Origin of the sequence: Pantoea anthophila, from assembly GCF_026104315.1 — a bacterium.
GTDB lineage: Bacteria > Pseudomonadota > Gammaproteobacteria > Enterobacterales > Enterobacteriaceae > Pantoea > Pantoea anthophila.
Map to the genome: position 1 here is coordinate 2,176,217 of NZ_CP110473.1, position 461,373 is coordinate 2,637,589.

General features: G+C 56.6%; 407 protein-coding genes, 5 tRNA genes, 1 other RNA gene, 6 pseudogenes and 1 other annotated feature (2 of these 420 only partly in view). Of the genes and pseudogenes, 147 read left to right on the top strand and 272 right to left on the bottom strand.

Annotated elements, in window-relative coordinates:
* The 4 genes in view from sufD to sufA are tightly spaced (at most 42 nt apart) and all read right to left on the bottom strand, a layout consistent with a single transcriptional unit that may run on beyond the window.
* Positions 1–957, bottom strand: the 5' portion of a protein-coding gene (sufD, locus tag OJ965_RS12680; protein WP_046101731.1) for a Fe-S cluster assembly protein SufD. The gene continues 324 nt to the left of window position 1, outside the view; the window shows 957 of its 1,281 coding nt (coding positions 1–957); it begins with the start codon at positions 955–957; its stop codon lies off the left edge, out of view.
* Positions 932–1,678, bottom strand: coding sequence for a Fe-S cluster assembly ATPase SufC (gene sufC, locus OJ965_RS12685; protein WP_009090499.1), 747 nt, complete (start codon positions 1,676–1,678; stop codon positions 932–934). The genes sufD and sufC overlap by 26 nt, the downstream gene beginning before the upstream one ends.
* Before the next feature lie 42 nt (positions 1,679–1,720).
* A complete protein-coding gene (sufB, locus tag OJ965_RS12690) occupies positions 1,721–3,214 on the bottom strand; it encodes a Fe-S cluster assembly protein SufB (RefSeq protein WP_046101730.1) in 1,494 nt (497 codons plus the stop codon).
* Positions 3,215–3,221: 7 nt separating this feature from the next.
* Positions 3,222–3,596 carry a Fe-S cluster assembly scaffold SufA gene (sufA, locus tag OJ965_RS12695; RefSeq protein WP_009090504.1) on the bottom strand — a complete coding sequence of 125 codons (375 nt, stop codon included), beginning with the start codon at positions 3,594–3,596 and terminating at the stop codon, positions 3,222–3,224.
* 388 nt (positions 3,597–3,984) lie between these two features.
* Between sufA and OJ965_RS12700 the strand changes: the two genes are divergently transcribed.
* On the top strand, positions 3,985–4,389 hold the full coding sequence (locus OJ965_RS12700) for a hypothetical protein (protein ID WP_009090506.1): 405 nt from the start codon (positions 3,985–3,987) through the stop codon (positions 4,387–4,389).
* 33 nt (positions 4,390–4,422) lie between these two features.
* Here OJ965_RS12700 and ydiJ read toward each other — a convergent pair whose 3' ends face one another.
* Positions 4,423–7,476: a D-2-hydroxyglutarate dehydrogenase YdiJ gene (gene ydiJ, locus OJ965_RS12705; RefSeq protein ID WP_265136108.1), complete on the bottom strand. Its 3,054-nt coding sequence runs from the start codon at positions 7,474–7,476 to the stop codon at positions 4,423–4,425.
* Positions 7,477–7,680: 204 nt separating this feature from the next.
* Here ydiJ and ydiK point away from each other — a divergent pair, with 204 nt between their 5' ends.
* Both ydiK and rprA read left to right on the top strand, forming a co-directional pair.
* Positions 7,681–8,799 carry an AI-2E family transporter YdiK gene (gene ydiK / locus OJ965_RS12710; RefSeq protein WP_374043591.1) on the top strand — a complete coding sequence of 373 codons (1,119 nt, stop codon included), beginning with the start codon at positions 7,681–7,683 and terminating at the stop codon, positions 8,797–8,799.
* Positions 8,800–9,091: 292 nt separating this feature from the next.
* Positions 9,092–9,199: antisense sRNA RprA (gene rprA, locus OJ965_RS12715), an RNA gene on the top strand.
* Between the two features lie 78 nt (positions 9,200–9,277).
* On the opposite strand, the gene ppsA is transcribed toward rprA, so the two are convergent.
* Complete coding sequence (gene ppsA, locus OJ965_RS12720) at positions 9,278–11,662, bottom strand: phosphoenolpyruvate synthase (protein ID WP_154928116.1); 2,385 nt, start codon at positions 11,660–11,662, stop codon at positions 9,278–9,280.
* A 430-nt stretch (positions 11,663–12,092) separates the two neighbouring features.
* Here ppsA and ppsR point away from each other — a divergent pair, with 430 nt between their 5' ends.
* Together ppsR and OJ965_RS12730 are read left to right on the top strand one after the other, a co-directional pair.
* Positions 12,093–12,920 (top strand): posphoenolpyruvate synthetase regulatory kinase/phosphorylase PpsR, encoded by an 828-nt coding sequence (gene ppsR / locus OJ965_RS12725; protein ID WP_009090518.1) that lies wholly within the window; start codon positions 12,093–12,095, stop codon positions 12,918–12,920.
* Positions 12,921–13,073: 153 nt separating this feature from the next.
* Complete coding sequence (locus OJ965_RS12730) at positions 13,074–14,120, top strand: 3-deoxy-7-phosphoheptulonate synthase (protein WP_046101726.1); 1,047 nt, start codon at positions 13,074–13,076, stop codon at positions 14,118–14,120.
* 7 nt (positions 14,121–14,127) lie between these two features.
* Here OJ965_RS12730 and OJ965_RS12735 read toward each other — a convergent pair whose 3' ends face one another.
* The 15 genes from OJ965_RS12735 to OJ965_RS12805 form a co-directional block, all read right to left on the bottom strand.
* The gene (locus OJ965_RS12735) at positions 14,128–15,579 is read right to left on the bottom strand and encodes a protein adenylyltransferase SelO (protein WP_265139276.1); all 1,452 of its coding nucleotides are present in this window, start codon (positions 15,577–15,579) and stop codon (positions 14,128–14,130) included.
* Positions 15,580–15,664: 85 nt separating this feature from the next.
* On the bottom strand, positions 15,665–16,411 hold the full coding sequence (locus OJ965_RS12740) for an EAL domain-containing protein (RefSeq protein WP_046101724.1): 747 nt from the start codon (positions 16,409–16,411) through the stop codon (positions 15,665–15,667).
* 294 nt (positions 16,412–16,705) lie between these two features.
* The gene (locus tag OJ965_RS12745) at positions 16,706–17,164 is read right to left on the bottom strand and encodes a C40 family peptidase (RefSeq protein WP_154928115.1); all 459 of its coding nucleotides are present in this window, start codon (positions 17,162–17,164) and stop codon (positions 16,706–16,708) included.
* Positions 17,165–17,232: 68 nt separating this feature from the next.
* Entirely contained in the window at positions 17,233–17,982 is a 750-nt protein-coding gene (gene btuD / locus OJ965_RS12750) for a vitamin B12 ABC transporter ATP-binding protein BtuD (protein ID WP_154928114.1), read from the bottom strand.
* Positions 17,983–18,528 (bottom strand): glutathione peroxidase, encoded by a 546-nt coding sequence (locus OJ965_RS12755; protein WP_265136115.1) that lies wholly within the window; start codon positions 18,526–18,528, stop codon positions 17,983–17,985.
* 40 nt (positions 18,529–18,568) lie between these two features.
* Positions 18,569–19,552, bottom strand: coding sequence for a vitamin B12 ABC transporter permease BtuC (gene btuC / locus OJ965_RS12760; RefSeq protein WP_265136117.1), 984 nt, complete (start codon positions 19,550–19,552; stop codon positions 18,569–18,571).
* Between the two features lie 170 nt (positions 19,553–19,722).
* A complete protein-coding gene (gene ihfA, locus OJ965_RS12765; protein ID WP_003853259.1) occupies positions 19,723–20,025 on the bottom strand; it encodes an integration host factor subunit alpha in 303 nt (100 codons plus the stop codon).
* Between the two features lie 4 nt (positions 20,026–20,029).
* Positions 20,030–22,417: a phenylalanine--tRNA ligase subunit beta gene (pheT, locus tag OJ965_RS12770; RefSeq protein WP_154928112.1), complete on the bottom strand. Its 2,388-nt coding sequence runs from the start codon at positions 22,415–22,417 to the stop codon at positions 20,030–20,032.
* A 14-nt stretch (positions 22,418–22,431) separates the two neighbouring features.
* The gene (pheS, locus tag OJ965_RS12775; RefSeq protein ID WP_009090534.1) at positions 22,432–23,415 is read right to left on the bottom strand and encodes a phenylalanine--tRNA ligase subunit alpha; all 984 of its coding nucleotides are present in this window, start codon (positions 23,413–23,415) and stop codon (positions 22,432–22,434) included.
* A gap of 71 nt (positions 23,416–23,486) precedes the next feature.
* Positions 23,487–23,612 (bottom strand) — a sequence feature (Phe leader region).
* The gene (pheM, locus tag OJ965_RS12780; RefSeq protein ID WP_106120997.1) at positions 23,563–23,607 is read right to left on the bottom strand and encodes a pheST operon leader peptide PheM; all 45 of its coding nucleotides are present in this window, start codon (positions 23,605–23,607) and stop codon (positions 23,563–23,565) included. It overlaps the preceding feature by 45 nt.
* 117 nt (positions 23,613–23,729) lie before the next feature.
* A complete protein-coding gene (gene rplT, locus OJ965_RS12785; RefSeq protein WP_006118956.1) occupies positions 23,730–24,086 on the bottom strand; it encodes a 50S ribosomal protein L20 in 357 nt (118 codons plus the stop codon).
* A 41-nt stretch (positions 24,087–24,127) separates the two neighbouring features.
* Entirely contained in the window at positions 24,128–24,325 is a 198-nt protein-coding gene (gene rpmI / locus OJ965_RS12790; protein WP_009090535.1) for a 50S ribosomal protein L35, read from the bottom strand.
* 100 nt (positions 24,326–24,425) lie between these two features.
* Positions 24,426–24,977: a translation initiation factor IF-3 gene (infC, locus tag OJ965_RS12795; protein WP_033736278.1), complete on the bottom strand. Its 552-nt coding sequence runs from the start codon at positions 24,975–24,977 to the stop codon at positions 24,426–24,428.
* Between the two features lie 3 nt (positions 24,978–24,980).
* Positions 24,981–26,909 carry a threonine--tRNA ligase gene (thrS, locus tag OJ965_RS12800; RefSeq protein WP_009090537.1) on the bottom strand — a complete coding sequence of 643 codons (1,929 nt, stop codon included), beginning with the start codon at positions 26,907–26,909 and terminating at the stop codon, positions 24,981–24,983.
* A 246-nt stretch (positions 26,910–27,155) separates the two neighbouring features.
* The gene (locus tag OJ965_RS12805) at positions 27,156–27,917 is read right to left on the bottom strand and encodes a DUF481 domain-containing protein (RefSeq protein ID WP_009090538.1); all 762 of its coding nucleotides are present in this window, start codon (positions 27,915–27,917) and stop codon (positions 27,156–27,158) included.
* A gap of 349 nt (positions 27,918–28,266) precedes the next feature.
* Here OJ965_RS12805 and ghoS point away from each other — a divergent pair, with 349 nt between their 5' ends.
* Both ghoS and OJ965_RS12815 read left to right on the top strand, forming a co-directional pair.
* Positions 28,267–28,587, top strand: a complete 321-nt coding sequence (gene ghoS, locus OJ965_RS12810; protein ID WP_009090539.1) for a type V toxin-antitoxin system endoribonuclease antitoxin GhoS — start codon at positions 28,267–28,269, stop codon at positions 28,585–28,587.
* Between the two features lie 78 nt (positions 28,588–28,665).
* Positions 28,666–29,559, top strand: a complete 894-nt coding sequence (locus OJ965_RS12815; protein WP_009090540.1) for a fructosamine kinase family protein — start codon at positions 28,666–28,668, stop codon at positions 29,557–29,559.
* An 8-nt stretch (positions 29,560–29,567) separates the two neighbouring features.
* Here the strand turns inward: OJ965_RS12815 and OJ965_RS12820 are convergent, their stop codons facing one another.
* Positions 29,568–30,104 carry a YniB family protein gene (locus OJ965_RS12820; RefSeq protein ID WP_265136145.1) on the bottom strand — a complete coding sequence of 179 codons (537 nt, stop codon included), beginning with the start codon at positions 30,102–30,104 and terminating at the stop codon, positions 29,568–29,570.
* 144 nt (positions 30,105–30,248) lie between these two features.
* On the opposite strand from OJ965_RS12820, the gene hxpB reads away from it, so the two are divergent.
* The 6 genes from hxpB (at position 30,249) to OJ965_RS12850 (ending at position 35,576) form a co-directional block, all read left to right on the top strand.
* Complete coding sequence (gene hxpB / locus OJ965_RS12825; RefSeq protein ID WP_009090544.1) at positions 30,249–30,917, top strand: hexitol phosphatase HxpB; 669 nt, start codon at positions 30,249–30,251, stop codon at positions 30,915–30,917.
* A gap of 174 nt (positions 30,918–31,091) precedes the next feature.
* The gene (gene kduI / locus OJ965_RS12830) at positions 31,092–31,928 is read left to right on the top strand and encodes a 5-dehydro-4-deoxy-D-glucuronate isomerase (protein WP_154928338.1); all 837 of its coding nucleotides are present in this window, start codon (positions 31,092–31,094) and stop codon (positions 31,926–31,928) included.
* A gap of 16 nt (positions 31,929–31,944) precedes the next feature.
* The gene (gene kduD, locus OJ965_RS12835; protein WP_046101719.1) at positions 31,945–32,706 is read left to right on the top strand and encodes a 2-dehydro-3-deoxy-D-gluconate 5-dehydrogenase KduD; all 762 of its coding nucleotides are present in this window, start codon (positions 31,945–31,947) and stop codon (positions 32,704–32,706) included.
* Between the two features lie 138 nt (positions 32,707–32,844).
* Positions 32,845–33,435, top strand: a complete 591-nt coding sequence (locus OJ965_RS12840) for a metal-dependent hydrolase (RefSeq protein WP_009090554.1) — start codon at positions 32,845–32,847, stop codon at positions 33,433–33,435.
* A gap of 151 nt (positions 33,436–33,586) precedes the next feature.
* Positions 33,587–34,978 carry an L-cystine transporter gene (locus tag OJ965_RS12845; RefSeq protein ID WP_009090555.1) on the top strand — a complete coding sequence of 464 codons (1,392 nt, stop codon included), beginning with the start codon at positions 33,587–33,589 and terminating at the stop codon, positions 34,976–34,978.
* 187 nt (positions 34,979–35,165) lie between these two features.
* Complete coding sequence (locus tag OJ965_RS12850; protein WP_111207445.1) at positions 35,166–35,576, top strand: DUF6515 family protein; 411 nt, start codon at positions 35,166–35,168, stop codon at positions 35,574–35,576.
* 104 nt (positions 35,577–35,680) lie between these two features.
* Here the strand turns inward: OJ965_RS12850 and osmE are convergent, their stop codons facing one another.
* The gene (osmE, locus tag OJ965_RS12855) at positions 35,681–36,016 is read right to left on the bottom strand and encodes an osmotically-inducible lipoprotein OsmE (RefSeq protein ID WP_009090559.1); all 336 of its coding nucleotides are present in this window, start codon (positions 36,014–36,016) and stop codon (positions 35,681–35,683) included.
* Positions 36,017–36,312: 296 nt separating this feature from the next.
* Between osmE and OJ965_RS12860 the strand changes: the two are divergent.
* From OJ965_RS12860 to cho, 4 genes and pseudogenes are all read left to right on the top strand, one after another.
* Positions 36,313–37,490 (top strand): annotated as a pseudogene (locus tag OJ965_RS12860) (multidrug effflux MFS transporter).
* A 118-nt stretch (positions 37,491–37,608) separates the two neighbouring features.
* A complete protein-coding gene (gene nadE, locus OJ965_RS12865) occupies positions 37,609–38,433 on the top strand; it encodes an ammonia-dependent NAD(+) synthetase (protein WP_009090562.1) in 825 nt (274 codons plus the stop codon).
* A 60-nt stretch (positions 38,434–38,493) separates the two neighbouring features.
* Positions 38,494–39,378, top strand: coding sequence for an aromatic amino acid DMT transporter YddG (yddG, locus tag OJ965_RS12870; protein ID WP_046101714.1), 885 nt, complete (start codon positions 38,494–38,496; stop codon positions 39,376–39,378).
* A gap of 67 nt (positions 39,379–39,445) precedes the next feature.
* On the top strand, positions 39,446–40,306 hold the full coding sequence (gene cho / locus OJ965_RS12875; RefSeq protein WP_009090566.1) for an excinuclease Cho: 861 nt from the start codon (positions 39,446–39,448) through the stop codon (positions 40,304–40,306).
* Positions 40,307–40,379: 73 nt separating this feature from the next.
* On the opposite strand, the gene spy is transcribed toward cho, so the two are convergent.
* From spy to OJ965_RS12905, 6 genes are all read right to left on the bottom strand, one after another.
* A complete protein-coding gene (gene spy / locus OJ965_RS12880) occupies positions 40,380–40,874 on the bottom strand; it encodes an ATP-independent periplasmic protein-refolding chaperone Spy (protein WP_009090567.1) in 495 nt (164 codons plus the stop codon).
* Positions 40,875–41,181: 307 nt separating this feature from the next.
* Positions 41,182–42,177 carry a succinylglutamate desuccinylase gene (gene astE, locus OJ965_RS12885; RefSeq protein ID WP_009090568.1) on the bottom strand — a complete coding sequence of 332 codons (996 nt, stop codon included), beginning with the start codon at positions 42,175–42,177 and terminating at the stop codon, positions 41,182–41,184.
* A gap of 50 nt (positions 42,178–42,227) precedes the next feature.
* Positions 42,228–43,556: an N-succinylarginine dihydrolase gene (astB, locus tag OJ965_RS12890; RefSeq protein WP_265136157.1), complete on the bottom strand. Its 1,329-nt coding sequence runs from the start codon at positions 43,554–43,556 to the stop codon at positions 42,228–42,230.
* Positions 43,553–45,022: a succinylglutamate-semialdehyde dehydrogenase gene (gene astD / locus OJ965_RS12895; protein WP_265136158.1), complete on the bottom strand. Its 1,470-nt coding sequence runs from the start codon at positions 45,020–45,022 to the stop codon at positions 43,553–43,555. The genes astB and astD overlap by 4 nt, the downstream gene beginning before the upstream one ends.
* Positions 45,019–46,050, bottom strand: coding sequence for an arginine N-succinyltransferase (gene astA / locus OJ965_RS12900; protein ID WP_154928105.1), 1,032 nt, complete (start codon positions 46,048–46,050; stop codon positions 45,019–45,021). The genes astD and astA overlap by 4 nt, the downstream gene beginning before the upstream one ends.
* Positions 46,047–47,267, bottom strand: a complete 1,221-nt coding sequence (locus OJ965_RS12905; RefSeq protein ID WP_009090572.1) for an aspartate aminotransferase family protein — start codon at positions 47,265–47,267, stop codon at positions 46,047–46,049. Before OJ965_RS12905 ends, astA begins: the two co-directional genes overlap by 4 nt.
* A 909-nt stretch (positions 47,268–48,176) precedes the next feature.
* Between OJ965_RS12905 and OJ965_RS12910 the strand changes: the two genes are divergently transcribed.
* Positions 48,177–49,250 (top strand): porin, encoded by a 1,074-nt coding sequence (locus tag OJ965_RS12910; protein ID WP_276558942.1) that lies wholly within the window; start codon positions 48,177–48,179, stop codon positions 49,248–49,250.
* 96 nt (positions 49,251–49,346) lie between these two features.
* On the opposite strand, the gene OJ965_RS12915 is transcribed toward OJ965_RS12910, so the two are convergent.
* Positions 49,347–50,861, bottom strand: a complete 1,515-nt coding sequence (locus OJ965_RS12915; protein WP_265136163.1) for a putative bifunctional diguanylate cyclase/phosphodiesterase — start codon at positions 50,859–50,861, stop codon at positions 49,347–49,349.
* Between the two features lie 407 nt (positions 50,862–51,268).
* Here OJ965_RS12915 and OJ965_RS12920 point away from each other — a divergent pair, with 407 nt between their 5' ends.
* From OJ965_RS12920 to OJ965_RS12930, 3 genes are all read left to right on the top strand, one after another.
* Positions 51,269–52,813 carry a methyl-accepting chemotaxis protein gene (locus tag OJ965_RS12920; RefSeq protein ID WP_265136165.1) on the top strand — a complete coding sequence of 515 codons (1,545 nt, stop codon included), beginning with the start codon at positions 51,269–51,271 and terminating at the stop codon, positions 52,811–52,813.
* A gap of 320 nt (positions 52,814–53,133) precedes the next feature.
* Positions 53,134–53,616 (top strand): MarR family winged helix-turn-helix transcriptional regulator, encoded by a 483-nt coding sequence (locus tag OJ965_RS12925; protein WP_009090576.1) that lies wholly within the window; start codon positions 53,134–53,136, stop codon positions 53,614–53,616.
* A gap of 102 nt (positions 53,617–53,718) precedes the next feature.
* Positions 53,719–53,919: a hypothetical protein gene (locus OJ965_RS12930; protein WP_111207460.1), complete on the top strand. Its 201-nt coding sequence runs from the start codon at positions 53,719–53,721 to the stop codon at positions 53,917–53,919.
* A 90-nt stretch (positions 53,920–54,009) separates the two neighbouring features.
* On the opposite strand, the gene OJ965_RS12935 is transcribed toward OJ965_RS12930, so the two are convergent.
* From OJ965_RS12935 to OJ965_RS12970, 8 genes are all read right to left on the bottom strand, one after another.
* Positions 54,010–55,332 (bottom strand): methyl-accepting chemotaxis protein, encoded by a 1,323-nt coding sequence (locus OJ965_RS12935; protein WP_111207461.1) that lies wholly within the window; start codon positions 55,330–55,332, stop codon positions 54,010–54,012.
* A 177-nt stretch (positions 55,333–55,509) separates the two neighbouring features.
* On the bottom strand, positions 55,510–56,937 hold the full coding sequence (locus tag OJ965_RS12940) for a YchO/YchP family invasin (protein ID WP_265136172.1): 1,428 nt from the start codon (positions 56,935–56,937) through the stop codon (positions 55,510–55,512).
* Positions 56,938–57,108: 171 nt separating this feature from the next.
* Positions 57,109–57,906, bottom strand: a complete 798-nt coding sequence (locus OJ965_RS12945; RefSeq protein ID WP_154928336.1) for an SDR family oxidoreductase — start codon at positions 57,904–57,906, stop codon at positions 57,109–57,111.
* Positions 57,907–57,917: 11 nt separating this feature from the next.
* Complete coding sequence (locus OJ965_RS12950) at positions 57,918–58,985, bottom strand: ABC transporter permease (protein ID WP_009090581.1); 1,068 nt, start codon at positions 58,983–58,985, stop codon at positions 57,918–57,920.
* A gap of 17 nt (positions 58,986–59,002) precedes the next feature.
* Complete coding sequence (locus tag OJ965_RS12955) at positions 59,003–60,529, bottom strand: sugar ABC transporter ATP-binding protein (protein ID WP_150030006.1); 1,527 nt, start codon at positions 60,527–60,529, stop codon at positions 59,003–59,005.
* A gap of 10 nt (positions 60,530–60,539) precedes the next feature.
* Positions 60,540–61,151, bottom strand: coding sequence for a DUF2291 family protein (locus tag OJ965_RS12960; RefSeq protein ID WP_265136179.1), 612 nt, complete (start codon positions 61,149–61,151; stop codon positions 60,540–60,542).
* Between the two features lie 45 nt (positions 61,152–61,196).
* Positions 61,197–62,132 carry a D-ribose ABC transporter substrate-binding protein gene (locus tag OJ965_RS12965; RefSeq protein ID WP_046101702.1) on the bottom strand — a complete coding sequence of 312 codons (936 nt, stop codon included), beginning with the start codon at positions 62,130–62,132 and terminating at the stop codon, positions 61,197–61,199.
* Positions 62,133–62,187: 55 nt separating this feature from the next.
* Positions 62,188–62,985 carry a GolD/DthD family dehydrogenase gene (locus OJ965_RS12970; RefSeq protein WP_009090586.1) on the bottom strand — a complete coding sequence of 266 codons (798 nt, stop codon included), beginning with the start codon at positions 62,983–62,985 and terminating at the stop codon, positions 62,188–62,190.
* A 352-nt stretch (positions 62,986–63,337) separates the two neighbouring features.
* On the opposite strand from OJ965_RS12970, the gene OJ965_RS12975 reads away from it, so the two are divergent.
* The gene (locus OJ965_RS12975) at positions 63,338–64,150 is read left to right on the top strand and encodes a DeoR/GlpR family DNA-binding transcription regulator (RefSeq protein ID WP_046101701.1); all 813 of its coding nucleotides are present in this window, start codon (positions 63,338–63,340) and stop codon (positions 64,148–64,150) included.
* Between the two features lie 166 nt (positions 64,151–64,316).
* On the opposite strand, the gene cobA is transcribed toward OJ965_RS12975, so the two are convergent.
* The 7 genes from cobA to OJ965_RS13010 all read right to left on the bottom strand — a co-directional run bounded on the left by cobA (position 64,317) and on the right by OJ965_RS13010 (position 76,250).
* Positions 64,317–65,150 (bottom strand): uroporphyrinogen-III C-methyltransferase, encoded by an 834-nt coding sequence (cobA, locus tag OJ965_RS12980; protein ID WP_154928334.1) that lies wholly within the window; start codon positions 65,148–65,150, stop codon positions 64,317–64,319.
* Positions 65,150–67,768 (bottom strand): nitrate reductase, encoded by a 2,619-nt coding sequence (locus tag OJ965_RS12985; RefSeq protein WP_265136184.1) that lies wholly within the window; start codon positions 67,766–67,768, stop codon positions 65,150–65,152. The genes cobA and OJ965_RS12985 overlap by 1 nt, the downstream gene beginning before the upstream one ends.
* Positions 67,765–71,829 (bottom strand): nitrite reductase large subunit NirB, encoded by a 4,065-nt coding sequence (nirB, locus tag OJ965_RS12990; RefSeq protein ID WP_265136186.1) that lies wholly within the window; start codon positions 71,827–71,829, stop codon positions 67,765–67,767. The genes OJ965_RS12985 and nirB overlap by 4 nt, the downstream gene beginning before the upstream one ends.
* Positions 71,830–71,839: 10 nt before the next feature.
* Complete coding sequence (locus OJ965_RS12995; RefSeq protein WP_111208531.1) at positions 71,840–72,628, bottom strand: ABC transporter ATP-binding protein; 789 nt, start codon at positions 72,626–72,628, stop codon at positions 71,840–71,842.
* Positions 72,629–72,638: 10 nt separating this feature from the next.
* A complete protein-coding gene (ntrB, locus tag OJ965_RS13000) occupies positions 72,639–73,511 on the bottom strand; it encodes a nitrate ABC transporter permease (RefSeq protein WP_009090596.1) in 873 nt (290 codons plus the stop codon).
* A gap of 11 nt (positions 73,512–73,522) precedes the next feature.
* Positions 73,523–74,773 carry a CmpA/NrtA family ABC transporter substrate-binding protein gene (locus tag OJ965_RS13005; RefSeq protein WP_140028682.1) on the bottom strand — a complete coding sequence of 417 codons (1,251 nt, stop codon included), beginning with the start codon at positions 74,771–74,773 and terminating at the stop codon, positions 73,523–73,525.
* A 262-nt stretch (positions 74,774–75,035) separates the two neighbouring features.
* On the bottom strand, positions 75,036–76,250 hold the full coding sequence (locus OJ965_RS13010; protein WP_265136194.1) for a nitrate regulatory protein: 1,215 nt from the start codon (positions 76,248–76,250) through the stop codon (positions 75,036–75,038).
* Positions 76,251–76,737: 487 nt separating this feature from the next.
* Here OJ965_RS13010 and OJ965_RS13015 point away from each other — a divergent pair, with 487 nt between their 5' ends.
* From OJ965_RS13015 to OJ965_RS13050, 8 genes are all read left to right on the top strand, one after another.
* The gene (locus OJ965_RS13015; RefSeq protein WP_009090601.1) at positions 76,738–77,229 is read left to right on the top strand and encodes a hypothetical protein; all 492 of its coding nucleotides are present in this window, start codon (positions 76,738–76,740) and stop codon (positions 77,227–77,229) included.
* Between the two features lie 85 nt (positions 77,230–77,314).
* Entirely contained in the window at positions 77,315–78,532 is a 1,218-nt protein-coding gene (gene icmH, locus OJ965_RS13020; protein WP_009090602.1) for a type IVB secretion system protein IcmH/DotU, read from the top strand.
* Entirely contained in the window at positions 78,532–80,646 is a 2,115-nt protein-coding gene (gene tssM / locus OJ965_RS13025) for a type VI secretion system membrane subunit TssM (protein ID WP_009090605.1), read from the top strand. The genes icmH and tssM (OJ965_RS13025) overlap by 1 nt, the downstream gene beginning before the upstream one ends.
* A 13-nt stretch (positions 80,647–80,659) precedes the next feature.
* Positions 80,660–81,358, top strand: coding sequence for a type VI secretion system-associated protein TagF (gene tagF / locus OJ965_RS13030; protein WP_009090607.1), 699 nt, complete (start codon positions 80,660–80,662; stop codon positions 81,356–81,358).
* A gap of 36 nt (positions 81,359–81,394) precedes the next feature.
* A complete protein-coding gene (gene tagH, locus OJ965_RS13035) occupies positions 81,395–82,531 on the top strand; it encodes a type VI secretion system-associated FHA domain protein TagH (RefSeq protein ID WP_154928098.1) in 1,137 nt (378 codons plus the stop codon).
* The gene (locus tag OJ965_RS13040) at positions 82,528–83,304 is read left to right on the top strand and encodes a PP2C family protein-serine/threonine phosphatase (protein ID WP_154928097.1); all 777 of its coding nucleotides are present in this window, start codon (positions 82,528–82,530) and stop codon (positions 83,302–83,304) included. The genes tagH (OJ965_RS13035) and OJ965_RS13040 overlap by 4 nt, the downstream gene beginning before the upstream one ends.
* Positions 83,305–83,318: 14 nt before the next feature.
* Positions 83,319–84,272: a hypothetical protein gene (locus OJ965_RS13045; protein WP_111208525.1), complete on the top strand. Its 954-nt coding sequence runs from the start codon at positions 83,319–83,321 to the stop codon at positions 84,270–84,272.
* 44 nt (positions 84,273–84,316) lie between these two features.
* Positions 84,317–85,744, top strand: a complete 1,428-nt coding sequence (locus OJ965_RS13050; RefSeq protein ID WP_265136204.1) for a serine/threonine protein kinase — start codon at positions 84,317–84,319, stop codon at positions 85,742–85,744.
* A gap of 78 nt (positions 85,745–85,822) precedes the next feature.
* On the opposite strand, the gene OJ965_RS13055 is transcribed toward OJ965_RS13050, so the two are convergent.
* On the bottom strand, positions 85,823–86,497 hold the full coding sequence (locus OJ965_RS13055) for a gamma-glutamylcyclotransferase (protein WP_167428348.1): 675 nt from the start codon (positions 86,495–86,497) through the stop codon (positions 85,823–85,825).
* A gap of 225 nt (positions 86,498–86,722) precedes the next feature.
* Positions 86,723–86,953, bottom strand: coding sequence for a putative cation transport regulator ChaB (gene chaB / locus OJ965_RS13060; RefSeq protein WP_009090618.1), 231 nt, complete (start codon positions 86,951–86,953; stop codon positions 86,723–86,725).
* A 372-nt stretch (positions 86,954–87,325) separates the two neighbouring features.
* Between chaB and chaA the strand changes: the two genes are divergently transcribed.
* Positions 87,326–88,417 (top strand): sodium-potassium/proton antiporter ChaA, encoded by a 1,092-nt coding sequence (gene chaA, locus OJ965_RS13065; RefSeq protein ID WP_046101690.1) that lies wholly within the window; start codon positions 87,326–87,328, stop codon positions 88,415–88,417.
* 61 nt (positions 88,418–88,478) lie between these two features.
* Here chaA and kdsA read toward each other — a convergent pair whose 3' ends face one another.
* From kdsA to hemA, 6 genes are read right to left on the bottom strand one after another with little or no spacing between them, the layout of a single operon-like run.
* A complete protein-coding gene (gene kdsA, locus OJ965_RS13070) occupies positions 88,479–89,333 on the bottom strand; it encodes a 3-deoxy-8-phosphooctulonate synthase (RefSeq protein WP_009090621.1) in 855 nt (284 codons plus the stop codon).
* A 25-nt stretch (positions 89,334–89,358) separates the two neighbouring features.
* The gene (sirB1, locus tag OJ965_RS13075; protein ID WP_009090623.1) at positions 89,359–90,168 is read right to left on the bottom strand and encodes an invasion regulator SirB1; all 810 of its coding nucleotides are present in this window, start codon (positions 90,166–90,168) and stop codon (positions 89,359–89,361) included.
* Position 90,169: 1 nt separating this feature from the next.
* Positions 90,170–90,562 (bottom strand): SirB2 family protein, encoded by a 393-nt coding sequence (locus tag OJ965_RS13080; RefSeq protein ID WP_009090625.1) that lies wholly within the window; start codon positions 90,560–90,562, stop codon positions 90,170–90,172.
* Positions 90,563–90,586: 24 nt separating this feature from the next.
* Positions 90,587–91,420 (bottom strand): peptide chain release factor N(5)-glutamine methyltransferase, encoded by an 834-nt coding sequence (gene prmC, locus OJ965_RS13085; protein ID WP_265136209.1) that lies wholly within the window; start codon positions 91,418–91,420, stop codon positions 90,587–90,589.
* Positions 91,420–92,502 (bottom strand): peptide chain release factor 1, encoded by a 1,083-nt coding sequence (prfA, locus tag OJ965_RS13090; RefSeq protein WP_265136211.1) that lies wholly within the window; start codon positions 92,500–92,502, stop codon positions 91,420–91,422. Before prfA ends, prmC begins: the two co-directional genes overlap by 1 nt.
* Positions 92,503–92,544: 42 nt before the next feature.
* A complete protein-coding gene (gene hemA, locus OJ965_RS13095; RefSeq protein ID WP_009090632.1) occupies positions 92,545–93,801 on the bottom strand; it encodes a glutamyl-tRNA reductase in 1,257 nt (418 codons plus the stop codon).
* Between the two features lie 216 nt (positions 93,802–94,017).
* On the opposite strand from hemA, the gene lolB reads away from it, so the two are divergent.
* From lolB to OJ965_RS13115, 4 genes are all read left to right on the top strand, one after another.
* Positions 94,018–94,641: a lipoprotein insertase outer membrane protein LolB gene (gene lolB / locus OJ965_RS13100; RefSeq protein ID WP_009090634.1), complete on the top strand. Its 624-nt coding sequence runs from the start codon at positions 94,018–94,020 to the stop codon at positions 94,639–94,641.
* A complete protein-coding gene (gene ispE / locus OJ965_RS13105; protein ID WP_009090636.1) occupies positions 94,638–95,495 on the top strand; it encodes a 4-(cytidine 5'-diphospho)-2-C-methyl-D-erythritol kinase in 858 nt (285 codons plus the stop codon). The genes lolB and ispE overlap by 4 nt, the downstream gene beginning before the upstream one ends.
* 136 nt (positions 95,496–95,631) lie before the next feature.
* Positions 95,632–96,579, top strand: a complete 948-nt coding sequence (prs, locus tag OJ965_RS13110; RefSeq protein WP_009090638.1) for a ribose-phosphate diphosphokinase — start codon at positions 95,632–95,634, stop codon at positions 96,577–96,579.
* A 213-nt stretch (positions 96,580–96,792) separates the two neighbouring features.
* On the top strand, positions 96,793–97,944 hold the full coding sequence (locus tag OJ965_RS13115) for a GGDEF domain-containing protein (RefSeq protein WP_265136215.1): 1,152 nt from the start codon (positions 96,793–96,795) through the stop codon (positions 97,942–97,944).
* Here the strand turns inward: OJ965_RS13115 and ychH are convergent.
* A complete protein-coding gene (gene ychH, locus OJ965_RS13120; RefSeq protein ID WP_009090642.1) occupies positions 97,941–98,216 on the bottom strand; it encodes a stress-induced protein YchH in 276 nt (91 codons plus the stop codon). The genes OJ965_RS13115 and ychH overlap by 4 nt on opposite strands.
* Positions 98,217–98,471: 255 nt before the next feature.
* Here ychH and pth point away from each other — a divergent pair, with 255 nt between their 5' ends.
* The 9 genes and pseudogenes from pth to OJ965_RS13165 all read left to right on the top strand — a co-directional run bounded on the left by pth (position 98,472) and on the right by OJ965_RS13165 (position 112,242).
* Positions 98,472–99,059 carry an aminoacyl-tRNA hydrolase gene (pth, locus tag OJ965_RS13125; protein ID WP_009090644.1) on the top strand — a complete coding sequence of 196 codons (588 nt, stop codon included), beginning with the start codon at positions 98,472–98,474 and terminating at the stop codon, positions 99,057–99,059.
* 108 nt (positions 99,060–99,167) lie between these two features.
* Positions 99,168–100,259 (top strand): redox-regulated ATPase YchF, encoded by a 1,092-nt coding sequence (gene ychF / locus OJ965_RS13130; RefSeq protein WP_046101684.1) that lies wholly within the window; start codon positions 99,168–99,170, stop codon positions 100,257–100,259.
* A gap of 214 nt (positions 100,260–100,473) precedes the next feature.
* On the top strand, positions 100,474–101,667 hold the full coding sequence (locus OJ965_RS13135; protein WP_265136221.1) for a tyrosine-type recombinase/integrase: 1,194 nt from the start codon (positions 100,474–100,476) through the stop codon (positions 101,665–101,667).
* Positions 101,668–101,853: 186 nt separating this feature from the next.
* Positions 101,854–102,450, top strand: a pseudogene (locus OJ965_RS13140) (IS5 family transposase); the annotation flags it as partial.
* A gap of 244 nt (positions 102,451–102,694) precedes the next feature.
* Complete coding sequence (locus OJ965_RS13145) at positions 102,695–105,565, top strand: ATP-dependent helicase (RefSeq protein WP_265136223.1); 2,871 nt, start codon at positions 102,695–102,697, stop codon at positions 105,563–105,565.
* 37 nt (positions 105,566–105,602) lie between these two features.
* Positions 105,603–107,375, top strand: coding sequence for a site-specific DNA-methyltransferase (locus tag OJ965_RS13150; RefSeq protein WP_265136225.1), 1,773 nt, complete (start codon positions 105,603–105,605; stop codon positions 107,373–107,375).
* Positions 107,368–110,091: a DEAD/DEAH box helicase family protein gene (locus OJ965_RS13155; protein ID WP_265136227.1), complete on the top strand. Its 2,724-nt coding sequence runs from the start codon at positions 107,368–107,370 to the stop codon at positions 110,089–110,091. Before OJ965_RS13150 ends, OJ965_RS13155 begins: the two co-directional genes overlap by 8 nt.
* 671 nt (positions 110,092–110,762) lie before the next feature.
* Positions 110,763–110,993 (top strand): annotated as a pseudogene (locus OJ965_RS13160) (DUF262 domain-containing protein); the annotation flags it as partial.
* Between the two features lie 74 nt (positions 110,994–111,067).
* Positions 111,068–112,242: pseudogene (locus OJ965_RS13165) on the top strand (IS3 family transposase).
* Between the two features lie 9 nt (positions 112,243–112,251).
* Here the strand turns inward: OJ965_RS13165 and OJ965_RS13170 are convergent.
* The 3 genes and pseudogenes from OJ965_RS13170 to OJ965_RS13180 all read right to left on the bottom strand — a co-directional run.
* Positions 112,252–112,431 (bottom strand): annotated as a pseudogene (locus tag OJ965_RS13170) (transposase); the annotation flags it as partial.
* Between the two features lie 219 nt (positions 112,432–112,650).
* On the bottom strand, positions 112,651–113,871 hold the full coding sequence (locus OJ965_RS13175) for a hypothetical protein (RefSeq protein ID WP_265136229.1): 1,221 nt from the start codon (positions 113,869–113,871) through the stop codon (positions 112,651–112,653).
* Positions 113,872–114,050: 179 nt separating this feature from the next.
* Positions 114,051–114,236, bottom strand: a complete 186-nt coding sequence (locus OJ965_RS13180) for a helix-turn-helix transcriptional regulator (RefSeq protein ID WP_265136231.1) — start codon at positions 114,234–114,236, stop codon at positions 114,051–114,053.
* A 216-nt stretch (positions 114,237–114,452) separates the two neighbouring features.
* Between OJ965_RS13180 and OJ965_RS13185 the strand changes: the two genes are divergently transcribed.
* The gene (locus tag OJ965_RS13185; RefSeq protein ID WP_265136233.1) at positions 114,453–114,953 is read left to right on the top strand and encodes a hypothetical protein; all 501 of its coding nucleotides are present in this window, start codon (positions 114,453–114,455) and stop codon (positions 114,951–114,953) included.
* A gap of 46 nt (positions 114,954–114,999) precedes the next feature.
* Here the strand turns inward: OJ965_RS13185 and OJ965_RS13190 are convergent, their stop codons facing one another.
* The 5 genes from OJ965_RS13190 to OJ965_RS13210 all read right to left on the bottom strand — a co-directional run bounded on the left by OJ965_RS13190 (position 115,000) and on the right by OJ965_RS13210 (position 118,048).
* Positions 115,000–115,929, bottom strand: a complete 930-nt coding sequence (locus tag OJ965_RS13190) for a tyrosine-type recombinase/integrase (protein ID WP_265136235.1) — start codon at positions 115,927–115,929, stop codon at positions 115,000–115,002.
* Between the two features lie 46 nt (positions 115,930–115,975).
* Positions 115,976–116,428: a JAB domain-containing protein gene (locus OJ965_RS13195; protein WP_265136237.1), complete on the bottom strand. Its 453-nt coding sequence runs from the start codon at positions 116,426–116,428 to the stop codon at positions 115,976–115,978.
* Between the two features lies 1 nt (position 116,429).
* Positions 116,430–116,891, bottom strand: a complete 462-nt coding sequence (locus OJ965_RS13200) for a hypothetical protein (RefSeq protein WP_338117909.1) — start codon at positions 116,889–116,891, stop codon at positions 116,430–116,432.
* Between the two features lie 120 nt (positions 116,892–117,011).
* Positions 117,012–117,431: a DUF2787 domain-containing protein gene (locus OJ965_RS13205; RefSeq protein WP_265136239.1), complete on the bottom strand. Its 420-nt coding sequence runs from the start codon at positions 117,429–117,431 to the stop codon at positions 117,012–117,014.
* A gap of 239 nt (positions 117,432–117,670) precedes the next feature.
* A complete protein-coding gene (locus OJ965_RS13210) occupies positions 117,671–118,048 on the bottom strand; it encodes a helix-turn-helix domain-containing protein (protein WP_420874788.1) in 378 nt (125 codons plus the stop codon).
* 176 nt (positions 118,049–118,224) lie between these two features.
* Between OJ965_RS13210 and OJ965_RS13215 the strand changes: the two genes are divergently transcribed.
* Genes OJ965_RS13215 through OJ965_RS13225 form a run of 3 tightly spaced genes read left to right on the top strand, consistent with a single transcriptional unit; the run spans position 118,225 to position 119,494 of the window.
* Positions 118,225–118,752, top strand: a complete 528-nt coding sequence (locus tag OJ965_RS13215; RefSeq protein WP_265136241.1) for a hypothetical protein — start codon at positions 118,225–118,227, stop codon at positions 118,750–118,752.
* A gap of 14 nt (positions 118,753–118,766) precedes the next feature.
* Entirely contained in the window at positions 118,767–119,132 is a 366-nt protein-coding gene (locus tag OJ965_RS13220) for an acyl-CoA dehydrogenase (RefSeq protein ID WP_265139278.1), read from the top strand.
* Between the two features lie 26 nt (positions 119,133–119,158).
* Positions 119,159–119,494, top strand: a complete 336-nt coding sequence (locus tag OJ965_RS13225) for a hypothetical protein (protein WP_265136243.1) — start codon at positions 119,159–119,161, stop codon at positions 119,492–119,494.
* 206 nt (positions 119,495–119,700) lie between these two features.
* Here OJ965_RS13225 and OJ965_RS13230 read toward each other — a convergent pair whose 3' ends face one another.
* The 16 genes from OJ965_RS13230 to OJ965_RS13305 form a co-directional block, all read right to left on the bottom strand.
* The gene (locus tag OJ965_RS13230; protein WP_265136245.1) at positions 119,701–123,663 is read right to left on the bottom strand and encodes a DUF2357 domain-containing protein; all 3,963 of its coding nucleotides are present in this window, start codon (positions 123,661–123,663) and stop codon (positions 119,701–119,703) included.
* The gene (locus OJ965_RS13235) at positions 123,664–125,952 is read right to left on the bottom strand and encodes a chromosome partitioning protein ParA (protein WP_126125827.1); all 2,289 of its coding nucleotides are present in this window, start codon (positions 125,950–125,952) and stop codon (positions 123,664–123,666) included.
* The gene (locus OJ965_RS13240; RefSeq protein ID WP_265136248.1) at positions 125,953–128,079 is read right to left on the bottom strand and encodes a hypothetical protein; all 2,127 of its coding nucleotides are present in this window, start codon (positions 128,077–128,079) and stop codon (positions 125,953–125,955) included.
* Positions 128,076–131,450 (bottom strand): DEAD/DEAH box helicase, encoded by a 3,375-nt coding sequence (locus tag OJ965_RS13245; RefSeq protein WP_265136250.1) that lies wholly within the window; start codon positions 131,448–131,450, stop codon positions 128,076–128,078. The genes OJ965_RS13240 and OJ965_RS13245 overlap by 4 nt, the downstream gene beginning before the upstream one ends.
* Complete coding sequence (locus OJ965_RS13250; RefSeq protein WP_265136252.1) at positions 131,447–132,913, bottom strand: serine/threonine protein kinase; 1,467 nt, start codon at positions 132,911–132,913, stop codon at positions 131,447–131,449. Before OJ965_RS13250 ends, OJ965_RS13245 begins: the two co-directional genes overlap by 4 nt.
* Positions 132,910–133,647, bottom strand: coding sequence for a PP2C family serine/threonine-protein phosphatase (locus tag OJ965_RS13255; RefSeq protein ID WP_338117907.1), 738 nt, complete (start codon positions 133,645–133,647; stop codon positions 132,910–132,912). Before OJ965_RS13255 ends, OJ965_RS13250 begins: the two co-directional genes overlap by 4 nt.
* The gene (locus OJ965_RS13260; protein WP_107223244.1) at positions 133,631–134,215 is read right to left on the bottom strand and encodes a vWA domain-containing protein; all 585 of its coding nucleotides are present in this window, start codon (positions 134,213–134,215) and stop codon (positions 133,631–133,633) included. The genes OJ965_RS13255 and OJ965_RS13260 overlap by 17 nt, the downstream gene beginning before the upstream one ends.
* Entirely contained in the window at positions 134,212–135,912 is a 1,701-nt protein-coding gene (locus OJ965_RS13265) for a Card1-like endonuclease domain-containing protein (RefSeq protein ID WP_265136258.1), read from the bottom strand. Before OJ965_RS13265 ends, OJ965_RS13260 begins: the two co-directional genes overlap by 4 nt.
* Entirely contained in the window at positions 135,909–138,593 is a 2,685-nt protein-coding gene (locus OJ965_RS13270) for an FtsK/SpoIIIE domain-containing protein (RefSeq protein ID WP_265136260.1), read from the bottom strand. Before OJ965_RS13270 ends, OJ965_RS13265 begins: the two co-directional genes overlap by 4 nt.
* Entirely contained in the window at positions 138,568–138,807 is a 240-nt protein-coding gene (locus OJ965_RS13275; RefSeq protein WP_085660737.1) for a hypothetical protein, read from the bottom strand. The genes OJ965_RS13270 and OJ965_RS13275 overlap by 26 nt, the downstream gene beginning before the upstream one ends.
* Positions 138,800–139,189 (bottom strand): hypothetical protein, encoded by a 390-nt coding sequence (locus OJ965_RS13280; protein WP_107223246.1) that lies wholly within the window; start codon positions 139,187–139,189, stop codon positions 138,800–138,802. Before OJ965_RS13280 ends, OJ965_RS13275 begins: the two co-directional genes overlap by 8 nt.
* Entirely contained in the window at positions 139,179–140,507 is a 1,329-nt protein-coding gene (locus OJ965_RS13285) for a hypothetical protein (RefSeq protein WP_175570048.1), read from the bottom strand. The genes OJ965_RS13280 and OJ965_RS13285 overlap by 11 nt, the downstream gene beginning before the upstream one ends.
* 9 nt (positions 140,508–140,516) lie before the next feature.
* Positions 140,517–140,786 (bottom strand): hypothetical protein, encoded by a 270-nt coding sequence (locus tag OJ965_RS13290; protein ID WP_175570049.1) that lies wholly within the window; start codon positions 140,784–140,786, stop codon positions 140,517–140,519.
* 20 nt (positions 140,787–140,806) lie between these two features.
* Entirely contained in the window at positions 140,807–141,520 is a 714-nt protein-coding gene (locus tag OJ965_RS13295) for a vWA domain-containing protein (RefSeq protein WP_265136264.1), read from the bottom strand.
* A gap of 235 nt (positions 141,521–141,755) precedes the next feature.
* On the bottom strand, positions 141,756–142,883 hold the full coding sequence (gene csm6, locus OJ965_RS13300) for a CRISPR-associated ring nuclease Csm6 (RefSeq protein ID WP_265136266.1): 1,128 nt from the start codon (positions 142,881–142,883) through the stop codon (positions 141,756–141,758).
* Between the two features lie 1,484 nt (positions 142,884–144,367).
* The gene (locus OJ965_RS13305; protein ID WP_265136268.1) at positions 144,368–145,048 is read right to left on the bottom strand and encodes a hypothetical protein; all 681 of its coding nucleotides are present in this window, start codon (positions 145,046–145,048) and stop codon (positions 144,368–144,370) included.
* Positions 145,049–145,478: 430 nt separating this feature from the next.
* On the opposite strand from OJ965_RS13305, the gene OJ965_RS13310 reads away from it, so the two are divergent.
* Positions 145,479–149,108, top strand: a complete 3,630-nt coding sequence (locus OJ965_RS13310) for a DEAD/DEAH box helicase (protein ID WP_338117910.1) — start codon at positions 145,479–145,481, stop codon at positions 149,106–149,108.
* 196 nt (positions 149,109–149,304) lie between these two features.
* On the opposite strand, the gene OJ965_RS13315 is transcribed toward OJ965_RS13310, so the two are convergent.
* The 36 genes from OJ965_RS13315 to OJ965_RS13490 all read right to left on the bottom strand — a co-directional run bounded on the left by OJ965_RS13315 (position 149,305) and on the right by OJ965_RS13490 (position 197,698).
* A complete protein-coding gene (locus OJ965_RS13315) occupies positions 149,305–151,500 on the bottom strand; it encodes a DEAD/DEAH box helicase (protein WP_150030022.1) in 2,196 nt (731 codons plus the stop codon).
* A complete protein-coding gene (locus OJ965_RS13320) occupies positions 151,497–152,813 on the bottom strand; it encodes an ATP-binding protein (RefSeq protein ID WP_058956603.1) in 1,317 nt (438 codons plus the stop codon). The genes OJ965_RS13315 and OJ965_RS13320 overlap by 4 nt, the downstream gene beginning before the upstream one ends.
* A gap of 3 nt (positions 152,814–152,816) precedes the next feature.
* Complete coding sequence (locus tag OJ965_RS13325) at positions 152,817–155,126, bottom strand: tellurite resistance TerB family protein (protein ID WP_265136274.1); 2,310 nt, start codon at positions 155,124–155,126, stop codon at positions 152,817–152,819.
* A gap of 953 nt (positions 155,127–156,079) precedes the next feature.
* Positions 156,080–156,688 (bottom strand): ANTAR domain-containing response regulator, encoded by a 609-nt coding sequence (locus OJ965_RS13330; protein WP_154928091.1) that lies wholly within the window; start codon positions 156,686–156,688, stop codon positions 156,080–156,082.
* The gene (locus OJ965_RS13335; RefSeq protein WP_058956606.1) at positions 156,685–157,842 is read right to left on the bottom strand and encodes a transporter substrate-binding domain-containing protein; all 1,158 of its coding nucleotides are present in this window, start codon (positions 157,840–157,842) and stop codon (positions 156,685–156,687) included. Before OJ965_RS13335 ends, OJ965_RS13330 begins: the two co-directional genes overlap by 4 nt.
* Positions 157,843–157,885: 43 nt before the next feature.
* A complete protein-coding gene (locus tag OJ965_RS13340) occupies positions 157,886–159,592 on the bottom strand; it encodes a nitrilase-related carbon-nitrogen hydrolase (protein ID WP_154928089.1) in 1,707 nt (568 codons plus the stop codon).
* On the bottom strand, positions 159,592–161,085 hold the full coding sequence (locus OJ965_RS13345) for a purine-cytosine permease family protein (protein WP_009090700.1): 1,494 nt from the start codon (positions 161,083–161,085) through the stop codon (positions 159,592–159,594). Before OJ965_RS13345 ends, OJ965_RS13340 begins: the two co-directional genes overlap by 1 nt.
* Before the next feature lie 310 nt (positions 161,086–161,395).
* Positions 161,396–162,304: a LysR family transcriptional regulator gene (locus OJ965_RS13350; RefSeq protein ID WP_009090702.1), complete on the bottom strand. Its 909-nt coding sequence runs from the start codon at positions 162,302–162,304 to the stop codon at positions 161,396–161,398.
* 170 nt (positions 162,305–162,474) lie between these two features.
* Entirely contained in the window at positions 162,475–163,296 is an 822-nt protein-coding gene (locus OJ965_RS13355; RefSeq protein ID WP_046101681.1) for a M55 family metallopeptidase, read from the bottom strand.
* On the bottom strand, positions 163,293–164,336 hold the full coding sequence (locus OJ965_RS13360; protein ID WP_265136281.1) for a DmpA family aminopeptidase: 1,044 nt from the start codon (positions 164,334–164,336) through the stop codon (positions 163,293–163,295). The genes OJ965_RS13355 and OJ965_RS13360 overlap by 4 nt, the downstream gene beginning before the upstream one ends.
* A gap of 2 nt (positions 164,337–164,338) precedes the next feature.
* Positions 164,339–165,223, bottom strand: a complete 885-nt coding sequence (locus OJ965_RS13365) for an ABC transporter permease subunit (RefSeq protein ID WP_154928086.1) — start codon at positions 165,221–165,223, stop codon at positions 164,339–164,341.
* On the bottom strand, positions 165,220–166,152 hold the full coding sequence (locus OJ965_RS13370; RefSeq protein ID WP_154928085.1) for an ABC transporter permease: 933 nt from the start codon (positions 166,150–166,152) through the stop codon (positions 165,220–165,222). Before OJ965_RS13370 ends, OJ965_RS13365 begins: the two co-directional genes overlap by 4 nt.
* Before the next feature lie 83 nt (positions 166,153–166,235).
* Positions 166,236–167,777, bottom strand: a complete 1,542-nt coding sequence (locus tag OJ965_RS13375; RefSeq protein ID WP_265136284.1) for a glutathione ABC transporter substrate-binding protein — start codon at positions 167,775–167,777, stop codon at positions 166,236–166,238.
* 22 nt (positions 167,778–167,799) lie between these two features.
* Complete coding sequence (locus OJ965_RS13380) at positions 167,800–169,665, bottom strand: ABC transporter ATP-binding protein (RefSeq protein WP_265136286.1); 1,866 nt, start codon at positions 169,663–169,665, stop codon at positions 167,800–167,802.
* A gap of 15 nt (positions 169,666–169,680) precedes the next feature.
* Positions 169,681–170,646 carry an N-acetyl-D-Glu racemase DgcA gene (dgcA, locus tag OJ965_RS13385; protein ID WP_265136288.1) on the bottom strand — a complete coding sequence of 322 codons (966 nt, stop codon included), beginning with the start codon at positions 170,644–170,646 and terminating at the stop codon, positions 169,681–169,683.
* 1 nt (position 170,647) lies between these two features.
* Positions 170,648–171,655, bottom strand: coding sequence for an N-acetyltransferase DgcN (gene dgcN / locus OJ965_RS13390; RefSeq protein WP_154928081.1), 1,008 nt, complete (start codon positions 171,653–171,655; stop codon positions 170,648–170,650).
* Between the two features lie 349 nt (positions 171,656–172,004).
* Positions 172,005–173,090, bottom strand: coding sequence for an ADP-ribosylarginine hydrolase Tri1 (tri1, locus tag OJ965_RS13395; RefSeq protein ID WP_265136292.1), 1,086 nt, complete (start codon positions 173,088–173,090; stop codon positions 172,005–172,007).
* A 218-nt stretch (positions 173,091–173,308) separates the two neighbouring features.
* Positions 173,309–174,082 (bottom strand): hypothetical protein, encoded by a 774-nt coding sequence (locus OJ965_RS13400; RefSeq protein WP_265136294.1) that lies wholly within the window; start codon positions 174,080–174,082, stop codon positions 173,309–173,311.
* Between the two features lie 343 nt (positions 174,083–174,425).
* Positions 174,426–174,827, bottom strand: a complete 402-nt coding sequence (locus OJ965_RS13405) for a hypothetical protein (protein ID WP_265136296.1) — start codon at positions 174,825–174,827, stop codon at positions 174,426–174,428.
* Position 174,828: 1 nt separating this feature from the next.
* Positions 174,829–179,211, bottom strand: coding sequence for an RHS repeat-associated core domain-containing protein (locus OJ965_RS13410; protein WP_265136298.1), 4,383 nt, complete (start codon positions 179,209–179,211; stop codon positions 174,829–174,831).
* 3 nt (positions 179,212–179,214) lie between these two features.
* A complete protein-coding gene (locus OJ965_RS13415; protein WP_265136299.1) occupies positions 179,215–179,655 on the bottom strand; it encodes a DUF1795 domain-containing protein in 441 nt (146 codons plus the stop codon).
* A gap of 58 nt (positions 179,656–179,713) precedes the next feature.
* Entirely contained in the window at positions 179,714–180,076 is a 363-nt protein-coding gene (locus tag OJ965_RS13420; protein WP_265136301.1) for a hypothetical protein, read from the bottom strand.
* 329 nt (positions 180,077–180,405) lie between these two features.
* Positions 180,406–180,966, bottom strand: a complete 561-nt coding sequence (locus OJ965_RS13425; protein WP_150030054.1) for a hypothetical protein — start codon at positions 180,964–180,966, stop codon at positions 180,406–180,408.
* 13 nt (positions 180,967–180,979) lie between these two features.
* Complete coding sequence (tssI, locus tag OJ965_RS13430) at positions 180,980–183,697, bottom strand: type VI secretion system tip protein TssI/VgrG (RefSeq protein WP_265136305.1); 2,718 nt, start codon at positions 183,695–183,697, stop codon at positions 180,980–180,982.
* Between the two features lie 16 nt (positions 183,698–183,713).
* Positions 183,714–185,216 (bottom strand): serine/threonine protein kinase, encoded by a 1,503-nt coding sequence (locus OJ965_RS13435; RefSeq protein WP_167428354.1) that lies wholly within the window; start codon positions 185,214–185,216, stop codon positions 183,714–183,716.
* 27 nt (positions 185,217–185,243) lie between these two features.
* Positions 185,244–187,853 (bottom strand): type VI secretion system ATPase TssH, encoded by a 2,610-nt coding sequence (gene tssH, locus OJ965_RS13440; protein ID WP_265136309.1) that lies wholly within the window; start codon positions 187,851–187,853, stop codon positions 185,244–185,246.
* Positions 187,854–187,907: 54 nt separating this feature from the next.
* Positions 187,908–188,954, bottom strand: a complete 1,047-nt coding sequence (tssG, locus tag OJ965_RS13445; RefSeq protein WP_009090735.1) for a type VI secretion system baseplate subunit TssG — start codon at positions 188,952–188,954, stop codon at positions 187,908–187,910.
* Positions 188,951–190,822: a type VI secretion system baseplate subunit TssF gene (gene tssF, locus OJ965_RS13450; protein ID WP_265136311.1), complete on the bottom strand. Its 1,872-nt coding sequence runs from the start codon at positions 190,820–190,822 to the stop codon at positions 188,951–188,953. Before tssF ends, tssG begins: the two co-directional genes overlap by 4 nt.
* Before the next feature lie 2 nt (positions 190,823–190,824).
* A complete protein-coding gene (tssE, locus tag OJ965_RS13455; protein ID WP_009090738.1) occupies positions 190,825–191,400 on the bottom strand; it encodes a type VI secretion system baseplate subunit TssE in 576 nt (191 codons plus the stop codon).
* The gene (locus OJ965_RS13460; protein ID WP_265136315.1) at positions 191,390–192,217 is read right to left on the bottom strand and encodes a type VI secretion system accessory protein TagJ; all 828 of its coding nucleotides are present in this window, start codon (positions 192,215–192,217) and stop codon (positions 191,390–191,392) included. The genes tssE and OJ965_RS13460 overlap by 11 nt, the downstream gene beginning before the upstream one ends.
* Positions 192,218–192,233: 16 nt before the next feature.
* Complete coding sequence (locus tag OJ965_RS13465; RefSeq protein WP_140028380.1) at positions 192,234–193,214, bottom strand: hypothetical protein; 981 nt, start codon at positions 193,212–193,214, stop codon at positions 192,234–192,236.
* Positions 193,215–193,224: 10 nt separating this feature from the next.
* A complete protein-coding gene (locus tag OJ965_RS13470; RefSeq protein ID WP_046101647.1) occupies positions 193,225–194,016 on the bottom strand; it encodes a PP2C family protein-serine/threonine phosphatase in 792 nt (263 codons plus the stop codon).
* On the bottom strand, positions 194,013–195,884 hold the full coding sequence (gene tagH, locus OJ965_RS13475; protein ID WP_265136319.1) for a type VI secretion system-associated FHA domain protein TagH: 1,872 nt from the start codon (positions 195,882–195,884) through the stop codon (positions 194,013–194,015). The genes OJ965_RS13470 and tagH (OJ965_RS13475) overlap by 4 nt, the downstream gene beginning before the upstream one ends.
* Positions 195,885–196,319: 435 nt before the next feature.
* Positions 196,320–196,679: a T6SS amidase immunity protein Tai4 family protein gene (locus tag OJ965_RS13480; RefSeq protein WP_265136321.1), complete on the bottom strand. Its 360-nt coding sequence runs from the start codon at positions 196,677–196,679 to the stop codon at positions 196,320–196,322.
* A complete protein-coding gene (locus tag OJ965_RS13485; RefSeq protein ID WP_009090749.1) occupies positions 196,676–197,167 on the bottom strand; it encodes a type VI secretion system amidase effector protein Tae4 in 492 nt (163 codons plus the stop codon). The genes OJ965_RS13480 and OJ965_RS13485 overlap by 4 nt, the downstream gene beginning before the upstream one ends.
* 48 nt (positions 197,168–197,215) lie before the next feature.
* Positions 197,216–197,698 carry an Hcp family type VI secretion system effector gene (locus OJ965_RS13490; protein ID WP_009090751.1) on the bottom strand — a complete coding sequence of 161 codons (483 nt, stop codon included), beginning with the start codon at positions 197,696–197,698 and terminating at the stop codon, positions 197,216–197,218.
* 320 nt (positions 197,699–198,018) lie between these two features.
* Between OJ965_RS13490 and OJ965_RS13495 the strand changes: the two genes are divergently transcribed.
* The gene (locus OJ965_RS13495) at positions 198,019–198,258 is read left to right on the top strand and encodes a hypothetical protein (protein ID WP_154927828.1); all 240 of its coding nucleotides are present in this window, start codon (positions 198,019–198,021) and stop codon (positions 198,256–198,258) included.
* Positions 198,259–198,359: 101 nt separating this feature from the next.
* On the opposite strand, the gene tssC is transcribed toward OJ965_RS13495, so the two are convergent.
* The 10 genes from tssC to exaC all read right to left on the bottom strand — a co-directional run bounded on the left by tssC (position 198,360) and on the right by exaC (position 212,167).
* Positions 198,360–199,859 (bottom strand): type VI secretion system contractile sheath large subunit, encoded by a 1,500-nt coding sequence (tssC, locus tag OJ965_RS13500; RefSeq protein WP_140924263.1) that lies wholly within the window; start codon positions 199,857–199,859, stop codon positions 198,360–198,362.
* A complete protein-coding gene (gene tssB / locus OJ965_RS13505) occupies positions 199,856–200,389 on the bottom strand; it encodes a type VI secretion system contractile sheath small subunit (protein WP_009090754.1) in 534 nt (177 codons plus the stop codon). Before tssB ends, tssC begins: the two co-directional genes overlap by 4 nt.
* 79 nt (positions 200,390–200,468) lie before the next feature.
* Positions 200,469–201,491 carry a type VI secretion system protein TssA gene (gene tssA, locus OJ965_RS13510; RefSeq protein ID WP_009090755.1) on the bottom strand — a complete coding sequence of 341 codons (1,023 nt, stop codon included), beginning with the start codon at positions 201,489–201,491 and terminating at the stop codon, positions 200,469–200,471.
* A 10-nt stretch (positions 201,492–201,501) separates the two neighbouring features.
* Positions 201,502–202,218 carry a type VI secretion system-associated protein TagF gene (gene tagF / locus OJ965_RS13515; protein WP_009090756.1) on the bottom strand — a complete coding sequence of 239 codons (717 nt, stop codon included), beginning with the start codon at positions 202,216–202,218 and terminating at the stop codon, positions 201,502–201,504.
* 14 nt (positions 202,219–202,232) lie between these two features.
* A complete protein-coding gene (tssM, locus tag OJ965_RS13520) occupies positions 202,233–205,862 on the bottom strand; it encodes a type VI secretion system membrane subunit TssM (protein WP_154927829.1) in 3,630 nt (1,209 codons plus the stop codon).
* Between the two features lie 3 nt (positions 205,863–205,865).
* A complete protein-coding gene (locus OJ965_RS13525; RefSeq protein ID WP_046101641.1) occupies positions 205,866–207,104 on the bottom strand; it encodes a DotU family type VI secretion system protein in 1,239 nt (412 codons plus the stop codon).
* 17 nt (positions 207,105–207,121) lie between these two features.
* A complete protein-coding gene (gene tssK / locus OJ965_RS13530; RefSeq protein WP_009090759.1) occupies positions 207,122–208,462 on the bottom strand; it encodes a type VI secretion system baseplate subunit TssK in 1,341 nt (446 codons plus the stop codon).
* 5 nt (positions 208,463–208,467) lie between these two features.
* Positions 208,468–208,962, bottom strand: coding sequence for a type VI secretion system lipoprotein TssJ (tssJ, locus tag OJ965_RS13535; RefSeq protein ID WP_009090760.1), 495 nt, complete (start codon positions 208,960–208,962; stop codon positions 208,468–208,470).
* 23 nt (positions 208,963–208,985) lie between these two features.
* Positions 208,986–209,579: an SH3 domain-containing protein gene (locus OJ965_RS13540; RefSeq protein ID WP_046101640.1), complete on the bottom strand. Its 594-nt coding sequence runs from the start codon at positions 209,577–209,579 to the stop codon at positions 208,986–208,988.
* 1,067 nt (positions 209,580–210,646) lie between these two features.
* Positions 210,647–212,167 (bottom strand): acetaldehyde dehydrogenase ExaC, encoded by a 1,521-nt coding sequence (gene exaC, locus OJ965_RS13545; RefSeq protein WP_009090762.1) that lies wholly within the window; start codon positions 212,165–212,167, stop codon positions 210,647–210,649.
* Between the two features lie 232 nt (positions 212,168–212,399).
* Between exaC and OJ965_RS13550 the strand changes: the two genes are divergently transcribed.
* A complete protein-coding gene (locus OJ965_RS13550) occupies positions 212,400–212,963 on the top strand; it encodes a class I SAM-dependent methyltransferase (RefSeq protein WP_009090764.1) in 564 nt (187 codons plus the stop codon).
* Here OJ965_RS13550 and OJ965_RS13555 read toward each other — a convergent pair.
* Positions 212,951–213,673, bottom strand: a complete 723-nt coding sequence (locus OJ965_RS13555) for a glutamine amidotransferase (RefSeq protein ID WP_265136338.1) — start codon at positions 213,671–213,673, stop codon at positions 212,951–212,953. The genes OJ965_RS13550 and OJ965_RS13555 overlap by 13 nt on opposite strands.
* A 163-nt stretch (positions 213,674–213,836) precedes the next feature.
* Between OJ965_RS13555 and OJ965_RS13560 the strand changes: the two genes are divergently transcribed.
* Both OJ965_RS13560 and OJ965_RS13565 read left to right on the top strand, forming a co-directional pair.
* Positions 213,837–214,721: a DMT family transporter gene (locus tag OJ965_RS13560; protein ID WP_265136340.1), complete on the top strand. Its 885-nt coding sequence runs from the start codon at positions 213,837–213,839 to the stop codon at positions 214,719–214,721.
* 43 nt (positions 214,722–214,764) lie between these two features.
* A complete protein-coding gene (locus OJ965_RS13565; protein ID WP_265136342.1) occupies positions 214,765–216,144 on the top strand; it encodes a CoA transferase in 1,380 nt (459 codons plus the stop codon).
* A gap of 1 nt (position 216,145) precedes the next feature.
* On the opposite strand, the gene OJ965_RS13570 is transcribed toward OJ965_RS13565, so the two are convergent.
* Together OJ965_RS13570 and OJ965_RS13575 are read right to left on the bottom strand one after the other, a co-directional pair.
* Positions 216,146–216,712 carry a TorD/DmsD family molecular chaperone gene (locus tag OJ965_RS13570; RefSeq protein ID WP_265136344.1) on the bottom strand — a complete coding sequence of 189 codons (567 nt, stop codon included), beginning with the start codon at positions 216,710–216,712 and terminating at the stop codon, positions 216,146–216,148.
* A gap of 28 nt (positions 216,713–216,740) precedes the next feature.
* Positions 216,741–217,073: pseudogene (locus OJ965_RS13575) on the bottom strand (phosphatase); the annotation flags it as partial.
* A 475-nt stretch (positions 217,074–217,548) separates the two neighbouring features.
* On the opposite strand from OJ965_RS13575, the gene OJ965_RS13580 reads away from it, so the two are divergent.
* Positions 217,549–219,345, top strand: coding sequence for an AIPR family protein (locus OJ965_RS13580; protein WP_265136346.1), 1,797 nt, complete (start codon positions 217,549–217,551; stop codon positions 219,343–219,345).
* A 562-nt stretch (positions 219,346–219,907) separates the two neighbouring features.
* Here OJ965_RS13580 and OJ965_RS13585 read toward each other — a convergent pair.
* Positions 219,908–220,645, bottom strand: coding sequence for a phosphatase (locus OJ965_RS13585; protein WP_009090774.1), 738 nt, complete (start codon positions 220,643–220,645; stop codon positions 219,908–219,910).
* A gap of 38 nt (positions 220,646–220,683) precedes the next feature.
* Positions 220,684–221,625, bottom strand: coding sequence for a glyoxylate/hydroxypyruvate reductase GhrA (gene ghrA / locus OJ965_RS13590; RefSeq protein ID WP_265136349.1), 942 nt, complete (start codon positions 221,623–221,625; stop codon positions 220,684–220,686).
* 210 nt (positions 221,626–221,835) lie between these two features.
* Between ghrA and treA the strand changes: the two genes are divergently transcribed.
* The 3 genes from treA (at position 221,836) to OJ965_RS13605 (ending at position 226,760) form a co-directional block, all read left to right on the top strand.
* A complete protein-coding gene (gene treA / locus OJ965_RS13595; protein ID WP_265136351.1) occupies positions 221,836–223,521 on the top strand; it encodes an alpha,alpha-trehalase TreA in 1,686 nt (561 codons plus the stop codon).
* A 193-nt stretch (positions 223,522–223,714) separates the two neighbouring features.
* Entirely contained in the window at positions 223,715–225,814 is a 2,100-nt protein-coding gene (locus OJ965_RS13600) for a TonB-dependent siderophore receptor (protein WP_265136353.1), read from the top strand.
* Between the two features lie 262 nt (positions 225,815–226,076).
* Positions 226,077–226,760 carry a class I SAM-dependent methyltransferase gene (locus OJ965_RS13605; protein ID WP_009090780.1) on the top strand — a complete coding sequence of 228 codons (684 nt, stop codon included), beginning with the start codon at positions 226,077–226,079 and terminating at the stop codon, positions 226,758–226,760.
* Positions 226,761–226,848: 88 nt separating this feature from the next.
* Here the strand turns inward: OJ965_RS13605 and OJ965_RS13610 are convergent, their stop codons facing one another.
* Positions 226,849–227,097 (bottom strand): GlsB/YeaQ/YmgE family stress response membrane protein, encoded by a 249-nt coding sequence (locus OJ965_RS13610; RefSeq protein WP_009090782.1) that lies wholly within the window; start codon positions 227,095–227,097, stop codon positions 226,849–226,851.
* Between the two features lie 208 nt (positions 227,098–227,305).
* Here OJ965_RS13610 and OJ965_RS13615 point away from each other — a divergent pair, with 208 nt between their 5' ends.
* Complete coding sequence (locus tag OJ965_RS13615; protein ID WP_033736567.1) at positions 227,306–228,040, top strand: flagellar brake protein; 735 nt, start codon at positions 227,306–227,308, stop codon at positions 228,038–228,040.
* Positions 228,041–228,136: 96 nt separating this feature from the next.
* A complete protein-coding gene (locus OJ965_RS13620; protein ID WP_046101629.1) occupies positions 228,137–229,267 on the top strand; it encodes a mechanosensitive ion channel family protein in 1,131 nt (376 codons plus the stop codon).
* A 65-nt stretch (positions 229,268–229,332) separates the two neighbouring features.
* Here OJ965_RS13620 and OJ965_RS13625 read toward each other — a convergent pair whose 3' ends face one another.
* Genes OJ965_RS13625 through OJ965_RS13635 form a run of 3 tightly spaced genes read right to left on the bottom strand, consistent with a single transcriptional unit; the run spans position 229,333 to position 232,590 of the window.
* Positions 229,333–230,820, bottom strand: a complete 1,488-nt coding sequence (locus OJ965_RS13625; protein ID WP_265136363.1) for an FGGY family carbohydrate kinase — start codon at positions 230,818–230,820, stop codon at positions 229,333–229,335.
* Positions 230,821–230,822: 2 nt separating this feature from the next.
* Positions 230,823–231,767, bottom strand: coding sequence for a transketolase family protein (locus OJ965_RS13630; RefSeq protein WP_009090787.1), 945 nt, complete (start codon positions 231,765–231,767; stop codon positions 230,823–230,825).
* A complete protein-coding gene (locus OJ965_RS13635) occupies positions 231,760–232,590 on the bottom strand; it encodes a transketolase (RefSeq protein WP_009090788.1) in 831 nt (276 codons plus the stop codon). Before OJ965_RS13635 ends, OJ965_RS13630 begins: the two co-directional genes overlap by 8 nt.
* A gap of 398 nt (positions 232,591–232,988) precedes the next feature.
* On the opposite strand from OJ965_RS13635, the gene OJ965_RS13640 reads away from it, so the two are divergent.
* Positions 232,989–233,939, top strand: coding sequence for a sugar-binding transcriptional regulator (locus tag OJ965_RS13640; RefSeq protein ID WP_009090789.1), 951 nt, complete (start codon positions 232,989–232,991; stop codon positions 233,937–233,939).
* 36 nt (positions 233,940–233,975) lie between these two features.
* Here OJ965_RS13640 and emtA read toward each other — a convergent pair whose 3' ends face one another.
* Entirely contained in the window at positions 233,976–234,605 is a 630-nt protein-coding gene (gene emtA, locus OJ965_RS13645; RefSeq protein ID WP_072215488.1) for a membrane-bound lytic murein transglycosylase EmtA, read from the bottom strand.
* A gap of 166 nt (positions 234,606–234,771) precedes the next feature.
* Here emtA and ldcA point away from each other — a divergent pair, with 166 nt between their 5' ends.
* Together ldcA and OJ965_RS13655 are read left to right on the top strand one after the other, a co-directional pair.
* The gene (gene ldcA / locus OJ965_RS13650; RefSeq protein WP_009090791.1) at positions 234,772–235,695 is read left to right on the top strand and encodes a muramoyltetrapeptide carboxypeptidase; all 924 of its coding nucleotides are present in this window, start codon (positions 234,772–234,774) and stop codon (positions 235,693–235,695) included.
* A 22-nt stretch (positions 235,696–235,717) separates the two neighbouring features.
* Positions 235,718–236,380 (top strand): MBL fold metallo-hydrolase, encoded by a 663-nt coding sequence (locus OJ965_RS13655; protein ID WP_033736326.1) that lies wholly within the window; start codon positions 235,718–235,720, stop codon positions 236,378–236,380.
* Here OJ965_RS13655 and OJ965_RS13660 read toward each other — a convergent pair whose 3' ends face one another.
* From OJ965_RS13660 to OJ965_RS13670, 3 genes are all read right to left on the bottom strand, one after another.
* Positions 236,381–236,794 (bottom strand): GNAT family N-acetyltransferase, encoded by a 414-nt coding sequence (locus OJ965_RS13660; RefSeq protein ID WP_058957481.1) that lies wholly within the window; start codon positions 236,792–236,794, stop codon positions 236,381–236,383.
* A gap of 21 nt (positions 236,795–236,815) precedes the next feature.
* Positions 236,816–237,199, bottom strand: a complete 384-nt coding sequence (locus tag OJ965_RS13665) for a hypothetical protein (protein ID WP_009090796.1) — start codon at positions 237,197–237,199, stop codon at positions 236,816–236,818.
* Positions 237,200–237,389: 190 nt separating this feature from the next.
* Positions 237,390–237,569, bottom strand: coding sequence for a hypothetical protein (locus OJ965_RS13670; protein WP_009090798.1), 180 nt, complete (start codon positions 237,567–237,569; stop codon positions 237,390–237,392).
* 214 nt (positions 237,570–237,783) lie between these two features.
* Here OJ965_RS13670 and OJ965_RS13675 point away from each other — a divergent pair, with 214 nt between their 5' ends.
* From OJ965_RS13675 to OJ965_RS13705, 7 genes are all read left to right on the top strand, one after another.
* Positions 237,784–238,113, top strand: coding sequence for a hypothetical protein (locus OJ965_RS13675; protein WP_009090800.1), 330 nt, complete (start codon positions 237,784–237,786; stop codon positions 238,111–238,113).
* A 61-nt stretch (positions 238,114–238,174) separates the two neighbouring features.
* Positions 238,175–238,732 carry a hypothetical protein gene (locus tag OJ965_RS13680; RefSeq protein ID WP_140028352.1) on the top strand — a complete coding sequence of 186 codons (558 nt, stop codon included), beginning with the start codon at positions 238,175–238,177 and terminating at the stop codon, positions 238,730–238,732.
* A 23-nt stretch (positions 238,733–238,755) separates the two neighbouring features.
* Positions 238,756–239,766 (top strand): Ppx/GppA phosphatase family protein, encoded by a 1,011-nt coding sequence (locus OJ965_RS13685; protein ID WP_265136373.1) that lies wholly within the window; start codon positions 238,756–238,758, stop codon positions 239,764–239,766.
* A 156-nt stretch (positions 239,767–239,922) separates the two neighbouring features.
* On the top strand, positions 239,923–240,171 hold the full coding sequence (locus OJ965_RS13690; RefSeq protein WP_046101619.1) for an ElaB/YgaM/YqjD family protein: 249 nt from the start codon (positions 239,923–239,925) through the stop codon (positions 240,169–240,171).
* Between the two features lie 166 nt (positions 240,172–240,337).
* Complete coding sequence (locus OJ965_RS13695) at positions 240,338–240,508, top strand: YgdI/YgdR family lipoprotein (RefSeq protein WP_009090806.1); 171 nt, start codon at positions 240,338–240,340, stop codon at positions 240,506–240,508.
* A gap of 365 nt (positions 240,509–240,873) precedes the next feature.
* Positions 240,874–241,935 (top strand): glycosyltransferase family 9 protein, encoded by a 1,062-nt coding sequence (locus tag OJ965_RS13700; RefSeq protein WP_009090808.1) that lies wholly within the window; start codon positions 240,874–240,876, stop codon positions 241,933–241,935.
* Positions 241,935–242,273 carry a DUF1493 family protein gene (locus OJ965_RS13705; protein ID WP_265136379.1) on the top strand — a complete coding sequence of 113 codons (339 nt, stop codon included), beginning with the start codon at positions 241,935–241,937 and terminating at the stop codon, positions 242,271–242,273. Before OJ965_RS13700 ends, OJ965_RS13705 begins: the two co-directional genes overlap by 1 nt.
* On the opposite strand, the gene OJ965_RS13710 is transcribed toward OJ965_RS13705, so the two are convergent.
* From OJ965_RS13710 to icd, 3 genes are all read right to left on the bottom strand, one after another.
* On the bottom strand, positions 242,201–243,277 hold the full coding sequence (locus OJ965_RS13710) for a glycosyltransferase family 9 protein (protein ID WP_265136381.1): 1,077 nt from the start codon (positions 243,275–243,277) through the stop codon (positions 242,201–242,203). The genes OJ965_RS13705 and OJ965_RS13710 overlap by 73 nt on opposite strands.
* A gap of 276 nt (positions 243,278–243,553) precedes the next feature.
* Entirely contained in the window at positions 243,554–243,751 is a 198-nt protein-coding gene (locus OJ965_RS13715) for a hypothetical protein (RefSeq protein ID WP_265136383.1), read from the bottom strand.
* Between the two features lie 231 nt (positions 243,752–243,982).
* Entirely contained in the window at positions 243,983–245,233 is a 1,251-nt protein-coding gene (gene icd / locus OJ965_RS13720; protein WP_009090813.1) for an NADP-dependent isocitrate dehydrogenase, read from the bottom strand.
* Between the two features lie 104 nt (positions 245,234–245,337).
* On the opposite strand from icd, the gene rluE reads away from it, so the two are divergent.
* From rluE to OJ965_RS13760, 8 genes are all read left to right on the top strand, one after another.
* A complete protein-coding gene (gene rluE / locus OJ965_RS13725; RefSeq protein WP_265136386.1) occupies positions 245,338–246,000 on the top strand; it encodes a 23S rRNA pseudouridine(2457) synthase RluE in 663 nt (220 codons plus the stop codon).
* A 44-nt stretch (positions 246,001–246,044) separates the two neighbouring features.
* Positions 246,045–246,518 carry an NUDIX domain-containing protein gene (locus OJ965_RS13730; RefSeq protein ID WP_140028347.1) on the top strand — a complete coding sequence of 158 codons (474 nt, stop codon included), beginning with the start codon at positions 246,045–246,047 and terminating at the stop codon, positions 246,516–246,518.
* 42 nt (positions 246,519–246,560) lie between these two features.
* Positions 246,561–247,673, top strand: coding sequence for a tRNA 2-thiouridine(34) synthase MnmA (gene mnmA / locus OJ965_RS13735; protein WP_111207917.1), 1,113 nt, complete (start codon positions 246,561–246,563; stop codon positions 247,671–247,673).
* Between the two features lie 42 nt (positions 247,674–247,715).
* Positions 247,716–248,357, top strand: coding sequence for a high frequency lysogenization protein HflD (hflD, locus tag OJ965_RS13740; protein ID WP_265136390.1), 642 nt, complete (start codon positions 247,716–247,718; stop codon positions 248,355–248,357).
* Between the two features lie 44 nt (positions 248,358–248,401).
* Positions 248,402–249,772 (top strand): adenylosuccinate lyase, encoded by a 1,371-nt coding sequence (gene purB, locus OJ965_RS13745; protein WP_265136392.1) that lies wholly within the window; start codon positions 248,402–248,404, stop codon positions 249,770–249,772.
* A 104-nt stretch (positions 249,773–249,876) separates the two neighbouring features.
* Positions 249,877–250,545: a two-component system response regulator PhoP gene (gene phoP, locus OJ965_RS13750; protein ID WP_009090826.1), complete on the top strand. Its 669-nt coding sequence runs from the start codon at positions 249,877–249,879 to the stop codon at positions 250,543–250,545.
* Positions 250,546–250,547: 2 nt separating this feature from the next.
* The gene (gene phoQ / locus OJ965_RS13755) at positions 250,548–252,008 is read left to right on the top strand and encodes a two-component system sensor histidine kinase PhoQ (protein ID WP_046101611.1); all 1,461 of its coding nucleotides are present in this window, start codon (positions 250,548–250,550) and stop codon (positions 252,006–252,008) included.
* A 57-nt stretch (positions 252,009–252,065) separates the two neighbouring features.
* Positions 252,066–253,190, top strand: a complete 1,125-nt coding sequence (locus OJ965_RS13760; RefSeq protein WP_046101610.1) for a ribosomal protein uL16 3-hydroxylase — start codon at positions 252,066–252,068, stop codon at positions 253,188–253,190.
* Positions 253,191–253,249: 59 nt separating this feature from the next.
* Here OJ965_RS13760 and pepT read toward each other — a convergent pair whose 3' ends face one another.
* The 6 genes from pepT to lolC all read right to left on the bottom strand — a co-directional run bounded on the left by pepT (position 253,250) and on the right by lolC (position 258,800).
* Positions 253,250–254,479 carry a peptidase T gene (gene pepT / locus OJ965_RS13765; protein ID WP_009090830.1) on the bottom strand — a complete coding sequence of 410 codons (1,230 nt, stop codon included), beginning with the start codon at positions 254,477–254,479 and terminating at the stop codon, positions 253,250–253,252.
* A 29-nt stretch (positions 254,480–254,508) separates the two neighbouring features.
* Positions 254,509–254,667: a hypothetical protein gene (locus tag OJ965_RS13770; RefSeq protein WP_265136397.1), complete on the bottom strand. Its 159-nt coding sequence runs from the start codon at positions 254,665–254,667 to the stop codon at positions 254,509–254,511.
* Between the two features lie 12 nt (positions 254,668–254,679).
* Entirely contained in the window at positions 254,680–255,513 is an 834-nt protein-coding gene (cobB, locus tag OJ965_RS13775) for a Sir2 family NAD+-dependent deacetylase (RefSeq protein WP_140924303.1), read from the bottom strand.
* Positions 255,514–255,659: 146 nt separating this feature from the next.
* Complete coding sequence (gene lolE, locus OJ965_RS13780; protein ID WP_009090832.1) at positions 255,660–256,904, bottom strand: lipoprotein-releasing ABC transporter permease subunit LolE; 1,245 nt, start codon at positions 256,902–256,904, stop codon at positions 255,660–255,662.
* Positions 256,904–257,608 (bottom strand): lipoprotein-releasing ABC transporter ATP-binding protein LolD, encoded by a 705-nt coding sequence (gene lolD, locus OJ965_RS13785; RefSeq protein WP_111207919.1) that lies wholly within the window; start codon positions 257,606–257,608, stop codon positions 256,904–256,906. The genes lolE and lolD overlap by 1 nt, the downstream gene beginning before the upstream one ends.
* Positions 257,601–258,800 (bottom strand): lipoprotein-releasing ABC transporter permease subunit LolC, encoded by a 1,200-nt coding sequence (gene lolC, locus OJ965_RS13790; RefSeq protein ID WP_009090834.1) that lies wholly within the window; start codon positions 258,798–258,800, stop codon positions 257,601–257,603. Before lolC ends, lolD begins: the two co-directional genes overlap by 8 nt.
* Before the next feature lie 248 nt (positions 258,801–259,048).
* On the opposite strand from lolC, the gene OJ965_RS13795 reads away from it, so the two are divergent.
* A complete protein-coding gene (locus OJ965_RS13795; RefSeq protein WP_009090835.1) occupies positions 259,049–259,258 on the top strand; it encodes a hypothetical protein in 210 nt (69 codons plus the stop codon).
* 226 nt (positions 259,259–259,484) lie between these two features.
* The gene (mfd, locus tag OJ965_RS13800) at positions 259,485–262,928 is read left to right on the top strand and encodes a transcription-repair coupling factor (protein ID WP_154927847.1); all 3,444 of its coding nucleotides are present in this window, start codon (positions 259,485–259,487) and stop codon (positions 262,926–262,928) included.
* A gap of 135 nt (positions 262,929–263,063) precedes the next feature.
* Here mfd and OJ965_RS13805 read toward each other — a convergent pair whose 3' ends face one another.
* From OJ965_RS13805 to hinT, 9 genes are all read right to left on the bottom strand, one after another.
* Positions 263,064–263,606, bottom strand: coding sequence for a glycine zipper 2TM domain-containing protein (locus OJ965_RS13805; RefSeq protein WP_009090837.1), 543 nt, complete (start codon positions 263,604–263,606; stop codon positions 263,064–263,066).
* A 398-nt stretch (positions 263,607–264,004) separates the two neighbouring features.
* Positions 264,005–264,568, bottom strand: a complete 564-nt coding sequence (locus tag OJ965_RS13810; protein WP_154927848.1) for an Ail/Lom family outer membrane beta-barrel protein — start codon at positions 264,566–264,568, stop codon at positions 264,005–264,007.
* A gap of 631 nt (positions 264,569–265,199) precedes the next feature.
* Entirely contained in the window at positions 265,200–266,504 is a 1,305-nt protein-coding gene (locus tag OJ965_RS13815) for an NAD(P)/FAD-dependent oxidoreductase (protein WP_009090841.1), read from the bottom strand.
* 213 nt (positions 266,505–266,717) lie between these two features.
* Positions 266,718–267,260: an alpha/beta hydrolase YcfP gene (gene ycfP, locus OJ965_RS13820; RefSeq protein WP_046101607.1), complete on the bottom strand. Its 543-nt coding sequence runs from the start codon at positions 267,258–267,260 to the stop codon at positions 266,718–266,720.
* Positions 267,261–267,300: 40 nt separating this feature from the next.
* The gene (gene nagZ / locus OJ965_RS13825; protein ID WP_033736334.1) at positions 267,301–268,341 is read right to left on the bottom strand and encodes a beta-N-acetylhexosaminidase; all 1,041 of its coding nucleotides are present in this window, start codon (positions 268,339–268,341) and stop codon (positions 267,301–267,303) included.
* 39 nt (positions 268,342–268,380) lie between these two features.
* Positions 268,381–269,163, bottom strand: coding sequence for a thiamine kinase (thiK, locus tag OJ965_RS13830; RefSeq protein WP_111207939.1), 783 nt, complete (start codon positions 269,161–269,163; stop codon positions 268,381–268,383).
* A 16-nt stretch (positions 269,164–269,179) separates the two neighbouring features.
* A complete protein-coding gene (gene lpoB / locus OJ965_RS13835; protein WP_009090848.1) occupies positions 269,180–269,779 on the bottom strand; it encodes a penicillin-binding protein activator LpoB in 600 nt (199 codons plus the stop codon).
* Between the two features lie 11 nt (positions 269,780–269,790).
* Positions 269,791–270,159 (bottom strand): YcfL family putative periplasmic lipoprotein, encoded by a 369-nt coding sequence (locus OJ965_RS13840; protein WP_009090849.1) that lies wholly within the window; start codon positions 270,157–270,159, stop codon positions 269,791–269,793.
* A 20-nt stretch (positions 270,160–270,179) separates the two neighbouring features.
* Entirely contained in the window at positions 270,180–270,530 is a 351-nt protein-coding gene (hinT, locus tag OJ965_RS13845; protein WP_009090851.1) for a purine nucleoside phosphoramidase, read from the bottom strand.
* Between the two features lie 359 nt (positions 270,531–270,889).
* Between hinT and OJ965_RS13850 the strand changes: the two genes are divergently transcribed.
* Positions 270,890–272,491: an MFS transporter gene (locus OJ965_RS13850; protein WP_154927849.1), complete on the top strand. Its 1,602-nt coding sequence runs from the start codon at positions 270,890–270,892 to the stop codon at positions 272,489–272,491.
* Entirely contained in the window at positions 272,488–273,627 is a 1,140-nt protein-coding gene (gene bglB, locus OJ965_RS13855; protein WP_154927850.1) for a beta-galactosidase BglB, read from the top strand. Before OJ965_RS13850 ends, bglB begins: the two co-directional genes overlap by 4 nt.
* Positions 273,628–273,681: 54 nt before the next feature.
* Here bglB and ptsG read toward each other — a convergent pair whose 3' ends face one another.
* From ptsG to yceD, 14 genes are all read right to left on the bottom strand, one after another.
* Positions 273,682–275,118: a PTS glucose transporter subunit IIBC gene (ptsG, locus tag OJ965_RS13860; protein WP_009090856.1), complete on the bottom strand. Its 1,437-nt coding sequence runs from the start codon at positions 275,116–275,118 to the stop codon at positions 273,682–273,684.
* Positions 275,119–275,410: 292 nt separating this feature from the next.
* Positions 275,411–276,202 (bottom strand): metal-dependent hydrolase, encoded by a 792-nt coding sequence (locus OJ965_RS13865; RefSeq protein WP_111207925.1) that lies wholly within the window; start codon positions 276,200–276,202, stop codon positions 275,411–275,413.
* Between the two features lie 18 nt (positions 276,203–276,220).
* Complete coding sequence (gene holB, locus OJ965_RS13870; protein ID WP_265139279.1) at positions 276,221–277,210, bottom strand: DNA polymerase III subunit delta'; 990 nt, start codon at positions 277,208–277,210, stop codon at positions 276,221–276,223.
* Complete coding sequence (gene tmk, locus OJ965_RS13875; protein ID WP_009090858.1) at positions 277,210–277,842, bottom strand: dTMP kinase; 633 nt, start codon at positions 277,840–277,842, stop codon at positions 277,210–277,212. Before tmk ends, holB begins: the two co-directional genes overlap by 1 nt.
* Positions 277,832–278,851 (bottom strand): endolytic transglycosylase MltG, encoded by a 1,020-nt coding sequence (gene mltG / locus OJ965_RS13880; RefSeq protein WP_046101601.1) that lies wholly within the window; start codon positions 278,849–278,851, stop codon positions 277,832–277,834. The genes tmk and mltG overlap by 11 nt, the downstream gene beginning before the upstream one ends.
* Positions 278,848–279,663, bottom strand: coding sequence for an aminodeoxychorismate lyase (pabC, locus tag OJ965_RS13885; protein WP_009090860.1), 816 nt, complete (start codon positions 279,661–279,663; stop codon positions 278,848–278,850). Before pabC ends, mltG begins: the two co-directional genes overlap by 4 nt.
* Before the next feature lie 91 nt (positions 279,664–279,754).
* Complete coding sequence (fabF, locus tag OJ965_RS13890; RefSeq protein WP_265136415.1) at positions 279,755–280,996, bottom strand: beta-ketoacyl-ACP synthase II; 1,242 nt, start codon at positions 280,994–280,996, stop codon at positions 279,755–279,757.
* 84 nt (positions 280,997–281,080) lie between these two features.
* Entirely contained in the window at positions 281,081–281,317 is a 237-nt protein-coding gene (gene acpP, locus OJ965_RS13895; protein WP_003849865.1) for an acyl carrier protein, read from the bottom strand.
* A gap of 154 nt (positions 281,318–281,471) precedes the next feature.
* A complete protein-coding gene (gene fabG / locus OJ965_RS13900) occupies positions 281,472–282,206 on the bottom strand; it encodes a 3-oxoacyl-ACP reductase FabG (RefSeq protein WP_009090862.1) in 735 nt (244 codons plus the stop codon).
* Between the two features lie 10 nt (positions 282,207–282,216).
* On the bottom strand, positions 282,217–283,149 hold the full coding sequence (fabD, locus tag OJ965_RS13905) for an ACP S-malonyltransferase (RefSeq protein ID WP_009090863.1): 933 nt from the start codon (positions 283,147–283,149) through the stop codon (positions 282,217–282,219).
* Positions 283,150–283,165: 16 nt separating this feature from the next.
* On the bottom strand, positions 283,166–284,119 hold the full coding sequence (locus OJ965_RS13910; RefSeq protein ID WP_009090864.1) for a beta-ketoacyl-ACP synthase III: 954 nt from the start codon (positions 284,117–284,119) through the stop codon (positions 283,166–283,168).
* Positions 284,120–285,160, bottom strand: a complete 1,041-nt coding sequence (plsX, locus tag OJ965_RS13915; protein ID WP_009090865.1) for a phosphate acyltransferase PlsX — start codon at positions 285,158–285,160, stop codon at positions 284,120–284,122. It lies immediately after the preceding gene.
* Positions 285,161–285,185: 25 nt separating this feature from the next.
* Positions 285,186–285,356, bottom strand: coding sequence for a 50S ribosomal protein L32 (rpmF, locus tag OJ965_RS13920; protein ID WP_003849870.1), 171 nt, complete (start codon positions 285,354–285,356; stop codon positions 285,186–285,188).
* Between the two features lie 14 nt (positions 285,357–285,370).
* Positions 285,371–285,892, bottom strand: a complete 522-nt coding sequence (gene yceD, locus OJ965_RS13925) for a 23S rRNA accumulation protein YceD (RefSeq protein WP_009090867.1) — start codon at positions 285,890–285,892, stop codon at positions 285,371–285,373.
* 140 nt (positions 285,893–286,032) lie between these two features.
* On the opposite strand from yceD, the gene OJ965_RS13930 reads away from it, so the two are divergent.
* The gene (locus tag OJ965_RS13930; protein WP_265136434.1) at positions 286,033–286,620 is read left to right on the top strand and encodes a Maf family protein; all 588 of its coding nucleotides are present in this window, start codon (positions 286,033–286,035) and stop codon (positions 286,618–286,620) included.
* A gap of 11 nt (positions 286,621–286,631) precedes the next feature.
* Here OJ965_RS13930 and rluC read toward each other — a convergent pair whose 3' ends face one another.
* Positions 286,632–287,588, bottom strand: coding sequence for a 23S rRNA pseudouridine(955/2504/2580) synthase RluC (rluC, locus tag OJ965_RS13935; protein ID WP_265136436.1), 957 nt, complete (start codon positions 287,586–287,588; stop codon positions 286,632–286,634).
* Between the two features lie 572 nt (positions 287,589–288,160).
* On the opposite strand from rluC, the gene rne reads away from it, so the two are divergent.
* Positions 288,161–291,601 (top strand): ribonuclease E, encoded by a 3,441-nt coding sequence (gene rne, locus OJ965_RS13940; RefSeq protein ID WP_265136438.1) that lies wholly within the window; start codon positions 288,161–288,163, stop codon positions 291,599–291,601.
* 178 nt (positions 291,602–291,779) lie between these two features.
* Here the strand turns inward: rne and flgL are convergent, their stop codons facing one another.
* The 11 genes from flgL to flgB form a co-directional block, all read right to left on the bottom strand.
* On the bottom strand, positions 291,780–292,745 hold the full coding sequence (flgL, locus tag OJ965_RS13945) for a flagellar hook-associated protein FlgL (RefSeq protein WP_154927856.1): 966 nt from the start codon (positions 292,743–292,745) through the stop codon (positions 291,780–291,782).
* Positions 292,746–292,759: 14 nt separating this feature from the next.
* Positions 292,760–294,409 (bottom strand): flagellar hook-associated protein FlgK, encoded by a 1,650-nt coding sequence (gene flgK, locus OJ965_RS13950; RefSeq protein ID WP_154927857.1) that lies wholly within the window; start codon positions 294,407–294,409, stop codon positions 292,760–292,762.
* Between the two features lie 125 nt (positions 294,410–294,534).
* The gene (gene flgJ, locus OJ965_RS13955) at positions 294,535–295,494 is read right to left on the bottom strand and encodes a flagellar assembly peptidoglycan hydrolase FlgJ (RefSeq protein ID WP_009090874.1); all 960 of its coding nucleotides are present in this window, start codon (positions 295,492–295,494) and stop codon (positions 294,535–294,537) included.
* Positions 295,494–296,603, bottom strand: a complete 1,110-nt coding sequence (locus OJ965_RS13960) for a flagellar basal body P-ring protein FlgI (RefSeq protein ID WP_009090875.1) — start codon at positions 296,601–296,603, stop codon at positions 295,494–295,496. Before OJ965_RS13960 ends, flgJ begins: the two co-directional genes overlap by 1 nt.
* A gap of 9 nt (positions 296,604–296,612) precedes the next feature.
* Complete coding sequence (locus OJ965_RS13965) at positions 296,613–297,323, bottom strand: flagellar basal body L-ring protein FlgH (RefSeq protein ID WP_033736336.1); 711 nt, start codon at positions 297,321–297,323, stop codon at positions 296,613–296,615.
* A gap of 60 nt (positions 297,324–297,383) precedes the next feature.
* Positions 297,384–298,166 carry a flagellar basal-body rod protein FlgG gene (gene flgG, locus OJ965_RS13970; protein ID WP_009090877.1) on the bottom strand — a complete coding sequence of 261 codons (783 nt, stop codon included), beginning with the start codon at positions 298,164–298,166 and terminating at the stop codon, positions 297,384–297,386.
* Between the two features lie 17 nt (positions 298,167–298,183).
* Positions 298,184–298,939 carry a flagellar basal body rod protein FlgF gene (locus OJ965_RS13975; protein ID WP_009090878.1) on the bottom strand — a complete coding sequence of 252 codons (756 nt, stop codon included), beginning with the start codon at positions 298,937–298,939 and terminating at the stop codon, positions 298,184–298,186.
* Between the two features lie 20 nt (positions 298,940–298,959).
* Complete coding sequence (gene flgE, locus OJ965_RS13980; protein ID WP_265136446.1) at positions 298,960–300,216, bottom strand: flagellar hook protein FlgE; 1,257 nt, start codon at positions 300,214–300,216, stop codon at positions 298,960–298,962.
* A 26-nt stretch (positions 300,217–300,242) separates the two neighbouring features.
* The gene (flgD, locus tag OJ965_RS13985; RefSeq protein ID WP_009090880.1) at positions 300,243–300,914 is read right to left on the bottom strand and encodes a flagellar hook assembly protein FlgD; all 672 of its coding nucleotides are present in this window, start codon (positions 300,912–300,914) and stop codon (positions 300,243–300,245) included.
* A 12-nt stretch (positions 300,915–300,926) separates the two neighbouring features.
* The gene (gene flgC / locus OJ965_RS13990) at positions 300,927–301,331 is read right to left on the bottom strand and encodes a flagellar basal body rod protein FlgC (protein WP_009090881.1); all 405 of its coding nucleotides are present in this window, start codon (positions 301,329–301,331) and stop codon (positions 300,927–300,929) included.
* Positions 301,332–301,333: 2 nt separating this feature from the next.
* Complete coding sequence (gene flgB, locus OJ965_RS13995; protein ID WP_009090882.1) at positions 301,334–301,747, bottom strand: flagellar basal body rod protein FlgB; 414 nt, start codon at positions 301,745–301,747, stop codon at positions 301,334–301,336.
* A gap of 154 nt (positions 301,748–301,901) precedes the next feature.
* On the opposite strand from flgB, the gene flgA reads away from it, so the two are divergent.
* The 3 genes from flgA to flgN all read left to right on the top strand — a co-directional run bounded on the left by flgA (position 301,902) and on the right by flgN (position 303,405).
* Positions 301,902–302,561, top strand: a complete 660-nt coding sequence (gene flgA, locus OJ965_RS14000) for a flagellar basal body P-ring formation chaperone FlgA (RefSeq protein ID WP_265136449.1) — start codon at positions 301,902–301,904, stop codon at positions 302,559–302,561.
* A gap of 104 nt (positions 302,562–302,665) precedes the next feature.
* Positions 302,666–302,968, top strand: coding sequence for a flagellar biosynthesis anti-sigma factor FlgM (gene flgM / locus OJ965_RS14005; RefSeq protein ID WP_009090886.1), 303 nt, complete (start codon positions 302,666–302,668; stop codon positions 302,966–302,968).
* Between the two features lie 5 nt (positions 302,969–302,973).
* Positions 302,974–303,405: a flagellar export chaperone FlgN gene (gene flgN / locus OJ965_RS14010; protein ID WP_265136452.1), complete on the top strand. Its 432-nt coding sequence runs from the start codon at positions 302,974–302,976 to the stop codon at positions 303,403–303,405.
* Positions 303,406–303,469: 64 nt separating this feature from the next.
* Here flgN and murJ read toward each other — a convergent pair whose 3' ends face one another.
* The 4 genes from murJ to rimJ form a co-directional block, all read right to left on the bottom strand.
* Positions 303,470–305,008, bottom strand: coding sequence for a murein biosynthesis integral membrane protein MurJ (murJ, locus tag OJ965_RS14015; protein WP_009090890.1), 1,539 nt, complete (start codon positions 305,006–305,008; stop codon positions 303,470–303,472).
* Between the two features lie 120 nt (positions 305,009–305,128).
* Positions 305,129–306,049 (bottom strand): Gfo/Idh/MocA family protein, encoded by a 921-nt coding sequence (locus OJ965_RS14020; RefSeq protein WP_265136455.1) that lies wholly within the window; start codon positions 306,047–306,049, stop codon positions 305,129–305,131.
* Position 306,050: 1 nt separating this feature from the next.
* A complete protein-coding gene (locus tag OJ965_RS14025) occupies positions 306,051–306,689 on the bottom strand; it encodes a YceH family protein (RefSeq protein ID WP_009090893.1) in 639 nt (212 codons plus the stop codon).
* 13 nt (positions 306,690–306,702) lie between these two features.
* Positions 306,703–307,296 (bottom strand): ribosomal protein S5-alanine N-acetyltransferase, encoded by a 594-nt coding sequence (rimJ, locus tag OJ965_RS14030; protein ID WP_009090895.1) that lies wholly within the window; start codon positions 307,294–307,296, stop codon positions 306,703–306,705.
* 295 nt (positions 307,297–307,591) lie between these two features.
* Here rimJ and grxB point away from each other — a divergent pair, with 295 nt between their 5' ends.
* The 9 genes from grxB to OJ965_RS14075 all read left to right on the top strand — a co-directional run bounded on the left by grxB (position 307,592) and on the right by OJ965_RS14075 (position 313,969).
* Positions 307,592–308,239, top strand: a complete 648-nt coding sequence (grxB, locus tag OJ965_RS14035) for a glutaredoxin 2 (RefSeq protein ID WP_009090897.1) — start codon at positions 307,592–307,594, stop codon at positions 308,237–308,239.
* A gap of 115 nt (positions 308,240–308,354) precedes the next feature.
* On the top strand, positions 308,355–308,918 hold the full coding sequence (locus tag OJ965_RS14040) for a lipoprotein (RefSeq protein WP_265136464.1): 564 nt from the start codon (positions 308,355–308,357) through the stop codon (positions 308,916–308,918).
* 134 nt (positions 308,919–309,052) lie between these two features.
* On the top strand, positions 309,053–310,096 hold the full coding sequence (pyrC, locus tag OJ965_RS14045; protein ID WP_265136466.1) for a dihydroorotase: 1,044 nt from the start codon (positions 309,053–309,055) through the stop codon (positions 310,094–310,096).
* Between the two features lie 62 nt (positions 310,097–310,158).
* Positions 310,159–310,404 carry a DNA damage-inducible protein I gene (dinI, locus tag OJ965_RS14050; protein WP_003849907.1) on the top strand — a complete coding sequence of 82 codons (246 nt, stop codon included), beginning with the start codon at positions 310,159–310,161 and terminating at the stop codon, positions 310,402–310,404.
* Between the two features lie 145 nt (positions 310,405–310,549).
* Complete coding sequence (locus OJ965_RS14055; protein ID WP_009090903.1) at positions 310,550–310,822, top strand: hypothetical protein; 273 nt, start codon at positions 310,550–310,552, stop codon at positions 310,820–310,822.
* A gap of 239 nt (positions 310,823–311,061) precedes the next feature.
* A complete protein-coding gene (gene bssS / locus OJ965_RS14060; RefSeq protein WP_009090905.1) occupies positions 311,062–311,316 on the top strand; it encodes a biofilm formation regulator BssS in 255 nt (84 codons plus the stop codon).
* Between the two features lie 93 nt (positions 311,317–311,409).
* The gene (solA, locus tag OJ965_RS14065) at positions 311,410–312,522 is read left to right on the top strand and encodes an N-methyl-L-tryptophan oxidase (RefSeq protein WP_265136473.1); all 1,113 of its coding nucleotides are present in this window, start codon (positions 311,410–311,412) and stop codon (positions 312,520–312,522) included.
* A 294-nt stretch (positions 312,523–312,816) separates the two neighbouring features.
* Positions 312,817–313,392 carry a cytochrome b gene (locus tag OJ965_RS14070; protein WP_033736338.1) on the top strand — a complete coding sequence of 192 codons (576 nt, stop codon included), beginning with the start codon at positions 312,817–312,819 and terminating at the stop codon, positions 313,390–313,392.
* 4 nt (positions 313,393–313,396) lie between these two features.
* Positions 313,397–313,969, top strand: a complete 573-nt coding sequence (locus tag OJ965_RS14075; RefSeq protein ID WP_009090908.1) for a YceI family protein — start codon at positions 313,397–313,399, stop codon at positions 313,967–313,969.
* A gap of 47 nt (positions 313,970–314,016) precedes the next feature.
* Here the strand turns inward: OJ965_RS14075 and trhO are convergent, their stop codons facing one another.
* Positions 314,017–315,066 (bottom strand): oxygen-dependent tRNA uridine(34) hydroxylase TrhO, encoded by a 1,050-nt coding sequence (gene trhO / locus OJ965_RS14080; protein WP_009090909.1) that lies wholly within the window; start codon positions 315,064–315,066, stop codon positions 314,017–314,019.
* Between the two features lie 253 nt (positions 315,067–315,319).
* On the opposite strand from trhO, the gene OJ965_RS14085 reads away from it, so the two are divergent.
* The 3 genes from OJ965_RS14085 to OJ965_RS14095 all read left to right on the top strand — a co-directional run bounded on the left by OJ965_RS14085 (position 315,320) and on the right by OJ965_RS14095 (position 317,572).
* Positions 315,320–316,243 (top strand): Kdo(2)-lipid IV(A) acyltransferase, encoded by a 924-nt coding sequence (locus OJ965_RS14085; RefSeq protein WP_009090910.1) that lies wholly within the window; start codon positions 315,320–315,322, stop codon positions 316,241–316,243.
* A gap of 542 nt (positions 316,244–316,785) precedes the next feature.
* Entirely contained in the window at positions 316,786–317,052 is a 267-nt protein-coding gene (locus OJ965_RS14090; RefSeq protein WP_009090911.1) for a hypothetical protein, read from the top strand.
* Positions 317,053–317,170: 118 nt separating this feature from the next.
* Positions 317,171–317,572 carry a MysB family protein gene (locus OJ965_RS14095; RefSeq protein WP_009090912.1) on the top strand — a complete coding sequence of 134 codons (402 nt, stop codon included), beginning with the start codon at positions 317,171–317,173 and terminating at the stop codon, positions 317,570–317,572.
* On the opposite strand, the gene OJ965_RS14100 is transcribed toward OJ965_RS14095, so the two are convergent.
* From OJ965_RS14100 to OJ965_RS14110, 3 genes are all read right to left on the bottom strand, one after another.
* Positions 317,563–317,802 (bottom strand): YceK/YidQ family lipoprotein, encoded by a 240-nt coding sequence (locus tag OJ965_RS14100; protein WP_033736571.1) that lies wholly within the window; start codon positions 317,800–317,802, stop codon positions 317,563–317,565. The two genes, OJ965_RS14095 and OJ965_RS14100, sit on opposite strands and share 10 nt — an antisense overlap.
* Positions 317,803–317,931: 129 nt before the next feature.
* Positions 317,932–320,484, bottom strand: a complete 2,553-nt coding sequence (gene mdoH / locus OJ965_RS14105; protein WP_009090914.1) for a glucans biosynthesis glucosyltransferase MdoH — start codon at positions 320,482–320,484, stop codon at positions 317,932–317,934.
* On the bottom strand, positions 320,477–322,012 hold the full coding sequence (locus OJ965_RS14110) for a glucan biosynthesis protein G (protein ID WP_181161904.1): 1,536 nt from the start codon (positions 322,010–322,012) through the stop codon (positions 320,477–320,479). Before OJ965_RS14110 ends, mdoH begins: the two co-directional genes overlap by 8 nt.
* 268 nt (positions 322,013–322,280) lie before the next feature.
* On the opposite strand from OJ965_RS14110, the gene mdoC reads away from it, so the two are divergent.
* Positions 322,281–323,411, top strand: a complete 1,131-nt coding sequence (mdoC, locus tag OJ965_RS14115; RefSeq protein ID WP_111208047.1) for a glucans biosynthesis protein MdoC — start codon at positions 322,281–322,283, stop codon at positions 323,409–323,411.
* A 282-nt stretch (positions 323,412–323,693) separates the two neighbouring features.
* On the opposite strand, the gene OJ965_RS14120 is transcribed toward mdoC, so the two are convergent.
* On the bottom strand, positions 323,694–325,154 hold the full coding sequence (locus OJ965_RS14120; RefSeq protein WP_265136484.1) for a phospholipase D family protein: 1,461 nt from the start codon (positions 325,152–325,154) through the stop codon (positions 323,694–323,696).
* A gap of 155 nt (positions 325,155–325,309) precedes the next feature.
* On the opposite strand from OJ965_RS14120, the gene OJ965_RS14125 reads away from it, so the two are divergent.
* On the top strand, positions 325,310–326,473 hold the full coding sequence (locus OJ965_RS14125) for a glycoside hydrolase family 1 protein (protein ID WP_046101584.1): 1,164 nt from the start codon (positions 325,310–325,312) through the stop codon (positions 326,471–326,473).
* Here the strand turns inward: OJ965_RS14125 and OJ965_RS14130 are convergent.
* The 23 genes from OJ965_RS14130 to OJ965_RS14240 form a co-directional block, all read right to left on the bottom strand.
* Positions 326,461–326,634 carry a hypothetical protein gene (locus OJ965_RS14130; protein WP_009090919.1) on the bottom strand — a complete coding sequence of 58 codons (174 nt, stop codon included), beginning with the start codon at positions 326,632–326,634 and terminating at the stop codon, positions 326,461–326,463. The genes OJ965_RS14125 and OJ965_RS14130 overlap by 13 nt on opposite strands.
* A gap of 40 nt (positions 326,635–326,674) precedes the next feature.
* On the bottom strand, positions 326,675–326,818 hold the full coding sequence (locus OJ965_RS14135) for a hypothetical protein (protein ID WP_009090920.1): 144 nt from the start codon (positions 326,816–326,818) through the stop codon (positions 326,675–326,677).
* Positions 326,819–326,949: 131 nt separating this feature from the next.
* Positions 326,950–328,185 carry a beta-ketoacyl-ACP synthase gene (locus OJ965_RS14140; RefSeq protein WP_009090922.1) on the bottom strand — a complete coding sequence of 412 codons (1,236 nt, stop codon included), beginning with the start codon at positions 328,183–328,185 and terminating at the stop codon, positions 326,950–326,952.
* The gene (locus tag OJ965_RS14145; RefSeq protein ID WP_009090924.1) at positions 328,182–328,913 is read right to left on the bottom strand and encodes a 3-ketoacyl-ACP reductase FabG2; all 732 of its coding nucleotides are present in this window, start codon (positions 328,911–328,913) and stop codon (positions 328,182–328,184) included. Before OJ965_RS14145 ends, OJ965_RS14140 begins: the two co-directional genes overlap by 4 nt.
* Positions 328,910–329,386: a hotdog family protein gene (locus OJ965_RS14150; RefSeq protein WP_265136488.1), complete on the bottom strand. Its 477-nt coding sequence runs from the start codon at positions 329,384–329,386 to the stop codon at positions 328,910–328,912. The genes OJ965_RS14145 and OJ965_RS14150 overlap by 4 nt, the downstream gene beginning before the upstream one ends.
* Complete coding sequence (locus tag OJ965_RS14155; protein ID WP_265136490.1) at positions 329,376–330,536, bottom strand: beta-ketoacyl-[acyl-carrier-protein] synthase family protein; 1,161 nt, start codon at positions 330,534–330,536, stop codon at positions 329,376–329,378. Before OJ965_RS14155 ends, OJ965_RS14150 begins: the two co-directional genes overlap by 11 nt.
* Entirely contained in the window at positions 330,533–331,105 is a 573-nt protein-coding gene (locus tag OJ965_RS14160) for a DUF3261 domain-containing protein (protein ID WP_111208051.1), read from the bottom strand. The genes OJ965_RS14155 and OJ965_RS14160 overlap by 4 nt, the downstream gene beginning before the upstream one ends.
* Positions 331,102–333,408, bottom strand: a complete 2,307-nt coding sequence (locus OJ965_RS14165; RefSeq protein WP_265136495.1) for an MMPL family transporter — start codon at positions 333,406–333,408, stop codon at positions 331,102–331,104. The genes OJ965_RS14160 and OJ965_RS14165 overlap by 4 nt, the downstream gene beginning before the upstream one ends.
* Positions 333,395–334,003, bottom strand: a complete 609-nt coding sequence (locus OJ965_RS14170; RefSeq protein WP_265136497.1) for a LolA family protein — start codon at positions 334,001–334,003, stop codon at positions 333,395–333,397. The genes OJ965_RS14165 and OJ965_RS14170 overlap by 14 nt, the downstream gene beginning before the upstream one ends.
* Entirely contained in the window at positions 333,997–334,410 is a 414-nt protein-coding gene (locus OJ965_RS14175; protein ID WP_009090934.1) for an acyl-CoA thioesterase, read from the bottom strand. Before OJ965_RS14175 ends, OJ965_RS14170 begins: the two co-directional genes overlap by 7 nt.
* Complete coding sequence (locus OJ965_RS14180) at positions 334,403–336,112, bottom strand: glycosyltransferase family 2 protein (RefSeq protein ID WP_154927871.1); 1,710 nt, start codon at positions 336,110–336,112, stop codon at positions 334,403–334,405. The genes OJ965_RS14175 and OJ965_RS14180 overlap by 8 nt, the downstream gene beginning before the upstream one ends.
* Positions 336,106–336,453: a 3-hydroxyacyl-ACP dehydratase FabZ family protein gene (locus OJ965_RS14185; RefSeq protein ID WP_111208054.1), complete on the bottom strand. Its 348-nt coding sequence runs from the start codon at positions 336,451–336,453 to the stop codon at positions 336,106–336,108. The genes OJ965_RS14180 and OJ965_RS14185 overlap by 7 nt, the downstream gene beginning before the upstream one ends.
* The gene (locus OJ965_RS14190; RefSeq protein ID WP_265136502.1) at positions 336,440–337,759 is read right to left on the bottom strand and encodes an AMP-binding protein; all 1,320 of its coding nucleotides are present in this window, start codon (positions 337,757–337,759) and stop codon (positions 336,440–336,442) included. Before OJ965_RS14190 ends, OJ965_RS14185 begins: the two co-directional genes overlap by 14 nt.
* The gene (locus OJ965_RS14195; protein ID WP_046101575.1) at positions 337,756–338,319 is read right to left on the bottom strand and encodes a COG4648 family protein; all 564 of its coding nucleotides are present in this window, start codon (positions 338,317–338,319) and stop codon (positions 337,756–337,758) included. The genes OJ965_RS14190 and OJ965_RS14195 overlap by 4 nt, the downstream gene beginning before the upstream one ends.
* A 7-nt stretch (positions 338,320–338,326) precedes the next feature.
* Positions 338,327–338,581 (bottom strand): acyl carrier protein, encoded by a 255-nt coding sequence (locus OJ965_RS14200; protein ID WP_265136504.1) that lies wholly within the window; start codon positions 338,579–338,581, stop codon positions 338,327–338,329.
* A 16-nt stretch (positions 338,582–338,597) separates the two neighbouring features.
* Entirely contained in the window at positions 338,598–338,855 is a 258-nt protein-coding gene (locus tag OJ965_RS14205) for a phosphopantetheine-binding protein (RefSeq protein ID WP_009090946.1), read from the bottom strand.
* Between the two features lie 13 nt (positions 338,856–338,868).
* Positions 338,869–339,669 carry a lysophospholipid acyltransferase family protein gene (locus tag OJ965_RS14210; protein ID WP_009090948.1) on the bottom strand — a complete coding sequence of 267 codons (801 nt, stop codon included), beginning with the start codon at positions 339,667–339,669 and terminating at the stop codon, positions 338,869–338,871.
* A complete protein-coding gene (locus OJ965_RS14215) occupies positions 339,662–340,393 on the bottom strand; it encodes a beta-ketoacyl synthase chain length factor (RefSeq protein WP_265136507.1) in 732 nt (243 codons plus the stop codon). Before OJ965_RS14215 ends, OJ965_RS14210 begins: the two co-directional genes overlap by 8 nt.
* A 228-nt stretch (positions 340,394–340,621) precedes the next feature.
* Entirely contained in the window at positions 340,622–341,008 is a 387-nt protein-coding gene (locus OJ965_RS14220) for a hypothetical protein (RefSeq protein WP_009090952.1), read from the bottom strand.
* Positions 341,009–341,274: 266 nt separating this feature from the next.
* On the bottom strand, positions 341,275–342,657 hold the full coding sequence (locus OJ965_RS14225; protein ID WP_265136511.1) for an efflux transporter outer membrane subunit: 1,383 nt from the start codon (positions 342,655–342,657) through the stop codon (positions 341,275–341,277).
* Positions 342,654–343,748, bottom strand: coding sequence for an HlyD family secretion protein (locus tag OJ965_RS14230; RefSeq protein ID WP_154927874.1), 1,095 nt, complete (start codon positions 343,746–343,748; stop codon positions 342,654–342,656). The genes OJ965_RS14225 and OJ965_RS14230 overlap by 4 nt, the downstream gene beginning before the upstream one ends.
* Complete coding sequence (locus OJ965_RS14235; protein ID WP_033736341.1) at positions 343,745–345,430, bottom strand: MFS transporter; 1,686 nt, start codon at positions 345,428–345,430, stop codon at positions 343,745–343,747. Before OJ965_RS14235 ends, OJ965_RS14230 begins: the two co-directional genes overlap by 4 nt.
* Positions 345,431–345,432: 2 nt before the next feature.
* Complete coding sequence (locus OJ965_RS14240; protein ID WP_009090959.1) at positions 345,433–345,864, bottom strand: MarR family winged helix-turn-helix transcriptional regulator; 432 nt, start codon at positions 345,862–345,864, stop codon at positions 345,433–345,435.
* Positions 345,865–346,009: 145 nt separating this feature from the next.
* On the opposite strand from OJ965_RS14240, the gene OJ965_RS14245 reads away from it, so the two are divergent.
* The 4 genes from OJ965_RS14245 (at position 346,010) to OJ965_RS14260 (ending at position 349,592) form a co-directional block, all read left to right on the top strand.
* Positions 346,010–346,858: a helix-turn-helix transcriptional regulator gene (locus OJ965_RS14245; RefSeq protein ID WP_265136515.1), complete on the top strand. Its 849-nt coding sequence runs from the start codon at positions 346,010–346,012 to the stop codon at positions 346,856–346,858.
* Positions 346,859–346,899: 41 nt separating this feature from the next.
* A complete protein-coding gene (locus tag OJ965_RS14250; protein WP_265136517.1) occupies positions 346,900–347,307 on the top strand; it encodes a DUF2000 domain-containing protein in 408 nt (135 codons plus the stop codon).
* Between the two features lie 379 nt (positions 347,308–347,686).
* Positions 347,687–347,941: a biofilm/acid-resistance regulator YmgB/AriR gene (locus OJ965_RS14255; protein ID WP_033736573.1), complete on the top strand. Its 255-nt coding sequence runs from the start codon at positions 347,687–347,689 to the stop codon at positions 347,939–347,941.
* 145 nt (positions 347,942–348,086) lie between these two features.
* Entirely contained in the window at positions 348,087–349,592 is a 1,506-nt protein-coding gene (locus OJ965_RS14260; RefSeq protein WP_140028320.1) for a SulP family inorganic anion transporter, read from the top strand.
* A gap of 38 nt (positions 349,593–349,630) precedes the next feature.
* On the opposite strand, the gene OJ965_RS14265 is transcribed toward OJ965_RS14260, so the two are convergent.
* Positions 349,631–349,828 (bottom strand): DUF6404 family protein, encoded by a 198-nt coding sequence (locus OJ965_RS14265; RefSeq protein ID WP_009090969.1) that lies wholly within the window; start codon positions 349,826–349,828, stop codon positions 349,631–349,633.
* A gap of 181 nt (positions 349,829–350,009) precedes the next feature.
* Between OJ965_RS14265 and OJ965_RS14270 the strand changes: the two genes are divergently transcribed.
* Positions 350,010–350,207, top strand: a complete 198-nt coding sequence (locus OJ965_RS14270; RefSeq protein WP_265136525.1) for a hypothetical protein — start codon at positions 350,010–350,012, stop codon at positions 350,205–350,207.
* Positions 350,208–350,512: 305 nt separating this feature from the next.
* Complete coding sequence (locus OJ965_RS14275; RefSeq protein WP_258195940.1) at positions 350,513–350,749, top strand: hypothetical protein; 237 nt, start codon at positions 350,513–350,515, stop codon at positions 350,747–350,749.
* Positions 350,750–350,867: 118 nt separating this feature from the next.
* Here the strand turns inward: OJ965_RS14275 and OJ965_RS14280 are convergent.
* From OJ965_RS14280 to uvrY, 6 genes are all read right to left on the bottom strand, one after another.
* Positions 350,868–350,954: transfer RNA gene (locus OJ965_RS14280), tRNA-Leu, on the bottom strand.
* 10 nt (positions 350,955–350,964) lie between these two features.
* Positions 350,965–351,038, bottom strand: a tRNA-Cys gene (locus OJ965_RS14285).
* 40 nt (positions 351,039–351,078) lie between these two features.
* Positions 351,079–351,154: transfer RNA gene (locus tag OJ965_RS14290), tRNA-Gly, on the bottom strand.
* Positions 351,155–351,306: 152 nt separating this feature from the next.
* Positions 351,307–351,855, bottom strand: coding sequence for a CDP-diacylglycerol--glycerol-3-phosphate 3-phosphatidyltransferase (gene pgsA, locus OJ965_RS14295; protein ID WP_009090977.1), 549 nt, complete (start codon positions 351,853–351,855; stop codon positions 351,307–351,309).
* 69 nt (positions 351,856–351,924) lie between these two features.
* Positions 351,925–353,757, bottom strand: a complete 1,833-nt coding sequence (gene uvrC, locus OJ965_RS14300; RefSeq protein ID WP_111208065.1) for an excinuclease ABC subunit UvrC — start codon at positions 353,755–353,757, stop codon at positions 351,925–351,927.
* The gene (gene uvrY, locus OJ965_RS14305; RefSeq protein WP_009090981.1) at positions 353,750–354,409 is read right to left on the bottom strand and encodes a UvrY/SirA/GacA family response regulator transcription factor; all 660 of its coding nucleotides are present in this window, start codon (positions 354,407–354,409) and stop codon (positions 353,750–353,752) included. Before uvrY ends, uvrC begins: the two co-directional genes overlap by 8 nt.
* Positions 354,410–354,839: 430 nt before the next feature.
* On the opposite strand from uvrY, the gene OJ965_RS14310 reads away from it, so the two are divergent.
* Positions 354,840–355,064: a DUF2594 family protein gene (locus tag OJ965_RS14310; RefSeq protein WP_003849983.1), complete on the top strand. Its 225-nt coding sequence runs from the start codon at positions 354,840–354,842 to the stop codon at positions 355,062–355,064.
* A 37-nt stretch (positions 355,065–355,101) separates the two neighbouring features.
* On the opposite strand, the gene OJ965_RS14315 is transcribed toward OJ965_RS14310, so the two are convergent.
* The 3 genes from OJ965_RS14315 to OJ965_RS14325 all read right to left on the bottom strand — a co-directional run bounded on the left by OJ965_RS14315 (position 355,102) and on the right by OJ965_RS14325 (position 358,414).
* Positions 355,102–355,713 carry an acyl-homoserine-lactone synthase gene (locus OJ965_RS14315; protein WP_033736343.1) on the bottom strand — a complete coding sequence of 204 codons (612 nt, stop codon included), beginning with the start codon at positions 355,711–355,713 and terminating at the stop codon, positions 355,102–355,104.
* A gap of 119 nt (positions 355,714–355,832) precedes the next feature.
* On the bottom strand, positions 355,833–356,555 hold the full coding sequence (gene sdiA, locus OJ965_RS14320; protein ID WP_265136534.1) for an autoinducer binding domain-containing protein: 723 nt from the start codon (positions 356,553–356,555) through the stop codon (positions 355,833–355,835).
* Positions 356,556–357,718: 1,163 nt separating this feature from the next.
* Positions 357,719–358,414, bottom strand: coding sequence for an extensin-like domain-containing protein (locus OJ965_RS14325; protein WP_154927877.1), 696 nt, complete (start codon positions 358,412–358,414; stop codon positions 357,719–357,721).
* A gap of 287 nt (positions 358,415–358,701) precedes the next feature.
* Here OJ965_RS14325 and cycA point away from each other — a divergent pair, with 287 nt between their 5' ends.
* Positions 358,702–360,102, top strand: coding sequence for a D-serine/D-alanine/glycine transporter (gene cycA / locus OJ965_RS14330; protein WP_046101562.1), 1,401 nt, complete (start codon positions 358,702–358,704; stop codon positions 360,100–360,102).
* A 44-nt stretch (positions 360,103–360,146) separates the two neighbouring features.
* Here cycA and OJ965_RS14335 read toward each other — a convergent pair whose 3' ends face one another.
* Positions 360,147–361,121, bottom strand: a complete 975-nt coding sequence (locus tag OJ965_RS14335) for a metal-dependent hydrolase (RefSeq protein WP_265136537.1) — start codon at positions 361,119–361,121, stop codon at positions 360,147–360,149.
* A 38-nt stretch (positions 361,122–361,159) separates the two neighbouring features.
* A complete protein-coding gene (gene rutR, locus OJ965_RS14340; protein WP_009090993.1) occupies positions 361,160–361,795 on the bottom strand; it encodes an HTH-type transcriptional regulator RutR in 636 nt (211 codons plus the stop codon).
* Between the two features lie 306 nt (positions 361,796–362,101).
* On the opposite strand from rutR, the gene rutA reads away from it, so the two are divergent.
* The 6 genes from rutA to rutG are packed head-to-tail and all read left to right on the top strand — an operon-like array spanning position 362,102 to position 367,031.
* Positions 362,102–363,193: a pyrimidine utilization protein A gene (rutA, locus tag OJ965_RS14345; RefSeq protein ID WP_154927879.1), complete on the top strand. Its 1,092-nt coding sequence runs from the start codon at positions 362,102–362,104 to the stop codon at positions 363,191–363,193.
* Positions 363,193–363,906: a pyrimidine utilization protein B gene (rutB, locus tag OJ965_RS14350; RefSeq protein WP_154928061.1), complete on the top strand. Its 714-nt coding sequence runs from the start codon at positions 363,193–363,195 to the stop codon at positions 363,904–363,906. Before rutA ends, rutB begins: the two co-directional genes overlap by 1 nt.
* Positions 363,907–363,923: 17 nt before the next feature.
* Positions 363,924–364,319: a pyrimidine utilization protein C gene (gene rutC / locus OJ965_RS14355; protein WP_265136540.1), complete on the top strand. Its 396-nt coding sequence runs from the start codon at positions 363,924–363,926 to the stop codon at positions 364,317–364,319.
* Complete coding sequence (gene rutD, locus OJ965_RS14360) at positions 364,319–365,125, top strand: pyrimidine utilization protein D (protein ID WP_265136542.1); 807 nt, start codon at positions 364,319–364,321, stop codon at positions 365,123–365,125. Before rutC ends, rutD begins: the two co-directional genes overlap by 1 nt.
* Before the next feature lie 18 nt (positions 365,126–365,143).
* Positions 365,144–365,656 (top strand): NADH-dependent FMN reductase RutF, encoded by a 513-nt coding sequence (rutF, locus tag OJ965_RS14365; RefSeq protein WP_033736345.1) that lies wholly within the window; start codon positions 365,144–365,146, stop codon positions 365,654–365,656.
* 49 nt (positions 365,657–365,705) lie between these two features.
* Positions 365,706–367,031 (top strand): pyrimidine utilization transport protein G, encoded by a 1,326-nt coding sequence (gene rutG / locus OJ965_RS14370; RefSeq protein WP_058958004.1) that lies wholly within the window; start codon positions 365,706–365,708, stop codon positions 367,029–367,031.
* Here rutG and OJ965_RS14375 read toward each other — a convergent pair whose 3' ends face one another.
* Complete coding sequence (locus OJ965_RS14375) at positions 367,032–367,907, bottom strand: DMT family transporter (protein ID WP_265136546.1); 876 nt, start codon at positions 367,905–367,907, stop codon at positions 367,032–367,034.
* 98 nt (positions 367,908–368,005) lie between these two features.
* A complete protein-coding gene (locus tag OJ965_RS14380) occupies positions 368,006–368,179 on the bottom strand; it encodes a con-10 family general stress protein (protein WP_009091008.1) in 174 nt (57 codons plus the stop codon).
* Positions 368,180–368,480: 301 nt separating this feature from the next.
* On the opposite strand from OJ965_RS14380, the gene wrbA reads away from it, so the two are divergent.
* From wrbA to OJ965_RS14395, 3 genes are read left to right on the top strand one after another with little or no spacing between them, the layout of a single operon-like run.
* Entirely contained in the window at positions 368,481–369,080 is a 600-nt protein-coding gene (gene wrbA / locus OJ965_RS14385) for an NAD(P)H:quinone oxidoreductase (protein ID WP_009091010.1), read from the top strand.
* 20 nt (positions 369,081–369,100) lie between these two features.
* Positions 369,101–369,331: a YccJ family protein gene (locus OJ965_RS14390; protein ID WP_009091011.1), complete on the top strand. Its 231-nt coding sequence runs from the start codon at positions 369,101–369,103 to the stop codon at positions 369,329–369,331.
* Between the two features lie 54 nt (positions 369,332–369,385).
* Entirely contained in the window at positions 369,386–370,759 is a 1,374-nt protein-coding gene (locus OJ965_RS14395; protein ID WP_154927883.1) for an NAD-dependent succinate-semialdehyde dehydrogenase, read from the top strand.
* 64 nt (positions 370,760–370,823) lie between these two features.
* Here OJ965_RS14395 and agp read toward each other — a convergent pair whose 3' ends face one another.
* From agp to OJ965_RS14410, 3 genes are all read right to left on the bottom strand, one after another.
* A complete protein-coding gene (agp, locus tag OJ965_RS14400; protein ID WP_265136555.1) occupies positions 370,824–372,554 on the bottom strand; it encodes a bifunctional glucose-1-phosphatase/inositol phosphatase in 1,731 nt (576 codons plus the stop codon).
* Between the two features lie 265 nt (positions 372,555–372,819).
* Positions 372,820–372,907: transfer RNA gene (locus tag OJ965_RS14405), tRNA-Ser, on the bottom strand.
* Between the two features lie 73 nt (positions 372,908–372,980).
* Positions 372,981–373,068, bottom strand: a tRNA-Ser gene (locus tag OJ965_RS14410).
* Positions 373,069–373,288: 220 nt separating this feature from the next.
* Between OJ965_RS14410 and yccA the strand changes: the two genes are divergently transcribed.
* Positions 373,289–373,942 carry an FtsH protease modulator YccA gene (gene yccA / locus OJ965_RS14415; RefSeq protein ID WP_009091017.1) on the top strand — a complete coding sequence of 218 codons (654 nt, stop codon included), beginning with the start codon at positions 373,289–373,291 and terminating at the stop codon, positions 373,940–373,942.
* Between the two features lie 104 nt (positions 373,943–374,046).
* Positions 374,047–374,373, top strand: a complete 327-nt coding sequence (locus tag OJ965_RS14420) for a TusE/DsrC/DsvC family sulfur relay protein (protein WP_009091019.1) — start codon at positions 374,047–374,049, stop codon at positions 374,371–374,373.
* Here OJ965_RS14420 and yccX read toward each other — a convergent pair whose 3' ends face one another.
* On the bottom strand, positions 374,374–374,652 hold the full coding sequence (gene yccX / locus OJ965_RS14425) for an acylphosphatase (protein ID WP_154927885.1): 279 nt from the start codon (positions 374,650–374,652) through the stop codon (positions 374,374–374,376).
* An 85-nt stretch (positions 374,653–374,737) separates the two neighbouring features.
* Between yccX and rlmI the strand changes: the two genes are divergently transcribed.
* Entirely contained in the window at positions 374,738–375,928 is a 1,191-nt protein-coding gene (rlmI, locus tag OJ965_RS14430) for a 23S rRNA (cytosine(1962)-C(5))-methyltransferase RlmI (protein WP_009091023.1), read from the top strand.
* A gap of 58 nt (positions 375,929–375,986) precedes the next feature.
* Positions 375,987–376,304, top strand: a complete 318-nt coding sequence (gene hspQ / locus OJ965_RS14435) for a heat shock protein HspQ (protein WP_009091024.1) — start codon at positions 375,987–375,989, stop codon at positions 376,302–376,304.
* 36 nt (positions 376,305–376,340) lie between these two features.
* Here the strand turns inward: hspQ and OJ965_RS14440 are convergent, their stop codons facing one another.
* On the bottom strand, positions 376,341–376,754 hold the full coding sequence (locus OJ965_RS14440) for a CoA-binding protein (protein WP_009091026.1): 414 nt from the start codon (positions 376,752–376,754) through the stop codon (positions 376,341–376,343).
* Between the two features lie 176 nt (positions 376,755–376,930).
* Here OJ965_RS14440 and OJ965_RS14445 point away from each other — a divergent pair, with 176 nt between their 5' ends.
* Together OJ965_RS14445 and mgsA are read left to right on the top strand one after the other, a co-directional pair.
* A complete protein-coding gene (locus OJ965_RS14445) occupies positions 376,931–377,572 on the top strand; it encodes a YccT family protein (RefSeq protein WP_009091028.1) in 642 nt (213 codons plus the stop codon).
* Between the two features lie 68 nt (positions 377,573–377,640).
* The gene (gene mgsA / locus OJ965_RS14450; RefSeq protein ID WP_009091029.1) at positions 377,641–378,099 is read left to right on the top strand and encodes a methylglyoxal synthase; all 459 of its coding nucleotides are present in this window, start codon (positions 377,641–377,643) and stop codon (positions 378,097–378,099) included.
* Position 378,100: 1 nt separating this feature from the next.
* Here mgsA and helD read toward each other — a convergent pair whose 3' ends face one another.
* The gene (helD, locus tag OJ965_RS14455) at positions 378,101–380,155 is read right to left on the bottom strand and encodes a DNA helicase IV (RefSeq protein ID WP_265136561.1); all 2,055 of its coding nucleotides are present in this window, start codon (positions 380,153–380,155) and stop codon (positions 378,101–378,103) included.
* Positions 380,156–380,278: 123 nt separating this feature from the next.
* Here helD and OJ965_RS14460 point away from each other — a divergent pair, with 123 nt between their 5' ends.
* On the top strand, positions 380,279–380,719 hold the full coding sequence (locus tag OJ965_RS14460; protein ID WP_009091033.1) for a YccF domain-containing protein: 441 nt from the start codon (positions 380,279–380,281) through the stop codon (positions 380,717–380,719).
* A gap of 1 nt (position 380,720) precedes the next feature.
* Positions 380,721–382,862 carry a YccS family putative transporter gene (yccS, locus tag OJ965_RS14465; protein WP_369750594.1) on the top strand — a complete coding sequence of 714 codons (2,142 nt, stop codon included), beginning with the start codon at positions 380,721–380,723 and terminating at the stop codon, positions 382,860–382,862.
* On the opposite strand, the gene OJ965_RS14470 is transcribed toward yccS, so the two are convergent.
* On the bottom strand, positions 382,859–383,488 hold the full coding sequence (locus tag OJ965_RS14470) for a TfoX/Sxy family DNA transformation protein (protein WP_058958010.1): 630 nt from the start codon (positions 383,486–383,488) through the stop codon (positions 382,859–382,861). The two genes, yccS and OJ965_RS14470, sit on opposite strands and share 4 nt — an antisense overlap.
* Positions 383,489–383,698: 210 nt before the next feature.
* Here OJ965_RS14470 and sulA point away from each other — a divergent pair, with 210 nt between their 5' ends.
* Together sulA and ompA are read left to right on the top strand one after the other, a co-directional pair.
* Entirely contained in the window at positions 383,699–384,190 is a 492-nt protein-coding gene (gene sulA / locus OJ965_RS14475) for an SOS-induced cell division inhibitor SulA (RefSeq protein WP_111208080.1), read from the top strand.
* A 350-nt stretch (positions 384,191–384,540) separates the two neighbouring features.
* Positions 384,541–385,611 (top strand): porin OmpA, encoded by a 1,071-nt coding sequence (gene ompA / locus OJ965_RS14480; protein WP_009091041.1) that lies wholly within the window; start codon positions 384,541–384,543, stop codon positions 385,609–385,611.
* 94 nt (positions 385,612–385,705) lie between these two features.
* Here ompA and matP read toward each other — a convergent pair whose 3' ends face one another.
* Complete coding sequence (matP, locus tag OJ965_RS14485; RefSeq protein WP_009091043.1) at positions 385,706–386,173, bottom strand: macrodomain Ter protein MatP; 468 nt, start codon at positions 386,171–386,173, stop codon at positions 385,706–385,708.
* A gap of 53 nt (positions 386,174–386,226) precedes the next feature.
* Between matP and OJ965_RS14490 the strand changes: the two genes are divergently transcribed.
* Together OJ965_RS14490 and fabA are read left to right on the top strand one after the other, a co-directional pair.
* Positions 386,227–388,095, top strand: a complete 1,869-nt coding sequence (locus OJ965_RS14490) for a Lon protease family protein (RefSeq protein ID WP_265136569.1) — start codon at positions 386,227–386,229, stop codon at positions 388,093–388,095.
* 68 nt (positions 388,096–388,163) lie between these two features.
* Complete coding sequence (fabA, locus tag OJ965_RS14495) at positions 388,164–388,682, top strand: bifunctional 3-hydroxydecanoyl-ACP dehydratase/trans-2-decenoyl-ACP isomerase (RefSeq protein ID WP_009091047.1); 519 nt, start codon at positions 388,164–388,166, stop codon at positions 388,680–388,682.
* A gap of 68 nt (positions 388,683–388,750) precedes the next feature.
* On the opposite strand, the gene rmf is transcribed toward fabA, so the two are convergent.
* The 6 genes from rmf to rlmKL form a co-directional block, all read right to left on the bottom strand.
* Positions 388,751–388,918 (bottom strand): ribosome modulation factor, encoded by a 168-nt coding sequence (gene rmf, locus OJ965_RS14500; protein ID WP_008925875.1) that lies wholly within the window; start codon positions 388,916–388,918, stop codon positions 388,751–388,753.
* 278 nt (positions 388,919–389,196) lie between these two features.
* Entirely contained in the window at positions 389,197–389,766 is a 570-nt protein-coding gene (gene pqiC, locus OJ965_RS14505; protein WP_009091049.1) for a membrane integrity-associated transporter subunit PqiC, read from the bottom strand.
* Entirely contained in the window at positions 389,763–391,406 is a 1,644-nt protein-coding gene (gene pqiB / locus OJ965_RS14510) for an intermembrane transport protein PqiB (RefSeq protein WP_009091050.1), read from the bottom strand. The genes pqiC and pqiB overlap by 4 nt, the downstream gene beginning before the upstream one ends.
* Positions 391,393–392,661, bottom strand: a complete 1,269-nt coding sequence (gene pqiA, locus OJ965_RS14515; protein ID WP_150029712.1) for a membrane integrity-associated transporter subunit PqiA — start codon at positions 392,659–392,661, stop codon at positions 391,393–391,395. Before pqiA ends, pqiB begins: the two co-directional genes overlap by 14 nt.
* Positions 392,662–392,675: 14 nt before the next feature.
* Positions 392,676–394,592: an ABC transporter ATP-binding protein gene (locus OJ965_RS14520; protein ID WP_058957434.1), complete on the bottom strand. Its 1,917-nt coding sequence runs from the start codon at positions 394,590–394,592 to the stop codon at positions 392,676–392,678.
* A gap of 6 nt (positions 394,593–394,598) precedes the next feature.
* Positions 394,599–396,713: a bifunctional 23S rRNA (guanine(2069)-N(7))-methyltransferase RlmK/23S rRNA (guanine(2445)-N(2))-methyltransferase RlmL gene (rlmKL, locus tag OJ965_RS14525; protein WP_265136580.1), complete on the bottom strand. Its 2,115-nt coding sequence runs from the start codon at positions 396,711–396,713 to the stop codon at positions 394,599–394,601.
* 111 nt (positions 396,714–396,824) lie between these two features.
* Here rlmKL and OJ965_RS14530 point away from each other — a divergent pair, with 111 nt between their 5' ends.
* Positions 396,825–397,934, top strand: coding sequence for a YcbX family protein (locus OJ965_RS14530; RefSeq protein WP_150029713.1), 1,110 nt, complete (start codon positions 396,825–396,827; stop codon positions 397,932–397,934).
* Here the strand turns inward: OJ965_RS14530 and OJ965_RS14535 are convergent, their stop codons facing one another.
* From OJ965_RS14535 to OJ965_RS14550, 4 genes are all read right to left on the bottom strand, one after another.
* Positions 397,935–398,477, bottom strand: a complete 543-nt coding sequence (locus OJ965_RS14535; RefSeq protein ID WP_150029714.1) for a cell division protein ZapC — start codon at positions 398,475–398,477, stop codon at positions 397,935–397,937. It abuts the gene before it with no gap.
* 153 nt (positions 398,478–398,630) lie between these two features.
* Positions 398,631–399,641 (bottom strand): quinone-dependent dihydroorotate dehydrogenase, encoded by a 1,011-nt coding sequence (gene pyrD, locus OJ965_RS14540; RefSeq protein WP_111208088.1) that lies wholly within the window; start codon positions 399,639–399,641, stop codon positions 398,631–398,633.
* A 134-nt stretch (positions 399,642–399,775) separates the two neighbouring features.
* Positions 399,776–401,077, bottom strand: coding sequence for a flippase (locus OJ965_RS14545; protein WP_009091062.1), 1,302 nt, complete (start codon positions 401,075–401,077; stop codon positions 399,776–399,778).
* Positions 401,078–401,179: 102 nt separating this feature from the next.
* Entirely contained in the window at positions 401,180–402,160 is a 981-nt protein-coding gene (locus OJ965_RS14550; protein WP_140028306.1) for a glycosyltransferase family 2 protein, read from the bottom strand.
* A 738-nt stretch (positions 402,161–402,898) separates the two neighbouring features.
* Here OJ965_RS14550 and ssuE point away from each other — a divergent pair.
* The 5 genes from ssuE to ssuB are packed head-to-tail and all read left to right on the top strand — an operon-like array spanning position 402,899 to position 407,159.
* Positions 402,899–403,450, top strand: a complete 552-nt coding sequence (gene ssuE, locus OJ965_RS14555; protein WP_009091065.1) for an NADPH-dependent FMN reductase — start codon at positions 402,899–402,901, stop codon at positions 403,448–403,450.
* Between the two features lie 10 nt (positions 403,451–403,460).
* Positions 403,461–404,414 (top strand): sulfonate ABC transporter substrate-binding protein, encoded by a 954-nt coding sequence (locus tag OJ965_RS14560; RefSeq protein ID WP_009091067.1) that lies wholly within the window; start codon positions 403,461–403,463, stop codon positions 404,412–404,414.
* 9 nt (positions 404,415–404,423) lie between these two features.
* Entirely contained in the window at positions 404,424–405,572 is a 1,149-nt protein-coding gene (gene ssuD / locus OJ965_RS14565) for an FMNH2-dependent alkanesulfonate monooxygenase (protein WP_111209024.1), read from the top strand.
* Between the two features lie 10 nt (positions 405,573–405,582).
* Positions 405,583–406,374, top strand: a complete 792-nt coding sequence (gene ssuC / locus OJ965_RS14570) for an aliphatic sulfonate ABC transporter permease SsuC (RefSeq protein ID WP_265136588.1) — start codon at positions 405,583–405,585, stop codon at positions 406,372–406,374.
* Entirely contained in the window at positions 406,371–407,159 is a 789-nt protein-coding gene (ssuB, locus tag OJ965_RS14575) for an aliphatic sulfonates ABC transporter ATP-binding protein (RefSeq protein WP_150029717.1), read from the top strand. The genes ssuC and ssuB overlap by 4 nt, the downstream gene beginning before the upstream one ends.
* A 41-nt stretch (positions 407,160–407,200) precedes the next feature.
* On the opposite strand, the gene pepN is transcribed toward ssuB, so the two are convergent.
* Entirely contained in the window at positions 407,201–409,816 is a 2,616-nt protein-coding gene (pepN, locus tag OJ965_RS14580) for an aminopeptidase N (protein WP_150029718.1), read from the bottom strand.
* A gap of 243 nt (positions 409,817–410,059) precedes the next feature.
* On the opposite strand from pepN, the gene pncB reads away from it, so the two are divergent.
* From pncB to OJ965_RS14600, 4 genes are all read left to right on the top strand, one after another.
* The gene (gene pncB / locus OJ965_RS14585; protein ID WP_009091077.1) at positions 410,060–411,265 is read left to right on the top strand and encodes a nicotinate phosphoribosyltransferase; all 1,206 of its coding nucleotides are present in this window, start codon (positions 410,060–410,062) and stop codon (positions 411,263–411,265) included.
* Between the two features lie 158 nt (positions 411,266–411,423).
* Positions 411,424–412,824: an asparagine--tRNA ligase gene (gene asnS / locus OJ965_RS14590; RefSeq protein ID WP_009091079.1), complete on the top strand. Its 1,401-nt coding sequence runs from the start codon at positions 411,424–411,426 to the stop codon at positions 412,822–412,824.
* Between the two features lie 300 nt (positions 412,825–413,124).
* A complete protein-coding gene (ompF, locus tag OJ965_RS14595) occupies positions 413,125–414,231 on the top strand; it encodes a porin OmpF (protein ID WP_276558943.1) in 1,107 nt (368 codons plus the stop codon).
* A 233-nt stretch (positions 414,232–414,464) separates the two neighbouring features.
* The gene (locus tag OJ965_RS14600; RefSeq protein ID WP_009091082.1) at positions 414,465–415,655 is read left to right on the top strand and encodes an amino acid aminotransferase; all 1,191 of its coding nucleotides are present in this window, start codon (positions 414,465–414,467) and stop codon (positions 415,653–415,655) included.
* Positions 415,656–415,718: 63 nt separating this feature from the next.
* Here the strand turns inward: OJ965_RS14600 and OJ965_RS14605 are convergent, their stop codons facing one another.
* From OJ965_RS14605 to cmoM, 7 genes are all read right to left on the bottom strand, one after another.
* Complete coding sequence (locus OJ965_RS14605) at positions 415,719–416,348, bottom strand: MBL fold metallo-hydrolase (protein WP_265136592.1); 630 nt, start codon at positions 416,346–416,348, stop codon at positions 415,719–415,721.
* Positions 416,349–416,387: 39 nt separating this feature from the next.
* Entirely contained in the window at positions 416,388–416,936 is a 549-nt protein-coding gene (mepK, locus tag OJ965_RS14610) for a peptidoglycan L,D-endopeptidase MepK (protein ID WP_265136594.1), read from the bottom strand.
* A 185-nt stretch (positions 416,937–417,121) separates the two neighbouring features.
* Positions 417,122–418,933, bottom strand: coding sequence for a L,D-transpeptidase (ldtD, locus tag OJ965_RS14615; RefSeq protein ID WP_265136596.1), 1,812 nt, complete (start codon positions 418,931–418,933; stop codon positions 417,122–417,124).
* Positions 418,934–419,082: 149 nt separating this feature from the next.
* A complete protein-coding gene (mukB, locus tag OJ965_RS14620) occupies positions 419,083–423,570 on the bottom strand; it encodes a chromosome partition protein MukB (protein WP_265136598.1) in 4,488 nt (1,495 codons plus the stop codon).
* Positions 423,567–424,292 carry a chromosome partition protein MukE gene (mukE, locus tag OJ965_RS14625; protein WP_009091092.1) on the bottom strand — a complete coding sequence of 242 codons (726 nt, stop codon included), beginning with the start codon at positions 424,290–424,292 and terminating at the stop codon, positions 423,567–423,569. Before mukE ends, mukB begins: the two co-directional genes overlap by 4 nt.
* Positions 424,273–425,595, bottom strand: coding sequence for a chromosome partition protein MukF (gene mukF, locus OJ965_RS14630; RefSeq protein WP_009091093.1), 1,323 nt, complete (start codon positions 425,593–425,595; stop codon positions 424,273–424,275). The genes mukE and mukF overlap by 20 nt, the downstream gene beginning before the upstream one ends.
* Positions 425,592–426,377 carry a tRNA uridine 5-oxyacetic acid(34) methyltransferase CmoM gene (cmoM, locus tag OJ965_RS14635; protein ID WP_058957450.1) on the bottom strand — a complete coding sequence of 262 codons (786 nt, stop codon included), beginning with the start codon at positions 426,375–426,377 and terminating at the stop codon, positions 425,592–425,594. Before cmoM ends, mukF begins: the two co-directional genes overlap by 4 nt.
* A 125-nt stretch (positions 426,378–426,502) precedes the next feature.
* On the opposite strand from cmoM, the gene elyC reads away from it, so the two are divergent.
* Entirely contained in the window at positions 426,503–427,288 is a 786-nt protein-coding gene (gene elyC, locus OJ965_RS14640; RefSeq protein ID WP_154928063.1) for an envelope biogenesis factor ElyC, read from the top strand.
* Here the strand turns inward: elyC and OJ965_RS14645 are convergent.
* From OJ965_RS14645 to serC, 12 genes are all read right to left on the bottom strand, one after another.
* On the bottom strand, positions 427,268–428,161 hold the full coding sequence (locus OJ965_RS14645; protein WP_140924423.1) for a protein kinase family protein: 894 nt from the start codon (positions 428,159–428,161) through the stop codon (positions 427,268–427,270). The genes elyC and OJ965_RS14645 overlap by 21 nt on opposite strands.
* A 111-nt stretch (positions 428,162–428,272) precedes the next feature.
* A complete protein-coding gene (gene kdsB / locus OJ965_RS14650) occupies positions 428,273–429,022 on the bottom strand; it encodes a 3-deoxy-manno-octulosonate cytidylyltransferase (RefSeq protein ID WP_265136605.1) in 750 nt (249 codons plus the stop codon).
* Entirely contained in the window at positions 429,019–429,201 is a 183-nt protein-coding gene (locus tag OJ965_RS14655) for a Trm112 family protein (RefSeq protein ID WP_009091101.1), read from the bottom strand. Before OJ965_RS14655 ends, kdsB begins: the two co-directional genes overlap by 4 nt.
* Before the next feature lie 104 nt (positions 429,202–429,305).
* Positions 429,306–430,520, bottom strand: coding sequence for a winged helix-turn-helix domain-containing protein (locus OJ965_RS14660; protein WP_265136608.1), 1,215 nt, complete (start codon positions 430,518–430,520; stop codon positions 429,306–429,308).
* Between the two features lie 41 nt (positions 430,521–430,561).
* Positions 430,562–431,548, bottom strand: coding sequence for a tetraacyldisaccharide 4'-kinase (gene lpxK, locus OJ965_RS14665; protein ID WP_265136610.1), 987 nt, complete (start codon positions 431,546–431,548; stop codon positions 430,562–430,564).
* Complete coding sequence (gene msbA, locus OJ965_RS14670; RefSeq protein WP_046101523.1) at positions 431,545–433,293, bottom strand: lipid A ABC transporter ATP-binding protein/permease MsbA; 1,749 nt, start codon at positions 433,291–433,293, stop codon at positions 431,545–431,547. The genes lpxK and msbA overlap by 4 nt, the downstream gene beginning before the upstream one ends.
* Before the next feature lie 34 nt (positions 433,294–433,327).
* Entirely contained in the window at positions 433,328–435,583 is a 2,256-nt protein-coding gene (locus tag OJ965_RS14675) for a DNA internalization-related competence protein ComEC/Rec2 (RefSeq protein ID WP_265136623.1), read from the bottom strand.
* A gap of 204 nt (positions 435,584–435,787) precedes the next feature.
* A complete protein-coding gene (ihfB, locus tag OJ965_RS14680) occupies positions 435,788–436,072 on the bottom strand; it encodes an integration host factor subunit beta (RefSeq protein WP_003849360.1) in 285 nt (94 codons plus the stop codon).
* A gap of 82 nt (positions 436,073–436,154) precedes the next feature.
* Positions 436,155–437,828 carry a 30S ribosomal protein S1 gene (gene rpsA, locus OJ965_RS14685; protein WP_009091109.1) on the bottom strand — a complete coding sequence of 558 codons (1,674 nt, stop codon included), beginning with the start codon at positions 437,826–437,828 and terminating at the stop codon, positions 436,155–436,157.
* Positions 437,829–437,936: 108 nt separating this feature from the next.
* A complete protein-coding gene (cmk, locus tag OJ965_RS14690; protein WP_009091111.1) occupies positions 437,937–438,623 on the bottom strand; it encodes a (d)CMP kinase in 687 nt (228 codons plus the stop codon).
* A gap of 198 nt (positions 438,624–438,821) precedes the next feature.
* On the bottom strand, positions 438,822–440,108 hold the full coding sequence (aroA, locus tag OJ965_RS14695; RefSeq protein ID WP_265136638.1) for a 3-phosphoshikimate 1-carboxyvinyltransferase: 1,287 nt from the start codon (positions 440,106–440,108) through the stop codon (positions 438,822–438,824).
* An 82-nt stretch (positions 440,109–440,190) separates the two neighbouring features.
* The gene (gene serC / locus OJ965_RS14700; protein ID WP_009091114.1) at positions 440,191–441,276 is read right to left on the bottom strand and encodes a 3-phosphoserine/phosphohydroxythreonine transaminase; all 1,086 of its coding nucleotides are present in this window, start codon (positions 441,274–441,276) and stop codon (positions 440,191–440,193) included.
* Positions 441,277–441,590: 314 nt separating this feature from the next.
* On the opposite strand from serC, the gene ycaO reads away from it, so the two are divergent.
* From ycaO to pflA, 4 genes are all read left to right on the top strand, one after another.
* Positions 441,591–443,354, top strand: coding sequence for a 30S ribosomal protein S12 methylthiotransferase accessory factor YcaO (ycaO, locus tag OJ965_RS14705; RefSeq protein WP_111207948.1), 1,764 nt, complete (start codon positions 441,591–441,593; stop codon positions 443,352–443,354).
* Between the two features lie 372 nt (positions 443,355–443,726).
* Entirely contained in the window at positions 443,727–444,587 is an 861-nt protein-coding gene (gene focA, locus OJ965_RS14710) for a formate transporter FocA (protein ID WP_009091118.1), read from the top strand.
* Positions 444,588–444,659: 72 nt separating this feature from the next.
* A complete protein-coding gene (gene pflB / locus OJ965_RS14715; protein WP_009091120.1) occupies positions 444,660–446,942 on the top strand; it encodes a formate C-acetyltransferase in 2,283 nt (760 codons plus the stop codon).
* A 164-nt stretch (positions 446,943–447,106) separates the two neighbouring features.
* Positions 447,107–447,847 (top strand): pyruvate formate lyase 1-activating protein, encoded by a 741-nt coding sequence (pflA, locus tag OJ965_RS14720; protein WP_009091122.1) that lies wholly within the window; start codon positions 447,107–447,109, stop codon positions 447,845–447,847.
* A gap of 53 nt (positions 447,848–447,900) precedes the next feature.
* Here pflA and OJ965_RS14725 read toward each other — a convergent pair whose 3' ends face one another.
* From OJ965_RS14725 to OJ965_RS14755, 7 genes are all read right to left on the bottom strand, one after another.
* On the bottom strand, positions 447,901–449,052 hold the full coding sequence (locus OJ965_RS14725; RefSeq protein WP_009091124.1) for an MFS transporter: 1,152 nt from the start codon (positions 449,050–449,052) through the stop codon (positions 447,901–447,903).
* A gap of 319 nt (positions 449,053–449,371) precedes the next feature.
* Positions 449,372–450,664: a serine--tRNA ligase gene (serS, locus tag OJ965_RS14730; RefSeq protein ID WP_058957459.1), complete on the bottom strand. Its 1,293-nt coding sequence runs from the start codon at positions 450,662–450,664 to the stop codon at positions 449,372–449,374.
* Between the two features lie 92 nt (positions 450,665–450,756).
* Positions 450,757–452,100, bottom strand: a complete 1,344-nt coding sequence (locus OJ965_RS14735; protein ID WP_265136648.1) for a replication-associated recombination protein A — start codon at positions 452,098–452,100, stop codon at positions 450,757–450,759.
* Between the two features lie 7 nt (positions 452,101–452,107).
* Positions 452,108–452,719: an outer membrane lipoprotein periplasmic chaperone LolA gene (gene lolA, locus OJ965_RS14740; RefSeq protein WP_009091130.1), complete on the bottom strand. Its 612-nt coding sequence runs from the start codon at positions 452,717–452,719 to the stop codon at positions 452,108–452,110.
* 177 nt (positions 452,720–452,896) lie between these two features.
* Entirely contained in the window at positions 452,897–456,502 is a 3,606-nt protein-coding gene (locus OJ965_RS14745; RefSeq protein ID WP_154927912.1) for a DNA translocase FtsK 4TM domain-containing protein, read from the bottom strand.
* 118 nt (positions 456,503–456,620) lie between these two features.
* A complete protein-coding gene (lrp, locus tag OJ965_RS14750; protein ID WP_006118610.1) occupies positions 456,621–457,115 on the bottom strand; it encodes a leucine-responsive transcriptional regulator Lrp in 495 nt (164 codons plus the stop codon).
* Positions 457,116–457,289: 174 nt separating this feature from the next.
* Positions 457,290–457,523: a hypothetical protein gene (locus tag OJ965_RS14755; protein WP_140028290.1), complete on the bottom strand. Its 234-nt coding sequence runs from the start codon at positions 457,521–457,523 to the stop codon at positions 457,290–457,292.
* A gap of 110 nt (positions 457,524–457,633) precedes the next feature.
* Here OJ965_RS14755 and trxB point away from each other — a divergent pair, with 110 nt between their 5' ends.
* The 3 genes from trxB to cydC all read left to right on the top strand — a co-directional run.
* On the top strand, positions 457,634–458,599 hold the full coding sequence (gene trxB, locus OJ965_RS14760; protein ID WP_265136658.1) for a thioredoxin-disulfide reductase: 966 nt from the start codon (positions 457,634–457,636) through the stop codon (positions 458,597–458,599).
* A gap of 144 nt (positions 458,600–458,743) precedes the next feature.
* Positions 458,744–460,513 carry a heme ABC transporter permease/ATP-binding protein CydD gene (gene cydD, locus OJ965_RS14765; protein WP_265136660.1) on the top strand — a complete coding sequence of 590 codons (1,770 nt, stop codon included), beginning with the start codon at positions 458,744–458,746 and terminating at the stop codon, positions 460,511–460,513.
* A protein-coding gene (gene cydC, locus OJ965_RS14770; RefSeq protein ID WP_265136662.1) for a heme ABC transporter ATP-binding protein/permease CydC crosses the window boundary here: on the top strand, positions 460,513–461,373 show its 5' portion. The gene runs 870 nt beyond the window's last position; only the first 861 of its 1,731 coding nucleotides appear in the window; the start codon lies at positions 460,513–460,515; its stop codon lies off the right edge, out of view. Before cydD ends, cydC begins: the two co-directional genes overlap by 1 nt.

Below are 461,373 nucleotides of genomic sequence, written 5' to 3' on the forward strand. Positions count from 1 at the left end.
GTGACCGTTAAACACCGCACGGCCTTTGTCACGCACGATGGTTTTATGCATCTGACGGCTGACGCAGTGGCCTTTATTGTGCTCCAGGTAAGTACGGGTATCCGCGACTTCCTGTTTCACCGGCAACACCAGGCTGTTAATCGCCAGCGTACTGTTCTCGCCGTTCAGCTGCGTGCTGGTATTGTGGCGCGACAGACCGGCACCCAGCAGGAAGCTGGTACTGCTGACCTGCGCATCGTTACCCACCACCAGATCGTTGTGCGCAAAGTGATAGCTGTTGCTGCTTTCAAACGCCAGTTTGGTGTGGGTCAGCTTTGCATTATCTCCGATCGCACAGGTAAAGCGCGAACCGGTGAAATGGGCCTGATCGTTGAGTGAAACGTAGTGCTCAATCACTTCCGCTTCGGCGCTCTCTTCCAGCTGCAGGTGATGACGATAATGAACAGTGTTCATGCCCGTCTGCTGACCGCTGGTGATATGCAGCAGGTAGACCGGGCGCGCTGCAGATTTACCGCGTGCCAGACGCAGGGTGGTCACCTCTTCTGCCAGGCTTTCGGTCAGATGCAGAAACACTTCCGGCTGAACGGCAGCGGGCAGCGGACGACGCTCGGCGGCCACGCTGTGCTGAATCTCAAACAGCTCGGTGTCGCGGCTGCTCAGCGCCGCCTGGAACTGACCGTCAACGAAGACCAGGCGGATGGCATCCAGCGGCAGCGCCAGCGCATCAACCTGTTCAGCGCTCAGAGTCTGAGGTGCGTCAGGCAACACAAACTGCTGTGACAGCAGCGTGTCCAGCGGGGTGTATTTCCAGTTTTCATGCTTGCGGGTTGGCAGGCCAACGCGCATCAGTTGCTGCCAGTGCTGCTGAGCCTGCAGAGAACGCACGTCGCCGCGCGACTCAAACAGGTGATGCCACTGTTGCAGCGCAGAATCACTCTTCGTCGGTAAGCCAGCCATAACCTTGCTCCTCCAGCTGTTTCACCAGCGAGAAGTCGCCAGATTTCACGATTTTGCCCTGATACAGAACATGAACGAAGTCTGGCTTGATGTAGTCCAGAATACGCTGGTAGTGGGTCACGATGATAAAGGCACGCTTTTCGTCACGCAGGCTGTTCACACCATTGGCAACGATTTTCAGCGCATCAATGTCCAGACCGGAGTCGGTTTCATCGAGGATGCAGAGCTCAGGCTCCAGCGCCGCCATCTGCAGGATGTCGTTACGCTTCTTCTCGCCGCCGGAGAAGCCGACGTTAACGGAACGGGTCAGCAGATCTTCCGGCATCTTCAGCAGCTGAATTTTCTCTTCGATGAAGTCCTGGAAATCAAAGCGATCCAGCTCTTCCTGCTGACGGTATTTGCGCACCGCGTTTACCGACGTCTGCAGGAAAAACTGATTGCTGACGCCGGGGATTTCGACCGGATACTGGAACGCCATAAAGATACCTTCACCAGCGCGCTCTTCCGGTGCCAGCTCCAGCAGATCTTTACCGTTGAAGCTCACCGAACCGCCGGTCACTTCATAATCTTCGCGGCCTGCCAGCGTGGCTGACAGCGTACTTTTACCTGAGCCGTTCGGGCCCATGATGGCATGCACTTCGCCTGGTTTAATTTCGAGATTCAGGCCACGCAGAATGGCTTTATCTTCAACACTGACCTGCAAATCTTTAATGCTTAACATACTTATTCCTTCACGTTGCTTCCGGCAAGGCGTGTGACGGCATCAGCCCACACTGTGCTCAAGGCTGATGGCTAACAATTTCTGGGCTTCCACGGCAAATTCTAGTGGCAGCTCGGAGAATACGTCTTTACAGAAGCCGTTCACGATCATCGAGATGGCATCTTCTTCACTGATACCGCGTTGCAGACAGTAGAACATCTGATCTTCGCCGATGCGTGATGTCGTGGCTTCGTGCTCCAGCTGAGCGGTGTTATTGCGGGTCTCCACATACGGGAAGGTATGGGCGCCGCAATCCGGGCCGATCAGCATCGAGTCACACTGCGTAAAGTTACGCGCGTTGGTGGCGGTTGGCATGATTTTCACCAGACCGCGATAGGTGTTCTGACTTTTACCGGCCGAAATCCCTTTAGAGATGATGGTCGATTTGGTGTTTTTACCAATGTGGATCATCTTGGTGCCGGTATCGGCCTGCTGACGACCGCTGGTCAGCGCCACGGAGTAGAACTCACCCACCGAGTAGTCCCCGCGCAGAATGCAGCTCGGGTATTTCCAGGTGATCGCAGAGCCGGTTTCTGACTGTGTCCAGGACATCTTGCTGTGGTCACCTTCACACAGCGCACGCTTGGTCACGAAGTTGAGGATACCGCCCTCGCCTTCACCGCCAGGGAACCAGTTCTGAACCGTGGAGTATTTCACTTCGGCGTTTTTGTGGATGATCACTTCCACCACGGCCGCATGCAGCTGATAGCTGTCACGCACCGGGGCTGAGCAGCCTTCGATGTAGCTGACATAGCTGTCTTCGTCGGCAATCAGGATGGTGCGCTCGAACTGACCGGTTTTCGCGGCGTTGATGCGGAAATAGGTCGACAGCTCCATCGGGCAGCGCACCCCTTTCGGGATATAGACAAAGGTGCCGTCTGAGGCGACCGCGGAGTTCAGCGCGGCAAAGAAGTTGTCATTCGCCGGCACGACGGTGCCCAGATACTGCTTCACCAGCTCAGGGTGTTCCTGAATCGCTTCGCCAAAAGAGCAGAAGATGATGCCCTGCTCCGCCAGCTTGCCGCGATAGGTGGTGGCGACTGAAACGGAGTCGAAAATCGCGTCAACCGCCACTTCGCGGCCTTCGCGGACCGGCACACCCAGCTGATTAAAGGCGTTTTCCACTTCCTGCGTCAGATATTCACTGGCGGGCGCGCTGCCTGAGGCCTGAGTGGCACCCGGCTCCGACGCGCAGCTATCGTCACAGCTGCCGCATGAGGGCGCGGAGTAGTAGCTGTAATCCTGATAGTCGAGCTTCTCGTAGTGCGCTTTCAGCCAGTGAGGCTCTTCCATTTCAAGCCAGGCATGAAACGCTTTAAGACGAAACTCCAGCATCCACTCTGGCTCGTTACGCTTGGCCGAAATCGCGCGCACGACATCTTCGTTGATGCCGTTGGCAAATTCTTCGGTTTGCAGTTGGGTAAAGAAGCCCTCTTTGTAGTTGAGCTTGCCTTCCCAGATTTGTACATCGTCAGATGTTTCGCTGTGTCGTGACATATTTCACTTACTCGACGCCAAAGCTCTCACCGCACCCGCAGGCGTGCTGAGCTTTAGGGTTATTGAATTTAAAAATCTGATTCAGGCCTTCGCGAACATAGTCCAGCTCGGTGCCATCAACGAATGGCATCGCCTGAAGCGGCACAAACAGCGTTGCGCCGTAGAATGAAAACTGCAGATCGTCTTCGACAGGCTCTTTCACCAAATCCATAACGTAGCCGAACCCGGCGCAGCCGGATTGTTTTACGCTGAGTCGCAGACCCTTGACATCAGGGTCCTGAGCCGCCAGATTGAGAATTTGTTGCGCTGCGGTTTCAGTCAGCGTCAGCCCTTTCCAGACGAAATCGTCAGGTGAGAAAGAGTCTGTATTAACGGATGCCATATTGATACCTCTTGAGTCCGGACCTTTTCAGGCTATCCCCCTATGGTAGTGATCTCACCGATCACTTCAACCTCTTGTTTTGCAGGGATAATCATCTTGTGCTGTTTTATTTGCTTAATAATTAAGCATAGCCTCTTCAGCTCACTGTGTGGTGAGAACGTCAGCCTTAATAAGCCAGTGATAACCTATTAATAAATCAATCATTTTAAAATAACCCTTTTTGATAAAAAGGCTTATTGATAGGTTACACCTTTCTGCGATGTAAACAGATTGTTATTTCCGATTATACCGACAGGCAGGATAAATCGTTAAATTTTTCTGCCTGCACATTGCAATCCCTGAATAGTTGAATATGATAATTATTATCATTCACATTCAGGATGGTTTCATGACGCTCTCTGTCTCAGCCTGGCTCCAGCACAAAATCGATGAATACCAGTTCAGCATCCGCGATATCACCGTCGACTTTTACATGGCGCAGGCAAAGCTTGATCGGGCCGACTGCACGATACATCAGCTGCGTCAGTTCAACGATGCCTGTCAGGATATGGCAGAGATCTGCCAGTTGAATGGTGACGACCAGAGTTACCTGCATGCGATGGGAAAACTGCATCATCGCCTGGTTCAGGAGATGGGAAACAGCGAACGCGACCGCCTGTTCCGTATTCAGGCTTACCAGCTGGCGCGCCTCTCCCTGACCCGCCTCTGCCATCAACTGGCTCTCGTCGGCGAGTGGAACAAAGCCTCCGCGCTGCAAAGCGACTTCGTACGTCACGCAGGCTGGATATTCTAATCCAGCCATGCCGTGACGTCGCGCACAATTTTTTTACATTAATGCTAACAAAGCCTGAAGCGGATGACGCATGCCGTTGCCTTCCACCCGTTTGACCTGACTGCGGCAGGAGTAGCCGGTCGCCAGACAGCGCTGACGCGGCAGCCGCTGAAGCTGCGGATGCCATGAGAGCGCATAGATCCCCAGCGAGTTCTCCAGATTTTTACTCTCATGGCCGTAAGTTCCGGCCATGCCGCAGCAGCCGACGTTGATATTCTCCAGTTTCGCACCAAACCGGGCGAAGATATCCTGCCACTGACCGGGGGCTGAGGGCAGCGCAGTCACCTCGGTACAGTGCGCAAACAGATACCATGACTCGCCGCCCGTGGCCTGTACGTCACGCTCTGCCAGCGCCCGCTGCAGCCATTCATGCACCAGCAACACAGCAAAGTCGCCGCGTGCGTCGCCCAGCGTCTGACGATACTCATCGCGATAGCAGAGCACGGTGGCCGGGTCGACCCCGACCATCGGCAGGCCCAGTTTTGCCACCCGGTTGAGGAAGTCGGCCGTCCGGGCTGCGGTTCGGGCAAAGCGCTGCAGGAAGCCTTTAACGTGCTGCGCTTTACCATTGGGTGAGAATGGCAGCAGAACCGGACGATAGCCCAGCTTCTCAATCAGCCGGACGAAGTCACTGACCAGCTGCGCCTCATAGAAGCTGGTAAAGGGGTCCTGAACCACCAGCACACAACGCTCACGCTCCGCGGCGGTCAGCGCTTCCAGCTGCTCCAGCGTCATGTTCATCGCCGGATGTCCGCTGAGCTGCTGCTTCAGATTGGGCGCAGAGAGCAGAGGCAGGTCGACCATGCCGATATGCGTTTTGCTCAGCTCTTTCAGCCACGGCTGGCGCAGGAAGAAGTTAAACACTTTGGGTGCCTTCGCCATCAGCGGCGCATAGCTCTCAACCGCTGCCACCAGATGGTCGCTCGCCGGACGCAGATAGCGGGTGTGGTAGAGCTGCAGGAAGCGTGAGCGGAACGCAGGCACGTCGATTTTGATCGGACACTGGGTGGAGCAGGCTTTGCAGGCCAGACAGCCTGACATCGCCTCTTTGACCTCATGCGAGAAGTCATACTCCCCTTTGCTGGCGTGCCAGCTGTTGCGGGTACGGGCGATCAGGGCGCGCAGCGACAGACGGCTTTCCGGCAGCTGCTTCTCCAGCATCAGCGGATCGACGCCCTGCCCGGCCAGCAGCCGCAGCCACTCCCGCGTCAGGCTCGCCCGTCCTTTGGGCGAATGAATACGGTTGCGGGTGATCTTCATGGACGGACACATCGGGCTGCGGGCATCGAAGTTAAAACATAACCCGTTGCCATTACACTCCATCGCGCCACGCCACTCATCCCGCACCGTTAACGGAATCTGCCGATCCCAGGTGCCACGCTTGACCGCATCAACCTGCATCATCTCGTCATGACGGTTGAAGGGGGTACAGATCTTGCCCGGATTAAGACGGTTAAGCGGATCGAAGGCCGCTTTGATGCGGCGCAGTTCGTTAAACAGCGTTTCGCCAAAGAAGGCCGGACTGTACTGCGCACGGAACCCTTTACCATGCTCTCCCCACAGCAGGCCACCGTAGCGCGCGGTCAGTGCCACCACTTCGTCGGAGATCTGTTTCATCATCATCTCCTGCTGCGGATCGCACATATCCAGCGCCGGACGGACGTGCAGCACGCCCGCATCAACGTGTCCGAACATGCCGTAACTCAGACCGTGGCTGTCGAGCAGCGCGCGAAACTCGACAATGTAATCCGCCAGCTTCTCGGGCGGCACGGCCGTGTCTTCCACAAAGGGGATCGGTTTTGCCCGCCCTTTGGCGTTGCCCAGCAGTCCGACGGCCTTTTTACGCATGTTATAGATGCGTTCGATGCCCTCCAGGTCGTTACAGAACTGATAGCCAATCACACCGCCCTGCTGCTGCGCCATCAGCGCATCGAGGCGGGCACTGAGCCGTTCAATCTGCTGGTCGATCAGTGCGGCGTTGTCACCGGCGAACTCAACGATGTTCAGCCCCTGCATCTCTTTATCGGGCACATCGGCGATCAGTTCACGCACCGAGTGCCAGACGATATCTTCACGGGCCAGATTGAGCACCTTAGAGTCCACGGTTTCAACCGACAGCGCCTGGGCTTCTACCATAAAGGGTGCATTGCGCAGCGCAGAGTCAAAGGAGTCATATTTGATGTTTACCAGCCGCCGCACTTTTGGCAGCGGTGTGATATCAAGCCGGGCTTCGGTGACAAACGCCAGCGTACCTTCCGCGCCACAGAGTAGCCGCGTCATGTTAAAGGTCTGCATGTCATCGCTGAAGACATGGCGCAGGTCATAACCGGTCAGGAACCGATTCAGCTTTGGAAACTTTTCCAGAATCAGCGCCCGGTGTTCACGGCAGCGGGTCAGAACCTGCTGATAGAGCCGCCCTTCGGGTGTTGCCGTCTGCGCCAGCGTTTCCGCCAGCGCGGTGGCCATCGGCCGCGTATCCAGGATATCGCCGCCCAGCAGCACGGCGCGCAGGCCCAGCACATGATCCGAGGTCTTGCCATACACCAGCGATCCCTGCCCCGAAGCATCGGTGTTGATCATACCGCCCAGCGTCGCCCGGTTACTGGTGGACAACTCCGGGGAGAAGAAAAAGCCGAAAGGCTTCAGCCAGGCATTGAGCTGATCTTTGATCACGCCCGCTTCCACCCGCACCCACCGCTCTTCCGTATTGATCTCCAGAATGCGGTTCATATAGCGCGACATGTCGACCACAATCCCCTGATTCAGCGACTGCCCGTTTGTACCGGTGCCGCCGCCGCGCGGTGTAAACACCAGGCTGGCGAAGCGGGCCTCTCCCGCCACGCGGGCGAGCAGCGCCACATCCGCGGTGGAGCGCGGAAACAGCGCCGCGTCAGGCAGCAACTGATAGATGCTGTTATCGGTGGAGAGTGAGAGACGATCGGCATAGCTGGTTGCCATGTCGCCGGTAAAACCCTGCTCTTTCAGCGACTCAAGGAACGTCAGCACCAGTTGAACGAGGCCCGGTGCCTGCGAAATCTGTGGGATCATGATTGTCTGACCGAAGGTGTTGTAAACGTTTGCGTTTATGCGTTAGCGATTTCCCGTTTTAACATATTTTTTCTGCGTCTGCCGTTTTTTCAGAAAAGCCAAAACCTTTCTCGGTAACGCTGTTTAATCCTCAGTAAATAGATCATGATGAAAACCGGCATCGCTATGCCGGAAAATGAAGGATTAAGACGAGGTTATGAGTCAATGATGAAAAGCCAGTACCGGGATATGGATTTACCGCAGATTCTCTTTACCCTGATGTTCATTCTGCTGCTGATTGTCGCCTGCCTGTGGGTGGTGCAGCCGTTTATTCTGGGCTTCGCCTGGGCCAGCATGGTGGTCATTGCTACCTGGCCGCTGATGCTGAAATTTCAGCGACTGCTGTGGGGACGCCGTTCGCTGGCTGTGATCGTGATGACCCTGCTGCTTTTGCTGCTGTTTATCATCCCTATCGCCCTGCTGGTCAGCAGCCTGATTGATAACAGCGCACCGGTCATTTCGTGGGTCACGCAGGGGCACACGATGCCGAAGCTGGTGTGGCTCAAAGATATCCCGATGGTCGGCAAAAAGCTTTATGTCAGTTATGACACCCTGGTGGCGAGCGGCGGGGCCGGGATCATGGCCAAGATACAGCCCTATATCGGGCGCACCACCGGCTTTTTTGTCGCTCAGGCCGGTCATTTCGGACGCTTTATGATCCATCTGGGCGTGATGTTACTTTTCAGCGTGCTGCTTTACTGGCGCGGTGAGCAGGCCGCTCAGGGCATTCGCCACTTTGCCTTTCGTATGGCCGGACGCCGTGGGGATGCCGCCGTGCTTCTGGCGGCGCAGTCCATTCGTGCCGTGGCGCTGGGCGTGGTAGTCACGGCGCTGGTACAGGGCGTACTCGGCGGTATCGGTCTGGCTATCTCCGGTATTCCCTACGCCACGCTCTTAACAGTGCTGATGATCCTCTGCTGTCTGGTCCAGCTCGGCCCGCTGCTGGTGCTGGTTCCGGCCATCATCTATCTCTACTGGAGCGGCGACACCACCTGGGGAACCGTGCTGCTGGTCTGGAGCTGTGTGGTGGGCACGATGGACAACGTCCTGCGTCCGATGTTAATTCGTATGGGTGCCGATCTGCCGATGATCCTGATCCTCTCTGGTGTTATTGGTGGTCTGTTTGCGTTTGGCATGATTGGTCTTTTTATCGGACCGGTGGTGCTGGCGGTCTCTTATCGTCTCGTTTCCGTCTGGGTGCATGAAGCGCCGGCCCCGGATAACGATCCGCAGGCGGTGGCGGAAGCCCTTGCCGATCACGATGGCACCCCGCCCGCTGTGTGATACGGAACGGTAACAGGTTCTCCCGACGGCCTGTTTAACGATTGATTAGTGCGGTTAATGATGATTAACCGCACACCCCCCTGCGGATCGGATAAATTTCCCTTTCCATTAGCGATTTTTAAGAAAAAAGCCATTTCCGGCCCAAAACAGACCTTTTTCGGCTAAAAAAGATTATTTTCTGCACTGTTTCTTAAGCCAAATGGGGGAGTTTAGGGGGCAAAAGATTATCGGCTTTAAACTAATAAGAGGATTCTTAAAGACGCCAGCCAGCCATATGAATAACATGTTTCCTATGTTCGAAATCAACTTACTGATTTCTAAACAACCTTATTCCCCTGAGTAGAGTAAAGAATTGCTGTGTGTAGTCTTTGCCCATCCCCTGTGATGGGCTTTTTTTTTGCCTGAATCTGACCAGCAATAAAAAGAAAAAGGCCCGCAATGCGGGCCTGAAGATTTGACAACAGCAGCGGTGAGACCGTCAGGCCGTTTTCTTTAACTGCGCCAGACTCACCCAGGTTTCCACGACGGTGTCCGGGTTGAGCGACAGACTGTCAATGCCCTCTTCCATCAGCCAGGCGGCGAAATCCTGGTGATCGGACGGTCCCTGACCGCAGATGCCCACATATTTCCCCTGCTTTTTCGCGGCCCTGATCGCCATCGACAGCAGTGCCTTCACCGCCTCGTTTCGCTCATCAAACAACGCAGAAACCACGCCTGAGTCGCGATCCAGTCCCAGCGTCAGCTGCGTCATGTCGTTAGAGCCGATAGAGAAGCCATCAAAGTGCGCCAGGAACTGCTCCGCCAGCAGGGCATTCGATGGGATCTCGCACATCATGATGATCTTCAGCCCGTTCTCACCGCGCTTCAGCCCCTGACGCGCCAGCTCCTCCACCACCGCCTGCGCCTGGTCCACCGTGCGCACGAACGGAACCATGATTTCGACGTTGGTCAGGCCCATCTCATTGCGGACACGTTTTACCGCTTCACACTCCAGCGCAAAGCAGTCCCGGAAGCTATCGGCCACATAGCGACCTGCGCCCCGGAAACCGAGCATCGGGTTTTCCTCTTCCGGCTCATAGCGTTCGCCGCCCACAAGGTTGGCATATTCGTTAGTTTTAAAGTCGGAAAGTCGGACAATTACGCGTTTCGGTGCGAATGCCGCGCCAAGGGTAGCAATTCCCTCGGTCAGGCGGGCGATGTAGAACTCCACCGGATTATCAAATCCTTTGGTCATTTTACGAATCTGCTGCTGCAGTTCCGGGGTCTGCTGGTCGAACTCCAGCAGCGCTTTCGGATGCACGCCAATCATGCGGTTGATGATGAACTCCAGCCGCGCCAGGCCGACACCTTCATTCGGCAGACAGGCAAAATCGAAGGCACGGTCGGGATTGCCCACGTTCATCATGATTTTCAGCGGCAGTTCAGGCAGTGAGTCAACCTGAGAGCTGGTGATATCGAAGTCCAGCAGGTCATCATAGACATAGCCGGTATCGCCTTCGGCGCAGGAGACGGTAACATTGTGCCCCTCTTTCAGCCGATCGGTGGCGTCACCACAGCCCACCACGGCCGGAATGCCCAGCTCACGCGCGATGATCGCCGCATGGCAGGTTCGTCCGCCCCGGTTAGTGACGATAGCGGATGCCTTCTTCATGATCGGTTCCCAGTCCGGGTCGGTCATGTCGGTCACCAGCACATCCCCTTTCTCAATCCGGTTCATTTCGCTGATATCGTGGATGACCTTCACCGTACCGGCGCCGATACGATGACCGATAGCACGGCCTTCCACTACCACGCTGCCCTGCGCCTGCAGGGTGTAGCGCTCCATCACCTGACCGTTTGAACGCACGGTTTCAGGACGAGCCTGAACGATAAACAGTTTGCCGGTGTGACCATCTTTGGCCCACTCAATATCCATCGGGCGCTGATAGTGCTGTTCGATCAGCACGGCCTGCTTCGCCAGCGCCTGCACCTCTTCATCGTTCAGGCAGAAACGATCGCGATCGGCCTCCGGCACATCTTCAATCCGCACCTGCTCACCGTGGGCCTGAGAGTCGGCGTAGACCATGCGAACCTTTTTCGACCCCATGTTGCGGCGCACGATAGCGGGACGATCGGCTGCCAGGGTCGGTTTGTGGACATAGAACTCATCCGGGTTAACCGCACCCTGCACCACCATTTCACCCAGCCCCAGTGCAGCCGTGATAAACACCACCTGATCAAAGCCGGATTCGGTATCAATGGTAAACATCACGCCAGACGCGGCCAGATCCGAGCGTACCATGCGCTGAATGCCGGCAGAGAGCGCCACACCGCGATGATCGTAGCCCTGGTGGACGCGGTAGGAGATGGCACGGTCATTAAACAGTGAGGCGAAGACGTGCTTCACCGCCACCATGACGGCGTCAATACCCTGCACATTCAGAAAGGTCTCTTGCTGACCGGCAAAGGAGGCATCGGGCATATCCTCTGCGGTTGCCGAGGAGCGGACGGCAAACGAGGCGTCATGATCATCGGCAGAAAGCTGCTCGTAGGCGTCCAGAATGGCGGATTCCAGTTCCGGCAGGAAGGGGGTCTCAACCACCCACTGACGAATCTGTTTACCCGCTTTGGCCAGCGCTTCGACATCATCAATGTCGGTTTCATCCAGCAGCGCATAGATACGCTGGTTCAGCCCGCTTTGATCCAGGAAGAGGTTAAAGGCGTATGAGGTCGTCGCAAATCCGTTGGGCACGGAGACACCCAGCGACGAGAGATTCGTGATCATTTCACCCAGAGAGGCATTTTTGCCGCCCACCCGATCAACATCATGCATGCCAAGCTGGTTATACCAGAGCACAAGTGGCTGTGCGTCATTACTGGCCATTAAGCGTATCCTTTTTAATGAATGGGGACAGGGAGTCATCTGTCCTCAGCCTGGCATATCACTTAAGCAATCACGATCTGTTGAATCGTTAAAGCAGAATTTCAGAAGCAGTTTCGGAATTGTGAGCGTTTTATTTTGCCGTTGCGCAAAATCGCCATTTTTACCTAACTCATTGATATTTTGATGTAAGTTAAATTTTCCCTTATCAGGGCGCTGGTTTTTGTTGCGCAACAAACCCGCCCAGACGCTGCCAGAAAACCGCCCCTCAGACGGTTAAAACAGCAAAATCCCCACGTTCGCTTTGTAGCCAGTGCCTTGAATCTCCGGATAAATAACCCGGATAGCGATTCCAGAAATGAACATCCGGCATGATTTTTTTCGCCGCATGACGCATGCTGATAACTCACTCTTGTTCAGGACAGAAGCGGTTATGACAACTGACAGAAGCGTTTTCTATATTTCCGATGGTACCGCCATCACGGCTGAAGTGCTGGGCCATGCGGTGTTGTCGCAGTTCCCGGTCAATATCACCAGCCTGACGCTGCCGTTTGTTGAAAACGTCCAGCGGGCGCTGGCGGTTAAAGCTCAGATCAACGCGCTGTATCAGCAGAGCGGCGTCCGGCCGCTGGTCTTTTTCTCGATAGTCACACCGGAAGTGCGCGACATCATCGTGCAGAGCGAGGGCTTCTGTCAGGACATCGTACAGGCGCTGGTCGCCCCGCTGCAGCAGGAGCTGGGATTAGCGCCTGCGCCAGTGGCTCACCGCACCCACGGTCTGGATGCCAGTAACCTGGGGAAATATGATGCCCGCATCGCGGCGATCGATTACGCCCTGGCCCATGATGACGGCATCTCGCTGCGCGGGCTGGAGGATGCGCAGGTGATCCTCGTCGGCGTCTCACGCTGCGGCAAGACGCCCACCAGCCTCTATCTGGCAATGCAGTTTGGTATCCGTGCTGCCAACTACCCGTTCATTGCTGACGACATGGACAACCTTAAGCTGCCGCCCGCCCTGCGCGCGCATCAGAACAAGCTGTTCGGGCTGACCATCGATCCGGAACGGCTGGCGGCCATCCGCCAGGAGCGGGCGGAAAATACCCGTTACGCCTCAATGCGCCAGTGCCGGCTGGAAGTGGGCGAAGTGGAGGCCCTGTTCCGCACCCACCAGATCCGTTACCTGAACAGCACCAACTACTCGGTGGAGGAGATAGCCACAAAAATTCTCGACATCATGGGTCTGACACGCCGCATGTACTAGGAAGCGGGAGCGGGCAGACGATGTAAAGCGTTGCTGCCGTCGGTTCTGATTTCATTATCAAATTCCGGGTTGAATTCGCACCCTGATGGTTTATTGTGACCACCATCACTTCCCGGTATTTCACCGCTGCGAAGAACCGTTTTCGAGAAACTCATGAATAAAACTGACGAACTGCGTACCGCGCGCATTGGTAATCTGATTACGCCTGCCAGCCTGGCGGCTGAGCACCCTGTCTCTGCGGCGATTGCCGATAATGTCACTGCAGCCCGCAAACGTATTGCCCGTATTCTGACCGGTGAAGATCCCCGCCTGCTGGTGGTGATCGGCCCCTGCTCGCTGCACGATCCCCGAGCGGCGCTGGAGTATGCTGAGCGCCTGAATGCGCTTCGCAGTCGCTATGCCGACCGACTGGAGATTGTTATGCGCGCTTACTTTGAAAAGCCGCGCACCGTAGTGGGCTGGAAAGGATTAATTTCCGATCCGGATCTGGATGGTCGTTATGATGTGAACCGTGGCATCTCTATTGCCCGCAAGCTGCTGATCGACATCAACGCCCTGGGCCTGCCTACCGCCACCGAATTTCTGGATATGGTGATAGGCCAGTTTATTGCCGACCTGATCAGCTGGGGCGCGATTGGCGCTCGCACCACTGAAAGCCAGATCCACCGCGAAATGGCCTCCGCCCTCTCCTGCCCGGTCGGCTTTAAAAACGGCACCGATGGCAACGTCCAGATTGCTGTGGATGCGATTCGTGCCGCACGCGCCAGCCATATGTTCCTCTCGCCGGATAAGCTGGGCCAGATGACCATTTATCAGACCAGCGGCAATCCGCATGGTCATGTGATTCTGCGTGGCGGTAAACAGCCCAACTATCATGCCAGTGACGTCGCGGCGGCGGCTGAGAGTCTGTCAGCCTTTAATCTGCCAGAGCAGCTGGTCATCGATTTCAGTCACGGCAACTGCCTGAAGCAGCACCGTCGTCAGAAGGATGTGGCCGCGGATGTCGCGGAGCAGATCAAAGCAGGATCGCGTGCCGTGGCGGGCGTTATGATTGAAAGTTTCCTGCAGGAGGGCAATCAGAAGGTGGTGAGTGGTGAGCCCCTGGTTTACGGCCAGTCGATTACCGATCCCTGCCTCGGCTGGGAGGATAGCGAAGCTGTTCTCGCCCTGCTGGCCGAGGCGGTTTCTCACCGCCTCTGAGTCTCTGTCAGCTGGAGCAGCTCACCTCAAGCGTTTTACCCCAGTCTGGTGGCCGCTGACGATAGTCGGCGGCTGTTTCATCACTGAAGGGTTGCTGCAGCGCCTGGTGCAGACGCGCCAGCGCGCCCTGCTCTCCCTGCTCAGCCTCTTCAATCGCCTGCTGTGCCAGGTAATTTCTGAGTATCACCGCCGGGTTTGCTGCCTTCATTACCGCCTGACGCTCCGCATCGCTGACCTGTTCATCCATCAGGCGGCTGCGGTAGCGCTGATACCAGCGGTCAAAGGTCTCACGATCAATGAACTCATCCCGCAGCGGTGAGCGGCTTTCCGCCTGTTGCGTCTCACTCAGTTGCCGGAACGTCAGGGTGTAATCGCTGTGCTCCTGCGTCATCAGCGCCAGCAGGTCGGTCAGGATCTGATTGTCGCTGCTCTGCTGAGTCAGTAAACCGAGTTTAGCCCGCATCCGCTCTCCCCACACCCGCATCAGTTCAGGTTCATAGGCGCTGAGTGCCGTGCGCAGTTGTTCAGTCGTCAGCAGCCCTGACAGCGCATGGGCCAGACGGTTAAGGTTCCACATGCCTATCATTGGCTGATTTTCAAAACTGTAGCGCCCCTGATAGTCGCTGTGGTTGCAGATAAAGTCAGGCTGATAATCATCCAGAAAACCATAGGGGCCATAGTCGATGGTCAGGCCCAGAATCGACATGTTGTCCGTATTCATCACGCCATGCGCGAAGCCCACGCTCTGCCACAGCGCAATCAGCCGGGCAGTGCGCACCACAACGTCGGTAAACCAGCGCTGATAGCGATTCGCCTCCTCCACCAGATGCGGCCAGTGATGGCGGATGGCGTAGTCGGCCAGCTGCTGCACTTTCTCCTGCTGCTGGCTGTAAAAGAAATGCTCGAAATGACCAAAGCGCAGATGGCTGGGTGAAATGCGCATCAGCATTGCACCGCGCTCCGCCGTTTCACGGTAAACCGGCTCATCGCCAATCGACAGGGTCAGGGCGCGCGTGGTGGGGATCCCCAGATGGTGCAATGCTTCAGAGGCCAGGAACTCGCGAACGCTGGAACGGATCACCGCCCGCCCATCCCCCATGCGGGAATAGGGGGTCAGGCCCGCGCCCTTGAGGTGCCAGTCAAGTTTCTCGCCATCCTCTGTGCGCTGTTCTCCCAGCAGGATGCCGCGCCCGTCGCCCAGCTGACCGGCCCAGACGCCAAACTGATGGCCACTGTACACCTGGGCCAGTGGCTGCATACCGGGCAGCAGTGCCGCGCCGTGCCAGACGTCATGCCCGTTACCGGCGAAGAGTGCGCTATCCAGCCCCATTGAGGCGGCCAGCGGGGCGTTATGATAGAGCAGGCGTCCGCCTGCCAGCGGCGTAGGGTTAAGCGCGGTATAGCATCCGGTAAGCTCCCGGAACCAGGTATTGTCAAAAGATAGCTTGCCTGAGGACATTGTTTCTCCCATGCGATGCTCAGCGAGACGTCGGTTTGCCAAAACCTTCAGTGTAACGCTGATACCGGGGATTAAACAGGTTCCATCAACCAGGATGCTGAGAAGAGGGTCGGCGACTGTCGGCGCGGATCAGGGAACGCAACGCGTCAGATTTGACCACCGGGAACAGTGCGCCCTGAAAATCGACCCCACTGAGCTGGCTCACTTTATCCAGCAGCCGATCATCGTCGATGCCGCAAATAATCAGCCGGTCACAATGGGTGCGGAAATTATCGATAATGCTCTGCATGAACGGCACAAACGACGCGCGCTTTGCCAGGGAGTGAATAAACTCTTTATCCAGACAGATCCAGCTGAATAAATTATCGTAGACCGCATTCGAGGGTGTTTTGCCAGCCCCAAAATGGGAAAGCGCTAAATTAAACTCATCATGCAGGCTCGCCAGCAGCGGATTATTTTTTCCGAGCTTCAGCTGCGGAAACGTTTCAGTGATATTCAGCAGAATGAAGGGCAGCTGCTTTATTTTGCGCATCACTAATTCGCTGGCCAGCAGCGTCCGGGCCATCCCTTCATCAATACGGATCAATGCGGAGACGTCGTGCGACTCAAATAACGCACGGTTCTGCTCCAGCAGGCTAATCTGACTTTGCAGCAGGCGTAACTGCTGCGACTCATCGAGCTGCGGCAGCAGCAGATCCTGAGGCAGTGTGATCGGCGCACTTTCATGCACAAACTGCGTAACCAGCTCAACAGCAGCCAGCCGTCCGTCAGCATCACAGACAGGATAAAACCAGATTTCCGACTGATAGTCGGCCGAAAGATGAATTTTCATTTTAATGCCAGAATATGCGGCGATGTTGATATCGTATAGTAATGGTCAGGCTCAGGCAATAGCGCCAAATCATTGAAGAGACGACCTTCTTTGCCCTTCCACCACCGTTTGCCAGCCTGCGATGACGCTTAAGCCAAATAGTGACGACAAAACTGCGCTTATTAGCGGAATTAAACCAGCATTTATTATGCCTAATAAAATCCCCGCTCAAAAACTGTCATTTAAAATAAAACTTTTAACGGCTGTTTTTTCTCTATTTTAAATTGGACTTAAGTCTTATTTCAGACTCTCCGGTTAAATACGGCGAGCCTGCCAGAAGACTTTGCGCCAGTAGACGTTGTCCAGCGAGGAGCGGATTACCCCCTGGCTGGTGGAAGCATGAATAAAGGCATTATCACTGTCGTAGATGCCGACATGCAGGCCATTCTCCCCGCGACCGGTTTTAAAGAAGACCAGGTCGCCGGGCAGCAGTTCATCTTTACTGATACGGGTGCCGATATCACTCTGTGCTGAGGTGGTGCGCGGCAGTTGCAGCGCAAAGCGGTCGCGGAAGGTCAGATAGACAAAGCCAGAGCAGTCGACACCGTTGCGGCTCATGCCGCCATAGCGATAGGGCGTGCCGTGCCAGTGACCGAGCTGGTCGTTCAGCTCTGCAATCACGGTAATTGAGTCGGAGAGACGACCATTAATCGGCGGGGCGTGATGACTGCATCCCGTCAGCAGCAGAATCAAAATCAGCAAACCCAGGCGCATCGCCAAATGTCCTTATCAGAAGTTGCAACCGGTTTAATGTAGCGGTAAAGCCCGCCGGGTAGCAAGTGTCAGGGCAGGACGGTCAGCAGCCTGCGTCCTTCAAGCTCAATCTGCCGGAAGGCGATGCCATAAAGCGGTGTCAGCCGCTGCGGGGTCAGAACCGCGGCCGGTTCGCCCTGCGCAATGACCTGTCCCCTCTCCATCAGCCAGACCTGATTCGCCTGATGCAGCGTGTGGTTGAGATCGTGACTGCTGGCGATCACGCTGATGCCCGCCGCACAGAGTCCGGCGATCAGATCGTCCACCGCTTTCTGCTGGGCGATATCCAGCGCGGTCATGGGCTCATCCAGAATCAGCAGCCGCCCGTCTGGATTGATGCGCGGATCAATTTGCAGGCAGACCGCCGCCAGTCGGACACGCTGCCACTCCCCGCCGGAGAGCCGGGTCAGTGAGTGGGCGAGTTTATCCTGCAGCTGAAGCTGCTGCAGCAGCGTGCTGAGCCGATCTTCATCCTGCGCCCCCCTCTGTTTCAGATGCAGCCGTAAATAGTGCCAGACCGGCATCTGACTCAGGGGGGCCTGCTGCTGGGGAAGCCAGCCGCGAGCCCGGGCCAGCGCCGGGCCGCTCCACCCGGACAGCGGACGGTTATCCAGCACGATCCTGCCGGACGCGCCCTCCAGTCCGGCAACAACGCTGAGCAACGTGCTTTTTCCCGCGCCGTTCGGACCGGCGACATGCAGCAACTGACCGGCGGCAAGCTCACCGTTCAGTGAGCACAGCCGCCCGGCGAGCGCCACCTGTTGCAGGCGCAGCAGCATCTATTTCGCCAGGGCCTGTTTAATGGTTTCCAGAATAATGGGATCTTCCGGCGTCATATCAGGCGCGAACCGCTGGACAATGCGACCATCCCGGCCAATAACGAATTTTTCAAAGTTCCACAGGATGTCGCCCGGCGCTTTCGGTCCGCGCCCTTTGCTCACCTGACGCTCGTAAAAACCGCTGCCTTCGGGACGAACGGCGTCAGGACAGGCTGCGATCATCTGAGCATAGAGCGGGTGACGCCCTTCCCCATTAACGTCGGTTTTGGCAAACATCGGGAATGTCACGCCATAGGTGGTGCTGCAGAAGGTTTTGATCTCTTCGCTGCTGCCAGGCTCCTGCTCCAGAAACTGATTGCAGGGAAAACCCAGTACGCTGAAGCCGTGATCCTGCCAGGCCTTCTGCAGATTCTCCAGCTCCTCATACTGCGGGGTGAGGCCACATTTCGAGGCGACGTTTACCACCAGCAGTACCTTGCCCTGCCACGCAGAGAGCGTGGTTTTTTCACCATCAAGCGTAACCAGTTCAGTGTCATAAATGTTCATGCTGAATTCCTGTTGTGGATGCAGAGTAGCCAGCCGAAAGCTAGCGCGAAGATTTTACCAGTAAAAGAATAAACAGCGGCGCGCCGAGTGTCGCCGTGACCACGCCTATCGGTAATTCGGCCGATGTCAGCGCCAGACGCGCGACGATATCGGCCGCTAACAGCACGCCTGCGCCAGCCAGCGCAGAGGCGGGCAGCAGATAACGGTGATCGCTGATGCCGCTCAGCCGCAGCAGGTGCGGGATCACCAGCCCGACAAAACCAATGGCACCGGCCATGGCAACGCTGATACCGACCAGCCAGCCCATCGCCAGCACCAGCAGATTGCGCCAGTAGAAAAGAGAGAGACCGAGCTGACGAGCGGAGATTTCCCCCAGCGCCAGCAGATTCAGTATGGGTCCCGTCGCATTCAGGGCCAGCATCACCGGCAGCAGCGCCAGCATCATTCCGCCATAGCGCCAGTCAATGCCGCTGAAGCCGCCCATCATCCAGTACATCAGCTGACGCAGGTCGAGGCTGGTGCTGAAGTAAACAGCCCAGGTCATGATGGCACTGCAGATAATCCCCAGCGCCACGCCCGTGAGTAACAGCCGGGTCACCGAGAGCTGACGGTGCGCGAAACAGAGCAGGATCAGCGTAATCATGAGTGCTCCGGCCATCGCGGCCAGGCCGAGGCTCCACAGCGAGCCGCTGCCCAGCAGCACGCCCAGCACCAGACCGATGCCCGCTCCGTTTGAGACGCCCAGCAGGCCAGGCTCGGCCAGCGGATTGGTAAACAGCGCCTGCATCACGACGCCGCACACTGCCAGGGATGCACCGACCAGCATCACCGCCAGACTACGCGGCAGCCGCAGCTGCCAGACAAAGAGCCGGCCGCTCTCCGTAAACCACTCTGAGGGCACGATCCAGCTGTCACCGGCACACAGGCTGCCACAGAGCAGCGCAAGCAGCATAAGAGCTAAAGTAATAAGCCATTTCTGGCCGCGCTGGTCGGCCTGAAGCGCGAGCGGGTCAAGCAGAGACATAGGCTGGATTTGCTGAGAAAACAGAGATTTGATTGTAGTGGGATTGCAGAAAAAAGAAAGGTGGTTGAGGCGGTGTGCGCCCTGCTGGCAGACGGGCGCGCCAGCGCAGTCACCGGCGGGTGAGACCATGAAAAAAGGCCGCTTGCGCGGCCTTTTTGAAACGCTGAAATTCAGTCAGTCTCTTTGGGTGTAGCGTTCTCTACGCGGCTTTTCAGCTTCTGTCCCGGGCGGAATGTCACTACGCGACGCGCGGTGATCGGAATATCTTCCCCCGTTTTCGGGTTTCTGCCAGGACGCTGGTTTTTGTCACGCAGGTCAAAATTGCCAAACCCAGACAGTTTTACCTGTTCTCCATTTTCCAAAGCGCGACGTACCTCTTCGAAAAACAGCTCTACTAACTCTTTGGCATCGCGTTTGCTCAGCCCGAGTTTCTCAAACAGGTACTCTGACATCTCAGCTTTTGTAAGCGCCATAGGTTCAATCCCTCAAGGTTGCCTGGAATCGCTCTTTTAATGCCGCAACACATTTGCCAACGGTCGCGGCAATCTCCTCTTCTTCGAGTGTCCGGCTGGTATCCTGCAAAATCAGGCTGATTGCGAGGCTCTTGAAGCCCTCAGAAACGCCCTTACCGCGGTACACGTCAAACAAGTTTACGCCAACTACCTGATTTACGCCAACTTTCTTACACTCCGCGATGATATCTGCTGCAGGGACGTTTTCAGCCACCACAACAGCAATATCACGACGGTTAGCCGGGAAGCGAGAAATCTCGCGCGCGTCAGGCAGGACGCGGTCTGCGACCTTATTCCAAAGCAGTTCAAAGACTAAGGTGCGGCCGTTGAGATCCAGCTTACGTTCCAGCTCAGGATGAACGACTCCGATAAATCCGATTCGTTCATCGTGCAAATAAATCGCCGCGCTCTGTCCCGGATGCAACGCCGGATTGGCTTCAGCCCGGAAGCTGATCGCATCCAGTTTGCCGGTTAAATCGAGCAGCGACTCTAAATCGCCTTTTAAATCATAGAAGTCAACTGCCTGGCGCGCCAGATCCCAGTGTTCTTCAACACGGTTTCCGCTGATAACACCGGCCAGCATAAGATCCTGACGGATGCCTAAATCTGCCTGCGTGTCGGGCACAAAGCGTAAGCCGCTCTCAAACAGACGTACGCGACTCTGCTGACGGTTCTGGTTGTAGACGACTGCGCTGAGCAGGCCGGTCCACAGGGAGAGACGCATGGTCGACATCTCGCTGGAGATCGGGCTTGGCAGCAGCAGCGCCTCTTCACCCGGATGCAGCAGCTGCTGAACCTTCGGATCAACGAAGCTGTAGGTAATCGCTTCCTGATACCCCTTATCCACCAGCAGGTTTTTCACGCGTTTCAGCGACAGGTTCGCTTCGCGATGCTGAGTCATGACCAGCCCCGCCTGCACCGGCACGTTCGGGATGTTGTTGTAGCCGTAAACGCGGGCCACCTCTTCAACCAGATCTTCCTCAATCGCCATGTCGAAGCGCCAGCTCGGGGCGATCGCCTGCCACTCACCTTCGCCTGTCGTGACGTCGCAGCCGAGACGGGTCAGAATATCGGTAACCTGCTCATCGGCGATGACATGACCAATCAGGCGATCCAGTTTTTCCCGGCGCAGGGTGATCGTCGCCGGAACCGGCAAGGCGGCCTGATGCGTCTGATCGATGATCGGGCCGGCTTCACCCCCGCAGATGGAGAGCAGCAGCGCGGTTGCACGCTCCAGCGCGATATGTTGCAGCGCCGGATCAACGCCTCGCTCATAGCGATGTGACGCGTCGGTGTGCAGACCGTGACGACGGGCGCGGCCGGTGATCGCCAGCGGGTCAAACCAGGCGCACTCAAACAGAATGTTCTGCGTTTCGCTGTTCACGCCCGAATGTTCGCCACCGAAGATACCCGCCATCGCCAGCGCCTGCTGGTGATCGGCGATGACCAGCGTGTCTGCCTGCAGGCTGGCTTCAGTGCCATCCAGCAGCGTCAGCTTTTCGCCCTCTTTCGCCATGCGCACCACGATGCCGCCGTTAAGACGATCGAGGTCGAAGGCGTGCATCGGCTGACCCAGTTCCAGCAGCACATAGTTGGTGATATCCACCACCGGATCGATTGAGCGGATACCACAGCGACGCAGCTTCTCTTTCATCCACAATGGCGTGGCCGCACCAACGTTAACGCCTTTCACTACGCGACCCAGGTAGCGCGGACAGGCCTCCACCGCATCAACCTGAATCGGGAAGGTGTCACTCAGCGTGGCAGCGACCGGCTGAATCTCTGGCTTGTTCAGCGGCAGACCGTTCAGCACCGCCACATCACGCGCGATACCGATCAGGCCCAGACAGTCCGCGCGGTTAGGCGTGACGCTGATTTCAATGGTGTTGTCATCCAGCTGAAGCCAGGCGCGGATGTCGGTGCCCACGGGCGCATCGGCAGGCAGTTCAATAATGCCGTTGTGGTCGTCGCTGATTCCCAGCTCGGAGAAAGAGCAGAGCATCCCTTCTGATGGCTCACCGCGCAGCTTGGCCGCTTTGATTTTGAAATCACCCGGCAGCACGGCACCTACGGTGGCGACAGCGACTTTCAGTCCCTGACGGCAGTTCGGCGCGCCGCAGACGATATCCAGCAGACGGTCACCGCCCACATTAATTTTGGTCACACGCAGTTTGTCAGCATTCGGATGCTGACCGCACTCCACCACTTCGCCAACCACGACACCGTGGAACGCACCGGCGACGGCCTCAACGCCATCCACTTCCAGACCGGCCATGGTGATTTGTTCAGACAGCGCGGCGCTGTCCAGGGCTGGATTTACCCATTCGCGTAACCAGAGTTCACTGAATTTCATTGGATAACCTGCCCTTACTTAAATTGTTTGAGGAAACGTAAATCGTTTTCGAAGAATGCGCGCAGATCGGTCACGCCATAGCGCAACATGGTCAGACGCTCCATGCCCATACCAAAGGCGAAACCGGAGTAAACTTCCGGGTCAATGCCGACATTGCGCAGCACATTAGGGTGCACCATGCCGCAGCCCAGCACTTCCAGCCACTTGCCGTTTTTACCCATGACGTCCACTTCTGCTGAAGGCTCAGTAAACGGGAAGTAGGACGGACGGAAACGAATCTGCAAATCTTCTTCGAAGAAGTTGTTCAGGAAATCGTGCAGCGTGCCTTTGAGATTGGTAAAGCTGATGTTTTTATCCACGATCAGTCCTTCCATCTGATGGAACATCGGCGTGTGGGTCTGATCGTAATCGTTACGGTAGACGCGGCCTGGCGCGATGATACGAATCGGCGGCTGCTGAGCCTGCATAGTACGGATCTGCACGCCGGAAGTCTGGGTACGCAGCAGACGGGTGGCGTCAAACCAGAAGGTATCGTGATCGGCACGAGCCGGGTGGTGAGCAGGAATATTGAGTGCATCAAAGTTATGATAATCATCTTCAATTTCCGGCCCGGTGACGACAGCAAAGCCTAACTCACCGAAGAAGGTCTCAATGCGATCCATCGTGCGGGTGACCGGATGCAGGCCGCCATTTTCAATGCGGCGACCCGGCAGTGACACATCGATGGTCTCTTCCGCCAGACGCGCATTCAGCGCCGCCGATTCCAGCGCCTCTTTACGCGCGTTCAGGCGGTCGGTGACCTGCTGTTTCGCTTCGTTGATTACCGCACCGGCTGCAGGGCGCTCTTCAGCAGGCAACTCGCGTAAGGTGGTCATCTGTAATGTCAGATGCCCTTTCTTACCGAGATATTCGACGCGCACCGCGTCAAGGGCGGCGATATCTGTCGCCCCGTCGATAGCCGCCGTGGCGCTGGCCACCAGTTCTGCAAGTTGGGACATAATTTCCTCTTTTTCCAGTCAGGCTGGTCAGTTCTTGTTGGGACCTGCCGGTCCAGTATGCTAACGCCAGAAACAAAAAAGCCTCCACGAGGGAGGCTTTTAGCGCGATTTTTCGTTTCTTTTCTTATGCGCAAAAGCCCCCGGATGTCAGGCGCTAAAGTAAAAAAAGAAACGGAAAATAGCAGCATTCATGCTTGCAGTTACCTTGTCATGCTTTACGAGGGCACTATTGAAATGCGCGGAGACGAAAATGTCAATCTTTTGCGCAGCTTACAGGCAATAAAAAAGGGAGCAAGCTCCCTTTTTTATCTGACTTACGCCAGAGCTGATTTCGCTTTTTCGACCAGTGCAGTGAAGGCCACTTTGTCGAATACGGCGATATCGGCCAGGATCTTACGGTCGATCTCAATGGCTGCTTTTTTCAGACCATTGATGAAACGGCTGTAAGACATGCCGTTCTGACGAGCCGCTGCGTTGATACGCGCGATCCACAGCTGACGGAACTGACGCTTACGCTGACGACGGTCACGGTAAGCATACTGACCAGCTTTGATAACAGCCTGGAAGGCAACGCGGTAAACACGTGAACGTGCACCGTAATAGCCTTTAGCTTGTTTTAAGATTTTTTTGTGACGTGCGCGAGCAACTACACCACGTTTAACGCGAGCCATGTGAGCTCTCCTGTTCTATATTCTGTTTAAAAAAAATGGACTTATGCGTACGGCAGGCAGGCAGAAACCAGACCCAGATCGCCTTTTGACACCATGCCTTTAGGGCGCAGGTGACGTTTACGCTTAGTAGATTTTTTGGTCAGAATATGACGCAGGTTTGCGTGTTTACGCTTGAAGCCGCCAGAAGCGGTCTTCTTGAAGCGCTTAGCCGCGCCACGTACAGTTTTAATCTTTGGCATTTTTAAAAATATCCACTTCGCATTGTTGATAACATGACCCAGACAGGCGAACAGAAAACCGCACAACGCGAACGCTGCGCGGTTAATGTTACTTGAAAGCCTACTGTTTCTTCTTAGGAGCGAGCACCATGATCATCTGGCGGCCTTCGATCTTCGAAGGGAAGGATTCGACAATGGCCAAATCCAGATCTTCACACAGGTCTTTACGGACGCGGTTAAGCACTTCCATACCGATCTGCTGGTGCGCCATCTCACGACCACGGAAACGCAGCGTGATTTTGGCTTTATCGCCATCTTCCAGAAAGCGAATCAGGTTGCGTAGTTTGACCTGATAGTCGCCATCATCGGTTCCAGGACGGAATTTAATTTCCTTAACCTGAATAACTTTTTGCTTCTTCTTCTGTTCCTTAGAAGATTTGCTTTTTTCGTAGAGGAACTTGCCGTAATCCATAATACGGCAAACCGGCGGTTCGGCGTTCGGGCTAATTTCGACTAAGTCAGCACCCGATTCCTCGGCTTTTTCCAGAGCTTCGCGTAATGAGACGATGCCAAGTGGCTCGCCATCCATGCCCGTTAAGCGCACTTCAGTTGCGCGGATTTCGCTGTTAATTTTGTTCGGACGCGTCGGTAGTACTCGTTTTCCGCCTTTAATACTTTATTCCTCCAGTTGATGAAGATTTCGGCTGCGAATCTCTTGTTGCAACTTCTCAACAAAGAGATCGACATCCATCGACCCCAGGTCTTTACCACGGCGGGTGCGAACGGCAACTTTGCCTGCTTCCACCTCTTTATCACCGCAGACCAGCATATAAGGGACGCGACGTAATGTGTGCTCGCGGATTTTAAAGCCTATCTTCTCATTTCTCAAGTCTGCCTTCACACGAATGCCAGCATTCTGCAGCTTACGCGTTAAAGACTCAACATATTCCGCTTGTCCATCGGTAATATTCATAACCACGACCTGCTGTGGTGCCAGCCAGGTTGGGAAGAAACCAGCAAACTCTTCGGTCAGAATACCGATGAAGCGTTCCATCGATCCCAAAATCGCACGGTGAATCATCACAGGCGTCTGACGATCGTTATTTTCACCCACATACGTCGCTTCAAGACGTTTTGGCAGGGAGAAGTCTAGCTGAACGGTTCCACACTGCCAGGCGCGATCAAGACAATCGTACAGGGTAAACTCAATTTTCGGGCCGTAGAAGGCACCTTCGCCTGGCTGGAACTCAAACTCAATGTTGTTTTCGTTCAGCGCGGCAGCCAGATCTTCCTCGGCGCGGTCCCACATCTCATCGGTGCCGATGCGCTTCTCAGGACGGGTAGAGAGTTTGACCACAATCTTTTCGAAGCCGAAGGTGCTGTACATGTCATAAACCATGCGGATACAGCTGTTCACTTCGTCACGCACCTGCTCTTCTGTGCAGAAGACGTGGGCATCATCCTGAGTAAAGCCGCGTACACGCATCAGGCCATGCAGCGCACCTGATGGCTCATTACGGTGACAGCTGCCGAACTCGGCCATACGCAGCGGCAGGTCACGGTACGATTTCAGACCCTGATTAAAGATCTGAACGTGTCCCGGACAGTTCATCGGTTTAATGCAATATTCACGGTTCTCAGACGAGGTGGTGAACATCGCTTCTTTATAGTTTTCCCAGTGCCCGGTTTTTTCCCACAGGACGCGGTCCATCATGAACGGACCCTTCACTTCCTGGTACTGGTACTCTTTCAGCTTGCTGCGGACAAACACTTCCAGCTCGCGGAAGATGGTCCAGCCGTCGTTATGCCAGAAGACCATACCAGGTGCTTCTTCCTGCATGTGGTAGAGATCCAGCTGCTTACCAATCTTGCGATGGTCACGCTTTGCCGCCTCTTCCAGACGCTGCAGATAGGCTGCCAGCTGCTTTTTGTCTGCCCATGCGGTGCCATAGATGCGTTGCAGCATCTTGTTGCTGCTGTCGCCGCGCCAGTAAGCACCGGAGATCTTCTGCAGTTTAAAGTGATGGCAAAACCGCATGTTCGGCACGTGCGGACCGCGGCACATGTCGACATATTCTTCATGATGATAGAGGCCAGGCTTATCGTCGTGGCTGATGTTTTCATCAAGAATGGTGGTTTTGTAGATTTCGCCGCGCGCCGCAAAGACGTCACGGGCTTCCTGCCAGCTGACCTTTTTCTTCACCACATCGTAGTTGGTCTCAGCCAGCTGATGCATGCGTTTTTCCAGCAGGTCGATATCTTCCTGGGTCAGCGTACGATCGATGTCGACATCATAATAGAAGCCGTTATCAATGACCGGGCCAATCGCCATTTTCGTATCCGGCCACAGCTGCTTGATGGCATGCCCTAACAGGTGCGCGCAGGAGTGACGGATGATTTCCAGACCGGCTTCATCTTTTGCAGTGATAATCGCTACGGCGGCGTCTTCGGTGATGGGATCGACCGCATCAACCAGTTCACCGTTCACGCGGCCAGCGATACAGGCTTTCGCCAGACCCGGCCCGATGTCCAGCGCGATATCCATCACACTGACAGGGCGGTCGAACACACGCTGGCTGCCATCAGGAAGCGTAATTACAGGCATTTCTAATCCTTATTTGCAGTGGTAGGCCACACGAAAGCCTACATGCAACGTCATGTAAAATGGGTGACCTGGCGTAACATCAGACCCACATTGTCGGAATGTCGCCAGGATTGCCGTGCGGGGCAGATGATAGCAGTTTTCCTGGTCGAGAAAAACCATCCCCTTTTTGCTAAGCCGTGGAGAGATCAAAAAAAAGCGGCCTGACAGAGTGTCAGGCCGCCGGGCAGACCACGGGTAAAATTGCGCTTACATCGCGTAGGAGAGCATAACCGAGGTTTTGGTGTCGGTGCGATCCGGCGCAGATTCCGGCGGATTGTTGTTCCAGGTCACGTTGTACGCCAGCTTCAGGGCGAAGTGGCTGTTAATTGCCACCTGCAGGCCGGTTTCAGAGTTCACGGTGGTATCTTCACCGAAGCTGCTCAGCACAGACACACCCTGGACAAATTTGGTGGTGTCAGTGAGCTGCCACTGATAGCTGACCGCGCCATAGCCCAGCGCTTTGGTTTCGTGGCCGCCATCGTGGAAATCGTCGTAGCGCACACCCGGACCAAATTCCGCACGCAGTGAATGCACCGGACCGTTCAGGATCTGACGACCGTAACCGGCTGTCAGAACGTCACGCGAATCGTAACCATTGAAACGATCGCTTAACCAGCTCGCCTGACCAAACAGGTAGTCATAGTTGCTGACGTTGTAACGTGAACGGCCGCCGATGCTATAGGTCTCGGAAGAGCGCTCATCGTTTGACGAGGTGTTGGCCGCGTTACCCCACAAGCTGTAAGCCATTGATGACTGATACCAGGTCATATTAGTCTGAGCGGTCATTGATGAACTGGTGGTGTTACCGGTTTGCGCCAGGTATCCCGCAGCAGCTGAGCCTTCAAACGGCTTTTTCGCCGTAGAGGGGTCATCCATTGAGGTGAATACGGCGTTATCGGCCAGTGCCTGGTGACAAAATGCTCCGGCGGAGAGCAGAAGAACAGCAGACAGCTTGTTATAGGCTTTCATTAAATGTGATCCGTGCGACAGTTTAAAAAACGAAGAGTCTGAAGCGTTTTGCCCGGCATTCAATGCAATTTACGGTAAGTTTTGTAAAAAAATATTAACTCACCCGAAATGCGTGGAATCAGCCCTGCAACACGTGTTAATTGGGACTCATCTGATTAACGTCGCGCATTATAGTGCTGCGAAAGGGAAAAGATAGCCGTAGCCGCAGAAGATTTTTCCCCCCCGCGCACCTGCCTGACAGGAATTTACGTCCGGCATCACGGCAGACACCGCGCATCCCCTTCATAATTCGCCTGATTTTTCACCATGGTCTACGCTCAGTTCAGTTTCCCTTCCCCGGAGGTGCCTCATGAGCAACAACGCCCTAACACGCTATATCGTGACCTTTCACTATCAGGAATCGGGATTAAGCGACATCCTGGAGCTGACCAGCGCCATGACGGCGGCCGGTTTCACCACCACCCTGGCTGACGATGAGGGCCACCCGCATGAACTCGGGACCAACAGCTTTGGTATTGTCAGCCCGCTGTCGCCTGAAGCGCTGCAGCAGCAGGCCACTGCGGCGGGTGAAAGCGTGCTGGGTCAGCGGCCGGACGTGACCGTGACGACCTTCGAAGCGTTTTTGCGCGACACCGCTGAACATCGCCCCACCCGCTCCGCACCAGAATAAGAGGTGCAATCGGGCTGGTTTTGGTGAATATTTACGCAGTACAATCTGTCTTACGCAGCGAATAACGAGGATAGCCCAATGTGGTCAGCCATTAGTCGTCTGTTAAGCGAGCAGTTAGGCAATGCCGAAATCACCGAACGTCACGCCCTGGCCGGCGGCGACATCCATCCCACCTGGCGTATCCGCTACGGTGATCACGACGTGTTCGTCAAAAGTAACAGCCGGGACAGGCTGTCACTCTTCACCTGGGAAGCTGACCAGCTGGCGCTGCTGGCGCGCACCGGCACGGTTCGCGTGCCGGAGGTCTATGGCGTAGGCCAGCACCGCGAGGAGAGTTTCCTGCTGCTGGAATATATTCCGCCTCAGCCACTTGATGAGCAGAGTGCCTGGCGGCTCGGGCAGCAGCTGGCGCACCTTCATCAGTGGAGCGAGCAGACACAGTTCGGTCTCGATTTCGACAACAACATCACCACGACTCCTCAGCCCAACAGCTGGCTGCGCCGCTGGTCGGTCTTTTTTGCCGAGCAGCGCATCGGCTGGCAGTTACAGCTGGCGGCAGAAAAAGGGGTGCTCTACGGGGATACCGAGCTGATCATTGCCGCCGTGCAGCGGGTGCTGGCCTCCCATCATCCGCAGCCGTCGCTGCTGCATGGCGACCTCTGGCCAGCCAACTGTGCCAGCAGCCACAGTGGCCCCTGGGTGTTCGATCCTGCCTGCTACTGGGGCGACCGGGAGTGCGATTTAGCCATGCTGAGCTGGTACCCCGACCTGCCGCGTCAGATTTATGACGGCTATCAGTCGGTCTGGCCGTTACCGGATGGGTTCTCGCAGCGTCTGCCGGTCTATCAGCTCTACTATTTGCTTAACCGGGCTAACGTCTTTGGCGGGCACTGGCCGGACGACGCACAGTTCGCCATCGGCCAGTTGCTGGAAGAGGATGCGCTGAGCGCCAGTCAGGCCAGACCGGCCTGACGACGCCCTCAGATAAAGCCGAGCAGCGACAGCACGAAATAACCGGCTACCGCAATGACCACGGGCAGGATGTAAAGCGGGAAGATCTGCAGGAAGATGGTGTGACGGGGTACGCGCACCTTCTCTTCCAGTTGCTGACGGCTTCGCCCTTCGCTGCCCTTTGCATGCTCCAGGATCATCTGATCTTCAATGCCCTCTCTGACATGACGGGCCTGACGCCCCATGCGCGCGCCGGATGACTCCAGGGCCAGTCCGACAAAAATCAGGATGTAGATCAGCCAGAATCCCAGGTTCATCTGACCATTAAATTCCGGCACCGGGGAGTTGTGCCAGAAGATGTTCAGGAAGGGGGTGTTAAAGCGAAGCATATCGACGATAACATGAACAAAATCGAGCATTACCGCGTCGATACCGGGCTGCTTCTCACTGTGCTTAAACATAAAGCTCAGCACCGAAATAATGGTCGACAGCAGCGCCACCAGAAAGAGCACCCAGCCTGCCACACGCTTAAGGATGGCGATGCGGCCAGCCTGTTGATAGGTCATAATATCTCCTGAACCCGAAATCCGATTTGCCGTAAGTCTACCTGCCAATGAAGAAATTTCCCAAATAAAGCGTGGCCGACGGGCGAAGCGTGCGCCAGCCGGGAATGATGCTATGGTAAAACCGACTTTAAAAGGAGACCTCTGATGCCCTATCACCGCCCTGTCCTCGCCGCCCTGTTTGATATGGATGGTTTACTGATCGATTCTGAGCCGCTGTGGGATCAGGCTGAACTGGATATCTTTTCAACGCTGGATGTTGACCTGTCACGTCGCAGTGAAATGCCCGACACGCTGGGTTTGCGCATCGACCAGACGGTGCGGATGTGGTACGAAACGCTGCCGTGGCAGGGTCCGTCGCAGCAGGAGGTCACGGAGCGGATTATCGTGCGCGCCATGACGCTGGTGGATCAGACCCGCCCCCTGTTGCCGGGCGTGGAAACCGCGCTGCAACTCTGTCAGGAGCAGGGACTGAAGATTGGCCTGGCGTCCGCCTCTCCGATGGCGATGCTGGAACAGGTGCTGGAGATCTTTAATCTGCGCCACTATTTTGATGTGCTCTCCTCCGCAGAAGCCCTGCCCTACAGCAAGCCCCATCCGCAGGTCTATCTCAATGCCGCCGCCAGTCTGGGAATCGATCCGCTGAACTGCGTCACGCTGGAGGATTCGTTTAACGGCATGATCGCCACTAAAGCGGCCCGCATGCGGTCGATTGTGGTACCTGCCGCTGAGCACCGCGACGATCCGCGCTGGGCGCTGGCGGATGTCCGGCTGGACACCCTGACGCAGCTTAGCCCGACCCATCTGAAAGGCTGACCCCCCGCCCGCTTTAAGCGGGCTTTTTTTTGCTCAGGCGTTCTGCGGTTGATCTGAATCTCAAAAAATTAAAACAGCGTTTCATTTTTATTGAATCACTGTCTCACCCTGCCTAAGATGCCCACATCGTCCCCTGATCGGGGGATGAATAACCTGACTCCAGAGGGGCACGAGATGGACATTCGCCAGAGCATTCACAGCGATCACGCTAAACAACTCGACACTGACGCACTGCGCCAGGCATTTCTGATTGAAAAGATATTTACCGCCGATCACTACACCCTGACCTACAGCCACATTGACCGCATCATTACGGGCGGCGTCATGCCGGTGAATCAGCCGGTCACGATGGGGGATGAGATGGGCAAACAGCTGGGCGTCGCCTGGTTTCTCGAACGCCGTGAACTGGGCATGATCAATATTGGCGGCCCGGGTCTGGTGGAGGTGGATGGCAAAACGTGGGAAATCGGTCACGAAGAGGCGCTCTATATCGGCAAAGGGGCGCGCGATCTGCTGTTTCGCAGCCTCGACGCATCGCAGCCCGCAAAATTTTATTTCAACAGTGCACCGGCGCACACCACCTTTCCGGACAGAAAGATCACGCTGCAGGAGGCGGTCAACGCCACGCTGGGCGATGCGGCAAGCGCTAATCGCCGCACCATACACAAATTTTTCGTGCCCGACGTGTTGCCTACCTGTCAGCTCACAATGGGCCTGACCAGGCTGCATGAGGGCAGTCTCTGGAACACCATGCCCTGTCACACCCACGAACGCCGCATGGAAGTCTATTTCTATTTCGACATGAGCGAAGATCACGCCGTCTTCCATATGATGGGAGAGCCGCAGCAAACCCGTCATCTGCTGGTTCATAACGAGCAGGCGGTGATCTCTCCCAGCTGGTCGATACACGCGGGTGTCGGTACCCAGCGTTACGCCTTTATCTGGGGAATGGTGGGTGAGAATCAGGTCTTTGATGATATGGACGCGGTCAGAATTAGCGAACTGCGTTAAGCGGAGGACAAGCCGAATGGTACTGAACAGATTTGATTTAACAGGCAAAGTCGCCATCGTGACCGGCTGTAATACCGGGCTTGGCCAGGGGATGGCACTGGGGCTGGCGCAGGCTGGCTGCGACATAGTGGGCATCAACCGCATCGAACCGGCTGACACGCAGCATAAAGTGGAAGCACTTGGCCGCCGCTTCTGGTCCGTTTCAGCCGATCTGATGTCTCCTGAGGTCATCCCGCAGGTCGCGGAAGAGGCGGTCGCCGCGGCAGGCAGAGTGGATATCCTGGTCAACAATGCCGGGATTATCCGTCGTGAGGATGCCCTGAAATTCAGCGTGCAGGACTGGGATGATGTGATGAACATCAACTGCAAGACGGTGTTTTTCCTATCACAGCAAATCGCGCAGCGGTTTATCGCGCAGGGAAGCGGCGGCAAAATCATTAATATTGCGTCCATGCTCTCGTTTCAGGGAGGCATTCGCGTTCCCTCTTACACCGCCTCAAAAAGCGCTGTCATGGGCTTAACCCGTCTGATGGCTAACGAGTGGGGACGGCATGGCATCAATGTTAATGCTATCGCGCCGGGCTACATGGCGACCGATAATACCGAACCCCTGCGCAAAGATGCGGCGCGCAGCGCTGAGATCCTTGACCGTATTCCGGCAGGCCGCTGGGGCGTGCCGGATGACATGATGGGGCCGGTGGTCTTTCTGGCCTCGTCTGCAGCAGACTATATTAATGGTTACACGCTGGCGGTTGATGGCGGCTGGCTGGCCCGCTAGAAGACGGGGTGAGCCGTGACATGCCGCGGCTCGCCCTGTAAAAAAATTCACTGTTAGTTACAGCGTCACATGTTCTCATTTACTGGATAAATCCCTATACTGGATGCATCGACAGTTTCTTAGCATCCAGGTTCTATCATGACGGGCGAAGGCCACATCATTTTTGCCATTGCCAGCGCTATTTTTGCCAAACGTGCGGAGCTGACCCCGGTTCTGGCGCAGGCCGACTGGTGGCATCTCGTTCCCTCAGCCCTGCTGACATGTCTGTTGCCCGACATCGATCACCCTAAATCTCTGCTGGGACAGCGGCTGCGCTGGCTCTCACAGCCGATTGCGCGCGCTTTTGGTCACCGGGGCTTTACCCATAGCCTGCTGGCGGTGGCCGCCGGTTTATGGCTTTTTCAGATTAACCTGCCCAAGTCGTCCCCCATACCGCCTGATGTCTTACAGGGCCTGACCCTGGGCTACCTCAGCCATATTGTGGCCGATATGCTGACGCCTGCGGGGGTGCCACTGCTGTGGCCCTGCCGCTGGCGCTTCCGCCTGCCGATTCTGCGCAGCCAGAAAGGCAATCAGCTTGAGCGGGTATTGTGTCTGGGTCTGGTGGGCTATGCGCTCTGGTTTCCGGTGGGAATGCCTTCCTTTGGTGCAAACGGCTGGCCGACCCAGCTGTTCGATACGCTGCAGAATGGGGTCGGACGGTTAATTTCCAGTCATACCGCGCAATAAACCCGCAAAAATCAACAGTTAGTTATAAACCATGCCATTTGGATATAAGGCAGCCTCTCCGGCTGCTGTTACCATTCCTGCTGTCTTAATTCGTGATTAACATTATGCGGCCTCTCCAGGACGACAGGCCGCATTACTCTGGAGTTTCGGTATGGACCTTCCTCTTACGCTTAATATCGCGGCCTTCGTGGTGCTGCTGGTATTACTCTCCCGCTTCAGCCGCCATAGCTGGAGCCTGTCGAAGAAAGTGTTGATCGGTCTGGTGATCGGTGTGCTGTTCGGCCTGGTGCTGCAGCTGATCTACGGTGAAAACAGCGCCGTGGTCAAAGCGTCGATCAGCTGGTTTAACATCGTTGGCAATGGCTATGTCCAGCTGCTGCAGATGGTCGTCATGCCGCTGGTGTTCGTCTCGATTCTGAGTGCGGTCGCCCGTCTGCATAACGCCTCGTCGCTGGGAAAAATCAGCGTACTGACCATTGGCGTACTGCTCTTTACCACCGCGATTTCTGCGCTGGTCGGCGTCTTCGTGACCGGTCTGTTTGGCCTCAGCGCGGAAGGTCTGGTGCAGGGTGTCCAGGAAACCGCACGCCTGAGTGCGATCCAGAGCAACTATGTCGGCAAGGTCTCCGACCTGAGCGTGCCTCAGCTGGTGCTCTCCTTTATCCCGAAAAATCCGTTTGCCGATCTGACCGGTGCTAATCCGACCTCCATCATCAGCGTGGTCATTTTTGCCGCCTTCCTGGGGATGGCCGCTCTGCAACTGCTGAAAGATGACCAGGAGAAAGGTCAGCGGGTGCTGGTGGCGATTGACACCCTGCAGTCGTGGGTCATGAAGCTGGTGCGTTTAGTGATGAAGCTGACGCCGTATGGCGTGCTGGCGCTGATGACTAAAGTCGTGGCCGGTTCTAACCTGCAGGACATCATCAAGCTGGGCAGCTTTGTGGTCGCCTCTTACCTCGGCCTGGCGATAATGTTTGCGGTTCATGCCCTGCTGCTGTCGGTAAACGGCATCAACCCGCTGCGCTTCTTCCGTAAAGTGTGGCCGGTGATTACCTTCGCCTTTACCAGCCGCTCCAGCGCCGCCAGCATTCCGCTGAGCGTAGAGACTCAGACCCGTCGCCTGGGCGTGCCAGAGTCTGTGGCGAGCTTTGCAGCCTCCTTTGGTGCCACGATCGGCCAGAACGGCTGTGCCGGTCTCTATCCGACCATGCTGGCGGTGATGGTGGCGCCTACGGTTGGCATTAACCCGTTTGATCCGCTGTGGATTGCGACGCTGGTCGGGATCGTCACCCTGAGTTCAGCCGGTGTGGCCGGTGTCGGCGGCGGTGCGACGTTTGCCGCCCTGATTGTGCTGCCTGCGATGGGCCTGCCGGTGACCCTGGTTGCGCTGCTGATCTCTATCGAGCCGCTGATCGATATGGGCCGTACCGCCCTGAACGTCAATGGATCCATGACCGCCGGTTCACTCACCAGCCGCTGGTTAGGCCTGACCGACAGGCGCGTGCTGGAAAGTGACGACCACGCCGAACTGGCGCACCGCTAATCTCTGCTCAACCTGGCGCATCCGCGCCAGGTTAATCCCTTCCCGCTCTCCATAATCTTCCCTGTTCATGGCGACGCCGTTAAGAAAGCGTTAAGCGTGGTAAACAGGCGAAAATCCGCCGCTTTAGCGCTTGTCTTTCTTCTGTAAAAAGCGAATTCTGCCTCCACTCGTCTGTGGAGAATGCCCGATGAAAAAAATGATCGCCTCACTTCTGACGCTGACACTCTTAGCGCCCGCCCTGGCTTCTGCGCATCCCGGCGGCTGGGGCCCGCCAGGAGGATGGGGACCGCATGAGGGATGGGGCCGGCACGGTGGCCCCGGTCCGCGCTGGGGAGGGCCAGGTCCGTTGCGCTTTCTGCCCGAGGCCGCCACCGCCGTATTGATTGGCGGGCTGACCTACTACCTGCTCAACGGCAACTATTATCAGCGTCACGGTGAGGAGTATGTGGTGGTGGCGCCACCGCCAGAGACACGGATCAGCGGTGAGATGCGGGTGCTGGATTTTAACGGCAGGCGTTTTTATGTGCAGGATGGCCACTACTACCAGCGGCAGATTGACGGCGATTATGTCGAGGTGCCGCGCCCGGCAGGTCTGTAACGGCAGGCTTGCCATCCACTCTTCGCGCCGGAGGGCATGAAACAGTGCCCCAACGAAAAACGGCCCGTCATGAAGACGGGCCGTTTACCATTCAGAAGCAGCGATTACTGCTGAACCTGCGGATCGGTGTCATATTCCGCGCAGCTCTGGAAGCCGTAGTTCATAACACGGCCGGTGTCGTTATAGCTCACGAAGTAAGTCTGTGCTTTACCGTCGCGCTGACCCAGAACATACGTCTGGCAGGTGCCGCGCGCGTGAACCATGGTAATTTCAGTTGAAGGCGAACCGGCGATCTGACGAACCTGATCGCGGGTCATCCCCTTTTTAACATCCTTAACGACTGGCTTAGTCACGTAGCTTTCCGCACGATCGTAAGTCGTACAACCAGACAGTGCCGCCAGTGTCAGCGCCGCAGCGATACATCCCATCACCTTCTTCATCTTGTTGTTCCTCATTTATTGTCCATGTGGCATCAAGCCTGGAACATAAATGCAGGTTTATCAAGTTTATGGCGGCCTTTTTGTGGCAGACGGAATGTCAGGATTCCGTAAAGAAGGCTGTTTTGCTGTCAGCAGAGACGTATACTCCCCGGCATCCGAACCCTCTGATTTTGCGCCGTTTCCGTGACGCTGTCCTGCGCGGATGCCGATCAGGGTGCCCGCCGCACTGCCGGACGCTCTCTGGCGCAGGCTGGCCCGCTTTCTCTTCACCCCATCGCTGACGACCCCGAGGAATAATGACTCCTGCTCACTCTAACCGCCTGGTTTATGCCATCACGCTGGGCCTGCTGGCCGCACTGGGCCCGCTCTGCCTCAGATGGCGCGGGACCTCAACACCGAAACCGCCACGGCTCAGCTGAGTCTGACCGCCGGCCTGCTGGGGCTGGGAGTTGGCCAGCTGCTGTTTGGCCCGATGAGTGACAAGTTCGGCCGTCTGCGTCCGCTGACCCTGTCACTGGTGCTGCTGTTTATCGCCTCGCTGGGCTGCGCACTGGCGCAGGATATCCACCAGTTGCTGGTGGCGCGCCTGTTCGAAGGCTTAGCCGGGGCCGGTGGCGCGGTGCTGTCACGGGCGATAGCGCGCGATATGTACAGTGGTCATGAACTGACGCGATTCTTTGCCCTGCTGATGCTGGTCAATGGCCTGGCCCCTATCGGCGCGCCGGTGCTGGGCGGCGTGCTGATGACGATCGTCGACTGGCGCGGCATTTTTATGGTGCTGGGCGGGATTGCCATTCTGCTGATCCTGCTGGCGCGCTGGAAGCTGCATGAGACGCTGCCGGAAGCCCGCCGCAGCAAAGGATCGATCTTCTCCGCTTACGCCGCGCTCGGCCAGGTGGTGACCCATCGTCCTTTCATGGGCTTCTGTCTGACCCAGGGCTTTATGATGTCGGGCATGTTCGCCTACATCGGCGCCTCTCCGTTCGTGCTGCAGCAGCTCTACGGTCTGTCGCCACAGGCGTTCAGCTTCTGCTTTGCGGCCAACGGCATCGGTCTGGTGATCGCCTCCCAGACCAGCGCCCGCCTCTGCCCGTTGTGGGGCGAATATCGGGTGCTGAAAGGCGGCCTGACGCTGGCCTTTGTCGCCTCCAGCCTGCTGCTGCTCTGCGCCCTGTTTCAGGCCCCGCTGGCGCTGCTGCTGGTCGCGCTGTTCTTTACCATCGCCAGCAATGGGGTGATTGCCACGACCGCCTCCTCACTGGCGATGCAGAGTCAGGGCCATCGCGCTGGCAGCGCCTCTGCGGTGATTGGTGTCACCATGTTCACGCTGGGGGCGATTACCGTGCCCATCACCGGCATCGGCGGTACCTCGGTGCTGAGCATGTGCGGCACGATCTTCGGCTGCTTTATGCTGGCCATTTTAATGTTTACCGTGCTGGCGAAAAAACCCGAGCCTCAGCTAAAAACTCACTGATTTCGCAATGGTTAGCGCGAATCAGTTAGCGCTTTGGCTTGTTGTTTTCGTGAAGGCACGTTAGCTTTAATAACACGTTCGCATCGAGCCGACAGGCCACTGACCTGAGGAGAAGTTCATGTCACTGCAGCAGGAAATTATTGAAGCCCTGGGTGTGAAGCCCACTATCGACGCCGACCAGGAAGTGCGGGTCAGCATCGATTTTCTCAAAGCCTACCTGAAACGCCACAGCGGACTGAAAACGCTGGTGCTGGGGATCAGCGGCGGCCAGGACTCTACCCTGGCGGGCGCGCTGTCGCAGCGGGCCATTACGGAGCTGCGTGAAGAGACCGGCGATAACGACTACACCTTTATTGCCGTGCGTCTTCCCTATGGGGTGCAGGCGGATGAGCAGGATTGCCAGGACGCGCTGGCCTTTATTCAGCCTGACCGCTCACTGGTGGTTAACATCAAAGAGTCGGTCCTGGCCAGCGAGCGCGCGCTGAAAGAGGCCGGGATTACCCTGTCCGATTTCATCCGCGGCAATGAAAAAGCGCGTGAGCGCATGAAGGCGCAGTACAGCATCGCCGGCATGACCAAAGGCGTGGTAGTCGGTACCGATCATGCCGCGGAAGCGGTGACCGGCTTCTTCACCAAATATGGCGACGGCGGCACCGACATTAACCCGCTGTTCCGCCTTAACAAGCGTCAGGGCAAGCAGCTGCTGAAACATCTCGGCTGTCCGGAGCACCTCTATCTGAAGAAGCCGACCGCCGACCTGGAAGATGACCGTCCGGGCCTGCAGGATGAAGTGGCGCTGGGTGTCACCTACGAGATGATTGATGACTATCTGGAAGGAAAAAGTATCCATCCTGACAGCGCGAAAATCATTGAAGGCTGGTATCTCAAAACCGAGCACAAACGTCGTCCGCCGATCACGGTTTTCGACGATTTCTGGAAGTAATCCTGCGCCTCCTTTGCACGGGCAAGGGAGGCTCCTTTCACTCACGCTGTTGATCGCTGCATGCCTGCCACCGTTTCACGCGCCACCCTGATCGGGCTTATCGCCATTCTGCTCTGGAGCACCACTGTTGGCCTGCTGCGCAGTGTCAGCGAGGCCTTTGGTGCCACCGGCGGCGCGGCGCTGATCTACACCACCACCGCCTGTCTGCTCTGCCTGACCCGGGGTCTGCCCAGGCCAGGGGCGATGCCTGCGATCTATCTCTGGATCGGCGGCGCGCTCTTTGTCGGCTATGAGATGGCGCTGGCGCTGGCTATCGGACTGGCGAGCGATCGCCGTCAGTCGCTGGAGCTGGGGATGATCAACTATCTCTGGCCCTGCCTGACGATCGTGCTGGCGATCCCGTTTAATCAGCAGCGTTTCCGCGTCTGGCTGTGGCCCGGTCTGCTGCTGTCGCTGCTGGGTATCGTCTGGGTGATGAAAGGCAGCGGCAGTGGCGCGCCGGCGCTGCTGTGGCAGAACATGCTGCGCAATCCCGTCGCCTATGCTCTTGCCTTTCTGGCCGCCCTGACCTGGGCGCTCTATAACAATTTCACCCGCCGCTATGCGCGCGGTGCCAACGGCGTCACGCTCTTTTTTATCCTGACCGCGCTGGCGCTGTGGCTGAAATTTGCCGTCAGCCCGACGCCGCTGACCTTCGCGCCGCTGCCGCTGCTGGAAGTCCTGTTTGTCGGCCTCTCCACCGCCATCGCCTACTCCGCCTGGAATCACGGCATTCAGCAGGGAAACCTGACGCTGCTGGCGACGGCCTCCTACTTTACGCCAGTGCTGTCGGCCCTGCTGGGATCGCTGTGGCTCGGCCTGACGCCACCGCTCGCCTTCTGGCAGGGCGTGGCGATGATCACCCTGGGCTCCCTCATCTGCTGGCTGGCGACACGGCCGCGCTGATCAGACGGCTGGCGATCATTTCACCGGTTTGTTATGCTGTATGGACAACCAGTAAATGGAGTCCACTTTGGTCAGACGTGCTGCCTCGCATCGCCTCGAACCCGACGCGAATGCGCTATATCAATATCCCGAACACCTGCGTGAGTGGCTGGAAGGTTTGCCGAATCACCCTGGCGTCTACACCTTCCACGGCGAGAGTGAGTCGCTGCCGCTCTATATCGGCAAAAGCGTGAATCTGCGCTCGCGGGTGATGTCCCATTTTCGCACCCCTGACGAGGCGAAGATGCTGCGTCAGTCGCGACGCGTCAGCTGGATCCCCACCGCGGGCGATCTCGGCGCGCTGCTGCTGGAAGCACAGATGATCAAAACCCAGCAGCCGCTGTTTAATAAACGCCTGCGCAAAAACCGGCAGCTCTGTTCATTGCAGATCACCCACGGCAAACCCGAAGTGGTCTACGCAAAGGATCTCGATTTCAGCCAGTCACCTAATCTCTTCGGGCTTTATCGCAGCCGGTTTGCTGCGCTGGAACGGCTCAAGCAACTCGCCGATGAGTATCAGCTCTGTCACGGTTTGCTGGGTCTGGAAGCCCTGAGTCCGCAGCGGGGCTGCTTCCGTTCGGCACTGCGCCGCTGCGCCGGGGCCTGCTGCGGTAAAGAGCCGGTCAGCGATCACCAGGATCGGCTGCTGGAAGCGCTGGAGAACGTGCGGGTCTTCTGCTGGCCGTGGCAGGGTGCCGTGGGGCTGGTGGAAGAAGGCAAACAGATGACGCAGATCCACGTCATCGACCACTGGTTCTATCTGGGGTCGGTCAGCAGCATGGAAGAGGCAAAAAAACTGCAGCGGCCCAAAGGGGGATTCGATCACGACGGCTACAAAATCCTCTGCCGTCCTATCCTCTCGGGTGACTACCCTATCCTGCCACTATAAAAAAACCGCCGGTGCTGTCCACTTACCTGCAGTGGACAGCACCGGCGGTCTCAGAAGTACCGCTTAGCTCAGATTATTCAGCCGGTGGTGCCGGTGGCGCCATGTTGCCTTCGCGCGGGCCTTTTTCGGTCAGGCGCTGCTCAAAGTTGGCGTTGTACTGTTTCTTCTGCGCCGGCGTCAGCACGTTATAGAGCTTGTTCTGGGTTTCCAGCATCTTCAGCGCATGCTCTTTACCGTTAGCAGACATCTTCTCTGCCTGCGCTTCGGCTTTGCTCTTATCGAAGCTGTCAGCCGCGATGATGTCGTGCATCGCACGGCGATCATCCTGTGACGGACGCTGCATATCTTTGTGGCTCTCTTTCATGATGTCGCGCATCTGGGTTTTCTGCGCGTCGGTCAGATTCAGACCATGGAACATCATCTCCATGCCGTGGCGCATTGGCGGCTTATGCATCGCTTTTTCGCTGCCGGCTGGCGGAGGCGTCAGGGAATCCGCGGCGGCATGGACGGCGCTGGCTGCACCAAACGCCAGCGAAGAAGCCAGTAACAGGGAAGTCAGTTTGCGCATAATAGTGTCCTTATGATTCATGATAATGACGACAGCACTCTGTCGCGTCTTCGGAAACAAGAATACGACGCTGAACGTCAACTACTCAGAGCCTGAGTAAAGCCGTGAAAGCATAAAAGACAAAAATCCGGCAATCATGAAGAGAATGAGAAGAAAGGCGTGAGGAATTGAAAAACTTCATGAATTTACAGCGAATTTCGCAGAAATCGTGGAGGAGTGTAAGGGTTTCGGCAGGAAAGCGGAAGAGGATCTCCCGCTTTCCTGCCGATTTTTAGCGCGGATTGCTGTAACCCGTCAGCTGCCCCCGTCAGAGAGGCAGCGCCTGGGTCTGTTCGCCCTCTTCAATCAGCATCAGGCCGGCACGCAGTCCGGCAGCAACGCCGGGATTCGGGAAAAGCACATATTCCCGTGCCTGCTGCACGTAGTAGCGGGTATCCCCATCCTCGGCCAGCAGCGTGCCCTGAGGAAAGGCGGTAAAGTTTAGCGTCTCCGGCGTCATATGCAGCCTGAAGTGCTCACTCAGCCGGGTGATCTGCTGCGCAACCCGATAGTGGCGCGGCTTCACGCGGGTGGCGGGCATGGGGTCACCAAAGAGCAGCGCCGCCAGCGCCTGCTGTGCCGCACTGAACTGGCTCAGGTCGTTTTCGCCAAACGGCAGCGCCTTCCCCAGCTCCAGGGTGCAGCTGGCCGCACCGAAATGTTCACAGCTGAAATGGGTAAAGGTTCCGCCCGGCGCGCGATGAAAGACCAGCGCCTCCAGACCGGCAGCCGCCAGCCAGTCGAGAAACGCGGGAGGCCAGGGACGATCGTTTTGCGGCATGACGCCGAACTGCGGATGGTATGAGCCGCGAATCGCCGTGTGCATATCGAGATGCCAGCGCGTCTCATCGCATTCGCCCAGCAGCCAGAAGTTCTCCAGCGCCTGCTCCAGCCGCAGCACGCGGCGCGCCTCATCGCCATCGTCCACCTGCTGCCAGCGTCCGCCAAACAGCCGGTTAATATCATAACGGACATAGCGTTTGCCGGTGCGCAGCGCAGAGGGATTGCCCAGAATCACCAGCATCCGCTGCTGTAGCGGCTTTTCGCCGCGAAGCAGCGCATTGACCAGCTGATTCATGATTTCCACCGGGGCCGTTTCATTGCCGTGGATCCCGGCGGAGAGCACCAGCGCCTGCTTAACGGGCACTACCGGCTCCATCAGCAGGATGCCGTGATACAACCACTGCCAGCGAAGATGCGCCGTTTCCCCCCTGCGCTTTCGCGGCGCCTCACCGGACAGCGTCTGCTGCAAAAAGTCCTGCATCGTTCCTCCTTTACGCCTCAGGCAGGTGGCAGCCCGTGCTGCCATCGCCTTCACTGCTGAAATGCATACACATTTCCTAAGTCTAGCAGCTTCGTCAGTTCATCCAGCGCGTCTCGACCCTCCCGCAGCAGCTGCGGATCCACCAGGTCGGCCTGGGTCAGCCGATCGCGGTAGTGCCGGTCGACCCAGCTGTTCAGGGCGGCGAACAGCCGATCGTTCATCAGCACGGCGGGATTGACGGCCTGCTGCTCCTGAGGCGTCAGTACCACCCGCAAACGCAGGCAGGCAGGCCCACCGCCGTTGTACATGCTTTCACGCAGATCAAACACCTTCAGATCCTTCAGCGGCCCATCCCCTTCCACCTGCTCGCACAGGTAACGCCAGACGTCCGGATGCTGACGCGACTCTTCCGGCAGCACCAGCATCATGGTGCCGTCGGGACGGCTCAGCAGCTGGCTGTTAAACAGATAGGTATCGACCGCATCTTTTACCGACACCCGATTCTCCGGCACTTCCAGCGCCACAAATCCGGGCACGCGTGCCCGAAGCTGCGCCAGCAGTGCAGGCTGATCGACAAACGCCTGCTGATGGCAGAAGAGCATCTGCTGGTTACTCACCGCGATCACATCGTTATGAAAAACCCCCTGGTCGATAACCGCCGGATTCTGCTGCGCAAACAGCAGGTGTTCAGGTGAGAGCTGATGCAGACGGGCGACCGCTTCACTGGCCTCGCGCGTCTGGCGCGCCGGATAGCGCTGCGGGGCTTTCCCCTCATGGCTGCTGTCGCGGCCATAGACAAACAGCTGTACGCCCCGCTCGCCATAGTCGCCCCCCAGGCGGTTGTGATTTGCGGCCCCTTCATCGCCGAACATCGCCACCTGAGGCAGCGCATCGTGCACCGCAAAATGGTCTTTGTCGCGGAAGATGGCGCGCAGCAGTCCGGCGGTTTCCGGGGCTTCCATCGCGCGGTGAAATTTATTGTTCAGGTTGGCCACCGTCAGGTGAACCCGGCCATCACCGCTGTCGGCTGACGGCGACACGGTGGCCGCATTGGCGACCCACATCGCCGAGGCGGAACTGGCCGCAGAGAGTAAGCCCGGCGCGGTTTTCCCGGCCGACGCCACGACCTGCTCGTCACTGCCACGAAAGCCAAGCTGACGCAGCGCCGCGATATTAGGACGCTCATGCGGAGGGATCACCCCCTGCACAAACCCCATATCGGCCAGCGCCTTCATCTTCAGCAGCCCCTGCTTTGCCGCCAGACGGGGGTTCGAGGGCTGCAGCTGATTGCGGGTTGAGGCTTCATTACCAAATGAGAGCCCGGCATAGTGGTGGGTCAACCCCACCAGGCCGTCAAAGTTCGCTTCGGTGGCCTTCATAGCAACGTCTCCGGGGGTGAGAAATCCAGGCCAGGTGAGAGCGTGGCGGGCAGCGTCAGATCCGGCGACTCCAGCGAGGCCATCGGCCAGGCGCAGTAGTCTGCCGCGTACCAGGCGCTGGCCCGATGGTTACCCGAGGCTCCAATGCCGCCAAACGGCGCGGTACTGGCGGCACCGGTGAGCGGTTTGTTCCAGTTGACGATGCCGGCTCGCGCCTCCAGCAGCAGCTGATCAAACTGCGCGCGCAGGGGGGAGATCAGGCCACACGACAGGCCGTAGCGCGTCTGGTTCGCCAGTGCTATCGCCTCGTCAAAGGTGTCGTACCGGATCACATTAAGCAGCGGGCCAAAAACCTCCTCATCCGGAATGCCCTGCACGCCGGTGATATCAATGATGCCGGGCGTCAGGATCGCGCTGTGGCGATCCGGCCAGCGCATCGCCAGCAGCACCTCGCCGCCCGCCTCCACCCGCCGCTGCCACTCCGTCATGATCTTCTCTGCCGCGCCGGTTGAAATCACGCTGCCCATAAAAGGGGGCGGTTCGGCATCCCAGGCTGCCGGCTGCAGCCGGCCTGCAACCTCCACCAGCCGCTGCAGAAACGCCTCTCCCGCCGCTCCGCGCTTCACCAGCAGGCGACGGGCGCATGTGCAGCGCTGTCCCGCCGTAATAAAGGCGGATTGCAGCGTGATGTTGACCGCCGCATCCAGGTCCGCCGGATCCTCGACAATCAGGGCATTGTTGCCGCCCATCTCCAGCGCCAGCATCTTTTCAGGCTGACCGGCAAACTGGCGATGCAGCTGATAGCCGGTATGGGCGCTGCCGGTAAACAGCAGGCCGTCGATCTGGCTGCAGCTGGCCAGCGCCTGGCCCGTTTCACGTCCGCCCTGCAACAGCCCCAGCACACCGGCAGGCAGGCCTGCCGCCAGCCAGATCTGCACGGTTTTTTCGGCGGTCAGCGGCGTCAGCTCACTGGGTTTGAAGACCACGCAGTTTCCCGCCAGTAGCGCCGGCACGATGTGGCCGTTTGGCAGATGACCGGGGAAGTTATAGGGGCCGAACACCGCCAGCACGCCGTGGGGACGATGGCGCAGGGAACTTTCGCCCTGCTGCTGTTCACCGGTGCGGCTATGGTAAGCCTTCACTGAAAAGCCGATTTTATTGATCATCGCCGCCACTTCGGTCAGTGCTTCCCAGCGCGGTTTCCCGGTTTCACGCGCAATGGTGTCGGCCAGCTCCGCTTTTTGCGCGTCCAGACCGGCCGCAAATTTTTCGATGATCGCCTGGCGCTCCGCCAGCGGGCGGGTTGCCCAGCCCGGAAACGCGGCGCGCGCCGCCTCGCAGGCGGCGGCGACCTGCTCTGCTGAAGCCGCCTGCCCCTGCCAGAGCGGTTCCCCTCTCACCGGGTCCGCTTTCGTCAGGTGCTCTGCCTCGCCGCTCTGCCACTCTCCCTTAATCAGGTGCGTCATGCTGTTTTCTCCTCTTTGCAGAGCGTCACTACGCGCAGGCTGTCGCCCGGCTGGCAGTGGAGCGCCCGCATCTGTTCGTCCGTCAGTTTTATGCTGTCACCGTCGGCATCTGCCGGGATCAGCGCCACACGGAACTGGCGATAATGGTTATTGGCGACCAGGCAGAGCGGTGCATCCGCCGGATTTTCACCCCGCTCTGCGCCGCGCAGCCAGCTTTTGCGAATGGCGCGGATGCGGTCGATGTCGCACTCCAGTGTCGGGCCGCCATCAAAGATGTCGATATAGTTGAGGTAGCGGAAGCCCTCCGCTTCCAGTACGGCCCGGGCAGGTGCCGTCTGCGGGTGAACCTGGCCGATGACCGCCTGCGCCTCCGGGGTCAGATAGTCGATGTAGAGCGGATGTTTCGGCATCAGTTCGGCGATAAAGGCTTTCTGGCCGGTGCCGCTGAGGAAGTCCGCTTTGCTGAAGTCCATTGAGAAGAAGCGGCTGCCGACGCTCTCCCAGAAGGGTGAGTGGCCCTGCTCATCGCTGACGCCCCGCATCTCCGCGACTACCCGCTCCATGAAACGGTCACGGAAGTTAGCCATAAACAGGAAGCGTGATTTGGACAGCAGATAGCCATTTTTGCCGTCACGATACTCAGGGTCGAGAAACAGGGTGCAGAGCTCGCTGCTGCCGGTGTGGTCGTTACTCAGCGACAGGGTCGGCAGCGCGGCGTAGACGTTCAGCTCTTTCGACGCGTGCACCTGGGTGCCGACGCGGAAGTTATACCAGGGGTCCTGCAGGCCCACCGCCACCTCAATGGCGCAGATGCCCACCGCGCGATTATCTTCACTGTCGGCCAGCACAAAGACGTAGCCCTGCTCAGCGCGCGGCAGCGTATCCTGCCAGGTTTGCAGCGATCGATCGATTCGCGCCTGAAGCGTGGCGCTATCGACCGGCAGCGAGGTCAGCCCGCCGCCGGTTTTGCCTGCCAGCGTCATCAGCTGGCTTAAATCATCGCGTTCAACCGGACGGATTACCATCATGATGCGGACCCTCGTACCAGACTTTCACAGGCCTCGGCAAAGCGTGCCATACCCAGCTTCACCTCCTGCTCGCTGATGTTCAGGGCCGGGGCAAAACGCACCACGTTCGCGCCCGCAATCAGCACCATGACGCCCATCTCAGCGGCAGCCAGGTTAATCGCTTTGGCTTTGCCGGCATACGCATCGCTCAGCACCGCACCTATCAGCAGGCCCAGGCCGCGCACCTCTTTAAACAGCTGCAGACGCTGGTTGATCTCCGCCAGAGCCGAGACGATCCACTGGTGACGCTCTGTCACTCCCGTCATAAAGTCCGGCTGATTGACCAGTTCCATCACTTTACCGGCCACCGCGCCCGCCAGCGGATTACCGCCATAGGTGGTGCCGTGTGTGCCGACACCCATCACGCTCGCCAGATCGTCGCGCGTCAGCATCGCCCCAATGGGGAAGCCACCGCCGAGCGCTTTGGCGCTGGTCAGGACATCGGGTGTGACGCCGTAGTGCATATAGGCATAAAGCGAACCGGTGCGGCCCACGCCGCTCTGCACTTCATCAAAAATCAGCACGGCCTGATGCCTGTCGCAAAGTTCACGCAGTCCGCGCAGGAACGCCGGATCGGCAGGCAGCACGCCGCCCTCCCCCTGGATGGGTTCCACAATCACTGCGCAGGTCTGGTCATTGATGAGTTCCGCCGCGGCCGCCAGGTCATTAAACGGGGCGTGCTGGATGGCAGGTGGCAGCGGCGCAAAATCCTGAGAGTAAGCGGGCTGACCCCCGGCGGTAACGGTAAAGAGCGTGCGGCCATGAAACGCATTCTTAAATGCCACAATGCCACTTTTCTGCGGGCCGACCCGATCGTGGGCCACTTTGCGCGCCAGCTTCAGCGCCGCTTCGTTGGCCTCCGCACCGGAGTTACAGAAAAAGACCCGGTCAGCAAAGGTGGCATCAATTAACTGCTTCGCCAGTCGCAGAATCGGCTCATTGGTGTAGCCATTGCCGGTGTGCCATAAACGGGCGGCCTGCTCCTGCAACGCCTGTTGTAATGCCGGATGCGCATGCCCTAACGCATTCACGGCGATGCCACCGGCGAAGTCGACGTAGTCTTTGCCATTCTGATCCCAGACGGTTGAGCCCTCCGCGCGAACCGGGACAAATGTCGCGGGTGCATAAACCGGCATCATCCATTGATCGAAATCGTGACGTGAAACGTGCAGTGCCATAACCCATTCTCCTGCTTTCCCGGTCGGGTAAAGCTATTGTTTTAAAATTGTTAAGGGATGTTGTAATGCAGCCCTACTGTAGAGTGCAGTTAACGTGCCAGCCAGAGAATTAACTGCATAAAATCGTCACCCTGACGTAATATCAATAAGTTACACGCCTCTGCTATTCACTTTTTTTGCATATATAGTGAATAATTGTCTGATTGCAGCGGCAGAGCCGGGTTTTAAATAGCGGAATTATGCAATCGCGGGATGAAATATCGCTTTTGTGATCGCTGATAAACAATCACTCCGCAAAAGGCCCGAAGAGTGCCCTGTTTTAGCGCAGCCTGCCTCGCGACGGTGCAGGATGAGGCGCAGAATATTCAGCGAGAGAGGATGACGACATGCCAGGATTTAACAGAATCTTTTCATTTAAGCGGGCAGATCGACGTCTGGCCTGATTATTTTTTATGCGGAAAAATAAAATGAAAACGATTTCTTCTGTATTATTCCCGATGTGATTATTGGCAGCGAAATAACCTTTGAAATAAAGATGAACAGATATTACTACGCAGACTAATGGTTAGAATAAAACCCTTATCGCTTATTTGCGTTAATGCCTTATCCATAATTTAATCAGCGGGAATGATGATTTAAAAACATACAAAATGCCGGGAATAGAAAAGCAACAACCACCAATTAAACACTGATAATCATCACTTTTTTATTAAACACAATAAAACCCATCAGAAGAAATTCTTATTGCATCCGAATTTAATCGTCTTTCAGACACGCATTTTCCTTTACTGAATATGCATATCACATTTTGTTACTTTTATTGCGCTTTGTAATTTTAACTTTTTGTGTCATTTTCTTTTCACCCCGCAGCCGGGGCATAATAATTAATGAATACAGGGTAATGAATAAATGATGAAGCGCACTTTACTGGCGGCTGTCATGCCGTTACTGCTCGGTCTCTCTTCAGTGCAGGCCGCAGAAATTTATAACAAGGATGGAAATAAGCTGGATCTGGTCGGCAAGATTAACGTGTCGCACCTCTTTTCTGACGACGATAAGAACAACGGTGATACCTCCTCTTATTCCCGCCTGGGTTTTAAAGGCGAAACAAAGATTACCGATCAGCTGACCGGCTACGGTTTCTGGCAGTATCAGTACAGCCTGCACAACTCAGAAGGCAGCGATGCGCAGAGCGGCAACCGTACCCGCCTGGGTTACGCTGGCCTGAAGTTTGGCGAAGCCGGTGCGCTGGATTATGGACGTAACTACGGCCTGGTGTATGACGCGCTGAGTTACACCGATATGCTGCCCTTCTTTGGCGGCGATTCCGGCTACACCGACGCCTTCCTCTCTGGCCGCTCAACCGGCGTGCTGACCTGGCGTAACAGCGATTTCTTTGGCCTGGTTCAGGGGTTAAACGTTGCCGCGCAGTATCAGGGTAAAAACGATCGCAGCGCTAACACCGACGGCGTACGTCGTTCTAACGGCGATGGCTTTGCCCTCTCTGCCTCTTATGACTTCGATTTTGGCCTGAGCTTCGCCGGCGCCTTTGCCAGCCTGGATCGCACAACGGCGCAGAACGCCGCCCCACGCGGTGAAGGTGAAAAAGCGCAGCACTGGGCGACCTCAGTGAAATATGATGCGAACCAGGTTTATCTGGCCGCGATGTATGGTGAAACCCTGAACGCCACGCCGATCACCAACGGTTTCGCGAACAAGGCGCAGAACTTTGAAGCCGTTGCTCAGTATCAGTTCCTGAATGGTTTCCGTCCGTCTGTGGGTTACGTCTCATCGAAAGGTAAAGAGATTGAGAATATCGGCGACGCCGACATTGTCAAATACACCGCGGTGGGTGCGACCTACTACTTCAACAAGAATATGTCGGTCTATGGCGAATACCGCATCAACCTGTTGAAAGACAACAACCCGCTTAAACTGGCCACGGATGATATTACGGCCGTGGGTCTGATCTATCAGTTCTGATGCCCGTGCGGCCCGGCACACGCTGCCGGGCCCGTTATATTATCGCTGTGCCAGCTGAGTTTCCGGGTCTGGCTCAATAACGGAGACGGCGGCTTCCTAGATGAATCCCTCTGCATCCGCCGACGCCAGCAGCAGTGTAGCCTGCTCAGCCGGTATCGGACGACTGAAGAGATAGCCCTGACCGTAGTCACAACCGCGCTTTCTCAGCCATCTCAGCGTTGAGACATCCTCAATACCTTCTGCGGTAATAATGACGTTCAGCTCCTGACAGAGCGTCAGCAGGGTTTCCACCACCTTGCGCTGCTCCGACCCGGTGACGATCCCGGCAATAAACGACTGATCGATTTTAATTTTGGTAATCCCCAGCCCCAGCAGCACCGACAGGTTGGAGTAGCCGGTGCCGAAATCATCCAGCACGACCCCAATTCCCTCCTCCCTGAGGCGTCTGATCGCCTGACGGGCATCGTCGGAGATCGCCATCACGTTCTGTTCAGTGATTTCGAGCTCCAGCATCACCGGCCCGGCCTGCTGCATAATGGCGGAGAGGCAGTTGGTCAGCGCAGGTCTCAGCAGCTGCTCCGGGGTGATATTCAGCGACAGACCGAGCCCGGCAGGCCATGCCCGCGTGGCGCTGACGGCATCCTGCAGCAGCGCCACGGTCAGGCTGTCCATCAGCCCGAGCCGCTCCACCACGGGCAAAAACTGCGCGGGTGCCACCGTCTGACCGGAGGCGGTGATCCAGCGCGCCAGGATCTCAAACCCGGTGATGTTGCCGGTGCGCAGCGAAACCAGCGGCTGCAGGAAAGGCACGATGGCATGCCCGCTGACGGCGGCGGCGACTTCATGCTCCAGCTTCTCCCGCTGCAGGAAGCGCAGCGCCATATCCGGCGTGAAACGGGCCAGAGAGGCCTCTTTATTGCGCTTCGCCTCACAGAGCGCCAGATCGGCGGCCCGCACCACATCCTCCTGTCCCGGACAGTCAGAACTGGCAATACCGGCAGAGAGGTGCATAACGGTATGCGGCCCGGTGCGGATGGCTGAGGCATGCTCACAGATCCTGCCGGCCTCCACCAGCGCCTGCTCGGCCTGAGACGCCGCCATGACCAGGGCAAACTCATCGCCACCGATGCGAAACACCTGACTTTCCGTGCCAGCCGACGCGGTCAGCATCGACGCGAGCGCCACCAGGATAGTGTCCCCCTGACGATGGCCGTTGAGATCGTTGATAGTTTTGAAATCATCGATATTAAGCAGCGTCAGGGTATAGGGCATTCCGCAGGCATCCAGCGCGGCGATATGCGCATTGAACGATCGGCGATTGAGTACGCCGGTCAGCGCATCGGTTCCGGCCAGCCTGAGCGCATTTTTTTCGGCCAGCAGCGTTTTGCGGATCAGACCCGCAATCAGCAGCGCCGGAATCACCATCGCCAGCCCGGCGAAAGCGGTCGATGTCAGGATGAACCGTAAGCGTTCGCTGGTTTCAAAATCCAGGTTATAGCTCAGGCCGAGCAGATGAGCGAGGTGCGCCTCCAGCCCATATTCCCACAACGTGGAAAGTAAAAAGATGGTCGCAATATTCAGCATTGCGAGCCAGAAAAGTTTCAGGCGCATGCGTTAATTCCTGGTGATGAAAGGTGTCAGAGTGTTGTTTTAATTTTTCTGTAAAAAACCGGGGCGTGATGGTTAAACACGGTCTGCGCGTGGCTGACAATAATGACCCCTTTTTTTCTGCCTGGTACTAATCAGGCGTTCTCACTGGCTGTGTGACAGTGAGGCAGAGGATCGCTCCTGACCGGCAGGGGCGGAACTGATCACTCATACCAGTCAGGGATCTATCGGCAGCGGCGGGCGTTTTAACAGGTCCGACCGGATAAATTAATCCCCCTGCGGGGTTTCTTCCCGGCAAGTCACTGAATAGCACGGTAATAAATAGTGCTCAATTTAGTTAATAGCAACCCTCCAGAATTGCCGCTGACGGCCGATACCGTTTTAACTAATGACCCCTTCCGGAAAAACACATGAAAATCTCAACGCGTCTGAGTGCAGGTTTTGGTTTACTGATTTTGCTGTTAGTTATCTGTGCTGGCACAGCGATTCACGCCCTGGACAGTGCCCGCGATGGCATGAACGAGGTGGTGAATGTGCGGCTGAAAAAATATCAGACGGTGCTCGATATGCGGGGCGGCGTCCGTGATATGGCGATTGCCGTGCGCAACCTTGCCCTGCTGACCGATCCGAAGGCGATGCAGCCTGAGTGGGAACGCCTGCAGAAACAGCGGGCGCTTTACATCAGCAACCGCGAAGCGCTGGCACGCATGATGCAGACGGACGCCGGGCAGGCCGGGCGGGAAGCGATGGAGCGGATTGAGTCCAGCGAGGGTGCGGCCCTCTCCACGCTGATGACGGCGGGGAAACTGGGGCTGGAAAACCGTCAGCAGGAGGTCACAGATTATCTGTTAAACGTCGCGCGACCGGCACAGCAAAGCCTGCTGAAGGCGATAAACGATCTGACCGAGCTTGAGATGCGCAGCAGCCAGGAGACCGTCATGGAGAATGGCAACAGCATTGGTCGCACCACCCGCATACTGATGATCCTGACGGTCATCTCTCTGCTGGCGGCGGTCGCCACCTGCACATTCATTGTGCGGATGCTGATGCGCCAGCTGGGCGGTGAACCGATCCAGGCGCAGACGCTGGCGGCAGCGATCGCGGCCGGTGATCTCACCTCGCCGGTCACGCTGCGGACGGGTGACACGACAAGCCTGCTCGCCTCACTGAACAGCATGCAGACACACCTGCGCGGCATGGTCACGCAGATTAAAGACGCCTCGGCGTCGGTTGCGCTGGCGGCCGATGAGATTTCCCAGGGTAACACGGAGCTCTCTTCACGCACCGAAGAGCAGGCCGCGGCCCTGCAGGAAACCGCAGCCAGTATGGAGCAGCTGACCGCCACGGTGAAAAGTAATGCCGCAGGCGCACAGCAGACAGCGGGTTCTGCGCGTGAGGCGGCCATGCTGGCCCATGACGGCGAAGCGGATGTGCATCGTCTGGCGCAGACCATGCAGGAGATTTCGCTGAGTGCGGTCCGGGTCCGGGATATCACCGCGGTGATTGAAGGGATCGCCTTCCAGACCAATATTCTGGCGCTCAACGCCGCCGTGGAAGCGGCGCGCGCCGGTGAAGAGGGTCGCGGATTTGCGGTCGTTGCCGGTGAGGTCCGTTCACTGGCCCAGCGCAGCGCCACAGCAGCCCGTGACATCAAACAGCTGATTGAGCAGGCCGTGACGCAGGTCGAAGGCGGTGTGAGCGTCGCGGCGGGAACGGGTGAACGTATTCTGAAGATTGTCAGCCGCGTCGGTGAACTGGCCGATGCGATGGACAACCTCTCACTCTCCTCCAGCGAGCAGATGCAGGGTATCTCTCAGGTCAGCGTTGCGGTAAGTCAGATGGATGGGGTTACCCAGAACAACGCCGCGCTGGTGGAGGAGTCCTCGTCAGCCTCGCAGTCACTGCTGGCCCAGGCGCGCGATCTGCGCGGCATGGTCGAGACCTTTACGGTTTAACGCTCTCCGGCAGACCACGCCGCACCGAACGTGGCGGGTGGAGACGTGCTGAACGCGCAGCCGCTTCAGCACGTTGTGCACCCGGCGTGGCTGCCGGTTGGGTTGACTTCAATTTAATTTGACTCAATACTGGTTTGCCTTTCCATCCGGGGGCAACGGAACCGGTTTCTTCCCGCCGCAACGGCCCCCGACAGAGCGGGTGCCTGACAGCGTAAAGCGAGGTGGCCGCCAGGGTTGCCAACCCGGAGCAACTGCGGTGCCCTTACAGCGGAGACGCATCAGGATGCCGCCCCCGTCCCCGACTCAGAATGAGTAAACATATGAACGATGAAACCACGGGGATCTGTGAAACGCCGCCGCCTGGCGCAGCACCGGAAACGATCGATCAGTTTCTCTGCTTTGCGCTCTACTCCGCCTCCCTCGCGATGACAAAACTGTATCAGTCACGGCTGAAGCCGCTGGGGCTGACCTATCCGCAGTATCTGGTGCTGCTGGTGCTGTGGGAAAAAGATCGCCTGACCGTTTCCGAAATCGGGGCGCGCGTCCGGCTCGACTCCGGCACGCTCAGTCAGCTTCTTAAGCGGCTGGAGAGTGCGGGCGTGATCTGCCGCCAGCGTGATACCGGCCAGGATGAGCGCCGGGTATGGGTCTCCCTGACCGAGCAGGGCCACCAGCTTAAAGTGACGGCGGCGGGCGTGCCGGCAGATATGATTTCGGTGATGGACACGGCCTGCCATGAACTCGTCGATCTGACAGCCCAGGTCGCTACATTGCGGGACAAATTAGTGAAGGCGTTGCCATGATGGCCGCACACATCAGGGCGGCGGCCAGCCCGGGCTCGCGGCATCGCTTCGGCAGACCGCTTTCAGAAAACATTCAGCAACACTGTTGCGCGGGGGTCGCCTTTGAGCACGAATAAACCGGTCGACATGGATGAGGTGCATGCCGTGGTCGGCCATGCGGTCGCCAGCCTGCTGAGGTCTGGCCAGCCTGCGGGCGCAGAGGAGATCCTGGCGTTTCTCCGGCAGCAGGAGGCGCGCTCCGTCAACGGCCAGAGAGATATCTATACCCATGCATTACGGGTGGTGATGGCCATCGTGCGCTGACAGACGCGCTGCCGGACGACAGGCTAACGGGATGCAGGCTATGCTAGGCCGCTGTTGCGGCGGACTGTTCAGCCCGCCTTTTATGGGCGACTATTCGCCGTGTGCCGCCCGGGCAACCTCACGCACAGCGCTCTCGACCCGCTCCGAATCTTTCTGAATGCTGGCGATAACCTCGCCCGCCTCACGCATCAGGCTCACTCCCTGACCGGTACTTGCCAGCGACGTTTCAATGCCACGCAGCACCTCTCGCGCCAGTTCGTTATTGCCCGCCACAACCCGTTCGATCTCCTCGGTCGCGCTGCTGACGCTGGCGGCCAGGGTGCGCACCTCGGCCGCGACGACGGCAAAACTGCGGCCCGACGCGCCTGCCCGCGCCGCCTCTATGGCGGCATTGAGGGCGATCAGTCGGGTCTGCATAGCAAAACGCCGGATAGTTTCTACCATGCCATCGATGCTGGCAGACTGACTGTTGAGGCGCGAGACATCGGCCGACACATCGCCCATCTCCTGAGCGATCTGGCTGATCTTCTGAATGCTGTTTTCAATCACATTGGCCCCGGCCTGCGCACTGCCCCGCGTCTGAACCGCCATATTCCAGGCGTTCAGCGCCGCGTCATATTCCTGCTGATTACGCAGCACCTGCTCAGTCACATCGGTGGCGAACTTCACAATTTTGTCGAGCTGCCCGTCGCTGTTGAAGACCGGATTGTAGGTCGCCCTGAGCCAGAGCGGTTCGCCCCGCCGGTTGAGCCGGGGAAACTGCCCCGAAAAGAATTCACCCTGATTCAGCCGCGCCCAGAACTGACGGTACTCCTCGCTCCCTGAAAGTTCCGCTGAACAGAAAAGCCGGTGATGCTGTCCCACCACCTCCGCAGCCTGATAGCCAGTGGCCTGGAGAAAGTTGTCGTTTGCCTCCAGCACAATCCCGTCAGGGCTGAAAGCGATCATCGCCATCGAGCGGCTGATCGCGTTTATGATGGATTCTTTCTCCAGCGACGACTGCATCCTCTCTGAGATATCGGCGGCGATCTTGATGATTTTGAACACCCGGCCGCGTCGATCGGTCACCGGAATATAGCTGGCCTCCAGCCAGACCGGGCGCATGCCGTTAGCCAGCCGCAGATATTTGTCGCTGAAGCTCTCCCCTGCCGCGAGGCGCTGCCAGAAACGCTGATATTCAGCCGAGTTCACCAGCGCAGGCGGACAGAACATGCGGTGATGCTGACCCACGATCTCCTCCGCCCGGTATCCCATCGTCGCCAGAAACAGCGGACTGGCCCGGCGGATAATGCCAGCCGGGGTGAACTCAATCACGGCCATGGCACCGCCCAGCGAGGTGAACGACGCGGCAGCGTGCAGGCCACGCTGACGGATAAAAGAGGGAAGCAGAGTTTTCAGTACATTCAGGCGCATCAGCAAATCCGAAAAGGAGTGGGAACTGCTGTAGTTATCGGCATTTTCCCGTCACGCCTTATCCATTGCTGCGATAGTTGCGGCTGATGATTGCAACATGATGTTACTGCTTTTCAGCCCCCGCCCGGCTCAGGCAGCGCGGGCGGGACAACGCCGCCGCAGAGGCCGCGGAGGTGATTACAGCGCCGCGCCGGGAGCCATCAGATCGAAGCGATCGTTCTGCGACACGTCATCCATCGGCATCGGTGGCGCAATCTTCAGGGTGATCCAGTTCGAGGTCACGCGCTGCTGTTTGCTGTCCTCCAGCGTTACCGACAGGCGATATTCGTTGCTGGCATCGGGTGACGGGTCCCACTGCGGCAGGATCACACTCCAGCCCTGCGGATCGGCATTGTTGGCAGGCGGTGTCAGGCTCAGTGCCTGCGTATCGCCCTGCCAGCTCACCGCCCGGATAGCATAACTGGCGCGCACCTGCAGCTTCAGCGGCAGACTCTCGCCACTGCTGAGCTGCCAGGGCGGGGTCGCCAGAAAGACCGACAGGGTTTTACGCTGACGGAAGGCGAGCACCGGCGTCTCACTGCGGGTCACCGTATCGTAGCGGCTGCCGCGCAGCGAGTGCGCTTCAGCGACGTTATCGGCATCGAGCTGGCGGCGCAGCGCCACGCCGAAACGGTAGTTGAGCTTCAGACCCAGCTGATCCTGGCTCTCGCCGGCGCTGCTGGTTTTGTGGGTGGCGGAGAGCGTCACCAGAGGCACCGGCGTGTAGGAGAGACCAAACGACATGGCGGAAGGGTTGTGATAGCGGTTGCCGCTGTTAAACAGATCGACATTCTCCCCCAGATAGCGCTGATAGCTCACGGAGACGCCGAGCTGCCGGTAGAACGGCAGATAGCTCTGGCTGGTGATGTCATAGCCGCGCGCCATCCGCTGCTGCCGGGAATCGCTCAGGTTTTTCCAGCCGGAGAGAGGCTGATAGTAGTTGGCGGAGAGGCGCAGCGAATCGCTCCACGCCTCTGTGCCGACCGAGGCGCGCTGCAGGCCGCTGCTGAAGGTGCGGTCGACAAAGCCGTTGTAACCCAGCAGCCAGTTACCCGCCTCCCAGCGCTGGCCCAGTCCGGCGTTGCCGACCAGCCCATCGTCAGTTTCGTGCAGGCCAAGCTGGCTGAAGGTGAGCAGGCTGTTTTCATCGGCCAGGGCGCTGAAGAGATCGCCGCCGGTGCCGGTGAAGTTTCCGTCCATGTCCACTTTCAGATCGAGCTGTGCAGTGCCGTAAGGCGACAGCAGCGACTGCCCTTCGCTCTCTACCCGTTCGGCCACCTCATCCCGCAGATGATTGAACGCCCAGATGCCCGCCTGCTGGCCAAACGTGACGTTGCTGTCGTTTTTGCTCGCCTCGCCGATACTTTTGGCAACGGTCGCCAGCTTTTTGCTCCACGCCTCATCCTGATCGCTGACACTGCCGAGGGTCGGCAGGGCGTCGCTGTAGCGCGCAGGATCGTCGAATGGCGTCTCTGACACGGCGGTGTCGGTCTGAAACGCGTGCGCGGCGGGTATCGCGGAGAGCGACAGCGTGATTAAGGCGAGAAAACCCGTTTTCCGTATCATGTCACCTGGTAAATTGATTGATTCGTTGCTGCAACAAAAGCCAAATTATCAATCATTACCTTAACATATTGTGACGGCGATGCAGGACAGCAGCGGCAAAATGTGCATATAACAGAAAAGTCTGGCTGAAAAAAGCCCGCCTGTGCGGCAGGCCAGCCGCATCCGACACCGTCAGGAGAAGATCAGACCCCCATCCACATTAATGGTCTGACCGGTGATGTAGCGCGCATCCTCGGAGGCCAGAAAGGCCACCAGTCCGGCCACATCCTCCGGCTGTCCGGCGCGCTTCAGCGGAATGTTGTTGACCCACTCCGCCATCAGCTCACCTTTGCCGTAGGTTTTCTTTTCGCTGCTGAGGATCGCTCCCCAGACCCGATCATTATAATCCCACATCTCACTCTCAATGATACCGGGGCAAAAGGCGTTGACCGTGATGTTCCACGGGGCCAGCTCCAGCGCCAGGCTCTGCGTGATGCCAATCACCCCCATTTTGCTGGCGGCATAGTGCGGCGTGTAGATAAAGCCCTGCCGTCCCTGCCCCGACGAGGTGTTGATCAGGCTGCCGCTGCGCTGCGTCACCATATATTTTGCCGCTTCACGACAGCAGAGCCAGACGCCGGTCGTATTGACCGCCAGAATCCGCTCAAAGTCGCTTTTTGGCAGCGTATCGAACCGGTCAATGGTGATGACCCCCGCATTCTGGATCGACACATCAATCTGACCAAAGCGTTCGGCGGCCTGCTGATAGAGCTGCTGCACCGCGGCTTCATCGGTCACGTCAGCCTGCAGCGCCAGAATCTCACTGCCATACTGCTGCCGCAGCTGGTCGGCGGTGGCAAACACCCGGTCCGCATTGGACACCATCACCAACCGCGCCCCGTCGCGGGCGAACCGCGCGGCGATACCGGCTCCAATCCCCCGGCAGGCACCGGTGATCACGACAGTTTTTCCCTGCTGTTTTCCGCTCATCATTACTCCTGTTACGTATGACGCACATCAGTGAGGGGTGCCGGCTGCGGCTTTTTTTCATGGCGACGCAGCAGCACCACTTTGCTTTGCAGACGCTGCTGGAACTGATCAATCACCACGGCCGTGACAATCACCAGCCCTTTAATCACCATCTGCCAGAAATCGCTGACGCCCATCATCACCATGCCATCCGCCAGGAAGACGATAACGAAAGCGCCAATAATCGAGCCGGAGACGCGCCCGCGTCCCCCCGCCAGCGCGGTGCCGCCCAGTACGGTGGCCCCGATGGCGTCCATTTCAAACATGTTGCCGGTCATCGGGTGCGCGGTCTGCAGCTGAGACGCCACCACCAGCCCCACCAGCCCGGCGCAGAGGCCGGAAAAGGCGTAGACAAAGATTTTAACTTTGATGATCGGCACCCCTGCCAGCCGTGCGGCGGACTCGTTGCCGCCCGTGGCATAGATATAGCGCCCCAGCGGCGTTTTGCGCGTCAGGTAGAGTCCCAGCAGTAAAAAGCCGAGCATCAGCCAGATAGGCAGATAGACGCCCAGCAGGGTGCCGGACCCCAGCACGGCAAAGCCGGTGTTGCCCAGGGCGGGCAGCCCGACCAGATTGGCGTAGGTGCCGCCATCGTTAAACAGCAGCGCCGCGCCCCGCGCCACATACATCATGCCCAGGGTGCAGATAAAGGGCGCCACGCCCAGCCGGGTGATCACCGTGCCGTTAATCAGTCCGGCCAGGATGCCAAAGAGGGCCACCACCAGAATCACTTCGGGCACGTTCAGGAACAGCGTATTGCCGCCCCATAGCGGAATGCCATTGGTCAGCAGTGCGCCCGCCACCATCCCGCAGATCCCGGCCACCGCGCCCACCGAGAGGTCTATGCCGCCGGTCAGGATCACCAGCGTCATCCCTATCGCCAGCAGCCCGGTGATCGCCACGTGCTGCGTCATGATCAGCAGGTTAGAGGGGGTAAGAAAGTTCGGTACCATCACGCTGAAAAAGCAGACCACGATCAGCAGCGCAATGAAGGTGCGCGCTTTGAGCAGGTACATGTAGAGCAGATATTTTTGGTTCATCAGATTCTCCGGCCCGCTTAATCCTGCGGGGTTGATGCCGCGATGAGGTGTTCGCGCGTGGCCGCTGCGCGGGGCAGATCGGCCGTTATCCGGCCATCGGCCATCACTAAAATCCGGTCCGCCAGTGCCATCACCTCATCCAGTTCGGAGGAGGAAAACATCACCGCCAGCCCCTGCTGCGCCAGATTGCCAATCAGGTGATAGACATCGGTCTTCGCGCCCACGTCGATGCCGCGTGTCGGCTCATCCAGCAGGACCACCTGCGGCCCGGTCATCAGCGCCTTACCCAGCACCACCTTCTGCTGATTACCGCCGCTCAGCGACGTGACCGGCAGGTCGGGATCGCTGACTTTGATCGCCAGATGGCCGATCATCTCACTGACCCGCTGCTGCTCGCGACGCGGGTTGAGCCGCCCCAGCGCCCGACGAAAGCCGCGCAGGCTGAAGTCCGAGAGCGTCATGTTGGCGGTGATCGACATCAGTTCAATCACCCCTTCGCCTTTGCGATCCTCCGGCACCAGCGCAATACCGCTTTTCAGCCGCTGCTGGAAGCTGCGTCTGGCCAGATCGCGGCCCGCCAGCCGCACCCGTCCCGACTGGCAGGGCATCAGGCCAATCAGCCCTTTAAACAGTTCTGTCCGACCGGCGCCGAGCAGACCATAGATGCCGATCACCTCCCCCTTGCGCAGCGTAAAACTCACCGCATTCAGCCTGTAGCCACCGTTCTGATGCAGGGCAGTCAGCTCCTCCACCTCCAGCACGGTTTCCCCCTGCGGGGCAGGCTGAAAGTCGAACTGTTTTTTCCGGTCGCCCACCATCTGCGCGATAATCCACGGCACGCTGGCGTCGCGCACCTCGCGCTCACTGATAAAGCGGCCATCGCGGAAAATCGTGATGTGATCGCCGATCTCCATCAGCTCCTCCAGCCGGTGGGAGATGTAGATAATGGTGACGCCGCGCCGCTTGAGTTGCTCAATGACGCTGAACAGCACTTTCACCTCCGACTGGCTGAGCGCGCTGGTCGGCTCGTCCATGATCAGCACCCGGGTATCCTTGGAGAGCGCCCGGGCGATCTCCACCAGCTGCTGATGACCGATACCCAGCTCGCCCAGCGGCGCAAAGGGATCGACATCCAGCTGCAGCCGCTCCAGCAGCGACTTCGCCAGCGCATACTGATACTTCTCGTTGATCACCCCGCGCTGGAAAAACTCGTTGGCGATAAAGATGTTGTCCATGACGTTCATGTTGGGAAACAGGTTCAGCTCCTGAAAAATGATGCTGATCCCCTGTTTCTCCGCCTGCTGGGTGGAGTGAAGCGACACCGGCCGGCCATCCAGCAGAATCTCGCCCGATGAAGGCGTCTCCACGCCGGCCAGCATCTTCATCATGGTGGACTTCCCGGCGCCGTTCTCGCCGATCAGGACATTGACTTTGTTGCGGTAAACCCGGTAGTTGACCTGATCGAGTGCGGTTACGCCGGGGTAAAGACGCGACAGGTTGCGCGTTTCAATAATCACATCGCCGGGCTGTTGAGGTTGCTGCATCTGCCGCTCCTTATTGCCGGGAAATGGCGGCCGGGGTGATATCCGGCAGCTGTTGCGGAATGTCCCAGCTGCTGAACACGCCGGTCACCTTCACCTTATCGCCCACCTTCGGCGCGAACTGCTGCATCATCTGCGAGGCGTGCTGATTAATCGCCTTGCCGAAGTCACCGAACAGCACCTGGTCGTTAAAATCCTGATAACCTGCGCCCCGGTAGCCATCACGCAGCGCGGTGCCACGGATGATCGGCCCGATCTGAATAGTGACACTGTCACCTGATTCATCCTTTACGGTCATCTTTCCGCTGCGTGAGGTGGTGTTGACTGCCGTGACATCGCCCTGTACCGAGACGCTGAAGATGCAGGGATTCTCCGCCTGAGTGCGATAGCCGTCGGTCTGACAGGCAGTGTCAAAATCTTTGGCTGACCGCATTGCGGTGAGCAGCGCTGACACGGGCCGCGCCTCCGCCTGGAGCTGCGGCACCAGCTTCTGCTGCCAGAGCTGGTCAATATCAGCCATCTTCGGGTTAGGGGGATTTTTCAGGTCAGCCAGCTCCTGCTGCGACATAATTCGGCAGCCACTCAGCAGCGTGACCACCAGTGTCAGCCAGACTCTTCGGGACATCTTCTTCTCCCTGGCGCCCGCCAGCGCAGGCGCGACAGTGGTTAATTACGACTTGTAATTGAAGTCCTGAACGCCTTTGGCATTCTCCGGGGTGATCAGAATGCCGCGGAACATCACCCGCTGTTTTTCCGGCTTCACGCCCTTCTGAATGAAGTTGTCGAGATCGGTCACCCCTTCGGCGGCAATCGCCTGCGCCTGCAGCATGACGGTGGCTTTCAGCGTGCCGGCTTTCACCGCGTCGCGTTCGTCGTTGCTGCCGTCAATTCCCACCACAATCACGTCGTCACGCCCCGCCGCTTTCAGTGCCGCAATCGCCCCCAGCGCCACCGGACCGTTGCCACAGATGACCCCTTTTACATCCGGGTGCGCCTGCAGGATGCTGTCCATGATGCGCTTGCCGTCGATCAGCGTGCCTTTGGCATCCTGACGCGCCACGCTCTGCATGTCGGGATATTGATCCAGCACCTGATGGAACGATTTCGAGCGTGTCACGCAGTTGTTATCCGCCAGGTTGCAGGCGAGTTCGGCGTACTTACCCTTTTCACCCATCTTTTCCACGAAGACGTTGGCCACGTCTGAGCCAGCCTGAAAGTTGTTGTGGGTGATCTGGGCCAGCGCCACGTCATCCACCGGAATTTCACGGTTGATCAGCACCACCGGGATCCCGGCATCTTTGGCTTTTTTAATGGCCGCTACGCTGGCAGTGGAGTCAGCGTTATCGAGCACGATACCCTGCACTTTTTTACCAATCGCGGCGTCGATCAGTTCGCTCTGCTTCTTCACATCTTCACCATGCGAGAGCACGGTGGTTTTGTAGCCCAGCTCCTGCGCTTTGAGATTGGCCCCTTTGGCCTCTGACGCGTAATAGGGGTTATCGAGTGAGTTAACCAGGATCATAATGGTGCCTTTTTCGGCGGCAAACGCCGCCTGCGAAACCAGACAGGCAGCCACGGCACTACACAGCAGGGTACGGTTTTTCATGATGTTCTCGCTTATCGTTATGTCAGGGTGTTCATTCCCGGGTGTCAGCGTGGCGTTACCAGATGGTGAAGCCCCCATCGATCATCAGGTCCGCGCCGGTAATCATGTCGCTGCCGTTGCTGGCGAAAAAGAGCACGGCGGCGGCGATCTCGTCGGTGTAGGCAAAGCGTCCCAGCGGGATCAGCTTTTTCATCTGCTCGCCCTTCTCGCCGCGCCACGCTTTTTCGCCCATCGGCGTCAGCACCACGGTGGGCGACAGGGTGTTTACGTTGATACGATGCGGGGCAAACTCTTTCGCCATGACTTTGGTCATGCCGAGCAGGCCCGCTTTGGCTGAGGTGTAGGCGACATGGTTGTCGATAGCGATCGAGGCAGCCTGCGAGGCGATATTGATAATTTTGCCGCCCGCACCCGCCCGGATCATCTGTCGTGCAGCCGCCTGTGAGCAGAGAAAAGGCCCGGTGAGATTGACGGCGATCTGCTTCTGCCACTCGGCAAAGTCGGTCTCCACCACCGGCTGCAGCATCACGTAGCCTGCGCAGTTCACCAGAATGTCGATGCGGCCATAGTGGGCAACCACCGTCTCAAAGGCGGCGTCGACAGAGGCGGGGTCGGTGACGTCACAGCAGACAAACCGGACCCGGTCGGCGGCAAAGTCCTTCTGCAGACTGGCAACCTTCTCTGCTTCAAACGGCGGATAGAGCAGTGCCAGACGTGCCCCCTTCTCCAGCAGCATGCCGTTGGTGGCCATCGCAATCCCGCCCAGCCCGCCGGTCACGACGGCCACTTTGTCACCCAGATTCAGGGCGGTATCCACGCCGTAGCGCAGGTTTACGTCATATTCACCACTCATCCCACTCTTCCCCTCAGATTTTTGCTGATGCCGTTTGCGTAATCATTTTCGAACAAAAATATATGCTATCGAAAAGAAATGATATGTGGAGCAGATCAAATTTCGACCATCTCACAGCCCGCGCCGCTTATCTGATTGAAAAGGCGTGATCTGGCTTGCAGTAGTGAAATAAAGCCTGACAGGCGCGATCCGGAAAGCGTGAGAGATTCAACAACCTGTCTGCTTTTTATTTTCGTTCGAAAATCAATGGTGCGCCGGGCTATCTCGCATTCAGAAAAAGGGCGCGTTAAACTCAGCCACAAAGAGCCTGTTTGCCCGACCCGTCAGGTCACTGGAAAAGGGAGCATTTCGATTGAAAAGCAAAAGTGAGCAGTTCGCTGACATGCAGCAACGCCGCGAGAAAATTCTGGAGATGATCCGTGAGGATGGCACCGTCACGGTTAAAGCCCTGACGGAGACCTTTGGGCTGACGGAGGCCACCCTGCGCAGCGACCTGCGTATGCTGCAAAAACAGGGGTTTGTACAGCGCTATCACGGCGGCGCGACCCTGATGACCGGTAAACAGAACAGCGGTGCAATGCTGCTGGAGCGGCAGACACACCTGGAAGAGAAAGAGGCAATTGGCCGACTGGCGGCGCAGCACATCGAAAATGGCGATACGGTGATTTTCGATTCCGGCACCACCACCACGGCCATCACTGATGCCCTCAGCCATATCCGGCGTCTCTCCGTGGTAACGACCGCGGTGAATATCGCCCTGAAGCTGGGTGGCGAGCCGGGGATCAACATCCTGCTCACCGGGGGCACCTTTAAATTTCCGACACTCTCCACCTCTGGCGAAAAAGCGGCCAGTTTCTTTGAGAACGTGCTGGCGGAGAAACTCTTTCTGGCCACCGCCTGCATCTCGCCGCGTCTTGGCCTGAGCTTTCCGAGTGAAACCGACATCAAGGTAAAACTGGCGATGATCAAATCGGCCAGCACGGTTTACGTGGTCGCCGATTCGAGCAAAATCGACAAAGTATCGATGTTTGCGCTGCCCTGCGACTGGAGCCACATTCACTATCTGATTACCGACAGCGGCATCAGCCCCGCTCAGGTCAGCGCGTTCGAAGCGCTGGGCGTGAAAGTGCTGGTGGCCCCTCTGCCCATGAAGCGGGCGATGTAACGGATTAGCACGCAGCGTTTTGAACGAATGAAAGCACCGTCGTCAGCCGGGCAGGTAAGGCCTGCCTGAAGAGCAAAGTGTGCGAGCCAGGGAGGGCGAGCCCAATCCGCAGGGAGGCGGGAATCCTTTGCGATCAGGCATGCCTTTCCTGCACGACGCACCGCCCTCACAGCCCGCTACAGCCTGCGCCTGCTGCACGCACAACGCCCTGCTCCTGCAAATCTGCCCGGTAAAACCGCACGACTTCCCCCACCATCAGCAGCGACGGCGACACCGGCTGCGCCTGCGCCACCGTCTCCGCCAGCCCGCCCAGAGTAGTGATCAGCACCCGCTGATCCGGCCGGGTCCCCTTCTCGATAATCGCCACCGGCGTCTCCCTGTCGCGCCCGTGCGCCTGGAGCTGCGCACTGATCGAAGCACTCCAGCTCAGCCCCATATAGAACACCAGCGTCTCATTCACCGCCGCCAGCGCAGCCGCATCCAGCTGCGGCTCCCCCAGCCGCCCATGCCCGGTAATCAACCGCAACGACTGTGCGCATTCCCGGTGCGTTAACGGGATGCCGCTGGCCGCCGCACAGCCCACCGCCGCCGTAATCCCCGGCACCACCTCACAACGGATCCCGGCCTGCTGCAGGCTCACCATCTCCTCGCCACCGCGACCAAAAATAAACGGATCGCCGCCTTTCAGCCGGATCACGTTGCGCCCGCTGCGCGCCAGATCCACCAGCAGCTGGTTGATCTGCGCCTGCTTCAGACCATGCGCGCCCGGCTGCTTGCCCACGTCAATTGACAATGCGCTCTCCGGCACCTCCGCCATCACCGCGTCGCTCACCAGCCGGTCATACACCACCACCTCCGCACGCTGCAGCAACCGCAATGCCTTCACCGTCAGCAGATCCACATCACCCGGCCCGGCACCGACCAGCCAGACCCTGCCCGCCTGCCCGCCCGCACCGGCCGGAGCCAGTAACTTATCCAGAGAATCAATTGCCCGCGTCATCATTCCTCCACCACCACGTCAGACAACAACAGCTGCTTCAGCTCCGGAATACAGGAGCCGCACTGTGTGCCGCACTTCAGCCTCTCGCCCAGCGCCTGAGTCGACCGGCACCCCTGCGCCATCGCCTGCAAAATCGCCTGCTCACCCACCGCCATACAGCTGCAGATTATCCGGCCCGTCGCCCTGCCCTCTGCGGCCCGACCGGCCAGCACGCTGTGCCGCCCGGCCGCATCCTGCGGGGCAGTCCGGAAGGCCGCCGCGACAAACGCACTCTCCAGCGCCGGCTGCGCTGTGCCGGCGTAAAACGCCAGCTGCAACGCGCCGTCGCGCCAGGCCAGCAGCCGGTAGTCACTGCCGCTGCCGGTGGCGACCTGCACCTCACAACCGGTCAGATCCGCATGATCGGCCAGCCACGCCTGCGGCGAACCCTCGCCCGCCACCGCAAACCGCTGCACCGCCGGATAGGGCACGCGCGCCCAGTAACGCAATCCGGCGGGCGGCGTCATCCCGCGCTGCCACAGCCAGCCCTGCCACTGCACCGCCAGCGGCAGGATGCGCACGGGCGTCTGCTTCAGCGCAGGCTGCCCGGAAAAAGGACAGGCCCGGGCGGCAACCAGCATGTCGACGTGCCCCTGCTGACTGAACTGCCGGTTCCAGTGCATCGGCACAAACAGCTCGCCGCGCCGCATCCCGGCATCCGCACGCACCCGCACGCTGATCCAGCCCTGCTGCGACTGCACCCGCGCCAGCCCGCCCGGCGTCACACCATACTGCACGGCATCCGCCGGATGCAGTGCCGCAAACGGCTCATCACAATGCTGCATCAGGCGCGGCACCAGCCCGGTCCGGGTCATGGTATGCCACTGGTCGCGCACCCGACCGCTGTTCATCAGCAGCGGATAAGCCGCATCACGCGGCACAGCGTGCGGCGTTGCCGGCACCCGTAACTGCGCTTTACCGTCCGGATGAAAAAAGCGCCGATCGCTGAACAGCCGGGCGCAGCCCTGGGGGTGGTCAGCGTTTACCGGCCACTGCACCGGACGCAGCGCGTCGTACTCCGCCTGACTCAGCTGCGCCAGCCCGCTGATATCGAATGCCCGCTGCCCCCCGTTCTCAAAACCGGACAGCGCAGCATGTTCGCGGAAGATCTCCGACGGATGCTGCCAGTTAAACCCCTCACTGAACCCTAACCGCTGCGCCACCTGAGCCAGCAGCCACCAGTCTGGCCGGGTATCACCCGGTGCGCTGACGAAAGCGCGCTGACGTGAAATCCGCCGCTCTGAGTTGGTCACGGTGCCACTCTTCTCGCCCCAGCCCTGGGCAGGCAGCAGGATATCGGCAAAGGCGCTGGTGTCGGTCTGCGCCATCACATCGGACACAATCACCAGCGGACAGGCCGCCAGCGCCTGCGCCACCCGATTGCCCTCAGGCATCGACACCGCCGGGTTGGTCCCCATTATCCACACCGCTTTCACGCTGCCCTCCCCGATCGCCCTGAACAGATCCAGCGCGGTCAGCCCAGGCTGACGGGCTATCACCGGACTGCGCCAGAAACGCTGCACCCGGTCGCAATCTTCTGCGGTAAACGTCATGTGCGCCGCCAGCTGGTTCGCCAGCCCGCCCACCTCGCGGCCACCCATGGCATTTGGCTGTCCGGTCAGCGAAAAGGGGCCGCAGCCCGGGCGGCCTATTTTGCCGCTCAGCAGATGCAGATTGAGGATGGCCTGATTGTTGTCGCTGCCGGTGACGGACTGATTAATCCCCATACACCAGAGCGTCAGCACCCGATCGTGCTCACTGAACAGCCGGAAAAAGTGCGTCACCTGCTGCACGGTTAAATCGCACGCCACCGCCACCCGAACCACATCCCACGCCGCCGCCGCGCCCAGCGTCTCTGAGACGCCGTTGAGGTGCGGCAACATGCTGGCATCCAGGCCCTTCGTCTGTGCCAGCCAGTGCAGCAGGCCGGAAAACAGCACCGCATCGCTGCCGGGACGCAGCGGCAGGTGCAGATCAGCCTGATCGCCGCTCGCGGTCCGGCGCGGGTCCAGCACCACGATGCGCATCGCCGGACGCTGCTGCTTCGCCTGCATCAGCCGCTGCCAGACGACCGGGTGCGCCCAGGCGGCGTTAGAGCCGACCAGCAGCACCAGATCGGCCTGCTCCAGATCCTCATAACAGCAGGGCACAGCGTCCGCGCCCAGCGCCCGTTTATATCCCACCACGGCGGACGCCATACAGAGCCGCGAATTGGTGTCGATGTTGGCGGCGCCGATGTAACCCTTCATCAGTTTATTGGCGACGTAGTAATCCTCGGTCAGCAGCTGACCGGAGCCGTAAAACGCTACCGCCTCCGGCCCATAGCGATCGATCACCGCGCGCAGCCCCGCCGCCGCCGCATCCAGCGCGGATGCCAGGCTGACCGGCTGACCGTCGACCCTGGCCGTCAGCAACCGGCCTTCCGGGGTCAGCGTCTCGCCCAGCGCCGCGCCCTTGACGCATAACCGGCCCAGACTGGCAGGATGGTGCGGATCGCCGGTGACAACGGCCTGCTGCGAACCCTGCGGCGTGACGCAGACGCCACAGCCCACGCCACAATAGGGACAGGTGCTGTTCATGATGCCTGCGCCAGCGGGTTGAGCGGACGGTTTGCCAGCCAGATCTGCCCCGCTTCCAGCTTCACCGGCCAGCAGCGCAGCTGATGCTGCGGGTTATCCAGGCTCTGTCCGTCACGCAGCCGCACCCGCTGTTTATAGAGCGGGGAGATCACCACCGGTTCGCCGCCCACATCGCCCAGAATCCCGCGCGACAGCACGCTGGCATCGCTGCCGGGCTCGCGGTCCTCCAGCGCATAGAGCGTCTCGCCAAAGCGGAACAGGGCCACCCGTTCGCTGCCGAGGCGCGCACCGATCCCCGCCTGAGGCGGAATCGCCTCCAGCGTACAGATGGCACTCCACGGCTCGGCGGGCAGCTGTAACAGTGGCCGCGCGGCCACCGCTTCAGGCTGACGCTGACCGCGCACCCGGCTGTAGTGCAGTGTCTCATCCGGCTGCGCGCTGTTGAGGGTTGGGGTGAACAGCGCCAGGCGCGACGGGTCCGCCAGCGTGGTCTGCCACTCGCACTGGTAAGCGTCGACCACCTGCTGCATCTCCGCCTCCAGCGTCGCGCCCAGCCCGAGGCTATCCTCGATGATCACCTGCCGCAGATAGTCCAGACCGCCCTCCAGATTGTCCATCCAGACGCTGGTACGCTGCAGACGATCGGCGGTGCGGATGTAGAACATCAGCAGGCGATCCACATAGCGCAGCAGCGTGGCATCATCGAGATCGCTGGCGAAGAGGTCGGCGTGACGCGGCTTCATGCCGCCATTGCCGCAGACGTAGAGGTTCCAGCCCTTGTCGGTGGCGATCACCCCGATATCCTTGCTCTGCGCCTCGGCGCATTCGCGGGTGCAGCCGGAGACCGCCATCTTGATCTTGTGCGGCGCGCGCAGTCCCTTGTAGCGGTTCTCCAGGGCGATAGCGAAGGCGGTCGAGTCCTGCACGCCATAGCGGCACCAGGTCGATCCGACGCAGGACTTCACGGTGCGCAGCGACTTGCCATAGGCGTGACCGGTTTCAAACCCGGCGTCGAGCAGCGTCTGCCAGATGTCGGGCAGCTGGTCGAGCCGCGCGCCAAACAGGTCGATACGCTGGCCGCCGGTGATTTTGGTGTAGAGATCGTAGCGCGCCGCCACCTCACCAATGGCAATCAGCCCCTGCGGCGTGATTTCGCCCCCCGGCACGCGCGGCACGACGGAGTAGGTGCCATCTTTCTGGATGTTGGCGAAGTAGCGATCGTTGGTGTCCTGCAACGGCAGATGCGCCGGTCTGAGCAGGTAGTCGTTCCAGCAGGAAGCGAGCAGCGACGCCACCAGCGGTTTGCACACTTCGCAGCCCTGGCCTTTGCCGTGAGACGCCAGCAGCGCCTCGAAGGTTCTGAACTCCCCCGCCCGCACCAGGTGATACAGCTCCTGACGCGAATAGCTGAAATGGTCGCAGACATCCTTCTTCACCTCGACGCCGAGGTTTTCCAGTTCATACTCCATGACCTGCTTCACCAGCGCCGCGCAGCCGCCGCAGCCGGTGGCGGCTCGGGTGCAGCTTTTGATACTGCTCATCTCCCCGCATCCGGCCTGAACCGCCGCACAGATGTCGCCCTTGCTGACGTTGTGGCAGGAGCAGACCTGCGCACTGTCGGGCAGCGCCGCGACGCCGGGCGCTTTCGGCGCACCGGCCAGCGCAGGCAGGATCAGGCTTTCCGGGGTTGCGGGCAGCGGCATTGCATTGAGCATCATCTGCAGCAGCGTGGTGTACTCACTGCTGTCGCCCACCAGCACGCCCCCCAGCAGCCGGGTGTTATCCGCGGAGACCACGATCTTTTTGTAGATGCCTTTAGGGCCATCACTCCAGTAATAGTGCTGGCTGCCCGGCGTGCGCCCGTGCGCGTCGCCGAACGACGCCACCTCCACTCCCAGCAGTTTCAGTTTTGTGCTCATGTCGGCACCGCTGAAGGCCGCAGGCTCTCCAGCCAGATGTCCGGCAAGCACCCGTGCCATCTGGTAACCGGGGGCGACCAGCCCGAAAATCTGCCCGTTCCACAAGGCGCATTCGCCAATGGCAAAGATCGCCGCATCGCTGGTCTGGCAGCAGTCGTTAATTTCAATGCCGCCGCGGGGGCCGAGCGTCAGGCCCGCCTCCCGCGCCAGCTCATCCCGCGGCCGGATACCGGCGGAGAAGAGCACCAGATCGGTGGGCAGCGCGCTGCCGTCGGCAAACCGCAGCACCACGCTGCCGTCCGGCTGCGGCTCAATAATGTCGGTCTGCTTCGAGGTGTGAACCGTGACGCCCAGCGCATCAATCTTCTGGCGCAGCATCAGCGCCCCGCCCTCATCCAGCTGCACCGCCATCAGTCGCGGCGCAAACTCCACTACGTGGGTTTCCAGCCCGAGCTGCTTCAGGGCGTTCGCTGCCTCCAGACCGAGCAGGCCGCCGCCGATCACCACACCGCGCTGACTGTGGCGGGCGCAGGCTGCGATCGCATCCAGATCGTCCAGGGTGCGGTAGACAAAGCAGCGGTCGCCATCGTGGCCCGGCACCGGCGGCACAAACGCGCGTGAACCGGTTGCCAGCACCAGCCTGTCCCACGCCAGCTCATTGCCCGCGCTGTCGCGCAGGCTGCGCTGCGCCCGATCGATTGCCACCACCTGACAGCCGCTGCGCAGTTCAATCCCCTGCAGGGCAAAAAAGTCTGCGCTGACCAGTGACAGCACATCCGCCGCTTTGCCGCTGAAGTAGTCGGAGAGATGAACCCGATCGTAGGCTGGCTGCAACTCCTCGCCGTACACCACGATGTGGTAATGCTGATGCAGCTGGCGGGCAACGAGTTGCTCAAGAAAGTAGTGACTGACCATACCGTGACCGACCACGGCTAATACGGGTTTACTCATCTCAGGACTCTCTGCAGCCTGCGGCTGCGGTTCAGGTTGATCGGGGTCGAACAGGGCGTTAAGCGTGACCGCCTCGCCCCGCTGCAGACGCGCCAGCAGTGCCGGGCCCTGCCGGGTGTCGCCAGAGAGCAGCACCCCGCGCAGGCGGCCCTGGCGAAGAAACAGACGGCGATAGTCGCCGGAAAGCGGATCGAAACTGTGGAGGGATTCCCCCTCACTGATATCCCCGGCGCTGAACAGCGAAATGCCGCTGACTTTGAGCCGGGTCGCCAGCGGCTGACTGACGAAATCGGGCTGCGGCGATCCCGCCAGCTGCGCAGCCAGAATCTCAGCCTGCGCCAGGCAGGGGGCCACCAGCCCCGGGGTTTCACCCTGGTGTTCACAACACTCGCCCACGGCATACACCCCGCTGACCGAGCTGCGCAGCTGGCCATCCACCAGAATGCCGCGCTGACAGGGCAGCCCCGCCGCCCTGGCCAGCGTCACCTCCGGCTCAACGCCGATGGCGATCACCACCTGATGGGCGGCGCAGCGCTGGCCATCCGTCAGCGTCACATCTGCTTTGCCGATGGCCGCAATGCCGCTGTTCAGCAGACAGCGGATACCGCGCTGCTCCAGAGCCGCCTGTAGCTGCCCGCCCGCCTGAGCATCCAGCTGACGATCCAGCAGCCAGGGCTTGTGATGAACCAGCGTCACCGCCCGTCCCCGGGCGCGCAGCGCCGCCGCGGCTTCAATCCCGAGATAGCCGCCACCCAGCACCACGATTGGCCCCTCACCCGCCAGCAGCTGCCGGACATCTGCAATGCTGCGAAACGTCACGACGTTATCGCCCTCAATGCCGGGGATCGCAGGCCAGCGCGGCCGTGATCCGGTGGCAAACACCAGCCGATCCCAGCCAAGCTGGCGCTGACAGGTCTGCAGCGTGCGGGCCGCCAGGTCGATCTGCAGCACGGTTTCACCGCTCAGCAGCGTGACGCCGTGCCGCTGATACCAGTCAGGGTCATGGATCAGGGTTTCATCGAATACCATTTCCCCGGCCAGCACCGGCGAGAGCAGCACGCGGTTGTAGTTGCCGTGCGGCTCGCGGCCAATGACCGTGATAGCAAAGCGCTGCGGCGCACGCTGCACCAGCCGCTCCACCATCTGCATCCCCGCCATGCCATTGCCTATCACCAGCAACCGTTGCCTCATGGTCTGCTCCCTATGCCGCCGTGGTCTGTTTTTCATAGAGGAAATGCAGCACCTTCTGGCGCAGCTGGTGATAGCGCGGCTCATCGGCCAGCGCCACCCTGGCGCGGGGACGCGGCAGATCGACGGTGAGGATCTCGCCAATCTGCGCGGCAGGGCCATTGGTCATCATCAGCACCCGATCGGAGAGCAGCACCGCCTCATCGACGTCATGGGTAATCAGCACGATGCTGGTGTTCAGCTCCTGCTGAATGCGCATCACGCTGTCCTGCAGATGTGCGCGGGTTAAGGCATCCAGCGCGCCAAACGGCTCATCCAGCAGCAGCACGCGTGGCTTCATCGCCAGCGCCCGTGCAATGCCGACGCGCTGCTTCATGCCGCCGGAGATTTCGCCTGGCCGCTTGTGCATGGCGTGACTCATCTGCACCCGATTCAGGTTGTGCTCGATCCAGTCGTGCATCTCCGCGCGGGTGAGACGTCCTTTAAACACCTGCTGCACCGCCAGCTCGACGTTCTGAAAGGCCGTCAGCCACGGCAGCAGCGAATGGTTCTGAAACACCACGGCGCGCTCCGGGCCGGGACCGGTGATCTCACGGTTGTCACAGAGCAGTACGCCGCTGCTGGGGCGGGTCAACCCGGCGATCAGGTTGAGCAGCGTCGATTTGCCGCAGCCGGAGTGACCGATCAGGCTCAGGGTTTCGCCTTCGTGGAGATCAAAACTGACGTTGTCGAGGGCCAGGAACTCGCCGCTGGCGGTGTTAAAACGCTGGCTCACCTGCTGAACGCGAATAATGTGTTTCATGCTCTTCCCCTTATTTTTCCCAGCTGAAGCGACGCACCAGCAGCATCAGCCCCTGCTCCAGCAGCAGGCCGACCACGCCGATAATCAGAATGGCGATCAGGATGTTGGCCACGTTGAGGTTGTTCCACTCATTCCAGATCCAGAAGCCGATGCCCAGTCCGCCGGTCAGCATTTCAGCGGCGACGATCACCAGCCAGGCGATGCCGATAGAGAGGCGCACCCCGGTAAGGACAGCGGGCAGCACGGCGGGCAGCAGAATACGGCGCATCACCGTCCATTCAGAGAGCTGTAACACCCGCGCCACGTTGAGATAATCCTGCGGAATGCGCTGCACACCTTCGGCGGTGTTGATGATCATCGGCCAGATGGAACAGATGAAAATGGTCCAGCTGGCCGCCGGCTCGGCGCGCTGAAACAGCAGCAGGCCAATCGGCAGCCAGGCCAGCGGACTCACCGGGCGCAGCAGGGCGATAACCGGATTGCCCATCCGGGCGAGAAAGGTGAACCGTCCCAGCAGAAAGCCTGCCGGAATGCCCACCAGCGCGGCGAGGCCAAAGCCGATGGCGACGCGCTGCAGCGAAGCCAGCACGTTCCAGCCGATGCCCTGGTCGTTGGGGCCGTTGCTGTAGAACGGATCGGCGAACAGGGTCTGCGCGGCCTGCCAGGTCACGTAAGGCGACGGAAACGCCGGTTCCGCCAGCGCGGCGAGCTGCCACACCAGCAGGAGCAGCAGCAGGCCGCCCGCGGCCGGAATGGTGCGCTGCAGCAGAGGCCGCAGACGCGCCGGACGGGGCGCGATTTTTGGGGTGACCTGTAACGGGATCACGGTGGCACGGCTCGGGGGGTTCACCGGCTGCGCCACGGCGCGCGCGTCAGTTTTCATAACGACCTCTCTTAACGTTTGATAGCGAAACTGGCGGCGTAGGCGGCAGGGTCACTGCCATCCCAGACTTTGCCGTCGATCAGGGTGCTGCTGCGCATCTCACTGGCGGGCACGGCAACCTGCCCCACCGCGCTGGCCGCCTCTTTATAGATATCGAGGCGGTTGATCTGGCGGGCCACCGCGAGGTAATCGGGATCGTGGGTGAGCAGGCCCCAGCGTTTCATCTGGGTCAGGAACCACATGCCGTCCGAAAGCCACGGAAAACTGACGTTGCCGTTGTCGAAAAAGCGCATCGGATGGGCGTCCTGCCACGTCTGGCCCAGACCGTTCTCATACTGGCCCAGCATCCGCCCCTGCAGCGTGTCGACGCGGGTGTTGATCCAGGCGCGTCCGGCCAGCACCTGTGCGGTTTCGCGGCGGTTATCGTCTGAGGCGTCGATCCAGCGCGCGGCGTCCAGCACGGCGGCGGTCAGCGCACGGGCGGTGTTGGGGTTCTCTTTCACCCACTGCGCGCGGGTGCCGAGCACTTTCTCCGGATGTTCCGGCCAGATCTGCTGGCTGGTGGCGGCGGTAAAGCCGATGCTGTCGCTGATGGCACGCTGGTTCCACGGCTCACCGACGCAGAAGCCGCTCATGTTGCCGATCTTCATGTTCATCACCATCTGCGGCGGCGGCACAACCACGGTGCGGATATCCTCAAACGGATTAATTCCGGCACTGGCCAGCCAGTAGTAGAGCCACATCGCATGGGTGCTGGTGGGAAAGGTGTGGGCGAAGGTCAGACTGCCTTTAGGGCGGCTGTCGACCGCCTTTTTCAGGCTCGCCAGATCGGTCACGCCCTGGCCCTTCAGCTGGTTCGACAGGGTAATGGCCTGACCGTTATGGTTGAGCGTCATCAGGTTGGCCATGTCGTGCTGTGGCCCCGCCACGCCGAGCTGCAGCGCGTAGATCATGCCGTAGAGCACGTGCGCCGCATCCAGTTCACCGGAGGTCAGCTTGTCGCGCACCGCCGCCCAGCTCGCCTCTTTGCTGACCTGCAGCGTCAGGCCATATTTTTTGTCGAAGCCTTTCACCGACGCCATAACCACCGGTGCACAGTCGGTCAGCGGAATAAACCCGACCCGCACCTGCGCTTTTTCCGGCGCGTCCGACCCGGCCGCCCAGACCGCATTGCGTAATCCCGGAATGATCCAGGCTGCGCCCAGCGCCGCGCCGGAAAGCAGTGCCTGACGTCGTGTCAGTGAAAATGACGGTTTGCTCATCATGTTGCCCCTGAACAGAAATAAAAAAAGGCGTCCTCCGACAGACCGAAGCCTGCGGATGGACGCCTTTATCCAAAGCACTGATCCCACCGCCATTGGCGGGCGCAATGCATACTCTCTGTAAGGTTAAAGCAAAGGGTGTGCCAGTTTTCTCAACGCTGTCAATGGCGGTTCACCGGCCTCCCTCTGCTGAAAATCTGACCGTTTTTGCACGTTTGTGACGCAGGTTGCGCACGGCGGTTGTGCAGCTACCTCTTCCGGGTTAGCTGCGCAGCGTCGCGGCGACCGCCAGCACCGCCTGCGCGATCTCCACGATCCGCTTGTTCTGATTCATGGCACTTTTGCGCAGCGCCTGCCACGCGGCCTCTTCGCTGAAACCCTGCTGCTGCATCAGCCAGTGTTTGGCCTGATCGACCACCCGCCGCTCGTCGAGGGAGGCGCGCATCGATGCCAGCTCATCCGCCTGCTGCTGCAGACGCTGCGACTGCTCGCTAATCAGCGACAGCACCGAGCGCCCGAGCTGGGGTGCCAGTCCGTCACTTTCGAGCGCCGCCGCGCCGGGCAGCCAGTCAGCGCCGGAAACATAGAGCGCAAAGGTGCTCTCCCCCTGGACAACCTGCCCTGTCGCCTGCTGCTGCGCCTGGTCGATGGCCGCGCGACAGCGCTGCATCAGCGTGGCCGTCAGGGCATCCTCCAGCGTTTTCATCTGATCCAGCCGCTCTGAGAGCAGAGAAAACCAGTGCAGTGCACCGTTCTCCTCACAGGCGCCACCGGTGCAGGCGATACGCCGCAGACGTTCGATGTCCCGGCTGGCCTGAGCCAGCGGCTGCCAGCGTTCACAGGCGGTGCTGTCGGCAAACTGCCGGAAGGTGGTAAAACTCTGCTCCTGCGCCGCAATCAGCGCCACCATCTGGCTGCGCTGTCCATCGGTGAACTGTCGCGCCGCAAAACCGGCGGAACCGATAGCCCGCTCCTGCCCGGCCAGCTCTTTGCCCTGCATAAAACTGAACAGGGCGATCAGCGCGCGGGAGATGTCGGGATGGCTGGCGGTGTCGGCCGCTTCAAACACCAGATTCAGTAAGGTGCGGATCACCTGATTAAAGGCGGCCATCGCGGCGGCCTGCTCACGTTCACGCAGGCTGATCTGCTGACGCAGCGCGGGTAACCCCTCCAGCGCCTGCAGGGCAGTGGCAATCAGGTTGCAGAAGCGGCTGAAGCCAGGCTGGGCAACGGCGGGCGGAAGGGCCTGATAGAAGTGCTGCAGCGCCTCACTCACCGCCTGCTGACGGGCGCCACGCTCTGCGCTGAACAGCGCACCGTCCGAGCAGAGCCAGAGGTTAGTGGCGCCGCGTTCCCGCTGCAGCCGATGAACCAGTTCGCTGACGGCAGCCATCAGCTCGCCGGTCTGAAGCAGCCGCTGCAGGCTGGCGATATCGCTCTCACGTGAAGCCTGCAGCCAGGTCAGGGCGTCAGCCATTTTTCATCTCTCCGCGCCGTAAAATCCTTCTGAAGCAAAAGGCGTGCCGCTTTCCGAAAAAAAGCGGCATAAACCGCCCCGGAAATTCTGATTTTGAAAAGATTCTTTTCCTGCGCCGGGAAAATTTTCCGGCAACAAAAGGTTAATGATACTTAATAGTTTCCCATCGAACCCATTGCGTGTCAGAATGGGAAGCCACGTTATCAATCAGTTTGTCTGTGCGATCATTCAGTTCGCTTTAACTATCACTTTATTCGCGGCTTTTTTCAGGGCGTATCACGCCCCGGAACCGCCCGCTATCACGCATCGGCAGCAGGCGCAATGGTTTGAAATCTCAAAAGTCTTAGGTAGACTAAACGCGTTACTATCCCGATGTAATCTGACCGTTTTTTAACAAACAGACTTTCAGCACGATGCGGCGCCTGAATCAGCGTTTTCTGCATCGGGCCTGGCAATATGCAGATACTTTGATGAGATCACGAGGAACATGGTGAAAAAGAGTCTTGCGTTAACGCTGCTGGCGGTACTTACCCTGGCAGGCTGTAAGGCCCCGCCGCCGCCCGTCACTGACGATACGCTGGTCACCAGCGAAATTAACGGCGTCAAACTGGTCCATCGACACGCTGTCGCGGCACCCACTGCCTTTGAGCCGGTCAATCAGACCTGGCGTGCGCTTTATGGCGCCTCCGTGATGACCTCCCCCGACTACGGCGGCAAGGTGGTTCGCTATCTCGAAACGGGTAAACCGTTTGAAGTATTAGGCAATGTAGAACACAGCTGGCTGGCGATTGCTGACCAGGCTGATGGCCCGTTAATCGGTTACGTCCCACTGAAAGCGGGCGTGGAGAGCAGTCGTTACGACGCCACCGTGCAGAGCGATCGCCCCCGTCCCCGCAAAGCGAAACAGGTCTGTGTGGCCGTCGGCGGCGCCAGCAAAGCCTGCCGCACTAACGATACCGCGACCTGGATCTTAGACTGACTATGAAATCCGGCGCATATTGCCCGCAGCACCGTCCCGTGCTGCGGGCACAGGCATTTGCCATTAGCTGGAAGATCACACTGTAATGACTGTGGAATCCCCTGCGCGTGAGGCGTCCCCCTCAGGCAATGAGAATCTGTTACTTCAGGCTGCAGCCCCCCTGCTGAACGCGGTGGTGCAGATTCGTCAGGCAGCCACCCATGACGACCCTGCCGGGCTGCGTCAGTCTCTGATCGATGAAATCCGTCAGTTCGAACAGCGCTGCAAACAGGCCGGACTGCCGTTTGAGATGATTATCGGCGCGCGTTACTGCATCTGCAGCGCGCTGGATGAAGCGGCAGCCCAGACCCCCTGGGGCACCCGCGGCGTCTGGTCGGGCAACGGCATGCTGGTCACCTTTCATAATGAAAGCTGGGGCGGCGAGAAATTTTTTCAGCTGCTGTCACGCATTTCGCAGAGCCCGCAACAGCACCTCTGGCTGCTGGAGGTGGTTCACTACTGCCTGCTGCTGGGCTATGAGGGGCGCTATCGCGGCAGCGAAAATGGCCGAACCCAGTGCGACGGCATCCGTAAACGCTTGAAAACCCTGATAGATGAAACCCGCGCGCAGCGCGAATCCCCGCAACCGCCGCTGGTGGAGGTGCATCCGCTGGTGAGCACCCTCGCCCGCCCGATGGTGCCGCTCTGGGCGTGCGCCATGCTGGTCGCGCTGGTCGGCTGTCTGATCTACAGTGGCCTGAACTGGCGACTCGGCAATGCGGCGGAGCCGCTGCTGCGCACCATTTATCAGACGCCGCTGCCGCAGATCACCGCCGGACGCCGCCCCTCTTCGCCGCAGGCGCTGCTCGATCTGCGTCAGCGCCTGAACGATGTCATCGCGGCCGGTCAGCTCGAAGTCAGCGACGGCGCCTTTGGCAGTAAAGTGATCATTCCGGCGGATAAACTGTTTGCCCAGCAGGGCACGGTCATCAATCCGGTAGGCCGGGCGCTGCTGGCCCGCGTCTCAACCGCGATGAATGATGTGAAAGGCACCATTCTGGTATCGGTGTTCACCGACGATCATCCGGTGGATAACAGCCGCTTTGCCTCCAGCTACGAGTTCTCCTTTGCCCGCGCCCGCGCCATCACCCAGCTTCTGCAGGTGCAGCTGGCTGACGGCCATACGGTTCGTTCTGAAGGCCGCGGCGACAGCGATCCGCTGCTGCCCAACGACAGCAGCGAAAACCGGACCCGCAACCGCCGCGTAGAGATCACCCTTTTTGCCGCGCCTGAAACGCTCAGTAATCACCAGGGAGCCCGATAATGCGCGCCTCACTTCGTCTGTTGTTAACCCACCGCCTGCTGTGGAGTTTTATCGGCGTCACGGCGCTGAGCTGCCTGGTCTGGATGCTGGGGCCGTTCTGGACATGGGATGAGTCACGTCCTCTGGAACCGGCGCTGCCCCGCCAGCTCACCGTCGGCGCACTCTTTTTTCTCTGGATCCTGTTCCAGCTGATCCCGTCACTCTATCGCGCCTGGTTTAACAGCCGCCTGCTGACGCAGCTCCAGCTGGCCGACAATGAAGATCCGGCCGAGCGTCAGATGACCGAAGAGCGGCTCAATCAGCGCTTCAGTGAAGCCGTGATGCAGCTGAAACGCACGCAGTTTGGCCGCCGCCACAGTGGCGGCTGGCTGGCGCGCGTCAACGCCAGCTACCTCTATCAGCTTCCCTGGTATCTGGTGATGGGGGCCCCCGGTGCCGGTAAGACCACCGCGCTGCTGAATGCGGGGCTGGACTTTCCGCTGACCGACACGCTGGGGAAAAATGCCATTCGCGGCGTCGGCGGCACCCGCAACTGTGACTGGTGGTTTACCGACAGCGCCGTGCTGATTGATACCGCCGGTCGCTATGCGCTGCAGGAGAGCCAGCGCGTGCGCGACGCCGCGGAGTGGCACAGTTTTATCAATCTGCTCAAACGCTACCGCACCCGCCAGCCCATTAACGGCGTCATCATGACCATCAGCGTCGCCGACCTGCTGAGTGACTCAGCCGAGGCGCGTTTCGCTCAGGCAAGTGCCCTGCGTGAGCGCATGGCGGAACTGCATCAGCAGACCGGCATTCATTTCCCGGTCTATGTGATGGTGACCAAAACCGACCTGCTGAAAGGCTTTATGAGCTATTTTGGCTCGATGGATAAGGCGCGGCGTGACGCCATCTGGGGCTTCACGTTTAACCGTGAACCGGGCAAATCGCCAAAGAGTGACTGGCATCACCACTTTGGTCAGCAGTTTCAGCGGCTGGAGCAGCAGCTTCAGCAGCAGCTGGCGGATCAGATGACCCAGGAGCGCGACCTGAACCAGCGCGCGGAGTGTTTCCTCTTCCCGCAGGAGTTCGCTTCACTGCGTCCGCTGCTGAACGAATATCTGGATATCGTCTTTTCTGACCATCAGGATGCGGTGGCCTGGAGTCCGCGTGGCCTCTTCTTCACCAGCGGCACCCAGGAGGGGCTGCCCTTTGATCGGGTGATGGGTGAACTGAGCCGTAAGCTGCAGTTGCGCCAGGCGGGCGATCACTCCATCGCGGCGTGGGACAGCGTTAACCGCAGCCGCCCCATCCCCGGCAACAAAGGCCAGAGCTTCTTTATCCGCGATCTGCTGAGCGATCTGATTTTTAAAGAGAGCGGCCTGGCGGGCAGCAATCGCCGCTGGGAGTACCGCAATCAGCTGTTCCACTGGATTGGCTACGGTGTGCTGGCGGGCGCGCTGTTGATCGCCTCCAGCCTGTGGTGCCTCAGCTACTATCAGAATCAGCACTATCTGCAGGAGGTGGCGGCACGGGTGCCGGCTATCCGGTCGCAGAGTCAGCAGGTCATTCATCAGCCTGCAGATAATATTTTTGATCTGCTACCCTTTCTGAATAACCTGGTGAAGCTGCCGCTCTCGCCGCGTTTTTCTCTCGATAATCCACCGCTTACTATGCGGGCGGGCTTATATCGCGGGAGTCAGGTGAGCGATGCGGCCTGGGTGCTGTATCAGAATGCGCTCAAGTCGCTGCTGCTGCCGCGCGTGGCCCAGCAGATCACCAATATCCTGCGCAACGATCCGGGTGACGATAACGCCTACAGCCGCAATGCGCTGCGCGCTTATCAGATGCTCTATCAGCCGCGTAATTATGATGGCGAATTTTTACGGGCCTGGCTGCTGCAGAACTTACAGCGCTCGCTGCCCGATTCGGTCAGCGCCCGCGACCTTCAGCAGCTCGACTGGCACCTGAGCCAGCTGCTGGATCAGCAGATTCAGTCGTCGCCCTATGCCCGCGACAACGCCCTGATGATGCGTAAACTGGCGGAAAATCTGAACATTGCGGGCCAGTCGGGCCCGGTGCTGGCGGCGACGCCCCGGCACGCTGCCCCGCAATTTTCCTCGCATAGCGAGTAATGGTGAGGTAAACATGGCTGCTTACACGGCCCCCGGCTGGTATGGCAAGCTGCCGTCGACCGGTGACTTTCTGCACCATCGACTGAGCGAACAGCAGATTAGTCCCTGGAATCACTGGTTTCAGCAGGGACTGATGCACTGGCATCAGCAGGCGTATGCGATCAGCGCGAATTTTCTCCACGCGCCGGTGTGGAACTTTGTTCTGCCGGTGACGGCCACCCGGCCACAGATACAGATGGGCTGCCTGCTGCCCTCCTGTGACCGCGTCGGACGCGCCTGGCCGCTGCTGGCCCTGCACAGTTTTCCGCTGGCGCAGTGGCATCCGGCGCAGCTGCGGATCTCCGGTGACTGGTTTCAGGATCTGGGCGCCACGCTGTTACGGGCGGTGCAGACGCCGCTGAACGGCGAGCAGCTGGAGCAGGCGATTCAGGCGCTGCCCCCGCTGCTGGTGCCGGCCCGCAAGCCGTCTGAAATCATGGATGTGATCGGTTTTCAGGACCTGCCCTGCACGCTGAGCTGGCGTGAAGTGGCGGAGCGCTTCGACCCGCAGCAGCATATGAGCTACTGGTGGAGTAATCGCAGTGACGGGTTTGTGCATGCGACCCACAAGCATAGCGGCAACCTCACCGCGCAACTGTTTTCGTTACTGTTCAACCCGGCGGCAGGTTCACAGCCGGGACGTAATGGCCTCTATCCGCCGATGTTCGAATGAGGCCGGATGCGTTTGCCGTTTAATCTGGGATAACTCATGCAATTTACCATTGTGCAGTGCACTACGGATGTTCCGGTCAAAAGCGTCGCGTTTCAGCCGCCTGGCGGCACCATTGGCCGCAGTCAGGATAATGATCTGGTGCTGCCCGATGAGACGCGCGCCATTTCGCGTCTGCAGGCGCTGGTTCATCTGTCGCAGGAGGGCGAGTGTCGCCTGACCAATCAGGGCAGCGTGACGCCAGTGGAGCACAACGGCATTACCCTGGGACGCGGCATGCAGGTGCTGCTGAAACATGGCGATGCGCTGCGGATCGGCGATTATGCGCTGGAAGTGCGCGACCCTGCCTGCCATGCCGCCCAGAGCGATCCGCTGGCGCTGTTTGCCGGTGACAGTGCACAGCCCGCCAATCCGCTCGGCATTCACGAACATCACGACATTGAGGCGCGGCTGCTGGTCAGCGAGGCGGCGCCCGCCCGCCACGAACGTCACAGCGATGCGCGGCTGGCCATCGACCCGCAGGCGAATGAGCCACGCCGCACGCTGACAGCCCAGCCGGTGGATCAGGATCGGCTCATCGCCGCGCTGCTGGACGGTATGGGGCTGAGCAACGGGCACGCCACGCCGATTGATGAAGAGCAGATGCGGATTACGGGCCGGATGCTGAGCCTCTTCTCGCAGGGCACGGTCGCGCTGCTCTCCTCACGCTCCATTCTCAAGCGCGGCGTGAAGGCAGACATGACGATGATCCTCAACGAGGCCAACAACCCGTTTAAGATCCTGCCCTCCGGGAAGACCGTGCTGATGCAGATGTATCAGAGCCAGATGCCGGGCTTTATGCCGCCGGAACAGGCGGTGCGCGATGCGCTGGTCGATCTGCAGGCCCACCAGCTGGGCATGATTGCCGGCATCCGCGCCATCATCGCCGCGATGCTGCAATCCTTTAATCCGCAGCGGCTGGAGGAGCAGGCGCGCGCCGACGGCGTGGTCTCTAAACTGCCCTTCTCCACCGTGAAGAAAGCGGCGCTGTGGGACTACTTTACTCGTAACTATCAGCGCACCGCCGGGGAGATCGAGGATGATTTCCATACGCTGTTTGGCGAAGCGTTTCTTCATGCTTATGACATGGAAGTTAACCAGTATAAGGATTCTCAGACGCGGGTAGATGAAGCATGAAGATTGTGTTTGCCAGTCGCTGCCAGCAGGGACTCCGCGATGAGAATCAGGATCGCACCGGTGCTGAACTGGATGACCATAAAGCCTGTTTTGTGGTCTGCGATGGCGTCGCCGGTCTGCCGGGCGGCGAGATGGCGGCTCAGCTGGTGCGCGACACCCTGCTGAGTCAGTTGCAGGCGTGCGACGCCTTTACCCCGGAAATCACCCATCAGGCAATTGAGCAGTGCCGTCTGGCGCTGCATGAGGCACAGGGTAAAAATCCGAAATTTTCACGCATGAGCACCACGCTGGCGGCCCTGTTTATAGACCGCAAAAAGCAGCGTGCATGGTGGGCCCATGCGGGTGACAGCCGGGTTTACCACTTCCGCCGGGGGGTGCTCAACGAGGTGACCCGTGACCACAGTCTGGCGCAGCAGCTGAAAGAAGCAGGCTATGAAAATACCGGCATTAACAGTAATTTACTTTATAATGCGCTCGGTGCTGAGCCGCCTCGCTTAGTGAGCTTTTCACAGGAGATGGCGCTGGAGGATGGTGACGCGTTTCTGGTCTGTACCGACGGCTTCTGGCTGAATCTGACCACCGGCGAAATGGAACAGGCGCTGCGCATGGTGAATGCCTGCGAAGAGTGGCTGGCGCTGATGGAGCAGGCGGTCAGCCGCAACGTTAAAAAAGATAATCTCAGCGCACTGGCGGTCTGGATTGGTGAGCCGGAAGAGGCCACGCTGCTCTATTCACTGGCTGATTCGGCGCGCTTTCTGCCGCCTCGTTTTTGATTCCAAGGATCCTTATGAAACTGTGGTTGCCCGGCATCATCACTCTGCTGATGGCCTTTCACGCCCAGGCTGAAAATTATCGTGTGGTCTACTCCCCCAGCCTGGAGCTGGAGGTTTATATCGATGATGTGGTCAGCAAAGCGCCTGACGACTGGTGTAAAGAGACGCTGCCGCTGCGCATCGTCTCTGGCAAGAGTAAGGATTCGGCGGTGCTGACCACCTTTTTGCCGCGCGTCGGCACCCTGCTCGCCAACCAGTGCGGCCTGCTGGATGTGCTGCCCTGGCAGATGACCAGTAAAGAGGGAAGCGTGCTGGCCAGCGGCAGCGCCAGCAAGCTGCAGAACTGGCGGCCTATCGTGATGGCTGATGCCACCGCCAGCGCCAGTGAGAGCAACGCCGCGCCGCTGGACCTGTCGCGGCCGGCTGACAGCACGCCGCTGCAACACTTTGATCTGCCCAGCGGCTGTCATTTTCGTACCGCCTGGGATGAACATGCTCACACCCTGTTCATCCCGGACGTCAGCAAGCAGCAGTGCTCGCCGGATGGCTGGGCAGAAGGCAAAAGTGAGATGACGCTGGTTACACCGGATCAGAAGACGCCGGTCGCCGTCACCTTCTATCAGGGCTATCCCATCGCCAACCTGACGATCCCGGACAGCCGGCTGGAAGTGATTGCCGCCAATAATCAGCGCATGATCGTGACCCGGGCGGATGCCGCAGAGAGCTGGCTGGTGCTGCCCTTTGATGACCAGCATCACGTCTGGCGCTTCAACGGGGCCCTGTTAATCAAAATGGATAAAAATGCTGCGCAGCAGAGTGCTGACGCTGTGAAATCGCGGGTCGATACCTTGCGCAGCCAGTGGGCGCCCTATTTCATGCCACAGCAAAAAGTGAATGTGTTACTCATCGACACCCTGCACGCGGATCTGGTTGATCCTGCCATTGGTGCCTGGCGTAACATCAATTAATTACCGCGCAGCCTGGCGAGCAGGCCGTGTACAGAGAGTTCACTATGTCGGCAAATGAAAATCCGAAAACCGTTCCGAATGCCCTGCCTGACGGATACCGTTTTAACGAGTTTGAGATCAAGGAAGTGATTGGCGGCGGCGGCTTCGGCATCGTCTATCGCGCCTGGGATCATCAGCTTGAACGCACCATCGCCATTAAAGAGTATATGCCGGTGTCGCTGGCCGTCCGTGCTGCGGATCTCACCCTGGAATTGCGCGGTGAGCGTTTTCAGAAGCTCTTTAATGCCGGTCTGAACAGCTTTATTCAGGAAGCGCGCCTGCTGGCCCGCTTTAACCATCCGGGCCTGCTGCACGTGCTGCGCTTCTGGGAGCAGAACGGCACGGCCTATATGGGCACGCTCTATTACAGCGGCATGACCCTGAAGGAGTGGCAGCTCACCAGCCCGGAGTCGATCTCTGAAGCCTGGATACGCCGCCTGCTGCCTCCGCTGCTGGGGGCGATCAGCACCATCCATCAGGCGGGCTATCTGCATCGCGATATCTCGCTCGACAATATCCAGATTCAGGAGAATCAGCTGCCGGTGCTGCTCGATTTCGGCTCGGCGCGCAAAGAGATTGGCAACCTCTCTGATGAAACGGAAATCATGCTCAAACCCGGTTTTGCGCCGATTGAGCAGTACAGCGAAGAGGGAGAAGTTGAACAGGGCCCGTGGACCGACATCTACGCGCTGGGCGCGGTGCTGCACAGCCTGATTACCCATAATCCGCCGCCGGTCAGCGTGGTGCGCTGTATTGAAGATAACTATCAGCCGCTGGTGGAACGTCAGCCGGAGGGCTACTCGCTGCCGCTGCTCCATGCGATTGACTGCGCGCTGGCGATGAAGCCGGGCGATCGCCCGCAGACGATTGATGCCTTTGCGGCGCTGATTGATCTGCCGGTCAGCGATGTGGAAGCCGTGGTCAACAGCTTCCCGGTTCCCGGTGAACCGCCTGCTGCGCGGGTGGAGGAGCCGGTCGAGGCCGCGCCGCCGGTGGTGATGGCCATGAATCACGCCGCAGCGTCGGCTGAACCGGTGACACCGCGCACGGCGCGCCGGCTGTCGCCCGCCCTGCTGGCACTGGCTGCGGTGGCGGTGCTGGCGACCGGGGCCGCCGTCTGGCTGGCGAACCGTCACAGCGCCGCGCCGGAAGCGGCAGACTCCTCAGCGCTCGTCACGCAGGCGCCCGCCTCTGCGCCGTCAGCGGCCGCCGTTCCCGCCGCGCTGGCAACCGTCTACCTTAAGCTGGAGAGCGGCGAAAGCGTGGTGCTTAACGGCCAGCCGGTGGAGGTCAAACCCGGCAGCAGTGGCTTTGCCGCGCTGAACCTGGCGGCGGGTCAGTATAAAATCGATATTGACAATGGCAGCGTGACCCACTCTCAGTCCCTGACCATTGATAAGCCTGGCACCTGGCTGATCAATCCGGGTAACTGAGTTTCGCGGGCTTGCAGCAGAAAAGAGAAAGGGCGCACGAGGATGCGCCCTTTCTCTGTTAAGAAGGAAAGCGGCGTGTCAGGCCTGTTTCAGGCAGGTTTGCTGTAATGTCCGCACCTGATGCGCCAGTCGGCTCAGCCCCTCCTCCTCCATGCCGCGGCGGGTCAGCTCCTCCTCCAGGGCAAACAGATACTGCGCATTCGAGCCGAGCGGGCCGCTGGCCACGGCAATTAACGGCGCAACCGCATCCGGACAGGAGTCCGACTCATACAAAGGATGACGCGGGTCCATAATAAAGGTCAGCGCCGTGACGCTGCGGCCATCATCCAGCTGGAGCTCACACCAGGTAGGCAGGTAGCAGCCGGTGACCATCTCACGCTTCCACAGCAGCGTCAGCTCTTCATGCAGGCGCGCTTCCGGCAGGCGAAAGGCCAGGCCGCTGGTTCTGCCGCCCTGCTTCAGCGCCAGCATGCGGCCGGGATGGGAAGCGGTGCCGCGACCGGCAATCAGTCGCAGACAGAACGCGCGATGCCAGCCTTCCAGCGAACCGGACGCGACCTCATCCGCCTCAAAGATCGGGTTCCACATCAGCGAGCCATAGCCAAAAATCCAGACCGGGCTGTGATCGGGACGACAGGCCAGCGTGGCGGCCAGCGACGCCGCACGCTGCTCGCAACTCCAGAGCAGCGTCTCTTCGATATCCCCGAACGACGTTTTACAATCCGCTTTTAACAGAAATTCCCGGGTAAGCAATGCGACCTCCTCAACATCAACGGCGTCCTGCGCACCAGCTCCTGTCACCTGATCGCCAGAGGCTTCTGGCGTTTCGGTCATGAAATTGACATTAATCTATTTTCGCGCGGGGTTTCAAGCGTGAGGCGGGTCGCAGCTTAAAAAAAACCAGATAAACCTGATAGCGCAGACGAAAAAAAGGGCCAGCTGATGCCGGCCCTCAGGCGGTGCGGAGAAGCAGCGGCGTTAATGCTTCGGATGCCACTTGTCGTCATCGCCCTTTTCATACTCTTTTTTGACGGCGGACCAGGCCACTTTATGTGCCACCTCTTCCCGCGAATCATCGCCGCGTCGATCTTCCGCCTCTTTATACTGATCCCAGGCGCTGTTGAACGCCTGCTGATAGATATCCTGGGCGTGGGCGGGCAGAACGTGTTTAACGTTGTCAGGTAAATCGCTTCGGCTGGCGTAAGGCATAACGGCTCCTCTGTTGACGGATTCCTGTTAAGCCTGGCGCAACTGCGCAAAATTTCAAATCGTCACTTATCCCTGTTTCAGTCTTAAAACCGCCTACAGGCGCAACAAAGGCAAATTAATTGCGGATTTTCAGGCACAGAATGCCAGGATGGTCTGGCTGATCGGATATGTTGCAGACTGATTATTATTACATTATTCGGGATAACTTCAGGTTAATGCAGCTTCAATCGTTTATTGCATTTTAGTAAAAAGCAGTAAATTTTTCCCTGCCGGGCCGGTGAAAAGATAAACTGCGCCCTGCTCCAAAACTGATTATATTTCTAACAGCAGTTCGCGCTGCGTCGGACAATCATTAACCAGAGAGGATGGTGAATGCCTTCACATGAAAAAACACGTCACAAGGAATTCTCGCTGATATTTCCGATTATCACGCTGGGTATCCTCTATTTTTTTGGTGCGCAGACCTCTTTTCCGGTGGTCGTCGGGATTAACCTGCTGGCGCTGATCGCCATCCTTAGCAGCGCGTTCAGCGTGGTGCGTCACGCCGACGTGCTGGCTCACCGGCTTGGCGAACCCTATGGTTCCCTGATCCTGAGCCTCTCGGTGGTAATTCTTGAAGTGAGCCTGATCTCGGCGCTGATGGCCACGGGCGATGCGGCGCCGGGACTGATGCGCGATACGCTCTATTCGATTGTCATGATTGTGACCGGTGGGCTGGTGGGCTTTGCGCTGCTGCTGGGGGGCAATAAGTTTGCGACCCAGTACGTCAATCTGGCCGGCGTAAAACAGTATCTGATCGCGATATTCCCGCTGGCGATTCTGGTGCTGGTCTTCCCCAACGCGCTGCCCGGCGGGAATTTCTCTGTCACTCAGGCACTGCTGATTGCGGCTATCTCGGCGGCGATGTATGGCGTTTTCCTGCTGATTCAGACGAAAACCCACCAGAGCCTGTTCGTCTATGAGCATGAGGATGAGAGTGACGACGGTGACCCGCATCACGGTAAACCCTCGGCGCACAGCAGCATCTGGCACACCGTCTGGCTGATCGTGCATCTGATTGCGGTGATTGCCGTGACCAAGATGAACGCGAATACGCTGGAAAGCCTGCTGACAGAGATGAACGCTCCGGCACAGTTCACCGGTTTCCTGGTGGCCCTGCTGATCCTCTCGCCGGAAGGCCTGGGCGCGATTAAGGCGGTGCTGATGAATCAGGTGCAGCGCGCCATGAACCTCTTCTTCGGCTCCGTGCTGGCGACCATCTCCCTGACGGTGCCGGCGGTGACCATCATCGCCACCCTGACCGGACAGGAGCTGATTTTTGGTCTGGAGCCGCCGCAGATGGTGATTATGATGGCGTCCCTGATCCTGTGTCAGATCTCCTTCTCCACCGGCCGCACCAATGTCCTGAACGGCGCGGCGCATCTGGCCCTGTTTATCGGCTATCTGATGACCATCATGCTGTAACGGCACCGGACGTCAGGCGAAAAAAAAGAGCGATTTCTCGCTCTTTTTTTATACCGCAGACTTATTTGCTGGTATCGAGTTCCGGGAAGCTTTTCACCAGATCGTCAATCGCTTTCATCTGCACCAGGAATGGCTCCAGCTTATCCAGCGGCAGTGCGGAAGGACCGTCACACAGGGCGTGGTCCGGGTCCGGATGCGCTTCGATAAACAGACCGGCAATGCCGACCGCCATACCCGCACGCGCCAGCTCACCCACCTGGGCACGACGACCGCCTGATGCCGCACCAAACGGATCGCGGGTCTGCAGCGCATGGGTCACGTCGAAAATGACCGGGCTGTTTCGGGTCACTTTCTTCATCACGTTGAAGCCGAGCATGTCCACAACCAGGTTGTCGTAGCCGAAGTTGCTGCCGCGATCGCACAGGATAACCTGCTCGTTGCCGCCTTCTGCAAACTTATCCACGATGTTACCCATCTGGCCAGGGCTGACGAACTGCGGCTTCTTGACGTTGATCACGGCGCCGGTTTTCGCCATCGCTTCCACCAGGTCAGTCTGACGCGCCAGGAAGGCGGGCAGCTGGATCACATCGACCACTTCAGAAACCGGCTGCGCCTGAGCGGCTTCATGCACATCGGTGATGATCTTCACACCGAACGTCTGCTTCAGCTCCTGGAAAATCTTCATTCCCTCTTCCAGGCCCGGGCCACGGTAAGAGTGGATCGAGGAACGGTTCGCTTTATCAAAGGACGCTTTGAATACGTAAGGAATACCCAGCTTACCGGTGACGTTCACGTAGTGTTCGCAGATACGCATCGCCAGGTCACGCGACTCCAGCACGTTCATCCCGCCAAACAGCACAAACGGCAGATCGTTTGCTACTTTGATATCACCAATACTCACGACTTTCTGTGTCATGCCCTTTCCTTTTCAGTGGGTCCGCTTAGTGCAGCGTGACCTGTTTTTGTTCGATTGCATGAATCTGAACTTTGATCATTTCGCTGACCGGGTCTTCAGGACACTGCTCAACGAAGTACGTTAAATCATTCAGCGCGATATGTTCGCACTCCAGCTGCGCGTAAATCAGACCGCGATCGCGGATCTCATAGGGATCGTCAGGGTCGATACGCAGCAACACCTGACTGACGTTCAGCGCCAGCTCCATCTTCTTCTCTTCCATCAGCGCCGCTTTCAGGGTATCGAGCATCTTGCGCATCACGGTGACGGTTTTGGCTTCGTCGAGATCGTCATCATACAGGCGTGCGGTCGGGCTGATATTGCCCTTTAGCCACACTTCCAGCGTGTGCCGATCGAGGGTTTCCCCGTTAAACGGATTGATCATCCACTTATCGCCATCAATCCAGTCCGCACGCAGAATCAGCTGTGTCGGGAAGATCACCGGCATCAGCGGCAGGTCCAGCTCGGCGGCGATGTGCAGCAGAATGATGCCCAGTGAGACCGCGGTGCCCTGACGGGTCCGCAGAACGTTGTCGATCCACAGCGCATCAGAGAGATTGTAGACACCGCTGGCACCGCCAAATCCCCACTGGCGATAGAAGAGCTCCAGCAGCTTTTCGAGCTGCAGATCGGCATCTTCCGTGTGGCTGACATAATCACGGGCTTCGGCGACTAACGCCGCCAGCTGCGCTTCCACCGAGATCGCCGGAAAATCGGCGCGGATGGCTTGCGTTGCGCCAATCACCGCTTCACACAGCGGTGTCTGGCTGAAATCTAATTGTTCGGTCGAGGTCATGCTATCCCCATAACGGCATTTTGGTCAGCGCCAGCGTAATGATGGTCACCAGGGCGATTAACGCCACCAGAAAAGCGATCCAGCGGGTGCGATCAGTGCGTGGACGGCGACTCAATGCCACAAATCCTAAGGCGATGTAGATGATAACCGCTAAAAGCTTCTCCGTCAGCCAGCTTCCTTGCGGTGTGAAGGGATAGAAGTGAGTAATCATCACCAGTGCGACGCCGCTCAGCAGTAACAGGGTGTCATTGACGTGCGGCAGAATGCGGACCCAGCGCCGCGTCAGCAGGGGTGAGCCGCGCCGCAGCCAGTAAAAACGCAGCAGAAACAGCGTTACGGTGATCCAGACCGTCACCAGGTGAAGATTTTTAATCAGGGGATAAAAAGCGATCATGCTGCGTCCTTTTCTCAAGCGCTTTCAGGTAAGAAGTTGTCCCAGGGTCACGCGCGGGTTGCCGCCGTAATCTTCAAGGGTTTCGACGGCCTGATAGCCGTTTTGCTGCATCAGCGCTGCCACCGCCTCGCCCTGCTGCCAGCCATGTTCCAGCAGCAGCCAGCCTCCCGGCAGCAGCCACGCGGGGGCCTGCTCGATCAGCGTGCGCAGATCGGCCAGCCCCGCTTCGTCGGCGACCAGCGCACTGCGCGGCTCAAAGCGCACGTCGCCCTGCGCAAGATGACTGTCGCTGGCATCGATATAGGGCGGGTTACTGACGATGAGCGCAAACCGCTGCGGCGGCAGGGAGCAAAACCAGTGACTGAGCAGAAAGGTGGTATTGGTGAGGTTAAGCGCCTGCGCATTCGTGCGGGCCAGCGCGACGGCGGCGTCAATCCGGTCCACGCCCGTCACCTGACAGTCGGGACGCTCGCTGGCCAGCGCCAGTGCAATCGCCCCGGTGCCGGTGCCCATATCCAGAATCGCCGCCGGGGTGGCAGGCAGACGCGTCAGCGCCTGCTCCACCAGCAGTTCGGTATCAGGACGCGGGATCAGCGTGGCGTCATTGACGCGCAGAGGCAGCGACCAGAACTCCCGTTCGCCCACCAGATGCGCCACCGGTTCGCCCCGGGCACGACGTGCCAGCAGGCTATCCAGCTGCGCGCGCTGTGCTTCCGTGAGCACGGTCTCATCGAAGGCGATCAGCCAGCTGCGCGATTTACCGGTCACGAAACCTAACAGGATCTCCGCGTCACGCTTCGGGCTGTCGCCACCACACAGCGTGGCGGTCGCCTGTTTCAGCCAGTGACGAATATCCATTAATCCTGACCAGCCAGCGCCGCCAGCTGATCCGCCTGGTACTCCTGCACAATCGGTTCGATGAGGCTGTCGATTTTACCTTCCATCACTTCATCCAGACGGTAGATGGTCAGGTTGATGCGGTGGTCGGTTACGCGCCCCTGCGGGAAGTTATAGGTACGGATGCGGTCGGAACGATCGCCACTGCCCAGCAGGTTGCGGCGGGTGCTGGCTTCCGCCGCGTGACGGCGGGCCATCTCGGCGGCGTGAATGCGCGCGCCCAGCACGGCCAGCGCTTTGGCTTTGTTTTTATGCTGTGAACGTTCGTCCTGACACTCCACCACGATGCCGGTTGGCAGGTGGGTAATACGAATTGCGGAGTCGGTGGTGTTGACGTGCTGACCGCCTGCGCCCGATGAGCGGAAGGTGTCAATCTTCAGATCGCCGGCATTGATCTCCGGCAGTTCCGCTTCCGGGATCTCCGGCATTACGGCGACCGTACAGGCCGAGGTGTGGATACGACCCTGCGATTCCGTTTCCGGCACGCGCTGCACGCGGTGTCCGCCAGATTCAAACTTCATGCGGCCATAGGCACCGTCTCCGGTCACCCGGGCAATCACCTCTTTGTATCCGCCGTGCTCACCGTCGTTGGCACTGACGATCTCCACACGCCAGCGGCGGGCTTCAGCATAGCGGCTGTACATGCGGAACAGATCGCCCGCGAAGATCGCCGCTTCATCACCGCCGGTGCCGGCGCGCACTTCAACGAAACAGGCGCGTTCATCATCGGGATCTTTTGGCAGCAACAGCACCTGCAGCTGCTGCTCCAGGGCTTCGCCCTTCTCGCGCGCTGCCTGTAACTCCTCCTGCGCCATGTCGCGCATTTCGGGGTCATCGAGCATCTGCTGCGCGGTTTCGATATCTTCCTGCACCTGCTGCCAGTCGCGGAAACAACGGGTTACATCAGTCAGCTGAGCATATTCGCGTGACAGCGCACGGAAACGCTCCTGATCGGCAATCACGCCAGCATCCCCCAGCATCGCTTCCACTTCTTCGTGGCGCTCCTGCAGGGCTTCCAGCTTGGCAACTATAGAGGTCTTCATTAAATGTGGGATTCCCGTAAACAGGTGGCGACAGCAGTGTGCCTAATCGAGACCCAGGCTGTCGCGTAAAATCTGCAGGCGTTCATTATCGCCGTCGCGGGCGGCCTGCTGAAGTGATTTGGTTGGGGCATGTATTAAACGGTTGGTCAGCTTGTGCGCCAGTTCCTGCAGAACTTTCTGCGGATCGGTGCCCTGCTGCAGCGCCTGCAGCGCACGGCCTTCCAGCTCAGCGCGGATCTCATCCGCCTGAGAGCGATATTCCCGGATGGTGTTCACCGCGCCCTGCGAGCGCAGCCACGCCATAAATTCGCTGCTTTCCTGCACCACGATGCTTTCGGCCTGCACTGCCGCCGCTTTGCGCTGCGCCAGGTTCTGCTCGATAATCGCCTGCAGATCGTCCACGCTGTAGAGATAGGCGTTAGGCAGATCGCCCACTTCCGGCTCGACGTCGCGCGGGACAGCAATATCCACCAGCAGCATCGGCTTATTACGACGCGCTTTCAGGGCGCGCTCCATCATCCCCTTACCGATAATCGGTAACGGACTGGCGGTGGAGGAGATGATAATGTCCGCCTCGGCCAGACGGGCGTCGATCTCCGCCAGGGTAATCACCTCGGCACCCACTTCCGACGCCAGCGTTTCGGCGCGCTCACGGGTGCGGTTGGCGATGATCAGATTTTTGACCTGGTGTTCGCGCAGGTGGCGGGCCACCAGCTCGATGGTCTCACCGGCGCCGACCAGCATGACATTGACGGTGGAGAGTGATTCAAAGATCTGACGGGCCAGCGTACAGGCCGCGAACGCCACCGAGACGGCATTGGCACCGATGTCGGTTTCCGTGCGCACGCGTTTGGCCACCGAGAAGGTTTTCTGGAACATGCGCTCCAGTTCACTGCTCAGCGCCTGACCGCGAGAGGAGTCGGCAAACGCTTTTTTCACCTGACCGAGGATCTGGGGTTCGCCCAGCACCAGGGAATCGAGTCCGCTGGCGACCCGCATCAGGTGGCTGACCGCCTCATTATCCTGATGCCAGTAGAGGCTGTTACGCACATCCTCTTCATTCAGCTGATGATAATTGCACAGCCAGCTCACCAGACGCGCCTGTAAATCCGCCTGCTGCTCTACACTCAGGTAGAGCTCAGTCCGGTTACAGGTGGACAGCACCACACCGCTCTGCACCATTGGCTGTGATAACAGGCTGTTTAAGGCCTGCTCAAGCGTCTCCGGCCCGAACGTAACACGTTCGCGCAGAGCAATGGGGGCGGTCTTGTGGTTGATTCCGAGAGCGAGCAGCGTCATGGTGATTTTGGTTGGGATGTCCCAATAATGTCAGGGTTTTGTGAGGCGCATTCTACAAGATGCGACAGATCAAGAAAAGCCATACAAAGGCTATGACTGTAATAAGATTAACCCGATCATACGCAATTTGCTGCATAACAGCATTGACGGTTAAAACCGTGACGGTTAGCGTTATCCGTTGCCAATAATAAATGTGTCCGAGGAGATGACCACTTGATGCTTACTTCACCACGCAATCTGTTGCGCCTTTTGCCCCTTGCCAGCGTGCTGCTGGCGGCCTGTAGCGTCAACAAACCGCAGGGTCCGGGCCCCAGCGTCACCGCGCCGCAGTGGCAACAGCATCAGCAGGCGGTCTCAAAGGTTACGCACTATCAGACCCGCGGCGCCTTTGCCTACCTCTCCGACAAACAGAAAGTGTATGCCCGCTTCAACTGGCAGCAGACCGCGCCTGACCGCTATCGCCTGCTGCTGACCAATCCGCTGGGCAGCACCGAGCTGCAGCTGGATGCGCAGGGCTCGGTCGTGCAGATTGTCGATAACAAGGGCAAGCGTTACGTCAGCAACGATGCACAGAAGATGATTTCCCAGTTAACCGGCATGGACATCCCGCTGGCTAATCTGCGTCAGTGGATGATGGGTCTGCCAGGCGATGCCAGCGACTATCAGCTCAACGAGAGTTATCAGCTGCGCAGCCTGAACTACAGCCGCGACGGTCAGACCTGGCAGGTCTCCATCGCCGGTTACGACAGCAAAGTGACTCCGCCACTCCCTTCCAGCCTGGAGCTGAAAGAGGGTGACCAGCGGATTAAACTGCGCATGGACAGCTGGACCGTTCAATGATCACCCACTGGCCCGCCCCGGCAAAACTGAATCTTTTTCTCTACATTACCGGCCGTCGTCCCGACGGCTACCACAACCTGCAGACGCTGTTTCAGTTTCTCGATTACGGTGACGAGCTGCAGATTCACGCTGACCAGAGCGGTCGCATTCAGCTGCTGACGCCGCTGGCGGGTGTGGCAGATGAGGACAACCTGATTGTGCGCGCCGCGAACCTGCTGAAACAGGCGGCGCTGCAGAGCAATCGCCTCTCTGCCAGCGCGGGTGCGCAGATTGCTATCGAGAAGAGATTGCCCATGGGGGGCGGCATCGGCGGCGGCTCGTCTGATGCCGCTACCGTGCTGGTGGCGCTGAATCATCTGTGGCAGACCGGCTTTTCGACCGAAGAACTGGCGGCGATGGGTGTGACGCTCGGGGCCGATGTCCCGGTGTTTGTCCACGGCTTCGCGGCGTTTGCGCAGGGCGTGGGCGAAGAGCTTCAGCCTGCCGACCCGGCTGAAAAATGGTACCTGGTTGCGCACCCTGGCGTGCATATCAGCACGCCGGTGGTGTTCGGCGATCCCGACCTGACGCGTGACACCCCAGCGCGCAGTTTATCGACACTTTTAGCCTCCCCCTTCGCCAACGATTGTGAAGCAGTGGTAAGAAAACGTTTTCGCGAGGTTGATGAGCTGGTTTCCTGGCTGCTAGAATACGCGCCGTCACGCCTGACTGGCACGGGCGCTTGTGTGTTTGCTGAATTTGACACCGAGTCTGCTGCCCGCCAGGTGCTGGAGCTTGCCCCGAATGGGGTGCGCGGATTTGTAGCCCGGGGCGTTAACGTGTCGCCGCTACAGCGTACCCTGCGAGGCGATTAGCAAAAGCGTGACAGTGTCACCACGTTCCGGACACTGCACCTTTTGCATCAACACACCCGTGTGAACGCCCATGACCGTGCACGCCGGTTACGGTCATGTCGTTCATTCTCTGGACGCAAAGCCTGAGGTTCTTCTCGTGCCTGATATGAAGCTATTTGCTGGTAACGCCACCCCGGAACTAGCACAACGTATTGCCAACCGCCTTTACACCAGTCTGGGAGACGCCGCTGTCGGACGTTTCAGCGATGGTGAAGTGAGCGTACAGATCAACGAAAATGTACGCGGTGGTGATATTTTCATCATCCAGTCCACCTGTGCCCCCACTAACGATAATCTGATGGAACTGGTTGTGATGGTCGACGCGCTGCGTCGTGCTTCTGCTGGTCGTATTACCGCAGTCATCCCCTACTTTGGCTATGCCCGTCAGGATCGCCGCGTGCGCTCTGCGCGTGTGCCGATCACCGCTAAAGTTGTGGCTGACTTCCTTTCCAGCGTCGGTGTTGACCGTGTTCTGACGGTTGACCTGCACGCCGAGCAGATCCAGGGCTTCTTCGACGTCCCGGTTGATAACGTATTTGGCAGCCCGATCCTGCTGGAAGATATGATGCAGATCGGACTGGAAAACCCGATTGTTGTTTCTCCCGATATTGGTGGCGTAGTACGTGCCCGTGCTATCGCTAAACTGCTGAACGACACCGATATGGCTATCATCGATAAACGTCGCCCGCGCGCGAACGTCTCTCAGGTGATGCACATTATTGGTGACGTTGCTGGCCGCGACTGCGTGCTGGTCGACGACATGATCGACACCGGCGGCACGCTGTGCAAAGCGGCTGAAGCGCTGAAAGAGCGTGGTGCCAAACGCGTGTTTGCTTATGCAACCCACCCAATCTTCTCCGGCAACGCGGTTGAAAACCTGCGTAAATCGGTGCTCGATCAGGTGATTGTCTGTGACACCATCCCTCTCTCTGAAGAGATCAGGGCGCTGCCGAACGTGCGCACACTGACCCTCTCAGGCATGCTGGCTGAAGCCATTCGCCGCATCAGTAACGAAGAGTCCATCTCGGCGATGTTCGAGCATTAATCTTCGCGGAAACCGGGCCCTGTGCCCGGTTTTTTTATGCCTGTTCCTGCCCGCTTAACTCTCTTCTTTTTCTGAGATTGGCGCGATAAATTTTCCCGTTCGCCCCGGTTTGCAACGCCACGCACTCTTTTCATCAATGGCCTCGTTTCCCGCTTCTGCCCGCTGCCGTTAAATGGTAATTTGCTGCCCATTTCTCATCAGAACCCGGCCATCATGACTCTCGATATCTATACCCTGTTTATTTGCGAGCTCTATGTGCTGGGCTTTTTAAGCCTGATCATGATTTTTGCCTGGGTCGGATCGCAGTACGATCGCGTGCTGGGCTTTACCCTGCTGTCGCTGGTCCTGACGCTGGTGGCGGTCTTTTTAAGCAGCCTGCGCAGCAGCGGCTTCCATTTTCTGCCGGTGGCCGTCGGGAACGTGCTGGTGATGCTGGCCTATGGCGGGTTGCTGAATGCCTTTCGCCGCTTCTGTGGCAAACCCATCGGCAGCCACTGGCTGCTGGGTGCCCTGCTCTGGGCGCTGCTCTGCTGTTTCCCTGCATTTTACGACAGCCTGCCGAAACGGGTGGTGGTGCTCTGTCTTGCCTGCGTCGCCTATACCGCCGCCCTGATCCAGCTGGTCTGGCTGGCTCGTGACACGCTGAAAGCCACCTTCTGGCCGGCCCAGCTGCTGCTCTGGATCCATCTGCTGTTTCATCTGGCCCGGCTGTTTCTGGACAATGCCGTTGCCAGTGGTCTGCCTGGCGCGATTGGCGGGTCGGCTTTCTCGGTTTACGTTATCCTGGAGTCGATTCTGTTTGTTATTGGCCTCACCTTCACCATTCTGGCGATGGTGAATGAACGGATGCAGCAGACCCTGAAACATGCTTCCCTGCACGACCCGCTGACCCGCGTCTGGAACCGCCGCGCCCTGTTCAGCGAAGCAGAGAACATTGCGGCACGATGCCATCGCCAGAACCGGCCCTTCAGCGCCATCCTGTTTGACCTGGACCATTTCAAAAGCATCAACGATCGCTACGGGCATCAGCAGGGCGACCAGATTCTGATCCACTTTTGCGAGGTGGTGAGCGCACTGATTCCTGCGGGGGGACGTTTTGCGCGACTGGGCGGAGAGGAGTTTGCGGCCATCATTCCGGCGACGGCACAGGAGACAGAAGCGTGGTGTGAGACAATCCGGCTGGCGGTCTGTGCATCACAACATAATGCGATTGCCTATTCGGTCAGCATTGGCTTTGCTACGGCCACACATCATCAGCAGGGTTTTGAAGCGTTACTGGTGCAGGCGGATGCGGCGCTCTACCACGCCAAGGCCAGCGGCCGAAACCGCACCGCGCAGCATCCGCTGCCTGCTGCCATTCTTTAGTGGTGTGAGTTGTGTGACCGGCGGCAGCGCTGGTCATAGTGACGCACCCAGTAATAACGATCTTCTATCTTTTCCCGGCCACTGACCCGGGCGCCCACCAGCCAGAGCAGCGCACCAATAAAGATACTGAAGATAGCGCCCTGCGCCAGAGACTGAGGCAGATCGAGCGCGGGCAGCTGGTTCATAATAGAGAAACCGACACCCAGAACCATGGTAACTAACCCCAGTACCATTAGCGTGTTACCCGCTACACGGCAGTGATGATGTTTCATAATGCACCTCCATCCATAAGAGCCAATAACCGCACACAATGTTAAGTGTCATAAGTTTAGGTAATGGCTCAGCCCCGCGATGCGGGCTGGATCACACATCAACCATAAAGCTTCGCCTGGTCTTGATTGCAGACTGTTGATTCCGATAGAAAATGATTAATCACGCTGATGAACCATTTGACTGCTTCTGCTTTGTCATCTCGCCTGTCGCGAAGTAAACTAACGCCCTTTCGCGATAACAGCAGGATAATCATTGTGAGCAGCATTAAACTGATTGTGGGACTGGCCAACCCTGGCGCTGAATATGCCGCCACGCGCCATAATGCAGGTGCCTGGTATCTGGATTTACTGGCGGAACGCCACAATCAGTCTCTGAAAGAGGAAGGCAAATTTTATGGCTACACCGCCCGTCTGGCGATAGCCGGAGAGGATGTCCGCCTGCTGGTGCCGACCACCTTTATGAACCTTAGCGGTAAAGCGGTGGCGGCGATGGCGACCTTTTATCGCATCGCGCCTGAAGAGATTCTGGTGGCGCATGATGAACTCGATTTACCGCCCGGCGTCGCGAAATTTAAGCAGGGTGGCGGCCACGGCGGCCATAACGGTCTGAAAGACATCATCAGCAAACTGGGCAACAACAACAATTTCCACCGCCTGCGCATCGGTATCGGCCATCCCGGCGATCGCAATAAGGTGACCGGATTTGTGCTGGGTAAACCGCCCGTCAGCGAGCAGAAGCTGATTGATGAAGCCATAGATGAGGCGGCGCGCTGCACTGAGCTGTGGCTGAAAGAGGATCGCATTAAAGCCATGAACCGGCTGCACGCCTTCAAACCTGCTTAAACGCCCGAATCGTCGCGATTCCGTGTATAATGCGCGGAATTTTTCAATTCTTCTCCGACAGCTCGCCATCGGGCGCACTGTCCATCCAGTTATAAAGGGTATCAAACCATGGGATTCAAATGCGGTATCGTGGGCCTGCCGAACGTCGGTAAATCCACTCTGTTTAACGCGCTGACCAAAGCGGGTATCGAAGCGGCTAACTTCCCCTTCTGCACCATTGAGCCTAACACGGGCGTGGTGCCCATGCCTGACCTGCGTCTCGACCAGCTCTCGGAGATTGTTAAGCCGCAGCGCGTGGTGCCGACTACCATGGAATTCGTCGATATCGCGGGTCTGGTGAAAGGCGCGTCTAAGGGTGAAGGCCTGGGTAACCAGTTCCTGACCAACATCCGTGAAACCGAGGCGATCGGTCACGTGGTGCGCTGCTTTGAAAATGACAACATCATCCACGTCGCGGGTAAAGTTAACCCGGCGGAAGATATCGACGTGATTAACACCGAGCTGGCACTTTCTGACCTTGATACCTGTGAGCGTGCGATTCAGCGCGTGCAGAAGAAAGCCAAAGGCGGCGACAAAGATGCGAAAGCCGAGCTGGCTGCGCTGGAAAAATGCCTGCCGCACCTTTCTGAAGCGGGCATGCTGCGCTCTCTGAATCTGGATGCCGATGAGAAAGCGGCGATTCGCTATCTGAGCTTCCTGACCCTGAAACCGACCATGTACATTGCTAACGTTAATGAAGACGGTTTTGAGAACAACCCTTATCTGGATCAGGTTCGCGCTATCGCAGCAGCGGAAGGTTCAGTGGTGGTACCGGTGTGTGCCGCAGTGGAATCTGATATCGCCGAGCTGGAAGATGAAGAGCGTGACGAGTTCATGGCGGAGCTGGGACTGGAAGAGCCGGGCCTGAACCGCGTGATCCGCGCCGGTTACGCCCTGCTGAACCTGCAGACCTATTTCACCGCAGGCGTGAAAGAAGTGCGTGCCTGGACTATCCCGGTGGGCGCAACTGCCCCTCAGGCTGCCGGTAAAATTCACACCGACTTCGAAAAAGGCTTTATCCGCGCGCAGACCATCGCATTTGATGACTTTATCGCCTGCAAGGGTGAACAGGGTGCGAAAGAAGCTGGCAAGATGCGTTCAGAAGGTAAAGAGTACATCGTGAAAGATGGCGATGTGATGAACTTCCTGTTTAACGTCTAAATAAGCTTTGTTGTCTCATGAGGTTTCAGAACATCTCATGAAGCTCAAAAAACCCCTAAAATCCACGCACTTGCGTGGATTTATTTATTCCACATTGTCTCATGTGATCTCATGGAAGCGCAGTCTAAAATGAGTACATAGATGAGTATAATCCGTTTCCATTATCATTTTAGGTGAGTACAATAACGGTATAAGAAATAGTCAAGGACCCGCTATGCTCACTGATACGCAATGCCATACTGCCAGGCCGAAAGAAAAACTCTATCGACTCAATGACTTTAATGGTCTCTACCTCGAAGTGAAACCCAATGGCAAAAAGGCATGGCGCTATCGATTTAAACTCAACGGAAAATCAAGCATGTTTGCGTTGGGTGAGTATCCAGCGATAAAGCTCGCCGAAGCTCGCGAGAAATGCGAACAAGCGCGTAAGCAAGTCGCAGATGGAGTTAGCCCGACACAGGCTCGTCAGTTAGATAAGATCCGCAAGGTCAATGACGCTTCTAACACCTTTGAGCTGATCGCCAAAGAGTGGTTGCAGATGAAAGACTGGGCCGAAATTACCATAACACGCCGACTGGATATGCTTGAACGTGTGGTTTTCCCCGCAATTGGTAAACTCCCTATCAGAGAGATCACCCCACACCACATTCTTAAAATTCTTCAGGAAACCGCTAAACGCGGCGCTCCGACTGTTGCCGCTGAAGCCCGACGTACCATTTCATCGGTTTTCGAGTTGGCAGTGGCAACGCTCAGAGCTGACAGCGATCCTGTCTGGCCTGTTCGCAAGGCGCTTCCGGCGAATAAGACACAGCACAAACAGGCATTAAATCCACAGCAAATCGGAAAGCTACTCAGCTGTTTTGATAACAGTCGCGGCTCATATCAGGTTAACTATTGCATGTGGCTAATGTGGTGGACACTGGCGCGGCCAGCCGAAGTCACAGAAGCTGAATGGGCAGAATTCGATCTCGAAAATGCATTATGGACCATTCCGGCGACGCGCATGAAAGCTCGTAGGGAACATGTTATTCCCCTCCCCTCCCAAGCCGTCAACATGCTCAGAACGCTACAGGGATTAACCGGGCATCGATACCATCTCTTTCCGGGCCGTGATAACCCACATGGCCCGATGACATCACACTCGCTGCGTCAGCTACTTAAAAGCCTCGGCTGGAGTGGAACTTACAGTCCACATGCAACCCGAACCACAGGCAGCACACGGTTAAACGAGATGGGCTATCGACCTGATGCTATCGAAGCTCAGCTTGCGCACGCTGATACCAACAACGTTCGCCGCACGTACAACCATGCGACGTATCTTGATGAGCGTAAAGTGATGATGCAGGAATGGGCTGATAAGCTTGATGGATGGGTAAGCAGCACTGACAGCAGTGCTGATGTTTTGTAAACGATGATGCATTGGTGTGTTAATACTGATTAATAGAGATTATTCACCACCACAATTTAAAAACTACACTTTGGCCTATATTTCAGTACTAATTCAACTTTTTAATCAATCTGTTTTTCCATCTCTAATAGCACAGGGCATCTCCATGAGCAGATACTTCTGCTGCGACCTTAACGTCAGTTTCCCCCCACCCTGGATGAAATCGCGCATCTGGTAATTGATTACGCCGGGCCGAAAGTTTTCGGTGAAGGTGAGTGGAAAGTCAAAAAACACGGCAAAGAACGCCGTCGTATCTGACGGAAGCTACATCTGGCCGTTTACAGCAAAACACATGAAATCATCTGCGCAGACCTGTAGCTAAACAAGGTTACGGACTCAGAGATTTTACCGGATCTTATCAGGTAAACCCACCGAAAAATCAAGTCAGCGGCAGCGGACGTAGCTTATGACACCCAGCTATGCCACGATGAACTGCGACGTAAGAAAATCAGCGCGCTCATCACGCCCCGAAAAGGATCGGGATAATGGTCAGATGAATATGCAGATTGTAACCGTGCTGTTGCGAATCAGCGGCTCACAGGGAGTAATGCGCGGTGAAAATTGACAACAGATCAAAATCGACGGTCGATAGAGGAAACGGCAATGTACTGGGTAAAACAGTTGTTTGGAGGTTCACTGACGCTGCGTGATTGCGATGGTCAGGTTGAGGAGGTTTTGGTCATGGTGCGTGCACTGAACAAAATGACGAAGTTAGGTATGTCTGCAAGTGTGCATATTGCCTGAAAATCCCGCTAGCTACAGGGATGCTCGCCCTGAGTCTTATTTGATAAAAACCGAATAAAATCAGTAAGTTAGAATGATTTTACGTGTGAAATATAATTTAAACTAACCTTATCGTCATTGGTATCAATCAACACTAATTTTGAAGATCATTTTCGTAAATATTATAAGGTTTATCTGGTAGTATTGTATCGGCTAAATATTACACGAAACTGGTTTCTTTTTGTTACCCATTTTTAGGTCACCTATGTCATCTTCTAATAAAAATCAACAGATTGCGATAAATCATCATAGCGGCCCATTACTGATCATTGCCGGTCCGGGTTCAGGAAAAACTTATACACTCGTTGAGCGGATTATCAATCTCATTACTTTTCACGCGGCATCACCTGATCAACTACTTGTTGTGACCTTTACGGAAAAGGCCGCACAAGAGCTTAAGACACGGTTATCAAATAGAATTATCGAGTTAGGTATAGACTTTAATATCAATGAGATGTACTTGGGAACGTTTCACTCAATCTGCCTGAGGATATTGGAAGAATACCGTGAATATACTCGCTTGAAGCGCTCATTTGTATTAATGGATCAGTTTGATCAACAGTATTTTATTTATCAAAAGCTGCGAGAATTCAAAGGTATTGATGGTATAGAACATATTCAAGGGGAACATAAACTCCCAGCATGGATTAAATCAGAAAATTTAATCGGATGGTTAAATAAAGTTTCTGAAGAGGTATTGGATGTTGAAGAATTGTGTCGTTCTTCAGATGTGGCAATCAATGCCTTGGGCTATAGCTATGATTTATATCAAACACAGCTAGCTAAACATAATGCTTTAGATTTCTCCTCTATCCAGCTCGAAACCTACTATCTTCTTCGTGATAATCCACTTCTTCTTAAGGAGCTTCAAAACAAGCTTGAATATCTTATGGTGGATGAATATCAAGATACCAATACTATTCAAGAAAAATTACTTCAAATCTTAATGGGAGAAAAACAAAACCTCTGTGTCGTAGGCGACGATGATCAAGCTTTATATCGTTTCCGTGGTGCAAGTGTACGTAACATACTTGAATTCCCGAAAAAATTTCCACTTGGACGGTGTCAGCAGATTAAATTATCTATCAATTATCGTTCGCATCCTGAAATCGTTGGGTTTTACGATACGTTTATGCAAGAGAAGCCTTGGCTGAGAAATGGGATCAATTATCGTTACCCTAAGAATATTGTTGCTAGAGATGGTATTTTTCCGAATGGTCCAACGGTAGTTAGTGCTATTACTCCTGAAGGAGATAATTGGCATGAAGATGTTTATCAGCTATTAATTCATCTGAGGGACAATGGTAATTTGAAAGACTGGAATCAGGTGGCTTTCTTATTTCGGTCTGTAAAAAACGACAAAGTGAGGCTACTGGCACAATATCTTGAATATAAAGGGATTCCAGTTTATTCGCCGCGCGCAAATCTGTTCTTTGAGCGAGAAGAGGTTCGTTTAATGCTTGGTGTCCTACATCTCGTTTTTCCAATGGTTCTTCCTGATCGCAAAAAGCGTAGTCAGGAAGGCAACATCCTAGCTATTTGGACCTATTATGAGCAACAATGTCTGTCACCGCTTATCTCTGAACTCAGTAAAACAGAACACTCAGATTTAGTCTCTTGGTGTAAGAAAAAAGCACATGAACACATTAATTTAACTAAAAGTGCTGATAATTCCTTCTTGGGGATATTTTACGAGATATTACAATTTCCGCTGTTCTCTAAATATTTGGATCAGAAGAACAGTAATGCGCGTGCGCAAAGAAATTTAGCACAGTTTAGCCGCATGCTTGGCAAGTTTGAGTATTTACATCACATCAATGTTTTAAACCCAAAGTATATGGAACGGAATCTTCGAGATCTATTTGATAACTTCCTGAGATTTTTACATGATGGAGGAATTGATGAATATGAAGATATGTCTGAATATGCTCCTTCAGGGTTTATCTCTTTTTTAACCATACACCAGTCAAAAGGATTAGAATTTCCTATTGTTTTTGTAGGTTCACTTGAAGCAACTCCTCGTAAGCAATATACGGGTCTTGATGAGATTATCGAAACCCAATATATGGGGAAAAAACCATTTGAACCATTAGACGACACGAAATATTTTGACTTCTGGCGACTCTATTACACTGCATTTTCGCGGCCGAAAAATTTACTCATACTCACCGGTCAGGAAAAAATGGGACATGGAAGAACACCATCTCGGCACTTTGCGGATTGCACTGCAAGATTAAAGTATTGGCGGGAGGTTAAATTTCAACTCGCTGCGTTAGATATTGAGTTAGTAAAAGATGTTAATATAAAAAATGAGTATGCCTTTACATCTCATATTACGTTATTTGAAACCTGCGCAGAGCAATATCGTTTGTTTAAAGAGTTGGAATTCCAACCAGTAAAAGCAAGCCCTATGCTATTTGGTACTTTGATTCATCAAACCCTTGAAGATATACACAAGATGGCTATTCGAGGAAAAGCGTTTAACATTAACGAAGATAATATAAAAATATGGTTGATGGATAATTATCAAAATTTGGCAAATCGTGAACGTATGTATTTAGGGGAATCTACATTAGGTGCGGCTTTAAAACATGTCATGCGTTATGTCGAGCGTAAAAATGGTGATTGGTCTAATATTAAAGAAACGGAAGTCGATATTTCTTTGGTTAAAAGCCATTACGTACTAACAGGTAGTGTCGATTTAATTAAAGGTGCTGATGGAACAGTCGAACTGGTGGATTTTAAGTCAGAACGTAAACCTGATATGGAGCGTGATAAAGAACGGATCCAGCATCATAAAAGGCAACTTGAGATCTATGCTCATTTGGTAGAAGAGCATTACGGTTATAAAGTAAGCAAAATGCATCTGTATTTTACCGGTGAAACCAATGGATTACCCAACATATCTTTTAACAAAACGAATGGTACAATCGACAAAACGGTAGCGGAATTTGATAGAATTGTTAGCAGGATTGAGATCAAGGATTTTTCGCTCAAGTCACGACCAGATAAGGCCTGTGTTGACTGTAGTGCAAGGGCCTACTGTGACAGAAAAAATTGGAATTTCCGTGCTTGAGTGAAATATGTCAAAAGTGAAGAGGTAAGATATAAACATGGCCAACGACGAACAAATCAACACGGAAAAGTATGAATTTGAGCCAATTAAAGGCTATCCAATGCTTAACTGGAAAGGAAAGCGCCCATTTCGTTCTACACAGTATTTTCCAGCACAATTAAAAGAAGTGTATGGTCATGAAGATGAGAATGGTTGGATAAATAAAATTTTCTGGGGGGATAACCTTCAGGTAATGAGTCATTTGCTCAATGAATTTAGAGGAAAAATAAAACTTGTATATATAGATCCACCGTTTGATTCCAAAGCGAATTATCAAAGGACAATCGAATTAAAAGGTAAAATAGCTAATAGTGACAATACAAGTTTTGAAGAAAAACAATACTCTGACATGTGGGCTAATGATGAGTATCTCCAATTCATGTATGAGAGACTAATTATTATCCGTGAATTACTTGCTGATGATGGGGCCATTTATCTCCATTGTGATTACCGAAAGGCTCATCATTTGAGGTGTATCATGGATGAGGTTTTTGGATCCGAGAATTTTCTAAACTCTATTGTGTGGCAATTTACAACAAGAAGTTCAATTAAAACATCTTGGAAGAGAACACATCACGATATTTTATTCTATAAAAAGAGCAGCAATCCTATTTATAACTGGGACGATGAAAACGTTATTGAACCCTTATCTGATAATACAATTAAAAAGTACCGTTTGGAAGATGAGAATGGAAAGTATAGACTAAATGGACGGTTTATTACAGGAAGTCCAATAAAAGGTGCTAAAGATGTTGACCAAAAATGGGAAATTAGCAACCCTGATTTAGTTGTCAGAGATTATTTACGAAATGGAAAAGTGGCGGGAGATTGTTTTTTTATAGATATTGAAAACCAAATGTCTCTAAACCGTACTGATTACCCAACTCAAAAACCTGAAGCTCTTTTGAAGAAACTTTTATCAGCGTCCACAAAACCTGGTGATATCGTTTTAGATTGTTTCATGGGCTCTGCATCAACTCAAGCTGTAGCTCATAAACTAGGGCGAAAATTTATTGGTGCTGATATTAACATGGGGTCCATTCAAATAGCTACTAAGCGATTAAACAGTATAAAAGCGAACTTTGAGGTTTACACTGTTAATAATTATGATGTTTTTCGTAATCCTATTGAAGCCAAAGAGCTCCTTATCGAGGTTTTAGAAATTCAAAAGTTGGATTCAAGTTCAGTTTATGATGGTGAAAAAGACGGCTATAAAGTAAAAATCATGCCTGTTAATCGCATTGCAACCAAAGAAGATCTTAATGAACTAGTAGCAAACTTCCCATATAAAAAATTTGAAGAACGCAAAGCTGCTAATCCAAATAAAGCGGTTGAAAAAATCATGCTGGTATGTATGGGACATGAGCCTAGTTTGGGTGCGATACTTGAAAATGAATGCGGTTATAAACTAAAAGTCGAAGTGGTCGATATTTTACGTGATAAATCAGAATTAACCTTTAAATATGATTCAGAAGCAATAATTAAAATTAAAGATGGTAGATTGATTGTAGAGGAATTTTATCCCCGTAACTTGCTGCAAAAGCTTAGCCAGCAAAAAGAAGATATTCACGAGTGGCGAGAGATGGTGGAGTCTATCATGATCGACTGGAATTATGATGGTGCCGTTATGGAACCCGTCGTTATCGACATCCCGGATAAAAACGAGTTTGTTGCAGGCGAATATGAGATTCCTCAGGGTGCAAGCAACATTAAAATTAAGATTACGGATTTGCTCTCTGAGTCCTACGAAGAGGTGATCGCACATGGCTAAAGGTGCTCAAGACAACTTCGAGCTCAATAACTCGTTTTATATCCATCTGTATGAGTTTTATAAGCAGAAACGCGGTCTCGTGCGTAAGAATTATACTCGACTGAGTAAGGCGTTCCTCGATTATAATGAGCCTTCACGGCCAGGGAGTTTTCTTCGAACGCCTCAGTTTGAAGCTCTTGAAGTCTATGTATTTATTAAAGAATTTTTAGATAACAAGCCTGTTTATCAGTTGTTTGAAGATTGGTATACCAGCCAAGGTAAGTTTGAAGGACGTGTAACAGGTATTGAGGCAATTGAAGGTGAAATAGTACAAGGCGATATGTTTTGGGAGATGTCCCAACAAGATTACAAAGGTATCTTTAAAAATATGAAGGCTAGCAATGCTGGCCGTTTGTATCCAAACTATATTTTTGCCCTGACCATGGGAACGGGTAAAACCATCCTGATGGCAACTTGTATCTTTTATGATTTCCTCGCAGGTAACAAAAAAGGTAACGATGAACGTTTTATCCAAAATGCGCTTATCTTTGCCCCAGATAAAACCGTGTTACAGTCGCTAAGAGAGATCGAATCGTTCGGTCACGCCAAGGTTGTACCACCAGAATATATGCCAATCGTGTCGGAGTTTAAGTTTCACTACCTCGAAGATGCAGGTGTATCACTCAATACGCTTGATGGCTCAAAGTTTAATATTATTGTATCTAATAGCCAGAAAATAATCCTAAAACGCGATAGTAAAGGTAAATCAAGCGTCGGTAAATTGTATAGCTCAGGCAAGAATATTTACCAAGGTTTGGGTGATATTGGTGATGCCGTTGCTGATATATTGAATATTGATCCAGATTCACTTGCGGTAGCACCTGAAACAAAAGATGATTTGGTTACTAATCAGCGTTTTGAAAAGTTAAAAAGACTGCCTCAGTTAGGGATCTTTGTTGACGAAGCACACCATGCTTTTGGGGATCAATTAGCGAAAGATATGGGTGTGAAAAAAGCCGCTAATTCCCTGCGTAAAACTATTGATGAGCTGGCCGTTAACTTAAAGCATGCTGGTACGAGAGTCGTAGGTTGTTATAATTACACGGGTACACCTTATGTCGGTAAAAGTGTTCTGCCTGAAGTGGTATACGCTTATAGTTTGCGCAAAGCTATCGACAAAAATTATTTGAAACAAGTTCGTCTAAATGGCTACAGTAATACAAGGCACGAAGATTTCCTCGAGATTACAATTAATAACTTTCTCGACGAAATGCACCATTTAAGTGAAATATCATTAGATATTAATGGCCAGGAGATTACTAAGCCTTTTAGACCGGAAAACATGCTTCCGAAAATGGCTATCTTTGGTACTACGATCGAAGAGGTTACGACAGAAATTCGCCCAGCTGTAGAGAATGTGCTTGCCAAACGTGGAATCTCATCAGATAGAATTCTGGTAAACGTAGGTGACGCTAAAATCACAAGCGATGACGATATTCGTGAGTTTAACCGTCTTGATACACCTCAATCAGATAAACAGTTTATCTTACTGGTTAATAAAGGGCGCGAAGGCTGGAACTGCCGCTCTCTATTTTCTGTAGCTTTGTACCGTGAGCCAAAATCGAAAATATTTGTACTTCAGGCAACCATGCGCTGCTTACGTGCTATTGGAAAAACACAATATACAGGTCATGTTTATCTTACCCAAGATAATCTTAAACTTCTCGATAAGGAACTAGAAGCTAACTTCCGAGTATCAGTTGATGATATTAAAGAGCCTGATCCGAACAAAGAAACTGTTCATATTCGTGTTCTACAACCGCCAATTAAGATTCTAATTAAGCGTGTCAGACGTAGTTACAAATTGGTGGAAAAGGATGAAATTGTACAGGGCTATAAGCTAGGCTTAGACACAATAGAACTCAACGATTATCGTTTAATCCATGAAGTTCGTGAAGGTATGAGAATGCCTGATGACCTTGGTAATACGAAAAAAGCTATAAGAGATGATCTTTCTTATCTGAAAGTTCAGAGAAAATTCTCACGTATTTCTTTGGTCGCTGATATTGCACGTTACCTCAATAAACCGTGTATTGAGATCGATAAAATTATCTCTTTAACAAAAGAGGGCTTTGATGGGATTTTAGCTTCAGTCAATCAGTTCAACGAAGTACTTTATGACCAAGTGATTCCTCGTCTGTTTAAGGCGATGTATGACATCAATTCAGAGAGTATCGAAGAAGAGTTCGAAGTTGAATTGGTTAAAGAACCGCCGATAGACCCTGGTTATTACACTGTGACAGCAGCGAAAGATAAGATTATTCGCAAATTGGATTCTGAGGTATCTAAGATAGCGGAACGCAGTTTTCACTTAGATAATTACTGCTTTGATTCTAATCCTGAAAGACAGTTCTTTTGGGATATGCTGCATAATGATAAGGTACAAAAAATCTGGTTTACTGGCATGCTGACGCATGGACAGAGTGATTTCGTTATCCATTATGTTGATTCCGATACTCAGCGTGTCCGTAGTTACTATCCTGATTTCCTGATCAAGAAACAGGACGGTTCTTACGTGATGATTGAAGTTAAGGGAGAACATATGATTGACTCTCAGAATGTAAAGGACAAACAGGAAGCAGCTGAACTTATGGGGGTTTCAGCTGGAATAGGTTATGAAATTATTAAGGGGAAAGATGCCGCAGCTGGTTCATACGCAAGAGATTTTTTAAATTAATTAAAACAATCCAACAAAGCCTCTTTCTTTAGGGGCTTTATGGGATAACCAACAACTGCTACATGTTGGTCCCATATGCATAGCTGATATACCTTATGAATACTGTATTAATTTGAAAAGAGTAAAAACCATGAAATCAAAATTTCTAAATTGAAATCATATAAATAAATACTTTCATAAAAAAACTTGTAATAATAATCGTGAAGGCCAACTCTTGAAATTTTTCCTGATAACTTTAATGCAAAACGTACCTCTTATGCCCAGTAGCAGTATGAGGCCGGCCGACGAGGGATTCTTGTCCTTAAGAAGATGAAAATGTATTCAGTTGTCTCATCTGGAATGTTATAGTCGCGGTCAACAGCCAATTTAACCGATTCTATTTTGAACTATTCAAGAAAATGCTTAATGCTCATGAGTAAGTCATCTTAAACGAGTCTGAGGAGTCTGTTAAACTGCGGCGATTCATATGCTTATAACTACCTCCTTTGCAATATCTTAATTAAATTAATAATATTGACCTATTATAGTAAACTCACAAATCGAATTTTCTAATTTAAGCAACTGACCCAATAAGTTCCTAAAAATCAATTGAAGCCATGAAGGCTGGCTTAAGCCGCTTCTGAGGCTGAAAATTTTTCACTGGTAGGTCATACTGCATATATAGGTAAGCCATGAAATCCGAGACGCTAAATGTCCAGCAAATTTTTCAGGATCGTCGCCAATACTGCGTTCCTTTCTACCAACGTGCATACGTATGGACACAATGAAATCAGTGGTCCGCCTTGCTGGAGGATATAACCGAAAAAGTACAGACCCGTTTCTCCGGTATAAAACCAACCCCCCATTTTCTTGGTGCAGTGGTGCTTGAACCACAATCAAAGAGCGGCTTGCTGGGTGTTGATATGTAGTGGCATAGTAAATTTGGCCACCTGAATAGAGGTGATATCATCACCTCATAGTCAAAACAGGTGACATTATGACCGGACGTAACAGACGCAATTTTAGCCCCGAGTTTCGCCTCAAAGCTGCCCAGCTTCTACTCGACCAGCACTACACCGTTGCCGCCGCTGCCACTGCGATGAATGTCGGCAAATCCACGATGGACAAATGGGTTCGACAACTGAAAGATGAGCGAGCGGGAAAATCACCCACAGCTTCACCCATGACACCTGAGCAGATTGAGATACGTGAGTTAAAGAAAAGACTTCAACGCGTTGAAATGGAAAGAGATATATTAAAAAAGGCTACCGCGTTCTTGATGTCAGACTCCCTGAACAGTTCTCATTAGTTGAGAAACTCAGGGCGCGGTTTCCCGTTGCCGTTTTGTGCAATGTGTTTGGGGTTCATCGCAGCAGCTATAAATACTGGCGGTAACCAAAAAAGCCTGCTGCCACGCGAGTGACATTACCCAGTCTTGTTCGTAAAAGTTATCGCGAAAGTAACGGCTCCGCAGGCGCACGTAATATTGCCTCGATAGTCACGAACAAAGGTGTAAAACTTAGCCGCTGGCGGGCAACAAAGCTGATGAAAGAGCTTCGTCTCATCAGCTGTCAGCAGCCTGGTCATAGGTATAAGAAGGCGTCTAAGGAACACGTTGAGATCCCCAATTCTCTGGAACGCCAGTTTGCTGTAACCGAGCCTAATCAGGTCTGGTGCGGTGATGTGACTTATATCTGGACGGGTAAACGCTGGGCTTATCTGGCCGTAGTGCTTGATCTGTTTTCCCGTAGACCGGTTGGCTGGGCTATGTCATTTTTCCCGGATTCTGCACTGACAGCTAAAGCGCTGTCCATGGCGTGGGAAGCGCGAGGAAAGCCGGCTAATTTACTGTATCACTCGGATCAAGGCAGCCACTATACCAGCAGGAATTTCAGACAGTTACTGTGGAGATATCAGATAAAGCAAAGCCTGAGTCGCCGGGGAATTTGCTGGGATAACAGCCCAATGGAACGGTTCTTCAGAAGCCTGAAAACAGAGTGGGTACCGGATAATGGCTACGCGAATTTTAGCCAAGCCAGCACGGCAATAACGAATTACATCACAGGATATTACAGCCAGCTCAGACCCCATCAATATAATGGGGGTTTGACGCCGAATGAATCAGAAAGATTGTTCTGGAAAAACTCTAAAGCCGTGGCCAGTTTTTGTTGACCACTACATTTCCTCAAGCGACTTCAGGCGCTTAACCTCGGGCACCTCCAAACCACCATACTTCTTACGCCAGGTGTAAAAGATGGCGTCGGAAATGGCGTGCTTACGGCAGAGCTCACGGGCAGAAACCCCGGCTTCAGCCTCGCGGAGGATACTGATGATCTGTTCGTCGGAAAAACGCTTCTTCATGGGGATGTCCTCATGTGGCTTATGAAGACATTAGTAACATCGCGGTGTGTTAATCAACGGGGAGCAGGTCAGTCTACCTCGTCAAAACTCAGCAACGTTGGGCAGTATTGAGGAAGGAATTCGAGATACAGGTAGCATGAAAAATCACATTACCTGGCGTAAAGACAACGATATGGCGGCCAAAAGACCGCCATATTAATAGGAAGAATTAAATCGAAACTAGCGTTTTAACCGCTTGTGTCCCTCACGTTTTTGACCTCGTGTTTTGCGCTTTCGCTTACGAATATTCTCCACAAACTGGCTGACGCCCATTTCTTCCTTGGTCGCAAATTCTGGCTTTAATGCACCAATAACCTGCCCCAACTGAGCCATACAAACAGGCCAAAAAGACCAGACCTCATGTTTGTTGAACAACTCTACCTCATTAAGCTTCAGAAGGCTGCTGAACTTACGAGCCAGACGTCCTTTTGAATCACCACGCCTTAACACATCTATCCATGCTTTGATGCCATTAGTTTTGGGCCGGTCATTGGTAAAAACAGCATTCATAAGTTCTCCCTCCAGTTTACGCTTATAAACCAGCAAGCGCTCAAAAGGGTTATCGAGCTTTCCAAGATCAGACAACATCAGTGCTTTTTGCCTGAATCCACGTTCACCGGGACCAATAGACTCAGGTTGAATACGTATTTCTATACGCAGAAACTGGGGGTACTCTCCCTTGTCAATTTCAAGGAAAAACTCCCGCTTACGCTTCCCTTTTTCATAAACATACCTTGCATGCTCAGAGAATGTGAGCCGCTTAAATAAAGTAGCATCTATTTTTCCATAAATTAACCCTGACAATTGGGAATCTGCTGCGCCAAGAGATAATCCCGGCAGCCCTTGGGGCTTATCGTGGTCTTTATAAACTGATGATTGTTTCAATCCCCAAAGATAATCATTCAACTTGCACCCATAGATATCCAGAGCAATATCCAGCCGGGTGACCCATGCTCGCTTCAGCAGTTGATTAAAAGTCTCACCGAGACGGCCAATCAACCACTTAAGCAACAAATCCATCTGTTTTCCTGTCATGTGCTGGGGATGAAACTGAATACTGAATCCACCAGTTCCTGCTGCTTTTGGCCCCCACAATAGATATGCCAACATTGGTGCATCAGGTTTATTACGTGAAATACACAAACCAAATTTGTAAGGGTGATGTGTTCCAGTTGAGTTCCGTGGTGATTTCTCCTGCACAAGAAAGTTTTTCCACTCCTGTCCCAGTAAGGACTGTAAATTCTGCATAAAATCAGCTTTCTCCTCATCACTATGGAAACGGGATACCATTGAAAGCCAGTCGATGCGAAGCTTCATCGTATGCCAGTAATAACTATCGCAGATCTCATTTGATGTATTAAATTCAACATTCTTCTTATTAAGTAACTTGTTCTTTTTCATTGGTGTTCCTTATCAGGCATTAATCCGATTGAGGAACAGAGAGCATCAGCAACCTATCAGCTATAAGTAGTAATCTTGGTGAAGACATTGTTTAGTTTAACCAGCGTCAGCGTTGGCTGATACGTTCTCTGTTCATGGTTATACGTGCGTGAATAACGTGCTGTTAGACGTTCATGCACTTACTGAACACGCTGGCGGTCAGCCAGCCACTGGTTAACTTCATGCTCGTAGAAACCTACCGAACGAGTACCTATACGGACCTGCCGCGGAAATTCATTACGCTGGAGCATTCTGTAGAGTGAAGCCCTGCTCATGGCGCAACGTTCAAGAACTTCCGGGACCTTGATGATACGAATTGTGGTCATAACGCACCTGTTTAAGTTACGCATCGGCTGATGCGAACAGGCTTTTACAACCATCATTTTCAGACCTAATTTGGTCGAAAATGCCAAAAGCAACAGTTGCATAATCGAAAAATGAAACTTGCAACAGTTGCTTTGATGAATTAGTTCAGGCTTAATCCCCTAATGAAGCAACTGTTGCTTTATGCATGAGTGGTTGATTACAACAAAGGGGATCTAATGAGAAATCAGAAAAAAAACGATGCCGTGAGCCGGGTTTTAGCCAGCCGGGAAAACCTTGAAGAGGAGATTGGAAGTGCTTTCACAATCAATATGAATGAGCAGGTTAAGATGAGGTTGCGGGAGTTATGTGTGTTCTATGGTGATGAGGATATGCTCACAAGGAAATCAGGGACAGGCCGACGCTTTAGCAAAGTATTGGCCAGAATAATTGATGCTCATTACATTACTTATGTATTCAAACCTCGAACGGATCAAGCTAAAGAACTAATTCGAGTTTTCAAACTTGTTCATCGTTTGAAAATGAGAGGCAAGGATAACTCAACTATCAAGGAGTCCATGATAGAAAAAGGATTTGACAGGCCTTTCGCTATAGCAGATCTTCCGACAGACAAAAACCTAGATCCCAAATTATGGATAGATGCAGATATAGAAAGGATGTTATATCCGGCGAAAGTGCTTAAGCTTTTGATGAAAATAGAAGATGAGCATGATAAATGAAATTGTCGTACCGAACATTCTCTCACCACATATGTAAATGATACCGTCACCAGCACCTAATCCGCTTGCTGGCGCTGATTTTCATCCCCTCACCACGACAGTCATAGCGCGTTGTCGTGGATATGTCGCTGTGACCTGCCAACTGGCGAACGGTGTTGATATCCACGCCCTGCTCCAGCAAACGGGTGATGAAGGTGCGCCGCATATCATGAGGGGTAAACCGCGCAATGATAGATGTTTGCTGTAACTCAGCGAGGATACCCGTTAATCCGGTTGTTGTCAGCGGCTGACTGACTACTTTGCCGTTACGCTGAATTCGGCTGAACAGTGCGCTTTCAGCCTCCTCTGCGCCAACTTTCAGCCACGCGCGGATAGCCTTATCCACTGCATCCGCCACGTGAATTTCGCGGTATTTACGCCCCTTCCCTTGCCTCACTGTCAGGATGCCGTTGTCATAGTCCCGGCGCTCAAGTTTAACCAGTTCCCCGGCCCGCAGGCCCGTTCCACAAAGCGTCAGCACAATAGCGGCATCACGGTAGCGCCTTACCGGTTGCGGATGCTGTTTTGCAGCCTGAATCAGTGCCCGGATTTCCGACTTTTCTAACGCCCTTCCCTTACGCTGGATATCGCCACTTACGCGCTTAACTGATCGGATACGTGCCAGCGTTTCGGCATCCATGCAATTGAGGTTAAAGGCCGTCTGCGCTACGCCCCGGAGTGCTGACAGCGCCATGTTGACCGATGACACGGCGTAACCGTCATCCAGCAATGCCGCGCGCACTTTGGCTACGGCGGCGTAGTTAAGTTGTTCCCACGGATAGTCTGCTGCATCCGCACCGCGTTTAAGTATGCTGGCGCTGCGGTTTAACAAGCTGGTGATGCCCCGCCGTCCCGATGGTGCCAGACCGCTAATATACGCATCGAACACGGTTGTTTGTACCATAGGCACGACCTGACGTAACGCTGTCCTGTTCATGCGCCTAACCCGCAATAACGTACATTAAACCAGGTAACTTTCAGCATCACACTAGCCCCCGTTCAGCCATTGATACCGTTTCAGTTCCTGCCACGATAAAGTGATCAAGTAACCGCACATCCAGCATTTCCAGCAGCTCCTGAAGCTTTTTGGTCAACTGGATGTCACAACGGCTGGGTTCAGGCTCGCCGCTGGGGTGGTTGTGGACAAGGATGACTGCGGCGGCGTTATGCTTCAGTACATGCTTAATAACTTCACGGGGGTGAACGCTGACCGAGTTTAGCGTACCCCTGAACAGGATTTCGCGGTGCAGCAGCTGATTCTGATTATCGAGCAGGATGATGCCAAACTCTTCATGTTCAAGCGGTGCCAGCTCAACCATCACGCACCGTCGAACATCATCAGGGGAACAGAGTTGAACCCCACGCTGATAGTACCGGCTAATAATTTCACGCGCATGATCGAGGATACGCGTTTCACGTTGGGTAAACATGGTCATGTCAGAACTCCCGTTCAATGAAGTAAATGGCGTCGGGAAACAGCTGGCGGCGGGTTACGCCAGTACGCAGGGAGAAAGCTTTACGGGGCATGGTGGTTCGCCCGTTGCTGTCGAAGAAACAGAGCGTTTCCTCATCCATTTTGACCAGAAGAGACCAGTGAAACTGGTCGCTGAGCATAATCAGGCGGGAGTAGTCAGTGACGTCCATAAAACGCTGCATTTCCCTGAAAAGCCGCCCGTCTGATAACCCTCGCTTCCCTGAAAAGGGTCTGGTAATTTGAACCGGAAACTGGCGGTTGTAATGTCCTTTCTGTAACACCTGCGCCATCAGCCAGTCTAAACGGTCTTCTTCAATCCCTTCGGTCAGCCACTCATGCAAAGGCCAGCGCTGCTGGTAAGCCTGAATAAGCCGGTTCATGAGTGGTTTTCGCTTCACCCGACCGTCATACAGCCAGCTCAGCATATTCACCACACAGTACGCGCCGCAAAGACAGTCAAGCTCTCCCTGTACAGACGCGTGTATCCCTCTGCTTACAGTCACAGATAATGTCTCCATCAATAATTAGCTGTCAGTGTGGCGGGATTAGCTTTCCCACATAACGGTGAGGGTGTAGATATTCAGGAAGTGGTAATGAACGAAATTTCTCTGCCAGAGCGCAAAAATGTCTCGCCCTTCCCCTGGGGGTAAATCACCGGCATAGGACAGGAAGACATAGCGCTGGCTCCAGCTGATATCGATTTCCTTTTCGAGCTCCGGGTCTGTCCCCATATATTTGAAGTCAGTGATGTAATCGAAATACCATTCATCGTTGCGGGAAATAATCCTTATTTCGACCGGATGAAACCCACCATTTTCAGCGCTGTAATTGATATCTTTGAACAGCAATGTAACAGCGCGAATATTCGGTTTAACTGGCGGCTTTTTACTGAGCTCAGCCAGTATAATATTAATGAGTTCCTGACTTACGGGCATGGACAGCCCTTCCTGACGGATAATATTCATTGTATTTCTTCCGGTAAATATACGTTTGGGTTGATGACACAAACCACTAATTAACCCTAACCCGTACTGACTTTTCAGACGATAGACGTCCTCCCGCCAGAAGGGATATAAAATGAAAGATTAAGTTGGCTATTAGTTTATGTATCAGCTACTGAATAATATGGCACTATCCAGTAATGACATTTTACCAGGAATATACTTATAAAGCAAATAATTTCACATAGAAACTAATTCCAAATTTAATTTATGAATTCATCTAAAAACAGGAGAAGGCTTTTCCTTTTGCCGTAATCCAATTTGTTCCAGACTTGATCGAGGCGTTGTTTTAATTCTTTATCAAGCCCAGATAGATAGTCAGACGGGATATTAGAAACATTCAGATCATCCATGCAATCAATAAAGAACCAACTTATTGGTGTCTTTAGAGACACTGCAATTTTAACTAAATGCGCAACATTGATCTTATTCGTTCCTCGTTCATAGCGGGAAAGTTGTTGCTGAGATATATCGATAATTTCTGCAAGTTCAGCTGCGGTTAACCCGGCTTCTTTACGTCTGCTCTGAATACGCTGTCCTACCAGCTTATCAGCTGAATCTGCCACCAGTTTAACCATCATTTATTCTCCCGTCCGTCCATAAGCGGAAGTTTGGGTCTTTTTTACTCTTGCATGAACATCAATAATGACATTAAAATCCAGTAAATACTCACTTATAGACCAAAAAAGACTAAGACTGACGAGCTGAATGACCAGCAGATGAGCCTTAGAACAAAGGTGGACAAAAGGGGAACATTGTGGCAACCACCATTACTGAGATAACGGATTGCTTTGAGTACTTTTTCAGCTCCCTTTATCGGCGTGAATTTGTCAAAACACTGCGTCTGAATGAATGTAGCGAGCGGGAATTACTGCCATTAGTACGTAGCTATTTACTGGGTTGGTTTGCGGATAACGTTTCGCCAGAAGTTAAAAGCAGGCTACCTAGAACGGTATCCGGGCATGGTTTCATTGACTTTGTGATTGACGATGTGGCCGTTGAGTTTGCAGTCCGTAAGCCAACAGCAGCTCGTTCCAATGTCTCCGCAACCGTAAACAGCACGGAAGTGAAGAAGTTGATGAAGCACGACGGCAAAGCACTGCTTGTACTGTTTGACTTCTCTGACACGCCCTATTCAGAAGAACAGATCGAATCATTCCGTAACTGGCCCTCCCTGGGTCGGGGGAATCACCGTAAATCAGCTTTCAACGTTGTGTATTTCTTTGTGGAAAAACGCAGGCCACTGGCACTGGGGAAAATCACCAAAAACATTCGTATTAGCTAACAGGATATTTAATGATGAAGAGAATTGTTACTGCATTAGTACTGACAGCCTTAGCCTTCCCGACAATCGCAGCTCAATACGCTAAGCCCGGCGCAGTTTTAACGCTAAAGCCAATGAACGGTAATGCAGAGTTCAGCATCAACGCATCAACCAAAGATGGCTCAGGGATCTGTAACATGGAAGGTACAGCGCAACAAATAGCTGCTGGTGAGAATCAGAAACGCCGTTGGGTCTGGAATGATAGTTCCAGCCAGTGTGTTGCCGTGCTCAGCGAGATAAATAATGGAAAAACCAGCGTGATGACTCGTGGTTGCGAAGGATACTGCGGGGCTTCGGTAGCAGGCGCAATGGATGGTCAATACAAAAAAATAACAAGATAACCACTCTGAATTGAAGGGAACAATTAATGAAAATAAACATATCTCTGGTGCTGATTGCAGCGGGTTTAATAGCGGGCTGCGGCGATAAGACACCAAAATGCAATAGTGATGACGCTAAGAATCTGGTCATTGATATAGCACGGAAAACGATAGAGAAAAGAATGACGCTGGATAAGGATGTGCGGATTTCAGTCGAAAACGTCAGGACGGTCAGTCATGAGTCAGGTCTCGATGTTTATCAGTGCGCTGCTGACCTTTCATTCACAAAGCCAGGTGCGCAGCAGTCATTGCCGATAACTTATCGAATACAGAAAACTGAGGATAGAAAAGGCCAGTTTTATATAAATGTATCCGGTTTATAGTTATCTTTGCTACCCGCTTCTGATTAACGTGAAACCTTCACATTGCAGAAACTGTCATATGCATCGGTAACCAAAATGCCTGCGTTCAAGTCCAAGTTTAGTGATGCATGCAGATAAACATGAATCGGCTGCCAGGCTCTACGGCTTATAGCAGCATGGTGATAGTCCGGCAGCCCTTAGCTGCCGGACCTCTATCTACACCGACTTCATTTACCCTCATCAATCGCGCTTATCACGATTGAACTACCGCCAGAATCGCCGGAAAGATAGCAGCGCAATGCGTAAACCAGCGCCACATCTTCGCTGGAAATGACCGATTCGATAATCTCCAGGTGAATACGTGACTTTAAGGCAATATTTTTCTCCAGAGCTTTACAGGCAATTGCATCTGTCAGCGCCAGTAACCGCCGCGCCATCGCTGAACCCGGCACCAGCAGTTGTCGGATTTCCTCATCCTGCGATTCGCGGCTGCGTAACAGCGCCAGCAGCAATTCCAGATGCCGGGTAAGGATACCTAGATCCTGCGCACGCCCAGGCTGGCCTAACCGTTGTAAGTCAAACTTCAGGCAGTTTTCCGTACGCAGCAGCAGAGTCGCTATCTCTGCTTTATTAAAGCGAAAAATAAGCTGGCGCGATCGCCAGAGCGCGACGGCCAGGATCTCCAGCGTAACGGAACTCACCCATCGCTCTTGCCGTTGCGGGGCGATCAGCGCCGCCAACAGGTGCTGCTGCCACTCCCGCTCTGCACTACCGATGGCGTAAGCGATATTGTTTTTCTTAGCGGATAAATCGCCCTGCGCCGTTACTGCCATCATCAATGCCCTCACAACGCTTTCCGGCGCGTCAACGTGGAGATAGCAGAGAAAGTTAAACAGCTCTTCTTTCAGGCTTTCAGGCACATTATCCGCGTCCATTAGCGCTTGCGCGCTGGCGATGCCGCTCATCACGATGCGGCAAAAATCAGGCGGCATCTCCCCGGAATTTAACGAAAAGGCGTTATTCCAGATGGTCAGCGTTGGGAAGCGCAGGCTGCTCCTCAGGTGGGTAATAGTGTCTTTAGTTATTGCGCGCCCAGACACAATCTCTTTGGCTACAAATTCATTGGGTTCTTGCTGCGTTAACAGATCGAACGACAGCGAGGTAGCCTGCGCATCAAAGGACTTAAAATGTCGTTGATGAAAGAACACCTTGCCGTAGTCGTAACGACGCGTGAAGAAGCAATGGCCATTTTTATCCTGCCGCCAGGGGAAGGGTGATGGCCCATTGTCAGCAAATTTCCTTATGCTATCGGCACTGGCGCTGAAAAAACGCTCCAATTCGTCAATTATCGCCATATTACGCTGTGTCCAGTCCGCAAGGTCGGTAACGGTGCCTTTGTTCTGGTCAGGGAACTGTAAAAAATCCGCCCAGCGTTTCGCCACCGGATACACGGGCGCGGTAGCCAGCGCTCTTTTCCCCTGCTGATGATCCGCATCGTTTAGCCATTTGACCTGCGCTGGCCTGAAGCGACCGGTGGCATTTCCCGTCGGCACGAAGACCAACTCGTAGGGTATCTCCTCACCGTAGTGATATGTCATTTCTAAGGTGCATGAGGTGTCCTCGGGCAACGGAAAGGCCGGTGAACGCAACTCCGCAACATATTGCTGCAACTGCTGCCCCTGTCCCTGGCGTAGCGGAAAACGGTAATATGGCCGCCCGGCTGGCAGCGTGAAAGTCTCCGCCACCTGAATGCGCATGCTGCGTCCGCGCATTGGGGTTACCGTCTGATTATCGACCAGCGCGAAATCCGCCCACCAGTATTTGCCGTTGGCAACGGGCTGCGGAATATCCATCAGCGACAACACCGGCAGATGGTCGCGCCATAATGGCGTCTCTCCCGCCTGTTTTTGCCACTGTGCCAGGGTACGCGCGCCCGCGGTTAGCGACCATCCGCCGCCAATCCAGTTAACGTTTGGCGGCAATGTCTCGCTTTTAATATTGCGGTTCAGCGCCAGGATGTGCACCCTACCGCCTTTGAGCCGCAGCGCCAGTTGGCTAAGACACTCATTAATCAGGGACGGCGTAATACTGACTTTTGCGGCCTCGGGACAGACAGTATCCGTCATGGAAACCGGCAAGTGGAACCACTGCCGGTTCACAAGCGACAGTTGGCCGGCTTCCTGCATCAGCCCTTCCGCGCCAAACAGCGAGAAAAGCGCCCCGGCATGGGGGCAACCTTGCGCCGACAAATGCTGAACAATGGCCGTACAATCATATCTTTCCAGAATAAAAGCAGGATGGCGTTCCCAGCCGATGCCGCAGGCTGATGGGATCTGCCGGACCACCTCCGGCAGCGCAATCGCCTGAACCGGCGTAACCGACAGGCCGCCTTCGAACACATCAAAAATCAGCACCTTGTCCCCCGCCGCGACCACATCGCGCGCAAAGCGAGGAGAAGATTGCCATGCCAGTAGCGCCGCGATGCTTTCCGGCAAGGGTACGGAGTCAGGGAAGGTGGCATTAATATTGCGCGCCAAATGCTGCAACTGAAATTCGTTACTCCAGTCCGGTGCCAGCCAACACAACCGCTCAGCCGGGAGCCATTGCTCCAGTTGCTGGATAAAGGCACGAGCCGCTTCGCTCTTTTGCGTTTCCGTGAGCGGCGAGTCCGGGAGGAAAAGGCTTCGCATACTGACCGTCTGTTGCTCGCCGCCCAGTCGTAGCGCGCTGGCCCGGTCGCAGTTAACCGTCTGACCAGGCCAAAGCTGTTGCATCAGGCGAACAGGCAAGGGCCGCAGGTACCCGGTTTCGCCTCCGATGACAGGGCGGGCAGCGCACAGTTGCACAAACATCAGCTCCTGCGGCTCCACATCCCATTCCGGTTCCGCAGGCGCTGCGATCTCTCCGGCTATTAACCGCGCCAGTGCAGGCGCGACCTCAGTTAGCGCCTGGTCTGCCAGCGGAAAGCGCAGCGTTTTCCCCGAAGGCGACTGTGTCACCACAATCTCGCTATCGCCGTAGCTTACGGTAATCTGCTGATGTTTGCCTTCTAGGGTAAAACTCTGCTTCCCCTGGCGAATATCAAACACGTCAATCGCAGCGGCTTCGTTGATATTGTCCGCGCACGGGCCCTGCTTGTTTTGCCCCACGACAAACTGGACCTGCTGGCCCGGTTGCAGTGCGGAAAAATTCAGTACGCGGTCAAGGTTACTTTGATGGAAAAAGTAATCCTCCCCCTGCCGATCGGTAATAAATCCAAATTTTTTAACCTGATTAACGGTTTTAATTTTTCCCCGCTTGCGGCCATCGCGCAGGGGAAACAGGCAGCCCTGTATGGGCAGCACGGGTTTAACCGCAAAAGTGTGGTAATCGAAAGCCAGGGGTTGTTGAAGCAGACGGAATCGCCCGGTGCGATGCAGCGCCGCCAGGGTTTGCCATTGCAGCGCCAGCATCAAATCCTGCCGCATTCGCGCAGCATCTGCGGCGATATACTCATCCAGGCTCAGAAGCGTCTGCCAGGCATCCCATACCTTGCGATAACGCCGGTCCTGCAACAAGGTGTTGTTTGGCGGCACGTTCTGCCACAGCCCGATCTCTGCCGCCTCATCGCCGCGCAGCCAGCGCTGAAGATGAACCAGCAGAGTTTCGCACGTCTCTTCTTCTGCGCCCTGGAACACCGTTCCCCGCGCCTGTAGCAGCTCATCCAGGCGTAGTAATACGCTTTTCAACAGCCGGTTTTCTGCCGTATCCACGCTACTGCGCCGCTGTACCGCCATCACCCGGCGCTGATTGCCCAGCTTTTGGCGTAGCGTGGTTCCCTGCTGGCGGCTAAGCCACTGCACGCTGACGCTATCCATCTCTTTGGCGGCATACAGCGGCATGACGGCGTGGTCGCGAACGATCTTCTCACGCATCTGCCCCAGAATACCCTGCAAGGGTGCCAGCAGATCTTCTGCCAGGCGTTGCAGGCGATCGCGCCGCCCCTGGTCTGGCGGCAGACCCTGCGTGCCGACCCTGTTAAGAAACTCTACCGCGTCGGTCGCCAACAGCTCTCCGCTTGCCGGATCGGCATGCGTAACCCGCGATAGCCAGTTACGCAGCGCGACCAAACGTTCCGCCTGCGTTCGCTGTGGCGCATCTGACGCAAGCGCCTTAATAAGCGCCGCTTGCGAATCAATTCCCTGCGCCATTTATTCCTGCTCCGCTGGCGTACTTTCAAACGGCAACGCATCATCCAGTAAGTAATTCGCCGAGCTCCAGATAAACTGGCCATAGCCAAACCGGCAAGCGTGCTCAAAGTCATCAATGATGTTGTAACCATCCCGGATCAGCAGGTCACGGATCTTATCCAGGCACTCGGTTTTAGCGGTTCCCCGGGTTTCAATACCGCGCAGCTTGGGCATTACTTTCTGCACCAGTTGATCTTCAAAAGCGATCTTCATTGCCGCCTGAAGCGCCTGCGTGTTTTCCTGCTGTCTCGCCGCCAGCACGTCAGGGTAGTTCGCCATGTAGTATTCAATCGACTGCCAGACGCGATGGCCCAGCGCCCGCCCGACGGCAGCCAGCGCCTGGTTAATCTCCTGAATCAGCGCCTTAAACTGGTCGATTTGTTCATCAGTAAAATCACTCTGTTTGCACCACCAGTTTTCCCATGTTCTGCGCGGTAACAGCGGGCTGGCTGGCTCCAGAGGTTTCAGCACATTACGTCGTTGCAGAATAGAGGGGCGCGGGAAGTTAATGACGATACCGCGATCCAGCACCTTGTCCGAAAGTGATTTGGTGGTTTCATCCTGGTTCATGGTGCCGGCCCACAGCACATTGCGCCCCAGCTGCAATGGATACTCCATTACGCCCCCCAGCGAAATGCTCAGCGTTGGCGCATCGCTGCCTTTCATGCCGCGGCGCTGCTCCAGTTTGCTAAGGAACTCTGCGAAATAGAGTTCTACGTGCGCCAGGTTCATCTCATCCATCAGCACCAGGCTAACGGTATCCGCCAGGCCAAGCGGATAGTCATCACTGCATGGTTTCTGCGATTGCGCCAGCAAATGCAGTAGCGGCTTACCTTCGAATCGCTCTTCCATGACGTTAAACCAGCCGAGCATCGCTTCCTGGCTGTCCCAGTTCGGCTGCACCGCCAGGTTCATAAAGTTGATGCCGCCAAAATGCGCATAAAGACGCGGCAGCTCAGATTTACCGGTGCCACTGACCCCTGCCAGTACCGTCAACGGGGACCATTCGGCAGTTTTCAGCGCGGTATGGAAGGCATAAAGAATACGGCGCGGGAACACCAGCCCATAATCGGCGCAGCGTTTGCCTATCCCATTTAACCAGTCGATTTCCGTGATAACGCTGGCCTTATCAGCACGCGGCAACGGCAGTTTAAAGTAAGGCGTTTCAATTTCTTCTCGCCATTTCACCAGTTCATCACCGCGCTCCCGGGCGTGTTTATACCGATCGAGCCTGTCGATAAGGTGCTGGTTATGCGCCTCTAGGTACGTATTGGTTTGCTCCAACGTTTTGTTGCGGGTCGTAGCGCTCTCCAACTCAATTAACACCCGGTCGTAATCCCGGCTGCGTTTGCGCAGATTTTCATAATCGTCAGCCAGATTTTGCTGCTGAAGATCAAGCGCCTCTTTCTCGCTTTTCAGCCGCTCGAACTCTTCGCGCATCGCCAGCGACGGGCGCGCCAGGAGCTCTTCACGCAAGTTGCTGACTTTCAGTTCGTACTCTGTCAGCTGCTGAAGTACCCGCTCCGGCTCATCCCCGCCCAGTCGCCGCGCAAGCTCGTCATAACACTGTTTTAGCGCGTTGCTACGGCCGATCTCCTGGCGCAGGCGTTCATTTTCATCTGCGAAATCAGCGATCTGGCGGTCAAACGATAGCTTGCGCTGCGCCACACGCGATTTCACTTCTTCTTCAAGCAGATGCTCACGCTGGTCGAGATGCGCTTCACGCGCATCCAGGCGACGCGCCAGCAGGTCATGTTGATTCGCCTCTTCTGCAAGCCGCTGCTGAGACTGGTTAACGGCGGCAATCTGCGTGTCCAGCGCAGCGCGCATCTGTTGCAGGCTGGTATCCAGCGCCTGGCGGCGTTGCGCCCGTTCCTGTTCCCACTGTTTATCGTAGGCTTCCCGCGCCTTCGCCAGTTGGTGATCGTATTGCGCGCGCCGCTGCGCCAGCTCATCTTCAAGCTGCGCCGTACGCGCCGTCCTCTCGGTATCAAGCTGCTGCTCGCTGTTCTGGCGCGCCTGCGCCAGTTGCGCATGCAGCTCAGTTAATTTCTGCGTGTGCATTTCATAGATCTTGCTCTCAAAGTCGTCGCGTCTGGCGCTCAACTCCCGCTCGGCGGCAGACAGCGCGTTTTCCCGACGCGCTAATGCTTCCCTTTCCTGTTCAATCATCCGCCATTGATGCTGTGTGTCCGGCGAAGGTTGCTCCATGTTTGCCGGTTCGGCGCGAAGTAACGCATTTTCTTCCACTTAAAATATCTCCATCATCAGGTTCAGCGTTGTCAACACGCGTTGTTGTAATTGGTCTATTTCGGCAGCGCTGAGCAGACTGGCTGGCGCTTCGTTGCCATGCCCGCGTAACGACACCAGACTGGCGACGAAATGAATAAAGTCGCCATCCCGATGGCAAAGCGCTTTCAGTTCTTTTTCCGGCACCAGAATAAACATCCCCAATAAATTTGCGCCCAGCGTCGGGCCACTACCCAATACGGCCTGTTGCACTTTTTCATTGGCCACCGTGACGACGGACGTGGGTAATTCACTGACCGATGACGCAAAACCGGCATCCACCATTCGTTGCAGCGCCACGCTCTTCAGTTCTCCCTGGACGAGCGCCGTTTGGCGGTAGCCTTTGCCGACGTGGGCTAACGCCAACTCCATTACCGTGGCGATGCAGGTACGAAACGCCGCTTCCGTCTGCAACGGGTCTACCGGAGGCGTGGTCAGTTGAATCAGCCGGATCAGCGCGTCGCGCAGCATCTTATCCAGGGTATGGGCGACGCTTATCCCCAGCGCGTCATCCAACACCAGACTGGCGGCGAGAGACTGCTGATTGAAGTCTTCGGATGTCGCGGTGTCAGTAGCGGATTCCTCGGGGGAAAAATCCGGGAAAAGCGTCAGGATCGCGGTCTCAGTGCGTTTCAACCACGCTTGCAGGTTTTCAATGTCCAGACGCAACATTTGCGACTTACCGTGCATTGCCTGATCCCGTCGCATTTTTGATTGCAGTAGAAACTCAATCCAATCCGGCTCCTGGCGCGCAAGTGCGCGCAGAGGATGGCGGGGGCGTTCGTGCGCGGCGGCAATGACCAACGCCAGTAAGGGCTGCAATTCAACGTTATTATCATGAAGGGTAAGGAATTTTCCGCTTTTAACCCTTAACATTCCCGCCGCGCTGCCCGGTAAATTCAGGCCGAGATCCTCGGCAAACCCGACCAGTATCGACTGATTTTGTTCAGGGCGTTGCATACTGAACAACTTCTGCCAGCGATCGGCGGGATACTGGGTAAGCAAAATACGCAGCGACCATTCAAACGCTTCATAAAGCCCGATTGCCGTATCGCCGATGTTTTGCATCAGCCTTTCTTCATTGCCGTCAGGATCCGCATGAAGACGTTCGCTTCGCTTGATAAAGCTCTTAGCCGCCGCCAGCCTGCGCGCGACCTGGTGATACTTACCGATGCTCTGGGCACGGGTATACGCGGTCCGGATGTGGTCCGCGCGCTGCTCCGGCATACGCTCGACCCGCGCGCGTTTTTTCAGCCCGGTTATCCACGGCATACTTTGCGAGACGATGTATCGCGCCAGGGCGTCGTTGAAGCCGAAACCAAAGCCATCGGTGACGATCAAATTGCCGCTCCCCTTACGGATTAGCGCGCTACAGTGTAAGAAAACCAGCTCGGCGCTATCACTTATCTGAATGGCTTCCGCCTCCGGAAGCGAGGAAAATGGCAGTTCAACCTGAGGATTTAGATAACGGAGATCTTTATGCCTTCTTGCGAATCCGCGCATCGCCCGCAGCACCTGATTGACGCTCGGTTTTTCCGCATGCGCCGCCGCGCCGCCTGGCGAAATCCGTATGGCGTGAATGGCATTTTTATCGGTCTGGCGTTGCAGAAATCGCAGGTTTTCTCCGCCATCCCAGTGCTCCACTTTTCTGAAAACCGGCTGTTCGGTGGTGATCCACTCCATTAGCTCGCCATTCAGCGCATCGACCAGCACCCACGCCACGCGGTATTCCACATCGCCGCCGTGCGGATCGTGCTGTTCCGCCAGCAATTTATGCGCGCGCGGGGTTAACTGGCGGCATGTATCCAGCAGGTTGAGTTGGTGTAGCCGCTGTTGAATAAACGTCACCAGTTCGACTTCAAGGCACGTCAGATCCGCCAGATGCGCCGCTTCCGTTGACGACACAGCCATCAGATTCAAAATCAGCTCTTCAAACACATTCAGCACGCGGTTTTTTTTGTGCGGGATAGATAACGTCCAGGCGTGGCAGGGCCACAAAATATCCTGCCGGGCAGCGAAACTCACCGTCGTAGTGGTATCAGAGAAACTGATGATTTTCGGTCTGTAGTCTGTTGGTTGGCGGCTCATAGCACGACTCCTTCCGTCTGGCAGAACTGGTAATAATTTCTCAGCGCGGGTACCGCCGCTTCGCCGTGCGCGCTACATACCGTGTCGCTATCGCCCACAATCGCCAGCACCCGTTTCTGGCGGCTCATGCTGACGCACAGCCGGTTTTCAGACATCAGGTGGCCAAATATCTTTTGCTGCTGTTTGCGCGGATTCGCTTCCTTACGGATAAAGTCAGGTAAATGATGCATATCTTCGCTACGCACCATGGAAAGCAATACGACGTCAAACTCCATCCCCTGGAAGCTATCTACGGTACCGATGCGTACCCGTTCTTCATCATTGGAAAAAAACCTCCATTCGTCGTTAATTTGCCATTCGCCATTGACAAAACTGCTGATCCCTAAGGATTGCAGCGCCTCATGCAGCGCGTTGACCTGGGCCCGGTAAAAGGTAATCACGCCGAAACTCAGGCCTGGATGAGGCGCGCCGGTCAGCGCGCTCATGTATTCCGCGCTGGCTTCCTCACAACGCAGCCAGTCCGCCAGTTGTTGAGCAATTTTTAACGCTTCGCAGTTGCGAGTGTAACTGCCGGTAGGCAGTCGAGTCGCCTTGCCCTGTCGGTGCGGAACGTCAATCCACGCCATGGCCCTGCCCTGCAAACCCGGCAGTTGCTGCTGGAAATAACGCGCAGAAAGCGGCGAGCTATAGCCCTCTTTATGCTGCTCATAGAAATGCTCGCTGACGAATTTGCCCAGCAGAGGGTGGGTACGGTATTGCGCGTCGAGGGTCACCACACGTCCGCGCTTATACCCCTGTTCAGCATCCAACCGCGTCAAACGCCTTTTTAAGTAGGAGAACATACTTTCGCGCACATAATCATTCTCGCTGGTTTGCGTTTCGCCCAGCATATTTACGATATCCTCATTCACAATATGGGGAAGTTGCCGGTGATCGCCCACCAGAATGATGCGTTTTTCCGCCTGCGACATCGGGATCAGCAAGTCGCGCGGGCTGGTACGCGCCGCTTCATCAATAATAACGGTGTCGTAAGTCAGCCGCTCGTCGTCAGAGCGTTTTTTCGCTTTGCGGATATCTCGCCCGTCCGCTTGCTGGGTAGTGGCGGCAAAAACAAAGTTGTAGTCTTCAATGGCGGTTAATACGCCGTCGGGGTTGTCTTCAAGCTGGTGCAAAAACTCAGCTAAAATCGCATCGCGTTTGCTGCCGCCGCTTAATTCCGACTTCAGACAGAGTTGCACCTCTGCGACGAGTTCCGTTACGCTCTCCAGCGTTTTATCCCGCCGATAGTCCGGCATGCCTCTGGCGCTCAGCAGTAACCGCTCTTTTAACGCTTTTAGCGCGGCTAAAAAGTCCAGCGGTTCTCCCGCCCGCCAGAACGCCGCCCGCTCAAGCAGCGCCCGATCCTCTGTCGTCAGTTGCTCGCCCAGTGTTTCCAGCAACACCAGCGCGCCGGTTGGGCCATCATCGGCAAATCCCTCAGGGCTGACGCGCAACGCGCGAACAGAACGCTGCGAGTGGAAGCTGAGCGAAGCTGATTCAGCCTGTAATGAGCCGAGAATAGCCCGCGCGGCATCGACGATCTGCGGCGTAATCAGGCGGCGCGGCAGTTGCAGAATATTATTGAGCAGCGCCAGCGTGTTGCTGCGTGAAGGCGTTCGGGCATAAATTGCCGTCAGCTCGCACAGTTTCCGCTGATGCTCAGTCTGGACAATCTGCGGATTTTTCTCGCGAATGCGTTTGGCGATGTTGGCGCACCAGGCTTCCGTGCGGACGGTTACCGCATCCGCGCCATAGCCGTGATCGCCTGAGCGCTTGCCAAACTTCACCGCCGGAAGGGCATTGATGCTCAAGCGGGCGATAATATTTTCCACGGCATCGTGCTGGAAACCGGAGACCAGAATCTGCCCGCGCATGGAACGCGTCTTATCGAACTCCTCATTCAGGCGTTCGATAATCGCCGTAACAACCGTGGTTTTCCCGGTGCCCGGCGGCCCCTGAATTAATGCGATATCCGGGGTATTGAGCGCCACGTCGATGGCCTCGATCTGTTTCTCCGTCGGTTTATGGCGGAAGATTTTGTCTTCAACGAAAGGCGTTAACGGCTTCAGGCTGGGGCTATAGCGCAGCGGCGGTAGGGTACCGTTCTCCTCAATCAATAACCCCAGCAGCGGATTGGCGCTACGGCCTTCGATGATCGCTTTGCGGCTCTGCATACGGCGCTCAATCTGGGTTTTATCGCCACCTATGGACAGGGTTAAAAATTTCCCTTCGGCAGGCTCTACCTGCAATTCCAGACTGATACTGAACGTAGAAAGGTTAATAATTTTCAGCGGTTGGCTACCTGAAAAAGACTGATGTTCCGCCAGTTGCTCTTCCAGATGCCGGGCATAATCCTGCCAACTGGCCTCGGGGTAGCGCAGATAAAACGGCTCTTCATCGGTAAGCTCAAGCCGATCGTTTTCGGTTAACGCCTCCGGCAGTGACGAAACAGAAAAATTCATTCCTCCCGACACTGGCACCGGCGGCCAGCGAAAATCAATGCGTCCCACCGCTCTGGCGCGCGTCAACAGCATCTCGCCTTCAATGTCACCATACTGATCCCAGCGTTTTAAATAACTCTCTTCCTGCTGGCTGAGCTTTTGCATCGCGCCCGCTGCCTGAGCGCGCAGACGGCCAGTTTGAGTATGATCCGTGAACATCAATCGGCCTTTGGCCAGCCGCAGCGCGCCGTTCGGCCTCGGATTATCGCTGGCGATGACCTTGCTGGCGAGCAGGATATCCGTTGTAAAATCCTGCTGACGCCGTTCAACCGCCAAACGGTGTCGTTCGCCATGCAGCATAAATGCCTGCTGCGGCGGGGCGTCTTTCGCCACGGATTCTGATGCCAGCTCAGTGCGCGCCGCCGGGCCGCTGGTGAAAACAAACCAACCCTCGCCGTTAATCTGCAGTTGGTATTTTTGTACCATCAGTCTGGCCAGTTCGTCGATATTTTTACAGCGCATTCCGCTTTTCCTGGCGCTGTTGAAAATATGCTCGTCAAGGCCAATCTCAATATCGCCCCAGTCCACGGTTTCCCCATTGAAGAAACGCACGGTCAGCCTGGCGGCGCGGCCCCCGGGGAAGATCTGCGCCGGGTCAATGTGCGCCAGGCTGGCGCATCCGCGCCGTAAATGGGTATTCAGCTCGCTGGCTGCGCCACGGGTCTCGACCACGACTTGCTGCATCACGCCACCAAAATAGAGCTGATAACATTCGGCGCGGCTGGGATCCGCATGAAGCGTGCCGGTGCCGGGCAGGATGACTTCATCCGAATACTCAGGCTTGATCACCAGCTCAAAGACAAGCTCATTTTTGATATCGCTTAATTTCATTGGTCTGCCTCTTGCACCACACACCTGATCAGGCGGGGAGTCGTCATTTCAGTAAATAGCCAGAAACCTGACGCGGCATCAGCATATTCAATGCCAAGCTGCGCGCTAACCGGGTGAAATGCCCCGTCCGTTGCCGCTGCCAGCGTCATTGTTGCCCCGACGGCTTTTTTGACCGTCAGTCGCGGGCCGTCGAAGCAAAGCACCAGCGCGTCGTCATCGGCAGTGCGGACAGCAAAATCATCCACCACGCGGCGCGGCAGGGTGATTTCAGCGCCTGGCATAATCTCACGGCAGAAGCGCCAGTCTGGTTCGCCGAGGGGCGCATCAGGCCCCTCCCAGCGCCACGATTCCAGCACCAGCCGCGCCGGAAGCGGCGTCTGGCAGTACGGACAGGTTTTGGTGAAAGGCGTATCGGGGTAGTAGTTCATGCCGCAGCCCGCGCATTCCAGCGTGATGTCAGCCGCGGCGGCCAGCGCCTGCGGCCAGTGCCAGATTGCCGGACGGCGCCAAGGAGCCAGGCGGCCTGCGCTGAAGGTGTCGTTAAACAGCGTTTGCAACGCGGGGCTCAGCACCAGTACGCGCGGCAGCCCTGAGTCGGTTGCGTTACTGTCATCTTCTTCATCACCCACCCACGGCAACTCTCCGGCGAGTGCCCGATCTTCTGGCGTGCGCATATCATCATCGGTATCGGACCAGTCCAGATCCTCGCCGAGCGCCTGACGGCCCATAAACGGGTGCACCGTGCTCAGCAGATAGAAGGCGACGACGGCGAAGGCGTGACAGTCGCTGGCCGGGCGGCCGCCATCGCGCTGGTTAACCAACTCCGGCGCGCCGTAACGCGGGGTATAAATCGCGCTACCGCACGAGGGGCGATCAAAGCGCAAGTTATCGGCGTCAATCAGCCAGACGGCATCGCCCGCCGCCGCACTGCGGGAGATAAACATATTGCCGGGCGAGATATCGCCGTACACCAGACCGTAACCATGCAGTCGCGCCAGCAGCGAAGCGCTTTGCAGCAGAGCATTCAGCCGACGGCGCAGGCCGCCGGTACGCTGATAATGCACCAGTTTTTTTGCGTCTGCGGGTTGCATAGCTGTCATCCAGTGGGGGGTGGCGTCATCGGAGATATCCTGCAACGCGGCGGTATACGGCCAGAAATGCTCGAAGGGTTCCATCTCGCCCAGTAGCGGCATTACGTACCCTGCCTTATTTTTCAGCAATGCGATGGGCATGGAGATATTTACGCCATCGGGCAGCGGTAGCAGGCGCACCCACTGAAAACGCTGCTGATACCGTTGGATCTGAACTGGGTCGGTCAGCGGTTCGCCATTGGCATCGGTAACCAGTTTAATCGCCAGATCGGGATCGTCAGTGCGGAAAACCACGCCCTGGCCGCCCTGTCCCAGCACTTCGCTCCGGGCATGATCGAAGCCGTACTCATCAATAAAAATGTCGTTGCTCATTGCGCGGCTCCTTCAGGTTTCAGGCACAACCCGGCCAACGTTTTATCATCCGTATGCCCCGGCACCGGCCAGGCCGTCATCCAGCGCCGCAGGTCGCTTACCACGTTGCGCGGCGTCCGGGCCGCATACTGCCAATACAGTTCGTGAATAAAGGCGGTGAACGCTGACGGTAAAATGTCATCGGCAATGCCGTCGGAGCAGAGAAATACGGCACTAACCTCCTGTGGATTAAACACGGTGACCTGCCACAGCTCCGGTTTAAATGCCAGATGCAAACTCGCGGTCAGGTTAGAGAACGCAGCCTGTTTATCCTCGCAAAGCAGCGTGCATCCCTCGTCGGCGGCGCGATAAACGGCAATCGCGCCATCGCCCAGACGCCCGACAATCACCTTTTCCGCCGTGTGGATCGCAAACAGGCAGGTTGTGGAGCATTGTGATGCCGACAACGGTGCGATGTTGAGTAGCCAGTGGGCATGGATCAGCCGCAGCAATGCGTCAGTCCCGGCCTGCGGATGGCGCTGAAAACACCGGGCCGCCGTGATGACCGCCGCGCAAGCGGCGCGCGACCCCAGATGCGAATAAGGTTTGCTGCCCAGACCATCACATACCGCCAGCACATGGCCCCAACGGTAGCGACGCGCCATCCAGGCATCCTGGTTAGGGATACCCTGTTGCTGATGCAGTGGGCCAGCGACGCTCGCTCCCCAGATTTGCCAGTCAGTCATTCCAGTCATCCTCCGCGTCCTCTGCGGATTGCTTACTCACGGTTCCGATGCGTATCTCGTTAAGGGAAGCGGGCATCAGGAAACGTTCGCGTTTATTCCTCAATACATGAGCTATCGCCGCCGCAATATCTTCTGCGACAAACACTCTGGCGTTATCGGCAATCTCTTCCAACCGTTGCGAATCGGCGTCAGGGCCTGTCGCCACCGGGCAGAGATACAGGGCGGTTTGAGGCGGGAGCGCCGCCTTAAAGGCGCGTAGCGTTTTGCCGCTCGCACTGCCGTCGGTCAACAGCAGAACCCGCTGCAAAACGTCGTCCTGTTGAAGCGTGGTGCAAAATGTTGCCAGCGCCTGCCAGTCGGCCTGGCCTGCGGCGGTAAACGGTGGAATGTCCTGAGGCGGGTCGAGGGGTAATGGCGTGACCTGCTGTTCCCACAGATAAAATTTGAGCATAACGGCGGGGGCGTTTGCCGCCGTCCATTGCCGGATAAAACGGCACAACGTCTGTTGAAGCATTATTTTACCCATCTCCGACATGCTGCCAGAGACGTCAACCACCACATTCAGGTGTTGATTCATGCGCTTTCGCTCCCAAAGCGCTGCAACAGCGCCTCTTCCATGCCATTGCTGTAATACCAGTCGATAGTGAGATCCTGCGCTTTCTGGCGAGTGACCGGATGGGGGGCTTTGAACGAGGAGACCAGAATGGCTTTGCCATCTCCACCGCCAAATTTCTTGCTGATTTGATGCAGCTTGACCACCTGTTCCGACGTGACGCTGCCGGATTTACACTCGACAATGGTCAGCGTGTAGCCGTCGGTAAAGATAACGTCGAACTCCTGATAGAGTGCGTGGTCGCTGTAGTTCTGGGCATACTCGCTGAAATGCGGGTTAACCTCAGTTTGCGCAACGGATACCTCCAGCCCGAGGCGTAAATCTTTAATCACGCCCTGGTCGAGCAGCGGTTTCAGCAGAGAGTAGACGTACAGTTCCAGCCATTCTCCCATTAAGAACCGAGCCAGTCCGGGAAAATAGTCGAACTCAACGCGTTCGCTGCCAATCGTCAGGCGCGCCTGATAATCGTCGGTCAGTTCGGCATAGATCTGCTCGGTGCGCAGGATAAATGCAGAGGGCGTTTGCTGGTCTGCATGTGGTTTCAGCTCGCGATACTTACTGACGATTTTATGACGCTGTTTCCACAGCGCCCGCGCCAGCGTCAGCTTCTCCGCCAGGTGCTCTTCCCCGACGCGGCCCGGTTTTGATATCTTCAGGCCGTCGCCATTCAGCAGTAAAAAGTCATCCACGCTATTGAGCGTCGCCAGCGGCTGCTTGCGGTAATCATTCAAAAACACCACCTGCTTACTTTTACCTTCAAAGTAAAACGGTGTGGCGTTGACTTTACGGCAGGCGGCCAGCGCGCCGGCGAACATCAGTTTGGTGCCGCCCGTCAGGTTAAAACCAATGCGTAATCCGGCGGGCAGTTGCGCGATACGCTCCAGCAGCGTGCTGCGTACCTGCTCTGTATCCCACGGATCGATAGCAAGCTCCTCAAAAACGGCGCTCCCTGTAAATTGCCGCAGCGCTGCGGCGGGGAAACGAGATGTATTGACGAAAATATGGTGAAGGCAGGGAAATTGCCGGATAGCCAGCAGACCGGGGATACGCTGCTCGCCGAACAAATGGAAAATGACATCGAAGCCACGGGTATTTTCATCTGGCAGGTTACGCTGGCGGCCATGCCACTCCAGCCATTCATCAGGCAGCGCAATGGTTTCCGGCGCTTTCCCCGGCTGCGAGGCGGTAATTAACCGTTTTTTCAGGTTGGGATATTTTAGGGCGGCGAAGGCCCAGGCAAAAGCCATCACCGGCGTGCCGGGGCTAAGATACAGCGTCACGCGTTTATCGTTGGGCATCTGCGCCAGTTGAGTAAGCGCGTCGGTCGCGGCCTCATAAATGCCCTGGGTGTCATTGAGATGGGTGAGCGGCACGGGGCGAAAATCGATCGCTGTGCTGCGCCCAGCCTGCGCCAGACGCTGCGTTAACCAGTCAATAAACAGGCGGTGCGCCTGGGGCGTATTCGCCAGCGCGCCGATGTCGCCGGGCTGCGTCAGCGCCGCGTTATTATCCGGCGACGCAGCCCGCGAATAGCCCAGGATCAAAACGTGGGAATATGCCTCCGCCAGCAGCGCAGACAGCACTGGGCCCTCTCCCCCCTCAAGGCTCTGCGCGGCGCGCAGATCGGTGATACCGTACCAGGTGATTAACCAGCTTTTCATTTGTCATCCTCACTGATAAAGGGGCGGAAAGTGGTGACCTCCGAGGTCGTCCGATCAGCCCATGCCGCGCGGTTATCCGCCGTCAATCCTTTGAATTTGACAAGCGAGCCGCCCGAGAGGAACGCGCCAGCATCGTCTTCATTCATGGCAAATCCGATACGTTGCTCAAACAACGGCGTCAGTTCTTTACAGAGCGTGTTGCAACGTCGCCAGTTATCGGTGAAGGCAAAGGTAAAGCTGCCGTGACGCGGGCCGTTTTCCAGCCATGCGCGCAGCAAATCTTTTGGCGAAGGCGGTTCATCTTTCTTTGGCGCGCCGCGAAACGACATATCGCTGTGGAAAGCTTTTACTTCATCCAGCCCTTCAATTAACAGCACCCTTCTGGCGCTGACGGGATCGCTGAGCAGACCGGCCAGTTCGCCGCTGTGCTGGCAGTGGCGCACCGGCACATCGCCTGCGGAAAAAAGCGCGTCCGTCGCCACGCCGTTGGGGTTAAACCAGACGATTTCATCAATCTGGCCCGACGTCGCTACGCTGCGGAGCAGCGATAACAACAGCCCTTTTTGGATCCGCCGATCGTACCCGGCTATTAACAGGTTGGCCGCGCGGGGGCCGCAAGGGATCGCCAACGGCGCTTCGCTAAAGTCCAGGCACAGGCCTGGCAGCAGGCGTAACTGTTTATCGCTACGTTCAGCAAACCACGCCGGATTCGGCATAGCGGGCAGATGGCTGCCGTTAAAGACGCGCGTGCGGGTACAGTAGCCTTCTGCTTGCGCTCGCGCCGCCATTGACGCCAGGTGATGTTGCAGTAACTGGCGCTGCGCCTGCGGGATGGTCAGCCGCTTATTGGCGGTAACCGCCCCGTTGGCATTATTAATAATGCCCTGCGGCGGGCTGTTTAATTCTGCCGCCGCCCAGTTGCCGTTGCCGAGGATCATCGCGGAATCCTCCTGGCTACAGGCCAGCGCCAGCCGACACCCCATTTGACTAATAAGCTGCCCGGTCGACCCCGACTGCAAACCTCGCAGCGTCTGGGTTGCCAGCAGAAGATGAATGCCGTAGGCCCTGCCCTGACGCAATAATTGATTCAGCAGCCTGTCCGCTTTATCCGCCACATCGCGCCCGGAGGAGAACAGGATCTGGAATTCATCCACAATCAATAACAGACGGGGCAGAGGTTCGGAACAGATCGCACGGTATTCGCCGATGTCGCGCACGTCGTGCTGTTTAAACTGGCGCGCGCGGTTATCCAGTTCCTCACAGAGATGCGTGAGTACGGTGACGCCATATTCCGGACAGCCTTCGGTCGCGACCAGGCTGGCATGCGGTAACGGCGGCGAAGCATATGCGCTGAATTCCGTGCCTTGCTTGTAGTCCAGCAGCCAGACGCGCAGTTCATCAGGCCCGTAGGCGTGGCATAAACCATGGATCAGCACATGCAGCAGATTCGATTTCCCGGAACCAGAGCGACCAGCCAGCAGGACGTGATGCTCCGTATGGGTTCCACCCAGCGCCAGACACACCGGTTCGCCCTCGTCAGACCAGCCGATGGGCGCGCTAATGCCCTGCGCGCTACTGCTGCGCCAGTAGTCCTCCTCGGCCCATAATTCGCCGAGTGGACGTTGTGTTCCGGCATGCTGCTGATAGCACTGCGCCAGCTGGCGCAGGAAATTGTCCAGTGCCTGCGGCTGAGGCCAGAACTCGCCCTCTTCGCTGACGGTAATAATCGCATCGGTTTGCGGGACGATATCGCCCTTCACCAGCGCGTCAATCGGCCTGGCACAGGTACGCAGCGCGTCTCTGAGCACAGTGAATTTACGATCTTCAAGGCGCGCGACATCCGCGACCATCACTGGCAACACGCCACAACGCGGACCATGCTCAATCAGGCGCGTCAGAGACCACAGGCTGCGATCGGATAATTGTTCCGGCAGGTCAAAAATCAACAGCAGTCGATACGGCAACAGACGATCGCGCCGGGTGGAACGATACGCGGCCCAGTCAGCGGCTTGTGCGGTGAACTGGTTTTGGATCAGGTTTTCGACTTCGTCGGTCAGTGCCGCCAGCGCGTGCTCAATCTCATCGGAACGCGTCAGAATACGCTGCGCCGGCACCAGTTTTTTGATGGCCAACAGAGGACGGAACGGCTCAAGCGCGCGTCCCAACCCGGAGGGATCAAACGCGGTAATTTCCAGTTGGCCTACCGGCACAACATGCAGCAAACGCAGCAGCAGTTGATGGATCTGGCGCATCGTTTCATCGCCTGGGGCGCGCCATAGCGTATTCGGCAATGGGAAAGGCACCAGACGCGGCACGTAGCCGCGCCAGTTTTCATAACGGCAGTGCAGGCGTCCAAACGCCAGCGCATCGGGGCAACTCTCCCCCTGATTAATATGTTGCTCATCGAGCACATTGAGATGCGGTTGGCGATGGCGCACCCGCTGGCAGAGTTGATCAAGCGTATCCAGCGCCGCCAGCCAGCTCTGTTCGAAGTGCTGGTTCACCGCCGCCAGGCGTTCAGTACGTTTTTGGTAATTGGCGAGCGCCAGCTTTTGCCCGGGAAAATCGCTCTCCACGGTGCGTACATGGGCATCGCGTCGGGCGAGCGTTTTTTGCAACTGACATAACGCGTCAGCGATTCGCTGGCGCAGAGAGTTATTGCCCGGCGTTGAGTATTTCATTTCCCTTGCTCCCGATGGTCCTTACTTCAGCGCTGATGCGGTCTATCGCAGCGCCCTGTTCGCAGCTGCTTGCCGACATGTGCTGCAACGCCGTTAAATTCGCCAGCATAGGCGTGAACACATCGTCAATAATCGACTGTCCAAAACTGTCGTTAATCGTTCCGGCGAATGATGTCATGCGCACAGAAGCCAGCGAAACCAGCTCCTCAAACATCTTCTTCTTCCTCAGCTTGAGGAAGTTGTAGCAGCAGCGAACCCGTGGACCGCGCCAGCGCCATAAGCGCCGCTACCGCAGCCAGCGCTTCGTCGTTTTCCGGGCTGGATAAAGCCTGCGCCAGCTGCGCAATTTGCGGCTCTTCAAGCACGAAACCGGCGATAAAATCGCTCTGTGTTTCACGCACCCGCGCCAGCATTCGCCGCCATGTCGTTTCCGGCACCCAAAGCAGCGGCTCTGGCTGCGCCAGCCTCAATAGCTGTTGGGTAAGTTTGTCAGCATCGCTAACGTCGCCCGCCATCATCGCGCATTCCAGTTGGATGCTGAGCGCTTCTGCTTCGGTGCGCCGCTGCGCGGACAGGAGCGCGAGATTAATTTTCATCAGCGCCTCCGCTGTTCTGTTGTTCTTCTGTGACCATCAGCCAGCAGGCCTTATCAATTTCCGCTTTTTCAGGCAGCATGCCGATAAGCGGCGAGCCGGACTGCCTCAGCGCTTCGCGCAATTGGTCCTGCTTCTCTTGCGGCAGCTTTTTAATATCGCGCGAACAGATCGTCACCGAGGCATTAGCCTGCTGATGGCCGCCTGACTGGAATACCATGTGATCCTGTTGCCCGAGTAGGTACGCCGTACCACCGCATTTCACTTCAATCGCGATGGAGCCGCCCTTTGGCGCGCTCATCCCCGCACCGCGCCCCAGGATGACCGGCACATTGAGATCCTGAAGCACAAGGTCAGTTTTGGTGTAGCGGCCATCGGCAAACCGGGTTTTGCTCTGGGTACTCACGCTGCCTGCCAGCGGGCCAAGCGCTTTCTCAACGATTTTTTCACCGCAATACCCGCTCAGGTGGCGACGAACTTTCAGTTGCACCGCCATGACTTCCGCCGTGCCCGCCGCGTTGGCGAGCTGACGGCGGTAGTCGGCGATTTTGGCGCGAAATTGCGGGTCGCGTTCAGCCAGATATTGATAGAAATAGCGCTGCTGCTCCGGAGTCAGGTTGAGCCGGGCATGCAGATCCTGTGGGGTCACCACCTTTTTCCCATCAGGTTTCCAGTTCATCCAGGCGTGAAACTCGGCGGCGGCAGGATGCGTATTCAGGTACGCGCTGAGCGCTGCGCGGGCATTTCCCAACCGGCAACGGCCCGTTTCCAGCAGTTGCGCGGCCTGACTCAGGCGGGCGGCACATTCGCTGTGTACGCTTTGCGCCAGTTGACTGGCCATATCCAGACACTGATGTGCGAGCTCCCGGCGTTGCTCCAGCGCCATACGCTGCTGTTTGGCCGCCGCGACGCCTTGCTCAGCGCTAAATAGTGCCGTTTCAGCGCCTTTTACATCGGCTTCGGCTATGGCGATCCCTTGCTCTTCCTGGCTGCATATCGGCGGGTAATAATGGCCTTCGGCATCGTAGCGGCCGCCAGCTTCACAGAAGGCGAGCGCTGCATGGGCATTGCTCAATTCTCCCTGTGCCGCCATCAATGCCTGCTGGCACTGAACAAACGCATTTTCCGCCTGCATCTCCTGTTCGATGCCCGCGTCCAGCAACGCAGTGCTATTTTCCAGCTCCGCCTGCGCCACCTCACACCGGGCATCAACACAGGCAATCTGGGCCTGACAGGCGGATTCCATCCCCTGATAAAGCATGTCCAGATTACCGATTGCCTCTTCCAGGTTTTCGACCTGCCCCACCGATACGTAGCTCATTCCCTTACCTTAACTTTGTAAGTATTCTCTTAAGCGAGACGCCAGCGCATGGATCCAGGGGATTTGCTCTGCCGCACAGGATTCAAAGCGCGATAGCTGTTGCATTAACAAATTGAAGTCTTCTTCAAAGCGGGCGCGCTTTTCATCCTGCCAACTCTCCCCCACCGTCGAGAAACTGTGGTTCAGGCTTCCCAGCGCCTCGTTCAGCGTCTCAACAAATTCGCTCAGGGCATAACCGAAGCGATCCAGCTCATCGGGATCGCCAATGGCTTTAGACATAGCTACCTCCGTAGGGCGGCTTACCAGTAATTGTTGTCATCGGCATCCGTCACGCTGACGCCCACCGTAGCGGATTGCACGCTGCCGCCATCCAGCGCGATTTGCTCAGGGGTCGGCACCGCGTTGGGGTTGGCAGAGACGCTGCGCAGCGTGACGGACATAGTGACCAGCCGGAAAAACTCGCGCAGCCGGGAGGCGCTTTCTGCGTAGAACAGCGGGTGAGTCGTGTTTTCCACAAAACGGCCTAATACCGCATCATCCGCATCGCTGCCAATCGACATCGCCATGCGGTCGCATTTTGCGGAGCGCCCCTGGCCGATAAACGCCGCCAGCGGTTGCTCCCATCGGTCTGTGGGGTGACCATCAGAGACCAGTACCACCACCGGACGATTAGCGCGCGATGGAGTGATGCTTTTATCTTCAATCATCGCCTTCGCCATCTCCAGCGCCGTACCCATCGGGGTTGAACCACTGGCGGTCAGCGGCCGCCACTGCACTTGCGAAGCTGGAGTGTAAGGTGTATGCAGTTCAACGCCGTCGCCGAAGGTAATGGCGGAAAACAGGATCTGCGTCTCCATTTTTTCCTGGCTGGCAAACGACGCAATCATCTCTTCAACGGCCAGATTGAGGCTGCGGATTTTGTCGCCGCTCATGCTGCCGCTGATATCAAGCAGCAGTACTACAGGAAGGGGTTTCGCGGCGGGCGCGGTGAATTTGCTGGGATCGAAGACCATTTCTGTTACTCTCCTCACGATAAAGTTGTCGAATGCGTTATCGGCTCACCGGGAAAAATATTTAGCCTCACCAGACAGTTACGCTAACTTTTTTTGCCAGGTATCACGTTTTTAGTCACGCTATCGGTTGAACACCACTTTACGGATCGGTGGGAGAGAAGAAAGGTTAATAAGCTTATGAAGTTCACCCGGCGGAACGCGAAAGGTGTGCCGGGCGCAGGGCACAAGGCATGGGTTAAGGTAACAGCGTCACTGCGACCGGATGGTTGAATAACGCCAGCGCATAACGATGCTGAGTTCTCTCGCTGTAAGCGCTGATTTCGATATTTCTTGCCGTTTGCGCGGGAAGTTGACTCGTAAGCTTCTGATTGATTGTCGACCGGACTGTCTGAATAAACTCTTTCTCCATACCGCGCAGCCTGACATTCCCCCCTGCGGAGAACGCTTCGTAGCTGGTATCAAAAGTATTGAAAACCCGAGGATCTTTCGCCAGTACGGCATAAATCCGCAAAAAATCCCGGCTGTGCTGTTCCTGTTCGCTGAAGTCGCGATCGACAATAATCCCCTGTTTACCCTTGCTGTGCAGCCAAAGGTAGAAGGCGAACTCCTTCGGCGTCAAAGCGATGTTATTTTCCTTAACGCCAATCGTTCGGCGGCTTTTATCCAGCCTGACAGAAAGCTCGCCGCGGTGGGTTTCGTTAATCAGCGCCACAATCTGGCTGAAAGAGTGACTGCTCATGGAGTCAATCAGCGTCGGGGAGACGGATTCGCGCATCCGCACAAAAGGAATTTCCACTAATCTGACCTGCGCATTCTTTGTATCCACCTCGCACTGCCCAAATTGACCTGCGACCCAGCGGGTGTCTATGGTCGGGTACCAGAAATCGCGCACAAATTCGTAAGGCTCATCGACAAAAACATGGCTGAGCGTATCCTGCGCGCGGCCAAGCAGAGACATCGCATAGCCAAAATAGAACGTCATGGTTTTGCGTCCCCCGGCGAGAGAAGCGTGAATGGCGCAGTTGGCGTCCTGGGTCAGTCTGAAGACCTGACGGATGATAAAATCCGCGGCGGCTTCCTGCTCTTCCGGGGATTGGGTGTCCTCTAATTGCTGGCCGTATTTATCCTCAATGAGCCAGATATGCTGCTCATCGAAACAAAACTCCGGCAACTGATACTCGTCTTTTAGCGCCTGAAGATGGCCATCGCGAAATAAGCCGTTGACCAGCTTTTGCCGGGCACCGCCGGTGGTGATGACAAACACTTCATCGGGGAAAGGCTTACCGCTTTGATGGAGGGCATACAGCGTTTCGGTCAACACTTGCGGGCTGGCGCCAATCGTGGCGAGGAGAATATGCTTCATAACATGCCGTTGTCTGTTATCGTTCAGGAGTCTGGGCTGACGTTACTGGCAATCAGGACATCTTCACTCGGTTTATCATCGCCTTATGATAATGATCAACGAAGTGAAATAACAACTCATCTCACTTCTTTTTCTCAGAACATGACTCAGACACGGTTAACTTTCCTCATTTAGCACTCTCAGAATTACCGCGATAAATCGCAGGTAAAGGTTTTTTCTGGAAGATTTTGCACAGTTGCTCACTGAATATATCTAACGACTGGTCCGGTTAACGGACTATCCGTTCCCCGGAAAGCTCACGTACGGTCATAAATTCCAAGTTTGCTGTTGTTATCTAATTCTCTCTTTACTGCTTAATGACGTCATCAAAATTCATACTACTTGCACCAACCAAATCATTGTACAAGACGTCCTACCATGCATTGCAGAGTATCGGGGGACAGGAGGCAACTGACAAAATCGCAAAGAGTTTAGCTGCTGACTGCTCACCAAACGTTCAATACACAGCCACCAGCTATATCTTTTAAACAAGTACCCCCATAAGTACGAAAGAGAGAAATTGGGGATTTTAACAAAGACAGAAGCTGTATAAGTAATTGATTTAAAAGGTACGATAATAGAAGTATAACCTTCAACCTTCGCAATACGAATGCGTGCTAAGTTTAAAATGAGTACAAAAATGAGTATTTATAAAAAAACAAATTAAATAAATTTTAAAAATCAATGACATAAACAAACAATCGCCGTTCAACGTCTGATAAAAATCTGTTGTTTCATGGGGTTTTATGGAATCTCATGAGCAATGGAAAAACTTTAAATCCACGCAATTGCGTGGATTTTTCATTTAACAATGTCTCGAATCATCTCGTCACAACGCATTTAAAGATGAGTATGGGGATGAGTACGATTTTCTTCCATTGACTCGCATAGCGGTTCAATAAGTGTGTTGTATCAGTCAATCGAACTCCCGGCTTAAAGCAGACCTTCAGCCCAGTTAAATTGTCCGTTCTGTGCCATAAGTGGTTACTGAACCGATAAATAAACTGTCTGATTTTCCGCCTTTGACAGGATTAATGTTTACTCATTGATCAACGAGCTTTTGTTGCACCATTTTGCATCGCGTGAGAGATATTAAATGACACGAAATCTGCGAGATCAGCATCGATTTCATTGCTGCTTATCACTGGCTGCACGCATACCAAGATGAACACAAGTTGAGTCGCACGAATGGTGTCAAATTCTTCCTGGAGTGACCGCGGATCGCCAATATAAGTCTGGACGTCGACTTAAAACCTTTCCCATTCGATCCGCCATATCTGCAAGGAGTAAGATAAATTGCAATAAAAAAGGACTTAAGTAGCGTTTAAAAGTATCAGGTATCAGCCTTGATATCTGAACTCATTCCTGTGAGATCCGAGCCTACTACTGGGACGAATTCATGTTCACACGTTCATTCGCCCGCCATAGATTTTATCGGGTGCATTTCAGCTTTTATTGCCAGGTTGCTTAAAAAGAGTTTGCTTCATAATTTTGTCAACCTTGGGGACCAAGGGCATTTCCCCAGCCACAAATGAGTGGATCGCACTGTCGATAATCTCGCGAGTGAGCACAGGCTCTTCCACGATGATTTGCAAACCAATGCCGCTACGATAGCCATATTGAATGCGGTAGCCATGAGTAACTATAGGCGGATTGTCGCGCATGACTTCGGCCAAGCGTTTATCAATGTACTCGAAATAGGTTAATCCATCGAACTGAGGGTAAGAAACGCGCGTACGTTCCATCACCGTATGGCTAATCACCTTCCCATTAGTATTGAAGTTTGACGTTGTATCCATGCGGGCTTCATCTTCCTGCTGGCTTTGGTTCAACATTGCATGAGCTTCTTCAAATACCAGATTTTCCGCAATATCCGCACGCGCTACGTCAATGGTAATGATCTCCGCATTCCAGTACAGATCTGGAGAATTACCCAGGAATAAAACATCGCTCCAGGTCCACACCCAACCTGCAGCAATGGCCTCGGCATTTTCAGAATCGCAATCATCATAATGCAGTCCTCCGCAGCGCTGACGCTCGCGGTAGATCAGATTCTTAACGTGTTGTGTACGGGCGCGACGCTGACGGCGGGAAAGTGTATTAAATGGTTTTTTTCTGCGGATCATGGTTCGCTCTGCGCGTAGTCGCTGGGAGGAATCCAGCTGCACAGTTTAGCTAATGGGAATAAGGAAATCCACTTGCTAACAAGAGATCAAAAAGTATGGGGGCCTGGGCAATACGTCGCATATCATTAATGCGTAGAGACGAAGTCAATGTGCTCATAGACACGCGAATAAAAATCTATCTAGATGCCAAAAACTTATTACTGTACCTCACGTTCACAGGTAATAGCCTTTGGCTATCCCTCAACCATCAAGTCATACCAACAAGCTGCATTATATTGATTTGCACAGAGTGCGTCTTCTCACGTAAGCAGCCAGTTGAGCATGCCACCGAAATCTGGATCTACGTCATGAGCGAAAGTTAATAGTTTTAGAAATCAAGCTAATTAGCATAATATCTCTTAACTGAAGGGATATGGAGCCGCAGAAAGAAATGAATACACGGCAGTATGCGCAAAAATCTATCTTCGATCTGGAAGCAATCTTCGAACAGTCCCGCAACAATGTTCGTGAACTTGAACAGCTGTTGAGCGAACTGACCTTTCGCAACACTGCCAGGGCGCGGACGCTGACGTCTAAAATCGAGCAAGCTCTAATTGTAATTAACGACCGCAGTGTGGTCGCCACGTCGGCTTCCAGCCCATCAACACGTCATCCCGATTCGACGCCCACACAATCTTTTCAAGCTATGCCCCACAATGCGACTGCAGATGTAGAGCAACTGCAACCAAAGACTATCCCAGACGCTGCCATGCGACAGCAATACGACAAAGACCAAATCGATCCAGGTCCACTCCCCTCATTCTCTCCGTCAGATAAGGCGAATGATGCGCGAGCAATACTGGCAGCATGGACAGCCCTCGAAGCACTGTCGCCTCAAAGTTATAAACGCCCAGAGGATATGGCAACCGGCGACCGCTCCAAGGTTGCTCTATTGGAGCGAGGTGTTCCATGGGGACCAAACGCCCGCAGCAAGCCCAGTTATAAGCTTTATTTCGAGGTCGTCCTCGGCTCCATCGCTCTCGATAAGGCGACGGACGAGCTGGTCAAGGTTTTTGGCGAGGATGAGGAGCGTTCACGCCCGGACGGTAAGAAAGCGGCCATCGGTTCGATCCTGATCGACAAAGAAGGCTATGTGCTTGAGGACAAGGGCGTTGCTGTTTCCAGTTTTGCCTGGGCACTCAAGCCGGCTCTCGATCTGAAGCTTGGGAGCTTAGGGAATTGGCCGAATGTTGAGCCACGCATTATTGAGCATCTGGATCGAAGAGTTCGCCGCCACAACGAAGATGGAGAACCCATACCGCTCGATTTGGATGTCGTTCTTAACGCTTATAGATGGCTTGTGTCTCAGTTCGGTGTACCCGAGCATTTGGTTGAGCCACCCACATTCGCGATTAAGGTGTTTCATCATTTCAAGGCCAAAGCGCCGCCTGAACCTTCGTTACTCAATTCCTTCTATCTTGAAGATCTCGGTGAAGCAACCAAATTGCTCGAGACGGGCAAAGCCGGAACCGGTTTGCACCGCTACATGGGAATTGGCAGGCCTGACCAGAAAATCGACGTGCTATCGCCCATTTCCGCAGTTGAGCCTTTCGTCGCACCGTCGCTCATGCCGCAGGCTCGTTGGCCTTCGAAAGGCGGCCATCCATTGGTATTGCTTCAGCAGGCTGCCGTGAATGCGGCGCGTGCTGAGCTGAATAATGCTTCAGGCATCATCGGTGTCAACGGACCACCGGGTACCGGAAAGACCACTCTTCTGCGGGATATTGTCGTTGGGTGCATTCTCGATCGGGCCACGGCGATGTGCGGCTTCAACAAACCGCAGGATGCATTTTCCACCTCAGGCGAGAAGCTGGCATTCGGCTCCAATGCCTTCCTGCACTTCTACAAGCTACATGCATCCTTGAGGGGCCATGAGATTGTTGTAGCGTCCTCCAATAACAAAGCGGTCGAGAACGTCAGTAAAGAGCTTCCTCTCAAGGAGGCCAATGGTCGCCATGAACAGATCGCCTATTTTCGGTCCATCAGCGACCTGATTGCGAACCCCAAACGCGTAGGCTATTTCGAAGCCGAGGCCGAGGGGGACATCCCCTCCGACCCTGTCGAAACCTGGGGGCTGATCGCCGCTGCTCTCGGCAAAAGCAGCAACCGAGGCGCGTTCCAGCAAGGTTTCTGGTGGAATGAAGACGGTGGTTTCCTTACCTACCTGAAAGCAGCTCGCGGCATAAATGTCATGCGTGAGATCAAGGACGAACGAACTGGCGAAATCATTGATCGTGTGATGCCCAGCGTGGTTGTCAATGAGCGGCCCAGCACCAACGAAGCGGACGCTTTAGCGGCCTGGCGGAAAGCGCGAACCGTTTTCCTTAAACTTAAGGAGACGGTAGAGGCCGAAATCGCCAGTATCGAAGAGATGCGACGGGATATCCTGGCGCTCAAGGAAGCGACCACCGAACTTCAAAGGGTTGAACAGCGTCGGCCGAGTCTGAATGAAGCCGTTGAAGAGGCACACCAGATTGCTGAATCCTGCCAACGAGAGCATGAGAAGACAAAATCGCAGATCGAGCAGGACAAGATCATGCTCGACAGTCATCTTGCTTGCCGTCCAGGTTTCTTCTCCCGCTTGTTCGCGACTGCGGCTTGGAAGTCGTGGAGATCAACTCTTCAGAAGCTCTCGGCGACCTTGCAGCAATCAGTCTTACGGGCGCAGGAGACAGACGGAGCCCTGGAGCTTGCAAGGACTAAATGGAGCAATACTGAGGCCCAGTTACAGCAACTCGACCAGGAAATTTCCAGAAAATATCAGGCTGTTTCGAAATTGAAGGCGACCGAGGAACAGGCACGAAACCGCATGGGAGACAGGGTCGTTGATGAGAGATTCTTCGAGCGTGATCACGAGGCGATCCACCTGACTGCGCCATGGCTTCCCGATGAGGTTCATCGCCTACGGGAGGATCTTTTCGCCGCTGCCCTGACTGTGCATAAAACGTTCATCGATGCTTCGGCCAGCCGCTTGCAACACAATCTTGGGCTATTGATGTCGGGCATGGTAGCTGGTGCCTTTCAGTCTTCTGCTCACCGTGAACTTCTCCCCGACCTTTGGTCGAGCCTTTTCATGGTCGTGCCGACCGTGTCCACGACATTCGCCTCTGTTCGTACGATGTTCGGGGATCTGCCACCAGAGAGCATAGGCTGGCTTCTGATAGATGAAGCGGGCCAGGCCGTTCCTCAGGCAGCAGTGGGAGCTATCATGCGGGCAAAGCGCTCCATCGTGGTAGGTGACCCGTTGCAAATCCCACCTGTAGTTTCACTTCCTGAAAAGCTGAACGCCGAAATCTGCAAGTTCTTTGACATTGACCAGAACGAATGGTCTGCCCCCGCAGCATCTACACAGACACTTGCTGATCAGGCATCGCGCTTCAAATCCACCTTTGTCATGGATGTAGGTGATCGAGAAGTCGGCCTGCCACTGCTCGTTCACAGGCGTTGCCAGAACCCCATGTTCGATGTTTCTAACTCCATCGCCTATGCCGGGCAGATGGTCCATGCTGTCGGGCCTAAAAGACCAGGATCTATTGGCTCGGCATTAGGAAGATCTCGCTGGGTGGATATCAATGGCAATGCTGAGACAAAGTGGTGCCCCGACGAGGGCGAAGCGGTTGTACGAATGCTCAAAGAACTGGCAGCATCGGGCATTACAAATCCGGACGTATTTATCATTACACCATTCAAGATCGTAGAGCAGAACATGCGTCGGCGTCTCGAAAGTGAAACTAATCTGCTGCGGGCGTTCGGCGTGAAGTTGGATGAGTGGTGCCCTGATCGTATAGGCACGATCCACACGTTCCAGGGTCGAGAAGCGGACACGGTCATCCTGTTGCTGGGTGCGCCGAAAGCGAGTCAGCAAAGGGCGCGTCAGTGGGCGGCAAGCCCGCCAAATATAATCAATGTAGCCGTCTCACGCGCCAAGCAAAACTTGTATGTGGTCGGCTCGGCTACTGCATGGGCTGGAGCGGGAACTAGTCTGCAGGTCCTGCATCGGCAATTGGCGCAATCATCCTGACAATCTCCGAGGAGGCCCTCATTGTTGAGGGCCTCCTCGCTAATAGTCTTCAATTTACCTCAGTAAGAGACCGGCCGTCATGTGGCAGAAGCTGGAGTTTTTAGAGTAGATTATTTTAGCCAAAGGCGATTAATCAACGGGGAGCATGTCACCTCAATCTACCAGGAACTGCACCCCCTATTACATAGCCAGTTTACTAAAGGTGCAGACTCAACCAAATACGAGTGCCTTCAATATCATACGCTTTTTCCCCAAATCCTTTCGCAAGCAGAGACTCTGGTAAATATTCGTCATATTTATCTAAGTACTTTTCTGGAACATTTACAGCAAGATCAAACGCTGAAGGCAAGCCTGACAGCAGCATACCTTTAAGTGCCTGTTGAACATAAGCGACACTTGAGCCATCAATTTCTATAACTCCAGCAAATGAATTAGCTTTAAAACCACAACGTACGAGCAAGGCTGTGACCGTATTGACAACTTTATCCCCCATCCAGGGAATTACGTAACAGTGTTGCCCACTCGTAATAAAATACTCATTTTTTAGGTTATAGCGCTGAAAGTTACTACAGCCTTCCGCAAATAGGTTTCTGGCGGCCGTATCGGCATAATCTACTTTCTTGCTACCTATTGCTATGCGGTAATCACCCTCCCTATAGATAGCAAGCATTTCCTGACGAACGGTGTCATGAACAGACATTCCTCCCCCACTAAATTGTGGTGGCTGGCCGCCTTTGGTCGCCTCTACATAGATAACTTTTTTCTCTGTCTCGATCTCTGTCACTTTCCAGCGCCGCCCACCGAAGATGATGTGTTGGTCTGGTAGCAGTGGGGAGTCCACAGGCACTGTTCCAAGGGTTCTGTTTCCGGTGACAATGCGGAACTCTTCTGGTGTATTGAACACGGCATAAAAAGTGTAATGGTTAGTCAGTATCTCCCCCTCTGCCCCAACAACCATTTCGCCGCTAGCAAGTTGAGTGAGTAGGCCACATGCTCCCATATGTTTAAGCAGGCTTTTGAAATCGTTTAAATCTACATTTCTGAACGGCCCTGTCTGGCATAGTTGTGACCAGAGCTGGTCGGCACGAACTCCACCCCATTGTGCGGTAATTGCAAGAATCTGGTGTAGCAGCGTAGAGTAATGCATCTGCCGGGAATCGGCAGGTTCAAACCATTGTTCAGAGATCATCAATCTGATCATTGCCATCGACTGGACCAACTGCAGCCGTAGGTGGTCAACGATACTGCTAGTCACAGTGAGCTCATTTTCTGTAATTAGCATTCTTAGCACTGATGGGGAATCGCGTCGCCCAGAACGTCCCATACGCTGACGCAGACTGGAAACAGAATGCGGAGGCGTAACTTGGATAACTGACTTAACCTTACCGATATCAATGCCCAACTCGAGCGTCATTGTACAAACAGCTGTTGTGGGCAAATTTCCTTTCTGAAGACGAGATTCAAGCGCCTCACGTAATTCCCTGGCAAGGGAACCATGGTGCGGGAAAAATTCATTCGGAACAATTTGTTCCTCACACATGTCGCTCAGCGTTGCCGCAATGCTTTCAGTGCGCTTTCGGCTGTTTGCAAAGACCAAATGAGAATCGCCACGGCAAAGTCTAAAAATGTCAGCGCAAACCTCATGTTCAGCTGAACTCTGAAGTTCTTCCTCTTTTTGGAGCACTCGTTCCAGGTACCCTTTGACCTGTACCTGAAGAGTGGCCGTGCTATTACTATCTGTAACAGTTACGCAGGGGAGTCGTTTGTCAGGGCGCAACATTTCGGGCACTTTCTCCAGTTCTCCCAGCGTGGCACTCAACGCAACGCGGGGAATTGGATTTACCTGGCGATCTAGCACATGGTCAATTCTATTGAGCAGAGAAAGCAGCTGTACACCACGCTCTGAGCCAATAAAAGCATGAAACTCATCAATAACGATGTATGCGACTGAAGAAAAAGCCTGTTTGAGCCAGCCCATTGAATTTATGAGCAAAGACTCAAGTGACTCAGGTGTAATCAGTAAAATGCCAGCAGGGTTTGTCCGAGCCTTCTTCTTTTTGCTTTGTGGTACGTCCCCGTGCCAGGGAGTCACTGGCATTTCCAATGCATCTCCAAGGCTCTCAAGACGACGGTATTGATCGTTAATCAATGCCTTCAACGGACTGATATAGACGATGCCAAATCCATTCGTGAGATCTGCAACTGCCGAACAGGCAGGAAGAAAGAAAGCCTCTGTTTTACCCGCTGCTGTACCTGCACTGATTAGCACGTCTCGATCACGGGCTAAAATTGCCGGGATAGAACTCTCCTGCAAGGGCCTTAATGTAGACCACCCCTGCTTGTAAACCCACTTACGGACGCGGGGATCGAGGCTATCGTAGGCACTGCTCATAGTTTGAAGTTCGCCAGTCCGTCGTCGTCATCGCTTTCCTCCGTAGTGGCGTCATCCATATCGCTGGGCCGGTCCTCTTCAATCGCTACACCCTCGATTAGTGTTTGCCAGTTCATCGTTCTGTTTTGTTCCAGCACGGCAAGCATGTCCAGGAAACCTTTTATGGTATTACGGGGGGTACGGAAGTAAGCGTCTCCAATGGTTTTACTACAGTGACGCAGGAATCCAGTCAGTGCCTCATCTGGTACCAGATAATTCTCTGGATCTCCACCTGCATAAACATGACGGAGATTTCTCAGCAAAATATACAGTTCCTCAGGGGTGAGGCTGGCAAGATGCAAAGTGGGGGATGAGTAGTCGATCACTCCTGCTTTTTGCGCGAACCGGTTTTCCGCCAGACGCGACTGGAGCGCCTCATAGCTGTAAAGACCTTTACGCGGATCGAAAAGAAACTCTGGCGTACCCCCGAGGATAAAACCAATGTTCTCGGCTGAGCCTTGCAGGCAGTCATTCAGGATCCGCAAAATCTGTTCGTAGTTCGCTGTTCTTGCTTGCGTATTATTCAGCTTAAAGAGGTTCACCATTTCGTCGAGGCTGACCAAAAGACCGGCATAGCCTGCCTGGCGGACAAAAAGGCTCATCAGCTTCAAAGAATCATAGAATGATGCGTCTGAGATAATAGTCCGAACGTCGAGATCGTTACGGGCATCAGTTTTGGTGGTGTACTCTCCCCGCAACCAGCGAATAGCATTGGATTTTAGCGTTTCGTTATCCTGTTCATGCCCGCGCCAGAATGCATCAATGACCTTCGCAAAGTCATATCCACCCACCATATCTGACAGAGCTGCCAGGCGTTTATGAATAACTGATGAAACCTCGGAGCCGTCCGTGTCAGCTTCCTTCCTTGCCTCCGTAACGAACCTTTCAACAACGCTAAGTAACGCATTACCATCCGGCTTGTTTCTGGTGGACATGTTTTTCATAAGCTCTGAATAGAGGTTACGAGCCTGACCTCCCGATGAGTGAATACGTCTGTCAGGAGAAAGGTCAGCACTGACTGACACCAGCTTCTTCTCTAACGCAATAGAGCGCACAACACTCAGAAAGAATGTTTTACCGGAACCATATTCACCGATGATAAGTCTGAAGCTTGCACCACCGTCAGCAATCCTCTCAATATCCTGATGGAGAGCGGTGATCTCATTCACACGGCCAACCTGGATATGCTGAATACCTATCCTTGGCGTTACACCTGACTTAAGTGACTGAATAATAGCGTCGCGTTCTTTCACTCTTATACGTGTTACAGACATTCACTATCCCTCTAATTCTTTGGCAATTTCCAGGTCAACCCAGATATCATCATCGGCATCGTCCAGCACCGGAGCATCAACCACCGCATAGGACCAGTCATTGATCACCTCAAGTGCACCGCCGAGCATCAGATTCAAATTTCCGCACAATTCTGTCGCCTCTTTTCGGGACCACTGTTCTTTCTCCAGCAAACTGCGATAAAGCTGACTATGTGCGGAATCAAGGCCCACCGCCTCCGCTAATGAAACTGGAGCGCTTTCTGGCTCTTCCGGTTCTTCGTCGGTGAAAATTGTCTTCAGCAATTTACGAACATCATCCGTGGCAGATTCGTGGCGGGCAAGTACATTAGCATCCAGTGTGAACCCTGCTGCTGGCTGATCAGTTGGTACAGACGAGACAAGGTCATGTTCAGTTGCTGAATGCTGATGGATATTGCTCGAGACAGATGAGGGATCCAGCCCCAAACTTGAATAAATTTTCTCAAGCTGTTTGATTTCGGAAGGCGCTATTGTCCCATCCGAACAGGCAACACTAACGATAACTTTACCCACAGCAGTTTTTTCCGCGGCCCCCATCAACTCAATCCTGCTTTTCATTCCTGTCATATTGGCTGGGGTATGAAGTTGCCACGTTAAATACGCATGTAGAGAGCGTTTTTCATCATCGGTGAAGCCAGTATTGTTGTTGATAGCATTCTCAAGCACTTTCTGCTCGGCTTGATCAAGAGAATCGTCAATCAAGGCGACCATCGCCCCTAATCTGAGCGTCATTACTGCTGAGATAAATTCAGGAGAAGGTGAGAAGCGTCCAGCTTCGGCGGCAGGGAATAGAACAAGTGTCCCATCAACATCGGCCTTCACATGGTGATAATACGGGTCAGGTGCCAGACCGTAACCCATCTTCAGAGCAAAGGCCTGCATCAAATCGGCCTCTTTTTTATTGATCTTATTGGGGCAAGTGGCATTCATATGTGCCCAAAAGTCAGCAACTGAGACTAACCCCTCCTTGACGAGGATCGCCTCATCAGCCCAGCGTTTGAATGAGCTTAATATTTTTTCTGCGCTTTCATTAACGATCTCTGAAGGGAGCAACATAATTGCAGCCGTATCATTGACTGACGTACCTTTCCTGCCAAGATAGCGACTATATGCATCGAGCTCATCTGTACATATGTCGGCAAGGGCAATAATTTTCTGAACCGGGCCCTTCAATGCACTTGGGTCAGGTAAGTCGGGAACAGGAAGACGAACGCCTCGCAAACTGGGGCTTGCAGGTGTGTAATCTAACCGCAGGCGTGTTTTATTCGCCTTAACGACCATCCCTTCACCATATTTGAGGGTGTAACGCCGTTTGAAAAGCGCAGCAAACTCTTTGGCACACCGGCGAGCAGGGGTACGCAGCGCATATTCGGTATGGTTTATCACCCAAGCCAACGCCAGTTCAGCTGATACAGGAACGCCTTCATGTACAGTTTTAGCCAGAGCTAGCTTAAATTGCATGCCATTACTGAAACCTGATTCAATATCGAGATCTGTGGCTAAGCCCATGTTCGGGCGCAGAATAGACATGGCTTCGAGTAATTGGGCCGAATATCCACGGAATGAGCGATTCTCAATGAATACCGATCTTAACCGAGCGACTTCATTGAACAGATTACGGAACTCAGCATCAGGGAATTTTGAGTTAGTGGAATCTACGAACGCTTTTCTTTCCAGACCGTAGAGGTAGATAAAAACATAGCCGATAGGACACGATGGATCAGACCTATCGCTGGCGAGCCAACTGATATACGCACCGCGTGCTTCTGGGGAAAGAGAGGAAAAACTGGGCCAGTATCCTAATGAACTGTCCTCGTAAAGATAAGAAGTAGGTTTTATCTTACATGTGTCATCAATTAAGGATGCCTCACTTCCATCGTCATAATAGCCGCCTGAATCCTGACCGGAGGGCTTCATACGTTGTCCCACGTAAATGTGACCACCAGTGATTGTTACACCAGCTACAGTTATCATTTCACCAGGAAGGACCCATCGAGCTGGTGCACCTGCTGACTTTGAGGTGTTCCGGTAATGATTGGTTGTCACCCGAACTTCAACACCCCGGCCACCGCTCAATGTAAAAGTTGCAAGGTTATCGTCTTCACTACTATCGTTTCGCACAACCGCCTCTTTTTTCTTGATGTCAGTAAGCCATTCTTTTGGTGGTGCTTTCATGAAGCTTAAAGCATAAGGCTTTGGAGACTTTCTTTTTTTCTTCCTAAAATACAACAAGTAAATGACAAAAATCGCCGCCAAAAATATCAATAACTCCATGAGATATAACCTTAAAATCATTCCTCACGCACACTAACAAGCGGCAATGAAGATTGGGCAAGTGGATTAATCTCAAAATAATACGTCTAAATCGCAAGGCTTCAAGCCATAATGCAGTCAAAATTAATTTATTGTTCTAGATGAAAATAATTAATGCGTAAGCATGATTTTCAAACAGAATTTTTGAAGGCATGTGAATGCTTGTGGGTCATTCTCATCAGAATGAAGTTGAATTAGTTCTGCTTAAACATACGACTAGCTGTTACATGAATGCAGAACTGGCGGCAATTATCCTTATCTATTTGCTGTCAGAACTGACTCTGCTAACGGGAAATGATCTCACCTACCGCGAACCGTGCAAAAGGCATTTCATGCTCCGGTGACCTGAACAAACCACCCAGCAAGTTTGTGTATCAAATTCATACGCTGGTGATGTTAACTTTTTGAGCACGCTTTTCCTCCTGTTCCTTATGTCTCTGATTGGTTATCTCCATAAGACCGAACAGCATATATCTTCCACTGTAACCCTGTATGCATGTAATTTTGAGGCGTATTAGTAGACGTCAGAATACAGTCGAGAGCTGGAAGATGCAGTCTACAAGAGGGTTTGAGTGAACCTGAGCAGATTATGAGAGGGGCTTGAATGGTGCCGATAATTGGAGTCATACCTATGAAATTCTCTTCCGGAATTAAGCCAACTCCATAATGAGCACACATAAAATACAATATTAAAAAATTATAAAAATCAATAGAATGAAGTGAGAGTCACCGTTCAGCGTTTGATTAAAAGCTGTTTTTTTCATGGAGCTTTATCAAGCCCATGAAATCTGACAGACTCCTTAAATCCACGCAACCGCGTGGATTTTTCATTGCACACCCTCCTGCTCTCTCCCGTAACAACGCAGCCCGAAATACCTCCATACCCCTGTCCTCCACCCTCGCAAAAAAAACCCCTATTCTACCAGCAGTGATTTCAGCCGGCTGAGCCAGGCCTCCGTGTCGTTCAGCAGCGCACAGCTGAGATTTTCAATGGTCATGTGTTGCGCCATTGAGGCGCGGCGCAGCAGGCTGTAGGCATCATCCTCATCCAGCCCCAGCGCGTTCATCACCCGCAGCTGTGCGGAGAAGAGAAACTTACGCGCCCGAAGTCGCTCCTCCTGCCGCCGAAGCTGCGCGTCGAGCTGGCTGATGTGGGCGGCATGATTGAGCGCCAGGGTAAAAGCAGTCATCACACCATCAAAGCGCACCGGTTTACGCATATAGCTGTCGATTTTCTGTTCAGCGATCCATTGCAAGCGCGAGGGCGTTTCAATGGCGGTAAGCGCTACCTTTGGCAGCGCAGGCCAGGGGAGCGGGTTCGTGGGGTGAAACAGGCTGGAGTTATCCCCGTCGAACACCAGTAACTGCTGGTCAGCCAGCTGGCTCTCGTCCGGAAACACCGTACAGAACAGCCCCTCAATGCCTATGCGGCTGAACTGCTGCGTCAGATGGTGGTTATCACGGTCGGAACAGCCGATCACACACACTTTTAATCCGCGCATCTGTACGTTTTTTCGGCTCATTCGTCACCTCTGCGCGGCATGAGGCTCGCGAGATCCACCCTGGCCAGCCAGGGATCGGGTTTCACCGCAGCTTCCGCCTGCCAGAAACTCTCCAGCCTGCCGTTGTGGCATCGCGCCAGATGCGGCGTCAGCCAGCAGTGATTATTGTCGGCGTCGAGGCGGATCCGTCCGGCGGGCGAATCCATCTCATCCTGCAATACCGCATTACGCACACCGTCCACATCTGCATTGCCGTGGCGCGCAATGGCTCTCGCCAGCAAATGTCCGGCGAGCCAGGCACTCTCGCTGTCCACTGACGGGGAAACCTGCTCACCAAAGCGCTGATGATAGCTGCTCAGAAAACGGTGGTTGGCGGCGCTGTCAATCGACTGAAACCAGCTGGCAGAAACCAGATATCCCTCTAACGCCTCTGCACCAATTAACTGCACTTCCGGTTCACACAGCGTCAGGCTGAGCTTCAGCACCTCGTTTAGCCACGGCTGCTGCTGGCAGGCCTGGTGCCAGGCGCGATAGAAACTGTAGGCGCTTTTGCCGACCATGGTATTCAGGAGGACTTTCGGGCGGCAGGCGATAATATCCGCGATTAACGCCTCCACGTTTTCGTCCCCCATCGGCAGTAATTTACTCTGCAATACGCTGCCGCCCGCGGGGATGACGGCTTCACGGGTCAGGCGATCCATCTCCCATGACCAGACATAGTTAGAACCAATGTGATAGATCTCTGCTGCCTGCTGCTGTAACAGCCAGCTGAGCATCGGCAGGATATGCTGGTTGGGACTGGCCCCCAGGTAAATCACGCTATTGCTGCTCTCAAACCCCTCATAGCGCGCGGAATGCCACAGCAGCGCGTTGGCACCTTCGATTAGTGGCAGAATGGTCTTCCGCGCCGCAGACGTGTAGCAGCCAATCACATGACGTACCCCGTGGCGATAGAGTAAGTCGTGACAATAGTCGTAATAGAGATCCAGCGACCCCTGCGGATCGCGGATGACGGGCGCCAGGGTAAACGGATGGGCGGGATTGGCGTTGATCTCCTCAATCGCCAGCAGGATGCCGTTGAGCATCTCGCGCCCGATCACCGCATAATCGCCTGAGACTGAATAGAGAATACCGACCGGAATAACGGGTTTAGGCAGCGGCTGTGTGGCAGTCATAATAGCTCCTGAATCAGCGCGGCCCGCAGGCCGCGTCTGTGGCTCATTTCGGTGATTGAGCAATCAGCGCAGTGTAGAAATGCGGCTGACGCATCAGCACCAGGTCTTTACGCCTTACCACATGATCGGGGTAAGGATCGCCGGCTGACCCCGTGGAGATATCCAGCAGCGCCAGCCCCTTCGCACCGGTCGCTTTCGCTTCCCTGCGTGGAAAGGCAAAGGTATCCGGCCCGTATATCCCGCTCAGGCCAAAGCTTTCGCCTGCCGCGGCGGGCCAGTTGGCAAAAGCCAGCCAGACGTTATTCTCTCCCGCCCGAACGCGTGGCAGCAGCCAGTGGTAGGGATCGGCGCCGCGCGGGATCGGCCAGACATGCGGTATCGCCGTGCCCGCGTGCGCCATGGGCAGAGGTGAATGAAGCTGCGCCGGGCAGGCGATGATGTCGCAGCCTTCCAGCGCCAGAATGCGGGCCGCTTCCGGCACCAGCAGATCTTCACCCAGCAGAATACCAACGCGCCCGCAGGGCAGATCGCACGTCACCCACTGATCCCCTGCGCAGGCCCAGTGCCGATCCTGGTCGCTGAGGTGAATCTGGCGATAGTGTCCGTTGACTCCCTCACTGCTCACCAGCAGCGCGCTGTTGTAACACTGCTCCCCTTCCCGCTCGGCGAACCCTGCAAGCAGCGCGATATCCAGCTCCATCGCCAGCGCGATCAGCGCCTGTACAGGCGCATCCTCCCGTGACAGCGCGCAATGGCTGCCGTCGCCCCCGGTCAGCGCGCGCTCCGGCAGGATCAGCAGTTCCGCGCCCTCTGATTTTGCCTGTCCGGCCCAGTGCCGAATCTGTGCCAGATTGGCATTCACCTCGTCTTGCGGGCGAAACTGCGCCACCGCAATACGGGACGCTTTGCCGTCAGGCAGGGGATCACGCCCATATAAGCCAAAAAAGTCCGCCGGATTCCAGAGGAAAGTATTGGTCATCAGCCGCTGATAGAGCTCAGGCCGGCGCTTGTTCAGCAGTAGATTCTCCGCCGGAAGAGGTAACTCAGCGCTGAGTACCTGATCGCCGCTGTCGCAGCTGGCCAGCACATTTCCCTGGCTATCCACAATGCAGCTGCCGCCGCTGAACTGCACGCCCCGCTCCCATCCCCAGCGGTTACTTTCAATCAGCGCACAGCCATTCTCCCAGGCGCGCGTGAGCCAGTAAGGCGCAGGAGTGCGTTCAGCCAGCCAGTTACTGATGTGGCAGATAATCTGTGCGCCCCCCAGCGCAGCCAGCCGGGCAGTTTCAATAAAGTGAATATCCATACAGACCAGCAGCGCAATATTGCCGATCTCAGTCTGAAAGACCTGATGCCCGCCATCACCGTTAGCCGCCCATTTCGGTTCCGAAATATAGGGATGCGTTTTACGGTGGACGCCTATCACGCCCTGCGGGCCGACCAGAATGGCGCTGTTATAGTAGAGGTCGGTTACCCTGTCCCGCTCCGGCATGCCAAAGACCAGAAAGCAGTTAAACTCACACGCAATCGCAGCGAATGCCTGGCTGGTGGGACCGTCCGCCGTTTCTGTGTAGGGGGCGACCTCCGCACGATCCTGCCAGCAGTAGCCGGTAGTGGCCATTTCCGGCATTACGATTAAGCGTGCGCCGTCACGTGCCGCCTGAGTGGCTGATGCCAGCAGCCGGGCGACGTTTTCCTCTTTTCTGAACTGCGTGGGTTCAAACTGAATGGTTGCAACGTTGATGCGCATTATTCGGCCTCCTTGCTCAGTAAGGGTTTAAACACCGGTTTCGGCCCCTGGTAAGCATCAGAGGGTTTCCAGCTGGTTTGCATATCTTCCGGGAAGGTTTTGAAGTAGTAGCTGCCGCGGGTCGCCACGCTGATAGCGACATGCAGCACAGGGCCAACCAGCATGGCAATAAATGAGGCGTACACCATCGGATAGAGGCCCAGCACGCCTGCCGCGCCTGTTGCCACCGCGACGCACAACGCAATGACGCCGGACGGATTCCACATCCGCAGATACGCTTTGCGATACTCCACGAAATCGGAAGGCGCAAGGTGCAGCACTTTGCGGCAGATAAAGTAATCCGCAAGGATAATAAAGACCCAGGTGTTGGTGAGAATGCCGGTAATGGAGAGGAAGGTGCCGGTATACTGCAGAATATTGCAGATATAGAACAGCACGCCGAGCAACCAGACCAGCAGCATCCACCACTGACGTCCCGGGCGATAGTTAAACGCCATATCCATGGTGTTCGACAGGGCAATCGAACCTGAGTAGAGATTCAGGACGTTGATGCGGATCTGGGTAATTACCGCAAATAACACGCCGGTCAGCCCCATAATCAGCGGGAAGACGAAGCCCGGATCGAGCGCCAGCGACCAGACATCCTCGCCCTGAATATGCGGCATCAGGGTGTAGGCCATAAAGGCACCAAACAGCATGACGACAACAATCGGGATCAGCATTCCCAGCATGATCGTTGCGGTGCCTTTATGCGTGATCCCCGGACGGGCAAAACGACCGTAGTCAGTGGCCATCAGTCCCTGAAAAACGATCTGCCCGTTGGCCATATTCATCACCAGCCACAGGGCGTTACTGTCCGCCTCTCCTTTCGGCTGCCAGCCGCTGAAACTGACCGCCGGATAGTGGTGCGTTAACTGCCAGATACAGAAGCCAAACAGCACAATGAAAATGGGAACGCCCCAGGTTTGCAGGAACTGCATGGATGACATGCCCTTCCAGACAAACCAGATGGCGGCCAGCCCCATCAGCGCAAAGATAGCGATACCGGTCAGGGAGTTGACCGGCACGCCCGCATAGTTGGCGATGGCGTGAGACACAATGGTGCCTTCAAACAGGAAATAGAAGATGAAGTTGACGGCGTAAATCAGCGAGGTGAAGGCGGAGCCCATATAGCCAAACCCCAGGCCGCGCGTCATCAGATTGAGTGAGAGCCCCTCTTTACTCGCCATCTTCATAATGCATGAGCCAATCAGGGTGGCGAACACCACCATATAACCGATCGGCAACAGCAGCATTGGCCAGCCGACCTGGTAGCTCATGTCTGCCCCGAGGCTGAACCAGAACATCGCGGTAGAGTTGCCCAGCAGCACCAGAATAATGGCCGGAATCGGCCAGCGATAGTGCGCCGGCACACGGCCCACCGCGTAATCCTCAACGGCCTCTGCTTCGGTAATATCCTGCGGCCCCTGAAACCATGCTTTTAACTTACTCATAGATTTGCTCCAAAAAAAAGCCCTGCCGGCAGCATTGCCGGCAGGGCTTCTTCGCCTGAAATCGATGTTGTGGAGTGGCGGCTCGCCACAGGCCGCTTACCAGGCTACGGTGCCTGTTCCTGCCCGGCAGGATGCGGTAACGATAAGGAAGCAATTAATGCGCCAACTGTTAAAAGTGGCGCATACAGGCGGTAGAGAGGCGGATGGCAGGCGAGAGACGCCTAATGCCGGTGCAGCGCGCACCATGATGATTCAGATTTCGTGAGCCATCCGGGTTAATGATGGCGGAGAACTGAACTGCGACGCGGGTTCAGGCAACGATAAACTGCGTTTCACACTGCCGGGCAATCTCCCACAGTCGGTTGCGGATCACCTGCTTAAGCTGCAGCGTGGACTGCGACTGAGGCAGGTCGCGACGGCTGATCAGCATCACTTCAAACGGCAGGGGCTGGGCCACGGGCAGCAATTTCAGCTGGTCGGCATAGCGGCAGGCGGTGAAGAGATCCACGACGCCCACGCCGCCGCCCGCCAGCACCATATCCGCGATGACCGAGTAGGTTTTGATCGATAACGACACGGCGGGATTCAGTTTTTTATCGCGCAGCGCACGATGGAGCACGCGCCCTAAAGGGTCCTGGGCCTGCATCATCAGCAGATTGTTGTCGCATAACCACGCCAGCGTAACGGGGTCAGCCTGGGGATGATGACGTGGCAGCAGCGCCACCATGGAGGAGTGAAACAGGGGTTCAGCCAGCAGAGCCGCGTCGACCTGCTGACCGAAAACCAGGGCAAAATCGAGCTGATTCTCCAGAATCATCTGGCATAAGGTACTGAAGTGCTCGGTCACCAGTTCAACGCTGACAGAGGCCATCTGCTGCCGCCAGGTCACCAGGGCAGGAGCCATCACCATCTGACCAAATGCGTGAGCCGCCCCGACGCGCACTAACTGCCCTTCGCCGCGCCGCAGCTGTTCGGCGAGCTGGGTAATGGATTGCAGGCGCTGACAGAGTTCGTCGATTTCCGGCAGCAGGCGCCGCCCCTCTGCTGTCACGCTCATCCCCTGAATACGGCGTTCAAACAGCGCAAACCCCAGCTGCTGCTCAGCGTGATTCAGCACCCGGCTGATGTTCGGCTGCGACACATTCAGCAGGCGCGCCGCTGCGCTGATGCTGCCGGTCTGCACGATGGCCTGAAAGACCTCTATATGGCGTAGCCGCATAATTTTTACCTTGGATGGAATAGCGAATAAAGGCGCCTCCGCCAGGTGGCCTGATCAGGTCCGGGCGGAGGAGAGGAGAATCGTCTCCTCATGCAAAAACTGTACCGCAAAGCCAGAGAGGAGGCAGTTACCCGCCTCACAGACAGGGTTACATCTACGGGGTAATGTCGCTACGACTGGGTCGTCGCCAGATAAGAGAAGGCACTGAGCAGGCTGATTAACGTCGCCATTTTCTCCGCCCGATAGCCGACGGTGACACCGTCAAGACGCGTGACGCCGGGGATCAGGCAGAACAGATCGGCCAGCACCGGTCTGCTGGCCTGCAGCCGCATCGCGTAGGGTGCCGTCAGGCGGGTCGTGCTCACCTGAGGCTGATGCTGCAATGCGGTGCGTGCCGCGGCAGCAATCGCACGCTGCGCGGCGTGAGGGCTGATCGATTCCGCGCAGGTGTGAGAAATGGCGCGTTTGACACAGACGTAATCGACCGTCGGGTAGTGTTCCGCTATCCAGCCCTGCAGCTGATCGTCGCCCGTCACCAGCAGCAGTGGCGTGCCCTGCTCAGCCGCGGCGGCGGCGTAGATATCGGTTTCGCCCATCACCAGACCATTGATATGGATACGCCAGAATGCCCGGCCGTTGATGGTATGCGCCAGCACGCCGGGTTCACCCGCGGCGCTGTGATAGCCCACCAGAAATAAGCCGTCGAACTGCTGCTGTTCAATGCCTTCCACCATCGACAGCCCGCGAGGTTTGCCCTGCACCAGCCGGGCACGGGAATCGATATTTTCCGCCCGCAGGTTGGTCATCCGGGCATGGCTGTCTGCAACCACCACGTCCGTGGCGCCGCCCGCGAAAGCGCCCTCAATCGCAGCATTGACTTCCTGCTCCATCAGCCCCCGGGCCAGTTGGTACTCCGGGTTGCCTGGGGTGCACTGCTCCGGGCACATAACGCCCGCGATGCCTTCGATATCGGCAGAGATAAAAATTTTCATGAGGTTAACCTGTCCAGTATCTGAGTCAGTGAGGGCCGATGATGACCCCGAAAGCCGGTCACGGCCTCCGCGCTCAACAGGGCGTCCAGTACAGCCTGTTCGGTGGCATCGGCCGCGGCGGCAAGCAGCGGCTCCAGCTGCTCCTCCTGTGGCGGTTGCGGCAGCGGTTGCGTTGAAAACGCCACCGCAATGTCGCCCGAGCCGTGGCCCCAGTGGCTGCCCAGCCGTCCCAGGCCGGCACCGGCGCGCTTCGCGAGGCGCTTTAACTGTCGCGCCTCCAGCGGCGCATCCGTTGCCATGATGATGATGACAGAACCGGCATCGCGCTGCGGCGTGTGGCCTGGCAGCAGCGGCGCAATCATCTCACCGGCCCGCACGCCATCGAGCGTCAGGGCCTCCAGGGCACCAAAATTGGCCAGCACCAGCACGCCAAGCGTGGCGCTGAGCGAGGGGATCAGCCGCGAAGCGGTGCCGATCCCCCCTTTCAGGCTGAAACAGCTCATGCCGCGTCCGGCCCCGACGCTGCCGCGCGCGAAGTCGGCTGAGGCGGTCTGCAGGGCCGTCTGCGCCATCGCCTCGCTGACAGCCAGTGCCTGAATATCGTTGAGCCAGCCATCGTTACACTCCAGCGCCAGGGGATTGACCGTTGGCAGCGTTCGCCCCAGCTCCGGGTTGCGACGGATGGCATCCCGTACCAGCGTGGTAAACAGCGTGCCGACCGCCAGCGTGTTGCTGAGCAGAATTGGCGTCTGCAGCACGCCAAGCTCCTCGATCTGAACCAGCCCGACCGGTTTGGCAAACCCGTTCAGGACCTCTGCCCCGCACGGCAGCGGCGTCAGAAACAGATTGTCCCCCGGCGGCACGATAGCGGTGACGCCTGTCTGCGTCTCTCCTGCACTCAGCGTAGAGTGGCCCACCCGCACGCCCGTCACATCGCTGATGCGATTAGTGGCTCCGCAGGCGCTGCGCGGCTGACCCAGCTGACGCGTCTCACGCCAGCGCTCCAGCAGCAGCGTGCGCTGCACATGTTGAAAATCCATCGTCAGCCCTTGAGTTTGGGATCGAGGGTGTCGCGCAGCGCATCCCCAAGCAGATTAAAGGCTAGCACGGTCAGAAAGATCGCCAGCCCCGGAAAGACGCTCATGTGCCAGGCCCCGGCCATCATCATGCTGCGGCTCATCGCCAGAATATTGCCCCATTCAGGCACGTCAGGTTCCGGGCCTAGTCCGATAAAGCTCAGGCCCGCCGCCGTGAGAATACTGGTGCCAATGCGCATGGTGAAATAGACAATCACGCTGGAAAGCGTGCCGGGCAGAATATGCCGCAGAATAATCACCCGGTCTGGCGCACCGGCGCAGCGCACCGCCTCAACATACGCCGCCTGTCGCAGTGAAAGCGTCGAAGCACGCACGATGCGGGCAAAGACCGGTACGCTGAACACCGCGACCGCGATGATGACATTGTTCAGGCCCGTTCCCAGCAGCGCCACCACTGCGATGGCCAGCAGCATACCGGGAAAGGCGAACAGCACGTCGGCGCCGCGCATAATCAGCATATCGATCCAGCGGCCATAGTAGCCGGCCAGTAAACCCAGAATCACCCCGGCAATCATGCCCAGCGTGACCGACAGCACCCCAACATAGAGCGAGATGCGGGCGCCGTAAATAATCCGGCTCAGCAGGTCACGCCCCAGCTCGTCGGTCCCCATCCAGTGGGCGGCCGTAGGCGGCGACGATAATGCCATCCAGTCCGGTGCCATCGGGTCCCAGGGGGCCAGCCAGGGCGCAAAGAGGGCGACCACAATCAGCAGCAGCACAAATCCGCCCGACACCAGCGCCAGGGGATTACGCACAAAGGCGTGCAGGAAGTCGCGCCAGGGTGAACGAATGATCTGTGGCGGATTTTCAGTCAGTGTTGACGAACTCATCTCGGCTCCTGTCGCAGACGAATGGCCGGATTGACGACTGCATAGAGCAGATCGACCAGCAGGTTAATCACGATAAATTCAAACACGAACAGCATCACCAGCGCCTGAATGACCGGCTGGTCCTGCGCCTTGATTGACTCAATCAGTAACCAGCCCAGACCAGGCCAGTTGAAGACGCTCTCCACGACGATAGAGCCCCCCAGCAGAAAACCGAACTGCAGGCCCAGCATGGTGATCACCGGGATGAGTGCGTTGCGCATCACATGTTTCCACGTCACCAGCCGTTTTCGCAGCCCTTTCGCTTTTGCGGTGCGCACGTAATCTTCCTGCGCCACTTCAAGAAAGGCCGAACGGGTAAAGCGCGCCATCACGGCCGCCACCGACGATCCCAGGGTGATGGCAGGCAGGACAATATCGCTGGCCCTGTTAAAGCCGCTGACCGAAAAGAGTCCAGAGGGCATCGCGACGAACTGGATCAGCAGCAACCCCAGCCAGAAGGCGGGCATGGAGATGCCGCCGACGGCCACGCTCATCAATGTCCAGTCCTGCCATTTCCCCCGTTTCAGCGCCGCCAGAACGCCGAAGAGCAGGCCGAGGATCACGGACCAGGTAAACCCTGCGAGGGCGAGCCACAGTGTCGGCATGAATCCCTGCGCGATCACCTGCCGCACCGGTTGCTGCGTGCGGTAGGTGATGCCGAGATCGCCCTGCAGCAGGCTGCCGACCCAGTGGAGATACTGCTGCGGCAGCGGATCGTTCAGCCCGAGATGCTGACGTGCCGCCTCTACCGCCTCGATGGGCGCATCCGGTCCGGCATAGATGCGCGCCGGATCGCCCGGCAGCAGCTTGATAAAACCGAAAACCAGCAGCGAGACCACCAGCAAAACCGGGATCATCTCGAGCAATCGGCGAAGGATGTATGCAAACATGCGATTCCCTGAAACAGAGGTGCGAAGGGCCTTTCCACGCCCCTCTCCCGCATGGGGTCAGGGACGTGGAGGAAGAAATCGTCTTATTTAAAGGACGCCTGAGTGAATATGAGATTGCCATCAGGCAGCATAGAAACGCCGCTCAGGTTGCTGCGCTTGCCCACCAGGCTGTCTGGCGTGCCAAGAAAGGCCACCGGTGCCGCTTTCCATAACGCCGTCTGGGCCTGCGCATAGGCGATGCCACGCTTCGCCGCATCGGCCGTCACCAGCCCGGCGGCGATCGCTTTGTCCACTTCCGGGTTGCTGAAGTAGGAGACATTATAGGAGGTCGGCACCCAGGACTCGGTGGCAAACAGCGGGCGCAGCGCCCAGTCCGCATCGCCGGTAGAGGTCGACCAGCCGCCATAATAGAGGTCAAACTCCGCCATTTTTGGATCCTTTACGCCCCACAATTTTGCATTGCGCGTTCCCGAATCCATCGGTGTAACCGTGGCACGAATACCCACCGCAGCCAGCTGTGCCTTCAGCACCTGACCGGCTCGCACGGCGGCCGTGGCATTGGTGACCCAGAGCTTGAGATCAAGCCCCTGCGGATAGCCTGCCGCTTTCAGCAGGGCTTTGGCCTTATCGGGTGCATAGTGGTAATCGGGGTCGGTTTGTTTCTGATAGAACTGTACCCCTTCCGGCATAGCCGAGGTAGCCGGTTTGCCCAGACCGGCAAAGGCCACTTTCAGCCACAGATTACGGTCAATCGCATAGTTGATGGCCTGACGCACGCGAACATCCGCCAGCGGCTTATGCTGCGTGTTCATCGCCATGTAATAGAGATAGATGCTCGGATCGCGCTGCACCGACAGATGGCTGTCCTGCTGCACCGCCGCAATGAGGTCGGACGGCAGTGGCCAGATGGCATCCACCTGCCCCGATTTTAAAGCCGCAACGCGTGTCGCATCTTCCGGACTTGGCGAGAAGATCACCTGGTCGACTTTCGGCCACCCCGCCTGCCAGTAACCCGCATACTTCGCCATCGTCACGGCTTTGCCCGGTTTCCAGTCGACAAATTTAAACGGACCGGTTCCCACCGGATGCAGCCGGAGCTGGGCTTCGTCCGGGTATTGCTTCAGGATCGCCGGGCTCCACATCACCGCTGAGGGGTGCGCCAGCGTGTTAATAAAAGCCCCGAACGACTGATTCAGGTCGATTCTGACCTGGTCAGGTGCCAGTACCGTAACCCTGTCGATCATTTTGTAGAGGCTGTTGCGCTTCAGCCCTTTTTTCTGGTCAGCCAGACGATCGAGGTTGGCTTTGACGGCTTCCGCGTCAAAAGGGGTGCCATCCTGGAAGGTGACGCCCTTGCGCAGCGTCAGGGTAAATTCGGTCGCGCTCTCATTGGCGGTATAACCGGTCGCCAGCCAGGGTTGCAGCTTCATCTGCGGATCAAACTGGAACAGGCGTTCAAAGATACCGCTCTGTACGGAGTAGCTGATGTTATCCGAAGTGTCGTGCGGGTCCAGCCCCGTGATATCGGCATACATGGAGATACGCAGATCCTGCGCCTGCGCAGCAGAGACCAGCATCGTCGTCAGGGCGAAGGCGAGTGAGGTACGGCGAAAAATGGGTTTCATGAAATCTCCTGGTCGTTGAGGATTATCGCAATGCAATGCCGTCAGCGACCCAGTGCTGAGGCGCAACCTGTCGATAACGGGGCTTAGTGACCGTTTCGCCCACCTTACGTAACGGCGAAGGGATCTCGCTGTCATCGACAAGGCGGGGCTGACGGTTCTCAGGATCGGCTACCGGCACGGAGGCCAGCAGACGCTGGGTATAGGGGTGCTGCGGATGATTAAATACCGACTGGCGCGGTCCCAGTTCCACAATCTGGCCGAGGTACATCACCACCACGCGATTCGCAATGCGCTCTACCACTGCCATATCGTGAGAGATAAAGATCCACGCCACGCCGGTCTGCTGCTGGAGGTCCATCATCAGATTGACCACCTGCGCCTGAATTGAGACGTCGAGGGCTGAGACCGCCTCGTCGGCGATAATGACTTTCGGCTTCAGTGCCATGGCGCGGGCGATGGCAATCCGCTGACGCTGCCCGCCCGAAAATTCGTGCGGATAGCGACGCGCATGCTCCGGCAGCAGGCCGACGCTCTTCAGTAACGCATCGATCTGCGGCGAAGCCTCCTCCAGCGATTTCACGATGCCGTGCAGGAGCAACGGCTCGGCGATGGTAAAGCCCACGGTCAGGCGGGGATTCAGTGAGGCGTAGGGATCCTGAAAGACCATCTGAATTTCACGGCGGAGCGGCTGGAATGCCGCCTCTTTCAGGTCGGAGATCTCTCTTCCCTCAAAGTGAATGCTTTCGGCCTCACTGCTGATGAGCCGCATCAGTGCGCGTCCGGTGGTCGATTTGCCGCAGCCGCTTTCACCTACGATGGCCAGGGTTTCACCGGGCCACAGCGTGAAATCAATCTGCTCGACCGCATGCACATGGTGCGTCAGGCTCGATAAGATGCCGCTGCGGATCGGGTAATAGACTTTCAACCCGCGCACATCGAGCAGCGGCGCCACGTCATAGCGCGCGGTCTGCTGTTCGCGTTGCAGCGCGTCGCGGGCACCCGGCAGAGGAAAACGTTGCGGCCAGTTGTGCTCCCGCATATCACCGAGTCTGGGCACGGCCGCCAGTAATGCTTTGGTATAAGCGTGCTGCGGAGCGGCAAAAATCTCAGAGACGGTGCCCTGCTCGATGACTTCGCCGCGCAGCATCACCACTACCCGATCGGCGATTTCTGCCACCACGCCCATATCATGAGTGATAAACAGCACCGCCATCTGTTTCTCGCGTTGCAGTTCCCGCAGGATATGCAGAATACGCGCCTGCACGGTGACATCCAGCGCGGTGGTCGGCTCGTCGGCGATCAGGAGCTGCGGGTCACAGGCCAGCGCCTGCGCAATCATGACACGCTGCCGCATCCCACCGGACAGCGAGTGCGGATAGCTTTTCATGACGCGATCCACATCGGCGATACGCACCTGTCGCAACAGTTCATGCACGCGCGCCTGAGCCTCTTTTCTGCTGCACTGCTGGTGATCGCGTAACGCTTCGGTCAGCTGATCGTCAATGCGCAGCACCGGATTCAGCGAGGTCATGGGCTCCTGAAAGATCATTGCCATTTCACGGCCCCGTAACGCGCGACGCTGATTCTCATCCAGCGTTTCCAGCGCATGCACGTTTCCACTGCGATCGCGAAACTGCATGCTGCCGCGATCGACACGGCCGCCGTTTGCCAGTAAGCCCATCACCGCCAGCGACGTGACAGATTTACCGGAGCCGCTTTCGCCTACCACGGCGACAATCTCACCCGGGTTGATGGCAAAACTGATCCCCCTGAGAGCCTGATTCTCACCGCTGCGTCCCCGAAACGAGACGCTGAGATCCTGAATCGCCAGCACGGGAGAGGCAGAGGCTGTGCGCGCTGCAGAAGAGGTAAGTCGTGTGTCCGTCATCGTCGCCTCGCAAAGTTATAGCCAGATGCGGCCCTGGGAGTAGCTCAAAAAAGGAGAACTGTCGGCGGCCAGCCAGATGGGGCCATCCAGGTCGATGAACTCCGCATTAACCGCGACGGGCAAGGCGGCCTCCATCGCCAGTGACGAACCCAGCATGCAGCCAACCATAATGCGCATATTCTGCGCCCGGGCCGCCTCCACCATCGCCAGCGCTTCGGTCAGGCCCCCGCACTTATCGAGTTTGATGTTGACCATCTCGTAACGATCGCGCAGTTCCGCAATATCCGCCCGCGTATGACAACTCTCATCGGCACAGACCGGGATGGGATGCTTAAAGCGTTGCAGGTCATGATCCTGTCCGGCGGGCAGCGGTTGCTCCACCATCGCGATGCTGAAGGCCTTCAGTGCCACCAGCAGGCTCTCCAGGTCCAGCCCCGACCAGGCTTCATTGGCATCGATAATGAGCGTGGCGCGCGGTGCCACCGCACGGATCGCGGCGACCTTTTCCAGAACCGCATCGCGGTCGAGCTTAATCTTGAGCAGGATGGCCCCGCGTGAGACGGCCTCTGCCGCCGCGAGCGCCATATTTTCCTGCGTGTCGAGGCTGAGGGTTTCGGCCGTCACCACCGACGGTGGCTGATGGCACTGGCTCTTCTGCCACAGCGTCTGATGCGTCCGTGCGGCGTCGAGTCGCCATAGCGCACAGTCCAGCACGTTGCGCGCGGCGCCGGCGGGTAAGCGCTGTTGCAGATCGTCATGGCTCAGGCCCGCCTCCACGTCAGCACGCACGGCTTCAAGCATCGCCTGCACGCTTTCCGGCGTCTCACCGTAGCGGGCCGTCGGAGTGCATTCTCCCTGCCCGATGAACCCGTTTTGCTCCAGGGTGACCCGGATGACCGTCACGGCGGTTCGGGTTCCACGAGAGATGGCAAAGGGGCGCGCCAGCGGCAAAGCCACCACATCGATCTGCATCGTTCTCATTTCAGCCACGCTCCTGAAGCAGCGCGGCAATCCCGTCGATACCAAAACGCACAGGATCGGTTGCCGGCAGGCCAAACTCAGCGGTGATTTCAGCGCAATACGCGAGCGCCTCTTCTTCGCTGTAATTTGAGGTGTTAATCGCAAAGCCTGCGAGCTGTACCGACTCACTGGTCACCTGCGCGGCGCGCAGATTGGCTTCAACGCACTCCTTCAGGCTGACCATCGGCTGGTGGGGCAAATGACGCATATGCGGGCGTCCCATTTCATGACACATGACCAGCCAGTGCGGTTGCGCGCCGTGCATCAGCCCCATACTCACGCCTGCATAAGAGGGATGGAACAGTGAGCCCTGCCCTTCGACGATGTCCCAGTGGTCCGCGTCATTCGCGGGTGACAGCGCTTCTGCCGCGCCGGCAATAAAATCCGCGATGACCGCATCCACAGCAATGCCCTCACCCGCGACCAGAATGCCGGTCTGGCCCGTAGCGCGAAAATCAGCTTTCATGCCGCGTGCACGCATCGCTGCTTCCAGCGCCAGGGAGGTGTACATCTTGCCCACTGAGCAGTCCGTGCCCACTGTCAGGATGCGCTTACCTGAACGCTTCTTGCCGCTGCCAACATTAAGCGCCGGACGCATATGGCGCAGGTCAAACAGCGCAACACCCGAAGCCTGCGCAAGCGCGACCAGCTCCGGTTCGTCCACCAGACGGTGGTGCAGACCACTGGCCACATTCATGCCTGCTTTAATGGCACTTTTAATGGTTTCCAGCCAGTGCGCAGGCAGATAGCCCCCTGCGTTGGCGGTGCCCAGCACCAGCGTTTTTGCGCCACGCGCTTTGGCGCCGGGAACATCCAGTTCATCCAGACCCAGACTGACTGTGCAGCCCGGCAGTTTGATTTCGCCAACGCACTGCTCCGGCCGCCAGATATGAATACCGCGCGCCGTTTTTGCCGCAAGGGGATCGGTCACATCGCCAAGAAAGAGTAAATAGGGTTGTGGAATTAGCATGTTGTCTCTCGTTTCAGCCAAAAGATCAGGTTCTGAAACCACTATTTCATGCGGTGTGAAAGGTGACGAATGCTTGTTTAGCAGGAGGGTATAACGGCAGGTTATAGTCAGAGGTAAGAGTGATGATACGTGGATAAATCCGGCGGAAGTGAGCGTCAGAGGGACTTAAACCGGGAGCGGGTCATAGGAAAAGGAGATGTTTGGGGCAGGCGTTTTGGATGGCGATTGGAAGGAGAAAGAACTTTCTCACCCGGGGCACTGGCGAGTGCATGAATGGCGGATGCCAGCGCCCCTGTCAGGCTGAGTCAGTGCTACAAAAAATCACTTACCTGACACAGAGGGAGCGGAATCACTCTGTTTCTTCCGGCGCGAGATTAAATAGCGTTTCTGCCATTGAGAGGATTCTGTCTTTTTGTACTATCTTCTCAACCCATTCCTGAGGTATACCTGACAGTCCATACAATGCGCCCGCTAACTGGCCTGCCGTCGCCGCTACGCTATCTGCATCATCAGCAAGATTTGCCGCCAGTAAAATGGCATCTTTGAAATTGTCTGTATGCCAGACGGCCCATAATGCTGCTTCCAGGGTGTCGATAACGTAACCGGAGGAGCGAATTTGGCCACGATGCTTTTCTTTATATTCACCGGCATTGATGATCAGAACTCTTACCATTAAAGACATTTTATGAGGCGCGAAGGCTTCATTTTTACCATAACCCATTAAAAGATAATGCAGGATGGCATTCAGATACTGGCAGCTATTGATTGATTCCGGAGCAGAGTGTGTAGCCCTGCTCTGAATAGCGGCATCTCTCCAGCCATCAATGAAAGATTTCCGTCTGAAAATAGCGACAGGGGCATGACGAATCAGGGCAGCATTCCCTGCGCTTTCAGGAGAGGCGTTGCCTGTCCAGTCTGACCCATGCCTGATAACCTGTTCAAGCGCATAACGGGTTGCATTACCAATATCGAAACAAACGCCATTCGAACTATTGTGGCCAGATTGATACCACTGGATTAATTTATCCCTGAAAAAAGCAGTGTCGCAGCTTTTCTGTTCAATGTACGTTTCTGCCAGACAGAGCGCCATTGACGTATCATCGGTCCATTCACCCGCCTTCAGCCTGAATGGGCCACCGCCAACCATATCGTTGATGTGAGAATTGTCGCGAGTCTGGAATTCCAGCGTGGTTCCCACTGCATCACCAACAGCGAGTCCCATGAGTAAACCTTTGGCTTTATCTAAAGCCTCAGCGTCCGTTAATCTTTGGTTAACTGTCTGCATCCACTCAGGTTTCGCTGGCTTTTCATCGGGCATCGGCTGATGTTCGTAAGCCATCCTGTTTCTGAGTTGAGGCGAAATTTCAGGAAGTAAATGGGCATATTTACGGGCGTAAATATTAAGGTCAAAATCCGGCAATCTGAGGTCGATCATATAAAGTCCTTAATCATACCTTAAAGAGAAATGCGCTCTATTTCAAAGCGATTTCCTTTTTTTTCAACTGGTTGAGTTGTTTATGATGTATTTCATTGTGGATTGCTACAATTCTCATCCGGCAGCGGACCTAAATCAACAGTAGTCTTTTGGCTTTATTTATCCTTTCCATCCATGATGTTTAGTGCCGCAAGGCATTACAATGCCAGCCTGTTAATTTATCCGGACACATCGTTCCACTGCCCCGTTTCTGAAACTAAAATCTTTCCATGAACGATAACGGAAAGAGTATTGATGACGTTATTGATAAGATAACTTGCATCATGATTCCGAAACATATAAGTAAGCACGGGGCAAGAAAGTTTACCGCAGTCACTTTCTATTGATTCACCTCTTAACCGGACTATCGCTCCGTCTGACTTCCTGACACCTTCGTAACTTACATCATTGCAATCAGAATCGGACATAATGAGTGGGGTTATTTTAATCCTGAAGTGCGTTGTTTCGAAATAGCGTGATTTCATGCTGTGCTTTTTCTGCGGATTCTTACAGGCTGATGACATCTTTTTATCAAAACGCTGTGCCCAGCGAGCAATATCCTCCTGCATACTGCTCTTTTCTGGTGCGTTAGTGGCATAACGCACTTCATTGTTTTCAGGCGATAACCACGCAGCATAAATTTCACCATCAGGCTGTATAACAAACGCTGAAGCCTGTACAAGGTAAAGGTCCTTCAACCACCCCTCAGCGAATAACCCGCCCTTTTTAGTTTTATGAGGTTCACCAAATACATCAAAACTCTGACTAAATTCGCTATAGTCTTTGCCCAGCACGGATTTCAGGCTGGAAATAACCGCTTGGTTATCTAAGATAGTGGGAATTTTGGCCAAACTGTTGTACTGAGATAGTGCCCAGGAGTTATCAGAAGCTATAGCACCGGTTGTGATACATGAAAAAATAATCAAAAATATTTCTTTTCTAAAGGAACTCACCGTTACCTGCCTGAATAAATATATTGGCCGACATTATCTTTGTAACCCTCTAAATTGTAAAACTATAGTTATGATATCAGAGTGCGTACCTTTTAAAGCCATCACCAAATCCCATTCTTATTTCAACAAATCTCAGCAATGCTCCGAATAAAATATTTACTAAGTCAAGATAAAATTCCATTGCAATAATTTCAGCCAACGACTGAATGAAAAAAACAAACAACAAAAATGCTTAATGCTGCATTGCCACTTAAAACCAGGCACATAGGAATGTCCAATGTGGCAATCACAGATTTGCATTCAAATTAGTTAATATTGAATCGAGCGGCGAAGCACAATAAAATCAAGCAGTTAATGACGCAAACCACTTCGCTTCATATTGATCTTGCTCAGATGGATCGGATGCTAACCCCTCATTTTCATAGTCGAATATATTAACTAAGTTTTCTCTACGCGCTGGAACGCCTAAAGTCGTTTCATAAGCACTCAACCCTTTGGTCATTTGCCTTGTCATTCTCGAAGGGATGACATTAACTTTAGCACCTTTGCAATAATAAACTATTTGCTTATCTAACTCTCTTATTTTTTTAAAGCACTCAAAAAAATCCTCACCGTCAGCATTTAACTGGCATTTATTTCCAATATAAACACTCATAGCGCATTTGTTATCAGATATCAGGTGAACCTCAACATCATGCACTATACCATCAGACATACAGGTTAAATTTATTTTTTTTAAACTCAAGTTACCCCCCCAAAAAATTTATAAAACTGAATCCTACAAAACTACCATCCCCGTTCACCGGAGTAACCCCTAAAATATCTTTACTTGAGATCCCACCGGGAACAGCCATTTCAACCTCATCAGGGAACGGAGTATCTTTACCCAACGCTTTGTTAACATCAATGGCGTTTTGTTGTGCTCGAATAGCATAAACAAAGCCTTTTTGTTCATCTCGTGCAGCAAAATTTTGCGCTACCTCTATATCGGATGATGTGCTGACGAAATGACTCGGTGGTGATCTGTTATCTCTGGCATGTAAAAGAAGATCTAAACTATCGCCAAGGGGTTTAAATCCTTCGCGAAAAATAACATTTGGTGCCCTTTTATCACCCCGATATAAAAAACCCGTTTCACACTTACTCAACCCCCACGGATCCACCCAACCCAGCGCATTCGGCGCATACTGGTAAAGGTTGATCCCGCCCGCCAGCCCTATCGGGTCCTGCTGGGTAAACCGTCCACTGTCCGGGTCATAGTAACGAAACAGATTGTAGTGCAGTCCGGTTTCACGATCCAGGTACTGGCCCTGCATACGCAGGTTCTGCTGCACGGCAGGCAGCCGCTGGCTGGACTCACGCAGCAGTTTGCCCCACGGGCTGTTGATCCCTTCCCAGGCTTTTTGCCCTTCCGCGTCAGTCAGCAGTTCCGGCATCCCGTTGGCTGCATTATGGAACCAGTAAATTTCCGGGCTTTCCACACCATCAATACGGGCCAGCGGTTCATAGCTCTGGCTGTCGCTGTAAACGTAGGTCAGGGGAGTGCCGTCGTGGATCTCCTGCAGCAGACGATAACCTTCCCACACGAAGCGCGTCGTTGCGGCGTTACCAGATGGTCTTCCCTGTAACAGCTGCTGGCTGGTTTTACTGATGCGACGTCCCAGCGGATCATAACGGAAACTCACCTTCGTGCGTGGCTTGTTACGGTCCCGCGGCTCGCTGATCACCTCTGTCAGGCGATGCTCACCATCGTAGCGATAGCGCCAGCGGGTCTGGCCGTCATCTTTCTCAGTGGTGCGGCCATGAATGTCATACTGCCAGCGGATACCGTTCAGTTCAGTGACGCGGTTATGCATGACGTGGGCAGCACTATGGCGATCCAGCGGATTGCCTGCGCCATCCCAGCGCCACTGCTCATTACCCGGCTGCGCACCATCCTGGGACAACAGCCGGCCGGCGTTATCGTAGTGCCATAACGTCTGGCTGAACGGATTATCGTCACGCTCTTCGCGGATCAGGTTGTTACCGTAATCGAAGTCGCGCCGGCGGGACAAGACGCGCGGCGCAGGTCGCTGTGCTTCACCCCTGAACACGTCACGGCGGCGCAGTCTGCCTGAGCGGTCATATTCACTGCGCATGGTCAGGCCGCCCTGCGTGCGGCTCAGTTCCCGGTGCAGGGTGTCACGGGTAAACTCGGTGACCGGCAGATTGTCCAGTGCGATGCTCAGCAAATGGCCGCTACCGTAATAAAGCTGCTTCAGGTTGCGACCATCCGGCAGGGTTAAGGCCTTGCAGTTACCCAGCGCGTCATACGCCCACGCCAGTTCGCCCTGCTCCCCCTGTTCAGCAACGATGCGGCCCAGCGCATCATATTTAAAGGTAATCTCCTGCTCAGCCTGCTGGCTCCACTCGGTGTCAGACAGCGGCAGATGCTGCGACACTTTATCGAGCTGGCCGACACCGCTGTAGTGGTAGCGCGTCTGACCCTCCGGCGTGGTTCGCGCCAGCAGTTGCCCCGCGCGGCTCCAGTGGTAATGATGGGTGATGGCCTGAGGATGGCCGGCGGCAAAGGTACGCGATAGCGTGCGGCCCGCCGCGTCATAGTCGTATCGCGTGGCAACACCATCCAGTCCCACCTGAGCCAGCAACAGAGAGTCTGCGCCCCATTCGAACTGGTACTGCTCACCGTTCTCGTTTTTCAGCGCCGTTAGGCGGCCACGGCTGTCCCAGCTTCGCTGAACCGTCTCACCCTGTGCGTTGCGGTTGGCGATCAGTCGTCCGACATTGTCGTAACGGAATTCACTGCGGTTGCCATCCGCCGACTCATGGGCCAGCGGCAGGCCGTTTTCACTCCAGTGCAGTCGCTCTTCCCAGCCCTCTGCGCGCTCCAGCTGAAGAGGACGGCCTGCGGCGTCATAGTGATAACGGGTTTCTTCACCATCCGGCGCAATGACACAGCTGAGCCAGCCCAGAGGATGATAACGGTAGCGCGTGGTCAGCCCTGAACAGTCGGTTTCACGGATAACCTGTCCGGCATCGTTAAACTCCCGGCGAAAGCTGTTACCTGCTGCGTCGATCTCCTCGACAACCAGCCCGGATTCATCCCGCTTATAGAGCGTGCTTTGCCCGAGCGCATCAACGACGCGCTCAAGACCGTGATGGGGGTCGTAATAGTATTTCGTCGTGGAACCATCCGCTCCGGCAACCACGGTGGGCAGCGCACGATGTGACAGCCATTGCACCGCCTGCACACCGCCGTCAGCATCTTTCTCTTCAACGCGGTTGCCCAGATCGTCATAGGTGAAACTCACCGCGTTGCCCAGCGGATCGATGCGGCGCGTCAGGAGTTCGTTTTCATCCCACTCATAGCGCCACTTCTCGCCCCGCTCATCGATGAAACAGGTGATGAGACCCGCGGCGTTCCAGTGGTGTTCGCGCTGCTGACCGTCATAGGTCGACACGCGCGTGATACCCGCCTCGAGATCGTAATGCATGCGGCAGCCGTCACCGCTATTGGTGCGGTTCTCAACCACGCGCCAGTGATCCAGCTTCTGCCAGCGGTATTCACTTTCCAGCCCGCCGGGCAGCTGATGCCAGACCATCAGTCCGTCGACGTTGTAACGGAACCGGCGGGTAACAACGCCTGCCGCATCGGTCACGCTGGCAAGCTGGCCCTGTTGGCTGTAGGTCCAGCGCGTCAGAGGCCAGTGCTGCTCGCCATCAAAATGGCTGGCTGACGTCGGTCGCCGCGGATGCTGTCTGTCGTCGTAGTGCAGCGTGACGTCAATCGCCAGCGGCGCGTCATGGATACGCACCAGACGGGCCTGTTCATCCCAGCCCGTCTCCAGCGCGTTGCCGTACTCGTCGCTGAGTGACGCCAGCCGCAGCACCTGCGGATTGGCGGCCGTGCGCCGGTAAAGTCGCCATACCGCACCGTCGTCATCGGCAATAGCGATATCGCCAGTCTCGCTGCGCCGCACCATCAGCCCTTCGCTGATGCTGTAGAGCACCTCTTTTTCACCGGGAACGTCAAAGCTCAGCTCGCGCCCGTTGTCGTCAAACCAGGTTGCCCGGTTGCCTTCCAGCGTCAGATAGCTGTCAAACACCGTGGCCCAGCCCTGACCGAACAGACCTGCGCGCTGAGTCAGGCTGTTATAGCTGCGCTGAAAACTGAGCGGGAAACGGCCGGGAAGAGAGAAATCGCGTTCGGCATCATCATTAAGGACCTTGACGCCGGTTGCGGCATGAACCGGGAATAGCGATGAGAAGGCGGCGTTGATGGACATATCCGCCATCATGCCTCCCGCCGCACCGGCCAGCGCACAGGGCATATTTTTCAGGATCTGGCTGGGGCGACCGCGTATGAGCGAAAGGCCGATCATCATGACCGCGAGACCCGGCACCTTGCCACTTTTGATCTCTCTGACCGTAACGGTTTCACCCCCGATGATGACATTGGGAGAAACAGCATCACTTACCGTGGCATCACAGGTCGTTTTGTCCTTTGCCCGCACCGCAGGCTGGCCATTGATAAAAACGCTTTTCGAACCCTGAGCCAGATACTGCGGCGCACTGTGTTTTTCACAGGCCACTTTATCCTGCTCAAGCGGAGAGCTCCCCGCATCGGCGGAGGCGACCGTGGGCTGCCACATAGCACTGCCGAACTGGCCCACCGCAGAGAGCAGCATGCCGCCGTAGTCCGCGAAGCTCTGCGGTGATTGCGGTTCCGGTGGCGGTGTCTCATCCGGCGTCATCATCCCGGCCGCGCGTGCGGCCATAAGACCATTCACGCGTACGTTGTCTGAACCGCTGGCGATCACTCCGGCGGGTGAAGGCGGGAATATCATGTCGCCCAGCCCCTCTGCCGCTTCAGAGATGTCGTCCGACAGGCCCGCAGCATTGGCTAACACACCGCCAATGATGCCGCTGAGCAGACAGCTGGAACCGATAGCGGCAACCCCGGCCGCCGCCATGCCGGCGCCCAGTAAAGGCGCAGCCAGTGTTGCCGCCGCTCCTACCGCAGCCCCGATGACGGCATAAGCCGCCCCTTCAGCCACAACACTGGTGATATCAGCGAAAATGCTGGAATGAATGATCTCGTCGCCCACGCGGGCCGCATGGTTATCCATAAGTTAATCTTTCCGTGGCGTATTCAGACTCAGGCTTTGTTTGAAAGCCTGCCAGCGCTGACCGTCTTCCTCATTGAATGGGCGCATCGCGGAGAGCGTAAAAATCATAAAGATGTTCGACTCAGGAACCTGTGCAGCCAGCTGTTTCTGCCACACCTGTTGTCCGTTACGATCAAACAGGGTTTCAACTTCTGTCGCAGGTAAGGTGTTATTCACACCGGCCATCACAGGAATAAATTCACTCTGCTGAATGTGCCCCATCTGGCTCCGCAATGTGTCCCACTGACGCTGAAATTCTTTTTCTGCATCACTGCCTTCTGCAATAACACCACGACTCACCACCCACGCCAGTCCACTGGCCTCATCGCGCAGAATGTTCATGGTGTTGTCCTGCCAGGCAGCAGGAAAAAGCGCAAAAGCGCCCTCATTGAATTGGTAATGCATAATAGATATCCATATGGGGGAAGTGAAAATGGGTTGATACTTAGAGCAGAGGGACTAACTATTTATTTGCATTATAATCGGGTGCGATACCCGCGTGTGTTTCAACTAATCGGAATTTTTCGACCCAGCCATTGGCCTGATTTCCGTCATTAGCCACATACATTACGCTGTAATATTTTCCATATTCAACGTAAGCATATAACTTATCACCAGGCACCACAAAAACGTCTTTCTCTGCACAACGCCCATCAGGTGCAGAATAAAATTGTAGCCGTCCTGACCCATCCACTTTGTAGACATTATCTGTATTATCGAGACGCACGCCTTTTGCATTGGCGTTGCTAGCCTTCTGTTGACAAAAATTATTTGCAGAGGATATCAGTGGAAATAAAATCACTGAAATGCATAAGACTTTAATCATTTTAACCCGTCATGAATTCTATTGGGAAAACTATAAACATCACCAAACTTATCACGCTAATAAATAGCTTCACAACTCCACTTGATTAATTAGTTATCACCGTTTCACCATGCTAACCAAACTGTTATTTTATAGAATTATTCAACTCGCCAGATGGCATGCTGTTATATATCTACAATATGGCATTGAGTGAACATGGCATTTATTTCATTGACTTATATTTCGCAAGAGTAAGCAATTAAAACTGATGTTGAGCATGGTATCTCTCAACCGAGAATTAATATTTAAAATCCAGTCAAATCCTGCGTGACGCATCACGCAGCATTCTATTATTCATCCGTATTAATCGTCATCATAATGTGACCGATTTTATTATGCTCTAGCTGAAATGACATGCGTTTGTTATCAGCGTCATAATATAACCAGTGCTGATTATCACTGTCATCGACTGTACCCTGACCATATTTACTGATCAGCACATCCTGACTATCACCGGGTCCAACCCCTCTGGCGGTTTTAATCGCAGGAGTGTCGATGGTTATCTGTGCAATAAGATAGCTGTCGAAATCACGCTGCTCTTTTTGCCAGAACAGGTTCGCGGTGTAGATTTCAAAGCCATCATATTTGTGCTGGTAGTACTTATAGCTGATGTCACCGGCAGGCACATCGCCAACAAAGTTTTCACTTAACTGCTTGCCCGCCTGCTTCTGAGTTTCATCGCTCCATTTATCACCTAATGTAAAAGGATGATTATTGATTATCACGCTAAAGTCAGCGGCTGTTAAGGCAGCAGGGGCCGTAAGGCTTGCCGCTGCAGTAGCCAGATTTACCTGAACGGCAGGGAACAGCAGCGCAAACAACAATACAGCCTTTCTCATAGAAAAAATCATATTTATCAGTCCCTTACTTAAACTCAGGTATGTCAAAAGAAAGATTCGCATTCGGAAAACTGTCGAAAATTTTCTTCATGCTGGTTGTCTGAGCCGTAGCCCAGTTAACATCTGTCGCATATTGATGTGTTCCCGGTGCGGCCGGATTCCAGCGCATTTTATACAAAGTATTCTGACCAGAGCCAACAAACTTATCAGATATCCACTTAGCACCACCATCAATGGCCTTAGCGGGTGTTGTCCAGCCCTGTTTATAAGCGTAGTTAGCGCCAGTTTGCACCGCATTGTGATCCAGCGCACCTATGCCGTACATATTATAAACTTTGGTTCCATTGACCATGACACCTTTAGCTAACTCACTGGTGCCATTTCCCGTCTCCAGCGCTGAATGGGCGGCCAGATACGCTTCATTGACGTTATATTTTTTAGCCGCATCCAGATACGTCTGTTCCTGACCGGACAGTGTGCCTTTATCCTTAAGGAAAGTGCTCATATCCTCTTTGCTGATCCCGGATGAGGAGGAAAGATCTACAAACTGATATTTGTCTTTGCCTTCCATGTGGTTGGCAGGATCGACATATTTTTTGATATCGCCCTCGGTAGCATCTACGAAGCCTTTACTGGTTTTATCCCATTTCAATGGCCTGTCTTTTAGGCCTTTTTGTTTTTTGACCATCTCATCTACCGAGTAGTCATATTTGCTTTTCTTATCGCCAGAAGCAGCATTGGCTAGCGGCGCTGCCGCCCCTTTCGCCGGTGCCGCCGCAGTCTTTGGCGCAGCGGGTGCCGCCTGCCCTTTCTGCTTCGGCGGGAAAAGGTTCTCTACGGCCTGGCTGATGTTCTGTTTATGACCTGAACCCGGGGCGCTTGTGCCCGGTTTAGCGCCATCTGTGTTCAGATTCAGTTTGCCGCCGGATGTGGTGATATGCCCATCGCCCTGCACGAAAATATTGAATCCCTTGCCGACGATATTTATCTGGCCATTCGCGTTAAGTTCGATAGCGCTCTCTCCGCATTCCAGGCGAAGTTGAGTGCCTGAACCCACTACATAGGTATCGACTACCGCATCAAGTTTACCCTTACCGGTCAGTTGCTCTTCGCCACCTTTTACACCGTGGACACGGTTCGTTTCGACACGGTAAAGCTCATTGCCACCTGCGTAATGGCTGTGATTATTAGCGACTGAATGGCTGGCGTCATTTTTAACATGTGTATCCATGTTCTTCTGCGCCTGGATCCAGAGGTGCTCTTCACCCGCCTTATCCTCAAACCTCAGCGCGTTCGCGGTGTCCGCCGTGCCGTCCTTCGACCGGCTCAGGAACCCCATCTGCGTCGCCGCCGCCGGCAGCGCCCACGGCGGCATGCTCGCCTCGTTATACACCCGACCAATGATCAGCGGACGGTCCGGATCGCCGTTGATGAAGTCCACCACCACCTCGTCGTTAACGCGCGGGATCTGCACACCGCCGAACCCCTGGCCCGCCCAGGCGCTGGAGACGCGCACCCAGCAGGAGCTGGTGTCATCACCCTTCGCCAGGCGGTCCCAGTGGAACTTCACCTTCACCCGCCCGTAGCGGTCCGTCCAGATGGACTCCCCCTTCGGCCCCACCACCTTCGCCGTCTGCGGGCCGTGCGTCTTCGGCCACGGCGTCTCCGGCGGCGTGCGCCACGTCACCGACGACGGCAGCACCGTGAAGTCAATGTTGTGGCGGCTCTCCCCGCCGCCGCCGCTGGCGTAGGGGTTCTCGGCGAAGTCATAGGTCGCCGAGGTCACCAGGTATTCGCCGTTGTCGCTGAAGTGCGGCGCGTTGAGGACCGAGAAGGTGTACCCCGGCGCGATGCCGGTGGCCGTGCCCGACCCGCTGACGCGGTGGTGCTCCGCCTGCCACACCTCCTGACGGATGCGCGCGTAGGACTCGCCGTGGCTGTGGTCCACAAAGTGTCCCGGCCAGTCGTAGACGTCCACCGCGCCCGGCACCGGCGACGCCGGGTTCTGCCGCGCCTGCAGCATCCACGCGTTCGGCTTGCGGAAGTCGTAGTCGTCGGTGCTGTACATCCCCGGCGTCACGCTCTCCGACAGCGACCACTGGCTGATGCCCTCCTCCGTCACCACGCCCCCCGACGGCGTGACGTGATAGGCGATGGTCCCGTAGCCCGGAAACGCCTGGTGCTGGTCCGGCGCGTCGCACAGCACCAGCGTGTGTTTGTCCGCCTCGTGGCGGAAGAAGTAGTACATCCCCTCCAGCTCCATCAGGCGGCTGATGAAGTCCAGGCTGCTCTCCTGATACTGCACGCAGTACTCCCACACCCGGTAGCTGCCCGCCAGCCGCGTCTCGACGCTCACCCCGTACTCCTTCAGCAGCGTCTGCACTATCTGCGGCACCGTCTGGCTCTGGAAGATGCGCAGGTTGCGGTCCCGCTTCATCGGCCACAGGTCCGGCTCCACCGTCAGCTCATAGCACGCGTAGCGCGTGCCGTTCAGCTCCTGGCTGCGCACCGCCACCCGGGTGATTTTACCGTTGAGGTAGCGCGGGCTCAGCGCGCTCATCAGGCCGTCGGTCGGCAGCGTGAACGTCACCGGCTGGCCCAGCAGGGCGTGACGGTCGATGCGCGCGTCGGTGGAGAGCAGCTCGGCGGTGAGCACAAACGGGTGCGACAGCGCCTCGGTGCCCTTGAGCGTGTGGAACAGCAGGCCGTCCGCCGGCAGCTGTGCGGTAATGCGTGAGAACATAAGTAATCCCTGACTATTAACTGTGTGGATCAAGCAACCAGACGCCTTCTTCGCTGACGTTCAGCGTCTGCTGACGGGTGCCGCTCTGGCCACTGATGGCAAAGGTGTAGTTGCCCGGCGCCAGCTGCAGTGTGGCAAAGCCATTGACCGCAGGCACCAGCGCCTGCGGCTGACCGTTCACCTGAACCCGTTCACCCTGCTGCAGGCGAATGTAGACCTGCGCCACCGGGGCGGCTGGCGGGGCTGGTTGAGGATCGGGTTCACGTGCGGCGGTCTGCGCTGGCGCGGTTGTCTGAGCCGGGGTGCTGGCAACGCTATCCGGCGGGGTCTCAGCCTGCGTCGGTGGCGCAGCCACCGGCTGATTAACCGGCGCGACGGTGACAGCAGGTGCGCTGTTTTGCGCGGTCTCCGCCGGGGCCGTCTGTTCATCACCACGCGACATCAGCAGACCGGCGCACAGCCCGACCAGCACGCCCGCGGCCACCAGGCCCGGCAGGGCAAAGCGGTGGCCCAGCAGCGTTTTCAGTCGCGAGTCGGGGCTGACCGCCTCCTCTTCTTCGATCGGCACCAGCATGGTGCCCGGCCCGCTCATTTTTGCGCTGAGCAGCGGCTCCGGTTCACGTTCCGGCAGCGCCATCAGCGCCGCAAAGTCATCAATGCTCTGCGGACGATCTTCCGGTTTCAGCGCCAGCGCACGATCGACAGCGCTGAGCAGCGCAGAGGAGTACCCCGCCAGACGACGCTGCACCAGCGGCTGGTAGTTATCTTCGATGCTGCGCACCACGCTCACCGGCGGCGGCGCGCCCGTGATCAGCGTGTGCAACACCGCGCCCAGCGCGTAGATATCGGTCCATGCGCCCTGCTCGCTCTCATCGTTGTCGCTGTACTGCTCAATCGGCGCATAGCCGGGACGCAGCATGGTCTCGCTCTCATCGGAGAGGTTGCCGATGGTTTTACGCGCTGACCCGAAGTCCAGCAGGATCGGCTCACCGCTGCTCTGGATCTGGATGTTATCCAGCGAGATGTCACGGTGCAGATAGCCCGCTTCATGGATGGTTTTAATCGCCCCCAGCAGCGGTGGCAGCAGGCGGCGGATCCAGGATTCATTCACCGACTGCGGCTGACGTTCACGGAAGGTCGAGAGCGTGGTGCCGCTGTAGAACACCGTGCCCATATAGGCGGTGTCGTTCTGCACCCAGAACCGCAGCACGTGCAGCAGGTTGGGATGATTGAAGCGGGCCAGCAGCCGCGCCTCCTGGATAAAGCTGTTCAGCCCGGCGTGAAAGGTTTTGCTGAAACGCTCACTGCGCAGCACCAGGTTGAGATCATCGCTGCGCACCGCCAGCGAGGCGGGCATGAACTCTTTGATGGCGATATCGCGTTCCAGCTGGTGGTCCCAGGCGCGATAGACGATGCCAAAGCCGCCACCGCCGATGACCTCTTTAATCTCAAATTCATTGAAGCGGTAACCCAGCGGCAGGGCGTTGGGGACATTCAGGGGTTGATCATGTTCCGACATATTCGAAAACTCTCTGATGACTAGGCTTTAAACAGCGAACTGGCAGACAAATTCGCCCTGCTCACAGCGCACGGCAACGCGGCGATAGCGTTCATCGCGGGCGTGGGCGCTGAGCAGTATCTGGCTCATCTGCGGTAACAGCGTGTTGGTGAGGATGGCATCGACCATGCGTCCGCCCGACTCCACTTCGGTGCAGCGCTGCACGATCTGATTCACCACCGACTCGTCGATCTCCGCCTCAATGCCGTGATTGTCGGCGAGACGACGCACAATGCGCGCCAGCTGCAGCCGCACAATCTCCGCCAGCATGTCATCGCTGAGCGGGTAGTACGGCACCACCAGCAGACGACCCAGCAGCGCAGGCGGGAACACCTCCAGCAGCGGCTTACGCAGGGCGGCGCTGAGGGCGTCAGGATCGGGCATCAGTTCCGGATCGGCGCACATCGCGCTGATAAGCTGCGTGCCGACATTCGAGGTCAGAATGATGATGGTATTGCGGAAGTCGATGTGACGCCCTTCGCCATCTTCCATCCAGCCCTTGTCGAACACCTGGAAGAAGAGCTCATGCACATCGGGATGAGCTTTCTCAATTTCATCCAGCAGCACCACGCTGTAAGGGCGACGGCGCACCGCTTCGGTCAGCACGCCACCTTCGCCGTAACCCACATAGCCCGGCGGGGCCCCTTTCAGCGTCGAAACGGTGTGCGCCTCCTGAAACTCGCTCATATTGATGGTGATGATGTTCTGCTCGCCACCATACAGCGACTCGGCCAGCGCCAGCGCGGTCTCGGTTTTACCCACGCCCGACGGCCCGCACAGCATAAAGACGCCCGCCGGTTTGTTGGGGTTGTCGAGGCGGGCGCGCGTGGTGCGAACCCGCTTCGCGATCAGATCCAGACCGTGACGCTGGCCGATAACGCGCTGGTTCAGGGTGTCCGCCAGATTGAGTACGGCGTCGATCTCATTCTTCACCATCCGGCCCAGCGGAATGCCGGTCCAGTCAGAGACCACAGCGGCGACCACGCCCGAATCGACGGCAGCGAAGAGCAGCGGCGTGTCACCCTGCAGCGCAGTCAGCTGCTGCTGTGTGGCATCGCGCTGTTCACGCAGCGCCGCATCCTCTTCGGTGGCACAGCGGGCGCGCAGCGCAATCAGCGTCTCGACCAGTTCGCGCTCCTGCAGCCAGCGCTGTTGCAGCGCATCATGTTCCGCTTCCAGCGCCGCACGCTCTCCGGCAATCGCCTGCTGGCGGGTCACGTCACCGAGGCCGACGCGGATTTCACGTTCCACAATCTCCGCTTCAATCTCCAGCGCGGCCAGACGGTGCAGACAATCCTCCAGTGCCGCGGGCTGCGCGCCCTGACTGACCGCCACGCGGGCACAGGCCGTATCCAGCAGCGCCACGGCTTTATCAGGTAACTGACGCGCCGGGATGTAGCGATGCGAGAGTTTCACCGCTGCGCTGACCGCATCATCCAGCAGCAGCACCCGGTGATGCTTCTCCAGTGCGCTGACGGTGCTGCGCAGCATCAGAATCGCTCTGGCCTCATCTGGCTCCTGCACCTGCACGGTCTGGAAGCGTCGGGTCAGCGCCGGATCTTTCTCGATATACTTTTTATATTCCGCCCAGGTGGTCGCGCCGATGGTGCGCAGCTGGCCACGCGCCAGCGCCGGTTTCAGCAGGTTGGCGGCGTCGCCGGTGCCCTGCTGCCCCCCCGCGCCGACCAGGGTGTGGATCTCATCCACAAACAGCACAATCGGCGTCGGGCTGGACTGCACCTCATTGATCAGCGCCTGCAGTCGCGCCTCAAACTCCCCTTTCATCCCGGCACCGGCCTGCAGCAGACCGATATCCAGCAGCCAGAGCTGCACGTCGCGCAGCGGCGCAGGCACATCGCCCGCTGCGATACGCAGGGCAAGGCCCTCGACCACCGCCGTTTTGCCGACGCCCGCTTCGCCGGTCAGCAGCGGGTTGTTCTGGCGGCGACGCATCAGGATATCGACCATCTGGCGGATCTCCTCATCACGCCCGGTCACCGGATCGATACTTCCCGCACGGGCGCGTGCCGTCAGGTCCTGGCCATACTGCGCCAGCGTGCTGCCGCTGGCGGCTGGCGGTGCGCCTGCGGCATCCTGCGGTGCGCTCAGCGCCTGCTGCGCTTCTTTGCTGTTGCCGAGCAGCGTGTCGAACTCCGCCAGCAGGGCATCGGCGTTAATCCGGGCAAACTGACCGGAAATGCCTTTCAGCACGCTGGCGAGGTTAAAGGTTTTTAGGATGCCGATGAGCAGATGACCGCCGCGAATGCGGGTTGCGCCATATTTCAGTGAGGCGTAAACCCACGCCCGCTCAACGGCGCTGTCGATATGCTCAGAGAGGTCGGAGACCGCACTGGCGCCGCGCGGCAGGCGATCCAGCGCAGCGACAATGTCCTGAGTCAGGGCCTTTTCATCCAGTGAAAAATGTGTGATGACCTGCTGTAAGTCGCCATCCTGCTGCTGCATCAGCTGATGCAGCCAGTGCACCAGTTCAACATAGGGATTGCCGCGCAGTTTGCAAAAGGCGGTGGCGCTTTCCAGCGAGGTAAATAACAGCGTATCCAGTTTGCCGAACAGGACGGCACGGCTGATTTCTGACATAAGGGACTCTCTTCAATGAAAGACGCAGGCTGTGTAACAGGGAAAGCGGCTGGGCTAGCGCGAGGCAGCCTCAACCTCAAATATAAAATCTTCGCGATCCTGCGGCTGCGGCATCTGCCCCAGCCAGCTGGTATAACCAAGCCGGGCACCGCCACCCAGTGCCACGCCCCCGACCTCATCTGCGGCGAGGATCAGACTGAGATCCCACTGCATTTCGATGCCGAGGTAGTGACGTACCCAGTCGCGCACTTCGCGCGCGCCGGGGGCATCAGGCAGGAAATGGGCATACTGCGCGGCGCTGAGCGGCCCCAGATGGAGGCGGAAACGATGCTGTACGTCGCGTACCGCCACGCCGAGAAAAGCGGAGGCACCCAGCCGGGGCATATGGCGTCCCGCACCCAGGCGGGCCTGATCGCGGCTGTCCAGCGTAAGCCAGTGCGGCAGGTTCTGCGTCAGCCTGACCGGCACGCCGAAATAGTGCTGCAGAATGCGCACCAGCCCTTCTGCGTCGTGACCGTGACGGCTGAGATGCCCCACCAGCATCAGCCGCGCATGCAGGCTGAGTGAGCTGGCCTGCTGCTGGGCCGGCAACCCGATGCCGGCAAGGCAGGCAAGATAGTTCAGAAAGCGACTGTCGTCGGGCCGATCCAGGGAGACCGTCGGCTGCGCATCCGCCCAGGCGCGATAGAACAGCAGCGTGGCGCGATGATGAAACAGGTCAGCAAATGCCGACAGGCTGTGATCCTGATGATGCACAATCCGTTCGTGCACATATTCGGTCAGATGGGTCGGCAGCGGACCATTGGGGCCAAACAGACCAAAGCTGTAAATCGAAAGATCGTGGCGTCCCGTCTCCTCCCGCGGCGCGGCGCTGGCGACGGTAGAGGGAGCAAACGCCAGTGACGGCGTCTGCCCGATGCGCACCGCTTCAAACTTCGGCAGCGGCGCACGGCCCAGCGGATAACGCTGCCCGCCCTGCGCATCCAGCCGCCGCAGCAGCTGGAACAGATCGTAGCGCCACGGCGCGGCCATCACCTTCTGCCAGAAATCGTCCGGCAGGCGGGTCAGTCGTGGCAGCGTAATGACTTTTTCGCCACTCATATCAGCGCCTTCCGGCCCATGCGCGGCGGCCAGTAGCCGACTTCGCCGCGCTGCTGGCTGTTGAGGGTGAACTCGGTGAAGCTGTTCAGCGCCACAAGGCGGCTGCAGACCCGCTCCAGTACGCTGCCGAGCAGCCACGGGCTGGCACCCGAAAACGCCTGCTCATCCACCTCCAGCGTGATACTGACACCACGCGCAAACACCACCGGGCCTGGCTCCGGCACGCGGCGGTTAACGGCGCTGAGCGTGCAGTGGCGGATGCCGTCAATCTGGCGGGCAACCGGTGCTTCCGCCAGGTTGGCGTAGAGACTTAACAGCTGACGCAGCGCCGCCGCGCCCTCTCCGTCGCTGCTGTCCATCAGGCTGAGGTAGTTCATCTGCAGATGGCTGATCAGCCGCCATGCGGAAAGCCCCTCGGCCAGGGCCGGACGCGGCGGCGTCGGGCCTTTGCACAGCTTCAGCTCCGCCACCGGAATGGAGTCCGGCATGACGAAGTTGCCCTGGTCCTGCTGCAGCATCAGCGGCAGATCGCGGCTGGTACACATCACTTCGGCGGAGAGATAGCGCATCTCATCGCGCCACGGCGCGTGATGCTCATCCACCAGCGAGAGAAAGAGTTCTGAACCGATGTAGCCGGTGCGGGTGCCATAGCGCTGCGCCTGTTCAGACAGGGTGCGCTGCTCGCGGCGCAGCGAGAAGTAGGCGCCATAGTCGCCCTGATCGCCACTGAAGGTGCTCCAGAAGGGGCGGAAAACCTGCTCTTCACGCTTACCCTCAATAGTGGCGAACAGGCGCTGCACCGAATGCACTTCATAATCCAGCGGCCGGATGTTATCCACCACCAGGTGATATTCGTGCTGACTGTCGCTGACCTTCAGGCGCTCTGCCGTTTTCGGGAACAGGTTGATGACCGGGGTGCAGTGCAGCGCCAGGTGGCTGTGATCGACCACGCTCTCCAGCCCACTGTCTGCCTTGTCGAGCAGAATGATGATTTCGAATGCCTGGGCGCTGTCGCAGCGGCGCAGAAACGGCGCAAGCTGGTTCAGGCTGATAAACTGGAAGCGCGCCGGGAACGCGAAATATTCCTGCAACAGACGATAGCCGTCGAAGTTGCGCAGATCGTCCGGCAGCAGCGCCTGCTCCGGCGCAAACCCTTCCTGCTGCAGGGCATCATCTGAAAGCACCTGACGCTGAGGGTGTTTCTCAACGGACTGCAGCACGATGCCCAACCGGTGCGCCATCAGCAGCTCAAGCAGTTTCAGGGCCTGAATATCCGGGCCGCTGAGAAACAGCATAAGGTCATCCACGTTCAGCTGACTCAGCGAGGAGATCCCCTCACAGCTGATGCGGATGCGCAGTGCACTGGCTGCCCCCAGGCCGCTGAGTTTCAGCTCCCCCGTGGGCAGATCGCCGGGCACCCCGCCAAGCGTGACTTCGCTGATGCGCAGCGGATGCAGCATCACATCCTGGGCGGTGGTATAGCTGCAGGTGACGCCGGTTTTTTTCAGGTTCTGGCTTTCCATCATGGTGCCACGCGGCACATGGAATCCCTGGGTGATGTCCCCTTTCCGGCTGTCCGGGGTCAGCTGGGCGATCGCCATCGACGGCGTCGGCGACAGATAGGAAGGCGCAATCATCTCCAGCAGACGCTGCGAGAAGCGCGGAAACTCCGCATCCATCTTCAGCTGCACGCGGGAGGTCAGAAAGGCGAATCCCTCCATCAGCCGTTCGACGTAGGGGTCCGCCACGTCGATGCCGCGCATGCCCAGACGTCCCGCCACTTTGGGATAGCGCGCCGCAAACTCCGCCCCCATCTCACGCAGATAGGCCAGTTCGCGGTTGTAGTAGTCGAGCAGATTGCTGTCCATGATTACCCTGCATCCTGAAGTTCGAAATGGCCGCTCTCCAGATCAACCTGGGTGCGGAACAGAAACGCCAGCGGATAAGGCACACACCAGAGCCGCCCTTTGATTTCAATCGACAGCACGTTGTGCAGGCTGAGCGAACTGAGATCGCTCACGCACCGCACCTGCAGGCCCTGCGGCAGAATGCGCGGTTCGAAGTGGAGAATGGCGTTGGTCATTTTACGCTGGATATCCTGCCACTCGATATCGGAGACATTCTGTCCGGCCAGGGGTGCCACGCCGAAATTCCAGACCGAGCGCTGCACCTGATCAAAGCCGCTGAGATCCTGCTGCGCTTCGTTATTGATGGTATTAAACAGCCACTGCAGATCGCGCAGAACGTGGCGGCGCAGCGTGCTGTGCGTAATCAGCATGCTGTTCTCCGCCTCCTGCTGCTTCTCCGGCGCGTTGTCGGTAAGACGATCCAGCAGCGAGGATTGCAGTTTGTCGCGGGACGTTAACGCATCGCGCTTTTTGCGCGCACGAAAGCCGCCATGCAGCTGGGCATAGCCGTCATTCTGCCCGCCTGAATCATGACTCATCAGCACTCTCAACGTTATCAAACAGGACCTGCTGCAGACTCAGCAGCGAAAACTCTGCGCTGTCGGTGAGCCACATTTTTTGTCCCTGACCGATGAACTGATCCGGATCGTCGCCCAGCGGCTGCCATTCGGTGGCACCGGCACGCAGAAAACGTTCATCCGCCCCCGCCAGCAGCGGATAGCGCGCCGGGATCTGGCACACCTGCTCACTGCCATCAATCAGCTGCACGCGCGTATGACGCCACACCAGATCGGTGACGCTGGCGGGCGCCTGAAACTGCATTTCACGGATCGCCGCGAACGGGATCCAGTAGTAACGGCCCTGATTGATGACTTCACACACCGGCCCGAAGCGGCTGTCGCCATCCATCAGCCAGCTGAAGGCCGAAGGCTGATCCTGCTGAGTGGCGCTGCCGGGATTCGCGGCAGCGAGTTCGAGTGCTTCGGCACGCAGTGCAGAGCCACGTGCGGCATCGCCCTCTGCCTCCGCCTGCAGTGCGGCCAGCAGCGTGTCGCACCAGTGCCAGGCACTGCCGGGCAGCACCGGCTGCGCCTCGCCACGCAGCACGGCGTCGCGCTGCAGCTCACCGGCAATCGCCTGCTGCAAAAGATTCACCGTCGGCTGCGCCTGCGGGCTTAACGCCAGCCAGGATTGCAGCTGGGTCTGCGCCCGCGACCAGTTGCCTGCCAGGCAGAGCAGCTGCACAAACGCGGCCCGCAGGTCAGCGCTGGCCGGAGAGGCCTGGATCTGGCGGGTAACATCAGCCAGCGCTTCGCTCAGCGAGGCATTGGCCAGACGATGCTGTAAGGTTTCCATGCAAACTCCTTTTGCGTCAGTTGAGGGTGCGATAGACCGCAGCGGCCGGATCTTTCAGTTCAGGATGCAGCTTTTCCACCAGCTTCACGCTCAGCGCCGCATTGCCGCTGATCCACGGCGACCAGACTTTGCGCACCTCCTGCAGACGTGCCGCGACCGCGCTCTCATCCGCAGCTTCGCTGACCGGCATCTGTACGACGACCTGCGGGCTGGCCTGCCAGCCGTTAAACCGGTTGCTGAACGGCAGTATCAGCCAGCTGTCCGGTGATTTTTCGTTGCTCAGCACCATCCGCTCGCTGTTGACCGTAGTGATGTGCAGTTCGGTGGTCGCCGACTGATTGCTCAGCCCCATGACCGGGAAGCCCTGCAGGAAGGTCACACCCACCTGCGCCGTCGCGCCGTTACCCTGCTGCGTCAGGCTGCTGTGTCCGCTGAGCCAGCCATCCGACCCGCAGACCAGCCCCTGCTTTGCCGGAACAAACAGCGCGCTACCCTGAGCCGGGTGCTGCCACCAGGTGCGGAAATGGCAGCCATCCAGCAGACTGAACTGCAGCCACGGCGAGGTGTCTGCCTGCGCGGCGTTGACCAGCGGATCGGCAGGCACGGCGGCGGCCGTGGCGGCCGGTGTCGCAGGCGGTGTTGCAGGCGGCGTAACCACGGTTTTCCACTGCTGCGCTCTGGCAGCGCTGCCGGTCGCGATTTCACTGCCCTGCGCGTCGGTGAGCTGCCAGTGCAACTGTTGCAGCGGTTTACACTGGGACGCCATCAATCCGGCAACGCGCGGCAGGAAGGTTTTCAGCACCGCCGGGTCTTTTTCACCCAGCGTGACGATCCGCAGAGAGATCGTGCTGTTACACCAGCTCGACAGCTGATTGTTTTTTACGTTATCGATCCAGACATCCAGTTTCTGTGCCGGGGACTGGACGATGCGATAGTTTTCAGCATAAGCGTGCGTGCTGAGCAGCAGCGCTGCCAGACCCAGTAATCCATATTTCATGTTGGCGTTCTCAATCTCGCAGAGGGAAGAACTGCGCCGCTTCAGAGAGCGAGTGCAGTAAAGTGGTGTCCTGAGGTGACCCAATCCAGACGGCCAGCGCACTGAAGTTATCCTGCTGTCCGGCATCCGGCTGGTCGTTTTTAATGATCTGCTGCATCAGCGTCAGCCACTCTTCCGGCGTATTCACCATGTGCAGCGACTGCTGCATCTGCTCCAGCGACACGCCGTGCCAGAAACCGTCGGTGCAGAGCAGAAAGGCATCGCCATCTTCAATCTCCACCACGTCGCTGTAGCTGGCGTCGCGCTGCTCATCACCCATTCCCAGCGCAAAATAGAGCAGATTGCTGTTGATCCCTTCGGTACGGTGTCCGGCATCCTTCATCTGCTGCACCAGACTGTGATCGGTGGTGACCAGATAGAGATAACCGCGCCGGAACAGATAGAGGCGGCTGTCCCCGGCGTGGGCCCAGCAGGCCAGATGGTAGTCCCGGTCGATAAACAGGCTGACCATCGTGGTACCCATCCGGCTGTGTTCACTGCTGACTTTCTGCTGCTGACGAATGGCGTGGTTGGCGTGATTGACATAGCGGCGAATCGACTGCGCATCAAGATGCGCATTGCCATCAAAGGCCTCCAGCAGGCTGCTGCGGGCGATCGACGCGGCAATCTCGCCGCCGGGAAATCCCGCCACGCCATCACACACGACAAAGCAGGCGGAGCGCTTGCCGATCACATCACCGATCTGGTCCTGGTTACTGGCGCGATCGCCCTGATTCGACGTCGAGGCAATAGTGATATTCATGCGTCATCCGTGTGGGTTTGTGAGTCTTTGTACTGATTGACTTCCAGGTCATAGGCGTGCAGGAACGCTTCGCCAAACAGGGTGTGAAAATCGTCCTCGATTTCGCCCGCCGTCTCACCGTAACGCTCAACAAAATGTTCCCACAGGGCGGCTTTGCGGCTGCCCGGCAGGCCGATACGTGACACCGATCCCGCCTGGCGCGCCTCCTCCTCCAGCTGTTCCGGATTAAAGGATTGCAGCATGGAGGCGATGATGGCGCGGATCCCGGCGATCATCCCCAGTTGGTGGGCCTGCAGGTCGATCAGCGCATCGCGCACGGCCTGACGCGGCGGCATAAAGCCCGGCATCCGGCTGCCGAACATCTGCATCAGGACGGTCTTGCCTGACGGCAGCAGCTTGAACGGGTTGTTAGCGTCGTCGAGGATCACCGTCATGTCAGCTTTGACGCCGCGCTTGAGAATCGAACGCGATGAGAGCAGCGCGACCGTCCCCTGCGAGAACATGCTGAGCATCTGACCAAACTGCAGCATCTGTTCCCGGTCAAACTGAGGCGTCGGCTGCAGGTCACGCAGACCCATCCCTTCCAGCAGCGCATCCAGCAGTTCCCCCTTCAGGGCGTCGCCGCTGTTCTGGCCGGCGGTCGACGGCTGTTCCGTGGCGGCAGGCTGATATCCCGAGGCGACCGGATCGATACGCAGCCGCCCTTTTGGCGTCGGTGAAGGTGCGCGCTGTACGGCCTGCGGCGTAGGCAGCGTAATCCCGCCATACTCATTTTGCGGCGTGACCGCGTCGGGCTGAGCGGCGTCTTCATCTTCGATCAGGGGCGTCTGGCCCGGCGCTTCAGGGTGAGGCTGGCTCTCTGCTGCCTGCTGAAGTGGTGGTGCGTCACTGAACAGCATCGAAAAGTCCTGCGCATCCGGCGTGGCAGGCACCGCTTCCGGCGGACGTCCGGTCGCCGGTTTCACGCTGGCCGGGGCTTCCGGGGGCACATGCAGGGTGGCCGGTTTCGCGGTCTGCGGCTCCGGCTGTGCCAGGGGCACCGCGTTGCCCATCATCAGTCCCAGCGGGTCGTCATGGTTGCGCGCATCCATGCTGCTTTCACCCTCAAACAGGCTCAGCGGGTCCAGTTCAGCGGCGGGCTTTTCAGCCTGAGGTGCCGCCGTCTTCGGCTGAGCAGAGAGCGTGCTTGGCGTTCTGTCGTCAAAAATGCTTTCCCGGGCGAACAGCGCATCGCCTTCATCAAACAGGCTGCTGTTTTTAGGCTGCTGACCAAAATCGAGCGGCGCGTCATTAGCCAGCTGGGAGAGCGGATCTTCCGGGTTACGCTCCGGCGCGGCAGGCGCGGTCAGCGGATGTGCCTCCGGCAGTTCCGGCGCGGCTTTGCGCTTAGAGAGATCATCCGAGATGGAAAACTCTTTCGCCAGGCTGTCCCAGATTTCGCTGGGAATGGCCGCCGTCGCGGTTTTCTCCACCGGCGGCTCAGGCACTACCGACGCAGGGCGCACCGGCTCAGGGCGCGGAGCCGTCCTCTCCGTCTGCGGCGGCTGCGCACTGTTGAGGTCACTGACCCGCAGCTGATAATCATCAATGCCCAGAATGTCCCCATCCTGCAGCTCGACCTGACGGCCACGCTCAAGCGGAATATCGTTGAGCAGCACCCGCGTCACATTGCCACGGTTGGTCAGGCGGCACTCACCGCTGGCGGTGATATGCACAATCGCCTGCAGTCGGGAGAGTGTACGGTCGTCATCTGGCAGGACCAGATTGTTGTCCACGCCGCGACCAATGGTGCCGCCGGGCGGAAAGAAGTCACAATGGGTCTGCGGCGGCTGTTGGCCCGGTTTAGTCGTTATTATCGTAAAGCGCATAACGGATTCCTGCGGTTAGCGGTTCGGCATCTATAGTGCGCACCTCTCAGGGAAAGGTGCGGGGTATAGGGAGCGGGAAGGTTTTTATTGGCAGACAGTATTAATCGGGAACGTATTGATGGCAGCACGGCTTACTGGGCAGAAAAATATATCGTCGTTAATTCATTACATAAATAAACAGAGACGATAGCGCCATCCATAATAAGCTGATTGTGAAAACGATCTGGGAAAGCACCCAACTCTCAGACATCCACGATATATCAGCAGCAGGAGATTGCTGGACAACAGCATACGCCTCTCGCCTGACATTTTCAGTGCGAACGAAACGCATCATCTTTATTTTATATTCTGTTAGCAGCCTTATTAACAGGGAATAACATCCACTCTATTCTTTAAAATGAGCACGGCGACATCTGTAATTTTTTGAGGAAATTCTTACTTTTTATATTTATTGTAGAGAGCGTTCGCATCCTTACTTTGATACAGCAAAGTGCATTTCATCATATTAAAATTTCCTGCCACTGAGCCGGTCAGGTTCATCTTCAGATAAGCGCTAATCAATTTATCCCCGTCGGTGAATGCGTCCACGGGAAGATGACTTGCCTCCAGCCAGGCTGATGCGCTTTTAAAGGCATCATCAGTGAATGCTTTTTCAGCAGAAACCTTCCCTGCACAACGACTCAGCAGCCAGTTACTGAAAATTTGAGATTGCGTAAAGGAGTTGACAGCAGGTGGCGTGATTGCCAGCGCTGCAGGGGATGAGATCAAAGCCAGTAGTATCAGAACCTTTTTCATTTCAGTATCCACAGAGAGGCAACATCAGGAACAAAAGTACCATTTTCCGCACCCCCCAGGAAGTGACAGCTATCAGAGCAGATATTTCCGTTCCAGAGTGTTACGTGTCCCCGGGCATTGCTCCAGCCATTCCCCTGAAAGACAATCAGCCCCTGCTTACCATTAAATGAAGCGGGTTTCGGCGATCTTACAGTCAGGTCGGGTTTGCCAAAAACAGATACCAGAAAGTCCATCATATCGTTAACGCGAAACATGTATCGCTTTTTATCTTTTCCCGTCACGGTAGCGTAACGACTGTTAGCCGGAACAGGAACGCCCGTGTAATTAAGAACATAGCTCATTCTGATTGGGCATGCATTCTGGAAAATCCCGGAGGCAATGTTAGCTTCCACATTGCCACCCAACTTTTCCCCTACCTTTTCTACCGAAACATTGACTTCAGAGAAGCGGTTCCAGGCGGCAGAAAATTGAGGTCTTAAATGTGCCATAGCAAAACTCCTGATAAAGCCTCCCCGAAGGGAGGCGGCATAAAGCGATTACGCTTCTTTGTTGCCTTTGATGTCCCAGCCGGCGCTGCTTTCTGCGCCCTTGCCGCCGGAAGCACTCTGCTCCCAGTACTGCTGCTTCACTTTAGAAGCCTGGAAGGAGTAGGTCATGCCCAGCGTATCGCCGTTGTCAGAACCGTTGTAATTAACGGTGGTCACCAGCACATCTTCCAGAGTAATGCGTGCATACTCAACCTGAGTCCCACCCGCTTTACAGATAGAGAGTTCAACTTTAGCGAGATGCTTACCGCTGGCACAGTTCTTCAGCAGTGCCGTGGTCGATTTGTCGATCAGGGCGTTAACGTGCAGGTCGTTAAAGTTAACTTTACCGGCACCGCCGCCGCCGCCAACAGACATGTTGCCTGGCTGAGAGGCACCCCATGAGAAAGAGGTAATATCGGTCCAGCCAGTGTGGTTAGAGTCTTTAGACTCGCCGGTGACACCGTCAACCTTCATAAACATATCAATAGCCATTATCTTTCACTCTTTATTGGTTGAGATTATTGCTTTCAAAAAAGCAAGGATATGGCAAAAAGAAAAGCATGGGGCTGAATAAAACAGTCCATATTTTACCTTTGCCTTGCTTCTGAAATAGCGTCATTAACGCTATTTCAGACTTCTTGCTGCCCGTTTTTTAAATCGGACAAATACTTTTATTTCTCGCTTATTCATAGCGAAATCTGACATGCGAATTAATGTTCTTCCATTCGCCTGAGATTGCAGCCGGCCATTCTGTAGACAGTAATATCATGCAAAGTTTATAGTAGCGGGCCTGTCAATTGCTCAAAAAAGGAATGAGCGTGAAGAAAATCATCTTACTTTTCCTCGCCATATTAATGTCACTACTTTCACTTTATTCGATCACTGATCTTGTCGGGTCGCTATATCTCATTTCTCGCTATGAGCATTTCAATGCCTGTTCACTCGGATTGATTGCCGGTAAAGCCGTTTTCATCGCAGTTTGCGTCGCGGTGACTTTTATACTGGTAAAAATCGTACGCAAACGCACTCAGTCTGAAAAAGACCGGGCATAGCATTGCACACCAGGCTCAAGCAAACATCCGGTTAATAGCCTCATCAGCAGGGAAGCGCGCGATGCAGATTCAGACTCCAGCATCGCGCCCCTTCTCACCCTTTAGGCGTTGTCATTTTTCAGTGACGGCAGCTTAGAAACCAGACGCAGTGACACCGTCAGTCCTTCCAGCTGGTAGTGCGGACGCAGGAAGAACTTCGCAGCGTAGTAGCCCGGATTATCCTCCTGCTCTTCCACATTGACCTCAGCCGCCGCCAGCGGCTTACGTGATTTGGTCTCCTGGGAGGAGTTAGCCGGATCGCCATCGACATAGTTCATCACCCAGTCGTTCAGCCAGCGCTCCATCTCATCGCGCTCGCGGAAGGAGCCGATCTTGTCACGCACGATGCACTTCAGGTAGTGCGCGAAGCGGCAGCAGGCAAACAGGTAAGGCAGGCGCGCCGCCAGACGGGCATTGGCCGTGGCATCCGCATCGTGATACTCCGTCGGCTTCTGCAGTGACTGCGCACCGATAAAGGCGGCGAAGTCAGAGTTTTTGCGATGCACCAGCGGCATAAAGCCGTTTTTCGCCAGCTCCGCTTCGCGGCGATCGCTGATGGCGATTTCGGTCGGACACTTCATGTCCACGCCGCCGTCGTCGCTTGGGAAGGTGTGGCACGGCAGGTTTTCAACCGCCCCGCCTGACTCCACGCCGCGAATCGCGGTGCACCAGCCATACTCTTTGAACGAACGGTTGATGTTGGCTGCCATCGCGTAGGCGGCGTTGCTCCACGCGTAGTTGCTGTGATCGGAACCGTCGGTCTGCTCTTCAAAATCGAAGCTGTCGACCGGGTTGGTGCGGATGCCATAGGGCAGACGCGACAGGAAGCGCGGCATGACCAGCCCCAGATAACGGGCATCTTCCGATTCACGCAGACTGCGCCAGGCGGCATATTCGGTGTTCTGGAAAATCTTGGAGAGGTCACGCGGATTCGCCAGCTCCTGCCAGGACTCCATCTGCATCACTTCCGGCGCGGTACCGGTAATAAACGGACAGTGCGCTGCCGCCCCGATACGTGCCATCTCACCCAGCAGCTCAACATCCTGCGGACTGTGATCGAAATAGTAGTCACCTACCAGACAGCCAAACGGCTCGCCGCCGAACTGACCATACTCCTGCTCATAAATCTTCTTGAACAGCGGGCTCTGGTCCCAGCCAGCGCCTTTGTAGCGCTTCAGGGAGCGACCCAGCTCCTGTTTGGAGATGCTCATGAAGCGGATTTTCAGCATCTCGTCGGTTTCGGTGTTATTCACCAGGTAGCTCAGGCCACGCCAGGCACTCTCCAGCGACTGAAATTCCGGATGGTGAATAATCTGGTTTACCTGCTGTGACAGCTTTTCATCAATCTCCGCGATCAGTGCCTGGATGGTGCGATAGGCATCGCTGGAGACGGTCACGGTATTTTCCAGCGCCTGCTGCGCCAGGGTTTTTACCGCGCTTTCCACGGCAGCACGTGCCTGATCGCTTTTTGGCCGGAACTCTTTGTTCAGCAGCGCGCTGAACTCATCCTGACTGAAGCTGGCCGCGCCCTGGGACTGCGGCTGTTGTGAAGTCTGGGTCATGCTTTAGGCTCCTCTGCGTCAGTGGTGTCACCCTGCTTTGGCAGATGGGTCAAGGCCTGTAACAGCGTCGGGTCCTGCAGCACTTTACCAATCAGCTCTTCCGCGCCGTTTTTGCCATCCATGTAGGTCAGCAGGTTGGCCAGCTGGGTACGCGCTTCCAGCAATTTGCTCAGCGGCTCAACGTTGCGGGCTACGGCATCCGGCGAGAAGTCATCCATGCTGTCAAAGGTCAGATCAATGTTCAGTTTGCCTTCGCCGTTCAGGGTGTTATCCACCTGGAAAGCGGCGCGCGGCTTCAGGGCTTTCATGCGCTCATCGAAGTTATCGATGTCGATCTCAAGGAATTTACGCTCGTCGATGCCCGGTTGCGGCTCCAGCGGTTTACCCACCAGATCCGCCAGCACGCCCATCACAAACGGCAGCTGAATTTTGCGTTCCGCGCCATAAATTTCCACGTCATATTCAATCTGAACGCGAGGCGCGCGATTGCGGGCAATGAACTTCTGCCCACTGGATTTGCTTGTTGCCATGGTTTTCTCCATTAATGATGCGCGGATAAAGTGTCACAGCAGGCGCGCAGGTCCCGCTGTGTGAGTGCGTTATGTCTGCTTAATCGCGACGGCCGAAAATGGTTTCCAGCTGATGCACCCCATCAGGGGCCAGTTCACGGATGATCTCCAGAAAGTCGCGTTCGATTAAACGCTGAACCCGGTCGATCATCAGTGGTGCCGGATGGCTCGGCTCGTGCTGGGTAAAATAGAGCTTTACCTTTTCCAGCATCAGCTGAGCGTCGGCGCGGGAGCCAATCTGCACACTGCGCCAGTCAGTGGCTGCACGGAGTGCCGCCGGTGCAGGCGCTGCTGCGGTTTCAGCCGGCTGTTCCGTCGCCGCTGCCGTGGGGACCAGGGCGCTGAGGTCGGTGGCCTCGCCGCGCTCGGCGATCAGTGCAATCTGCCTGCGCAGCTGCGTCAGTTCCGGCACGGCGGCGTCGCCCAGCCGTTCGGCCACGGTTTCGCAGATGGTCTGCAGCCGCTCATGAATCTGCAGCACCGCCTCAATGCCGGGCTGATCGCCCCGCGCCAGTTCGTCGATCAGACGCGGCAGGCCACCCGGATAGTCAGCCACCTCTGTCTTGCTGCCGTCGCACAGCGCAGCGGCATCGCGCAGCGTGATCCCATCGGAGGGGTAGCGCAGCAGCCAGCTCTGGCGCACCGCGCTGCTCAGGGGCGACTTGTCACCCAGCAGCGCCAGCGCGTTGATGCGGTAGAAAGGATCCTGTTCGCCATACTCTTCCAGCCGCGGCCACAGCGGCTCCCAGTAAAGCAGTAAGGCCTGCTCAATCAGTTTCAGGCCCTGTGCGTAGCCCGGCAGCCCTTTCAGCTCGGTCCAGGCGTGAGTCAGCGCCAGCATCACCCGCAGATCTTTGCTGCGTTCCAGCAGCGCGATCGCCAGTTTCTCCACTTTGTTCCAGTCCGCCGGTTCCGCCGGAATGATTGTGCTGCCGAACTGCTGCTCCGCTTTACCGGCGCTGGCCTGCTCCATCGCCTGAAAATCGGCGTGATACTCCAGGTTATCCCCACCGGGATTGTCGTCGCTGACCGGAGCCAGCAAAGCCTCAATATTGGTCGTCATGCGTATCGCCTCAGGATTCAAACATCGGGGGATAAAGTCCGTTTCGTCCCGGCTTTGCCCCACCGGCCGGATCAAACAGCAGGGAAAAAAGCTGGGCGGTGAAGTTACCGCTGTGCACCTGGGTATAAAGCGGAAACCCGTCGCTCTGGTTCGTCCACCAGAAGCTGGTGTAGAACTGCGGGTCAAAGTTCTCGCCCGGCAGCGTCCAGTTCAGCGTCGAAGGGGTGTCGCCATGCCCGATCACGTTGAGAATGTCTGACGATTCGTCTGACGCCTGAGGAGGCTGCGGCTGCGGGATACTGAGCAGCGCCTGGTCCAGCTGCTCCGGTGAGCCGCCGCCCTGCACCACCCGCAGCAGTGTATTGCCCACCTGCTGATACCACTCACCGGAACGCGCCAGCAGCGCGGGTGACCACTCGGCCGGGGTGAAATGACGCAGCGCACAGAGCGGGTAGTTACGCCCCACGCTGTCACGCGCGGCAATCAGGCAGCCCATCTGGATGAGCTGGCTGCCGAGCATCGGGGGCACCACAAAGTTCCATACCGGCGCGTTGAGAAACGGCCGTGAAGGCGCGTTATCGCCTTCCTGATTGCTCTGCCAGTGGTGGAGCCCCACCTGAAACCAGCTGGACCACTGGCGATAGAGCACGTCCGGAAAGCGGCGCTTTACAAAGTCACCCGCGCTGGGCAGTTTGCCGTACCAGCAGGGTGCAGCGTATTGAGTCATTGTCGGATCCTGTTTCAGGGGCAGCTAAAGCCGGGAAGCTGGAACGGGTTACGAATGCTGCCAGGGGTAAACGACAGCGTCACCTGATGGCCTTCCACGCTGAACGTTGCTTCGCGGGTCAGTCCGCCAGCCGCCGTCACCCGGGCGCGGTCGAAGAATCGATTGAGCGCCCACGGGCCGCTGGTGACCAGGGTGGACGTGGTGCCGTTGGTCAGACCGAGCTGCATCCGCACCTGGCTGGTGCCGCCGGGACCGGGCCAGCTGACCAGCTGAACCGCCTGCGGGCCGTGGCTGTAACGCAGAATCTGTCCATCCACATCCAGCGTCAGGTTAAGAATATCGTTGTCCATCCTGACGGTGCGCAGCGTCACGCGAAAGCCTGGGGTGGTTGCGCCGTTGGCAAAGAAGGCATCGCGAATCGACTGCGCCTGCTGGAAAGGACGCAGCAGGGCTTCGCCGCCTGGCAGGGTTTTACCGTCGATGCCCGGCGTAAAGCGCCAGGCCGCGCGGGTGGTGTCCACCTTGCTCGCCAGGTTGTCACGGAAGAAGCTGTCCATCATGCCGCTGCCTGGCGCAAACATCCGGGCCAGGTCGTCAGGGGTTACCTCGCTGCGCGCAGAGCGCACCAGCGGATAGCGACCGGCAATCGCCTGACGGCAGAAGCTGCCGACCTCCATGGTGATGCGTTTGCGGACGTTATCCATGTCGCGACGCTGAGCATCGCTGCTGGCCCCCACGGCCATGCTGGAAACCATGTTCTGCAGCGACCCAGGCAGGCGACCGGCGCTGGCCTGCAGACGGCTGATCGCATCGCTGGCCGGTGGCGGCATCCCGCTGTTGGCGGCATCCTGCACCGCCGTGAGGTAACGATAAAGGTCGTCAATCTGATGCAGGAAATCATCGACTGCCAGCACCTTGCTGCCCTGCTGTAACGGCTGCGCCAGCTCCAGAATCGGCGCAAAGTGCAACGCCACAGCCTGTTCCGGTGCGGCCTGCGCGGCAGCCTGGCCACGCGCGGCGCTGGCGTCGGGCGAGGTAAACAGCGCTTCCAGCGTGCGGGTGGCGCTGTTATCTGACGGCTGCTGCGCCTGCGCGGTTTTCTCATCAGGCTGTGCCCGGTTCAGCGTCAGCAGTTTACTGAGGTTGATGACCATCTGGCGCAGCGGTGAGTGATTGCCTGAGAGCAGGCGCGCCGTGTTGATACGCTGTGAAAGATCGGCGCTGCTATTGAGCTGGATATCGCTGAGGAACTGCTCCCACTGGCGGATATAGTCCTGCACATAGAGCTGGCGCACCGCGAGGTCGATCTCCTCACTTTTCTGCTGGGGCGCGGCCCCATCCAGCACCCAGAGATCGTCCTTATAGAGCGCCTGCGTGACCGGCGCGATCTGCTTATCTACCTGCTGCCAGTAGCCGTCCGGCGTGTAGAGCCCCTCTACCCCGTCGTTGACCGACTTGCCGCTTTTGCGTGAAAACACCAGCTCGCTCTGCGGCCCACCCAGCGCCGACAGCGTGACCGGCTGTAGCGTGCCGTTGCGCTGCAGCAGCCGCTTCAGTCGGCCATAAACCCGCTGTGAGAGCGGCATCTGGTTAATCAGCGTCTGTTCGCGCCTGACCAGCGCCTCATCCTTCGCGTAAGGCGACGACTGGATCTGCGTCTCCAGCAGCTGTTGCAGGTGCCATGCCAGCTGTTTTACCTGCTGCTGCGTGACGTTCTGCGGCAGTTCGCGGGAGAGGTTAAGCATCAGCCACGCCTGCAGGAACTTGCCATCGTAATGCTTTGGCTGGTAGAGCATCTGATACGCCTTCAGCGCCTCATAGCTGTAATCAGCGTCGCTGCCATTGTCATTGCGCAGCCAGCGGGTGATATTCTGTGCCACCTGCGGCAACAGCAGCTGCTTCAGCGCTTTGTCATAGAGCGCCCGGGTTGCATCGCTGACCTCGGTGCCGCGATAGAGCCCCATCCGGCGCGTCAGCGGTGGCGAATCGAGCGAGAAGTCGGCGCTCTCCGGCAGGTGCAACAGGGTGTTGAGATAGGGCACCAGCGCAAACAGATCGCCATTGACCTGCTGCTGTAACCGATCGCCCAGCTGCTCCACCTGCGGCGTTTTGGCAGCCATCTCCTGCAGATAGGCTTTGTTTTTGCTGTAGCTGGTGAGCCACAGCGCGCCAGCCACCAGTAACAGCACCAGCAGGGCCAGATAGCCCGACCACAGACCGGCGCGGTTGCGCAGCTCCCACCAGCGGTTGCTGCCCGCCAGGCCAGACTCCTGGAAAATCACATTTTCCAGCACCCCTTTCAGGAAGAAGCTCTGCCCTTTGTTCTGCGGGATCGGCGCCTCTTTATCGACATGGTCCCAGCTTCCCGACTCACCCGCCTGCTGGTTCGGCAGATTGAGTGCACGGTTCAGCTCCCCCATCACCCGGTCAAACGGCAGACCTTCCTGGGTGCCGCTGGCAAAATAGATGCCGCGCGGGGCGAACTGGGTTTCAAAATCAGAGCGGGCAAACAGCGTGTCAAGCGCCTCTGCCAGCACCGGACGCAGTGCCGCAAACTCCTGCGGGAACAGATAGCTCTCGGCCCGCGCCTGCGCGTCGCTCTCTGTCAGCAGCCGATCCGCCAGCCCCGCTTCCAGCCGCTGCTGCAGCAGGGAGTACTCCTGCTGAAACTGGTTATTCAGCTCAAAATCGGCGGCGGAGGCCTGCGCCCACGGGAAGGTGAACCCCCACACCTGTTCACGCTGCGCTTTATCCAGCGCGGCAAAGTAGCTGCGGAACCCTTTGAGCAGGTCAGCCTTGGTCACCAGCACATAGACCGGGAAGCGGATGCCGAGTCGGTCATGCAGCTCCATCAGGCGCTGACGCAAAGCCAGCGCCTGGTTGCGCAGCGCTTCAGGCGACTGGGTCAGCAGATCGGAGACGCTGAGGGTGACGACCACGCCGTTGATCGGCTGACGTCCGCGATATTTGCGCAGGAGTCCGAGAAAGTGGTGCCATTCGCTGGCGTCGCGCTCCTGCTGACTCTCCTGGGTGCTGTAACGCCCCGCCGTGTCGAGCAGAACAGCTTCATTGGTAAACCACCAGTCGCAGTTGCGTGTACCGCCAATCCCGCGCAGCGCCGACTTCCCGAACTTATCCGCCAGCGGAAACTGCAGGCCGGAGTTGACCAGCGCGGTGGTTTTACCGGCACCGGGTGCGCCGATAATCATGTACCACGGCAGCTGGTAGAGATACTGGCGGCCAAAGCGCTGCGCCCAGAACGGTGTCCCCTTGCTGCTGTGACGCTGGAAGTGCGCCTTTTTCAGCATCTCTGTGGCTTCTGAGAAGCGCCCTGCCAGCACCTGCTCTTCGCTGGTCAGCCGCTGCCGGTCCGCTTCCGGGGCGTCACTCTTACCGGTTTCCAGGCTCGACATCAGTTTGCGGTTAAGCCAGAAGTTATAAAACCGCGGGATCGCCTGCCCCAGGCCCCACACCAGATAGAGCAGCGCAATACTGATGATGCGATTCTGCTCCGGCTCAAGCGGACGCGAGTCTACGATAGAGAAAACCGGGCCGATGACCCAGATGATAAAAGAGAGCGCGGTGATGCCGACAAAGCCCCACGCAAGGCGGCTGGTCAGTACCGCAAACAGGATATTCAGCATGGATCAGTTCCCTCTCGCCAGGCCGTTAAGTTCGGCGTGGGTCGCATCCGGTGCTACCAGCAGCGTAATTTCAACCCGACGGTTACGTGCACGATTTTCTGCGCTGGTGTTTGGCACCAGCGGATTGCTTTCACCGCGCCCTTCCGCTTTCACCCTTGAAGGCTGCGCCAGCTGCTGTTGCAGCAGGCTCTGCACCGACTCGGCACGCGCCAGAGAGAGTTCAAAGTTGGAAGCGAAGCGCGCACTGCGAATCGGCACGTTGTCGCTGTAGCCAATCACCTGAATCTGGCCGCTGACGTTGTTCATGGCGGCGGCGATACGCCGGATGACGTCGGTATAACGTCCACGCACCTCGGTGGCCGCCGATGCAAACAGCCCATCCCCTTTCAGCGTCACGACGCTGCGGTCCGCCTCGTCGCGCACCGCCACCAGCCCGGCATCAATTTCCGGTTTCAGGAAGGCGCGCAGGTTCAGCGTGGCAGGCGGAGGCGGCGCCGGATTACCGATCTTCACTTCCGGCAGGGCCGTCTGGTAGATACGCGCCAGCACCGGCGAGGTGTAATCGCCCAGACGCCAGTTGAGCACGATATAAAACAGGCAGGCAGCCAGTCCCGCCACGGCCGCGCAGGCCCACAGCGGAATCATCGGCCGCCAGAGTTTGCGCAGTACCGGCTGATCGGTCGGGTGCGGTGACAGCGCCGCCGCATAACTGCCGCGCACGCTTTTAATCATCTGCAGCAGCCGCTGTTTGATGGTCTCCAGCTGCGAGCGCCCGTTGTCCAGCACCCGATAGCGCCCTTCGAATCCCAGCACCAGACAGAAGTAGATCAGTTCCAGCATCAGGATGTGACGACGCGGGTTCTGTGACAGCTTCGCCAGCAGCTGGAAAAACTTTTCGCCGCCCCAGGTTTCGTTGTGAAAGGTGACCAGCAGACCGTTGCTGGTCCAGACGCCGCGACTGCCCCAGGGGGTCAGCGCCGCCGCCTCATCCAGCGCCGTGCAGAGGCAGTAACGCGCGCCGATAATCACTTCATAGCCGAGCCCCGACTGCTGGCAGCTCAGTTCAAAGCGCCGGATCTGGTCGATCAGCTGCTGGCGCAGTTGGGCCGGGTCGTCATGGGTGACGGAATGTCGGATCTGGGGAATGGCATTAATCAGGGGATTCGCCGCCGCGACCAGCACATTCTGATGGCTGGCATCCGGCGCAATGTCGCTGTGTGATTTTTCGTGTTCCTGCATCATGCTGCGTGCTCAGTTTATTATTCTGACTGACTGCGGATGGCCCAGAACTCCATGTTCAGGCCTGGAAACTCACCGGCAAGGTGCAGCGCAAAAGCGCCTGAGCGCTCCATCTCTTTCCATAGCTCGCTGTTCTTATCCAGTTCGAAATAGTTGTAACCGGCATGCCACGGGATCTGCGGCGGCGCGCCGGGCATTGCCCTCAGGGCCAGACCCGGCAGCTGCAGCTGCACCAGATCGCGGATTTTGCTGACCGGCGCGACTTTCATCTGCGCCGGGAAGTGGGTCTGCAGGGTGTCGGCGGGGACGCTGGCTTTAACCGCCAGCACAAAGCCAAACTCATGCACCATGCTGCTTTCCGGCACGGTCGCGACATTGAGGCCGTGTGAGCGCTGGATCAGCGGCAGCTGAATGGCGCTCTCCTCCATCACCTGTGACAGTCCCTGACGCAGCAGCAGTGACAGGCGGCTGAAGCAGCCCTGCAGATCGTCATGATCGTAAAGCGGCAGCCCGTCCGGGGCGCGGGCGGGCGTCCAGGTGCTGAGTTCTGCCGCCAGTTGCACCCAGTGGCTGTAGAGCGTCTCCGGATGAAGCAGCGGCAGATGCTGCAGATGGCTGTGCAGGCCAAGCTGACGATTGAGCAGCGCCAGCAGCATAAAATCGACCATATCGGCGCTGTTGAAGCGGCCTGTGCCGGGCGCCCGCTGGCTCAGCTGCTGGCTGCGTTGCTGGATCAGCCCGTGCAGATCGTTGAACATGTTCTGCAGCGGACGGCTGCTGTTGAGGGTCAGCATCGGTGGAATGTAGTCGCTGTCGAGCCGGATATGGTTGTCGCTGCGTTTTTCAATCACCTGCGCCACGCCCATTGCGGTCCACTCAGCGGTCAGGTCCTGCTCCAGCATCAGACGCAGCCGCAGTTTGCCAAACTGCACGGTCGCGCTGCCCACCGCCTGAGCGTTGTCATCTTCCACTTCCGCTTCCCAGGCCAGATAGCGCGCCAGAGAATCCTGAGACTCCTGGAAGGCAACCGCCTCACGTCCGTTGCGGCGGGCCGGTATCGCCAGCACGACCTTGCTGCGGTCAATCGTGGCAGGCAGATCGAGCGGTGCCGGGCCATGCCGGGGCTGACTGAACGCAAAGAAGGTGCCGTCCGGCAGGCAGCCGCTGGCGGCACTCAGAGCCAGTTTGCCCTGACGCATCAGCGCCTCATCAAACTCCAGATCGTAAAAACCCCAGGTGAAGGGGCGCTGGGACTGACCCCATTCCCGCAGGGTACTGAGAAGATAATTTTCTGACTGCTGGAAATGGTGAGGACGCAGAAACATCCCCTCGGTCCAGACCACCTTTTCGGCTCTGTTCATAGGCATCACTGTTTTTCCACTCGTAGGCCATTAACGCCCGCGACGATGCGGGCATTCAGCTCGCCATCGTTACGTTTCCAGAACGCCCAGAATGCCGGGGCATCGCCTTCCGGGACCGGCAGCGACAGCCGCCAGACTTTGCCATCCAGCGCCTGGTATTCCGCCATGATGCCGATGAAGCGCGCCTCGGGCAGACTCCGGATGCGCAGCGTTTTGCTGCGCTGGTCCGGCGTCAGGAAGAACTGTTGCGTATTCAGTTGCGCACTACCCAGCGCGGTCGCCGGCTGGTTTTGCAGGGAGTAGAAATCGGCCGACATGAAATCCGCGTCGGAGGTCAGTAACATGACCCGCACTTTCAGCGGCGCACCGCCGTTAACCTGGTTCTGCGCCTGCACATCCAGGTTGTAGTAGGCCACCGGCGGCGTACTGCTGCTGCAGCCTGCCAGCAGCCAGGCCATCACGCCGATCAGCGCCGCGCGCAGTTGTCGTGTCATCATCATCCTGCCCTCCCTGCTCAGTGCGATTAGTTAATGATCCAGGTTCCGCTGCTGCTGTTCTGGCAGGCAGTGCTGTCACCGTTGACCGCGACGCAGGTCTTCTTCTTGCTGCTGCTGCGTGCACGGCGTTTTGGCTGATCGGCTTTCACGGTCTGATCGTAAAGCTCGCTTTTCACGACGGCGCGGAACGGCACATAGCCTGCCAGCTTAACGGAGGCCTGTGGCGCAGCCGGTGGCGTCGCCTCTTTCGCGCTGGCGGCGTCCTTTTCCGGTTCCGCAGCGGCCTGAGCCGGTTCACCCAGCGCCAGCCAGTTGTTCTCTACCTGACCAATGACGGTGTAGCTGTCACCGCTTTTCAGGGTCTCAACCACTTTGCCGCCGAAGCTAGGCTGACTCATTACCGAGGCAGGATAGAGCGCACGGTAGGGCTGATTCACCGGCGTGAACTGGGCTGGCGGTTTAATCGCATAGCGGTGGCTGATCGCCACGCCATCGACTGTGCTGGTCACCAGCGTGTCATCCGTCATTTTTGGGGGCGTTTTACAGCCCGCAAGAGAGAAAACAACCATCAGGCCTAATGCAATGCGGAGCTTCACCATATTTTTCATGTTGTGTTCCATTCGTACCTAGAAGAGTGGCCAGGGGCCGGGTGTCAGTAATGAAAATCGGAGGGTGTTAAATGTCTGGCCGCTGATTAGTACCAGACCAAAAAGCAATCATTAAGCAGATTGCGCTGAATTAGCGTCTGCACTGCTGAAAAACGATCAACAAAGATTAAGTATGAAAAGCGACTTCGGCAGGCTAAGGCAGAGACGGGAAGAAATTACGCCTGAATGTAAATGATCAAATTGTTGATCTATTTCTTTCCGACAAAATTCCTGAGGCAGGGTAAATCCAGAGATTACTTAAGCCATCCATGACAGAAAAACTTTCGAGCTGACAATTCAGATGTCGCTGAAAGTTTAAGCAGACCGCACCAGCCACCCTTCCCTGACCGCTGTTAGTTGTTCATTTTAAACACTTTATCAATCCATGATCTCTCATAGCTACCGCACGAGTCAGGAAAATCCTGCCCGTGAGCCTGAAACCAAAATCCATTTGTAAATATTAGCTGCAAGTTTACATAAGACTGACGAAAATTCAACGGCACGGTTTTGGTGCAAAAAACATCAGATTTCATTAACTAATTTTGTTAATACAAATCTGCCTCACTTTTAACCATCTACATAGGAGTAATCTTAACAAGTTGCGTTAATATGAAGTATTTTTACTCAAAAATATGACAGGGCTGAAATCAGTATTAATACCTCTCATGTAATGAGTGGCGCTATTAAGGAAAAATCAGAATGATTCGTGCCCCGAAAGCAGAGAGGCATCTGGCGACGGTTCGCAAAGGAGGATTCGTATAAATGCCAGTTTATCAATACGTTAATATATTGATGTAGTGCCTGGTTGCAGCCAGGCACCCGGCGTGGGGAGGGAAAAGTAAGCGAAACGTTAAATAAACATGTTAAATTTTTTAACAGACTGATTAATTGTTCTTTACCGGGCCGTCTGACGGTTCCTGAAGGCAAAAATCACCCGGTACATTACATCCTCTAATCGTACAAAAACCACGCCGTAGCGTGGTTCAGCGGTGATAGCGGAGAAGTCGGAGAGCCGCAGGCAGCGGCTCCCCGCGTCAGGTTCAGAAAAAACCGAGCGGTTCGATACTGTAGCTGACCAGCAGGTTTTTGGTCTGCTGATAGTGATCCAGCATCATTTTGTGGGTCTCGCGCCCAATCCCCGATTTCTTATAGCCACCAAAGGCCGCGTGCGCCGGATAGAGGTGATAGCAGTTTGTCCAGACGCGTCCGGCTTTGATTGCCCGGCCGACCCGATAAGCGCGGTTGATATCGCGGGTCCAGACGCCTGCCCCCAGCCCATAGATGGAGTCGTTGGCGATGCGGACGGCTTCGGCTTCATCCTTAAAGGTGGTGATGCCGATAACCGGGCCAAAGATCTCCTCCTGGAATACCCGCATGCTGTTGTTGCCTTTCAGCAGGGTCGGCTGAATGTAGTAGCCACTGTTGAGGGAATCATCCAGTTTCTCAACGCCTCCGCCCACCAGCACCTCCGCGCCCTCCTGCCGGGCCACGTCCAGATAGGAGAGGATTTTATCAAACTGCTGCTGTGACGCCTGGGCACCCACCATCGTCTCTGTATCCAGCGGATCGCCCCGTTTGATAGTTTTCACCCGCTTCATGACGGCCGCCATGAACGGCTCATATATCGACTCCTGTACCAGCGCCCGTGACGGGCAGGTACAGACTTCGCCCTGGTTCAGGAAGCCCAGCACCACGCCTTCGGCTGCTTTCTCAATAAAGCTCTCTTCCGCCTGCATGATATCTTCAAAGAAGATATTGGGTGATTTACCGCCCAGCTCGACCGTAGAGGGGATCAGGCTCTTCGCCGCCAGCTCCAGAATGTGGCCGCCGGTGGCGGTTGAACCGGTAAAGGCAACTTTGGCAATGCCGGCGTGGGACGCCAGCGCCTCACCCGCCTCTTTACCGTACCCGTGCACCACGTTCAGCACCCCCGGCGGCAGCAGGTCTTTGATCAGATCGACAAACACGGTGATCGACAGCGGCGTCTGTTCCGCCGGTTTCAGCACCACACAGTTCCCGGCACCCAGCGCCGGGGCCAGTTTCCAGGCCGCCATTAATAGCGGGAAGTTCCACGGGATAATCTGCGCCACCACGCCCAGCGGCTCATGGAAATGGTAGGCGGCGGTGAACTCATCGATCTCAGCCGCACTCCCCTCCTGCGCCCGGACGCAGCCGGCAAAATAACGGAAGTGGTCAACAGCCAGAGGCAGATCCGCCGCCAGCGTTTCGCGCACGGGCTTACCGTTATCCCAGGTTTCATAAACCGCCATCGTCTCCAGATTCGCTTCAAGCCGATCGGCAATTTTCAGCAGCAGCAGCGCGCGTTGCTGCGGAGAGGTTTTGCCCCAGGCTTCTGCGGCCGCCGCGGCCGCTGCCACCGCGTTATCCACATCAGCCACGTCTGAGCGCGGGAACTCACCGGCCTCAGACCCGTTTACCGGCGAGGTATTGGTGAAGTAGTTGCCGTTCACCGGCGCGACGAATTCACCATTAATAAAGTTGCCATAATTCTTTTGTAACGTGATCAGAGAACCCTGTTCTCCCGGGGCGGCATAACGCATGGTCATTCTCCTGACAGGTGACTGATGTAACAATGACGAAACTTATTATTAACATGAATGATCATCGCCAGCCTGTCAGTTCCGATGACCGGAAACTGTGACCGCGCCGAAGGAATCGTCGCTTCCGCTTCGTTTATAGAAAATTCCGACTTTTTTCGGAAAGGCTGGCAAATAAGAAACTAGTGCGTCACAAAGGGGTCAACGAGAGGATGAATTCATTCGGGAGATAAGCATGCTGGCTTCGGCTTTTACCCAGATGCGCGCTAAAGCCAATTTCGTGCATCAGTTTATCCGCAATCCGCGCATGATGGGCAGCATAACGCCGTCCTCAGAGGCGTTATGCCGCACCATGATTGCCTCGGTGGCGTGGCCTGAAACGTTACGGATTGCCGAGCTGGGCGCGGGCGATGGCGTCCTGACACGGCGGATACTGGCAGAGATGTCCCCTGACGCCACGCTGGATGCCTTTGAGATCAGCGCTGCGCTGGCCGACCAGCTCAGCGCGCTGGACGACACGCGCATGACCGTGCGCACCTGCTCCGCGGAGTACCTGAACGGGGAATATGATGCGATCTTCTCCGGCCTGCCACTGCTGTCCTTACCGCCCGCGCTGCGCGAAGCGATCCTGCGGGCGGTGTTTAATGCCCTGGGGCCGGATGGGATCTTCGTGCAGTTTCAGTACACCTCACTGACCCAGCCCGACCTGTCGCGTTACTTCACCTGGGAACGCGAGCGGGTGCTGAAAAATGTGCCACCCGCCTGGGTCTATCGCTGCCGGCGTCACTACGCGCCCTGAGCCTGCGCTGCGGCCGGGCGCGTCTGTTGCCAGAACTCCACCAGCAAGGCACGCGCCCAGTCTTTCCCTTCTATAACATCCCCGCCATCAGACAGCCCTTCCGGCAGACAGACGTTCATAATCTGCCGTGAAAATTCGGGATGAAACTGCACCGACAGCGCCTGCGGAGCGTAACGCACAATCTGGCAGCCATCCTGCGCCGACGCCGCCAGCACCTGCGCCTGAGGCGGCGGAGTGATGACCGACTGCCGGTGTGACAGCCAGACGCTGAACTCGGCTGGCAGACTTTGCAGCAGCGGATCGCGCTGCGCCTGAGCGCTGCAGCGGATTGGGAGCAGGCCGCGCTCCCAGCCATGCGGATTATCCGCCACCTCGCCACCCAGCGCATAGGCCATCAGCTGGTGACCATAGCAGACACCCAGCAGCGGCAGCTCCTGCTCAATGGCTGCCCGGACCCAGGCCGCGCTGCGCTCACTCCACTCCTCATGATCGGTGACCATCGCCCAGGAGCCGCTGAGGATCGCCCCGGAGATCTCATCAAAAGCCGGTAACGCTTCACCGAGATGGGGCCGCACAATCAGGTACTCATGGGGTTGCAGATCGAGGGCGTCGATAAACCAGCGTGGCTGTTCACCAATCTGCGAAACAACGTTAGCGGGCGGGACTTCAAGCTGAATCAGGGCAAGGGGTAAAGCGCGCGTCTGGGTCATACCGAATCGGGTCCTTTTCAGAAGTCGTGTCAAATCAGTCTGCCAGCATCACGTCCAAAAGTCTCACCGCTGCGCGCAGAAAATTTTTTCCGGCATTGGCTGGAATGCCGCAGTTCGTGCCATCATTAGCGGGCTAAGCAAAAAACATCGAAAGGATATTATCGTGGCTGTGCGGCATTTTTTTCTGATTCTGATGGTGGTCTCTGTCTGGGCCTTCAACAACGTGGCGGTGAAATGGGGCCTGCTGGAGCTGCCGCCCCTGTTTCTGACCTTTATGCGTTTTCTGGTCGTCGCCGTGGTGCTGGTACCGTTTTGCCGTATTGAACGTAAGCAACTGCCCTGGCTGCTGCTGCTGGCTTTCACCTTCGGGTTTATGCACTTCTCGCTGCTGTTCGTCGGCCTGCGCTATACCGATGCCGGCACCGGGGCAATTGTGGTGCAGCTGGGCACGCCGATTGCCATGCTGCTGGCGATGCTGGTGCTGAAAGAGAAGCTGAAGCTGGTGCAGATCATGGGCATTATGATCTCGCTGAGCGGTGTGGTGGTGCTGTCAGGCAGCCCGACGATTCCGTCGTGGTGGGTGCTCTGCCTGCTGTTGTGCAGCGCCACCGGCTGGGCTGTCAGTAACCTGATTGTGAAGAAGTCGCCGCCGATTAAGCCACTGACCATGACCGGCTGGATTGCCTTTCTGGCGATGCCGATTGTCGGTGCCTCCAGCCTGGTGATGGAGTCGAATCAGCTTTACGCCCTCGAACATGCAGGCTGGCACGGCTGGTTCGCCATTCTTTACAGCGCCATCGCCTCGTCAATTATTGCCTACACGCTCTGGTATGTGCTGCTGAAGAAATATAACGTCAACCTGATCATGCCCTACTCCCTGCTGACGCCGGTCTTGTCGGTGCTGATGGGCATCGTCGTACTGGGAGACAGTCTCAACCGCTTTAAGATTATCGGTGCCTCGCTGGTGATCCTTGGCACCGCCATCGCCGTGCTTAACCTGCGTAACCTGCGCATGCACGCCCGCTTCCCGCGCCTGCGGCGGCGTTAATCCGGCGTGCTATGCTTGAGAAAACGTACTCAGGGAGCACAACATGGATTCAGCGCGCACCGCCTCACTCTGGCAACAGATGGTGCAGGGATTGCAAGGCAGCGATAACGTCTGGCCTCTCCCCGCTTTTATTGATCGTTCCACATTCTCTTCCGCGTTTGCCGTCAGTGAACTGGCGGCCACCAGCCTGGGTCTGGCAACCCAGGCGGTGGCGGCGCTTCTCGCCACCGCCCGCGCGACTTATCCCTCCCCACCTGTTACCGTCAACGTCAGGCAGGCGTCACGCTGGTTCCAGCAGAGCTTTCATCCGTTAAACCGCCCGGCCCCGGCAATGTGGGATGCTTTTGCCGGTGACTACCGCAGTCGCGACGGCTGGATCCGCCTGCATACCAACGCGGCTCATCACCGGCTGGCGATGGAACAGGTGCTGGGCACCCACGCCGATCGCCCGGCGCTGGCGCAGCAGGTTCAGCAGTGGCAGGCCAGCGAACTGGAACAGGCAATTATTGATGCGGGAGGCTGTGCCGCCAAAATGCGCAGCGCTGAAGCCTGGCAGCAGCATCCCCAGGGTCAGGCGGTGCAGCGCGAGCCGCTGTTTGACTGGCACACGACGGCTGCAGCACCTGCGCCCGCGTGGCCGCTGGCTGAAGCGCGTCCGTTACAGGGGATCAGGGTGCTGGATCTGACGCGGATTATTGCCGGCCCCGTCGCCACCCGCTTTCTTGCCAGCCTGGGTGCCACGGTACTGCGTATCGATCCCCCCGGCTGGGCGGAGCCGACGCTGGATGAGGAGATGAGCTGCGGCAAGCGACGTGCGGTGCTCGACCTGACACAGCCGGTCGATCGCGACCGGTTTATCCGCCTGCTGCGGGACGCCGATGTTCTGGTACACGGCTATCGGGCCGATGCGCTGGAACGGCTCGGTTTTGACGCCGAAACCCGCCAGTCACTCTCACCGGGGCTGGTCGATGCCAGCCTGAATGCCTGGGGCTGGCAGGGGCCGTGGCGCAACCGGCGCGGTTTCGACAGTCTGGTGCAGATGGGCTGCGGTATTGCCGAACGGGGCATGCAGTGGCAGCAGAGCGATAAACCGTTCCCGCTGCCGGTCCAGGCGCTGGATCATGCCACCGGCTATCTGCTGGCGGCCGCGGTGCTGGAGGGATTACGGCGGCGTCTTACAGGAGGGCACGGCAGCCAGGTCCGGCTGTCACTGGCGCGCACCGCATGGCTGTTGCAGCAGCATGCCGCAGGCCAGCACACCGGCTCGGGCATTGTGCCTCAGGTGAAGGACAACCTGCCCTTCCTGGAGCTGACGCCATGGGGTATTGGCGTCCGGCTGCGCGCCGCCGCCTGGCTGCCCGGCACGCCACAGTTCTGCGCAACGCCGGGGTGTGTGCCGGGTACGCACCCGGCGGCGTGGTGACTCAGGCGTCGGGCTGCTGTTCGTTACTCTCAAGCAGCTCGTTGTACATCACCTGAATGGCTTCGCGGCTCAGCATCGCCAGCGTGCGGTAAAACGCGGTGGTGGCATGCGCTTCCACTTTGCCCAGGAAAGCCCCGCACCACGGCAGCAGATACTCTTCGAACAGCGCCAGCTGTGCCGCGCTCTCATCTTCCGCCGACTGATCTTCCAGCCATGACGCAGAGAGCAGCAGAACACCAAAGTGATCCGCGGGCGCATCGCTCAGTGGCATACCGCGCGAGGAGAGAAACGCCCGCACTTCCGGCTCGGTTTTTCCTTCATGCCACTGTGAAGCGTAAGGCGGCACGTTACAGTCGCTGCCAACAAACAGCGCGTTGTAATCAGCGGCCAGCGCCTGAGGATCGCTGTTCTGTTGCAGACGGGTCAGCAGCTCATCCTGCTCCAGCGGCCACTGTGACTGCAGCTTACCCTCGCGTAGCAGGGTAAACAGCGGGACCAGCAGCGGGTCCTGCGGCTGACGATTAAACAGAGAGCCGATCACGCGGCACAGAATGGAAAACTCATTCATGAGTCAGATTTCCTTGAGGCAAAGTAAGTTAAAAGTCAGCCAGTTCAGCAAAATGTTTGCCGCTGCGCTGCTCCAGAAAGTCGAGCAGGCGGCGCGGCGTGACATTTAACACCCGATCCTCCGGAAAATCCACTTTACGGGCGATGCGCAGGCAGTGTTCGAAATGGCCCAGCGTAAATGCAGTGTGGGAATCGGAGCCAAACACCAGCCGTCCACCGGCGTCGCGCACCGCGGCGGCAATCGCGCGACAGTTAGGTTCACTACCGGGACGCGAGTGGGTAAAGGAGGAGTTGTTCAGTTCCAGCGCCACGTCATAATGTGCGGCAGCTTCAGCGATAGCCGGGATATCGACCGGAAATTTCGTGACGAAAACGATTTTCTGCTACAGCCTGAGGCGAAGATAAAAATGAAATTACCTAGCTTATAAGGGATACCATAGTTTAGTCCCATCTAAGCTAAGGACAATACTCAACCTTTACTATCTCACACACTACATTGGTTCCGTGCCATTGATACCAAAGCGATGAAGTATCTACCCCACAACCACTTCAAAGTGAAAACCTGTCTGCTCTGCAAATTTGCTGTACTTCGCTTGTTCGCGACGTTCATCGTAACGAGCACAGCTATAAGGAATCCCGCTGAACCTTACGGTACTAACTGGGTATCATTGAGTAACTCTTTAAAAAAACATCAGAAAGATATAATAAACAAATGAAATTATAAAAAATTCAATCAATAAAATTTTTTAAGATTAATCTCAATAAAACAGTTGTTTCTTAAACATTAATTGTTTTAAATAAAGGGAGTAAGCTCGTTAAAAAAAAGGGGAAATTTTAATGGAATATCGTAAATTTGATGACAGTTCATTCATTAGTGCATTAACTCAAAGAAATGACCTTGAGCGATTTAAAGAGAACAGGTGTTCAATTTTTGCTTTAGAGCTTTTTTATGGAATTGATGATCCCTTAAATGAGATAGGTCCAGCAATAACCGCTGGCGGTGATGATTGCAAAATAGACCTTTTGTATGTGAATAAAGAACAAAGATCAATCGTTGTTATTCAAGCCTATGAAGCACAAACATTTAAACCTTCTGCAAAAGGAAACAAGGGTGCCGATCTTGCTTATGCAATAGGAGTGTTATTTTCCACTCCTATAAAGGACATTCCAGAAGGAATGAGACCTCATATCACTGAAGCACGCGAATCTATCAGAAAAAATGAAATAAGCATGATTCACTTCTGGTATCTTCATAACTGTCCTGAAAGCGCCCAAATTCAACAGCAAATGGCTCCACTTTTGGAGGCCGGCAGAAGTCAACTTAGGGAGCAATTTAAGACTAATAAAGGTATTGATGTCAGTATAAAAGAAGTTGGATTAGAATCTTTAGATGAGTTTTATAGATCTTCTAAAAACGCCATTCTTATTGAAGATGAAATAGATTTACCAGAAGATTGTTTCGGATTTTTAAGAAGCGGTGACGGTTGGCAAGCTTTTATGACAAATATCACTGGATCTTGGTTAGCCGAACTTTACCAAAAACATAAAGACCTTCTTTTCAGTGCAAACGTAAGAGGCTTTATGGGGGCAAATAAAAAAGATAAAGATAAAGTAATTAATGCAGGAATACAAAATTCAGCAAGGAAACAAAAAAATGACTTTTTTGTTTTCAATAACGGAATCACTGCGTTAGTACATGACTATGAAGTAGATGTTGATCAAAATAAAACAACTGGAAAACTTACAAAAGTTAGAGGGCTTTCTATTGTTAACGGTGCTCAAACTACCGGTTCACTAGGCTCACTAGATGAAAAAGGTATTGATAAAATATATATAGGAATACGGTTCATCAAGTGTTCTAACTTACAAAAAATCCAAGATATAACAAGATTCAATAATAGCCAAAATATTGTTATACCATCTGACTTTAAGGCTAACGATCCTATTCAGAAAAGATTAAGAGAATCTTTTAAAAAAATAACAATTGCTTCCTACGATGGCGGCTTGAGAGGGCACAAGCTTGATGGCGATAAATCTTTACGGATTGATGCCCATACTGCCGCCCAAGCACTGATTTCATGGCATGGTAATCCAAAAGATAGTTACCACCGCAAAAGTAAAATTTGGGAAGATACAGATCTCTATAATACGGCATTTCAAGATAGCATTACAGCCGAACACCTTATCTATGTCTTTACATTATTAGAAGCATGTAATTTATACAAAGAAAAGCTGTTGGAAAAACTAAAGCAAAAAGACATAACTGAGCATGAACAAAATGTTTTAACTCTTTTAAATGAAAGAGGTAGTTCTTTCATGATTATACATGCAATTTCGCATGCATTGGAAACCATCTTGGAACAAAAAATTAAACAAAAATATGGTGTTAGTTTTCATAGCAATTTGAGTAGAGAGCAATGTATCTCGACTTGGATAGATTTACTCGAAAAGCTATCCCACCAGTTGATAACTTTAAAGGCTGGGCTTAAAAAGAGGCTTTCTGTTGAGTCTGACATTAATAATTCCACCGAGAGCTTTGTCAGGAACTTTGGAACCTCTTTTGTTGCCATTAAAGGAATGATGGGCGGTAAAAACCCTTATAGCAATTTTGTTAATAAGGTAAACAACCCCTAAAGTAAATTGTGTTTTCATTTTAGCTCACTCTACCAATCCATATAATTAAAAACCGCCAAACATCCTGTAATGGAGTTGGCGGTAATTGCCATAGCTACTGTTTGTGACACAAAAATCTGACCACCCAAACGGCCACTAAAACGGCCACTAAAACGGCCAGCACCATATGCCAACTGATTATGTATGGTTTGTTTACCCTCATCGTCAAGTTTCCGGTAAAACTCGGTAATGACTGTAGTAACCAACCTTCGTAAGGGTTCCTCATTTCTAACCAAGGATTTCACTACTTGGTAGAATCGCTCGGTCTCGCGTTCGTTGCGTAATTTCCGATCATATCCAACAGCACCGGTACTTATATAGGTACGTTTAGCACCATAGTACACACTCTGCGGAAGCCCTTTAATGCTATCCCATATACCTTTAGCAATGTTTGATGCGTCCCTTCCCTGGCCTTATTTTGTTCAGATATGCTGGATAATATCTGAACATAGGCGTGCTTTTCAAACCAGAGAAAGGTGGCCCTGAAAAGCCCCTATGCGGGGCTGAGTTCCCGACGAAGCAGTTAAAAGTCAGCCAGTTCAGCAATATGTTTGCCGCTGCGCTGCTCCAGAAAGTCGAGCAGGCGGCGCGGCGTGACATTTAACACCCGATCCTCCGGAAAATCCACTTCACGGGCGATGCGCAGGCAGTGTTCGAAATGGCCCAGCGTAAATGCGGTATGGGAATCGGAGCCAAACGCCAGCCGTCCACCGGCGTCGCGCACCGCGGCGGCAATCGCGCGACAGTTAGGTTCGCTGCCGGGACGCGAGTGGGTAAAGGAGGAGTTGTTCAGTTCCAGCGCCACGTCATAATGCGCGGCAGCTTCAGCGATAGCCGGGATATCGACCGGAAATTTCGGGTTACCCGGATGGCTGATGATGTGAACCTGTCCGCTGGCCATTGCGGCGATCATCGCGTCAGTGTGCTGTTTTTTGTCGCGCGGCGCATAAACCGGCTCGTGAAAGCCGGCAACGATCAGATCCAGCGCATCAAGCATCGGGCCGGAGCAGTCGATCTCCCCCTGCTGATTTTTAATGTTGGCCTCAATACCGCGCAGAATCGCCACACCCTCGATCACCCGCGGCCAGATGCGCATATTCACAAAGTGCCAGTAGTGCGGCGCGTCAGCCATATCAGGGCCATGATCGGTAATGGCAAACAGTTTCAGGCCCGTTTGCTTCGCCTGAGCCACATAGTCGTGCAGCGTGCTGTAAGCATGTGTGCTGGCAACAGTGTGCATATGCAAATCTACCGGATACATTCTTCTCTCCTCCTGAGCGGCCTTGCAGGGCCGGTTAGTTAATAGCCGCGCTGCCGATCCACCCTGCCCTGCGGCGTTTCGCCTGCCTGGTCCTGAGTAATGGCGCGGGCAATATAGTCGATCGCTTCGTCGATCAGCGTGACCGCCGCATTATGGGGGGTAATTGTGACGCGCGGATGGGACCAGAGCGGATGCGCTTCAGGCAGCGGCTCCACCTGAAACACATCCAGTGCCGCCGCTTTCAGCTGACCACTCTCCAGTGCCGTCAGCAGATCCGCTTCCACCACCTGTGCACCGCGTGCAATGTTGAGGAGGAACGCGCCGTGCGGCAGCTGCGCTAAAAAGTGCTGGTCGATCAGGTTAATCGTCTCCGGCGTGCTCGGCAGCAGGTTGATTAACACCTGCGTCCCCTGCAGGAACGGCTGCAGAGCATCGCGACCGGCGAAGCTGGTGACGCCGTCAATAATTTTCGGCGAACGGCTCCAGACGCGCAGCGGGAATCCCCAGGGCTTCAGGCCCTCGGCGACGCTCTGCCCCAGCACGCCCGCCCCCAGAATACCGACGGTAAAGGTTTCACGCGTATAGGGAGGCAGCGGCTGCCAGCACGCCTGCTGCTGCTGAAGCCGGTAGTCGTCAAAGCGGCGGAACCAGGTCAGGACGCTATGGACAGCATACTCCTGCATCTGGCGCGCCATGCCGGTATCTTCCAGCCGATAGAGCGGCACGCTGTCGGGCAGCATCTCCGGGTGCTGCTCCAGTTGTTTCAGAATCTCATCGACGCCCGCGCCCAGGGCAAAGACGCCGCGCAGGGTAGACCGTCCCCGCAGCATCTCTGCGGGAGGGGAACGGACCAGCGCATAATCGGCCGGCCCCTCATCGCCTGGCTGCCAGGCACGCACCCGCGCCTGTGGCAGACGCTGTTGTAAACCCCGAATCCAGGCCGTTGCAGACTGCGACGGGTGATACCAGATGATCTCCATCCTGCTCTCCTTTTTTTCTTTCAGCGTCAGGGAAAATCCCGGTCAGCGCAAGAAAAAACCCGCGTCGCGCAGGGCTTTTTACCCTAAAAATAATTCCCGTGGCTTCACATTTCCGGCTCGCTTCAGGGTGAAGTGTCAGGATACGGTCTAAAGTTGGTCCTGTGGTCAATGCGTTACGCGCGGCCGCATTTCGGACAAGGAGAAAAACCGATGACAAAAATTGAGGTAAACGCCGCCCCACGGCGTCAGCGTTATGCGCCCTTTCTGCTCACTCTGCTGCTGAGCGTACCCGCCTTCACTGCTCATGCCGACGACCACAGCCGCATGCTGGATAATCAGCCGCAGCCGCCAGACGTTCGTCTGGGGCCGCTGTTTAATGCCGTGCAACAGGCGAAGTTCTACCCGGACCAGAAAACCTTTGCCGATGCGGTGCCGAAATTTGATCCCGCGTCGATACTTGCCGACTGGCAGATGCAGAAGAAACAGCGCAATTTCGATCTGAAGCGTTTTGTTGATGCCAACTTTACCCTGCCCGCCGCAGGCGACAAATATGTGCCGCCAGCCGGACAAAACCTGCGTGACCACATTGATGGCCTGTGGCCGGTGCTGACGCGCACCACCAGCAGCGCCGGACAATATGACTCGCTGCTGCAGCTTCCCAAACCCTATGTGGTGCCGGGTGGTCGCTTCCGCGAGATCTATTACTGGGACAGCTACTTCACCATGCTGGGACTGGCCGAGAGCGGACACTGGGATAAAGTGCAGGATATGGTGGATAACTTCGCCTCGCTGCTTGATCGCTACGGGCACATTCCCAACGGCAACCGCAGCTACTATCTGAGCCGCTCGCAGCCGCCATTCTTCAGCCTGATGGTCGATCTGCTGGCAACGCATGACCAGGGCAAAGCGTACAGTCACTACCTGCCTGAACTGCAGAAAGAGTATGACTACTGGATGGCGGATAGCGACAAAGTGGCGGCGGGCGCGGCCAGCAAGCGGGTGATTAAGCTGGCGGATGGCACGCTGCTTAACCGCTACTGGGATGCCCGTGACGTGCCGCGCACCGAGTCCTGGATGGATGATATCGCCACCGCGCAGAAAGCGCCGCAGCGCAATAAAGCGGAACTCTATCGCGAGCTGCGCTCCGGGGCAGCGTCGGGCTGGGATTTCAGTTCACGCTGGTTTACCGATGCGCATAACCTCTCCACCATCCGCACGACGCAGCTGGCCCCGGTTGACCTGAACAGCCTGCTGTTCCATCTGGAGCAGACGCTCTCTAAAGGGTACCAGATGAACAAACAGAGCGATCTGGCGAAGCAGTATGCCGATCGCGCAGAGAAGCGCCAGGCGGCGATTAACCGCTATCTGTGGGACAGCAAACAGAACTGGTATGCCGACTATGACTGGCAGAAAAAGCAGGTTCATCCGCAGCTGACCGCGGCCACATTGTTCCCGCTCTATCTGCAGGTCGCCAGCGATAAGCAGGCGGAAAGTACCGCCAGCGCGGTTGAGAAACAGCTGCTGAAGCCAGGCGGGCTGGTCACGACCACCGTGAACAACGGTCAGCAGTGGGACGCCCCTAACGGCTGGGCACCGCTGCAGTGGGTTGCAGTCGAAGGACTGGAGCATTACAACCAGCCAGAACTGGCTAAAAAGGTGGGATTACGCTTCCTGCAAAATGTCCAGAGCACCTATGACCGTGAGCATAAGCTGGTCGAGAAATATGTCGTTGAAGGCAAAAATCTCGGTGGCGGCGGCGGCGGTGAGTACCCGCTGCAGGATGGCTTCGGCTGGACAAACGGCGTGACGCTGAAACTGCTGGATAAGTACTGCCCGAAAGATAAAACCTGTAACAGCGCCCACGATATTCCTCAGGCGTCAGCCTCTCAGCCCTGATTAGTCTCTGAATACCTCTGGCCTGGCCGGAGGTATTCTTTCCTCACTTCAGCGAATTTTACTTGACGTTCTCTCATCCACAGGCAAAATTGCAGCGTTTTTACAAAAGGTAATAATTCTCATTATGATAATGAGATTACCTATCAATAAATTGATAACACCTGGCTGAACCTTTGTTAAGAAAGGAATTTCGATGAAACTGTCATTGCCGCTGAAAGGTTATGTTCCCCTCTGCACTCTGGTGCTGGCCGCGCCTGCCCTGAGTTACGCTGCCGATATGGTCGTGACTGCCCAGCCGCAGGAAGATGCGACCTCTCCCACCCAGGGCTATCTGGCGACCACCAGCCAGGGCGCAACTAAGAGCGATCGGCCGCTGGTGACCACGCCGCAGTCAATTTCGGTTGTGACCCGTCAGCAGATCCAGGATCAGGGCGCACTGAACCTGAATCAGGCACTGGGCTACAGCTCCGGCGTCTTTACTAACTTTGGCGGTGCCGCCACACGTTACGACACAATTTCGCTGCGCGGCTTCCACGGCGGCGATACCGATAATACCTTCCTCGACGGCATGCGGCTGATGAGCGACGGCGGCAGTTACAATATTCTGCAGGTGGATAACGCCTTCCTTGAGCGCATCGACGTGATCAAAGGCCCCTCTTCGGCCCTTTACGGCCAGACGGTGCCCGGCGGGCTGGTGAACATGGTCACCAAACGTCCTCAGTTTGCGGAAGAGGGTCACATTCAGCTGCAGGCGGGAAGCAATGCCACCACCAGCACGATGTTCGACTACACCAACGCCATCAACGACCAGTGGGCGTACCGTCTGACCGGCGTGACCCGCAACAGCGATACCCAGTACGATCATACCCGCGAAGAGAAATATGCGCTGATGCCGCAGCTGATGTGGCAGCCGGATGAAGATACCCATCTGATCCTGAAAGCCTATCTGCAGAAAGATCCCTCTGGCGGCTATCACGGCTCTGTCCCGGGTGATGGCAGCATCACCGAACACAACGGCTATAAGCTGAGCAAAGGATTCTATGAGGGCAACAGCGACCTCGATCAGTACAAACGCCGCGAGCAGATCTACAGCTTCGACTTCGCCCATCGCTTTAATGACGTCTGGTCCTTCTCCTCAACCGGCAGCTACAGCCACTCAAATGCCGATCTCGATCAGGTCTATCAGTCTGGCTGGGATGAAAATAATCCCGATCTGCTGAACCGTTATTATGCTGGTGAGCGCTCGTCGCTCTCCGGATGGTCGACCGATAACCGTTTGCAGGCGGAGTTTGCCACCGGTGAACTGGAGCATCGCGTGACGCTGGGTGCTGAATATCACCGCTACAAAAATGAGATCTCCGCAGCAGGCGGCGTGGCTTCACAGCTGAATGCCCTGACCGGCGAGCAGGTCGGTGATATGCCAGCTTATGCCTGGGCGGATAAAACCCGTCGCTACTACCAGACCGGCCTCTATCTGCAGGATGAGATGAAGCTGGACCGCTGGCATCTGGATCTCTCTGGCCGGTACGATCGCATTGTCGCGAATAACAGCGGCAGCGAGCGTCGTCAGGATGATCACATCAGCGGACGTGCCGCCCTGCTCTATGCCTTCGACAACGGCGTCTCGCCTTATGTCAGCTGGAGCCAGGCGATTACGCCTAACGCGCTTACCGACCGCAACAATAACCTGCTGAAACCGACCACGTCAGAACAGTATGAGGCCGGAGTGAAATATCAGCCGGTTGGTACACGCGATCTCTATACCGCTGCGATTTATGATCTGACGCAGAAAGATGTGGCGAACCGCGACGTGCCTACGCCCTTCTTTACGCCATCGGGCAAAATTCATTCACAGGGTATCGAGCTGGAAGCGCATAATCAGTTAACTTCGCGGCTGAGCACGGTGGCGAGCTATACCCTGAATCATCTGCGTTTCAAAGAGTCAATAGATGGCAATGATGGGCACACGCCTTACTTAACGCCAAACAACATGGCGTCTTTCTGGGGCCACTATCAGTTTGATTACGGTCTGAGTGCCGGCGCGGGCGTGCGCTACATCGGCAAGCAGTGGGCGGACAACGAGAACACTACCCGTCTGCCGTCGGTCACGCTGTTTGATGCCTCCGTTCGCGCCGATCTCGGTGTCTGGAATAACAGCCTGAAAGGAGCCTGGGTGCAGGTTAATGCGAATAACCTGACCGATCGCACCTATGTGGCCGCCTGCTACGGCACCGGCTACTGCTACCGTGGCGCTGAACGCAGCGTGATGGCGACCGTCGGTTACGACTTCTGATAAAAGCCTCCGTGATGAAACCCTCCGGCCAGTCCGGAGGGTTTTCTCCTCTGATAACCCGCCTTTTTCAGCCTCTTCCAATCCGCTCAGAATTATCTTTCTCTGCCTGCAGACCTTTTCCTCCCGAACGTTCCTGAAATCCGCCCGGCCTTTTTTCTGCCGCTTCGCTCACAGATAGAACTATGGCCGAAATGGTGCGATGACACGCAGGCGGCCCTGACGTATAAAACAGAGGGTCCGGCGTTGAAAAGGAGTCTCTGACATGAACCCCTATGAACAACATTACAGGCAGCTTCTGGCAAACGGCGCGGTAGCCTGGGCAGGAGAAGGTTATCTCAGAGCCAAAAAACAGCAGGAAGAAATCTTTCAGTGGCTCCGTACTCACCACTATTTACCGGAGCCTGGCGCACCGGTACTGGAGATGGGATGTGGTAATGGCGCCATGGCCGCGCAGTCTCTCGCTGAGCAGGGATATTCAGTCTGGGGGGTAGACTGGTCAGAGACCGCGATAGAGTGGGCCGAAAAGCGTTTTCAGCAAGCCGGACTCACCGCGACATTTCTTGTCGGCAATGTCTGTCATATCGATCGCTGCCAGGCGGCAACATTTGAGCTCATTATTGACGGCAGCTGCTTACACTGCCTGATCGACGACGATCGGCAGCGCTTCTTTGCCGAGGTAAGAAGGCTGCTCAGCCCGGAGGGACGCTTTGTGATCGGTTCAATGTGCGGCACACCTCGTCATTCAGCAGACATTGCGGCCTATGATCCCTGCAGCCACCATTTATGGAAAGCCGGCAAGCCCTGGCGGACCCTGAAGCCGCTCCCTGATTTACGGCGTGAAGTCGAGAGTGCGCATTTCACTGTGGAGGCAGTCAGCGTTAATGAAAATGCATGGTGGGATCACGCTACAATAGTCTGTTCGCAGCAAAAGAGGCTCACAGCATGACGGACAAGGGCGCTAAAAAGCGATCCGGTCTGAGTCATAAAAAAGGGGACGAATCACTTCGTCCCCTTTTTTGTTTAAACCGTTACGGTCAACTGCGTACCTTGCGGTAGATAAACAGCACCACGATGGCACCGATCACTGCGACCACAAAGCTTCCGAAGTTAAACCCATCGACGCGGCCGAAGCCAAACAGCGTACTGATCCAGCCCCCGACCACAGCACCGATAATACCCAGCACCACCGTCAGAATGAAACCGCCACCGTCTTTACCCGGCATAATCCACTTCGCCAGAATACCCGCGATCAAGCCAAAGACGATCCAGGAAATAATACCCATCTGTTGCTCCTTCCTTTTTTGATTACATCGTGAACGCCTGATTAATCAAGCGGTTTACTGCGCTAAGTATAGCGAGCTTTTCGGAAAGTGCCTGCCTGCCCTCACGATTTTTTCGGCGTACCCTGGCTAAAGCTTTTTTCCGCTGCGCCGATAACCGTAATGAGGTAGTCAGAACGTAAAAATAATAAAACCCCTTGTGGAGCAGGATGTGAAAGAAGCCGACCAGGAACAATATTTAAAACGTGGCACGCTGGCGGTTCTGGGCGTAATGAAAGATCTGCTGCGACTGCAGACACCATTACTGGTGCGTTTCCCGCGCGGGCAGTTTATCAGCCGGATGCTGGCTGCCGACGCAGACCGCCTGCTGTTTGACCTCGGCAGTAATAATCTGGATAACGACTACGCCCTGACCAGCGACGATCTCAGCATCACGGCGGAAACCTACGGCGCAAAGGTTGAGTTCAGTCTCGCCTCGCTGGAGAAGGTCGATTTTGACGGCCTGCCCGCCTTCAGCGCGCCGCTGCCCGAGCTGGTGTGGCAGATTCAGCGACGGGAATTTTTCCGGGTCACTGCCCCGCTGGCGCCGGAGTTCTGGTGCCATACCGTGTGGCCGGATGGCCGGAAAACGCGTCTGCGCCTGCAGGATCTGTCGCTGGGCGGGATCGGTGTGCTGGTGGACGAGGCACTGCCGGAAGGATTGCAGAATGGCGACAGTTTCAATCAGTTTCGCGTGGAGCTGGGTGAGTATGGTCATTTTGAGGTGCCGGTTAAGCTGCTGCACATCGGCGAACGAACTGTCGTGACGCATAAAAATGAAACCCGCGTGACGCCCCGTCTCAGCTTCCGGTTTGCCACGCTGAACCCAACGCAGGAGCGACAGCTTCAGCAGATTATCTTCTCCCTTGAGCGACTGGCCCGCGATAAATCGACCCGATTCCAGTAACCGCTTTCCGGATGCGCGCCCCCAGGGGGCCGCATCCAGGCTATGCTTCCTGCTTGATTTCTTTTAAACCGGAACCCAGCAAGGAGACCTTCCCCAATGGAAAACTGGCTCTCATCACGTCATTTTCACTCCCTCTTTTTTAACCAGACGTTCTGGCTCAACAGCGCCATCGTGGTGGTCGCCACCCTGGTGATCTACTGGGTGTTGCGCACCCTGATTCGCTTTATCTCCAACCGGATTGCCCTTTACAGCGAACACCGCCACGTTCGTGTCACGGCGATCCTGGTGGAGATCCTGCGAAGCACCAGCCAGACCCTGCTGCTGATCTTTTCGCTGCTGATCGCCCTGAAATTTGTCGATCTGCCCGCCTCATGGAGCGCCACCATTGCCCACGGCTGGTTCCTGGCGCTGATTGTGCAACTTGCCCTGTGGATCGACAGCGGCATCCGGCTGTGGCTGAAGAGCCTGATGCGCGATCCGCTGCACGTGCGTAATCCGGTGACCACGGTGATCCTCGGGATTCTGCTGCGGGTCGTGGTCTGGATCATGATGTTCCTCGCCATTCTGTCGAACATGGGTATCAATATTACCGCACTGGTCGCCAGCCTCGGGGTCGGCGGTATCGCCATTGCACTGGCCATTCAGACCGTGCTGAGCGATGTGTTTGCGTCACTGGCGATTGGTTTTGATAAGCCTTTTGAGCATGGCGATTTTATTGTCTTTGGCGACATTGCCGGTTCCATCGAGCATATCGGCCTGAAAACGACCCGGCTGCGCAGCCTGAGCGGAGAGCAAATCGTCTGCTCAAACACCATTCTGTTGCAGCAGACCATTCACAACTACAAGCGTATGCAGCAGCGCCGCATCGTCTTTAAGTTTGGCATCAGCTACGCCACCCCGTCGGAGCAGGTTCGGGAGATTAGCCCGCTGGTGAAAGCGATCATCGAGGGTGTGGAGACCACGCGTTTTGACCGCGCCCACTTCCTGGCGTTTGAGGATTCGAAGCTGACGTTTGAAGTGGTCTATTACGTGCTGGATGCGGATTACAACAAATATATGGATATTCAGCAGGAGATTAACCTGCAGCTGATGGCGGCCTTGGAAGCGCGCAATATTCGCTTCGCCTTCCCGATCCGTCAGGTCGAGTTCAGCGGCGGCAATCTGCCGCCGGTGGATCTGGTTGCCGTGGAGAATGATAAGGGCGAGGTACGTCAAATGGCGCGCTGAGGCATTGCCTGGCCTCAGGGGGTTTCAGGCCAGGCAAACCGTCACGCCGCTGCGCCGGATCGCGCTTAACGCGGCTGAAAACGGCAGCGGGCAACAGCATCGAGCCAGCCTTTGTAGTTTTCCTGCATAGCGTGCGCGCGCGCGTCACGGGGCAGGATAACGCTGCCCCCCTGCAGCGCCTGCATATCACTGCCCTGCTGCCACCATCCCAGTACTTTGCCGGCCAGCAACGCTGCGCCCAGGGCGGAGACTTCGGCGGTGGGCACCCGGTAGAGCGGACGCTGTAACACATCGGCCTGTAGCTGCATCAGCCAGCTGTTTTCCGTGGCGCTGCCATCCACACACAGCGCCGGAAGCTGCTGACCGCTCGCCTGCTCCATCGCAAAAAAGACATCGGCGATTTGCCAGACGATCGACTCCAGCGCCACCCGCGCCAGCACCGCGGGGGTGGCGGCATCCGTCAGTCCGCACACCATGCCGCGCGCCTGTAAATCCCACCAGGGCGCGCCCAGTCCTGAGAGCGCCGGGACGAAGTAGATGCCCTGATTGTCATCGCAGCCCTGCGCCAGTGCGGTCAGTTCACGTGGGTCCTGCACGCCGAGCAGCTTACCCAGCCAGGCCGCGCCTGAGCCGGTGTGGGTAATATTGCCTTCAAAGGCATAACGCAGCGTACCGTCGTGCCAGGCCACGGTAGTGCTGAGGCCATTTTCGGTCAGTAACGGCGTCGCCATGGACATCATCAGGGACGAGCCGGTGCCGTAGGTGGCTTTTACGACTTCAGCGTCTCCGCGTCGCTGCGCCTGCAGGGCAGCATGCGAATCGCCGATGCGCGCCAGAATGGGGGTGCCCGGCGCTAAGCCGGGAATGGTGTTCACCGCCACCACACCCTGCTCACTGGCGGAGGCGATGATGCGTGGCAGCGCGGCTCGCGGCAACTGAAACAGCGTCAGCAGCTCGTCGTCCCAGTCGTTCAGGTGCAGGCTGTAGAGCTGCGTACGGGCGGCATTAGCATGATCGGTCACAAAGCATTCGCCCGCGCTGAGCTGCCAGCTGAGCCAGCAATCGACCGTGCCGATGCAGAGCTCGCCGGCTGCGGCCCGTGCCGCGCCATCGGGAATGGCAGCCAGCATCCCGGTCAGCTTCGCCGCCGGAAACATCGGATCGACGGCCAGCCCGGTCAGGCCGCTGATCCGGGGGGCTTTGCCTGCCTGGTGCAGATCGCGACAGAACGACTCAGAACGGCGATCCTGCCAGCTTACCAGCGGCGTCAGTGGCTGCCCGTCGCGCCGCTGCCAGATCAGCACCGACTCCCGCTGATTACTGATCGCGACGGCGGCGACAGACGCGCCCCCGCATGCCGCCAGACACCGGGTGCTCGCCTCTCTCACCGCCTGCCAGATTGCCATCGGGTCCTGCTCAGCCAGCCCCGGCTGGGGATGGTGCAGGGTTAAACTCTGGCTGCCACGCGCCACCACCCGCCCGGCACGATCAACCGCTATCGCCTTGGCATTGGTCGTGCCTTCATCGATTGCCAGAATCAGAGGTCCCGCCATGTTCACACTCCTGCGCAGATGCGCGCTGCACTCTTCACCACGCTGCTGGCGTCAATGCCATGACGGGCACGCGTGGCGGCCCGATCGCCGGCAATCGCATACTCCCCATCAGCAATACCGAGCCGGACCAGCGGAATACTGCAGCCGCCTTCTGCCAGCACTTCCGCGACCAGGCTGCCGACACCGCCATTGACGTTATGCTCCTCCACGGTCACGACCGCCGGATAGTGATTTAACAGGTTGCGCAGCTGTTGGGTATCACAGGGTCGAATCGATGGAACCGCGATCACGCCCGCTGAAATACCCTGCTCAGCCAGTTGCGCAGCGGCGTGAACCACCTCATGAACTGTGGATCCCATCGCCACCAGGGCGATGTCGCGGCCTTCACGTAACAGGTCGATCGCGCCGGGTCTGAAGCGGTAGGTGTCATCATGCAGCTGCGGCAGATCTTTTCCATCAAGGCGGATATAGACCGGGCCGACGTGCTCCAGGGCGTAATCAATAATCTGACGACACTCCAGCGGACAGGACGGTGCGTAGATCTCGATGTTGCCAAAGCCGCGCATTACGGCGATATCGTCAATGCTGTGATGGGTGCTGGCTAACGGGCCATAACTGGCACCGGCATTCAGCCCGAACAGTTTGACGTTGGTGTTGTTGTAGCAGACGTCGACTTTTACCTGCTCATTGGCGCGTGAAACCAGAAACGGCGCGGCGTTGCAGGTCACGGCGATTTTGCCGCCCAGCGCCAGGCCTGCTGCCGTTCCCACCAGCGTCTGCTCCGCGATGCCGACGTTAATCAGCCGGTCGGGAAACGCCTTGATAAAAGGCGCGATTTTGGCGGTGGAGGTGGAGTCCGCGACCACCGGTACCAGATCGACGCCGCGATTCACCGCGTCGATAAAGGCCGTAACCATGACGTTTGCCAGGTGTTGTGCATTACTCATCTTTCAGTTCCTCCAGTGCCAGCGCGATCTCTTCGCCTTTCGGCACCCGGTGATGCCACTCCGCCTTGCTCTGAATAAAGGAGACGCCAAAACCTTTCTCGGTATGCGCCACAACCACCTGCGGCTTGCCGTTCTGCGGCAGGTTTTCAAGGGTGCTGACGACCGCCGCCATCGCATTGCCGTTACATTCACTGACCTCCAGCCCGAAAGCGCGCCATTTTTCCGGCAGCGGGTCCGTGTTCATGATGTCCCGGGTGGCGCCCGCCAGTTGCAGTTTGTTCTTGTCATTGATGATGATCAGATTGTCGAGCCCATAGTGCGCCGCCACCAGAGCGGCCTCCCAGTTGCTCCCTTCCGCCAGTTCGCCGTCACCGGTCACGACAAAGATGCGGCGGGAGCTGCGATCTTTTTTCGCCGCGAGGGCGATGCCTACCGCCACCGGCAGGCCGTGCCCCAGCGCACCGGTGTTCAGCTCCACGCCCGGTGTCTTCTGGCGCACCGGGTGGCCCGGCAGAGGAGAGTCAGCGTGCTGATAGGTGGTAAGCCACTCGGTCGGGAAATAGCCCGCTTCCGCCAGTACGCAGTAGTAGCCCCCTACCGCATGCCCTTTGGACTGAATGTAGATGTCGCGATCGTTATCCTCTGTGCGATCCGGTGCGCAGTTCAGAATACGGAAGTAGAGCGCGGTCAGGATCTCGACCTGCGACAGGTCAGCACCGGTGTGCCCGCCTGCCGGACTGCCCGCGTTAAGCTGGATAATGCGGCGGCGTATCGCCCGCGCCCGGCGTTCAAGCTCATCGACTGAAAGATTGAAAGGGTTCATGTTCTGCCTCTGAATTTTAAATCGACCGTGAATATATATTCACGATGGGTAAAAAAATTAACCGTTAACGTATCGGGTCCGGAATCGGCCGCCTGTCATCCTGTATAAATGCGTCGTTAAACAGCGTGTCAGATCGGTTCATCACCTGACGGGTACCGCCATCCCCCCATGATCCCTATAGCCTGACAACCGGCACGATAGGGACAGAAGGGCCTGCTCACGAATTTCAATGAATATATATTCAATGACGATTTTATATGCATAATGACTATGCGCCTCTGCTGAGGCATCGTCCAACAGGCGATCGTCAAAAAGCGAAAACGATCACAAATTCGCCTGCGTTGTGATTTTGATGATCCTGGTTAACAATACCGGGCAGACTCTGAGAGGGAAAACTGATGGCCAAACAGGATGAACAGCGACTGATGGTGAAGATCGCCACCCTGTACTATATCGAGGGGCTGAAGCAGTCGGAGATCGCGCAGTCGCTGTCCCTGTCGCAGTCCTTTGTCTCACGCATCCTTAATCGCAGCGTAAAAGAGGGTGTGGTCAAAATCAGCGTTGTGCCACCGGCCAATGTCTATCCTGAGCTGGAAAAAGCGATTGAGCAGACCTACCACCTGCCCCAGGCGATTGTGGTTGATGTGCCGGACCAGGCTTCTCCGCTGCAGATCAAACAGGCGATTGGATCGGCGGCAGCGCACTATCTCGAAACCCGCCTGCGCAACGATGAACTGATTGGCATCTCCTCCTGGAGCGGCACCATCCGGGCGATGGTCGATGCGCTGCATCCGCTCAACATCGCCTGCAAAGGGGTTATTCAGCTGCTGGGTGGGGTTGGCGCTAACGGCAATGTGCAGGCCACCATTCTGACGCAGAATCTGGCGGCGCTGCTGAACTGCCCCGCCTGGCTGCTGCCGTCACAGTCAATCGAACATTCGGTCAGCGATCGCCAGCGGCTGTCAGCCAACGCGGAAGTGGCGGAGGTACTGGAGCAGTTTGAGCAGGTCGATCTGGCGATTGTCGGTATTGGCGACCTTGAGCCGTCAGCCCTGTTGCGCAATTCAGGCAACTACTACGATGGTGAAATGCTGCAGACCCTGGCGGCACGCGGTGCCGTGGGGGATATCTGCCTGCACTACTTCGATGCCTGCGGACAGCCGGTGCTGCAGCCGGAAGAAGATCCGGTGATCGGCATGGAGCTGGCGCAGGTTAAGCAGTGCCCGCAGGTAGTGGGACTGGCTGGCGGACGTGAGAAAGCGCCGGCGATTCGTGCGGCGCTGCTGGGCGGCTACATCAAGGTGCTGATCGTCGATTATCCGACGGCGCGGCTGCTGCTCGCGCCGTAGGGAGTGCGCCCGCTATCATGCCGGGGCGCTTTCCGGTCAGATCGTGCGATAGGCGGTGGTAACCTTCCACAGATAGCGTGGAGCCTGCGCCGCCGGATGTTTGTTCTGGACATGCTGGTAAAACTCATCCGGCGACATCGCATTGATCATCGCAATGGCACGATCGCGGTCGCGGGAGAAGGTTCGCAGCAGCGCACCGGCACCGTTGGCATAGGAGACGATAGTGGCATAACGCAGCGTCAGCGGATCGCGAATCCCTGACAGAGCGGAATCCTGCAGGATGCGGATATAGGCGGTGCCGATATCAATATTTTTAGCCGGATCGCGCAGTTCGGCATTCGATGGCTGACCGCGGCGACCCTGCGTCCGGTAAACTTCACGCCCGGCGGTCGAGGCTTTGATCTGCATCAGGCCCACCGCATTCGAACGGCTCACCACGCCAGGATTTCCCCCCGACTCGACACTGATAATGGCGCTGATAAGCTTCTCATCAACGCCATAATGACTGGCGGCATCTTCGGTAAACATTGACCATGCGCTGTTAACGCTGGAAGGCGGTGCCTGAGTGAGTGGCGTATTACGCTGTTTCACTGCGTGGTGCGGTGGCTCGCTGGCACAGCCGGTCAGGAGTAACGCTGAGAGTATAAGGTGTCGGATTTTCAGCAATTTTTCGTCTCATAGCGGTAGTGGCGAATGCTATCATACCCAGACCGCCTGAGAGCAAAATTACCGTTTATCCTAAATGCACGAAAAAGCGGCCCGTGTCGTGACTTCAGGGGTGTATTTCGTCATCATCGCCTCAGGTCAAGGGCGCTAACAGCAGGAAAGTATGATGATTTCACGTTCAGTTCGTCTTATCTCCCCCTCCGGTTACTGTCACAATCAGCCTGCGGCGCTGTGCGGCATTGCGCGACTGCGCGAGGCGGGCCATCGGGTAGAGAATGAGCAGATCATTACCCGGCGTTTTCAGCGCTTCGCCGGGACAGACGCCGAACGGCTGGCGGATATTAACCAGCTTGCCACACTCAGCACGCTGCCCGATGTGGTGCTGGCGGTGCGTGGCGGTTATGGTGCCAGCCGGTTACTGGAATCGATCGACTATGTCGGCCTGCAGCGTCGCCTGCTGAATCAGCCGCTGGCGCTGTGCGGGCACAGTGATTTCACCGCCATTCAGCTGGCGCTGCTGGCGCAGGTCGGCTTAATCACCTTCAGCGGTCCGATGCTGGCCGGCAACTTCGGTGCCGCGACCTTATCTGAATTTACCCTGCATCACTTCTGGCAGGCTCTGACATCACCTACAGTAGACGTGGCATGGCAGAGCGAAACGCCTGATGAGGGTGAGTGGCAGGGGACGCTGTGGGGCGGTAATCTGGCGATGCTCTGTTCGCTGACTGGCACGCCGTGGATGCCACAGATTGAAAACGGCATTCTGGTTATTGAGGATGTGAATGAACATCCGTTTCGCATAGAACGTATGCTGATTCAGCTGCAGCAGAGCGGCATTCTGGCGCGTCAGCGGGCGCTGGTCACCGGCAGCTTTACCAGTACCGCACTGACAGAGTATGACAACGGGTTTGACTTCAGCACCGTCTGGCAGCGGGTGCGTGAAACCACCGGCCTGCCGGTGATCAGCGGTCTGGATTTTGGTCACGCGGCTGACACCGTGACCCTGCCCCTGGGGGCCAGCGCACGATTAGCGGTCCGTCAGGGCCAGGCCAGTTTACAGGCAAGCGGGCATCCCGTTCTGCGGGAATAAAGAACGTTTCAGGAGATCGACATTGAAGCCGTTGTATGACGATTTGTGGATCTCAACCCCGGAATTTCCGGTGGAAGATGCCGTTAATGACCTGATGATGCATGGCTTTATGCTGCGTCACCCTCGCGGTAATCTGCTGATTGGCCGCGTAGAAAATCCGCTCGATCATGAAGTGCTGGCCGATAGCGGTGGCGTGATCCGCCACTATCTGACCCACTGGCACGAGTCTGCGCCGGGGGCGGCGGTGATCCAGCAGCGCTTCAGCAGCGCACTTTACTGCCATAGCCGGTCACTGGGCCCCATCAGCCGCTTCGCGGAGCCTGATGACACCTTTTCGCAGCAGGAAAAGCACTTCGGGGATTTTCATCTGCTGCCGACGCCGGGGCACACGCCGGGCAGCAGCAGTTACCTCTATACGTCGCCGCTGGGGCTGACCTATCTGTTTGTCGGGGATACGGTGACGCGGTCGCACGATAACTGGATTACCGTGCTGGTGCCGGACAGTAATCCCGCAGAGCTGAGTCAGACGCTGGAATTGTACCGTTCGCTGCGTCCCGACGTGGTGCTGATGAGCACCACGCGCGGACATCTCTCGTGGAAAAAGGTCACCCTGCAGAGCTGGCTGGCAGCGATCGATGAAGCTGAGCAGCACCCGCTCGATCTGCGTCAGCAGCCGCTGTTCTGATTACAGCGTTTTCGTCAGATAGTGGCGCTGGTGGTGGCGTGGATAGTTATCCAGGCTGAAACGCAGCGTATAGCCAAGCTTTTCATAAAACGGTCGCGCCTGAAAACTGGCGGTATCCACCTGGGCAAAGCGGCAGCCGCGATCCCGCGCCTCCTGCTCGGCGGCCTGAATCAGTGCGCTGCCCGCCCCCTGCCCGCGCAGCGCCTCACTGACCCACAGCATATCAATCCGCAGCCAGTTTCCGGCCGTTGACCCGGTCAGACCCGCCAGCTTTTTGCCCTGCTCATCACGGATGAAGACGCCAATTGAGCGGATCTCATCCACATTAATAAACTTACGGTTGAAGGCGGTCAGACCCAGTCTGACCTCATCCAGATCCTGTGCGGTAACCGTGTCAGTAATTTCAGGTTTCATCGTGGCTTCCGGTGTCAGGTATCAGGTGTCAGAGCGCGCTCTGTCGTCGTAGCGCTCCAGCGTCAGTGCATCCACATCGCGTTTTTCACTGCGGCTGCAGGGCAGCAGTTTATCGCTACCGCGATAAACAAAGAAGGTCGCCTGGGTGCGCTGATTCACAATCAGCTGATCGCCATTGCGAAAGCGGGTAATCGCCACTTTGTCGCCCGCCTCCAGACGGGTACGCTGCTGGCCTGCGGCAATCTGGAAGTGTCCGGGAGGCCACATCAGGGTGGATAATCCATATTCGGCGCGTGAAATGGTCATGGTCGCCCGACCGGGACAGGTGAGCTGAAATTCAGTTTCGCTCCATGCGGGCGCGACGTGGCAGGCCATCAGGCCCAGAGCAATCAATGCTGCCTTCATGCTGTGTCTCCACTGAAGAGGATTTCTACAGGAATGAATAGCTTAACATATCCCTGCCCCCTGATGAGGCACGGGCGCGTCGGGAACAAGACCACGAAAAGATAGAATCGGGGTGAGAAAAAGCGGAAAGTTGAGAAAAGATAAAGTAATCCGGTCAGCATATCAGCGCCGCATGCTGACCGGATAACGGTTATTCGGCGGCAACCTCTGCGGCCACCAGCATCAGCGCCAGCCCGGCATTCTCGCTGTCATACGCCTGCATCGCTGCGCGAATACGCTCGGAGCAGGCAACGACCTGTTGCTTCTTATCGGCATCTAACTGGTCAATCGCGTGGCGAATAATCATTAGACTGGCTTCTTCTTCTTTCATCATTTATCCCTGGATTTGCCTAAGTGGTGCGCAAAGGAGCCAAGAATACCGTTTATTGATAAGCAAAGTCACCCTTTTACATTCCTGTTGCTTAACGATTAAACAAATCGCAAACAGGAAGCGCAGCGGAAACTGCTATGATTAACAGAATGATGGCCTGGCAGAAGAGACGCCACGCCACGACACGCCCAGGGATTGAAGCAGGTAGAAAATCATGATGCGACTCAGCATTTTTATCCTCATCACCATACTGACTGGATGTTCATCTGGCCCGAAAGGGGTCGACTGTCCGGGTGAGGTTTCGACAATTTATGGTCAGCCGATGGGGCAAACGCAGGGACGGATTTTTGATCTGGTCAGCGCCTTCACCGTGACCCGGGATGACGTCAGCGTGGAGAGTGGGCCGCTGCAGTCGCTGGATCGCTTTAAATATGTCCCCTCCGCCGTGACGCGGGAAGGCTACTATGCGCAGCGCCTCTCTGATAAGCAGTTCCGGCTGATCAATCCCTACCAGGATACCCAGATCACCTGGACCTGTCCGTAAGGGGTGAATCCTGCTGCCAGATGGTTTATTGTCAGGAAACGTCAAGCAGCAGGTTTCCCCGATGGAAAAGCGTCTGGATAACAATGGTTATATCGACTTCCCCTTTCCGGCCACCCGCAATGCGGATGGCTCTGTCAATCCGTGCGGCATTGATTTAACGCTGGAAACCAGCCGGCTGGAGGAGATTGCGGTCCTGAACCGCTCAGAAAACCTGCGCCGTCTGGTCGAAGAGGTCAATCTGCAGGAGGGGCTGTTTATGACGCTCGCCTGCGACTGGCAGCAGCAGGCCGATGCGGTCTGTGGCTTTATCGATGTGGCCTTTCGTCCCGATCTGCCGCAGCACGGCCACGACGAGGCACTGACGCTGGAAGCGCATTTCATCCGCTACCTGGCCGGGCAGGAGAAGCAGCATAACCTGCCTGCGGAAACGCTGGTAAATTATGCCCGCTCGGTGCTCGACTGGAGCTGGTCGCCTCTGCGCCAGCGTCAGCGCGACTATGAAAAGATCACCGTTCAGTTCTATTGTCCGCAGGCTGACGACGCCGAATGGTGTTTCGATCACCTGCGTCATTTTCTGGTAAGCGTTTATCCGGCCTGCGTCACGGCCCGCTCACGCTGATCCCCCTGGCATCCGGAGTCGCTATGCGTTCTGCTGCACTGTCTGCTGTTACCCTCTTCTGTTCGCTCTTTTTCGCCACGTCTGCCCTGGCCGATCGCTGCCAGCAAATTCGCGCCGGTCTTGATATCGGTTCCGGCACCACCAAAATCGCGGTGGCCCGCGTCAATGTCTGCCAGTCGCGCATTGAAAAAGTGCTCTATCAGGATCAGCGCGCCGTCGCCTGGAACGATGCGCTGGCACATGCTCCCGACAATCAGCTCACGCCGGCGATCGCCCGCCAGGGCGCCGCGGCGCTGCAGCAGCTTCTGGCCCATGCTCAGCGCTTTCATCCTCAGCGGATCAGCGGCGTGGCGACCGCCGTGTTTCGCAACGCCCGCAATGGCCAGGCGGTCATTGACGATCTGCAGCGGCAGACCGGGGCGCAAATCAGCCTGATCTCACAGCAGCAGGAGGCGAAGCTCGGCTTCCTCTCCGCCAGAGCCGCGCTGAACGATCCCGCGATCCGTGATGAGCAGTTGCTGGTCTGGGATATTGGCGGCGGATCGATGCAGATGACCGCCTGGCGACAGCAGGCCGGTCAGCCGGTGGCCGATATCTATCAGGGGAAGCTGGCTTCCGTGACGCTGAAAAACTTTATCCTGCGCGTGCTGAAGAACAGCCCGGATGCCCCGTCACCCAACCCGATTGGCTCCTGGCGGCAATCTGTGCTGCGTTTCGTGCAGTTTTATGCTACTAACGAGGTCAGCCCGCAGATCAAACAGGATGTGGCGGGTCGCCGGGTCATCGGTATTGGTGGTGTGCACGGGTTCTCCATCCGCAATCAGTTACCGGGCAGACCCCATCACTACACCCTGGCAGCATTGCGTCAGCTCTCTCAGCAGCAGGTCTGGAAGGGTGATAGTGAACTGTCAGGCGACTATCGCGCCATGGACGTCAGCAATCTGTTGCTGGTTGAAGGCTACATGGAGGCGCTGAAAATCAACGAGGTGACCATCGTGGAGGCCAGTCTGCTCCAGGGCGTGCTGCTGCAATAGCCCTGTCTCTGCCCTGCTTCGCCTCCGGCTGAGCCGCTGACACCGCGCCATTAACAGCCGGACATAATTTTTTTGCCTCTGATTTGCCTCTGACGGAGCAGGATTCACTATCTTTGCTACGCTTTGAGTGTCTCACTTAAAACCAAGGAGCAACAGATGTCAGGAAAAATCGAAGATAAAGTAAAAGAAGCCGCTGGCGCAGTTCAGGAACAATGGGGCGCAGCAACCGGCTCTTCTGAGCATCAGGCTAAAGGCGCCGCGCGCCGTTATGCCAACCAGGCAAGCTACGCGGCACGCGATGCTGCCGACTGCATCAAGGATCAGGTTCAGTCTAATCCTGTTGCCGGTCTGGCTGTTGCGGCAGGCGTTGGTGTTATCCTCGGCTTTCTGCTAGGCCGCAAGTAATCCTGCAGAACGTCAGCAGAACGGAAGCCGGTGGCTTCCGTTTTTTTTCGCTCACAGCGACGTGCCGCTGAGAAACATCTGAAAAATAACCCTTTTCAGGCCAGATCGCGGTCAGTCACTATGATTAAGTGAGCTTCCCTTTTTCTGACAACATCAAGGTGACCTTATGAAAACAATTCCTGCCCTGCTGCTCGTTGCAGCGACGCTGACCTCTCTGGCGGGCTGCTCACACCAGAGCAGCGCGATTAAAGAAGATGGACGTCCTCATGCGCCAAGCGGTCAGTCATCACCAGGCGGCACGCTCGGCTCCGGCCCGGTGGGTCAGCCTCAGTCCTGATTCCCGGCCCCGGCTCTGACGCCGGGGTCTGTTTTTAGTGCGCGGCATTAACCGATAGCGCGCATAAAATAATGTCACTCATTGTTATCCTGCTATTAGTTATTACTGCAATTAACATCACATGCAAAATAAAATAATTTTTTAAGATTCATCCCAGTCCTTTTCAATAAACCCCTACTCTCTTTACGCAATCCTGTAAATATACCCTGAATAAACAACACAGAAATTGTGGAAACAATTTAAACAGATCCTCTACAGCGTTTAAAAAAACATTTCCGTAATGAACTTTCTCGCTGAAACTATTCTCTAATCACGCATAATGATTTTTTGTTTAATATAATTGCTACGTGAAAGAGAATTGAGACGTGAAGAAAAAAAAGATTTATCTGATAGACCGCCTTTTAACGCTTTATTCTCGATTTTCCGGCAGAAGACAACCGCAGGCCCTGCAGCAGCTGAACCCGGAGACCGTGGTCATCTATTCCACCACCGCGCTGGGCGATTTCTTGATGAATACGCCCGCTATCTGGAGCCTGAAAAAACGCTTTCCTGCCAGTAAATTTATTCTGGTCTCCAGCCTGAAAAATAAGGATCTCGTCAGCCGCTATCCCTGGTTCGATAAGATTTATATCTGGGATAACAAACTGGCAAATTTTCTGCCGTTATTTTTCAAACTGCGTCGCCATAAACCAGAACTGTCCGTCATATTACACGCGCATTTCCCCTACGATATTATGAGCTCGGTACTGACCGGCAGTCAGGCTATTTTACGCGACCATTACGGCAGCGAATCGCCGGTACTGAATAAATATCTCGACCACTATTCGGGTTATTTCGACGACCACACCATCAAGCGTAAGCTGAAATTAATTGAAGCACTGGGCGCAGAGACGCAGCAGACCCGGATGCATCTGCCAGAGCTCAATAGCAGTGCCACGGCAAACGCGTCGCATCGCCGCATCGGGTTTCAGCTGGGGGCATCGAAAGATATCCGCCGCTGGCCGCTGGAGTCGTTCAGTCAGCTGGCCACCGCCCTGCTTGCGCGCTGGCCTGACAGTGAAATCGTTGTGACCGGTACAGCGGCTGAGCAACCGCTTGAGCAGGCATTTATCGCCAGCCTGCCGCCGCACTGCCGGAAAAATGTGACGCCAATGGCGGGCAAAACAAACCTCAGTGGCCTGATTACCCTGATCCGCTCGCTGGATCTGCTGGTCACCGGCGACACCGGCCCGCTGCACATCGCCGTGGCGGCGCAGACCCCGACCGTCAGCCTCTTCTCCACCGCTAACCCGCGCTATACCGGCCCCTGTCAGGACAGCGATCGCCACATTATCATTCACCGTCCGGACAAGACGGCGACGCAGCATCCCATGGCGTCGATTAAGGCGGAAGAGGTTGAGCAGGCCGTGGCGCAACTGGTGGGATAATGAACCGCTTATCTGCCGCCATTATTACGCTGATTGAATATCATAATCAGCCGACCCCGCTGGGCTGGTTCCGCAGAGTGGACCGGCCGGGTTTTCACCTGCAACAGCTTCCGCTGAATGAGGTGGAATTTGCGCTGCTGATGAGCGACTTTTTTCTCACGTTCAACGTCAGCGCCGACCATTATGATGAGTCCCGCTATTTTCCGGCAGCGCAACGGCGACGCTTTGCTTTCACTCCCGGATTCAGAGCCGGCGCTGAACCGGCTTACCGCCCTGTCACCATCGCGATGCTGTCTGAGGCGGCCAGCCGGGGATGCTGGCCTGAAGAGGATGACTGAATCAGGGTGTGGACAACGGCGTCATAGACTTCACAGCTGTTCAGCGCGTTAACATTCCGTGACGCGGGCTGCAGCACCTGATAATTCACCTGCCAGGGATGCCAGCACGCCGGGTCGCTGTCGCCGAACAGCGCCACCACCGGCAATCCCAGCGCCGCACCGATGTGCATCGCCCCGCCATCACTGCTCACGAGCCCCTGACATAACGACATCGCCGCGATCAGTTGCGGCAGGCTGGTAGTTGAGACCGCTCTGATCGGCAGGTGCGGACAGAGCGCCATAATTTCTGCGGCTTTTTCATCATCACCCGGATGACGCGGATTATCGCGACTGCCGGGTGACCACAGCAGCATGATCTGGCAGGGGTGGTGAGCGGCAATTTTCTCAGCCAGTCCGGCAAAACGTGTCGCTTCCCACTGCTGGCTCGGCTTACGGGCGCTGATTTGCAGCGCATAGACCGGGAGGTCGCTATCAATTGCGTAAGTGTCGCGCAGGCTGGCGGCAAGGGTGGCGTCAGGCCGCAGCGTCAGTCTGCCCGGTCTGTTTTCACGGAGATTGAAGGGGCGTCCCAGGCTGAACAGAGTTTCGCTGATATGGCACGGCGACGGGTCGGGCGGTGGCAGCAGGTCGGTAATCAGAGGATGTGACTGCTCTCCCAGGGCGATGACTCTTGCCGGACGGAGGCTCTTTACCCATTTCAGGCCATGCTGATCCCAGCGGCTTTTCGCCAGTATCACCACCTCATAGCGTTGCTTTTTCAGGGTCAGCATCAGCTTCAGCCGCTGCAACAGGCAGGTCACCCTTCCCTGCCCTGACTCCCGGTGATGCAGTTTGGTGTAAAAGAAGAGCTGCCGGATATCGGGGTTGTGCGCCAGCACAGGGGCGGCGTAATTGTTCGTCAGTACATCGACCTGATACTGTCCCGACTGCGCCAGCGCACTGATGAGCGGCGTGGTCAGTAACGTGTCGCCAATATTATCCCTGCAAATAATTAAAACCCGCATGTCTGACATCCTCTGCGCACAGTCTGTGCTGGCTGGCTAAAAATAAGACGTCCCCGTTAACGCTCGTGGAATGCTAACGTAACGGTACAGTCAGCTGATTAGTCAGCGAAGTGTCAGATTGGTTCAACAGTTGCCATATTGTTGAAACATGAGGCCGGGCAGAGCGGATGAATACGCTTAACAGGTTTGGGCAGTTAGCCGGTTTCCGACAGGGAGAGCGTCAGGATCATTCGGCCCGGCACAGAGTATGCCGGGCACGCAGTTTTCAGGACGGGATTAATGGAGCCTGTCGTCTAACAACTCAAGGGCGACCCGATAAATCAGCCCAGGCTGGGCATCGGGTAACATCCGCTTGATTTTCTCCTCCAGGGCGCGGTTCGTGACGGCCTGATTATCCGCCAGTAATTCCAGCACAACCTGACCGAACATCAGGCGACAGATATAAATCGCGTCTTTGGTATATTTTGCGTCCATAAATCCTCCTTATGAATGAGTGTTTACAGTAACGGGATTCAGACGCTGAAGAATGGCCGATGCAGGGGCGCTGCCTTTTTTTGCAGTGGCATCAGACAATCCGATTTACAGAAATATTAAAACGCGATGATGTCACTGAAGGATCACGTGAGGCGGAGAAAGAGAAAAGCGTGGAACGCGGGCACAAAAAAGCCGGCACAGAGCATGACCCTGTGCCGGCCGCATCAGACATTACATATTTTCGATGATCGCGTCACCAAACTCTGAACATTTCAGCAGTTTAGCGCCATCCATCAGGCGTTCGAAATCGTAAGTCACGGTCTTGTTGGCGATAGCGCCTTCAACACCTTTAACGATCAGGTCAGCCGCTTCGAACCACTCCAGGTGGCGCAGCATCATCTCTGCCGACAGGATCACGGAACCTGGGTTCACTTTATCCTGGCCTGCATACTTCGGCGCAGTGCCGTGCGTGGCTTCAAACAGCGCGCACTCGTCACCGATGTTGGCGCCAGGTGCGATACCGATACCACCGACCTGAGCCGCCAGGGCGTCAGAGATGTAGTCACCGTTCAGGTTCATACAGGCGATAACGTCATATTCAGCCGGACGCAGCAGGATCTGCTGCAGGAACGCATCCGCGATCACATCTTTAACGATGATCTCTTTGCCGGTGTTCGGGTTTTTGAACTTCATCCACGGGCCGCCGTCGATCAGCTCGCCGCCGAACTCTTCTTTCACTAACTGGTATCCCCAGTCTTTGAAAGAGCCTTCGGTGAACTTCATGATGTTGCCTTTGTGAACCAGGGTCAGTGAATCACGATCGTTGGTGATGGTGTATTCCACTGCCGCACGCACCAGACGCTTGGTTCCCTCTTCGGAGCATGGCTTAACGCCGATACCGCACTGCTCAGGGAAGCGGATTTTCTTCACGCCCATCTCTTCGCGCAGGAACTTGATCACTTTGTCCGCTTCGGCAGAGCCCGCTTTCCACTCGATACCCGCATAGATATCTTCGGAGTTTTCACGGAAGATCACCATGTCGGTCTCTTCAGGACGTTTAACCGGGCTTGGCGTGCCTTTGTAGTAACGAACCGGACGCAGGCAGACGTAGAGGTCAAGCTCCTGACGCAGGGCCACGTTCAGTGAACGAATACCGCCGCCGACCGGAGTGGTCAGTGGACCTTTGATCGCAACGCGATATTCTTTGATTAAATCGAGGGTTTCCTGAGGCAGCCAGACGTCCTGGCCGTAGAGTTCGACTGATTTCTCACCGGTGTAAATCTCCATCCAGGAGATTTTACGCTCGCCGTTGTAGGCTTTCTTCACCGCCGCGTCGACCACTTTCAGCATGACCGGGGAAACATCAACACCGATACCGTCACCCTCGATGTAAGGAATGATCGGATTGTTTGGCACTGTCAGCTTGCCCTGATTCAGGGTGATTTTTTGACCTTCCGCCGGAACAACTACTTTGCTTTCCATTAACCTCTCCTGGGCGTTTGTTAATGATTTGTAAGATGCGCGTCAATACTACTTGAATATTTCCGCCACGCCAATCACCGCAATTTCACGTTATAATGCGCCGAATGTTTCTGACTGCAAAGCCCATGCGAAAAACTTCTCAACGAATTCACCAGGATAAACGATTCAGCCGTCCGGCGCGTGATGCGCGACGTACGCCTGCCCGCCCTGCGGCCCCGCGCCGCGTGATTCTCTTTAACAAACCCTTCGACGTTCTGCCGCAGTTTACGGATGAAGCGGGCCGCCGCACCCTGAAGGATTTTGTTACTGTTGCCGGGGTCTATGCCGCAGGCCGCCTCGATCGCGACAGTGAAGGCCTGATGGTGCTGACCAACGACGGCGCCCTGCAGGCCGCGCTGACTCAGCCCGGCAAACGCACCGGCAAAATCTACTACGTGCAGGTCGAAGGCGCGCCACAGGAGGCGGATCTGCAGCCGCTGCGGGATGGGGTTAATCTGAAAGATGGCCCGACCCTGCCCGCTGGCGTGGAAAAAGTCGATGAACCCGAATGGCTCTGGCCACGCCAGCCGCCGATCCGCGAGCGTAAAAACATTCCGACGCAGTGGCTGAAGGTCACGCTGTATGAGGGGCGTAATCGTCAGGTTCGCCGCATGACCGCCCACATCGGCTTTCCTACCCTGCGCCTGATTCGCTATGCCATGGGTCACTACAGCCTCGACGATCTGGCCCCCGGAGCGTGGCGGGAGATCAGCACAGAGCCTGTCTGACAACCGAACTTTCATAACCTCAGGTTAACAATTGCGGAGAAGGGATGTTTAAACCTCATGTTACGGTCGCCTGTCTGGTTCAGGCAGAAGGTGAGCTGCTGGTGGTGGAAGAGACCATCAACGGACGCGCCACCTGGAATCAGCCAGCCGGCCATCTGGAAGCGGATGAAACGCTGCATGAAGCCGCGGCGCGTGAACTCTATGAAGAGACCGGCATCGTGGCGCAGATGGACTATTTCATTGCGATTAACCAGTGGATAGCCCCCGACACCACGCCTTTTGTGCGTTTTCTGTTTGGGGTCGATCTGCCGGAAAAAGTGGTGCCGGAGCCGCAGGACAGCGACATCGACTGCTGCTGGTGGCTGCCGCCAGCGCAGATTCTCACGGCTTCTAACCTGCGTTCGCCGCTGGTGGCGGAGAGCGTCCGCCTGTGGCAACAGGGCTCGCGCTACCCGCTTCATCTGGTCAGCCCGTTCCGGTGGCCGTTTCACGAGGGTGCGCGTCTGCCTTCTGCATGATAGAATGCGCCGCCTGTTTTTTTATCGTAATGCGAGCGTGTCATGTCTGACAACAGCCAGAAAAAAGTGATCGTCGGTATGTCCGGCGGCGTCGATTCTTCCGTTTCCGCCTGGTTACTGCAGCAGCAGGGTTACCAGGTTGAAGGCCTGTTCATGAAGAACTGGGAGGAGGACGATGGCGAGGAGTATTGTACCGCCGCGGACGATCTGGCGGATGCGCAAGCGGTGTGCGACAAGCTGGGTATGAAGCTACACAAGGTTAACTTTGCCGCGGAATACTGGGATAACGTCTTCGAGCATTTCCTCGAAGAGTATAAAGCGGGCCGCACCCCTAACCCCGATATTCTCTGTAACAAAGAGATCAAATTCAAAGCGTTCCTGGAGTTCGCGGCTGAGGATCTCGGCGCTGACTTCATCGCTACCGGTCACTATGTGCGCCGTCAGGATGTCGCTGGCCAGAGCCAGCTGCTGCGCGGCCTGGATGGCAACAAAGATCAGAGCTACTTCCTCTACACCCTGAGCCACCAGCAGATTGCGCAGAGCCTGTTCCCGGTCGGCGAGCTGGAAAAGCCGGAAGTGCGCCGCATCGCTGAAGAGCTGGACCTGATTACCGCGAAGAAGAAAGATTCGACCGGCATCTGCTTTATCGGCGAGCGTAAATTCCGCGACTTCCTGGCACGCTATCTGCCGGCCCAGCCAGGCGAGATTGAAACCACTGACGGCCAGATCGTCGGTGAGCACCAGGGGCTGATGTACCACACCCTGGGACAGCGTAAAGGCCTGGGTATCGGTGGCCTGAAAGAGAGCAAAGATGATCCCTGGTATGTGGTCGACAAAGATGTGGCGCGGAACCGCCTGATTGTCGCTCAGGGCGGCGATCATCCGCGTCTGATGTCGGTGGGACTGATTGCGCAGCAGCTGCACTGGGTCGATCGTCAGCCGATCACCGCCCCGCTTCGCTGCACCGTGAAAACCCGTTATCGTCAGACCGATATTCCCTGTGAGATTATTCCTCACGGTGACGATCGGATTGAAGTGCGCTTTGATGAGCCGGTTGCGGCGGTGACGCCCGGCCAGTCTGCGGTCTTTTATCTTGGCGATGTCTGCCTCGGTGGCGGTATTATCGAACAGCGTCTGCCTTTCGTGACAGAGTAAGCGGGCGCAGCCCCTATTGATGACGCGTAAACAGGAGTAACCGTGGCGAAAAATTATCAGGAAATTACGCTGGCGCTGGCGGGCATCTGTCAGTCCGCGCATCTGGTGCAGCAGCTGGCTCAGCAGGGTCACTGCCAGCCAGAGGCGCTGACCGTTTCGCTGCGCAGCGTGCTGGATCTCAATCCTGACTCCACGCTGGCCGTGTTTGGCAACAATGAAGCCAACCTGCGTCTCGGGCTGGAAACCCTGATAGCGGTGCTGAACAGCAGCAGTCGCCAGGGCGCCGGTGCCGAACTGACCCGTTACACCCTGAGCATGATGGTGCTGGAACGTAAACTCAGCGCCAGCAAGTCTGCCATGGCGACCCTGGCGCAGCGCATCAGTCAGCTGGATCGCCAGCTGGCGCATTATGAGCTGGAATCCGATACCATTCTCAGCGCCATGGCGGGCATCTATGTCGATGTCATCAGCCCGCTTGGCCCGCGGATTCAGGTGACCGGTTCACCTGCCGTGCTGCAGAACAGCCAGGTTCAGAGTAAAGTGCGCGCCACCCTGCTGGCCGGTATCCGCGCGGCGGTGCTCTGGCAGCAGGTCGGTGGTGGCCGACTGCAACTGATGTTCTCGCGTCAGCGTTTGCTGCGTGAAGCGAAAACCCTCTTATCCCGGCTGCCACTGACCTACTAAGTCGGTGTGGCCAAACACTGCTAAATGATTCAGGAGTTGCACTGATGGAATTATCCTCTCTGACCGCCGTCTCACCTGTCGATGGTCGTTACGGCGACAAAGTCAGCCCGCTGCGTGCGATTTTCAGCGAATTTGGTCTGCTGAAATTCCGCGTTGAGGTTGAAGTTCGCTGGTTACAAAAACTGGCCGCGACCGCAGAGATCAAGGAAGTTCCTGCATTTGACGCTGACGCAAACGCTTTCCTTGATGCGATTGTCGCCGGTTTTTCCGAAGAAGATGCCGCGCGCATCAAAACCATCGAACGCACCACCAACCACGATGTGAAAGCGGTCGAATACTTCCTGAAAGAAAAAGTTGCCGACACGCCTGCGCTGCACGCCGTCTCTGAATTTATCCACTTCGCCTGCACCTCGGAAGATATCAACAACCTGTCGCACGCGCTGATGCTGGAAACAGCCCGCCGTGACGTGCTGCTGCCTTACTGGGAACAGCTGATCGGTGCGGTGAAGGGTCTGGCCAGCGAATACCGTGATATTCCGCTGCTCTCCCGCACCCACGGACAGCCGGCAACGCCGTCAACCATGGGTAAAGAGATGGCAAACGTGGCGTACCGCCTTGAGCGTCAGTTACGTCAGCTGAAGCAGATCGAAGTGCTGGGCAAAATCAACGGCGCAGTGGGCAACTACAACGCCCACATTGCTGCCTACCCGGAAGTGGACTGGCACGCGCTGAGCGAGGATTTTGTCACCTCGCTGGGGATCACCTGGAACCCCTACACCACGCAGATCGAGCCGCACGACTATATCGCCGAGATGTTCGACTGCATCGCCCGCTTTAACACCATCCTGATCGACTTTGATCGCGATATCTGGGGCTACGTGGCGCTGAACCATTTTAAACAGAAAACCATTGCGGGCGAGATTGGCTCGTCAACGATGCCGCATAAGGTCAACCCGATCGACTTCGAAAACTCCGAAGGCAACCTGGGTCTGGCGAATGCAGTCATGCAGCATCTGGCCAGCAAACTGCCGGTGTCGCGCTGGCAGCGTGACCTGACCGACTCTACCGTGCTGCGTAACCTTGGCGTCGGCGTCGGTTATGCGCTGATCGCCTATCAGGCGACGCTGAAAGGCATCTCAAAACTGGAAGTGAACCGCGAACGTCTGCTGGACGAACTGGATCACAACTGGGAAGTGCTGGCGGAGCCGATCCAGACGGTGATGCGCCGTTACGGTATCGAGAAGCCTTATGAGAAGCTGAAAGAGCTGACGCGCGGCAAACGCGTGGATGCCGCCGGTATGCAGACCTTTATCGACAGCCTGGCGCTGCCGGAAGAGGAAAAAGTGCGTCTGAAGCAGATGACGCCAGCAAACTATATCGGTCGCGCTGTCCGGATGGTGGACGATCTGAAATAATGCCCGCCGCAGACCGGCTCACTCCGGTCTGCGTTAACATCCTGTTTAATACATTTCGCGTATACTTTCTGCAGGTTGACTCAAACAGAGTGTAAGGAATTTCTATGCGTGTTCTGGTTGTTGAAGACAATGCCCTGCTGCGCCATCATCTCGCCGTCCAGTTACGTGACATGGGCCATCAGGTCGATGCCGCCGAAGACGCCAAAGAAGCCGACTATTTTCTTCGGGAACATCTGCCCGATATCGCGCTGGTGGACCTCGGTCTGCCGGATGAAGATGGCATGTCGCTGATCCGTCGCTGGCGCGGCGACGCCGTGCGCCAGCCCATTCTGGTGCTGACAGCCCGCGAAGGGTGGCAGGCCAAAGTCGAAGCGCTGGAAGCCGGTGCCGACGACTACGTGACCAAACCGTTTCATATTGAAGAGGTGGCCGCCCGGCTGCAGGCGCTGATGCGTCGCAACAGCGGTCACGCCTCGCAGATTATCGATATGGCCCCCTTTCAGGTCGATCTCTCCCGCCGGGAACTCACCGTCAATGAACAGCCGGTGAAGCTCACCGCCTTTGAGTACACCATCGTCGAGACGCTGATTCGTAACGCGGGCAAAGTGGTCAGCAAAGATTCGCTGATGCTCCAGCTCTACCCGGATGCGGAACTGCGTGAAAGCCACACCATCGACGTACTGATGGGCCGCCTGCGCAAAAAGATTCTAGCGCTGCACCCCACTGACGTGATCGCCACCGTGCGTGGCCAGGGTTACCGCTTTGATCTCTGACCATGTCCTGGTTTAATCGTTATCGCCCGATTTCGCTGCGCGCCCGCTTTCTGCTGGCCTCCGCAGCGATTGTTCTGTTTCTCTCCCTCTCTTACGGCATGGTCGCGGTGATTGGCTATGTGGTGAGCTTTGATAAAAACACCTATCGCGTCATGCGTGGTGAGAGCAACCTCTTCTTTACGCTGGCGCAATGGCATGACAACAAGCTCACCATCGCCCAGCCGGAGCGGATGACGCTCAACTTCCCGACGCTGGTGTTTATCTACGACGAGCGCGGCAAGCTGCTGTGGCAGCAGCGCGACGTTCCGGATATCCGCAAAAAGATCCGCCATGAATGGCTGCTGAAGCCCGATTTTTACGAGATTGACACCAGCAACCGCACCAGCATGCTGGCGATGGGGAACAACCTGAATGCGCAGCGACGCCTCAACGACTGGGATAACGACAGCAACGATACCTTTACCCACTCGGTGGCTGTCAACCGTTACGATGCCACCACCAATCTGCCTGCGCTCACCATCGTGGTGGTCGACTCGATCCCGCAGGAGCTTCAGCACTCGGACGTGGTCTGGTCGTGGTTCAGCTACGTGCTGGCCGCCAACCTGATCCTGATTGTTCCGTTGCTGTGGCTGGCCGCGCACTGGAGTCTGCGGCCAATCGGTGCGCTGACTCAGCAGGTGCGTGAACTGGAGACCAGTCAGCGCGAAAACCTGGACGACAATCCCCCACAGGAGCTGCGCAGCCTGGTGCGCAATCTCAATCTGCTGCTGACCAATGAGCGGCAGCGTTATACCCGCTATCGCACCACCCTCTCTGACCTGACCCACAGCCTGAAAACGCCGCTGGCCGTATTGCAGAGTACGCTGCGCTCGCTGCGCAACGGCAAAGAGCTGACGGTGGAAGAGGCAGAACCGGTGATGCTGGAGCAGATCAGTCGTATCTCGCAGCAGGTCGGATATTACCTGCACCGCGCCAGTATGCAGGCCGATCACAATCCGCTGCAGCGCGATCTGCATTCGGTCTCTGGCCTGCTCGACAGCCTCTGTTCGGCCCTGAATAAAGTCTATCAGCGTAAGGGCGTGGCGATTACCCTGGATATCTCCCCGGAGCTGACCTTTGTGGGTGACCAGAATGACTTTATGGAAGTGCTGGGTAACGTGCTCGATAACGCCTGCAAATATTGCCTGGAATTTATCGAAGTAAGCGCGTTTCAGAGCGACAAGGCGCTGCATCTCTATATCGATGACGATGGCCCGGGCATCCCTGAAAGCAAGCGCGACCTGGTGTTTGTTCGCGGACAGCGGGCCGATACGCTGCGTCCCGGCCAGGGGTTAGGTCTGGCCGTGGTGCGCGACATTCTTGAGCAGTATGAAGGTAACGTCATCGCCTCCGGCAGTGCACTCGGCGGAACCCGCATGGAAGTGATCTTTCAGCGGCAGGAAGTCGAACATCGCCGCGAGTAGAAAAGCCGCCGGGCTGTTATACTTGCTGGCATTTACAGCCCTAAGCGGAACTCTTTTATGGACTATCAGCTCGATCTTAACTGGCCCGATTTTATTCAGCGCTACTGGCAGAAACGCCCGGTGGTGCTGAAGCGTGGCTTTAAAGACTTTGTCGATCCGATTTCACCGGATGAACTGGCCGGACTGGCGATGGAAAACGAGGTGGATAGCCGCCTTGTCAGCCATCAGGATGGCAAATGGCAGGTCAGCCACGGCCCGTTTGAGAGCTACGATCACCTGGGCGAGAACAACTGGTCGCTGCTGGTACAGGCGGTCAATCACTGGCACGAACCCTCTGCTGCGCTGATGCGCCCTTTCCGTTTCCTGCCTGACTGGCGCATTGATGACCTGATGGTGTCGTTTGCTGTACCTGGCGGCGGCGTCGGCCCCCATTTTGATCAGTACGATGTCTTTATTATTCAGGGAACCGGTCGCCGTCGCTGGCGCGTCGGTGAAAAAGTGCCGATGAAGCAGCACTGCCCGCATCCCGATCTGCTGCAGGTTGAGCCGTTCGACGCCATCATTGACGAAGAGCTGGAGCCGGGCGATATCCTCTACATTCCACCAGGATTCCCGCACGAAGGCTATTCGCTGGAGAACGCCCTGAACTACTCTGTCGGTTTCCGTGCCCCCAGTGGCCGCGAGCTCATCAGCGGCTTTGCGGATTATGCTCTGGCAAATGAGCTGGGCAGCCTGCGCTTCAGCGACCCGGATGTCCCGGCGCGCGAATGCCCGTCGCAGATCCTGCCGCAGGAGATTGAAGGTGTGCGTCAGCTGATGCTGGATGTCGTTAACCAGCCGGAGCATTTCGCGCACTGGTTTGGCGAATTTATTTCGCAGTCGCGCCATGAGCTTGATGTGGCCCCGCCGGAGCCGCCTTATCAGCCTGATGAAATTTATGATGCGCTGCAGCAGGGCGATGCCCTGAGCCGCCTGGGCGGCCTGCGTGTATTAACGGTTGGCGATGCGGTGTATGTCAACGGTGAGCGGGTCGAGTGTTCACGCCCTGAGGTGATGGCGGTGCTGGCGCATCACTCCCGCATCACGCTGGATGATCTGGGCGATGCGCTGGATGATCCGGCAGTGCTGGCGCAGATCGCCGGTCTGGTGAATGCCGGGTACTGGTATTTTGGTGACGAATAACCGGTAGGCCGCTTCCGGAATCAGGCTCTCTGCCCCTCAGGTCAGAGAGCCTTCTCTCATTATCCCTTCTTCTGCGCCGCCAGTTCTGACAGACGCACAATCACTTCCACCGTTTTCGCCATGATGTTCAGCGAGGCGAACTCGTGCTTGCCGTGATAGTTGTACCCCCCGGTAAAGATGTTCGGACAGGGCAGCCCTTTCCACGACAGCGACGACCCATCGGTGCCGCCACGAATCGGTTTCACCACCGGTTCAATGCCGCAGTCACGCATCGCCTGCAGGGCCAGGTCAATGATATGCGGGAACGGCTCGACTTTTTCACGCATGTTGCGATAGCTGTTGGTGATCTCAACGGTGACGGAACAGTCAGGATGCAGGGTTTTGTTAATCTCCGCAGCGATCTGCAGTAGCGTCTGTTTCCGCTGTTCAAAACTTTCCGTTTCAAAGTCACGGATGATGTAGAGCATCTCGGCGTGCTCGACACTGCCCTTGATCTGATGCAGATGATAGAAGCCCTCGTAGCCGTCGGTAAACTGCGGTTTCTCACGGGCCGGTACCGCCGCGTGGAACTGATTTGCCAGCTCCAGCGCATTCACCATCACCCCTTTGGCGGAGCCAGGGTGGACGTTGTTGCCGACGATGCGGACCGTGGCCGAGGCGGCATTGAAGTTCTCATATTCGAACTCACCCAGATCGCTGCCATCAATGGTATAGGCCCAGTCGGCGGCGAAGCCTTCCACATCAAAGTGAGAAGTGCCGCGTCCGATCTCTTCGTCAGGCGTAAAGGCCACGCGGATCGCCCCGTGCGGCGTATCACTCGCCGCCAGCTGCGCCATCGCCGTCATGATCTCTGCAATGCCCGCTTTGTCATCCGCACCGAGCAGGGTTTTGCCGTCGGTGGTAATCAGCGTATGACCGATTAATTTGTGCAGCACCGGGAACATGACCGGCGACAGGATCTCATTGCCACTTCCCAGCGCGATGTCGCCGCCGCGATAGTTTTCAATGATCTGGGGATTCACATGCTTCGCCGTGAAATCGGGCGACGTATCCATGTGGGAGATGAAACCGATGACCGGGGTGGGCCAGTCGACATTGGCGGGCAGCGTGCCCATAACACAGCAGTGATCGCTTAAGGTGACATCGACAAATCCCAGCGCCAGCAGCTCTTCCTGCAGCTGCCGTGCCAGCGTCCACTGCCCTTCGCTGCTGGGCACCTGGCGCGCCTGCGGCTTAGCCTGAGTTTCAACGGCCACATAACTTAAAAAGCGCTCAAGTAACTGTTCCATATCCCATCCTTTAAAAGTGCTGTGCGGTATTATTCACCGATCGGCCTGTCACAACGTTGCGTAAAATCATCAGCAGACAGGTTAGCGCTGTCGCTGACCTTCAGCAAAGTAATAAGCCCGAAAAAAACGCCGGATGACGAGATTGTTGCATCGGGGCAGACGTCGTCGATAACAACAGGGGCGGCCATCGCCGCCCCTGTTTATTTATAAAGACCGCGCAGTAGCTTATGCACGAACTCCGGCACCACTTCACTCGCCAGGCCGTAATGCCGCTCGGCAAACTCGTTGCCCACCTGGCTCGGCTCCAGGTTCAGCTCAACGGTATGCGCGCCCTGCAGTCTGGCTTCGTGAACAAAGCCCGCCGCCGGATAGACGTGGCCCGAGGTGCCGATGGCGATAAAATAGTCGGCCTGTTCCAGCGCCTGATAAATCTGCTCCATGCCCAGCGGCATCTCACCAAACCAGACCACATGCGGTCGAAGTGCGGAGGGAAACTGGCAGCAGGTGCAACGATCGTCAGGAGTGATATCGCCGCTCCACTCAATCACCTGGCCGCTGGTCACACAGCGCACTTTTAACAGCTCGCCGTGCATATGCAGCACCCGGCTGTTTCCGGCGCGCTCATGCAGGTTGTCGATGTTCTGCGTAACCAGCAGAAAATTATCGCCTAACACCTGCTCCAGCTCCGCCAGCGCCAGATGGGCCGCATTGGGCTGAATCTCTGGCTGCTGCAGCTGCTGACGGCGCGCATTGTAGAAGCGCTGCACCAGCGCGGGATCGCGCTGAAAGCCTTCCGGTGTCGCCACATCTTCTACGTGATGCTCTTCCCAAAGACCGTCAGCCGCGCGAAATGTACGAATGCCGGACTCGGCGGAAATACCTGCGCCGGTCAGGATCACCACATGCGGCAGAGGGTGGGCGGCCAGTTCGGCCTGACGATCGCGCTCAAATATGCGCTGACGAAAGCGCTGATGCACTTTTCGCCGGGTTTTCTTCAGGCGGGCAAGTCGTATGCGGCGACGTGGTGTTCGCATAAAATCTCCTGGCGTAGCAGCTGCGGCGAGCTGCTCTGAACAGATTCCGGGTAAACATCACCCGATAGTAACGGTTGCCGGGGGCAGAACCCCATAGCAAAGGTCTTAAACAAAAGCGGCGCGATAATCACTCGCGCCGCATTGTCCTACTGACCGCTTAAAACCCGAGCCGGGTCAATGCGGCTGGCGCGTCTGGCGGGATACCAGCTCGCCAGCAGACTCAACAGAATCGCAGTAATCAGTACTGAGAACACATCAATCCAGTGCAGTTCCGACGGCAGAAAGTCGATAAAGTAAATATCGCCCGCCAGCAGATGATGACCGGTGATCGACTCCAGTCCGCGCACCAGTTTCGTCAGGTTCAGCGCCACCAGCACGCCCGCGACCACGCCGCTGACGCTGCCCAGCAGACCTGCCAGCAGCCCGTACCAGATAAAGATGGCACGGATCAGGCGGTCTTTGGCCCCCAGGGTACGCAGGACCGCAATGTCGCTGCTCTTATCTTTCACCGCCATCACCAGTGTGGAGACGATGTTGAAGCAGGCGACGCCAATCACCAGTACCATTGCCAGATACATAATGGCGCGGATCATCTGAATGTCGCGGTACATGTAGCCGTAAGTGCCGATCCAGCTCTTAATGTAGACGTAAGAGCGGGTCGCCTCACCGGCCTCGCGCACCAGCTTAACCGCCTGGAACGGGTCGGTCATCTTCAGGGCGATGCCGGAGACGCTCTCCCCCATCTCCAGATAGTGCTGGGCATCAGCCAGCGGCACCAGCGCCAGGCTGTGATCGAGCATACCGCTGAGTTGCAGGATGCCACTCACCTGCAGCCGGATGCGTTTTGGCTGCAGCAGTTTATTATCACCATCGTTATTCGGGATCATGATGGTGATCCAGTCGCCCTGCTTCACATTCAGCGATTTGGCAATGCCGCCGCCGAGGATGATCTGCTGTTTACCGGCGGCAAAGGAGGACCAGGCGTTGTCTGCCACAAACTGCGGCAGCGCGCTCAGGCGCGGCTCCTGTGCCGGATCGACGCCCTTGACCTGCAGCGCTTCCAGCCGGGCTCCGCTCTCAATCAGGCCGGTAAAGTTAACGTAGGGGGCGGCGGCCGCAATGCCGGGCACCTTTTCAATCGGGGCGATCATCGATTGCCAGTGCTGAAACGGCTGATTCACCGCCTCGATCTCACCGTGCGGCACCACCGCCAGAATGCGGTTATTCAGTTCACGCTCAAAGCCGTTCATGGCGCTCAGACCGATAATCAGCACCGCCACGCCCAGGGCGATACCGATGGTGGAGATCACCGAAATCAGCGACACCATGCCGCCCCGGCGGCGTCCGCGGCTGAAGCGCAGGCCCAGCAACAGGGATAACGACGAACCCATTACACCGCTCCTGCCAGGGTGAGCCGATCGCTTAACTGCCCGTCACGCATCTCCATCTGACGCGTCATGCGTTTTGCCAGCATCAGATCGTGGGTCACCACCAGAAAGGCGGTGCCCTGACGGACGTTCAGTTCGCCCAGCAGTTCAAAAATGGCGTCGGCGTTGCGCGCATCGAGGTTGCCGGTTGGCTCATCCGCCATCACCAGCCGGGGACGGTTGACCAGCGCACGGGCAATCGCCACACGCTGACGCTCGCCGCCGGAAAGCTCAGACGGCCGGTGCGCGGCGCGATGGTCCAGCCCGACCGCGGCCAGCATTTCACGGGCGCGATCCTGCGCTTCCGCTTTGGCGGTTTTGCCAATCAGCAGCGGCATCGCCACATTCTCCAGCGCGCTGAAGTCCGGCAGCAGATGATGGAACTGATAGATAAAGCCCAGCTCGCGGTTGCGCAGTTCGGCTTTGGCGGAGGAGGACATCGCATTGAGTGACTGGCCGTCGAAGACCACATCGCCAGAGGTTGGCGCATCCAGGCCGCCGAGCAGATGCAGCAGCGTACTCTTACCGGAACCGGAGCTGCCGACAATCGCCATCAGTTCACCCGGCTGGAGGCTGAAAGCCACGTTGCGCAGCACATCGGTCTGCACGCTGCCTTCCTGATAGCGTTTGCACAGGTCGCGACACTGCAACAAAGGAGAGTTACTCATAACGTAAAGCCTCAGCGGGTTGAACGGCGGCAGCGCGCCATGAAGGATAAAGCGTAGACAGCAGCGCCACGATCATCGCGCTGAGGGCGATGGTCACCACCTGCCACGGATTAATATCGACCGGCAATGCTGCGCCATCCAGGAACAGGCCAATGACCGGCATTAAGGTGTTGAGCTGGCTGGCGAGCAGCACGCCCAGCAGGGTGCCGAGCAGCGTGCCGATAATACCGGCGCTGGCTCCCTGAACCATAAACACCGCCACAATCTGCCGGCGCGTCAGGCCCTGGGTTTGCAGGATCGCCACTTCGCCCTGCTTCTCCATGATCAGCAGGCCCAGCGATGTAATGATGTTAAAGGCGGCGACGGCGATGATCAGGCTCAGCAGCAGGCCCATCATGTTCTTCTCCATACGCACCGCCTGGAAGAGATCGCCTTTGCGCTCGCGCCAGTCTTTCCAGACCAGGCCCGCCGGCAGCGTCTGCTGGCTCAGGCTGTCAACCTCAAGCGGTTTGTCGAGCCAGAGTCGCCAGCCGGTGATATTCCCGGCCGGATAGCGCATGACACGCGACGCATCCTGAAGATTGACCAGGATCTGATAACCATCGACTTCGCTGTTGGCAGCATAGGTGCCCGCCACCGTAAACAGGCGCTGGCTCGGCACGCGGCCCATCGGCGTAAACTGGCTGACCGACGGCACCATCAGACGCAGCTGGTCGCCGCGTTTAACGCCCAGCTGAGAAGCCAGCTGTTCCCCGAGGATGACATTGTACTGCCCGGCCTGCAGGACGCGCTGATCGGTGTTGACCAGAAACGGCGTCAGCGGATCTTTCTCATCCGGCGCGATACCGAGCATCACCCCAACCGAGACGCTGTGCGGGCTTTGCAACACCACATTCGCCGTGGTCAGCGGTGCAATGCGGCTGACCCCGTTGAGGTTGAGGGAACGGGCGGGTTGCTGTTGCGGATTAATGCTGCCTTTGTCGCTGGTGATCAGCGCCTGAGGCATCAGGCCAAGAATATTGCCTTCGAGTTCACGCTCAAATCCGTTCATGACCGATAACACGGTCACCATCGCCAGCACGCCGAGCGTAATGCCAATCGTTGAGAGCCAGGAGACAAAGCGACCGAAGCGATCCGATGCTCGTCCGCGCATGTAACGCAGACCGATAAATAGCGCGACAGGTTGATACATGGAATCCAGTAAGCCGTTGCCTGAAAATAGGTAGTGGGATGATAAAGGAGAGGCTGGCTTTATGAAACCTCTAACCCTCTGAGTCGGCAGCAAAGTTGCATCAGAATGCGTCACATTCCCTGCCAAAGCCGGGGAATAGAGCATAAAGCCGCCGCTTATTGGCTGATTATCCGCCACCGCAGGGGGTAGACTACAATCAGTAACAGGATAAGAAGCGAGGTTATCGCCCGGCCACAGAGGTAGCGACCATGTTCAGATTTCCCAAAGGCAGCATCGTGAAACATCAATCCGGGGAGATCCGGGGCGAGATTATCAACGTCTTTGAGCAGGGAGCGGCATCGGCTGGCTACTACGTAAAGTGGGATGACGGCAACCTCAGTTTTCATCCTGAGCAGGAGTTATCCTGGGCGAATATCGACCGCCCACGCATGCATTACACACAGCAATCCATAAAATAAATGCCCGTTTAACCCCGTCGCTGCATGGCGACGGTGGTTTTTTCCGATCCCCCCGCCCGACTCCGTCTATTCTCTTTTTAGCCGCTGCGTTACCGCTGACACCCGGTAAGCACTGCCCGATTCGGGTTGAGCACGGTGCGGCAGGAAAATTGTGCCGCAAAGGTGATCCCCCTGACATAATATGGAATGATTACGTCCTGGAAAAATGGAGCAACCCCGAGATCCCATGCCCGAACAGACTCGTTATACCCTGCCCGTTAAATCCGGCGATCACCGGCAGCTTGGTCAGCTTATCGGCGCTGCGCACGCGGTAGAGTGTGCCAGCATTACCGAGCGACATGCCGGTCCGGTGTTGATGATTACGCCCGATACCCAAACCGCCCTGCGTCTGCTGGATGAAATCCGCCAGTTTACCGATCTGCCAGTGGCCCATCTCGCTGACTGGGAAACGCTGCCCTACGACAGCTTTTCACCGCATCAGGATATTATCTCCTCCCGCCTGTCGACCCTTTACCAGCTGCCGGTGATGCAGCGCGGGTTGCTGATTATGCCGGTCAACACGCTGATGCAGCGCGTCTGCCCGCACAGCTTCCTGCACGGTCACGCGCTGGTGATGAAACAGGGACAAAAACTGTCGCGCGACAGGCTGCGCGACCAGCTTGAGCAGGCGGGTTATCGCCATGTCGACCAGGTGATGGAGCACGGTGAATACGCGACGCGCGGCGCCCTGCTCGACCTGTTTCCGATGGGCAGCGATCAGCCCTACCGCATCGACTTCTTCGATGATGAGATTGACAGCCTGCGTCTGTTCGACGTTGACAGTCAGCGTACGCTGGAAGCGGTGCCGGAAATCAATCTGCTGCCCGCGCATGAATTTCCCAGCGACAAGGCAGCCATTGAGCTGTTCCGCAGCCGCTGGCGCGAGATCTTCGACGTGCGCCGCGAGTCGGAGCATATCTATCAGCAGGTCAGCAAAGGCACGCTCCCGGCGGGCATCGAATACTGGCAGCCGCTGTTTTTTGAGCAGCCCCTGCCCAGCCTGTTCAGCTATCTGCCTGACAACACCCTGATTGTGAACTGCGGCGATCTGGAAGGCAGTGCCACCCGCTTCTGGCAGGATGCGGAGGCGCGTTACGAGAATCGTCGCGTCGATCCGATGCGTCCGCTGCTGGAGCCAGCCACCCTGTGGCTGCGTCCGGACGGTCTGATGGGCGAGCTGAAAGCCTGGCCGCGCATCTCCATGACCAATGAGGTGCTGCCGGCAAAAGCCGCCAACACCAATCTCGGTTATACCCCGCTGCCGGATGTGGCGGTTCAGGCCCAGGCAAAAGCGCCCCTTGACCCGCTGCGTCAGTTTATCGACACCTTCAGTGGTGCCGTGGTGTTCTCGGTTGAAAGTGAGGGCCGCCGGGAAAGCCTGCAGGAGCTGCTGGCACGCATCAAACTGCGTCCTCAGCCGGTGCATCGCTTCGATGTGACCGGTGAGGATCGTTTCAGCCTGATGATCGGGGCCAGCGAACGGGGTTTTATCGACACCGTGGGGAACCGGGCGCTGATTTGCGAAAGCGATCTGCTGGGCGAACGCGTCAGCCGCCGCCGTCAGGATACCCGCCGCACCATTAACCCGGACATTCTTATCCGTAACCTGGCGGAGCTGCATCCCGGTCAGCCGGTGGTGCATCTGGAGCACGGCGTGGGCCGCTATATCGGCCTGACCACGCTGGAAGCGGGTGGCATCCAGGCGGAATACCTGATGCTCTCCTACGCGAACGACGCCAAACTTTACGTGCCGGTCTCCTCGCTGCATCTGATTAGCCGCTATGCCGGTGGGGCTGACGAAAACGCGCCGCTGCACAAACTGGGCAGCGATGCCTGGTCTCGCGCACGGCAGAAAGCCGCCGAAAAAGTGCGCGACGTGGCGGCGGAGCTGCTGGACATTTATGCGCAGCGCGCTGCCAAAACCGGTTTTGCCTTTAAGCATGACCGCGAACAGTATCAGCTGTTCTGCGAGAGCTTCCCGTTTGAGACCACCCCCGATCAGGCTCAGGCCATCAATGCGGTGCTGAGCGATATGTGTCAGCCGCTGGCGATGGACCGCCTCGTGTGTGGTGATGTGGGCTTCGGTAAAACGGAAGTGGCCATGCGCGCCGCGTTTCTGGCTATTGAGAACCACAAGCAGGTTGCCGTGCTGGTGCCGACTACCCTGCTGGCGCAGCAGCACTACGATAACTTCCGCGATCGCTTCGCCAACTGGCCGGTACGCATTGAGATGCTGTCCCGTTTCCGCACCGCGAAAGAGCAGGCGCAGGTGCTGGAACAGGCCAGCGAAGGCAAGATCGACATCCTGATCGGCACGCATAAGCTGCTGATGAGCGATCTGAAATGGCACGATCTGGGTCTGCTGATTGTCGATGAGGAGCACCGTTTCGGGGTGCGTCATAAAGAGCGCATCAAGGCGATGCGGGCCGACGTGGATATCCTGACCCTGACCGCCACGCCTATTCCGCGTACCCTGAATATGGCGATGAGCGGCATGCGCGATCTCTCCATTATCGCCACGCCGCCTGCCCGCCGCTTAGCGGTGAAAACCTTTGTGCGCGAATATGATGATCTGGTGATCCGCGAAGCGATTCTGCGTGAGATTCTGCGTGGCGGCCAGGTCTACTACCTCTACAACGATGTCGAAAATATTGAGAAAGCGGCACAGCGTCTCAGCGAACTGGTGCCGGAGGCGCGGGTAGCGATCGGCCACGGGCAGATGCGTGAGCGTGAGCTGGAACGGGTGATGAACGATTTCCATCATCAGCGTTTCAACGTGCTGGTCTGCACCACTATCATCGAAACCGGGATCGATATTCCGACCGCTAACACCATCATCATCGAGCGGGCCGACCACTTTGGCCTGGCGCAGCTGCATCAGTTGCGCGGTCGCGTCGGGCGTTCGCACCATCAGGCTTATGCCTGGCTGTTAACGCCACATCCGAAGGCGATGACCACCGACGCGCATAAGCGACTGGAGGCGATCGCCTCGCTCGAAGATCTGGGGGCCGGTTTTGCGCTGGCAACGCACGATCTGGAGATTCGCGGCGCCGGTGAACTGCTGGGTGATGAGCAGAGCGGTCAGATGGAGACGCTGGGCTTCACGCTCTATATGGAGCTGCTGGAGAACGCCGTCGATGCGCTGAAAGCGGGGCGTGAACCTTCACTGGAGGATCTCACCAGCAATCAGACCGAGGTAGAACTGCGGATGCCCGCGCTGCTGCCGGAGACCTTTATACCGGATGTCAGCACCCGTCTGTCGCTCTATAAGCGCATCGCCAGCGCGGAAGCGGAAGAGGAGCTGCAGGAGCTGAAAGTGGAGATGATCGACCGCTTTGGCCTGCTGCCCGATCCGGCGCGCAATCTGCTGGATGTCGCCATCATCCGGCTGAAGGCCCGCGCGGTGGGGCTGCGCAAGATTGAAGCCAGCGATAAAGGCGGCTATTTCGATTTTGCGCCGCAGAACAAGGTGGATCCGGCCTGGCTGATCAGCCTGCTGCAGAAAGAGCCTCAGCAGTGGAAGCTGGATGGCCCGACACGGCTCCGGTTTACGCGTGAGCTGACGGAAAGAAAGATTCGTATGGATTGGGTGCAGAGCTTCGTTTCACAACTGGCTGAGCATCAAGCGTAACCGGTTCTTCCGCGCCTCGCCCGTTTTCCGGCGAAGCGCGGCGCGCAGAACGCCATGAAAAAAGGCGCATCCTGAGATGCGCCTTTTTTATTACGTCGTGCTGTGTGGCCGCGAGTGCGGCAAAGCTTTGCCCAATTACGCCTGGTCGCCGTTAAGGATCAGCTGACCATTGCGGTCCAGTGGAATACGGGTGCCGGGATCATTTTCCATACGGATTTTGCCCTGCTGGTCGCCTATTTTATAGGTCACGTCATATCCCAGTTGTTTCTCTTGTTTGTCGTATACTGTTTTGCAGCGCTGCTCGGTTGTGGTGTAGGTATCCCGATCCTGCAGTCCGCCCTGGACCTGATTACCGGCATAACCGCCCGCTAACGCACCTGCGACGGTTGCCACGTCCCTGCCGCGTCCGCCACCAAACTGGTGACCTAACACGCCCCCGGCTACTGCACCTAACACCGAGCCAGCAATACGGTTCTCATCCTGAACCGCCCGGCGATGCGTCAGCGTGACGTTACGGCACTCCTGACGTGGCTGTCTGATGCTCTCTTTGATTGGCGTTGCAGCCAGTACCTGAGCGTATTGAGGACCGCGATCAAACACGTTCATGCCTGCTACGGCGGCAACACCCAGTGCTGCTGCCACACCAATACCGATACCCGCTAACATTGATTTATTCACAGGAAGTCCTCCTGAAAAGTGTTACCGCGCATTCCTGCCGTAAAGCATCCTCGTAAACTGAGGCATAACCGACGTGCGCGACTCGCCGTGTTTGTTGGGATGAAGTTTTACAGATGGACCGAAATTGCAACATCAGATAAATGGAGGAAATCGGTCACTTTGCTTTCAGGACCAGTTTTTAGGAGAGTTCTGAGGGGAGAAAAGCAGCAGTATCCGCTTTTACAGGCTATGGATAAATTTATTTAAATCAATGGGATAATAGAAACCACCCTGCACGCTGTCAGGCACTGGCGTTATCCGGTAATACAGGGCGCGCGTCTGGCGTCTGAACGTTGTTTATCGGGGTGAATGTGGAATAACCCCGGCCAGAGGACCGGGGTCAGAGAACCGAAGGTGGCTCAGAAACGGTAACCGATACCGATGTTGAAACCATTGATGGCAACATCTTCACTATATTTCACGCGAGTGCCTTCATAGCCAACACTTACCGAGAAGTTGCTGACTGGATTCACGACAATACCTGCGCCCCAGGCCAGAGAAGTTTTATTTTCGCTGTATTTCTCGGACCAGCCATCGAGGTAGGTCACGTTCTCATCCACTTTGGTATGGGCAGCACCAATCAATGCATACAGACTGACATAGTCATTGAGGCGATAGGCCGGACCTGCCATCAGTGAATAATATTTCACGTTGGTTTTGCCGTCATATCCGCTGATATCGCCATAAAAATCTTCGCGCTCAGAAAAACTTTCATCGCCTTTCAGGTAGCTGAATGAGCCAATCACGCTGAGAGGCGAGTCCCACTCATAGCGATACTGAACGTTAACGCCGCGTAGATTTTTAAAGTCTTCAACTTTGCTTTGAGCATAGCCGATGGAGACGGTGTGGTTATTTGCCAGCGCAGTATTGCCGGCTAACAGCCCTGCGCAGAGCACTGCCATGAGGGTAATTTTGCTTTTCATCTGAATCATCCTTTTAATAATTTCATACCTTATTTCCCTGCGCCAGGCGCAGGACTTCATTCCCTGAATTACCCACATCGGACAGAAAGACAATGCTGCCTGCCTCACCGCCTGTGTCGGACAGGAATTTATTCACATGATCCGTGCAGGACGCTTGCATGGCCGGTTGCCTGTCAGAAAAACAGGCAGGCCATTATTTAACGCGCGTCAGATTTGATCCGAGAAATTCTGGCCATGACGGCATAAAGCGTCAGGCTGTAATTTACGTTAACCGGCGAATTTATTCAGACCATTCCGTTGATTAATGACGTTAACGAAGAGAGAAGTCTGCAACAGCACAGCCGTTATTTAATGATTTAATGTCAGAAAAAACAACCTGCCGCGTGCGCTGGAAATGCCTGAAATAACCCTCAAACAACAACGCAGGTAATGAAAATATTAATTATTATGCAACCTGATAACCTTTTATTCGACTATGCCGGAACCAGGATGCGTGTCAGGCCATTATTCACCTGTACACTTCCCTCTCTTTTCATCATCGCAGGTCGGTTTAATCAGGTCATGTAAAAAGCAAAAAAAAGCCCCCTGCCATGAGGGGGCTGATAGCAAAACGATACTCGCCTGTGGCGAATCAGTGCAGCTTAAGCCGCGGGCGGATCACCCGGTTGATGCTGCCGACCAGCATCATCAGGCCGGTTTTAAAGTAGCCGTGCAGCGCGATCTGGTGCATACGATAGAGAGAGATGTAGACAAAGCGCGCAATACGCCCTTCCACCATCATGGAACCGCGCATCAGGTTCCCCATCAGGCTGCCGACGGTACTGAAGCGGGAAAGCGACACCAGCGAGCCATGATCTTTATAGACATAGGCTTTCAGCGGTTTACCGTGACGCTGCGCCAGGATATTTTCCATCGCGCGTGAAGCCATCTGGTGCGCCGACTGAGCACGCGGCGGGACAAATCCACCACCCGGCAGGGCGCAGGAGGCGCAGTCGCCAATCGCATAGATGTCATCATCCAGCGTGGTCTGCAGCGTCTCTTTCACCACCAGCTGATTGATACGGTTCGTTTCCAGTCCGCCAATCTCTTTCAGGAAGTCTGGTGCTTTGATGCCCGCCGCCCAGACCATCAGATCGGCTTCGATAAACTCACCGCCTTTGGTGTTAAGACCGTTGCGCTCGGCACTGGTCACCATAGTCTGTGTCAGTACCCGCACGCCCAGCTTGGTGAGCTCCTGATGGGCGGCGGCAGAGATGCGCGGTGGCAGTGCAGGCAGAATGCGCTCGCCCGCTTCAACCAGCGTCACGTTCAGCGCTTCGCGTCCCAGACCTTTAAATCCGTAGCTGTGCAGCTGTTTCACCGCGTTGTGTAGTTCGGCTGAGAGCTCAACGCCCGTTGCGCCGCCGCCCACAATGGCGATATTCACTTTCTCGACCTTACCTTCGCTGGCAGAGAACTTCAGAAACAGGTTGAGCATCTCATTGTGGAAACGACGCGCCTGATGCGGGTTATCCAGGAAGATACAGTGATCTTTCACGCCAGGCGTGCCGAAGTCATTGGAGGTGCTGCCCAGTGCCATAACCAGCTGGTCATAGGCCACTTCGCGCTGTGGCACCAGCACTTCACCGTGCGCATCAAGCACTTCGGCCAGGCGGATCACTTTACGGCTGCGATCGATATCGGTGAGCGATCCCAGCTGGAACTCGAAACCGTGATTGCGGGCATGGGCCAGATAGCTCAGTGCATCAATGCCTTCGTCCATCGAGCCGGTCGCCACTTCATGCAGCAGCGGCTTCCACAAATGACTGTGGTTGCGATCGACCAGAATAATCTCGGCCTTCTTTTTACGGCCCAGTTTATGGCCCAGCTGCGTCGCCATTTCCAGGCCGCCTGCTCCCCCGCCGACGATAACAATTTTCTTAACAGATGTAGTCAACAAAGACCCCCTCAAATTGTGAACCAAAAGTTAACTGAAGGTTAAATTAAACCTTAATAAACATAGGGTTGGCGAAGTTAAAAATCGCAATCTGCTGGCAGAATAGCATGGCAGGAAGAGGAGGACATAAGAATATTGATATACATCAAAGAAGACGAATAAAACTCAGAGAATTACGCAATGAAAACAGGCACCCTGCGGTGCCTGCTCTGCTTAACCTGCTGTTTTAAAGGCTTTTATCCGCTGAAGGTGTGGGGATATATTTTTGAATTTGTGCCCTTCCGTCTCGTCCCAGACAATCTGATAAAAGGGATGCAGCTCACTGGCGATGCGCTGCGTATCCAGCGCCTCATCCTGACGGGAAAGAAAAGTCAGGCAGCGATCGCGGTTACGCTCGCGAAAGTCACTGACGCATTTCGTGGCGATATCCTGATACTCCTCTGGCCGGTCGATCTTCCCCTCCATGTTCTCCTGCGGGAAAAGGTTAGGGTTGAAGATCGCCTGCCGGATGCCACATAAAAATCCGATGCGTTCTGACCAGTAGCCGCCCAGCCCGACACCGCAAATCAGCGGACGGTCATCGTCGGACAGGGTCAGCATTTTGTCCGTCTCTTTCAGCAGAAACTGCATGTCATGTTTAGGATGGCGGGTGCTGTAACTGATCAACCTGACGTCAGGGTCGATAAACTGCAGTTGCAGCACTTTTTCGTGATTGCCTGGACTGTTTGAATCAAAACCGTGCAGATAGATGATCATGTTAATCCTCAAGGTATCGATAGCGCCGGGCAATCCCTCCTTACCACGACGCTTTATGAGCCAGCCAGCGTTCCTGAAGTGCACTCAGTTGCCGGGCATTCTCTTTCCAGCGAGACGTTGCCTGCAGCGCATCGCGGGTCAATCTGCCCTGATGATACAGCTGCGTTACCCGCTCTGACCCGACCGGGATCAGGTTATCGAGCACACTGATAGCCCCCTGACGCTGATTACAGACCAGAATCATGTCGCAACCGGCAGAGAGAGACTGCTGTGCCCGCTCAGGATAGCTGCCCATGACCGCGGCGCCCTCCATCGAGAGATCGTCGGAGAAAATCACCCCGTTGAAGCCCAGCTGCCCGCGCAGGACGGTTTTCAGCCAGTAAGGCGAACCACTGGCAGGCAGCGGGTCCACGTCGGTGTAGATGACATGCGCGGGCATAATGGCATCCAGCGCCTGCTCGGTTATCAGCTGGCTGAAGATCGCCATGTCATGTTCACGCAGCGTTTTTTCATCGCGCGGATCGCGCGGGGTCTCTTTGTGCGAATCGGCACTGACCGCACCATGCCCCGGAAAATGTTTCCCGGTGGTTTTCATGCCCGCCTCATGCATCCCGGCGATAAAACGACGGGCGACGGCAAGCGCGATAGCCGGATCGTCATGGAAAGCACGGTCGCCAATCGCGGCGCTGATATGACCCACATCAAGCACCGGCGCGAAGCTGATGTCGATGTCCATCGCGATCATCTCTGCCGCCATCTGCCATCCTGCCTGCTGTGCCATCTCACCGGCGCGCTCTGCGTCGTGAAGGGCGGCAAAAGATTGCATGGCGGGCAGTTGGGTGAAGCCGTCGCGGAATCGCTGCACGCGCCCCCCCTCCTGATCCACCGCAACCACCAGCCGGGTGTGCGAGGCGGCGCGAATCTGGCGCACCAGCTCGGCCAACTGAGCGGGATCGTGATAATTGCGGGCAAATAATATCAAACCGCCGACCAACGGATGCTGCAGGATGTCGCGCTCTTCGCCATCCAGTTCATAACCCTCAACGTCGAGCATCAGTGGGCCGGGTAAATGTGATTTCATAACCTGAATCCTGTAGCGTTACGCCTCTGCGTGACGCGATTAAATCTGTTGCCAGCTCTGTCGAGCCATCTGTTGTAGTGCTTCATCGTCACACTGAGCGGCACGGAGCTGATACCAGCTGGCTATCAGTAACCGCAGCCAGGGCTGCCAGCGTCTGACCTGCTTTACCAGGGCATCAGGCGGCAGCCGCATTGCCGCAGCATAGTCGGCCAGCCAGTCGGCCTGGTTTTGCGGATCGCTGGCGCAGAGTGCGGCCAGCTCCAGCGCCACATCACCATCCGCGGCATATTCCCAGTCAATCAGATGCAGCCCTGTCTCACCCTGGATAATATTCCCGGCATGCACGTCCATGTGCAGCGGTGCCAGCCTCAGCGGCTGAGGTTCGCCCTGCTGCGTCAGCCGCCGGAGCGCCCGCAGCCAGCGATGATTGCGCTGAGGAACCTGTTGCCAGTACCGCCAGAGCAGCGGCAGCAGCGACAGGCGGTAGCCGGTCAGCGGCTGCTGGTGCAGCTGTTGCAGCAGAGTGACAATCTGCGGACGCTGCTGGCTGAAGCGCTGTTCATCCAGCGCCTCGCCAGGACACCAGCTCAGCACATTCCCCTGCCGGTGGCCTGCAACGGGCTGAGGGGCCACTCCGCTGGCGCGCAGTTTTCGTAACAGACGAAACTCACGCTGCCGGTCAACAAAGGGAATCGGCGGCTGAGGTGCCGCCCGCGCGATAAAGAGACCACGCGGGCTGACGATTTTCTGACTGTGCCCGGTCAGCCCGGCGAGCGGAAGCGATGTCGTCCTCTCTGGCTCGCCGGTGACCTGATGAATCATCCGCGAAAATGCGGAATCAATGCTGTGCAATGCCGTTGCCAGACCAGATGATTTCGCCGGTCTGCACCAGCATCAGCTGCATCTGCAGGGTCGGCGCTTTCACATCGCCGCGTGCATTGCTGTAAAGCACATACTGCGCGTTAACATTGCGTGCCAGGCCAATCGCTTTACTGCGCGAGTTCAGGCTGTCATCCGGTGACAAACCCAGCGCCTGCTTGGCCTGTGCCAGTTGATCGGCTGAAACCAGAGTGAATTTGCCGTTGTTGTTCAGCGCATTCTGGATCGCCGCTGTGGCTTTCTCGCTTTGCAGCGATCCGTTGGTGCTGTTTTTAATCCGATCCACCAGCAGCACGCTGCCTGGCTCGGCGCTGGTCGCCTGCAGCATCTGCGCCACCAGCGGCTGAACGCTGGCGTCCCAGTTGATCGTCACCAGCTTCGGTGGCTGCGGCACCGGCTGTGGCTGCGGTTGCGGCACCGGTTCAGGTTGCGGAACGGGCTGCACCGGCTCAGAAGGCTGGGTCGGTTCAACCGTGGCGGGCTGCTGCTGCTTCACGACACAGCCGGTGAGAATGAGCGCCATCAGGAGCGCTCCGGTACGATTAATACTGCGTATCACGTCGAAAATCCTTAAAGATAGAGATAGAGACGAACCTTGCTGGCAGTCAGGTTACCCAGTTGCGATGTGGCGACAATGCTCCCCTGTGCCGGAACGGTGACGGTCTGCGCCGGTTCCTGCGGGGTGATTTCCAGCCCCTTGTCGTCATACCAGTAGTAACGATAGTGCACAATGACCGGGGTTTCGCGCTGATTATAGAGCACGCTGGTGGCGCGTTTCAGTCCATCGTTCTCATCCAGCGTCGGCTCATCGGTGATGATCCCTGCCGACAGCACAGAGGACTCCATCACCAGCGACTGCGAGGTATTGATCATCGGTTTATCACTGCTACAGGCCGTCAGGCAGAGCAGGATCGGCAGGCCAGTCAGCCAGGATCGCATAGCACGTTTCCGTTGTCAGTTCAGTTTGAAAGCATCGGGCCCAGCGGTTCGCCACCCAGCAGATGCATGTGAATATGATAAACCTCCTGACCCCCATGTTGATTGCAGTTCACAATCAGCCGATAACCATTCTGATCGATGCCTTCCTGACGGGCGATTTTCGCCGCGGTGGTGAACATGCGGCCCAGCGCATGCTCATGCGCCGCTTCCGCCTCGTTAACCGTCGGGATAAGTACATTCGGCACGATCAGGATATGGGTCGGGGCTTTGGGCGAAATGTCGCGGAAGGCAGTGACCAGCTCATCCTGATAAACCACATCAGCGGGGATTTCGCGGCGGATAATTTTACTAAAAATGGTTTCTTCAGCCATGGTGCAATTCCTTTAGCATGAGTCGTAATCAAGCAGTATGAGGGAGAAATTTGTTTTCTTTCAACCTCGGTGCCACTTTTCTTGTTTTGTTAGCCTGCCTTTGTAGCAGCGCGCTATCTTCCTGGCCAGTATGCCGTTTTGCTGGTCCTACTGACCACCGCCTCATTATAAAAATGAAACGCTGTTTCATAAATAAGAGTTTCGCCCCCCTTTTCTTCATCTGGTTGCCATTCTGGCGCCATCCCTTGCCAAATCGCGAAGGTTTACCCCTCCGGTCAGTTCTACTTTGCTAACCAGTCCGGTTGAGATGTCCGGCGTCACCAGAGTTAACCGCCATACAACCTCAAGGAGCCTCTGCTATGCGCTCACGTAAAATTGGTCCGGGCCACTATCTGGCCTATGGTTCTGGAGATTTTCTTGGAGCCGGCACGACGGCACTGACTGCCGCCTGGTTGCTCTATTTTTACACCACCTTTTGTGGATTGACCCCGATTCAGGCCACCCTGATTTTCGCCGCCGCCCGCGTTCTGGATGCGATAGTCAGTCCGCTGATGGGGTTTATCACCGATAACTTCGGCTCTACCCGACTGGGTAAACGCTTTGGCCGCCGCAAATTCTTTATCCTGCTCGGCATTCCCGCGGTGTTCAGTTACAGCCTGATGTGGGTCAGCGACATGAGTTTCTGGTGGTATCTCTCCACTTATCTGCTGTTTGACATCGTCTACACCATGATCCTGGTGCCCTATGAAACGCTGGTCCCGGAAATGACGGACGATTTCAGAGAAAAAACGCACTTCTCCGGTGCACGCATCGGGCTGGCACAGCTGTCGGCCATACTGGCAGCGTTTTTGCCTGGCCTTTTGCTGGGCTGGCTGGGGAAAGATAACCCTCTCTCCTTTTTCTACGCCAGTCTGGTCTTCTCCGTCATCTGTGCGCTGGTGCTGACACTGGTGTGGTGTTTTACCTGGGAGCGTCATCCTGATGATTTTTCCGCGGAGTCGCGCCGGGCCGGGCTGGAAAAACAGCAACTGACGCTCCGGCAGAGCCTGAAACGGCTCTACGTTGAGCTGGCCTCTACCCTGCGCATCCGCATCTTCCGCCAGCACCTGGGCATGTATCTCGGTGGCTATATCGCTCAGGATATCTTTAACGCCGTCTTCACCTGGTATGTGGTATTTGTGCTGATGCAGAGCGCCCAGGTCGCCTCAAGCCTGATGGGCACGATGGCGGTGCTGCAGTTCATCGCGGTGATGGTGATGATCCCGCTTTGCATCCGTCTTGGTCCTGCGCCCGCCTACCGTATGGTGGCTCTCCTGTTCGCCCTGGCAGCGCTCTCCTATGCCGGATTGTGGTATGCCGGCCTGAACGACAACATGTCACTGCTGCTCGCCGTCTCTGCCCTGGCTGGGCTGGGACGTGGCGGCATCAATTATGTGCCGTGGAACACCTACACCTATATCGCCGACGTGGATGAGGTGATCACCGGTCAGCGACGAGAAGGGATTTTTGCCGGCATCATGACGCTGACGCGGAAAGCGTCGCAGGCGGGTGCGGTAATGCTGGTTGGCATCATTCTGCAACTCTCGGGCTTTGTCTCTGGTCAGTCGACACAGTTACCCGGGGTCAGCCACACCATCCTGGCGATTCTGAGCATCGGCACCGTCGCCGTTCTGGCCTGCGGCTTTATGGTGTCACTGCGCTTCAGGCTGAATCTGCAGACCCATACTGTGCTGCGTCAGGAGACGCAGAAAATGCGTGAAGCGGGCCGTATCGTGCCGGAAAGTATCACCCCGGACGCGCGCAGGATCGTTGAAACGCTGGCGGGCCTGCCCTATGAGAATCTGTGGGGTAACAATAATATTGGCTTCCTCAATCGTAACAAGCCCGCTCCCGGCAAACTCCCGGCCCCCTCTCTGATCTCCCCTTCTTTAAACCCGACCTTAAACAGGAATAAATCATGATGCTCTTTCCCGTTAAACAGAGTCCGCTGCTGCGCCAGCCTGAGTATCTGCTGCCACGCCGTGAACTGGTACAGCTGATTGAGAAGCTGACACAAAATCTGATTAACATCACCGATGAAACCGGCGAATTTTTGCTGCGGCTGGATGATGGCCGGGTGATTGATACCAAAGGCTGGGCAGGCTGGGAGTGGACTCACGGCATTGGTCTCTATGGGATGCTGCACTACTACCAGCAGACCGGTGATGAGCAGACGCTGTCGATTATCGATACGTGGTTTTCGCAGCGGCTGGCGGAAGGCACGCCGACCAAAAATGTCAATACGGTCTGTCCTTTTCTGACTCTGGCCTATCGCTATGAGGAGACCGGTAATCCGGTCTGGAAGCCGGTACTTGAGCGCTGGGCGGAATGGGTCATGTATGAGATGCCGCGCACCGAACAGGGTGGCCTGCAGCACATTGTCTATAACAGCGAAAACAGGCAGCAACTCTGGGACGATACGCTCATGATGAGCGTGATGGCGCTGGCCAAAATCGGGCAGCTGCTGAAGCGCGACGCGTGGATTGAGGAAGCGGTTTATCAGTTCCTGCTTCATACCCAGTATCTGATGGATCGCGGGACCGGTTTGTGGTTTCACGGCTGGAACTTTGACGGCCGCCATCACTTCGCGAATGCGCGCTGGGCCCGTGGCAACAGCTGGGTGACGATAGTGATCCCCGACTTTCTGGAGATGATGGACTGGCCTGAGCATCACGCCACCCGCCGTTTTCTGCAGCAGGTGCTGGAAAGCCAGGTCAGGGCACTCAGCGCCTGTCAGCACAGCAGTGGATTATGGCACACCCTGCTCGATGACCCGCACAGTTATCCGGAAGCCTCTGCCACGGCTGGCTTTGCCTATGGGATTCTGAAAGGCGTCCGTAAACGTTATCTGCCCGCTGAATATCGTGAGGTTGCTGAAAAAGCACTGCGTGGTGTGATTGCCAACATTGATGATGATGGCGAGCTGAAACAGGTTTCGTTTGGCACCGCGATGAGCAGCGATCTCGATGACTACCGCAACATTCCCCTGACCTCAATGCCGTACGGCCAGGCAATGGCGCTGCTCTGTCTGACCGAGTATCTGCGGGTTTTCCTCTGAGTGGTAATAAAAAAAAAGCCCCGCAGTGCGGGGCTTTCTCATCAGCGTGTCTCGTTACATGCTGCGGATGTAATCATCCATATCGGTTTTCAGGTTATCGGACTTGGTGCCGAAAATGGCCTGCACACCTGAACCGGCCACCACCACGCCGCGGGCACCGAGGTTTTTCAGTTCTGACTGATCCACTTTCGCCACATCGGCCACGCTGACGCGCAGACGAGTGATACAGGCATCCAGGTTAGTGATGTTCTCTTTACCGCCAAACGCGGCAACCAGTTTGCCAGCCATCTCTGTACCGGTCGCAGAAGATTGCTCGCTGCTGCTGCTCTCTTCACGGCCAGGCGTTTTCAGGTTCAGCTTAACAATCAGTACGCGGAACAGGGTGTAGTACACCAGACCGTAGATGATACCGATAATCGGGAACAGCCAGATTTTGCTGCTGTTGCCGCTCAGCACGATAAAGTCGATCAGACCGTGCGAGAAGCTGGTGCCATCACGCATCCCCAGCAGGATACAGATTGGGAACGCCAGACCCGCCAGAATGGCATGGATCACATACAGGATGGGTGCCACGAACATGAATGAGAATTCAATCGGTTCGGTGATACCGGTCAGGAACGAGGTCAGCGCAGCAGAGATCATGATGCCGCCGACTTTGGCACGGTTTTCAGGTTTCGCGGAGTGCCAGATAGCAATCGCAGCAGCCGGCAGGCCGTACATTTTGAACAGGAAGCCGCCTGAGAGTTTACCGGCAGTCGGGTCACCCGCCATGTAGCGTGGGATATCGCCGTGGAACACCTGGCCTGCGGCGTTGGTGTACTCGCCAATCTGCATCTGGAAAGGCACGTTCCAGATGTGATGCAGACCAAACGGCACCAGAGCGCGTTCTACGACACCATAGATACCAAAGGCCACAACCGGGTTCTGATAGGCCGCCCACTGCGAGAACTCCTGAATCGCGGCACCCACCGGTGGCCAGATGAAGGAGAGCAGTACGCCCAGCACAATCGCCGCCAGGCCGGAGATAATCGGCACAAAACGCTTACCGGCAAAGAAGCCCAGATACTCAGGCAGCTTGATGCGGTAAAAACGGTTAAACATATAGGCGGCGATGGAGCCGGCGATAATTCCGCCCAGCACCCCGGTGTCGGCGAGGTGTTTAGCCTCGATCTCTGCCGCCGGCAGATGCAGAACCAGCGGCGCCACGACCGCCATGGTTTTCACCATGATGCCATACGCGACCACAGCGGCCAGTGCGGAAACGCCGTCATTGTTGGTAAAGCCCAGCGCCACACCAATCGCAAAAATCAGCGGCATATTGGCGAACACCGAGCCGCCCGCTTCTGCCATCACATGCGAAACTACTGCAGGTAACCAGCTGAAATTAGCTGAACCGACCCCTAATAAAATCCCGGCAATCGGCAGAACCGATACCGGCAGCATCAGCGATTTACCGACCTTTTGAAGGTTGGCAAAAGCATTTTTGAACATAGCGTGAAGCTCCTGAGTATGAGTGCATATTTGCGCAGTGCGCATGGTAAAGAGGGAGGATTCTTTACCGGGGTGGCGGTAACCGCCTTTTGATTTATTACGAAGGGTAAAATAATTACCGATTTTTTACTTTGACGGCTATCACGTTTCAACAATTACAGCGGCATGATTTGCGAAATTTCTGATTAATTCAGCGCTGCAACACGCAATAAAAAACTGACCCTGTTCAGAAAAACAGGGTCATTCGGGAAGATTGCAGATTAATTACAGAGACTGAAATAAACCGGCCGACTCAGGCACCCAGCTGGCTCATCGGGATATGAAACAGCGTGGAGAAGTTGCGGGTGGTCGCCTCCGCCAGCGTTTCGATATCGACACCTTTCAGCACGGCCAGATAGTCGGCAACGTCGCGCGTATAGGCGGGCTGGTTCTCTTTGCCGCGATAAGGCACCGGGGCCAGATACGGGGAGTCGGTTTCGACCAGCATCCGGTCCAGCGGTACATAGCGTGCCGCCTCACGTAACTGTTCGGCATTACGGAAGGTAACGATACCGGAGAAGGAGATGTAGAAGCCCATATCCAGCAGTTTAGCCGCGGTAGGCTGATCCTCTGTGAAGCAGTGCAGTACGCCACCACAGCGCTCAACCTGCTCTTCCCGCAGGATCGCCAGCGTATCGTCACGCGCATCGCGGGTGTGAACAATAATCGGTTTGTTCAGCGCAATACCGGTTCGGATATGTTCCCGGAACGAGCGCTGCTGCTGCTCCCGCGTCTCAGGCTGGTAGTGATAATCCAGCCCGGTTTCACCCAGCGCGACCACGCGGGGATCGGCAGCGAGCCGGCGAAACTCCTCAACATCGTACGCCTCTTCCTGATTCAGCGGATGAACGCCGCAGGAGAGCGCAATGTTTTTTCGTTCCCCCACCAGCTGCTTCAGGGTATGAAAACCCGGCAGCGTGGTGGCGATAGCCAGCATAAATTTCACATCACGCGCCGCCGCTTTGGCGAGCACATCATCCAGGTCACGGTGGTTCTTTTCATAATCCAGGCCATCAAGATGGCAATGGGAATCGACAATAAACATAAAGACTCTCAGAGTGATTTAGCCGATCAGGGCGGGCTTCTGGTTATCTGCCCAGCTCAGGAGCTGATCGGTCAGCAATAATTCACGGTTGACTGACGCCACATGCAGTAGCTGTTCACGGCAGCGCATCCAGGTCCGGGCCGTGTTGTTGAGCGCGCTGGCTGAAAAGTGGCTGGCCAGTAAGGCCACCACATCCTGACGATCGATGTTGCTCAGCCACTGCTCCGCATTCTGCTGCCATTTCATGGCGTCCAGCAGTAATGAAATCAGCCAGCCAATGCGTGCTGCCGCATCGTCTGCATTCAGCACAGGCAGCAGTTGCAGGATGTCATGCTGCAACGCCGCAGGCAGCGCGTCGCAGAGCTTCTGTCTGGCCTGCCATGGCCCGGTGTCCAGCAGGCTCAGCGCCGCACCAGGCGCGCCCGCGCTCAGGCGTAACGCCGCCAGCAGCATCGCTTCATCCTGTGAGGCATGCTTCTTCAGCCAGATCAGGCTCTGCCCTTCATCCGGTGGCGTCAGGTGCAGCGTCGTGCAGCGACTGCGCAGCGTTGCCAGCAGCCGTGACGGATCGCGGCTGCTGAGGAAGAACCAGCTGTTAGCGGGGGGCTCTTCCAGCGTTTTCAGCAGGGCGTTGGCCGCCGCTTCCGAAAGCTGTGCCGCATCCGGCAGCCAGACGACTTTTGCACCCCCCTGCTGACCAAAGTGGTACATTTTTTCAGTCACCTGCCGCACTGCATCAATGCCCAGCGTGGATTTACCTTTCTCCGCCTCAAGCCGGTACCAGTCCGGGTGCGTATTGGCCTGCATCAGCTGGCAACCGTGGCACTGGCCGCAACTTTTCAGGCCATCCGGCTGCTGACACATCAGCCAGCGGCTCATTCCCCAGACCAGCGCCTCATCGCCCATGCCCGTCATCGCATGGATCATCAGCGCATGGTGAGCGCGATTCTCCTGATGCTGGCTGATGATCTGGCGATAAGGCTGGTTCAGCCACGGATACCAGTTCATCACGCCTGCTCCGCCAGCCACGTATCCAGCGCTGCCTGAAGTGACGCTGTCACATCAGGCAGCGCCTGTGTGGCATCAATCGTGAGGATGGCCGGATCCGCGGCTGCCAGCGCCAGGTAGCGCGCCCGGGTGCGTTCGAAGAAGCGCAGCGACTCCTGCTCAATGCGGTCCAGTTCACCGCGTGCCCGGGCGCGCTGCAGACCGATCTCAGGTGTCACATCCAGATAGAGCGTCAGATCGGGACGGAAGTCGCCGAGTACCGCACTGCGCAGCGTCTGCATCAGATCGCTGTCGAGTCCCCGTCCGCCCCCCTGATAAGCCTGAGAGGAGAGATCGTGACGATCGCCGATCACCCAGGCCCCGCGCGCCAGCGCCGGTTTGATCACGGTTTCCACCAGCTGAACCCGAGCAGCGTAGAGCATCAGCAGTTCCGCTTTATCGGTAACCTGTTCACCCTCAATCCCCTGCTTGACCAGCACCCGCAGCTGTTCCGCCAGCGGCGTTCCGCCCGGCTCCCGGGTAAAGACCAGATCGGTGATGCCCCGGGCGCGCAGCGTGGCGACGATAGCGTCGCGCGCGGTGGTTTTTCCGGCGCCTTCCAGGCCTTCAATGACGATAAACTTACTGTCCATTTTTTTCCTTAAGCGTCTGCCGGTAGACCTGCACCGCCTTATTATGGCTGGCAAGATTCGTGGTAAAGGTATGCCCGCCCTTGCCATCCGCCACAAAGTAGAGATAGTTGGTTTTTTCCGGATGGGCCGCTGCCTGCAGCGAGGCTTTACCCGGTATGGCGATCGGGCCAGGCGGCAGGCCATTAATCATATAGGTATTGTAACTGCTGGCCGTCTCCAGATCTTTGCGGGTCAGCGTACCGGTGTAGCTGTCGCCCATGCCATAGATCACGGTGGGATCGGTCTGGAGGCGCATCCCGGTGCGCAGACGATTGATAAAGACCGACGCAACCCGCGCACGCTCGGCGCTGACGGCGGTCTCTTTTTCAATAATAGAGGCCATCGTGACCAGATCCTGCGGCGTTTTATAGGGCAGATTGTCTGCCCGGCCCTGCCACACTTCCTCAATGGTTTTTTTCATGCGTTCATGTGCACGCTGCAGCAGCGAAACATCGGTGGTGTTCGCCGTGTAGAGCCAGGTATCGGGGAAAAAGTTGCCCTCCAGCTGATCCGCTGGCACGTTAAGCGCGCTGGCAACGGTAGCGAACTGATCGTCTTTCAGGGTATGCCGGATATAGGGAGCCTTGCGCAGTTCACTCAGCCACTCTTTCAGTCGCTGACCTTCCACGAACCGCAACGGGAACTGTGCTTCTTTACCGCTGGCCAGCAGCTGTAACAGCGAACGCACCGTCATGGTCGGCTCAAGGCGATAGGTTCCCGCCTTAAACGTCGCCAGTTCCGGCTCCAGCTTCAGCAGCGCACCGAACCAGATGCTTTCAGGTATGATCTTCTGCTCTTCCAGCTGCGCTTCGAGCGCCACCCGCCCCGTACCGGCAGGCAGAGTGTAGATCGTTTCCTGATGCAGTGTTAAAGGGGTGGCCGCAAACTGCTTAACCTGCCAGTAACTGACAACCGCGGCGAGACCCACTATCGCCAGCAGAGCGGCGAGAATTTTTTTGCTTCGACTCATGATGCATCCATTATCTTTTCACAGCTTGCGAGCAACTGATTAAACAGCGAGCGTTCAGTAAAGTGCGACGCTTCTATCTGTCGGACCGGCAGAACCGGCATCAGCGCATTACATATCACCACTTCATCGGCGTCCAGCAGCTGCGCCGGTTCGCTTTTTATGACCTGGCAAGCCTGACCTGCCGCCGCGAGTTGTGCCATCAGACTCCGCCGCATAATGCCATCCACACCCGATTCTGACAGATCGGGGGTGTAAATCTGCGTGCCGTGACGCCAGAATAAATTGGCCGCACAGCATTCCACCACCCAACCTTCAGTGTCAAGCACCAGCGCCTCGTCGGCGTCTGTCTGGTCAAGATGAGCCCTGATCAGCACCTGCTCCAGGCGATTAAGATGTTTGATACCGGCAAACAGAGGATTACGCGCCAGACGAACCGGACTGAGGCTGAGAGACACACCGCGCTGCTGCAACGTAGCGTAATGGTGCGGCCAGGGCGCGAGCGAAACAATCCGTGTGGGTTCGGCGCAGCCCTGCCGGCTGTATCCGCGTCCGCCGCTACCGGCGCTGATAATCACTTTCAGAACGGCCTGCTCCTGCCCCTGCGCGGCCTGTTTCATCTCAGCCTCAAGCTGAAGCCAGTCAGTGCCGCCGATCCATAACCGTTCGCAGCCCTGCCTGAGCCGCTGAAGGTGGTTCTCCAGCAGCAGAATGTTACCCTGTCGCACAGCCGCGGTGGTAAAGCAGCCATCGCCAAACTGCAGGCCACGGTCGCTGGCTGCCAGCGTTGATTGTTTGATACCGTTAATCCACATCGTTCTCTCCCGGGGATGACGTGTGATTTCAGCGCATTCTGCAGGATAAAAAAAGGCCCGCATCGCGGGCCTTTTTACGCATCAACACCGATTACACTTTACGGAAAATCAACGAACCGTTGGTTCCGCCAAAGCCAAAGGAGTTACACAGCGTGTATTCCAGGCCGGTAACCTGACGTGCGGTATGAGGCACGAAGTCGAGATCGCAGCCTTCATCCGGATTGTCGAGGTTGATGGTCGGTGGAATCGCCTGATCGCGCAGCGCCAGAATCGAGTAGATCGCCTCCACCGCGCCTGCCGCACCCAGCAGGTGACCGGTCATCGACTTAGTCGAGCTGACCATCACGCTCTGTGCCGCCGCACCAAACACGGATTTCACTGCCTGCGCTTCCGCTTTGTCACCGGCCGGCGTTGACGTGCCGTGCGCGTTGACGTAGCCGATCTGCGCCGGATCCAGCTGAGCGTCACGCAGCGCGTTGACCATCGCTGCCGCCGCACCTGAACCGTTTTCCGGTGGTGATGTCATGTGATAAGCGTCGCTGCTCATGCCGAAACCGACGATTTCTGCATAGATTTTCGCGCCGCGTTTTTTCGCGTGTTCGTACTCTTCCAGCACCACGATACCGGCACCGTCGCCCAGCACAAAACCATCCCGATCTTTATCCCACGGACGGCTTGCCGCCTGCGGGTTGTCGTTACGGGTTGAGAGCGCACGTGCAGCACCAAAACCGCCCACGCCCAATGGCGTACTGGCTTTCTCTGTGCCACCTGCCAGCATCACGTCAGCATCGTTATAGGCGATGATACGTGCAGCATGACCGATGTTATGGACGCCAGAAGTACAGGCTGTCGCAATAGAGATGCTCGGACCTTTCAGGCCATACATGATGGTGAGATGACCCGCCACCATGTTAACGATGGTTGAAGGCACAAAGAATGGACTGATTTTGCGCGGGCCGCCGTTGATTAGGGAAGTATGATTCTCTTCAATCAGACCCAGGCCACCGATGCCGGAGCCAATCGCTGCGCCCATACGGCCTGCATTTTCCTCGGTCACAACCAGACCGCTGTCCTGCATGGCCTGAATACCAGCCACGATGCCGTATTGGATGAATTCGTCCATCTTGCGCTGATCTTTGCGCGAGATGAAATCATCACAATTAAAATCTCTTACCAGACCTGCAAAACGCGTTGCATAAGCACTGGTATCAAAATGGTCGATCAGGGTAATGCCGCTCTGACCGGCAAGGAGAGCACTCCAGGTAGACTCTACGGTATTGCCGACAGGAGACAACATGCCAAGACCAGTCACAACTACACGACGCTTAGACACGTTCGTCCTCCAGGGAGGGGAAATAGGAACTATGTGGGACAAACAAAAAAATCAGGCGGTCGAGCGACCGCCTGAAGATATTCATTAGCCTTTATGGCTATTGATGTAGTCGATCGCTGCCTGAACGGTAGTGATTTTCTCAGCTTCTTCGTCTGGAATCTCAGTATCAAACTCTTCTTCCAGAGCCATCACCAGCTCAACGGTATCAAGAGAATCGGCACCCAGGTCTTCTACGAAAGATGCAGAGTTGGTGACTTCTTCCTCTTTCACACCCAGCTGCTCACTGATGATTTTCTTAACGCGTTGTTCGATATCGCTCATACTATTTAATTTCCTATCAAAACTCGCTTTCGCGATGGTTTTCGTAGTGTATAAAATGGTGAAAAAGATGCAACAAAATCCCGGCTGGTCTAACCACGATTTTGCGTTATTTTGCGGTTTTAACCGCAAATAATGCAAATGATTTCGTGATTTATCAGACCATGTACATTCCGCCATTGACGTGCAGCGTTTCACCTGTGATGTAGGCTGCTTCGTCAGAGGCTAAAAATGCCACAGCATTGGCGATTTCCTGCGCTTCGCCTAAGCGACCCGCTGGCACTTCCGCCAAAATACCGGAACGTTGATCTTCGTTCAGTGCCCGCGTCATGTCAGTCTCAATAAAGCCTGGAGCCACGACGTTGACGGTAATGCCACGTGACGCGATTTCGCGCGCCAGTGATTTGCTAAAGCCAATCAAACCCGCTTTTGCTGCTGCGTAGTTTGCCTGGCCCGCGTTACCCATGGTGCCGACAACGGAACCAATGGTGATGATACGGCCCACGCGCTTTTTCATCATGGCACGCAGAACCGCCTTAGAAAGGCGGAATACCGATGTGAGGTTAGTATCCAGGATATCCTGCCACTCATCGTCCTTCATGCGCATGAGAAGATTGTCACGCGTAATGCCTGCATTATTGACTAAAATATCCACTTCGCCAAATTCAGCGCGAATATTCTCTAAAACGCTGTTAATGGAGTCAGCGTCAGTCACATTCAGTAACAGGCCTTTACCCTTGTCGCCAAGGTAAGCACTGATGGCGTCGGCGCCACTCTGGCTGGTTGCAGTTCCGACGACTCTGGCACCGCGTGCCACCAGGGTTTCTGCAATCGCACGACCAATGCCGCGACTCGCGCCGGTAACCAGCGCAACTTTACCTTCAAAGCTCATGATTTTCCTCTTATTCCTTTCCGAGTGCAGCGTTCAGTGAAGCCGTATCGTTCACGGCAGCAGCGGTCAGGGTATCGACAATGCGTTTGGTCAGACCGGTCAGGACTTTGCCCGGACCCATCTCCAGCAGGTGTGTCACGCCCTGTGCTGCCATCGCTTCCACGCTCTCGGTCCAGCGAACCGGGCTGTAAAGCTGACGAACCAGCGCATGGCGGATAGCCGACGCATCGGATTCTGCTTTGACATCGACATTATTAATGACCGGCACCGCTGGCGTATTAAACGTTATGCCTTCAAGCGCCACCGCCAGTTTGTCGGCAGCAGGCTTCATCAGTGCGCAGTGGGAAGGCACGCTGACCGGCAGCGGTAAGGCACGCTTGGCACCCGCTGCTTTACAGGCAGCGCCTGCACGTTCAACGGCTTCTTTGTTACCCGCAATGACCACCTGGCCTGGCGAGTTGAAGTTTACCGGCGAAACAACCTGGCCCTGAGCACTCTCTTCACAGGCCTGACGGATAGCGGCGTCATCCAGGCCAATAATCGCCTGCATTGCGCCCGTGCCTTCCGGCACCGCTTCCTGCATCAGTTTGCCGCGCAGCTCAACCAGTTTCACCGCGTCAGCGAAGTTGAGCACGCCTGCACACACCAGTGCCGAGTACTCGCCCAGGCTGTGACCAGCCATCAGAACGGGCTGTTCGCCGCCCTGCGCCTGCCAGACACGATAGATAGCCACGGAGGCGGCCAGCAGGGCTGGCTGAGTCTGCCAGGTTTTATTCAGCTCTTCAGCCGGACCCTGACTGACTAACTGCCACAGATCGTATCCCAGCGCGTCAGAAGCCTCACGGAAGGTCTCTTCAACCTGCGGATAAGTGGCTGCTAATTCAGCCAGCATGCCCACGGTCTGTGAACCCTGACCGGGAAAAACAAATGCAATTTGCGTCATCTTTCGTTCCTGTCAATCAAAAGCGAACCAGCGCAGAACCCCAGGTGAATCCACCACCAAAGGCTTCCAGCAGAATAAGGTGTCCGGGTTTGATGCGGCCATCACGAACCGCTTCGTCCAGTGCGCTTGGCACCGAGGCGGCAGAGGTGTTGCCGTGGCGATCCAGTGTGACGACCACTTTATCCATAGTCATGCCGAGTTTTTTCGCGGTGGCGCTGATGATGCGCAGGTTAGCCTGATGCGGCACCAGCCAATCCAGCATTTCACGATCGAGATTATTGGCCTGCAGCGTTTCGTCAACGATGTGGGCCAGCTCGGTTACGGCGACTTTAAAGACTTCGTTGCCCGCCATGGTGACATAGGCAGGCTGATCCTGATGCGCGCGATCCTGATAAGGCAGGGTCAGCAGCTGCGAATAGCGACCGTCGGCGTGCAGATGGGTAGAGATGATCCCCTGCTCTTCGCTCTGGCCCAGCACAACCGCACCCGCGCCATCACCGAACAGGATGATGGTGCCGCGATCTTCCGGATCCAGCGCACGCGCCAGCACATCAGCACCAATCACCAGCGCATGTTTTACGGCGCCATTTTTGATGTATTGATCGGCCACGCTCAGTGCATAGGTGAAACCGGCGCAGGCGGCCGCAAGGTCAAACGCCGCGCAGTCTTTAATCTCCAGCATTTGCTGGATCATGCAGGCGGAGCTCGGGAAGGCATGGCTGGAAGAGGTTGTGGCGACAATGATCAGCCCAACGTCGTTCGCCTCAATGCCGGCCATTTCCAGCGCGCGCTGAGCGGCGCTGAATCCCATGGTGGCGACGGTTTCGTCAGGTGCAGCAATGCGACGCTCACGGATGCCGGTACGGGTAACAATCCACTCGTCCGACGTCTCCACCATTTTTTCCAGATCGGCATTGGTGCGAACCTGGCTGGGCAGATAACTGCCCGTACCGATAATTTTGGTATACATCTAGGCTTTGTCACTCCTGGCTAATACAGCATCAAGGCGCGCAGCAATTCGTTCGGGAATTTGCTGCCTCACCGCCTGCTCTGCCTGTTCTATCGCCACGGCGAAGGCGTGTTGATTTGCTGCGCCGTGACTCTTGATCACTGTTCCGCGCAATCCTAACAGACAAGCGCCATTGTACTGGTCGGGGTTGAGATGCCCGAAGCGCTTTGCCAGACGTTTCTGAACCCAGCGCCCCAGCAACTGAAGCCACCATGACCGTTTTTTGCCTTCCCCTGAGGACTTCAGCAGAGAAAGAAACATTCTTACCACGCCTTCCATCGTCTTCAGCGTGACGTTCCCGACAAAACCGTCACAGACCATGACATCGGTTTTACCGGTCAGCAGCTCATTACCTTCGAGGTAACCAATATAGTTGATGTGCGGTGATTCTCGCAGCATAACCGCGGCGTCACGGATCGTTTCCAGCCCTTTGGTCTCTTCATGACCGATGTTGAGCAGTGCAACACGGGGCTGAGAAATCCCCAGTACATACTCGGCCATCACGGAACCCATCACGGCAAACTGCACCAGCATCGCACTGTCTGAGTCCACATTCGCGCCCAGATCGAGTACCACCGTTTTACCCTGCTGCTGATGCGGCAAAACGGACATCAGCGCCGGACGCTTAATGCCGTCCAGCGGTTTTAATAAGAGTGTCGACAGCCCCATCAAAGCCCCGGTATTACCGGCGCTGATACAGGCCTGGGCACGTCCCTCTTTCACCATCTCCAGCGCCACACGCATTGAGCTGCCGCGACTGTTCCGGATGGCCTGAGCGGGCCGCGCATCACTTGCAATAACCGATTCGGCAGGGATAACCTGCAAACGCCCCATCAGGGAGGAATCCGCTTTGGCAAGCAATGGCATGAGAGTGTCGGGATGTCCGACAAGAAGAAGGAATAGTTCCGAATGAGAGGCCAGTGCCTGCAATGCTGCAGGCACTGTCACGCAGGGACCGAAGTCCCCGCCCATGGCATCAATCGCCAGGGTCAAACGTGTCAAGGTATCGCCTTGCTAAGCAAGAAACTTACTTAACGATAACCTTGCGACCGCGGTAGTAACCGTCCGCAGTGATGTGGTGACGCAGATGAGTTTCGCCAGAAACTTTATCTACTGACAGAGCAGCAGTGGTCAGCGCATCGTGCGAACGACGCATACCACGCTTAGAACGGGTGGGTTTATTCTGTTGTACGGCCATGGACCTTACTCCTATTACTTACGCTTTAAACTGGCTAATACGGCAAATGGATTTGGTTTCTCCGCCTCTGCAGGCAGTTTGCCAAAGACCATGTCCGCCTCGGACACTTCACAGTGTTCAGAATCGTGCACCGGAACGACCGGCAGCGCGAGGATCAGTTCATCCTCAACAACCGCCAGCAGATCGATCTCACCAAATTCGTTGACATCGACCGGCTCGTACGCTTCCGGCAATGCTTCGGCCTGCTCTTCAGAAGAGACGGGACTGAAACAAAAACTGACTTTTACGTGATGGGGAAAGGTCTGGTTGCAGCGCTGACAACGCAACGTCACCTGAACTTCAGCAGTACCCGTCAGTACCGCCAGACGTTGGCTATCAACCGCGAACGACATGGCACAATCCACATCACTGTCCACACTAACGACCGACTCGGCCACACGCTCCACCTGTGCAGATGTGTAGACACCCTGATAATCAAGGCGCTTCTGAGCGGTGCGGACAGGGTCCAGCGTTAGGGGTAATTTTACCTTTTGCATAGGGCGCGCATATTAACTTTGTAATGTCATAGAGTCAAAGAAAAAGGCCGTTAAACAGCATCTTTCAACCACTATTCGCATCCAGTGCGGCGCACAGTTTAAAATGACTGTCACCAATTCGCTATTACTATTGAAAAAAAATGACGCCATCGATTCTTTTAGCTTCGACCTCCCCCTTCCGACAGGCGCTGCTGCGCAAGCTGGGGCTGCCTTTTATTACGGCTGCGCCAGAAGTAGATGAGTCGCCGCTGCCGGGTGAATCGGCGCAGGCGCTGGTGACGCGACTTGCCAAAGCCAAAGCGCAGGCACTGGCAGAAACCTACCCCAGTCACTGGATTATCGGCTCTGACCAGGTCTGTTTACTGGATGGCGTGATTACCGGAAAGCCTCACACCGCAGAGAAGGCGCGGGCGCAACTGCGTGCCGCCAGCGGCAAAGCGATAACGTTTTATACCGGCCTGGCACTCTGTCATCCCGCCAGTGGCACACTGCTGCAGGCGTGTGAACCTTTTGTGGTGCATTTCCGCACCTTAACCGAGGCAGAGATTACCGGCTATGTTGAGAAAGAGCAGCCGCTTCAGTGTGCGGGCAGCTTTAAAAGTGAGGGGCTGGGAATTTGTCTGTTTGATCGACTGGAGGGGCGCGACCCCAACACGCTGGTCGGCCTGCCGCTGATTGCGCTCAATGCAATGCTGCAGCAGGCCGGCATCAATCCTTTAACCGCGTGATGTCGGAGCACTCACCCTTTACGCTGACGTAACCTGAGCAGACACTGCTTCAGGCCTTCGTCCAGCGGCGCTTCCACCCGCATCACGTCGCCCGTGCCCGGATGGGTAAAGGTCAGGGCCGCCGCGTGCAGGAAGAGGCGATTTAAGCCGGTTGCCGCCAGCTGACTGTCAAAGTCACGTTCGCCATAGCGATCGTCAAACGCGATAGGATGACCGGCGTGCAGCGTATGCACACGAATCTGGTGCGTGCGACCGGTTACCGGGCTGGCCTTCACCAGCGTGGCAAACTCAAACCGCTCTTCCACTTTAAAGCGGGTTTCAGAGGGTTTGCCTTCGCTGCTGACGCGCACCACGCGTTCGCCGCTCTGCAGGATGTTTTTCAGCAGCGGAGCCTGTACCACTTTCAGATGTGACGGCCAGTTGCCGCGCACCAGCGCCAGATAATCCTTCTGCATCCCCTTTTCGCGCAGTTGCTCATGCAGGGAGCGCAGCGCCGATCGCTTTTTCGCCACCAGCAGAATACCGGAGGTGTCACGGTCCAGGCGATGCACCAGTTCCAGGAAGCGTGCTTCGGGACGCAGTGCGCGCAGGCCTTCGATGACGCCGAAGGTCAACCCGCTGCCTCCGTGAACGGCGGTGCCGGAAGGCTTGTTCATCACCAGCAGCGCCTCATCTTCATACAGAATGGCGTCAGCCAGCGAGGCCACTTTTGCCAGCTTCGGTGACACGGCCTCGTCATTGCGTTCGGCGACCCGCACCGGTGGAATGCGAACCTCATCGCCCTCCTCCAGCTTATATTCAGGCTTGACGCGCTTTTTATTCACCCGCACCTCGCCTTTGCGAACGATGCGATAAACCATGCTTTTTGGCACACCCTTGAGCTGGGTGCGCAAAAAGTTATCAATGCGTTGTCCGGCATTTTCAGCCGTGATGGCGACAAATTGTACGCCCGGATTCTCTGTTTTCATGGCGGCGATTCTAAATAGTGTCCCCTGATAGCGCCACCCCTTTTTCTGTGCTTAACTCTGGGGTTGATGTGGCGGCAGGTCGCCTCCCTGCTGACTTTTTCAGCAAACCGCTGCTTTGTCCGACACATTAATAAGTTAAATGTAAAGAAACTTCACAAGCTGGCTAAAGTCGCCTTGCTATATGAAGGTTAGCAGTGGAATAATGCTTGAGTTTCTTACCTGAAGCATTTCAGGGCAGAAAAAGAGCGAAATTGTCATTTTGCCGGATTGAGCAGACACGCAGCAATGGCGTAAGACGTAATGCGAAATCAGGCACTTAGCGGGCTGCGGGTTGCGGCCTGGACAACAGTATGGGATGCACGGGTTTTTTAATTGTCTCAGGCATTTCCACTATCTGGTGCTGTTTTCCCTTATGAAAAACAGGCCACCGACGTTATTTGCGCCCCTCGCGCGGTCGACAGCCGTGAGGTTGACGACATTGCACTAAGTCACGGGGCCATCGGTTGATACTCGTCCAGGGTAACTATGCCCGCAGCTGTAATCACTCATGAAAGAATAACGAGTAAGTCACGATGAAAAGAATGTTAATAAACGCAACTCAGCAGGAAGAGTTGCGCGTTGCCCTGGTTGACGGTCAGCGTCTGTACGACCTGGATATCGAAAGCCCCGGACACGAACAGAAAAAAGCCAACATCTACAAAGGTAAAATCACTCGCATTGAACCCAGCCTTGAAGCTGCGTTTGTCGACTACGGCGCAGAGCGTCACGGTTTCCTCCCGTTAAAAGAAATTTCCCGCGAATACTTCCCCTCCAGCTACAACGCGCATGGCCGTCCCAACATTAAAGATGTGCTGCGTGAAGGTCAGGAAGTTATTGTTCAGATCGATAAAGAAGAGCGCGGCAACAAAGGCGCGGCGCTGACCACCTTTATCTCGCTGGCGGGCAGTTATCTGGTGCTGATGCCGAACAACCCGCGTGCAGGCGGTATCTCCCGCCGCATTGAAGGTGACGACCGTACCGAGCTGAAAGAAGCCCTGTCTGCGCTGGAACTGCCGGAAGGTATGGGCCTGATCGTCCGTACCGCAGGCGTCGGCAAATCTGCCGAATCGCTGCAGTGGGATTTAAGTTTCCGTCTTAAGCACTGGGATGCGATCAAAAAAGCCGCAGAGAGCCGTCCGGCGCCCTTCCTGATCCATCAGGAAAGTAACGTGATTGTGCGTGCCTTCCGCGACTATCTGCGTCAGGACATCGGTGAAATTCTTATCGATAACCCGAAAGTTCTGGAGCTGGCGCGTCAGCACATCGCTGCGCTGGGTCGTCCGGACTTCAGCAGCAAAATCAAGCTCTACACCGGTGAAATTCCGCTGTTCAGCCACTATCAGATCGAATCGCAAATCGAATCCGCGTTCCAGCGCGAGGTTCGCCTGCCGTCCGGTGGCTCCATCGTCATCGACAGCACGGAAGCACTGACCGCTATCGATATCAACTCAGCCCGTGCGACACGCGGCGGTGACATCGAAGAGACGGCGTTTAACACCAACCTGGAAGCGGCCGATGAGATTGCCCGTCAGCTGCGTCTGCGCGACCTGGGCGGGCTGATCGTTATCGATTACATCGATATGACTCCGGTTCGCCATCAGCGCGCCGTCGAGAATCGGCTGCGTGAAGCGGTCCGTCAGGATCGTGCCCGTATTCAGATCAGCCACATTTCACGTTTCGGCCTGCTGGAGATGTCACGTCAGCGTCTGAGCCCGTCACTGGGTGAGTCCAGCCACCACGTCTGCCCGCGCTGTAGCGGCACCGGCACCATTCGTGATAACGAGTCGCTGGCCCTGTCGATTCTGCGTCTGATTGAAGAAGAAGCGCTGAAAGACAACACCAAAGAAGTGCACGCGATTGTTCCGGTTCAGGTGGCCTCTTACCTGCTGAACGAAAAACGTGAAGCGGTCAACGCGATTGAAAAACGCCAGGGTGGTGTGCGGGCGATCATCGTTCCTGATGACAAGATGCAGACCCCACACTACTCCGTGCTGCGCGTGCGTAAAGGTGAAGAGACGCAGACCCTGAGTTATCACCTGCCGAAGCTGCATGAAGCTGAGATGGCAATGCCGTCGGATGAGGAGCACTCTGAGCGTCGTCGTCCTGAGCAGCCAGCTCTGGCCGCCTTTGTGATGCCTGATGCGCCGCCGGCCCCGGTTGAAGTCGCCCCTGAAGCGAAGCGCACCGAAAGCAAACCCGCAGCAAAAGGCGCGCCGGCGGTGGCACCGTCAGCGACCGTCAGCACCGGTTTCTTCGGACGCCTGCTGGGTGGCCTGAAAAAAATGTTCGCGGGCGAAGAAGCCCCTGCTGCTAAGCCTGAGGCCGCTGCCGTTGCTGAACCGCAGAAAGCCGCAGAAAGTGAGCAGGAGCAGAGTTCCTCCCGTGGCGGCGAGCGTCGCAACAATAACAACCGTCGCAACAACAATCGTCGTGAACGCACGCCGCGTAACGGTGACAATGCACAGTCACGCGAAGGCCGTGAACCGCGTGAAAGTCGCGAGCCACGTGAACCGCGTGAGAGCCGTGAGCCACGCGAAAGCCGCGAGCCGCGTGATGGCAACGATAATCGCCGCAACAAGCGTCAGTCTCAGTCTGGCGAGGCTCGCGAAGAGCGTCCGGCACTGAGCGAAGAAGCGCGTCAGCAGCGTGAAGAGCAGCAGCAGCAGCGCCGTGAACAGCGTGCTGAACGTCAGCGTCGTCGTCAGGAAGAGAAGCGCGCGGGTGAAGAAGCCGCCAAAGCCGCTGAGCAGTCAGCCGTGGCAGATGCGTCGGAAGCGACTGACGCACAGGAAGAGGAACGCGTTCAGGTTATGCCGCGTCGTAAGCCGCGCCAGCTGAACCAGAAGGTCCGCGTTGACGACAACCGTCAGCCTGTGGCAGCGGATGCCAGCGACAATGCGCAGCCTGCCGAAGTGCGTCAGCCTCAGCCGGCCGACGTTGCTCAGCCGCAGCCCGAACTGCAGAGCCCTCAGACTGACGATCAGGATGACAACGAGAACCGCGACGGTGCGAATATGCCGCGTCGCTCACGTCGTTCACCGCGTCATCTGCGCGTCAGCGGACAACGTCGTCGTCGTTACCGTGATGAGCGTTATCCGACGCAGTCAGCAATGCCTCTGGCTGCGGCAGCAGCCTCGCCTGAGATGGCGTCCGGTAAAGTCTGGGTTCGCTACCCGGTAAGCCAGGCCAGCGAAGAGCAGGTTCAGAATGTGACGCATGAGACACCGGCGTACAGCCCTGAAGAGAGCGCAGAAGCCACTGCGCTGCCGGTCGCGGCTGCGGCTGCGGCTGAATCCGCAGTACAGGCAGACGTCTCTGCAGAGCAGGCTGCGCCGCAAGCTGATGCGCCAGTTCAGCAGGCTGACGCCGCAGTACAGCAGGCCGAGCCACTGGCAGAAACACCCGTGCCGGTGGTGAACACTGACGACACCCGTGCTATTGAAGCACCGGTTGATCAGCAGCCTTCTGTGGTTCCTGCTGCAGACGAAGCAAAAGCAGAAGTGGTCGCGGCTGAAGCCGTTCCTGCTGAACCGGTCACCGAAACCCCGGTTGCAAACTCTGCGGATGCCGCACAGCCAGCTGACGTTGCTGAGCACGCTGCCGTTGATGTCAGCGAAGCGATTGCCGCCGAGGTTGAAGAGGTTCTGAAGGCTCCGGTCGCAGCCGATGCTGACACCGCGCCGGTTCAGGAACCTCACGCACCGGTTGCCGCGCGCGATGTTGCGCCTGCAGCTCCCGTGACCGCAGCCGAGCCGGCAGCAGCCGCGCCTGCTGCTGATGCGGTAGCCAATGACGGAACGCGCTGGAAGCACTTCGCCTCTGCGCCAATGACTAAAGCCCCGGCGCCAGCCTGGCAGTCAGAACCGGCTCCGCACAGTGACTGGGTACGCTCACCGTATCAGTTCGACGGTCGCGGTTCAGCAGGCGGTCACAGCGCCACGCATCAGGCAACAGCCCCGGCAACCAAGCCGTAATCTCTCAGCAGTTGTCATCTGAACCCCGGCCTTAGCCGGGGTTTTTTTATGGCTGCCATTCTGTCCCCCTGCTCTGCCAGTCGCTGAATCACAGGCAAAAAAAATCCCACCTTCCTGAGGGGAGAGTGGGAAAAACTAAGCGTATCCGGTTAAAGTACGCTCAAATTTTCAGGTCAGATTACGAGTTCAGCTTGAACAGTGACATCTTCGACATGTCGGTAAAGGTCTTATAGGAAGCCTGTAGTGCCGTCTGCTGCATGGTGTAGCTGGAAACGGCCTCGGTGTAGTCCACGTTCACCAGGTCACTCATCTGGGAGTTATAGATAACGTCGCGGTCATCACCCTGCGCATTCAGCGTATCGATTTCAGACAGCTGGGTACCAATCTCAGAACGCACGGTTAAAACATTATTCAGCGCGTTGCCCAGGCCGCGGTTGGTTTTATCCATGGCGTCCTGGAAGGTCTTTTTGGTTGCGGCGTCAGCATCATCCTGCGGCACTTTCAGGGCGGCAATCGCGCTATCCAGCATTTTAAACAGGTTGGTTTCGCTGGCGCTGCCATCCGGCTCTTTGGTTGCGTTGCTGGTGATAGACATAAAGACATCATCACCGGTGTGCGCCACGGTCATGGTACGGCTGGAGTCCACCTTCTGAGTGATGGCTTCTGTGCCGCCCGCATAGCTGACGCCGGTTCCGGCACCATCAACAAAAGGCGCGCTGTCGGTTTTATAACCGGCAAAGATGTAACGTCCGTTGGCATCCTGGCTGTTTGCCTGGTTCAATAACTGAGCACGGATCCCTTCCAGCTGGGTGGCGATCGAGCCACGGTCATCGTCGCTCAGCGTACCGGTTGAACCGTTGACGATCAGCGTCTGTGCGCTCTGGATGCTGCTGGTCACGCCTTTCAGCGCATTCTCTTCCAGGGAGAGCCCCTGCTCAGCAAAGGTACGCGCCAGCGCATACTGACTCCCCTGCTGCTGGGTCTGTGACAGCACCACCGCGCGTGACGCGGCAATCGGATCGTCCGACGGATTAGTCACACGACGGCCGCTGGAGAGCTGTTCACCCACTTTCAGCCAGGAGGCCTGCGAGTCGGTAATGCCGCGCACCTGCTGGTCAAAAATCATATTTGTACTGATTCGCATGTTATCTCCTGCCCTTAGCGAATATTGATCAATGCGTTAAACACGGTGCTGGCCGTCTGCAGCACCTGCGCATTGGCCATGTAATATTGCTGGTATCTGGTCAGATTGGCGTACTCCTCATCGAGGTTGACACCCGAGACCGACTGCTGGCGATCGGTCAGCTGACTGACCACGCTTTTCTGGGTAGTGCTGGTGGTTTCCAGCGAGCTGGTTTTGTTACCCACGGTGCTGACGATGCTCGCATAAGCCTGCGACAGCGTGGCATTTCCGCCCACCAGCTTCACATCCTGCAGGTTCAGCAGCTTCTGCGCATTACGGTTATCACTTTCGCCGCCCACGGCGCTCGCCGCAGCTACCTGGGATTCACTGGTAATCGCTACGGACATGTCGTTAATCACGTTCTGAACCGGCTTCACCAGGAAACTGTCTTTTGCGGCAGGTGCCGGGGTGGCCGCGACGGTCAGTTTCAGACCATCAAAGCTCAGCGTCGTGTTGCCACTGGCGTCGGTTCCCTGCGCAATGGTGACCGCCGTGCTGTCTGAAGCACGGGTGGCAGTCCATTTGCTGCCGTCATAGCTTACGGTGTAGTTAGAGGCTTTCAGCGCGCTGGTGTCGGTCCATTCAGCGGTGACGGACGCAGCGGTGCTGTTTTTGCTGTTGCTGACTACCAGCGGAGTGCCGATGTTAAAGAAATCGACACCCTGGTCGCCGTTGCTGTCAAAGCCCTGCTTGTGTACGTCGTTAAAGCTGGTGGTAAAGGCCGCCGCCAGCTGTCCGAGCTGATTCTGTGCCAGATCGAGATCCTGAGAGCGGAACGCCAGCAAACCGCCCAGCGATCCGGTGGTGATCAGCTTTTCCGGGATCTCGACGTTGCCCGCCTGTTTGTCGACATAGCCGATGGTGGTGCGTGTCGGATCGCTGCTGGAGTTCATCGCCACCAGATCGCTGGATTTGTAGCCGTTGACCAGCGTCAGGCCGTTGGCCATGGATACGGTGTAATTGCCATCCTGCTGCGAAACCGTGACGCCAACCACGTTATTCAGCTCGTTAACCAGCTGATCGCGTTTATCCAGCAGATCGTTAGGTTCGGCACCGTTGCCGTTTGTCAGTTTGGCAATCTGCTGGTTGAGGTCGGCAATCTGCGAGCTGTAGGTGTTGATCTGTTTCACGCTGGAGGCGACATCGGCATTGACGCTGTTCTGCATGTTGTTCAGATACTGCGCCGTGGTCTGAAACTGGCTGACCAGCCCCTGAGCGTTACTGAGCATCGACTGACGCGCCGAGGGATCGTTGGCGTTGCTGACCACGTTCTGCAGGTTAGTAAAGAAGCCCTGCAGGGAGGTGGAGAGACTGGTGGTCGAGGTCGACAGCAGATCGTCAATGTTAGAGATCTGGCTATGCTGGAGATCGACAGCACTGTAGCTGGCACTGGCACCGCGCAACTGCGTTGCGATGAAAGCATCATACTCGCGCTGTACACCGGAGATTTTTACGCCGTTGCCGTAATAGCTGTTGCCCTGCAGGGTACTGTTTGCCTGCGCCAGCACCGTTGTCTGACGGGAGTAGCCCGCCACGGTGTAGTTCGTGATGTTATTACTGGTGGTGCTCAGGGCGGCCTGTGCGGCACTCAATCCGCTCATCGCGGAGTTAATTATGCTGGACATCTCGGTTCCTTACGTTCCCCCGTCAACCGGGCTGGCAGAGATCTGAATGAACGCCAGCGGGCGAAAACGCATCTGGCTTATGGTGATGTTATCGGCTTGCTTAAGTGAAACTTGAGGCGCAATGATCAGAACAGGTCGCCAATATCCTGGCTGTACGCTTTAACGACTTTGTCGCCCATGCTTTTGAATTGCTGAATCATTCCCACCAGCTTCTGCGCATATTTAGGATCGGTGGCATAGCCCGCCGCCTGCAGCGCCTGCGCGCCCTGCTCTGCACTGGATGCGGTAGTAACCGCCGCATAGCGTGGGTTTTTCGTCAGGAGCCGGACGTAGTCGGTCAGCGCCTCGAAATAGGAGTTATAGACCCGGAAGCTGGCCCGGACTTTTTTCGCTTCGCCCTGCTCATATTCGGTGGTCATGATGTCGGTGGTGTCACCCTTCCAGTCGCCACTCGCTTTGATGCCGAAGACGTTGTAACTCGGCTTACCGTCGCGGGTCAGGATCTGACGCTGGCCCCAGCCCGACTCCAGCGCCGCCTGCGCCAGAATCAGGTGATGAGGGATACCACTCTGCTGACTGGCCGCCTGCGCGGGCTGCGTCAGCTGCGCGATAAACTCGCGGCTGTCGCTGGGCAGGCCGGTTGGCGAAGCGGCAGGCAGACGCGGCATAGCTTTACGCACCATCTGCTCCAGCTGCTGCGCCGGCATCGGCGTCGCCCCGCTGGTGCTGAGGATGAAGCTGTTATCCAGCTTCATCGGCACCGTTCCGGCTTTCTCATCCGGCGCGACAGCGGGCTGCATCTGTTTGACGATGGTTTCCGCCAGGCCAAGCCCGCGTTTCCCCATCTCCTGCGCAATCTGCTGGTCATACATAGAGGTGAAGAGTTTGGTCTGTTCGTTGCTCATAATGCCGTCCTGCGGCAACGCCTCGCGCATACTCTTCAGCATCATCTGTACAAACATCCCTTCGACCTGACGCGCCACCTGCAACGCATGCCCTTTCGGGTCGTTGCTGGCCTGGTGTTTCAGTTCATTCAGGGAGCGGCTGTCGTAAGCCGCACTCATCACAGATTGCATATCAGCCATCAGATAATTTCCAGTTTGGCACGCAGACAGCCGGCACTCTGCATTGACTGCAGAATCGACATCAGCTCGATAGGTGACGCGCCCAGCGCATTCAGCGCACGCACCACGTTGTTCAGGTTGGCACTGGCGTTGACGCGTTGCAGCGCACCGCCGCTCTGACGCAGATCGATCTGGGTCTGCGTTGTCGCCACCGTCTGACCACCGGCCAGCGGGGTATCAGGCTGGCTGACGTTCTGCTGCTGGTTGACCGTCACAGAGAGGTTGCCCTGCGCCACCGCACACTGATTCAGCGTCACTTCGCGGTTCATCACCACCGAGCCGGTACGGGAGTTGATGATCACTTTGGCATCTTCGACCGGAATCGAGACGTTAATGTTCTGGATATCGGCCAGCAGACGCACCTGCGCGCCATTGTTTGGCGAGACGCGGATCTGCACGGTACGCGCATCCAGCGGCTGAGCCGAGCCATATCCCCCACGCGCGTTAATGGCATCAGCAATCCGCTGCGCCATGGAGAAGTCTTCGTTGTTCAGCTGCAGGTTAATGGTGTTCTGCGAACCAAAGTTGCTCTGCAGTTCACGCTCTACCGTGGCCCCGCCGGTAATCCGGCCGCCGTTAAGCTGGTTAACCTGAACACTGCTGCCGCCTGCCGATGCGCCTGCACCGCCGACGAGGATATTTCCCTGCGCCAGGGCATAGACCTGGTTATCGACCCCTTTCAGCGGCGTCATTAACAGCGTGCCGCCGCGCAGGCTTTTGGCGTTACCCAGCGAAGAGACCACCACATCCAGGTTCTGTCCCTGACGGGCAAACGCGGGCAGTTTTGCGGTAACCATAACCGCCGCCACGTTTTTCAGCTGCATGTTGGTGCCTGCGGGCACGGTAATCCCCAGCTGTGACAGCATGTTGCTGACGGTCTGAGTGGTAAACGGCGTCTGGGTCGTCTGGTCACCGGTACCATCGAGACCCACAACCAGGCCATAGCCCAGTAACTGGTTCTCGCGAACCCCCTGGATGGTGGTTAAGTCACGAATCAAATCGGCTTTTGCCAGCAGGCTGACGCCCAGCAGCAGCGCCAGCCCGGCGCGCAACAGCGTTAACTTTTTCATTGAAACCTCTTACATCGGCGAGATGTTCAGGAAGAAGCGCTGTAACCAACCCATGGTCTGCGCCTCATTGATATAGCCATTTCCGACGTACTCAATACGTGCATCGGCGACAGCGGTAGATAACACGGCGTTGCTGGCGCTGATGGTGCGTGGGTTGACTACACCTGAGAAGCGAATGAACTCCGTGCCCTGATTAATGGCGATCTGTTTTTCACCGACCACGTGCAGGTTGCCGTTCGACAACACCTGATCCACCGTGACGGTAATGGTGCCGGTAAAGGTGTTGTTGGCAGATGCGCCCCCTTTCCCGGCGAAATCATTTTTGCCTTCCGCGCTGATATTGGCTTTTTCGCCACCGGCACCCACCAGGCCCGCCAGACCGGTCGGCACGGCGTTCAGGCCAAAGCTGTTGCTGCCATCGCGGCTGGCATTGGCGGAAGAGCTTTTGCTGGCACTGACGTTTTCCTGCAGCGTGATGGTCAGGGTATCGCCAATGTTGCGTGGACGGCGGTCTTCAAACAGCGGCTGATAGCCGTAGTTAAGCGGCGCGACGCCCTGGAAAATGGAGCCGTTTACCACCGGTGGCGCGGACGGCATCGGCTGTGCTGTGGTTGCGCCTTCGACCAGCGGGGTCCGGGGGACCAGGGCACAACCGTTAAGAGTTAGCAGCAGCGAGGCGACTAACCAATGTCCAGGCTTGAGAATCTGTTGCTTCGCCACGGCGTCACGACCTTATTAATGTCTGTCATTCAGGCCAGCACGGGCTGGCCCTGTTCGGGATTAAATCTGCGTTAATTTCGCCAGCATCTGATCAGAGGTACTGATCGCCTTGCTGTTGATTTCGTAAGCGCGCTGCGTCTGAATCATGGTGACCAGCTCTTCCGCCACGTTAACGTTTGAGGTTTCGGTATAGCCCTGATAGAGCAGACCCGCGCCGTTCTGGCCTGGGGTGCTGTCAGTTGGTGCGCCCGATGCCTGAGTTTCCTTGTAGAGGTTTTCACCCACGCTATCGAGACCGGCATCGTTCATGAAGGTGCTCAGGGTTAACTGACCCACCTGCGCAGCCTGGGCCTGGCCCTGCTGCGTCACGCTCACCACACCGTCACGCGAAACCGTGATGCTGGTGGCGTTAGCCGGAATGGTAATGCCTGGCTGCACCGGGAAACCGGAGTTGGTCACCAGCTGGCCGTTCTGATCCACCTGAAACGCGCCGTCACGGGTATAAGCAGAGGTGCCATCCGGCATCTGAATCTGAAAATAGCCCTGGCCGTTAATGGCGATATCTTTTGAATTGCTGGTCTGTGACAGGTTGCCCTGGGTGTGCAGACGCTCGGTGGTGACCGGACGGACACCGGTGCCGATCTGCAGACCGGAGGGCAGCGTCGTCTGTTCGGACGACTGCGTGCCCGGCTGACGCATGGTCTGGTACATCAGATCTTCGAACACGGCACGCGAACGCTTAAAGCCATTGGTGCTGACGTTAGCCAGGTTGTTGGCAATGACGTCCATGTTCATCTGCTGCGCATCAAGACCGGTCTTAGCGATCCATAAAGAACGAATCATGTTGTTATCCTCGCGCCTTAGCTCATGTTCAGGAGCTGATTGGCTTTTTGTTCATTTTCGTCGACGTTAGTGATGACTTTCATCTGCATCTCAAAACGTCGGGCGTTGGCGATCATATCGACCATGGTTTCCACCGGTTTGACGTTGCTGCCTTCCAGCACGCCAGGCATCACCTGCATGGTGGCGTCAGCCTGCAGCGCCGCACCGCGGGTTGCCTGTGTCGCAGCCGTGGGACGGAACATCCCGTCATCACTGCGCTGCAGCTCCTGGCCGGTGGCCCTGACCAGCTTCAGCTTACCCAACTGAACCGTGGCGTTAGGCGAGTCACCGGCATTCAGGCCGGTAATGGAGCCGTCAGCCGCAATGGTGATTTCGGTGCCCTGCGGGATCACAATCGGACCGCCGTCGCCCATCACAGGATTGCCCTGAACCGTCAGCGTGCCGTTCGGGCTGATCTGCATATTGCCGTTGCGGGTATAAGCTTCGCTGCCGTCAGCGGTACGCACCGCCAGCCAGCCATCCTGCTGCACCGCCACATCGAGTGGACGCTCGGTGTAATCCATCGCGCCCTGGCTCATGTCGGCGCCGGGTGTGGAGGCGGCGACCAGCGTACGGGTTGGCAGTGACCAGCCATTCACCGGCACCGCGCGCAGCGCATTGAGCTGCGCACGAAAGCCTGGTGTTGAGGCGTTGGCGAGGTTGCTGGCGGTGACCGCCTGCTGATCCAGCGTCTGGCTGGCCGCGCCCATCGCGGTATATATCGCGTGATCCATATGGCAATCCTGTTAGCGAATTAACGTAAGTTAACCAGCGTGTTGAGAATCTGGTCCTGAGTTTTGATGGTCTGCGCGTTCGCCTGATAGTTACGCTGCGCCACGATCATGTTCACCAGCTCTTTACTCATATCGACGTTTGAGGACTCCAGGGCACCCGCCGTCAGAGAACCAAAGGTTCCGGTGTTGGCCAGACCGATTGCTGCCTGACCGGATGCGCCTGACGCAGACCAGACGTTGTCGCCCTGTGACTGCAGACCTTCCGGGTTAGAGAAGCTCGCCAGCACAATCTGACCCAGCAGCTGGGTTTTCTTGTTGGAGTAGGTGCCGGTGATGGTGCCGTCATCATTGATGGCGTAGCTGGTCAGATCGCCAGGTGCATAACCATCCTGTGTCGGGCTGCCAAAAGTGGTGGCGCCGGTGTTCTGCTGCAGACTGCCCAGCATGCTCAGGGTGATCGGCTGGTTCGCGACCGCGCCGTTGGCGCCGCCCACGTTCAGCGTCAGGCCAACGGTACCGTCGTTGGTGGTGCTCACTACCGCACCGTTTGCATCCAGCTTAGAGACGCCTGTCAGCTTACCGCTGGTATCAAACGTCATGCGGAAGTCGCCCGCCGAGCTGCCGGTGTTACCGTCGATGGTATGAACGGTCCAGCTGTTGCTGGTGGTGTCTTTCACGAAGTACATGTCGAGCGCATGGTCATTACCCTGCGAGTCGAACACGGTTGCCGTGGTTTTCTTGTTGTAGCTGTCTGCGTTCGCCGTCGAGAAGGTGGTCACAGGTGGCGTGGTGTCCGTTGAGTTCAGGTTGGCAATCAGTCCGGCCGTGGTGGTGGCGCGGGCTGGCATCTGCTCGGTCGGAATACGGATCGCCACCGGGTTTGCACCCGACTGGATGGTGGCCGGTGAACCGCTGGCCGGATAGCCGGTCACGTTCAGGCCCTGGGTGTTAACAAGGTTACGGTTGGCATCAAGGGTGAACTGACCATTACGTGAGTAGAACACGCCGCCGCTGTTGTCGGTCATGCGGAAGAAACCGTTACCGCTCAGCGCCACATCCAGGCCACGGCTGGTGGTGGTAGTCGCACCGTCGTTGAAGTTCTGGATCACGGCCGCCACTTTCGTGCCGAGGCCGACGTTAGAACCGGCAAACATATCGGCAAACGCGATGGTGCTGGATTTAAAGCCCGCGGTGGCGGAGTTGGCGATGTTGTTACCGATGACATCAAGGTTACTAGAGGCAGCGCCAAGGCCGCTGACCGCTTGGGAAAATGACATGTGTGTGTCTCCTGTCTACAGGTTAATCAGAGAATCTGACGTACGTCGTCAAGGGTGGCGGAGCCCATGGTGCCGAGATCCAGTTTGGTGGTGTCGTTCGCGGTACTCACCCCATTGACGTAGGCGTAGTTCAGCGGTTGTGCCACCAGTTGTGTGTTGCCATTGCTTGCAGCAATCGCAACGCTGTATTTACCATCCGGGGCTACTGAACCATCCGTCAGCTTGCCGTCCCACGAGAAGGTGTGCACGCCAGCGCTCAGCGCGCCCAGATCGACGGTGTCGATCACCGCGCCACTGGCATCCTTAATGGTGGCAGTGGCGCCGGTCGAGGCGGAGCCGAGCTCAACACCAAAAGGCGTTGTGGTGCCGTTGCCGACCAGAATCTGGCTGCCGTTGACCATCACGCCATGCCCAATCAGCGTGGAGCTCTGCAGCGACTGGCTGGTGCTGATCTGGCCGGAGATCGATCCCAGCGTGGTGTTCAGTTTTTCAATCCCGCTCAGGGTATTGATCTGTGCCAGCTGCGTGGTGAGCTGGCTGTTATCCATCGGATTGGTGGGATCCTGGTTCTGTAACTGGGTAACCAGCATGGTCAGGAACTGATTCTGCAGATCCTGCGCATTGTTGCCGGTGCCGGTGCTGGAGGAGCTGAGAACCGACGGATCCAGTTTTTCATTAACGCCTACCGCGATAGCCATGGTTTTTCTCCGTTATTGCCCAATCGTCAGGGTTTTCATCATCATCGACTTCACGGTGTTCAGCACTTCCACGTTGGCCTGGTAGCTGCGTGACGCCGACATGGTGTTGACGCTTTCGGAGACCACATCCACGTTCGGCATCTTCACGTAGCCTTTGGCATCGGCCATCGGGTTGCCCGGGTCGTAAACCAGTTTCGCTGGCGTCGGATCCTCGACAACCCGGGCGACTTTCACCCCGCCGGTTGCTGAGCCCGGCGCCGCATCGGTCTGGAAGACCACCTGCTTTGCCACGTAAGGCTTACCATCGGGACCGGTGACGCTGTCGGCGTTCGCCAGGTTACTGGCACTGACGTTTAATCGCTGTGATTGCGCGGTCATCGCTGAACCGGCAATGTCAAAAATATTCAGCAAGGCCATAATTATTGCCCTTGTAACACGCTCATCATGCCTTTGATCTGGCTGCTGATGAGGGTGAGGTCGGTTTGATATTTCAGGCTGTTATCCGCGAACTGCGTACGCTCACGGTCCATATCTACGGTGTTGCCGTCGGCAGAAGGCTGATCGGGAATGCGATAAAGCATGTCCATCGAGGGTACGCCGTTTGTCTGTGCTTCAATGTGGCGAGCTGAAGTGACCTTCAACGCCATGCTGCTGCCTTCCGCACGGCCATTGGACATCACCCGACTCAGCTCGCTGGCAAAGTCGATATCCCGGGCCTGATAACCAGGGGTATCGGCGTTGGCAATATTTGACGCCAGGATCTCCTGACGTTGAGCACGCAGGTTGAGGGCCTCCGTACCAAATTTCAGCGCCGCATCCAGTTTGTCGAGCATGTTTCCTCCGCGAATGAGAATTTCGAGCTGGCAGCTTAATTTGAAAAAGCAAGGGGTCATCGTCTGAATAAGGCCTCAAATGACCGCTATTTTGACAATTGAGGATTTTTCTTAACGGTTACACTCGTTGCCATCATCAGTGAGGAATTGCACCATGCGTCGATATCTGACCCTGCTGACCAGCCTGCTGGTCGCGATCGCCCTGCCGGCTTCTGCGGGAGATCTCAATGCACAACTGAACCAGTTTTTTAAAGCTCGTGACGCCCAGCAAGCTCAGGGCATGACGGTGGTGATTCGCACGCCGCAGGCGCAGTGGCCCACCTGTGAGGCGCCTCAGTTCACCCTGCCCGGCAACAGCCGGTTATGGGGCAACATGAGCGTGGCGGCTAACTGCGGTGAAAACCGCCGTTATCTTCAGGTCCAGGTCCAGGTGACCGGGACCTATCTGGTGGCGAACCGGCTGCTGAGCCGGGGCAGCAGCGTCAGCGAAAGCGACTTCACGCTGCAGACGGGGCGTCTGGATACCCTGCCCGCACGCGCCCTGCTGAACAGCGACTCGGTGGCCGATGCGGTCGTCCTGCGTGACATCCCACCGGGACAGCCGATCAACCCCGCCATGCTGCGTCAGCCGTGGCGCGTTAAGGCAGGTCAGAGTGTGATGGTGATAGCCAGCGGCGACGGCTTTGACGCCAGTGGTGAGGGCAAGGCGCTGAACAACGCCACCCGTTCACAGTGGGTTCGCGTCAGGATGGGGAATGGTCAGATTGTCAGCGGTAAGGTGCGCGAGGATGGGAATATTCTTATAACGCTGTAAAGTGTTAAAGAAGCCCATCGTGCTGCCGATAGAAGAATCAACAAAGCGATAACGCTATTATGATTCAGGTGGCAGACTTCCCCTGACCGTACAGGAGCCCGAATATGAGCATTGACAGAACGCAACCTCTGAAACCCGCCAGCACCGTACAGAGCCGCGACACCAGCGAGCCAGGCAGCAGCAAAGTGCGTCAGAGTGCCAGCCCGGCGGCAGCGCCGGCGGCGGCCGCTCAGGTCAATCTGAGCAGCGCGCAGTCTCAGCTGATGCAGCCGAGCAGCAAAGACATCAACGTCGAGCGCGTTGAACAACTGAAAACCGCCATTCGTAATGGCGAACTGAAGATGGATACCGGCAAAATCGCCGATGCGCTGATTGCCGATACTAAGGCGTATTTAGAGGGTAATTAGTTACCATGAGTAATTTGCAGACCACATTAGATAAGATGCAGGACGTGCTGGCATCGCTTTCTGCGGTGCTGGAAGAAGAGCAGCAGCAGCTGGCAAGCGGCAACATTAACAGCAACCTGCTGCAGCGCATCACTGAAGATAAAAGCGCGCTGCTCAGCACGCTGAACTATCTGGATGAGATGCGACGCACCGCTGAAAAGAGTCAGTCCGTGTCGGCACCTTATCGTGGTCAGAACGACATGGCACGCCGCTGGGACGCCATCCAGCAGCATAGCCGTCGTCTGCAGGATGCCAATGTGCATAACGGCATGCTGCTGCAGCATCAGATTCGCTACACCCAGGATGCCCTGGAGGTGCTGAAGCCGCATCAGACCCAGGCGTTTTATGGACCGGATGGGATGGGTAAAGGCCAGGCCACGTTAAGCCGTAAAGCCTGAGCAGAAAAGTAGCAAAAAAAATCCCGCTGATGCGGGATTTTTTTATGGCAGAAGAGGAACCGCGTCAGGCAGCGGTACGGCGCGCATAGTCGCGCAGCCGGAATCCCAGCAGCGCCAGCGCCAGAAAGTAACTTCCCCCGCCCACTGCACAGACCAGCGCCAGACGCAGCAGTCGCCACAGCATCGAGCCCTGCTCCCAGGCGGGCATCCATTGCAGCATGGCAAACAGCGCCCCGGCCATCACCGCCACGGCGATCAGCAGACGCACCAGAAAGCTGCTCCAGCCCGGCTGAGGCATAAAGATCTGCTTCTTGCGCAGCTGCCAGTAGAGCAGCGAGGCATTCAGACAGGCCGCCAGCCCAATCGACAGAGAGAGACCGGCATGTTTCAGCGGGCCGATGAAGGCCAGGTTCATCACCTGCGTCATGATCAGCGTGATAATCGCGATTTTAACCGGGGTTTTGATGTCCTGCCGTGAATAGAAGCCGGGTGCCAGCACCTTGACCACAATCAGGCCCATCAGGCCTACAGAGTAGGCGATCAGCGCACGCTGCGTCATCAGCGCATCGAAGGCCGTGAATTTGCCGTACTGGAACAGCGCCACGGTGAGCGGGCCGGAGAGCATCCCCAGCGCCACAGCGCAGGGCAGCGCCAGCAGGAAGCAGAGGCGCAGTCCCCAGTCCATCAGCCGGGAATACTCATCGTGATTGCCGCTGGAAAAACTTTTGGCCAGCGACGGCAGCAGAATGGTACCCAGCGCCACGCCCAGTACGCCGGAGGGGAACTCCATCAGGCGATCGGCGTAGTACATCCAGGAGACGGAACCCGACACCAGGAACGAGGCGAAGATGGTATTGATGATCAGCGAGATCTGACTGACCGAAACGCCCAGGATCGCCGGCCCCATCTGACGCATTACGCGCCAGACGCCTGCGTCACGCAGATTGATGCGTGGCAGCACCAGCATTCCCAGCTTCTTCAGGTGTGGCAGCTGATAGCCGAGCTGCAGCACCCCGCCCACAACGACCGCCCAGGCGAGCGCCATCACCGGCGGATGGAAATGCGGCGCGGCGAACAGGGCGAAGCTGATCATGCTGACGTTCAGCAGGGTCGGCGCAAAAGCTGGCACCGAGAAGCGGTTCCAGGTGTTCAGCACCGCACCCGCCAGCGACGCCAGCGAGATCAGCATAATGTAGGGAAAGGTCACCCGCAGCAGGGAACTGGTCAGGGCAAATTTATCCGCATGGTCGCTGAAGCCCGGTGCGGTAATCATGATCACCCAGGGCGCAGCGAGCATCCCCGCGAAGGTCACCAGCGCCAGCGCCAGTGTCAGCAGGCCTGAGACATAGGAGAGGAACAGACGTGTCGCCTCCTCACCCTGCTTGCTTTTATATTCTGCGAGAATGGGCACAAACGCCTGGGAAAACGCGCCCTCGGCAAAAATACGCCTCAGCAGATTCGGCAGTTTAAACGCAACAAAAAACGCATCGGTCGCCATTCCGGCGCCAAACACCCGCGCCACGATGGCATCACGGGCAAAGCCCAGAACGCGGGAAAACAGGGTCATGGAACTGACCGCTGCCAGCGATTTCAAAAGATTCATAATTGACGGCGCATCCTGAAAAAATCAGTAAAAAGGAGAAGTCGCGCGGGCACCTGAAAGATGCCCGGCGACAGTCTACTGCCACGGAGGGAAATGACCAGCACGGAGTGTTACAAGGCGTTATTCCAGAATGGCACTACGCCAGAGGTTTTCCACCACACGCTGCGCCATCAGCGCCTGTTCACCGCTGGTTTCAGGCGTCGTCTGATTCTGCACGCAGTCGATAAAATGGCGTGCGGCCCCGCTGAACCCGCGCTGGGTCAGGTGGCTCTGCCAGGCGGCAGGCGGAGCGATCAGCACGCCGTCGTGCCGCTCTTCCTGCCAGTCGCGCATCTCACTGATGTCGATACATTTACCGTCGCCTGTCGCACTGACCCGCTCACGCTGACTGCCTGCGCGCCGGTGCATGCTGGTGGTGATCGACAGGCCCTCCAGGGAGAAGTGGTGCTCAGCGTAGAGCATCTGTCCCTGTTCGTTGGTATCGATGCGCCCCTGAACATGCTGAACAGGCTTGCCGCCGAGCCAGAGTGCGGTGTCGACGACGTGCAGGTAGTCATCAAGCAGGGTAAAGCGAAGATCCTGAGGCCCGACGCTGTCGCTGCGGTGCTTTTCAATCCGCAGGGAAGCGACGTGTCCCATCTCCGCCCGCAGCTGCTGATAGCGCGGGGCGAAGCGGCGATTAAAGGCGACCATCAGCTTACGCTGCTGTTTCTCCGCCAGCGCCACCAGCGCCTCAGCCTGATCCAGGGTTTCCGCCAGCGGCTTATCGACGCAGACATCTTTTCCGGCCAGCAGCAGCGCCTTCACCACCTCATAGTGCGTGGCGGTGCTGCTGTGGACAAAAACGGCGTCGCAGGCCGCGGCCAGCCTATTCAGGGAACTGAAACAGTCCATACGGTAACTGTCGCAGAGTGGCCGGGCTTTGGCCTGATTCGGCGAAAATGCCCCCACCAGCGTCCAGTCTGTCGCCGCCGACAACACCGGCAGCCAGGCTTTCTGTGCGATACCGCCGAGTCCCACCACACCAATACGTAAAGTCATCTTAATGCTCCGGCTGCAGCAGTTGAGTGAGCTGAGCCTGAAGCCGGGCGACCTGCTGTTCCAGGGTGGCCACACGCCTTGCCAGATCGCCCTGCTCTTCCGGCTCATCGGCGGCCAGTGGCGTGTCGCTCTCCCCGGCCAGCAGATGCATAAAGCGGCTTTCGCGCTTGCCCGGCTCGCGCGCCAGGCGGATCACCCGGGCGCTGTCGTCACGCTGCATCAGGCCTTCCAGCGTCTGTTCTGTTTCGCTGACGTCACTGAACTCATGAAGACGACCGCTGCGGGTGCGTAGTTCGCCTGGCGTCTGCGGACCGCGCAGCATCAGTAACGTCAGCACGGCAACTTCGGCGCTGTTCAGCTTCAGCGTACCAAAGGCGGAGTTACAGAAACGCTGCTCATATTTCACGACCCGCTGACCGGACGCGCTGCTGGCGGTAACCAGATGCCGCTTCACCAGCTGATCGAGTTCATCCTGCACCGCGCTTTCACTCAGCTCCATCACCGGCTCACGGTTTGATTTCTGGTTACAGGCCACCACGACTCCATTCAGTGACAGCGGATACTGTTCCGGCGTGGTGACCTGCTTCTCCAGCAGGCAGCCCAGCACGCGCAGCGCCTGCGCCGATAAAGCCATCTTCATGCTTGCGTCCTCATTATTGTCCACGCCGGTCAGGCGTCCATTCCCGCTGGGTTAGCGCTGTCAGCACGTGATCCTGCCAGCGTCCGTCAATCAGCAGATAGTCTTTCGCATATCCCTCTTTCTCAAAACCGAGGCGCGCCAGCAGGTCGCCGCTGCGCTGGTTGTGCGGCATGTAGTTCGCCATGATGCGGTGAATATGCTGCTGACGCTGCATGTAGCGGATAGCAGACTGTAACGCTTCAAACATCAGCCCCTGTCCCTGCCACTTTTCGCCCAGCGAATAGCCAAGATAACAGGCGTGAAAGGAACCGCGCAGTACGTTGCTGAAGTTGGCTACGCCGCGCACTTCGGTTTCTTCGCTGTCCATCAGAATAAAATAGAAGGCCGAGCCCTGCTTATGCATGTCGGCGATCAGCCCCAGCCGCGCCTGCCAGCCGGAGGGATAGCAGTGACTGTCATCGCGCACCGGCTCCCACGGTTTTAAAAACAGGCGGTTTTCCGCGTAGTAATCTGCCATTCGCCAGGCATCACGTTCGTGAACCAGACGGACCACCAGCCGATCGGTGGTTAAGCGCACCCTGGGCGCGGCAGAACGATAGCCAAACATCCTGACTCCTGAAATCAATGGCTGAGAGTGAAAGCCGTCATTATCTGGCTTTCACTATAACCGCCGCCTGGGCTGCGGTAAAACATTACGGATTTTTTGCCGTAAAGAGGTTGATTTTGTTCCATTATCACCGCGCAGACGCCCCTGCTCAGGCGTCATCAACGCCCGTTCAGCCCGGCCATCTGTCGGGCTGGTTTGCCGGGAGGGGGAATCTCTTCCATACTTTTCAGGCGCCCGAAACAGGATGAAATGATTCACTCTGTTAAACATTAACCTGTAAACGAGGGAGATCAGGATGAAGCTCTATATCTACGACCACTGCCCCTTCTGTGTGAAAGCGCGCATGATTTTTGGTCTGAAGAATTTGCCGGTTGAGCTGGTGGTCATGCTCAATGACGATGAAGAGACGCCTCAGCGACTGATTGGCCAGAAAATGGCGCCTGTCCTGCAGAAAAAGGATGGCAGCGCGATGCCCGAAAGCATGGAGATTGTGCACTATGTCGACCAGCAGGATGGCAAACCGCTGATTACCGGTGCGCTCAATCCGGCCATTGGCGACTGGCTGCGTCACATGAACAGCTACGTGAATAAGCTGCTGCTGCCGCGCATTGCCGAGGCCCCTTTTGCTGAGTTTGCCACCCCGGCGGCACGTGACTATTTCCGCGCGAAAAAGCAGGCCAGCATTGGTGATTTCGAGGAGCTGAAAACGCATTCGGCCGGACTGATTAAAAAAGTCAGCGGCGATCTGCGCAAACTGGACGGCCTGATCGTCCAGCCTAATGCGGTTAACGGCGAGCTGTCGGAAGATGATTTCAGCCTCTTCCCGCTGCTGCGCTCCCTGACGCTGGTTCCGGGCATCGACTGGCCAGCACGGGTCGCTGACTACCGTGACAATATGGCCAAACAGACCCAGGTCAATCTGCTTTCTTCTATTGCGCAGTAATCCCGCCCGGATGAGAGACGCCGCGGTGTTTCTCATCCCTTTTCTGATGACACCTCTCACGCATTCAGGCACGCTATATCCTGTTAACTGACTTTGTTATCCAGGATATAGAACGATGAAAAAGGTATTTTTCGGGCTGACTGCCCTGATGTTTGTGCTGCTGGTGAGCGGCTGCAATAAACTGACGCAGTACACTATCAGCGAACAGGAAGTGAACCAGGCGCTGCAAAAGCATAACAACTACGAGAAAGACATTAGCGTGTCCGGTCTGGTCAATGCGCATATTGTCCTGAATAATCTCACCAGCCAGATCGGCCGCACAGAACCTGGCAAAGTGTCGCTCTCCGGCAATGCAAAGATTAACGTCACCTCTCTGTTCGGCCCGCAGCAGGCTGACATGCAGCTGACGATGCGCGCACAGCCCGTCTATGACCCACAGCAGGGGGCGATCTTTCTGCGCGATCTGGAGATAACCGACGCACAGGTGGCGCCGGAGAAAATGGCCGCCATCATGAAAACCCTGACGCCTTATCTGAATCAGTCGCTGAAGAGCTATTTCGATCAAAACCCGGCGTACCGTCTCAGCGCTGACCGCAGTAAGGGTGAGTCACTGGCGAAAAAATTTGCCAAAGGACTGGAAGTCAGACCGGGCGAACTGGTCATCCCCTTCACGCAGTAATCCCGATTGCCGCGCCATCCGGCGCGGATTTTTGCTGTCAGCAGAAAAAGCAGGTGCAAACGGTTGCCTGAATCCTTATGCTTAGACCCCGGCCAAAACATGCCTTCTGTTTCCTTTCTGCCGGAGCTTCACTGATGACAGCACAACCTCAGCAACTTACCCTGCGTCGCCCTGACGACTGGCACATTCATCTGCGTGACGATGAGATGCTTAAAACGGTCCTGCCCTATACCAGCGCGGTTAATGGTCGTGCCATCGTGATGCCTAACCTGGTGCCGCCGGTGACCAGCGTGGCGGCAGGAGAAGCGTACCGCGACCGCATCCTGGCCGCGTTGCCCGCCGATCACGCCTTTACGCCGCTGATGACCTGTTATCTCACTGACTCACTGGATCCGGATGAGCTTGAGCGTGGCTTCACATCCGGTCTGTTTACCGCCGCCAAGCTCTATCCGGCTCATGCCACCACTAACTCCAGCCACGGCGTCACCAATATCGCCTCCATCGCCCGCGTACTGGAGCGGATGCAGCAGCTGGGTATGCCGCTGCTGGTTCATGGCGAAGTCACCGATGCCCATATCGACATTTTTGATCGTGAAGCCCGCTTCATTGACACCGTGATGGTGCCGCTGCGCAGTCAGTTTCCGGGGCTGAAAGTGGTGATGGAGCATATCACCACCCAGGATGCCGCGGATTATGTCGCTGCTGCCGATGAGACGCTGGGCGCGACCATTACGCCGCAGCACCTGATGTTTAACCGCAACCACATGCTGGTGGGCGGAATTCGCCCGCATCTTTACTGCCTGCCGATTCTCAAGCGCAATGTGCATCAGGACGCGCTGCGCAGGGTCGTGGCCAGCGGTCATCCGCGTTTCTTCCTCGGCACCGACACCGCTCCGCATCTGCAGCATCTTAAAGAGTCTGCCTGTGGCTGCGCGGGCGTATTTAATGCGCCGACCTCGCTGGCGGCCTACGTGACCGTGTTTGAAGAGCTGAATGCGCTGGAGCATTTCGAAGCGTTCTGTTCTGAAAACGGCCCGCGTTTCTATGGCCTGCCGCTGAATGAAGGCACAATTACCCTGGTGCGTGAGCCCTGGCAGGTGCCGGCGTCCATTGCGCTGGGCAGTGACGCTCTGATTCCTTTCCTCGCGGGTGAAACGCTCAACTGGCGCGTTGCATAATTTTGCTTGCCTCCGGCGGATGGATACTGTAAATATATACAGTATCTTATCCGGAGGCTGCTATGCGTGTTGAAATTACCGTATCAAATACCCGACCTCTTCCTGCTGGCGCGATAGAGGCGTTAAGCGATGAACTGTCGCGCCGCATTGACGAACAGTTCCCTGACTCGACCAATCACGTCAAGGTACGTTATGCCAGTGCCAACAATCTCAGCGTGCTGGGCGGTGGAAAAGAGACGCGCGACCAGATCAGCGAAATCCTGCAACAGACGTGGGAGAGTGCTGACGACTGGTTCATTACTGATTAACCGCCACTGTGCTTTTTTTCCGGGTGTCGCCACCCGGTTTTTTTATCTTTTCTCCCCTCTCGCACTTCCCTCTTCCTGCATCTAGACTCTTACTGATCAATGCCCTATCCTTGCGCTCGTCACGCATAACAGGAGGTGCGACACCATGACTACTGATAAACCGGAAGAGGCGATGACCTTTGGTGAGTTGTTAGCACTGATTGGTGATCAGCAGCGTCGTTTAACGGTGCTGGAAAATGCCTTTTCCAGTCTGATTTTCTGTCTTGACGATCGTGCCAGCCAGCTGCTGGTGCACAATCTGTCGCTGGAAGCCCAGAATCAAAACCATGATGAACAGCTTCAGCAACATTTTGCCCGTCTGGCAGAATCCCTGCAGAAACGCGTCGGCGGCATCGTACCAGACAGCCCGGCGCTCTGAACCGGCGGCCTGTCCCGCTTTTCGCCTGCCCACTGAATCGTAAAAAAATGCCTGCCTGCCAGGCATTTTATTTTTTGACTCCTGCCTGTTAAAAGCGAATATTCTGTGAGAAGCTGACTCACGGCATTTTTTAAACAGTGACACCCGGGTTTACTGTTATAATTGTTTCGCTATCGGAATAAAAAAGCCGCATTGAACCTCATCATGCACTTCGTTTAACGAGTAATAAGGAGGTTATAATGGACAGAAGAAAAGACGTTATTCAGACTCACCCGCTGGTGGGCTGGGATATCAGTACCGTTGATAGCTATGACGCCATGATGATCCGCCTGCACTCGCTGTCGTCGCAGGATCAAAAAGAAGAAGAAGCGGATGTTGGCCCCACCTACTGGCTGACAACGGATGTGGCAAGGCAGTTCATCTCGATCCTCGAAGCAGGCATCGCCAAGATTGAATCCGCCGAGCAGATGGAACGACTCCTCAGTAAGCATTAGTTTCTGCCACATCAAAGGGGCACCCTCAGGGGTGCCTTTTTCGTTTCTGTTTCGGTATGCTGTTGATTATCTGACTCTTAGAGCGTAGTTACCATGATTTATGATCTTATCGTCGTTGGCAGTGGCTCAGTAGGTGCGGCGGCTGGCTACTATGCCACCCAGGCAGGCCTCTCGGTATTAATGATCGACAGCGCCCACCCTCCTCACAATCAGGGCACGCATCATGGCGAAAGCCGTCTGATTCGTCACGCCTACGGCGAAGGTGAACGTTATGTGCCGCTGGTACTGCGGGCGCAGACGCTGTGGGATGAACTGGAACAGCGAGCCGGTGAGCGTATTATGCATCGCAGCGGCGTGCTTAACCTCGCCCTTCACGACTCCCCTTTTATCCGCAACGTTATCGACAGCGCAAGCCGCTGGGGGCTTAACATTGAGGTGATGCAGCCCGGGGAAGTGCGTCAGCGCTGGCCACAGATTAACGTACCAGAGGGCTATCTGGGCGTATTTGAGCCGCAGTCGGGCTTCCTGAAATGTGAACAGGCGGTGCGCAGCTGGGTTCAGCTGGCGGAACAGGCAGGCTGTGCCCAGCTGTTCAACTGCCCGGTCTCAGAACTGGGACGGGATGGCGATCTTCAGCAGGTTACGACGCTGGATGGTGTCTATCGCGGCCGTAAAATGGTGGTCAGCGCCGGTACCTGGGTCGGAAAACTCATCCCTAATCTGCCGGTTGCCCCTACCCGTAAGGTGTTTGCCTGGTATCAGGCTGATGGTCGCTACAGCGAGAACAACAGGTTCCCGGGTTTTACCGTCGAGATGCGTGACGGCAGCCAGTTCTATGGCTTCCCGGCCGACAATAACGCCCTGAAAGTGGGTCGTCACGATGGCGGACAGCCGATGCAGCAGCCTGAAGATCGTAAACCCTTCGGTGCCGTGGCGGCAGATGGCAGTGAAGCTTTTGGCTTCCTGCGCCAGTTCTTACCGGGCGTCGGTGTCTGTCTGCATGGTGAAGCGTGCAGCTACGACTTCAGCCCGGATGAAGATTTTATTATTGATACGCTGCCGGGCGAACCCAATCGCCTGCTGATAACCGGACTCAGCGGACACGGCTTTAAATTTGCCAGCGTGCTGGGCGAACTGGCCGCGGAATTTGCGCAGCAGAAACCTTTTTCCTTTGATCTCTCTCCGTTCCGCCTTTCGCGTTTCTGACTCTGCAAACGGATGGCATCACAGGGTGCCATCCTGCTGACAAAAATTGACGCAAGTTGAATTTCCCTGACAAAAATTCGCCCTTATTTCGCCCCGATTGTTCATTTGCACGGAATGAGGTTGACCGTTTTCCCCTCATCAAAATTATTATTCAGTAATATTGCCCATTTCCCTGCCTTTTTATTCAACCTTTTCCGATGATTTTTTTAAGTTTATAGAAGCGTAAGGGCGATTGCTTTTGTATTTCATAATGTGGATGCTTATTTCATATTATTTCTATGTGACGCTCAGATTATGTTATTACGTAATACACCGCATCAGTTTGGCCGGGTTGCTGTGCTGCTGCACTGGTCGATGGCGCTGGCCATTTATGGCATGTTTGCGCTGGGATTATGGATGGTCGGTCTGGGCTATTACGACAGCTGGTATCACGACGCCCCGGAAATTCATAAAAGTATTGGCGTGCTCCTGTTACTGACGCTGATTATCCGCCTTGTGTGGCGCGTTATTTCGCCGCCGCCCAGGCCCCTGAGCAGCCATTCCCCTCTGGTGCGCATCAGTTCTGTCGTGGCACACCTGTTACTTTATACCCTGCTGCTGGCCATTCTGATCAGCGGCTATCTCATCTCCACCGCCGACGGTAAACCCATCGCCGTGTTCAGCTGGTTTACGCTGCCTGCCCTGTTCAGCGGTGCAGGCGAGCAGGCCGACCTCGCAGGCGATATTCACCTCTGGCTGGCCTGGAGTGTGGTGATCCTGTCGATCCTGCACGGTCTGGCTGCAATAAAACACCATGTTATCGATCGCGATAACACCTTAAAACGGATGTCAGGTTTACGCCTCCCCTTACCCTCTGAAAAGGACAGATAATATGTTGAAGAAAAGTCTGCTGACGATGACCGCGGCCAGCCTGCTGCTCGGTTCCCTGAGTGCCAGTGCCGCTGACTACAAAATTGATAAAGAGGGGCAGCACGCCTTTATTCAGTTTCGCATCCAGCATCTGGGTTACAGCTGGCTCTACGGTACCTTTAAAGATTTCGATGGCCGCTTCACCTTTGATGAGAAGAACCCTGCCGCCGATAAAGTCGAGGTGACGATTAATACCAGCAGCGTGGATACCAACCATGCTGAACGTGACAAACATCTGCGCAGCGCGGATTTCCTGAACAGCAGTAAAAATCCGCAGGCGACTTTTAAATCCACGTCAGTGAAGAAAGAGGGCGATGAATTAGAGATTACCGGCGATCTGACGCTGAACGGCGTCACGAAGCCGGTGACGCTGGAGGCGAAGAAGCTGGGTGAAGGCAAAGATCCGTGGGGCGGTTATCGTGCTGGCTTTGAAGCGGAAGGTGAAATTGCGCTGAAAGATTTCAATATAACGAAAGATCTGGGACCAGCCTCGCAGAAGGTTCAGCTGATGATCTCGGTGGAAGGTGTGCGTCAGTAAAGCCGCAGGCCGCCTGAATCAGCGTTCAGGCGGCCACGTTTACCGCTTTATGACTTCTTCGGCGCGGGAATGGTCATGTTTAACAGGCCACGCGACTTGTTAAAGATTTTATTGCCATTCTCTCGTCCGGCACGACGGGCGCGCTGCTCTTCCGGAGAGAGCTTCGCCTCTTCCTGACAGATCGGACTGCAGCAGTTCTCAAACTTCTCTGCGCAGCTCTTGCACTGAATAAACAGCAGATGACAGCCGTCATTCACGCAGTTGACGTGGGTATCGCAGGGCTCACCGCACTGATGGCAGTTAGCCAGCACATCGTCAGAAATCCGCTCACCCATCCGCTCATCAAAGACAAAGTTTTTGCCTTTGAATCTGACCGGCAAGCCCTGTTCACGGGCGCGGCGGGCGTACTCGATGATGCCACCTTCGATATGATAGACATCTTCAAAACCGTTATGCCGCATCCAGGCACTGGCCTTTTCGCAGCGGATGCCGCCGGTGCAGTACATGACGATCTTTTTATCTTTCTGCTCCCTGAGCATATCCACGGCCATTGGCAGCTGGTCACGGAAGGTGTCTGCCGGCACTTCCAGCGCGTTGTCAAAACGGCCCACTTCATATTCGTAGTGGTTTCGCATATCGACAAACAGCGCGTCCGGATCGTCCAGCATGGCGTTCACTTCCGCCGCTTTCAGGTAGTGACCGACATTGCTGGCGTCGAAGCTGCTGTCCTCAATACCGTCCGCCACGATGCGATCGCGCACTTTCAGGCGCAGCACCCAGAACGACTTTCCATCATCATCCAGTGCGACGTTCATACGCAGGTTGTTCAGCGCGGGATCGAACGCATACAGCCAGGCCTTCATCTTTTCATACTGGCTGGCAGGCACGCTGATCTGCGCGTTGATGCCTTCATGGGCAACATAGACGCGACCAAACACCTTGAGGGCGGTCAGGCCAACATAGAGCGCATCACGGAAGGCTTTAGGATCGGCAATCTGAAAATACTTATAAAAAGAGACAGTGGTGCGCGGCTCAGTTTCAGCCAGCATGCGCGCCTTCAGCTCTTTATTGGAAACGAGGTTATGTAACACTGGCATGGTGTTCTTTCCTGTTATCAATAGGAGAAAATTAGCGGGCACATGATACCTGATTTCAGGTGTATGCAAAGCGTTGCGTCAGGACCCATCATCAGTTGCTGTTTTTTCCGGCACTTGCGGCGGCTTTCTCCCCGCTCATTGAGGCGCGGTTCCATCAGCGATATTTAAGCGAACGTTAAAAACTGGCACAATAGTGTAAATCAATGAGATATCAGCACCGCAGGGTGCATGACGCAGGAAAATTAACCTTCACATGACTCAGTTGCCTCAGTTTTCACGAGAACTGCTTCACCCGCGCTATTGGCTGACCTGGCTGGGTATCGCTTTTCTTTATCTTTTGGTGCTCCTTCCTTATCCCCTGCTCTATGTGCTCGGCTGCAATATTGGCCGTATCGCCATGCGCTTTATGAATCGTCGCGTCAGCATCGCCCGGCGTAATCTGGAATTAAGTTTTCCGGAGATGCCGGTCAATGAGCGTGAGGCGATGGTGAAACACAATTTCGAATCCGTCGGCATGGGCCTGATTGAAACCGGCATGGCGTGGTTCTGGCCCGACTGGCGTATTAACAAGTGGCACAAGCCCTCCGGGCTGGAGCATATTCAGGCCGCGCGCGACAACCAGCGCGGTGTGCTGCTCATCGGCATGCACTTTCTGACGCTGGAGATCGGCGCGCGCATGTTTGGCATCCACAATCCTGGCATTGGCGTCTATCGCCCCAATGACAACAAGCTGATTGACTGGCTGCAGGTCAAAGGTCGCATGCGGTCAAACAAAAGCATGCTCGACCGTAAGGATCTCAAAGGAATGATCCGCGCCCTGAAGCAGGGGGACATTATCTGGTATGCCCCCGATCACGACTATGGCCCGCGCAGCAGCGTCTTTGTGCCCTTCTTTGGCGTGGAAAAGGCGGCAACGACGGTGGGGACCCATCTGCTGATCCGCGCCGGTAACCCCGCTGTCATTCCGTTTGTGCCGCGTCGTCTGCCTGGTGGCCGGGGCTATGAACTGATGATTCTGCCCGACATCCGCAGCGAATTTACGCTGGAAAACGATGAAGTCACCGCGGCCAGGATGAACAAAGTGGTTGAAGAGGGTGTGCTGCTGGCACCTGAGCAATATATGTGGCTGCATCGCCGCTTTAAAACCCGTCCGCAAGGCGAACCCTCCCGCTATTAATCTGCCACGCTAAACGGTCTCACGGCCGTTTAGCACCTCTTCTGCTGCAATGCTCTGTCCCGATAAATCAATCGCGCGGCTGACCGATATTGCGGCTTCCCGGTTTAACGATCCAGTTATTATCAGATACGCTCGCAGGAGACGCTGATTTCCACCGCATTCAATCAGCCCGGCTTATTTATTACAACTACAGTAAGCCGCCTCCTGCATATTCTGACAGACATTCATCAGATTTTAATTTTTCTGCTTTAATTTGCGCTGGCGCTAATTATTTTTATCACCAGGCCTATTCCTATTTAGCCAGGCTTAATGATTTCTGGTCGCTTATCAATCCACTAAAATTAACTTAATTAACAAGGGATTGTCATTCAAGCCGCCGACATATTCATTTTTACAAAAATTTAACAGCCCGATATGCCGTTATTGCATTTGAACCTGTTCCGACTTAACGGTAATTTCAGCAGTGACATTCAGGCTTTTAACGACTTCAGCTCAATTATAAAAAAACGATCACACACAGCGAACCTCAGGGGATCCCTAATATGAGTAAAGGTCTCTACTATTACGTCACCATTACGACCGATCAGGAGAACTACCATTTTCTTCATCGTCAGGGATGCAGGCGGATGCCCGGCAAGGAGCAGATGATTTTTATCGGCACCCTGTATAATCTCAGCCAGGCCTTATCCATCGCCAGAATCAATTTTAAGAAAGTTAAACCCTGCATCAAATGCTGTATTCGCTACGCGGCACCGGTTATTCATGAGTCGGTACAGCCGGTTCTGCACTTCCCGCAAAAAATGCGTTAATCCCGCTGCTGGCGGGAAATGGTTTATTTCCCGCCAGTTACACGCCCCCGCCCTTTCCCTCCGGCAAATTTCGTCTATTCTTCACTGAAATCAAGTGAACCCGGTAAGGAGAAGATCGATGAGCATGTACAGTACCTTAGAGGAAGCGATTGATGCTGCACGTGAGGAGTTTCTCGCAAATAACCCTGAAGTGGATGAAGAAGAGGCGTCGGTCAGCCAGTTCGGCCTGCAAAAGTATGTGATGCAGGATGGCGATATCATGTGGCAGGCTGAGTTCCTGGTCGACGAAGGTGACGCAGGCGAATGCCTTCCTTACCGCACCGGTGAAGCTGCTCAGGCTATTTTTGACGCTGATTTTGACGAAGTGGAACTGCGTCAGGAGTGGTTAGCGGAAAACACCCTGCACGAGTGGGACGACGGCGAGTTCCAGCTGGAGCCGCCGCTCGACACCGAAGAGGGTGAAGCCGCGGCTCAGGAGTGGGAAGATGATAACAGCGACTCCGATCGCGGTTATTCGTAAGGACCATGGCTGGCATCCACTGGCAACAGCAGGGTGTCCAGCACCAGCGACAGGGGCAGATCAAGGATGGTCAGCACCCGCCATCCGCTGTCGCGTACATCCCACTGTACGCCCGGATAGTACTGATTACCGTGTCCCTGTCCGGGCACGGTTCGGCTGATAATACTGCCGCATCCGCTTAAGCAGAGCACCGCGAGAGCGATAACACCTGCCTTTAAAACTCGTTTCACCACAAAACCCGCCTTTACCTGCCCCAGAGAGTGCCACGCGCGGCATGCGGTGACGGCCTGCGAGTAAATTATCATCCCCGCCCTGTTTTAATCCCATAAAAAAAGCGGCATCGCTGCCGCTTTTTCAGATTACGCGTTTTTTGCCAGCGCGTTAGGGTTGAGCGTCAGTTTCTGATAACTCTCTACCCACTGGTGATACTTCTCCGCATTTTCCCACAGTCGGGTATGGACGCGGGCCAGCACCACCGGATCGCTGATCAGCTGCAGACGCTGGTCGCGGCTGAGTTTTTCCGGTGCATCGCTCAGCGCCTGATCGACACGACGGTCGCGGGCGTAGTCGAGTAGCTGACTCTGCCGGTGACGTGAAGTCGCCAGCGCTGTCGCCAGCGCGTTAAACGCAGGATGGAACAGCGCGTGCATAAAGCCGTTCTCCAGTACACGCTCGCGGTTGAGCTGCAGATAGCGGTCGGTGTCCACCAGCTCCTGCGGCGGTGAAGACTCTTCCGGGATCAGGAACAGCTTCGCGCGCTTGCTCTTCAGGCCCAGCGTTGCACGGCTCGACATCACCGACACAAACGGTGACAGGATCAGGGAGAAGACGATCGGTGCCAGCCACCACAGGAAGTTGAGATCCAGCAGTCCCATACCAATAGCCCACACCAGACCCAGTGCCATCTGTGAACCGTGACGTTTGAATGCCTCGCCCCATGGCGTCGCATCGTCATCACGCTGCGGGGAGTTCCAGACGACTTCCCAGCCAAGGAAGGCGCTGACCACAAACACGGTGTGGAACAGCATGCGCACCGGGGCCAGCAGCACCGAGAACAGCGTTTCCAGCACCAGTGACAACAGCACGCGCAGTGCGCCACCGTAAGGCTTCGCCCCTTTAAACCAGATCAGCACCACGCTCAGCAGCTTCGGCAGGAACAGAAGCACCATCGTGGTCGAGAACAGCGCTATCGCCAGCTCCGGACGCCACTGCGGCCAGACCGGGAAGAGCTGTCGCGGCTGCAGGAAGTAGGTCGGCTCCATAAGCGTATGCACGACCTGCAGGGCCGTGGAAAGCGCCAGGAACAGAAACCACAGCGGAGCTGACAGGTAGGACATCACGCCGGTCAGGAACACCGCGCGGTGAACCGGGTGCATCCCTTTTACCAGGAACAGACGGAAGTTCATCAGGTTACCGTGGCACCAGCGGCGGTCACGCTTCAGCTCATCCAGCAGGTTCGGCGGCAGTTCTTCATAAGAGCCCGGCAGGTCATAGGCGATCCAGACGCCCCAGCCGGCACGACGCATCAGTGCCGCCTCGACGAAGTCATGCGACATGATCGAGCCCGCAAATGACCCCTCGCCCGGTAGTGGCGCCAGCGCACAGTGCTCGATAAAGGGTTTCACGCGGATAATGGCGTTATGACCCCAGTAGTGCGACTCACCCAACTGCCAGAAGTGCAGACCGGCGGTAAACAGCGGACCATAGACGCGGGTCGCAAACTGCTGACAGCGCGCATAGAGCGTATCCATCCCTGAGGCTTTCGGCGACGACTGGATGATCCCGGCGTTCGGGTTAGCCTCCATCATACGCACCAGGCCGGTCAGGCACTCGCCACTCATGACGCTATCGGCATCCAGCACCACCATGTAGCTGTAGTTGCTGCCCCAGCGACGACAGAAGTCATCGATGTTGCCGCTTTTACGCTTCACACGACGACGGCGACGGCGATAGAAGATCTTGCCTGCCCCGCCGACGTCACGGACCAGTTCCATCCAGGCTTTCTGTTCGGCAACGGCGATATCCGCATCGTAGCTGTCACTGAGGATGTAGACGTCAAAGTGCTCTGCGTTACCGGTGCGAACCACAGACTCCCAAGTCGCACGCAGACCGGCGTAAACACGCTCTACGTCTTCATTACAGATCGGCATAATCAGCGCGGTGCGATGCGCCGGATTCAGCGGCTCATCCCCGACTGTGGAGTAGGAGATGCTGTATTTATCGCGCCCGATCAGCAGCTGCAGGAAGCCCATCAGTGCGGTCCAGAAACCGGCTGACACCCAGCAGAACAGAATGGCAAACAGGAAGAGGATGCCGGTCTGCAGCACATACGGCAGGATCTGCATCACTGACTGCTGCCAGTTCTGGTTGATCATCTCCATCGGGTCCAGCAGCGTCCAGCCCTGATAGGGCAGAATGCTCTTCATGTACCAGGTGGCGACCACGGTCTGGAAAATCGTCAGGATCAGCAGAATGTAGCGACGAATCGAACCGACATGACGCCACTTCTCTTCGGCTCGCTGCTCTTCCGCACTGGCGTAGCGCGGCACAGATTTACGTCCACGCAGAGAGTCCCAGGCGCGGGCAACCGGGTTGGTGCGCCACGCTTCCGGGAACATCAGTGAACGTTTGACTTTGGGCATCGCCTTCAGCGTGGTGCGGTCGAGGTAATCTTTACCTAACTGCTGACCGCCCGCCAGTGCATCGGGCCAGGCCATTTCCACCCGCGATGAGACCGATTTTAACGGCGCATCGTCGGGACGGTCACTGGCTGCGACATCCCTGCCCAGCACATCATGAATGAAGTGGAACGCACTGGCATTCTGCAATGAGACGCTCAGGCGAGACTTCCCTGCCGCATCCAGCGGCAGAGATTCCACATAACGTTGAGGTGTAAAAGTCGATTTATTCATTGGCAGGTAACTGATAGCTCCAGGTTTCCGTCAATGTCTTGTCGCCGCTAACCAGCGCCGCACGCATTTCGGTGGACTGCTTGGCATCTTTCACACGCAGACGCAACACCAGACGCCAGCCTTTAGTGACCGGGTTATAACGTACGCTCTGCTCAACCACTTCAGCGTTTTTACCGACGCTGACCTGCGGAGTCACCTGACTGTTTTCCGCCATCTTGCTCATGTCTTTACCCACGAAGTCGATGGTGAAAGCCACGGTGCCATCCGGCTGACGCACCAGGTTCGACTGCTTCACGTCACCCGCTGAGCGCAGGGTGTTTTTGACCCAGGCAATGTCATCCGAGTGCAGCTGCTTCTCGTCGCGCGAGAAGTGCAGGCGATATTTGAAGTTCATCTCTTTGCCGGGCTCTGGCAGCGTCTCCGGCGTCCAGAACGCAACGATGTTATCGTTGGTTTCATCGGCAGTCGGGATCTCAACCAGTTCAACCCGGCCTTTACCCCAGTCGCCTAATGGCTCCACCCAGCCGCTTGGGCGCAGGTCATAGCGGTCATCCAGATCCTGATAGTTGCTGAAGTCACGCCCGCGCTGCAGCAGACCAAAGCCTTTCGGATTCTCGATGGTGTAGGTGCTCACCGCCAGATGACGCGGGTTGTTCAGCGGACGCCAGATCCACTCTCCGTTGCCATTGTGGATAGAGAGGCCGTCAGAGTCATGCAGCGCCGGACGGAAGTTATTCACTGTCGATGGCTGGTTCTGGCCAAACAGGAACATACTGGTCAGCGGAGCGATACCCAGTTTGCCGACGTTGTCACGCAGGTAAACTTTGGACTGCACATCCACGGTAGAGGCTTCACCCGGACGCAGCACGAAGCGATACGCACCCGTCGCACGAGGCGAATCGAGCAGCGCATAGATCACCAGCTGTTTGTCCTGAGGTTTCGGACGCTCAATCCAGAACTCTTTGAAACGCGGGAACTCTTCACCGGACGGCAATGCCGTATCGATGGCGAGTCCACGCGCCGACAGGCCATAGACCTGACCGGCACCGATTACACGGAAATAGCTGGCGCCCAGGAAGCTGGCGATCTCATCGTTTTTACCCTTGTTATTAAGCGGGTAAAGCACTTTGAAACCGGCAAAACCGAGGTTTTTAACGGCGTCAGCGTCATGTTTTACGTTACCGAAATTGAAATAATCGGGGCTGTATTTGATCTCACGCACCGCGCTGGCGGTCACTTCGTTGATCTGCACCGGGGTATCGAAATACATCCCCTGGTGATAGAACTCCAGCTTGAACGGCGTGCGCAGTTTGCCCCAGTACGCTTTATCGTGGTTAAACTGGATCTGCTGATAGTCAGCAAATTTCATTTCACGAAATTGAGAGGGTAAATTGCTTTTAGGCGCTTCGAAGCTTTTCCCTGCCAACGCTTTGGCTTGTGTGGCAACATCATCAATGTTAAACGCCCAACTGTTATTGGCATATAACGCCAGCAGAACCGCAGTACCAATCCAGCGTACCTTCATCAGTCCGGCTTTATTTTTTTCTTTAGTCAGCACATCCCCCCCTTTCGTGTGCTTAAATCAAACCCGTTTATCTTAAAGGATTATTCGGTTTTCCGACAGCTTATGCGCAACATTGTTCCCGCATTTCGTCAGGCTTAACGCTACTTTTAGGACAATTAGACACTACGGATTCCACTGATAGTATACCCGGTTTATGGCAGGTAGAATTTTACCCGGACATAATCCGGTTTCAGGGTGAAACTGGCTAACCGTACTAACGAACTGGAACTTTATGAGTACTGTAAAACCTGAACGTGAATATTTCCTCGACTCTATCCGCGCTTACCTGATGTTGCTGGGGGTACCGTTTCACGTTTCCCTCATCTACTCCGCGCAGAAATGGGCAGTGAACAGCCAGGAAGCCTCATTATGGCTGACGCTGCTGAATGATTTTATTCATGCATTTCGCATGCAGGTGTTCTTTGTTATCTCGGGTTATTTCTCCTACATGCTCTATCTGCGCTATCAGCCGCGGCGTTTCCTGAAGGTGCGTCTGGAGCGCGTCGGGATCCCCATGCTCACTGCGGTGCCGCTGATTACGCTGCCACAATTTTTCATGCTGAAAGCCTGGACAGATAAGCTGGCCGACTGGCCCCGCTTCACCCCCTATCAGAAGTTCAATAACCTGATGTGGGAGCTGATTTCACACCTTTGGTTTCTGGTGGTGCTGGTGATGCTGACTACGCTGGGTATGGTGACGTTTCGCTGGCTGCGCGACCAGCACCGCGCCATCGACTACACGCGGGTCGGCTGGGGTACGCTGACGGTGGGTGTACTGGCCTGGGCACTGCTCTGGTGTGTGTTCCGCCGTCTGGTGTTTATCTTCCAGCCCGCCTGGCTGATGGATGGTCTGTTCAATATCATCGTGATGCAGACGCTCTTCTACCTGCCCTTCTTTATGCTGGGCGCACTGGCGTGGAAACACCCGCCGCTGAAAGCGCTGTTTGTGCGGTTTAATCCGGTAATGTGGATTGGCGCGCTGCTGCTGTTTATCGCCTACTGCACCAATCAGCGTCTGAGCAGTGGCGATGGCTGGCTGTATGAGCTTGATGCGCTGATTACCACGCTGATGGGTCTCTGTATGCTGAATGTCTGCTTCTGCTTTGGTCATAAGCTGCTGAATGCGCATTCGCCGCGCATTATGTATCTGGTTAATGCGTCGCTGTTTATCTATCTGGTGCACCATCCGCTGACGCTGCTGTATGGCATTTATGTCACGCCACGGATTGAAAACAACACGCTGGGGTTCTTTGTCGGCTTACTGATGGTGTTTGGCATCGCGTTTCTGCTGTATGAGATCCACCTGCGCATTCCACTGCTGCGGTTCCTGTTTTCGGGGAAGTTTGAGCGTAAAGAGGTCTGACGAAGCATGTGAGACAGGGCGCACCGGCTTTCATCGTCGGGCGCCTGGTGAGCAGGCTCAGGGAGGCTGTACCTTACGCAAAGACGCAAGACCGCCATCCCTGGCAGGCTCAGCGCGGGCCATCCCTGGCCCGCTATGCTTTGCTACAGGTACAGCCTCCCATCGCTTTACGTCGGACAGTCGCCTGTAAGAGTCCCGCCCTGAAGTAATGGTCGCCATGAAGCAACGCCTCCGGGATGAGCCTGCGCATGTGCCTGTGCAGGTGCGCACGCAGGCGCAGGCTTACAGCAGCCACTCAATCGGCAGTCGCCACACCAGCCGCACCTGCAGTCGTTGCCACCAGGAGCAGTCCGGTTCGTGCTTATGCACAATCTGCTGCGGCTCATCCGGATACTCCAGCCAGTTCACCCGCCCCCACTTATCCAGCCGCAGTGTCCAGGCCCGATCACGCATCGACTGACTGAAGCGCTGGTGCGTTTCTCCGGCCAGTGCCGCACTCTCAATCACCAGCCCCATTTCAGTATTCAGCACCGCTGAGCGCGGATCGAAGTTAAAGGAGCCGATAAACAACGTCTTTTGATCCACCGAGAACGTTTTTGCGTGCAGGCTGGAGCCCGAGTTACCGGTTAACCCCCGATCGTGCGGCGCATCCTGCATGGCCGCCTGCGGTTTCAGCTCATAAAGCGCAATGCCGTGACGCAGCAGCTTTTTGCGCCACCGGGCGTAACCGGCATGAACAATCGACACGTCATTGGCCGCCAGCGAATTGGTCAGAATGGCGATCTTCACTCCTTTGCGTTTCAGCGCCAGCAACTGAGCGACGCCCGCGCGGGTCGGCACAAAGTAAGCTGAGATAATATCGAACTGCTCTTGTGGCGTGCCAATCACCTCCAGCATACGCTGCGGCAGCAGGCTTTTCGCGCGCGCCTTACCCAGCCCCTTGCGCGGGTCATCACTCAGCAGACGCGCTTTTGCCCAGGTCAGTTCCAGCGTGCCCTGCGCCATCTCCTGCAGCAGCGACGCATTTTCCAGCCGCTGAAGATAGCGCTGCACCGGCTCACTGTGACGCCATTCGGCGGGCAGGCTCACGCTATCCTCGTCCGGTTCATCATCATCCAGCACCTGCTGCAGCGGCGCGACCGGCTTACTGTGCCAGTAGCGTTCAAAATCCCCGGCCACCTCGCTGACCACCGGCCCAATCGCCATGACGTCGAGATCGGCAAACAGCGGCTCATTACCGGTGCCGAAATATTCATCGCCAATGTTGCGCCCGCCCACAATGGTGGTAACACCATCCACGGTGAAGCTTTTGTTGTGCATCCGCCGGTTCAGACGGGCGAAGTCAGTGAGATAGCCCAGTGCGCGCAGGGTGCGAAAAGAGAAAGGATTGAAGAGCCGCACCTCAATATTGGGGTGGCGGTTGAGCTGAGCAAGGGTGTCATCCAGGCCAGGCGTATTGTTATCATCCAGCAGCAGTCGTACCTTCACGCCGCGGCGCGCCGCCTCCAGCATGGCGCTGAACAGCAGGCGGCCAGAGAGATCGTTTTGCCAGATGTAGTACTGAATATCGAGTGACCGCGCCGCCTTTTGCATCAGCAGATAGCGTGCAGCGAACGCATCCAGCCCGTCGCTGAGGGGATGGATGCCGCTCAGCCCCGGATGGCGCTGACACTGAGGGGCCAGCTTTGTTTCCAGCCAGCTGGCAGGCTCCGGTGAGTGGGCGAGTTCAAACGCTTCGGTCATGACAATTCCCTGTATATGGCAGTTATTTTTATTATTCCCCGGACCCACCGCTGAGGCTATACCTCTGTTCCGACTTAGCAAAAAGTCGCGGGCGTTTTTTAGTCTAGACTTAACCGGACGATCTGTGACCGGCAATGCTCCGGCAGGAGAGGAATATGTCTCATCACCCCCTTTTTGATGCCAGCCAGCGCCACCATCCCCGTCTGTTTCGCAGTTTTTTCCAGGGCAGCTTCCCCTGCTCCACGGCCTGCCGCACGCCCGGAAAACGGCTCGATATGGTCATCAGCAGCGGGCATGACATGCTACTGGAAAAGGATTATGCGGCCCTGGCTGAGCAGCATCTGCTGACCGCCCGCGACGGCGCACGCTGGCACCTGATTGAGAAGGTGCCGGGTCACTATGACTGGCAGAGCTTTCTGCCGATGGTTGAGGCGGCACGGCGTCAGCAGGTAGAGATCATCTGGGAGCTGGCTCACTTTGGCTATCCGGATCATCTTAATATCTGGAAAGCGGAATTTGTTGACCATTTTAGCCGTTTCGCCCGCGCAATGGCGCAGCTGATGCGCGATGAAGGCATTGAAAATCCCTTCTTTACACCGGTTAATCAAATCTCATTCTGGTCATGGGCCGGAGCGGAGGTGGCCTGGTTCAATCCGCATGCCGCAGGACGCGGCAAAGAGCTGAAGCGCCAGCTGGTGCGTGCATCTCTGGCGGCGATCCATGCCATCCGGGAGGTCTATCCGGGGGCGCGGTTTGTGCTGACCGACCCGCTGGTGCAGATCGCCCATCATCCCACTAATCCGGACAGCAAACCCTACGCCGATGCCCAGCATCAGGCGCAGTTCGAAGCCTGGGATATGCTGGCCGGTCGCGTGGATAAAGAGCTGGGCGGCAGCGAAGATTGCCTGGATATTCTCGGCCTCAACTACTATCCCGATAACCACTGGTTTTTCCCCGATCAGCCGATGTCGCTGGAGGAGCCGGAGCGGGTGCCGCTGCACATTCTGCTGGCGCAGTGCTGGCAGCGCTTCCAGCGCCCGATGCTGATTGCCGAAACCGGCGCGGAGGGCGAGGCCCGTGCCCCCTGGCTGCAGGAGGTCAGTGAGAACGTGGCGGTGGCGCTGGATCAGGGGATTGCCGTAGAGGGCATTTCGCTCTATCCCGTGGTGGAGTATCCCGCGTGGGCGGATGACCGCCGTTCGCCTGGCCCGTTGCTGGGATTAGCGGACCCCAATGGCAACCGTAATCTGCATGAAGCCCTGGCGCTGATACTGCGCAGCCAGCAGATCAGGTTCACGGCACGCGATCAGACGTGCTGAGCGGGTGGCTTTTTGGGGTGGCAGGACTGAACGTCGAGTGAAGGATCGGCAGGATGCCGGACATCGGTCAGCCAGACCATGGTAAACAGGAAGGTAACGCCGATCAGGCAGGCCGCCAGCAGACCGATAATGGCGATCAATTTGTCATCTCTGGATTCCATTGCCCTCTCCTTATTCCCTGCGCTGACGCAGCGGTCTCTGTCAGCTCATCCAGAGCGTAATCATCAGGACGAAGATTATAAGCGTTACCGAGGTCACCGCAAGCACCACTATCGCAAAGTGCGCATCGTCCATGGAGTGGCGAATCGGCTCATCGTGATCATCGGGCGGCAAAGGTAACGACATAACTATCCTGTGAAAAAGCATGGGCCGCCGGGAGTGATGCGGTGCGTGACAGTGTAGATGAAAGGCGGAGTGACGTCTGTTTCTTTCGTCCGGGAAATAAACCCGCCCGTGCCGACGGCACGGGCCGGTGATCAGGCGCCGCGCCAGCGTCTGAAGATCAGTGAGGTGTTGATGCCCCCAAAGGCAAAGTTGTTGCTCTGAATGTAGTCGGTCTCAATCTCACGGGGCGCGCCCATGATGTAATCGAGCTGCCCGGCATCAGCGGCAGGCTGCGTCAGGTTCAGCGTCGGCGCAAACCACCCTTCCCGCATCATCTCAATGCTCATCCAGGCTTCCAGCGCGCCACAGGCCCCCAGCGTATGGCCGAAATAGGATTTCAGCGATGAGACGGGTGTCGTGTCGCCATAGACCGCCGCCGTGGCGAGACTTTCAGCCATGTCGCCCCGCTCAGTGGCGGTACCGTGCGCATTCACATATCCGATTTCAGCGGCGGTAATTCCGGCGCTTTGCAACGCCCGCTCGATACAGATCTGCATGGTTTCCCGCTGCGGCTGGGTGATGTGCGCCGCGTCGCAGTTGGTATGAAAGCCGGTAAGTTCCGCGTAAATCGTTGCGCCACGCGCCTGCGCATGTTCCAGCGACTCCAGAATGAGCGTTCCGGCGCCTTCACCAATCACCAGGCCATCACGCTGCTGGTCAAAAGGTGCCGGCGTGGTGTGGGGCGCATCGTTGCGCTGACTGGTGGCAAACAGGGTGTCGAACACCGCTGCTTCTGACGGACAGAGCTCCTCTGCCCCGCCAGCGACCATCACCGTCTGATAGCCGTGACGAATCGCCTCCCAGGCGTAACCAATCGCCTGGCTGCCGGAGGTGCAGGCGCTGGACGTCGGGATCACCCGGCCGCGCAGGCCGAAAAAGAGTCCGGCATTGACGGCGGTGGTGTGTGGCATCATCTGGACGTAGGTGGTGCCGGTAATATTGTTGGTGTGCTTTTCCGTCAGCATGGTGGCGAACTCGCTGACCGGCCCGGTGCTGCCGGTCGACGAGCCGTAGGCGATACCGGTTTCACCGCTGGTCAGCACCGGATGGTCAATCAGGCCCGCCTGGGTCAGCGCCAGCTCGGTAGCGCGCGTGGCCAGCAGCGACACGCGACCCATCGCGCGGATGCGCTTGCGGGTGTAGTGCGCCGGCAGCGCAAAGTCATCAATCGGTGCACCCAGCAGCGTATGCAGCCCGTCATAGACCTGCCACTCCGGCATAAAGCGCACGGCATTACGGCCGGCCCGGATCCGCGCCGAGACTTCAGCCCAGGACTCCCCGAAGGCGGTGACGCCGCCCATGCCCGTCACGACGACACGATGGATCACAGCATGCCTCCATTGATCGAAATGACCTGACGCGTCACGTAGCCCGCGATATCGGACATCAGATAGCTCGCCAGCCCGGCGACCTCTTCTGCCGCCCCCATGCGCTTCATCGGCACGATCTTCATCGCCTCATCGATGACCTGCGGGGCCAGCCCCTCCATCCCGGTGTCGATCAGACCCGGTGCAATGCAGTTAACGGTGATTTTGCGCTTAGCCAGTTCAATCGCCAGCGCTTTGGTGGCACCGATAATGCCCGCTTTTGCCGCGCTGTAGTTGACCTGACCGCGGTTGCCCATCATCCCCGACACCGAGGAGAGCGTGATGATACGCCCCCCGCGTCGCAGCGCGATCATCGGCATCACGCAGGGCTGGATCACGTTGTAAAAACTGTCGAGGTTAGTGTGGATCACGCTGTCCCACTCCTCATCCGTCAGCGCCGGGAAAGCGGCATCTCGGGTGATGCCCGCGTTGCTGACCACACCGTAGTAGGCACCATGCTGCTCAATGTCAGCCTCCAGCGCGGCGCGGGTGGCGGCGCGATCGGCCACATCAAATCCCAGAACGCGACCGCTGCCGCCTGCGGCGACGATCGCCTCAAGGCACTGCTCAGCGCCAGCCCGATCGCGGTTGAAATGGACGATAACCTGAAAGCCATCCCGGGCGAGACGCAGCGCAATTGCGCGGCCGATGCCTTTACTGGCACCCGTCACCAATACCGAATCTGTCATGGTTGATTTCCTTGTGACATTAATTGCTGTAACTCTGCTTCATTGGGTTGATACGTATTCAGACGACCGCTGGCCAGCAGCTGCGAGCCGTGGCGAATGTCGCCCTCAAAACTGCCCATGCGGTCGTCGCGCATCAGCAGCGTCATTCTGATATCCAGCGTGGCGCGGGCGAGAAAATGGGGCTGATGCGCCCGCCAGCCGCGTCCGCCGAGCAGCATACCGGGGGGGATCAGGGTGGCACCGCCCTGCTTTGCATGCCAGCCTGACCAGACGCCCACGGTCTGCGCCATCATCTCAACGCCAAACCAGGCGGGCAGTTCGCCCTGCGGCGTCAGAAAGGGCGTCAGGACGCCACCGGTGCAGGTCGAGACCTGACAGTGAACCTGATCATCGTCAACGCTAATCAGCTGATCGAGCAGCAGCATGGGTGCGGCGTGGGGCAGCCAGTACGCGGCGGGAGAATTAAAAGTCATCGGGGCGTCCCAGTATCAGACAGGTGTTATTGCCGCCAAAGGCGAATGAATTTGAGGCGATGATCGGCCGCTCCAGCGCCTGCGGCTGTAACAGCAGGCCACAATCCGGCAGCGTCTCATCCTGTGCCGCCGCCCGGAAATCCTGGGCAGGCAGGGGCAGATTCTCCTGCAGGATCAGGGCGCTGAGCGCCGCTTCGCAGATACCTGCCGCGCCGAGCGTATGGCCGGTCAGGTGCTTGGTCGAGCTGCACGGCACACGGTTACCAAACAGACGCGCGATAACACCGGCTTCCATCTGGTCGTTGAGCGGCGTCGCCGTGCCATGCAGATTGATATAGCCGACCTGCTGCGGCGACAGCGCCGCCTGCTGCAGCGCCATACACATCGCCCGTTCAGCGCCTTCGCCCTGCGGATGCGGCGCGGACATGTGCCAGGCGTCAGACGATTCGCCTGCGCCCAGCAGCGCCAGCGGCTGCGGTTCACGCGTCAGCAGCATCAGCGCCGCCCCTTCACCGATAGAGATGCCGTCACGATCGCGGCTGAAAGGCGCGCAGCGACGTTCAGAGAGCGAGGCAAGGCTGTCGAATCCGTTAATCGGCATCCGGCTCAGCGAGTCCGCCCCGCCCACCAGCGCCACATCCACCAGACCGGCTGCGATGAGTCGCTCACCGCTGATCACGGCGCGGGCGCTGGAGGAGCAGGCGGTCGAAATGGTATAGGCCGGGCCATTCAGTTGCAGGTAGTGCGCCAGAAATCGGGAAGGATCGCCCAGCTCCTGCATCTGATAGTGATAGTCAGGCTGAGGCGCACCAATCTGGCGATCGCCCTCATCCACACCCGAGGTACTGGTGCCCAGCACGATCGCGACCCGGTCAGCCCCATAGCGCGCCACGGCCGCGTCGAGTGCCGGGCGGATCTGCGCCAGCGCCGCCAGCAGCAGCTGATTATTGCGGGTGTTGTGCGCGCGTAGGGCAGCCGGAACCGGCGGCAGCTCGCCCACAACGCGGCCAAGCCAGCAGCTGCGCTCGCCGCTCAGCCAGCCGTCACAGCGCTGCATGCCGGGCGCGATGCCCTGTTGCAGATGGGTGGCAATTTCCCGGTTGTTATTGCCCAGCGCATTCAGCATGCCGAAGGCGGAGAGGTAAATCATGAGGCGTCCAGATGTTGAATGCGGATCTGATAGCCAAACGCATGCTGGCGGATGCTGATCGGCTGGCGCAGAGAGCCGCGTTGCAGGTAATCAATTTCGGTCACCAGCTGGTTATCGGCATCGAACAGCCGGCGCTTTAACCCCTGATCCTCCAGCCGCCAGCCGGACGGCAGCTGTTTCAGCCACACGTCCCGCGGCCAGTAGCTGAGCATGATGTCAGCCAGCACCTGGCTGGCTGGCGGCATCTGCGGCAGCGGCATCAGCTGCTGGGTGTGAATGCCACGGGCATCGTAGCGCAGGCTGAACAGGCGAATGCCGACCGAGGAGAGTCCGGCCAGATCGATCTGCTGCTCATCGGCGCTGAGCAGCACCAGCAGCGACTGACTCTGACCTTTGACCTGTCCGGTCAGTAATTGCTGCTGCTGAAAAGCGGGATGGATACCCGGCGGCGGCAGCGTAACCTTTACGCCCGGTTTCAGCCAGGCGGTGGGACGGCTGCTGTCAGGTGCCGGTCCGGCGCAGGCGCTGAGCAGCAGCGCCGTCAGCAGAAGAGAGGCGGCGCGGATCATCGTTTACTCCTTGATCGGGTGGGTCGCATCGCCAGCGGCGACAGCAGGAAAGCGCTGAAAATGCCGCTGCATAAAACAGTGCCAAAACTGGCAATCGCGCTGGTGCTGCTGAAGACCAGCATGCCCAGCGTCAGTAACGTCGTGATCATCGCCAGCGACACCGCCAGCAACGACGTCAGGGGCGTCCCCTGCGGATTGCTGAAAAAGAGCGTGTAGTTAATGCCGATGCCCAGCACCAGAATCAGCGCCAGCAGCGCAAAGAGATTCAGTGACGCGCCGATCCAGCCCAGCGTGGCCAGCGCCACCGCCAGCGACAGCGCCGACGGCAGCGCGCTGCGTAAGCCCGCGCGCAGGCCCAGACGCAGCACAAACGTCAGCGTGATGAACAGCAGCGCCAGCGCCAGCAGGCCGGTCAGCAGGGTGCGCCAGAAACTGAACAGCCTGTCGTAACCCGCCTTGCGGTCAATCCAGCTGACGCCGCTATGCTGCGCCGCGAGCGCTGCGAGGGCGGCGCTGTTTCTGACGCCGCTGGTGGGGATCAGCACGCCGCTGCGGCCATCCGGCAGCGTCAGCCACAGCAGTCGCCACCCCTCACTCAGCGGACTGGCCAGCCACGCCGCGGGCGTCACCGGCATCGGGGAGAGATCCGGCGCAGCCAGGGCAATCCCCGCCTGCTGCAGGCGGCTCGTCACGGTGGGCACGGCCTGTTGCAACAGCTGGCGATCCTGCTGCTGCTGCGCCAGCGATCGCAGCGGCAGCAGACGATAGCCCTGCAGCCAGCCCTGCTGCTCTGCCCTGCGAAGATCCGGTGCCAGTTTTTCCAGCCGCAGCAGGGTCTGCTGCGCGTCATCGCCCCAGACCACAAACCAGGTCTGATCGGCTCGCTGCCCCGTCAGGGCAGCCAGCTGGCGATCCTGTGCCAGCAGCGAGGCCGGCGCACTCTGCAGATGGGCGATATCATCATCCACATTCAGCCGGGCGATACCGGTGGCGGCGAACATCGCCAGCGCCAGCGGTAAGCCGACGCGCAGCCCGCGCTGCCGTCGCCAGGCGGCGAGCCAGCGAGCCAGCGGCACCATCAGCGGCACCGGACGCACCGGCAGACCGCGCACCAGCCATGGATAGATCAGAATCACCGTCAGGCAGGAGGCCGTTAAGCCGCTGGCGGCAAACACCGCCAGCTGACGCAGTCCGGGGAACGGAGCCAGCAGCATCAGCAGCCAGGCGATCGCCGTGGTGCCCAGCGCCAGCAGCAGCGTGCCGCGCACTTTACGCAGACTCTCCCACGGCGTCTGCTGATCGCTGTGAACCATCCGCTCGGTGAGATAATAGAGGGTGTAGTCGGCGGAGATGCCGACAATGCTCAGGCTCATCACCAGCGTCATCAGATGCAGTTCCCCGAAGCAGAGCAGCGTCACCACCGTGCCGGTCATGGCTCCCACCGCTACGGAGGTCACCGCGAGCAGCAGTGGTCGCAGTGAGCGGAAGACCAGCAGCACCAGCAGGATAACGCCCCCCAGCGTCATGCTGCCCAGCGTTCTGACATCATGCTGCGCCCGCTGGCTGGCGTTGTCGCTGAACAGCACCGTGCCGCGCGTCAGCAGTTTCGCCTGCGGCCAGCGGGCTTTCAGCTGCTGCTCCAGCGCGCTGAGCCGTGTCACCAGCGCATGACTTTGCTGCATACTGAAAGCGTTATTCGCCAGTTCAGCGTGCAGGAAATACCACTGCCGTCCCTGCGCATCGCGCACCGTCAGCCAGCCGTTGTGCAGCGTCAGACGTCCGGCATTCTGCGCCAGCGCCAGCTGCGCCCCCCGCACCAGCATCAGCGGATCGCCCTGCAGCTCTTTGCTGCTGACACCCGAAAATGCCGAGAAGAGCTGCGCCAGCAGCCACTCCGCCTGCGCCCCGCCGCCGTTCTGCAAGCGGCTGCGCGTCGCCTCGTCGATCAGGCCATTACGGTGTTGCCAGGCAAACCGGCCCCACGCCTCCTGCTGCCCGGCATCGAGATCGCCCTGCACCTGCCTGAGGTCAGGCAGCGCGCGCAGCTGCGCCTGCCACCAGGCCGCGATGCCGGGATCGTCCTCTTCACCGGGTGAAATCAGCCACACCAGCTGGCGATCCAGCCGCTGCATAAAGGCCTGCTGCAGCGCGGGCGGCGCAGCCCCCAGATTCTGCTGCGGCAGCAGTGCCAGCACGCTGCTGTTGAGCTGGCTGCGCGGCAGCAGAAAAGAGAGCGCCGCCGCCAGCAGCAGGCAAATGGCAAGCCAGAAGATGGCAAGCCGTCGATCGTTACGGCCCGGCAAAACGCGCCTGCTCCTCGTCGCTCAGCTGCGGCGGTTCAGTACGGGTATTGCTGAGCTGAATCAGCGTTTTATCACCCTGCTTATCGTCCAGCCGGATGCTGTCCAGAAACGCATTGCCCGCCAGCGAGATACGGTTAAAGATTCTGTTAAGCGGCGCCGCTTTCGGGGTCAGCTCCAGCGCCCAGGCACCGTTGCCGCGATCGCTGAAGGCCACCGTGAAGTTCTGATTCAGCACCTGCTGATCGGCCTGGAACAGCGCCCGCAGCAAACGGTTGAACTGGAACATCTGCGGGTTACTGTCGGCAGTGATCACCTGCGGCTTCTGCCCGCTCAGGCTCTGCACCATGCGCTTATCATCCAGCAGCAGCGTCATCACAAAGGGGGTCTGCTGATGCCACCACAGTCCCTGCTGACGCGCGATCAGCATCTGCCCGTGCGACACCAGCGGCTGACGCATCCCGGCAATGGTGCGCGTCTGGGTAAAGTCTGCCCGGATCACCGGCTGGCTGGCAAAACGCTGCTGCAGCTGATCCAGCGTGACCGCGCTGGCGGCACTGGCCCACAGCAGCAGGCCGGTTAGCATGATTTTCAGCATCCTTTCACTCCTAAACGTTCCAGTAAGATATCGGGTGAAACAAAGCACATGGCCTGACTCTCCTGCTCCACCGCCACCTGCAGGGTGTGTGCCTTAGTGGTGATCTGACCGGCGGCGTTTCGCACCTCATAGTCGATGCGCAGGCGATTCTCAAACTCCGTAATCCGGGCGCTGACGCGAATCGTCTCTTCACAGCGCAGCGGATGACGGTATTTGACCCGGGTGTCGACCACCGGCCAGACGTAGCCGCTGGCCGCCATTTCGGCATAGCTGTAGTTGATGCTGCGCAGCAGGGCTTCGCGCGCGACTTCAAAGAAGCGGAAGTAGTTGCCGTGCCAGACCACCCCCATGGGATCGCAGTCGTGAAACGAGACGGTCAGGACGACGTCAGCCTGATGTTCAGTCATGGTCAGACTCCTTGTGGTGCGCCTGCGGATCAGGCAGCGTCCAGAAATCAAAAAAGTTAAACCAGTCGAGTGGTGCCAGCAGCGCGTAATGGGCCAGCCGCGCCGCATAGCGATCCACCGCCTCCTGCAGCGCCTGCTGGCGTTGCGCACGCGGCAACAGCAGCGGATCGGCGAAGCGCTCACAGTGAATGCGCAGTTTACCCTGTTGCTGCAGGGCAAACATCAGCAGCACCGGACAGCGCAGCGCGGCCGCCAGCACAAAGGGCCCCTGCGGAAAGGGGGCGGGACGGCCGAGAAAGTCGCTCCAGATCACCCGTCGCTCGCCGCCACGCTGCGGATTGACCGCTGTGCGATCCCCGACGATCGCGACCCATTCGCCCGCATCCAGTTTCTGTTGCAGCAGGATCGCCGTCTCCGGCCCGATGTCGCTGACCGGCATCAGATTCACTCCGGCCTGCGGGGCAATGGTCTCCAGCACCGCGCGGAAACGACGGGCGTTGTCGGTAAAGACCAGCGCGTTAATCACCAGACCGCTGACCTGCTGCGCCATGGCGCGGCAGGCTTCGATATCCCCCAGGTGGGAGGCCAGAATCAGCTTCCCCTGCGGTGCGGGCGTGCGGATCATCGCTTCCGCACCCGGTGCAAAATCGATATCACGCCCCCAGCGCAGATCGCCACGCCAGCTGGCCACTTTATCCAGCATCGCGCCGCCAAACCGCAGGAAATGGCGATAGCTGTTAAGCCGGGCCGGCAGCGCAATCTGCCGCTGCTGCGCGGCGTGGCTGACCTGCGCCAGCCACTGCCGGGAGGCGCTGCGCGCACGCTGGCCACTCAGCCAGTAAACCGCCACCACCGGCCAGAGCAGCAGGGTAAAAGGCAGGCGTCCACCGTAGCGATAGACGGCCAGCATAAAGCGCAATCCCCACTGCCCGCGCCGTTCCGTTTCCACAGACCAGTGCGTCTGCGGTCTGCGCATCGCCAGCAGGCGGGGGATCCGCGGTAGCATGCCGAAAAAGAGCCGGGTGTGCATCCAGGAGATGCGCAGGTTGTCATAGAGGGCATCGAAGTGCGACAGCCCGCTGACCGGATAGGTGACGCGGGTCGGGATAAAGCGACTGCGGGTGCCCTGCCAGTAGAGCCGCACCATGATTTCAGTGTCGAAATCCATGCGCTGTCCGACAGGCCGGCGGTCGCACAGTGCCAGCGTGGCGGCCAGCGGATAGACGCGGAAGCCGCACATGCTGTCGCGGATCGACAGCGACAGCGTCTCAATCCAGACCCAGAAATGGGTAATGTAGCGGCCATACAGGCGTGATTTGGGGATGGAGTCATCGTAGAGCGGCTGACCGGAGATCAGCGCATCGGGATAACGCGCCGCTTCCGCAAGCATTAACGGCAGATCTTCCGCCTGATGCTGACCGTCCGCGTCGAGCTGAACCGCGTGGGTGAAACCGCGCGCCGCCGCGGCCCGCAGGCCGTGGATCACCGCCGCCCCTTTGCCCTGATTGGTGTCGAGCCGCAGCAGGCTGAGATGCGGGGCGTGCAGCGTCGCCAGCTGCAGCTGGGTCGCCGCATCGCTGCCATCATCCACCACAATGATCGGCAGGTTAAAGGGAGCCAGCCGCGCCAGCACCGACGCCATCATCGCGCCGTGGTTGTAGCAGGGGATCACGACGCAGGGTGAGAACGCAGTCGTTAACACAGCGCGATCTTCCCGCTGCTGGCACTCTGCTCGCCCGCTTCACTCAGCAGGCTGTAGCGAAAACTCAGGCGCGATTTTTCGGCGTGCCACTCAAGGTGCAGCTGCAGCAGCGCGCCGGGGGGTACCGGCTGCTGGAATTTGATGTTATCGATGGCCGCAAACTGCCTGCCGGGAGCAAGCAGCAGCAGACCATAGTGCATCACCCAATCCAGCTGTGCCACGCCGGGCAGAATGGGCAGGGTCGGGAAGTGACCCTGAAACCAGAACAGTCCCGGCTCAACCTCTAACGTCAGCGTGACGCTGTTCGCCTGTAACGTTCGGCTGCGTTCAATCGGCAACATGAAAAAGTTCCTCTATTTGCGGCCAGGCGCGTTTGCTCTGTGCGGTGACCGGAATGGTGGCCACAACCCGCCAGTAGCGTGGCATGGCCAGTGGCTCCAGCCAGCGTTGCAGCTGCTGTTTCCACTGCTGACGGCGCTGATGCAGCGCCGCCTCATCCAGCGGTCGGGTGGGCGAAAGCACGACGCCTATCGCCTGCCGTTCATGGCGGGTCACCACCAGCGCCACGGCATCCTCTATCTCCGGCAAATCCCGCAGACGGCGCTCAATCTCACTGAGAGAGATGCGCTTGTCCGCGATTTTGACAATGCGGTCATGGCGGCCTGCCAGCTGAAAACCGCCGTCCGGCTGTTTGTGCAGGCGATCGTCCAGCGGGATGCCGTCCGCTGCGGCAATCAGCGGCGACCAGACCTGCCAGCGATCGGGACTCACCTCCTCCAGCCGGACGCCGGGGAAACAGCGCCACGCCTCCCCGGGCCGCGCCCACTGACGCCAGGCCAGGGTGCCGGTTTCGGTGCTGCCATAGATCTCACTGACCCGACAGCCAAAGCGCTGCCAGACCTGCTCAGCATCCGATGCGCGCAGCGCGCCACCGGCGGAGACAATCAGTTCACAGGCGGGCGTCTGCAGCGACCTGTCCAGCCGCGATAAAAAAGCGGGACTGCTGATAAAGGCATAGCGCCAGTGACGCGGAAGCTGAGCCAGCTGTTCGCCATAAAACAGCGGCTGGGCGGCGAACGGGCGCGCCAGCGTCATCGGCAGAAAGATCCGGAACGATAAACCATACAGGTGCTGATGGCTGACCGAAGCAATCACCCGGCACGCCCGGAGCTGTTCACCCCACAGGGCGCAGAGCCAGCGGCTCTCCTGCTCCATCACCGCCAGGGACTTTACCACCTGACGTGGCGTGCCGGTTGAACCCGATGTGAACAGCACCAGCTCAGCCCTCTCCGGCAGCGGCGGCAGCGCGCCCTGCGCTTCGGCCTCATCCCACGCCAGCCGTGGCAGGCTGACCGCCAGCGGCATGTCGCACAGCACGCCATCCAGCCGATCCTGCATCTCATCGAGCAGCGCGGCGCGGGCATGACCCGGCATCACCGGCGTTTTACCGGCATACCAGCTCGCCAGCAGCGCCACGCAGAAGCGGTAGCTGTCGTCAAAACAGAGCGCCCAGTGTGTGCCCGCCTCTGCCGCTAAGCGCTGGCTGAGCGCCAGCACCTGACGGCGCATGGTGCTGAGCATCAGCGTCTGATCGCCCCGCCAGGCGACTTCCCGGTCGGCGCCCGTCAGCCAGTCGGCCACTCTCATGCTTTGCGCCTCACGCGCTGACGGACGCACCACTCCGCGCCCATCAGCGCGGCGATAAGCAGATAGCTGATCGCGCCGTTCCACAATGTCCAGAGTCGCAGATTCCCCAGCAGGCAGGTGAAGAGCGCCATGCTGCCATTGCCGATAAAGAACAGGCACCAGATTTGGGTGACGCGGCGGGTGTAGCGCACCGCAGCAGGCGGAAGCACGGGCTCACGCAGTCGGGCGATACGTTCCACCAGCGGCATCGCGCTCCAGAGCGAGGCGCCAAACAGCAGCAGCATCGCCAGATTGACCGCCACCGGATACCACAGCAGCAGATGCTGCGAGCGCAGCAGCTGACTGCTGATACAGAGCAGCGCGCCGAGCAGGGCCAGCCAGCCCATCACCGCCCCCATGGCCGTATGCTGACGACGCAGCTGCAGCCAGCGCAGCCCAAACAGCAGCGCCAGCAGCCAGAAAAGTCCCTGCCAGCGCGGCTGGGTGAGCGCCAGCCAGACCAGCAACGGCCAGGCCAGCAGCGTCAGCAGATTGAGCAGGCGAAGAGTGGCAGCAGGCACGGCGGGATCAGGCGTCTTCGCGCATCAGTTGTTCGACCGCATCGACCACGTCCTGCACGGTTCGCACCGCGCGGAAGGTTTCCGGTTTGATTTTACGACCGGTGCGTTTCTGCAGGTGAACCACCATATCGACGGCATCGATGCTGTCGAGTTCGAGATCCTCATACAGGCGGGCCTCAGGATGGATATCCTCCGGCGCAATTTCAAACAGGCTGGTCAGCAGGGCCGAAACTTCCTGATAAATCTCTTCTTTTTTCATCATAAAATGGTCTCCGCGTTCAGCTGCGCTGTTGGTTGACGAACGCTGCCAGCGTCGCAACAGAGAAGAAGTGGGCACGCAGGGTTTCACTCTCCGCAGAGAGCGTCACGCCGTAGCGATTTTTCACCGCCAGGCCAAGCTCCAGCGCGTCAATTGAGTCCAGGCCGAGGCCGTCGCCAAACAGCGCATCTTCGGTCTCAATATCCTCGGGGCTGAGATCTTCAAGGTTCAGCGTGTCGATAATCATCTGTTTGATATCGTTGATTAATACATCCATACCGGTTTTCGTCTTACCTGTTCTGGGGGACCAGCGCCTGTTGTAAATGGCGGGTCAGGCGACGCGCGGCCAGCGGCTGCGCATCGGGATTGCTTTCACAAAACGACTGACTGTCGATTCGCGGTTGTACACGCACAGTAAACAGCGGTTTAACTGGCGGAATCTGATACCAGCGGCTCTGCTTATCGAGCATGCGCTGGCTGCAGGTGATGTGGACGACGCGCAGATCGCAGCCGGCGCGCACGGCGATATTGGCGGCGCCCCGCTGCAGGGAGAGCGGCTGACCGTAGCGGGTGCGGGTGCCTTCCGGAAAGATCAGGATATTGTCGCCGCGCGCCAGGCGCTGCTGACTGTCGGGCAGCAGCGTCTCCGCTTCACTGTTGATCAGGTAGTCGGCCGCGCGGATCACCCCACGCATAAAAGGATTCTTTTGCAGATCGGCCTTCACCAGACAATCCATCTCCGGCAGCACCGAGGCGATCATCACGTAATCGATCAGCGAGGGATGGTTGGCCACGATCAGGCAGCCGCGATCCTGCTGCAGCAGCTCAGCGCCTTCGATGCGGTAGTCGTAGACCCCGGTCAGGCGGCAGAACCGAAGAAAGCAGCGGAAGCTGAACGCGATAGCGCGTCGGGCCAGCAGACGGCGGCGCAGGGAATCACGCTGAACCAGCAGCAGCAGATTGAAGCCCACCAGCGACAGCAGCAGTCCACCCAGGCCAAACAGCGTGAAACTCAGCGCGGTCATCACCAGACGCCAGCAGTAGTTCAGGCGGCTGCCCGCGCAGAGTGCCGGTTGTGAACAGTCAGCCATCTTCTCTCTCCCAGTGCCATGTCAGGCGTTCACCCGGCAGGCTGAACGCGGGCGACGCCGCCAGCCACTGCTGCAGAAAACGCAGGCTCTGCGGCCACAGCGGCGCGTGGGTCTGCGCCGGTTCAGGGCGACCGCTGCAGCACAATGCCTCGCCTTTACCCAGCAGCAGCGCCACCGCATAAGGCACATTCATGCCCTGCTCCGGCAGCCAGTGTTGATAATAATCGGGCACGCAGCCGTCGAAATCGACCAGCAGCACCTGCTGATAACCCGCCTGATGCAGGGCGCTGACTTCAATCAATCCCTGCTGGAAAGAGTCGATGCCGGCGGCGATGGAGGTGGAGACCAGTGGCGCTTTGGCCGCAATAGTCAGGCTGCCCACCGCCGAGTTGTGAACCGACATGGCAAAATCAGTGGGTGACATCATCTGCTGATCGGCCAGCGTGGTGAGGATGCGCAGGTTACGCTCCAGTTCGCCGTGACGGCTGGTGAAGACGATCGCGTCCACCCGCTGCCGGGCCAGCAGTGCCAGCCCGCACTCAACCGCCGCACGACTGCCGCCGCTCAGACGACGCGCGGTCATCATCGGTAAAAACTGCGGTTTCGCCATCTCTCCTGCGGGATCGATAGCGGTGCCCTGTCGCGCCCAGTTCTGCCACGCCTCGTGCCCCTGTAATCCTGGAGCCATGGCCTGCCAGTCGAGCAGTGAGTAAGCGAGTCTCATCTCAACATTCTTTCGTCAAACGTGTGGTGTCAGCAATTATCAGGACGTTACGCCTGCCCGGTGCAGAAAAGTGCATTGCTGAACGCCTCTGCCGATCGCGCCACGGGCGTTCACGGTAGAGGTTTATGCTGAGGTTCAGCAATAGCAGCTCATCTGATTTGTCGGCCGGGTGGAGCCAATCTTTATACTCAGGTCCTCTGACGGGACGTTATTACGACGGGAGACGCCTTATTGCGCCGCCAGCGCCGACAGGCGTAACTGAATGTCCTGATCCAGATTGGCGATCCAGCGGTTGTAGTTACTGTGGATCTGCCCCTGCCCTGCTTTCAGGTTTTCACTGCTGACATAATCGATGCGGTAGTTCTGGCTGGTGTAGGTGATGCGAATGGTCGCCGCGAAACCACGCTGGGCCAGGCGGCCAGTGATCACGCCTGGCGATACGGGGGTCATCACCCATTTACGGCCAATGCCGGCTTCAATGATCGCCGTTTTCATCTGGTTATCGCTGTAGCGTTGCGTCAGGCTCTGATTCACATTGTGAATCGGTGCGGTGCGGGCACAACCGGTCAATAACGCAGCAACCACGGCCAGCGTGAAAATCGTCTTCTTATTCATCAGGAATCCCTTCTTTTATGATATTTATCAGTAATATAAACGGATAATTCGCCGTGCGCAGCCTGCGCTTTTCGTGCGCTTTTCCGTCTGGCTGGTGTAAAACCCGCGCATGATACCATCGAATGTAAAGACAGGTAAGCAGAAGTATGCATCGCTTTATAGCGGATATTCGGGGGATTGCGGCGGAGGAAACAGGCTCTCCTGCTGTCGTCAGGGGGCCGATCCGCGCCGTCAAACTCTGGCGACGGCTGGATCGGCCTGGACGACTAGGGCGTTGCGGCGGGCGTCCAGCCTCCCCCCAGCGCACGATAGAGATCGATCTGCGCCAGCAGGAGGTTATTTTTGACGGTGACCCGATTAAGCTGGGTGGAAAACAGGGTGCGCTGCGCATCCAGCTCATCCAGATAAGAGGCATAACCGTTCTGATAGCGGTTGCGGGCAATGCGCAGCGCCTCGGTCACGTAGGCCTCCTGCTTTTGCAGCTCCTGAAGCTGGGCCTCTCTCTGCCTGATGGCGTCAACCGCATCGTTGACTTCCGCGAAGGCGTTGCGCACCACTTTTTCATAGCTGTAAAGCGCCTGGTTCCGCGTGGCCATTGAGACATCGACCTGCGCCGTCAGCGCTTCACGGTTCAGCAGAGGCGCCAGAATGCTGCCGCCCACGCTCCAGAGCCGGAACGGATTATCCGCTAACTGATGCAGCACCGAACTCTGCAGGGTGCCGCTGGCGGTGAGGTTAAGCGACGGCAGCAGCCTCGCCTGTGACGACGCCAGGCTGGCATCGGCCGCCAGCAGCTGACGCTGCGCCTGCACGATGTCGGGACGGCGGTTGAGTAGCGCAGAAGGCAGCAGCGACGGCATCTGCTGCGGCAGAATCTGGTCAAACTGCTGACGCCGGGCAAGGGTACGCGGGTTCATTCCCACCAGAATGCTCAGCGCATTCTGCTGCTGGGCGATCTGATGCTGCAGCTGCGGTATCTGCGCTTTGGCCGACTGATATTCTGAGGCCGCCTGCATCCACTCCAGCCGGGAGGTGTAGCCGGTTTCAAACTGACGCCGGGCCAGCTTCAGCGAATTATTGCGGGTGGCGAGCGTCGCCTCGGTGACCCGCAGCTGCTCATCCAGCGCACACAGGTTGAGGTAACCCGACGCAACCGAGCTGGCGATGGTCAGCTCAGCGGCAGACGCCGCCGCCTGCTGCGCCGCTAAGGTCGCCTGCGCCGCCGTGATGCTGCTGCTGCGCGCGCCCCACAGATCAACCTCGTAGCTGCCCTGTAAGACGCCCTGAAACACATCGGTCTCATAAGGCTGCCCCGTCACTGACGAGAGCGTGCGTTCACGGGTCGCGGCCACACCGGCGCTGACGGTGGGAAAGTTATCACCCTGCGTGGCGCGCAGCTGGGCGCGATACTGATCGACCCGGGATCGCGCCGTAAGAATATCGGGATTGTTGCGCAGCGCCTGGCTGACCAGCCGGTTGAGATACTCATCATGAAAAGCACGCCACCACTCGGCCTCCGGCGCGGCGCCGGGGCCGACACTCTCCCGCCAGGCCGCCGGGATCGGCAGCGAGGCCGGTGCCTTTTCAACCTGTGTGGCGCAGCCTGACAGCAGCAGTGACAGGACAGCGATCGCTAGGCGGCCCCTCATGGCGCAGCCTCACCGGCGGGCCGGGCGGCCGTATCGATGCTGACCTCCACGGACATGCCGGGACGCAGCTGTGCCATATCCTGCTCCTTCAGGCGGATGCGAACCGGAATGCGCTGTGCGATTTTGACAAAGTTGCCGGTGGCGTTGTCGGGTGAAATGGCACTGAACTCTGAGCCTGCAGCCGGGGAGATAAACTCCACCTCGCCGTTAAAGCGCTTGCCATCCAGCGCATCGACCCGAATCGTCACCGGCAGACCGGGACGAATATGGGCCAGCTGGGTCTCTTTCAGATTGGCGATAATCCATTTGTGATTGGGCACCACCGACGTCAGGCGGGTTCCGGCAGTGACATAGGCGCCGGTGCGGACCGACAGCTGACCGAGCTGGCCGTCATCCGGTGCGGTAATCCGGGTATTCGCCAGGTCGATCTCCGCCAGTTCCAGAGCGGCACGCGCGCTGGCGACATCCCCCTCCAGCGCATCACGGTTTACAATGACCGTTTGCAGATTCTGCTGTGCCACAGCGATCTGCGCCGCCGCCTGACGCACCTGCGCCTGCGCCTGGGCGCTGGCGGCACGGGCGGCATCACGCTCACGCACTGAGAGCGATCCGTCCGCCGCAAGGTTCTCAACCCGCTTCAGATCGAAGCCGCTTTTTAACGCCTGGGCTTTGGCATTCTCCAGTGCCGCTTTGTTGCTCTGAATCGTCGCTTCTGCGCTGCGACGCTGCTGCAGGTTATTGTTCAGCGCCGCCTGCTTCATCGCCAGCTGCGCCTGCGCCTGATGCACCCGCTGACGATAGATCCGATCGTCAATCGTCATTAGTAACTGCCCTTTTTTCACCGGCTGCAGATCGATCACCTCCACCGAGGTGAGATAGCCACTGACCTGCGGGCTGATAAAGGTCACCTGACCGCGCACATAGGCATTTTCGGTGCTCTGCACCGCGCTGGTAAAGGGCCAGAGTTGCCAGGCGTAGAGAATAACCAGCACGCCCAGCACCACAATGCCGCTACCCACGGCGACAGAAAGAATACGGCGGCGATTAACACGTTCGCGTTCTGCAGCCTGAAGCTCATCCTGCTGACTCATTGTTTCTCCCTTAAATCCTGTAATGCGGCCAGCTGTTGCTGCTCACGCAGGTTAAATCGCGCCTGACGCCACTCCAGATAACGGCGACGGGTTAAACGCCAGATTACCCACATCAGCGTCGCCAGCGCCAGCGCGGCGGTGAGCAGATAGGTGTCGTTATAGGCGAGCACGTTCGCCTGCAGTGTGGCGACCGTCTGAAGCTGGCTGGTGCTCTGCGCACCGCGCAGCACGCTGTCACCCACCAGCGGGTTAAACAGCGCATTGTATTGGCTGAGCCGCTCGGTAACATTAGGATCGAGCAGGGAAAGCTGATCGCCCAGCAGGCTGGAGTGATATTTTTCGCGCCAGACCTGAAAGGTGCCCAGAATGGCGGAACCGATCAGACCGCCGAGGTTCTGGCTCATGCCAAACAGCACCACAAAACTGACCAGATTCTTCGGCTGGGTCACGACGCTGCCAATCCCCATCAGCATGGCGGGCGCCATAAAAAAAGCGCTGCTGAAACCCAGCAGGAACTGGCTGAAATACATTTCGGGACCCCGGGTCAGCGGGCTGGATTGCGAATCCATCAGTGAAGCGATAATCATCACCACCAGCGAGGCGACAATCGGCCAGTTCAGATGAGTGGGTTTAATGGTCAGCGCGCTGGCAGCAATGCCAACAATGACCCCGGCGATAATGGCCAGCGCCAGACCGCGCATCTGATCGTTCTGCAGGCCAAGCTGCTGTAAGAAGCCGACCGCGCCGGTGTTCTGTTCGGCCAGGACGATACGGATCATGATCATCACGATGCCCAGCCGCACCATGTTGCCGCTGCTGAGCCAGCGGGTATTGATCAGCGGATTGCGCCGGTTATGTTCGATCACCATCGCCGCGACAATCAGCGTCAGCGCTATCGCGGTACAGATACCGAGCCAGGGCGTGGTGAACCACCACTCAATCCGCCCCAGCGACAGCACGCCGCACAGCAGCGCCATGCCGGGTGCCAGCAGAATGAAAGTAACGAAATCCATTTTCTCAAAAGTTTTGATGCGGTCACCCGGCGGCAGTTTCACCATCAGCACCCCGCCCAGCGCAATCATCGCCAGACCGAGTTCAAACAGATAGAGACCGCGCCACTCGTTGAGCTGCAGCAGTTCAGAGGAGAAGAGTCGGGCCAGCGGAATGGCGAGCTGCGACACCGTCAGGCCGATAACCAGCGCTTTCAGGCGATGTTTTGCGGGCCAGGCCTGCACCTGATAGTAGATGCCGAGTGAGCTGAGGGCGGCCGCCACCATGCCGTGCGCGGTGCGCACAATAATTGCGGAACTGAGGTCGTTGGCAAACAGATGAAAGAACGCCACCAGCACATAGAGCACCAGGAACGCCTCGGTAAAGACCCGCAGTCCAAACTGCTGGCGGAACTTCACCAGCAGCAGGTTGATCGAGATATTGCCCATCACATAGACCGCAGGCAGCCAGGCAATTTCATTCGACCAGGCACCAAAGGTGCCCTGCAGATTGACCAGATTTGCTGTGACCAGCGCGTTACTCAGCGCACCGGTCAGGGAAATCAGCAGACCGATCAGGCCAAACGCCAGGCGTTTGGGCATCGGGTGCAGCGGGGTCGAGGGCGAGCCCGGCAGCATGGGTTTTTCGTGCGGTAACCACTCGCGTGCAGCGTAGGGATTTCGCTTTGCCACTGCTACATACTTCCCATACGACTCAGCAGTTGTTGCAGCACACGTTCGGTGACGGCCAGATCCTGCGGGTCGATATCAGCCAGCATCTCCGTGCGCAGCGCATCGGCCTCGGTTTTCACGCGGGCAAACGCCTCGTTGCCTTTTTCGGTCAGCACCAGGTGGCGCTTGCGGCGATCTTCCGGCGGCTGCACCCGCGTCAGCAGTGACTGTTTGACCAGCCGATCCACCAGCGGAACCATGCTGGCATCTTCCAGCCCCAGCAATTGCGCCAGTTCGGTTTGCGTCATGCGTTCCGGTTCGCTGGCGATGAGGCCAATAGCCATCCAGCTGCTCATACTTAAGCCGCTGTCTCTGAGATGACGATCTACCGCCAGGCGCCAGGCATGTGCGGTCAGGTGCAGTAAATGGGTGAAGGTACGGGTATGCTGAGACAAATGTTAGCAGCCTAATGGTTAGGATTCTGATTAAATAGAGAGGTTATTATACGCAAAGCAAAACGGGATTGAAAAGCGCCCGTTCTGTTAAAAACTAGTGGATCGCGGCAGAATGTCCAGAGTCCGCTATCGGGAGCCCGATAATATGAAACAGCCAGCAGCAAACTGGGTGGATCTCCGCCGTGACGCCATCAGCGGTATTGAGGCGCTGCGCGCTCATTTTACCGGTCACGCCTATGATCCGCACTGGCATGATAGCTATCTGATCGGTGTGACTGAGCAGGGAGTACAGCAGTTTCACTCGCGGCGCAGACAGCACCGGAGCCGACCCGGCACGGTGTTTATGCTGGAACCGGAAGAGCTGCATGATGGGGATGCCATCAACGAACAGGGTTTCACCTACCGTATGCTCTACCTTTCTCCACAGCAGATTGCACAGCACCTCAACCCGGCCGGGCGTGACGCGCCGCCCTCCCCCGCGTTACAGTTTGCTGCAACGCTGCGCGACGATCGGTCGCTGGCCTATGCCGTCTGGCATGCATTCGAGGCACTGTGGCACAACCATCCCGCCCTGATCAAAGAGGCGGTTCTGGATCGGCTATTCTCTCAGCTCACGCCGCACCAGCAGATCTTCCTGCCCGATCGCCACCCGGATAAAGATACGGTGCTGGCATTACAGGCGCGTGACTGGCTGATCGCCCATCATGCGGAAAATCCCGGCCTGGCGCAGATGGCGCAGCAGCTGCAGGTGGACCGCTTCCGGTTATCACGCCTGTTTCAGGCGCACTGGGGCCTGCCGCCTCACGCCTGGCTGGTGCAGTGGCGGCTGAGCCAGGCGCGCCGGAAGCTGGCGCAGGGCCAGCCGGTTGCCGACGTGGCCGCCGCGCTGGGTTTTGCCGATCAGAGCCATCTGGGGCGCTGGTTTAAACGCGCCTGCCAGCTCACGCCGTCACGCTATCAGCACGCCTGCACAAATCTTCCAGACCCGAACTGACGCCGTTGCCACAATGCGTTTTTTGAGTGAGGAGAAACGCAATGCAGGACTTACGATGTGTGATGATACTGAATGCCGCGCTGCCAGCCGGTAAAGCCACCAACGCCGCTGCCGTGCTGGCATTAACGCTGGGGCAGCGTCATCCGGAGCTGGTTGGCGATGCACTGGAAGATGCGGAGCGCCATCCCTCCCCCGGTCTGATCAGCACCGGTATTCCCGTGCTGGCGGCCACCGATGAGCAGCTGCGGGCACTGCTGCTGCAGGCCGAAGCGGCCGGGTACGATCGGGTGCTGTTTCCCGAAGAGGGACAGACCACCACCGATTATCAGGCGCTCAGCATCGCCCTGCGCCAGCAATCGCGGCGGCAGTGGCGGCTGCTGGGTCTCGCGATCGTGGGTGATAAAAAAGCGCTGCGTAAGCTGACGGCAAAGCTGGCGTTATTTGCCTGATCACCCTGCGGGGTGCCTGACTGTTTTTATCTGTCCGGTCGAATCTGCGGGTTGTATAGGTTCTCTGTACAGATTTTTTCTCGGAATAATCCTTATAAGCTGCTGAAAAGCGTTAAATAGCACATTTTGCAAAAGGATTCGATTGTACAGATTGGCTTTCATTGTATAACTTTACTGCCACGAGTTGTCATGCGACTCTGTAACGAATGATGCACTTGCGTCGCCTCTGAAGGTGTCAGTGGATTTCCACCTTCAGAGGTTATTTTTTATCTGCGTTATGTTCACGCTGGCACCATCGCATCTGTCCATGCGATGGTTTTTTTGATTGATTTTGTCCTGACATCCGAACCGGAATCGGGCTGTTATGAAGGGCTTACACATGCAAAATACACTTCCCCGGACTGACCAGGAAATTGCCGACTATTTCAATCCCGCAGCGAATAAACCCGCCAGCGAGATGGAAATGCTGGGTGTCCTGATCGCAGAAATCCTGCAATCGGGTATGCCTGTCAGTAATAAGGCCATTATTTCAAAGCTGATCCACCGGCTGGAACTGGAAAGCGACAGGGATTCGCTGGATATCTACCGTCAGCTGCTTGACCTGGTGGTCCACAAAACCCCGGATGACTTTTAACTGTAGTCGCGATTCCAGGGAGGGAATCCACCGCCTTTTTCTGGTATCTTCGTCGATCCCCCGGTAGTATCTGCCTCTCACTGTTTATCCCATTCTTTCCGCCTTCCGCGCGGGAGCAAAATAACTAAAGAGCCTGCAATCCTTTATGACCCAGACTAATGATGTTACCGCAACTGACGTTGTGGCGGGCGATATCAGCACGGGGCGCGTACTGCGTTCGCCTGCGCTGCTGACCCGCGAATGCCTGGCCGGTGTGATTACCGCGCTGGCCCTGATCCCCGAAGTGATCTCCTTTTCCGTGATTGCCGGTGTCGACCCGAAAGTCAGCCTGGTGGCTTCGGTGGTACTCTGTCTGACCCTGTCGATTCTGGGCGGCCGCCCGGCAATGGTCACGGCTGCCGCCGGTTCCGTGGCGCTGGTCATCGGGCCGATGGTGCATCTGCATGGCGTGGAATATATTCTGCCCGCCGTTGTGCTGGGCGGCATCATCCAGATTCTGTTTGGCCTGGCCGGTCTGGCGCGCATGATGCGTTACATTCCGCGCTCGGTAATGCTGGGGTTCGTGAATGCGCTTGGGGTCCTGATTTTCTTTGCGCAGGTGCCGCACGTCTGGGGTCAGTCACCCCTGGTGTGGATCTTCTTTGCCGTCACCCTGGCTATTGTGCTGCTGCTGCCGCGCCTGATAAAAAGTGTGCCCTCCCCGCTGGTCGCCATTGTAGTGGTGACGGCGGTGGCACTGCTGATGGGCTATCGCATGCCGAACGTGGGTGACGAGGGGCCGATGAGCCCTGGCCTGCCCGGGTTGAATACGCTGCTGGTGCCCCTGAACCTGCAGACGCTGCAGATTATCTGGCCCACGGCACTGAGTATCGCGTTTGTCGGGCTGATGGAGTCGCTGCTGACCGCCAAACTGGTCGATGATCTGACGGATACCCCCTCCAGTAAGCGCCGTGAATCCTGGGGCCTGGGCGTGGCGAATATCCTGGCGGGCTTCTATGGCGGTATTGCGGGCTGTGCGATGATCGGTCAGACCATCGTCAACGTGGAACTGGGTCGGGCACGCAGCCGGGTCTCTACCGTCGCGGCCGCTCTGGTGCTGCTGTTACTGGTGACCGGACTGAGTCAGATTATGGCGCAGATCCCGATGGTGGTTCTGGCGGGCATCATGATGGTCGTCGCGGTGAAAACCGTTAACTGGCACAGCCTGCAGCCCGCCACCCTGAAGCGTATGCCGTGGTCAGAAACGCTGATTATGGTGCTGACGGTGGCGGTCACGGTCTGGACGGGCAATCTGGCGCTGGGTGTGCTTGCGGGGGTGATCCTTGCCATGCTGCTCTTTGCCCGCCGCATTGCGCATGTTATCCATGCAGAGCGTCAGCTGAGCGATGATGGTCAGTCGGTGCGCTATGTCGTGCGCGGCCCGCTCTTCTTCGCCAGCAGCAACGACCTGTTTGAGCATTTCGATTACGCTCACGATCCTAAAAAGGTCACGATCGATTTAACCCATGCGCAGATCTGGGATGCGTCCAGCGTCGCGGCGCTGGATGGCATTGAGTATCGCTATCAAAGATATGGTGCCGAAGTGACGATTGAGGGGCTGGATTCACGCAGTACCGACTTCCATCAGCGTCTGACCGGTAACTTCGGTTAACGTGCGCGGTTCTGCTGCCTCTGCGGCAGCAGAACCTGTTACGCCTGCTGACGCCGCGTCCGGTAGCGGCCGACCATCGTCATGAGAGCCTGATAGATTAATCCCGCATAGAGACTCATCAGAATTGCCAGACCCGGCGCTTTGCCCTGCTCCTGCCATGACATAAACCACATGAACACGCCCCACAAGAGAGAAAAGACCAGCCAGCCGCGGACGAACTTCATTATGCCATTCATAACCACTCCTCTTAATTGATGCGCTACCTTAGCGATCTCTGGTCTGAAACGCATGGTTACCGTGCACAAGTTGCGAAGCATCTCAAATAATCGACAATAACATTGCCGTCTGCTTCACGTCAGGCGTTTTGACGGCGCTTATCTATACTTAACGCTCCGCTTAACCGATCAGGGAATTACGATGAAACGTACTGCTTATCTGTTATCGACGCTGACCATCCTTGCTACGCTGACCGCCTGCGCACCGACCCCACCGCCCAGACATGCCCCGCCGCCGCCGCCGCCAGGCAAAGATGCCCCGCCACCGCCGCCGCCGGGTGGAAAGGCGCCGGTGGGCGCACCCGGTGGCGTCGGTCCGGCAGGCCAGCCTCAGGCCTGATATTAACCAGCTGGCCTGCCCTGCAGGCTGGCTGGTGCCGCCCCCGCACGTGACGTTACCCATTCTGCCGGCAGGCAGCGACGCTATTCCCCTATCCTGCCCCTGTTCCCTCTCATTACCAACGACTGACCCGGCAGCGAAAGCGTTACCTGCTGTCCGCCAGGGTCGGAGAGAGCAAAAACCGGCAAGCCGGACTTTCGGGACAGGGTTATTCAGCTACCCTTAAGTTTCAGGCAGCCTGTTCCGGCGGCACGTAATGGTCAGATTATGCAGAGGTCAACACTATGCCTTCAGGACAATTCTACGTGGTTGATCAACCCGAGCTGAGTTTTACGGCGAATTATCATCTTGATACGGTCAATGACCAACCCTTTCCCTCACGGCTGGTGCTGGAGATCCAGAAGTCGGTTCAGCCCACCGACGCCTTTGCGGCTTTCAGCATCGGACATGAAGTGACGTTTGTGTCATCCAGTGGTGAGGCACAGCGGATGGTGCTGATCAGTGACACGCCGGATGAACTGGTGTTCAGCTCGCGTGGCTGAGTTGGAGCCGAAAAATATTCTGAAGGATATTCTGAAAAATAAGACAGGCACAAAAAAACCGCCCTTATGAGGCGGTCATACGACACTGCTTATCATTGATTTTATTGGTAAATCGATATGGTGCCCGGGGCGGGACTTGAACCCGCACGACCTTACGATCGAGGGATTTTAAATCCCTTGTGTCTACCGATTTCACCACCCGGGCAGGGTGTAACTGGAGGCGCGTCCCGGAGTCGAACCGAGGTACACGGATTTGCAATCCGCTGCATAGCCACTCTGCCAACGCGCCTTAAACTGATGTGCCGCCAGGTTAACCTGACCTGCGAATCTGGAGCGGGAAACGAGACTCGAACTCGCGACCCCGACCTTGGCAAGGTCGTGCTCTACCAACTGAGCTATTCCCGCAATTTTCAGCAATTTCGTCGAACCTGCTGATTTTACTTATCTTCTGACAGACACGCTGCCTTTCGATGCGTTGCATTCTACTGACCTGACGCGATGAGTCAATAAAATTATCCTCACCGCCTGTCCGTTTGCTGCTTTTTAAATCGTATCGATCACGGTTCGAGCAGATCGCCGCGCGCCGCGCTTAAATACTGGAACATTGACCAGAAAGTCAGCACCGCAGCCACATACAACGCGACGACACCCACCGCCACAATGGTGGCATCCGGACGCCACAGCAAGGCAAACAGTGAGAACATCTGAGCCGTGGTTTTGACTTTACCAATCCAGGACACCGATACGCTGCTGCGTTTGCCAATCTCTGCCATCCACTCACGCAGCGCAGAGATAATGATCTCGCGCGCAATCATGGTTGCGGCAGGAAGAGTAATCCACCAGGCGTGGAAATATTCTGCGACCAGCACCAGCGCAATGGCGACCATGACTTTGTCCGCCACCGGATCGAGAAAAGCCCCGAAACGCGTCGTCTGCTTCCAGCGGCGCGCCAGGAAGCCATCAAACCAGTCGGTGATGGCTGCAAAGACAAAAATCAATGCGGTAGCAAGCGGTGCCCAAGTGAACGGCAGATAGAAAGCCAGCACAAAGAACGGGATGAGCACGACTCGAAACAGGGTGAGACACGTCGGAATGTTTAATTGCATATGCCGGTAACTGTCTGGATATAGGTATAATTTAGCCTATGTTCCTACATTGCCCCCCCCGTTTCAATGCTAGTGTTTCAGTGAGTAGTATATTTTTTCTGCCAGCGCATGAGAGATACCCGGCACATTGGCGATCTCCTCCACCGACGCATTCATCAGCGGTTGCAGGCCCCCCATGTACTTGAGCAGTTGCTGACGTCGTTTTGGCCCCACCCCTTCGATACTCTCGAGTGCACTGGTGTTCTTCACTTTCGCCCGTTTTTTACGGTGGCCCGAAATCGCATGATTGTGAGCGTCGTCACGAATGTGCTGGATCACATGCAGCGCAGGCGAATCAGGCGGCAGCGAAACGCCCTCACCTTCTGCTTCAAAGAAGAGCGTCTCCAGTCCGGCTTTACGATCGCTGCCTTTAGCCACGCCGAGCAGAATCGGCCGCGTCTTATCCCAGGGCACGTCCAGTTCCGCAAAGACCTGTATCGCCTGCGCCAGCTGCCCTTTGCCGCCATCAATCAGAATGACATCCGGGATCTTCTCTTCTTCAATGGCTTTGCCATAGCGACGACGCAGCACCTGGTTCATGGCGGCGTAGTCATCGCCCGGCGTAATGCCACTAATGTTGTAGCGGCGATAATCGGCGCGCAGCGGACCGTTCTGGTCAAAGACCACGCAGGAAGCGATGGTCTGCTCACCCATGGTGTGACTGATATCGAAACACTCCATGCGCGTGATCCGGTCAAGCTCAAGGAACTCCGCCAGTGCCATCAGGCGTTGATGAATGGTGGAGTGCTGAGAAAGACGCGTGGTTAACGCGGTCGCGGCATTGGTGCGCGCCAGCTTCAGGTAACGGGCGCGATCGCCGCGCGGCTTGCTCTGAATGTTAACCCGGCGTCCCGCCAGTTCACTCAGAGACTCAGCCAGCAGCTCGCGCTCTGGCAGGGTAAAGTCCAGCAGGATGTCACCTGGCAGGGTGCGAGCCTCGCTGCCCTGCAGATAGAACTGCCCGACAAAGGTCTGCACCACCTCGGCCAGATCGGTATCCACCGGGACTTTCGGGAAGTAGCTGCGGCTACCCAACACTTTACCCTGACGAATAAAGAGCACGTGAAGACAGGCCATACCGGCGTCGTACGCTACGCCCATGACATCGAGGTCATCACCCTGATTCGAGACAAACTGCTTTTCAGTGATCCGCCGCACGGCCTGAATCTGGTCGCGCAGTCGTGCAGCCTCTTCAAAACGCAACCCGGTACTCGCCTCTTCCATGCGTCTGACCAGCTGATTGAGCACCTGATCGTCTTTACCGGCCAGGAACAGGCGCACATAGTCGGTCTGCTGCGCATACTCCTCTTCACTGACCAGCCCGGCCACACAGGGACCCAGGCAGCGGCCTATCTGATATTGCAGACAGGGCCGGGAGCGATTGCGGTAGACGCTGTTTTCGCACTGGCGGATAGGGAACACTTTTTGCAGCAGGCCCAGGGTTTCACGCACCGCGTAGCCATTCGGAAACGGGCCGAAGTATTCGCCTTTGGCATGTTTTGCGCCACGGTGCATCGCCAGACGTGGATGAGTATCGCTGCTGAGGAATATGTAGGGATACGATTTATCATCGCGCAGCAGGACGTTATAGCGCGGCTGATAGAGCTTGATGTAGTTATGCTCAAGCAGCAGCGCTTCGGTTTCGGTATGGGTTACGGTGACATCGATGTGCTGGATATTGCTGACCAGCGCTTCGGTTTTACGGCTGCCGACCTGCGTGCGGAAGTAGCTGGTCAAACGCTTCTTCAGGTCTTTGGCTTTGCCCACATAGATGACGGTGCCTGAGGCGTCATACATGCGGTAAACACCGGGCTTGCTGGTTACCGTACTCAGAAAGGCTCTGGAATCAAAAACGTCATTCACTACTGATTAACGGCTCCGCATTGTAGAGGCCATGTCGAATGGCCAGATGCGTTAACTCGACGTCGCCACTGATATTCAGTTTGCTGAACATCCGATAGCGGTAACTGTTAACGGTTTTAGGACTGAGATTTAACTGCTCGGAAATTTCCGTCACCTTTTGTCCTCGGGTGATCATCAGCATAATCTGCAATTCCCTTTCCGACAAACAGCTGAAGGGAGATTCCGCTTTTTGTGGTTCAATCTGGCTCAGAGCCATCTGCTGGGCGATGTCTGACGCGATGTAGCGCTGGCCGGCATTGACCGAACGAATCGCGTTGATAACTTCCTGTGGCGCGGCCCCTTTACTGAGGTAACCCGCGGCCCCCGCCTGCATGACTTTGGCAGGCAGCGGATTTTCGGTATGGATAGTCAGCATGATAATTTTGATATCAGGGTTGTAGCGCACGATTTTTCGCGTCGCTTCCAGCCCGCCAATACCCGGCATATTCATGTCCATCAGAATGACATCCACCTGATTTGACCGGCACCATTTGGCCGCATCCTCGCCGCAGTTAACCTCTCCGACCACGGCGAGCCCTTTAACATCCTCCAGGATACGACGGATCCCGGCACGGACAAGTTCATGGTCATCAACAAGAAGCACACTGATCAACGGGGAAACTCCAGAGGCTAAAAAGAGGAAGCAATCAGGTAATGTGAGCGGTAATCATACCCGCTTTTGCCCCAAAAGCACATCAACAAAGCAAAACAGTGGACGCATTGCATCATTACCCTCAGCCGGGCGTGGCGCGTCGCATCAGACTTTTCTGCTCATCATCAGCATCGTTGCATATTGATTAAATGCTCTGTATTTCAGAAGATTAACAACCGCGTTCGGTAATCCTGTCTACAACGCATTGCTGTCCGCTCCGGGCCAGTCAATCGTGTGATTACTTTCAGCGATTGATTAGTTGTGCTGGACGAAACAGCCTTTAACGGCAAAGCGGACCGGCACCATCAGCAACTTACCTCCCCTGTGGTATACTCACGCACTGCTGTGCGGACAGATTGCCGACACATTGTCATTCACCAAGGAGAAACTCATGAGCGATGAAGATTTTGCAACTTCCCAGGAAGCCCGGAAATTAGCGGATGAAATCGCGGGGCTGAAGATGATGATCACCCTGATTCTGAAAGGGATGGGTCAGGCTGATGCGGGAAAAGTGATTATTAACATGGAACGCTATGTACAGACGCTGGGCGACAAACCGCAGGCGGAAGTGTTCAGCAATACCATCAAGCAGATTAAAACCGCCTACCGTCAGTAAGCGTGTTGTGTTGCCCCCAGCCGCGGGGGCAATTGACCTAATTATGCGACTGCCAGTTGACCGACACACCCAGCGTCGGCAGCACCTCTTCCGGGCTGAAGCGTCGGGTGCCCCGATACTTCTCTGCCAGCGCAGGCTGAGTCACCGGAATACGGATCGCAAACAGATTATCTTCTGACAGAATCAGGCCGGGTGTGAGCGGCTCATAGACCACCTGATGCTGCTCAAACATCTTCTCCAGCATTGGCGTTGCCGAACTGATGATGTACTCCATGCCGTGCAGTTCCGCCAGCTGTACCGCGTGCCAGAGTATGTTCAGCGGCAGTTCGGCATCCACGTCCAGGCGTGCAGAGAAGCGCGACATTTCCCAGACTTTCTCATGGCTGAAGGGCAGCACGATGCCTTCACTCTGCTCAGGCTCAAACCAGGGCATCAGGCGGGCACAGCCGCAGATCCCTGCACGGGCATTCCATGCGATCAGCCAGGTCACATCTGAACGATCGTAGCGATCATACTCCTGTCCTGGCGTGCTCAGGCGCGGCGGAATAGACCACCCTTCGCCGCGCGCAAAGACGCTGTAACGGTAGCTGCCCAGTTCGGCGAGCAAAGAGGATGGCATATCCTTTAACTGCGTTTGCACTATTTTCATCATGCGCCTCTGACATCCCCATGTTGCAATGATTTTTTGCGCCAGCCTGGCAAAGTTCCGGCGCAGGGTAGACAACTGACCCGTACAAAGAAACTGCCAAAGGTGGCAGTTGTTGATGTTCAAATCAGTCCGATTGCGGCTGCATAACAGGCAATCTGCGTTTTATTGGAAACATTGAAACGCTTTTGCATATTTTTTTGATGAAAGTTAACGGTATGTTCAGAGATGGATAAAATAAGTGAAATCTCGACCGCCGTTTTTCCTTCGGCTGTCCATTTCAGAATTTCCAGCTCGCGCTGACTTAACGCATTTTTCAGTACCATCATCGCATCATCGCTAAAGCGTTCCAGCGTATCCAGGCTTAGTTCCGCTAAAAGGTGGAGTTTCACCTCCAGCTCAGCATGGCAGAGCTGGACAGAAATGGGCTGTTGGGACGATATAGATAATATACCAATGACGCGATTTGGTGCCATTGCAGAGCAAGAAAAACCGCTCTGAAGCCCATATTCCCGCGACTCCCGCCACAGGTTGCCTGCGTCAGCAAACTGCGCCTCCGTCCATGCCATCCCCCTCCCTGGTCGCTGACACAAGCTGAGCACCGGGTCTACCGCGTAATAATTCTGCTTCTCATAGCGCTTAACCCATAATGTGGGATAGGTGCTGTATAAATGAATGCGCGGTCGGGTAAATGGCACCGGGTGCTGAATCAAAAAAGCAAAATAATCGAAGCCTAATGATTCCGTAAAATGTTGCAATAACGCCTTCAATTCAGATGAGGTCGTTAATGCCTGAAATTGTTCTTTCACACTGCTTCGCCAGGCGAAATAATTTTCACTACCCATATTGCCTCAGCATTATTTTCACCCGTCCTTCCGATGCTATTCAATCAGACTCATCAGAGAGTTTAATTTTTCAGAAAAAATGAATATATCGTCAGAGATGAATCCGTTGCCTGATGAAGCGCCTTTTACCTTTCATCGTCATGGCGGAGTGAAAACGTGTCCCTGCCCGGGCAATGTGAGGTTGGTCACGCCATTTTCAATCACACCCTAAGAATAAGATTTTTCTTATAGGATTTCAATGCCTGTCACCTTGTGACATTTTATCGCAAATTTGCAAATGGGGCGGAAATAATAAATAGCGCTACTGCTTATTGAGTAAATAATGAGTAAACAAGACGTTAATTCAATTCGATTAACGCTGCCTCCCCAGGAACCGCCAACATATTTCTCATCAGGAAATAAGATCGGCGTTTTTAAACTTCTCCGGCGCGCACCTGGCTGCCGGATCATCCAGCCGCTGGGAAACGCGGCGAGGCAGGCGGAGAGGCTCGCTGGCCTGCCGCTGCGGGCTCAGGAGCGCAAATGTTGTGCTGCGTTTTTCTGCAGACCTGCGTCAGTTCTGACGCTTAAGTTAACCCGCGGCTCCTGACCACCCTCTATTTTCTTCTGCCATCCGGCGGCTTTTTGCTGTTTATCATCCTGACAGCCTGCAAAAGAAAAGGTCAGGCAAAAACCGCTTCCTGATAAGCCTTACTTATCTCTTCAGCCTGATTTCGATCCCGTTAAAAGCGAAGCGGCTGTTTCGTTAGCAGGCTCACCCTTTATCGTAGTTTAGTTAGCAGAATGACATTGAAGGTAGTCACCGGGTTAAACTATCTGAAAAATAATCCTGCCTGTAAAAAAACAGAGATAACGCCCCAGCGCATTTGTTAATTTTCCCTTCTCATTTAACTTAATTCGGCTGTCTGCATGGTGAAATATTTTCATTCTGTCGCTCAGTGACGAGTATTTGATGAGAGAGGAGAAAAAGGGAATAGCGCATTTATTCGGCGAACAGTTTTACTCTTTAAATAGATGGCACTAAAATCAAATGCCTTAATGTTGTTCTCTCAGCGAATGAATGATTAGCGGCCGGTGCCAGATTCCAGCAGAGAACTGGACTGAATTTTTACAGATAGCCGATCAATTATTAATCAAAGATGGTATTAGTCCTGACTGATGATTTACCGGCAATAGCCCGCGCCCCGCATCCCCAGATGAAAATGTGAAGCGTGTGCCGTGTTGTAATCCGGGCCCAGCGCATTGCCAAACACCTCACATCCCCCCCGCCACAAGGTATGCAGCATGGCCGCTTTTTGCCCGGGCTGCTGCCAGTGACGACTGACCTCAAGCCGCTGACCATCCGCCAGCTGGAAGCCGGTCACATCCCAGGCATCGGCGGTGGCATGTTCACTCAATCGCCCCTGCGCGCGATGATAAATGTTACGGCAGGCGTAGCTGCCAACATGCGTAATCCGTACCAGTGGACTCTGCATATCCCTGGCGGTCTGTTGGCGACTGCGCAGGGCATACATCGTACTGGCAACCGCCATCGGACAGCTCGCCAGAAAGCTGCTGCTGAGGCTCACCGGACCAAATCGCTGAATGCGCAGCGGGTCGCTGAGGGGACAGTTGCCCGTCACTGCCGGTCGTTCGCTGAACGTCACCCAACCGGCCTGCTGAGCGCGGCGCATCACGGCAAGGCAGGCATCGGGATCGCTGGCCAGCCGTTTCATCTTAAGCTGCGTCATCCAGCCCGGAGGATCGGTAACGGCGAGCGGGGTAAAGGGATTGAACTGCGGTGGCAGATGCTGCTTCAGCCATGGCAGACTCATCCAGCCCAGCGCGATTAACAGCAAAAACAGGATAAGCGTGCGCATAACCCCTCTCGCAGCATGATGATTAGCAAACAAAAAGTGTAGAAGCCAGATTCACGCTGCGCTGTGCAACTGACATAACGTGATGAATCCTTACCCTGGCTGACGCAGGATTAACCAGAATGCGCAACGATTGCTCTGGCTGACCATGGCCGGTGTCACATCAGGTAAAAAACTGTTACCGGCTTTGGGGTGACTTCCTCTATCTTATGCCGACCAGCCCTTCGGGTAAGGCTATTCATTATCAGCCAGCAGAGCTGACACAACATCAAGACAGGAAAGAGTATTCTATGGTCGATCAATCTAAAGATGCCCCCTTAACGCAGGAAGGCCCCGACAAGCTACGGCGCAACCTGCACAACCGACACATTCAGCTGATCGCCATCGGCGGCGCTATCGGAACGGGCCTGTTTATGGGTTCAGGTAAAACCATCAGCCTGGCCGGCCCCTCGATCATTTTCGTCTATATGATCATCGGCTTTATGCTGTTCTTTGTCATGCGTGCGATGGGAGAACTGCTGCTCTCCAATCTGGAGTATAAATCGTTCAGCGACTTTGCCGCGGATCTGCTCGGCCCCTGGGCAGGCTACTTTACCGGCTGGACCTACTGGTTCTGTTGGGTGGTCACCGGCATCGCTGACGTGGTGGCCATCAGCGCCTATTTCCAGCTCTGGTTTCCGGGCTTCTCGATCTGGATGAGCGCCCTGCTCTGCGTGGTGGTCTTTCTGGCGCTCAACATTGCGACCGTCAAGCTGTTCGGCGAGATGGAGTTCTGGTTTGCAATTATTAAAATCGTCGCCATTGTCGCGCTGATCGTGACGGGCATTGTGCTGGTCTCCATCCACTACCCCTCTCCGGGCGGCGGTACGGCGGCACTGAGCAACATCTGGGATCATGGCGGACTGTTCCCGAAAGGGCTCAGCGGCTTCTTTGCCGGATTCCAGATTGCGGTGTTCGCCTTTGTCGGGATTGAACTGGTTGGCACGGCGGCGGCAGAGACTCATGATCCGCATAAAGTCCTGCCACGCGCGATTAATGCCATCCCGCTGCGGGTCATTATGTTTTATGTGCTGGCGCTGATGGTCATTATGGCGGTGACGCCATGGACCCAGGTGATGGCCGATCGCAGTCCGTTTGTTGAGATGTTTGTCCTGATTGGCCTGCCCGCTGCCGCGAGTATCGTCAACTTTGTGGTGCTGACCTCAGCAGCCTCCTCTGCGAACAGTGGCATCTTCTCCACCAGCCGGATGCTCTATGGTCTGTCACAGCAGGGGGTTGCCAGCCGCGCCTTTGGCCGGCTCTCAGCCCGCGCCGTCCCGACCACCGGTCTGTTTTTCTCCTGCTTCTGCCTGCTGGCGGGCGTGGCGTTAATCTACCTGATCCCGGATGTGATGACGGTCTTTACTCTGGTAACTACCGTCTCGGCGATTCTGTTTATGTTTGTCTGGACTATCATCCTGTGCAGCTATCTGGCCTATCGCAAAAAGCATCCGCAGCGTCATGCGGAATCCGGCTTTAAAATGCCGCTGGGCAAGCTGATGTGCTGGGTCTGCATGGCCTTCTTTGCCTTTGTGCTGGTGCTGCTGACCCTGCAGGATGATACGCGTCAGGCGCTGATGGTGACGCCACTCTGGTTCGCCCTGCTGGGTGTGGGCTGGTGGCTGCGTCATCGCGGCTCACGCAGTCGCTAGTTCAGCCTGTCAGAGAGGAAGCCCGGTCAGATGACCGGGCTTTTTTACAGGCGTTCGCCCAGCGCAGAAAAGCTGGCGGACAACGAAGGCCGTTCAGAAGGTAAGCGCTGCGGCCGGGGATCGGGCTGCTGAGGCGTGCCGAGACCAAAGGTAAAGGTATACTTTTCCCCTTCGCCCATACGCAGGTCAGCTATCGTCGTCTGCCCATCCTGCTCACGCAGGGCATAAAAACCGTGGCTGAACCAGGCGACGCGTTCTGCATACCAGCTGCCACGAAACCCTTTGTAAAGTTCGGGATGACGCGGATACCACGTCACCTGTAGCGGACGCGAAGGCGACAGTAACGACCAGTAAGCTTCGCCATAACGGTCGCCGGTCAGGATCACGCTGCGCCAGACCAGCGTATTGAACGCCGTTGGCGTCACCAGTACCTTATCGGTCGGAATCCCCTGCCCGGTCAGCGACTGCCGGATCTGCCAGCCTGCCACGCCCTGAATCACCACGCTCCAGACCAGATAAAGCGAGCTCAGCGTTAATCCCAGCCGGTTGCCGCGCAGTCCCCGTTCGCCGCCACGCCAGAGCGCCACAGCCAGCCCTACCAGCAGCGGCAGCGTATAGAGGGGATCGATAATGTAGATGCTGCCAATCGCATAGGGAAAGTCGGTAAGCGGCAGGCCAAGCTGGGTGCCATACACCGTCATCAGGTCGAGCAGCGGGTGCGTGATCAGTGCCAGCCAGATGGCGGGCCACCACGCCCGCCATGCCACCCGTTGACGACACAGCCCCGCCACCAGCCAGGCAACCAGCGGGGAGATCAGCGTGAGCCAGAGCAGCGCATGACTTTCGGTGCGATGCAGCGTCATGTTGCGTATTGCATCGCCATGATCGATAAAGACATCCAGATCGGGCAGGGTGCCGCAGACACCCCCAACCAGTGCCGCCTGCCAGACCGGAACCCGACGCCCCATCACCGCGACGCTGACGGAGGCGCCCAGTACCCACTGCGAAACAGAATCCATAGATTAACTCCGTTACCGAACCGTGAATCTGCGCGGAATCAGCGTACGCGGATGCCTTCAATGATCATGCGCTGAACGTTCTCAACAGTCTGCTCAAAGAACGCGGCGTCGCTGAGGGTCTGTCCGGTCACCGCCTCCACCTGCGTGGCGAAATCGGCATAGTGCTGCGTTGTGGCCCAGAGCATAAAGATCAGATGCTGCGGCTGGACGCCAGCCAGACGCCCTTCATCAATCCAGCGCTCAATTATCGCCGCCTTATCATCCACCAGTTGCTTGAGGTCGCCCGCCAGCTCCCCTTTCAGCAGCGGTGCGCCCTGCAGCATCTCCAGGCAGAACAGCCGGGAGGCCTGAGGATGATCGCGCGACACCTCCAGCTTCAGCCGGATATAGCGCCGGATGGCCATCAGCGGATCCTGATCGTGTGCCAGCGCGCGCAGCGGCGCCAGCCAGACATCCAGAATCTGTTTCAGCACCGCCACATAGAGCGCCTCTTTCGAGGGGAAATAGTAGAGCAGATTGGTTTTGGAAACGTCTGCCAGCTCGGCCACCTTATCGAGGCTGGTGCCATGAATACCAAACTGCGAGAACAGGGTCAGCGCCGCATCCAGTATCGCCGCTCGCTTTGCCGCCACCGCGCGTGAACGACGCGTTGGCTTTTTTTCATCGGTTTTCACTGCCTTACCTCATCCGTCAGGTGTCATCGCATCATAGCAAAGGGATCTCTGGCTGCCTAACCAGCGTGCTGCACCTTTTTTGCTCAGCCTGCATGGAAAACGTGCAGCGAATTTTGACCAAACGGTCTGAAATGGACCAGTCACTCCACTTTATTTTTACCTCTTCATTTTAACCCATTGTTATATAAACAATTAAAAATTGTGGCACAGGGTTTGCAAAATTGTGACTGAGCGCAGCCCACAGGGATGAGGCAGGATGCAGTGCCGCGCGTGAAACACCTTTCCCCCATCGCAACGAGGTTTCACATGAAGATAGGCGTCTTTATTCCGATTGGTAACAATGGCTGGCTGATCTCCTCCAATGCACCGCAGTACATGCCAACCTTTGAACTCAATAAGGCAATCGTACTGAAAGCAGAGCATTACCATTTCGACTTTGCGCTTTCGATGATCAAATTGCGCGGCTTCGGCGGAAAAACAGAATTCTGGGATCATAACCTGGAGTCATTCACCCTGATGGCTGGTCTGGCGGCTGTCACCTCACGTATTGAAATTTATGCCACTGCCGCCACCCTGACGCTGCCACCGGCCATTGTGGCGCGCATGGCGTCCACCATTGACTCCATCTCTGGCGGCCGTTTCGGCGTCAACCTGGTCACCGGCTGGCAGAAACCGGAATATGAACAGATGGGCATGTGGCCTGGCGATGAGTACTTCAGCAGCCGCTACGCCTATCTGACCGAATACGTTACCGTGCTGCGCGATCTGTGGGGCACCGGAAAATCGGACTTTAAAGGTGAATTCTTCACCATGAACGACTGCCGCGTCAGTCCGCAGCCGCAGCGCCCGATGAAGGTCATCTGCGCCGGTCAGAGCGACGCCGGTATGGCCTTCTCCGCACAGTATGCCGATTACAACTTCTGCTTTGGTAAAGGGGTAAACACCCCTGCCGCGTTCAGCTCAACCTCGATTCGCATGAAACAGGCGGCGGCGAAAGCCGGTCGCGACGTCGGCTCCTACGTCCTGTTCATGATCATTGCCGCGGAAACCGATGAGGAAGCGCGGGCGAAGTGGGAACACTATAAAGCCGGTGCCGATGAAGAGGCGCTCTCCTGGCTGACCACCCAGAGTCAGCAGGATACCAAATCGGGCAGCGACACTAACGTGCGCCAGATGGCCGACCCCACCTCTGCCGTCAACATCAACATGGGTACCCTGGTCGGCTCCTGGGCCAGCGTGGCGCGGATGCTGGATGAAGTGGCTCAGGTTGAAGGCACCCACGGCGTGCTGCTGACCTTTGATGATTTCCTGGAAGGGATCGAGAACTTCGGACAGCACATCCAGCCGCTGATGCGCTGTCGCAGCGCCCTGCTGGATGCCCGGAAGGAGGTGGCATGATGAATACCGTTTACTGCGCTCACACGCCTGACGTGACTCAGGTCGAACTGCCAGCCCGGCCGGAGCCGATTGCTTTTCCCCCCGCTCAGAGTGCGCTGATCGTGGTCGATATGCAGAACGCCTACGCCACTGAAGGGGGTTATCTTGACCTGGCGGGCTTTGATGTTTCCGCCACGCAACCGGTGATAGCGAAGATTCATCAGGCGGTGACGGCGGCGCGTGCCGCAGGCGTGCAGATTATCTGGTTCCAGAACGGCTGGGACAGTGACTATGTTGAAGCCGGTGATGCCGGTTCGCCCAACTTTCACAAATCAAATGCGCTGAAAACCATGCGCAAACGACCTGAACTGCAGGGCACGCTGCTCTCCAAAGGCGGCTGGGATTACGCACTGGTGGATGAACTGGTGCCGCAGCCCGGGGACATTGTGCTGCCTAAATCGCGCTACAGCGGCTTCTATAACACGCCGCTCGACAGCATGCTGCGCAGTCGCGGCATTCGTCATCTGATCTTTACCGGCATTGCCACCAACGTCTGTGTGGAATCGACGCTGCGCGACGGCTTCTTTCTGGAGTACTTCGGCGTGGTGCTGGAAGACGCAACCTACCAGGCTGGCCCGCCATTTGCCCAGCAGGCGGCGCTGTTCAATATCGAAACCTTTTTTGGCTGGGTATCGGATGTCGATACCTTCTGCGAAAGCCTGAAAGCCCCCTGATCACCGAGGATGACGCTATGCCAAAAAGTATCATTGTTCCACCGGGTACCACGACGCCCATCGCCCCGTTTGTCCCTGGCACGCTGGCAGATGGCGTGGTCTATGTTTCGGGCACGCTGCCGTTTGATGCTGACAACAACGTGGTGCACGTCGGGGATGCCGCCGCGCAGACCCGCCACGTACTGGAAACCATTAAAAAGGTGATTGAAACTGCGGGTGGCACGATGGCGGATATCACCTTCAACTCTATTTTTATCACCAACTGGGCAAACTATGGTGCGGTGAACCAGGTCTACGCCGACTACTTTCCCGGCGATAAACCCGCCCGATTCTGTATTCAGTGCGGGCTGGTCAAACCGGATGCGCTGATTGAGATCGCCAGCGTGGCCCACATTGGCAAGCCGGAGGTCTGATGCAGCTGGATATTCTGGGCCTGCAAAATCCCGATGCACCGACGCTGGTGCTCTCCTCCGGGCTGGGCGGCGTAGCCGGTTTCTGGCAGCCACAGCTGGCGGCGCTGACGACACGCTATCGGGTGGTCTGTTATGACCAGCGCGGCACCGGACGCAGCGCTGACACGCTGCCGGAGGGCTACAGTATGGCGATGATGGCGGCGGAGCTGGCCGATGCGCTGGCGCAGCACGGCATCCTGCGCTTCAGCCTGATTGGTCATGCGCTGGGTGGCCTGCTGGGGATGCAGCTGGCGCTGGACTACCCGGAGCGGATCGAGCGGATCGTGGTGATCAACGGCTGGCTGTCGCTGCATCCCCATACCCGCCGCTGCTTTCAGGTGCGCCAGGATCTGCTGCTGAACGTCGGCGTGGAGGCCTTTGTCCGTGCTCAGCCGCTGTTTCTCTATCCGGCAGAGTGGATGGCGCAGCATCTGACGCGGCTTGAGCAGGAGGACAGTCATCATGTCGCCCATTTTCAGGGAATGGAAAACCTGATGCGCCGGCTGCACGCCCTGATGAGCGCGGATTTCAGCGCCCGGGCGGCGGCAATCCCGCAACCGGTGCTGGTGATCGCCAGTGAAGATGACCTGCTGGTGCCGTGGAGCTGCTCACCTGCGCTGGCTGCCGCCCTGCCCAACGCCACGGAGCAGAGAATAACCTGGGGCGGACATGCCATGAGCGTCACCGACGCCGAAACCTTTAATGCCCGGCTGCTGCAGTGGCTGGATCAGACCGATGACGTGCAGCCCCTGCAGCGCGTCGTCTAAGCTCTCGCGGAGAAGATTATGAGCCTGGATACCCTTACCCCTGCCGTTGACAAAACGGCCTTTCGTCATGCGATGTCGCGCCTGGGCGCGGCGGTCAACATCATTACCACGGAAGGCCCTGCCGGACGCGCAGGCTTCACCGCCTCTGCGGTGTGCAGTGTCACGGATGCGCCCCCTACACTGCTGGTCTGCCTGAACCGTTCGGCCTCGGTTTATCCGGTGTTCCGCGAAAACATGCAGCTCTGCGTCAACACCCTGGCGGCGGGCCATGAAGCGCTCTCCACGCTGTTTGGTGGTAAAACCCCGATGGCTGAGCGGTTTGTGGCTGCAGAGTGGTCGACGGCCGTTACCGGCTCGCCGGTGCTGAGCGGCGCGGTCGCCTCCTTTGACTGCCGGATCACTCAGATTGTCAGCGTCGGCACCCATGACACCCTGTTCTGTGAAGTCCTGGCCGTGGTGCGCAACGACGATTCTCACGGCCTGGCCTGGTTTGACCGGGGATACCATCCCCTGATGCGGCAGGAAGCCTGATAACCCTTCCCTGAAACCCACCGGCATTCATAACGCTCTGGAGTAGACGATGGCACGATCCTGGTTTCCGCAATGGCAAAAGAAGTCGGCTTTAACAGAAAACGGTATTATCGCCCCGGATGAGACGCTGCCTGCGGGGCAGACGCTGGTGCTGGGTTTACAGCACGCGGTGGCGATGTTTGGCGCAACGGTGCTGATGCCGCTGCTGATGGGACTGGATCCCAATCTGGCGATTCTGGTCTCCGGGATAGGGACCCTGCTGTTCTTCTTTATTACCGGCGGCCGCGTGCCCAGCTATCTCGGGTCAAGCGCCGCGTTTGTGGGCGTTGTGATTGCGGTGACCGGTTTCAGCGGTCAGGGGCTGAACCCCAACCTGAGTGTGGCGCTGGGTGGCGTCATCGCCTGCGGCCTGCTCTATACGCTGATAGGCGTGGTGGTAATGAAATCCGGCACCCGCTGGATTGAGAATCTGATGCCGCCCGTGGTGACCGGAGCCGTGGTGATGGCTATCGGGCTGAATCTGGCGCCGATTGCGGTGCACAGCGTCTCCGCCTCCGCCTTCGACAGCTGGATCGCGGTGATGACCGTATTATGTATTGGCCTGGTGGCCGTCTTTACCCGCGGAATGGTTCAGCGCCTGCTGATTCTGGTGGGGCTGATTCTGGCGTGGGCGATCTATGCCCTGCTGACTAACGTTCTGGGACTGGGCAAGCCGGTGGATTTCACGGCACTGTCACAGGCGGCGTGGTTTGGTCTGCCGCATACCACCTCGCCGACCTTTGATCTGCATGCGATGGTATTAATCGCCCCCGTCGCCATTATCCTGGTGGCGGAGAACCTCGGCCACCTGAAAGCGGTAGCGGGCATGACCGGACGCAACCTCGACCCGTATATGGGACGCGCCTTTGTGGGCGATGGTCTTGCCACGATGCTCTCCGGTTCAATCGGCGGCAGCGGGGTGACCACCTATGCGGAAAACATCGGGGTGATGGCGGTGACCAAGGTCTACTCGACGCTGGCATTTGTTGCTGCGGCGGTCATCGCGATCCTGGCCGGTTTCTCGCCGAAGTTCGGTGCGCTGATCCACACCATTCCGGCGCCGGTGATCGGCGGTGCTTCGATTGTGGTCTTCGGACTGATTGCGGTGGCAGGCGCGCGCATCTGGGTTCAGAATCAGGTCGATTTAGGCCAGAACAGTAACCTGATCATGGTGGCGACGACGCTGGTCCTTGGCGCAGGTGACTTTGCGCTTAAAATCGGTTCATTCACGCTGGGCGGCATCGGCACGGCGACCTTTGGGGCGATTATCCTCAATGCCATTCTGCGCCGTAACCGCGCCATGCAGCAGGATAAGCTGGCGCGTCAGCAGGGTTAACTACTCCAGCGGTGTGGCAGCAGGCTGCACCGCTTTCTTTCGTTTCAGCCGCAGTTCACTGACAATCACGCCACAGACAATCAGCGCCCCACCTACCAGCGCCAGTGCAGGCAGTCGCTCACCGGCGTAAATAACCGTGGCACGCGTGGGTGACACGCTGCGCTGCGCCCAGTTCATCGTGACCTGAATCAGCGCGCTGGCGGCGCCCAGTCCCAGCGCACTGAACAGCAGCGGCATGGAAATCACGGGCACCGTCTCCCCATTGGGGATCATCAGCGCAAAGGCGCACAGCGACGCCACCGCGAGCTGGATCAGCGTCACGCGACGCACATCGACCCGACTGGCAAAGCGGCTGATTAAGATAATCTCAGCGGCAATCGCCAGCGTACTGAACAGGGTGGCTATCTCCCCGGCATTCAGGCTGATACGGCCATCCTGCGGCCCCGCCACCAGCAGCAGACCGGTAAAGGCCAGCAGAATCCCCAGCCATGACATGATGCCCGGCGGACGACGTAAAAACAGCCATTGCAGCAGCGGCACCACCGGCACGTAGAGCGCAGTGAGAAACGCGGACTGACTGCTGGAAATGGTCTGCATTCCCCAGGTCTGCAGACCGTAACCGCCGGCAATCGACAGGCCAATCAGCGTCCCGGCTTTCACTTCCAGCCAGGTTATTCCTTTGAGATAGCGCCGGAAAAAGAGCGCCAGCAGCAGTGCGGCGGTGGCAAAACGCAGACCGACGAAAAAGAACGGTCCCGAGTGCTGCATCGCCCGATGCACCACCAGAAAGGTCCCGCCCCAGATCATAGTTATAAAGATTAACACCAGCTCCTGCCGCGTCAGGCGCAGGGATAAGCCGCGGAGAGTGTCCGACATAATTCACCTGATAAAAGATTCGGACAACATTGTGGAGGAGAGCGAGGGGGAAAAGCAACGACGTTAACCGCCGGATCTTACCGGCGGCTATCAGGGGATTAAGCGTCCGTTTTCTTCGGACTGCTGCGTCCGCCCTTTTCGCCGGCACGCGCGGCACGCTGCGGATCGTTTTTAAAATTACCGCCGCTGTTTTTGCCCCCTTTGCGTCCCGCTTCTGCGGCACGTTCACGGTTTTCAGCAAAATTACCTGAACCGCCACGATGTGTTGTCATGATGTGCTCCTGTCGCGTAGTGCGATAAATAAGAATGAGAAAGTCGAGAGCTGACGGCCCGGGGCCTGGATTCAACCCATGGTTAAAGAATAGCCAGATTCTGCTTTCACCCCGCGCACGGTCACATTTAGCAACAGACTATTCACCACCGATTTGAGTAAATAACGAACATTCCTCTGGCTTACAACCGATTAGCTGCGGAATTATTACACAGCTAAATCCGCCCATTCCTTCCCTCCCCTGCGTAAAACGAAAGCTCTTCTATACTTTTTCTGGACGTCTAAATCACCTGGAGAGATCAATGGCTAAGATTCTGGTGCTTTATTACTCAATGTACGGACATATCGAAACGATGGCGAACGCGGTTGCTGAAGGCGCTCGTCGGGTTCCCGGCGCGGAAGTGGATATCCTGCGGGTACCAGAAACGATGGAGGCCAGTCGCTTTGCGGAGGTGGGCGGCAAAACCGATCAGCTGGCGGCAGAGGCGACGCCGGATGTGCTGCCGCAGTATGACGCCATTATCGTCGGCACCCCGACCCGCTTCGGCAACATGTCCGGTCAGATGCGCACCTTCTGGGATCGCACCGGCGGCCTGTGGGCATCAGGTGCCCTGTTTGGCAAGGTCGCCAGCGTCTTCACCTCAACCGGCACCGGCGGCGGTCAGGAACAGACCATTACCTCGGTCTGGACCACCCTGGCGCATCACGGCATGGTGATCGTGCCCATCGGCTATGGCACCAAAGAGTTGTTTGATATCTCTCAGGTGCGCGGCGGAACACCTTATGGTGCGACAACCCTGGCAGGCGGGGATGGCTCACGTCAGCCCACGGAAGCGGAGCTGAACATCGCCCGTTTTCAGGGCGAACATGTTGCCAGCCTGACCACTAAACTGCAGGACTGATTTAATCAATGGAGAAAAGTATGTCTACTGAACAATCAAAAGCACATCACGTTGGCGAATGGGCCAGTCTGCGTCATACCTCCCCTGAAATTGCTGAGGCCATTTTCGAAGTGGCTGATTACGATGAGAGACTGGCAGAAGAGATCTGGCGTCAGCAGGGCAGTGACGATGTACTGATTCGCGCCTTTGAAAAAACCGATAAAGATCTCCTGACCTGGGATGACAAACCCGTAGAACGTAAAAACGTCTGATTCAGGGGCGGGATCTTCCCGCCCTCAATTTTTTCGCTCACCAAGGAGAACGCTATGTCTTCCTATCAAAGCATTAATCCCGCCAACAACCAGTTGCTGAAGAGCTGGCCATCCCATGATGATGCCGCCGTCAGCCATGCCCTGGAGGTCGCTGACCAGCTGTTCCACTCCTCCTGGAGCAAAGGGGAGATTCAGCCGCGCCTGCAGGTACTGAAAAAGCTGGCTGACCTGATTGATAGCCGTGCGGAAGAACTCGCCACCATCGCCAGTAAAGAGATGGGTAAACTGATTGGTCAGAGCCGGGGCGAAGTCAAAATCTGCTCGCAGATTGCCCGCTACTACGCGGAGAATGCTGAGCGCATTCTGCAGCCGCACACCTACCCCAGTGAGCTGGGCGAAGCCTGGGTTGAGTATCACCCGATTGGTGTTCTGGTGGCCGTTGAGCCGTGGAACTTCCCCTACTATCAGCTGATGCGCGTGCTGGCGCCTAACCTCGCGCTGGGTAACCCGGTGCTGGCAAAACATGCCAATATCGTGCCGCACTGTGCCGATGTCTTTGAAAAACTGGTTCGCGAAGCAGGTGCGCCTGAAGGCGCCTGGACGAACCTGTTTATCTCTACGGAACAGGTCGCGGATCTGATTGCTGACGATCGGGTTCAGGGGGTTGCCCTGACCGGTTCCGAGCGCGCCGGTAGTGCCGTGGCCGAACAGGCCGGTAAGCACCTTAAGAAATCGACGCTGGAGCTGGGCGGCAACGACGTCTTTGTCGTGCTGGATGATGCCGATCTTGATGAAGCCGTGCGTCAGGGTGTGCAGGCGCGCCTGAGCAACTGCGGTCAGGTCTGTACGGCGGCAAAACGGTTTATCTTGCATGAGAAAATTGCCGATCGCTTTATCAGCCAGTTCAGTGCGGCGCTGAGCGCGGCGACGCTGGGCGATCCGCTGGATGAGAAGACCACGCTGGGTCCGCTTTCCTCGGCAGATGCGCGCGACCGTCTGGTTAAACAGGTTGATGAAGCTGTCGCCAGCGGCGCAAAACTGCTGACCGGCGGTAAAGCCGTTGAAGGCGTGGGCTGCTATTACCAGCCCACGATTCTGACCGGCATCACACCCGATAATCCGGCTTACTATCAGGAGTTCTTTGGCCCGGTGGCACAGGTCTATGTGGTGGCAGATGACCAGGCCGCGGTGGCGCTGGCCAACGACTCTCACTATGGTCTTGGCGGCTCCGTCTGGACGCGGGATATTGCCCGTGGCCGCAGGCTCGCTTCTGCCATTGAAACCGGCATGGTGTTTATTAACTCGCAGAGCGACACCTCCGCCGAGCTGCCTTTTGGCGGCGTGAAACGTTCCGGCTATGGTCGTGAACTTTCCGATCTGGGCATCAAAGAGTTTGCTAACCAGAAACTGGTTGTTGTGGCGGGATAGGCTGCCGCAGGTATAAAAAAACCCCGTCTCGACGGGGTTTTTTATTGTCAGCAGCATGGGGATATTACGGTGTCGCTTCAGCCGCTGACTTTGTTTTATCGTTCTGCGCGCTGGCAGACGGTGTTGCAGTATCAGCCTTGTCAGCCGTGGCGTTGTCACCGGCTGATTTCGCCGCTGCGTTATCCGCTTTGGCAGCAGCCGCGTTCTCCGCTTTGGCCTTCTCAGCCGCCGCTTTATCCGCGGCAGCTTTATCCGCTTTAGCCTTCTCCGCTGCGGCTTTGTCAGCGGCAGCTTTCTCCGCTCTGGCCTTCTCTGCTGCGGCTTTGTCAGCGGCAGCTTTCTCCGCTCTGGCCTTCTCTGCTGCGGCTTTGTCGGCGGCGGCTTTATCTGCGGCAGCCTTATCCGCATCCGACTGCGCTTTGTCTGCGGTCGCCTTATCGGCTTCCGCTTTGTCAGCGGCAGCATCCTGCGTCGCAGCGGCTTTCGCACTGTCGTCATCAGATGGCGTCGCGGCGGCTGGCTGTGGTGCAGCGGCTGGCTGCATTGGCGTGCCCTGCAGCGCCGCGTTCAGCGCCTGAGAGAACTGATCCCAGCTGCAATAGCCGTTAGCATCCGTCGGGCAGCCCGCCAGTTGCAGCGTCACACGTTTTGGCGGGTTTTTCAGACTCAGCACGTCCGCATTGCGCAGCTGATCGGCGCTCTGATAGACATATTCGACTTTGAGCAGGTCTTTGTCATTTTTCGCGTCGTGCCAGCGTTCAAAGACAACCTGACCACCAATCGGCGTTTTTTCCCAGGTATCAGGCAGCTCATACGGCTTCACCTGCAACGCGCTCAGCAGCGAGGCAATGTTTGAATCGTGCCCCACCATCAGCGTAATAGCTGGTGCACTGGCTTTATCCTGATCGACCAGCTGACTGCGGATGTAATCCACCAGCGGGGCGGCCACTTCGCGCGAGATATCCGGACTGGTAAACAGCGCGTCCTGATAGCCATTTTTAATGGCCGACAGCTCTTTCCACTGTTCAGGCGTCTTGATCTGTCCCCACGCCACCTGCTCCAGCGGGAAACCTTCATAATATTGCAGGGTGAACGCATCCATCAGCGAGTTACCCACTTTCAGCGGGCCACTGACATTCGGCTCTTTGCCATTTTCCGCGCTGAAGGTGTTCTGACCACTGCTCAGATCGCACTGCTTTTTATTGTTACAGGCAGGCGAAGATTTATAGTCAACAATCTTCTCAAGACGCTGGAAAGCAGGCTTCAGCGAGAGTTTTTCATTTTCGGCAGCCATCGCAGCCAGCGCTTTCTTGTTGAAGGCTTCGCTGCCATCCGTGATGACCGGATTAAAGATAGGATCCATGGTGCCCATCGCATCCTGATGCGTGACCGCGATGTCACAGCCCGGGAAAGCGCCATTGACAAAAAACTGGGCGGTGGCAACGGTACGCTGCAGGCTGTTGGCATAGACAAAGACGTTATGGCTGTCAGGACAGCTGCCGTTCTTCACCAGTCCCTGCTGGGCCAGCCACTGACGGGTATAGTTACCCATGTAGATTTCCAGCACGCCACCTTTGGTGGTCAGCTGACCGCCAGGAACGTCCCACTGCGGCCAGCTTTTTTTGGTGGACTGCTCCAGCACGCTGCCGTTATCGGCCAGCGGCGCACGCAGATTGTGACGGCTTAGCATCAGGACCTGCTGCAGCTGCATATCACCTTCAGCCGCCAGCGCGACGGTTCCGACCGGCAATGCTGCGAGCACTGACAATGCGCAAAGACTCAGTTTCTTGATCATTGTGCCTATTCCATTCATTCAGTAAAGAAACACTCTGGCTATCAACCGATTAGCTCGCCTCAGAGCGACGTAATCCCTAGTGTAACTCAGCTCGCCTCAGAAAAGCGCCACATGTTTGCAAAAACGGTGAGTAGACTATAGCAGAGAGGATAAAGAGAGATGAATGCAAAGCCGGATGCGGCTCAGTGCGCCTTTTCGGCATGGCAGAAGAACAGAGGAAGGCAGAAACGAAACAGGCCAGCACTCAGTGCTGGCCTGTAAAATCTGGCGGAGGAGGAGAGATTCGAACTCTCGGATGGTTTCCCATCGGCGGTTTTCAAGACCGCTGCCTTAAGCCACTCGGCCACCCCTCCGTTTTGAAACAGTACTGCATTGGCAAAATTATCAGCTGACATTTTGCCACTTTATTGCCCGATGCAGATAAAGTGGCGGAGGAGGAGAGATTCGAACTCTCGGATGGTTTCCCATCGGCGGTTTTCAAGACCGCTGCCTTAAGCCGCTCGGCCACCCCTCCGCAATGACGCGCACTATAAACATCCCGATTATCGATGTAAAGCCTATATCTGACTGTTCGCATGAAAAACAGCCATTTCCTGTTTTTTCGCTGTCAAAATCACCACTCTGCTCAAACAATTAGCAGATTAGCGCGTAAAGAAGGGTAAAACGGCTTTTCCCTCTTTAATGGCCTGCGTATTCTCGGCTCATATTTAGTGTTCTGCTTAAAGGAGCGCAACATGGAAAGAATTGTCACCTCATCGCAGTCCTCACTGCTCTCAACGCACAAAGTTCTGCGCAATACCTATTTTCTGCTGGGATTAACCCTGGCTTTCTCAGCCGTGACGGCCACGGCCAGCACCCTGCTGGCGTTACCCGCTCCCGGTCTGATCCTGATGCTGGTCGGCTTTTATGGTCTGATGTTTTTAACCTACCGTCTGGCTAACAGCCCGATGGGCATCCTGGCCGCCTTTGCCTTCACAGGCTTCCTGGGTTACTGCCTGGGTCCGATCCTGAGCTCTTTCCTGACCGCAGGGATGGGGGATGTAATCGCACTGGCGCTGGGTGGAACGGCGCTGGTCTTCTTCTGCTGTTCCGCGTATGTGCTGACGACCCGCCGTGATATGTCCTTCCTTGGCGGAATGATGATGGCGGGCTTTGTGGTGCTGCTGGTCGCGGTAGTGGCTAACCTCTTCCTGCAGTTACCTGCTCTGCATCTGGCGATCAGCGCCCTGTTCATTCTCTTTTCAGCCGGCGCGATTTTGTGGGAAACCAGCAATATCATTCACGGCGGAGAAACAAACTATATCCGGGCCACGGTCAGCCTCTATGTTTCACTCTATAACATCTTTGTCAGCCTGCTGAGCCTGCTCGGTTTTGCCCGCAGCAACTGACAGACACGTGCATCAGCGTTGAAAACCCCGCTCCGGCGGGGTTTTTGCTTTTACTGCTACGCCAGTTTGCTACACTGCGCCGTCATTTACAGAGAGGAAGTCACGTGAATTTTAACGGTAACGAAATCGCCGTCGATGCCGAAGGCTATCTGAAAAATCCCAGCGACTGGAGTGCAGCGCTGGCTGAACATATTGCCGCGCAGGAAGGCCTTACGCTGACCGACGCTCACTGGGAGGTCGTCCATTTTGTGCGCGCCTTCTATCTGGAATTTAACACCTCCCCCGCCGTACGAATGCTGGTGAAGGCGATGGCGAAGAAGTATGGAGAAGAGAAAGGCAACAGCCGCTATCTGTTTCGTCTTTTCCCTGACGGGCCGGCTAAGCAGGCGACGAAAATCGCAGGCCTGCCCAAACCGGCCAAATGTCTCTGACTATCCGGTCGTAAAGCCGCGTGGGGGTGATGACGGCTGGTGCGGCTCCACACGCACACTGTCCACCCGCGCGCTGCGTGGCCCGCCCGCTTTGAGCCAGGCGATGAGGGCCTCGACCTTTTCCGCCTCGCCCCAGGCCAGCACTTCGACACTGCCATCCTCCAGGTTACGCGCATAGCCCAGCACGCCCAGCGCGCGGGCTTCGGCCTGGGTGCTGTAACGGAATCCGACGCCCTGCACGCGGCCATAAACCCATGCTTTAAAACAGGCTGCTGACATACTGCCCTCCTGCTGCTGTTCGTTGCAATTTCCCGTTATCCACCGGACAATGGCACCTCATTTTTTCAGGTAAGCATAGCAAACTATGACAGTCAGATTGATTCTCGCAAAGGGACGTGAAAAGTCCCTGCTCCGTCGCCATCCCTGGGTCTTTTCAGGCGCTGTCGCGCGTCTGGAAGGTAAAGCGCAACTGGGTGAAACCATTGACGTGTGTGACAGTAACGGCAAATGGCTGGCGCGCGCCGCCTATTCTCCTCAGTCACAGATTCGCGCCCGTGTCTGGAGCTGGCAGGCCGATGAATCCATCGATATCGCCTTCTTTGTGCGCCGTTTTGAGCAGGCGCAGCAGTGGCGCACATGGCTGGCAGCGCGCGACGGTCTGGACAGCTATCGTCTGATCGCCGGTGAATCTGATGGTTTACCGGGCGTCACCATTGACCGCTTTGGCAATTTTTTTGTTCTGCAGCTGCTCTCCGCTGGAGCCGAATATCAGCGAGCGGCGATCATTACTGCCCTGCAGCAATGTTTCCCCGGCTGTGCAGTCTATGACCGCTCCGACGTCGCTGTGCGGAAGAAAGAGGGGCTGGAACTGACGCAGGGTACGATTACCGGCGAACTGCCGCCGCCTCTGCTGCCGATTACTGAGCATGGCATGAAGCTGCTGGTAGATATCCAGGGTGGCCATAAAACCGGCTACTACCTCGATCAGCGAGACAGCCGTCTCGCCACCCGCCGTTACGCTCAGGATGCCCGGGTACTTAACTGCTTCTCCTATACCGGTGGATTCGCCGTCTCGGCATTGATGGGCGGCTGTAAAGAGGTGATCAGCGTTGATACTTCGCAGGAAGCGCTGGATGTGGCACGTCAGAACGTCGAACTGAATGAACTCGACCTCTCCCGCGCGCGCTTTGAGCGTGATGATGTCTTCAAACTGCTGCGTCGCTATCGTGACAGTGGGGAGAAATTTGATCTGATCATTATGGATCCGCCGAAGTTCGTCGAAAACAAAAGTCAGCTGATGGGCGCCTGTCGCGGCTATAAAGATATCAACATGCTCGCCATTCAGTTGCTGAATCCCGGTGGCGTTCTGCTGACCTTCTCCTGCTCCGGTCTGATGGCCACCGAGCTGTTCCAGAAGATCATTGCCGATGCCGCACTGGATGCCGGCCGCGAGGTGCAGTTTATTGAGCAGTTCCGTCAGGCAGCGGATCATCCGGTGATCGCCAGTTACCCGGAGGGACTCTACCTGAAAGGTTTCGCCTGCCGCGTCATGTGACTTGAAAAATTGGCTCCTGCCCCCATATTGGAAAGAGAGCTTTTTTTCGGAGGTCACTATGATTGCCAGTAAATTTGGTATTGGTCAGCAGGTTCGTCATCGTTTGTCCGGCGTACTGGGCGTTATTGTCGATGTCGATCCTGAGTACTCGTTAGATGAGCCTAAAATTGAAGAGGTTGGCGCGGAAGAGAAGATGCGTTCGGCACCCTGGTATCATGTCGTGATGGAAGATGAAGAAGGCGATCAGGTGCATACCTATGTTGCTGAAATTCAGCTTTCGGGCGAAACCAGTGTTGAACACCCTGAGCAGCCCTCAATGGATGAACTGGCGGCCTCAGTGCGTCAGCAGCTTCAGGCGCCTCATCTGCGACATTAATCTGTGGCGGCACCCTCTGCCGCCACACCTCTCTTCTCAGCGCGTGATCCCCAGCCGCGGAATCTCAATCTTCGGACAGCGATCCATAATCACCGTCATACCTGCATCCTGTGCCAGCACGGCCGCCTGCTCATTAATCACACCCAGCTGCAGCCACAGGGTTTTTGCGCCCACCGCAATCGCCTCCTGGGCTACACCCCACGCGGCTTCAGAATTGCGAAATACATCCACCATATCAATATGGCCCGGAACATCTGCCAGGCTGGCATACGCCTGCTGCCCCAGCAGCGTCTTGCCCGCCAGCTTCGGACTGACCGGAATCACGTCATACCCCTGATCAAGCAAATATTTCATCACGCCGTAGCTGGGACGCTCAGGGCGATCGCTTGCCCCGACTAAGGCGATGCGTTGGGTGCGGGTCAGCACCTCGCGAATTGTCTGGTCGTTCATCGTTATCTCCTTTCAGGCCAGAGTTGAGTGTAGATGGGCACACCCCCGAACGGTTAAGTCAGTGACGTAATTAATTGAGCCAGCGCACGATTAAATATGTTTAAATGTAAACTAACTGCCATAATGTAAGAATTTGCTACACATAATCCTGTGTGTCATCAGTTACCGGAGTTGAAATGAAGCTGTCGCTGGCTGTAATGGGGTGGGTCGCTCTCCTCGTTTCGGCGTCCTGTTCTGCCATCACGTTAAAGCTCGATCCGCAAATCGATCTGCTGGTGCTGGATGGCCGTAAGATTTCAGGCTCGCTCCTCAAGGGCGCAGACAGTTTAGAGCTGGACCGGGGTCAGCATCAGTTTCTGTTTCGGGTAGAGCAGCAACGAAAAGGTCAGAAAGAGAGCACCCTCGCCTATCAATCGGTGCCGATGATCGTCACCTTCACTGCCGTGGCTAAAACCATTACCATCCGGCTGCCTGCGCTGGAGACAAAACGCGAGCGCTATCACTTCGATCGCAGCCTGAATTTCCTGCTGGTGGATGAGAAAGGGAACGAAATCACCAGCCTGCGCGATCGTCTGCCTGCCGCGCCCGCTGTCGACATGGAAAAAGCGATGGTGAACTACAATCGCACCGGTCAGATCGCCTCTGTGCCTCGTTTTGCCCATTCAGCCTCTGAGACGCCTTCTGCGGTCAGTCTGACCGCCGATCTCGACTGGACGATTGAAGCGGAGCATCCCTCACTTCACCGCTGGTTTCAGCGCTTTGACGAAGCGACGCGTCAGCAGTTTCTGACGCTGGTCAAAATGCTGCGCACCAGTTGATAGCGCTGAAAGCGCAGAGGTAAACTCGCGCTATCGCTTTTTCCGCATGACCCTGAATGGAGACGTTTGTGGAGCAGACTACCCGTACCCTTGGCAAACAAAAACATATCGCACTGGTCGCCCATGACCATTGCAAAGCCGCTCTGCTTGAGTGGGTTAAACAGAATCAGCCTGCACTGGAATCCCATATCCTCTATGCGACCGGCACCACCGGGAATCTGATCAACCGCGACACCGGCCTGAATGTCACGGCCATGCTGAGCGGCCCGATGGGCGGCGACCAGCAGGTAGGCGCGCTGATTTCAGAAGGAAAGATAGATGCGCTGATCTTTTTCTGGGACCCGCTCAATGCGGTACCCCACGATCCCGATGTCAAAGCGCTGCTGCGTCTGGCTACCGTATGGAATATCCCGGTCGCCACCAATCGCTCCACCGCAGATTTTATTATTCAGTCGCCGCTGTTTGCGCAAAGCAGCGAGATCATGATCCCTGATTATGCGCGCTATCTGGCCGGACGGCTGAAGTAACTCAGGCTTTACGCAACACCGGTACACCCAGCTCACGGAAGTGCCCGACAAAGGGTGACGGCGCGCTTTTATCAAACAGCAGAAAAACCTGCTGGCGCGCCCGTGTCAGAGCGACGTAGGCCAGGCGGCGCTCTTCTGCATCCGGGAACGCTTCCGGCTGCGGTAACAGGCCCTGTTCGATAATCGATTCGCGCACGTTCGCCGGAAAGCCCTCTTTGCCCTGCTGCAACCCCAGCAGAATGACGTAGTCCGCCTGCTGGCCTTTACTGGCATGGATGGTCATAAATTCCAGATTGAGTTTCGGCCAGCGGGTTCTGGCTTTGTCCAGCACATCCGGTCGCAGGTAGTGATAGCGCGCCAGCAGCAGGATGCGCTCATCAGGCTTTACATAGCCGCTGAGTTTATTCAGCAACGGCTCCAGCTGATCGTCCGCCAGCAGTGAAATCGACTTTTTATTCCCTTTGGTGATGCTGTTAAGCGGCTTCGCCAGCTGCTGCGGATTCTGCTGGATAAAACGGTTCGCAATGTCGCCGATGCGATCGTTAAAGCGGTAAGTGGTATCCAGCACACAAAGGTCACCCTCACCAAAGTAGTGATGAAACGCCGTCGTCAGCGTCATCTCTGCACCGCTGAAGCGGTAGATGGCCTGCCAGTCATCACCAACGGCAAACAGGGCGGTGCGCCTGTTCTGCTGGCGTAAAGCGCTGAGCAAGGCGGCGCGCTGCGGTGAGATATCCTGAAACTCATCCACAAGAATGTGTTTCCAGGGGCTGATAAAGCGCCCTTTTTCCAGCAGAGCAATCGCCTGATGAATCAGCCCCGAAAAATCGACCGCGCCCTCCTCTTTTAACGCACTCTTCCACGCTTTCAGCAGGGGAGCCATCAGCCTGATACGTTTGCTGAACAGATCGCGCACATCCTCAGGCACCTCTGCGATCATCGCGGCCTGCGCGCCGCCATGCATGCGCATCAGCCCCAGCCAGCGTTCGAGCCGGGACGCCAGGCGCTTAGCCAGTTTGTCATCTTCCCAGAATGGCCCCTCCGGCACCTCCCACTCCAGCTCGTCACGCAGCCATTGGCGCCAGCCGTTGGCCTGGGCCTTTTTTTCATGACACTGCTGCCGCCATTCCTGAATCAGCAGTGCACGACGTGCATCGGCATCGCTCTCCAGCTTGCTGATGACCGGCTGTTTGTTGCTGCCTTCACGAATAATATGCAGGGCCAGAGAATGGAAGGTTCGCGCCTGAATATCACTGGCTGACAGCCGCGACTGGATACGGGCGTTCATCTCTTCTGCAGCCTGTCGGCCAAAGGCCAGCAGCAGAATTTGATCGGCGCTGGCGAGATTGCGCTGCATTAACCAGCCCGCACGCGCCACCAGCACGGAGGTTTTACCGCTCCCGGCGCCCGCCAGCACCAGCAGTGAATCTTCGCCGTTGACTACCGCCTCGCATTGCGATTGATTGAGAGGCGTACTCTCGACCGTGTCGAAGAATGCCCGGTAGCGGGTCAGCATTGCGGCGGTCCAGTCACGGTTTCGCTGCCGCAGGGCCGCCTCGCCCTGCTCCAGCCAGCGCTGACAGAAAGCCTGGTTTTCACGACAGTCAGCAAAATCCTTCAACCGGGAGAGCGGCAACGGCAACGCATCGAACTGCTGAATAATGGTGTTTTTCAGCGCCTGCAGTTCATGCCGGTTCAGCCAGCGATCCTGCGCACTGAATGCCTCAATGTCATCACGCAGGGTCTGCAGCACGTCGCGGCACACCGCACTCATCTCCAGGCTCCAGCTCTGCCAGGCCTGCAGCAGGTAGTGATAAAAGCGCTGCGTTTCCTGCCATTCCGTGCCATGCAGCCGCACCACTTTTTCATCAGCCAGCAAAAATTCCAGTTCGCCCCACACCACGCCGCGTTTGCAGGCGATATCCAGCAACTGATTAAAAGGGATCAGGTACTCATGCTTATCGCCACTGACTTCGACGCCCGCTGCCATCAGACGGACACGATTATAGGGATGCCGGGCAAGTCGTTTGCCCATCGAAGTTGCTTTCAGTTCCACGCCGACACTCACGTCAGAGAATAGGATTCGGGGAAGTTTACCTGTCAGACCCTTGGCGCTCCAGCCTTAAAACAGGCTAAACTTGGCGTCACATCTTGCGGAATGCAAAAGGAAAAGAAGATCATGCGCACCGTCTTAAACGTTCTTAATTTTGTCCTGGGCGGTTTTTTCACCACCCTGAGCTGGCTCTTTGCCACCCTGATCAGCATCGTACTGATTTTTACCCTGCCGCTTACCCGCTCCTGCTGGGAAATTACCAAACTCTCGCTGCTGCCATTTGGTAACGAGGCGGTGCATGTGGATGTGCTTCGCCCTGAAAACAAAAGCCACATCATGAACACTGGCGGAACCTTTCTGAATATCTTCTGGCTGATTTTCTTCGGCTGGTGGCTCTGCCTTTCCCATATCTCTGTCGGGATTGTGCAGTGCATCAGCATCATCGGCATTCCGGTCGGGCTGGCTAACTTCAAGATCGCCGCGATAGCACTCTGGCCGGTCGGACGCCGGGTGGTGTCAGTGGAAGAGGCGCAGGCTGCGCGCGAAGCCAATGCCCGCCGCTATTAATATGATGTCAGCTACGCTGCCGGGCTGGCGCAAATATCTGTTTAACAGCGCCTGGCGCTATCTGCTGCGCATCCTGTTTGCGCTGAGCGGATGTGCCGCTATTCCCTGGTGGCTGCACCAGATTGAGTGGACCATCCCGCTGACGCTGGGCGTGGTAGCGGCGGCGCTGGCCGATCTCGATGATCGTCTGGCGGGCCGCCTGAAGAATCTGCTGATTACCCTGCTCTGCTTCTGCATCGCCTCGGTTTCCGTCGAGTTACTGTTTCCCTGGCCTCTGGCCTTTATCGCTGGCCTCGCGATCTCAACCTGGGGTTTTATTCTGCTGGGGGCGCTGGGTCAGCGTTATGCGACGATCGCCTTTGGCGCGCTGCTGATTGCGGTCTACACCATGCTTGGCATCGGGCTGTTCAGTCAGTGGTATATGCAGCCGATCCTGCTGCTGGTCGGCGCGCTCTGGTACAACCTGCTGACACTGCTGGGTCACCTGATGTTCCCGGTGCGACCGGTGCAGGAGCAGCTGGCCGGCAGTTTTTCACAACTGGCGCGTTATCTGGATGCGAAAGCGAATCTGTTCGACCCGGATGCGGGTGAACAGGATGATGCCGCCTTTGTGGAGGCGGCAATGGTCAACAGCCAGTTAGTGGCCCAGCTCAACCTGACCAAAACCACGCTGCAGAGTCGTCTGCGCGGCGATCGCGGCTCTCGCGGAACCCGCCGCAGCCTCCACTACTACTTTGTGGCGCAGGACATTCATGAACGGGCCAGCTCATCTCACCTGCAATATCACCTGCTGCGGGGTGACTGGCGCTATAACGAAATTCTGTTTCGCTTCCAGCGACTGCTGAATATGCAGGCTCAGGCGTGTCGGCAGCTGGCGCATTGCATCCTGATGCGCGAAAGATGGGTACATGACAGCCGGTTTGAGCGCGCGTTTGAACGTCTGCAGAAAGCCATAGAGCGTCTGGAGCAGCGTGAACCGGAAGCCGCCCATACGCGTGCGCTCTTCTGGCTGCTGCGTAATCTGCGCGCCATCGACGCTCAACTCGCCTCGATTGAATCTGAACAGACCCTGTCAGGCGAAGACACTCAGCACAGCGACAATCTGCTGTCGCGAGAAGGGCTGAGTGGCTGGAGTGATATCCGGCTGCGCTTCAGCCGACATCTCACGCCCGCGTCGGCGCTGTTCCGGCATGCTGTCCGGATGTCTGTGGTGCTCTGTATCGGCTACGGTTTTATTCAGGTGACCGGACTGGAACGCGGTTACTGGATCCTGCTGACCAGTCTGTTTGTCTGTCAGCCTAACTACAACGCAACCCAGCGACGGCTGGCGTTGCGTATCGGCGGGACGCTGGCCGGTATTGCGATTGGCCTGCCCGTTTTATGGCTGGTGCCCTCCATAGAGGGTCAGTTAATCCTGATCGTTATCTCCGGCGTGCTCTTTTTTGCCTTCAGACAGGTCCAGTATGCGCAGGCCACGCTGTTTATTACGCTGCTGGTGCTGCTCTGCTTCAATCTGTTAGGTGAAGGATTTGAGGTCGCCCTGCCACGGGTGGTAGATACCTTACTGGGCTGTGGGCTGGCCTGGCTGGCTGTGGCCTTTATCTGGCCTGACTGGCGGTTCCGTCAGTTACCGGCCGTGGCAGAACGCACTCTGCAGGCCAACTGTCGTTATCTTGACGCCATCATGGAGCAGTATCATCAGGGCAAAGACAACCGACTCGCCTATCGCATTGCGCGTCGTGATGCGCACAATGCCGATGCTGAGCTGGCGTCGGTGGTGTCAAATATGAGCAGTGAAAGTCGCACCAGCCAGAAACTGCGTGAATCCGCTTTTCAGCTGCTCTGTTCTAACCACTCGTTTCTGAGTTACATCTCTGCACTGGGTGCCCACCGCGATAAGATCAGCGATCCGGCACTGCTGACGCTGCTGGATGACACCGTCTGCTACGTGGAAGATGTGCTGCAGACGGAGGTGGTCAGTGATGAACAGGCAGAGGCGATGCGCCAGCCGTTAGCTCAGCGCATCAGCCAGCTGGCCGCGGATGCAGACACGCGTGCGCCACTGGTGCTCCAGCAACTCGGTCTGCTGGTGGCACTGATGCCTGAAATGGCTCGCCTGCGCCGCACGCTACTCGCCGACTAACCTTTGCTGCTTCCGGGCGCTGTGTCAGACAACAGCGTGCGCTGAAACCAGGCGTTCAGCTCGGCCCGGGTTGCCTGCGGCAGTGCAGCAGCATGATGACCGGTGATTGCGCCCTGCAGCGCCAGCAATGTCTGAAATCCGACGTGCTGGTTGATGGCTTTCAGCTTCAGCCAGCACTGTTTGGCCCCCATCTGGTAAAGATGGTTGACGCTCATGATACCCGCGTCATACAACATCATCTCCAGACGGACACTGAGGTTGGGCAGATCTTTGAGGCGCGGTGAACCCTGCCTGTCCTGCAGCTCCAGCTGCGCCGTTTCCAGTGAGGCGGCGGAGAGCGCCAGCAGGTGCTCAGGATCGCGCCATAACGTCTCATCGACGCGGTAGTAATTGAGACTGACCAGCTTACCTCGCTTGCGAAACACCAGCGGCTGCAGAGGCCGATCGGTGATGTACGCCTGCAGGGGTTCACTGGCGCGCAGGTAGAGCTCACCCTGATTAATTAACGCGAAAACCACACTCTCAACCGCCAGTGCATACCCGCCGAACTGGGTACGGGACTCAATGGCTCCCAGTGGGGCCAGATGCGCTCTGGAGCGCTCTACAACCGGATTCACCTTTTTCATTGCACCACCTCCATGTCAGAAACAGATCGTAAATTGCCTTGGGTATCAGGCAATTAGAAGATAGGAAAAAGCGTAAGCGGGTTCAACGAATAAATAGTGGTTCGCCTAATCTTGTCGCGTTTTTGCGAGGCGTTTTCAGAAATTTGGGTTGATCTTTATCCAGGATGACAGTACTGTATATTCATACAGTCAACTGCTGGTGATTAACTTATGCGAACCCAACATCCTGATAATGCACGCTATGCTCATCGTTATGCGTCCTCTTCTGTTCCGGCGGCTCAGCCTGGTGGAATTACAGAGTTACGTTACAGTGAGCAGCCCGGAATGATGCAGATGTTACTGCTACCGTTATTGCAGCAATTGAGTCAGCAATCACGCTGGCAGCTGTGGTTAACCCCCGCGCATAAGTTGAATCGCGCCTGGCTGCAGGAATCGGGATTACCGCTGAATAAAAGCATGCACATCGCCGATTCAGAACGACTGAATGCGGTTGAGGCGATGGTCAGGGCGTTACGCACAGGCAATTACAGCGTGGTACTGGCATGGATCCCCTACGAGCTGGATGAAGATGAGCGTCGTCAACTGGAAAATGCAGCAGCAGAGGGTGAAGCGCTGGGGCTGATTTTGCGTTCAGGCGGGACATCGGAAGCGCCTCTCAGACCACAAAACCCCATAAAAATTCAGTCGGATTTGTTTCATTAAGTAAAAATAAGAAGTTTCTCAAGCTATTTTTCTTATCTGTCGTCGCTAAACCACTGATTCTGTTAGTTCGAGCATTGACAATGGTTTAGCAGGTTTTTCAGGCTTGCTGCCGCGACAATACTACCAGGCTAATTGTTAGAAATTGTGTATAAATCGCTGTTTTTTTACAGAAGCGCCTCACATCATACTTGTAAGTTTCCAATCTCGTTGTAGACTTTATCTCGCCAGGGTGCTCAATAACCTCCGTTTTTTGCGGTAGAGTCATAAGCGAGCGTTTTGACCCGGCGAAGGATTTAAACCAAGAGCAACCTTTTTGCTCATTGCCTATTTGGATGATAACGAGGCGCAAAATGAAAAAGACAGCTATCGCAATTGCAGTGGCACTGGCTGGCTTCGCTACCGTAGCGCAGGCCGCTCCGAAAGATGACACCTGGTACACCGGTGCTAAACTGGGCTGGTCTCAGTATCACGACACTGGCTACTACGGCCACGGTTACGAGAACAATAACGGTCCAACTCATGAAAGCCAGCTGGGCGCAGGTGCGTTCGTTGGTTATCAGGCAAACCCATACCTGGGTTTCGAGCTGGGCTATGACTGGCTGGGTCGCATGCCTAACAAAGGCACCGTGACTAACGGCGCATTCAAAGCACAGGGCGTTCAGCTGGCAGCTAAACTGAGCTACCCAATCTATGACGATCTGGACGTGTACACCCGTCTGGGCGGCATGGTATGGCGTGCAGATGCTACGCAGACTAACCCAACTACTGGCCGCATCAGCGACCACGACACCGGCGTATCTCCGCTGGCTGCTGTAGGTGTTGAATACGCACTGACCAAAAACTGGGCTACCCGCCTGGACTACCAGTGGGTTAACAACATCGGTGATGCACAGACCGTTGGTGCACGTCCAGACAACGGCATGCTGAGCGTAGGCGTTTCTTACCGCTTCGGTCAGGATGACGTCGCTGCACCAGCTCCGGCTCCGGCCCCAGCTCCAGCTCCAGTTGTTGAAACCAAGCGTTTCACTCTGAAGTCTGACGTTCTGTTCACCTTCAACAAAGCGACCCTGAAGCCAGAAGGCCAGCAGGCTCTGGATCAGCTGTACAGCCAGCTGAGCTCAATGGATCCTAAAGATGGTTCCGTTGTCGTACTGGGCTTCACTGACCGTATCGGTTCAGAGCAGTACAACCAGAAACTGTCTGAGAAACGTGCTCAGTCAGTCGTAGATTACCTGGTTTCTAAAGGTATCCCTTCTAACAAGATCTCTGCACGTGGCATGGGTGAATCTAACCCAGTTACCGGCAACACCTGTGACAGCGTGAAAGGCCGTAACGCCCTGATCGACTGCCTGGCGCCGGACCGTCGCGTAGAAATCGACGTTAAAGGCATCAAAGACGTTGTAACTCAGCCACAGGCTTAAGTTAACACGTAATAAAAAACCCCGCTAAGGCGGGGTTTTTTATGCCGGTAATAAAGGGATGTTCGGAACTGGCCACCCTGCTCCACCTGCCCGGCTAGTCGTTTTCTGAACCTGATTTACCCAGAATCGCCTGCAGGTCCTGCTTCAGACTCGACATCTGCGTAGCATATTTCTCTTTGCGTTCCGCATCCTCGATCAGCTGAACAATGGTCTCAGAGAGGGTACAGCCGCGCCGCTGTGCCAGTCCGGCCAGTCGCTGCCAGACCAGATACTCCAGGTCGATCGATTTTTTTCGGGTATGCTGATGTTCTGCATTAAAATGGCGTTTCCGCCGTGCGCGGATGGTCTGTTTCAGCCGGTTATCAAGATCGGCATGGATATGTTCAGCAATCCATTCATTCACCGTCACCGGATTATTTTCCATCGCCAGCAGTTTATCGACTGCCGCCTGCGCCGCACTCAATTCAAGGTGACGCGTGATCAGTTCACCTTCCCGATGTTTTTTCACCAGGTATTTCCACTTCCATCCACTTTCAAGATTTTCGAGTTGCTGGTATTTCATCGGAATCTCATCGTGATCACGTAACGAGCTAAGAATAACAGCTTTTTTCCCGGATGCAGCAACGAAAAACATGCTGTCAGCTTCACAACTTCACCAGGAAGTCTGCAGTGCTTAACCAGGGTGAATCCTGTATAATCTCGCTTTTCTTAAAACAGATAAATGCGATTATTTTGACCAGCACCCAACTTACGTGGCAGACCCTACAGCCGGATAGCGCACCATACCAATCCGTTTTCTCCCGAATTGCTGATGAAGAAACTGATGCTCTGGCAACGGTACAGCCCCGGTTGCTGAATGCCCTGGCGCATTTACATCACCAGTCGCAGGGATTCCCGTTACTGCTGGTTCGAAGCCAGGAGAATCGCGATTATCTGACCTTCATTGCCCAGGCCGCGCAGCGGGTGATACCTGACAGTACCACGCTGTACGGCGGTGATTACCATATCATGGGTGACATTATCACGCTCCTGCCGCCCTCCGATCCTCAGCGCCCGTTCACCAGTCAGGGTGGCATTCATTTTGCTGAATGGATTGAGATGGAGCAGCTGTTTGGCTGCGTACGCCAGTATAAAGATCGCCTCCAGCCTGAGCCGGGCCTGATCCATCGCGCCAATGGCGGTACGCTGGTGCTCTCACTGCGAAGCCTGATGACCCAGCCGATCCTCTGGTTGCGCCTGAAAAAAGCGATTGAGCAGGGCTACGTGGAGTGGACTTCCCAGGACGAGCGCCGGCCCCTGCCCGTCTCTGTTCCGCCTGTGCCGCTCAGGCTGAATCTGGTGCTGTGCGGAGACCGCGAGGTGCTGGCCGATTTTCAGGAGCTCGATCCTGAAGCGCATGAAATGGCGATTTATACCGAATTTGAAGAGAACATTCAGATTCTGGATGAAGATGACATGCTGGCCTGGTGTCGCTGGAACGAAGAGCTGGCGCGTCAGGCGGGTCTGCCGGTTCCGGAAGCGGACTTCTGGCCGGAACTGATTAAAGAGGGTGTCCGCTATAGCGGCGATCAGGAGACATTGCCCCTCTGTCCGCGCTGGCTGCAGCGCCAGATGCGCGAGTCAGCCCTGATGGGTGACACGCTCAATGCCGAAGCGCTTCGCGACGCACTGGAAGCCCGCTTATGGCGTGAGAACTATCTCAATGAGCGGATGCGGGATGAAATCCTGCTGCGACAGATTCTGATTGAAACCGAAGGCGAAGTGGTCGGTCAGATCAACGGCCTCTCGGTCGTTGAATATCCTGGCCATCCCCGCGCGTGGGGCGATCCGACACGGATTACCTGCGTCGTTCACCCCGGTGATGGGGAGTTCATGGATATTGAGCGGAAGGCGGAGCTAGGCGGCAATATCCACGCTAAGGGCATGATGATCATGCAGGCTTACCTGATTGCAGAGCTGGAGCTCGATCAGCAACTGCCCTTTTCAGCGTCAATGGTATTTGAGCAGTCATACTCTGAGGTTGATGGCGACAGCGCCTCTCTGGCCGAGCTCTGTGCATTGATCAGCGCGCTGGCTAACCAGCCAATCAATCAGCAGATTGCCGTCACCGGATCGGTTGATCAGTTCGGCAACGTTCAGCCGGTAGGCGGCCTGAATGAGAAGATTGAAGGTTTCTTCGAGATCTGCCATCAGCGTGAACTCACCGGCCAGCAGGGCGTCATTATCCCGGCCTGTAATGTGCGTCATCTCAGCCTCAACCAGGCAGTGGTCAGTGCGGTAGAACAGGGCCGTTTCCACATCTGGGCTGTAGAACGTGCTGATGAGGCCCTGCCACTGCTGACCGGTAAAATATGGCGTACGGAAGATGGCGAGGGCGATTGCCTGCTGCACACCATCCAGGAACGCATCAGCCTGTTCAACCAGCCGGATGTCCCGCAACGTCCCTGGGCGCTGCGCTGGCTTAACTGGTTCAACCAGCGTTAATCCGATTTGCTCAGCGTACAACTGTTCGCTAATATTCGTGATTCACTAAAACAAGGCTTATTGAAAACATGGTAGATAAACGCGAATCCTATACCAAAGAAGATCTGATTCTGTCAGGTCGTGGTGAACTGTTTGGCGAAAATGGTCCGCCGCTTCCTTCCGGCAACATGCTGATGATGGACCGCGTGGTCAAAATGACCGAAGACGGCGGCAAATATGACAAAGGCTTTGTTGAAGCAGAACTGGATATCAATCCCGATCTCTGGTTCTTCGGCTGCCACTTTATCGGCGATCCGGTGATGCCAGGTTGCCTGGGTCTGGATGCCATGTGGCAGCTGGTAGGTTTCTATCTGGGCTGGCTGGGCGGCGAAGGTAAAGGTCGTGCGCTGGGCGTGGGTGAAGTGAAATTCACTGGTCAGGTCCTGCCGGACGCGAAGAAAGTCACCTACCGCATTCACTTCAAACGCGTGATCAACCGCAAGCTGGTGATGGGCGTGGCAGATGGCGAAGTGCTGGTTGACGGTAACCTGATCTACACCGCCAGCGATCTCAAAGTGGGTCTGTTTAAAGACACCGCAGCATTCTGAGCATTCTGCACAGAAACAAAAACCTCCGCGCCAGGCGGAGGTTATTTTCCTTTTTCAGTGACATCCGGTTATGCTGCTACCGACCTGTCCTCCATGGCTTGTCGCCAACCTCCCAACCAGTGAGACTTAGCGTCAATCAACTGATACGGACACATCTCTTTTGAGCGTCCAGTAATGCCTGCCTGATAACCACGTGAATGGGCGCGTTCGAGGCGGTCTCGTTTCTGTCTCTTCATACTCCGTGTCCCTCATGTAAGGTCTGTGGAATCTGGTGGAAAGAAAAGTGGTGAATTAATGTTCAACCACTCTTACGTTCTACCCCCTGCGCACCCAAAGATCAATGCGCAATCTTCATGCCACTGTCATAAATGTGACCTTAATCGGAAAAGAAAGCGCGGTTTTGTGATGGAGACGGCAACACTATCGCCCTGATTAAGCTAATAAAAAGCCCCTGAATCGTGCCGTTATATCGCGACATTTCATCAGGGGCTTAGCTTATTTATTCATAATATTCTTAATTTAGCGCAACCACACTATTGGCGATCTGCTGCGCCGTCTGCTGCCAGCCGGTGGCCAGCGTTCTGACCATGGCATCGTAGCCATCTTCAGTTTGCGGCAGGACAATATTAAATGCCTGTTTGGTCAGACGGCCCTGATGCTCCAGCGTCCATTCACCGCTGACAATCGCCTTGCCGTCGTAGCGCCCCTGAAAGCCTGTAATAGTCACATTCAGCGTGTCGTGCTGCGCGCCCAGCGGCGATCCGGCTACCAGCCGCCCAGGCAGCGCCTTGCTCAGATTGGTGATCAGCGTCTGCTGCAGCTGCTGATCAAGCGGACTGGCCCAGAGGTTGTTGGCGGCAATGACATATTTGACGTCACTGGTCTGGTAGACCAGCCCGTTACCGGCCAGATAATCCGGCACCGTCACCTGCTGCACCCACAGCATCGGCTGAGCTTCGTTCATCTGGCTGCTGCTGACCTGCATGGAAGCCGCCCCGGAGGGCAGCTGATACCAGGTATTGTCAACGCTGCTGCTGCATGCGCTCATCACCAGCGCGGCACAAAGTATCAATCCTTTTTTCACTGTTTCGCCCTCTTCGGCTGGGGATCCTGTCCCGGTTTCGCCTCAAATACCAGCGCATTGCTCTTGGTGTTGAGTGTCCTCAGTACCGGCTGAAGTTCACGCAGCACCTGATCCAGTCGTTGCATATCCCCGACCAGCTTACTGTAAGCAGGCGAACCAGGCTGCAGTCCTTTCATGCTGCGATTCAGCTCACGCAGCGTCTGCTGCAGATCTTCCGGCAGGGTCTTCATTGCCGGACTGGCGGTCACTTTGTTGATATTGTCGATAGTGCGCTGCAGATCGCGCATCGTCTTCTGACTCTCTTTCAGCGTACCGGTCGCTTCATTGACCATGCCGTTCAGAGGCAGGCTGTTGATCTTATCCAGGGCCGCCATCAGTTTCTGCTGAATCTGGCTCAGTCCGCCGCTGACGGTTGGGATCACTTCATAACCTGAGACTTTCTGCGGGCCTTTGTAGGCTGGCGCATTGTCATAGAAGTCGAGATCGACATAGAGCGCACCCGACAGCAGGTTGCCGGTTTTCAGCGTGGCACGCAGGCCACGTTTCTTCCCATCCTGCAGATGCTGCTCCAGATCGAAATTCTCGCCCAGTCGGCTGATAAAGCGATCCGGCTCAATGCGAATCAGCACCGGAACGCGGTAATCGTTGTTCAGTGCCTGATCCAGACCCGCTTTCATCAGCGGTGCCTGTGACACGGTACCGAGGCGAATGCCGCGGAATTCAACCGGTGCACCAGCCTGCAGACCGCGAATGGAGTCAGAGAAGAAGAGCACATAGTCGACGTGATTGGTGTAGAGCGAATCCTGGATGCTGCGCTGATCGTCAAACAGATGATAGTCGGCATGATTTGTCGCCGCTTCACCCAGATCCCAGCCATCCGGCACATCGAAACTGACGCCGCCACTGAACAGCGTGGTCAGCGATCCCATTTCGACCCGCATGCCTGACGCGGACATATCCACGGCGATGCCGCTGTCTTTCCAGAAACGCACGTTGGTGGTCACCAGGCGGTCGTAAGGCGCGGCAATAAACAACTGATAGGTCATCATGCGTTTATCGGTGTCAAACGAGCTGGTTTCCACTGTACCGACCCGGTAGCCGCGGAACAGAACCGGATCGCCCGGATTAAGCTGACCGGCTTTTTTGCTGTCCAGTATGATGCGGATCCCTTTAGCATCCGGTGGCGCCAGCGGCGGAGCATCCAGCAGCTTGTACTGCTCAGGTGCCTGGTTTTTCGTGCCGGGCTGCAGTTCGATGTAGGCGCCTGACAACAGCGTGCCAAGGCCGCTGATACCTTCACGGCCCACCTGCGGTTTCACGACCCAGAACACGCTGTCGCTGTGCAGCAGCTTGTCCATGCCCGCGTTCAGGCGCGCTTTAATTTCCACATGATGGAGATCGTCGCTTAGCACCGCGCTTTCCACCACACCGACATCCACGCTGCGGCTTTTAATGGTGGTTTTACCTGCCACAATGCCCTCAGCGTTTTCGGTAATTAATGTCACTTCCGGCCCCTGATGGCTGAAGTGATAGAAGAGGATCCATCCGCCGATAAGCAGCGTGACGATGGGGACAATCCAGACCGGCGACCAGCGCTTAATCTGTTCCACCTTTGCATGGCCGTGGTTAGTTTCCGTCAAGGCGCGACTCCTTCATTGTGTTTTCACGTGCACGATCCCAGAGTAATCGCGGGTCAAAGGTCATGGCAGCGATCATGGTGATGATCACCACCATCGCAAACAGAACTGCCCCCCACGCGGGATAAACATTCATTAATTGCCCCATACGCACCAGCGCAGAGAGCACGGCAATCACAAACACGTCGATCATCGACCAGCGGCCAACAAACTCGACCACTTCATAAATCTTATGCATTTTGTGGCTGTCCCGCCGTCCGCGTCCGCTGGCATCCCAGCAGAGCCAGCCAATTGCCAGCATTTTCAGCGTCGGCACCATGATGCTGGCGATAAAGATCACCAGCGCCACCGGATAGGAGCCATCAGCCCACAGGACAATCACCCCCGCCATGATATTGGAGGGATAGGCGCTGCCCAGCGTCTCCGTGACCATAATCGGCATCAGGTTAGCCGGAATGTAGAGCAGCACCGAGGTGAGCAGCAGCGCCAGCGTCCACTGCAGGCTGTGCTTACGCCGGGCCTGCGCCTGGACGCCACAACGCGGACAGACGGGCTTATCCGCAGGCAGAATGGCGGTGCAGCAGGGACAGGATCGCAGGCCCTGCGCCAGGCCACTGACGCCCACCTCGGGCGCATGCGGCAGTGCGGGGCGGGGTGAGAGGCGATCCCACAGCGCACGCCGATCGACGCACTGAAAGGCACGCAACTGCAGCAGACAGAACAGAACCCAGGGCCAGAAGCTGGTTTCCAGTCCGATTTCACCATAGGCCATCAGCTTGACGAAGCTGACCAGCACGCCAGCCATGAAGATTTCTGACATGCCCCAGTTGCGCAGATGAAACAGGATTCGGGCGAGACCGACTCTGAGCGATGTGGGTAACGGTATCGGATTGACCAGCAGAAGGATGGTTATCATGCAGAAGGCGGGAACCGCCTGCACGAACAGCAGAAACAGCGTAGCGAGGCTGCTGTAATCTTCCGACACCATCACTCTGGGTATCTGCATCAGGGTGATCTGGCTGGTCAGCCCGGCCACCTTCATGGAGACGAATGGAAACAGGTTCGCCAGCACCAGCATAAACAGCGCTGCCAGCGCATAGCCCGTTGGTCGTTTACGCGGTTCATGCCAGTTCGCCGTCAGAGCAGTGTGGCAGCGCGGGCATGATGCCCGGCTGCCAACGGGAATGTCCGGCAGCCTGATCGTTAAATCGCACTGTGGACAGAGCATCCACGCGTTACTTTTCACTGCTGAACACATCCGCTAGCCCTGCCCTACGCGCCGTTTTTCAGTGACTCAAGCTCTTCCCAGCGCGCAAACGCGGTTTCCAGCTCCTGCTCGGCCTGAGCAAGATTATCCAGCACCGGTTGCGTCTGATCGTGTGGCTGACTGAAGAAGTCCGGATGACTCATCTTCGCCTGCAGTTCACCGATGCGCGCTTCAAGCTGCTCCAGTTTTTGCGGCAATTGTTCCAGCTCACGCGCCAGATTATAGCTGAGTTTATTCACGTTACGCTTCGCCTCGCTCTTCTCTGCGGCGGGCTTTGCGGTGCTGGTTGCCGCTCTGGCTGGGGCTGAGGCCTTATGCTGCCGGTAGGCTGCACGCTGCTGTTGTGCATCGTGGTAGCCGCCAACAAAGGTGCCAATCTCGCCATTCCCTTCGAAAATCCAGCACTCGGTCACGGTATTATCGACGAACTGACGATCGTGGCTGACCAGCAGTACCGTGCCCTGATAACCATCAATCAGCTCTTCCAGCAGTTCCAGCGTTTCGACGTCGAGGTCGTTAGTCGGTTCATCGAGAATCATCAGGTTGCTGGGACGCAGGAACAGACGCGCCAGCAGCAGGCGGTTACGTTCACCACCAGAGAGCGCGCGCACCGGGGTCATGGCCCGTTTCGGGTGGAACAGGAAGTCCTGCAGATAACCCAGAACGTGGCGCGGTTTACCGTTGACCAGGACTTCCTGCTTGCCTTCGGCCAGGTTGTCCATCACGGTGCGATCCGGGTCCAGCTCCGCACGGTGCTGGTCAAAGTAGGCCACTTCCAGCTTGGTGCCGGAATGCACGCGGCCATGATCGGCCTTAAGCTGTTGCAGCATCAGGCGCAGCAGTGTGGTTTTACCGCAGCCGTTTGGCCCGATCAAAGCAATCTTATCGCCACGCTGCACCTGGGAAGAGAAGTCCTTCACCAGCACTTTGCCATCGACCGCGTAATCGACATTTTCCAGTTCAAAGACAATTTTGCCCGAGCGGGAGGCTTCGCCCACCTGCATGTTCGCTTTGCCCATCACTTCACGGCGTTCAGAACGCTCACGACGCAGGGCTTTCAGCGCACGCACGCGACCTTCATTGCGGGTACGACGGGCTTTAATGCCCTGACGGATCCACACCTCTTCCTGCGCCAGCTTGCGGTCAAACTCCGCGTTCTGCATCTCTTCGACGCGCAGCGCTTCCTCTTTACCCGCCAGATACTGATCGTAGTTGCCCGGCCAGGAGACCAGTTTGCCGCGGTCAAGGTCGACGATCCGCGTCGCCATGTTGCGGATAAACGAACGGTCATGGGAGATAAAGACGATGCTGCCGCTGAAATTCTTCAGGAAAGTTTCCAGCCAGTCGATGGTTTCAATATCCAGGTGGTTCGTCGGTTCATCCAGCATCAGAACGCGCGGATTGCTCACCAGCGCACGGCCCAGCGCCGCTTTACGCAGCCAGCCACCCGAAAGCGATGAAAGCTCGGTATCGGGCTTCAGGCCAATCTGCTCCAGCACATCATGGATGCGGCTTTCCAGCTGCCACAGATTCTGATGGTCGAGAATGCTCTGCAGACGCGCCATCTCATTGAGGTTTTTATCGCTTGGATCGTCCATTACCAGATGGGAAATGGCGTGATAGGCTTTCAGATGCTCTGCCTGCTCTTCAACGCCTTCAGCCACGAAGTCATAGACCGAACCGGTAATATTGCGTGGGGGGTCCTGTTGCAGACGCGCCACGACCAGGTCGGTTTCATAAATAATGCGACCATCATCCAGGGGCTGTTCACCGTTGATGATCTTCATCAGGGTGGATTTACCTGCACCGTTACGGCCGACCAGACAGACGCGCTCGTTCTCTTCGATATGCAGTTCGGTGTTGTCTAACAGCGGCGCATCGCTGAAGGAGAGATATGCGCCGTGGATACTGATTAATGACATGTAATCTTATTCCTTACCGGCGTGTGTGATCAGCCAGCAGTTGTGAATGTGTCGGTTGCGCGCGAAATCCTGCGACTGCGTTTTCTGGGTAATATCCTGCGCCTGCAGGCCCAGAGATTTCAGGCCATCCATGTCCATTTTGAAACCGCGTTTGTTGTTGGAGAACATGATGGTGCCGCCGCGACGCAGCAGGCGCTTCAGGTTACGCATCAGCATCATATGATCGCGCTGAACGTCGAAGCTCTCTTCCATACGCTTGGAGTTGGAGAAAGTTGGCGGATCGATAAAGATCAGGTCAAAATTCTCATCACTCTCATGCAGCCAGCTCAGGCAGTCCGCCTGCATCAGACGGTGCTGACGACCGGTCAGCCCGTTGAGACGCAGGTTGCGTTCCGCCCACTCCAGATAGGTGCGTGACATATCGACCGTGGTGGTCGAGCGTGCCCCGCCCAGACCGGCATGCACACTGGCGGTGCCGGTGTAAGCAAACAGGTTCAGGAAATCTTTACCCTTGCTCATATTACCGAGCATTTTGCGGGCAATGCGGTGGTCGAGGAACAGACCGGTATCGAGATAGTCGGTCAGGTTCACCAGGAAACGCGCATTAAACTCTTTAACTTCGAAATAGTCGCCCTTCTCACTCAGCTTCTGATACTGCGCTTTGCCCTTCTGACGTTCGCGGGTTTTGATAATCAGACGGTCTGCAGGCAACGCCAGTACGGTGAGCGTCGCACTGATCACATCGAACAGGCGCTGACGCGCTTTGTTGGGATCGATGGTTTTCGGTGGCGCATACTCCTGGATAATCACCCAGTCAGCGTAGCGGTCAACAGCCACGTTGTAGTCTGGCAGATCGGCATCATAAATGCGGTAGCATTCAATGCCTTCCTGACGCGCCCACTTCTCCAGCTTCTTCACGTTTTTACGCAGACGGTTTGCGTAATCTTCCGCAATCTGTCCGGCGCTTTCGCTGCTGTTCACCGCGAGCTGATAGTTTTTCTGCACGCAATCCAGCGGGCCGTTTTTGGCTTTAAACTGACGGTCGGCGCGCAGCTGCAGGCAGCTCAGCAGCTCAGGTGAAGCGCTGAACAGGGAAAGCTTCCAGCCGCCAAAATGCTGTTTCATCAGGCGTCCAAGCTGACTGTGCAGCGCGATCAGCGCCGGTTCGCTCTCCAGGCGCTCACCGTAAGGGGGGTTGCTCAGCACCGTGCCGTGAACCGCCGCATCCACCGGATTGGTCAGCTTCAGCAGATCCTGCTGTGCAAAGGTAAAGAGCTCTTCCACACCCGCACGGCGGGCATTCGCCTGCGCCCACTCCAGCACCCGGCCGTTCGTGTCATAGCCAAAGAAGCGCGCCTGCGTATTCTCCGTGCCGGTGCGGGCACGATTATGCGCTTCGTTTTTCACGTCCTGCCACAGCGCAGCATTAAACTGGCTCCAGGCCATAAAGCCCCAGTGACGGCGCAGCAGGCCAGGCGCACGATCGCAGGCGATCAGCGCAGCTTCAATCAGCAGCGTACCTGAACCGCACATCGGATCGATCAGCGGGGTGGATGGCTCCCAGCCAGAACGCAGCACAATCGCCGCCGCCAGATTCTCTTTTAACGGTGCCTGACCGGTCTGCTGGCGATAGCCACGCTGATGCAATGAACTGCCGCTCAGATCCAGCGCGATGCTGGCGCGATCGTCATTCAGCCAGACGTTGATACGGATATCCGCCTGCTCACGATCGACATTGGGACGCTCCAGATTCTTACGGGTAAAGCTGTCCACAATGGCGTCTTTGACTTTCAGCGCACCAAACTGGCTGTTGCGAATCGAGTCATTGGTGCCGCTGAAATGGACGACAAAGGTTTTGTCGCTGCCGAACATGGACGGCCAGTCCACGCCCTGCACACCCAGATAGAGATCGAGGTCGCTATAGACACCAAACTCTCCCAGCGGCAACAGGATGCGTGATGCTAAACGGCTCCACATCAGGCTTTGGTACATGACGCGATCGTCGGCTTCGTAGTGAACGCCTCCCTGCACCACTTGCAAATCCTGCGCGCCCAGCGCGTCCAGCTCACTTTTTAACAGCTCTTCGAGCCCACGCGCCGTGCTGGCAAACAGAGAATTCATATCGTCACTTTTTAACTCTTGAGAAAATTGTCGCGCATTATAGCGAATCACAGACCTATGTCATAAAGTTAGCTTCTTTTGTCTTGCGCGTCGGGTTTCAAGGAGAACACCATGATCACGCTTTCCCGCTTATTTATTCATCCTGTGAAGTCGATGCGGGGGCTGGCACTGTCACACGCCCGGGTTTCTGGCAGCGGGCTGGCTTTTGATCGTCTGTTTATGGTGACGGAACCTGACGGCACCTTTATTACCGCCCGGCAGCATCCGGAGATGGTGCGCTTTACACCCGCTATTTTACCTGAGGGGCTGTTACTGGACGCGCCTGACGGCAGTCACATGCTTATCCGCTTCAGCGATTTCGGGGAGCAGGAACACCCGACCGAGGTCTGGGGCAATCGCTTCGGCGCACGCATCGCCCCGCCCGCCATTAATCAGTGGCTGAGCCAGTTCTTTCCCCGTGACGTCCAGCTGCGCTGGGTCGGACCTGAACCCCGTCGCCGGGTCAAAGCATTTGACCATGTCCCGCTGAGTTTTGCCGATGGCTATCCGTTTTTGCTGGTGAACACCGCCTCGCTGCATGACCTGCAACAGCGCTGCCCGGCCAGCGTACGTGCCGAACAGTTTCGTTCCAATCTGGTCGTGAGCGGTGCGGCTGCATGGGATGAAGACAGCTGGGCGGAGATCCGGATAGGTGAAGTCATCTTTGAAGTGCCGAAACCCTGCAGTCGCTGCGTGCTGACCACGGTCAGCCCCGAAACCGGACGCAAACATCCTGCCGGTCATCCGCTCGCCACTCTGCAGACGTTCCGCAGCGCCCAGGATGGCAGCGGGGATATCGATTTTGGCCTGAATCTGGTGGCCCGTAATCAGGGTGTGGTACGTGCCGGTGACGAAATGGTGATCCTGAAGCGCCATGCTCCGCGCCTCTACGGTGCCGGAGAGGTCATTGAGACGCTGAAACCGCAGCCGCAGACCCCTGATGCCGTGGCTATCACCTTTCAGGGACAGACCTTCCGCGGGGATAATCAGCAGGTGTTACTGGATCAGCTGGAGATGCAGGGATTTCGTATCCCCTACTCCTGTCGTGCGGGACTGTGCGGCAGCTGTAAGCTGAATCTGGTGTCGGGCGAAGTCAAAGCGCTGAAGAAAGGCGCCGTGCGTCAGGACGGAACGCTGCTGAGCTGCAGCTGTATTCCGGCAGGCGATGTCGAACTGAAGTAGTCAGACCGCGCGGGCATAGCGCGGCGCGACATCCTCATACCAGGGCTGCAGGCGGTCGTTCATCACCTTGATGGCATCGCCGAGCACCATATTTTTGCCGGCCAGCGTCAGTGCTGGCTGAGCCAGCAGGCAGAGCGCCGCGTTACTGCCGCTTTCAACCACCAGCAGACGCGCCTGCGTTCCCTCTTCTGCCAGCGTAACCTGCACCATCTCACCGGGCCGCGGCTGCATAGCCGGGGCATACGCGGTAAAGTGCCAGCTTTTCGGCATCAGCGGTTTCAGGAAGCGCGCGGCGACCAGGGCATTCAGCACCAGTTCAGCGCGATGGCTGCCACTGAGTTTGCACTGACGGCAGGTCTCTTCAAAGGTGTAATAGAGGGCGGCATCATCAACACAGAAACCCGACTCTGAGAACGCATCGGGCGTGAGCATTTTGCGGGAATAGCGGGAGCGAAAAAGCATACCGTCTGCCAGGTCGAGCATCATTCGGTCGTGGCTGTTGTCAAAATACCAACGCCAGTTATCGTCGGGTTTAATGTTCATCGTCTGCCCTGTCTTTTACCGCTGCGCCATACGTCACGCAGAATTCAGCGAAAATAGAATATAAGGAAAAGCTGAAAAATCGTGCAACAGGACAAAATATAAACGAGCCGAGGGGATAAATAAACCCCCCGGCGAAGCATTGTGAGAATTGTCTTAGAGATGTGTGACGATATCTTTAATTAATCCTGGCCCCTGATAAATAAAGCCTGAATAGATCTGAACCAGCGTGGCCCCTGCCGCAATCTTTTCACGCGCAGCGGTCAGAGAATCAATGCCGCCTGCGCCGATAATCGGCAGGCGTCCCTGCAGTTCCTGTGAGAGGCGCTGAATGACCGCCGTGCTGCGCGACTGGACAGGCCGTCCGCTTAAGCCACCGGCTTCCTCAGCATGCTTAAGACCCGTTACCAGGGAGCGATCGAGCGTGGTATTCGTCGCAATCACGCCATCAATCTGGTGACGTACTAAACTGTCCGCTACCTGAATTAACTCCTCTTCAGAGAGGTCCGGAGCAATTTTTACGGCCAGCGGAACATATTTGAGATGACGCTGTTCCAGCGCTTTTTGTTTCTGTTTAATGGCGGAAAGCAGATCATCCAGAGCCTCACCATATTGCAGTGAGCGCAGACCGGGAGTGTTAGGTGAGGAAATATTGATGGCGATATAACCGGCGTGGGCATACACCTTTTCCATGCAGATCAGGTAATCCTCTTTTCCCTGCTCAACCGGCGTATCTTTATTTTTGCCGATATTAATCCCCAGTACGCCGTTAAAACGCGCTTTTTTCACGTTTTCGACCAGGTGATCGACCCCCAGATTATTGAATCCCATGCGATTGATAATCCCGCCCGCTTCAACCAGTCGGAACATGCGCGGCTTATCATTGCCTGCCTGAGCGCGCGGCGTGACGGTGCCAACTTCAACAAACCCGAAGCCCATCGCCGCAAAGGCGTCAATGCACTCCGCGTTTTTATCCAGGCCCGCGGCCAGGCCAAGGGCATTTTTAAAGGTCAGTCCCATACAGGTGACCGGACGCGACGGCAGATTCTGGCGATAAAACCGTTCCAGCGGGGTGCCATTCATAAAGCGCAGTTGCTGAAAGGTGAGTTCGTGCGCGCGTTCGGGGTCGAGTTTAAACAGCGCCGGTCGGACGATAGGATAAAACATGCACTCTCCTGAAGGACGGAAGCAATCGTGAAAGTCGGTGCACGGGAAATTGTGCGCCAGAATGGTAAAGTGCTCTGGCGCAAAAGTAAATCGAAGGGCGGAAAGGCGGGAAGTTAAGTCACCTTGCTTTGATCTTACGCAGCGGAATCGTTTACGGGGCGATTTTCCACCTGAGAGGGAAAGAGATATTCCCGCAGGATACCGTGACGATGCATGATGCCAAAAATGCCGAGACAGACAAACGCTTCCGCGCCCACCATCGACCATGCCGCGCCGATTGCGCCAAACTTCCAGGCCAGGAAACAGCAGAGCGGTACGTTAATCACCCCCGCCGCCATCATGACCCACATACGCTGGCGCGCCAGGCCGTGTGGGATCAGGATCTGTAATCCGGCCGGATAGGCGATGTTGCCAAACAGGAAGCAGAGTACAAAGACGCGCAGCACATCCGCCGACGGAATAAAGTCTTTACCCAGTAAAATCGAGACGACAAGGTCAGCAAAAAACCAGGTAAAGATGACAATCGACAGACTCAGAGAGAATGAGAGCAGCAGACTTTTGCGTGTTGCGGCAATCGCGGCGCGTTTATCCCGGCCGAACAGGTGGCTGACGCGCGGAAAGAAGGCGCTCCCGATCTGCTCCGGCACGGAGTTTGCCGCTTTACGCAGGCGATCGGCACCGTTATAGATCCCCACCATATAGGTAGAGGTAAAGGTCGCCAGGATCACCACGTTGACGCTGTTAAACAGGTTGGCCCCGGCAATGGCAATAAAGACATCCATGCTGTCGGTGATGCGCTGTTTAATTTCACGCGGTTCAAAGCGGTAATGGCCAATGACTTTCATCTCCAGCACAAACTTCAGCGTTATCGCCGCACTGATCATGGAGACGACGCCAGGGATCAGCGCAGCCAGCCAGGTGTCCTGCGGAGATTTCACCAGCAAAAAGGTCAGCGGAATGGCGCAGAAGTTTCCGAAGGTGGCAATAACTGCGGTTTTGCCCAGCTTCTCAAAGCCCTGCATGAGCCAGCCAAAGGAAAACAGCGAGCCAACCAGCGTCGTGCAGTTCGCCAGCACAATAAAGAACAGTGAGTGCCAGGCGGGATTAAACCAGGTGGCGGTGAGCAGCGTGCCACTGGTCAGCAGCAGCAGCATCAGCTTGGCGTTGAAGGTGGACCAGAAGAGCTGACTGACACGCTCCTTGTCGTCACGATGGTGAGCAATATCTTTGGTGGTAAAGACATTGAATCCCCAGTCGGAGATGGTGCTGCAATAGAGCACGCAGGCGATCGCCAGCGCCAGCGTACCCATCTGTTCTACCCCCAGAACACGGGCCAGATAGGGCAGCGTAGCCAGCGGAAACAGAAACGACGCGCCGCGATACGCCAGCAGTGAAAAAATATTAATAATCAGACTTTTATCGAGTACTTTTGCCATGACGCAACAACCTTATACACATTGCATGTCTCACCTTCTCATTTCGCTAAGGCATAAACAATATCGCTTCAAATTTTTCAGAATCCGGCTGCTTTTGCAGGATCAGGCGGCACGACTGAGCTCTTTTTTAACTTTGTAATGCTGTAACGCAATAAAGAGTTCAGGGCGATTGAACAGTAGCCACTCCTTGACGTTTTCTGTTTTGACATTACGGCCCAGGAAGCGGATGGCATTCAGGACATATTCCGGCACGGGGGTGCCATTATAGAGTGACAGGTAGATCATCAGGCGAAACGAATGAACTAAATAGGCTTTCTCCAGCGAACTGCGCCAGGCGGATTTCGTGATCGAGCTGTTTAACGTACTGTAGGCGTGCATAAAAGCGTTATAACGCTGGTAGAAAAACTCATTACTTTTGGTACTGTTGGTCAGCGAGCCATTACGGATACGCTGTTTATAATAAACCTGACGGCTGACCCAGGCCTGCTGACTTTTTACAAACACGGAGAGCGTGAAGTTGTGATCTTCATGAACGCGTCCAACAAAGCGTAATTTATGCTGCTCGACAATTCGCTTACTGACGATATAACTCCAGGCCGCCGAGGTATATCTGCCGTTTCGCAGCAGATGCAAAAAGACCTCCTGCGATTTCTGCTGGCCAAAAATTTCGTGTCTGACTTTAGGTGAGGTGACATCAATCTGCCCATCCCGAAAAACGCAGGAGTTGAAACAGAACAGGTCGGTTTCCGGGTGCTGTTCCGCGACCGTCGCAAGTTCCGCCACCAGCCCATCAACCACGACATCATCCGGGTCGCAGAAAAAGAGGAACTGGCCTCTGGCCTGCTCAATGCCCACATCGCGAGCACGACCGGCGCCGCCGTTTTCCGTAGTAATTATTTTCACCTGAGAAAGATGCGCATAATTCTGTTCAAGTAAGGCCAGCGTTCCGTCGGTGGAGCCATCATTCACAATGAGAATTTCATTGGGAGATTTAACCTGGCGCAATAAGGAATCAACGCACTCGACAATATATTTCTCAACGTTGTAGGTTGGAATAATTACGGATAACAGGATGTCAGACATAGGTAATTCTCAGCTGTTAAAAATAACAAAACGATTCACCTGCCTGATGCAGGTCCTGACCAGAGGCGAAGCGATGAAAAGAGTGAGAGGCTGATATTCTGTTTCTTTGATTCAGCCCGATTATCTTAAACCGGCTTCGTAAAAAAAGACCAGTCGTAAAAAATATCTTAACGTTTCACAGGACTATCACTGTTAAAAGACGTGCATCAATATCCTGCTGCAATGTTAAAACCGTTGAGGATTGATTTAAAAATAGGTGATAAAGCAGACGTAACCAGATTCAGGAATCTGTAAGCGAACGTCTGAATCCGTGAAAAACGTCACCATTGCTTCATTTTTATTACACTCTGCCTTATGGCATAAATCCTAATAACAGACGAAGGAAGCTCACCACCAGTCAGTTTCCGTGCTGCTTCTGACCCGGCCGCTGCGCTTAATGAAGTTGTTGGCCACAATCAGAATGTTCAGGCAATCAGACGAGAGCGATTTTTTTCGGGCATTCCGCCTGTTTTCGCAATCTTGTATCACCCTCCTTAATGAATCGTTTCTCTGTTTGCCCTGAAATTAAGAATATTCGGAATGTCCCCGGATGCGCCCCGGTTTCTGCCGCTTCTATTTGCAGTTTTTACGCTTACTTTGCCGGATAAATCATTTAAGCCCACTGCCCTGCTCTGACAGTATGAAGGCATAAGTTCTCAACATTTGATAATCAATAACTTTTAGTTATAAGGAGTGATGATGCGAGTTATTACGCTGGCAGGCAGCCCACGGTTCCCCTCCCGCTCAACTTCCCTGCTGACGCTGTGTCAGCACAAGCTGGAGGCGCGTGGCGTTGAAGTCATTCCCTGGAATATTCACAACTTTCAGCCTGACGATCTGATCAATGCGCGCTTTGATGCGCCTGCCCTGCTGGCATTACGCGAGGACCTGGCCTCAGCGGATGGGCTGATTGTGGCGACCCCGATCTATAAAGCCTCATTTTCGGGGGCGCTGAAGACCCTGCTTGACCTGCTGCCGGAACGCGCGCTGGAACATAAAGTGGTGCTGCCACTGGCCAGCGGCGGCAGTGCCGGTCATATGCTGGCGCTCGACTACGCCCTGAAGCCGGTTCTCAATGCCCTGAAGGCGCAGGAGATTCTGCACGGCGTTTATGCCGAGGATCATCAGGTGGTTCATTATGACCGGCAGCCTGAATTGCAGGCCTCTCTGGCAGAGCGTCTGGATGAAGCGGTTTCCGCCTTCTGGCTGGCGCTGACCCGTCACCACCACCCCGTTGCGCAAGCGGTTTAAGGAAAGAGCAATGAAGCAGAGATTAGGAAAGTGGCTGGTTGCGGGACTTCTGCTGGCGGGCCTTCAGGTTCAGGCCGCCGAATCCGACCCGGCTGAAATTCGTATCGGTTATCAGAAAGGCTCAGTCAGCATGGTGCTGGCAAAGTCGCATCAGTTACTGGAGAAGCGTTTTCCCCATACGCATATTAAGTGGGTCGAGTTCCCGGCGGGCCCTCAGATGCTGGAAGCGCTGAATGTGAACAGCATCGATCTCGGCAGCACCGGCGACCTTCCGCCGCTGTTTGCGCAGGCCGCGGGCGCTGATCTGCTCTACGTAGGTTCTGAGCCGCCGAAACCGAAATCAGAAGTGATTCTGGTGCCGAAAAACAGCCCCCTGAAACAGGTGGCGGATCTGAAAGGGAAAAAAGTCGCCTTCCAGAAAGGCTCCAGCTCGCACAATCTGCTGCTGCGCGCGCTGCAGCAGGCGGGACTCTCCTTTAACGATATTACGCCGGTCTATCTGACGCCCGCCGATGCCCGCGCCGCTTTCCAGCAGGGCAACGTTGATGCCTGGGCTATCTGGGACCCCTACTACTCCTCCGTGCTCCAGCAGGGTAACTCGCGCCTGCTGATCGATGGCAGCTCGCTCAACCTGACCGGCTCGTTCTATTTAGCGACCCGCAGCTATGCCGAAGCCCATGGCGCCTTTATTCAGCAGGTGCTCGACACGTTCAGTGCGGCCGATGCGCTCACCATCAGCCAGCGGCAGCAGAGTACCACCCTGCTGGCTCAGGCGATGGGCCTGCCCGAACCGGTTATCGCCAGCTATCTGGATCACCGGCCGCCGACCCGCATTTCACCGGTCAGTGCCGAAACGGCCGCCGCGCAGCAGCGCACCGCCGATCTCTTTTATGCCAATCATCTGTTGCCAGTCAAAGTGACGATTCAGGATCGTCTCTGGCATCCCCACACCGTCACGCAATAAGGAGCAACAATGAGCGTATCTGTTTTCTGGTTCCTGCCAACCCATGGCGACGGACACTATCTTGGCACGGCCGAAGGGGCGCGACCGGTTGATCACGCCTATCTGCAGCAGGTGGCGCAGGCCGCTGACCGTCTTGGCTTTGGCGGCGTCCTTATCCCGACCGGCCGCTCCTGTGAAGATGCCTGGCTGGTGGCCGCCTCGCTGATTCCGGTCACTCAGCGTCTGCGGTTTCTGGTGGCGCTGCGGCCGGGTGTGATTTCACCGACGCAGGCCGCCCGTCAGGCCGCCACCCTGGATCGCCTCTCTAACGGGCGGGCGCTGTTCAACCTGGTGACCGGCGGCGATCCGGAAGAGCTGGCGGGCGACGGGGTGTTCCTCGATCACCGCGAGCGTTACGCGGAGTCCGCCGAGTTTACCCGCGTCTGGCGTCGGGTCCTTGAGGGGGAAACCGTCGACTATGAAGGCAGGCATGTGCACGTTCGCGGGGCGCGGCTGATGTTTAAACCGGTCCAGCAGCCTCGTCCGCCGCTCTGGTTTGGCGGCTCCTCAGAACCGGCGCAGGAGCTGGCCGCGGAGCAGGTTGATGTCTACCTCACCTGGGGCGAGCCGCCTGCGCAGGTCAAAGAGAAGATTGAGCAGGTGCGCGCGAAAGCGGCCGCTCAGGGCCGGACCGTGCGGTTTGGTATTCGTCTGCATGTGATTGTGCGAGAAACTAATGAAGAGGCCTGGCAGGCGGCTGACCGGCTGATTGCCAATGTGGATGACGCCACCATCGCAAAAGCGCAGGCGGCATTCCAGCGCGCCGATTCTGTCGGACAGCGTCGCATGGCCGCGCTCCACGGGGGTCGCCGCGACAAGCTCGAAATCAGCCCGAACCTCTGGGCAGGTGTCGGTCTGGTGCGCAGCGGTGCCGGAACCGCGCTGGTGGGTGATGGCCCGACCGTTGCCGCCCGGATCAAAGAGTATGAAGCGCTGGGTATCGAGACCTTTATTCTGTCAGGCTACCCACATCTGGAAGAGGCTTATCGCGTCGGGGAACTCCTGTTCCCGCATCTCGACCTGCAGGTGCCGCTGGTCCCTCAGCCTCGCGTTGTTCAGGCGCACGGTGAAGCGGTAGCCAACGATTTTACCCCTGAGAAAAAAGTCGCCCGGGGCTGAGGAGAGCAGAATGGCCAGAACCCGAAAACGTCTTGCCGATACGCTGGTGCCGTGGCTGCTGCCTCTCCTGCTGATCGTGGTGTGGCAGATTGCCTCACAAACCGGCTGGTTATCAACCCGCATTCTGCCCGCGCCGGAGAAAATCGTGACCACCTTCTGGCGGCTGACGGTTAGCGGCGAACTGTGGCAGAACCTGGCGATCAGCAGCTGGCGGGCGCTGGTCGGTTTCGCTATCGGCGGCTCCATCGGTCTGATACTTGGACTGATTACCGGCACCTCAAAAACCGGTGAGCGTCTGCTCGATACCTCGGTTCAGATGCTGCGCAACGTGCCGCATCTGGCCCTGATCCCGCTGGTGATCCTCTGGTTCGGTATTGATGAGTCGGCCAAGATTTTCCTGGTGGCGCTGGGCACGCTCTTCCCTATCTACCTCAACACCTATCACGGCATCCGCAATATTGACCGCGGGCTGATTGAGATGGCCCGCAGCTACGGCCTCTCCGGCTGGAGTCTGTTTATCCAGGTGATCCTGCCCGGCGCGCTGCCGAATATCATGGTCGGCGTGCGTTTCGCCCTCGGCCTGATGTGGCTGACGCTGATCGTCGCGGAGACCATTTCCGCCAACGCCGGCATCGGCTATCTGGCGATGAATGCGCGGGAATTTCTGCAGACGGATGTGGTGGTGGTCGCCATCATTCTCTACGCCCTGCTCGGTAAGCTGGCGGATGTCGCCGCGCTGCTGCTGGAGCGTGTCTGGCTGCGCTGGCATCCCGCTTATCAATTAAAGGAGGAGAACGCATGAGTCCGATTCTCTCACCGGCACGCCTCAACACCGGCACCCCGGTTGGCGTCAACGGCGTCAGCAAACAGTATGGCAACCGCACCATTCTCAATAAAATTGACCTGCATATCCCTTCCGGTCAGTTTGTGGCGGTCGTGGGCCGCAGCGGCTGTGGCAAAAGTACCCTGCTGCGCCTGCTGGCCGGGCTGGAGCACTGCTCCAGCGGTGAGCTGCTGGCGGGCAATGCACCGTTGCAGTCGGCGCGCGACGATACCCGTCTGATGTTCCAGGATGCGCGACTGCTGCCGTGGAAAAAAGTGATCGATAACGTCGGCCTGGGGCTGCGCGGACGCGAATGGCGCAGCGCGGCGCGGGATGCCCTGGCGGCAGTCGGACTTGCCGATCGGGCTGATGAGTGGCCTGCCGCGCTGTCGGGAGGCCAGAAACAGCGGGTTGCGCTGGCCCGGGCGCTGATCCATCGTCCCGGTCTGTTGCTGCTGGATGAGCCACTGGGGGCGCTGGATGCCCTGACCCGCATCGAAATGCAGGGACTGATTGAGTCGCTGTGGCAGCAGCATCACTTTACCGTGCTGCTGGTCACGCACGATGTCAGTGAGGCGGTTGTGATGGCGGATCGGGTGCTGTTGATTGAGGAGGGAGAGATCGGGCTGGATCTTCAGGTCGATTTGCCCAGGCCGCGACGCCGGGGATCGGCACGACTTGCCGAGCTGGAAGCGGAGGTGCTGGATCGGGTGATGCAGCGCACAGAACGCACTCCACCGGTGCGACTGGCGCAGCAGCGCTAAAAAAAGGCGGAGGCCGTCTCAGACGCTCCGCCTTTTTATTATCAGGCGTTCAGCGCCCGGGTGATTTTCTCGTAGAGATCGCCAGAGAGTTTATCCAGCGTCAGCAGTTCTTCCAGCGCCTCGCGCATCATCTCCTGACGCGTTTCGTCATAGCGTTTCAGGCGAATCAGCGGCTCCACCATCCGTGCCGCCACCTGCGGATTACGGGTGTTGAGGTCAGTCAGCATCTCGACCAAGAACTTATAGCCGCTGCCATCTTTTGCATGGAAAGCAGCAGGGTTCGCGGAGGCAAAGGCACCCACCAGCGAGCGAACGCGGTTCGGGTTACTCATCGTGAAGGAGCGATGCGTCAGAAGCTGACGCACGTTGCGCATCACGTTGGCAGCCGGACTGGTCGCCTGCAGCACAAACCATTTGTCCATGACCAGACCATCCTGATGCCAGCGCTCATCATACGCCGCCAGCAGCGCATCGCGGCACGGCAGCTGCGCCGCCACAGCGGCAGAAAGAGCGGCCAGCGCATCAGTCATGTTGGTCGCCTGCTGATACTGCGCCTGCACCAGTTTGTCCGCCAGCTGCGCATCGCTGAAGGCGAGATAGGTCAGGCAGATATTTTTCAGGCTGCGCTGACCAATCGCCTCATGCTCCACCCGGTACTCGGGCTGCTGATTGGCGTTGTAAATCGCAAAGAATTCATCGGCCAGTTCGCGCGCCAGCGTACGCTGCAGCGCATCCCGCACCAGTGAGATGGCCTGCGGATCGATAACGTCAAACAGCTCGGCAATCTCATTTTCTGACGGCAGCGTCATGATCAGCGCGGTCAGTGCCGGGTCGCAGTCGGTATCAAGCAGCACTGCGCGGAATGCGTCGGCGACGTGCAGTGGCAGCGACAGATGCTGACCCTGCTGATAGCGGGCGACATTGAGGCGGATATAGGTAGCCAGCAGGCTCTGAGCCGCATCCCAGCGGGAGAAGTCGTTGCGGGCATGGCGCATCAGGAAGGTAAGCTGCGCGTCACTCCACTTATAGTCGAGCTTCACCGGCGCAGAGAATTCACGCAGCAGCGACGGCACCGGCTGGAAGTAGACGTTGTCGAAAATAAAGGTCTGGAACTCCTCGGTAACATTCAGCACATGATGCACCGGCTGCCCATTATGCTGCAGCGGGATCACCTTGCCTTCACCATCATAGAGTTCGATATCCAGCGGAATGTGCAGCGGCAGCTTCTCTTTCTGGTCGGCGGTGGCTGGCGTGTGCTGGGTAACATGCAGAGTGTACTGTTCCAGCTCCGGATTATAGTCGTCACGGACCGTCAGGACCGGTGTACCCGACTGGCTGTACCAGCGGCGGAACTGCGACAGGTCGACGTTTGAAGCATCTTCCATCGCCTGAACAAAATCATCGCAGGTTGCCGCGCTGCCGTCGTGGCGCTCAAAATAGAGCTGCATGCCTTTCTGGAAATTCTCCTCACCCAGCAGCGTGTGCATCATGCGGATCACTTCCGATCCCTTTTCATACACGGTCAGAGTGTAGAAGTTGTTCATTTCGATCACCTGATCCGGGCGGATCGGGTGCGCCATCGGGCTGGCATCTTCGGCGAACTGTGCACCACGAACGATGCGCACATTATCGATGCGGTTCACCGCGCGCGAGCCCAGATCGGAGCTGAACTCCTGATCGCGGAAGACCGTCAGCCCCTCTTTCAGGCTGAGCTGGAACCAGTCGCGGCAGGTCACACGGTTACCGGTCCAGTTATGGAAATATTCATGACCGATTACGGCTTCAATACCAAGATAATCTTTGTCGGTCGCGGTTTCAGCTTTGGCCAGCACATATTTGGCGTTAAAGACGTTGAGGCCTTTGTTTTCCATCGCCCCCATATTAAAGAAGTCTACTGCCACGATCATAAAGATGTCGAGGTCATACTCCAGACCGAAACGCTCCTCATCCCACTTCATGCTGTTTTTCAGCGAGGTCATCGCCCAGTCAGCGCGGTCGAGATTGCCGCGGTCGACGAAAATCTCCAGCGCCACATCCCGGCCTGAGCGGGTGGTAAAGCTGTCGCGCAGCACGTCGAAGTCGCCCGCCACCAGCGCAAACAGATAGCAGGGTTTCGGGAACGGGTCCTGCCACTTCACCCAGTTGCGCCCCTGATCGTCCTGGCCGCCGTCGATCCGGTTACCGTTCGAGAGCAGATAGGGATAGCGATTGCCGTCGGCATAAATGGTGGTAGTAAAACGCGCCAGCACATCCGGGCGATCGAGATACCAGGTAATATGACGGAAGCCTTCAGCTTCGCACTGGGTGCAGAGCGCCTCACCCGATTTGTACAGTCCTTCCAGCGCGGTGTTCTGATCCGGATGAATATCGTTGATGATTTTCAGGGTGAAGCTTTCCGGCAGCTGACTGATGACCAGCGCCCCCTCTTCTTCACGGAACGCCGTCCAGGGCTGCCCGTCGATTTCCAGCGCAATCAGCGTTAACGCCTCTCCGTCCAGGCGCAGCTCAGCCTGGCTGTCGCCCAGCCGTTTGACCTGGCTGATGGCCGTTACGCGGGTGGTCGACGCATCCAGTTCAAAGGTTAAATCGATGTCGGTGATGGTGTAATCAGGCGCACGGTAGTCGTGGCGATACTTGATTTGGGGCTGTTGCGTCATATTCCGTCTCGCGTTGTTATAAGTTTACCGGCAAAGTCTAAGCTTGTTACAACAAGCTTGCCACGCACAATGCAGCTAAAGGGTGAAATGTCTACAGTTTGTTAACAAAGGCACAGATTGGCCTCGACCCGCCGGACTGAAATATGCTGTGATCGGCGTCAGATAGTGAATTATACTTTTGCGTCTTTATGACTGTGTACAACACCGGGCTCTGCGCCACCGAACAGGATGCTGAAACGCGCCATGACAGGACATGCTTCCCCGATACTGACCTCGCTGCTGGATACGGACGCCTATAAGCTCCATATGCAGCAGGCCGTTTTCCACCGCTACCATGACGTAACGGTGACGGCGGAGTTTCGCTGCCGCGGCGACGAACTGCTGGGTCTCTACGCTGACGAAATTCGTGACGCGATAACCGCAATGCAAAATCTGGCGCTGACTGAAGATGAAGCGACCTGGTTGTCTCATCTTCCCTTCTTTCGCGAAGATTACCTGAGCTGGCTTCGCCAGTTCCGCTACAAACCGGAGCAGGTTGAGGTGCGCAATCACCACGGCAAGCTGGACCTTCGTATTCAGGGGCCGTGGCGTGAAGTGATACTGTGGGAGGTGCCGCTGCTGGCGCTGATTAGCGAGATTGTGCATCGTCATCGCACACCGCAGGTCACCACTCAGCAGGCGATTGATCACCTGCATCATAAGCTCAGCGACTTTAACGCGCAGGTGGCCGACCTCGACATGTCACGCTTCCGCCTGATGGATTTCGGCACCCGCCGTCGCTATTCACAGGATGTACAGCAGTCGATTGTCGCAACGCTGAAACAGGATTTCCCCTGGCTGATTGGTACCAGTAACTATGACCTGGCGCGCCGCCTGTCACTCACGCCAGTGGGCACCCAGGCGCACGAGTGGTTTCAGGCGTTCCAGCAGATCAGTCCCGTTCTGGCGAACAGCCAGCGGGCAGCACTGCAGGCGTGGCTGGATGAGTATGACGACCAGCTGGGTATTGCGCTGACCGACTGTATCGCCATGGATGCGTTCCTGCGCGACTTTGGCCCGGTGTTCGCCCGCCGTTATCAGGGTCTGCGCCACGATTCCGGCGATCCGGTTGAGTGGGGTGAGAAAGCGCTCGCCCACTATCAGAAGCTGGGTATCGATCCCTTAAGCAAAAATCTGGTCTTTTCTGACAATCTGAATCTCGACAAAGCGCTGGCGCTTTACCGCCATTTTGGTCAGCGAACGAATGTGGTTTTCGGTATCGGCACCCGCCTGACCTGCGATATCCCGGGCGTCACGCCACTGAATATCGTCATTAAACTGGTGCAGTGCAACGGTAAACCGGTGGCAAAACTTTCCGACAGTCCGGGTAAAACGATCTGTCAGGACAAAGCCTTTGTCAGAGCGCTGCGTAAAGCCTTTGACCTGCCGCTGGTGAAAAAAGCGAGTTAAATCCCCGCTTATCGGGGCGTCAATACGCCCCGCCTCTGCTGTAATAAATCTGTTTTCAGCCTGAATTTTGCTTGTTTCCTGAAGACTCGCAAGTAACATAGCAAAACCCCGGATGGGGCAACTTTTTTTACTCACTTCTTCTATATAGAGAGATATTTATGAGCGTAGTGCCTGTAGCGGACGTACTGCACGGTCGCGTCGCGGTTGACAGTGAAGTCACCGTACGTGGTTGGGTGCGTACCCGAAGAGATTCCAAAGCCGGTCTTTCCTTCATCGCCGTGTATGACGGCTCCTGCTTTAATCCCGTTCAGGCTGTCGTCAATAATTCTCTGAATAATTATCAGGATGAAGTGCTGCGTCTGACCACAGGCTGTTCGGTTATCGTCACCGGTAAAGTGGTGGCTTCGCCGGGTCAGGGCCAGGCGTTTGAGATTCAGGCGACCCATCTGGAAGTGGTGGGTTGGGTGGAAGATCCGGACAGCTACCCGATGGCGGCTAAGCGCCACAGCATTGAGTATCTGCGTGAAGTGGCTCACCTGCGTCCGCGCACCAACCTGATTGGCGCGGTTGCCCGCGTCCGCCATACTCTGGCGCAGGCGCTACACCGTTTCTTCCATGAAAATGGCTATTTCTGGGTCTCCACCCCGCTGATCACCGCGTCAGACACCGAAGGCGCAGGCGAGATGTTCCGCGTTTCGACGCTGGATCTGGAAAACCTGCCGCGTGACGATCAGGGCAAAGTCGATTTCGCTGAAGATTTCTTTGGCAAAGAGGCATTCCTGACCGTATCGGGTCAGCTGAACGGTGAAACCTATGCCAGCGCCCTGTCGAAGATTTACACCTTTGGTCCGACCTTCCGCGCCGAAAACTCTAACACCAGCCGTCACCTGGCGGAATTCTGGATGCTGGAGCCGGAAATTGCGTTTGCTTCGCTGGATGATGCCGCAGCACTGGCCGAAGCCATGCTGAAATATGTCTTTAACGCGGTGCTGGAAGAGCGCGCTGACGACATGGCCTTCTTTGCTGAGCGTGTCGATAAAGAGGCTGTTGAGCGCCTGCAGCGTTTCATCACCACCGATTTTGCTCAGGTCGACTACACCGATGCGATTGAAATCCTGAAGAACTGCGGTCAGACCTTCGAGAACCCGGTGTCCTGGGGTATCGACCTCTCCTCTGAACACGAGCGTTATCTGGCAGAGAAACACTTCAAAGCGCCAGTGGTCGTGAAAAACTATCCGAAAGATATTAAGGCGTTCTATATGCGCCTGAACGAGGATGGCAAGACCGTGGCGGCGATGGACGTTCTGGCGCCGGGCATTGGTGAGATCATCGGCGGTTCACAGCGTGAAGAGCGTCTGGATGTGCTGGATGCGCGTCTGGAAGAGATGGGGCTGAATAAAGAGGATTACTGGTGGTATCGTGACCTGCGTCGCTATGGCACCGTTCCGCATTCTGGCTTTGGTCTGGGCTTTGAACGTTTAATCGCCTATGTTACCGGTGTACAAAATGTCAGGGACGTTATCCCCTTCCCACGCACCCCACGTAATGCGAGTTTCTGACATTCGGCATTAAATATAAGAAAATCATATATATAAAGAGGTCGGCACTGCCGGCCTTTTTTTATTTTTGTAAATTTTGAGTTCTCTCACAAAGTTCCGTCTTTTTTACATTTTGTAATACATATTTTCCTTTAGAAACCAGATTACGAGTTTAGTAGCATTTTCGCGCTAGAATTACAGCGGGGGGGATGGAAAGATGCGTGCAGACACAGGAAGACACCAAACTTCGTTGAGGGTTCTGTAAAGATTTCCTTACGGCAGTGGCAGGTGTACAAATAACTCCAATGAGGGTAATGAATAATGATGAAGCGCAATATTCTGGCAGTGGTTATCCCTGCTCTGTTAGCCGCCGGCGCAGCCAATGCTGCCGAAATCTATAACAAAGACGGCAACAAACTGGACCTGTACGGTAAAGTCGATGCACGTCACCAGTTCTCTGACGACGCTGGCAGCGACGGCGATCAGACTTATGTGCGTTTCGGCTTCAAAGGCGAAACTCAGATCAATGACCAGCTGACCGGTTACGGCCAGTGGGAATACAACATTCAGGCGAACAACTCTGAAGGTGATGACGCACGTGATGGCACCAAAACCCGTCTGGGCTTTGCCGGTCTGAAATTCGGTGATGCAGGTTCAATCGACTACGGCCGTAACTATGGTCTGGTTTACGATGCAATCGGCTGGACCGATATGCTGCCAGTATTTGGTGGCGACTGGGGTAATTCAGACAGCTTCATGAACGGTCGCAGCACCGGCCTGCTGACCTACCGCAACACCAACTTCTTCGGTCTGGTTGATGGCTGGGATTTCGCAGTTCAGTATCAGGGCAAAAATGACCGTACCGACATTAGCCGTGCTAACGGTGACGGCTATGCGCTCTCAACTTCATACACCTCACCAATTGGTGTTGGCATCGTTGGTGCTTACAGCAGCAGCGACCGTACTAATTCACAGGCAGCGGGTGTTGCTGTCAATGGTAACGTAGTTGGTCAGGGCAAACGTGCTGAGAACTGGGCAACCGCGCTGAAATATGATGCGAACAACGTTTACCTGGCAGCGATGTACGGTGAAGGCCGTAACGCTACCGCTATTGGCGTCCCTGTAGCTAACACTGACGACTCAGTGGGTGCATTTGCCAATAAGAGCCAGACTATTGAGTTAGTTGCTCAGTACCAGTTCGACTTCGGTCTGCGTCCATCCATCGCATACGTGCAGCAGAAAGGCAAAGATATCGAAGGTATCGGCGATGCTGACCTGTACAAATATTTCGATGTTGGCGCGACTTACTACTTCAACAAAAACATGTCTACCTATGTTGATTACAAAATCAACCAGCTGGATGACAACAACCGCCTGAATCTGAACACAGATGACGTGGTGGGTGTAGGCCTGGTTTACCAGTTCTAATCCTGCTTTAAACATGTTGAAAAACGGGGCCACGGCCCCGTTTTTTTATGGCTGTTAATCACAACCTCTGCGCTGCTTAACCCCTTTCCGCTCTGCGTTAACGTCTTTATCTCCCCGTCGCGCAATCCGCACCGCAAAATAGAGCATTTTGATTCGCAAACGGTTGGCATTTGCTTGGCCGGACGTTAACCTGAGAGCCCTCTTGCAAACGTTCACGCTAATGGACCTGACACATGTTTGAATCGATCTCTGCTGCACCCGCCGATCCTATTCTCGGGCTCGCCGATCTGTTTCGTGCTGATGACCGCCCTGAAAAAATCAATCTGGGTATCGGCGTCTATAAAGACGAAACCGGCAAGACCCCGGTGCTGACCAGTGTTAAAAAGGCTGAGCAGTATCTGCTGGAAAACGAAACCACCAAAAACTATCTCAGCATTGATGGTCTGGCGGATTTCGCGCGCTGCACGCAGGCCCTGCTGTTCGGCAATGACAGCCCACTGATTAGCGCGCGCCGCGCACGTACGGCACAGACGCCAGGTGGCACAGGCGCGCTGCGCATTGCGGCAGATTTTCTGGCCACGCAGACGGCGGTAAAACGGGTCTGGATCAGCAATCCCAGCTGGCCGAATCATAAAAATGTGTTCAATGCTGCCGGTCTTGAGGTGTGTGAATATCACTATTATGACGCGGCAAACCATACACTCGATTTTGAGGGAATGCTGGCGTCGCTGAGTCAGGTTCAGCCTGGCGACGTGGTACTTTTCCACGGCTGCTGCCATAACCCGACCGGTATCGATCCGACAGCGGAGCAGTGGCAGAAGCTGGCAGAGATCTCACAGGCGAATGGCTGGCTGCCGCTGTTCGACTTCGCTTACCAGGGCTTTGCCCGTGGTCTGGACGAAGATGCCGAAGGCCTGCGTATTTTTGCCGCGTCACATCAGGAGCTGATTGTCGCCAGCTCATACTCGAAGAATTTTGGTCTCTACAATGAGCGCGTGGGGGCCATCACGCTGGTAGCGGCCGACGCCGGCGTAGCAGAAACCGCATTCAGTCAGGTGAAATACACCATTCGTGCCAACTACTCCAATCCCCCGGCGCATGGTGCGGCCGTCGTCGCGACGATTCTGAGTAACGACGCGCTGCGGACCATCTGGGAGCAGGAGCTGTCGGACATGCGTCAGCGCATTCAGCGCATGCGTCAGCTGTTTGTTAACACGCTGGCAGAGAAAGGTGCGCAGCGTGACTTCAGCTTTATCATTAAGCAAAACGGCATGTTCTCATTCAGCGGCTTAACCAAAGAGCAGGTTATTCGCCTGCGTGAAGAGTTCGCTGTGTATGCCGTTAACTCTGGCCGCGTGAATGTGGCGGGCATGACGCCGGACAACATGTCGGCGCTGTGCGAAGCGATTGTCGCGGTGCTCTGAGGCAGGCGATAAAACAAGAATGGGCCTGAGGGCCCATTTTTTATGGCAGCAAAAGGACTGTTTTTACTGCAGAAAAGGATTGCTGATGCGCTCCTGCCCCAGTGTGGAGATCGGGCCGTGGCCGGGCAGAAAAGTCACATCATCGCCCAGCGGCAGTAATTTAGTGTGAATCGCCTTAATTAACTGCTGATGATCGCCCTGCGGGAAGTCTGTTCGTCCCACGCCGCCATTAAAAATCACATCACCTGAAATCAGCAGCCTTCCGGGACGGTCAAAAAACACCACATGACCAGGGGAATGGCCCGGGCAGTGCAGGACCTCCAGCGTAGTCAGCCCGACCTGCACACTCTCCCCCTCTTCCAGCCAGCGATCCGGCGTAAAAGGGACGCACTCTTCCAGTCCGAACATCCGGCTCTGCGTGGGCAGCGCCTCCAGCCAGAAAGCATCCCGCTTTTGTGGCCCGACAATAGGGATCTGATAGTAAGCCGCCAGTTCTACCGCGGCTCCAACATGATCGAGATGACCATGGGTCAGCAGAATCTGAGCGGGTTTGAGTCTGAGCTGTTCCAGCGTTTGTTTAATCAGATCGGCATCGCCGCCTGGATCGACCAGAGCCGCTTCACGGGTGGTGTCGCACCAGATAACGGAACAGTTCTGGGCAAAGGCTGTAACAGGAATAATGTGGTAGTTCATAACGCTCCATGACCGGCTCACGCAGCGTCGCCGGTGTCGTTACCAGTGCCTGATCGGACCGGTATCAATATGTACAAAGTTACTGCGGGGATAATATCCTACACCACCCGCATGCAGAGATAACGCCGCTTTGCGTACATTGGCTAATGAAACCCCTTCAATATGGAAATCCATCGCCTGGCCTTTGGTGTGATAGCTATGCTTCGCGACTCCCGGACCGCTCTCACGTAACATATTGTTGGTCGCCAGTGAACGGTAGCCCGAGACCAGCTGGACAGGTTTGCGCGTACCGAGCAGTGCCTGCAGGCGGAAAATCTGATCGAAGAGGTGCGGATCAATGCTTTTCACTTTATTGGCGCGGTAGTCACGGAAAAAGTGATTTAATCGTGTCAACTCATCCTTGTCGTAACTCTTACCATTAAAAAATTCAGTTTTAAGGGTTTCACCGGTGTGAAGATTGTTAAGCATCAATACACGCGGGCGAGACGTTGAAAGCGAGGCCCTTGCAGAAGCGGGCAATAATGCCAGTCCGGCGGCGGCACTACCGCAAAGCAGCAGGTTGCGACGAAAAGAATCAATAGTAGACATGTAGCGGTTTACCTGAGAGTGAAGCCATAGAAATGTGCAAAAAGCGCACAGGCCGAACCATAACTTTCTCTCAGGTAAGCGTCAACCCATCTGGGGCGTGTTTGAGAGGCGATTCCCGAAGGAATCGCTCTCAGAGGATATTTCTTACGGTGCCAGGTGCGCCGCTAACGATTTAAAATCAATCACTAGAGCAGTAACTGTTTCGCCCGGCTCAGTGCCTGACTGCCCGAACGGGCGGTGTCATCATAATTGTAAATATCTGTTCGGAACTGCGGCTTGCCATCATCAGCAACCCAGGCAGTAAGGTAATAGAGATTGACCGGGATGCGATGGCGAATCGGCACATAACGGGTATCCCCCTCTTTCAGGGTGCTGGAAATACGGGAGTCGTTCCAGCCTGCATCCTGCAGTAACAACCCGGCCAGTTCTGATGCCTTATTCACACGCACGCAGCCTGAGCTGAGCGCACGAATATCACGCTGAAACAGGTTATGGTTTGGCGTGTCATGCAGATAGATGGCATCCGAACTAGGCATGTTGAATTTGTATCGGCCCAGCGCATTCGTCTGACCCGGAGCCTGAATCATCCGGTAAGGGAAGGATGCAGCGGAAACCATGCGCCAGTCGATCATGCTGGGATCGATCACTTCAGCGTCAGCACTCCAGCCCGACAGCAGGGTATAACCGTGCTTGTAGAGATAGGTGGGGTCCTGTTTCACTTTAGGGATGATATCTTTGCGCACCAGCGTCGTCGGCACATTCCACGGCGGATTGAGCACCACATTATTGAGCGCGCTGCGCATCAGTGGTGTTTTACGATCGGGACGCCCGACAATGACCCGGGAAGAGAGGATCTTGTTGCCGTTGTTGTAATAGATCAGCGAGTAGTTGGCGATGTTGACCATAATGCCGTTGTGCATATCATCCGGCAGCAGGCGCAGTCGCTGAATATTCAGCGCCAGTAACGAAGCGCGCATCTGGGGTGAGACGTTCAGCCACTGCCGCGTTCTGGCACCGATAGCGCCATCGCCATCCAGTCCCTGCCACTGCTGAAAACGTTTGACCGCCGCCACCAGCGTCTCGTCATAGACATTGGCGGTGTTGCCTTCCAGCGTCTGGCTCTGAACGTTGCCGGGTGACTGCGGCGATGGCGCAGGCAGATCGTTAACCGGCGTAGCGGAAGGACTCACTGCCACCGGCTGATCGCTGTGGGTTACCGGTGAAGGAGCGACCGGCACGGCATCATCATCCGGAGCCGGTGCGTTGCTCTGTGCGGTCAGCATGCCGCTGCGCTGCAGAATTTCACGCAGTGCGGGGACATCGTCACTGACCTGCCCCGGACGCAGCGTTTCGCTGTTCTTCAGCTGCGGCCAGGGTTGTTTATCACTGAGCAGCGCTTTCAGCGCAGCGTGCATCGGCTGATACTGAGGATGCTGCGGCTGCAGGGAAGCAACAAACGTACTGCTCGCGCCCGCATTGACCGCATTCTGCCACTGATTTACCACGGCCACCGACGGCTGTGTCAGCCTGTAGGGAACATTACTGTAGAGCCAGGTTTCCCCCTGCGTCGGCACGTTAGAGACAAACTGCAGGTAGCCCAGCATGGCGTCGGAGAGGGTCACGTCACGGGCAAAACCAGTGATAGCCGGGTTAGTCAGACGGTCAACCCAGCGCGTGAACTGCGGCTGAACGCCAGAGAGCGCCACCTCAGCCAGCTGCTGCTGAAACTTCTGAACCGCCTGCTCATCCTGCCAGAGCGGCTGCATGTGGCGGGACGCATACAGCGTTGCCAGCGGCGCGAGGTAAAATGGCTGATCGGCGCTGGAAAACGCCTGGCGGATACGTTGCTGACTGTCGGAAACCGAAACTGACGCGTGCGCGGTGCCGGGCATCGCGGCGATAACAGCGGCCTGTGGTAGCTTAAATGGAACAACCGTTAGCGCCAGCGCTAACAATGATATAACACGATGATGATTAACCTTTTTTGCCAGCAACATCCCTGCCCCCTTATCTTCTTAACTGCGCAGCGTTCCCTGTATCCGCTGCGATCGGGCTGTGACTCATTATGTTGAGTATACAAACAAAAACGGCATTTGCCTCATGCGACAAATGCCGTTTCCAGATTAACCAATGGTTCGGTTTTTGACTACGTCTCAGCCTGAGATTTTTCAGTGGTCAGATCGGGCAGAGCGGCCTCCCCGCTCCCGGCACGAGTGGGCACCGGATCGGCCGCAAATCCACGCAGGCCGACGACATGCACGTGCTCGGTGTTGTTAAACACCTTACGCACCAGTTTGTAGGTCGTGCCTTTCTCCGGGCTGATGTTCTCCGGCGCAGCAATCACCAGCTGCATCTCCAGACGTTCACACAGCTCAAACAGCGTGGCGATAGAGCGGGCATCCAGACGAGCCGCCTCATCCAGGAACAGCAGGCGGCAAGGTGAGATATCTTTGCCACGCAGACGGCGGGACTCCTCTTCCCAGCTCTGCACGACCATCACCAGAATCGACATCCCGGTACCGATCGCTTCGCCGGTTGAGAGCGCGCCACTTTCTGCACGCAGCCAGCCATCCGAACCACGGTTAACTTCCACCTCCATCTCCAGATAGTTGCGGTAGTCCAGCAGCTCCTCACCGATAGTCTGCGGCGTCCGCTGACCCATATCGATATGCGGGTTCAGACGCTGATAGAGCTTCGCCAGCGCCTCTGAGAAGGTCAGACGGTTACTGTTGAAGAGGTCCTGATGCTGTTCATGCTCTTCTGACAGCGTATCCAGCAGCATGGCATGGGTTTCGCGAACGTTAACGTTGAGACGTACGCTGCGCACCTGACCAAAGCTGACGGTCTGCAGGCCCTGATTCAGCTGACGGATACGGTTCTGTTCACGCTGGATGGTTTTACGGATGATGTTCGCCGCACTGCGAGAACTGATGGCCAGCATCTGCTCACGCGCGGTCAGCTCTTCCGTCAGGCGATTCAGCTCAATCTCCATCTGCTCAATTGCTTCCACCGGATCGTCAGTCCGGATAATGTCCTGACGAATACGCTCACGCAGATGCTGATAAACGGCGATAAAGAACTGAATTTTACGTTCCGGACGTTTCGGATCTTCCGATAGCCGCAGCACGTCGCGCAGATGTTCATTGTCCGCCACTGCCAGACGCAGCGCACCCAGCGCCTTATCCGACATCGAACGCAGTTCATCGCCACTCATGTAGGCGAGTTCACGACGATGCAGACGGCGCTCCACGCCATTCTCTTTGACCAGACGCAGCACCGTGCACCAGCCCGCTTTCGCGCTGACCACCTGTTCACGCACCTGATGATACTGGCGTTCCAGCTGGCGCAGTCGCTTCTGCAGGTTATCCATCTCCGCTTCGCAGAAGGTCAGCTGTTTCTCCAGCTGATTCCGGCGTGCGCGGTTGTGGCTCAGTGCGGTATAAAGCTCATCGCGACGCGCCCGCGCCCGCGCTTCTGCACTGCTGTCCGCATGGACGCCAATCGTCTGCATCTCCTGCTGCAGCTCTTTCAGCATGTCGCGCTTGGCATCCCAGGCGCTTTTCAGCGAGGCCAGCAGCTGAGCATATTGGGTCAGCTGTGCCTGATGTTCACGCAGACGTTCACGGCAGCGGCTGCGCTCGCCTTCAGCCTGCTCCAGGCGCTGACGCAGTTTGTCGCTGAGGTCATTGTTGCCACTGAGCATGCTGGCTGAATCGTCATAACTGAAGTGAGCACGACGCTGCACCACTTCAGTCAGGGCAAATGCCTGCTGACGGGCGTTGCGCTGCTGCTGCTGCGCCTGCTGATAGTCGGCCTGCAGCTGTTCGTGCTGTTCCGGGTCGCTCTGCAGAACCGCGATGATCGGTTCCAGTTTTGCCAGCTTAGCGCCATGCTGATGCAGGAAGCGCGCCGCATCCTGAGCGGCATCAACCTGCTCACGAATCTCTTCGCAGCGATCGGCCAGGGTATCATCCAGCAGCAGATTAACGCGTGGCAGCAGGCGGTTTAACTGCGATACGCCCTCTTTCGCCAGCTCATACTGCTGACGCTGCTGCTGATTGTTACTTTCATGCTGATTCAGCGCCCGCTCCAGCTCCCCGCGGCGCGCGCCCAGCTGACGAATCTGCGCTTCCGGGTCGGCATCAAAGGCGACGGCCAGATGACTGCCGATAAAGCGACTGAAGGACTGATGCAGACGCTGCGTTTTCTGTACATCGAACGACAGGGTCGCGTAGCGTTCCGCCAGCTTGTCGCGCTCCAGATGCAGCAGCTCAAGCTGATTTTCACGCGCCGCGCGGCCAAACAGCGGTATTTTCGGGAAGCGGGAGTAGCGCCACTGACGCTCAGCCACTTTTACCACGACCGCATTCTGCAGCTCATCAACACTAAAGACGCTGTCGTCGAATGACTGCGGATCGCCCTCGATCAGATAGAGATCTTCCGGGCACTCTTCCAGTCCGTCCAGCAACTCGCGCACCCGTGAAAGATCAGGTACAACAATCGCGTGACGTGACGGGCCATAGAGCGCCGAGAAGTACGGCGCATCGTCCAGGGTCACATCATCGTAAATCTCTGACAGCAGCACGCCGCCAAAACGTTCTGCCAGCTGGGTCAGACGCGCATCCTCAGCACCGCCCGGCTGACTGAGCCGTTCAATCTGCTGCTCGATGTCGCGTTTACGTGCTGCCACTTCGTCGCGCTCGACGGTAGTTTCACGCTCCTGTTCCAGCAGCTGCTGCATGTACTCGGTGACATCCTGGCTGCTGTTCAGCGCCTGGCCGGTCTGTTCGCTGAGCTGCGTCAGGATCTCCTGGGCGGCGAGCCAGTGCGGCGCGCGCGCCGTCAGGCCTGTAATACGTTCACGCAGCTGTTCGAGCTCCTGGCGCATCTTCATGCGCTGCTCACCCGCGTCAGCCACGCTGCTGTTCAGCTGTTCAATCTGCGCTTCCAGCTCCTGCTGCAGGCCAGCCAGCGCATCCGCGTCGTAGTGCTGCCCCTGACGCTTGCAGAACTCGGCCAGCAGACGCTCAGCCTCGTGCTGCTCGCGCAGCCGCTGTTCCAGTTCATTTAGGCGCAGACGCAGCGAGGAGAGCTGTTCGGCGTGGTGGCGCTGATTACTGGCATCCCGCAGCAGTTCGCGGCCGGTTTGCCAGGCATCCTGACGACTCACCTCACCGGCGATGCTGGTCACCAGCGCCAGCGCCTGTTCAAACTGACTGTGCGCCGCTTCCGCCACGCTCAGCTTCTGCTCCAGACGCAGCAGGTGCTCTGTCGCCTCCTCCTCTTTAGCCTGGAAGCTCTCCTGCCATTCGGCTGCATTGTCGATGCTCAGGTCGGGCAACTGGCAAAGGGCGCGGGCGCGCTCCAGCGCCTGCAGTGCCTGCTGATACTGAATGGCGCGGGTTTGCTGCACGTCGAGCGCCTGCTGGAAATCAGCCAGCTGACTTTTCAGCTCATCCACTTCCAGCTCAGCCGCTTCAGCCCGCGCTTCGTTCTCTTCCTGAATCTCACGCGCTTCGGCCACCACTTCGGTCTGCTCTTCCAGCCGCAGCGTCAGGTCTTCGATATCGGCATCGTAACGTTCAATCTTCTCCTGCTGACGCATCGCCGTCTGCACGAGGTTAAGGTGATCGCTGGCGGACTGATAATCGACTTCGAGATCGTTTTCGGCGCCGCTGTGCTCAGCCAGTTCGCGCGCCATTTCAACATGACGATACTGCTCGGTGGCGAGTTGCTTGCGGCTGCTGAACAGTTCATTGCGCAGCTGTAACGCGCTGTCGAGATGAACCCGGCGCTCGTTAGCATGGCGCATGTAGTCAGCTGAAACGTAACTGGTCGCCTCAGAGATCAGGTGTTTAAACAGATCGCGATCGGACTGCGTTACGCGGATTGCCTCCAGCGTCATGCGGTTCTCGCGCAGTGCGGCTTCCATATCCTGGAAGGCTTTGCGCACGCCGCTGTTTTCAGGCAGCAGGTAATCACGCAGCGATCGGGTAATGGCACTGGAGATACCGCCGTAGAGCGAGGCTTCAATCAGGCGATAAAACTTGCTGCGATCGCTGGCGGAGCGCAGACGACGCGGCACCACACCCAGATCAAACATCATGGCGTGATAGTCAGTGACCGAGTTGTAGGCGCGGAATTGTACCCCTTCCTGCGCCTCAACCCGCTCTTTGACCTCATTCAGCGGCAACACGCGCGCCTGACGGCTGTTCAGCACTTCAGTCAGCATGTCGGTCGGATTGGTGTCGGCAGGCAGACCGTGGATACTGAACGGCTTGATGTCCACCTTTTTATCCCGGCCGGCGACCTGCTGCAGGCGAACACCCACCACCACACGCTGATGGCGTGAGTTCACCACATCCAGCATGGAGTAGCAGACGCCGGCGCGCAGTTTGCCGTGCAGGCCTTTATCGCGCGACCCGGAGGTCGCACCCGCTTCGGTGGTATTACGGAAGTGCAGCAGTGTCAGATCGGGGATCAGCGCGGTGACAAAAGCCGCCATCGTGGTGGACTTACCGGCCCCGTTACCGCCTGACAGCGTGGTAACTAATTCATCAAGATCAAAGGTGCGGGCAAAAAAGCCGTTCCAGTTGATCAGCGTAAGCGAACGAAACTTTCCGCGCTCAATCATGCCTGTTCTTCCTCTGCGTTCTCACTCGCGTCGCTCTCCTGCCCGTCACCTTCATCGGTGTCGACCGGTGCAGTGGCGTTTTCCAGTAGCATCGCTTCCCCGTCACGAATCAGACGAAGCTGCGCTTCACGGGCATCATCCCCGCCGCGCACGTCAGCGCCAAAGCGGAACACCGATTCCGTGATGCGGAATTTGCTGCTGTCGTTGCCGAAAAACCACACCATGCCGAGACGGCGCAGACGGCTCAGTGAGGCGCGCACTTTCTCCTGCAGCTTGGTGCGGTCCAGATCCGACCCGGTTGAACGCTGATTCACCAGCTTCAGCAGCCGGTTCTCATCCGCCAGCGAGAGCAGTTCATCATAGAGCTCCTGCTGGGTAAAAATCCCTTCATTGGCCAGCCGTTCCGGGCTGAGATAGAGATAGCAGAGAATTTTCCCGACCATCATATCCAGCTCAGAGAGTACCGAGCGCGGGATCAGCGTGGTTGAACGCGGACGCAGATAGAAGAAGCCTTCCGGCGCACGGATTAACTCCACGTGATAGCGGCTGTAAAACTCTTCGAGAAACGACTGGTAGTCCATCAGAAAAGCGTGGTTATCCAGCTCTTCAATACCGATGTGGCGTCCCGCGCGTAACTGGCTGTCCAGCGCGGGGAAAATCGGGTTGGCCAGTGCCTGTGCCAGCTTAACCGGCATCACTTGTTCAATATTTGTCGATGACATGTGCCTGCACCTTGGCTCCGTAATCATTGATGGCTTGCCATTCCACAGGCAAGCCGGCTAAATCGGCTTCCGCTACGCCAAGACGCACCGCCTGGTCCACCACAATGCGCGCCAGATCGAAATGACGGGCGCGGGGATACTGGGCCAGGTAGTCGCGCATTACTGACGCGAGGTTGAGCGGTTTTTGTTGCAACTTGTAGACCTGCAGCGCTTCTTCAATCATGGCTGCCAGCTGTTCGCGGATTTCGTTGATCTCTTCGTACTCCATCTCCGGCGGCAGTTCGCCCATGACTTCGTCGTTACGCAGCGTCAGGGCCTCATCACGCATGTCATAGAGACGGTCGGCGTTGGCATAGGTCAGCGCCCACGGCGCGTCGAAGTAATTCTGAACCGATACCCGCAGACGCTGCGCAAAGACGCGGTTTTTATCCATGTCGATGGCAGTACGAATAAATTTGTGGACGTGGCGGTCGTAGCCGATCCAGAGGTCAATCGCCTGCTGGCCCCAGCTGGTGATTCGGTCAAGTTTGCTCTGCAGATCAAACACCAGCTTGTCGACAAACCCGAGATCCGGGCTGTTCAGCGTGGCATCCTGAATGCGTAACAGGTTTTCCTGCAGCTTGTCACCTGCGGCTTCGAGCGTATCCTGCAATTCGCGCAGGGTTCCCGAGGTCTCTGAAAGCAGCATTTCGCAGCTGGAGATAGCCGCGCGCCAGTCTTTGTTCAGCAGCTCGGCGATATCGTTTTTGACCGCCTGCTGCTGCTCATCCATCAGACGCTGGGTCATATCGATGCTGTCGAATATCTCTGCCACCGAATATTTCAGCGGCGCGAAAACATTACGGTGCCAGTGAAACTCATCGCCATTTTCCTGGGCGGCATCGGCGGCCCGCTTCAGCTCGCTGGCCACAATGGAGAGCTGCATCGACAGGCGCAGGGTCGAAAACTCCCGCTGACGGATGTAGTAGTCGGTGATACCGATCGCCAGCGGCGTCAGGCGATAGATGGCGTTGCCTTCGGTGAGTTCGCTGGTAAAGCGGTTGAGCAGGCGCTGTCGCACCATGTCATTGATGGCGTTATTGGCGCGAACCAGCACGGTTTCATGGGTTTGTTCAAACGCTTTACTGACGTGACGGAAAGCATCAATCAGATCGCCTTCGCTCATTTCGCCGTCCATCCGCTCCCCGTTGAGGGTGGCGATAGCCAGCAAAAAGGCCAGCCGTTCCACTGGCAGCGCAAGGGAAAAGTCATTTTTGCGCGCCCAGGATACCAGTTCAGGTACCGTCTGGGAAAATTCACTCATAATTCGTCCTTCTGCCCGGGTTTACGCGCGGTCACGTGGATGTAACGCCCTAAGCTTAAAAAGGGTTCCTGACGGCAGTAACGCCGCTCCATCTCAATAATTTCGTCGTCGCTTTTGGGCTCGCCCTTTGGCGGTTTCATGTAGTCGCTGAAAACCCGGATACCGGCACGCCGCTCAATCACAAAGCCACAGGCCTCCAGCCAGCGATAAACCTGATCGGGATCGCGGGGATAGTCAGGCGATAGCGTGCGCTTTTTGCGTTTGGTCAGGTTGGTGCGCAGATAGCCAAAGTTGCCCAGCGTTAAGGTGCGCAGTGTCAGGCCGTGCAGATTGTAAAACATCAGTGACATGACCCCACCCGGACGCAGCACATCATACAACGCTTTCAGCACCGCCTCCGGTTCGGCGACCCACTCAAGCACAGCGTGGAACAATACCAGATCCACCGGCTTATCCAAATGTTCACCCACCTGCTGGGCGCTAATTTGTCTGAATTGCATGTTGTGGCTCACACCCTGCGCCGTGGCATTTTCTTCCGCCCGGCGCAGCATCTCACCGGAGAGATCGCACAGCAGCACCTGATGGCCCTGTGCCGCCAGACCGCTGGAGACCTGGCCGATTCCGCCACCCGCATCCAGCACGGAGAGCGGATGTGGCGACAGGCCTGGCAGGATCATCGCCAGCTCATCATGGAGAATGGCCTGGCGTATCCGTCCTTTAGTGGTGCCGTAAATATTTTGCGAAAATTTATCCGCGAGATCGTCAAAGTTACGATCCTGCATGGCATGCGCTCCGGTATGCTGCGGTAAGACTTGTGCTATTTTGTCACAGGCACCAGAAGAATGAACCTTTCATCCCCATCTTCCCTTCCGGGTGCTCTATTTTCGGACAACAGGACGCGTTTTTGATGTTATTTACCCTGAAAAAAGTGATTGGCGGGCTGCTTTTACCCCTGCCGTTTCTGCTTTTGCTGATGGCATTGGGCATTTTACTGCTTTGGCTGACTGACTGGCAGAAAAGCGGTAAAACCGTGATCTCTGTCAGCTGGCTGTTACTGCTGCTTCTGAGTCTGCAACCGCTGGCCGATCGCCTGCTGTTGCCGCTGGATAGCCGTTATCCGACCTGGAACGGCAGCCGTGAGGTGGATTACATCGTCGTGCTGGGCGGAGGCTACACGTTCAATCCGGCGTGGGCACCGAGCTCAAACCTGCTGAACAACAGCCTGCCGCGCGTGGCAGAAGGAGTACGTCAGTGGCAACGCAATCCGCAATCGACCCTGATTTTCACCGGCGCCGCAGGCGGCACCAATCCGAAGAGCAGCGCCTGGGTCGCGGCACAGGTAGCCGAAAGTTTAGGGGTTCCCCCGGCACATATTCAGCTTCTCGATCAGCCGCGTGATACGGCGGATGAGGCGCAGGCGGTGAAAGGCGTGGTGGGTGAACATCCATTCCTGCTGGTCACATCCGCGAATCATATGCCGCGGGCAATACGTTTTTTCCACGCGGTCGGATTGCAGCCGATTGCCGCACCCGCCAACCAGCTGGCAATTACCTCGCCGCTGAATGGATGGGAGCGGGCGATACCCTCCCCGATCTGGCTGAGTCACAGCGAACGGGCGGTGTATGAAACGCTTGGCGCACTATTGCAGAGGCTGAAAGGCGAGAAACCGGACTCAGCCGAGCCAGGGAAGTAGCTGCGCGCAGGCATGGTCAAAACGGGGACGATTAAAGGTGCCGGTCTGGATCAGCTGGTCGACGCAGTCCCACACCTGATAAACCCAACGACGCCAGACAAAGCCCTCTGAAACCGGTGCCCGCTGCAGATAGCTGTGCAGCAGCGCGGTTTCAGCAGGAGAGTCATCCAGATGGATGAGGTCAATCTCACGCGGTGCCCAGAGGAGCGGGCCGGGCTGGGTCATCGCGATTAGCTGATCGCTGCGGCTGTTTTTCAGCATGCTTTGCAGCCGGACGTTGCCATGCACCATTACGCAGGGATCGTCAAAGCCGCGGAACAGATGCGCCAGCCGCGCCCGGCAGCGAAACAGAATCTGGCGATCTTCGAGCGTCAAAGCCGGAGGTCGCAGATAATTCAGCGTCGCCCACAGCACCTCAACCCGCTGAGCATACCAGGCGGGCCAGCGATTCTGCTGAGTGCTGTCCACCGTTCCCACCAGCCCATGGCTGTCGAGCCGATGCCAGGCAAGCAGCCCCTCGACTACCTGCTCACAAAACTGCTGCCAGCGCTGAGCATCCCGCGCCGGGGCCTCCGCCGTCACGCCATTGAGTCGCGCCAGCAGAAGCATTTCATGAACCGGAGGACGCTGGCTCATCACCAGACCATACACGGCTGGCACCGCAATCCGTCCGGCCTGACCGAGCAACGTCAGCTTTTTCGCTTCTATCGCTGCCCGGCCCTGATGACGAAAATATTTTGCCACGACCGGCATAGGGAGGCCTTCCCGATCGTATAACGCATAAAGTCGGGTGGGCGGCTGTTCGCTGATGATTTCGAGGCGGCTGATCGTTTCCCCCAGCGCCAGCGTGAGTTCCGATTTAAGCTCTTCCATGCGGCATCCTCCTCAGATGAGTATCACAATATCCTGAAGGAAGTGTTGGCGATAAGTTTAGTGGCGGATCAATAAGGTTGTGCGGAAACGGGGAGACAGGCTCCCCGATAATCAGGCCTGCATGGCCTCGCGGACTCGTTGCAGATCGTCTGGCGTGTCTACCCCCACGCTGGGAATAGTTTGCGCAACAGCAACATGAATTTTCTCGCCGTACCATAACACCCGCAGCTGTTCGAGCAGCTCAATCTGCTCCAGCGGACAAGGTGCCCAGGCAACATAGCGGCGGATAAAACCGGCCCGATAGGCGTAAATACCAATGTGGCGCAGTAGCGTGTCACCAATCTGGTCGCGTGACGCAGCATAGCGTTCACGATCCCAGGGGATAGTCGCCCGTGAAAAATAGAGCGCGTAACCCTGCGCATCCATGACTACTTTTACCGCATTGGGATTAAACGCTTCCTCCGCATGCGTGATGGGTACGGCCAGCGTCGCCATGCCCGCGGCCGACCCCGCCAGATTATTCGCCACCTGACGCACAATCTCTGCCGGAATCATCGGTTCGTCGCCCTGCACGTTGACGATGATTTCATCATCAGCAAACTGATACTTTTCGATCACTTCCGCCAGCCGCTCTGTGCCGGACTGATGATCGGCGCGCGTCATGCAGACTTCGCCGCCTGCCGCTTCCACGGCCTGCGCCACATCGGCATGATCGGTGGCCACAATGACCCGGCTGGCACCCGACTCGCGGGCGCGCTCCATCACATGCACCACCATCGGTTTACCATGAATATCGAGCAGCGGCTTGCCGGGTAAGCGGGTTGACGCATAACGTGCAGGAATGATGGCGGTGAAACTCATGGATGAATCTCTTCAACAGAGAGCGTACGGGCTTCTGTTTCCAGCAGTACCGGAATCCCCTCTCTGACCGGGAAGGCCAGGCCATCGGGTTTGCAGATCAGCTCCTGCTGAGCATTGTTAAAGTAGAGTTTGCCATTACAGACCGGGCAGGCAACGATTTCGAGTAAACGATGATCCATATGTCCTCCATCAGGGAGCAAATGCTTAAGGGGTAAAGCATACCATAGCCCGCTTCATGCGGGATGGGGTAAAACGTTCTCTGCGGCAGCTGCCGCAAAAGAGATTATGTCAGTGTCCACAGCGCAGGCCAGCATTCGCTAAGGGCCTCTGGCATGTTGAGGATGACAACGCTCTCTGCCCCCTGCCATGCGGCGAAACGTTCGATCGCGCGCCGGATATCCACGACGAAGCGTGCCGTCACACGGGTCTTCTCTTCAAGCCAGATATTTTTAATTTCCAGCTGTTTAGCCTTGCGCAGCATGCGGGCATCCAGCCGGCCTTTCAGCTGACCGCGATGAAGTATGGGCAGCACAAAATAGCCAAATTTCCGCTTTTCCGCCGGGGTATAGCACTCGATACGATAGTCAAAGCTGAACAGCTCCAGCGCACGTTTGCGATCCCAGACCACCGGATCAAACGGCGACAAGAGCGCGCTGTGCGTCGCCTGCAGCGGGGTCTCCAGTAACGGCAGCAGGTCCCGGTGAAGCCACATCGCCCCCAGCCCTTCCGTGTTGACGGCCACCAGTTCTCCGGCTGCCTGCGCCTCGGCGATAAACGCGTTCAGTGGTGCCCGTTTCAGACGGTAGTAATCGGCCAGCCAGGCAGTGCGAAAGAGACCCAGACTGCGGGCACTGTTCAGCAACATCTGGTGGATGGCTTCCGCTTCGCTGATACCATGGATGGCATCCTGCCAGTCAGGCATCACGCGGCTGCGCAGGTCATAGACACGCTGAAAATTGCGGCGTTCGGTAACCATCAGTTCACCGGCGCTGAAGAGATTTTCCAGATGGCGCTTGTGCGGTTTCCATGCCCACCATCCCGATTTGGGGTTATCAGCATGGCTGAAGTCGGCGGCCCGTACCGGCCCATTCTCCCTGATCTGCTGCAGGAGATCGGCTATCTCCTGCTGATGCTCAGCAACCCACTTCGCACTATATTTCCAGCCCAGCCGCTCCGGCGACAGCATGCGATGACGCAGAAGCCGGTAATCGGCGCGGGGAATAAAGCAGGCTTCGTGCGCCCAGTATTCAAACAGCTCACCCTCAGCCAGCGCCTGTTCCAGCCAGCGCTGTGGAAAGTCACCAAGACGGCTGAAAAGCACCAGATAGGGACTGCGGGCCACTACATGGATCGTATCAATCTGCAGCAGCGACATGCGGGAGATGCACGCGATCAGATCCTGATAGACCGCGCGCTTTGCGGGGGCGCGCAGCAGGCCCTGAGCGGCAAGATGAAGGTGACGGGCCTGCTGTAACGAAAGTGAATGCGTGGAGTTCATTCTTTTCCTTATCAGGCCTCACCTGAATGCGCATTGGGGGGTCAGGACGTGCGGCGACTGAGCTGTTCGATATCGTCCAGTAAGGGCGTCACGGCCTGGCCGGATAACCGGGCATCTACCGGCAGATACCACCACGACGGCTGGGCAAACGGGCGGCATTTCACCGCATCTTTTTCGGTCATCAGCAGTTGCTGGCCCGGCTGCAGTAGGCGGGTCAGCTCATCTTCGCTGTAGGCGTGATGATCGGCAAAGGCGACTTCTGCCAGCGGCGTCATACCCTGCTGCTTCAGCGTGTTGAAAAAGCGGGGCGGATGACCAATACCGGCCATCGCCACCACTGCCTCCAGCTGCTGCAACGGACAGGTTTCGCCGGTCAGCAGATTAGTGGCCAGGCCAGGCTGGAGATGCATGGCAATCTCGCCGGCCAGTGCATCGCCGCCGTTGATGATTACCGCATCAACCTGCTGCAGACGACTGGCTCGTTCGCGCATCGGACCGGCGGGCAACCACCAGCCATTACCGAAGCGACGCAGGCCATCCACCACCACAATTTCCCGGTCGCGCTGCAGAGCGTAATGCTGCAGGCCATCATCCGTGATAATGACATCCAGCGGGCCCTGCTGCAGTAACGCCTCAATCGCCTGTTGACGTCGGGGGGCGACCGCGACCGGTGCCCCGGTGCGCTGGGCAATCAGGACCGGTTCATCCCCGGCCTGATCGGTGCCGGTCTGGGTGGTCACACGCAGAGGATAGTGATCCGCCTTGCCGCCATATCCCCTGGAGACGACCCCCACACGCAGCCCGCGCTGCTGCAGCGCCTCAACCAGCCAGATCACCACCGGCGTTTTTCCATTGCCGCCAGCGGTTAAGTTACCCACCACCACAACCGGCAAGGGCGCACGCCAGCTTTTTCGCCAGCCCCGGCGGTAACTGAAACGTATCAGAGCCGTAATCGCCCCATACAGCAGGCTTAATGGCCAGAGCAGAAGCCACAGCGGTGAGCGACCACTCCAGATACGTTCAATCATTGGCCGAATTGCATCTTGTGCAGCTGGGCATAGGCACCGCGTTCAGCCAGCAGCACCTGATGCGTTCCACGTTCAACGATCTGACCATCTTCAATCACCACAATCTCATCCGCTTTCTCAATCGTGGAGAGTCGATGCGCAATCACCAGCGAGGTGCGGTTCTTCTGCAACTCATCCAGGGCTGACTGAATCGCACGTTCGGACTCGGTATCCAGAGCTGAGGTCGCTTCATCAAGGATCAGAATCGGACAATCGCGCAGCAGGGCACGGGCGATGGCAATACGCTGACGCTGGCCGCCAGACAGCAGCACGCCATTCTCACCAATGACCGTATCCAGGCCTTTATCCATTTTATTGATAAAGTCCATGGCGTGCGCCATGGTCGCTGCCCGTTCGATCTCCTCACGGCTGTATTGCTCACTGCGCGCATAGGCGATGTTATTGGCAATCGTGTCGTTGAAAAGATGCACATTCTGCGACACCAGCGCCACCTGATTACGCAGCGAACGCAGGGTGTACTCACGCAGGTCAAAACCGTCCAGCAGAATTTCACCCTGCTGGATGTCATAAAAGCGGGTCAGCAGGCTCGCCATCGTGGACTTACCGGAGCCGGAACGGCCCACCAGCGCGACCGTTTTTCCGGCGGGCAGCGACAGATTGATATTGCGCAGTGCCGGGACTTCACGGCCCGGATAGGTAAAGGTCACGTCGCGGAACTCAATATCGCCTTTGGCGCGGGTAATTTCGCGGGTGCCATTGTCCACTTCCTGTTCACTGTCCAGAATGGAGAACAGGGTCTGACAGGCTGCCATGCCGCGCTGGAACTGGGCATTGACGTTGGTCAGAGACTTAAGCGGGCGCATCAGAGCAATCATCGAAGAGAAGACCACGGTGATGGTGCCAGCGGTCAGGGTATCCATGACGCTCGGGAAACTGGCGGCGTAAAGGACAAAAGCCAGGGCCAGAGAGGCGATCAGTTGAATCACCGGATCGGAAATAGAGGAGGCTGAGACCAGCTTCATTCCCTGCTGACGCATACGGTTACTGACGCGGTTAAAGCGCTCTGACTCAATTTCCTGACCGCCAAAAATCAGTACCTCTTTATGTCCTTTCAGCATCTGCTCGGCGCTGGTGGTCACCTGCCCCATGGTGTTCTGCATACTTTTGCTGATTGAACGGAAGCGCTTAGAAACTGTGCGGATGGCAAAGGAGACGATAGGTGCCAGCACGATCAGGATTAACGACAGCTGCCAGCTGTAGTAGAACATCATGATAAACAGGCCAATAATCGACGCCCCTTCACGCACCACGGTGACCAGCGCACCGGAAGAGGAGGAGGCGACCTGTTCAGAGTCATAAGTGATACGCGACAGCAGGGTGCCGGTCGACTGCTGGTCAAAAAACGAAACCGGCATGCCCATCATATGGCTGAACAGGCGACGGCGAATATTCATCACGACATTGCCGGAGACCCAGGAGATGCAGTAGCTGGAGATATAGCTGGTTACGCCACGTACCAGCATCAGGCCGATCACCACCAACGGCATCCAAAGCATTACTGACCGGTCGGCTTTACCAAAACCATCATCCAGTAACGGTTTCAACAGGGAGAGCATTAAGGCGTCGCCCGCAGCATTAATAATCAGGGCGACAGAGGCCACAATTAATCCCGCTTTATTTGGCGCGATCATCGGCCAGAGTCGGCGGAACGTCTGCCACGTAGAGAGATCTTTATCTTGATGCATTATTTATTCACGCTGTTGGAAATAGCCGGCCATTCTACCTGGAATCACGTTTGACGCCAAACCACTGATGATACCAACGGGGCATTAATTGATCCCGCAGGCTGAAAACCTGCACGCTGCCCTGCTCTATCCTGATGCTGATTTGCCCTGACTGCCCGGTATCCAGCCAGTGAAAACCGGCGGCGTGATAGGCTTCCACGACCCGTTTTGCAGGCATACGCCATGCATTGTAGCGCGCCAGAGAGGCGATGGCGGTGTGACCTGCCGCTTTGCGCAGCAGCAGTGAGGTGGACGAAGTGCGACTGCCGTGGTGCGGCACCTGCAGGATATCGACTTTCAATCCCTCCTTTTCCAGGGCCACCAGCTGACGCTCCGCCCTGGCTTCAATATCGCCGGTTAACATCAGCCGCACCTGACCATCATCAACAATCATCACGCAGGAGTCGTTGTTTCCACCGGGTAAAGGGGCCGTCAGCGGCCAGATGACCCGAAAAGTGAGCTGTCGCCAGCGCCACTGCGTGCCACGCACACAGGGTAAGTGCGTCCTGTCCGCCAGCGCACTTCTGATTTCAGCTGCGGGCCAGCGCTTTTTGATCGCATCCAGCCCGCCGGTATGATCAAGATGTTTATGGCTGAGGATCACCTGCTTCAGGCGCAGCTGCCTGCGCTCCAGCCACGGAATAATCACCCGACTGCCTGCATTATCGTTCTGCCAGCGTGGCCCGGTGTCATAGATCACCGCCTCGTCGCCCTGGCTGATCACCAGGCTCAGTCCGTGTCCGATATCCAGCATATCGATACGCCAACCCCGTTCCTGATTGGGCTGGCGACTGAGTATCATCGCCAGGGCTATCGCGCTGCTGCTCACAGGAAAAGCGAAAAAGAGCTGCGCGCGCCAGAGGATCAGGCCGCCCCAGACCATGACCGTAAACCAGGTTGTGCCACTCAGTGGATACCAGCCCGACGGCAGCTGCTTCAGGCAGTAAAACAGCGCTCGCAGGGAAAGATCGGCCGCGCTCCAGAAGAAGCCGGAGAGCTGTGTGACCGGCAACAGCATGGCGAGCGTCATCAGGGGCATGGTAATGAATGAGACAACCGGAATCGCGACGAAATTTGCCATCAGGGCCGTCAGGCTGATGCCGTTAAAAATCGCCACCTGCAGCGGTACCATTAAAATCATCATGCCTGCCTGCAGATGCAGCAGCTGAAGTGGCAGCCAGCGTCGTTGGTGCCGAAGCGCGGCCGGCAAGGGAAACCAGTGATACCAGACCAGCAGCATGCCGACAGCCAGTACCGAGAGCCAGAAACTGTCAGAGAGTACGGTTAAGGGTTCTGCCACCAGCAGCAGTGCAATACAGAATGTCCAGACCTGCCAGCTGTTCAGCTGAATACCGGCAGTCCGGGTTATTCCCCATAGCGTCAGGGCAAGCAATGAACGCTCTGCGGGCGGCTGCGCCCCTGAAAGCCAGGTATAGAGTGCGGCGAACAGCCAGCTCACGATGAGAGGAAAAAGATAGCCGACACAGCGGACTGGCAAAAAGAACTGCACGCCGCGCGCAATCAGCCAGCCGGTGCTGGCCGCTAAGGCGATGTGCATACCGGAGATCGCCATCAGGTGCGCAGTGCCCGTCTCCCGCAGAAGCTGACGTGTCTGCTGGCTCATCTCATCACGAACGCCAAACGCCAGCGCTTCCAGCGTCGCCCGTGAAGCGAGGCCTCGGGTGTTCTCCCGATGCCCCAGAATAAACCGCCAGCGCGCGTCACAGCGCTCATCAATTGCGACCTGCTTCAGGATCCGACCCTGTAGCGGCGTATTGTTAGCGAGTGCGAAACGCTGGGCATCAAAATCGCCTTCGTTGAGACGGGCATGGACCGGACGCAGACGCAGTTGCATCGTCCAGCGCTGTCCGGGACAGTAGAGCGCTGAGTCAGCATCGAAATAGATCCAGGCAAAGCGCGGCGGAAATATCCTCCTGCCCTCTTCTTCCAGCAGGCGAACCTGAATTTGCCTGCGCGCCTGGCGCAGTTCAGCGATCTGAATCGTGTAGCTCCTGGTACGTGCAGAGAAATGTTCAATGTCCCGCACCATCAGACGGGCGTCATAGCACGCCCAGCTCAGAAGCAGCAGCGTGATACCGATCAGACGAACGGGCTGATAAGGAGAATGCAGCAGCGCCAGACCGGTAAGAAGGAACATCAGTATCATCTGGCCTGAAGGCAGCCGGGCCATCAGCAGTAGCGGCAGTGTGGCCACAATCGTCAGTCGCGCCAGAACAGTCCATGTCAGCATAATCATATCCATCGGGTCAGTTCGGTAAGTCTGAACCCCTCAGGAGAAAGTAACAGGAGAGAATTGCGCTGGCCCGAGCGGGCTCGCAAAAAACTTGCGATGGATAGCGTCAGATGAGAACAGCATGGATAGCCGATCGCAAACAGGATAGCGGGCAAAAAAAAACGACATCCGGAGATGTCGTTTATCGGGTTCGGTATCGGCTTAGCCGTAAATATTTGCGCGATCGCGCAGCTCTTTGCCTGGCTTAAAGTGAGGAACGTATTTACCTTCCAGATCCACTTTGTCACCCGTTTTCGGGTTACGCCCGGTGCGCGGAGCGCGATAGTGCAAAGAAAAGCTGCCGAATCCCCGGATTTCGATGCGCTCACCCTGTGCCAGCGTCGTGGCCATGTGCTCGAGCATCTCTTTTACTGCATCCTCAACGACTTTCGCCGGTATATGAGTATGCTGTCCCGCCAGTCTTTCAATCAGTTCTGACTTGGTCATGTAACCTCCGGTTTATCCCTCAGGGAAAGTATGACAGCTTTTACCGAAACCGGGTGGTTGCCCACCCGGTGCTTCAGGTCGATTACTCGCCTTTAGCCGCTTTGAACGCTTCAGCCATCGCGTTAGAGAAGTTGCCTTCTTCCTGTTTGGTGTTAACAGTGTTGATAGCTTCTTTCTCATCAGCCTGGTCTTTCGCACGGACAGACAGGCTTACGACACGGTTTTTACGATCAACGCCGGTGAACTTAGCTTCAACGTCGTCGCCAACGTTCAGAACCAGAGTAGCGTCTTCAATGCGGTCCAGTGAAGCTTCAGAAGCGCGCAGGTAACCCTCAACGCCGTCTGCTAATTCAACTGTAGCACCTTTAGCATCAACTGCAGTCACTTTACCGGTGACGATCGCACCTTTCTTGTTCAGAGTGATGTAGTTGTTGAACGGATCTTCTGCCAGCTGTTTAACGCCCAGAGAGATACGCTCGCGCTCTGCATCAACCTGCAGTACAACGGCAGCGATTTCGTCGCCTTTTTTGTACTCACGAACGGCTTCTTCGCCAGTCGCGTTCCAGGAGATGTCAGACAGGTGAACCAGACCATCGATGCCGCCGTCCAGGCCGATGAAGATACCGAAGTCAGTGATTGACTTGATTTTACCTTCAACACGATCGCCTTTGTTGTGCGTCTCAGCGAACAGCTGCCATGGGTTAGATTTACACTGCTTCAGACCCAGGGAGATACGACGACGCTCTTCGTCGATGTCCAGAACCATAACTTCAACCACATCGCCTACGTTAACAACTTTAGACGGATGGATGTTTTTGTTGGTCCAGTCCATTTCAGAAACGTGTACCAGACCTTCAACGCCTTCTTCGATTTCCACGAAGCAGCCGTAGTCAGTCAGGTTGGTCACACGACCGGTCAGGCGGGTGCCTTCCGGATAGCGTTTAGCGATAGCAACCCATGGATCTTCGCCCAGCTGCTTCAGACCCAGAGAAACACGGGTACGCTCGCGGTCGAACTTCAGCACCTTAACGGTGATTTCGTCGCCAACGTTAACGATTTCGCTTGGATGCTTAACGCGCTTCCACGCCATATCAGTGATGTGCAGCAGGCCGTCAACGCCGCCCAGATCAACGAATGCACCGTAGTCAGTGAGGTTCTTAACGATACCTTTAACTTCCATGCCTTCCTGCAGGTTTTCCAGCAGCTGATCGCGCTCTGCGCTGTTTTCAGATTCGATAACGGCACGACGTGAAACCACGACGTTGTTGCGTTTCTGATCCAGCTTGATTACTTTGAACTCAAGCTCTTTGCCTTCCAGGTGCAGCGTATCGCGCACCGGACGCACATCAACCAGTGAACCTGGCAGGAACGCACGGATACCGTTCAGCTCAACTGTGAAGCCGCCTTTAACTTTGCCGTTGATAACACCGGTAACAGTTTCAGCGTCTTCGTAAGCTTTCTCCAGCGTGATCCATGCTTCATGGCGCTTAGCTTTCTCACGGGACAGCAGGGTTTCACCGAAGCCGTCTTCCACTGCATCCAGAGCAACATCAACTTCGTCGCCAACCTGGATTTCCAGTTCGCCGGCTGCGTTCTTGAACTGCTCTGCAGGGATTGCAGATTCAGATTTCAGACCCGCATCAACCAGAACGACATCTTTGTCGATAGAAACGACGATGCCACGAACGATAGAACCCGGGCGGGTTTCGATTGTTTTTAAGGATTCTTCAAATAGTTGAGCAAAAGATTCAGTCATATTGATAATCTTCAGGATTCTTCAATTTAACGTCCATCTGACTTCATGTCGGATGGGGTTGTTTCACATGCCCTGCACCGGATCCGTGGTACAGGGTTATTAATTCAGTTAAGCCGGGATGCCCAGCTTTTCGCGGGCATAGTGTAGCGCTTTTTCAATGACCTGGTCGATAGACATCTCAGTCGAGTCTAATACCAGTGCATCGCCAGCGGCGACCAGAGGCGCAATTGCGCGGTTACGATCGCGGTCGTCGCGCTCTTTTATCTCGGCTAAAAGGCGGTCAAAGTTAACATTAAAGCCCTTTTCCTGCAACTGTAGCATACGGCGCCGGGCGCGCTCTTCCGGGCCGGCATCCAGGAAAATTTTCACTGGCGCATCCGGGAAAACCACGGTGCCCATGTCCCGGCCATCCGCAATCAGACCCGGCATCTCGCGGAAACCACGCTGGCGGCGCAATAGTGCTTCGCGCACCCGGGGAAAGGCAGCGACACGGGAAGCGGTGTTGCTCACCTCCTGCGTACGGATCTCGCCGGTGACATCCTCCCCTTCCAGTATGACCTGCATTTCACCCTTTTGAGAGACAAAGCGCACATCAAGGTGTGCAGCAATCGGCACTAACGCCTCTTCCGAATCGATATCCACCTGATGATGCAATGCGGCTAACGCCAGCACGCGATAAATAGCACCGGAGTCCAGCAGATGCCACTGCAGCGATTCTGCCATGGCTTTGCACAGGGTTCCTTTCCCCGCGCCACTTGGCCCATCGATAGTTATGACCGGGGCAGTTACTGTCATTATTCCCTCCTGTTGCTGCGTGCTTCATGGCCTGAAGGCCACCCTTTATGGTTAGCATTATACGCTGCATAGCCGTGCTTGGTTACCCTTTCGCACTGAGCGGCTGGGAAAATTTAGTCAAATAAGAGGATATCCGGGCGATTAAAGCCAGATTAAATCAGGGAAAATCCGGTGCGGGAACGCACCGGAGAAGGTCTGTCAGGCGCGCTGGCTGATTTTCTCAAGCTGCACAAAATAGTCCGGGAAGGTTTTTGCCGTACAGCCTGGATCAAGAATGGTGACCGGCGTATCAGAGAGCGCCACCAGAGAAAAACACATCGCCATACGGTGATCGTTATAGGTGCCAATATCCGCATGAATCAGTGTCGCTGGCGGCGTGATGCGGATGTAGTCATGGCCCTCTTCGACCTCTGCGCCCACTTTACGCAGTTCAGTGGCCATCGCGCTCAACCGGTCGGTCTCTTTTACCCGCCAGTTATAAATATTACGTAACTGCGTTGTCCCTTCTGCAAACAGTGCCGTGGTCGCAATGGTCATCGCCGCGTCCGGGATATGGTTCATATCCATGTCGATCGCCTGCAGTTTTCCGGCGGTGCAGGCAATATAGTCATCGCCCCACTCAATGCTCGCGCCCATCTTTTCCAGCACGTCAGCAAAACGGATGTCACCCTGCACGCTGTTACGTCCGATCCCGGTGACCCGAACCGTTCCGCCTTTGATCGCGGCGGCGGCCAGGAAATAGGAGGCGGAAGAGGCGTCGCCTTCGACCAGGTAATCCCCTGGCGACTGATACTGCTGCGCACCTTTGATCAGGAAGCGTTGATAGTTCTGATTTTCAACGTCGACGCCAAAGCACTGCATCAGATTGAGCGTGATGTCGATGTAGGGTTTTGATACCAGATCGCCTTTAATGGTGATGCAGGTGTCCTGCTGAGCCAGCGGCGCAGTCATCAGTAGTGCCGTCAGGAACTGACTGGAGACGCTGCCATCCACACTGACGTCACCGCCGGTAAACCCCCCGCGTAAACGCAGCGGCGGATAGTGTTCGTTTTCCAGATACTCAATGGCCGCTCCACCCTGACGAAGCGCATCCACCAGATGGCCGATTGGGCGCTCTTTCATGCGTGGTTCGCCGGTCAGTTCGACATCGTGCTGACCCAGGCAAAGTGCTGCGGCCAGCGGGCGCATTGCGGTTCCGGCATTTCCCAGAAACAGCGACAGCGGTTGTGCGGCGTGCAGCGCGCCGCCATTCCCCGTCACTTCACACACGGTGCGATCGTCTGAAAGCGTATAGCTGACGCCCAGTGCGGTCAGCGCATTCAGCATGTGTTTTACATCATCGCTGTCGAGTAAATTGGTGAGTCGGGTGGTACCTTTTGCCAGTGCAGCCAGCAGCAGTGCACGATTGGAAACACTCTTGGAGCCAGGCAGATTTACCGTGCCGTCGACGCGCGCAATCGGTTGGAGAGTCAGGGAGTCCTGCATGTGAAACGAAATCCTCAAAAAATACAGAGACCTCGTCGCAGGACGAGGTCTGGCATCAGCATCAGTGCTGATATCTTATCGGTTAGCCGTGACGGCGTTCAAAATCGACCATGAAGTCGGTCAGGGCCTTAACACCTTCCAGCGGCATCGCATTATAAATAGAGGCGCGCATACCACCTACTACACGATGTCCTTTAAGCGCATGTAATCCATTCTTAAATGACTCTTCCAGGAACAGCGCATCCAGTGAGGCATCGGCCAGCTGGAAAGGAATGTTCATCCGCGAGCGGTTTTCTGTCGCCACATCATTGCGATAGAAGTCGCTGCCATCAATCACACCGTAAAGCAGGTCAGATTTTGCCTGATTGATGCGATCAATTTCAGCTACACCGCCTTTCTCTTTCAGCCATTTAAACACCAGACCCGAAAGGTACCAGGCAAAAGTCGGTGGCGTATTAAACATGGAGTCGTTATCGGCCAGAACTTTGTAATCAAGGATAGAGGGAACAGAGCTGTGTGCCTGACCCAGCAGATCTTCGCGTACGATGACCAGCGTCAAACCAGCCGGGCCCACATTCTTCTGCGCGCCGGCATAGATCACACCATAACGGCTGACATCAATCGGACGTGAAAGAATGGTAGAGGAGAAGTCAGCGACCACGGTTTTGCTGCCAAAATCGGGCTGTTCATCAATAGCGATGCCGTCGATGGTCTCATTCGGACAGTAGTGCAGGTAAGCGGACGCTTCGCTGACGGCCCATTCGCGCATCGGTAGAATGGCACGTTTACCGTCACGGGTTGTTTTGACATCCAGCGTGCGCGGGGAGCAATACTTTTCCGCCTCTTTAATGGCACTGTGCGCCCAGTAACCGCCATCAACATAGTCGGCCGTTGTCGCTGAACCCAGCAGATTGCCCGGCACGGCAGCGAACTGCGCACGTGCGCCCCCATGACAGAATAAAACTTTGTAACCGGCCGGGATTTTTAGCAGATCACGGAAGTCCTGTTCGGCTTCCTCAGCCACCTGAATAAACTCTTTACTGCGGTGACTGATCTCCATTACAGAGGTACCCAGACCGCGCCAGTTCGTCAGTTCCTGTTCTGCACGACGGAGCACTTCTACCGGTAGCATCGCCGGGCCAGAGCTAAAATTATAAACCTGCGTCATTTCCCCTCACCACTGTCATATCGAACGGTTATGAATAATCATCCGGTTTTATCACTGCATTCTGATAGCTGCAATCATAAATCAGGAGGCGGTCACATTTTCTGACTCTGCCGCGCCGGATGTTATGTTACCAATGCAAACCTGCACGAAATTTTGTGAGGCGCCGTTCAGCACGATAAAAGTGCGTCTGGCCGGTAAAGCGAAGTAATGGAAAACTACGGCGGTAAATTTATCCCGCCCTGATAGCGGTCTTCAGGCAAAATCCGTATCATGGCGCGCTTTACGCACCCTATGACAACTGAGAGAGCGGCACTATGACGCAAACATTTATCCCGGGCAAAGATGCCGCACTGGAAGACTCCATTGCGCGTTTCCAGAATAAGCTGCAGGATCTTGGCTTTAATATTGAAGAAGCTTCCTGGCTGAATCCTGTTCCCCATGTCTGGTCTGTGCATATTCGCGACCGCGATTGCCCGCTCTGTTTTACCAACGGCAAAGGCGCCAGTAAAAAAGCGGCGCTGGCCTCCGCGCTGGGCGAATATTTTGAGCGTCTCTCAACGAACTATTTCTTTGCTGACTTCTGGCTTGGAAAAAAGATCGCGAACGGCGATTTTGTTCACTATCCCAATGAAAAATGGTTTGCTGTCCCTGAGGATGAATCCTTACCTGAGGGGATTCTGGACCCGCGTCTGCGCGCCTTTTACGATCCAGACCAGGCGCTGACGGCGTCCGGATTAATCGATCTGCAGTCTGGTAATGCTGAACGGGGCATCTGTGCCCTGCCGTTTACCCGCCAGTCCGACCAGCAAACCGTTTATATCCCGATGAATATCATTGGTAACCTCTATGTCTCGAACGGCATGTCGGCGGGTAACACGGCCAATGAAGCGCGTGTTCAGGGGCTCTCTGAGGTGTTTGAGCGCTACATCAAAAACCGTATTATTGCTGAAGCTATCAGCCTGCCGGCGATCCCGGATGAGGTGATGCAGCGCTACCCTGACGTGATCGAAGCGATTGCCCGTCTTGAAGCGGAAGGTTTCCCGATTTTCGCCTACGACGCCTCACTGGGCGGTAAATATCCGGTGATTTGCGTGGTGCTGTTTAACCCGGCCAACGGGACCTGTTTTGCTTCCTTTGGGGCGCATCCCGATTTTGGCGTTGCGCTGGAGCGTACCGTCACCGAACTGCTGCAGGGCCGAAGCCTGAAAGATCTGGATGTGTTTACCCCACCGACGTTCGACGATGAAGAAGTCGCCGAGCACGCCAACCTTGAAACCCATTTCATTGATTCAAGCGGCCTGATCTCCTGGGATCTGTTTAAAGAGACGGCGGATTATCCCTTTGTGGACTGGTCCTTCGCAGGCAGTACTGAAGAGGAGTTTGCCACACTGATGGCGATCTTTGCTTCAGAAGATCAGGAAGTCTATATCGCTGACTATGAGCATCTGGGTGTCTACGCCTGTCGCATCATCGTGCCTGGCATGTCTGATATCTATCCGGCAGAAGACCTCTTCCTGGCAAATAACAGCATGGGAGCGGGCATACGTGAAACCCTGCTGGCACTGCCTGACAGCAACTGGAATCCGGAAGAGTATCTCGATTTAATCGGGCAACTGGATGACGAAGGTTTCGATGACTTTACCCGCGTCCGCGAGCTGCTGGGTCTGGCCACCGGTAAAGATAACGGCTGGTCGACGCTGCGTATCGGTGAATTAAAGGCGATGCTGGCTCTGGCGGGTGGCGATCTGGAGCAGGCTCTGATCTGGACAGAGTGGACAATGGAATTTAACAGCTCTGTCTTTACGCCAGAGCGGGCAAATTACTACCGCTGCCTGCAGACCCTGCTGCTATTAGCGATGGAAGATGAGCGTGACCCGCTGCAATACCATCATGCCTTCACGCGGATGTATGGTGAAAGCGCAGTGGAAGCCGCCTCGGCCGCCATTAGTGGTGAACAGCCGTTTAACGGACTTCAGGCGGTTGATGATGAGCTGCTGGCATTCCCGGCTCATCAGTCTCTGCTTGCGGCTTACGAAAAACTGCAAACGGCCAAACGCCGCTACTGGAAAAACGCGTAATTCCTGACGCGTCAGCGGGTCGATAGTCGATCCGGCATGGCACTGCATTTACCGGGTGCCATGCTATTTTCTTTTCATGAAACATTAGCTGCATTAAATCCCTTTCCCGCAACATCCCATTGTTTTATTTAACATACGGATGACCAATAAGTTACAAACGCCATTCCGGACAGGCAATCACAGACCTGACATTAAAATAATCCTGCATATTTTAAAAAAAATTTAATGCAATAAATTCAATATATTACAAAAAAAATCATTCAGTTTTCCTGTGACAAAATGGTTACCGTTCTGGCAAACATGATCCACATCAATTACTTGCTACTACTCCTTTGTTACTATTTTTTCAGACAACTTCTGGAGTAAGTTAGTGTGAAAACTGACAACCCTTTTAATCTATTACTTCCGGCCGCAATGGCAAAAGTTGCTGAAGATGCCGGAATTTATAAAGCCACCAAACACCCCTTTACCACTTTCTTTCTGGCGTTAACCGCTGGCGTATTTATCTCAATCGCATTCGTTTTTTATATCACAGCCACCACCGGCAGCGGCACCATGCCCTATGGCATAGCCAAACTGATTGGGGGTATCTGCTTCTCACTCGGCCTGATGCTGGTCGTCGTGTGTGGTGCCGATCTCTTCACATCGACGGTCCTCATCGTTGTGGCCAAAGCCAGTGGACGTATCAGCTGGGGTCAGCTGGCACGTAACTGGATCAACGTTTATGTCGGTAACCTGGGCGGTGCCCTCTTCTTTGTCGCCCTGATGTGGTTTGCCGGACAACATATGGTTGCTAACGGTGCCTGGGGATTAAATGTGCTGCAGACCGCCGATCACAAAATGCACCACACCTTTATTGAAGCGGTCTGCCTGGGCACATTGGCTAATCTGCTGGTCTGCCTCGCGGTCTGGATGAGTTATTCCGGCCGTAGCCTGACCGATAAGCTGGTGGTGATGATTCTGCCCGTTTCGATGTTTGTAGCCAGTGGTTTCGAACACAGTATCGCCAACATGTTTCTGATCCCCTATGCCATTACTATCCGCGACTTTGCGACACCCGAGTTCTGGCAGGCGGCAGGGGCGACGGCAGCACAGTTTCACTCACTGACCGTCACTCACTTTATTCTCGACAATCTGATCCCCGTAACCCTGGGTAACATCATTGGCGGCGGCGTTCTGGTGGGTCTGACTTACTGGGTGATCTATCTCCGTAAAGGTGACCCGGTACACTAAACGTATTTTTGATGGCACAGCCCATCCGCTGTGCCTGACCGTAACAGTCTCTTCATCTAAGGCAGGTATAGTATGACCGAACTTAATGCAAAACTGGCCACAGCATGGGAAGGATTTGCTGAAGGCGAATGGCAGAATAGCGTCAACGTGCGCGATTTCATTCAGAAGAACTACACCCCTTATGAAGGTGATGAGTCATTCCTGGCGGGTGCAACTGAAGCCACTACCAAATTGTGGGAAAGCGTGCTGGAAGGGATCAAAATTGAGAACCGCACCCACGCGCCTGTCGACTTTGACACCGATCTTGCTTCAACCATCACCTCACACGACGCTGGCTACATCATCAAGCCACTGGAAAAAATCGTAGGTCTGCAGACTGAAGCCCCTCTGAAGCGCGCCATTATTCCTTACGGCGGCATCAAAATGGTGGAAGGCTCATGCAAAGTTTATGGCCGTGAGCTTGATCCTTCACTGAAAAAAATCTTTACCGAATACCGTAAAACCCACAACCAGGGTGTGTTCGACGTCTATACACCCGACATCCTGCGCTGCCGTAAATCCGGTATTCTGACCGGTCTGCCGGACGCGTATGGTCGCGGACGTATCATCGGTGACTATCGTCGTGTCGCGCTCTACGGCATCGATTTCCTGATGGCGGATAAATTCGCACAGTTCACCTCACTGCAGAACGATCTGGAGAATGGCGTAAATCTCGAAGCAACGATTCGTCTGCGTGAAGAGATTTCCGATCAGCACCGTGCGCTGGCGCAGATCAAAGAGATGGCGGCAAAATATGGCCACGATATTTCCGGCCCGGCCACCAACGCTGCCGAAGCGGTACAGTGGACCTACTACGGCTATCTGGCCGCCGTGAAATCACAGAATGGTGCTGCGATGTCCTTTGGTCGCGTATCCACCTTCCTGGATGTCTACATTGAGCGTGACCTTAAAGCCGGTAAGCTGACAGAAGAACAGGCCCAGGAGCTGATCGACCATCTGGTGATGAAACTGCGCATGGTCCGCTTCCTGCGTACACCTGAATATGATGAGCTGTTCTCAGGCGACCCAATCTGGGCCACTGAATCCCTGGCCGGTATGGGTGTTGATGGCCGTACACTGGTCTCAAAAAGCACATTCCGCTTCCTGAACACCCTCTACACCATGGGACCGTCACCCGAGCCGAACATGACCATTCTGTGGTCAGAGAAACTGCCGATTAACTTTAAGAAATTTGCCGCGAAGGTCTCTATCGACACCTCATCCCTGCAGTATGAGAACGATGACCTGATGCGTCCGGATTTCAACAATGATGACTACGCCATTGCCTGCTGCGTCAGCCCGATGATTGTCGGCAAACAAATGCAGTTCTTTGGCGCGCGAGCCAACCTGGCGAAAACACTGCTCTATGCAATCAACGGCGGTGTTGATGAAAAACTGAAAATGCAGGTGGGCCCGAAAGGCGACAAAATCAGCGACGACGTGCTGAATTTCGACACCGTCATGGAGCGTATGGATCACTTCATGGACTGGCTGGCAAAACAGTATGTGACCTCGCTGAACATCATTCACTACATGCATGACAAGTACAGCTACGAAGCGGCACTGATGGCCTTACACGACCGGGACGTCTATCGCACCATGGCATGCGGTATTGCGGGACTCTCTGTAGCGGCGGATTCACTTTCCGCGATTAAATATGCCAAAGTGAAACCTATCCGTGATGAAGACGGCCTGGCAATTGACTTCGATATCGAAGGTGAATATCCGCAGTTCGGTAACAACGATCCGCGGGTGGATGACCTGGCCTGCGATCTGGTTGAACGCTTTATGAAGAAAATCCAGAAGCTGACCACCTATCGCAATGCCGTGCCGACTCAGTCTGTCCTGACCATTACGTCAAACGTGGTATATGGTAAGAAAACCGGTAACACCCCGGATGGACGCCGCGCTGGTGCACCGTTCGGACCAGGTGCTAACCCGATGCACGGTCGCGACCAGAAAGGTGCGGTAGCGTCACTAACCTCCGTTGCGAAACTGCCGTTTGCCTATGCGAAAGATGGTATCTCGTACACCTTCTCCATCGTGCCGAACGCGCTGGGTAAAGATGATAACGTGCGGAAAACCAACCTTGCCGGTCTGATGGATGGTTACTTCCATCATGAAGCCAGCATCGAAGGCGGTCAGCATCTTAACGTTAACGTGATGAACCGTGAAATGCTGCTGGACGCGATGGAGCATCCTGAGAAGTATCCACAGCTGACCATCCGCGTTTCCGGTTATGCTGTTCGCTTTAACTCGCTGACTAAAGAGCAGCAGCAGGATGTGATTACCCGTACCTTTACTCAGTCACTGTAATCACCGCCCTACCCGCTTGAAAAGGCTCCTCGCGGAGCCTTTTATTTAAAAGTCTGTTCTGGTGGTCGTCTCTGTGAAGGTGTCCACCAGAATCGATTTTTTGCCCTGAGCGCAACAGAGATTGCGCCGTCTGTTACGGCAGACTCACTGGAGAAAACATCGCAATGTCAGTTAACGGTCGTATCCACTCATTTGAATCCTGCGGCACCGTCGATGGTCCCGGCATCCGCTTCATTACCTTCTTCCAGGGCTGCCTGATGCGCTGCCTTTACTGTCACAATCGAGATACCTGGGATACCCATGGTGGCAAAGAGATCAGCGTCGAGGCCCTGATGGCGGATGTGCTCTCCTATCGCCATTTTATGAACGCCTCTGGCGGTGGCGTCACGGCATCCGGAGGCGAAGCCATTCTTCAGGCTGAGTTTGTGCGCGACTGGTTTCGTGCCTGCAAGGCGGAAGGCATTCATACCTGTCTCGACACCAACGGTTTTGTCCGCCGTTATGATCCGGTGATCGATGAACTGCTCGACGTGACCGATCTGGTGATGCTCGACCTCAAGCAGATGAATGACGATATCCACCAGATTCTGGTGGGCGTGTCGAATCATCGCACGCTGGACTTTGCCCGCTACCTGCAGAAAAAAGGCAAACGCACCTGGATTCGTTTTGTCGTGGTGCCTGGTTATTCCGACGATGATGATACTGCGCACCGGCTGGGTGAATTCACTCGCGACATGGAGAATGTTGAGAAGATTGAACTGCTGCCTTACCACGAACTGGGTAAGCACAAATGGATTGCGATGGGGGAAGAGTACAAACTGGATGGCGTGAAGCCGCCCAAGAAAGAGACAATGGAGCGGGTAAAAAATATTCTTGCCAGCTACGGACACGAAGTCATGTACTAAGCCATTTAATGCCAGAAAAGGGAGCCAGTGGCTCCCTTTTTGTTACTCCGCGATCAGGCATGCGCCACTGGCGTGGCATGATGATTCGCTTTACGCAGCAGCATTACCAGATAGATCAGCGCCACCGTCGCAATCATGATAAACAGTGAGCGATCAGAGTAATTCTGCATCAGAACAGAGGTCATCGCCGGTCCCGCCAGACTGCCGACGGTATAACTCAGTAGCAGCGCCTGATTCATGGCAACCAGCTCATGGTGTGACACCGTCTCACAGGCCCAGGACATCGCCACCGGATAGAGCGTAAAGCCCGCGAGGCCGAGCACAAACAGCGACGGTGCCATTGCGGCATTGGCCAGCATCGCCATCGCCCCCAGGATAACCACAAAGACCTGCACCCGTAGCACCAGCATGCGACCAAAGCGGTCAGCCAGACGACCGATGGGCCACTGCCCCACAATCCCGGCACTGACCAGTAACGCCATCCAGTAGCCCACGTGAGCATCACTCATTCCCTGATGCGACAGGTAAAGCGGCATCAGACCGTAAAGTGAACCTAAGACGATACCAGAGATAATGCAGCCATTGATGCCAAGGCGCGAACTGCGGCGACGAAGCATAGGCCAGATGCGGGCCGGTACGGGCTCTGCCGCTTCAGCGCTGGCGGAGACGCGGGTGAAGACCAGCGGCAGTACCGCGCAGAACACCAGCGACGTGACCCAGGGGATCACACTCAGCAACTCTGTTGAGAGTCTGCTGACCAGCAACTGACCGGCCACCGTGCCCAGGTAGTAGACGATCATATAGGCTGCCAGAAGCTGGCCGCGGTTACGCACCGTTCCGCTGCAGAGTAGCGCACTCTCAACCACCACCCACATCAGCGCACAGCCCACGCCCGCAATAAAGCGCAGCGAACTCCATGCCCAGAAGCCTTCAAGAGTCGCAAGGCAAAGCGTGGCGACAGCAAAGAGTCCGGTTGCCAGGTAATAGCTGCGATTAAATCCGTAGTGTCTGATCAACCAGCCAGCCAGCAGCGTGCCTGCGAGATTACCGGTGTAATAAGAGGAGCTTACGATGCCCACCTGCCAGGTTGTCAGTAAGTCATGGGTCAGCCACAGTGGAACCAGCGTATTCAGTACGGCGATGGCTACGGTCATTAACATCAGGCCGCAAAGCAGCAAAATCACAGGGCGTGACCAGGTTGACATAGGGGATCGAAACCAGAACAGATAAAGGGAAATTGCGCGCAGTTTGCCACTGGCTTTTTTAAAGTCAATGGGTGCCATTTATCAGCAGCACATTTTGCTGCTCAACCATTTAATTTACTAATCTTCAGTGGGTTACAATCCGACAGGGCATCAGGAACTCAAATGCTATCCCTATGAAAATACAGATTTTTAAGCATTACGGCCCATCTGCTGTCGATAACGTTTATTTGTGATTCATTTGACGATAATCAGGCAGGATAGTTAAAACTGTGGGCATAAAAAAACCCGGCTGGCGCCGGGTTTAGTCCGTCAGGCTTGCTCAGCCAATGATCTCAGCGCCATTCATATACGGGCGTAAAACCTCAGGCACAATAATACGGCCATCTTCCTGCTGATAGTTTTCCAGCACCGCAACCAGGGTACGGCCTACAGCCAGCCCAGAGCCGTTCAGGGTATGAACCAGCCGTGGTTTCTTATCCTGTTTATTGCGGCAACGCGCCTGCATACGACGCGCCTGGAAATCGCCCATGTTCGAACAGGAGGAGATTTCACGATAGGTGTTCTGAGCCGGTAACCACACTTCAAGATCGTAGGTTTTGGTCGATCCAAAGCCCATGTCCCCGGTGCAGAGTAAAACCTTACGATAAGGCAGGTTCAGCAACTGCAACACTTTCTCGGCATGCCCTGTCAGCTCTTCCAGCGCATCCATCGACTGCTCCGGGCTGACAATCTGAACCATTTCCACTTTATCGAACTGGTGCATACGGATCAGACCGCGGGTATCACGGCCGTACGAACCCGCTTCAGAACGGAAGCACGGCGTATGCGCGGTCAGTTTGACCGGCAGGCTCTCCTCTTCGAGGATTTCGTCACGCGCCAGGTTAGTCAGCGGCACTTCTGCAGTCGGAATCAAGGCATAGTGGCTGCTGTCTGACTCCTCTTCCAGCGGGCGGGTGTGGAACAGATCTTCGCCAAATTTCGGCAGCTGTCCGGTACCGTAAAGCGTTTCGTGGTTAACCAGATAAGGCACATAGGTTTCCAGGTAGCCATGCTGCTCAGTGTGCAGGTCAATCATAAACTGACTCAGCGCACGGTGCAGGCGGGCAATCTGTCCCTGCATCACGACAAAGCGCGAACCGGTCAGTTTTACGGCGGCCGCAAAATCCAGGCCTTTGGCTGCTTCACCCAGCTCAACGTGATCTTTAACCTGGAAATCAAACTGACGCGGGGTTCCCCAGCGACTAACTTCCTGGTTTTCGCTGTCATCTTTACCCAGCGGCACTTCGTCTGCCGGAATGTTCGGCAGTGCCAGCGCAAAGTCACGGATTTGATTCTGCAGTTCATCCAGTTCTGCTTTTGCGGCATCCAGGCGTTCGCCCAGCGCGTTCACTTCCTGACGCAGCGGCTCGATATCTTCCCCACGGGCTTTGGCCTGACCGATGGATTTGGATCGGGAGTTACGCTCTGCCTGCAAATTCTCTGTTTCTACCTGCAGGACCTTGCGACGCTCTTCCAGCGAACGCAGCGTTTCCACATCCAGTTTATATCCCCGGCGTGCCAGTTTTTCTGCGACTGCGTCTGGCTCGTTACGCAGCAGATTGGGATCGAGCATGCTTATCCTGTGTTTAAAAAGTTGGTTGAAAGAAGGGACGCACTCCGGTGGAATGCGTTGAAAACATTGCCCACATTACCGTAACGTCTGTTTCAGCGGTAGCGTTTTGTCGGGCTATTTTGATCCTGTTCAGCCAGCCAGCTTAGCTTTTCGCCAATCTTGCCCTCAAGCCCGCGCTGGGTTGGACGGTAATAGCGCGCGTCAGCCAGTTCCGGCGGGAAATAGACTTCGCCTGCGGCATAGGCGTTGGTTTCATCATGGGCGTAGCGATACTCTTTGCCGAGCCCCATCTCTTTCATCAGCTTCGTTGGCGCGTTGCGCAGATGTTCCGGCACATCAAAATCCGGATGGTCACGGGCATCCCGCATGGCGGCCTTGAAGGCGGTATAAACGGCATTACTCTTCGGTGCGCAGGCCAGATAAACAATCGCCTGTGCAATGGCGCGCTCCCCTTCTGCCGGGCCTACGCGTGTGAAACAGTCCCACGCGGCAATAGCGACCTGCATCCCGCGCGGATCGGCATTGCCGACATCCTCAGAGGCGATAGCCAGTAACCGGCGCGCCACATAGAGCGGATCGCCCCCGGCGGTGATAATACGTGCATACCAGTAGAGCGCCGCATCAGGCGCAGAGCCACGCACGGATTTGTGCAGCGCCGAAATCAGATCGTAAAAGCGGTCACCTTTGTTGTCGAAACGCGCCGAACGCTCGCCAGACACTTCATTAAGCAACTGAGGCGTGAGCTCCCGCTGGCCGGATGCGGTGGTTTCAGCCATATCCGCCATCATCTCCAGCGTGTTCAGTGCCCGACGCGCATCACCATTCACCAGCTCAGCGATCATTCTGCGCGTGTTGTCCGGCAGGACAATATCTGTATCGCCGTAGCCGCGCGCCTTGTCCAGCATCGCCTGATCCAGCACCTGCTCGATATCTTCCAGCGTCAGGGATTTCAGCAGATAGACGCGGGCGCGTGACAGCAATGCCGAGTTGAGTTCAAAAGAGGGGTTTTCTGTGGTGGCACCAATAAAAGTAATGGTGCCATCCTCGATGTGGGGTAAAAAAGCATCCTGCTGGCTTTTGTTGAACCGGTGCACCTCGTCCACAAACAGGATCGTCCGCCGCCCGGCCTGCTTATTCTGCCTGGCACGCTCAATGGCCTCCCGGATCTCTTTAACCCCGGAGGTCACGGCTGAGATACGCTCCACATCGGCATTGCCATAGTGCGCAATGATTTCAGCCAGCGTGGTCTTGCCGGTTCCGGGGGGTCCCCAGAGGATCATGGAGTGCAGGTGCCCTGCCTCAATGGCACGCGGCAGCGGTTTACCGGCACCCATCAGATGTTGCTGACCAATGTACTGTTTCAACGTTTCTGGCCGCATACGCGCGGCCAGAGGTTTGAAATTTTCGGTGGAAAAATCCAGGGACAGGTTACTCACCGTGACCTCACTGACGTTGGTCGTCCACCGTCACGCCTTTTGGCGGTGTGAACGTGAATTTGTCCGGGCTGATTGCACCATTTTGCTGACTTTTCAGCTGATAATCGCTGCGCTGCCCATCCTGTTCGACCGCGCTGAAGCGATTGATGGTTCCGCCAGGCGTTACCTGAATCGTAAACTGTTTCAGATTGCCGTCACTGCTTTTCGGCGTCAGTTCGAAATTGTCGCCCTGCTGTTTGATGTTGTACTGCTTCCAGTCATTGGACTGGTTGCGGGCAATCAGCATAAACGGCGTGTTGCTCGTCGCATTCTGCAGCAGGCTGACCGTCGCCTGTTCAACAAACGGGTTGTAGAACCACAGCGATTTGCCGTCAGAGATGATGATGCTTTCGTCCGGGGCGGTCATATGCCAGTTAAACAGGCTGGGACGCTTGACCCACAGCTCGCCTTCACCATCCTGCACGCTGGCGCCACTGCTGTCCGTGACTTTTTGTGTGAAACTGGCGTGGAAGCTGCTGACCTTATTCAGGCGCTGTTGCAGATCACTGGATGCATCAGCCAGCACGCTGGCTGATGCAAAGGTGGCCAACAGGCCCAGAGCGATTACGCGTAATTTCATCTGCTTCAATTCCTTATTTAAACGTTCCCATCGATGACTGCTTTAAGCCTGGTCGCCGTTCCGCCATCAGGATAGAGGAAAAAACCGAAAGCTGATTCAGATATGGGGGATAAACCGCATAAAAACAATGAGCCAGTCGGAACTGGCTCATTAAGACGTGTTACAACCTGTTAACCGTTACATATCGTGTGGCGGTGGCGACAGCACTTCACGGTTGCCATTGTGTCCGGGTGCAGAGACGATACCCTGCGCTTCCATCTGTTCAATGATCCGTGCCGCGCGGTTATAGCCGATGCGGAACTGACGCTGCACGCCTGAAATCGACGCGCGGCGTTTGTCGATGACAAAGCTGACAGCCTGATCAAACAGCGGATCCAGCTCTTCATCACTTTCCATTCCACCGGCACTTTCGCTCTCTTCGCCCGCCGTAATATTTTCGATATATTGCGGACGGCCACGCGCTTTCCAGTCCTGAACCACCGCGTGCACTTCCTGGTCGCGAACAAACGCGCCATGAACACGAATCGGTATTGAGGAGTTTGGCGGCATGTAGAGCATGTCACCCATACCCAGCAGCGACTCTGCGCCACCCTGATCGAGGATGGTGCGCGAGTCAATTTTGCTGGAAACGGTAAAGGCGATACGTGTCGGGATGTTCGCTTTAATCAGACCGGTAATAACATCGACAGAAGGACGCTGTGTGGCCAGCACCAGGTGAATACCGGCAGCACGGGCTTTCTGTGCCAGGCGCGCAATCAGCTCTTCAACCTTTTTACCGACCGCCATGATCAGGTCAGCAAACTCATCGACCATTACCACGATGTAAGGCAGTTTCTCCAGCACCGGCGGCGTCATATCCATGCTGTCACCCGGCTTCCAGAACGGATCAGGAATCGGCCGTCCCATCGCTTCCGCCTGCTCAACTTTTTCGTTGTAGCCCGCCAGGTTACGCACGCCCAGCGCCGACATCAGCTTGTAGCGACGCTCCATCTCACCCACGCTCCAGCGCAGCGCATTCGCCGCATCCTTCATGTCGGTTACCACTTCCGTCAGCAGGTGCGGAATGCCTTCATAGACCGACAGTTCGAGCATTTTCGGGTCGATCATGATAAAGCGCACTTCTTCCGGCGTCGCCTTATAAAGCATGCTGATGATCATGGCGTTTACGCCCACCGATTTACCGGAACCGGTCGTACCGGCAACCAGCAGGTGAGGCATTTTCGCCAGATCGGCGACGACCGGCTGACCGGCAATGTCTTTACCCAGCACCACAGCCAGCGGAGAGGTATTGTCACGGAATTTAGGACAATCCAGCACTTCACGCAGATAGACGGTCTGACGATGCTTGTTAGGCAGTTCCAGACCGACATAAGGTTTGCCTGGGATGACTTCCACCACACGCACCGCGACTGTCGACAGTGAGCGAGCCAGGTCGCGTGACAGGTTGGAGATACGTGCCGCTTTCACACCCGGCGCCAGGTCAAGCTCGAAACGGGTGATGACCGGCCCCGGTGAAATGCCGACCACCTCCGCCTTGACGCGATAGTCACCCAGACGCGACTCCACCAGGCGGGCAGTCTGCTCCAGCGAGAACATATCTACCGGCTCTTCCTCTTCCGGCGGTGCGGTCAGCAGATCCAGCGAAGGCAGCGGCGTGGAAGGTTTCTCCAGCGGCTGCTCATGGCGCATCAGGAACGGGTGGATCAGGCTGTCATGCAGTGACAGCTTCGCTTCTTCAACCGGCTGAACCGGAGCCGCTGGCGAACCATAAGCGGGCGCAGCATTGTCCGCAGCCGGTGCATGATAAGCAGGAGCAGCGGGCGCAGCGTAGGCTGATGCAGAGTGGGTCGGAGCCTGAGGCGCGGCCGGGGCGCTGTAAGCAGGCGCAGCATAATCCGGCTCAGGCGTTGCCGCTGGCGGAGCATAGGCGGGCTCTGCTGGCGCATAGCGTGGGGGAGCAGGAACCTGAGCCGGAGCCTGCGGTTCTGACACCTCACGCACCTGCTGCCAGGGTTCATGTGAAACCGCCGGCGCTTCTGGTTCCGGCGTAGCGGCAATGGTGAACAACGGTTCAGACGGGCCTTCATCAACCAGATCTTTCATTGGCGAAAAATCAAAGGCTGACGCGGTATCCAGATTAAAGACCGGTTCTTTTCGCTCTTGCGGTTCATAGCGCTGCTGCTGCTGTTCGGCGAACTGCCGCGCCAGGGCGGCCTGCTGCTGCGCCTCCTGTTCTTCCTCATCATCCTGCTGCCAGCCGGCGCCATACCGCTGCTGCTGTTCAGACTGGAAGGCCTGGCGCAGTTCAGCCTGCTGCTGCGCTTCTTCAGCCTCCTGAGTCGGAAGATCGGATGCAGCCGCAGTCGATTCAGCGCTTTCCGCTTTCGCTTTCTCTTCAGCCATACGCTGCGAAGGTAACTTAATACCATACGAGGCCAGCTCACGGCGGGTAGGCAGTTTTACCGGATTGGGACGCGGCAATGCCGGGCCAATACCCTGCTTAACCTGCGGATTCAGATTCGTTTCAGGTGCCAGGTCAAAGACCGGGGCCGTTCGCGTCGCGGTTCGGGAGGCGGCGGCAGCGGCGGTGACCGCGGCTGTTGCGGCGGGCACAACAGGGTTGACCGGCGTGTCGCGCCAGTTCCCCATTTTCGGCTCATCATCGTCACAGGCACTGAACGCCGGAACCGCTGGCGCCTCGTCAGGCATTTCAAAGTGATAAAGCGGAGGTGCGGCAGCAGGCGCAGATGCACTCTGCGTTGCCGTCGGCGCAGACGCTGCCGCATAAGCAGGGGCGCTCTGAGCCGGGGCCGGCTGTACAGGCGCAGCTTGCTGCGAGGCCGACAGGCTTTCTGCTGCTGGATGCACCGCTGATGGCGGTACGGCTGCAGGCGCCGCGGACGCAGCCGTTCCTGGCGTTGCCGCTGCAACAGGCGCAGCCGGAGTCAGCAGCACATCGGCTGCTTCTGCGGTAGTGGCGACGCCCGCGCTGGTGGCTGCGGCGGCTTTAGCCAGCAACGGATCCTGCTCAGACGGTGAGGGTTCAGCGGCTTTGCGGGGGGCAGACAGCAGCACATCATCATCCTGATCGCCGGTATGCAGCACAGGCGCGTCATCATACTCACGCGAATCCTGTTCATCCTCTTCCTGCCAGGGTTCATCGTGACGGGAGCGGTTGCTGGCAAAGGTCAGAACGCCCATCACGACCCCACCAATTCTCTCGGCGATAGTGAGCCATGACCAGCCAGTGTACAGCGTGATACCTGCCGCCCAGACGCAGAGCAGCATCAGCGTGCCGCCAGCCGGACTGAACCAGGGAGCGATGGCATTACTCACCAGGCTGCCGATCACCCCGCCTGAGGCAAAGTACCAGATGTCATCTGCGTTGAGTGCCGCCATGCCACAGGTGGTGACCACCAGCGCAAGAACGCCGATCAGGCGCAGCCCGACAGCAAAGTAGTCAAAATAGTCCTGATTATCGCGCTGACGGAAGGCAATCCAGCACAGACCCAGGATAACCGGCGGAATGGCGTACGCCATTACACCAAAGATGAAAAGTAAGGTGTCAGCCAGCCAGGCACCGACGCTGCCGCCGATATTGTGGATAGGTTCATGCCAGGCCGTTTGCGACCAGCTCGGGTCGGAAGGGTTAAAACTGACCAGTGAAACCATCAGGTAGATGGCAAACAGCGCCACCAGAATGAGCAACGCTTCCAGCAGACGACGTCCACTGCTCAGCGACTGTAACGTAACGTCTTTATCTTCTGTATATTCCTGGCTCAAGAGGACTCTCCAGGTGCCTGTAAAGTAAGAAGCAACAGCGTCGGGCAAGCCCGACGCTGATCCTGTATGAATTCACAGGAGTGTACCGAAATATCTCAGGTTTTGCACCTGCCCCGCATCAGCGAGTCTTGATCACCAGGCGATTGCTCTGTTTGACCTCTTCCATGACGACATAGGTTCGCGTGTCGTTTACGCCCGGCAGGCGCAACAGGGTCTCACCCAGCAACTTACGATAGGCAGACATGTCAGGAACGCGCGTTTTCAGCAGGTAGTCGAAATCACCGGAAACGAGGTGACACTCTTGAGTTTCCTCAAGTTTTTGCACAGCGGCGTTAAATTGCTCAAACACATCCGGCGCACCACGATTCAGAGTAATCTCAACGAATACCAGCAGAGAAGCATCAAGATAGTGCGGGTTCAGCTGTGCGGTGTAGCCAAGAATAAATCCCTGACGTTCGAGACGGCGCACGCGCTCAAGACATGGCGTAGGCGATAATCCTACGCGTTTGGAAAGCTCTACGTTTGAAATACGACCATCTTTCTGAAGTTCGTTCAGAATGTTCCTGTCAATTCTGTCGAGATCTTTCCCGGGGCGTTTCTTATTATCTACCATTATTATTGTCTCTCTTCATTCCTTCCCTTTACCTGCCACACCCTGAAAACGCTCATTGTTCGGGGCATTTTTGAAGTGAGCTAACAGAGCCTGTGGGTGAGACTTATCGATATGACGCATGCTGTCTGTCCACATCATGCGTCATTATCCATACCAGGCTGCTTTTATTCGGCGTTAAGTGCAAAACAGGCGATGAAAACCTGTTTTGTTCCGATAAATGTTATCCGCTTCTGATAATGTTTTCGCAAAAGCGCAGGCGATTGTCAAAGTAAAATCACCAAATTCAGGACAAGATGCCAGACAGACCGCTGGGTTACTGTTTTTAAATGAGGTTTTTTCAGCTATTGCACCGCTTAAGCGGAGTTTTGCCCCCTTTTGGCGCATTGCAGAGGCAAAGTTGCCATTCATCGTCTACGCCACTTGCAGCTATCGTTAACAAAATTGCCTAAACCTTGTCATTGCTGCCGGATATTCCCTACAATCGCAGGCTATGTCAGCCGAATGAAACTGAGGAACGCATGAGTACGGCCAAACACAGTAAGCTACTCATTCTGGGCTCCGGCCCAGCGGGTTATACCGCAGCGGTTTATGCTGCACGCGCCAACCTGAACCCGGTGCTGATCACCGGTCTGGAAAAAGGCGGACAGCTGACCACGACCACTGAAGTGGAGAACTGGCCGGGCGACCCGCACGATCTGACAGGTCCATCACTGATGGAGCGTATGCATGAGCATGCCGAAAAATTCAATACTGAGATCATTTTCGATCACATCCACACCGTTGATCTGCAGAACCGTCCGTTCCGTCTGACCGGCGACAGCGGCGAATACACGGCTGACGCCCTGATCATTGCGACGGGTGCGTCAGCGCGCTACCTGGGTCTGCCTTCCGAAGAGGCGTTCAAAGGCAAAGGCGTCTCTGCCTGCGCCACCTGCGACGGTTTCTTCTACCGCAACCAGAAAGTGGCCGTGATTGGTGGTGGCAATACGGCCGTTGAAGAGGCACTCTACCTGGCGAACATCGCGTCTGAAGTGCATCTGATCCATCGCCGTGACAGCTTCCGTGCAGAGAAGATCCTGATTGATCGTCTGATGGAGAAAGTGCGCAACGGGAATATCGTGCTGCACACGCATCGCACGCTGGAAGAGGTGGTCGGCGACCAGATGGGCGTCACCGGGGTGACCCTGCGCTCGACGCAGAACGAGGAAACCGAATCGCTGGATGTGGCAGGTCTGTTTGTCGCTATCGGCCACAGCCCGAATACCGCAATTTTCGACGGACAGCTGGCGCTGGAAAATGGCTACATTAAAGTGCAGTCCGGCCTGCACGGAAACGCGACGCAGACCAGCATCCCGGGTGTGTTTGCGGCAGGTGATGTGATGGACCACACATACCGCCAGGCGATCACCTCTGCGGGCACCGGTTGTATGGCGGCGTTAGACGCTGAGCGTTTTCTTGATGGATTAGTTAAAAACGATCAGTAAGTTGTTAACCCGCTGATCTCAAATGTTCCAGGCGACGGTTTTTCAGTCGCCTTTTTTATTGCCCTCATGCTAGATTCTGGCGCCAGAAAGGAGGGAAATGCCTTTCCCTCTCCTCCCCATCATCGACATTTAGCATGGTCTCGCATGGATAAATCGCGGCAGCAGCATCTCACCCGCTGGCTTCGTCAGCAGCGTCATTTCGGCGGTCGCTGGTTGCGCCTGAATACGCTGCTGGGCACCGTCAGTGCCCTGCTGATTATTGCCCAGGCAGGTTTACTGGCCTCACTGCTTCAGACGCTGATCATCGGGCAACAGCCGCGTGAAACCGTGACGGCCAGCCTGCTGCTGTTGCTGCTCTGCTTTGTGCTGCGCGCCCTGATAAATTATGCCCGTGAACGGACCGGCTATCGTGCCGGGCAGGCGATCCGTCAGGCGTTACGCCAGCAGGTGCTGGACCGGCTCGCCGGGCTGGGTCCGGCGTGGATTCAGGGTAAACCGGCCGGTAGCTGGGCGACCCTGCTGCTGGAACAGATTGAAGAGATGCAGGAGTACTATGCACGCTATCTGCCGCAGATGACGCTGGCAGTGCTGATCCCCTGCTGCATTCTGCTGACGATTTTTCCGCTCAACTGGACCGCGGGTCTGATCCTGTTTGCCACCGCCCCTCTGATTCCACTGTTTATGGCGCTGGTGGGGATTGGCGCCGCTGAAGCCAACCGGCGGAACTTCCTGGTGCTGGCGCGTCTGAGCGGTAACTTCCTGGATCGCCTGCGCGGCCGGGAGACGCTGCGACTCTTCTATCGGGGTGCAGCAGAGCAGCAGGCAGTGGCAGACGCCACCACCGATTTTCGCCAGCGCACCATGGAAGTGCTGCGCCTCGCTTTTCTCTCCTCCGCCGTACTGGAATTTTTTGCCTCCCTGGCGATTGCCGTCGTGGCAGTCTATTTTGGCTTCTCCTATCTGGGCGAATTGCATTTCGGCGACTATGGCCGCGGCGTAACGCTGTTCGCCGGTTTTCTGGTACTGATTCTGGCGCCAGAATTTTTTCAGCCACTGCGCGATCTCGGCGCGTTTTATCATGCGAAAGCTCAGGCGGTAGGCGCTGCCGATGCACTCGAAACGTTTATGCAGGCTACGCCAGCCGCCACACCTCAGCAGGGTCAGAGCCCCTTCACGGCCGATCGCTCCCTCTCGCTGACCGCCGACCAGCTGGAAGTCTGCGCCCCGGATGGTCAGGTACTGTGTGGCCCGCTCACGTTTACCATCGCCGCCGGTGAGCAGATTGCGCTGGTCGGTCAGAGCGGGGCTGGCAAAACGGCGCTGATGAACGCCCTGCTCGGCTTCCTGCCTTACCGGGGATCGCTCAGGGCTAACGGGGTTGAATTGCGCGATCTGCAGCGGGCGGACTGGCATCAGCAGCTCAGCTGGGTAGGACAGAACCCTCAGCTACCGGCCGCCACGCTCCGTGACAACATCGTGATGAATGCAGCCTGGGAGGCGGAACGATTTGCCGCGCTGCTGGAGGCGTGCGGAATTAATGAGTTCCTGCCGCGTCTGCCCGACGGCATCGGGACCCGCCCCGGCGAGGGTGGTCAGCTGCTCTCTGTGGGTCAGGCGCAGCGGGTCGCCGTCGCGCGCGCGCTCTACAAAAGGTCGCATTTTTTACTGCTTGATGAACCCGCTGCCAGCCTGGACGCACTCAGCGAACGTCACGTAATGGCAGCGCTGAATCAGGCGGCCTCCCGACAGACCACGCTGATGATTACCCATCAGATTGATACGCTGAGCCGCTGGCAGACCCTCTGGGTTATGGAGGCGGGTAAGCTGGTGCAGCAGGGAGAGTGGCAGGCGCTGTCGCAACAGCCCGGTGCTTTTCGTGAGATGCTGCAACATCGTCAACAGGAGATCCGCTGATGTCCGCCCTGCGCCCCTTTCTTCGTCTCTGGCTCCGCCACCCTTTTCGCCTCGCGCTGGGCATCGTCCTGGCGATTGCGACCCTGCTGGCGAGTATTGGCCTGCTGACCCTGTCTGGCTGGTTTCTGGCCGCCTCATCCGTCGCAGGCGTGGCAGGCCTCTACAGCTTTAACTATATGCTGCCTGCGGCCGGCGTGCGGGGCGCCGCCATTATTCGTACGGCGGCGCGCTATGCGGAACGCCTGGTGAGTCACGATGCGACTTTCCGGGTGCTTCAGCATCTGCGTCTCCACACCTTCAGCCGTCTGATGGCGCTTTCGCCCGGCCAGCTGTTGCGGTTCCGGCAGGCGGATCTGCTCAACCGCTTTGTGGCCGATGTGGACACGCTGGATCATCTCTATCTGCGCGTCATTTCGCCGCTGACCGGTGCCCTGGTGGTCATCGTGGTGGTCACTACGGGCATGAGTTTCATCGACATCGGGCTGGCCCTGACGCTGGGCGGCATCATGCTGGTCACCCTGATCGTGATGCCCGCGCTCTTTTATCGCCTGGGCCGGCCCGCGGGCGTCGCCATTGCGCGTGGCCGCGCCCGCTGGCGCTTACAGCTGATGCAGTGGCTGACGGCGCAGGCAGAACTGACGTTATACGGTGCGTCGCCGGCGTGGCGTCAGCGACTGGATGAGGATGAACAGCAGTGGCAGCAGTCGCAAAGCCAGCAGCAGCGTCTGCAGGCCCTGGCGCAGAGCCTGCTGCTGCTGATTAGCGGCGTGACGGTTACACTTCTGCTCTGGCTTGGGGCTGCGACAGTCAGTCAGCAGCAACTCCCCGGCTCGCTGATTGCGCTGGTCGTGTTTTGCGCG

What these genes read in the sequence shown, in the direction of transcription:
- sufC (WP_009090499.1), bottom strand. Translation starts at nt 1,678, where the DNA reads ATGTTAAGCATTAAAGATTTGCAGGTCAGTGTTGAAGATAAAGCCATT.
- sufB (WP_046101730.1), bottom strand. Translation starts at nt 3,214, where the DNA reads ATGTCACGACACAGCGAAACATCTGACGATGTACAAATCTGGGAAGGC.
- sufA (WP_009090504.1), bottom strand. Translation starts at nt 3,596, where the DNA reads ATGGCATCCGTTAATACAGACTCTTTCTCACCTGACGATTTCGTCTGG.
- OJ965_RS12700 (WP_009090506.1), top strand. Translation starts at nt 3,985, where the DNA reads ATGACGCTCTCTGTCTCAGCCTGGCTCCAGCACAAAATCGATGAATAC.
- ydiJ (WP_265136108.1), bottom strand. Translation starts at nt 7,476, where the DNA reads ATGATCCCACAGATTTCGCAGGCACCGGGCCTCGTTCAACTGGTGCTG.
- ydiK (WP_374043591.1), top strand. Translation starts at nt 7,681, where the DNA reads ATGATGAAAAGCCAGTACCGGGATATGGATTTACCGCAGATTCTCTTT.
- ppsA (WP_154928116.1), bottom strand. Translation starts at nt 11,662, where the DNA reads ATGGCCAGTAATGACGCACAGCCACTTGTGCTCTGGTATAACCAGCTT.
- ppsR (WP_009090518.1), top strand. Translation starts at nt 12,093, where the DNA reads ATGACAACTGACAGAAGCGTTTTCTATATTTCCGATGGTACCGCCATC.
- OJ965_RS12730 (WP_046101726.1), top strand. Translation starts at nt 13,074, where the DNA reads ATGAATAAAACTGACGAACTGCGTACCGCGCGCATTGGTAATCTGATT.
- OJ965_RS12735 (WP_265139276.1), bottom strand. Translation starts at nt 15,579, where the DNA reads ATGTCCTCAGGCAAGCTATCTTTTGACAATACCTGGTTCCGGGAGCTT.
- OJ965_RS12740 (WP_046101724.1), bottom strand. Translation starts at nt 16,411, where the DNA reads ATGAAAATTCATCTTTCGGCCGACTATCAGTCGGAAATCTGGTTTTAT.
- OJ965_RS12745 (WP_154928115.1), bottom strand. Translation starts at nt 17,164, where the DNA reads ATGCGCCTGGGTTTGCTGATTTTGATTCTGCTGCTGACGGGATGCAGT.
- btuD (WP_154928114.1), bottom strand. Translation starts at nt 17,982, where the DNA reads ATGCTGCTGCGCCTGCAACAGGTGGCGCTCGCCGGGCGGCTGTGCTCA.
- OJ965_RS12755 (WP_265136115.1), bottom strand. Translation starts at nt 18,528, where the DNA reads ATGAACATTTATGACACTGAACTGGTTACGCTTGATGGTGAAAAAACC.
- btuC (WP_265136117.1), bottom strand. Translation starts at nt 19,552, where the DNA reads ATGTCTCTGCTTGACCCGCTCGCGCTTCAGGCCGACCAGCGCGGCCAG.
- ihfA (WP_003853259.1), bottom strand. Translation starts at nt 20,025, where the DNA reads ATGGCGCTTACAAAAGCTGAGATGTCAGAGTACCTGTTTGAGAAACTC.
- pheT (WP_154928112.1), bottom strand. Translation starts at nt 22,417, where the DNA reads ATGAAATTCAGTGAACTCTGGTTACGCGAATGGGTAAATCCAGCCCTG.
- pheS (WP_009090534.1), bottom strand. Translation starts at nt 23,415, where the DNA reads ATGTCCCAACTTGCAGAACTGGTGGCCAGCGCCACGGCGGCTATCGAC.
- rplT (WP_006118956.1), bottom strand. Translation starts at nt 24,086, where the DNA reads ATGGCTCGCGTTAAACGTGGTGTAGTTGCTCGCGCACGTCACAAAAAA.
- rpmI (WP_009090535.1), bottom strand. Translation starts at nt 24,325, where the DNA reads ATGCCAAAGATTAAAACTGTACGTGGCGCGGCTAAGCGCTTCAAGAAG.
- thrS (WP_009090537.1), bottom strand. Translation starts at nt 26,909, where the DNA reads ATGCCTGTAATTACGCTTCCTGATGGCAGCCAGCGTGTGTTCGACCGC.
- OJ965_RS12805 (WP_009090538.1), bottom strand. Translation starts at nt 27,917, where the DNA reads ATGAAAGCCTATAACAAGCTGTCTGCTGTTCTTCTGCTCTCCGCCGGA.
- ghoS (WP_009090539.1), top strand. Translation starts at nt 28,267, where the DNA reads ATGAGCAACAACGCCCTAACACGCTATATCGTGACCTTTCACTATCAG.
- OJ965_RS12815 (WP_009090540.1), top strand. Translation starts at nt 28,666, where the DNA reads ATGTGGTCAGCCATTAGTCGTCTGTTAAGCGAGCAGTTAGGCAATGCC.
- OJ965_RS12820 (WP_265136145.1), bottom strand. Translation starts at nt 30,104, where the DNA reads ATGACCTATCAACAGGCTGGCCGCATCGCCATCCTTAAGCGTGTGGCA.
- hxpB (WP_009090544.1), top strand. Translation starts at nt 30,249, where the DNA reads ATGCCCTATCACCGCCCTGTCCTCGCCGCCCTGTTTGATATGGATGGT.
- kduI (WP_154928338.1), top strand. Translation starts at nt 31,092, where the DNA reads ATGGACATTCGCCAGAGCATTCACAGCGATCACGCTAAACAACTCGAC.
- kduD (WP_046101719.1), top strand. Translation starts at nt 31,945, where the DNA reads ATGGTACTGAACAGATTTGATTTAACAGGCAAAGTCGCCATCGTGACC.
- OJ965_RS12840 (WP_009090554.1), top strand. Translation starts at nt 32,845, where the DNA reads ATGACGGGCGAAGGCCACATCATTTTTGCCATTGCCAGCGCTATTTTT.
- OJ965_RS12845 (WP_009090555.1), top strand. Translation starts at nt 33,587, where the DNA reads ATGGACCTTCCTCTTACGCTTAATATCGCGGCCTTCGTGGTGCTGCTG.
- OJ965_RS12850 (WP_111207445.1), top strand. Translation starts at nt 35,166, where the DNA reads ATGAAAAAAATGATCGCCTCACTTCTGACGCTGACACTCTTAGCGCCC.
- osmE (WP_009090559.1), bottom strand. Translation starts at nt 36,016, where the DNA reads ATGAAGAAGGTGATGGGATGTATCGCTGCGGCGCTGACACTGGCGGCA.
- nadE (WP_009090562.1), top strand. Translation starts at nt 37,609, where the DNA reads ATGTCACTGCAGCAGGAAATTATTGAAGCCCTGGGTGTGAAGCCCACT.
- yddG (WP_046101714.1), top strand. Translation starts at nt 38,494, where the DNA reads ATGCCTGCCACCGTTTCACGCGCCACCCTGATCGGGCTTATCGCCATT.
- spy (WP_009090567.1), bottom strand. Translation starts at nt 40,874, where the DNA reads ATGCGCAAACTGACTTCCCTGTTACTGGCTTCTTCGCTGGCGTTTGGT.
- astE (WP_009090568.1), bottom strand. Translation starts at nt 42,177, where the DNA reads ATGCAGGACTTTTTGCAGCAGACGCTGTCCGGTGAGGCGCCGCGAAAG.
- astB (WP_265136157.1), bottom strand. Translation starts at nt 43,556, where the DNA reads ATGAAGGCCACCGAAGCGAACTTTGACGGCCTGGTGGGGTTGACCCAC.
- astD (WP_265136158.1), bottom strand. Translation starts at nt 45,022, where the DNA reads ATGACGCACCTGATTAAGGGAGAGTGGCAGAGCGGCGAGGCAGAGCAC.
- astA (WP_154928105.1), bottom strand. Translation starts at nt 46,050, where the DNA reads ATGATGGTAATCCGTCCGGTTGAACGCGATGATTTAAGCCAGCTGATG.
- OJ965_RS12905 (WP_009090572.1), bottom strand. Translation starts at nt 47,267, where the DNA reads ATGGCACTGCACGTTTCACGTCACGATTTCGATCAATGGATGATGCCG.
- OJ965_RS12910 (WP_276558942.1), top strand. Translation starts at nt 48,177, where the DNA reads ATGATGAAGCGCACTTTACTGGCGGCTGTCATGCCGTTACTGCTCGGT.
- OJ965_RS12915 (WP_265136163.1), bottom strand. Translation starts at nt 50,861, where the DNA reads ATGCGCCTGAAACTTTTCTGGCTCGCAATGCTGAATATTGCGACCATC.
- OJ965_RS12920 (WP_265136165.1), top strand. Translation starts at nt 51,269, where the DNA reads ATGAAAATCTCAACGCGTCTGAGTGCAGGTTTTGGTTTACTGATTTTG.
- OJ965_RS12925 (WP_009090576.1), top strand. Translation starts at nt 53,134, where the DNA reads ATGAACGATGAAACCACGGGGATCTGTGAAACGCCGCCGCCTGGCGCA.
- OJ965_RS12935 (WP_111207461.1), bottom strand. Translation starts at nt 55,332, where the DNA reads ATGCGCCTGAATGTACTGAAAACTCTGCTTCCCTCTTTTATCCGTCAG.
- OJ965_RS12940 (WP_265136172.1), bottom strand. Translation starts at nt 56,937, where the DNA reads ATGATACGGAAAACGGGTTTTCTCGCCTTAATCACGCTGTCGCTCTCC.
- OJ965_RS12945 (WP_154928336.1), bottom strand. Translation starts at nt 57,906, where the DNA reads ATGAGCGGAAAACAGCAGGGAAAAACTGTCGTGATCACCGGTGCCTGC.
- OJ965_RS12950 (WP_009090581.1), bottom strand. Translation starts at nt 58,985, where the DNA reads ATGAACCAAAAATATCTGCTCTACATGTACCTGCTCAAAGCGCGCACC.
- OJ965_RS12955 (WP_150030006.1), bottom strand. Translation starts at nt 60,529, where the DNA reads ATGCAGCAACCTCAACAGCCCGGCGATGTGATTATTGAAACGCGCAAC.
- OJ965_RS12960 (WP_265136179.1), bottom strand. Translation starts at nt 61,151, where the DNA reads ATGTCCCGAAGAGTCTGGCTGACACTGGTGGTCACGCTGCTGAGTGGC.
- OJ965_RS12965 (WP_046101702.1), bottom strand. Translation starts at nt 62,132, where the DNA reads ATGAAAAACCGTACCCTGCTGTGTAGTGCCGTGGCTGCCTGTCTGGTT.
- OJ965_RS12970 (WP_009090586.1), bottom strand. Translation starts at nt 62,985, where the DNA reads ATGAGTGGTGAATATGACGTAAACCTGCGCTACGGCGTGGATACCGCC.
- cobA (WP_154928334.1), bottom strand. Translation starts at nt 65,150, where the DNA reads ATGACGCGGGCAATTGATTCTCTGGATAAGTTACTGGCTCCGGCCGGT.
- OJ965_RS12985 (WP_265136184.1), bottom strand. Translation starts at nt 67,768, where the DNA reads ATGAACAGCACCTGTCCCTATTGTGGCGTGGGCTGTGGCGTCTGCGTC.
- nirB (WP_265136186.1), bottom strand. Translation starts at nt 71,829, where the DNA reads ATGAGGCAACGGTTGCTGGTGATAGGCAATGGCATGGCGGGGATGCAG.
- OJ965_RS12995 (WP_111208531.1), bottom strand. Translation starts at nt 72,628, where the DNA reads ATGAAACACATTATTCGCGTTCAGCAGGTGAGCCAGCGTTTTAACACC.
- ntrB (WP_009090596.1), bottom strand. Translation starts at nt 73,511, where the DNA reads ATGAAAACTGACGCGCGCGCCGTGGCGCAGCCGGTGAACCCCCCGAGC.
- OJ965_RS13005 (WP_140028682.1), bottom strand. Translation starts at nt 74,773, where the DNA reads ATGAGCAAACCGTCATTTTCACTGACACGACGTCAGGCACTGCTTTCC.
- OJ965_RS13010 (WP_265136194.1), bottom strand. Translation starts at nt 76,250, where the DNA reads ATGGCTGACGCCCTGACCTGGCTGCAGGCTTCACGTGAGAGCGATATC.
- OJ965_RS13015 (WP_009090601.1), top strand. Translation starts at nt 76,738, where the DNA reads ATGGTGAAAAAGAGTCTTGCGTTAACGCTGCTGGCGGTACTTACCCTG.
- icmH (WP_009090602.1), top strand. Translation starts at nt 77,315, where the DNA reads ATGACTGTGGAATCCCCTGCGCGTGAGGCGTCCCCCTCAGGCAATGAG.
- tssM (WP_009090605.1), top strand. Translation starts at nt 78,532, where the DNA reads ATGCGCGCCTCACTTCGTCTGTTGTTAACCCACCGCCTGCTGTGGAGT.
- tagF (WP_009090607.1), top strand. Translation starts at nt 80,660, where the DNA reads ATGGCTGCTTACACGGCCCCCGGCTGGTATGGCAAGCTGCCGTCGACC.
- tagH (WP_154928098.1), top strand. Translation starts at nt 81,395, where the DNA reads ATGCAATTTACCATTGTGCAGTGCACTACGGATGTTCCGGTCAAAAGC.
- OJ965_RS13040 (WP_154928097.1), top strand. Translation starts at nt 82,528, where the DNA reads ATGAAGATTGTGTTTGCCAGTCGCTGCCAGCAGGGACTCCGCGATGAG.
- OJ965_RS13045 (WP_111208525.1), top strand. Translation starts at nt 83,319, where the DNA reads ATGAAACTGTGGTTGCCCGGCATCATCACTCTGCTGATGGCCTTTCAC.
- OJ965_RS13050 (WP_265136204.1), top strand. Translation starts at nt 84,317, where the DNA reads ATGTCGGCAAATGAAAATCCGAAAACCGTTCCGAATGCCCTGCCTGAC.
- chaB (WP_009090618.1), bottom strand. Translation starts at nt 86,953, where the DNA reads ATGCCTTACGCCAGCCGAAGCGATTTACCTGACAACGTTAAACACGTT.
- chaA (WP_046101690.1), top strand. Translation starts at nt 87,326, where the DNA reads ATGCCTTCACATGAAAAAACACGTCACAAGGAATTCTCGCTGATATTT.
- kdsA (WP_009090621.1), bottom strand. Translation starts at nt 89,333, where the DNA reads ATGACACAGAAAGTCGTGAGTATTGGTGATATCAAAGTAGCAAACGAT.
- sirB1 (WP_009090623.1), bottom strand. Translation starts at nt 90,168, where the DNA reads ATGACCTCGACCGAACAATTAGATTTCAGCCAGACACCGCTGTGTGAA.
- OJ965_RS13080 (WP_009090625.1), bottom strand. Translation starts at nt 90,562, where the DNA reads ATGATCGCTTTTTATCCCCTGATTAAAAATCTTCACCTGGTGACGGTC.
- prmC (WP_265136209.1), bottom strand. Translation starts at nt 91,420, where the DNA reads ATGGATATTCGTCACTGGCTGAAACAGGCGACCGCCACGCTGTGTGGT.
- prfA (WP_265136211.1), bottom strand. Translation starts at nt 92,502, where the DNA reads ATGAAGACCTCTATAGTTGCCAAGCTGGAAGCCCTGCAGGAGCGCCAC.
- hemA (WP_009090632.1), bottom strand. Translation starts at nt 93,801, where the DNA reads ATGACGCTGCTCGCTCTCGGAATCAACCACAAGACCGCCCCCATTGCT.
- lolB (WP_009090634.1), top strand. Translation starts at nt 94,018, where the DNA reads ATGCTTACTTCACCACGCAATCTGTTGCGCCTTTTGCCCCTTGCCAGC.
- ispE (WP_009090636.1), top strand. Translation starts at nt 94,638, where the DNA reads ATGATCACCCACTGGCCCGCCCCGGCAAAACTGAATCTTTTTCTCTAC.
- OJ965_RS13115 (WP_265136215.1), top strand. Translation starts at nt 96,793, where the DNA reads ATGACTCTCGATATCTATACCCTGTTTATTTGCGAGCTCTATGTGCTG.
- ychH (WP_009090642.1), bottom strand. Translation starts at nt 98,216, where the DNA reads ATGAAACATCATCACTGCCGTGTAGCGGGTAACACGCTAATGGTACTG.
- ychF (WP_046101684.1), top strand. Translation starts at nt 99,168, where the DNA reads ATGGGATTCAAATGCGGTATCGTGGGCCTGCCGAACGTCGGTAAATCC.
- OJ965_RS13135 (WP_265136221.1), top strand. Translation starts at nt 100,474, where the DNA reads ATGCTCACTGATACGCAATGCCATACTGCCAGGCCGAAAGAAAAACTC.
- OJ965_RS13145 (WP_265136223.1), top strand. Translation starts at nt 102,695, where the DNA reads ATGTCATCTTCTAATAAAAATCAACAGATTGCGATAAATCATCATAGC.
- OJ965_RS13150 (WP_265136225.1), top strand. Translation starts at nt 105,603, where the DNA reads ATGGCCAACGACGAACAAATCAACACGGAAAAGTATGAATTTGAGCCA.
- OJ965_RS13155 (WP_265136227.1), top strand. Translation starts at nt 107,368, where the DNA reads ATGGCTAAAGGTGCTCAAGACAACTTCGAGCTCAATAACTCGTTTTAT.
- OJ965_RS13175 (WP_265136229.1), bottom strand. Translation starts at nt 113,871, where the DNA reads ATGAAAAAGAACAAGTTACTTAATAAGAAGAATGTTGAATTTAATACA.
- OJ965_RS13180 (WP_265136231.1), bottom strand. Translation starts at nt 114,236, where the DNA reads ATGACCACAATTCGTATCATCAAGGTCCCGGAAGTTCTTGAACGTTGC.
- OJ965_RS13185 (WP_265136233.1), top strand. Translation starts at nt 114,453, where the DNA reads ATGAGAAATCAGAAAAAAAACGATGCCGTGAGCCGGGTTTTAGCCAGC.
- OJ965_RS13190 (WP_265136235.1), bottom strand. Translation starts at nt 115,929, where the DNA reads ATGAACAGGACAGCGTTACGTCAGGTCGTGCCTATGGTACAAACAACC.
- OJ965_RS13195 (WP_265136237.1), bottom strand. Translation starts at nt 116,428, where the DNA reads ATGACCATGTTTACCCAACGTGAAACGCGTATCCTCGATCATGCGCGT.
- OJ965_RS13200 (WP_338117909.1), bottom strand. Translation starts at nt 116,891, where the DNA reads ATGCTGAGCTGGCTGTATGACGGTCGGGTGAAGCGAAAACCACTCATG.
- OJ965_RS13205 (WP_265136239.1), bottom strand. Translation starts at nt 117,431, where the DNA reads ATGAATATTATCCGTCAGGAAGGGCTGTCCATGCCCGTAAGTCAGGAA.
- OJ965_RS13210 (WP_420874788.1), bottom strand. Translation starts at nt 118,048, where the DNA reads ATGATGGTTAAACTGGTGGCAGATTCAGCTGATAAGCTGGTAGGACAG.
- OJ965_RS13220 (WP_265139278.1), top strand. Translation starts at nt 118,767, where the DNA reads ATGAAGAGAATTGTTACTGCATTAGTACTGACAGCCTTAGCCTTCCCG.
- OJ965_RS13225 (WP_265136243.1), top strand. Translation starts at nt 119,159, where the DNA reads ATGAAAATAAACATATCTCTGGTGCTGATTGCAGCGGGTTTAATAGCG.
- OJ965_RS13230 (WP_265136245.1), bottom strand. Translation starts at nt 123,663, where the DNA reads ATGGCGCAGGGAATTGATTCGCAAGCGGCGCTTATTAAGGCGCTTGCG.
- OJ965_RS13240 (WP_265136248.1), bottom strand. Translation starts at nt 128,079, where the DNA reads ATGAGCCGCCAACCAACAGACTACAGACCGAAAATCATCAGTTTCTCT.
- OJ965_RS13245 (WP_265136250.1), bottom strand. Translation starts at nt 131,450, where the DNA reads ATGAAATTAAGCGATATCAAAAATGAGCTTGTCTTTGAGCTGGTGATC.
- OJ965_RS13250 (WP_265136252.1), bottom strand. Translation starts at nt 132,913, where the DNA reads ATGAGCAACGACATTTTTATTGATGAGTACGGCTTCGATCATGCCCGG.
- OJ965_RS13255 (WP_338117907.1), bottom strand. Translation starts at nt 133,647, where the DNA reads ATGACTGGAATGACTGACTGGCAAATCTGGGGAGCGAGCGTCGCTGGC.
- OJ965_RS13260 (WP_107223244.1), bottom strand. Translation starts at nt 134,215, where the DNA reads ATGAATCAACACCTGAATGTGGTGGTTGACGTCTCTGGCAGCATGTCG.
- OJ965_RS13265 (WP_265136258.1), bottom strand. Translation starts at nt 135,912, where the DNA reads ATGAAAAGCTGGTTAATCACCTGGTACGGTATCACCGATCTGCGCGCC.
- OJ965_RS13270 (WP_265136260.1), bottom strand. Translation starts at nt 138,593, where the DNA reads ATGAAATACTCAACGCCGGGCAATAACTCTCTGCGCCAGCGAATCGCT.
- OJ965_RS13275 (WP_085660737.1), bottom strand. Translation starts at nt 138,807, where the DNA reads ATGTTTGAGGAGCTGGTTTCGCTGGCTTCTGTGCGCATGACATCATTC.
- OJ965_RS13280 (WP_107223246.1), bottom strand. Translation starts at nt 139,189, where the DNA reads ATGAAAATTAATCTCGCGCTCCTGTCCGCGCAGCGGCGCACCGAAGCA.
- OJ965_RS13285 (WP_175570048.1), bottom strand. Translation starts at nt 140,507, where the DNA reads ATGAGCTACGTATCGGTGGGGCAGGTCGAAAACCTGGAAGAGGCAATC.
- OJ965_RS13290 (WP_175570049.1), bottom strand. Translation starts at nt 140,786, where the DNA reads ATGTCTAAAGCCATTGGCGATCCCGATGAGCTGGATCGCTTCGGTTAT.
- OJ965_RS13295 (WP_265136264.1), bottom strand. Translation starts at nt 141,520, where the DNA reads ATGGTCTTCGATCCCAGCAAATTCACCGCGCCCGCCGCGAAACCCCTT.
- csm6 (WP_265136266.1), bottom strand. Translation starts at nt 142,883, where the DNA reads ATGAAGCATATTCTCCTCGCCACGATTGGCGCCAGCCCGCAAGTGTTG.
- OJ965_RS13305 (WP_265136268.1), bottom strand. Translation starts at nt 145,048, where the DNA reads ATGATCCGCAGAAAAAAACCATTTAATACACTTTCCCGCCGTCAGCGT.
- OJ965_RS13310 (WP_338117910.1), top strand. Translation starts at nt 145,479, where the DNA reads ATGAATACACGGCAGTATGCGCAAAAATCTATCTTCGATCTGGAAGCA.
- OJ965_RS13315 (WP_150030022.1), bottom strand. Translation starts at nt 151,500, where the DNA reads ATGAGCAGTGCCTACGATAGCCTCGATCCCCGCGTCCGTAAGTGGGTT.
- OJ965_RS13320 (WP_058956603.1), bottom strand. Translation starts at nt 152,813, where the DNA reads ATGTCTGTAACACGTATAAGAGTGAAAGAACGCGACGCTATTATTCAG.
- OJ965_RS13325 (WP_265136274.1), bottom strand. Translation starts at nt 155,126, where the DNA reads ATGGAGTTATTGATATTTTTGGCGGCGATTTTTGTCATTTACTTGTTG.
- OJ965_RS13330 (WP_154928091.1), bottom strand. Translation starts at nt 156,688, where the DNA reads ATGAGCCGAAAAAACGTACAGATGCGCGGATTAAAAGTGTGTGTGATC.
- OJ965_RS13335 (WP_058956606.1), bottom strand. Translation starts at nt 157,842, where the DNA reads ATGACTGCCACACAGCCGCTGCCTAAACCCGTTATTCCGGTCGGTATT.
- OJ965_RS13340 (WP_154928089.1), bottom strand. Translation starts at nt 159,592, where the DNA reads ATGCGCATCAACGTTGCAACCATTCAGTTTGAACCCACGCAGTTCAGA.
- OJ965_RS13345 (WP_009090700.1), bottom strand. Translation starts at nt 161,085, where the DNA reads ATGAGTAAGTTAAAAGCATGGTTTCAGGGGCCGCAGGATATTACCGAA.
- OJ965_RS13350 (WP_009090702.1), bottom strand. Translation starts at nt 162,304, where the DNA reads ATGCGGCTACGCCATATAGAGGTCTTTCAGGCCATCGTGCAGACCGGC.
- OJ965_RS13355 (WP_046101681.1), bottom strand. Translation starts at nt 163,296, where the DNA reads ATGAAAATTTTTATCTCTGCCGATATCGAAGGCATCGCGGGCGTTATG.
- OJ965_RS13360 (WP_265136281.1), bottom strand. Translation starts at nt 164,336, where the DNA reads ATGGATTTTCAACATGTGCAGCGCACGCTGCTGCTGGAGCGCTGGCGT.
- OJ965_RS13365 (WP_154928086.1), bottom strand. Translation starts at nt 165,223, where the DNA reads ATGAGTTCGTCAACACTGACTGAAAATCCGCCACAGATCATTCGTTCA.
- OJ965_RS13370 (WP_154928085.1), bottom strand. Translation starts at nt 166,152, where the DNA reads ATGTTTGCATACATCCTTCGCCGATTGCTCGAGATGATCCCGGTTTTG.
- OJ965_RS13375 (WP_265136284.1), bottom strand. Translation starts at nt 167,777, where the DNA reads ATGAAACCCATTTTTCGCCGTACCTCACTCGCCTTCGCCCTGACGACG.
- OJ965_RS13380 (WP_265136286.1), bottom strand. Translation starts at nt 169,665, where the DNA reads ATGACGGACACACGACTTACCTCTTCTGCAGCGCGCACAGCCTCTGCC.
- dgcA (WP_265136288.1), bottom strand. Translation starts at nt 170,646, where the DNA reads ATGAGAACGATGCAGATCGATGTGGTGGCTTTGCCGCTGGCGCGCCCC.
- dgcN (WP_154928081.1), bottom strand. Translation starts at nt 171,655, where the DNA reads ATGCTAATTCCACAACCCTATTTACTCTTTCTTGGCGATGTGACCGAT.
- tri1 (WP_265136292.1), bottom strand. Translation starts at nt 173,090, where the DNA reads ATGATCGACCTCAGATTGCCGGATTTTGACCTTAATATTTACGCCCGT.
- OJ965_RS13410 (WP_265136298.1), bottom strand. Translation starts at nt 179,211, where the DNA reads ATGGATAACCATGCGGCCCGCGTGGGCGACGAGATCATTCATTCCAGC.
- OJ965_RS13415 (WP_265136299.1), bottom strand. Translation starts at nt 179,655, where the DNA reads ATGCATTACCAATTCAATGAGGGCGCTTTTGCGCTTTTTCCTGCTGCC.
- OJ965_RS13420 (WP_265136301.1), bottom strand. Translation starts at nt 180,076, where the DNA reads ATGATTAAAGTCTTATGCATTTCAGTGATTTTATTTCCACTGATATCC.
- OJ965_RS13425 (WP_150030054.1), bottom strand. Translation starts at nt 180,966, where the DNA reads ATGATTTTTTCTATGAGAAAGGCTGTATTGTTGTTTGCGCTGCTGTTC.
- tssI (WP_265136305.1), bottom strand. Translation starts at nt 183,697, where the DNA reads ATGTTCTCACGCATTACCGCACAGCTGCCGGCGGACGGCCTGCTGTTC.
- OJ965_RS13435 (WP_167428354.1), bottom strand. Translation starts at nt 185,216, where the DNA reads ATGTCGGAACATGATCAACCCCTGAATGTCCCCAACGCCCTGCCGCTG.
- tssH (WP_265136309.1), bottom strand. Translation starts at nt 187,853, where the DNA reads ATGTCAGAAATCAGCCGTGCCGTCCTGTTCGGCAAACTGGATACGCTG.
- tssG (WP_009090735.1), bottom strand. Translation starts at nt 188,954, where the DNA reads ATGAGTGGCGAAAAAGTCATTACGCTGCCACGACTGACCCGCCTGCCG.
- tssF (WP_265136311.1), bottom strand. Translation starts at nt 190,822, where the DNA reads ATGGACAGCAATCTGCTCGACTACTACAACCGCGAACTGGCCTATCTG.
- tssE (WP_009090738.1), bottom strand. Translation starts at nt 191,400, where the DNA reads ATGAGTCATGATTCAGGCGGGCAGAATGACGGCTATGCCCAGCTGCAT.
- OJ965_RS13460 (WP_265136315.1), bottom strand. Translation starts at nt 192,217, where the DNA reads ATGGAAACCTTACAGCATCGTCTGGCCAATGCCTCGCTGAGCGAAGCG.
- OJ965_RS13465 (WP_140028380.1), bottom strand. Translation starts at nt 193,214, where the DNA reads ATGAAATATGGATTACTGGGTCTGGCAGCGCTGCTGCTCAGCACGCAC.
- OJ965_RS13470 (WP_046101647.1), bottom strand. Translation starts at nt 194,016, where the DNA reads ATGAATATCACTATTGCCTCGACGTCGAATCAGGGCGATCGCGCCAGT.
- tagH (WP_265136319.1), bottom strand. Translation starts at nt 195,884, where the DNA reads ATGCGCTTTACGATAATAACGACTAAACCGGGCCAACAGCCGCCGCAG.
- OJ965_RS13480 (WP_265136321.1), bottom strand. Translation starts at nt 196,679, where the DNA reads ATGAAAAAGGTTCTGATACTACTGGCTTTGATCTCATCCCCTGCAGCG.
- OJ965_RS13485 (WP_009090749.1), bottom strand. Translation starts at nt 197,167, where the DNA reads ATGGCACATTTAAGACCTCAATTTTCTGCCGCCTGGAACCGCTTCTCT.
- OJ965_RS13490 (WP_009090751.1), bottom strand. Translation starts at nt 197,698, where the DNA reads ATGGCTATTGATATGTTTATGAAGGTTGACGGTGTCACCGGCGAGTCT.
- OJ965_RS13495 (WP_154927828.1), top strand. Translation starts at nt 198,019, where the DNA reads ATGAGCGTGAAGAAAATCATCTTACTTTTCCTCGCCATATTAATGTCA.
- tssC (WP_140924263.1), bottom strand. Translation starts at nt 199,859, where the DNA reads ATGACCCAGACTTCACAACAGCCGCAGTCCCAGGGCGCGGCCAGCTTC.
- tssB (WP_009090754.1), bottom strand. Translation starts at nt 200,389, where the DNA reads ATGGCAACAAGCAAATCCAGTGGGCAGAAGTTCATTGCCCGCAATCGC.
- tssA (WP_009090755.1), bottom strand. Translation starts at nt 201,491, where the DNA reads ATGACGACCAATATTGAGGCTTTGCTGGCTCCGGTCAGCGACGACAAT.
- tagF (WP_009090756.1), bottom strand. Translation starts at nt 202,218, where the DNA reads ATGACTCAATACGCTGCACCCTGCTGGTACGGCAAACTGCCCAGCGCG.
- tssM (WP_154927829.1), bottom strand. Translation starts at nt 205,862, where the DNA reads ATGCTGAATATCCTGTTTGCGGTACTGACCAGCCGCCTTGCGTGGGGC.
- OJ965_RS13525 (WP_046101641.1), bottom strand. Translation starts at nt 207,104, where the DNA reads ATGATGCAGGAACACGAAAAATCACACAGCGACATTGCGCCGGATGCC.
- tssK (WP_009090759.1), bottom strand. Translation starts at nt 208,462, where the DNA reads ATGAACAGAGCCGAAAAGGTGGTCTGGACCGAGGGGATGTTTCTGCGT.
- tssJ (WP_009090760.1), bottom strand. Translation starts at nt 208,962, where the DNA reads ATGATGATGACACGACAACTGCGCGCGGCGCTGATCGGCGTGATGGCC.
- OJ965_RS13540 (WP_046101640.1), bottom strand. Translation starts at nt 209,579, where the DNA reads ATGGAACACAACATGAAAAATATGGTGAAGCTCCGCATTGCATTAGGC.
- exaC (WP_009090762.1), bottom strand. Translation starts at nt 212,167, where the DNA reads ATGCGTTATGCCGCCCCGGGAGAACAGGGTTCTCTGATCACGTTACAA.
- OJ965_RS13550 (WP_009090764.1), top strand. Translation starts at nt 212,400, where the DNA reads ATGCTGGCTTCGGCTTTTACCCAGATGCGCGCTAAAGCCAATTTCGTG.
- OJ965_RS13555 (WP_265136338.1), bottom strand. Translation starts at nt 213,673, where the DNA reads ATGACCCAGACGCGCGCTTTACCCCTTGCCCTGATTCAGCTTGAAGTC.
- OJ965_RS13565 (WP_265136342.1), top strand. Translation starts at nt 214,765, where the DNA reads ATGGATTCAGCGCGCACCGCCTCACTCTGGCAACAGATGGTGCAGGGA.
- OJ965_RS13570 (WP_265136344.1), bottom strand. Translation starts at nt 216,712, where the DNA reads ATGAATGAGTTTTCCATTCTGTGCCGCGTGATCGGCTCTCTGTTTAAT.
- OJ965_RS13580 (WP_265136346.1), top strand. Translation starts at nt 217,549, where the DNA reads ATGGAATATCGTAAATTTGATGACAGTTCATTCATTAGTGCATTAACT.
- OJ965_RS13585 (WP_009090774.1), bottom strand. Translation starts at nt 220,645, where the DNA reads ATGTATCCGGTAGATTTGCATATGCACACTGTTGCCAGCACACATGCT.
- ghrA (WP_265136349.1), bottom strand. Translation starts at nt 221,625, where the DNA reads ATGGAGATCATCTGGTATCACCCGTCGCAGTCTGCAACGGCCTGGATT.
- treA (WP_265136351.1), top strand. Translation starts at nt 221,836, where the DNA reads ATGACAAAAATTGAGGTAAACGCCGCCCCACGGCGTCAGCGTTATGCG.
- OJ965_RS13600 (WP_265136353.1), top strand. Translation starts at nt 223,715, where the DNA reads ATGAAACTGTCATTGCCGCTGAAAGGTTATGTTCCCCTCTGCACTCTG.
- OJ965_RS13605 (WP_009090780.1), top strand. Translation starts at nt 226,077, where the DNA reads ATGAACCCCTATGAACAACATTACAGGCAGCTTCTGGCAAACGGCGCG.
- OJ965_RS13610 (WP_009090782.1), bottom strand. Translation starts at nt 227,097, where the DNA reads ATGGGTATTATTTCCTGGATCGTCTTTGGCTTGATCGCGGGTATTCTG.
- OJ965_RS13620 (WP_046101629.1), top strand. Translation starts at nt 228,137, where the DNA reads ATGGAAAACTGGCTCTCATCACGTCATTTTCACTCCCTCTTTTTTAAC.
- OJ965_RS13625 (WP_265136363.1), bottom strand. Translation starts at nt 230,820, where the DNA reads ATGGCGGGACCTCTGATTCTGGCAATCGATGAAGGCACGACCAATGCC.
- OJ965_RS13630 (WP_009090787.1), bottom strand. Translation starts at nt 231,767, where the DNA reads ATGAGTAATGCACAACACCTGGCAAACGTCATGGTTACGGCCTTTATC.
- OJ965_RS13635 (WP_009090788.1), bottom strand. Translation starts at nt 232,590, where the DNA reads ATGAACCCTTTCAATCTTTCAGTCGATGAGCTTGAACGCCGGGCGCGG.
- OJ965_RS13640 (WP_009090789.1), top strand. Translation starts at nt 232,989, where the DNA reads ATGGCCAAACAGGATGAACAGCGACTGATGGTGAAGATCGCCACCCTG.
- ldcA (WP_009090791.1), top strand. Translation starts at nt 234,772, where the DNA reads ATGATTTCACGTTCAGTTCGTCTTATCTCCCCCTCCGGTTACTGTCAC.
- OJ965_RS13660 (WP_058957481.1), bottom strand. Translation starts at nt 236,794, where the DNA reads ATGAAACCTGAAATTACTGACACGGTTACCGCACAGGATCTGGATGAG.
- OJ965_RS13665 (WP_009090796.1), bottom strand. Translation starts at nt 237,199, where the DNA reads ATGAAGGCAGCATTGATTGCTCTGGGCCTGATGGCCTGCCACGTCGCG.
- OJ965_RS13670 (WP_009090798.1), bottom strand. Translation starts at nt 237,569, where the DNA reads ATGAAAGAAGAAGAAGCCAGTCTAATGATTATTCGCCACGCGATTGAC.
- OJ965_RS13675 (WP_009090800.1), top strand. Translation starts at nt 237,784, where the DNA reads ATGATGCGACTCAGCATTTTTATCCTCATCACCATACTGACTGGATGT.
- OJ965_RS13680 (WP_140028352.1), top strand. Translation starts at nt 238,175, where the DNA reads ATGGAAAAGCGTCTGGATAACAATGGTTATATCGACTTCCCCTTTCCG.
- OJ965_RS13685 (WP_265136373.1), top strand. Translation starts at nt 238,756, where the DNA reads ATGCGTTCTGCTGCACTGTCTGCTGTTACCCTCTTCTGTTCGCTCTTT.
- OJ965_RS13690 (WP_046101619.1), top strand. Translation starts at nt 239,923, where the DNA reads ATGTCAGGAAAAATCGAAGATAAAGTAAAAGAAGCCGCTGGCGCAGTT.
- OJ965_RS13695 (WP_009090806.1), top strand. Translation starts at nt 240,338, where the DNA reads ATGAAAACAATTCCTGCCCTGCTGCTCGTTGCAGCGACGCTGACCTCT.
- OJ965_RS13705 (WP_265136379.1), top strand. Translation starts at nt 241,935, where the DNA reads ATGAACCGCTTATCTGCCGCCATTATTACGCTGATTGAATATCATAAT.
- OJ965_RS13710 (WP_265136381.1), bottom strand. Translation starts at nt 243,277, where the DNA reads ATGCGGGTTTTAATTATTTGCAGGGATAATATTGGCGACACGTTACTG.
- OJ965_RS13715 (WP_265136383.1), bottom strand. Translation starts at nt 243,751, where the DNA reads ATGGACGCAAAATATACCAAAGACGCGATTTATATCTGTCGCCTGATG.
- icd (WP_009090813.1), bottom strand. Translation starts at nt 245,233, where the DNA reads ATGGAAAGCAAAGTAGTTGTTCCGGCGGAAGGTCAAAAAATCACCCTG.
- rluE (WP_265136386.1), top strand. Translation starts at nt 245,338, where the DNA reads ATGTTTCTGACTGCAAAGCCCATGCGAAAAACTTCTCAACGAATTCAC.
- OJ965_RS13730 (WP_140028347.1), top strand. Translation starts at nt 246,045, where the DNA reads ATGTTTAAACCTCATGTTACGGTCGCCTGTCTGGTTCAGGCAGAAGGT.
- mnmA (WP_111207917.1), top strand. Translation starts at nt 246,561, where the DNA reads ATGTCTGACAACAGCCAGAAAAAAGTGATCGTCGGTATGTCCGGCGGC.
- purB (WP_265136392.1), top strand. Translation starts at nt 248,402, where the DNA reads ATGGAATTATCCTCTCTGACCGCCGTCTCACCTGTCGATGGTCGTTAC.
- phoP (WP_009090826.1), top strand. Translation starts at nt 249,877, where the DNA reads ATGCGTGTTCTGGTTGTTGAAGACAATGCCCTGCTGCGCCATCATCTC.
- phoQ (WP_046101611.1), top strand. Translation starts at nt 250,548, where the DNA reads ATGTCCTGGTTTAATCGTTATCGCCCGATTTCGCTGCGCGCCCGCTTT.
- OJ965_RS13760 (WP_046101610.1), top strand. Translation starts at nt 252,066, where the DNA reads ATGGACTATCAGCTCGATCTTAACTGGCCCGATTTTATTCAGCGCTAC.
- pepT (WP_009090830.1), bottom strand. Translation starts at nt 254,479, where the DNA reads ATGGAACAGTTACTTGAGCGCTTTTTAAGTTATGTGGCCGTTGAAACT.
- OJ965_RS13770 (WP_265136397.1), bottom strand. Translation starts at nt 254,667, where the DNA reads ATGGCCGCCCCTGTTGTTATCGACGACGTCTGCCCCGATGCAACAATC.
- cobB (WP_140924303.1), bottom strand. Translation starts at nt 255,513, where the DNA reads ATGCGAACACCACGTCGCCGCATACGACTTGCCCGCCTGAAGAAAACC.
- lolE (WP_009090832.1), bottom strand. Translation starts at nt 256,904, where the DNA reads ATGGGTTCGTCGTTATCCCTGTTGCTGGGCCTGCGCTTCAGCCGCGGA.
- lolD (WP_111207919.1), bottom strand. Translation starts at nt 257,608, where the DNA reads ATGAGTAACTCTCCTTTGTTGCAGTGTCGCGACCTGTGCAAACGCTAT.
- lolC (WP_009090834.1), bottom strand. Translation starts at nt 258,800, where the DNA reads ATGTATCAACCTGTCGCGCTATTTATCGGTCTGCGTTACATGCGCGGA.
- OJ965_RS13795 (WP_009090835.1), top strand. Translation starts at nt 259,049, where the DNA reads ATGTTCAGATTTCCCAAAGGCAGCATCGTGAAACATCAATCCGGGGAG.
- mfd (WP_154927847.1), top strand. Translation starts at nt 259,485, where the DNA reads ATGCCCGAACAGACTCGTTATACCCTGCCCGTTAAATCCGGCGATCAC.
- OJ965_RS13810 (WP_154927848.1), bottom strand. Translation starts at nt 264,568, where the DNA reads ATGAAAAGCAAAATTACCCTCATGGCAGTGCTCTGCGCAGGGCTGTTA.
- ycfP (WP_046101607.1), bottom strand. Translation starts at nt 267,260, where the DNA reads ATGATCATCTATCTGCACGGTTTTGATTCAAACAGTCCAGGCAATCAC.
- nagZ (WP_033736334.1), bottom strand. Translation starts at nt 268,341, where the DNA reads ATGAAATCACATTTACCCGGCCCACTGATGCTCGACGTTGAGGGTTAT.
- thiK (WP_111207939.1), bottom strand. Translation starts at nt 269,163, where the DNA reads ATGATTCATCAGGTCACCGGCGAGCCAGAGAGGACGACATCGCTTCCG.
- OJ965_RS13840 (WP_009090849.1), bottom strand. Translation starts at nt 270,159, where the DNA reads ATGCGATCCTGGCTGACTGGCCTGCCGATCCTGCTCTGCCTGACGGCC.
- hinT (WP_009090851.1), bottom strand. Translation starts at nt 270,530, where the DNA reads ATGGCTGAAGAAACCATTTTTAGTAAAATTATCCGCCGCGAAATCCCC.
- OJ965_RS13850 (WP_154927849.1), top strand. Translation starts at nt 270,890, where the DNA reads ATGCGCTCACGTAAAATTGGTCCGGGCCACTATCTGGCCTATGGTTCT.
- bglB (WP_154927850.1), top strand. Translation starts at nt 272,488, where the DNA reads ATGATGCTCTTTCCCGTTAAACAGAGTCCGCTGCTGCGCCAGCCTGAG.
- ptsG (WP_009090856.1), bottom strand. Translation starts at nt 275,118, where the DNA reads ATGTTCAAAAATGCTTTTGCCAACCTTCAAAAGGTCGGTAAATCGCTG.
- OJ965_RS13865 (WP_111207925.1), bottom strand. Translation starts at nt 276,202, where the DNA reads ATGTTTATTGTCGATTCCCATTGCCATCTTGATGGCCTGGATTATGAA.
- holB (WP_265139279.1), bottom strand. Translation starts at nt 277,210, where the DNA reads ATGAACTGGTATCCGTGGCTGAACCAGCCTTATCGCCAGATCATCAGC.
- tmk (WP_009090858.1), bottom strand. Translation starts at nt 277,842, where the DNA reads ATGGACAGTAAGTTTATCGTCATTGAAGGCCTGGAAGGCGCCGGAAAA.
- mltG (WP_046101601.1), bottom strand. Translation starts at nt 278,851, where the DNA reads ATGAGTCGAAGCAAAAAAATTCTCGCCGCTCTGCTGGCGATAGTGGGT.
- pabC (WP_009090860.1), bottom strand. Translation starts at nt 279,663, where the DNA reads ATGTGGATTAACGGTATCAAACAATCAACGCTGGCAGCCAGCGACCGT.
- acpP (WP_003849865.1), bottom strand. Translation starts at nt 281,317, where the DNA reads ATGAGCGATATCGAACAACGCGTTAAGAAAATCATCAGTGAGCAGCTG.
- fabG (WP_009090862.1), bottom strand. Translation starts at nt 282,206, where the DNA reads ATGAGCTTTGAAGGTAAAGTTGCGCTGGTTACCGGCGCGAGTCGCGGC.
- fabD (WP_009090863.1), bottom strand. Translation starts at nt 283,149, where the DNA reads ATGACGCAAATTGCATTTGTTTTTCCCGGTCAGGGTTCACAGACCGTG.
- OJ965_RS13910 (WP_009090864.1), bottom strand. Translation starts at nt 284,119, where the DNA reads ATGTATACCAAAATTATCGGTACGGGCAGTTATCTGCCCAGCCAGGTT.
- rpmF (WP_003849870.1), bottom strand. Translation starts at nt 285,356, where the DNA reads ATGGCCGTACAACAGAATAAACCCACCCGTTCTAAGCGTGGTATGCGT.
- yceD (WP_009090867.1), bottom strand. Translation starts at nt 285,892, where the DNA reads ATGCAAAAGGTAAAATTACCCCTAACGCTGGACCCTGTCCGCACCGCT.
- OJ965_RS13930 (WP_265136434.1), top strand. Translation starts at nt 286,033, where the DNA reads ATGACGCCATCGATTCTTTTAGCTTCGACCTCCCCCTTCCGACAGGCG.
- rluC (WP_265136436.1), bottom strand. Translation starts at nt 287,588, where the DNA reads ATGAAAACAGAGAATCCGGGCGTACAATTTGTCGCCATCACGGCTGAA.
- rne (WP_265136438.1), top strand. Translation starts at nt 288,161, where the DNA reads ATGAAAAGAATGTTAATAAACGCAACTCAGCAGGAAGAGTTGCGCGTT.
- flgL (WP_154927856.1), bottom strand. Translation starts at nt 292,745, where the DNA reads ATGCGAATCAGTACAAATATGATTTTTGACCAGCAGGTGCGCGGCATT.
- flgK (WP_154927857.1), bottom strand. Translation starts at nt 294,409, where the DNA reads ATGTCCAGCATAATTAACTCCGCGATGAGCGGATTGAGTGCCGCACAG.
- flgJ (WP_009090874.1), bottom strand. Translation starts at nt 295,494, where the DNA reads ATGGCTGATATGCAATCTGTGATGAGTGCGGCTTACGACAGCCGCTCC.
- OJ965_RS13960 (WP_009090875.1), bottom strand. Translation starts at nt 296,603, where the DNA reads ATGAAAAAGTTAACGCTGTTGCGCGCCGGGCTGGCGCTGCTGCTGGGC.
- flgG (WP_009090877.1), bottom strand. Translation starts at nt 298,166, where the DNA reads ATGATTCGTTCTTTATGGATCGCTAAGACCGGTCTTGATGCGCAGCAG.
- OJ965_RS13975 (WP_009090878.1), bottom strand. Translation starts at nt 298,939, where the DNA reads ATGGATCACGCGATATATACCGCGATGGGCGCGGCCAGCCAGACGCTG.
- flgE (WP_265136446.1), bottom strand. Translation starts at nt 300,216, where the DNA reads ATGTCATTTTCCCAAGCGGTCAGCGGCCTTGGCGCTGCCTCTAGTAAC.
- flgD (WP_009090880.1), bottom strand. Translation starts at nt 300,914, where the DNA reads ATGGCTATCGCGGTAGGCGTTAATGAAAAACTGGATCCGTCGGTTCTC.
- flgC (WP_009090881.1), bottom strand. Translation starts at nt 301,331, where the DNA reads ATGGCCTTGCTGAATATTTTTGACATTGCCGGTTCAGCGATGACCGCG.
- flgB (WP_009090882.1), bottom strand. Translation starts at nt 301,747, where the DNA reads ATGCTCGACAAACTGGATGCGGCGCTGAAATTTGGTACGGAGGCCCTC.
- flgA (WP_265136449.1), top strand. Translation starts at nt 301,902, where the DNA reads ATGCGTCGATATCTGACCCTGCTGACCAGCCTGCTGGTCGCGATCGCC.
- flgM (WP_009090886.1), top strand. Translation starts at nt 302,666, where the DNA reads ATGAGCATTGACAGAACGCAACCTCTGAAACCCGCCAGCACCGTACAG.
- flgN (WP_265136452.1), top strand. Translation starts at nt 302,974, where the DNA reads ATGAGTAATTTGCAGACCACATTAGATAAGATGCAGGACGTGCTGGCA.
- murJ (WP_009090890.1), bottom strand. Translation starts at nt 305,008, where the DNA reads ATGAATCTTTTGAAATCGCTGGCAGCGGTCAGTTCCATGACCCTGTTT.
- OJ965_RS14020 (WP_265136455.1), bottom strand. Translation starts at nt 306,049, where the DNA reads ATGACTTTACGTATTGGTGTGGTGGGACTCGGCGGTATCGCACAGAAA.
- OJ965_RS14025 (WP_009090893.1), bottom strand. Translation starts at nt 306,689, where the DNA reads ATGAAGATGGCTTTATCGGCGCAGGCGCTGCGCGTGCTGGGCTGCCTG.
- rimJ (WP_009090895.1), bottom strand. Translation starts at nt 307,296, where the DNA reads ATGTTTGGCTATCGTTCTGCCGCGCCCAGGGTGCGCTTAACCACCGAT.
- grxB (WP_009090897.1), top strand. Translation starts at nt 307,592, where the DNA reads ATGAAGCTCTATATCTACGACCACTGCCCCTTCTGTGTGAAAGCGCGC.
- OJ965_RS14040 (WP_265136464.1), top strand. Translation starts at nt 308,355, where the DNA reads ATGAAAAAGGTATTTTTCGGGCTGACTGCCCTGATGTTTGTGCTGCTG.
- pyrC (WP_265136466.1), top strand. Translation starts at nt 309,053, where the DNA reads ATGACAGCACAACCTCAGCAACTTACCCTGCGTCGCCCTGACGACTGG.
- dinI (WP_003849907.1), top strand. Translation starts at nt 310,159, where the DNA reads ATGCGTGTTGAAATTACCGTATCAAATACCCGACCTCTTCCTGCTGGC.
- OJ965_RS14055 (WP_009090903.1), top strand. Translation starts at nt 310,550, where the DNA reads ATGACTACTGATAAACCGGAAGAGGCGATGACCTTTGGTGAGTTGTTA.
- bssS (WP_009090905.1), top strand. Translation starts at nt 311,062, where the DNA reads ATGGACAGAAGAAAAGACGTTATTCAGACTCACCCGCTGGTGGGCTGG.
- solA (WP_265136473.1), top strand. Translation starts at nt 311,410, where the DNA reads ATGATTTATGATCTTATCGTCGTTGGCAGTGGCTCAGTAGGTGCGGCG.
- OJ965_RS14070 (WP_033736338.1), top strand. Translation starts at nt 312,817, where the DNA reads ATGTTATTACGTAATACACCGCATCAGTTTGGCCGGGTTGCTGTGCTG.
- trhO (WP_009090909.1), bottom strand. Translation starts at nt 315,066, where the DNA reads ATGCCAGTGTTACATAACCTCGTTTCCAATAAAGAGCTGAAGGCGCGC.
- OJ965_RS14085 (WP_009090910.1), top strand. Translation starts at nt 315,320, where the DNA reads ATGACTCAGTTGCCTCAGTTTTCACGAGAACTGCTTCACCCGCGCTAT.
- OJ965_RS14090 (WP_009090911.1), top strand. Translation starts at nt 316,786, where the DNA reads ATGAGTAAAGGTCTCTACTATTACGTCACCATTACGACCGATCAGGAG.
- OJ965_RS14095 (WP_009090912.1), top strand. Translation starts at nt 317,171, where the DNA reads ATGAGCATGTACAGTACCTTAGAGGAAGCGATTGATGCTGCACGTGAG.
- mdoH (WP_009090914.1), bottom strand. Translation starts at nt 320,484, where the DNA reads ATGAATAAATCGACTTTTACACCTCAACGTTATGTGGAATCTCTGCCG.
- mdoC (WP_111208047.1), top strand. Translation starts at nt 322,281, where the DNA reads ATGAGTACTGTAAAACCTGAACGTGAATATTTCCTCGACTCTATCCGC.
- OJ965_RS14120 (WP_265136484.1), bottom strand. Translation starts at nt 325,154, where the DNA reads ATGACCGAAGCGTTTGAACTCGCCCACTCACCGGAGCCTGCCAGCTGG.
- OJ965_RS14125 (WP_046101584.1), top strand. Translation starts at nt 325,310, where the DNA reads ATGTCTCATCACCCCCTTTTTGATGCCAGCCAGCGCCACCATCCCCGT.
- OJ965_RS14130 (WP_009090919.1), bottom strand. Translation starts at nt 326,634, where the DNA reads ATGGAATCCAGAGATGACAAATTGATCGCCATTATCGGTCTGCTGGCG.
- OJ965_RS14135 (WP_009090920.1), bottom strand. Translation starts at nt 326,818, where the DNA reads ATGTCGTTACCTTTGCCGCCCGATGATCACGATGAGCCGATTCGCCAC.
- OJ965_RS14145 (WP_009090924.1), bottom strand. Translation starts at nt 328,913, where the DNA reads ATGACAGATTCGGTATTGGTGACGGGTGCCAGTAAAGGCATCGGCCGC.
- OJ965_RS14150 (WP_265136488.1), bottom strand. Translation starts at nt 329,386, where the DNA reads ATGACTTTTAATTCTCCCGCCGCGTACTGGCTGCCCCACGCCGCACCC.
- OJ965_RS14155 (WP_265136490.1), bottom strand. Translation starts at nt 330,536, where the DNA reads ATGATTTACCTCTCCGCCTTCGGCATGCTGAATGCGCTGGGCAATAAC.
- OJ965_RS14160 (WP_111208051.1), bottom strand. Translation starts at nt 331,105, where the DNA reads ATGATCCGCGCCGCCTCTCTTCTGCTGACGGCGCTGCTGCTCAGCGCC.
- OJ965_RS14170 (WP_265136497.1), bottom strand. Translation starts at nt 334,003, where the DNA reads ATGCTGAAAATCATGCTAACCGGCCTGCTGCTGTGGGCCAGTGCCGCC.
- OJ965_RS14175 (WP_009090934.1), bottom strand. Translation starts at nt 334,410, where the DNA reads ATGACTGAACATCAGGCTGACGTCGTCCTGACCGTCTCGTTTCACGAC.
- OJ965_RS14185 (WP_111208054.1), bottom strand. Translation starts at nt 336,453, where the DNA reads ATGTTGCCGATTGAACGCAGCCGAACGTTACAGGCGAACAGCGTCACG.
- OJ965_RS14190 (WP_265136502.1), bottom strand. Translation starts at nt 337,759, where the DNA reads ATGAGAGTGGCCGACTGGCTGACGGGCGCCGACCGGGAAGTCGCCTGG.
- OJ965_RS14200 (WP_265136504.1), bottom strand. Translation starts at nt 338,581, where the DNA reads ATGATGAAAAAAGAAGAGATTTATCAGGAAGTTTCGGCCCTGCTGACC.
- OJ965_RS14205 (WP_009090946.1), bottom strand. Translation starts at nt 338,855, where the DNA reads ATGGATGTATTAATCAACGATATCAAACAGATGATTATCGACACGCTG.
- OJ965_RS14210 (WP_009090948.1), bottom strand. Translation starts at nt 339,669, where the DNA reads ATGGCTGACTGTTCACAACCGGCACTCTGCGCGGGCAGCCGCCTGAAC.
- OJ965_RS14215 (WP_265136507.1), bottom strand. Translation starts at nt 340,393, where the DNA reads ATGAGACTCGCTTACTCACTGCTCGACTGGCAGGCCATGGCTCCAGGA.
- OJ965_RS14220 (WP_009090952.1), bottom strand. Translation starts at nt 341,008, where the DNA reads ATGAATAAGAAGACGATTTTCACGCTGGCCGTGGTTGCTGCGTTATTG.
- OJ965_RS14225 (WP_265136511.1), bottom strand. Translation starts at nt 342,657, where the DNA reads ATGAGGGGCCGCCTAGCGATCGCTGTCCTGTCACTGCTGCTGTCAGGC.
- OJ965_RS14230 (WP_154927874.1), bottom strand. Translation starts at nt 343,748, where the DNA reads ATGAGTCAGCAGGATGAGCTTCAGGCTGCAGAACGCGAACGTGTTAAT.
- OJ965_RS14245 (WP_265136515.1), top strand. Translation starts at nt 346,010, where the DNA reads ATGAAACAGCCAGCAGCAAACTGGGTGGATCTCCGCCGTGACGCCATC.
- OJ965_RS14250 (WP_265136517.1), top strand. Translation starts at nt 346,900, where the DNA reads ATGCAGGACTTACGATGTGTGATGATACTGAATGCCGCGCTGCCAGCC.
- OJ965_RS14255 (WP_033736573.1), top strand. Translation starts at nt 347,687, where the DNA reads ATGCAAAATACACTTCCCCGGACTGACCAGGAAATTGCCGACTATTTC.
- OJ965_RS14260 (WP_140028320.1), top strand. Translation starts at nt 348,087, where the DNA reads ATGACCCAGACTAATGATGTTACCGCAACTGACGTTGTGGCGGGCGAT.
- OJ965_RS14265 (WP_009090969.1), bottom strand. Translation starts at nt 349,828, where the DNA reads ATGAATGGCATAATGAAGTTCGTCCGCGGCTGGCTGGTCTTTTCTCTC.
- OJ965_RS14270 (WP_265136525.1), top strand. Translation starts at nt 350,010, where the DNA reads ATGAAACGTACTGCTTATCTGTTATCGACGCTGACCATCCTTGCTACG.
- pgsA (WP_009090977.1), bottom strand. Translation starts at nt 351,855, where the DNA reads ATGCAATTAAACATTCCGACGTGTCTCACCCTGTTTCGAGTCGTGCTC.
- OJ965_RS14310 (WP_003849983.1), top strand. Translation starts at nt 354,840, where the DNA reads ATGAGCGATGAAGATTTTGCAACTTCCCAGGAAGCCCGGAAATTAGCG.
- OJ965_RS14315 (WP_033736343.1), bottom strand. Translation starts at nt 355,713, where the DNA reads ATGAAAATAGTGCAAACGCAGTTAAAGGATATGCCATCCTCTTTGCTC.
- sdiA (WP_265136534.1), bottom strand. Translation starts at nt 356,555, where the DNA reads ATGGGTAGTGAAAATTATTTCGCCTGGCGAAGCAGTGTGAAAGAACAA.
- OJ965_RS14325 (WP_154927877.1), bottom strand. Translation starts at nt 358,414, where the DNA reads ATGCGCACGCTTATCCTGTTTTTGCTGTTAATCGCGCTGGGCTGGATG.
- cycA (WP_046101562.1), top strand. Translation starts at nt 358,702, where the DNA reads ATGGTCGATCAATCTAAAGATGCCCCCTTAACGCAGGAAGGCCCCGAC.
- OJ965_RS14335 (WP_265136537.1), bottom strand. Translation starts at nt 361,121, where the DNA reads ATGGATTCTGTTTCGCAGTGGGTACTGGGCGCCTCCGTCAGCGTCGCG.
- rutA (WP_154927879.1), top strand. Translation starts at nt 362,102, where the DNA reads ATGAAGATAGGCGTCTTTATTCCGATTGGTAACAATGGCTGGCTGATC.
- rutB (WP_154928061.1), top strand. Translation starts at nt 363,193, where the DNA reads ATGAATACCGTTTACTGCGCTCACACGCCTGACGTGACTCAGGTCGAA.
- rutC (WP_265136540.1), top strand. Translation starts at nt 363,924, where the DNA reads ATGCCAAAAAGTATCATTGTTCCACCGGGTACCACGACGCCCATCGCC.
- rutD (WP_265136542.1), top strand. Translation starts at nt 364,319, where the DNA reads ATGCAGCTGGATATTCTGGGCCTGCAAAATCCCGATGCACCGACGCTG.
- rutF (WP_033736345.1), top strand. Translation starts at nt 365,144, where the DNA reads ATGAGCCTGGATACCCTTACCCCTGCCGTTGACAAAACGGCCTTTCGT.
- rutG (WP_058958004.1), top strand. Translation starts at nt 365,706, where the DNA reads ATGGCACGATCCTGGTTTCCGCAATGGCAAAAGAAGTCGGCTTTAACA.
- OJ965_RS14375 (WP_265136546.1), bottom strand. Translation starts at nt 367,907, where the DNA reads ATGTCGGACACTCTCCGCGGCTTATCCCTGCGCCTGACGCGGCAGGAG.
- OJ965_RS14380 (WP_009091008.1), bottom strand. Translation starts at nt 368,179, where the DNA reads ATGACAACACATCGTGGCGGTTCAGGTAATTTTGCTGAAAACCGTGAA.
- wrbA (WP_009091010.1), top strand. Translation starts at nt 368,481, where the DNA reads ATGGCTAAGATTCTGGTGCTTTATTACTCAATGTACGGACATATCGAA.
- OJ965_RS14390 (WP_009091011.1), top strand. Translation starts at nt 369,101, where the DNA reads ATGTCTACTGAACAATCAAAAGCACATCACGTTGGCGAATGGGCCAGT.
- OJ965_RS14395 (WP_154927883.1), top strand. Translation starts at nt 369,386, where the DNA reads ATGTCTTCCTATCAAAGCATTAATCCCGCCAACAACCAGTTGCTGAAG.
- agp (WP_265136555.1), bottom strand. Translation starts at nt 372,554, where the DNA reads ATGATCAAGAAACTGAGTCTTTGCGCATTGTCAGTGCTCGCAGCATTG.
- yccA (WP_009091017.1), top strand. Translation starts at nt 373,289, where the DNA reads ATGGAAAGAATTGTCACCTCATCGCAGTCCTCACTGCTCTCAACGCAC.
- yccX (WP_154927885.1), bottom strand. Translation starts at nt 374,652, where the DNA reads ATGTCAGCAGCCTGTTTTAAAGCATGGGTTTATGGCCGCGTGCAGGGC.
- rlmI (WP_009091023.1), top strand. Translation starts at nt 374,738, where the DNA reads ATGACAGTCAGATTGATTCTCGCAAAGGGACGTGAAAAGTCCCTGCTC.
- hspQ (WP_009091024.1), top strand. Translation starts at nt 375,987, where the DNA reads ATGATTGCCAGTAAATTTGGTATTGGTCAGCAGGTTCGTCATCGTTTG.
- OJ965_RS14440 (WP_009091026.1), bottom strand. Translation starts at nt 376,754, where the DNA reads ATGAACGACCAGACAATTCGCGAGGTGCTGACCCGCACCCAACGCATC.
- OJ965_RS14445 (WP_009091028.1), top strand. Translation starts at nt 376,931, where the DNA reads ATGAAGCTGTCGCTGGCTGTAATGGGGTGGGTCGCTCTCCTCGTTTCG.
- OJ965_RS14460 (WP_009091033.1), top strand. Translation starts at nt 380,279, where the DNA reads ATGCGCACCGTCTTAAACGTTCTTAATTTTGTCCTGGGCGGTTTTTTC.
- yccS (WP_369750594.1), top strand. Translation starts at nt 380,721, where the DNA reads ATGATGTCAGCTACGCTGCCGGGCTGGCGCAAATATCTGTTTAACAGC.
- OJ965_RS14470 (WP_058958010.1), bottom strand. Translation starts at nt 383,488, where the DNA reads ATGAAAAAGGTGAATCCGGTTGTAGAGCGCTCCAGAGCGCATCTGGCC.
- sulA (WP_111208080.1), top strand. Translation starts at nt 383,699, where the DNA reads ATGCGAACCCAACATCCTGATAATGCACGCTATGCTCATCGTTATGCG.
- ompA (WP_009091041.1), top strand. Translation starts at nt 384,541, where the DNA reads ATGAAAAAGACAGCTATCGCAATTGCAGTGGCACTGGCTGGCTTCGCT.
- matP (WP_009091043.1), bottom strand. Translation starts at nt 386,173, where the DNA reads ATGAAATACCAGCAACTCGAAAATCTTGAAAGTGGATGGAAGTGGAAA.
- OJ965_RS14490 (WP_265136569.1), top strand. Translation starts at nt 386,227, where the DNA reads ATGCAGCAACGAAAAACATGCTGTCAGCTTCACAACTTCACCAGGAAG.
- fabA (WP_009091047.1), top strand. Translation starts at nt 388,164, where the DNA reads ATGGTAGATAAACGCGAATCCTATACCAAAGAAGATCTGATTCTGTCA.
- rmf (WP_008925875.1), bottom strand. Translation starts at nt 388,918, where the DNA reads ATGAAGAGACAGAAACGAGACCGCCTCGAACGCGCCCATTCACGTGGT.
- pqiA (WP_150029712.1), bottom strand. Translation starts at nt 392,661, where the DNA reads ATGTGTTCAGCAGTGAAAAGTAACGCGTGGATGCTCTGTCCACAGTGC.
- OJ965_RS14520 (WP_058957434.1), bottom strand. Translation starts at nt 394,592, where the DNA reads ATGTCATTAATCAGTATCCACGGCGCATATCTCTCCTTCAGCGATGCG.
- rlmKL (WP_265136580.1), bottom strand. Translation starts at nt 396,713, where the DNA reads ATGAATTCTCTGTTTGCCAGCACGGCGCGTGGGCTCGAAGAGCTGTTA.
- OJ965_RS14530 (WP_150029713.1), top strand. Translation starts at nt 396,825, where the DNA reads ATGATCACGCTTTCCCGCTTATTTATTCATCCTGTGAAGTCGATGCGG.
- OJ965_RS14535 (WP_150029714.1), bottom strand. Translation starts at nt 398,477, where the DNA reads ATGAACATTAAACCCGACGATAACTGGCGTTGGTATTTTGACAACAGC.
- pyrD (WP_111208088.1), bottom strand. Translation starts at nt 399,641, where the DNA reads ATGTTTTATCCTATCGTCCGACCGGCGCTGTTTAAACTCGACCCCGAA.
- OJ965_RS14545 (WP_009091062.1), bottom strand. Translation starts at nt 401,077, where the DNA reads ATGGCAAAAGTACTCGATAAAAGTCTGATTATTAATATTTTTTCACTG.
- OJ965_RS14550 (WP_140028306.1), bottom strand. Translation starts at nt 402,160, where the DNA reads ATGTCTGACATCCTGTTATCCGTAATTATTCCAACCTACAACGTTGAG.
- ssuE (WP_009091065.1), top strand. Translation starts at nt 402,899, where the DNA reads ATGCGAGTTATTACGCTGGCAGGCAGCCCACGGTTCCCCTCCCGCTCA.
- OJ965_RS14560 (WP_009091067.1), top strand. Translation starts at nt 403,461, where the DNA reads ATGAAGCAGAGATTAGGAAAGTGGCTGGTTGCGGGACTTCTGCTGGCG.
- ssuD (WP_111209024.1), top strand. Translation starts at nt 404,424, where the DNA reads ATGAGCGTATCTGTTTTCTGGTTCCTGCCAACCCATGGCGACGGACAC.
- ssuC (WP_265136588.1), top strand. Translation starts at nt 405,583, where the DNA reads ATGGCCAGAACCCGAAAACGTCTTGCCGATACGCTGGTGCCGTGGCTG.
- ssuB (WP_150029717.1), top strand. Translation starts at nt 406,371, where the DNA reads ATGAGTCCGATTCTCTCACCGGCACGCCTCAACACCGGCACCCCGGTT.
- pepN (WP_150029718.1), bottom strand. Translation starts at nt 409,816, where the DNA reads ATGACGCAACAGCCCCAAATCAAGTATCGCCACGACTACCGTGCGCCT.
- pncB (WP_009091077.1), top strand. Translation starts at nt 410,060, where the DNA reads ATGACAGGACATGCTTCCCCGATACTGACCTCGCTGCTGGATACGGAC.
- asnS (WP_009091079.1), top strand. Translation starts at nt 411,424, where the DNA reads ATGAGCGTAGTGCCTGTAGCGGACGTACTGCACGGTCGCGTCGCGGTT.
- ompF (WP_276558943.1), top strand. Translation starts at nt 413,125, where the DNA reads ATGATGAAGCGCAATATTCTGGCAGTGGTTATCCCTGCTCTGTTAGCC.
- OJ965_RS14600 (WP_009091082.1), top strand. Translation starts at nt 414,465, where the DNA reads ATGTTTGAATCGATCTCTGCTGCACCCGCCGATCCTATTCTCGGGCTC.
- OJ965_RS14605 (WP_265136592.1), bottom strand. Translation starts at nt 416,348, where the DNA reads ATGAACTACCACATTATTCCTGTTACAGCCTTTGCCCAGAACTGTTCC.
- mepK (WP_265136594.1), bottom strand. Translation starts at nt 416,936, where the DNA reads ATGTCTACTATTGATTCTTTTCGTCGCAACCTGCTGCTTTGCGGTAGT.
- ldtD (WP_265136596.1), bottom strand. Translation starts at nt 418,933, where the DNA reads ATGTTGCTGGCAAAAAAGGTTAATCATCATCGTGTTATATCATTGTTA.
- mukB (WP_265136598.1), bottom strand. Translation starts at nt 423,570, where the DNA reads ATGATTGAGCGCGGAAAGTTTCGTTCGCTTACGCTGATCAACTGGAAC.
- mukE (WP_009091092.1), bottom strand. Translation starts at nt 424,292, where the DNA reads ATGTCATCGACAAATATTGAACAAGTGATGCCGGTTAAGCTGGCACAG.
- mukF (WP_009091093.1), bottom strand. Translation starts at nt 425,595, where the DNA reads ATGAGTGAATTTTCCCAGACGGTACCTGAACTGGTATCCTGGGCGCGC.
- cmoM (WP_058957450.1), bottom strand. Translation starts at nt 426,377, where the DNA reads ATGCAGGATCGTAACTTTGACGATCTCGCGGATAAATTTTCGCAAAAT.
- elyC (WP_154928063.1), top strand. Translation starts at nt 426,503, where the DNA reads ATGTTATTTACCCTGAAAAAAGTGATTGGCGGGCTGCTTTTACCCCTG.
- OJ965_RS14645 (WP_140924423.1), bottom strand. Translation starts at nt 428,161, where the DNA reads ATGGAAGAGCTTAAATCGGAACTCACGCTGGCGCTGGGGGAAACGATC.
- kdsB (WP_265136605.1), bottom strand. Translation starts at nt 429,022, where the DNA reads ATGAGTTTCACCGCCATCATTCCTGCACGTTATGCGTCAACCCGCTTA.
- OJ965_RS14655 (WP_009091101.1), bottom strand. Translation starts at nt 429,201, where the DNA reads ATGGATCATCGTTTACTCGAAATCGTTGCCTGCCCGGTCTGTAATGGC.
- OJ965_RS14660 (WP_265136608.1), bottom strand. Translation starts at nt 430,520, where the DNA reads ATGAACTCCACGCATTCACTTTCGTTACAGCAGGCCCGTCACCTTCAT.
- lpxK (WP_265136610.1), bottom strand. Translation starts at nt 431,548, where the DNA reads ATGATTGAACGTATCTGGAGTGGTCGCTCACCGCTGTGGCTTCTGCTC.
- msbA (WP_046101523.1), bottom strand. Translation starts at nt 433,293, where the DNA reads ATGCATCAAGATAAAGATCTCTCTACGTGGCAGACGTTCCGCCGACTC.
- OJ965_RS14675 (WP_265136623.1), bottom strand. Translation starts at nt 435,583, where the DNA reads ATGCTGACATGGACTGTTCTGGCGCGACTGACGATTGTGGCCACACTG.
- ihfB (WP_003849360.1), bottom strand. Translation starts at nt 436,072, where the DNA reads ATGACCAAGTCAGAACTGATTGAAAGACTGGCGGGACAGCATACTCAT.
- rpsA (WP_009091109.1), bottom strand. Translation starts at nt 437,828, where the DNA reads ATGACTGAATCTTTTGCTCAACTATTTGAAGAATCCTTAAAAACAATC.
- cmk (WP_009091111.1), bottom strand. Translation starts at nt 438,623, where the DNA reads ATGACAGTAACTGCCCCGGTCATAACTATCGATGGGCCAAGTGGCGCG.
- aroA (WP_265136638.1), bottom strand. Translation starts at nt 440,108, where the DNA reads ATGCAGGACTCCCTGACTCTCCAACCGATTGCGCGCGTCGACGGCACG.
- serC (WP_009091114.1), bottom strand. Translation starts at nt 441,276, where the DNA reads ATGACGCAGGTTTATAATTTTAGCTCTGGCCCGGCGATGCTACCGGTA.
- ycaO (WP_111207948.1), top strand. Translation starts at nt 441,591, where the DNA reads ATGACGCAAACATTTATCCCGGGCAAAGATGCCGCACTGGAAGACTCC.
- pflB (WP_009091120.1), top strand. Translation starts at nt 444,660, where the DNA reads ATGACCGAACTTAATGCAAAACTGGCCACAGCATGGGAAGGATTTGCT.
- pflA (WP_009091122.1), top strand. Translation starts at nt 447,107, where the DNA reads ATGTCAGTTAACGGTCGTATCCACTCATTTGAATCCTGCGGCACCGTC.
- OJ965_RS14725 (WP_009091124.1), bottom strand. Translation starts at nt 449,052, where the DNA reads ATGTCAACCTGGTCACGCCCTGTGATTTTGCTGCTTTGCGGCCTGATG.
- serS (WP_058957459.1), bottom strand. Translation starts at nt 450,664, where the DNA reads ATGCTCGATCCCAATCTGCTGCGTAACGAGCCAGACGCAGTCGCAGAA.
- lolA (WP_009091130.1), bottom strand. Translation starts at nt 452,719, where the DNA reads ATGAAATTACGCGTAATCGCTCTGGGCCTGTTGGCCACCTTTGCATCA.
- lrp (WP_006118610.1), bottom strand. Translation starts at nt 457,115, where the DNA reads ATGGTAGATAATAAGAAACGCCCCGGGAAAGATCTCGACAGAATTGAC.
- OJ965_RS14755 (WP_140028290.1), bottom strand. Translation starts at nt 457,523, where the DNA reads ATGAATGGCAACTTTGCCTCTGCAATGCGCCAAAAGGGGGCAAAACTC.
- trxB (WP_265136658.1), top strand. Translation starts at nt 457,634, where the DNA reads ATGAGTACGGCCAAACACAGTAAGCTACTCATTCTGGGCTCCGGCCCA.
- cydD (WP_265136660.1), top strand. Translation starts at nt 458,744, where the DNA reads ATGGATAAATCGCGGCAGCAGCATCTCACCCGCTGGCTTCGTCAGCAG.